The 461,373-nt window shown below is 40.0% G+C and carries 449 protein-coding genes, 14 tRNA genes, 3 rRNA genes, 19 pseudogenes, 1 riboswitch and 2 other annotated features (2 of these 488 running past the window's edge); of the genes and pseudogenes, 80 read left to right on the top strand and 405 right to left on the bottom strand.

Going from position 1 to position 461,373, the window contains the following annotated elements; genetic code table 11:
- A protein-coding gene (locus AC6I5B_RS06040) for a DedA family protein (RefSeq protein ID WP_004614478.1) crosses the window boundary here: on the top strand, nucleotides 1–157 show its final stretch. Its footprint begins 458 nt before the window's first position; only the last 157 of its 615 coding nucleotides appear in the window; its start codon lies beyond the left edge, outside the window; it ends in the stop codon at nucleotides 155–157.
- A 21-nt stretch (nucleotides 158–178) separates the two neighbouring features.
- Here AC6I5B_RS06040 and AC6I5B_RS06035 read toward each other — a convergent pair whose 3' ends face one another.
- The 6 genes from AC6I5B_RS06035 to AC6I5B_RS06010 form a co-directional block, all read right to left on the bottom strand.
- Complete coding sequence (locus tag AC6I5B_RS06035; RefSeq protein ID WP_022250753.1) at nucleotides 179–1,387, bottom strand: DNA polymerase Y family protein; 1,209 nt, start codon at nucleotides 1,385–1,387, stop codon at nucleotides 179–181.
- Between the two features lie 16 nt (nucleotides 1,388–1,403).
- Nucleotides 1,404–3,986 (bottom strand): ATP-dependent chaperone ClpB, encoded by a 2,583-nt coding sequence (gene clpB, locus AC6I5B_RS06030; protein ID WP_004614480.1) that lies wholly within the window; start codon nucleotides 3,984–3,986, stop codon nucleotides 1,404–1,406.
- 209 nt (nucleotides 3,987–4,195) lie between these two features.
- Complete coding sequence (locus tag AC6I5B_RS06025) at nucleotides 4,196–5,413, bottom strand: tyrosine-type recombinase/integrase (protein WP_117456825.1); 1,218 nt, start codon at nucleotides 5,411–5,413, stop codon at nucleotides 4,196–4,198.
- A 105-nt stretch (nucleotides 5,414–5,518) separates the two neighbouring features.
- Nucleotides 5,519–5,713 (bottom strand): hypothetical protein, encoded by a 195-nt coding sequence (locus tag AC6I5B_RS06020; RefSeq protein WP_005423220.1) that lies wholly within the window; start codon nucleotides 5,711–5,713, stop codon nucleotides 5,519–5,521.
- Between the two features lie 457 nt (nucleotides 5,714–6,170).
- Nucleotides 6,171–6,410 (bottom strand): helix-turn-helix domain-containing protein, encoded by a 240-nt coding sequence (locus AC6I5B_RS06015; protein ID WP_005423216.1) that lies wholly within the window; start codon nucleotides 6,408–6,410, stop codon nucleotides 6,171–6,173.
- Nucleotides 6,400–6,831: an RNA polymerase sigma factor gene (locus tag AC6I5B_RS06010; RefSeq protein WP_044925118.1), complete on the bottom strand. Its 432-nt coding sequence runs from the start codon at nucleotides 6,829–6,831 to the stop codon at nucleotides 6,400–6,402. The genes AC6I5B_RS06015 and AC6I5B_RS06010 overlap by 11 nt, the downstream gene beginning before the upstream one ends.
- Nucleotides 6,832–7,328: 497 nt before the next feature.
- Here AC6I5B_RS06010 and AC6I5B_RS06005 point away from each other — a divergent pair, with 497 nt between their 5' ends.
- A complete protein-coding gene (locus AC6I5B_RS06005) occupies nucleotides 7,329–7,688 on the top strand; it encodes a helix-turn-helix transcriptional regulator (protein ID WP_005342894.1) in 360 nt (119 codons plus the stop codon).
- 114 nt (nucleotides 7,689–7,802) lie between these two features.
- Here the strand turns inward: AC6I5B_RS06005 and AC6I5B_RS06000 are convergent, their stop codons facing one another.
- From AC6I5B_RS06000 to AC6I5B_RS05990, 3 genes are read right to left on the bottom strand one after another with little or no spacing between them, the layout of a single operon-like run.
- Nucleotides 7,803–7,988 (bottom strand): cysteine-rich KTR domain-containing protein, encoded by a 186-nt coding sequence (locus AC6I5B_RS06000; protein ID WP_082419275.1) that lies wholly within the window; start codon nucleotides 7,986–7,988, stop codon nucleotides 7,803–7,805.
- Nucleotides 7,989–8,017: 29 nt separating this feature from the next.
- Entirely contained in the window at nucleotides 8,018–8,248 is a 231-nt protein-coding gene (locus AC6I5B_RS05995; protein ID WP_055153262.1) for a hypothetical protein, read from the bottom strand.
- Between the two features lie 37 nt (nucleotides 8,249–8,285).
- A complete protein-coding gene (locus AC6I5B_RS05990) occupies nucleotides 8,286–9,665 on the bottom strand; it encodes an MATE family efflux transporter (RefSeq protein ID WP_055153260.1) in 1,380 nt (459 codons plus the stop codon).
- A gap of 125 nt (nucleotides 9,666–9,790) precedes the next feature.
- Here AC6I5B_RS05990 and AC6I5B_RS05985 point away from each other — a divergent pair, with 125 nt between their 5' ends.
- Nucleotides 9,791–10,321 carry a PadR family transcriptional regulator gene (locus AC6I5B_RS05985; RefSeq protein ID WP_055153258.1) on the top strand — a complete coding sequence of 177 codons (531 nt, stop codon included), beginning with the start codon at nucleotides 9,791–9,793 and terminating at the stop codon, nucleotides 10,319–10,321.
- A 63-nt stretch (nucleotides 10,322–10,384) separates the two neighbouring features.
- Here AC6I5B_RS05985 and AC6I5B_RS05980 read toward each other — a convergent pair whose 3' ends face one another.
- From AC6I5B_RS05980 to AC6I5B_RS05900, 17 genes and pseudogenes are all read right to left on the bottom strand, one after another.
- Nucleotides 10,385–11,287: a conjugal transfer protein gene (locus AC6I5B_RS05980; protein WP_195464679.1), complete on the bottom strand. Its 903-nt coding sequence runs from the start codon at nucleotides 11,285–11,287 to the stop codon at nucleotides 10,385–10,387.
- Between the two features lie 14 nt (nucleotides 11,288–11,301).
- Nucleotides 11,302–12,309, bottom strand: coding sequence for a bifunctional lytic transglycosylase/C40 family peptidase (locus AC6I5B_RS05975; RefSeq protein ID WP_195464677.1), 1,008 nt, complete (start codon nucleotides 12,307–12,309; stop codon nucleotides 11,302–11,304).
- Nucleotides 12,306–14,444, bottom strand: a complete 2,139-nt coding sequence (locus tag AC6I5B_RS05970) for a CD3337/EF1877 family mobilome membrane protein (protein WP_195464676.1) — start codon at nucleotides 14,442–14,444, stop codon at nucleotides 12,306–12,308. The genes AC6I5B_RS05975 and AC6I5B_RS05970 overlap by 4 nt, the downstream gene beginning before the upstream one ends.
- Nucleotides 14,441–15,388 (bottom strand): annotated as a pseudogene (locus tag AC6I5B_RS05965) (ATP-binding protein); the annotation flags it as partial. The gene AC6I5B_RS05970 and the pseudogene AC6I5B_RS05965, both read right to left, overlap by 4 nt.
- Nucleotides 15,389–15,500: 112 nt before the next feature.
- Complete coding sequence (gene ltrA / locus AC6I5B_RS05960) at nucleotides 15,501–17,327, bottom strand: group II intron reverse transcriptase/maturase (RefSeq protein ID WP_002298631.1); 1,827 nt, start codon at nucleotides 17,325–17,327, stop codon at nucleotides 15,501–15,503.
- Between the two features lie 744 nt (nucleotides 17,328–18,071).
- Nucleotides 18,072–19,574, bottom strand: a pseudogene (locus AC6I5B_RS05955) (ATP-binding protein); the annotation flags it as partial.
- Nucleotides 19,561–19,950 carry a conjugal transfer protein gene (locus AC6I5B_RS05950; RefSeq protein WP_195464672.1) on the bottom strand — a complete coding sequence of 130 codons (390 nt, stop codon included), beginning with the start codon at nucleotides 19,948–19,950 and terminating at the stop codon, nucleotides 19,561–19,563. The gene AC6I5B_RS05950 and the pseudogene AC6I5B_RS05955, both read right to left, overlap by 14 nt.
- A 113-nt stretch (nucleotides 19,951–20,063) precedes the next feature.
- Entirely contained in the window at nucleotides 20,064–20,567 is a 504-nt protein-coding gene (locus AC6I5B_RS05945; RefSeq protein ID WP_055153250.1) for an antirestriction protein ArdA, read from the bottom strand.
- A 57-nt stretch (nucleotides 20,568–20,624) separates the two neighbouring features.
- Complete coding sequence (locus AC6I5B_RS05940; protein ID WP_195464670.1) at nucleotides 20,625–21,116, bottom strand: antirestriction protein ArdA; 492 nt, start codon at nucleotides 21,114–21,116, stop codon at nucleotides 20,625–20,627.
- 5 nt (nucleotides 21,117–21,121) lie between these two features.
- A complete protein-coding gene (locus AC6I5B_RS05935; protein ID WP_004844214.1) occupies nucleotides 21,122–21,343 on the bottom strand; it encodes a hypothetical protein in 222 nt (73 codons plus the stop codon).
- Nucleotides 21,340–21,474 carry a DUF3789 domain-containing protein gene (locus AC6I5B_RS05930; RefSeq protein ID WP_005423185.1) on the bottom strand — a complete coding sequence of 45 codons (135 nt, stop codon included), beginning with the start codon at nucleotides 21,472–21,474 and terminating at the stop codon, nucleotides 21,340–21,342. The genes AC6I5B_RS05935 and AC6I5B_RS05930 overlap by 4 nt, the downstream gene beginning before the upstream one ends.
- A 3-nt stretch (nucleotides 21,475–21,477) precedes the next feature.
- Nucleotides 21,478–22,683, bottom strand: a complete 1,206-nt coding sequence (mobT, locus tag AC6I5B_RS05925; RefSeq protein ID WP_195464710.1) for a MobT family relaxase — start codon at nucleotides 22,681–22,683, stop codon at nucleotides 21,478–21,480.
- Between the two features lie 184 nt (nucleotides 22,684–22,867).
- A complete protein-coding gene (locus AC6I5B_RS05920) occupies nucleotides 22,868–24,265 on the bottom strand; it encodes an FtsK/SpoIIIE domain-containing protein (RefSeq protein ID WP_195464669.1) in 1,398 nt (465 codons plus the stop codon).
- Between the two features lie 63 nt (nucleotides 24,266–24,328).
- Entirely contained in the window at nucleotides 24,329–24,979 is a 651-nt protein-coding gene (locus AC6I5B_RS05915; protein WP_195464667.1) for a hypothetical protein, read from the bottom strand.
- Between the two features lie 78 nt (nucleotides 24,980–25,057).
- Nucleotides 25,058–25,438, bottom strand: coding sequence for a YdcP family protein (locus tag AC6I5B_RS05910; protein WP_195464664.1), 381 nt, complete (start codon nucleotides 25,436–25,438; stop codon nucleotides 25,058–25,060).
- Between the two features lie 15 nt (nucleotides 25,439–25,453).
- Nucleotides 25,454–25,777 carry a YdcP family protein gene (locus AC6I5B_RS05905; protein ID WP_055167000.1) on the bottom strand — a complete coding sequence of 108 codons (324 nt, stop codon included), beginning with the start codon at nucleotides 25,775–25,777 and terminating at the stop codon, nucleotides 25,454–25,456.
- Between the two features lie 178 nt (nucleotides 25,778–25,955).
- A complete protein-coding gene (locus tag AC6I5B_RS05900; protein WP_195464662.1) occupies nucleotides 25,956–29,009 on the bottom strand; it encodes a VaFE repeat-containing surface-anchored protein in 3,054 nt (1,017 codons plus the stop codon).
- Between the two features lie 531 nt (nucleotides 29,010–29,540).
- On the opposite strand from AC6I5B_RS05900, the gene AC6I5B_RS05895 reads away from it, so the two are divergent.
- Nucleotides 29,541–30,728 carry an IS701 family transposase gene (locus tag AC6I5B_RS05895; RefSeq protein ID WP_442872473.1) on the top strand — a complete coding sequence of 396 codons (1,188 nt, stop codon included), beginning with the start codon at nucleotides 29,541–29,543 and terminating at the stop codon, nucleotides 30,726–30,728.
- A gap of 43 nt (nucleotides 30,729–30,771) precedes the next feature.
- Here the strand turns inward: AC6I5B_RS05895 and AC6I5B_RS05890 are convergent, their stop codons facing one another.
- Nucleotides 30,772–31,161: a hypothetical protein gene (locus AC6I5B_RS05890; RefSeq protein ID WP_497773665.1), complete on the bottom strand. Its 390-nt coding sequence runs from the start codon at nucleotides 31,159–31,161 to the stop codon at nucleotides 30,772–30,774.
- 142 nt (nucleotides 31,162–31,303) lie between these two features.
- Here AC6I5B_RS05890 and pepI point away from each other — a divergent pair, with 142 nt between their 5' ends.
- Nucleotides 31,304–32,194 carry a proline iminopeptidase gene (pepI, locus tag AC6I5B_RS05885; RefSeq protein ID WP_022250752.1) on the top strand — a complete coding sequence of 297 codons (891 nt, stop codon included), beginning with the start codon at nucleotides 31,304–31,306 and terminating at the stop codon, nucleotides 32,192–32,194.
- Between the two features lie 181 nt (nucleotides 32,195–32,375).
- On the opposite strand, the gene AC6I5B_RS05880 is transcribed toward pepI, so the two are convergent.
- The 37 genes and pseudogenes from AC6I5B_RS05880 to AC6I5B_RS05700 form a co-directional block, all read right to left on the bottom strand.
- Nucleotides 32,376–33,008, bottom strand: a complete 633-nt coding sequence (locus AC6I5B_RS05880) for a DUF4230 domain-containing protein (RefSeq protein ID WP_243132373.1) — start codon at nucleotides 33,006–33,008, stop codon at nucleotides 32,376–32,378.
- A gap of 120 nt (nucleotides 33,009–33,128) precedes the next feature.
- On the bottom strand, nucleotides 33,129–34,094 hold the full coding sequence (locus tag AC6I5B_RS05875) for a DnaJ C-terminal domain-containing protein (RefSeq protein WP_117788375.1): 966 nt from the start codon (nucleotides 34,092–34,094) through the stop codon (nucleotides 33,129–33,131).
- An 80-nt stretch (nucleotides 34,095–34,174) separates the two neighbouring features.
- Nucleotides 34,175–34,627 carry an Hsp20/alpha crystallin family protein gene (locus tag AC6I5B_RS05870; RefSeq protein WP_004614486.1) on the bottom strand — a complete coding sequence of 151 codons (453 nt, stop codon included), beginning with the start codon at nucleotides 34,625–34,627 and terminating at the stop codon, nucleotides 34,175–34,177.
- A 257-nt stretch (nucleotides 34,628–34,884) separates the two neighbouring features.
- Nucleotides 34,885–36,105, bottom strand: coding sequence for a tyrosine-type recombinase/integrase (locus AC6I5B_RS05865; protein WP_497773664.1), 1,221 nt, complete (start codon nucleotides 36,103–36,105; stop codon nucleotides 34,885–34,887).
- A 104-nt stretch (nucleotides 36,106–36,209) separates the two neighbouring features.
- Nucleotides 36,210–36,404 carry a hypothetical protein gene (locus AC6I5B_RS05860; protein WP_004614488.1) on the bottom strand — a complete coding sequence of 65 codons (195 nt, stop codon included), beginning with the start codon at nucleotides 36,402–36,404 and terminating at the stop codon, nucleotides 36,210–36,212.
- A gap of 439 nt (nucleotides 36,405–36,843) precedes the next feature.
- Nucleotides 36,844–37,092: a helix-turn-helix domain-containing protein gene (locus AC6I5B_RS05855; protein ID WP_278460116.1), complete on the bottom strand. Its 249-nt coding sequence runs from the start codon at nucleotides 37,090–37,092 to the stop codon at nucleotides 36,844–36,846.
- Between the two features lie 6 nt (nucleotides 37,093–37,098).
- Entirely contained in the window at nucleotides 37,099–37,515 is a 417-nt protein-coding gene (locus AC6I5B_RS05850) for an RNA polymerase sigma factor (protein ID WP_320620458.1), read from the bottom strand.
- Between the two features lie 278 nt (nucleotides 37,516–37,793).
- Complete coding sequence (locus tag AC6I5B_RS05845) at nucleotides 37,794–38,018, bottom strand: hypothetical protein (protein ID WP_004614491.1); 225 nt, start codon at nucleotides 38,016–38,018, stop codon at nucleotides 37,794–37,796.
- 2 nt (nucleotides 38,019–38,020) lie between these two features.
- The gene (locus tag AC6I5B_RS05840) at nucleotides 38,021–38,506 is read right to left on the bottom strand and encodes a DUF6773 family protein (protein ID WP_117467885.1); all 486 of its coding nucleotides are present in this window, start codon (nucleotides 38,504–38,506) and stop codon (nucleotides 38,021–38,023) included.
- A gap of 4 nt (nucleotides 38,507–38,510) precedes the next feature.
- The gene (locus AC6I5B_RS05835; protein WP_044930013.1) at nucleotides 38,511–38,705 is read right to left on the bottom strand and encodes a helix-turn-helix transcriptional regulator; all 195 of its coding nucleotides are present in this window, start codon (nucleotides 38,703–38,705) and stop codon (nucleotides 38,511–38,513) included.
- Nucleotides 38,706–38,869: 164 nt separating this feature from the next.
- Nucleotides 38,870–39,511 (bottom strand): annotated as a pseudogene (locus AC6I5B_RS05830) (conjugal transfer protein); the annotation flags it as partial.
- Nucleotides 39,512–39,526: 15 nt separating this feature from the next.
- A pseudogene (locus tag AC6I5B_RS05825) lies at nucleotides 39,527–39,982 on the bottom strand (antirestriction protein ArdA); the annotation flags it as partial.
- A gap of 17 nt (nucleotides 39,983–39,999) precedes the next feature.
- Nucleotides 40,000–40,503 carry an antirestriction protein ArdA gene (locus AC6I5B_RS05820; RefSeq protein ID WP_071143764.1) on the bottom strand — a complete coding sequence of 168 codons (504 nt, stop codon included), beginning with the start codon at nucleotides 40,501–40,503 and terminating at the stop codon, nucleotides 40,000–40,002.
- Complete coding sequence (locus AC6I5B_RS05815; RefSeq protein WP_083382688.1) at nucleotides 40,422–40,718, bottom strand: conjugal transfer protein; 297 nt, start codon at nucleotides 40,716–40,718, stop codon at nucleotides 40,422–40,424. The genes AC6I5B_RS05820 and AC6I5B_RS05815 overlap by 82 nt, the downstream gene beginning before the upstream one ends.
- Nucleotides 40,719–40,858: 140 nt before the next feature.
- The gene (locus tag AC6I5B_RS05810) at nucleotides 40,859–41,437 is read right to left on the bottom strand and encodes a transposase (RefSeq protein ID WP_243132352.1); all 579 of its coding nucleotides are present in this window, start codon (nucleotides 41,435–41,437) and stop codon (nucleotides 40,859–40,861) included.
- Between the two features lie 36 nt (nucleotides 41,438–41,473).
- Nucleotides 41,474–41,695: a hypothetical protein gene (locus tag AC6I5B_RS05805; RefSeq protein WP_002323342.1), complete on the bottom strand. Its 222-nt coding sequence runs from the start codon at nucleotides 41,693–41,695 to the stop codon at nucleotides 41,474–41,476.
- Nucleotides 41,696–41,830 (bottom strand): DUF3789 domain-containing protein, encoded by a 135-nt coding sequence (locus AC6I5B_RS05800; protein ID WP_022621433.1) that lies wholly within the window; start codon nucleotides 41,828–41,830, stop codon nucleotides 41,696–41,698.
- 12 nt (nucleotides 41,831–41,842) lie between these two features.
- On the bottom strand, nucleotides 41,843–43,039 hold the full coding sequence (gene mobT, locus AC6I5B_RS05795) for a MobT family relaxase (RefSeq protein ID WP_497773663.1): 1,197 nt from the start codon (nucleotides 43,037–43,039) through the stop codon (nucleotides 41,843–41,845).
- A gap of 183 nt (nucleotides 43,040–43,222) precedes the next feature.
- Nucleotides 43,223–44,617 carry an FtsK/SpoIIIE domain-containing protein gene (locus tag AC6I5B_RS05790; protein ID WP_497773662.1) on the bottom strand — a complete coding sequence of 465 codons (1,395 nt, stop codon included), beginning with the start codon at nucleotides 44,615–44,617 and terminating at the stop codon, nucleotides 43,223–43,225.
- Nucleotides 44,618–44,721: 104 nt separating this feature from the next.
- Entirely contained in the window at nucleotides 44,722–45,306 is a 585-nt protein-coding gene (locus tag AC6I5B_RS05785) for a hypothetical protein (RefSeq protein ID WP_071143779.1), read from the bottom strand.
- A gap of 42 nt (nucleotides 45,307–45,348) precedes the next feature.
- On the bottom strand, nucleotides 45,349–45,861 hold the full coding sequence (locus AC6I5B_RS05780; protein WP_071143778.1) for a hypothetical protein: 513 nt from the start codon (nucleotides 45,859–45,861) through the stop codon (nucleotides 45,349–45,351).
- A gap of 25 nt (nucleotides 45,862–45,886) precedes the next feature.
- Nucleotides 45,887–46,630: a hypothetical protein gene (locus AC6I5B_RS05775; protein ID WP_071143777.1), complete on the bottom strand. Its 744-nt coding sequence runs from the start codon at nucleotides 46,628–46,630 to the stop codon at nucleotides 45,887–45,889.
- A gap of 134 nt (nucleotides 46,631–46,764) precedes the next feature.
- Complete coding sequence (ltrA, locus tag AC6I5B_RS05770; RefSeq protein WP_004615792.1) at nucleotides 46,765–48,060, bottom strand: group II intron reverse transcriptase/maturase; 1,296 nt, start codon at nucleotides 48,058–48,060, stop codon at nucleotides 46,765–46,767.
- 593 nt (nucleotides 48,061–48,653) lie between these two features.
- A complete protein-coding gene (gene ltrA, locus AC6I5B_RS05765) occupies nucleotides 48,654–49,949 on the bottom strand; it encodes a group II intron reverse transcriptase/maturase (protein ID WP_004615724.1) in 1,296 nt (431 codons plus the stop codon).
- Nucleotides 49,950–50,457: 508 nt separating this feature from the next.
- Nucleotides 50,458–50,928: a hypothetical protein gene (locus AC6I5B_RS05760; RefSeq protein ID WP_071143754.1), complete on the bottom strand. Its 471-nt coding sequence runs from the start codon at nucleotides 50,926–50,928 to the stop codon at nucleotides 50,458–50,460.
- A gap of 200 nt (nucleotides 50,929–51,128) precedes the next feature.
- On the bottom strand, nucleotides 51,129–51,626 hold the full coding sequence (locus AC6I5B_RS05755; RefSeq protein WP_177503055.1) for a hypothetical protein: 498 nt from the start codon (nucleotides 51,624–51,626) through the stop codon (nucleotides 51,129–51,131).
- A 237-nt stretch (nucleotides 51,627–51,863) separates the two neighbouring features.
- Nucleotides 51,864–52,391, bottom strand: a complete 528-nt coding sequence (locus tag AC6I5B_RS05750) for a hypothetical protein (RefSeq protein WP_235837121.1) — start codon at nucleotides 52,389–52,391, stop codon at nucleotides 51,864–51,866.
- Between the two features lie 134 nt (nucleotides 52,392–52,525).
- Nucleotides 52,526–54,061, bottom strand: a complete 1,536-nt coding sequence (locus AC6I5B_RS05745) for a plasmid recombination protein (protein ID WP_177503053.1) — start codon at nucleotides 54,059–54,061, stop codon at nucleotides 52,526–52,528.
- Nucleotides 54,062–54,242: 181 nt separating this feature from the next.
- The gene (locus AC6I5B_RS05740; protein ID WP_071143751.1) at nucleotides 54,243–54,626 is read right to left on the bottom strand and encodes a hypothetical protein; all 384 of its coding nucleotides are present in this window, start codon (nucleotides 54,624–54,626) and stop codon (nucleotides 54,243–54,245) included.
- Between the two features lie 61 nt (nucleotides 54,627–54,687).
- Nucleotides 54,688–55,257, bottom strand: a complete 570-nt coding sequence (locus AC6I5B_RS05735; RefSeq protein ID WP_071143750.1) for a DUF6560 family protein — start codon at nucleotides 55,255–55,257, stop codon at nucleotides 54,688–54,690.
- A gap of 366 nt (nucleotides 55,258–55,623) precedes the next feature.
- A complete protein-coding gene (locus tag AC6I5B_RS05730) occupies nucleotides 55,624–56,070 on the bottom strand; it encodes a hypothetical protein (RefSeq protein ID WP_003023134.1) in 447 nt (148 codons plus the stop codon).
- Between the two features lie 28 nt (nucleotides 56,071–56,098).
- Nucleotides 56,099–56,479 carry a hypothetical protein gene (locus tag AC6I5B_RS05725; RefSeq protein WP_003023131.1) on the bottom strand — a complete coding sequence of 127 codons (381 nt, stop codon included), beginning with the start codon at nucleotides 56,477–56,479 and terminating at the stop codon, nucleotides 56,099–56,101.
- Between the two features lie 289 nt (nucleotides 56,480–56,768).
- Nucleotides 56,769–57,518 (bottom strand): hypothetical protein, encoded by a 750-nt coding sequence (locus tag AC6I5B_RS05720; protein WP_019161659.1) that lies wholly within the window; start codon nucleotides 57,516–57,518, stop codon nucleotides 56,769–56,771.
- 283 nt (nucleotides 57,519–57,801) lie between these two features.
- Nucleotides 57,802–58,329 (bottom strand): DUF6560 family protein, encoded by a 528-nt coding sequence (locus AC6I5B_RS05715; RefSeq protein WP_497773765.1) that lies wholly within the window; start codon nucleotides 58,327–58,329, stop codon nucleotides 57,802–57,804.
- A 183-nt stretch (nucleotides 58,330–58,512) separates the two neighbouring features.
- Nucleotides 58,513–59,706: a site-specific integrase gene (locus tag AC6I5B_RS05710; protein ID WP_021425046.1), complete on the bottom strand. Its 1,194-nt coding sequence runs from the start codon at nucleotides 59,704–59,706 to the stop codon at nucleotides 58,513–58,515.
- A 78-nt stretch (nucleotides 59,707–59,784) separates the two neighbouring features.
- On the bottom strand, nucleotides 59,785–59,988 hold the full coding sequence (locus AC6I5B_RS05705; protein ID WP_002607397.1) for an excisionase: 204 nt from the start codon (nucleotides 59,986–59,988) through the stop codon (nucleotides 59,785–59,787).
- Nucleotides 59,989–59,994: 6 nt separating this feature from the next.
- Nucleotides 59,995–61,050, bottom strand: a pseudogene (locus AC6I5B_RS05700) (replication initiation factor domain-containing protein); the annotation flags it as partial.
- Nucleotides 61,051–61,546: 496 nt separating this feature from the next.
- Here AC6I5B_RS05700 and AC6I5B_RS05695 point away from each other — a divergent pair.
- The 3 genes from AC6I5B_RS05695 (at nucleotide 61,547) to AC6I5B_RS05685 (ending at nucleotide 63,714) form a co-directional block, all read left to right on the top strand.
- Entirely contained in the window at nucleotides 61,547–62,218 is a 672-nt protein-coding gene (locus AC6I5B_RS05695) for a helix-turn-helix domain-containing protein (protein WP_002322214.1), read from the top strand.
- 310 nt (nucleotides 62,219–62,528) lie between these two features.
- Nucleotides 62,529–63,008, top strand: coding sequence for an MGMT family protein (locus AC6I5B_RS05690; protein ID WP_002322212.1), 480 nt, complete (start codon nucleotides 62,529–62,531; stop codon nucleotides 63,006–63,008).
- Nucleotides 63,009–63,231: 223 nt separating this feature from the next.
- Nucleotides 63,232–63,714: a hypothetical protein gene (locus AC6I5B_RS05685; protein WP_044915059.1), complete on the top strand. Its 483-nt coding sequence runs from the start codon at nucleotides 63,232–63,234 to the stop codon at nucleotides 63,712–63,714.
- Nucleotides 63,715–64,327: 613 nt separating this feature from the next.
- On the opposite strand, the gene AC6I5B_RS05680 is transcribed toward AC6I5B_RS05685, so the two are convergent.
- The 8 genes from AC6I5B_RS05680 to tnpB (AC6I5B_RS05645) all read right to left on the bottom strand — a co-directional run bounded on the left by AC6I5B_RS05680 (nucleotide 64,328) and on the right by tnpB (AC6I5B_RS05645) (nucleotide 69,915).
- Nucleotides 64,328–64,804, bottom strand: a complete 477-nt coding sequence (locus AC6I5B_RS05680; protein ID WP_003023125.1) for a hypothetical protein — start codon at nucleotides 64,802–64,804, stop codon at nucleotides 64,328–64,330.
- 214 nt (nucleotides 64,805–65,018) lie between these two features.
- Nucleotides 65,019–65,327 carry a molecular chaperone gene (locus AC6I5B_RS05675; RefSeq protein ID WP_071143748.1) on the bottom strand — a complete coding sequence of 103 codons (309 nt, stop codon included), beginning with the start codon at nucleotides 65,325–65,327 and terminating at the stop codon, nucleotides 65,019–65,021.
- The gene (locus AC6I5B_RS05670) at nucleotides 65,305–65,553 is read right to left on the bottom strand and encodes a ferredoxin (RefSeq protein ID WP_071143747.1); all 249 of its coding nucleotides are present in this window, start codon (nucleotides 65,551–65,553) and stop codon (nucleotides 65,305–65,307) included. The genes AC6I5B_RS05675 and AC6I5B_RS05670 overlap by 23 nt, the downstream gene beginning before the upstream one ends.
- Before the next feature lie 109 nt (nucleotides 65,554–65,662).
- Nucleotides 65,663–66,046: a TnpV protein gene (locus AC6I5B_RS05665; protein WP_071143746.1), complete on the bottom strand. Its 384-nt coding sequence runs from the start codon at nucleotides 66,044–66,046 to the stop codon at nucleotides 65,663–65,665.
- Nucleotides 66,043–66,693 carry a DUF4368 domain-containing protein gene (locus AC6I5B_RS05660; RefSeq protein WP_083382931.1) on the bottom strand — a complete coding sequence of 217 codons (651 nt, stop codon included), beginning with the start codon at nucleotides 66,691–66,693 and terminating at the stop codon, nucleotides 66,043–66,045. The genes AC6I5B_RS05665 and AC6I5B_RS05660 overlap by 4 nt, the downstream gene beginning before the upstream one ends.
- Nucleotides 66,694–66,816: 123 nt before the next feature.
- Complete coding sequence (locus AC6I5B_RS05655; RefSeq protein WP_117787411.1) at nucleotides 66,817–67,806, bottom strand: DUF6560 family protein; 990 nt, start codon at nucleotides 67,804–67,806, stop codon at nucleotides 66,817–66,819.
- Between the two features lie 191 nt (nucleotides 67,807–67,997).
- Complete coding sequence (locus AC6I5B_RS05650) at nucleotides 67,998–69,614, bottom strand: IS66-like element ISRgn2 family transposase (protein WP_119636217.1); 1,617 nt, start codon at nucleotides 69,612–69,614, stop codon at nucleotides 67,998–68,000.
- A 151-nt stretch (nucleotides 69,615–69,765) separates the two neighbouring features.
- Entirely contained in the window at nucleotides 69,766–69,915 is a 150-nt protein-coding gene (gene tnpB / locus AC6I5B_RS05645; protein WP_073962808.1) for an IS66 family insertion sequence element accessory protein TnpB, read from the bottom strand.
- Nucleotides 69,916–70,064: 149 nt separating this feature from the next.
- Between tnpB (AC6I5B_RS05645) and AC6I5B_RS05640 the strand changes: the two genes are divergently transcribed.
- The 3 genes and pseudogenes from AC6I5B_RS05640 (at nucleotide 70,065) to AC6I5B_RS05630 (ending at nucleotide 73,298) form a co-directional block, all read left to right on the top strand.
- Nucleotides 70,065–71,288, top strand: coding sequence for a tyrosine-type recombinase/integrase (locus AC6I5B_RS05640; RefSeq protein WP_022250142.1), 1,224 nt, complete (start codon nucleotides 70,065–70,067; stop codon nucleotides 71,286–71,288).
- A pseudogene (locus AC6I5B_RS05635) lies at nucleotides 71,234–72,264 on the top strand (tyrosine-type recombinase/integrase). The gene AC6I5B_RS05640 and the pseudogene AC6I5B_RS05635 overlap by 55 nt, the downstream one beginning before the upstream one ends.
- Nucleotides 72,261–73,298: a tyrosine-type recombinase/integrase gene (locus AC6I5B_RS05630; RefSeq protein ID WP_118262634.1), complete on the top strand. Its 1,038-nt coding sequence runs from the start codon at nucleotides 72,261–72,263 to the stop codon at nucleotides 73,296–73,298. Before AC6I5B_RS05635 ends, AC6I5B_RS05630 begins: the two are co-directional and overlap by 4 nt.
- 79 nt (nucleotides 73,299–73,377) lie before the next feature.
- Here the strand turns inward: AC6I5B_RS05630 and tnpB (AC6I5B_RS05625) are convergent, their stop codons facing one another.
- The 17 genes and pseudogenes from tnpB (AC6I5B_RS05625) to AC6I5B_RS05545 form a co-directional block, all read right to left on the bottom strand.
- Nucleotides 73,378–73,590 carry an IS66 family insertion sequence element accessory protein TnpB gene (gene tnpB / locus AC6I5B_RS05625; protein ID WP_497773347.1) on the bottom strand — a complete coding sequence of 71 codons (213 nt, stop codon included), beginning with the start codon at nucleotides 73,588–73,590 and terminating at the stop codon, nucleotides 73,378–73,380.
- Nucleotides 73,584–73,997, bottom strand: a complete 414-nt coding sequence (tnpA, locus tag AC6I5B_RS05620) for an IS66 family insertion sequence element accessory protein TnpA (RefSeq protein WP_172590409.1) — start codon at nucleotides 73,995–73,997, stop codon at nucleotides 73,584–73,586. Before tnpA ends, tnpB (AC6I5B_RS05625) begins: the two co-directional genes overlap by 7 nt.
- 110 nt (nucleotides 73,998–74,107) lie before the next feature.
- On the bottom strand, nucleotides 74,108–75,769 hold the full coding sequence (locus AC6I5B_RS05615; protein ID WP_497773661.1) for an RHS repeat domain-containing protein: 1,662 nt from the start codon (nucleotides 75,767–75,769) through the stop codon (nucleotides 74,108–74,110).
- Entirely contained in the window at nucleotides 75,770–76,162 is a 393-nt protein-coding gene (locus tag AC6I5B_RS05610; protein ID WP_497773660.1) for a DUF6560 family protein, read from the bottom strand.
- A 215-nt stretch (nucleotides 76,163–76,377) separates the two neighbouring features.
- Nucleotides 76,378–76,752 carry a DUF6262 family protein gene (locus AC6I5B_RS05605; RefSeq protein WP_029730553.1) on the bottom strand — a complete coding sequence of 125 codons (375 nt, stop codon included), beginning with the start codon at nucleotides 76,750–76,752 and terminating at the stop codon, nucleotides 76,378–76,380.
- A gap of 39 nt (nucleotides 76,753–76,791) precedes the next feature.
- Nucleotides 76,792–77,217, bottom strand: coding sequence for a DUF6262 family protein (locus AC6I5B_RS05600; RefSeq protein ID WP_226969289.1), 426 nt, complete (start codon nucleotides 77,215–77,217; stop codon nucleotides 76,792–76,794).
- Nucleotides 77,207–78,700 carry a tyrosine-type recombinase/integrase gene (locus AC6I5B_RS05595; protein ID WP_117739178.1) on the bottom strand — a complete coding sequence of 498 codons (1,494 nt, stop codon included), beginning with the start codon at nucleotides 78,698–78,700 and terminating at the stop codon, nucleotides 77,207–77,209. The genes AC6I5B_RS05600 and AC6I5B_RS05595 overlap by 11 nt, the downstream gene beginning before the upstream one ends.
- A complete protein-coding gene (locus AC6I5B_RS05590) occupies nucleotides 78,697–80,673 on the bottom strand; it encodes a tyrosine-type recombinase/integrase (protein WP_117739179.1) in 1,977 nt (658 codons plus the stop codon). The genes AC6I5B_RS05595 and AC6I5B_RS05590 overlap by 4 nt, the downstream gene beginning before the upstream one ends.
- Before the next feature lie 18 nt (nucleotides 80,674–80,691).
- Complete coding sequence (locus tag AC6I5B_RS05585) at nucleotides 80,692–81,810, bottom strand: tyrosine-type recombinase/integrase (protein WP_117559407.1); 1,119 nt, start codon at nucleotides 81,808–81,810, stop codon at nucleotides 80,692–80,694.
- 161 nt (nucleotides 81,811–81,971) lie between these two features.
- Nucleotides 81,972–83,935 (bottom strand): annotated as a pseudogene (locus AC6I5B_RS05580) (ATP-dependent DNA helicase).
- 536 nt (nucleotides 83,936–84,471) lie between these two features.
- Nucleotides 84,472–84,906 (bottom strand): helix-turn-helix transcriptional regulator, encoded by a 435-nt coding sequence (locus AC6I5B_RS05575; RefSeq protein ID WP_118659970.1) that lies wholly within the window; start codon nucleotides 84,904–84,906, stop codon nucleotides 84,472–84,474.
- 502 nt (nucleotides 84,907–85,408) lie between these two features.
- Nucleotides 85,409–85,549: a hypothetical protein gene (locus AC6I5B_RS05570; protein WP_158580426.1), complete on the bottom strand. Its 141-nt coding sequence runs from the start codon at nucleotides 85,547–85,549 to the stop codon at nucleotides 85,409–85,411.
- 53 nt (nucleotides 85,550–85,602) lie between these two features.
- Nucleotides 85,603–86,295 carry a winged helix-turn-helix domain-containing protein gene (locus AC6I5B_RS05565; RefSeq protein WP_412363538.1) on the bottom strand — a complete coding sequence of 231 codons (693 nt, stop codon included), beginning with the start codon at nucleotides 86,293–86,295 and terminating at the stop codon, nucleotides 85,603–85,605.
- A gap of 147 nt (nucleotides 86,296–86,442) precedes the next feature.
- On the bottom strand, nucleotides 86,443–87,255 hold the full coding sequence (locus tag AC6I5B_RS05560; protein ID WP_118659966.1) for an HAD-IIA family hydrolase: 813 nt from the start codon (nucleotides 87,253–87,255) through the stop codon (nucleotides 86,443–86,445).
- 156 nt (nucleotides 87,256–87,411) lie between these two features.
- On the bottom strand, nucleotides 87,412–88,212 hold the full coding sequence (locus AC6I5B_RS05555) for an AraC family transcriptional regulator (protein WP_118659964.1): 801 nt from the start codon (nucleotides 88,210–88,212) through the stop codon (nucleotides 87,412–87,414).
- A 352-nt stretch (nucleotides 88,213–88,564) separates the two neighbouring features.
- Nucleotides 88,565–89,962 carry an MFS transporter gene (locus tag AC6I5B_RS05550; RefSeq protein WP_390424157.1) on the bottom strand — a complete coding sequence of 466 codons (1,398 nt, stop codon included), beginning with the start codon at nucleotides 89,960–89,962 and terminating at the stop codon, nucleotides 88,565–88,567.
- A gap of 167 nt (nucleotides 89,963–90,129) precedes the next feature.
- Nucleotides 90,130–93,168, bottom strand: coding sequence for a glycoside hydrolase family 2 TIM barrel-domain containing protein (locus tag AC6I5B_RS05545; protein ID WP_118659958.1), 3,039 nt, complete (start codon nucleotides 93,166–93,168; stop codon nucleotides 90,130–90,132).
- Nucleotides 93,169–93,370: 202 nt separating this feature from the next.
- On the opposite strand from AC6I5B_RS05545, the gene AC6I5B_RS05540 reads away from it, so the two are divergent.
- Nucleotides 93,371–94,234, top strand: coding sequence for a helix-turn-helix domain-containing protein (locus tag AC6I5B_RS05540; RefSeq protein WP_118659957.1), 864 nt, complete (start codon nucleotides 93,371–93,373; stop codon nucleotides 94,232–94,234).
- A gap of 72 nt (nucleotides 94,235–94,306) precedes the next feature.
- Here the strand turns inward: AC6I5B_RS05540 and AC6I5B_RS05535 are convergent, their stop codons facing one another.
- The 18 genes and pseudogenes from AC6I5B_RS05535 to AC6I5B_RS05450 form a co-directional block, all read right to left on the bottom strand.
- Nucleotides 94,307–95,203, bottom strand: a complete 897-nt coding sequence (locus tag AC6I5B_RS05535) for a helix-turn-helix domain-containing protein (RefSeq protein WP_118659955.1) — start codon at nucleotides 95,201–95,203, stop codon at nucleotides 94,307–94,309.
- 323 nt (nucleotides 95,204–95,526) lie between these two features.
- Nucleotides 95,527–95,577, bottom strand: a pseudogene (locus AC6I5B_RS05530) (hypothetical protein); the annotation flags it as partial.
- An 11-nt stretch (nucleotides 95,578–95,588) separates the two neighbouring features.
- Nucleotides 95,589–96,086: an Rrf2 family transcriptional regulator gene (locus AC6I5B_RS05525; protein WP_243112089.1), complete on the bottom strand. Its 498-nt coding sequence runs from the start codon at nucleotides 96,084–96,086 to the stop codon at nucleotides 95,589–95,591.
- 257 nt (nucleotides 96,087–96,343) lie between these two features.
- Nucleotides 96,344–98,809 (bottom strand): ABC transporter permease, encoded by a 2,466-nt coding sequence (locus tag AC6I5B_RS05520; RefSeq protein WP_118659953.1) that lies wholly within the window; start codon nucleotides 98,807–98,809, stop codon nucleotides 96,344–96,346.
- Entirely contained in the window at nucleotides 98,806–99,477 is a 672-nt protein-coding gene (locus tag AC6I5B_RS05515) for an ABC transporter ATP-binding protein (RefSeq protein WP_005341592.1), read from the bottom strand. The genes AC6I5B_RS05520 and AC6I5B_RS05515 overlap by 4 nt, the downstream gene beginning before the upstream one ends.
- A gap of 107 nt (nucleotides 99,478–99,584) precedes the next feature.
- Nucleotides 99,585–100,721: a sensor histidine kinase gene (locus tag AC6I5B_RS05510; protein ID WP_118659951.1), complete on the bottom strand. Its 1,137-nt coding sequence runs from the start codon at nucleotides 100,719–100,721 to the stop codon at nucleotides 99,585–99,587.
- Nucleotides 100,694–101,383 (bottom strand): response regulator transcription factor, encoded by a 690-nt coding sequence (locus AC6I5B_RS05505; RefSeq protein ID WP_028088187.1) that lies wholly within the window; start codon nucleotides 101,381–101,383, stop codon nucleotides 100,694–100,696. The genes AC6I5B_RS05510 and AC6I5B_RS05505 overlap by 28 nt, the downstream gene beginning before the upstream one ends.
- A 191-nt stretch (nucleotides 101,384–101,574) precedes the next feature.
- On the bottom strand, nucleotides 101,575–103,284 hold the full coding sequence (locus tag AC6I5B_RS05500) for an ABC transporter ATP-binding protein (protein WP_128125109.1): 1,710 nt from the start codon (nucleotides 103,282–103,284) through the stop codon (nucleotides 101,575–101,577).
- Complete coding sequence (locus AC6I5B_RS05495; RefSeq protein ID WP_412363526.1) at nucleotides 103,277–104,851, bottom strand: ABC transporter ATP-binding protein; 1,575 nt, start codon at nucleotides 104,849–104,851, stop codon at nucleotides 103,277–103,279. The genes AC6I5B_RS05500 and AC6I5B_RS05495 overlap by 8 nt, the downstream gene beginning before the upstream one ends.
- Before the next feature lie 162 nt (nucleotides 104,852–105,013).
- Complete coding sequence (locus AC6I5B_RS05490) at nucleotides 105,014–105,391, bottom strand: DUF6262 family protein (RefSeq protein WP_009244224.1); 378 nt, start codon at nucleotides 105,389–105,391, stop codon at nucleotides 105,014–105,016.
- Nucleotides 105,363–105,770 carry a DUF6262 family protein gene (locus tag AC6I5B_RS05485; RefSeq protein WP_009244225.1) on the bottom strand — a complete coding sequence of 136 codons (408 nt, stop codon included), beginning with the start codon at nucleotides 105,768–105,770 and terminating at the stop codon, nucleotides 105,363–105,365. Before AC6I5B_RS05485 ends, AC6I5B_RS05490 begins: the two co-directional genes overlap by 29 nt.
- Before the next feature lie 15 nt (nucleotides 105,771–105,785).
- Nucleotides 105,786–106,139 carry a DUF6262 family protein gene (locus tag AC6I5B_RS05480; protein WP_004613097.1) on the bottom strand — a complete coding sequence of 118 codons (354 nt, stop codon included), beginning with the start codon at nucleotides 106,137–106,139 and terminating at the stop codon, nucleotides 105,786–105,788.
- 21 nt (nucleotides 106,140–106,160) lie between these two features.
- Nucleotides 106,161–106,583: a DUF6262 family protein gene (locus AC6I5B_RS05475; RefSeq protein WP_244342447.1), complete on the bottom strand. Its 423-nt coding sequence runs from the start codon at nucleotides 106,581–106,583 to the stop codon at nucleotides 106,161–106,163.
- Nucleotides 106,573–108,069 (bottom strand): tyrosine-type recombinase/integrase, encoded by a 1,497-nt coding sequence (locus AC6I5B_RS05470; RefSeq protein WP_009244227.1) that lies wholly within the window; start codon nucleotides 108,067–108,069, stop codon nucleotides 106,573–106,575. The genes AC6I5B_RS05475 and AC6I5B_RS05470 overlap by 11 nt, the downstream gene beginning before the upstream one ends.
- Nucleotides 108,056–110,035 carry a tyrosine-type recombinase/integrase gene (locus tag AC6I5B_RS05465; RefSeq protein ID WP_244342449.1) on the bottom strand — a complete coding sequence of 660 codons (1,980 nt, stop codon included), beginning with the start codon at nucleotides 110,033–110,035 and terminating at the stop codon, nucleotides 108,056–108,058. The genes AC6I5B_RS05470 and AC6I5B_RS05465 overlap by 14 nt, the downstream gene beginning before the upstream one ends.
- 14 nt (nucleotides 110,036–110,049) lie before the next feature.
- Nucleotides 110,050–111,168 carry a tyrosine-type recombinase/integrase gene (locus tag AC6I5B_RS05460; protein WP_004613101.1) on the bottom strand — a complete coding sequence of 373 codons (1,119 nt, stop codon included), beginning with the start codon at nucleotides 111,166–111,168 and terminating at the stop codon, nucleotides 110,050–110,052.
- Nucleotides 111,169–111,335: 167 nt separating this feature from the next.
- A complete protein-coding gene (locus AC6I5B_RS05455; RefSeq protein WP_044924746.1) occupies nucleotides 111,336–113,309 on the bottom strand; it encodes an ATP-dependent DNA helicase in 1,974 nt (657 codons plus the stop codon).
- 593 nt (nucleotides 113,310–113,902) lie between these two features.
- Nucleotides 113,903–114,340, bottom strand: a complete 438-nt coding sequence (locus AC6I5B_RS05450) for a sigma factor-like helix-turn-helix DNA-binding protein (protein WP_497773659.1) — start codon at nucleotides 114,338–114,340, stop codon at nucleotides 113,903–113,905.
- Between the two features lie 407 nt (nucleotides 114,341–114,747).
- Between AC6I5B_RS05450 and AC6I5B_RS05445 the strand changes: the two genes are divergently transcribed.
- Nucleotides 114,748–115,074 (top strand): helix-turn-helix domain-containing protein, encoded by a 327-nt coding sequence (locus AC6I5B_RS05445; protein ID WP_004613106.1) that lies wholly within the window; start codon nucleotides 114,748–114,750, stop codon nucleotides 115,072–115,074.
- 103 nt (nucleotides 115,075–115,177) lie between these two features.
- On the opposite strand, the gene AC6I5B_RS05440 is transcribed toward AC6I5B_RS05445, so the two are convergent.
- On the bottom strand, nucleotides 115,178–115,513 hold the full coding sequence (locus AC6I5B_RS05440) for a hypothetical protein (RefSeq protein WP_004613107.1): 336 nt from the start codon (nucleotides 115,511–115,513) through the stop codon (nucleotides 115,178–115,180).
- A 213-nt stretch (nucleotides 115,514–115,726) separates the two neighbouring features.
- On the opposite strand from AC6I5B_RS05440, the gene AC6I5B_RS05435 reads away from it, so the two are divergent.
- The gene (locus AC6I5B_RS05435) at nucleotides 115,727–115,978 is read left to right on the top strand and encodes a helix-turn-helix domain-containing protein (RefSeq protein ID WP_004613108.1); all 252 of its coding nucleotides are present in this window, start codon (nucleotides 115,727–115,729) and stop codon (nucleotides 115,976–115,978) included.
- A gap of 31 nt (nucleotides 115,979–116,009) precedes the next feature.
- Here the strand turns inward: AC6I5B_RS05435 and AC6I5B_RS05430 are convergent, their stop codons facing one another.
- From AC6I5B_RS05430 to AC6I5B_RS05415, 4 genes are all read right to left on the bottom strand, one after another.
- Nucleotides 116,010–116,351: a winged helix-turn-helix domain-containing protein gene (locus AC6I5B_RS05430; protein ID WP_195484378.1), complete on the bottom strand. Its 342-nt coding sequence runs from the start codon at nucleotides 116,349–116,351 to the stop codon at nucleotides 116,010–116,012.
- Between the two features lie 121 nt (nucleotides 116,352–116,472).
- On the bottom strand, nucleotides 116,473–117,657 hold the full coding sequence (locus AC6I5B_RS05425; RefSeq protein ID WP_004613111.1) for a DUF6070 family protein: 1,185 nt from the start codon (nucleotides 117,655–117,657) through the stop codon (nucleotides 116,473–116,475).
- A 56-nt stretch (nucleotides 117,658–117,713) separates the two neighbouring features.
- A complete protein-coding gene (locus AC6I5B_RS05420) occupies nucleotides 117,714–118,910 on the bottom strand; it encodes a DUF6070 family protein (RefSeq protein ID WP_243242397.1) in 1,197 nt (398 codons plus the stop codon).
- A 29-nt stretch (nucleotides 118,911–118,939) separates the two neighbouring features.
- Nucleotides 118,940–121,021: a penicillin-binding transpeptidase domain-containing protein gene (locus AC6I5B_RS05415; protein WP_028087046.1), complete on the bottom strand. Its 2,082-nt coding sequence runs from the start codon at nucleotides 121,019–121,021 to the stop codon at nucleotides 118,940–118,942.
- Nucleotides 121,022–121,151: 130 nt separating this feature from the next.
- Between AC6I5B_RS05415 and AC6I5B_RS05410 the strand changes: the two genes are divergently transcribed.
- The 3 genes from AC6I5B_RS05410 to AC6I5B_RS05400 all read left to right on the top strand — a co-directional run bounded on the left by AC6I5B_RS05410 (nucleotide 121,152) and on the right by AC6I5B_RS05400 (nucleotide 124,417).
- The gene (locus AC6I5B_RS05410) at nucleotides 121,152–121,541 is read left to right on the top strand and encodes a BlaI/MecI/CopY family transcriptional regulator (protein ID WP_004613115.1); all 390 of its coding nucleotides are present in this window, start codon (nucleotides 121,152–121,154) and stop codon (nucleotides 121,539–121,541) included.
- Nucleotides 121,541–123,331 (top strand): BlaR1 family beta-lactam sensor/signal transducer, encoded by a 1,791-nt coding sequence (locus AC6I5B_RS05405; RefSeq protein WP_004613116.1) that lies wholly within the window; start codon nucleotides 121,541–121,543, stop codon nucleotides 123,329–123,331. The genes AC6I5B_RS05410 and AC6I5B_RS05405 overlap by 1 nt, the downstream gene beginning before the upstream one ends.
- A gap of 159 nt (nucleotides 123,332–123,490) precedes the next feature.
- The gene (locus tag AC6I5B_RS05400; RefSeq protein WP_004613118.1) at nucleotides 123,491–124,417 is read left to right on the top strand and encodes a penicillin-binding transpeptidase domain-containing protein; all 927 of its coding nucleotides are present in this window, start codon (nucleotides 123,491–123,493) and stop codon (nucleotides 124,415–124,417) included.
- A gap of 220 nt (nucleotides 124,418–124,637) precedes the next feature.
- Here AC6I5B_RS05400 and AC6I5B_RS05395 read toward each other — a convergent pair whose 3' ends face one another.
- The 42 genes from AC6I5B_RS05395 to AC6I5B_RS05190 all read right to left on the bottom strand — a co-directional run bounded on the left by AC6I5B_RS05395 (nucleotide 124,638) and on the right by AC6I5B_RS05190 (nucleotide 166,999).
- A complete protein-coding gene (locus tag AC6I5B_RS05395; protein ID WP_022250343.1) occupies nucleotides 124,638–125,402 on the bottom strand; it encodes an ATP-binding protein in 765 nt (254 codons plus the stop codon).
- The gene (locus tag AC6I5B_RS05390) at nucleotides 125,399–126,955 is read right to left on the bottom strand and encodes a Mu transposase domain-containing protein (RefSeq protein ID WP_118724013.1); all 1,557 of its coding nucleotides are present in this window, start codon (nucleotides 126,953–126,955) and stop codon (nucleotides 125,399–125,401) included. The genes AC6I5B_RS05395 and AC6I5B_RS05390 overlap by 4 nt, the downstream gene beginning before the upstream one ends.
- 290 nt (nucleotides 126,956–127,245) lie before the next feature.
- Nucleotides 127,246–128,088 (bottom strand): metallophosphoesterase, encoded by an 843-nt coding sequence (locus tag AC6I5B_RS05385; protein WP_004613120.1) that lies wholly within the window; start codon nucleotides 128,086–128,088, stop codon nucleotides 127,246–127,248.
- Nucleotides 128,089–128,414: 326 nt separating this feature from the next.
- Nucleotides 128,415–129,662: a WD40/YVTN/BNR-like repeat-containing protein gene (locus tag AC6I5B_RS05380; protein ID WP_004613122.1), complete on the bottom strand. Its 1,248-nt coding sequence runs from the start codon at nucleotides 129,660–129,662 to the stop codon at nucleotides 128,415–128,417.
- A 42-nt stretch (nucleotides 129,663–129,704) separates the two neighbouring features.
- A complete protein-coding gene (locus AC6I5B_RS05375; RefSeq protein WP_497773658.1) occupies nucleotides 129,705–129,899 on the bottom strand; it encodes a hypothetical protein in 195 nt (64 codons plus the stop codon).
- Between the two features lie 194 nt (nucleotides 129,900–130,093).
- Complete coding sequence (locus AC6I5B_RS05370) at nucleotides 130,094–130,627, bottom strand: hypothetical protein (RefSeq protein ID WP_004613123.1); 534 nt, start codon at nucleotides 130,625–130,627, stop codon at nucleotides 130,094–130,096.
- A gap of 1 nt (nucleotide 130,628) precedes the next feature.
- Nucleotides 130,629–131,159, bottom strand: a complete 531-nt coding sequence (locus tag AC6I5B_RS05365; RefSeq protein ID WP_004613124.1) for a hypothetical protein — start codon at nucleotides 131,157–131,159, stop codon at nucleotides 130,629–130,631.
- A gap of 30 nt (nucleotides 131,160–131,189) precedes the next feature.
- Nucleotides 131,190–133,943 (bottom strand): penicillin-binding transpeptidase domain-containing protein, encoded by a 2,754-nt coding sequence (locus AC6I5B_RS05360; protein ID WP_497773657.1) that lies wholly within the window; start codon nucleotides 133,941–133,943, stop codon nucleotides 131,190–131,192.
- Nucleotides 133,944–134,034: 91 nt separating this feature from the next.
- Nucleotides 134,035–135,012: a D-alanyl-D-alanine carboxypeptidase family protein gene (locus AC6I5B_RS05355; protein WP_270846043.1), complete on the bottom strand. Its 978-nt coding sequence runs from the start codon at nucleotides 135,010–135,012 to the stop codon at nucleotides 134,035–134,037.
- 398 nt (nucleotides 135,013–135,410) lie between these two features.
- Nucleotides 135,411–136,613 (bottom strand): DUF6070 family protein, encoded by a 1,203-nt coding sequence (locus tag AC6I5B_RS05350; RefSeq protein WP_009244242.1) that lies wholly within the window; start codon nucleotides 136,611–136,613, stop codon nucleotides 135,411–135,413.
- A gap of 404 nt (nucleotides 136,614–137,017) precedes the next feature.
- Nucleotides 137,018–137,992, bottom strand: a complete 975-nt coding sequence (locus AC6I5B_RS05345) for a lysozyme family protein (RefSeq protein ID WP_378957103.1) — start codon at nucleotides 137,990–137,992, stop codon at nucleotides 137,018–137,020.
- Nucleotides 137,955–138,701, bottom strand: a complete 747-nt coding sequence (locus tag AC6I5B_RS05340; protein ID WP_378957105.1) for a hypothetical protein — start codon at nucleotides 138,699–138,701, stop codon at nucleotides 137,955–137,957. Before AC6I5B_RS05340 ends, AC6I5B_RS05345 begins: the two co-directional genes overlap by 38 nt.
- A 47-nt stretch (nucleotides 138,702–138,748) precedes the next feature.
- Complete coding sequence (locus AC6I5B_RS05335; protein WP_004613131.1) at nucleotides 138,749–139,093, bottom strand: hypothetical protein; 345 nt, start codon at nucleotides 139,091–139,093, stop codon at nucleotides 138,749–138,751.
- Nucleotides 139,094–139,212: 119 nt separating this feature from the next.
- Nucleotides 139,213–141,561 carry a VirB4-like conjugal transfer ATPase, CD1110 family gene (locus AC6I5B_RS05330; RefSeq protein ID WP_009244244.1) on the bottom strand — a complete coding sequence of 783 codons (2,349 nt, stop codon included), beginning with the start codon at nucleotides 141,559–141,561 and terminating at the stop codon, nucleotides 139,213–139,215.
- On the bottom strand, nucleotides 141,548–141,973 hold the full coding sequence (locus AC6I5B_RS05325; RefSeq protein WP_004613133.1) for a PrgI family protein: 426 nt from the start codon (nucleotides 141,971–141,973) through the stop codon (nucleotides 141,548–141,550). The genes AC6I5B_RS05330 and AC6I5B_RS05325 overlap by 14 nt, the downstream gene beginning before the upstream one ends.
- 80 nt (nucleotides 141,974–142,053) lie before the next feature.
- Nucleotides 142,054–142,482 carry a DUF4313 domain-containing protein gene (locus AC6I5B_RS05320; protein WP_009244246.1) on the bottom strand — a complete coding sequence of 143 codons (429 nt, stop codon included), beginning with the start codon at nucleotides 142,480–142,482 and terminating at the stop codon, nucleotides 142,054–142,056.
- A gap of 16 nt (nucleotides 142,483–142,498) precedes the next feature.
- Entirely contained in the window at nucleotides 142,499–143,344 is an 846-nt protein-coding gene (locus AC6I5B_RS05315; RefSeq protein ID WP_028087971.1) for a VirB6/TrbL-like conjugal transfer protein, CD1112 family, read from the bottom strand.
- Between the two features lie 86 nt (nucleotides 143,345–143,430).
- Nucleotides 143,431–143,805 carry a hypothetical protein gene (locus AC6I5B_RS05310; protein ID WP_004613138.1) on the bottom strand — a complete coding sequence of 125 codons (375 nt, stop codon included), beginning with the start codon at nucleotides 143,803–143,805 and terminating at the stop codon, nucleotides 143,431–143,433.
- Nucleotides 143,806–145,032 carry a VirD4-like conjugal transfer protein, CD1115 family gene (locus AC6I5B_RS05305; RefSeq protein ID WP_497773656.1) on the bottom strand — a complete coding sequence of 409 codons (1,227 nt, stop codon included), beginning with the start codon at nucleotides 145,030–145,032 and terminating at the stop codon, nucleotides 143,806–143,808.
- 145 nt (nucleotides 145,033–145,177) lie between these two features.
- Nucleotides 145,178–147,025, bottom strand: coding sequence for a group II intron reverse transcriptase/maturase (ltrA, locus tag AC6I5B_RS05300; protein ID WP_062807359.1), 1,848 nt, complete (start codon nucleotides 147,023–147,025; stop codon nucleotides 145,178–145,180).
- A gap of 696 nt (nucleotides 147,026–147,721) precedes the next feature.
- Nucleotides 147,722–148,054 (bottom strand): type IV secretory system conjugative DNA transfer family protein, encoded by a 333-nt coding sequence (locus tag AC6I5B_RS05295; protein WP_497773655.1) that lies wholly within the window; start codon nucleotides 148,052–148,054, stop codon nucleotides 147,722–147,724.
- 254 nt (nucleotides 148,055–148,308) lie between these two features.
- On the bottom strand, nucleotides 148,309–148,587 hold the full coding sequence (locus AC6I5B_RS05290) for a DUF4314 domain-containing protein (protein ID WP_024852684.1): 279 nt from the start codon (nucleotides 148,585–148,587) through the stop codon (nucleotides 148,309–148,311).
- 16 nt (nucleotides 148,588–148,603) lie between these two features.
- The gene (locus tag AC6I5B_RS05285) at nucleotides 148,604–148,948 is read right to left on the bottom strand and encodes a hypothetical protein (RefSeq protein ID WP_007884627.1); all 345 of its coding nucleotides are present in this window, start codon (nucleotides 148,946–148,948) and stop codon (nucleotides 148,604–148,606) included.
- Nucleotides 148,949–148,997: 49 nt separating this feature from the next.
- Complete coding sequence (locus tag AC6I5B_RS05280; protein ID WP_044927355.1) at nucleotides 148,998–149,972, bottom strand: ArdC family protein; 975 nt, start codon at nucleotides 149,970–149,972, stop codon at nucleotides 148,998–149,000.
- A 5-nt stretch (nucleotides 149,973–149,977) separates the two neighbouring features.
- Nucleotides 149,978–150,784 (bottom strand): PcfB family protein, encoded by an 807-nt coding sequence (locus AC6I5B_RS05275; RefSeq protein WP_007884625.1) that lies wholly within the window; start codon nucleotides 150,782–150,784, stop codon nucleotides 149,978–149,980.
- Nucleotides 150,785–150,786: 2 nt separating this feature from the next.
- Entirely contained in the window at nucleotides 150,787–152,076 is a 1,290-nt protein-coding gene (locus tag AC6I5B_RS05270) for a relaxase/mobilization nuclease domain-containing protein (protein ID WP_497773654.1), read from the bottom strand.
- A 6-nt stretch (nucleotides 152,077–152,082) separates the two neighbouring features.
- The gene (locus AC6I5B_RS05265; protein ID WP_024852688.1) at nucleotides 152,083–152,391 is read right to left on the bottom strand and encodes a plasmid mobilization protein; all 309 of its coding nucleotides are present in this window, start codon (nucleotides 152,389–152,391) and stop codon (nucleotides 152,083–152,085) included.
- Complete coding sequence (locus AC6I5B_RS05260) at nucleotides 152,370–152,540, bottom strand: hypothetical protein (RefSeq protein ID WP_004614514.1); 171 nt, start codon at nucleotides 152,538–152,540, stop codon at nucleotides 152,370–152,372. The genes AC6I5B_RS05265 and AC6I5B_RS05260 overlap by 22 nt, the downstream gene beginning before the upstream one ends.
- 138 nt (nucleotides 152,541–152,678) lie before the next feature.
- The gene (locus AC6I5B_RS05255) at nucleotides 152,679–153,002 is read right to left on the bottom strand and encodes a DUF7768 domain-containing protein (protein ID WP_172590495.1); all 324 of its coding nucleotides are present in this window, start codon (nucleotides 153,000–153,002) and stop codon (nucleotides 152,679–152,681) included.
- An 82-nt stretch (nucleotides 153,003–153,084) separates the two neighbouring features.
- Complete coding sequence (locus tag AC6I5B_RS05250; protein ID WP_330412099.1) at nucleotides 153,085–153,888, bottom strand: DNA-methyltransferase; 804 nt, start codon at nucleotides 153,886–153,888, stop codon at nucleotides 153,085–153,087.
- Nucleotides 153,889–153,908: 20 nt separating this feature from the next.
- Nucleotides 153,909–154,655 carry a hypothetical protein gene (locus tag AC6I5B_RS05245; protein ID WP_004614518.1) on the bottom strand — a complete coding sequence of 249 codons (747 nt, stop codon included), beginning with the start codon at nucleotides 154,653–154,655 and terminating at the stop codon, nucleotides 153,909–153,911.
- A 6-nt stretch (nucleotides 154,656–154,661) separates the two neighbouring features.
- Complete coding sequence (locus tag AC6I5B_RS05240) at nucleotides 154,662–155,639, bottom strand: DUF3991 and TOPRIM domain-containing protein (protein ID WP_004614519.1); 978 nt, start codon at nucleotides 155,637–155,639, stop codon at nucleotides 154,662–154,664.
- The gene (gene metK, locus AC6I5B_RS05235; protein ID WP_497773764.1) at nucleotides 155,639–156,799 is read right to left on the bottom strand and encodes a methionine adenosyltransferase; all 1,161 of its coding nucleotides are present in this window, start codon (nucleotides 156,797–156,799) and stop codon (nucleotides 155,639–155,641) included. The genes AC6I5B_RS05240 and metK overlap by 1 nt, the downstream gene beginning before the upstream one ends.
- Nucleotides 156,800–156,887: 88 nt before the next feature.
- The gene (locus AC6I5B_RS05230) at nucleotides 156,888–161,258 is read right to left on the bottom strand and encodes a SpaA isopeptide-forming pilin-related protein (protein WP_044988085.1); all 4,371 of its coding nucleotides are present in this window, start codon (nucleotides 161,256–161,258) and stop codon (nucleotides 156,888–156,890) included.
- Between the two features lie 72 nt (nucleotides 161,259–161,330).
- Nucleotides 161,331–161,864 (bottom strand): gamma-glutamylcyclotransferase family protein, encoded by a 534-nt coding sequence (locus AC6I5B_RS05225; protein ID WP_330411528.1) that lies wholly within the window; start codon nucleotides 161,862–161,864, stop codon nucleotides 161,331–161,333.
- Complete coding sequence (locus AC6I5B_RS05220; protein WP_004614523.1) at nucleotides 161,819–162,781, bottom strand: amidoligase family protein; 963 nt, start codon at nucleotides 162,779–162,781, stop codon at nucleotides 161,819–161,821. Before AC6I5B_RS05220 ends, AC6I5B_RS05225 begins: the two co-directional genes overlap by 46 nt.
- 8 nt (nucleotides 162,782–162,789) lie before the next feature.
- Complete coding sequence (dcm, locus tag AC6I5B_RS05215; protein WP_226969498.1) at nucleotides 162,790–164,079, bottom strand: DNA (cytosine-5-)-methyltransferase; 1,290 nt, start codon at nucleotides 164,077–164,079, stop codon at nucleotides 162,790–162,792.
- Between the two features lie 71 nt (nucleotides 164,080–164,150).
- Nucleotides 164,151–164,687: a hypothetical protein gene (locus tag AC6I5B_RS05210; protein ID WP_004614525.1), complete on the bottom strand. Its 537-nt coding sequence runs from the start codon at nucleotides 164,685–164,687 to the stop codon at nucleotides 164,151–164,153.
- A 154-nt stretch (nucleotides 164,688–164,841) separates the two neighbouring features.
- Nucleotides 164,842–165,132 (bottom strand): hypothetical protein, encoded by a 291-nt coding sequence (locus tag AC6I5B_RS05205; protein ID WP_004614526.1) that lies wholly within the window; start codon nucleotides 165,130–165,132, stop codon nucleotides 164,842–164,844.
- Nucleotides 165,129–166,037 carry a ParM/StbA family protein gene (locus AC6I5B_RS05200; RefSeq protein ID WP_004614527.1) on the bottom strand — a complete coding sequence of 303 codons (909 nt, stop codon included), beginning with the start codon at nucleotides 166,035–166,037 and terminating at the stop codon, nucleotides 165,129–165,131. The genes AC6I5B_RS05205 and AC6I5B_RS05200 overlap by 4 nt, the downstream gene beginning before the upstream one ends.
- Before the next feature lie 190 nt (nucleotides 166,038–166,227).
- Nucleotides 166,228–166,566, bottom strand: a complete 339-nt coding sequence (locus tag AC6I5B_RS05195) for a DUF5720 family protein (protein WP_004614529.1) — start codon at nucleotides 166,564–166,566, stop codon at nucleotides 166,228–166,230.
- A 37-nt stretch (nucleotides 166,567–166,603) separates the two neighbouring features.
- Entirely contained in the window at nucleotides 166,604–166,999 is a 396-nt protein-coding gene (locus AC6I5B_RS05190; RefSeq protein WP_004614530.1) for a hypothetical protein, read from the bottom strand.
- 118 nt (nucleotides 167,000–167,117) lie between these two features.
- On the opposite strand from AC6I5B_RS05190, the gene AC6I5B_RS05185 reads away from it, so the two are divergent.
- Nucleotides 167,118–167,354 (top strand): helix-turn-helix domain-containing protein, encoded by a 237-nt coding sequence (locus AC6I5B_RS05185; RefSeq protein WP_004614531.1) that lies wholly within the window; start codon nucleotides 167,118–167,120, stop codon nucleotides 167,352–167,354.
- Between the two features lie 293 nt (nucleotides 167,355–167,647).
- Here the strand turns inward: AC6I5B_RS05185 and AC6I5B_RS05180 are convergent, their stop codons facing one another.
- The 13 genes from AC6I5B_RS05180 to AC6I5B_RS05120 form a co-directional block, all read right to left on the bottom strand.
- Nucleotides 167,648–167,929, bottom strand: a complete 282-nt coding sequence (locus tag AC6I5B_RS05180) for a hypothetical protein (RefSeq protein ID WP_004614532.1) — start codon at nucleotides 167,927–167,929, stop codon at nucleotides 167,648–167,650.
- 51 nt (nucleotides 167,930–167,980) lie between these two features.
- Complete coding sequence (locus AC6I5B_RS05175) at nucleotides 167,981–168,184, bottom strand: hypothetical protein (RefSeq protein ID WP_044988087.1); 204 nt, start codon at nucleotides 168,182–168,184, stop codon at nucleotides 167,981–167,983.
- A 14-nt stretch (nucleotides 168,185–168,198) separates the two neighbouring features.
- A complete protein-coding gene (locus AC6I5B_RS05170; RefSeq protein ID WP_004614534.1) occupies nucleotides 168,199–168,636 on the bottom strand; it encodes a hypothetical protein in 438 nt (145 codons plus the stop codon).
- Between the two features lie 94 nt (nucleotides 168,637–168,730).
- Nucleotides 168,731–169,282, bottom strand: coding sequence for a DUF6560 family protein (locus AC6I5B_RS05165; RefSeq protein WP_004614535.1), 552 nt, complete (start codon nucleotides 169,280–169,282; stop codon nucleotides 168,731–168,733).
- Nucleotides 169,283–169,310: 28 nt separating this feature from the next.
- Nucleotides 169,311–173,276: an RHS repeat-associated core domain-containing protein gene (locus AC6I5B_RS05160; protein WP_497773653.1), complete on the bottom strand. Its 3,966-nt coding sequence runs from the start codon at nucleotides 173,274–173,276 to the stop codon at nucleotides 169,311–169,313.
- Between the two features lie 41 nt (nucleotides 173,277–173,317).
- Entirely contained in the window at nucleotides 173,318–174,244 is a 927-nt protein-coding gene (locus AC6I5B_RS05155) for a DUF7916 family protein (RefSeq protein ID WP_497773652.1), read from the bottom strand.
- A 40-nt stretch (nucleotides 174,245–174,284) separates the two neighbouring features.
- The gene (locus tag AC6I5B_RS05150) at nucleotides 174,285–174,440 is read right to left on the bottom strand and encodes a hypothetical protein (protein ID WP_004614538.1); all 156 of its coding nucleotides are present in this window, start codon (nucleotides 174,438–174,440) and stop codon (nucleotides 174,285–174,287) included.
- 39 nt (nucleotides 174,441–174,479) lie between these two features.
- Nucleotides 174,480–174,836: a cation:proton antiporter gene (locus AC6I5B_RS05145; RefSeq protein ID WP_004614539.1), complete on the bottom strand. Its 357-nt coding sequence runs from the start codon at nucleotides 174,834–174,836 to the stop codon at nucleotides 174,480–174,482.
- 15 nt (nucleotides 174,837–174,851) lie between these two features.
- Complete coding sequence (locus AC6I5B_RS05140; protein WP_497773651.1) at nucleotides 174,852–175,499, bottom strand: cation:proton antiporter domain-containing protein; 648 nt, start codon at nucleotides 175,497–175,499, stop codon at nucleotides 174,852–174,854.
- Nucleotides 175,493–176,134: a TetR/AcrR family transcriptional regulator gene (locus tag AC6I5B_RS05135; RefSeq protein WP_071143742.1), complete on the bottom strand. Its 642-nt coding sequence runs from the start codon at nucleotides 176,132–176,134 to the stop codon at nucleotides 175,493–175,495. Before AC6I5B_RS05135 ends, AC6I5B_RS05140 begins: the two co-directional genes overlap by 7 nt.
- Nucleotides 176,135–176,219: 85 nt before the next feature.
- Complete coding sequence (locus AC6I5B_RS05130; protein WP_497773650.1) at nucleotides 176,220–177,659, bottom strand: sucrose-6-phosphate hydrolase; 1,440 nt, start codon at nucleotides 177,657–177,659, stop codon at nucleotides 176,220–176,222.
- A 33-nt stretch (nucleotides 177,660–177,692) separates the two neighbouring features.
- Entirely contained in the window at nucleotides 177,693–179,105 is a 1,413-nt protein-coding gene (locus tag AC6I5B_RS05125; RefSeq protein ID WP_071143741.1) for a PTS transporter subunit EIIC, read from the bottom strand.
- Between the two features lie 178 nt (nucleotides 179,106–179,283).
- Nucleotides 179,284–180,276, bottom strand: coding sequence for a LacI family DNA-binding transcriptional regulator (locus AC6I5B_RS05120; RefSeq protein WP_071143740.1), 993 nt, complete (start codon nucleotides 180,274–180,276; stop codon nucleotides 179,284–179,286).
- Nucleotides 180,277–180,391: 115 nt separating this feature from the next.
- Here AC6I5B_RS05120 and pepT point away from each other — a divergent pair, with 115 nt between their 5' ends.
- Nucleotides 180,392–181,609: a peptidase T gene (gene pepT / locus AC6I5B_RS05115; protein WP_004614546.1), complete on the top strand. Its 1,218-nt coding sequence runs from the start codon at nucleotides 180,392–180,394 to the stop codon at nucleotides 181,607–181,609.
- 43 nt (nucleotides 181,610–181,652) lie between these two features.
- Here the strand turns inward: pepT and AC6I5B_RS05110 are convergent, their stop codons facing one another.
- Nucleotides 181,653–182,510, bottom strand: a complete 858-nt coding sequence (locus tag AC6I5B_RS05110) for a YitT family protein (protein ID WP_022250713.1) — start codon at nucleotides 182,508–182,510, stop codon at nucleotides 181,653–181,655.
- A gap of 152 nt (nucleotides 182,511–182,662) precedes the next feature.
- A complete protein-coding gene (gene nudC, locus AC6I5B_RS05105) occupies nucleotides 182,663–183,499 on the bottom strand; it encodes an NAD(+) diphosphatase (RefSeq protein ID WP_044988195.1) in 837 nt (278 codons plus the stop codon).
- 149 nt (nucleotides 183,500–183,648) lie between these two features.
- Between nudC and AC6I5B_RS05100 the strand changes: the two genes are divergently transcribed.
- Nucleotides 183,649–184,596: a D-2-hydroxyacid dehydrogenase gene (locus AC6I5B_RS05100; RefSeq protein ID WP_022250711.1), complete on the top strand. Its 948-nt coding sequence runs from the start codon at nucleotides 183,649–183,651 to the stop codon at nucleotides 184,594–184,596.
- Nucleotides 184,597–184,609: 13 nt separating this feature from the next.
- Here AC6I5B_RS05100 and AC6I5B_RS05095 read toward each other — a convergent pair whose 3' ends face one another.
- From AC6I5B_RS05095 to AC6I5B_RS05055, 9 genes are all read right to left on the bottom strand, one after another.
- On the bottom strand, nucleotides 184,610–186,808 hold the full coding sequence (locus tag AC6I5B_RS05095; protein WP_118208721.1) for an ABC transporter permease: 2,199 nt from the start codon (nucleotides 186,806–186,808) through the stop codon (nucleotides 184,610–184,612).
- On the bottom strand, nucleotides 186,754–187,248 hold the full coding sequence (locus AC6I5B_RS05090) for a ubiquitin-conjugating enzyme family protein (protein ID WP_052536522.1): 495 nt from the start codon (nucleotides 187,246–187,248) through the stop codon (nucleotides 186,754–186,756). The genes AC6I5B_RS05095 and AC6I5B_RS05090 overlap by 55 nt, the downstream gene beginning before the upstream one ends.
- A complete protein-coding gene (locus AC6I5B_RS05085; RefSeq protein ID WP_270608942.1) occupies nucleotides 187,241–188,104 on the bottom strand; it encodes a CBASS cGAMP synthase in 864 nt (287 codons plus the stop codon). Before AC6I5B_RS05085 ends, AC6I5B_RS05090 begins: the two co-directional genes overlap by 8 nt.
- Nucleotides 188,105–188,150: 46 nt before the next feature.
- Nucleotides 188,151–188,576, bottom strand: a complete 426-nt coding sequence (locus AC6I5B_RS05080; protein WP_083382683.1) for a hypothetical protein — start codon at nucleotides 188,574–188,576, stop codon at nucleotides 188,151–188,153.
- Nucleotides 188,577–188,677: 101 nt separating this feature from the next.
- Nucleotides 188,678–190,714, bottom strand: coding sequence for an ATP-dependent DNA helicase (locus AC6I5B_RS05075; RefSeq protein WP_238095055.1), 2,037 nt, complete (start codon nucleotides 190,712–190,714; stop codon nucleotides 188,678–188,680).
- A gap of 396 nt (nucleotides 190,715–191,110) precedes the next feature.
- Nucleotides 191,111–191,542 carry a sigma-70 RNA polymerase sigma factor region 4 domain-containing protein gene (locus AC6I5B_RS05070; protein ID WP_004614559.1) on the bottom strand — a complete coding sequence of 144 codons (432 nt, stop codon included), beginning with the start codon at nucleotides 191,540–191,542 and terminating at the stop codon, nucleotides 191,111–191,113.
- Between the two features lie 389 nt (nucleotides 191,543–191,931).
- A complete protein-coding gene (locus AC6I5B_RS05065; RefSeq protein ID WP_009320151.1) occupies nucleotides 191,932–192,348 on the bottom strand; it encodes a winged helix-turn-helix domain-containing protein in 417 nt (138 codons plus the stop codon).
- Nucleotides 192,349–192,386: 38 nt separating this feature from the next.
- Nucleotides 192,387–192,593 (bottom strand): hypothetical protein, encoded by a 207-nt coding sequence (locus tag AC6I5B_RS05060; RefSeq protein WP_009320153.1) that lies wholly within the window; start codon nucleotides 192,591–192,593, stop codon nucleotides 192,387–192,389.
- Nucleotides 192,594–193,085: 492 nt separating this feature from the next.
- Entirely contained in the window at nucleotides 193,086–193,238 is a 153-nt protein-coding gene (locus AC6I5B_RS05055; RefSeq protein WP_369123812.1) for a hypothetical protein, read from the bottom strand.
- Between the two features lie 623 nt (nucleotides 193,239–193,861).
- Here AC6I5B_RS05055 and AC6I5B_RS05050 point away from each other — a divergent pair.
- Together AC6I5B_RS05050 and AC6I5B_RS05045 are read left to right on the top strand one after the other, a co-directional pair.
- Nucleotides 193,862–194,371 (top strand): helix-turn-helix domain-containing protein, encoded by a 510-nt coding sequence (locus AC6I5B_RS05050; RefSeq protein WP_004614566.1) that lies wholly within the window; start codon nucleotides 193,862–193,864, stop codon nucleotides 194,369–194,371.
- Complete coding sequence (locus tag AC6I5B_RS05045; RefSeq protein WP_117787421.1) at nucleotides 194,341–195,030, top strand: IS630 family transposase; 690 nt, start codon at nucleotides 194,341–194,343, stop codon at nucleotides 195,028–195,030. Before AC6I5B_RS05050 ends, AC6I5B_RS05045 begins: the two co-directional genes overlap by 31 nt.
- 189 nt (nucleotides 195,031–195,219) lie before the next feature.
- On the opposite strand, the gene bsh is transcribed toward AC6I5B_RS05045, so the two are convergent.
- Nucleotides 195,220–196,197, bottom strand: coding sequence for a choloylglycine hydrolase (gene bsh / locus AC6I5B_RS05040; RefSeq protein WP_004614568.1), 978 nt, complete (start codon nucleotides 196,195–196,197; stop codon nucleotides 195,220–195,222).
- A gap of 803 nt (nucleotides 196,198–197,000) precedes the next feature.
- Between bsh and AC6I5B_RS05035 the strand changes: the two genes are divergently transcribed.
- Nucleotides 197,001–198,164: an IS630 family transposase gene (locus tag AC6I5B_RS05035; RefSeq protein ID WP_497773649.1), complete on the top strand. Its 1,164-nt coding sequence runs from the start codon at nucleotides 197,001–197,003 to the stop codon at nucleotides 198,162–198,164.
- Nucleotides 198,165–198,269: 105 nt separating this feature from the next.
- On the opposite strand, the gene AC6I5B_RS05030 is transcribed toward AC6I5B_RS05035, so the two are convergent.
- From AC6I5B_RS05030 to AC6I5B_RS05015, 4 genes are all read right to left on the bottom strand, one after another.
- Nucleotides 198,270–198,818: a hypothetical protein gene (locus AC6I5B_RS05030; RefSeq protein WP_004614572.1), complete on the bottom strand. Its 549-nt coding sequence runs from the start codon at nucleotides 198,816–198,818 to the stop codon at nucleotides 198,270–198,272.
- Between the two features lie 396 nt (nucleotides 198,819–199,214).
- The gene (locus AC6I5B_RS05025) at nucleotides 199,215–200,156 is read right to left on the bottom strand and encodes a TlpA disulfide reductase family protein (RefSeq protein WP_004614573.1); all 942 of its coding nucleotides are present in this window, start codon (nucleotides 200,154–200,156) and stop codon (nucleotides 199,215–199,217) included.
- A gap of 42 nt (nucleotides 200,157–200,198) precedes the next feature.
- On the bottom strand, nucleotides 200,199–201,086 hold the full coding sequence (locus AC6I5B_RS05020; protein WP_004614574.1) for a 4Fe-4S binding protein: 888 nt from the start codon (nucleotides 201,084–201,086) through the stop codon (nucleotides 200,199–200,201).
- Nucleotides 201,079–201,219 carry a CD1871A family CXXC motif-containing protein gene (locus AC6I5B_RS05015; protein ID WP_004058840.1) on the bottom strand — a complete coding sequence of 47 codons (141 nt, stop codon included), beginning with the start codon at nucleotides 201,217–201,219 and terminating at the stop codon, nucleotides 201,079–201,081. The genes AC6I5B_RS05020 and AC6I5B_RS05015 overlap by 8 nt, the downstream gene beginning before the upstream one ends.
- Before the next feature lie 44 nt (nucleotides 201,220–201,263).
- On the opposite strand from AC6I5B_RS05015, the gene AC6I5B_RS05010 reads away from it, so the two are divergent.
- Nucleotides 201,264–202,004, top strand: a complete 741-nt coding sequence (locus tag AC6I5B_RS05010; protein ID WP_004614575.1) for a response regulator transcription factor — start codon at nucleotides 201,264–201,266, stop codon at nucleotides 202,002–202,004.
- Nucleotides 202,001–203,200, top strand: coding sequence for a sensor histidine kinase (locus AC6I5B_RS05005; RefSeq protein WP_004614576.1), 1,200 nt, complete (start codon nucleotides 202,001–202,003; stop codon nucleotides 203,198–203,200). The genes AC6I5B_RS05010 and AC6I5B_RS05005 overlap by 4 nt, the downstream gene beginning before the upstream one ends.
- 120 nt (nucleotides 203,201–203,320) lie before the next feature.
- Here the strand turns inward: AC6I5B_RS05005 and AC6I5B_RS05000 are convergent.
- Both AC6I5B_RS05000 and AC6I5B_RS04995 read right to left on the bottom strand, forming a co-directional pair.
- Nucleotides 203,321–204,132, bottom strand: a pseudogene (locus tag AC6I5B_RS05000) (transposase); the annotation flags it as partial.
- Nucleotides 204,133–204,572: 440 nt separating this feature from the next.
- Nucleotides 204,573–204,716, bottom strand: a pseudogene (locus AC6I5B_RS04995) (MmcQ/YjbR family DNA-binding protein); the annotation flags it as partial.
- 2 nt (nucleotides 204,717–204,718) lie between these two features.
- Between AC6I5B_RS04995 and AC6I5B_RS04990 the strand changes: the two are divergent.
- Together AC6I5B_RS04990 and AC6I5B_RS04985 are read left to right on the top strand one after the other, a co-directional pair.
- Nucleotides 204,719–204,844: pseudogene (locus AC6I5B_RS04990) on the top strand (helix-turn-helix domain-containing protein); the annotation flags it as partial.
- 213 nt (nucleotides 204,845–205,057) lie between these two features.
- Nucleotides 205,058–205,315: a helix-turn-helix domain-containing protein gene (locus tag AC6I5B_RS04985; RefSeq protein WP_004840644.1), complete on the top strand. Its 258-nt coding sequence runs from the start codon at nucleotides 205,058–205,060 to the stop codon at nucleotides 205,313–205,315.
- Between the two features lie 134 nt (nucleotides 205,316–205,449).
- Here AC6I5B_RS04985 and AC6I5B_RS04980 read toward each other — a convergent pair whose 3' ends face one another.
- From AC6I5B_RS04980 to AC6I5B_RS04965, 4 genes and pseudogenes are all read right to left on the bottom strand, one after another.
- Nucleotides 205,450–205,764, bottom strand: a complete 315-nt coding sequence (locus tag AC6I5B_RS04980; protein ID WP_004614604.1) for a hypothetical protein — start codon at nucleotides 205,762–205,764, stop codon at nucleotides 205,450–205,452.
- Between the two features lie 272 nt (nucleotides 205,765–206,036).
- Nucleotides 206,037–206,534, bottom strand: a pseudogene (locus tag AC6I5B_RS04975) (ABC transporter ATP-binding protein); the annotation flags it as partial.
- 82 nt (nucleotides 206,535–206,616) lie between these two features.
- Nucleotides 206,617–207,567, bottom strand: coding sequence for a sensor histidine kinase (locus AC6I5B_RS04970; protein ID WP_004614607.1), 951 nt, complete (start codon nucleotides 207,565–207,567; stop codon nucleotides 206,617–206,619).
- Entirely contained in the window at nucleotides 207,560–208,246 is a 687-nt protein-coding gene (locus AC6I5B_RS04965; RefSeq protein WP_022250569.1) for a response regulator transcription factor, read from the bottom strand. Before AC6I5B_RS04965 ends, AC6I5B_RS04970 begins: the two co-directional genes overlap by 8 nt.
- 253 nt (nucleotides 208,247–208,499) lie before the next feature.
- Between AC6I5B_RS04965 and AC6I5B_RS04960 the strand changes: the two genes are divergently transcribed.
- From AC6I5B_RS04960 to AC6I5B_RS04950, 3 genes are all read left to right on the top strand, one after another.
- Entirely contained in the window at nucleotides 208,500–208,754 is a 255-nt protein-coding gene (locus AC6I5B_RS04960) for a helix-turn-helix domain-containing protein (RefSeq protein WP_004614610.1), read from the top strand.
- Nucleotides 208,755–208,979: 225 nt separating this feature from the next.
- Nucleotides 208,980–209,186 (top strand): cold-shock protein, encoded by a 207-nt coding sequence (locus AC6I5B_RS04955; RefSeq protein ID WP_004614611.1) that lies wholly within the window; start codon nucleotides 208,980–208,982, stop codon nucleotides 209,184–209,186.
- A 170-nt stretch (nucleotides 209,187–209,356) separates the two neighbouring features.
- On the top strand, nucleotides 209,357–210,091 hold the full coding sequence (locus AC6I5B_RS04950; protein ID WP_004614612.1) for an SIR2 family NAD-dependent protein deacylase: 735 nt from the start codon (nucleotides 209,357–209,359) through the stop codon (nucleotides 210,089–210,091).
- A gap of 54 nt (nucleotides 210,092–210,145) precedes the next feature.
- Here the strand turns inward: AC6I5B_RS04950 and lspA are convergent, their stop codons facing one another.
- The 11 genes from lspA to AC6I5B_RS04895 all read right to left on the bottom strand — a co-directional run bounded on the left by lspA (nucleotide 210,146) and on the right by AC6I5B_RS04895 (nucleotide 221,948).
- The gene (lspA, locus tag AC6I5B_RS04945) at nucleotides 210,146–210,616 is read right to left on the bottom strand and encodes a signal peptidase II (RefSeq protein ID WP_004614613.1); all 471 of its coding nucleotides are present in this window, start codon (nucleotides 210,614–210,616) and stop codon (nucleotides 210,146–210,148) included.
- Nucleotides 210,617–211,093 carry a zinc ribbon domain-containing protein gene (locus tag AC6I5B_RS04940; RefSeq protein WP_004614614.1) on the bottom strand — a complete coding sequence of 159 codons (477 nt, stop codon included), beginning with the start codon at nucleotides 211,091–211,093 and terminating at the stop codon, nucleotides 210,617–210,619.
- 22 nt (nucleotides 211,094–211,115) lie between these two features.
- Entirely contained in the window at nucleotides 211,116–212,822 is a 1,707-nt protein-coding gene (locus AC6I5B_RS04935) for a S8 family peptidase (RefSeq protein ID WP_004614615.1), read from the bottom strand.
- 85 nt (nucleotides 212,823–212,907) lie between these two features.
- The gene (locus tag AC6I5B_RS04930; RefSeq protein WP_004614616.1) at nucleotides 212,908–214,182 is read right to left on the bottom strand and encodes a cation:proton antiporter; all 1,275 of its coding nucleotides are present in this window, start codon (nucleotides 214,180–214,182) and stop codon (nucleotides 212,908–212,910) included.
- Between the two features lie 172 nt (nucleotides 214,183–214,354).
- Nucleotides 214,355–215,791 (bottom strand): ATP-dependent Clp protease ATP-binding subunit ClpX, encoded by a 1,437-nt coding sequence (gene clpX, locus AC6I5B_RS04925; protein WP_004614618.1) that lies wholly within the window; start codon nucleotides 215,789–215,791, stop codon nucleotides 214,355–214,357.
- Nucleotides 215,792–215,882: 91 nt separating this feature from the next.
- Nucleotides 215,883–216,812 (bottom strand): thioredoxin-disulfide reductase, encoded by a 930-nt coding sequence (trxB, locus tag AC6I5B_RS04920; RefSeq protein ID WP_004614619.1) that lies wholly within the window; start codon nucleotides 216,810–216,812, stop codon nucleotides 215,883–215,885.
- Between the two features lie 10 nt (nucleotides 216,813–216,822).
- The gene (trxA, locus tag AC6I5B_RS04915; RefSeq protein WP_022250564.1) at nucleotides 216,823–217,152 is read right to left on the bottom strand and encodes a thioredoxin; all 330 of its coding nucleotides are present in this window, start codon (nucleotides 217,150–217,152) and stop codon (nucleotides 216,823–216,825) included.
- Between the two features lie 89 nt (nucleotides 217,153–217,241).
- Nucleotides 217,242–217,910 carry a Crp/Fnr family transcriptional regulator gene (locus AC6I5B_RS04910; RefSeq protein WP_004614621.1) on the bottom strand — a complete coding sequence of 223 codons (669 nt, stop codon included), beginning with the start codon at nucleotides 217,908–217,910 and terminating at the stop codon, nucleotides 217,242–217,244.
- A gap of 3 nt (nucleotides 217,911–217,913) precedes the next feature.
- A complete protein-coding gene (gene ligA, locus AC6I5B_RS04905; protein ID WP_497773648.1) occupies nucleotides 217,914–219,875 on the bottom strand; it encodes an NAD-dependent DNA ligase LigA in 1,962 nt (653 codons plus the stop codon).
- 10 nt (nucleotides 219,876–219,885) lie between these two features.
- Nucleotides 219,886–220,647 carry a 23S rRNA pseudouridine(2604) synthase RluF gene (gene rluF / locus AC6I5B_RS04900; RefSeq protein ID WP_144167361.1) on the bottom strand — a complete coding sequence of 254 codons (762 nt, stop codon included), beginning with the start codon at nucleotides 220,645–220,647 and terminating at the stop codon, nucleotides 219,886–219,888.
- Between the two features lie 8 nt (nucleotides 220,648–220,655).
- Nucleotides 220,656–221,948: a M18 family aminopeptidase gene (locus AC6I5B_RS04895; protein ID WP_071143730.1), complete on the bottom strand. Its 1,293-nt coding sequence runs from the start codon at nucleotides 221,946–221,948 to the stop codon at nucleotides 220,656–220,658.
- A gap of 111 nt (nucleotides 221,949–222,059) precedes the next feature.
- On the opposite strand from AC6I5B_RS04895, the gene AC6I5B_RS04890 reads away from it, so the two are divergent.
- Nucleotides 222,060–223,388 (top strand): MATE family efflux transporter, encoded by a 1,329-nt coding sequence (locus tag AC6I5B_RS04890; protein WP_117787439.1) that lies wholly within the window; start codon nucleotides 222,060–222,062, stop codon nucleotides 223,386–223,388.
- On the top strand, nucleotides 223,385–223,873 hold the full coding sequence (locus tag AC6I5B_RS04885; protein WP_022250562.1) for a DUF5721 family protein: 489 nt from the start codon (nucleotides 223,385–223,387) through the stop codon (nucleotides 223,871–223,873). The genes AC6I5B_RS04890 and AC6I5B_RS04885 overlap by 4 nt, the downstream gene beginning before the upstream one ends.
- Nucleotides 223,874–223,954: 81 nt before the next feature.
- Here AC6I5B_RS04885 and AC6I5B_RS04880 read toward each other — a convergent pair whose 3' ends face one another.
- The 8 genes and pseudogenes from AC6I5B_RS04880 to AC6I5B_RS04845 all read right to left on the bottom strand — a co-directional run bounded on the left by AC6I5B_RS04880 (nucleotide 223,955) and on the right by AC6I5B_RS04845 (nucleotide 232,413).
- The gene (locus tag AC6I5B_RS04880; RefSeq protein WP_004615127.1) at nucleotides 223,955–224,362 is read right to left on the bottom strand and encodes a DUF6483 family protein; all 408 of its coding nucleotides are present in this window, start codon (nucleotides 224,360–224,362) and stop codon (nucleotides 223,955–223,957) included.
- 63 nt (nucleotides 224,363–224,425) lie between these two features.
- Nucleotides 224,426–224,815 carry a hypothetical protein gene (locus AC6I5B_RS04875; RefSeq protein ID WP_497773647.1) on the bottom strand — a complete coding sequence of 130 codons (390 nt, stop codon included), beginning with the start codon at nucleotides 224,813–224,815 and terminating at the stop codon, nucleotides 224,426–224,428.
- A gap of 21 nt (nucleotides 224,816–224,836) precedes the next feature.
- Nucleotides 224,837–225,145, bottom strand: a pseudogene (locus AC6I5B_RS04870) (GNAT family N-acetyltransferase); the annotation flags it as partial.
- Between the two features lie 16 nt (nucleotides 225,146–225,161).
- On the bottom strand, nucleotides 225,162–225,611 hold the full coding sequence (locus AC6I5B_RS04865) for an LptM family lipoprotein (protein ID WP_270651162.1): 450 nt from the start codon (nucleotides 225,609–225,611) through the stop codon (nucleotides 225,162–225,164).
- A 45-nt stretch (nucleotides 225,612–225,656) separates the two neighbouring features.
- Nucleotides 225,657–226,151 (bottom strand): GNAT family N-acetyltransferase, encoded by a 495-nt coding sequence (locus AC6I5B_RS04860; RefSeq protein WP_004614630.1) that lies wholly within the window; start codon nucleotides 226,149–226,151, stop codon nucleotides 225,657–225,659.
- An 87-nt stretch (nucleotides 226,152–226,238) separates the two neighbouring features.
- Nucleotides 226,239–228,299, bottom strand: a complete 2,061-nt coding sequence (gene htpG, locus AC6I5B_RS04855) for a molecular chaperone HtpG (RefSeq protein ID WP_044988131.1) — start codon at nucleotides 228,297–228,299, stop codon at nucleotides 226,239–226,241.
- 157 nt (nucleotides 228,300–228,456) lie between these two features.
- A complete protein-coding gene (locus tag AC6I5B_RS04850) occupies nucleotides 228,457–231,702 on the bottom strand; it encodes an ABC transporter permease (RefSeq protein ID WP_497773646.1) in 3,246 nt (1,081 codons plus the stop codon).
- A 6-nt stretch (nucleotides 231,703–231,708) separates the two neighbouring features.
- The gene (locus tag AC6I5B_RS04845) at nucleotides 231,709–232,413 is read right to left on the bottom strand and encodes an ABC transporter ATP-binding protein (RefSeq protein WP_004614633.1); all 705 of its coding nucleotides are present in this window, start codon (nucleotides 232,411–232,413) and stop codon (nucleotides 231,709–231,711) included.
- A gap of 167 nt (nucleotides 232,414–232,580) precedes the next feature.
- Here AC6I5B_RS04845 and AC6I5B_RS04840 point away from each other — a divergent pair, with 167 nt between their 5' ends.
- A complete protein-coding gene (locus AC6I5B_RS04840; RefSeq protein ID WP_004614634.1) occupies nucleotides 232,581–233,081 on the top strand; it encodes a GNAT family N-acetyltransferase in 501 nt (166 codons plus the stop codon).
- A gap of 34 nt (nucleotides 233,082–233,115) precedes the next feature.
- Here the strand turns inward: AC6I5B_RS04840 and AC6I5B_RS04835 are convergent, their stop codons facing one another.
- The 5 genes from AC6I5B_RS04835 to AC6I5B_RS04815 form a co-directional block, all read right to left on the bottom strand.
- On the bottom strand, nucleotides 233,116–234,126 hold the full coding sequence (locus AC6I5B_RS04835; protein WP_044988133.1) for a hypothetical protein: 1,011 nt from the start codon (nucleotides 234,124–234,126) through the stop codon (nucleotides 233,116–233,118).
- A 12-nt stretch (nucleotides 234,127–234,138) separates the two neighbouring features.
- Complete coding sequence (locus tag AC6I5B_RS04830) at nucleotides 234,139–235,116, bottom strand: alpha/beta hydrolase (protein WP_004614636.1); 978 nt, start codon at nucleotides 235,114–235,116, stop codon at nucleotides 234,139–234,141.
- Between the two features lie 16 nt (nucleotides 235,117–235,132).
- Nucleotides 235,133–235,789, bottom strand: a complete 657-nt coding sequence (locus AC6I5B_RS04825) for a hypothetical protein (RefSeq protein WP_022250553.1) — start codon at nucleotides 235,787–235,789, stop codon at nucleotides 235,133–235,135.
- Between the two features lie 200 nt (nucleotides 235,790–235,989).
- Nucleotides 235,990–236,063 (bottom strand) — tRNA-Pro (locus AC6I5B_RS04820).
- A gap of 10 nt (nucleotides 236,064–236,073) precedes the next feature.
- Nucleotides 236,074–236,144 (bottom strand) — tRNA-Gln (locus AC6I5B_RS04815).
- 179 nt (nucleotides 236,145–236,323) lie between these two features.
- On the opposite strand from AC6I5B_RS04815, the gene AC6I5B_RS04810 reads away from it, so the two are divergent.
- The 3 genes from AC6I5B_RS04810 (at nucleotide 236,324) to AC6I5B_RS04800 (ending at nucleotide 238,610) form a co-directional block, all read left to right on the top strand.
- Complete coding sequence (locus tag AC6I5B_RS04810; protein WP_004614646.1) at nucleotides 236,324–236,965, top strand: YitT family protein; 642 nt, start codon at nucleotides 236,324–236,326, stop codon at nucleotides 236,963–236,965.
- A gap of 16 nt (nucleotides 236,966–236,981) precedes the next feature.
- Nucleotides 236,982–237,773, top strand: coding sequence for a MerR family transcriptional regulator (locus tag AC6I5B_RS04805; protein WP_004614647.1), 792 nt, complete (start codon nucleotides 236,982–236,984; stop codon nucleotides 237,771–237,773).
- Nucleotides 237,774–237,926: 153 nt separating this feature from the next.
- Nucleotides 237,927–238,610, top strand: a complete 684-nt coding sequence (locus AC6I5B_RS04800) for a phosphoribosylaminoimidazolesuccinocarboxamide synthase (RefSeq protein ID WP_004614648.1) — start codon at nucleotides 237,927–237,929, stop codon at nucleotides 238,608–238,610.
- A gap of 47 nt (nucleotides 238,611–238,657) precedes the next feature.
- Here the strand turns inward: AC6I5B_RS04800 and AC6I5B_RS04795 are convergent, their stop codons facing one another.
- From AC6I5B_RS04795 to AC6I5B_RS04775, 5 genes are all read right to left on the bottom strand, one after another.
- Entirely contained in the window at nucleotides 238,658–239,872 is a 1,215-nt protein-coding gene (locus AC6I5B_RS04795; RefSeq protein WP_004614649.1) for an LL-diaminopimelate aminotransferase, read from the bottom strand.
- Between the two features lie 16 nt (nucleotides 239,873–239,888).
- Nucleotides 239,889–240,722, bottom strand: coding sequence for a diaminopimelate epimerase (gene dapF, locus AC6I5B_RS04790; RefSeq protein WP_022250552.1), 834 nt, complete (start codon nucleotides 240,720–240,722; stop codon nucleotides 239,889–239,891).
- A 19-nt stretch (nucleotides 240,723–240,741) separates the two neighbouring features.
- Entirely contained in the window at nucleotides 240,742–241,290 is a 549-nt protein-coding gene (locus AC6I5B_RS04785; protein ID WP_004614651.1) for an ANTAR domain-containing response regulator, read from the bottom strand.
- Nucleotides 241,291–241,333: 43 nt separating this feature from the next.
- Complete coding sequence (glnA, locus tag AC6I5B_RS04780) at nucleotides 241,334–242,587, bottom strand: type I glutamate--ammonia ligase (RefSeq protein ID WP_022250551.1); 1,254 nt, start codon at nucleotides 242,585–242,587, stop codon at nucleotides 241,334–241,336.
- A 133-nt stretch (nucleotides 242,588–242,720) separates the two neighbouring features.
- The gene (locus tag AC6I5B_RS04775; RefSeq protein WP_117787449.1) at nucleotides 242,721–243,470 is read right to left on the bottom strand and encodes a polysaccharide deacetylase family protein; all 750 of its coding nucleotides are present in this window, start codon (nucleotides 243,468–243,470) and stop codon (nucleotides 242,721–242,723) included.
- A 192-nt stretch (nucleotides 243,471–243,662) separates the two neighbouring features.
- On the opposite strand from AC6I5B_RS04775, the gene rd reads away from it, so the two are divergent.
- From rd to AC6I5B_RS04760, 3 genes are all read left to right on the top strand, one after another.
- Nucleotides 243,663–243,821 carry a rubredoxin gene (gene rd / locus AC6I5B_RS04770; protein ID WP_004614654.1) on the top strand — a complete coding sequence of 53 codons (159 nt, stop codon included), beginning with the start codon at nucleotides 243,663–243,665 and terminating at the stop codon, nucleotides 243,819–243,821.
- A 166-nt stretch (nucleotides 243,822–243,987) separates the two neighbouring features.
- Nucleotides 243,988–244,527 (top strand): RNA polymerase sigma factor, encoded by a 540-nt coding sequence (locus AC6I5B_RS04765; protein WP_004614655.1) that lies wholly within the window; start codon nucleotides 243,988–243,990, stop codon nucleotides 244,525–244,527.
- The gene (locus AC6I5B_RS04760; RefSeq protein ID WP_497773645.1) at nucleotides 244,505–245,440 is read left to right on the top strand and encodes a hypothetical protein; all 936 of its coding nucleotides are present in this window, start codon (nucleotides 244,505–244,507) and stop codon (nucleotides 245,438–245,440) included. The genes AC6I5B_RS04765 and AC6I5B_RS04760 overlap by 23 nt, the downstream gene beginning before the upstream one ends.
- An 18-nt stretch (nucleotides 245,441–245,458) precedes the next feature.
- On the opposite strand, the gene AC6I5B_RS04755 is transcribed toward AC6I5B_RS04760, so the two are convergent.
- The 9 genes from AC6I5B_RS04755 to AC6I5B_RS04715 all read right to left on the bottom strand — a co-directional run bounded on the left by AC6I5B_RS04755 (nucleotide 245,459) and on the right by AC6I5B_RS04715 (nucleotide 253,674).
- The gene (locus AC6I5B_RS04755) at nucleotides 245,459–246,790 is read right to left on the bottom strand and encodes a sensor histidine kinase (RefSeq protein WP_022250549.1); all 1,332 of its coding nucleotides are present in this window, start codon (nucleotides 246,788–246,790) and stop codon (nucleotides 245,459–245,461) included.
- Nucleotides 246,780–247,460: a winged helix-turn-helix domain-containing protein gene (locus AC6I5B_RS04750; RefSeq protein WP_004614658.1), complete on the bottom strand. Its 681-nt coding sequence runs from the start codon at nucleotides 247,458–247,460 to the stop codon at nucleotides 246,780–246,782. The genes AC6I5B_RS04755 and AC6I5B_RS04750 overlap by 11 nt, the downstream gene beginning before the upstream one ends.
- Nucleotides 247,461–247,484: 24 nt before the next feature.
- Nucleotides 247,485–248,141: a phosphate signaling complex protein PhoU gene (gene phoU / locus AC6I5B_RS04745; protein WP_004614659.1), complete on the bottom strand. Its 657-nt coding sequence runs from the start codon at nucleotides 248,139–248,141 to the stop codon at nucleotides 247,485–247,487.
- Nucleotide 248,142: 1 nt separating this feature from the next.
- Nucleotides 248,143–248,892 (bottom strand): phosphate ABC transporter ATP-binding protein PstB, encoded by a 750-nt coding sequence (gene pstB / locus AC6I5B_RS04740; protein WP_004614660.1) that lies wholly within the window; start codon nucleotides 248,890–248,892, stop codon nucleotides 248,143–248,145.
- On the bottom strand, nucleotides 248,879–249,688 hold the full coding sequence (gene pstA, locus AC6I5B_RS04735; RefSeq protein ID WP_004614661.1) for a phosphate ABC transporter permease PstA: 810 nt from the start codon (nucleotides 249,686–249,688) through the stop codon (nucleotides 248,879–248,881). The genes pstB and pstA overlap by 14 nt, the downstream gene beginning before the upstream one ends.
- 55 nt (nucleotides 249,689–249,743) lie before the next feature.
- Nucleotides 249,744–250,634, bottom strand: a complete 891-nt coding sequence (gene pstC / locus AC6I5B_RS04730) for a phosphate ABC transporter permease subunit PstC (protein ID WP_004614662.1) — start codon at nucleotides 250,632–250,634, stop codon at nucleotides 249,744–249,746.
- 19 nt (nucleotides 250,635–250,653) lie between these two features.
- The gene (locus AC6I5B_RS04725; protein ID WP_270651159.1) at nucleotides 250,654–251,562 is read right to left on the bottom strand and encodes a substrate-binding domain-containing protein; all 909 of its coding nucleotides are present in this window, start codon (nucleotides 251,560–251,562) and stop codon (nucleotides 250,654–250,656) included.
- Nucleotides 251,563–251,733: 171 nt separating this feature from the next.
- Nucleotides 251,734–252,765 carry a YeiH family protein gene (locus AC6I5B_RS04720; RefSeq protein WP_497773644.1) on the bottom strand — a complete coding sequence of 344 codons (1,032 nt, stop codon included), beginning with the start codon at nucleotides 252,763–252,765 and terminating at the stop codon, nucleotides 251,734–251,736.
- Between the two features lie 12 nt (nucleotides 252,766–252,777).
- Nucleotides 252,778–253,674 (bottom strand): NAD(P)/FAD-dependent oxidoreductase, encoded by an 897-nt coding sequence (locus AC6I5B_RS04715; protein ID WP_004614665.1) that lies wholly within the window; start codon nucleotides 253,672–253,674, stop codon nucleotides 252,778–252,780.
- A 148-nt stretch (nucleotides 253,675–253,822) separates the two neighbouring features.
- Between AC6I5B_RS04715 and AC6I5B_RS04710 the strand changes: the two genes are divergently transcribed.
- Nucleotides 253,823–254,713, top strand: a complete 891-nt coding sequence (locus tag AC6I5B_RS04710) for a LysR family transcriptional regulator (RefSeq protein WP_022250545.1) — start codon at nucleotides 253,823–253,825, stop codon at nucleotides 254,711–254,713.
- A 35-nt stretch (nucleotides 254,714–254,748) separates the two neighbouring features.
- Here the strand turns inward: AC6I5B_RS04710 and AC6I5B_RS04705 are convergent, their stop codons facing one another.
- The gene (locus AC6I5B_RS04705) at nucleotides 254,749–255,450 is read right to left on the bottom strand and encodes a GTP pyrophosphokinase (RefSeq protein WP_004614667.1); all 702 of its coding nucleotides are present in this window, start codon (nucleotides 255,448–255,450) and stop codon (nucleotides 254,749–254,751) included.
- A 117-nt stretch (nucleotides 255,451–255,567) separates the two neighbouring features.
- A complete protein-coding gene (locus tag AC6I5B_RS04700; RefSeq protein WP_144167377.1) occupies nucleotides 255,568–256,632 on the bottom strand; it encodes a PTS sugar transporter subunit IIC in 1,065 nt (354 codons plus the stop codon).
- A gap of 154 nt (nucleotides 256,633–256,786) precedes the next feature.
- On the opposite strand from AC6I5B_RS04700, the gene AC6I5B_RS04695 reads away from it, so the two are divergent.
- Nucleotides 256,787–257,050, top strand: a complete 264-nt coding sequence (locus AC6I5B_RS04695; protein WP_022250543.1) for a hypothetical protein — start codon at nucleotides 256,787–256,789, stop codon at nucleotides 257,048–257,050.
- Nucleotides 257,051–257,108: 58 nt separating this feature from the next.
- Here AC6I5B_RS04695 and AC6I5B_RS04690 read toward each other — a convergent pair whose 3' ends face one another.
- From AC6I5B_RS04690 to AC6I5B_RS04675, 4 genes are all read right to left on the bottom strand, one after another.
- The gene (locus tag AC6I5B_RS04690) at nucleotides 257,109–258,509 is read right to left on the bottom strand and encodes an ABC transporter permease (RefSeq protein ID WP_044988141.1); all 1,401 of its coding nucleotides are present in this window, start codon (nucleotides 258,507–258,509) and stop codon (nucleotides 257,109–257,111) included.
- The gene (locus AC6I5B_RS04685) at nucleotides 258,478–259,965 is read right to left on the bottom strand and encodes a COG1361 S-layer family protein (RefSeq protein WP_071143676.1); all 1,488 of its coding nucleotides are present in this window, start codon (nucleotides 259,963–259,965) and stop codon (nucleotides 258,478–258,480) included. Before AC6I5B_RS04685 ends, AC6I5B_RS04690 begins: the two co-directional genes overlap by 32 nt.
- Nucleotides 259,952–260,674, bottom strand: a complete 723-nt coding sequence (locus AC6I5B_RS04680) for an ABC transporter ATP-binding protein (protein ID WP_004614673.1) — start codon at nucleotides 260,672–260,674, stop codon at nucleotides 259,952–259,954. Before AC6I5B_RS04680 ends, AC6I5B_RS04685 begins: the two co-directional genes overlap by 14 nt.
- Nucleotides 260,675–260,823: 149 nt before the next feature.
- Nucleotides 260,824–262,746 (bottom strand): C69 family dipeptidase, encoded by a 1,923-nt coding sequence (locus AC6I5B_RS04675; RefSeq protein ID WP_497773643.1) that lies wholly within the window; start codon nucleotides 262,744–262,746, stop codon nucleotides 260,824–260,826.
- 322 nt (nucleotides 262,747–263,068) lie between these two features.
- Here AC6I5B_RS04675 and AC6I5B_RS04670 point away from each other — a divergent pair, with 322 nt between their 5' ends.
- Both AC6I5B_RS04670 and AC6I5B_RS04665 read left to right on the top strand, forming a co-directional pair.
- Nucleotides 263,069–264,196 (top strand): PD-(D/E)XK nuclease family transposase, encoded by a 1,128-nt coding sequence (locus tag AC6I5B_RS04670; RefSeq protein WP_144167379.1) that lies wholly within the window; start codon nucleotides 263,069–263,071, stop codon nucleotides 264,194–264,196.
- 92 nt (nucleotides 264,197–264,288) lie between these two features.
- Nucleotides 264,289–265,416, top strand: coding sequence for an IS91 family transposase (locus tag AC6I5B_RS04665; RefSeq protein WP_071143674.1), 1,128 nt, complete (start codon nucleotides 264,289–264,291; stop codon nucleotides 265,414–265,416).
- A gap of 208 nt (nucleotides 265,417–265,624) precedes the next feature.
- On the opposite strand, the gene AC6I5B_RS04660 is transcribed toward AC6I5B_RS04665, so the two are convergent.
- From AC6I5B_RS04660 to AC6I5B_RS04570, 19 genes are all read right to left on the bottom strand, one after another.
- The gene (locus AC6I5B_RS04660) at nucleotides 265,625–267,265 is read right to left on the bottom strand and encodes a Na/Pi cotransporter family protein (protein WP_004614679.1); all 1,641 of its coding nucleotides are present in this window, start codon (nucleotides 267,263–267,265) and stop codon (nucleotides 265,625–265,627) included.
- Nucleotides 267,266–267,368: 103 nt separating this feature from the next.
- The gene (locus AC6I5B_RS04655; protein ID WP_004614680.1) at nucleotides 267,369–267,725 is read right to left on the bottom strand and encodes a SpoVA/SpoVAEb family sporulation membrane protein; all 357 of its coding nucleotides are present in this window, start codon (nucleotides 267,723–267,725) and stop codon (nucleotides 267,369–267,371) included.
- A gap of 13 nt (nucleotides 267,726–267,738) precedes the next feature.
- Nucleotides 267,739–268,743: a stage V sporulation protein AD gene (locus AC6I5B_RS04650; protein ID WP_044988214.1), complete on the bottom strand. Its 1,005-nt coding sequence runs from the start codon at nucleotides 268,741–268,743 to the stop codon at nucleotides 267,739–267,741.
- Entirely contained in the window at nucleotides 268,743–269,201 is a 459-nt protein-coding gene (locus AC6I5B_RS04645) for a SpoVA/SpoVAEb family sporulation membrane protein (RefSeq protein WP_004614682.1), read from the bottom strand. Before AC6I5B_RS04645 ends, AC6I5B_RS04650 begins: the two co-directional genes overlap by 1 nt.
- A gap of 13 nt (nucleotides 269,202–269,214) precedes the next feature.
- A complete protein-coding gene (locus tag AC6I5B_RS04640) occupies nucleotides 269,215–269,631 on the bottom strand; it encodes a stage V sporulation protein AB (RefSeq protein WP_004614683.1) in 417 nt (138 codons plus the stop codon).
- Nucleotides 269,591–270,256: a stage V sporulation protein AA gene (locus tag AC6I5B_RS04635; protein ID WP_004614684.1), complete on the bottom strand. Its 666-nt coding sequence runs from the start codon at nucleotides 270,254–270,256 to the stop codon at nucleotides 269,591–269,593. Before AC6I5B_RS04635 ends, AC6I5B_RS04640 begins: the two co-directional genes overlap by 41 nt.
- On the bottom strand, nucleotides 270,247–270,414 hold the full coding sequence (locus tag AC6I5B_RS04630; RefSeq protein WP_022250538.1) for a hypothetical protein: 168 nt from the start codon (nucleotides 270,412–270,414) through the stop codon (nucleotides 270,247–270,249). Before AC6I5B_RS04630 ends, AC6I5B_RS04635 begins: the two co-directional genes overlap by 10 nt.
- 100 nt (nucleotides 270,415–270,514) lie before the next feature.
- Nucleotides 270,515–271,228, bottom strand: coding sequence for an RNA polymerase sporulation sigma factor SigF (gene sigF / locus AC6I5B_RS04625; RefSeq protein ID WP_004614688.1), 714 nt, complete (start codon nucleotides 271,226–271,228; stop codon nucleotides 270,515–270,517).
- Complete coding sequence (gene spoIIAB, locus AC6I5B_RS04620) at nucleotides 271,207–271,662, bottom strand: anti-sigma F factor (protein WP_004614689.1); 456 nt, start codon at nucleotides 271,660–271,662, stop codon at nucleotides 271,207–271,209. The genes sigF and spoIIAB overlap by 22 nt, the downstream gene beginning before the upstream one ends.
- Nucleotides 271,659–271,973, bottom strand: a complete 315-nt coding sequence (locus AC6I5B_RS04615) for an STAS domain-containing protein (RefSeq protein WP_004614690.1) — start codon at nucleotides 271,971–271,973, stop codon at nucleotides 271,659–271,661. The genes spoIIAB and AC6I5B_RS04615 overlap by 4 nt, the downstream gene beginning before the upstream one ends.
- Before the next feature lie 98 nt (nucleotides 271,974–272,071).
- Nucleotides 272,072–273,412 carry a tetratricopeptide repeat protein gene (locus tag AC6I5B_RS04610; RefSeq protein ID WP_118208550.1) on the bottom strand — a complete coding sequence of 447 codons (1,341 nt, stop codon included), beginning with the start codon at nucleotides 273,410–273,412 and terminating at the stop codon, nucleotides 272,072–272,074.
- A gap of 19 nt (nucleotides 273,413–273,431) precedes the next feature.
- Nucleotides 273,432–273,566, bottom strand: coding sequence for a hypothetical protein (locus AC6I5B_RS04605; RefSeq protein ID WP_022250536.1), 135 nt, complete (start codon nucleotides 273,564–273,566; stop codon nucleotides 273,432–273,434).
- On the bottom strand, nucleotides 273,559–274,863 hold the full coding sequence (locus tag AC6I5B_RS04600) for a bifunctional folylpolyglutamate synthase/dihydrofolate synthase (RefSeq protein WP_004614693.1): 1,305 nt from the start codon (nucleotides 274,861–274,863) through the stop codon (nucleotides 273,559–273,561). The genes AC6I5B_RS04605 and AC6I5B_RS04600 overlap by 8 nt, the downstream gene beginning before the upstream one ends.
- Before the next feature lie 34 nt (nucleotides 274,864–274,897).
- The gene (locus tag AC6I5B_RS04595; RefSeq protein ID WP_004614694.1) at nucleotides 274,898–277,099 is read right to left on the bottom strand and encodes an LTA synthase family protein; all 2,202 of its coding nucleotides are present in this window, start codon (nucleotides 277,097–277,099) and stop codon (nucleotides 274,898–274,900) included.
- A 38-nt stretch (nucleotides 277,100–277,137) separates the two neighbouring features.
- Nucleotides 277,138–279,786, bottom strand: coding sequence for a valine--tRNA ligase (locus AC6I5B_RS04590; protein ID WP_044988151.1), 2,649 nt, complete (start codon nucleotides 279,784–279,786; stop codon nucleotides 277,138–277,140).
- A gap of 71 nt (nucleotides 279,787–279,857) precedes the next feature.
- Nucleotides 279,858–280,103: a binding site (T-box leader), on the bottom strand.
- A 79-nt stretch (nucleotides 280,104–280,182) separates the two neighbouring features.
- Entirely contained in the window at nucleotides 280,183–280,830 is a 648-nt protein-coding gene (locus AC6I5B_RS04585) for an HAD family hydrolase (RefSeq protein WP_004614696.1), read from the bottom strand.
- Nucleotides 280,831–280,847: 17 nt separating this feature from the next.
- Complete coding sequence (locus tag AC6I5B_RS04580) at nucleotides 280,848–281,711, bottom strand: YitT family protein (protein WP_004614697.1); 864 nt, start codon at nucleotides 281,709–281,711, stop codon at nucleotides 280,848–280,850.
- Between the two features lie 18 nt (nucleotides 281,712–281,729).
- Nucleotides 281,730–282,740: an asparaginase gene (locus AC6I5B_RS04575; protein ID WP_004614698.1), complete on the bottom strand. Its 1,011-nt coding sequence runs from the start codon at nucleotides 282,738–282,740 to the stop codon at nucleotides 281,730–281,732.
- Nucleotides 282,741–282,831: 91 nt separating this feature from the next.
- Nucleotides 282,832–283,443 carry a TetR/AcrR family transcriptional regulator gene (locus AC6I5B_RS04570; RefSeq protein WP_022250534.1) on the bottom strand — a complete coding sequence of 204 codons (612 nt, stop codon included), beginning with the start codon at nucleotides 283,441–283,443 and terminating at the stop codon, nucleotides 282,832–282,834.
- Between the two features lie 161 nt (nucleotides 283,444–283,604).
- Between AC6I5B_RS04570 and AC6I5B_RS04565 the strand changes: the two genes are divergently transcribed.
- Nucleotides 283,605–285,707: an efflux RND transporter permease subunit gene (locus AC6I5B_RS04565; RefSeq protein ID WP_004614700.1), complete on the top strand. Its 2,103-nt coding sequence runs from the start codon at nucleotides 283,605–283,607 to the stop codon at nucleotides 285,705–285,707.
- A complete protein-coding gene (locus AC6I5B_RS04560) occupies nucleotides 285,688–287,943 on the top strand; it encodes a hypothetical protein (RefSeq protein ID WP_497773642.1) in 2,256 nt (751 codons plus the stop codon). The genes AC6I5B_RS04565 and AC6I5B_RS04560 overlap by 20 nt, the downstream gene beginning before the upstream one ends.
- A 167-nt stretch (nucleotides 287,944–288,110) precedes the next feature.
- On the opposite strand, the gene AC6I5B_RS04555 is transcribed toward AC6I5B_RS04560, so the two are convergent.
- From AC6I5B_RS04555 to AC6I5B_RS04505, 11 genes and pseudogenes are all read right to left on the bottom strand, one after another.
- Nucleotides 288,111–288,647: an HD domain-containing protein gene (locus AC6I5B_RS04555; RefSeq protein ID WP_022250531.1), complete on the bottom strand. Its 537-nt coding sequence runs from the start codon at nucleotides 288,645–288,647 to the stop codon at nucleotides 288,111–288,113.
- Between the two features lie 226 nt (nucleotides 288,648–288,873).
- Entirely contained in the window at nucleotides 288,874–289,188 is a 315-nt protein-coding gene (locus tag AC6I5B_RS04550; RefSeq protein WP_004614703.1) for an ArsR/SmtB family transcription factor, read from the bottom strand.
- Between the two features lie 63 nt (nucleotides 289,189–289,251).
- Entirely contained in the window at nucleotides 289,252–289,671 is a 420-nt protein-coding gene (locus AC6I5B_RS04545) for a PPC domain-containing DNA-binding protein (RefSeq protein ID WP_497773641.1), read from the bottom strand.
- Between the two features lie 14 nt (nucleotides 289,672–289,685).
- Nucleotides 289,686–290,550 (bottom strand): annotated as a pseudogene (locus AC6I5B_RS04540) (Gfo/Idh/MocA family protein).
- Nucleotides 290,547–291,275 (bottom strand): FadR/GntR family transcriptional regulator, encoded by a 729-nt coding sequence (locus AC6I5B_RS04535; protein ID WP_117787466.1) that lies wholly within the window; start codon nucleotides 291,273–291,275, stop codon nucleotides 290,547–290,549. Before AC6I5B_RS04535 ends, AC6I5B_RS04540 begins: the two are co-directional and overlap by 4 nt.
- Before the next feature lie 68 nt (nucleotides 291,276–291,343).
- Nucleotides 291,344–292,276, bottom strand: coding sequence for an SIR2 family NAD-dependent protein deacylase (locus AC6I5B_RS04530; RefSeq protein ID WP_270651114.1), 933 nt, complete (start codon nucleotides 292,274–292,276; stop codon nucleotides 291,344–291,346).
- Nucleotides 292,221–293,000, bottom strand: a complete 780-nt coding sequence (locus tag AC6I5B_RS04525) for a protein-ADP-ribose hydrolase (RefSeq protein ID WP_117787468.1) — start codon at nucleotides 292,998–293,000, stop codon at nucleotides 292,221–292,223. The genes AC6I5B_RS04530 and AC6I5B_RS04525 overlap by 56 nt, the downstream gene beginning before the upstream one ends.
- Before the next feature lie 160 nt (nucleotides 293,001–293,160).
- Nucleotides 293,161–293,604, bottom strand: a complete 444-nt coding sequence (locus tag AC6I5B_RS04520; RefSeq protein WP_004614710.1) for an Rrf2 family transcriptional regulator — start codon at nucleotides 293,602–293,604, stop codon at nucleotides 293,161–293,163.
- Between the two features lie 63 nt (nucleotides 293,605–293,667).
- Nucleotides 293,668–293,928 (bottom strand): annotated as a pseudogene (locus AC6I5B_RS04515) (arsenate reductase/protein-tyrosine-phosphatase family protein); the annotation flags it as partial.
- A 14-nt stretch (nucleotides 293,929–293,942) separates the two neighbouring features.
- The gene (locus AC6I5B_RS04510) at nucleotides 293,943–294,956 is read right to left on the bottom strand and encodes a permease (RefSeq protein ID WP_071143668.1); all 1,014 of its coding nucleotides are present in this window, start codon (nucleotides 294,954–294,956) and stop codon (nucleotides 293,943–293,945) included.
- Between the two features lie 104 nt (nucleotides 294,957–295,060).
- Entirely contained in the window at nucleotides 295,061–295,333 is a 273-nt protein-coding gene (locus AC6I5B_RS04505; protein ID WP_004614713.1) for an ArsR/SmtB family transcription factor, read from the bottom strand.
- Between the two features lie 145 nt (nucleotides 295,334–295,478).
- On the opposite strand from AC6I5B_RS04505, the gene ymfI reads away from it, so the two are divergent.
- Nucleotides 295,479–296,213: an elongation factor P 5-aminopentanone reductase gene (gene ymfI / locus AC6I5B_RS04500; RefSeq protein WP_004614714.1), complete on the top strand. Its 735-nt coding sequence runs from the start codon at nucleotides 295,479–295,481 to the stop codon at nucleotides 296,211–296,213.
- Nucleotides 296,214–296,230: 17 nt separating this feature from the next.
- On the opposite strand, the gene AC6I5B_RS04495 is transcribed toward ymfI, so the two are convergent.
- Entirely contained in the window at nucleotides 296,231–297,001 is a 771-nt protein-coding gene (locus tag AC6I5B_RS04495) for a type III pantothenate kinase (protein WP_004614715.1), read from the bottom strand.
- Nucleotides 297,002–297,014: 13 nt separating this feature from the next.
- Entirely contained in the window at nucleotides 297,015–297,671 is a 657-nt protein-coding gene (locus tag AC6I5B_RS04490) for an ECF transporter S component (protein ID WP_022250525.1), read from the bottom strand.
- Nucleotides 297,672–297,961: 290 nt separating this feature from the next.
- On the opposite strand from AC6I5B_RS04490, the gene coaBC reads away from it, so the two are divergent.
- Entirely contained in the window at nucleotides 297,962–299,161 is a 1,200-nt protein-coding gene (gene coaBC, locus AC6I5B_RS04485) for a bifunctional phosphopantothenoylcysteine decarboxylase/phosphopantothenate--cysteine ligase CoaBC (protein ID WP_004614717.1), read from the top strand.
- 156 nt (nucleotides 299,162–299,317) lie between these two features.
- Here the strand turns inward: coaBC and AC6I5B_RS04480 are convergent, their stop codons facing one another.
- The 12 genes from AC6I5B_RS04480 to AC6I5B_RS04425 all read right to left on the bottom strand — a co-directional run bounded on the left by AC6I5B_RS04480 (nucleotide 299,318) and on the right by AC6I5B_RS04425 (nucleotide 310,813).
- Entirely contained in the window at nucleotides 299,318–300,838 is a 1,521-nt protein-coding gene (locus AC6I5B_RS04480; protein ID WP_022250516.1) for a hypothetical protein, read from the bottom strand.
- A 23-nt stretch (nucleotides 300,839–300,861) separates the two neighbouring features.
- On the bottom strand, nucleotides 300,862–301,350 hold the full coding sequence (locus tag AC6I5B_RS04475; RefSeq protein WP_022250515.1) for a hypothetical protein: 489 nt from the start codon (nucleotides 301,348–301,350) through the stop codon (nucleotides 300,862–300,864).
- Nucleotides 301,350–302,741 (bottom strand): dicarboxylate/amino acid:cation symporter, encoded by a 1,392-nt coding sequence (locus AC6I5B_RS04470; protein ID WP_071143666.1) that lies wholly within the window; start codon nucleotides 302,739–302,741, stop codon nucleotides 301,350–301,352. Before AC6I5B_RS04470 ends, AC6I5B_RS04475 begins: the two co-directional genes overlap by 1 nt.
- Before the next feature lie 165 nt (nucleotides 302,742–302,906).
- On the bottom strand, nucleotides 302,907–303,437 hold the full coding sequence (locus tag AC6I5B_RS04465; RefSeq protein ID WP_004614722.1) for an isochorismatase family protein: 531 nt from the start codon (nucleotides 303,435–303,437) through the stop codon (nucleotides 302,907–302,909).
- A gap of 14 nt (nucleotides 303,438–303,451) precedes the next feature.
- A complete protein-coding gene (locus AC6I5B_RS04460) occupies nucleotides 303,452–304,204 on the bottom strand; it encodes an exodeoxyribonuclease III (protein ID WP_004614723.1) in 753 nt (250 codons plus the stop codon).
- Nucleotides 304,201–304,950 carry a tRNA pseudouridine(38-40) synthase TruA gene (gene truA, locus AC6I5B_RS04455; RefSeq protein WP_004614724.1) on the bottom strand — a complete coding sequence of 250 codons (750 nt, stop codon included), beginning with the start codon at nucleotides 304,948–304,950 and terminating at the stop codon, nucleotides 304,201–304,203. The genes AC6I5B_RS04460 and truA overlap by 4 nt, the downstream gene beginning before the upstream one ends.
- A 63-nt stretch (nucleotides 304,951–305,013) precedes the next feature.
- Entirely contained in the window at nucleotides 305,014–305,466 is a 453-nt protein-coding gene (gene nrdR, locus AC6I5B_RS04450) for a transcriptional regulator NrdR (protein WP_022250510.1), read from the bottom strand.
- Between the two features lie 51 nt (nucleotides 305,467–305,517).
- Entirely contained in the window at nucleotides 305,518–305,778 is a 261-nt protein-coding gene (locus AC6I5B_RS04445) for a PRC-barrel domain-containing protein (protein ID WP_022250509.1), read from the bottom strand.
- A gap of 45 nt (nucleotides 305,779–305,823) precedes the next feature.
- Nucleotides 305,824–307,038: an ABC transporter permease gene (locus tag AC6I5B_RS04440; RefSeq protein WP_004614727.1), complete on the bottom strand. Its 1,215-nt coding sequence runs from the start codon at nucleotides 307,036–307,038 to the stop codon at nucleotides 305,824–305,826.
- Nucleotides 307,039–307,812, bottom strand: coding sequence for an ABC transporter ATP-binding protein (locus AC6I5B_RS04435; RefSeq protein WP_004614728.1), 774 nt, complete (start codon nucleotides 307,810–307,812; stop codon nucleotides 307,039–307,041). It abuts the gene before it with no gap.
- Between the two features lie 101 nt (nucleotides 307,813–307,913).
- Nucleotides 307,914–309,419, bottom strand: a complete 1,506-nt coding sequence (yjeM, locus tag AC6I5B_RS04430) for a glutamate/gamma-aminobutyrate family transporter YjeM (RefSeq protein WP_268874325.1) — start codon at nucleotides 309,417–309,419, stop codon at nucleotides 307,914–307,916.
- The gene (locus AC6I5B_RS04425; RefSeq protein ID WP_044988156.1) at nucleotides 309,416–310,813 is read right to left on the bottom strand and encodes an aminopeptidase; all 1,398 of its coding nucleotides are present in this window, start codon (nucleotides 310,811–310,813) and stop codon (nucleotides 309,416–309,418) included. Before AC6I5B_RS04425 ends, yjeM begins: the two co-directional genes overlap by 4 nt.
- A 222-nt stretch (nucleotides 310,814–311,035) precedes the next feature.
- Here AC6I5B_RS04425 and AC6I5B_RS04420 point away from each other — a divergent pair, with 222 nt between their 5' ends.
- On the top strand, nucleotides 311,036–311,722 hold the full coding sequence (locus AC6I5B_RS04420; RefSeq protein WP_004614731.1) for a helix-turn-helix domain-containing protein: 687 nt from the start codon (nucleotides 311,036–311,038) through the stop codon (nucleotides 311,720–311,722).
- On the opposite strand, the gene AC6I5B_RS04415 is transcribed toward AC6I5B_RS04420, so the two are convergent.
- The 8 genes from AC6I5B_RS04415 to AC6I5B_RS04380 all read right to left on the bottom strand — a co-directional run bounded on the left by AC6I5B_RS04415 (nucleotide 311,706) and on the right by AC6I5B_RS04380 (nucleotide 320,283).
- A complete protein-coding gene (locus AC6I5B_RS04415; RefSeq protein ID WP_004614732.1) occupies nucleotides 311,706–312,239 on the bottom strand; it encodes a ferritin-like domain-containing protein in 534 nt (177 codons plus the stop codon). The genes AC6I5B_RS04420 and AC6I5B_RS04415 overlap by 17 nt on opposite strands.
- Before the next feature lie 87 nt (nucleotides 312,240–312,326).
- A complete protein-coding gene (locus tag AC6I5B_RS04410; protein WP_004614733.1) occupies nucleotides 312,327–312,509 on the bottom strand; it encodes a ferredoxin in 183 nt (60 codons plus the stop codon).
- A 56-nt stretch (nucleotides 312,510–312,565) separates the two neighbouring features.
- Nucleotides 312,566–314,302 carry an ABC transporter ATP-binding protein gene (locus AC6I5B_RS04405; protein WP_497773640.1) on the bottom strand — a complete coding sequence of 579 codons (1,737 nt, stop codon included), beginning with the start codon at nucleotides 314,300–314,302 and terminating at the stop codon, nucleotides 312,566–312,568.
- Nucleotides 314,295–316,028: an ABC transporter ATP-binding protein gene (locus tag AC6I5B_RS04400; RefSeq protein ID WP_004614735.1), complete on the bottom strand. Its 1,734-nt coding sequence runs from the start codon at nucleotides 316,026–316,028 to the stop codon at nucleotides 314,295–314,297. Before AC6I5B_RS04400 ends, AC6I5B_RS04405 begins: the two co-directional genes overlap by 8 nt.
- Before the next feature lie 166 nt (nucleotides 316,029–316,194).
- Nucleotides 316,195–316,953, bottom strand: a complete 759-nt coding sequence (locus AC6I5B_RS04395; RefSeq protein ID WP_004614736.1) for an ABC transporter permease — start codon at nucleotides 316,951–316,953, stop codon at nucleotides 316,195–316,197.
- Between the two features lie 22 nt (nucleotides 316,954–316,975).
- Nucleotides 316,976–318,067 carry an ABC transporter substrate-binding protein gene (locus AC6I5B_RS04390; protein WP_004614737.1) on the bottom strand — a complete coding sequence of 364 codons (1,092 nt, stop codon included), beginning with the start codon at nucleotides 318,065–318,067 and terminating at the stop codon, nucleotides 316,976–316,978.
- A gap of 54 nt (nucleotides 318,068–318,121) precedes the next feature.
- On the bottom strand, nucleotides 318,122–318,907 hold the full coding sequence (locus tag AC6I5B_RS04385; RefSeq protein ID WP_117787480.1) for an ABC transporter ATP-binding protein: 786 nt from the start codon (nucleotides 318,905–318,907) through the stop codon (nucleotides 318,122–318,124).
- 203 nt (nucleotides 318,908–319,110) lie between these two features.
- On the bottom strand, nucleotides 319,111–320,283 hold the full coding sequence (locus AC6I5B_RS04380; protein WP_022250500.1) for a MalY/PatB family protein: 1,173 nt from the start codon (nucleotides 320,281–320,283) through the stop codon (nucleotides 319,111–319,113).
- A 163-nt stretch (nucleotides 320,284–320,446) separates the two neighbouring features.
- Here AC6I5B_RS04380 and AC6I5B_RS04375 point away from each other — a divergent pair, with 163 nt between their 5' ends.
- From AC6I5B_RS04375 to AC6I5B_RS04360, 4 genes are all read left to right on the top strand, one after another.
- Nucleotides 320,447–320,998 carry a prolyl-tRNA synthetase associated domain-containing protein gene (locus AC6I5B_RS04375; RefSeq protein WP_044988158.1) on the top strand — a complete coding sequence of 184 codons (552 nt, stop codon included), beginning with the start codon at nucleotides 320,447–320,449 and terminating at the stop codon, nucleotides 320,996–320,998.
- 22 nt (nucleotides 320,999–321,020) lie between these two features.
- Nucleotides 321,021–321,923 carry an ABC transporter ATP-binding protein gene (locus tag AC6I5B_RS04370; protein ID WP_004614741.1) on the top strand — a complete coding sequence of 301 codons (903 nt, stop codon included), beginning with the start codon at nucleotides 321,021–321,023 and terminating at the stop codon, nucleotides 321,921–321,923.
- Nucleotides 321,898–322,563 (top strand): hypothetical protein, encoded by a 666-nt coding sequence (locus AC6I5B_RS04365; RefSeq protein ID WP_497773639.1) that lies wholly within the window; start codon nucleotides 321,898–321,900, stop codon nucleotides 322,561–322,563. The genes AC6I5B_RS04370 and AC6I5B_RS04365 overlap by 26 nt, the downstream gene beginning before the upstream one ends.
- A 90-nt stretch (nucleotides 322,564–322,653) precedes the next feature.
- Nucleotides 322,654–323,919: a DUF6449 domain-containing protein gene (locus AC6I5B_RS04360; RefSeq protein ID WP_497773638.1), complete on the top strand. Its 1,266-nt coding sequence runs from the start codon at nucleotides 322,654–322,656 to the stop codon at nucleotides 323,917–323,919.
- Nucleotides 323,920–323,965: 46 nt separating this feature from the next.
- On the opposite strand, the pseudogene AC6I5B_RS04355 reads toward AC6I5B_RS04360, so the two are convergent.
- The 4 genes and pseudogenes from AC6I5B_RS04355 to AC6I5B_RS04340 all read right to left on the bottom strand — a co-directional run.
- Nucleotides 323,966–324,880, bottom strand: a pseudogene (locus tag AC6I5B_RS04355) (S8 family peptidase); the annotation flags it as partial.
- A gap of 44 nt (nucleotides 324,881–324,924) precedes the next feature.
- Nucleotides 324,925–326,517, bottom strand: a complete 1,593-nt coding sequence (locus AC6I5B_RS04350; protein WP_412361304.1) for a recombinase family protein — start codon at nucleotides 326,515–326,517, stop codon at nucleotides 324,925–324,927.
- On the bottom strand, nucleotides 326,514–328,103 hold the full coding sequence (locus tag AC6I5B_RS04345; protein ID WP_412361302.1) for a recombinase family protein: 1,590 nt from the start codon (nucleotides 328,101–328,103) through the stop codon (nucleotides 326,514–326,516). The genes AC6I5B_RS04350 and AC6I5B_RS04345 overlap by 4 nt, the downstream gene beginning before the upstream one ends.
- Nucleotides 328,104–328,179: 76 nt before the next feature.
- Nucleotides 328,180–328,347, bottom strand: a complete 168-nt coding sequence (locus tag AC6I5B_RS04340; RefSeq protein WP_257464053.1) for a hypothetical protein — start codon at nucleotides 328,345–328,347, stop codon at nucleotides 328,180–328,182.
- 343 nt (nucleotides 328,348–328,690) lie between these two features.
- Here AC6I5B_RS04340 and AC6I5B_RS04335 point away from each other — a divergent pair, with 343 nt between their 5' ends.
- From AC6I5B_RS04335 to mobQ, 7 genes are all read left to right on the top strand, one after another.
- Entirely contained in the window at nucleotides 328,691–330,943 is a 2,253-nt protein-coding gene (locus AC6I5B_RS04335) for a tetratricopeptide repeat protein (protein WP_412361676.1), read from the top strand.
- Nucleotides 330,944–331,147: 204 nt separating this feature from the next.
- A complete protein-coding gene (locus tag AC6I5B_RS04330) occupies nucleotides 331,148–332,065 on the top strand; it encodes a ParM/StbA family protein (protein WP_257464054.1) in 918 nt (305 codons plus the stop codon).
- Between the two features lie 3 nt (nucleotides 332,066–332,068).
- Nucleotides 332,069–332,455: an adenylate cyclase gene (locus AC6I5B_RS04325; RefSeq protein ID WP_257464055.1), complete on the top strand. Its 387-nt coding sequence runs from the start codon at nucleotides 332,069–332,071 to the stop codon at nucleotides 332,453–332,455.
- A 21-nt stretch (nucleotides 332,456–332,476) separates the two neighbouring features.
- Nucleotides 332,477–333,193 (top strand): replication initiator protein A, encoded by a 717-nt coding sequence (locus tag AC6I5B_RS04320; protein ID WP_257464056.1) that lies wholly within the window; start codon nucleotides 332,477–332,479, stop codon nucleotides 333,191–333,193.
- Entirely contained in the window at nucleotides 333,190–334,023 is an 834-nt protein-coding gene (locus AC6I5B_RS04315; RefSeq protein ID WP_412361299.1) for an ATP-binding protein, read from the top strand. The genes AC6I5B_RS04320 and AC6I5B_RS04315 overlap by 4 nt, the downstream gene beginning before the upstream one ends.
- Nucleotides 334,024–334,213: 190 nt before the next feature.
- A complete protein-coding gene (locus tag AC6I5B_RS04310; RefSeq protein ID WP_257464058.1) occupies nucleotides 334,214–334,435 on the top strand; it encodes a DUF3847 domain-containing protein in 222 nt (73 codons plus the stop codon).
- 141 nt (nucleotides 334,436–334,576) lie between these two features.
- Nucleotides 334,577–336,286 carry a MobQ family relaxase gene (mobQ, locus tag AC6I5B_RS04305; RefSeq protein WP_412361297.1) on the top strand — a complete coding sequence of 570 codons (1,710 nt, stop codon included), beginning with the start codon at nucleotides 334,577–334,579 and terminating at the stop codon, nucleotides 336,284–336,286.
- Nucleotides 336,287–336,436: 150 nt separating this feature from the next.
- Here mobQ and AC6I5B_RS04300 read toward each other — a convergent pair whose 3' ends face one another.
- From AC6I5B_RS04300 to AC6I5B_RS04205, 20 genes and pseudogenes are all read right to left on the bottom strand, one after another.
- Nucleotides 336,437–337,489 (bottom strand): CHAT domain-containing protein, encoded by a 1,053-nt coding sequence (locus AC6I5B_RS04300; RefSeq protein WP_412361296.1) that lies wholly within the window; start codon nucleotides 337,487–337,489, stop codon nucleotides 336,437–336,439.
- Between the two features lie 139 nt (nucleotides 337,490–337,628).
- Nucleotides 337,629–340,178, bottom strand: coding sequence for an ABC transporter permease (locus AC6I5B_RS04295; protein ID WP_459639995.1), 2,550 nt, complete (start codon nucleotides 340,176–340,178; stop codon nucleotides 337,629–337,631).
- Nucleotides 340,179–340,192: 14 nt separating this feature from the next.
- The gene (locus tag AC6I5B_RS04290) at nucleotides 340,193–340,873 is read right to left on the bottom strand and encodes an ABC transporter ATP-binding protein (RefSeq protein ID WP_257464062.1); all 681 of its coding nucleotides are present in this window, start codon (nucleotides 340,871–340,873) and stop codon (nucleotides 340,193–340,195) included.
- 119 nt (nucleotides 340,874–340,992) lie between these two features.
- Nucleotides 340,993–341,889 carry a sensor histidine kinase gene (locus tag AC6I5B_RS04285; RefSeq protein ID WP_497773637.1) on the bottom strand — a complete coding sequence of 299 codons (897 nt, stop codon included), beginning with the start codon at nucleotides 341,887–341,889 and terminating at the stop codon, nucleotides 340,993–340,995.
- Nucleotides 341,886–342,569: a response regulator transcription factor gene (locus AC6I5B_RS04280; RefSeq protein ID WP_257464070.1), complete on the bottom strand. Its 684-nt coding sequence runs from the start codon at nucleotides 342,567–342,569 to the stop codon at nucleotides 341,886–341,888. Before AC6I5B_RS04280 ends, AC6I5B_RS04285 begins: the two co-directional genes overlap by 4 nt.
- A 139-nt stretch (nucleotides 342,570–342,708) precedes the next feature.
- Nucleotides 342,709–343,374 (bottom strand): PBECR4 domain-containing protein, encoded by a 666-nt coding sequence (locus tag AC6I5B_RS04275; RefSeq protein ID WP_257465711.1) that lies wholly within the window; start codon nucleotides 343,372–343,374, stop codon nucleotides 342,709–342,711.
- 312 nt (nucleotides 343,375–343,686) lie between these two features.
- Nucleotides 343,687–343,986 (bottom strand): annotated as a pseudogene (locus tag AC6I5B_RS04270) (TnpV protein); the annotation flags it as partial.
- On the bottom strand, nucleotides 343,926–345,836 hold the full coding sequence (locus AC6I5B_RS04265; RefSeq protein ID WP_497773636.1) for a recombinase family protein: 1,911 nt from the start codon (nucleotides 345,834–345,836) through the stop codon (nucleotides 343,926–343,928). The gene AC6I5B_RS04265 and the pseudogene AC6I5B_RS04270, both read right to left, overlap by 61 nt.
- 54 nt (nucleotides 345,837–345,890) lie before the next feature.
- Nucleotides 345,891–346,082 carry a hypothetical protein gene (locus tag AC6I5B_RS04260; RefSeq protein ID WP_044557958.1) on the bottom strand — a complete coding sequence of 64 codons (192 nt, stop codon included), beginning with the start codon at nucleotides 346,080–346,082 and terminating at the stop codon, nucleotides 345,891–345,893.
- 70 nt (nucleotides 346,083–346,152) lie between these two features.
- Nucleotides 346,153–346,383, bottom strand: coding sequence for a YdbC family protein (locus AC6I5B_RS04255; protein WP_459639993.1), 231 nt, complete (start codon nucleotides 346,381–346,383; stop codon nucleotides 346,153–346,155).
- 76 nt (nucleotides 346,384–346,459) lie between these two features.
- A complete protein-coding gene (locus tag AC6I5B_RS04250; protein WP_497773635.1) occupies nucleotides 346,460–347,314 on the bottom strand; it encodes a ParB/RepB/Spo0J family partition protein in 855 nt (284 codons plus the stop codon).
- 7 nt (nucleotides 347,315–347,321) lie between these two features.
- Entirely contained in the window at nucleotides 347,322–348,287 is a 966-nt protein-coding gene (gene mobV, locus AC6I5B_RS04245) for a MobV family relaxase (RefSeq protein ID WP_459639991.1), read from the bottom strand.
- Nucleotides 348,288–348,722: 435 nt separating this feature from the next.
- Nucleotides 348,723–349,754: an AAA family ATPase gene (locus AC6I5B_RS04240; RefSeq protein ID WP_459639990.1), complete on the bottom strand. Its 1,032-nt coding sequence runs from the start codon at nucleotides 349,752–349,754 to the stop codon at nucleotides 348,723–348,725.
- 154 nt (nucleotides 349,755–349,908) lie between these two features.
- Nucleotides 349,909–350,382, bottom strand: a complete 474-nt coding sequence (locus AC6I5B_RS04235) for an RNA polymerase sigma factor (RefSeq protein ID WP_459639989.1) — start codon at nucleotides 350,380–350,382, stop codon at nucleotides 349,909–349,911.
- An 84-nt stretch (nucleotides 350,383–350,466) separates the two neighbouring features.
- Nucleotides 350,467–350,892 carry an RNA polymerase sigma factor gene (locus AC6I5B_RS04230; RefSeq protein WP_459639988.1) on the bottom strand — a complete coding sequence of 142 codons (426 nt, stop codon included), beginning with the start codon at nucleotides 350,890–350,892 and terminating at the stop codon, nucleotides 350,467–350,469.
- A gap of 94 nt (nucleotides 350,893–350,986) precedes the next feature.
- Complete coding sequence (locus AC6I5B_RS04225) at nucleotides 350,987–351,496, bottom strand: sigma-70 family RNA polymerase sigma factor (RefSeq protein WP_459639987.1); 510 nt, start codon at nucleotides 351,494–351,496, stop codon at nucleotides 350,987–350,989.
- A 488-nt stretch (nucleotides 351,497–351,984) separates the two neighbouring features.
- The gene (locus AC6I5B_RS04220; protein WP_223213393.1) at nucleotides 351,985–352,155 is read right to left on the bottom strand and encodes a cysteine-rich KTR domain-containing protein; all 171 of its coding nucleotides are present in this window, start codon (nucleotides 352,153–352,155) and stop codon (nucleotides 351,985–351,987) included.
- A 54-nt stretch (nucleotides 352,156–352,209) separates the two neighbouring features.
- Entirely contained in the window at nucleotides 352,210–354,129 is a 1,920-nt protein-coding gene (gene tet(O) / locus AC6I5B_RS04215) for a tetracycline resistance ribosomal protection protein Tet(O) (protein WP_459639986.1), read from the bottom strand.
- 366 nt (nucleotides 354,130–354,495) lie between these two features.
- Entirely contained in the window at nucleotides 354,496–354,870 is a 375-nt protein-coding gene (locus AC6I5B_RS04210) for a TnpV protein (RefSeq protein WP_055169973.1), read from the bottom strand.
- A complete protein-coding gene (locus AC6I5B_RS04205) occupies nucleotides 354,851–355,012 on the bottom strand; it encodes a hypothetical protein (protein WP_459639985.1) in 162 nt (53 codons plus the stop codon). Before AC6I5B_RS04205 ends, AC6I5B_RS04210 begins: the two co-directional genes overlap by 20 nt.
- Nucleotides 355,013–355,168: 156 nt before the next feature.
- Here AC6I5B_RS04205 and AC6I5B_RS04200 point away from each other — a divergent pair, with 156 nt between their 5' ends.
- On the top strand, nucleotides 355,169–355,339 hold the full coding sequence (locus AC6I5B_RS04200) for a hypothetical protein (RefSeq protein ID WP_004614765.1): 171 nt from the start codon (nucleotides 355,169–355,171) through the stop codon (nucleotides 355,337–355,339).
- Between the two features lie 80 nt (nucleotides 355,340–355,419).
- Complete coding sequence (locus tag AC6I5B_RS04195) at nucleotides 355,420–356,055, top strand: helix-turn-helix transcriptional regulator (RefSeq protein ID WP_459632996.1); 636 nt, start codon at nucleotides 355,420–355,422, stop codon at nucleotides 356,053–356,055.
- A gap of 204 nt (nucleotides 356,056–356,259) precedes the next feature.
- On the opposite strand, the gene AC6I5B_RS04190 is transcribed toward AC6I5B_RS04195, so the two are convergent.
- The 6 genes from AC6I5B_RS04190 to AC6I5B_RS04165 all read right to left on the bottom strand — a co-directional run bounded on the left by AC6I5B_RS04190 (nucleotide 356,260) and on the right by AC6I5B_RS04165 (nucleotide 361,241).
- Nucleotides 356,260–356,427, bottom strand: a complete 168-nt coding sequence (locus AC6I5B_RS04190) for a hypothetical protein (protein WP_154323040.1) — start codon at nucleotides 356,425–356,427, stop codon at nucleotides 356,260–356,262.
- A gap of 38 nt (nucleotides 356,428–356,465) precedes the next feature.
- Entirely contained in the window at nucleotides 356,466–356,702 is a 237-nt protein-coding gene (locus AC6I5B_RS04185; protein WP_278826345.1) for a hypothetical protein, read from the bottom strand.
- A 74-nt stretch (nucleotides 356,703–356,776) separates the two neighbouring features.
- On the bottom strand, nucleotides 356,777–357,391 hold the full coding sequence (locus AC6I5B_RS04180; RefSeq protein WP_459632995.1) for a rolling circle replication-associated protein: 615 nt from the start codon (nucleotides 357,389–357,391) through the stop codon (nucleotides 356,777–356,779).
- A 664-nt stretch (nucleotides 357,392–358,055) separates the two neighbouring features.
- Nucleotides 358,056–359,432, bottom strand: a complete 1,377-nt coding sequence (locus AC6I5B_RS04175) for a zinc-ribbon domain-containing protein (RefSeq protein ID WP_459632994.1) — start codon at nucleotides 359,430–359,432, stop codon at nucleotides 358,056–358,058.
- On the bottom strand, nucleotides 359,413–360,750 hold the full coding sequence (locus AC6I5B_RS04170; protein ID WP_459632993.1) for a PrsW family glutamic-type intramembrane protease: 1,338 nt from the start codon (nucleotides 360,748–360,750) through the stop codon (nucleotides 359,413–359,415). The genes AC6I5B_RS04175 and AC6I5B_RS04170 overlap by 20 nt, the downstream gene beginning before the upstream one ends.
- Nucleotides 360,751–360,776: 26 nt before the next feature.
- Nucleotides 360,777–361,241, bottom strand: a complete 465-nt coding sequence (locus AC6I5B_RS04165) for a zinc-ribbon domain-containing protein (protein ID WP_497773634.1) — start codon at nucleotides 361,239–361,241, stop codon at nucleotides 360,777–360,779.
- 131 nt (nucleotides 361,242–361,372) lie between these two features.
- On the opposite strand from AC6I5B_RS04165, the gene AC6I5B_RS04160 reads away from it, so the two are divergent.
- Nucleotides 361,373–361,600, top strand: coding sequence for a helix-turn-helix domain-containing protein (locus AC6I5B_RS04160; RefSeq protein ID WP_459632991.1), 228 nt, complete (start codon nucleotides 361,373–361,375; stop codon nucleotides 361,598–361,600).
- Between the two features lie 60 nt (nucleotides 361,601–361,660).
- Here the strand turns inward: AC6I5B_RS04160 and AC6I5B_RS04155 are convergent, their stop codons facing one another.
- Nucleotides 361,661–362,377, bottom strand: coding sequence for a serine/threonine-protein kinase (locus AC6I5B_RS04155; protein ID WP_459632990.1), 717 nt, complete (start codon nucleotides 362,375–362,377; stop codon nucleotides 361,661–361,663).
- Between the two features lie 59 nt (nucleotides 362,378–362,436).
- On the opposite strand from AC6I5B_RS04155, the gene AC6I5B_RS04150 reads away from it, so the two are divergent.
- Nucleotides 362,437–362,859 (top strand): hypothetical protein, encoded by a 423-nt coding sequence (locus tag AC6I5B_RS04150; RefSeq protein WP_459632989.1) that lies wholly within the window; start codon nucleotides 362,437–362,439, stop codon nucleotides 362,857–362,859.
- Here AC6I5B_RS04150 and AC6I5B_RS04145 read toward each other — a convergent pair whose 3' ends face one another.
- The 3 genes from AC6I5B_RS04145 to AC6I5B_RS04135 are packed head-to-tail and all read right to left on the bottom strand — an operon-like array spanning nucleotide 362,860 to nucleotide 364,114.
- On the bottom strand, nucleotides 362,860–363,534 hold the full coding sequence (locus AC6I5B_RS04145) for a zinc ribbon domain-containing protein (protein ID WP_459632988.1): 675 nt from the start codon (nucleotides 363,532–363,534) through the stop codon (nucleotides 362,860–362,862).
- Between the two features lie 18 nt (nucleotides 363,535–363,552).
- Nucleotides 363,553–363,864, bottom strand: a complete 312-nt coding sequence (locus AC6I5B_RS04140) for a type II toxin-antitoxin system RelE/ParE family toxin (protein WP_497773633.1) — start codon at nucleotides 363,862–363,864, stop codon at nucleotides 363,553–363,555.
- Nucleotides 363,848–364,114: a type II toxin-antitoxin system prevent-host-death family antitoxin gene (locus tag AC6I5B_RS04135; protein ID WP_154323050.1), complete on the bottom strand. Its 267-nt coding sequence runs from the start codon at nucleotides 364,112–364,114 to the stop codon at nucleotides 363,848–363,850. The genes AC6I5B_RS04140 and AC6I5B_RS04135 overlap by 17 nt, the downstream gene beginning before the upstream one ends.
- Before the next feature lie 163 nt (nucleotides 364,115–364,277).
- Between AC6I5B_RS04135 and AC6I5B_RS04130 the strand changes: the two genes are divergently transcribed.
- A complete protein-coding gene (locus AC6I5B_RS04130; RefSeq protein WP_497773632.1) occupies nucleotides 364,278–365,984 on the top strand; it encodes a recombinase family protein in 1,707 nt (568 codons plus the stop codon).
- On the opposite strand, the gene AC6I5B_RS04125 is transcribed toward AC6I5B_RS04130, so the two are convergent.
- Nucleotides 365,872–366,783, bottom strand: coding sequence for a S8 family serine peptidase (locus tag AC6I5B_RS04125; protein WP_497773631.1), 912 nt, complete (start codon nucleotides 366,781–366,783; stop codon nucleotides 365,872–365,874). The genes AC6I5B_RS04130 and AC6I5B_RS04125 overlap by 113 nt on opposite strands.
- Nucleotides 366,784–366,889: 106 nt before the next feature.
- On the opposite strand from AC6I5B_RS04125, the gene AC6I5B_RS04120 reads away from it, so the two are divergent.
- Nucleotides 366,890–368,032 carry a DUF4317 domain-containing protein gene (locus tag AC6I5B_RS04120; protein ID WP_022250497.1) on the top strand — a complete coding sequence of 381 codons (1,143 nt, stop codon included), beginning with the start codon at nucleotides 366,890–366,892 and terminating at the stop codon, nucleotides 368,030–368,032.
- A gap of 42 nt (nucleotides 368,033–368,074) precedes the next feature.
- On the opposite strand, the gene rbr is transcribed toward AC6I5B_RS04120, so the two are convergent.
- Together rbr and AC6I5B_RS04110 are read right to left on the bottom strand one after the other, a co-directional pair.
- Nucleotides 368,075–368,680, bottom strand: coding sequence for a rubrerythrin (gene rbr / locus AC6I5B_RS04115; protein WP_004614768.1), 606 nt, complete (start codon nucleotides 368,678–368,680; stop codon nucleotides 368,075–368,077).
- Nucleotides 368,681–368,737: 57 nt separating this feature from the next.
- Nucleotides 368,738–369,754, bottom strand: a complete 1,017-nt coding sequence (locus AC6I5B_RS04110) for a glycosyltransferase family 2 protein (protein ID WP_022250496.1) — start codon at nucleotides 369,752–369,754, stop codon at nucleotides 368,738–368,740.
- A 131-nt stretch (nucleotides 369,755–369,885) separates the two neighbouring features.
- Between AC6I5B_RS04110 and AC6I5B_RS04105 the strand changes: the two genes are divergently transcribed.
- Entirely contained in the window at nucleotides 369,886–371,106 is a 1,221-nt protein-coding gene (locus AC6I5B_RS04105) for a 6-phosphofructokinase (protein ID WP_022250495.1), read from the top strand.
- Nucleotides 371,107–371,295: 189 nt separating this feature from the next.
- Here AC6I5B_RS04105 and AC6I5B_RS04100 read toward each other — a convergent pair whose 3' ends face one another.
- The 34 genes and pseudogenes from AC6I5B_RS04100 to AC6I5B_RS03935 all read right to left on the bottom strand — a co-directional run bounded on the left by AC6I5B_RS04100 (nucleotide 371,296) and on the right by AC6I5B_RS03935 (nucleotide 398,416).
- The gene (locus tag AC6I5B_RS04100; protein ID WP_117787488.1) at nucleotides 371,296–373,200 is read right to left on the bottom strand and encodes a hypothetical protein; all 1,905 of its coding nucleotides are present in this window, start codon (nucleotides 373,198–373,200) and stop codon (nucleotides 371,296–371,298) included.
- On the bottom strand, nucleotides 373,185–374,588 hold the full coding sequence (locus tag AC6I5B_RS04095; protein ID WP_044988172.1) for a tetratricopeptide repeat protein: 1,404 nt from the start codon (nucleotides 374,586–374,588) through the stop codon (nucleotides 373,185–373,187). The genes AC6I5B_RS04100 and AC6I5B_RS04095 overlap by 16 nt, the downstream gene beginning before the upstream one ends.
- 184 nt (nucleotides 374,589–374,772) lie before the next feature.
- A complete protein-coding gene (locus AC6I5B_RS04090; RefSeq protein ID WP_004614773.1) occupies nucleotides 374,773–376,005 on the bottom strand; it encodes a 6-phosphofructokinase in 1,233 nt (410 codons plus the stop codon).
- Nucleotides 376,006–376,107: 102 nt separating this feature from the next.
- A complete protein-coding gene (locus AC6I5B_RS04085; protein ID WP_004614774.1) occupies nucleotides 376,108–376,677 on the bottom strand; it encodes a glycerol-3-phosphate responsive antiterminator in 570 nt (189 codons plus the stop codon).
- A gap of 17 nt (nucleotides 376,678–376,694) precedes the next feature.
- Nucleotides 376,695–377,396, bottom strand: a complete 702-nt coding sequence (locus AC6I5B_RS04080) for a transglycosylase domain-containing protein (RefSeq protein WP_004614775.1) — start codon at nucleotides 377,394–377,396, stop codon at nucleotides 376,695–376,697.
- Between the two features lie 179 nt (nucleotides 377,397–377,575).
- Nucleotides 377,576–377,649: transfer RNA gene (locus AC6I5B_RS04075), tRNA-Arg, on the bottom strand.
- A gap of 4 nt (nucleotides 377,650–377,653) precedes the next feature.
- Nucleotides 377,654–377,740: transfer RNA gene (locus tag AC6I5B_RS04070), tRNA-Leu, on the bottom strand.
- Between the two features lie 25 nt (nucleotides 377,741–377,765).
- Nucleotides 377,766–377,838, bottom strand: a tRNA-Val gene (locus AC6I5B_RS04065).
- Nucleotides 377,839–377,875: 37 nt separating this feature from the next.
- Nucleotides 377,876–377,949 (bottom strand) — tRNA-Asp (locus tag AC6I5B_RS04060).
- A 19-nt stretch (nucleotides 377,950–377,968) separates the two neighbouring features.
- A tRNA-Ile gene (locus AC6I5B_RS04055) sits at nucleotides 377,969–378,042 on the bottom strand.
- A 50-nt stretch (nucleotides 378,043–378,092) separates the two neighbouring features.
- Nucleotides 378,093–378,165: transfer RNA gene (locus AC6I5B_RS04050), tRNA-Thr, on the bottom strand.
- A gap of 13 nt (nucleotides 378,166–378,178) precedes the next feature.
- A tRNA-Glu gene (locus tag AC6I5B_RS04045) sits at nucleotides 378,179–378,250 on the bottom strand.
- 5 nt (nucleotides 378,251–378,255) lie between these two features.
- Nucleotides 378,256–378,328: transfer RNA gene (locus AC6I5B_RS04040), tRNA-Asn, on the bottom strand.
- A gap of 87 nt (nucleotides 378,329–378,415) precedes the next feature.
- Nucleotides 378,416–381,312, bottom strand: a 23S ribosomal RNA gene (locus AC6I5B_RS04035).
- Nucleotides 381,313–381,540: 228 nt separating this feature from the next.
- A tRNA-Ala gene (locus tag AC6I5B_RS04030) sits at nucleotides 381,541–381,613 on the bottom strand.
- A 76-nt stretch (nucleotides 381,614–381,689) separates the two neighbouring features.
- A tRNA-Ile gene (locus tag AC6I5B_RS04025) sits at nucleotides 381,690–381,763 on the bottom strand.
- Nucleotides 381,764–381,773: 10 nt separating this feature from the next.
- Nucleotides 381,774–381,891: ribosomal RNA gene (gene rrf, locus AC6I5B_RS04020) — 5S ribosomal RNA — on the bottom strand.
- Nucleotides 381,892–382,048: 157 nt separating this feature from the next.
- Nucleotides 382,049–383,579: ribosomal RNA gene (locus tag AC6I5B_RS04015) — 16S ribosomal RNA — on the bottom strand.
- The 16S, 23S and 5S rRNA genes sit together here with 12 tRNA genes alongside, the layout of an rRNA operon.
- Before the next feature lie 357 nt (nucleotides 383,580–383,936).
- Nucleotides 383,937–384,025 (bottom strand) — tRNA-Ser (locus AC6I5B_RS04010).
- Nucleotides 384,026–384,083: 58 nt separating this feature from the next.
- Nucleotides 384,084–384,169, bottom strand: a tRNA-Ser gene (locus AC6I5B_RS04005).
- Between the two features lie 94 nt (nucleotides 384,170–384,263).
- Nucleotides 384,264–384,968: a 2-C-methyl-D-erythritol 4-phosphate cytidylyltransferase gene (ispD, locus tag AC6I5B_RS04000; protein WP_004613725.1), complete on the bottom strand. Its 705-nt coding sequence runs from the start codon at nucleotides 384,966–384,968 to the stop codon at nucleotides 384,264–384,266.
- 1 nt (nucleotide 384,969) lies between these two features.
- Complete coding sequence (gene tsaD, locus AC6I5B_RS03995) at nucleotides 384,970–385,998, bottom strand: tRNA (adenosine(37)-N6)-threonylcarbamoyltransferase complex transferase subunit TsaD (RefSeq protein WP_022249983.1); 1,029 nt, start codon at nucleotides 385,996–385,998, stop codon at nucleotides 384,970–384,972.
- 30 nt (nucleotides 385,999–386,028) lie between these two features.
- Nucleotides 386,029–386,940: a ribonuclease Z gene (locus AC6I5B_RS03990; protein WP_004613723.1), complete on the bottom strand. Its 912-nt coding sequence runs from the start codon at nucleotides 386,938–386,940 to the stop codon at nucleotides 386,029–386,031.
- 15 nt (nucleotides 386,941–386,955) lie between these two features.
- Nucleotides 386,956–387,186, bottom strand: a complete 231-nt coding sequence (locus AC6I5B_RS03985) for a hypothetical protein (protein ID WP_004613722.1) — start codon at nucleotides 387,184–387,186, stop codon at nucleotides 386,956–386,958.
- 108 nt (nucleotides 387,187–387,294) lie between these two features.
- The gene (gene rimI, locus AC6I5B_RS03980; protein ID WP_004613721.1) at nucleotides 387,295–387,735 is read right to left on the bottom strand and encodes a ribosomal protein S18-alanine N-acetyltransferase; all 441 of its coding nucleotides are present in this window, start codon (nucleotides 387,733–387,735) and stop codon (nucleotides 387,295–387,297) included.
- Entirely contained in the window at nucleotides 387,719–388,429 is a 711-nt protein-coding gene (tsaB, locus tag AC6I5B_RS03975; RefSeq protein ID WP_004613720.1) for a tRNA (adenosine(37)-N6)-threonylcarbamoyltransferase complex dimerization subunit type 1 TsaB, read from the bottom strand. The genes rimI and tsaB overlap by 17 nt, the downstream gene beginning before the upstream one ends.
- Nucleotides 388,430–388,431: 2 nt before the next feature.
- A complete protein-coding gene (gene tsaE, locus AC6I5B_RS03970; RefSeq protein ID WP_004613719.1) occupies nucleotides 388,432–388,863 on the bottom strand; it encodes a tRNA (adenosine(37)-N6)-threonylcarbamoyltransferase complex ATPase subunit type 1 TsaE in 432 nt (143 codons plus the stop codon).
- 15 nt (nucleotides 388,864–388,878) lie between these two features.
- Entirely contained in the window at nucleotides 388,879–389,388 is a 510-nt protein-coding gene (locus AC6I5B_RS03965) for a YcxB family protein (RefSeq protein ID WP_004613718.1), read from the bottom strand.
- Between the two features lie 82 nt (nucleotides 389,389–389,470).
- On the bottom strand, nucleotides 389,471–390,106 hold the full coding sequence (locus AC6I5B_RS03960; protein WP_022249982.1) for an ECF transporter S component: 636 nt from the start codon (nucleotides 390,104–390,106) through the stop codon (nucleotides 389,471–389,473).
- A gap of 106 nt (nucleotides 390,107–390,212) precedes the next feature.
- A riboswitch (FMN riboswitch) is annotated at nucleotides 390,213–390,331 on the bottom strand.
- Between the two features lie 66 nt (nucleotides 390,332–390,397).
- Nucleotides 390,398–391,437 (bottom strand): annotated as a pseudogene (locus AC6I5B_RS03955) (CapA family protein).
- A gap of 514 nt (nucleotides 391,438–391,951) precedes the next feature.
- On the bottom strand, nucleotides 391,952–393,382 hold the full coding sequence (locus AC6I5B_RS03950; protein ID WP_004613714.1) for a 6-phospho-beta-glucosidase: 1,431 nt from the start codon (nucleotides 393,380–393,382) through the stop codon (nucleotides 391,952–391,954).
- A 10-nt stretch (nucleotides 393,383–393,392) separates the two neighbouring features.
- Complete coding sequence (locus AC6I5B_RS03945) at nucleotides 393,393–395,243, bottom strand: beta-glucoside-specific PTS transporter subunit IIABC (RefSeq protein WP_004613713.1); 1,851 nt, start codon at nucleotides 395,241–395,243, stop codon at nucleotides 393,393–393,395.
- A 303-nt stretch (nucleotides 395,244–395,546) separates the two neighbouring features.
- Nucleotides 395,547–396,260, bottom strand: coding sequence for a MurR/RpiR family transcriptional regulator (locus tag AC6I5B_RS03940; protein ID WP_004613711.1), 714 nt, complete (start codon nucleotides 396,258–396,260; stop codon nucleotides 395,547–395,549).
- A gap of 2 nt (nucleotides 396,261–396,262) precedes the next feature.
- On the bottom strand, nucleotides 396,263–398,416 hold the full coding sequence (locus tag AC6I5B_RS03935) for a Tex family protein (protein WP_044987678.1): 2,154 nt from the start codon (nucleotides 398,414–398,416) through the stop codon (nucleotides 396,263–396,265).
- Between the two features lie 156 nt (nucleotides 398,417–398,572).
- Nucleotides 398,573–398,779, top strand: a binding site (T-box leader).
- Nucleotides 398,780–398,907: 128 nt separating this feature from the next.
- Here AC6I5B_RS03935 and thrS point away from each other — a divergent pair.
- Nucleotides 398,908–400,872: a threonine--tRNA ligase gene (gene thrS / locus AC6I5B_RS03930; RefSeq protein ID WP_022249977.1), complete on the top strand. Its 1,965-nt coding sequence runs from the start codon at nucleotides 398,908–398,910 to the stop codon at nucleotides 400,870–400,872.
- A gap of 117 nt (nucleotides 400,873–400,989) precedes the next feature.
- Entirely contained in the window at nucleotides 400,990–401,595 is a 606-nt protein-coding gene (locus AC6I5B_RS03925) for a TetR/AcrR family transcriptional regulator (protein ID WP_004613708.1), read from the top strand.
- Between the two features lie 49 nt (nucleotides 401,596–401,644).
- Here the strand turns inward: AC6I5B_RS03925 and proC are convergent, their stop codons facing one another.
- The 3 genes from proC to AC6I5B_RS03910 form a co-directional block, all read right to left on the bottom strand.
- Complete coding sequence (gene proC / locus AC6I5B_RS03920) at nucleotides 401,645–402,439, bottom strand: pyrroline-5-carboxylate reductase (protein ID WP_004613707.1); 795 nt, start codon at nucleotides 402,437–402,439, stop codon at nucleotides 401,645–401,647.
- Nucleotides 402,440–402,457: 18 nt separating this feature from the next.
- A complete protein-coding gene (locus AC6I5B_RS03915; RefSeq protein WP_004613706.1) occupies nucleotides 402,458–404,824 on the bottom strand; it encodes a ribonucleoside triphosphate reductase in 2,367 nt (788 codons plus the stop codon).
- Between the two features lie 119 nt (nucleotides 404,825–404,943).
- Nucleotides 404,944–405,642: an anaerobic ribonucleoside-triphosphate reductase activating protein gene (locus AC6I5B_RS03910; protein ID WP_004613705.1), complete on the bottom strand. Its 699-nt coding sequence runs from the start codon at nucleotides 405,640–405,642 to the stop codon at nucleotides 404,944–404,946.
- A gap of 288 nt (nucleotides 405,643–405,930) precedes the next feature.
- On the opposite strand from AC6I5B_RS03910, the gene AC6I5B_RS03905 reads away from it, so the two are divergent.
- From AC6I5B_RS03905 to hydF, 4 genes are all read left to right on the top strand, one after another.
- Complete coding sequence (locus AC6I5B_RS03905) at nucleotides 405,931–406,182, top strand: TM1266 family iron-only hydrogenase system putative regulator (protein WP_004613704.1); 252 nt, start codon at nucleotides 405,931–405,933, stop codon at nucleotides 406,180–406,182.
- A 9-nt stretch (nucleotides 406,183–406,191) separates the two neighbouring features.
- Nucleotides 406,192–407,244 carry a [FeFe] hydrogenase H-cluster radical SAM maturase HydE gene (gene hydE / locus AC6I5B_RS03900; protein ID WP_004613703.1) on the top strand — a complete coding sequence of 351 codons (1,053 nt, stop codon included), beginning with the start codon at nucleotides 406,192–406,194 and terminating at the stop codon, nucleotides 407,242–407,244.
- Nucleotides 407,245–407,356: 112 nt separating this feature from the next.
- A complete protein-coding gene (gene hydG, locus AC6I5B_RS03895; RefSeq protein WP_004613702.1) occupies nucleotides 407,357–408,778 on the top strand; it encodes a [FeFe] hydrogenase H-cluster radical SAM maturase HydG in 1,422 nt (473 codons plus the stop codon).
- A 10-nt stretch (nucleotides 408,779–408,788) separates the two neighbouring features.
- Entirely contained in the window at nucleotides 408,789–409,979 is a 1,191-nt protein-coding gene (gene hydF / locus AC6I5B_RS03890; protein WP_004613701.1) for a [FeFe] hydrogenase H-cluster maturation GTPase HydF, read from the top strand.
- A 52-nt stretch (nucleotides 409,980–410,031) separates the two neighbouring features.
- On the opposite strand, the gene AC6I5B_RS03885 is transcribed toward hydF, so the two are convergent.
- The gene (locus tag AC6I5B_RS03885) at nucleotides 410,032–410,721 is read right to left on the bottom strand and encodes a P-II family nitrogen regulator (protein ID WP_004613700.1); all 690 of its coding nucleotides are present in this window, start codon (nucleotides 410,719–410,721) and stop codon (nucleotides 410,032–410,034) included.
- A gap of 14 nt (nucleotides 410,722–410,735) precedes the next feature.
- Nucleotides 410,736–412,274 (bottom strand): DUF1538 domain-containing protein, encoded by a 1,539-nt coding sequence (locus AC6I5B_RS03880; protein ID WP_004613699.1) that lies wholly within the window; start codon nucleotides 412,272–412,274, stop codon nucleotides 410,736–410,738.
- A gap of 196 nt (nucleotides 412,275–412,470) precedes the next feature.
- Between AC6I5B_RS03880 and sdaAB the strand changes: the two genes are divergently transcribed.
- On the top strand, nucleotides 412,471–413,139 hold the full coding sequence (gene sdaAB / locus AC6I5B_RS03875) for an L-serine ammonia-lyase, iron-sulfur-dependent subunit beta (RefSeq protein WP_004613698.1): 669 nt from the start codon (nucleotides 412,471–412,473) through the stop codon (nucleotides 413,137–413,139).
- An 11-nt stretch (nucleotides 413,140–413,150) separates the two neighbouring features.
- Nucleotides 413,151–414,023: an L-serine ammonia-lyase, iron-sulfur-dependent, subunit alpha gene (gene sdaAA / locus AC6I5B_RS03870; RefSeq protein WP_004613697.1), complete on the top strand. Its 873-nt coding sequence runs from the start codon at nucleotides 413,151–413,153 to the stop codon at nucleotides 414,021–414,023.
- Nucleotides 414,024–414,082: 59 nt separating this feature from the next.
- Here the strand turns inward: sdaAA and radA are convergent, their stop codons facing one another.
- The 23 genes from radA to AC6I5B_RS03755 form a co-directional block, all read right to left on the bottom strand.
- Nucleotides 414,083–415,438, bottom strand: coding sequence for a DNA repair protein RadA (gene radA / locus AC6I5B_RS03865; RefSeq protein ID WP_004613696.1), 1,356 nt, complete (start codon nucleotides 415,436–415,438; stop codon nucleotides 414,083–414,085).
- A 78-nt stretch (nucleotides 415,439–415,516) separates the two neighbouring features.
- A complete protein-coding gene (locus AC6I5B_RS03860) occupies nucleotides 415,517–415,930 on the bottom strand; it encodes a hypothetical protein (RefSeq protein ID WP_004613695.1) in 414 nt (137 codons plus the stop codon).
- A 65-nt stretch (nucleotides 415,931–415,995) separates the two neighbouring features.
- Nucleotides 415,996–418,440, bottom strand: a complete 2,445-nt coding sequence (locus tag AC6I5B_RS03855) for an ATP-dependent Clp protease ATP-binding subunit (protein ID WP_004613694.1) — start codon at nucleotides 418,438–418,440, stop codon at nucleotides 415,996–415,998.
- A 17-nt stretch (nucleotides 418,441–418,457) separates the two neighbouring features.
- A complete protein-coding gene (locus tag AC6I5B_RS03850; protein WP_004613693.1) occupies nucleotides 418,458–418,826 on the bottom strand; it encodes a GntR family transcriptional regulator in 369 nt (122 codons plus the stop codon).
- A gap of 151 nt (nucleotides 418,827–418,977) precedes the next feature.
- Nucleotides 418,978–420,249 (bottom strand): phosphoribosylamine--glycine ligase, encoded by a 1,272-nt coding sequence (purD, locus tag AC6I5B_RS03845; RefSeq protein ID WP_004613692.1) that lies wholly within the window; start codon nucleotides 420,247–420,249, stop codon nucleotides 418,978–418,980.
- Between the two features lie 9 nt (nucleotides 420,250–420,258).
- Entirely contained in the window at nucleotides 420,259–420,891 is a 633-nt protein-coding gene (purN, locus tag AC6I5B_RS03840; RefSeq protein WP_004613691.1) for a phosphoribosylglycinamide formyltransferase, read from the bottom strand.
- Nucleotides 420,885–421,910 (bottom strand): phosphoribosylformylglycinamidine cyclo-ligase, encoded by a 1,026-nt coding sequence (gene purM, locus AC6I5B_RS03835; RefSeq protein ID WP_004613690.1) that lies wholly within the window; start codon nucleotides 421,908–421,910, stop codon nucleotides 420,885–420,887. The genes purN and purM overlap by 7 nt, the downstream gene beginning before the upstream one ends.
- A gap of 22 nt (nucleotides 421,911–421,932) precedes the next feature.
- A complete protein-coding gene (gene purE / locus AC6I5B_RS03830; RefSeq protein WP_004613689.1) occupies nucleotides 421,933–422,445 on the bottom strand; it encodes a 5-(carboxyamino)imidazole ribonucleotide mutase in 513 nt (170 codons plus the stop codon).
- 155 nt (nucleotides 422,446–422,600) lie between these two features.
- The gene (locus AC6I5B_RS03825; protein WP_004613688.1) at nucleotides 422,601–424,667 is read right to left on the bottom strand and encodes an aminopeptidase; all 2,067 of its coding nucleotides are present in this window, start codon (nucleotides 424,665–424,667) and stop codon (nucleotides 422,601–422,603) included.
- Nucleotides 424,668–425,027 carry a DUF6142 family protein gene (locus AC6I5B_RS03820; RefSeq protein WP_004613687.1) on the bottom strand — a complete coding sequence of 120 codons (360 nt, stop codon included), beginning with the start codon at nucleotides 425,025–425,027 and terminating at the stop codon, nucleotides 424,668–424,670.
- Nucleotides 425,002–425,478, bottom strand: coding sequence for a VanZ family protein (locus tag AC6I5B_RS03815; protein WP_022249972.1), 477 nt, complete (start codon nucleotides 425,476–425,478; stop codon nucleotides 425,002–425,004). Before AC6I5B_RS03815 ends, AC6I5B_RS03820 begins: the two co-directional genes overlap by 26 nt.
- Before the next feature lie 17 nt (nucleotides 425,479–425,495).
- Nucleotides 425,496–425,648 (bottom strand): hypothetical protein, encoded by a 153-nt coding sequence (locus tag AC6I5B_RS03810; RefSeq protein ID WP_004613685.1) that lies wholly within the window; start codon nucleotides 425,646–425,648, stop codon nucleotides 425,496–425,498.
- Between the two features lie 14 nt (nucleotides 425,649–425,662).
- A complete protein-coding gene (gene pyrE, locus AC6I5B_RS03805; RefSeq protein WP_004613684.1) occupies nucleotides 425,663–426,343 on the bottom strand; it encodes an orotate phosphoribosyltransferase in 681 nt (226 codons plus the stop codon).
- A 25-nt stretch (nucleotides 426,344–426,368) separates the two neighbouring features.
- On the bottom strand, nucleotides 426,369–427,055 hold the full coding sequence (locus tag AC6I5B_RS03800) for an HAD family hydrolase (RefSeq protein ID WP_004613676.1): 687 nt from the start codon (nucleotides 427,053–427,055) through the stop codon (nucleotides 426,369–426,371).
- Nucleotides 427,055–427,648 carry a sugar O-acetyltransferase gene (locus AC6I5B_RS03795; protein ID WP_117787815.1) on the bottom strand — a complete coding sequence of 198 codons (594 nt, stop codon included), beginning with the start codon at nucleotides 427,646–427,648 and terminating at the stop codon, nucleotides 427,055–427,057. Before AC6I5B_RS03795 ends, AC6I5B_RS03800 begins: the two co-directional genes overlap by 1 nt.
- Nucleotides 427,649–427,712: 64 nt before the next feature.
- Nucleotides 427,713–428,426, bottom strand: a complete 714-nt coding sequence (locus AC6I5B_RS03790) for a MurR/RpiR family transcriptional regulator (RefSeq protein ID WP_497773630.1) — start codon at nucleotides 428,424–428,426, stop codon at nucleotides 427,713–427,715.
- Nucleotides 428,427–428,515: 89 nt separating this feature from the next.
- Nucleotides 428,516–428,878, bottom strand: coding sequence for a VOC family protein (locus tag AC6I5B_RS03785; protein WP_022249969.1), 363 nt, complete (start codon nucleotides 428,876–428,878; stop codon nucleotides 428,516–428,518).
- 94 nt (nucleotides 428,879–428,972) lie between these two features.
- On the bottom strand, nucleotides 428,973–429,371 hold the full coding sequence (locus AC6I5B_RS03780; RefSeq protein WP_118208426.1) for an XRE family transcriptional regulator: 399 nt from the start codon (nucleotides 429,369–429,371) through the stop codon (nucleotides 428,973–428,975).
- 34 nt (nucleotides 429,372–429,405) lie between these two features.
- A complete protein-coding gene (locus tag AC6I5B_RS03775; protein WP_497773763.1) occupies nucleotides 429,406–430,983 on the bottom strand; it encodes a DUF4368 domain-containing protein in 1,578 nt (525 codons plus the stop codon).
- Nucleotides 430,984–431,128: 145 nt separating this feature from the next.
- Nucleotides 431,129–431,323 carry a hypothetical protein gene (locus AC6I5B_RS03770; RefSeq protein WP_002334813.1) on the bottom strand — a complete coding sequence of 65 codons (195 nt, stop codon included), beginning with the start codon at nucleotides 431,321–431,323 and terminating at the stop codon, nucleotides 431,129–431,131.
- Between the two features lie 72 nt (nucleotides 431,324–431,395).
- Nucleotides 431,396–432,340, bottom strand: coding sequence for a MobV family relaxase (mobV, locus tag AC6I5B_RS03765; protein WP_004613659.1), 945 nt, complete (start codon nucleotides 432,338–432,340; stop codon nucleotides 431,396–431,398).
- Nucleotides 432,341–432,523: 183 nt separating this feature from the next.
- On the bottom strand, nucleotides 432,524–432,919 hold the full coding sequence (locus AC6I5B_RS03760) for a replication initiator protein A (protein ID WP_087153309.1): 396 nt from the start codon (nucleotides 432,917–432,919) through the stop codon (nucleotides 432,524–432,526).
- Between the two features lie 18 nt (nucleotides 432,920–432,937).
- Nucleotides 432,938–433,339 (bottom strand): cysteine-rich VLP domain-containing protein, encoded by a 402-nt coding sequence (locus AC6I5B_RS03755; RefSeq protein ID WP_117787821.1) that lies wholly within the window; start codon nucleotides 433,337–433,339, stop codon nucleotides 432,938–432,940.
- Nucleotides 433,340–433,667: 328 nt separating this feature from the next.
- On the opposite strand from AC6I5B_RS03755, the gene AC6I5B_RS03750 reads away from it, so the two are divergent.
- From AC6I5B_RS03750 to AC6I5B_RS03740, 3 genes are read left to right on the top strand one after another with little or no spacing between them, the layout of a single operon-like run.
- A complete protein-coding gene (locus AC6I5B_RS03750; RefSeq protein ID WP_497773629.1) occupies nucleotides 433,668–434,477 on the top strand; it encodes a helix-turn-helix domain-containing protein in 810 nt (269 codons plus the stop codon).
- Between the two features lie 41 nt (nucleotides 434,478–434,518).
- A complete protein-coding gene (locus tag AC6I5B_RS03745) occupies nucleotides 434,519–435,133 on the top strand; it encodes an NUDIX hydrolase N-terminal domain-containing protein (RefSeq protein ID WP_004613655.1) in 615 nt (204 codons plus the stop codon).
- Between the two features lie 26 nt (nucleotides 435,134–435,159).
- A complete protein-coding gene (locus tag AC6I5B_RS03740) occupies nucleotides 435,160–435,789 on the top strand; it encodes an HAD family hydrolase (protein ID WP_087153307.1) in 630 nt (209 codons plus the stop codon).
- A gap of 717 nt (nucleotides 435,790–436,506) precedes the next feature.
- Here the strand turns inward: AC6I5B_RS03740 and AC6I5B_RS03735 are convergent.
- Both AC6I5B_RS03735 and AC6I5B_RS03730 read right to left on the bottom strand, forming a co-directional pair.
- Nucleotides 436,507–436,626 (bottom strand): annotated as a pseudogene (locus tag AC6I5B_RS03735) (helix-turn-helix transcriptional regulator); the annotation flags it as partial.
- A gap of 131 nt (nucleotides 436,627–436,757) precedes the next feature.
- Complete coding sequence (locus AC6I5B_RS03730) at nucleotides 436,758–437,582, bottom strand: MerR family transcriptional regulator (RefSeq protein ID WP_004613652.1); 825 nt, start codon at nucleotides 437,580–437,582, stop codon at nucleotides 436,758–436,760.
- Nucleotides 437,583–437,665: 83 nt separating this feature from the next.
- Here AC6I5B_RS03730 and AC6I5B_RS03725 point away from each other — a divergent pair, with 83 nt between their 5' ends.
- Nucleotides 437,666–438,304: a GNAT family N-acetyltransferase gene (locus tag AC6I5B_RS03725; RefSeq protein WP_004613651.1), complete on the top strand. Its 639-nt coding sequence runs from the start codon at nucleotides 437,666–437,668 to the stop codon at nucleotides 438,302–438,304.
- A gap of 56 nt (nucleotides 438,305–438,360) precedes the next feature.
- Here AC6I5B_RS03725 and AC6I5B_RS03720 read toward each other — a convergent pair whose 3' ends face one another.
- Nucleotides 438,361–440,034, bottom strand: a complete 1,674-nt coding sequence (locus tag AC6I5B_RS03720) for a beta-N-acetylhexosaminidase (protein WP_497773628.1) — start codon at nucleotides 440,032–440,034, stop codon at nucleotides 438,361–438,363.
- A 188-nt stretch (nucleotides 440,035–440,222) separates the two neighbouring features.
- Between AC6I5B_RS03720 and AC6I5B_RS03715 the strand changes: the two genes are divergently transcribed.
- A complete protein-coding gene (locus tag AC6I5B_RS03715) occupies nucleotides 440,223–441,602 on the top strand; it encodes an aldehyde dehydrogenase (RefSeq protein WP_497773627.1) in 1,380 nt (459 codons plus the stop codon).
- 70 nt (nucleotides 441,603–441,672) lie between these two features.
- Here AC6I5B_RS03715 and ytvI read toward each other — a convergent pair whose 3' ends face one another.
- From ytvI to AC6I5B_RS03675, 8 genes are all read right to left on the bottom strand, one after another.
- Entirely contained in the window at nucleotides 441,673–442,791 is a 1,119-nt protein-coding gene (ytvI, locus tag AC6I5B_RS03710; protein ID WP_004613647.1) for a sporulation integral membrane protein YtvI, read from the bottom strand.
- Nucleotides 442,792–443,394 (bottom strand): ribosome biogenesis GTP-binding protein YihA/YsxC, encoded by a 603-nt coding sequence (yihA, locus tag AC6I5B_RS03705; protein WP_022249963.1) that lies wholly within the window; start codon nucleotides 443,392–443,394, stop codon nucleotides 442,792–442,794. It lies immediately after the preceding gene.
- On the bottom strand, nucleotides 443,384–445,720 hold the full coding sequence (lon, locus tag AC6I5B_RS03700; RefSeq protein ID WP_071143417.1) for an endopeptidase La: 2,337 nt from the start codon (nucleotides 445,718–445,720) through the stop codon (nucleotides 443,384–443,386). The genes yihA and lon overlap by 11 nt, the downstream gene beginning before the upstream one ends.
- Before the next feature lie 58 nt (nucleotides 445,721–445,778).
- A complete protein-coding gene (gene clpX / locus AC6I5B_RS03695) occupies nucleotides 445,779–447,032 on the bottom strand; it encodes an ATP-dependent Clp protease ATP-binding subunit ClpX (RefSeq protein ID WP_022249961.1) in 1,254 nt (417 codons plus the stop codon).
- Nucleotides 447,033–447,107: 75 nt separating this feature from the next.
- Complete coding sequence (gene clpP, locus AC6I5B_RS03690) at nucleotides 447,108–447,689, bottom strand: ATP-dependent Clp endopeptidase proteolytic subunit ClpP (protein ID WP_004613643.1); 582 nt, start codon at nucleotides 447,687–447,689, stop codon at nucleotides 447,108–447,110.
- A 29-nt stretch (nucleotides 447,690–447,718) separates the two neighbouring features.
- Nucleotides 447,719–449,005, bottom strand: coding sequence for a trigger factor (gene tig / locus AC6I5B_RS03685; protein WP_022249960.1), 1,287 nt, complete (start codon nucleotides 449,003–449,005; stop codon nucleotides 447,719–447,721).
- A 90-nt stretch (nucleotides 449,006–449,095) separates the two neighbouring features.
- Nucleotides 449,096–449,773: a hypothetical protein gene (locus tag AC6I5B_RS03680; protein WP_004613641.1), complete on the bottom strand. Its 678-nt coding sequence runs from the start codon at nucleotides 449,771–449,773 to the stop codon at nucleotides 449,096–449,098.
- Nucleotides 449,774–449,781: 8 nt separating this feature from the next.
- The gene (locus AC6I5B_RS03675; protein ID WP_004613640.1) at nucleotides 449,782–450,339 is read right to left on the bottom strand and encodes a DJ-1 family glyoxalase III; all 558 of its coding nucleotides are present in this window, start codon (nucleotides 450,337–450,339) and stop codon (nucleotides 449,782–449,784) included.
- Nucleotides 450,340–450,455: 116 nt separating this feature from the next.
- On the opposite strand from AC6I5B_RS03675, the gene AC6I5B_RS03670 reads away from it, so the two are divergent.
- The gene (locus tag AC6I5B_RS03670; protein ID WP_117787828.1) at nucleotides 450,456–450,905 is read left to right on the top strand and encodes a CYTH domain-containing protein; all 450 of its coding nucleotides are present in this window, start codon (nucleotides 450,456–450,458) and stop codon (nucleotides 450,903–450,905) included.
- 36 nt (nucleotides 450,906–450,941) lie between these two features.
- Here AC6I5B_RS03670 and AC6I5B_RS03665 read toward each other — a convergent pair whose 3' ends face one another.
- The 10 genes from AC6I5B_RS03665 to dapA form a co-directional block, all read right to left on the bottom strand.
- Nucleotides 450,942–452,150, bottom strand: coding sequence for an aspartate kinase (locus tag AC6I5B_RS03665; RefSeq protein ID WP_022249959.1), 1,209 nt, complete (start codon nucleotides 452,148–452,150; stop codon nucleotides 450,942–450,944).
- 9 nt (nucleotides 452,151–452,159) lie between these two features.
- A complete protein-coding gene (locus tag AC6I5B_RS03660) occupies nucleotides 452,160–453,362 on the bottom strand; it encodes a cofactor-independent phosphoglycerate mutase (protein ID WP_004613637.1) in 1,203 nt (400 codons plus the stop codon).
- A 28-nt stretch (nucleotides 453,363–453,390) separates the two neighbouring features.
- Nucleotides 453,391–454,605, bottom strand: a complete 1,215-nt coding sequence (locus AC6I5B_RS03655) for a homoserine dehydrogenase (RefSeq protein ID WP_004613636.1) — start codon at nucleotides 454,603–454,605, stop codon at nucleotides 453,391–453,393.
- 7 nt (nucleotides 454,606–454,612) lie between these two features.
- Nucleotides 454,613–455,056, bottom strand: a complete 444-nt coding sequence (locus tag AC6I5B_RS03650; protein ID WP_044987663.1) for an ACT domain-containing protein — start codon at nucleotides 455,054–455,056, stop codon at nucleotides 454,613–454,615.
- A protein-coding gene (gene prfB / locus AC6I5B_RS03645) for a peptide chain release factor 2 (RefSeq protein WP_408606878.1) occupies nucleotides 455,056–456,166 on the bottom strand; the annotation gives its coding sequence in 2 pieces (ribosomal slippage) (nucleotides 455,056–456,102 and nucleotides 456,104–456,166; 1,110 coding nt in all). Before prfB ends, AC6I5B_RS03650 begins: the two co-directional genes overlap by 1 nt.
- Nucleotides 456,167–456,184: 18 nt before the next feature.
- A complete protein-coding gene (secA, locus tag AC6I5B_RS03640) occupies nucleotides 456,185–458,749 on the bottom strand; it encodes a preprotein translocase subunit SecA (RefSeq protein ID WP_071143413.1) in 2,565 nt (854 codons plus the stop codon).
- Between the two features lie 81 nt (nucleotides 458,750–458,830).
- Nucleotides 458,831–459,619 carry a phosphoribosylformimino-5-aminoimidazole carboxamide ribotide isomerase gene (gene hisA, locus AC6I5B_RS03635; protein WP_071143412.1) on the bottom strand — a complete coding sequence of 263 codons (789 nt, stop codon included), beginning with the start codon at nucleotides 459,617–459,619 and terminating at the stop codon, nucleotides 458,831–458,833.
- A gap of 89 nt (nucleotides 459,620–459,708) precedes the next feature.
- Nucleotides 459,709–460,026, bottom strand: a complete 318-nt coding sequence (locus AC6I5B_RS03630) for a hypothetical protein (protein WP_004613630.1) — start codon at nucleotides 460,024–460,026, stop codon at nucleotides 459,709–459,711.
- A gap of 123 nt (nucleotides 460,027–460,149) precedes the next feature.
- Nucleotides 460,150–460,908, bottom strand: a complete 759-nt coding sequence (dapB, locus tag AC6I5B_RS03625) for a 4-hydroxy-tetrahydrodipicolinate reductase (RefSeq protein ID WP_022249954.1) — start codon at nucleotides 460,906–460,908, stop codon at nucleotides 460,150–460,152.
- Between the two features lie 120 nt (nucleotides 460,909–461,028).
- Nucleotides 461,029–461,373: the end of a 4-hydroxy-tetrahydrodipicolinate synthase gene (gene dapA, locus AC6I5B_RS03620; RefSeq protein ID WP_022249953.1), read on the bottom strand. It continues 540 nt past the right edge of the window; only the last 345 of its 885 coding nucleotides appear in the window; its start codon lies beyond the right edge, outside the window; the stop codon is at nucleotides 461,029–461,031.

Genomic DNA, 461,373 nt, shown 5'->3' with positions numbered 1-461,373 from the left:
CACTATTCTCGTCTCAGCCGGCGCTGCTGCCGGAGCCTCCTGGGAAAAAATTTTGGAAGTGATGGATACATATTCTACCGTTGTCGTTATCATCATAGGACTTTCTATGTTTTTTGGTTGCTTCTTTTATTATCGCAATCGAAAAAATGAATCGTAAAGCACGAAAGGAACTCTTCTCCTACTTGAGTAAAGTCCCTTTTTTCACTGCATCCTCTCCGTACTTTTTACGAATCACATCCAATGCTTTATCTAATTTTTGATGTTTCTTGTTTTTCACACTCTGTTCTTCCTGCTTTGTCTGAAAGTCAAAAATGCTCATTTGAACCGGAGCCGACTCATCCTGAAGTTTTGAAGTGCGTATACCAAGCAGACGAATCGGTTCCTGATTCCACAATTCCCGGAACAATTCGCATGCTGCTTTATAAATCACCTGATCTGCATTGCTCGCCGTCTCAAGCTGTTTCTGATGGGAAACCGTCTGAAACGTGTGGTATTTAATCTCCACGCTCACCATACCGGCTCTCTGTTTTTCCTTGCGAAGTCTTCCGCCAACACTTTCTGCCAACCACAAAAGAACTTTTTTCGCTTCTTCCTCTGTGACAGCATCTTTTGCCAATGTCGTCGAATTACCGATCCCCTTATTCTCCACGTGTCCTCTTCGAACTTTCTCATGGTCTATTCCATTTGCAAATTCCCACAATGTCCTGCCATGACTTTTCAGATGTAACTCCAGCAAATTCGGGTCTGCCTTTGCAAGTTCCCCGATTGTCCGTATCTCCAGCTTGTTAAGTACCTCTACACTGGATCGTCCCGCCATATAAAGTTCCGAAATAGGCAATGGCCACATCTTTACCGGGATTTCTTTCGGGAATAAGGTGTGTACCTTATTTGGCTTTTCAAAATCAGATGCCATCTTTGCTAAAAGATGATTTACAGATATTCCAATATTCACTGTGAATCCAAACTTCTCATACACAGCGTCTTTGATCTCAAATGCAGCCTCCACAGGAGACAGATACAGATAGGATATCCCCGTAAAATCCATGAAACACTCATCCACACTCACCTGCTCGATATCCGGTGTATACGTTTGAAGAAACTCCATCAGTCTCCTGCTGTACTCCTGATACATCTTATGATTTGGCGGCGCCATCACAAGATCCGGACATTTTCGGAAAGCCTGTGCAACCGGCTCCCCTGTCCGAATCCCATATTTTTTCGCCAAAGGAGATTTTGCAAGCACAACCCCGTGTCTGGATTCCTGATTACCTCCTATAATCGCCGGGATTTTGCGTAAATCCACTTCTGCTCCATTTTTCAATTGTTCTACTGCCGTCCAGCTAAGATACGCTGAATTTACATCAATGTGAAAAATAATCTGTTCCATGCTTTTTTCCTGCAATTTATTTTATTTTCGCTGTCAGTTTGTCCCCTTCTACATCAATCAGAATGACATCTTCACTGCCAATATCTCCCTGTAAAATCAGTTTTGCAGCTAATGTCTCTACATGCTTTTGAAGATATCGTTTCAGCGGTCTTGCACCGTACATTGGCTCATAGCCACCTTCCACCACAAAATTCTTCGCAGCATCTGTAAGCTCTATCGAAAGTTCTTTATCTTCCAGCCGTTTATTGACATCTTTCAATAATAAGTCAATGATTGCATAAACGTTCTGTTTCGTCAATGGTTTGAACATAATTGTCTCATCTAGACGATTCAAAAATTCAGGTCTGAAATGTGCCCGCAGATCATTCATGACCATCGTTTCACTTTCCTTGCTGATCTCACCGTTCTCATCGATGCCATCCAAAAGGTAAGCAGATCCGATATTTGATGTCATGATCAGAATCGTATTTTTAAAATCAACAGTCCGACCTTGTGAGTCAGTGATACGTCCGTCATCCAACACCTGCAGCAACACATTAAACACATCCGGATGTGCCTTTTCAATCTCATCAAACAAAACAACGGAATATGGTTTTCTTCGAACCGCCTCTGTAAGCTGTCCGCCTTCGTCATATCCGACATATCCCGGAGGTGCTCCTATCAGACGAGACACTGAGTATTTCTCCATATATTCGCTCATATCAATACGAACCATATTGCTCTCATCATCAAACAAACTCTCCGCAAGTGCTTTTGCAAGCTCTGTCTTACCTACCCCGGTAGGTCCCAGGAACAGGAATGATCCGATTGGTTTCGTAGGATCTTTGATACCTGCTTTCGAACGGATAATCGCCTCTGTTACTTTTGTAACCCCTTCATCCTGCCCAATGACACGTTTGTGGAGTTCTTCGTCAAGATGAAGCGTCTTGCTTCTCTCACTTTCATTTAATTTTGCAACCGGAATTCCTGTCCATCTGGAAATGATTCTCGCAATCTCTTCATCTGTCACACTTTCATGCACTAATGAAAGATCCCGCTCTTTCACTTTCTTTTCCTCTTCCTCCAACTGTTTTGTCAGCTGTGGAAGTTTGCCGTACTGCAATTCTGCCGCACGTTCCAAATTGTAGGAATGCTGTGCTTTTTGAATCTCCTGATTCACCTGCTCAATCTCTTCACGGATTTTCTGTAGTCTCTCTACAGAAGTCTTCTCATTGTCCCACTGCGCTTTCTTTCCGGCAAATTCATCACGCAGTTCTCCAAGCTCTTTTTGTAGGTTCACGAGTCTGTCCTGACTTAATCTGTCATTCTCTTTTTTCAGAGCCGCCTCTTCAATCTCAAGCTGCATAATACGTCTTTGCAGTCCATCCAACTCTGTAGGCATGGAGTCTAACTCTGTCTTGATCAATGCACACGCTTCATCTACAAGGTCAATCGCCTTGTCCGGAAGGAATCGGTCGGAAATATATCGATTGGAAAGTGTTGCGGCTGCCACAAGTGCACTGTCTGTAATTTTCACACCATGAAATACTTCATAACGCTCTTTTAAGCCACGCAGAATCGAAATCGCATCTTCCACCGATGGTTCATCTACCATAACCGGCTGGAAACGTCTCTCCAATGCAGCATCTTTTTCAATATACTGTCTATATTCATCCAGTGTTGTCGCGCCAATACAGTGAAGTTCTCCACGCGCCAGCATCGGCTTTAACATATTTCCGGCATCCATCGCGCCGTCCGTCTTACCTGCTCCGACAATCGTGTGAAGTTCATCGATAAACAGAATGATATTTCCATCACTGTTTTTCACTTCTTCGAGCACTGCTTTCAGACGCTCCTCAAATTCACCACGATATTTTGCACCGGCTACCAGCGCCCCCATATCAAGCGCAAACACTTTTTTATCTTTTAACGCCTCAGGCACATCCCCGCGCACAATACGTTGTGCCAGCCCTTCTACTGCCGCCGTCTTACCGACACCAGGTTCTCCGATCAGCACCGGATTGTTCTTTGTCTTTCTAGACAGGATTCGTATGACATTACGAATCTCCGCATCACGGCCGATGACTGGATCAAGTTTTTGTTCCCTTGCCCGTTCTACCAGATCACTGCCGTATTTATTAAGCGTATCATAGGTTGCCTCCGGATTGTCACTGGTGACTCTCTGATTCCCTCTTACGGTAGAAAGTACTTGAAGGAAACGCTCTCTTGTAATATTAAACTCCTTGAAAATCGCCTTTACTTCTCTGTTTGGCTGCTTAATTAATGCTAGAAAAATATGCTCTACAGAAATGTACTCATCTCCCATTTGTGTAGCTTCATCTTCCGCATGAATCAAAGCTTTGTTCAAATCCTGTCCGATATATACCTGACCGCCTTGCACTTTCGTTCTCTTTCTAAGCGCTTCCTCCACACGGTTGATAAACAACTCTTTTTGGATTTCCATCTTTTCTAATAATTTTAAAATCAGACTGTCATTCTGTGTGACCAAAGCATAGAGTAAATGCTCCTGTTCAATCTCCTGATTGCCATATTCATAAGCAACTTTTTCACAGCCCTGCACCGCCTGCATCGAATTTTGTGTAAATTTATTTATATTCATACATCACGCCTCCTTTTGCGAGTTTGTTTTTTCTTGTTCTATTGTAGGTATAACACATATTATTAGCACTGTCAAGTGTTGAGTGCTAATTATTTGAGATTTTTTTTGCAAACCTTGATTTTACGGGGTTTGCAACACTTTTTTTCCTTATAATCATCACTTTTTCTTGATTTGACACCATTTTGACACCAATTTTTTTATTTTTGGTGTCAACTAATTGCTACGCTTTCCAGCCTTGTGATTTCACTCTCAATTCTGGACATCTCACTTACATGGTTATATACGTCCATTGTTACATCTATGTGGGCGTGTCCCATAATATATTGAAGAACTTTTACGTCTATCCTCTTTTCTGCCATTCTGGTACAAGCCGTATGTCGCATAATGTGAGCGGATACCGTTGGTAACAATTCAGCATTTCTATGTTCAGTCTTTGCAATTTGAACTTCTTTTTTGTTATATGCGTCTACAATATTATATAAGATATTGTTTATTGCACTAGGCATGAGCGGTCTGCCGGACTTTGCCATGAAAATGAATCCTTTATAACCGTCTATCTCAACATCTTTTCCTTTTTGAAGCATAAAGTTTAATTTCTTTTGTTCTTCAAATGCTCTTTGTACATCTGATGTCATAGGGATAGTTCGGATTCCAGAATCCGTCTTTGGCGTGGAAATATGGAATTTATAGCCATCTCCTAAATCTTTATAAATCAACTGATGGTCAATACTTACCGCTTTTGTTCTGACATCTACATCTTCCCAAGTCAATCCAATCAGTTCTCCGCACCTTACACCAGTTCCTAACATGATTCTGAGCATTGGATAGTAGGTGTTGTATACTTGATTATTTTTCACAAATTCCAGCATTTTTTCCTGTTGTAAAACTGTTAAGGCAATACGTTCTTCTGCCTGTCTACCATAATCACTGATAGAAAACTTTGCCGGATTCTTGCGGATAATATCATCATCAACAGCCATTTCCAGTGCCGGATAAATCATATTGTTAATAAATTTTATTGTAGAATATGCGTATCCTGCTTTAGAAAGTTTTGAGTAAAACGATTTGATGTGTGATGGTAAAATCTGAACAACCTTGATGTTTCCAATTTCGTCTTTGACACGATTCTCCCATGTTTTCAGATAATTTGCTCTAGTAGATTCTTTCAGCTCCCTAGTGGACATATATCTTTCAAACAATTTATTAAGAGTAAGTTTTTTGATTGCTCCATCAGTTAAAATGTTATCTTCCAAGTCTTTTGCAATCTGCTTTTCCTTTTCCCTTAATTCCGGTAAATCCTTTGCATATACTGTCAGACGTTTTCCACTTCTTATATCTGTATAACGGTAACTATATCTACCATCTTTACGCCAGCTTTCGCCCTCTCTTAATTTTCTTCCTTTATGGTCTTTTCTGCTATTTGCCATGAGAAACATTCCTTTCTGTAATAGCCCCCTTTTTTGTTCTCATGACGTGGTTATGTCTATAAATATTATACCATATATCACAAGAAACATAAATGAAAAAGGGTGTTATTCTTCCAGATATGAGAGGTAATTTTTGACTTTTTCTACCGAATAAAGAACCCTACGTCCAATCACAATTTTTGCTCCTGCCTGTTCTCCAATCTTTCTTGCAGTAGCATGACCACAAGATAACATTGCAGACAATTTATCTATATTTACCGTTATCGGCTGTGAGGTTGGTCTTTCTTTTGTTTTGTTCATCTGTCAGCCCTCCTTTTACCGACCTGTATTATCGTCATTTTCTGCACACCAGTAAAAGTATCACTCTCCTTTATCATATGCTTTTTACAAGCAGTCAGACGGCTTCGGCAAGCTCCGCTGGTATCTCAACCATTCCCATTCCTGTGGGCTGAACCGTGTCATACGGGTGTATCATTATCCTGTGTTGCAGGTCATAGCAGAACGACTTTTCCAACGGTCGCTCCCAGATCATTGCATGAATCGCTATCTCCCGATTGGAAAAGTCACGGCGTACAACCTCTGATGGCTCACTGCAAGCACAAACGTATCTGACTGCTTTATTCAGTTGTCAAAGAACTGTTAGGCTCTTGTCAGCCTGTATCAATTCATTTTTGCAAATGGACTGATACAGAATGATAAGAAAAAGCGGAACAGGAAAGAGGGGAGTTTGTTAAATCATGCTCCGCTCAAATATTACTTAATGTTCGTCTATTTCAAATTCACATATCATTTTCAAAAGGGCTTCTCTGATACGTCCCTTTAATTCCATATCAACCACAATGTATACGTTACCGTACTCATCGTAAAACGGGCGTAAACAGCATTTTGATATGTAGGCTTCATAGAATAACAACAGCTTTTCTATGGCGTTTTCGTTACCGTCCACGGCTGATGATATGAGAAAAAATGATGGAAGTGTGTGTTGCTTATTCTTCATTTGTTTTCTTCTCCTTTAACTGCTTTCTGATTTCTTCAAGTGAATTTCTTCTGTGTCTGTATGATGTGCTTCGGTTGATATTCAGCTTTTCGCCTATCTCCGAATCACTCATATCCAAGAAGAAAAACATCAATACAATGTTTCGGCTCTGCTCCGGCAACTGTTTCAGTGCTTCTGCAAGTTCTTCATCAAGTACACGGATTTCTGTACCGCACACATCGAACGTTGTATATTCACTTTCGTAATCGTCCCATACAATCAATTTCTCAACAACAATCTCTGGAAGCTCACAAAAGGATACTTCCTTTGCCTGTCGTCTTGCTAATTCCTTGCGGTAGTTACGGACAATGCCTTTCACAACCTTTTTGAGCTTACAGTCAAACTGACACTGTATTGTCTTTTGGAAGTCTGATGGTTTCAAAATCACACCCCCTTTCGCTATGAAGTGAAAAGTATGTATCCCTCTTTCCGCACCATATCTGTACGGCAAGGTGTGATTTGTTGCAGGATTGAAAAAATTTTTTGTAAATATGAAAACAGCCTATTTGCACCAATAACAAATAGACTGTTTTTAAAACATCTGATATATGAGTTTTTAATTCATGTTCAAGGACTGATGATGTACTAAGAAAAAGACGGAATAAATTCGGTTGTCGGTATAGACTGCCTGTTTTACTTAGAATCACAAATTGCTCCTTGACCAGAGCAAGCCTGTGAAAATAGAAAAAGGACAGCTCTGGTTATACCAAAACCGTCCCTATATTTTTGGACATTATAAAAGAGATTACCCACAGAACGGTTTTTTTTATTTACCGAACGAGGTAATATTTTTATCGAATTTATAGTGCATATAATATGAGTTTTTAACACATTCTAATCACATAACATGAAGTATAAACTCATGCTAGGTGATTAAAAATGAGAAAAAAGAAAGATACGCACAGCTTTGATTTTCGTCCTTTAGGACTGGCAATCAGAGAAGCCAGAGAGAAAGCAGGGCTTTCCAGAAATGATTTAGGAGATAAAGTCTTTTACGGAGAACGTCATATCGCAGATATTGAAAATATCGGGAAACACCCTAGCTTTCAGTTATTCCATGATTTAGTTACCATGTTCAATATATCTGTTGACGAGTATTTCTATCCAGCGAAGAATGTTGAAAAAAATACAGCCCGCCGTCAGATAGATTCGTCACTTGATTTATTGAGTGATAACGAATTAAAAATCATTCAAGGTACGATTGACGGTATCTTGAACAGCAGAGAGAATAAGAAGTGATTTGCTTCTTATTTTCTCTGTTTTTCTATACAGATTCTTCAACGCTTATTTGCTGATCTGCTCCGCAGGCAACAAATAAGAGCCGATAATATATAAGTTACAATAACTTACAAATTATCGGCTCTGCGTCTTAGCGTCTGGCTCTCTGATAATTATATTTCCATGTTTTATATTGATTAGAGTTTCCTGTTTGCACTTCGGACAGAATAACGGAAAATTTATCAATTCTGTATCGTCCCGTATTTTGATTCGTGTCTTGTTGTTACAAATAGGACATAACACCCATGATTGATTACTCATAGAAGCACCACCTTTGCGACAATAGATTTTTAAAATTTAATCTTTGTCTTTTTTGTAATCGTATAAATATATTCCTCTGGTGTGGGACGCTTATTTCTAAACAACTTTCTGAAATTCGCTTGTACCTCTGGGTCGGTGCTGGTCATTGCTTCATCAATAGTAGCTTCTATATCAGTCCGAATATCAGCAAGCGATGCTCCATCTGCTTTAGCACCAGTTTTCAACATTTTTTTAATATGTCGTTTTTTTAATCCTACCATATTTTTAATCTCTGTTATATAAAAGCGTTCCTAACCTTTATGTATTTTGTTGTCCAGATAAAAATTTCTGTTTTGATAAAGCAAGTTCTTTGTGTAAATGCACCGCCATAAAAATAGTAATCACAGCAGAAAGTACATCAGCGATTGGCTGGGCGTACATAATGCCGTTGATTCCCCAAAATACTGGAAGAATCAGAATTACAGGTATGAAACAAATTCCTTGCCGACAAGCTCCTAAAAAGAAACCAGCTAACCCTTTCCCAAGAGCGAGTAATAATGAAGAATATACAGTATAGAAGCCAAACAACATAAATGAAAAACCATTTATCCGTAAAGATTGAGTTCCTACACGAATCATATCTAAATCCATTTTTGTGAATTGTGATATGATTCCTTTTGAAAATATTGCCAATATCAATCCATAAATAACACAAAATATGGTAGACCATAAAATTGATGTTTTAATTGCTTCTTGTAAACGGTAAAATTTCTTTGCACCATAACTATATCCGGCAATCGGCTGAAAACCTTTAATAAATCCAAATACCATCAAACTTCCCATAGAAACAATTCTTGTCACAGCCCCCATACCAGCAATTACAGAATCTCCATAGACCATAGATTTTGTATTTACAAAAGAAATAGAAAGGCTTGTTAATATCTGAAAAACAAGTGTTGGTATTCCGATTTTAAATATCTCTGACATAATATCTTTTGTAAATGAAAAATTCCTAATTCTAAAATGATAGGTACTTTTTTTTCTAAGAATAAATGTTAAATAAACTAATGTAGAAACAATCTGTGAAATAGCAGTTGCGATTGCCGCTCCTGCAACACCCATATTTAATATATAAATGAATACAGGGTCTAAACCAATATTCAATATTGCACCAGTCATTAAGGCACACATAGTTGTTTTTGCCGCTCCCTCACTGGTTACAATATTATTCATCGTTACATTAAACACATTGAAAATACAAGAAATAATATAAATGCTGGCATAGGTAATAGCGTAAGGCATGATACTGTCTGTTGCTCCTAAAAATTTAAGAATAGGACGAAGAAAAATTATGGATAAAATAATCATAATTGCACCTACAGTAATACTACTATACAATGCCGTACTTGCTACTTGATTTGCTTTTTCTTTGTCACCCTTTCCTAATAATCTAGACAGATAAGATGCTGAACCATTTCCAAACAGTAAGCCTAATCCCACTACTACTTGACCAAGTGGATAAACTACTGAGATTGCTCCCATCTGACTTGTACCCAAACTACCTACAAAATAGGCATCCACCAGATTGTAGATAGCATTTACCATCATACCCAACATGGTAGGGATTCCCATAGCCATAAGGGCTTTTGGTATCGGAGCATTTCCTAATAACTCCATTTTGTTGTTACGATTGTTCATTCAAAAATCTCCTTTCTCTTGACATGAATTATAAAATATAATAGTATAAATTACAGCATATTTAGCTGTAGGAATTATACTACTATAATTTATAGTAACTGTCAATATAAATGGAGGAAAAATTTATGGCAACGATTGATTTAATAGTATTAGGGATTCTCAAAAAAGAATCCATGAGTGCATACGATATTCAAAAAATGGTGGAATATCGAAACATCTCTAAATGGGTAAAAATTAGTACTCCCTCAATCTACAAAAAAGTGATTCAGTTAGAGGGAAAAGGCTATATCACTAGCACACAGGTTAAAGATGGAAAAATGCCAGAAAAAGCAGTTTACACATTGACTGATTCCGGAAATTCTCAATTTGAAAAACTTATGCTAGATATATCCTGCAAACCAATTCATATTTTTTTAGATTTTAATGCCGTAATTGTCAACCTTGACAGTTTATCCAAAGATAATCAAAAACTATGTCTTGATAATATCGAAAATAATATTAAAATGCTTAAATCATATATAGAGGAAAATAGGAATTTTAAAAAGAATATTCCTGAAATCCCCAAAACTGGATTAGCCGTTTTAGAACAACAGGCTATTCTTGTACAAGCAATCGAAACATGGATTATGTCAATGAGAGAGCATCTTAATTTGTAATATCCCTCCCCAAAATATAAAGGGCTTGCTATGCGTAGTTTATACGAAAGCAAGCCTTTTGTCTTATTTAATAATCTTCCAGTTATCGTCCTTATGTAACACAAGTTCATACTGTGAGATTTGCGTCATTTTCGACTTATTATCCAGATATTTCACAGACACGCTGACCTTGAGGTTATCACCGTCTTCGGTAAAGACAGGGTTTACCAGTTCTGAAAATACATAGTCGCCGGATACAGGAGCAAGCACACCGTCTTTGACATAGTAGGCAAGTTCCTTTTCCGTAGCTGTTGGATAGAGCTTAAAGAATGTTTCCAAGAAAGCGGTAGCGTCCTTGACTGTATCGGAACTGACACTGACATCGGCTTCCTGTGCTTTCGGTTCATACTTTGATTTCTGCACTGCCGGAGCAAGGGTTGGATTCTGGGTAATGACCATTGCACCGTCCTTATCCACATGAACGGTCACGGTGTAGTTTTCTGTGACTGCCTGTGTCTGTTCTCCCTCTTTTACCTGCTGATCTACTTCGTAGGCAACGGTAAAATCGTTCGTTCCAGACTGCTCTACATTCCAGACCAGCACATTTGTAACGGTCGCACTGGTTGGTATGTCCGTTCTGATGGTATCGGCGTTCAAGTCCTGCAATTCTTTGGTAAGGTATTTACTGATTTCTGTTGTCCTTGCTTCAATGGCTTCCTTGCTGGTATCCCATGAGTAGTAGGCTTTCGCAAAGTTCTTGACGAAATTCTCAATACCGTTGGTATCGTTCAATCTTAGCTGAATGATTTCTTTTTCATGTACCGTGTGGGTGTCAATGGCGGTAAAGTTCTTATACACACCAAAGCTGGTGCTTGCCAGAAGCACCGCCCACAACAGCAGGACAGATTTCTTATGTGTCCCGACTTTCATGGTACGCACTTTCTTATTCTTAGGTGCTTTCTCTGTTTTTTCTTTTTTCTTAAACATATTTCAAGTCCTTTCTATTGTTTGATTCTTCCGGCACAAATGATGTGCTGTTGCCAGTAGGCAGAGGTCAAATCGGTATAGCCGATTGGATTTCCGGCATGATACATCTGATTGTTTCCCACATAGATTCCCACATGGGTAACATAGTCACTGGTATTATAAGTGGAATGGAAAAAGACCAAATCGCCAGCCTGTGCCTGTGACAATGGGATATGCTGGGTTGCGTCATACTGTGCCTGTGCAGTTCGTGGCAGGCTGATTCCGGCTTTTCCGTAGCACCACTGGGTAAGACCAGAACAGTCAAAAGAGGTGTTCGGGTTACTGCCACCGTAGACATATTTCCAGCCTTGATACTTCAACGCTTCATTCATAACCGCCTGTACCGTTTCGTTGCTGAACTGCTTCACGGTCAGATATTGGTTGACCAGCTCTACATAGAACATATTTCCGTAGTTATAACGCCAGCCACCATTTTTACTGACCGCTATCGGGTTCGTATAGGTCACTTTTGTACCGCCGGATTTATTCTTTGCGAAATTCTCTGCAAGGTTGAAGCTGTGCTTTTTCCCGTTCTTCGCAACATAGTCTGCATAGCCACCACCATAGTTATAAGATTGAATGACCACGTTAATGTCATTCATACCTTTGGCTTTACAGGAAGAAAGCAGGGACGCAAAATATTTACACCCCTGCTTAATGGATTCTTCTGTACTTAATGAGTTTGGCGGTAGTCCAAGACTTTCGCTGGACTGCATGACATCGGTAGCCGTACCGCCACTTTCCACCTGTATGATGGCAAGCAGGACGTTCACATACTCCGAGATACCGTTTTCTCTGGCGTATTTTTCTACCATTGTCTGATGTTTGAGGACATCGGCTGACAGGTTCATGCCAGAATAGACAGGCGAATAACTGTTGGAACTGTCGTCATCTTCGCCGGAAATCAGTATCCCGAAAAAGAGGACGATGGAGAAAAGGACAGGAAATATCGCACCTATGATAAGGATACGTTTTAATCTCATTTCTTCCGTCCTTTCTCTGAATGTTTCGTAACAGTTTTACGGGCAGATTTTCCATTGACCTGTGTTTTCTGTACCGTAGATTTCTTATGATTACTGCTGGATTCCGCTACGTTTGGCTGATTCGCTCTGGCAACAGCTTTGACCTGCTGTTCCTGTCTGATATTGGTTCGGACAGTTTCTTTTCCAGCCTTGACTTCTGCATTTTTTATCACAGGAGAAGTAGCAGGACGTTTCATATCCGGCGTTTTGACCGTATCGGTCTGTGCAGGTTTTGGAACAGGTGTGGCAACAGGGCGTTCATGGCTTCTGGTAGCTCCGGCTGTCGCTGATCCATTCGCATGAACTGTCTGTTTTGCTTCCTGTGCTTTCTGCAATTCCTGTTTTTTCTGTGAGATATTTTCCCTGTGCAGATTGCGTTTCTGTGTACGCTGTTCCTGTCGGTTTTCCCGTTCTTCCACAACGCCACGCTTAAAGTCTGATACATTATCCTTTGCTTTCTGTTTTGCAGAGTGGACAGCATAACCAGCCTGTGTCGGCAAGTCTTTCACATTTTCTTTCAGAGAGGAAGCACTGTCACGGACTTTATTTTTCGTATCCATCACAGCACCTACCGCAGAACCGACACGGCTTCCCATGCTGGCAGAGGTATTTTCCCGTTTCTTTGGTGGTTGGTTCGTTGCTGGCTTTCCGGCTCTGGCAACACTTGCACCAGCCACCGCACCTGCAACACTTCCAGCACCGACAGCCCTTGCAATCCTGTGTTCCATACGTCTTGCCCTGTGTCGCATGAACACCATCGGTCTACGGAATATCCGGCGACCTATCTGCTGGCTATCATTCGCATTAAGGCTGAACATACTCATTAGTTCTCCGAGCTTCATATAGATTCCGGCAAAGCAGATTATCTGCAAAAACGCCACCATGAAGAACGGATAGTCCGTGGAAATGTTGTAGAACATACTGGAAATCGAAAATACTACGGTCACAATCAGAGTGATTCCGGCTCTTGTCATAATGGCATTGAACACACGGACAACTGCCTGTTTTGCCATATTTTCATAGGTTGGTATCATGGACAGTAAGAAGCTGATAGGCAGAAACATGGCATATATGATAAAAAGTATCTGGGAAAATAACATCATGCCGGTAAGCAGGAAGATAAAGATTGTGATACCGAGATTAAAAATGAGCAGGAAGAACACCATGCCAAGACGGTTGACGACCTGTGGAATGGTAAGGTTGTCATTGTCGTTATCCTCAATCTCTGTTTTCACAACATTTTCCCTTGTTTCCCCATCTTCATCGGACGGGCTGGAAGATACCAGAGCTTCCACACGGTCAGCACCGATTTCTTCGGTATCGCTGTTCCCGAACTGCAATAACAGCCACGGTTTTTCTACCTGTATCGCAAACAGGCTGTCACGAATAAGGTCTACGCTGTCTTTCCCTTTGCTTTGTGAATCGGGGAGCATGATTTTTGTCCCCAAATCCAGAGAAGCGGTGCTGATGTCTGAACTGAAATCATTGATTTTCTGGATATAATTGGGAGCGTAGGCAATAAAGGACGCAGACACGATAAATACCACCACAAAGTTGATAACGGCGTGAAGTGCCTTGCTTGTTTCCCGTTTGAGAAGCCCTGTATAGGCGGTATAAACACCTACAATCAAAATGATAATGAGCAGGAATCCCACATAGAATCCACTGCTGGAAAATCCGTTTTCGGTCACTCCGGCAAGTGTCTGGATACTTTTCCCGATACTGTCTGCCATGTCATTGATGAAGTCCAGCTTATACGCCTGTTGCACCACATATCCTGTGGCATTGCTAAGATACAGGCTGATTGTCCAGACAAAATTTGTGATACAGTAAAGCCCGTACTGCACCGATTTTCCAATGCCGTCCAGCCAGTTCCACGGTAGCCAAGACCAGCTATTGTCCACATAGAAATCAAGCTGATAGTTGGAAAGCGGATACTTTGAATACAGGTTGTCTGCATTGACCGTATCATCGACCAGTCCAGACGCATGAGCTACCGTCCCAAGCAGGGACAGCAGTACCAGCGTAACGGTCACGGCAAGCAGTACCAGTTTCAGTACATGGAATACCTTTTCTCTTGTGATAGATTTCATCATTCCAAATCCACCTCACTTTTTATCGGCGGTCTGGTATCAAAGGCATGGAGCAGTTCTACAAAGACAGGGTGTATCTGTACCACACCGACACGTCCGTATAAATCCTGCATTAAGCATTGTCCGTTCTCCAAATCCCTCAACCGTTTCTGGTTATTTTCGTCCTCACTGTCCAGCCCGAAAAACTCTAAGGTCTGCTTGATTTCATTGGTATCTGTGGAGCGGAACGCAAACTTTAAGCCGATGTTATTTTTCAGACTTTCTTTCGATACGTCCCCAGAGCTTTGTGTCACGAAATAGACTCCGGCGTTCATGGCTCTACCAGCACGCACCAGCTTATTTGAGAGTGTTTCGCCCTGTGCCACATTTAAGAACGCCCATGCTTCGTCCAAGTCCACGATTTTAAAAATGCTTCGGTCACTGTGAATGAAATCAAGGGCAAAGGTGCTGATAACAATTAAGATGGATACCGACAACAGTTCAATGGTCGTGTATTCCTCAAAGGTAGTATCCTTATCCGGCAGAACCAAATCTGCAACCTGTATGATGTTGAGCTGGTTATCCAGACTGATTGCATTTTCCACCGAACCGTCTGAGAACAAAAGCTGTGCAAAATCATAGTCCGTAAAACTTTCGATATGGTCTGCAATGTTACGGGATACGGCGGTATCCTCTTTTCGCAGTTCCTCAATGACCTGCAACAGCCCGTGATTCTGATTCTGGGATACCGTGCGGACAGCTTTTCTAAGGACAGGGAACTTTTCGCCGTCACGACTGCTGATACCTGTAAGGAATGTCAGAATGTCGATGGCAAGGCTTTCAGCGTCCTTGACATCTTTCATAATCACATACGGGTCTAACAGCCCTTGATTGCTGGAATCACTGGTAATGTTTACAATGTTGATTTCCTCCGCAATTTCCGGCAGTGTTTCTTTCCAGTTTCCACGCTATAGCGATAGGTAACTTTTTGATGTTATCTCCAAGTTTTCCCCCGCTTCACACCGTACATGAAACTTTCGCTTCATACGGCGTTCCATCATATCCAAATAGATTTATAAGTTATTTCCCAGTTATTGTCTGGTATCCGTAATTCGTCCGTATTCTGTTCAGTTTTTTCTTCTGCTGACTATTAAGAACATAACCTTTTAACAGTGATTTTGCTTCGTCTGCTGATTCTGTTAGGATTGCCTTTGCAATGGGAATTTCCACAAATGCCAGATTAGAATATCTGTCAAGGTTATCTCCTTTGTCTGATTTGTGAATACATATCAGAGTGGACGGAGTTCCTCGACGATTCATTACATAGCAGTTGCCTTGTTGTGCGATATATGCCGAAATACGATTGTCGTTAAACTCTACGCTATCGGCAGGGTTTTCATTTTCCAACAACGCTCGGATTTCTTCTTTTGTTACAACTACAACGTCCTCATGCACCTTGTTTCTCCCTTGCTTTGTAAAATTACAAATATCTTGCGAGAAATTCATAGGATTTTTGTGTTGTACTCCTTGAATCGGCAATAGCGGATTATCCGCAATCATCACTATTTTTGTTTTTGGTCTGATTCCTTTTGTCCTGCTCTGAAATTCTGAACTTGTACTTTCAAATGGAACTGATTTTGCAATGTTCCTTAAACGGATTCGTATGGTCGGTAAGAGAGCGTAACTTACTTCTGTCAGGTTGTTATATACGTTAGTTGCTATGCAGTAGTAATTCTGCATACCGATAACTGTCAGATTATATCTGCTGATATTGAAGCCAGTCGTATGTCTGGCTATATCTTTTACCTTTAACTTTAGATTTGTTTTCGCTTTCTTTAATGCTTTTTGGTTCATATCTGTTTTGGCAACATAACCGTGTTTCGTTCTTCCTTTTGGAATGACTTTGATTTTGAACCCCAGAAAATCTGATGAATTTTTCTTCAGATTTACTACCTTTGATTTCTCTGGACTGATTTCTAATTTCAGCCTTTTATTAAGAAAATCTACGGTACTGTGGTAAAATCTTTGTGCTTCTCCATAGGTTGAACACATGATTTTAAAATCATCAGCGTAACGTACAATAAAACCGCTTTTCAGTTTGGTATATTTCTTTGCGTATTGAAGCCACCCATTTTTACTGCGGTTCTTCGGCTGGAATGTTTCCCACTGACTGCTTACCCACCAGTCTAATTCATTAAGGACTATGAGGGAGAGCAGTGGACTTAACAGACCGCCTTGTGGCGTTCCTTTTTCTGGGACACCCTCGCCGTCAATTTCGGCTTTCAGCATTTTGCTGATAATGCAAATCAATCTTTTATCCCGAATACCAAGTGTCCAGATTTGTTTTAATAGTTTTCCATGATTGACATTATCGAAAAATCCTTTAATGTCTACGTCAACACAGTAATGATATTTTGATAAATTTATCAGTGTCGTTACTCTGCTGACTGCATGGTGGGCACTTCGATTCGCACGGAATCCATAGGAATGATTATGGAACTTTGGTTCGCATATCGGCTCTAGGACTTGCAGGATACATTGTTGTACCAGCCTGTCCCAGATACACGGAATCCCCAATGGACGCATTTTATCGCTCCCAGCTTTTGGAATGAAAACACGTCTGACTGATTTGGGGCGGTAGTTGCTAAGGCTTTCCCGAACGGTAGCAACAATCTCAGCATTGCTGAGTTGTTTTATATCGTCTATCGTCATTCCATCCGTTCCAGCCGTTTTACTGCCACTGTTTGATTTCAGATTACGGTAAGCTAAACAAATATTTTGTTCCGAACCAATAATTTCAAGTAACTTATAAAAGTTATTACCGTTCTTGCTCTGTGCGTATAACTCGTCATAAATATGTTGCATATCATAATACTCGTTATAGCGGAGCTTGTTTTTCTTTAGCATGGTCTGTACCCTCCTTGTTTGCAGGAGCAAGTACATCTCTTAGTCTTACTCGAACCCATACCATTTTTCTTAGTAATTCTATTCTTCATATGACTAGTGGCTATCCCTCCACCGCTTGTTATCACGGTTTCATAGGTACTGTGCCACCACTCTCACTGACATTAACACACCTTATATCATTGCTAATCTCACAATAACTTTCTGATGTGAACACTTCACAGACAGTAAAATCTCCATGTTGTCAGCTTTCAACGTTCCAAACACACTATCTGTACATATATCCTTAGGTTTCCTCTATAAGCCTGCTACCTTGATAACGCCTTTAACGTTATATGGATTTTCATAAATGCGGAGTCTTACTCACCCACAGTAGCGACACTGTTTGTGTCACTGGACATTTCTATCCAGCCCCGATATAGACCTGTACATTCAAGGATTCGTCAGTAGACCTCTCATCTACATTCTAACCATAGATATTTTATAGACTTCCGGCATATAGGACACAACGCCCACCTCTGGGAATCTTTCGTCAGCATTATCTGTTACGGTGTCTGTCTGCCGACTTCACCGAGCTTCTGACAGAGCCTTGTTTACTCAAGTTTCTGCCAGTCGGAGTATTAAAGTAGCCTTTCAGGGCGTTACCCCGTCATTCGACTATTCGTGTGTTTAGTTCTCCAACACACATTAAATATTGATTTAATGAAGTGCTGTGCCTACTCTTTTCAAGTAGGAACGTTTCGCACCACTTTTCGGGTCTAGGATAACTGCCTGTCCACCGAACAGAACGGAATAATACACCAGCAGGTTATTACAGAATGATTTTCCACCACCAAGCGAACCTACAAAAGCAGAAGCCAACGCATTTGTGACCGTACCTTTTACCCCTTGACTGGCAAGGGACGGTTGCAGGTAGACATTTCTTCCTGTATCCACGGAATAGCCGATATAGATTCCTGTATTTTCTCCCAACATCTGGGTAGCACCGAAACCAAGTCCGGCTAAAAAATCGGATTTCACATACTGGATATAATCATTGATATAACGCTTACTGGCTGGAAGAAACTCTCCATGCAGTCCCATCATATCTCCGGCAGGTCGTACCAGCTTCACATTCAAATCATCGTAAAAGTCCTTGACTTCATCACAACGGCGTTTCAGTTCGTCAAGATCGGGTGCAGACACCCGTATGACGTAACTTAATTTATACATACTTTCCTTGCTCTGGTCTAAATCTGTTTCCAGTTCATCGACACTGTCCAAGGCTTCCACCACATTTGAACTTGTTTCGTTTCCGGCTTGATAGGCGTGATTATCCAAGTCCTTTAATTCCTTTTTCTTGTTACGGACAGTGGTTAAGGCTTTCTTATTCCCGACAATCTCAACATTCATAGACGTATCCACAGGGAATGTGAACTGCTGTTGCTGGAAATAAAAGATTTCCGATGATGGGAAGTCCAGTTCTCCGACAATGGCATTGACCGTAAAGTAGGACACATAGCTTTCACTGTCCTCATGTTCCAGACGCAAATATCGCTGGCTTTCTTCCACCACGCAACGGGTAGGACGGATAAGGTCATAATACTTAATCAGTGTTTCTCTTTTTAATTTTCTTTTTGGAAGAGGATACACATAATCTTCGTAGGCTATCCCGTCCCTGCCGTAGAGGTGTTCCATCAGATACGCAAAGTCTTTGGCTTCCAGTCGGCGGATTTTGAACCTACGGGAGATTTTGTTTTCCAGTAATTTCTCCATCTTCACATAACGGTTGATTTCATCATTGCTCATAGAAACAAAGTCGTTCATCAGCGTATGCCTTACCTCATTCAAAAACTCACGGAATGTTAGAAATACCGATTTTTTGATGTTCTTCAGATTGACTTCGTCCTCTGTGACCATGAGCTTGAATCCCAGAAAGAAACGGTAATCTACTTGATTGTCGCCTATCATGGATACAAGGGCTTCGGTCTGGTCGTCTATCTTTTGGATTGCTACCTCACGGAGCTTTCCAGTGACCAGCTTCTTTGACTGTTCCTGTATGCTTCGGATTGAATTTTCGGTTGCAATCTGTAACGCATGAATCTTTCCCTCACGGGACTGTGCGATAAGCTGACGGAAGCTGTCATGCACAAGGTATTTCTGCTCTGGGGATAAGAACGAATAATTGTAAGGTATCAGCTCATAGTAGGCGAACACCTCATTGTCCTTATTCCAGACAAGGTTATTGTCGATATATTTAATCGGGAACATAGGTCACACTCCTTACTGCCGTGATAGTTTCCTCAAATTTCTGCTTATGCAGGTTCACGGCTTTTCCGGCATAAGTCACTTTGGGACGCAGGGCATACAGAACCATCGTCTTGATGTAATTGTATGGCTTTTTCCCGTCAAAGGTTTTCTGTGACATAAACCATGTAAGGGCAACGGGAATCCCGAAATATTTCAAAAACGCACCCTCAATCATGGAAAGTGGCGGTACATCTGCAAACAGAATGATGATAAATTCCGTCAGCACAAACCATGTAATCTGGGTAAAGGTCACAGGGAATGGCAGGTTTACATCATTGATGGCATACAGTACCTTTTCCACGTTCCAGATACTTGTATAACTTCGGATTTTCTTCACTTGTAAATGCTCCTTTCTTCATTTTCCTAACAACAGGGACAGCCGGATTTTCCAGACTGCCCCCAAGAGAAAAGCTGACAGTAGCACCAGTGGCGGTGCTGATCTGCCAGCCCTTAACGCAGTACCTCACAGATACCAGCGTTTGTTGCAATAAATGTCCCCTCTATATCGAGGTCACGCCCGTAGGCTTCATAGTCGATATAGTTCTGTAAAGAGGACGGGATTTCTCCGAGTACCTGTTCTTCATCAATCAGATAGTAGGCTAAATCGGTCATCGTTTCACAGCCGGAATACAGAATGATGTCGTCTTTATGCTCCACCAGTTCTTCCAGACTTCCATAATAGGATACGAAACTGTCCAAGTCGTCCAGCAGGTAATCCGGTAATTCTTCCAACTGCTCATAGATACGGTTCAGTTCTTCGATGGAAATGTATTCGCTAATCTCCATCGGGAAGTTGTCCGTATCATGGATTGCGTATTCTTCGTACTCTGCATTTAAGCCGATACGTTCTGCAATCACTTCTTCGTCCAACGGAAAAGAGAACCAGTCCCCGACCAGCTCTCCCTCATTGTACTTGCCAAGATTGGCTATATAGACTTGCATATCATCAATCATAAGCGGTTCACTTCCTTTCGGTTGTATTCATAAAATCTGCCATATGCAATACCACCATTAGAGCTTGAACATACCGTTGTTGCAGAGGGCATAGCGTCCTTTTTCTTCCAGCTCATGGGCGTAGGCTTCCAGATTAAAGTATTTCTTTCCCTTTTCGGAGAGGGCAGAAAATTCAATGTTATGCTCCAAGCGGTAACGGGCAACGTCCATGATGTTGTGGCACTCTGGATAAAACAGAAATTCTTCTGATTTCTGTAATAAATCCTCAACACCGCCACAATAGGGAATCAACTCTTTGTATGCCTGCTGAACTTCTGGCGATAAATCCGTGTAAGCAAAGTACAGCTTGTTTAACCGTCTGACAGATGTTGTCCTTACAATGTCGCCAGCAAAGGGGAGCTTCATATCAATGATTTGATAATCATTGCTGTCAGCTTCCACGCCGAGCAGGTCACGGAACAGCTCATAATCAATGGGTAAATCAAACCAGCGAGAGGTTTTATTCTCTGCTGATTTAGTCGTTTCAATCAATACGCTACATTCTTCCATAGGCTTTACGCTCCAATAATCTTATTGAATAACTGTAACAATACGTCTTTTACGCCGGACGCATTGAATACAAGACCAACGGCTACTAAGGCAACTACCAAGAATCCGATAAGTTTGGAAAACTCACGCTTGAATCCCAAGTAGATACCGATAACAACAATCGCCATCAGCACAAGGCTCTGTGCGTTGCTTAAAAACCAGTTATAAAGGTTCTGTCCAAAATTCATACTTTCTTTTCTCCTTTCAGTTCCATCATTTTTCGGTCAGACTGTCTGCCAGCCTGTAAAATACACATGGCAATCACGCCAACTGTTCCACCTAAAGAGAAGAACAGGAAGTCAAATAATAATCGTTGCATTTTTCAATTCTCCTTTTCTAAAATCACATCTTCGGTTGATGTGGTCTGTTGTTCGATTATCTTGTAGTGCTTTTCCGTCAGTTTCGTGGATTTACGGATTTCTTTCAGATAATCAATCCCTGTTTTCGCTGTGATTGTTTCCAGCATTTTGAGTGTCGGGTCAACCTGCCGTTGAATCCAGCGTAGGGTTCTGTCCAGTGTGTAGGGTTCGGGTTTGGTCGTGAGCTTTAACGGCTCTCTGTTTTCCCCGATGAACCACGCCCAGCGGACAGATAATTTCCAGTCGCTCCGTTTCTTGTCTGCTTCCTTATCCACAAAGCGTACATAGCGGTTGATAATAGAAAATGCCGTCCGTTCAGCGTCATAGTAGGTCAGCAGGTCACGGACAGCATAATAAGCACGTTCATTTTTCAACCGTATTTCAAATCTGTTTTTTATCGGTGCTTCCTCAATGGGAATCCCCAGTTTGATGTACTGTTCATAGCTTTTTTCATAGACACAGAAGTACACCTCACTTTTTAGCGAGCCGATATAAAGCGTATAACCCATACCAGCCTTGTCCTGTTCCTCATGCTTGACCAGTTCGCCGGAAGCATAGGACTTAAAGGAACGGAACACCGATACACATTCCTCATTCCGGCATTTTTCGGTCAGTTCTGGAATATCCAACATTCCTGTATGGTCATTGATGGCAAGGTCAAGGCGTTTCATCACACCGCCGTCCACCAGAGCGTCCATAAGGAAGTCATACCAGCTCCGTTCCTGTGCCAGCAGATAACTTTCAAACTGGCGACAGCCTTTTCCTTTCAGTTCCAGCAGAACACCTTTTTCTTCATCGGGAGAAGTGAATACGAAAATATCTCCGATGTAGTAGTGTTCCGTGTAGCTGTAATGCCCGAAGTCCTCATGTATCATGTACTGGATATTGAGCTGTAAGATGTCCTTAATGATGTGTCCAATATCCAGTGTCGGAAACCGTATCCTCACATAATCAAACAGCATGGTAAGCGGTGCTTCTGGGTTGAATTTTTCCAGAGCTTCCAGTAGTTTCACTTTCATTTCTTCTGTGACCGCCACCTTGCCGGATTCAATACGGCTTAAATGTTCACGGCTGATTCCAGCCATGACCGCAAGTTTCGTCTGGGATACACCGTACTGCAAACGCCTGTCTGCAAAATCCTGTATCCACTCTGTATCATTCAGTGCGATACCCCCTTTACAAAAAACTGTGACATTTTTAGTCCGATGTCACAGCAATAAAAAAAGCTACCAAACGCTTGATTTCAGCCAAGAATCGGTAACTTTTGTGTATGTTTCCTTGTGATTTGTGCCCCTCTGTTAGATACCGAGGGGCTTGATATATGCTGGCGTGGCTACCGCCACACCAGCAAGGCTAGTCCGTACCTGTGGCTTTCGCTTCGCACGCCACCTGTCCGTCCTGCCTTATGTGTGTAAGTTCCCCAATCGTACCCAAGAAATCATAGCCTTTGGGTACAAGGGGAGTGTAAAATTCTGATATGACGCTTGTTCCCACATCACAGTATCCACGTCCTTTGATTCGCTTCTGGAAAAACTGTTTTTTCACATCACTTCCAAAGAGCATACCGTAGCCGAGTTCACTCATGCGACCAAGCCCCACACGGAAGTTGAAGTTATCTCTGATACCGTCCCCGAAATACTTTGCGTCTGGACGCTGGCAAGCTACAATCAGAAAATAACCAGCCTGTCTGCCGAGCATGACGATTTTCTTTAGCTGGCTTAACAGGGCGGTGCTTTCTTTTGTTGTGAGCATTTCTAGGAAAGCCACGTATTCATCAAAGATAAGGAACTGTGGAGCAAGCCCCAGATAGGCATAGTTTTCCCCTGTGCGGTAGTTCGGGTGCAGTTTCATTTCTTCCGAGCGTGTGACCATGCCCTCATAAAAGGTATTGACGCAGTCAATCATATCGTCTTTCGTGTGGTAGACATTTCCCATGACCGTTCCCAAGTCTGCAAGGTCAGCGTTCTTCGGGTCAAGAATGTATAAATCCGCATTGGTTCTTAGCAGGGCTTCAATGATAGTCAGCAGAAAATAGGTCTTTCCACCACCTGTACCACCGCAGATAAGGGCATGGGGAAGTGAATCATATTCCCACACCAGATTTTTCATTAACCGCAGACCGCCATTTTCGGCTATCACTTCATCAACCGAAATACGGTTCGCTATCATATCATAGAGCAGGGTGTATTCGATATATCCGTCATGCAGTGTCTTGTCGGTCAGTTCACAGTACAGCCCCGATTCCAATTTATCCTCTAAGGACAGGAGCTGTTCTTGATATTTTCCCATTGTGATTTCACAGCGGATATGGAGCAATCCGTTGTCCATCTGATAGTAAATTTTGGGAAACCACACGATTTTTTCTCTTGATCTGCTTTGCAGGTCAGTGAAAAAACCGCTGTCTTTGGTGTTTTCGGCTTCATACCATTTATTTTCCAGCACCATACGAGCCAGTTTTTGTCTGTGTAGCAACCGCTTGATACGGTCATATCCGTAACGGTAGTAGAGAAAAGCGACCAATGCACAAACACCAGTCGCTATCAGAACCGTAATGGAATTGTAGGCAGTCCATGTGATTCCGGCATGGAGCAGGTTAAAATCTTTCCAGTCGGTAACAAGAAGCTGTCGCAGGTTTAGTAGCAGGAATACCGCAACGAACAGGAGCAACAGCCAGCCGATACAGAAATGATAAACCAGCGATTTATCACTGGCACGAATCCTGTTACCTTTAGATTTTTTCAATACTTTCATTAAAACTCCTTTCTTTGGGGATAAGAAAAGCAGTTAATCATGTAGACTAACTGCTTAATACTTTTATTTACTTAACGCACAAATTAAATCACGAATATTTGCGGATTTGTGATTATTATCCTCTGTCGTCCAAGCAACCGTTCTATTGAATTTTTTAAGTAATTTTATTAATTCATCAATATCTTTTACATCAGCATCCGTATATAAATACAACTTTCTCAATGTCTTATCTTGTGGTTTTCCTACCGACAAATGTTTATCTCCGATTAATACTGTTTTCTTTGCTTCATCGACTACATCAAGAGAGCTGATTATTTTTCTATTTTCCCGAAGAGTCTTAATTTTAGTTTCTTGTCTTATCTCTAATGGTATATTGGAATTAAGTTCTTCAAGAAAATGTTCAAAATCAAAAGGTTTTCCACTGTGAGTTAAACAGAGTTCTTCTGTCATCTCGTTCTGAATTTTTTCTGATATATATACATCAAATGTGCCTTTTTTATGGCTACCATACATTTTTAATTTTCTCAAAACTTTTGTGTTTCGCATATAAATAAAAAGTGTATCTTTAGCCTCTTTATCCTCATCAGACAAATACATCATAAACAAAAATCTACCTTTGCCAATTTGTATGTCAAAAGCAGTTGCCTTATCATCAGAATTCAAAGTAGCAAAATATATATTTTGCAATCTGTTAAAATTAAATTTAATTGGCATATTATTCACTCCCGTACTTTACTTAGAATATTATAACATTTTGCCAAAATACCTACAATGGAAATCTATACGCTACATTTATTTTTTAGGTTGTCCTTGTGAAATATTCTGAGAAATTCCAGCATGACCGTTTTTATTTTTTAAAACAATATCGTCTGCCTTTACATACCAGTCCACATCTGCACCACGGTAATTTGCATTGGCTACCGTATCTGCAACAGGGTTGATAAGTTCCACTTCGGCGTTGTAGTCATAGTCCTTTAACGGAACAGTCGCCGGAACGGATACCTGTATCATGCGTCCCTGTGTGTTGCATTTCAAATCGTAGGTGCGTTCCTTAATTTCTTCACTGACCGTTCCATCTTCATTCTGTACATGAACCTCACGGCGTAATGCGGAGAACTTCAACACTCCGAAAGTCTTTTCTTTATCAATGACGATTCCATTTGCTAATCTCATAATCTGAATACCCCCTTATTTACTTTCCACTGGTAACATATCGTCTGCAAGTAAGATGTAATTGACAAATCCACGTTCCCCGATTTTATAGCCATCGGTAGTGATTCGTGGGTTGATAAGTTTTACTTTCTGCTCTGGCGAGAAATGCTTTTCGCCAGCTTTGGCAGGAAGTGTCACAACTACATCATCGGCTCTCTGCACATCGGAATACAGGTTGTAGCTTCTGGTAATGACAGCCATACGCCCGTTGATTCTCTGTTGTTCCGTAGTATTTTCTCCGGCAAACTCCAGGTTTCCGAATGTCTTTTCCATGTTTGGTACGACAAATCTTAATTCCATAATAATTGACCTCTTTTCTTTCTATTTGTAAGTTCTTTCCTGCTGTACTTTGTGGGGAGCTACACTCCCCACGCCCCTAGTGGACTTCACGCTCCCGTAAACCAAGTGCTTCACGGGAGCGTGAAGTTGCAAAAAGGGTGGCGACCTTGAACGTTCCACCAACCGCTACGTTACTGCCTTATAATTTCTTTCTGCGGCGTTTGAAGTAAAGCATACCGCCAAGCCCTACGCAGGAAAGACCGAGCATGGCAAGATAAGCATAGATATTGGTATTGTCGCCTGTTTTTGGACTGTCACTTGTCTTAGTAACCGTAGACGGTGTATCCGGCGTGTCGGTATCCTTTGGTATGTCTGGGACTTCCGGCACTTCCTTGATTGTCACGGTCTGTCCATCGTCCGTGATGTCTTTATGTTCCGTCACTTTCTTTGGTTCGTCTGAATTGGTCATATCGTATAATTCCTCAAATGTGACAAGGCTCTTGCCACCAAGAGAAGAACCATCAAAGGTAAAGGCAATCTCAACCGTCATTTTTTCACTGTCGGCTGTAAACTCATAATCATTGGATACTTTCTTTCCATCAATCAAAAGTTCGGCATTTTCTTCTTTTAACATCTGCCAGCCGGAAAGTTTGTATTTTGTTCCAACTTCCAGACCATCTAATGTGACTTTATCCACAATCGTTACATCTTTTCCGGCTTCGATTTCTTTCTTGCCGTCCTTATCCGTAGCGGTCGTATGGATTTTGATGATACGTTCTGTGATAAGAACGGTCTGTCCATCATCGTTGATGTCCTTATGTTCGGCAACCTTGACAGGCTCTTTCGGATTGCTCATATCGTACAATTCCTCAAAGGTAACAAGGTTCTGACCGCCAAGAGCTGAACCGTCAAAGCTGTAAGTAATTTCAACTACCATTTTTTCGCTGTCAGCAGTGAAAGTGTAATCACTGTCTACACATTTCCCGTCAATCAGAAGTTCGGCATTTTCTTCCTTTAACATCTGCCAGCCGGATAATTTATATTTTGTTCCAACTTCCAAGCCATCAAGTGTGACTTTGTCCACGATCTTGATGTCTTTTCCGGCAACAATCATTTTTTCGCCAGTTTTCTTGTCGGTAGCTGTGGTATGGATTGTGATTTCTTTTTCATATTCATCGGTCAGTGTCCCTAAATTTACGGTCACTTTATTTCTGGATACGACCACCTCAAAAGCTGGAATCAGCTTAAATCCGGCGTTGGAATCACACTTTAATTCCTCAATCACATAGGTATCATAAAGTAATGCACCTTTGCTGTCGTCTGGCTCAGATGTTCCAAACCATACACCGTCCTCACTGGATTTTCCAGCATTGGTATTGACCTTGTGGGAAGCCCAGCTTGAAGCAGTGGAGAACTGACCGTTTTTGTCAGTGACTACAATATGGGATTCTCCCGTTGTCTTGCTTGTAATTCTGAATGGAACACCTGCAAGGCGTTTGTGTGTACCTGCACCGATTTTTACACCCTCAATATCGCCACGCTTAATCTGGTTGTAGACAGAGTGGGATTTGTCAGTCAAGTCTACGATTTTTCCATCTTCTGTGATAGAAAAGTCGATTGCCTTTGCACCATCTGTCAAGTAGCCCTCTGGTGCTTTGCTTTCTTCTAATCTGTAATTTCCGTAAGGGAGCAAGTCAGCAGAAGTAGAAGCAATTCCGTCAATGCCTGTCTGAATCTTCTTTACCGTTTCATTCTTGCTGTATAATTTTCCCTCAACCAGTACAGGACTGTCATTTAAGGAAATGATGTTGAACTCTGTGTACTGTAAGGTTGCACTTCCTTGTGCTTTGGTATCCTTTGTTTCAAGGTCACGTTTCTGGATTTTCACACCGCCACGGATAACCTTGTCAGATACGGTATACTGGTTGCTTCCAGAAAGTACAGCAAGTTCGCCATCTTCGGAAATCTGTGTAAGGTATGTTCCCTTAATCTGTTCGGAACTTCCGTCAGCCTGCATATATGCACCATCTAATAAGTAGCCGTTTGGTGCTTTTGTTTCTGTGACAGTGAGTGTACCAAGTGGCAGTACATTTTTACCGTCCTGTGTATAGAAGCTGTCGCCGGATACTTTGTAGCTGTCGGCAAGTCTGGATACATAATGGATAGTTCCGTCACTGTCTTTTTCTACAACGGTTTTCGTTGTCCATGTACGGGTAGCCTTTGCAGGAAGATTATCCGCATTGTAGTACCCGTCATAATAGCTCCATGCGAACTCTGCACCCTCTAAAGAAGCATTTCCCTGTGGAGTGGATTTTCCTGTTTCCATGTCGATTTTGAATAAATCAATCAAAGTTTCTGTGACCTTTGGAGTGTCAGTAACAGTCAATGTCGCTGTTTTTCCAACTTCCACATTTAAGGCATGGACAATAGAATCCAGCTTGTAACCCTTTGGAGCAGAAAGCTCTTTGATATACACTGTTCCAGCTTTTACCTCAACTTCTTTGGTATCGCCGTTTCCATCGGCAGTAAGTGTGGCAAGCTGGCTGTTACAGCCTTTATCAGAATAGACACCAAATGTTGCACCCTCAAAGGAATAGTTGGCATTGCCATCTGTGACCGTGGGATTGGAAGAAGTCTTTTTGACCTTTGCATTTCCCACATTTAACTTCGCCCAGAACTGTCCGATGTCCTGTCCTTCGCCAGTATAAATGTAACCGCCACATTCATAGCGTCCCTTATTTGCTTTCACAAATGCTTTCGCACCAGCGTAAACTTCATTCTGTACTGCCTGTGAGATTTCATTATAGGAAGCTCTGACGTTATCGCACTGCCAGCCGAGCTGTTCACTCAACCTCTGCCAGACAACACACTGTTCCAGCAAGTATCCCTGTTTGTAATTCAAGTTCGTATGAGAAGCGGTATATTGCTTGACGTACTCTAAGGAAAGAGCAACGTCCGCAATCTGATCACTACTCATACGTGTACTTGCGTCAGACCTTGTTTTATATCCATTCTTGAAATTGGTATTGATGTCCACGCAGTAGGCAGTTTCGCCCTCAACTTTCATGTGTCCCTCATGGAATGTAGATTTGATAGAACCATCATTCATAACGTGTTCAATGTAGCCGACACGTTCTGCTGATTCTGTCCAGTATTGATTGCCGGAAGCATGAACCGCCGTCACTGGTAATGCCGTGAGAATGGTTGCAAAAGCAAGCGTTCCTGTCAGCAATCGCTTTACTAGCTTATTCATATTTTCTCTTTCTCCTTTCGATTTTGGGTATGAAAAAAGCCGTCCATTTCTGAACGACTGGAAATAGAAAAGGAACGCCAAAAGTGTACGTTCCATAGTCTATAAAATATTTAATTTTTCTCTCTGGTGTGCTATCTGACGCCAATTTTGACCCCAAATTTCTGAAAAATGACGATTTTTGATGAACAGCTACAAATTTTCAAAATCCGTGAAACCCTTGTAACTAGGGCGTTACGGGACTATATGAAACTAGACAAAACCAACGTCACAATAACAAGGGGTGAGTGCTAATTTTTTTCAAATAACAGTATGCTTTGGCTTTTATAGATAAATTGTTTCTTTTTACAAATAAGCAAAAGACAACTGCTATTGGAAAACTCTTCCCAATCAACAGCTGCCCTCTACTATTCTATATTCTATATCTATAAATGAGCAAGTTCGTGATTTTGCATAAAAGAAAGGCACCTTGAATTCGATAGTGTTGTATAATGAAAGTGACAAAACAAACATTTGCAACATTTACGAAAGAAGGTGCCTCTTGCAAATACTATACATCATTCCTCGTTCATATACAACCAGTTTAAGAAATTAAACTTATGCAAATTTTATTCAAATCGAGTGGTGAACCACCTCATGAGCATCCTGATTAGCATATTTATTTCAGGATATCATGGAAAAACCACGGATTTTGCTAAAAACAGTTCCTGCCACAGAACTACGATTGCCCATTTCCTCAATTCCGGAAAATGGGATGATTCTTTACTTTCAGATACGTTAAAATGCTCTGTCATTGAGATTATTTATTCAGAAGCAGCACGCACCGGAAAGCCTGTTCTCTGTATTGTGGACGATACGATCGCTTCAAAGACAAAGCCTTCGTCACAGGCTTTACATCCGATTGAAGATGCGTATTTTCACCAATCCCATTTAAAGGGAAAACAGGATTACGGGCATCAGGCAATTGCTGTTATGCTTTCCTGCAATGGCATTGTTCTGAACTATGCTTTTGTAATGTACAATAAGTCAATTTCCAAGATTGACATTGTACAAAGCATTGCAAAGGAGCTGCCTGTTCCACCGGTAATGTCCTATTTTCTTTGTGACTGCTGGTATGTTTCTGAAAAGATAATCAATACCTTTGCACAGAGAGGGTTCCATACCATCGGTGCTTTGAAAACAAACCGTTTGCTGTATCCATCGGGAATGAAAAAGAAACTTCGTGAACTGGCCGCCGAATTGTCTGTTACACATCGTGAATTTGACCTTGTGACAGTCAAAAAACGAAACTATTATGTGTACCGGTACGAGGGAAACCTCAACGGCATAGAAAATGCGGTAGTTCTTTTGAGTTATCCGGAAAAAGCATTTGGTAATCCCAAAGCATTGCGTGCTTTCATCAGTACAAACGTAGCCCTATCTACACAGGAGATTCTTTCCTGGTATGTGTGTCGATGGCCGATTGAAGTATTTTTCCGCCAATGTAAGGAGAAACTGGCACTGGACGGCTATCAGATACGCTCTGCACAGGGAATCAAAAGGTACTGGCTGCTTATGTCACTGGCACATTTCATGTGTGCAGTAGGTACTGGTAGATTCTGCTCGTTTGAAACTGGATATCACGAAATCTGTGATACCATTCAGCTGGAAAAGTATCGTTATCTTTTTCAATGCGCAAAGGAAAGTAATGATTTTGATTCATTTATGAAATTCGCAGTGTAGTTTTGTGCAATTTTTCAAATTTGCTCATTTATAGTTCTATATTTTATTTTTCTTTCATTTCTTCAAGCAAAATGTGCAATTTTGTAATCTGCTCCTGCAAACTTTCATTCGTTTCCTGCAAACTTTCATTCATTTCCTTCAATTCCTCAATCTCTCTTTGTTGTTCTTCCACCATATATTTTATATCACTGGCATCTGCTTCTCTTAACGCTTTTCGGTACATATCTATCAGCTCCTTTGGTTGATATCGAAACACAATGAGATCCTGGTATAACTCTCGAAACTCCGGATATTTCCCGACAACTTTCAAAATATCTTCCGGTTTATCAGAACTTAAAAAGTATAGCCAAGCCTCTAATTTACTAATTTCATTATGCGTGGTTTTCTGAAAAATATCAAGTGGAATCAAAAAATATTCCTGCAATAAATCCATTTCAAGTCCCGTATCAAAAATCTGCTTTGCATGATGCCGATACTCTGTGTGACCTCAAAAAGAACTGAAATACAATTGCCATCCTCCCACAAAATATATTATAATGGACTTTCTTAATAAACAAAACAGAAAGGGGAACATCATGGCAAAAATTACAGAAGGCTATATGCCATACCTTGGCTATCAGACATATTATAGAATAGTCGGTGAAAGAAAAAACAATGGAAAAGCACCTTTGATCTGTCTCCACGGCGGACCGGGTTCTACTCACAATTATTATGAGGTATTAGATAACGTCGCTGACGACGATGACCGTATGATCGTTATGTATGACCAAATCGGCTGTGGGAACTCATACCTCGACGGACATCCAGAACTTTGGAATCAAAAAGTTTGGTTAGACGAACTTGATGCTTTAAGAAAACATCTTGGATTAGATGAGTGTCATATTATCGGACAATCCTGGGGTGGCATGATGCAGATTGCTTATGCAATTGATTACAAACCACAGGGCATTAAAAGTTTCATCATTTCCAGCGGTCACCCAAGCAGCTCTCTTTGGGAGCGAGAAGGTCTTCGCCGCATCAAGATGATGCCACAGGATATGCAGGACGCGATCAACCATGCACTCGAAACGGGTGATTTCACAGGAGAAGCTTATGATGCGGCCGTTGCTGAATATATGGACAGATACTGCAACTATTGGCTAGGTGAGGATGCTCCTGAGTGTTGTAAAAGACCTAAAAAATCCGGTTCTGAGTCTTATGTTGAAGGATGGGGACCAAACGAGTTTGCACCTACAGGCACTCTCAAGGACTTCGAGTACATTGACAGACTTGGTGAGATCAAGATCCCTTCGCTGATCTGCAGCGGTATCTCAGATCTTTGCTCTCCTCTTGTTGCCAAAACAATGGCAGACGGAATTCCAAACTCCAAATGGATTCTTTGGGAACGTGCGAGACATACCTGCTTCGTAGACAGACATGATGACTACTGTGTAGAACTCATCAAATGGATGAACAAATACGACTAAGCAGATTTCGAAATCAGGAACTATAAAAACACCTCGCCACCAATACTAGTCCCGCGAGGTGTTTTATACATGCCTTAATCTTATGCTGTCAGATATAATATAAAGTAAAACAGCACAATCGCAGCCGCAACAAGCCCTAACGCATATAATAACTTTTTCTTCATCCTACCGCTCCTCCTTTTTATTTATCCTGAAAGACAATCTCATATTTATCCAAATCATAGACATTTCCAAAAAATCCTGTCAAAATTGTCTCTGCATTACTTCTCGCATTCTCAAACAATCCATTTGCAATGGCATCGTCCTGCGCTGTCTTTTTCAGATTCTCCAATGCTTCGTTGCTTTCATCTAAGGTAATCGGGCTGAAAATACTCTCTTCTTCATGGTACACTTTAAAGGAATCCAAGTCAATCTCGTTGCTCAAGACTTTCACCTCCGGGAGTGTCACTTCAATCTTGTCACCTTTTTCACTCCACTTGATATCTTTAAAATCATACCCTGCCTTGATCACAAAATCGTAGCTATAAATATATTTACTCTGAGTAAATGGTATTTTGATTCCGAACAGCTTTCTCCAGTCATCGGTCACATTTACTTCTGTGCAATATGCGGATTGTGTCGCCAATTCCCCAATATTTTCAAATCCTATTTTCGTAGTCTTGCTCTCCGATGTGATTACACTGCGCAGTCCAATTGCCCCAAGTGCGATTACCAAAACCACTGCAAGAACGATAACTACATTTTTTGTAAGATGCTTTCCTATAAATTTCAGCATCCTTCTCTTTTTTGTACTTTTCTCTTTTTGATTCTCCATACGCATTTCCTTTCTACTGTCTACAAATTTGCGTACAGTCATTATAGCATACCAATTAAAAATAAACATACAAAAACGGTAATTTCTAAAAAAATAAAAATTACCGTTTCTATGCATTCCCTATGCTGCATGCCCATTACTGCTTTGGCTGGCTAATTTTTCAAATTCTCTTAATTTTTGTTTTGCCTCTGCGCTTAAATTCTTTGGCACCTGAATCTGTACTGTTACATACTGATCACCGTACTGAGATGGATTTTTCATGGATACAACGCCTTTTCCCCGCAGACGGATCTTACTTCCTGACTGCGTTCCTTCTCGAATCTTGCAAATAACCTCTCCATGTATTGTTTTTACACGGGCTTCTCCTCCAAATACTGCTGTCGTGTACGGTATCTGAACCGTCGTGTAGATATCCCTTCCTTTTCTTTCATATCCCGGCTTTTCTCCTACCGTGACACGAAGTAATAAGTCTCCACTCCCTCCACCGTTGATTCCCGGATTGCCTTTTCCTCTCAAGCGGATTGTCTTTCCTGTCTCAATTCCTGCCGGAATGTGAACCTGAAGTGATTGTACATTTCCATCCTGACCTCTTAAATGAATGACTTTATCCCCTCCGAAAACAGCTTCGTCAAAACTTACAGCGACATCTGCTTCCACATCAGACCCTCTGCCGGAAAATTCTCGACCGCCAAATCCACGCTTTCCAAATCCTCCACTATTCTTTCCATGAAACATATCACCAAAAATATCTCCGAAAATATCGTCCATGTCACCACCTTCGAAATGATATTCCCGATAACCTCCATTTCCGGTATTTCCGGCATTTCTGTAATATGCGCCTTCCTGCGGACCACTTCCATCAAACGCCGCATGACCAAACTGATCATATAGTTTTCGTTTTTTGGGATCACTCAAAACCGTATATGCTTCTGTAATCTCTTTAAATCTCTGCTCTGCCTGAGCATTTCCTGCATTCGTATCCGGATGATATTTTTTTGCCAGCTTTCGATATGCCTTCTTAATAGCCCCTTCTTCTGCCTCTCGGTTGACTCCAAGAACCTCATAATAATCACGTTTTGTTTCCACAATCATCACCTCCCATATTAAGAATACCCCGGGAATTACTCCCCAGGGTTTCAATCAGTTACTTTGCTTGCACACCTATTTTATTCGCCTTCAATTGATACAAATTTTCTTTGCTCTACTTCCGGCTTTGCTTCTTTCTTTGGAACAAACAGTTTCAAAATGCCATGTTTGAATTCCGCTTTGATGTCTTCCTGTGTAATCTCGTCTCCCACATAGAAACTTCTCTGGCAAGATCCGCTGTAGCGTTCACGACGAATATATTTTCCGGATTCTTTTTCCTTCTCATCCTGATTCAACTGTTTTGCTGCGCTGATAGTCAAATATCCATCTTTTAACTCAGCCTGAATCTCATCTTTATGAAATCCCGGAAGATCAATCTCAAGCTCATATCCGTCTTTATGTTCTTTGATGTCTGTCTTCATAATGTTTTTCGCATTGTGTCCATATAATTTTCTCTCTGCCCGATCATCAAAGAATGGGAATTCAAAGAAATCATCAAATAAATTATCATTAAAAATACTAGGTCTTAACATAAGTCATGTCTCCTTTCAAAAGCATATTGTTTATTGGTTTGGAGCATTGGATTTCGGAACTTCTTTTTGTTCCTCTTCCTTTGTTCTATCTACGTTATAACACTTATAATTAGCACTGTCAAGAGGTGAGTGCTAATATTTTTGTTATTTTTTTGCAAACCCTTTAAAATCAATGGTTTGCAGTATCTTATTTCTTTTGAAATTGTGATTTTTTCTGTTTTGACACCAATTTGACACCAATTTTTCTTTTTGTGGTGTCAAGCATTTAACACCATACTATCTAGTCTTGCAATCTCATTTTCAATCCTTGTCAGCTCTCCAATATGATTGTACACTTCCATTGTTACATCTATATGAGCGTGTCCCATAATATATTGAAGAACTTTTACGTCCATACGGCACTCTGCCATTCTGGTACAAGCTGTGTGACGCATTACATGAGCTGAAAACTTTGGTAACAGTTCTGCTTTCCTATGCTCTTTTTTTGCTCTCTCTACTTCGGTTTTGTTATATGCGTCTACAATGTTATATAAAACACTATTTACGCCATTCGGCATAAGCGGTCTGCCCGATTTCGCTGTAAAGACAAACCCCGAATACCCGTCCACCTCAATGCTCTTATCCTTTGCAAGCATGAAATTGATTTTCCTTTGTTCCTCAAAGGCTTTTGCAACTTCTTGTGTCGTAGGTATAATACGAATACCCGACTCCGTTTTTGGTGTTGAGATATGGAACTTGCAACCGTCGCCTAAATTCTTATAAATGAGCTGGTGGTCTACATTAACCGTTTTTGCCTTGATGTTTATATCTTTCCATGTAAGACCAATAAGCTCCCCACACCTTAACCCCGTACCAATCATTATGGTAAACATAGGATAATATGTGTTATAGACATTGCTCTGTTTTACAAACTCCATAAACTTTTCTTGTTGAGAAACTGTTAAGGCTTCTTTTTCCTCTGCTGGTTTTCCATAATCGCTAATGGAACTTTTTGCAGGGTTCTTTCGGATAATATCATCATCAACAGCCATTTCTAATGCAGGATAAAGCAGGTTGTGAATATACTTGATTGTAGAATAAGCATATCCAGCTTTGGAAAGTTTCGCATAATACGCTTTAATATGTGAGGGTAAAAGTTGAACAACTTTAATATTTCCAATCTCGTCTTTAACTCTGTTTTCCCAAGCACGAACATAACTAACTCTTGTAGTATCAGCCAGCTCACGAGTTGCCATATAATGCTCAAACAACGTGTTAAGCGTCATTTTTTTGATTGCTCCGTCTGTCAATATATTATCTTCCATATCTTTTGCAATCTGCTTCTCTTTTTCTCGAAGCTCTGGTAAATCTTGTGCATAGACTGTCAATCTCTTGCCTGTTCTTACATCTGTATAACGATAGCTGTATCTTCCATCATTACGCCAATTTTCGCCCTCTCTTAATTTTCTTCCTTTTGGGTCTTTTCTACTAATTGCCATGAGAACCATTCCTTTCTGAAAAAGCCTCTTTTCTTGTTCTCACAGCGTGCTTTGTCCTTTCTTATTATACTACACACGCCAGAGAACATAAATAGAAAATTGCTCTATTCTTCCAAATATAACAAGTATTTCTTGACTTTTTCTATGGAATAAAGAACCCTGCGACCTATCACAATTTTTGCTCCTGCCTGCTCGCCAATCTTTCTTGCAGTAGCACGACCACAAGATAACATAGCAGACAGTCCCTCTATATCAACAGCAATCGGCTGTTCCGTTGCTCTTATCTTCGTTTTATTCATATTCCAACACCTTACCTCGCTGGAACATCACATCATTTAACACATCAGTATTTAACATAATGTAACACCCCCTTTACTGCGTGTCTATTTTATAAGTTACATAAGCAGGCAGACGGCTTTGGAAAGCTCCGTTAGTATCTCAACTATTCCCATTCTTGTGGGCAGAACCGCACCATGCGGACGTATCATTATTCTGTGAAGATAGGTCATGGCAAAACGACTTTTCCAACAGTCGCTCTCGGATCACTGCGTGGGTCGCTCGCTTTCTTTTGGAAAGGTCGTGGCGTACAGTTCCCATGGCTCGCTATCTCACAAACGTATCTGTCTGCTTTATTCAGTTGTCAAAGAACTGTGGCGAAAGCGTGTTGCTTTCATGTAAAAGCAGGGCAGAGCAGGAAAGAGGGGGATTGAACAAATCATGCTCTGCGGTTACTGCTTGTTATTCTTCTTCGATTTCTAAGGCAATATCAAACCCTAAAACCATTTTAATAAGTGCTTCTCTGATAAGTCCCTTTAACTCCATATCCACAACAATATAGACATTGCCGTATTCATCATAGAGTGGACGCAGACAGCACTTTGATATGTATGGGTCATAAAATGTCAGTATTTTTTCAATCGCTTTTTCGTCCCCGTCCATTGCCTGCGAAAGCAAGTAGTAGGACGGCTTCTTCATTGTGTGTTTCATTTGCTATCATTTCTCCTTTAGTATTTTTTTCATAAGCTCTAGTGAATTGTGTCGGTTTTGAAAAACACCACTTCTTGAAATATTTTGTCTTTTTGCAATCTCGGTATCGCTCATTTCCAAGAAATAATACATCAGCAAATTTTCTCGATTACGCTCAGACAAATGTTTCAAGGCTTCTGCCAATTCATCATCACAAATACGAATATCATTACCGCATACATTGAAAATCGTATAGTCCGTATCATAGTCGTCCCAGACAGCCAGATTTTCTACAACGATTTCTGGAAGTTCACAAAAAAGTGTTTCTTCCTTTTGTCGTCGCTTTAATTTCTTCTGATAGTCCTTAACAACATGTCGGACAACTTTCTTCAAACAACTTTCAAAACGGCATTGAACTGTTTTCTGGAAGTCAGACGGTTTCATCAATCTCACCCCCTTTCCGTTACGACGTGAAAAGTGGTTATCCCTCTTTCCGCACCATATAGGGAACGGCAGGTGTGATTTGCTAAGTTGAAACCAAAAAATTTTAAAAATTTTTTTAGGCATGAAAAAAGCCCGCACAAAACATATAGTTTTATACGAGCTATTAAAGCTGTAAGATATTCAGTTCTTAATAAAATGCTGTTAGGTAGTATATGATTGTATAGAATTTCGCTTAAAATGTTCCATAATACAAGCCCCCTCACAGCACTTGTTTTGTATTACACCTTTGTTTTTTTGGTAATCGTATAAATATATTCTTCTGGCGTAGGGCGTTTATTTCCAAAATACTTTTTGAAATTCGCCTGTACTTCTGGGTCGGTGCTGTTCATAGCTTCTTCAATCGTAGCTTCTATATCTGCCCGAACATCAGCTAATGATACACCGCCAGCTTTTGCACCAGCTTTTAATGCCTTTTTAATATCACGTTTTCTAAGCCCTAACATACTTATTCCTCATCATTATTAAACTGTTTTTCAAGTCGTTTTTGCCCTATTTTTTCAATAGAATATACAGCTCCCAAAATTAAAGTAACAAAAATGAGAGAAGAAATAAAAGTAACACCTATTACAGCAAGAAAATGTACGTCCAATATTCCAGTATATTTTTCCCCATACATAGTATAATTTCTAATTCCGTTAAAAACGGTAATCAGAACTGCTAATAGTAGAGCAAAAATTACCTTAAATTTTTTCCCAAAATATAAGTTATCCATTGAACTGTATCCGACCATTGCACCTCTGATTGAAAGATACACGATTGAAACAATCATAACAATCATTTCTGTTAAATATTCTCGTACTCCCATATCTAGCATATATGCTTTTATAAAAATAGATAGTGCTAAAATAGCAATAATTAAAATAAATGCTTCACTCTGAATTTTGTTATTTAATTGAACGATACGTTCATCTTTAATTTTATTTGTTTTCATGCTTTTATTCCTCCCAAAATAAATCGTCTAAAGTCTTATTAAGTGCTTTACAGATTGCTAAACAAAGTTTAAGTGTCGGGTTATAATTTCCAGCTTCAATCAATCCGATTGTTTGACGTGTTACACCTACTGTTTTTGCTAAATCTTCTTGACTCATATCACACTCAAGTCTAGCAATTTTTATTCTTTTATTCTTCACAATTTCACTTAATGCTCCTTTCTTTCTTCTTATACATGGATTATATATTATAAATTCCATAATGTCAAGTATATATTGCATTATGGAATTTATAGATTTCATTACACCTAACAAAATTGAAATAATAAGTAGTATGTGGGAGTATAACAACATTTATGAACTTTTTATCCTACAATCTTCCAGTTGCTATCCTTATGTAGTACAAGCTCATACTGTGATACCTGCGTAGCCTTTGTCTGATTATCAAGGAATTTCACGGCAACCTTGACTTTCACATTGTCCCCGTCCTTTGTAAAGATAGGGTTTATCAGTTCAGAATAAAGATAATCCCTGCCGATAGGTTCAATCACATTCCCAGATACATAGTAAGCAAGCTCTTTTTCTGTTGCTGTTGGATAGATCTTAAAGAATGTTTCCAGAAATGCAGTAGCGTCATTGACAGTATCAGCGTCTACACTTGCATTTGCTTCTGGTGCCTTAGGCTCATAGTCTGATTTTTCGATTGCCGGTGCAAGGGTAGGGCTCTGAATGATTACCATATCCCCGTCAGCGTCTACATGGACTTTTACAGTATAGGTCGCTTTCACATTGCTTGTCTGTTCTCCCTCTTTTATCTGCTGATCTACTTCGTAGGTAGCAGAAAAAGTGTCCGTTCCCAACTGTTCGATACTCCATACAATCACATCTGTAACTGTGGAGCTGGTCGATATATCCGTTCTGATTGTATCAACATTCAAGTCCTGCAATTCCTTTGTCAGATAACCGCTGATTGCCTGCGTCCTTGCTTCAATCGCTTCTTTGCTGTTGATATTGTCAATATTACCCATATCCAAATCTCGCCCGTAGGCTTCATAGTCAATGTAGTTCTGTAAGCTGGGTGGAATGTCGCCAAGTGCCTGCAATTCGTCTATGTAGTAGTAGGCAACGTCTGTCATGGTTTCACAGTCGGGATAATAATAAATATCGTCCTTGTGTTCCACGACTTCTTCCAGCGTCCCGTAGTGGCTGATAAATTCGTCCAGACACTCTACGATATAGTCGGGAAGTTCCTCTATCATTTCATACATCTCATTGAGTTCTTCAATGGAAACATACTCGCCAATCGCAATCGGGAAGTTGTCGGTATCATGGATTGCGTATTCCTCATACTGTTCATTCAAGCCGATTTTTTCTTTCACATCTTCTTCGTCAATGGGGAACGTGAACCAAGCACCGACTAAATAACCCTCATTGTATTTACCAAGATTAGCAATATAAACCGCCATATCATCAATCATAAGCACCACCTCATTTCCTACTCTGGCAGTTCAAAGATACCGTGTTCTGTTACTAAAAATTTCCCGTGTTCCTGCAAGTGAGAAGCGTAGGCTTCAAAGTCAAAATAGTATTCTTGACAGTCCTCGGACAGATGTTTGAACGTCGGGTCGTTCATCAGCTTTTGCCTTGCAACATCTATCATGCTTTTGCAGTCTGGATAAACGGTAATCACGTTCCTGCAAATATAAAGTGCTTCTAAATTCTCAAACACCGTAAGTAGTGATACATATTCTTCCTGCATATCACTTGAAAGCTGGCGGTACATAAAATCTAATTCGTTAAGCTGATACACGCTTGTATGTTCGTGAACTTCATCAGCATAAGGCAACACCTTTTCGATAATGCGGTAATCCCCACTTTCTGCACCGACACCTAACTTTTCTTCAAACTCGGCAACCTCTATCGGCAGGTCGAACCAGTATGATGTTGTTTCTTCGCCAGCTGTTCCTCTCGTTTCCACCAGCACCCTTGTTTCCTGCATTGTTCCTCACGTCCTTTCTGTTGTTTCATCACATCTTTTAAGGTCTGGTACGACATACCAAACACATACTTTGAAAAATCTTCTAACTGTCTTTCTTCATAGTCGGCAGGGTTCAGCTGTTTCATTTCCTGCCACACCTTACGCTTGTAAGAGGGCAGGTCAGAAATGTATTCACAACCGATTTTTTCCTGCATATCCTTAAAAATATTGTTCATTTCATCACTCCAATCTAAAATTTTAGTAAGAAAAAAGCAGTCAATCCTAAGACTAACTGCTTTGTGTGTATGGATATAAAATTGTAAAACTAGAATTTGTCGCTAACAACGAAAGAAATATCTTTTATTATACTGTAATCTCACTTTTTATCAAATCTGCAATACATTACAAAGTTTTTTACAGAAAAATGCTTGGGATTAAGATATTTAACTCCAGCATCTATCAGTTCAAATTTTTCATAATCAAACGCAAGTTTTTCATTATTCAAAAAATCGTCATCTATCCAGAAAGCAGGTAAAATATGCTCACAATAATCAGTGTATCTTCTGCATTCAATACATTCTTTATCTAAAGAATCTACGCCGACATAATGAATATCATAATCTACAGTATCGTTTATAAATTTTTCAAGGAAACTGTTCAAAACAAAGGCTACTCTATCATCACAATAAACATAACCAATTAAATTCTTATCTGTTATTTCCACACATTCATTATATCTGTCTATTGTTGAGTCATAGTATATAGCATACCAATATGCTTCTGGATTTCCCGCCTGTGAAAGAAAATAATTTCCAATAATGGCTTCCAAATGTCCACATAATGAAATCCATTGAGGGTTTGTACTACTACCTATTGAAAAAATACCACTAATATCCGTCATTTCATCACGCTCTCTATTGTATATCTTCAAGTTTGTCGCTTTCTTCATATCCATATTATACCATTCGTATATTAACACTACAATAAAATTTTATGCACCAATAATCTTATTGAACAGCTCTAACAGTACATCTTTCACACCGCCAGCGTTGAATACCAAACCGACAGCAATCAAGGCAACTACCAAGAAGCCGATAAGTTTGGAAAACTCACGCTTGAAACCTAAGTAGATACCGATAACCACGATCGCCATAAGCACTAAGCTCTGTGCATTTGATAAAAACCATTGATACAAATTTTGTCCGAAATTCATTTAATTGTCCTCACTTTCTTTTAATTGTTTCATTTCACAGTCAGCTTCTTTGCCGACATTCAAAATACACATCAAGACTACGCCGATACCCATTCCCATAGATACCAGCAGGAAGTCTTTTACTAATTCCCACATTTTTTATCACTCCTAACTTTCCACCAAATCTTTTGCAGAGGTTGTCTGCTGTTTGATTATCATTTCATGCTTTTCTGTGAGCTTTGCCTGCTGTTCGATTGTTTCCATGTAGTCTGTACCGTTTCCCTTATCAATCTTTTTCAGCATTTTCAAGGTCGGTGCTACCTGCCTTTGTACCCAACGCAATGTACGGTCTAAGGTATAAGGCTCTGGCTTTGTCGTCAGCTTCAAGCTCTGTCTGTTATCGCCGATAAACCAAGCCCAGCGGTCATTGAGTTTCCAGTCATTTTTTCGCTTGTCTGGTTCTTCATCAACAAACCGCACATACTGGTTGATGATAGAAAAGGCGGTCTGCTCTGCGTCATAATAGGTCAGCAAATCTCGTACTGCATAATAAGCACGTTCATTCCGAAGCCGTATCTCAAAACGGTTGATAATGTCGGCTTCTTCCAGAGGTGTCCCTAACTTGACGTACTGCTCATAGTCCTTTTCATAGATACAGAAATACACATCTGATTTCAGCGAACCAAGATAAAGGGTACGTCCCATATATTCTCTGTCGTCCTCTCTGTGCTTGATAAGTTCGCCAGACTGGTAAAACTTATAACTTCTGGACTTTCCGATATATTCCCGTTTCCTGCATTTTTCCGCAAGCTCTGGAATATCCAAAATGCCCGTATGGTCGTTGATAGCAAGGTCGATACGCTTCATCACGCCACCGTCTACGAGTGCGTCCATGAGAAAGTCATACCAGCTTCTTTGCTGTGCCAGCAGGTAACTTTCAAACTGTCTGCAACCACGCCCCTTTAACTCTAAAAGGACACCTTTTTCTTCGTCAGCCGACGTATAGATAAAGATGTCCCCTAAAGAGTAATGCTCCGTATAACTGTAATGTCCGTAATCTTCATGGAGCATATAATTGATATTCAGTTTTAATATATCTTTGATGATGTGCTGAATATCCAGCGTGGGAAAACGAATTTTTACATAATCAAACAGCATGGTAAGCGGTGCTTCTGGATTGAACCTTGCCAGTTCCTTATGCAGAGTTTCCAGAAGTTCCTTTGACGGCTTCATTTTTCCACTTTCTATCTTGTTGAGATATTCCCTTGTGATACCAGAAGCCACCGCCAGCCTGCCTTGTGAGATACCGTAAGCAATCCGTTTCTCCCGTAATTCTTTTATCCATTGTTCTTCATTCAGAACCATACCCCCAATCTGTAAAGTGTGAAGTTTTTTCAAGCAACTTCACAACTGATTTTTGCAAGGAAACCATGCCAGAAGCCTTATGTTTCCTATGTTTTTTGTCTATTGTCTATTTGCAAACGTACCCCTCTGTTAGATACCGAGGGGTTTCACCTGCTGGCGTGGCTAACGCCACACCAGCAACGGCTAGTCCGTGCCGTCGCCTTTCGCTTCGCACGTCGCCGTCCCGTCCTGCCTTGCTTGTGCAAGAGAGCCGATAGTCTGCAAAAAATCATGTCCTTTCGGCACTAACGGCGTGTAAAATTCACTGATGACGCTTGTTCCCACATCACAATAGCCACGCCCCTTGATACGCTTCTGGAAAAACTGCTTTTTCACATCTGAACCAAACAGCATACCGTAACCTAATTCGCTGATACGTCCAAGTCCCACACGGAAATTGAAGTTATCTCTGATACCATCTGAAAAATACTTTGCGTCTGGACGCTGGCAGGCAACAATAAGGAAATAACCTGCTTGTCGCCCTAACATAACGATTTTCTTTAACTGGCTAAGTAAGCTCACGCTTTCTTTTGTCCCCAGCATTTCAAAAAACGCCACATATTCATCAAAGATAAGAAAGCAGGGTGGCAGTCCCAGATAGGCGTAGTTTTCGCCCGTCTTATAGTTCGGGTGTTGCTTCATTTCCTCACTTCGCTGTACCATTCCCTCATAAAAAGCATTGACGCAATCAATCATTTCTTCTTTGGTGTGAAAAACGTTCGGCATGACTGTTCCTAAGTCCGCAAGGTCGGCGTTCTTTGGGTCTAAAATGTAAAGGACAGCGTTGGTATGCAGTAGAGCTTCAATGAGCGTCAGCAGAAAATAAGTTTTACCGCCACCCGTCCCACCAGCAATCAGAGCATGAGGAAGTGCGTCATATTCCCAGACAAGATTTTTCATCAGCCTAAGACAACCGTTCTCTGCCCGTACTTCATCAATGGTAATGCGGTTTGCTATCATATCATAAAGCAGGGTATATTCGATATAGCCGTCATGCAGGGTCTTGTCGGTCAGTTCGCAATACAAGCCACTTTCCAGTTTATCCTCTAACTGTAAAAGCTGGTCTTGATATTTTCCTAATGTGATTTCACAGCGGATATGAAGCAGTCCTTTTTCCATTTGATAGTAAATCTTCGGAAACCAGACGATTTTTTCCCTTGATCTGCTTTGCAGGTCAGTAAAAAAACCGCTGTCTTGTACGGTATCGGCTTCATACCACTTATTTTCCAGTATCATTCTTGCCAGCTTTTGACGGTGCAGGAGCTTCTTGAAACTGTCGTAACAGAAGCGGTAATACAGAAAAGCGACCAATGCACAAACACCAGTCGCTATCAGTATGGTTATGAAGTTGTAAGGGGAAAGCGTCAAGCCGTTTTCTAACAATCTGAAATGCTCCCAATCGGTACGCATGAGCTGTTTGATATTCAATAGCAGAAGAACCGCCACGAACACAAACAGAAGCGTCCCTATGGAAAAGTGGTAAACAAGGTGTTTATCGCTGGCTCTGATACGGTGTCCTTTGTTCAAAATCTTACGCATAAATCGTTCACTCCTTTCTGAGTATGAAAAAAGCAGTCAATCCTAAGACTAACTGCTTTATATGTGATATAAGGTTATCAGACAATTTACCAACAAAGTATATACTATCGACTCAATAACATAGGCAAAAATTTTAATAATAAATCAATTCCATACGTAAATATGAATAACCCTAATATTATCGAAACTATTGTTCCTATTTTAATTTTTTTAGCCAGAATAAATACTGCTGGGTGCTTTGGGTCAATATATATGCTATATACATTTCCTCGTGTCATACTCCTATTTAATCGTTTATGAGATATATTTTGTGCTGTTTGCTCACGATAATAAGTTCCGTTATATGTATATTCAAATATTGGAGATTGTGTAGAAATGCCATTGCCACCATAATATGTATTGTAGCCACAATACACGCCGTCCACTTTTTCTCTACAACGCAATAACGAATATAAATCATTTACCCCAACCAAAATAAATACCAAACCAAATATAATTGCTCCCAATGGATAAACCAAAATCTCACCATATGGCAAAGTTAAAGATAAGATAGAAACGATTCCACAGCCAATGAAACAAATAAACATAATCAAACAGATAAGTGGCATGACTTTATAGCGTTTCTTTTTCATAATTACAAAACATACTATACCAAATACTATTGTTAAAAAATAAATAAGAATTGTCATTCCTAATCGCTCCTTTGATTTTACCAAACCACTTAGTCAATATTATTTTTCTAACTGTTCTTGCACAAATTTAATGCTATTTTGAATATATTCTTTGTCTTTTTCTGTTGCAACTTCTTCTAATTGTTTAAACAAAGCAATACATTCATTTCGTTTACCTAATACATTAAATGCAGTTGCAATATTGAGATACCATGTCATTTCATCTTTCATATCTTTAGGTTTCGTATCTATTGCAAGAAGTTTTTCTAAAAAGAGTTCTCCATTTTTATTTTCGTGATATTCTCTTACAATATCATTGTTCATTTTTCTAAACTGACGTCCTCTCCGCATTAAAACAAAGAATACAGTAAAGAAATAAACAATAGTAATAACAGCAATACCACCAACAATAATGCCTAAAAAGCCAATTGTTGATTTTACATAGGGAATTACTATGTTCACATAAATCAATAGTAGTACCGCCCAAAATAGAAAGGCTAATCGGATAAGCCATTTATCTCTTTTTTCATATATTGCTCTTTTATTTTTTAGATTTTCGGGTTCGTAAATCATTTTATTTCACTCCTTTATTGCCACATCAATCAGAATTTGTTTCATTGTTCTGATTTTGTTTCTTCCATTCCTTATAATCTTTTTGCGTTTTTTGTTGTCTTTTAACATCTGCCATTTTTTCTAAAATTACTTCTACGTCTGGTTGACTGTGCTGTTCTGGTAGAGAATAGAAAATAAGGTTATCATCGCTTGTATATACTGAAATATTAAAAACCAAATCACTTTCTACAATTTCTTGCATGATATAGGAAAGTTCTTCTGCATATTCTTTATCAGTTTTTCCCTCATTAAGATATATACTTGTTTCTATTTCATATTCCCTTTTTTTCAGATATTCTTCTACACTTTCCTTACCATTCCATTCTGTCGTGGTTGTATGCCCTTGAACTTCAATTTGATAACCTCTTATAAAAGGCTTATCTTGAAATAAAGGAGTTGCAAGTTCTTTTATTTCATCAGAATAGTAATAAACATGGTAACTATCCTCAAAAAGTCCAGTATTTCGTGTATATATAGTAGCAGTTTGAGAAGAATTTTCTTTACTGGAAACTTCTGCCATAATCCAGTTTAATCCTATTTTTTCTTCTTTGTACTTCTTCACTTCTGTAATAATAAATTCTTCATTGTATTTGTCCTTTAATTTGGATAAGATATATTTTTGTGCTTCTTCACTAGAGTTAAAATCATGCGAATAACTGCTACAACCATTTAATAGTCCTAGACAAAGCACGCTTGCTATAACACCTAATAAAAATTTTTTATATCGCATAATCGCCACCTCTATGTGATTTGATGATTTAATACAGTTCTACAGTCGAGTAGACTAAAGCCTTGCAACTTTAGCCCCTCACAGATCCGTACGTGCGGCTTTCCCGCATACGGCTCCTCATAATAACATTCACTTTAATATAAGCAATAGTACGTCTTTGGTTTCGCAAGCGGATAACACTTTAGCATTTCCCAAAAACCACCCCATGTATAGGCTCTTCTGCAACCTCGACGATTTACCGCTTTAAACAGGAATTGTTGTACTCTGTGTAAGAATGCACATAATCTTCTATAATTCCATGTTACTCCATAATAGCGATAGTGACCTACAAGCTTTACATTCAGCTCTTTTATGATTTCTCTGACCGGACGGTTCCGATTATCATATATCCATAGTTTATATTCTTTCAGCTTACGTTCAAACTTCTTTCGAGATGTCTGCAACTTTAATGCAAATGTTCCCTTTCTTGTTTTCCCGCAATAGAAAGTAAAACCTAGAAAATCGAATGCTTCTGGCTTACCTATTCCTCTGGATAGTCTGTTGGTTTCTGCAAATCTCCCAAATTCAATCAACCTGCTTTTACTGCTTTCCAGCTCAAGATTGAATTGTTCCATCCTCTCTTTCAGGGCTGAATAATACCACTCTGCTTCTGATTTATACTGGAATCCAGCTACAAAATCATCTGCAAAATTCACCAGAAAACAGTCTCCTTTTAACGTCTTTTTCACCACAAATTTAAACCACAGCGTTAACACGTTATGCATGTATATATTTGCTAGCATCGGACTCATGACTGAACCCTGTGCTGAACCTTCCTCTGTTGATTCAAATTTTCCATCTTCCATTATTCCAGCTTTTAAATATTTCTTTATCAGCCAGAGCAGATTTGGGTCTTGAATATGCCATTCCAGAAATCTCATCATCCAGTCATGGTTAATGTGATCGAAAAATCCTTTAATATCAGCGTCCACTATGTAGCTGATTTTCCCATAACTGATTCTCTGATATACTTCTTTTACCGCTTCGTGACAACCTCTGTTTGGTCTAAATCCATACATACAGTTCAGAAATCTTGGCTCGTAAATTGCTTCTAGTACTTTCTTTACTGCCATTTGGACAATCTTATCCTCGTAAGAGGCTATTCCCAGCGGTCGCATTTTTCCATTTCCCTTTGGAATATATACCCTCAATGATGGGAGTGGTTTAAAAGATTTGTTCTTTAACCTCTGTACTAAGTCTTCGATATTTCTATCGAGGTTCTTTCCGTATTCTTCCTTTGTCACCTTATCAACACCAACTGCCTTTTTGCCATCTAATTCTTTATGGCATTGTTTCAGCAATTCTGCATTTATCAAGTGATATATGGATGTGAATACAGGTTTCTTTGTTTCTGCCGATATTTCAGCTATTCTTTCTAATTTCGTTCCCATTATTTCCTCCGTCCCTGAGTACGGATAATGTGTCCTCAGAAAGACCGTTACTATGCAGTCCCCTTCCCTCCATCGGCATTACCCGATTTCATCAGTACTATGAGACTGTCCGACTACCTGTTATCCATTTGAAGCTCTCCATTTTCAGTTGATACTTCATACTCTTATACGAGAGACAACAGGTTCTCCCCAGTTGATGTGTACCCACAATGTCAAGCATGATTGGCCCTTTGACCCCGCAGCGCCACACAATTCTCGCCATAATGACTTGTGTGCTGTTGCCTTCCGCACCAGTTAAGACGTCGGCCTACTGAAGTTAACTTTTCGAGGCTCAATAGCATTGCAACCCTGCTTTCTTGCTGTCTACGCTTGTCAGTTGCTGTTACCAACAACATCCCAAGACTCGCTATTATCTGGCTGGCTAGACCTTGGATAAATCGGATTCCCACCGACTTGGTTACACACCCTTAGCTGGGCGCACAACTGGAATTTACTGCACTACAGTCGAGTAGACTAAGACCTCTCAATCTTAGCCCCTCACAGATCCGTACGTGCGGCTTTCCCGCATACGGCTCCTCATAGTAACATTCACTTTAATATAAGCAATAGTATGTTTTAGGCTTTGCTAATGGATAATACTTGAGCATTTCCACAAATCCATTCCATGTGTATGCCCGTCTACAACCTCTCCGATTCATGGCTTTAAACAGAAACTGCTGAACCCTATGTAAAAATGTTGTTATCTTTCGGAAATTCCATGTAACACCATAGTACCGATAGTGTCCGATTAGCTTCACATTCAATTCCTTGATTATCTCTCGCATCGGTCGATTTCGATTATCATAAATCCAATTCTTATAGGCTCTGACCTTTTGCTCAAACTTCTTTCTTGAAGTCTGTACTTTTGGTGCGAAACCTCCTTTTCGGTTTTTGCTACAGTAGAAAGTAAATCCCAGAAAGTCAAATGTTTCCGGTTTATGTTCTCCTCTTGCCCTGCGATTCTGCTCTGCAAATCTTCCAAATTCAATCAGTCTGCTTTTACTACTCTCAAGTTCCAGACCAAACTTTTCCATTCGTTCTTTTAACTCTTTATAGTATCTTTCAGCTTCTGACTTATATTGAAATCCTGCAACGAAATCATCCGCAAAGTTGACAAGAAAACACTCTCCCTGCATTTCCTTCTTCACTACAAGTTTGAACCACAGCGTCAGCACATGATGCATGTATATATTCGCAAGCATCGGACTCATTACGGAGCCTTGTGCCGAACCTTCCTCTGTTGGTTCAAATTTACCTTGTTCCATTATTCCCGCTTTAAGATATTTACGTATCAGCCACAGTAAGTTCTTATCCTGTATGTTCCATTCGAGAAACTTCATCATCCACTCATGGTCGATATGGTCAAAGAACCCTTTGATGTCAGCATCTACGATATAACTGATTTTCCCATAACTTATCCGTTGATATACCTCTTTTATCGCTTCGTGACAACCTCTGTTCGGTCTGAATCCATACATACAGTTTAGGAATCTTGGCTCATAAATAGTACCCAATATTTTCTTCACTGCCATTTGTACAATCTTATCCTCATAAGAAGCTATCCCTAATGGTCTTTTCTTTCCATTTGCTTTGGGAATGTATACCCTCAGCGATGGAAGTGGCTTAAAGGATTTGTTTTTCAGCCTTTGTACTAAATCCTTGATATTTCTGTCAAGGTTCTTCCCATACTCATCTTTGGTTACCTTGTCGATTCCGACTGCTTTGCTCCCATCTAATTCCTTATGACATTGCTTTAGCATATCTTCATTTATCAAATGGTACACTGATGTAAATATAGGATGTTTTGATTTTGCCGATATCTCAGCTATTCTTACTAATTTCGTTTCCATTATTTCCTCCGTCCCTGAGTACGGATAATGTGTCCTCAGTAAGACCTTTACTATGCAATCCCCTTCCCTCCATCGGCATTACCCGATTTCTACAGTACTATGAGATTGTCCGACTACCTGCCATTCATTTGAAGTCCTCCGTTTTCAGTTGTGACTTCATACTCTTTTTCGAGAAACGGCAGGTTCTCCCCGGTTGATGTGTATTCACAATGTAAAAACATGATTGGTTCTCTGACTCCGCAGTGCCACATAATACTCGCCATATCGTATTACATGGTATTGTCTTCCGCACCAGTTAAGACGTCGACCGACTGAAGTTAACATTTCGAAGCTCAATCACTATTCAACCCTGCTTTCTTGCTGTCTACGCTTGTCAGATGCGTTACCGACATCATCCCAAGACTCGCTATTATCTGGTTGGCTAAACCTTGGATAAACCGGATTCCCACCGGCTTGACTACACACCCTTAGCTGGGCGCACAACTGGAATTTTTCTTTTTAGAATGAATTATTTATTTTCTACAATAGCACCATATTTCGTATGCGGAAGATATTGTACCTTTAAATAAGTATTTTTATCAACATACCTTGAAAATACTGTGATTTCGATTTCATCATCTTTAACTTTATCATATAGAAAAATACTTCTTCTTTCAGAAGATATATCTGCACCACCATGAGATTGTTCAGTTACATATCCTTCTGCATAACTATACTGTTTGTTTATGATGTAAGGCATATCTAAAACAAAATCTTTCAAATATAAGATTAAAAGAATAGCTACTATAACAAGAATGGTATTAGCCAATCGAAGAAATATTATATCATTTTTTCCAGTATATTCTTTTTTTATCGCTTTTTTATCAAAAAATATCGAATAGATAAGTTTTCTTTTTTTAATTAGATAGATAATGCAAGCAATTAAAGCTATAACAAATAATGAAACTCTTATAAACAATCTAAATATAGCAAAATCCATAATATCATTCCCTTAAACTTCCGATTTGTTGCTTACATTATACTCTATCAACCTAAATAATGGAAGATTTTTTCTTGTCTCCTAAAGCAAAAGCACCTGTCATTTTCAAAACGAAAATAGCAAGTGCCTTAAAGTTCCATATTCAATTTTAGGTGCAAAAAATCAGGAGACCTTTTTGGATCTCCTGCTTAGTAAAACTCTTATTTTTTTATAATTTCTATATTTTCACATCGTTCCTGAAGCATTTTTAATAGTTCTTCAGAATAGCGCACAGAAAATAATATCCTCTTGTCCGAAGATAAAACATTGATATAATTACCCAATTTTTCATAAAACGCTTCCGAGAATGACCTATTAGGACGAACATAAGGTTCTCCTATTGCTTCTTTATAAAAAATTTTTTTCCTATATCCAGAAGCTTCATGACGCAGCACATAAGTATCTTCAAATTTTACCCAATATGATTTTTCTATTGTATGTCCCAAAAAAGGTATCCCTAAAAATATAACTATCCAAAGAACACCAAGCAACACTCCTGTAAATAATGGATTATCAGTGCTTAAACTCATGACAATGAAAACAACGAAAAAAAATAACATTTGGATAGAATAGGTAATCATAAATACCTTATCTATAAATAATCCCTTTTCCCAAAACTCTTTTATAGATTGCTTTTCCCAAAATAAATAATGCTTCATATTTATTCCTCATCTCAGTTTCCATAATTATAATTCCCAGAAATATACTGTGTTCATTATACTTCATCAACCTAAAGAATGGAAGATATTTTCTTGCTCCCTAAAGCAAAAGCACCTGTCATTTTCAAAACGAAAACAGTAAGTGTCTTAGAGTTCCATATTCAATTTTGTGTGCAAAAGAAGCAGGAGACCTTTTCAGATTTCCTGCTTCTTCTAAATGATAATTATTTCGTCTAATTACTGAAAATCGGGAATTTCCTCACAAAATTCCTCGTTATAATAAGGCACGCCATCTTTGATACCCATAGTGATTTTTGAATCTAAATCCAAATAGTATCCCTCATACTGATAATCTGCCACTTCTTCTGATTCCTCTATCAATTTCTTCAGAGTTTCAGCAGCTTGCAAACTCTCAGCATTGTTCAGACCACCAATCGCCGGTCCGCTGCTTCCCTCATACACTTCCAAGTAAATTTTTTCAGAAGATTCAGGCTCAACAAACAGAATATAAGAGTAAGCATCTTCAGAATTCTGCGTTTCATAATTAGGTTCTCCAAATAATGCACGCAGTCTGCCATAGGCGATTACAGGTTCTAAATCTAAGTTTGTAAGATTGCTGCTGTTTTCCGGTATACTTGTCAGGCTTGTGTCTTTCTTGAAATCAGATATTGTCATAGCATTTTCTCCTTCCGATACATTGTTCCCTAATGCACAACCGCTTAAGCATAGTGAAACAAGTAACACCAATGTTAATAATTTTTTCATGATAGCTGTTACCTCTTTAAGATTCTCAAATAGTGTATCTCCATTATACTTCATCAACCTAAAGAATGGAAGATATTTTCTTGCTCCCTAAAGCAAAAGCACCTGTCATTTTCAAAGTGAAAACAGCAAGTGCCTTAGAGTTCCATATCCTGTTTTTTGCTTTTCGCCGGAATTGTCCGGCTGACTTCACGCTCTGCAATTTCTTTCTTTTTGCGGCTCAACTGATCTATAATGGAACTTTTGGCTTTCTTCTTGATTTGTTCCGTTCCGGCTTTTTTGACCTCCGGTTTCATCAGCGTAGTTTGGATTTTCTGAATGGTTGATTTCATAGCGTTTGTGATTCTGGCAATCACGCCATCCAATCGTTTCACTGCATACTCAACTTCTTTCTTTGAAGCCTTACGCTCAGGGGAGAGAACCCATGCCTTAGACTGCTCCACCAACTTAATATCCTCCTTGTGCGTTTCCAGTTTCACAGTATCAGCAACGACCTCAACCGCCTTGTCACAGGCAATATCGGCGACCTCGTCCACCAGAGCTTCCACATCCTCAATCTTCATTGTGAGTTCTTCCAACTTTTGCTCCTGTACTGCCAGTTGCTCCTTTTGCTTGAAAAGAATATAGTCCTGTTTTTCCAGATAAGCACGCCCACCATATTCCGGTTCTTCTTCCAGTTGCAAGCCATGCTTTTTCGCCACATCGAACAGCAGCACTCGGCAAGCTGAATCGAAAGTCATCTTGCGGTTATTTTTTCTTCCGACAGGCTTTTCCGGTTCCGGCAGTTCAAACCCCAGTGCTTCCAAAGCCTTTTCCTGTTGTGGGGCAATCTCCCCATATTGATTTTCACAATCGAACACATGACGCTCGTGAATATGAGGGGTGCTTTCATCCAAGTGCAGCGCCCAATTCAGGATATGGACATGAGAGCCGAAACGCTCATTTACGATTTCCATAAATTCTGTGACGATCTCAATGAGCAATTCCGGTGGAACATGATTATCAAGCGTTCCAATCTGATAGACCGTTTCCTCTGGACAGGTCTTTTTGCTTTTGAGCAAATCTCCGGTTTCCTTATTTCTTTCAGGGTGTCGGTTCTTCACATTTCTTTCGTTCTGCCTGGTCACAAAATCACGATACCGCTGACGATAAAAAAGCTGTTCCACATCTTCAAAAGTGGCAGACAGCTCATTTTCCTTTTCGGGATTTTTGAAATTGCGGAAGCCATTGTAACAGTCCCAATAGAGATTTTGTTTGGCTCGTTCTTCGTCAATGTGTTCGCTGTTGGCAATGTCAAAACTGCGGTCATTGTGCTTCGGATTATAAACGCCATTCTTTCCGGCTCGTCCATTGTGCCTTGTTAATTTCACATGAGTTCCTCCTTTTCTTTTTGATTTCCCCGACAGGGGAGAAGGGCAGCGAAGCTGATTCCATGCGGCTTTCTGCGTCAAGTAATACCCAGTACTAAGTGGCGAAACGCCACTTAACTGGGCAAGGCTGCCGCCCTTGACCTGCACAGGGATATTGCATTCCCTGTACCCATGCACAAAGGGTTGCACCCTCCGTACTCCCGCCCGAACAAACTGACTTCGCCCCGTCCCAAGCTCTGTCAGTTCCTTCGGTTTTACAAAACAGTCCACCGGACTATTTTGCAAAAAGAAAAACCGACGCATGATCGCTTTACGCTCAATACATCGGTTTCTTCATCTGACCTTGACGGTCATATTAAGTTGTGGCAGATTGCAGATAGTCTACAAATGGATAAACAAAAACGACCAACTATGTAGCTGATCGTCCTTGCGTGGTTGCCTTAAAAAGTAGTTGATAAACACCCTACTGTTGAAAAGTTTGTTGTCATTTACATCTATTATTTTTGAATAGAAAAATTCCTTTATAGATGATAAAAGGAATTGAACCGATTACTCCAGCAAGTGTATAAATCGGGAAAGTAACAAATCCAATTATAATTTTAGGTGCGATAGGAGTTAGCCATTTCTTAACTAAACCGCTATAAAAAATCAAACCTGTTGGCATTCCAGCAAAAAGCAATCCAAAAGAAAGAATACTTCTTGTAAATCCTAATGGTTCAGGAACAGACATATTTTGACTTGTCCAAAACGCAATGTACTCAGGGTCACTAAGCTGATTCATTTGATTAAGTGCTACAAAATAACCAAGTACACAACCAATAATTAAAAATAAACATATAAGCAATATTTGTTTCAACTCTTTTTTCATATTTCATCTTCCTTTACGGTCATATTCAGTTGTCTAACATCGTACTGTTATAAAATCTATGTCATTTACGATTTTTCTTATGCTGATTTGCCCAGTAAGATTTTACAGGGATTCTTCTTCTTTTTATGTCCTCCATAAATTCTTCTTTGTCAATATTACTATCAATGGTAAATAATTTTTCTCCATTTACATATACACGCATAGAACCTTTCTTTCTCTCGCAATAGGTAATATCTTCAAAGTGAAAAGTTCTCTTTCTGCCAAAAGTTGAACGCCATGTGATTTCATCTCCGTTCACTTCCAGTTTCCACATAATCATATTCAATGAGCCGATTAAAGAAACAATAAAGAAAATGCTAAAAACGAGTGGTGGAAACAAATCATCTTGTTGAATAGCACTGGCTACCGTAGCTCCCCCAAAAAGAAACACCGCCAATACAAAAAACATAGTAAGTACTTTTTCGGTTTTTATTATATAATGCGTCCTTATTATTCCCTTTTTCTGTTCTTCCTCTCGTTCTTTAGATCTCTTTTGCTGAAGATTTACAATATATGACAAAAGAAGAAGTACAACTAAATAGGGACCTATTTGTGTAATTATATTCAAACACATTCGTAAAAAACCATTCATTTTTTGCCCTCCATAGTTCCAGCTATATAAAAATGATTGTTTGAAATCGAGTATTAAAAACCTCAATTTTTCATATCTCATTATACTTCATCAACTTAAAGAATGGAAGAAAAAATTTTGTGTACAGAGTTCCTGTTCAAGCCTTGTAACGCACATTTCTGCAAAATCCATAGTCCCCGATACTTTCCTCACGGGTGATATACAGTCGGAATTCTGTCAGCTCATGAAATAAGAAAAACCGACGCATGATCGCTTTACGCTCAATACATCGGTTTCTTTATCTGACCTTGACGGTCATATTCAGTTGTGGCAGATTACAGGTAATCTACAAATTTCCCAAAACAAAATAGGATATTTATTTTTATTCTATTCAACTACATACCCATATTCTGTGTGTGGTAAATACCTTACAGTTATCTTATCTCCTAAATCGCTACCTGTTCCCCAATATTTTAATGAATGTTCTTCTCCAGTTTTCTCATCTCTAATATGTATTCTTCTTTCACTATTAGAGTTTTCTCCTGACATTGCACCTTGTGTAACTTCTCCGGTAACTTCAACTAAATTGTTAGATAGTAAATAAGGTATATCCAAGCAACAAGGAACAGTTATAAATATACCGAGAATCAATAACCCAACAACTGCCATCACATTGATTATTTTTTCCCATTTTTGATATTTTATTTTTTCTTCTTCATTGACAGCCTTTCGTTTTATAAACTTCCCATTTTTCTTTCTATGCAAAACATACATAATTAAGACTATAAATGATACTATAATCACTCCAAAAGTTCTAAACATCAATAATGCCATAAATTTGTACTCCTTTCAAAGCGACACGCTATTTATTAACAGCTTTATCAGCTAATCTTTTATCTCCCCATGGCGTTTTCAGCATAGGCTCATTATCAATAATTCCTGCTCTTAAAATTTCAAGGGGTTTTTCTAATTGTAAGATGTTTTTATTATCTATAATAATAGCAGTTTGAAATTCCTCAAAACTTTCAAAAACTCTGTCTTGAAATATAAAAGATATATTTTCTTTACATTCCTCTGCGTTAGCAGGTAAAACACAGGAACCCATCACATATTTTTTCTCATTATAGGAAAACTCAATAAGAGTAAAAGCCATATCATTATCATAATCAGACTTGATAATTTCCATTAGATCTTTTGCTTCAATAATGAGCGTTGGCTTTTCATTTTTCTTAAAACCAAACATGAATAACACCTCCAAGAATTAACTTTATCTTATTTTTCATTATACTTCATCAACTTAACGAATGGAAGAAAAAATTTGTGTGCAGAGTTCCTGTTCAAGCCTTGTAACGCGCATTTATGCAAAATCCATAGTCCCCGATACTTTCCTCACGGGTGATATACAGTCGGAATTCTGTCAGCTCATGAAATAAGAAAAACCGACGCATGATCGCTTTACGCTCAATACATCGGTTTCTTCATCTGACCTTGACGGTCATATTCAGTTGTGGCAGATTAGCCAATTTGAAAAATTACTCTGGCACATCTACTGAGTAGCTCAGACAATCGCCTCTTTTATTGCTTTTCAAATCGTTATAATACCACATATACATCGTTCTACCATATTCTTCATATTCTATAATCCCATCTGGCTTTTGACCTTCTACTTCTAATGAGTAAATTTCTTTATCATGTGCATAGCCAAAAACGAATCTGGTATCCGGATAATTTGGATTTAAGTCTTGTTGAATATCACTTATTGTTAAAGATAAATGGATAAATTTTTTGAAGTCTCCCCCATAAGTGGTATCTGGTGTAGTGGTAGCTGGTGTAGCATTTACAAACGCATATTGTGTACTTTCATTTTCTATCTTTTTTTTGCAGCGTACAATCACAAAACCTTGAACGGGATCGTTATCACTTCCTGCCCGATAGAAAACCGTATCATACTGTTTGCCATTCCATATATGCAATATTTCATCAACATGATTAAGAAAATCTTCTGGAGCTGATAAATTTTCATGTTCTGCTTTTAAGGGGGAATTCAAAATAGCTTCTTCGATAGAGTTATAATATGTAAGTTTAGAATCGTCTTTGCCATTATCTGTCAACTTAAACTCAATATACTCATTTCCTTTGTTTTCTTCTTCCGGAACATAAGTATAACGACCATTTTCAATATGGTCATCATAATCAACAAACAGTCCAATACATATCAGCGCTGCAAAAATTAAAAAAACTATTCCTATAATGATTAGCAATATTTTCAAAAATTTTTTCATACAAAAGTCCACCTTCTTGCTTCATTTCAGTAAATTATATCATACCGACATGAACAATTCAATTCACACTCTATCAAGTAGTTTTTTACTTACCCGTAACGCGCATTTATGCAAAATCCATAGTCACCGATACTTTCCTCACGGGTGATATACAGTCGGAATTCTGTCAGCTCATGTAAGAAAAACCGACGCATGATCGCTTTACGCTCAATACATCGGTTTCTTCATCTGACCTTGACGGTCATATTCAGTTGTTTAACATCGTACTGTTATAAAATCTATGTCATTTACGATTTTTCTTATGCTGATTTGCCCAGTAAGATTTTACAGGGATTCTTCTTCTCTCTATATCCTCCATAAATTCACTATCATCAACACCGCTGTCAATAGTGAATAATTTTTTGCCATTGACATATACACGAATAGAATTTCCCTTCATCTCGCAATATGTAATATCTTCAAAGCGAAAAGTTCTCTTTCTTCCAAAAGTTGAACGCCATGTGATTTCATCTCCGTTCACTTCCAGTTTCCACATAATCATGTTCAATGAGCCGATTAAAGAAACAATAAAGAAAATACTAAAACCAATTGGTGGCAATAAATCATCTTGTTGAATAGCACTGGCTACCGTAGCTCCCCCAAAAAGAAACACCGCCAATACAAAAAACATAGTAAGTACTTTTTCGGTTTTTATTATATAATGCGTCCTAATTATTCCCTTTTTCTGTTCTTCCTCTCGTTCTTTAGCTCTCTTTTGTTGAAGATTTACAAGATATTTCAAAAGAAGAAGTACAACTAAATAGGGACCTATTTGTGTAATTCAAATAAAATTATATATGTCTTTTTGACTATCTTTTTATATCTTCTTAAATGTCCGCAAAGCCTTATTTTATCGGCTCTACGGGCATTTTGCTTTTGTGGTAAACCTCACATATCTAGGTCTATCTTCCTATATTTTCTCTATCAAACGTGGTTAAAATCGTGGTAAATACTTTTATGCGATTAGACGCTGAACCTCTGATTTTGCGGTATCTATGGACGCATGAGCATACCAGTTCATTGTGATACTGATGTTTGAATGCCCCATGATATACTGTAAATCTTTTGGGTTCATGTTCTTGCTTGCCAGCCTTGTGCAGAATGTATGGCGTAGCGTATGCGGTGTGATATGTGGCAAGGGATTGTCCTTGTGGTGCTTGTTGTATTTCTTTATCATACGGACAAATAAGGCGTTGTAATCAATCGCAACTTTGGGCTTGCCTTTATGATTGACAAATAGGAAATTGCTCCGTCCGTCTATCACAAATGGTTCTGCCTTTGGGTGTTTCTTCATAACCCGTTGAAATGCCTGTATTGTTTCTCTGCTTAATGGCACTTGCCTTATTCCGCTCTTTGTTTTAGGCGTTTCAATATAATAGCCCTGTTCCTTGCTCTTTAGTAACTGGTGGTCGATAATCACAACTTCATTCTTAAAATCAATATCGGCTACTGTCAGTCCGCACAGTTCCGAGATACGAAGTCCTGTCTTTAACAGTATCAGCACATCATCATAATACTTGTGATACACATTGTCCGTCTTGATGAATGAGAGTAAGGCTTGTTCCTGTTCCTCTGTCAATGCGACTTTCTCTTTGGTATCATTTTCTAGGACTTCACTTAACTTGAAATCAAAAGGGTTTTTCCTTACACAATCGTCTTGTATGGCGATATAGAATGACGCTTTTAACGAGCGTTTATGGTTGTTAATGGTGTTATAGGAAAAGCCTTTGTCTTTCATGCGTAACGCCCATTCCTTAGCGTCAGAGGGTTTTATCGTATCAATGCTCCTAGCACCTAACTTATCCTCTTTCAATAACCGCATGAGTTGTTCCCGTTGTTTCATTGTGCTTTTCTTCACATTTGCCCTTTGTGCGTTCTGTTTGGCATAGAGTTGACAAAGTGTCATTTTCTTGCCTGTGCTGTCGATACCGTCCTCAATATCCCGTCTTATCTGCTGTTCCAGTTCACGAAGTGAGAGTTTTTCCCGTTTTCCCTTTGGTGTCGGGTCTGTGGGTGTCAATCTCCAAGCATACACATATTTTGTGTTTCCAAATGCGTCCACATATTTATATAAGTATTTTCCGTCTGTTCGTTGGCTCTCTCCAGTATGCAGGATACGTCCTTTGTTATCCCGTCTTTTTTCTTTCATGGTGTCTGCTCCTTTCCTTGTTGGAAAGAACCTTGATATGACTTGTGTTCATCATAACACATACAAGGCTCATTTGCATTAGATTGCGTCCAATTTATCAATAACCTGTTCAAACTGTCGGCGTTTAATCTGTATGCGGTTGCCATTCATAATGAGCCAGCCAGCGTCCTTGTTTTCCTCTGCCAATCGTCTTAACTTGTTTTCTCCGATACGGAAATACTTTGACGCTTCTTCAATGGTAAGGGTGTATTTTTCCCATACGGGAATATCGTTGTTATTCATCAGATACCCCCCTTTCCCATGTTTCGTGTCATACTGGATATAGGGGATAAGGTCGGTGCGGTTTATCCTCTGTAAATGGGCGGTTAATTTACTGGAAAGGGAATTGCTGTATCTTGCCTTATCAAGCATAGTTCCCACTTTTTCCAGTCCACCTAATGCGTCATGTTCTTCCAAGAAGTAAAAACTTTTGACAGCGGAAATCACGCCACCCTCTGTGAGCCATTGCTGTGTTTCCTCAAGGGAATTTTGCTGTTTTGGTACTTGCAGTTTCAAGACTTCCACAGCCCCTAAAAAGCGTTCCCAAAATCGACACGTTTTCCACCTGCTTTTATTACTTTCGTTTCTGTTTGGCACGACAAAGCGTAGGTTGTTTGCCAGTAGCCCGAAAGCCAGTTCCCCAAGTTCCAGCGGTCTGTCCTTGAATGTCATGGCAAAAGCATGAGCCTTATCATCACGCAGTTGCATTTCTGTCCGTTTCCAACTGCCGACTTCCTCAAGCGTCTTATTATGTTTTGAACAGACTTCTTTATCCTTATCATAAAAGCGGTAGGATAATCCAGATTTTCCAGCACCGATATAAACAGTCTTTGCGGTGTCGAAATCGTCAAACTTGCTTTCATCAAAGTGGTAGCCCTCACTATTGGAGATAAATTCCTCTTTTTCGCATTTCTTCTTTATCTGCTCTATGGTAAAGAATGGCTTTTCGTTTTTGTCATCAATGGCAATATCAAGTCTTGTGAAGTGGAAGTTATCCCGTCCGTATCTTCGCTCACAACGTCGGAACATATCCCCAAAGGTATAATTCCTACTGTCGAGAATACAGAAAATATCATCACAACCTCTGCCAGTCATAACAAGATAACAGCCTAACCCTTGTGGGTTGTCCTCTGTTTTTCTTGCGTCCCCCGATACATAAATATCTCCAATCTGCCAGCGTGCTTGATAGGTTTTGTATTTAATGCTTGCCGGATAGACATTGAAAATGTCAGTCGGTAAACCTAAAATGTGCATGATTACATCTTCAGCGGTTGCCGTATCAAATACAATACTGATGTAATCAATCTTAACGGATAAATTTTTGTGTGCAGTTATAGTGCATTACTCCTTTCGTACTTCCCGTTTTTTTGCGGGGTAAAAATCGTGTTTTTTCCTTTATTTATCACAGTTTCTAGGTACTATGACATGTATGCGCAGGGCGGTGTTACATATACGCCCTTTACGAACGCCTAAAGGCGTTCCCTTTCTTCCTGTGTCTGCCCCGTTCTTAACGCTCACGAGCCTTGTAAGGCTCGTGGCTAAACGGAACAGCCCCAGTCAGAAACCTTATTTTCGGTCTGATAGTCCATGCTTATTCATGCTATCAAAGTGAAAATATATATTTTATATGCTTACTCAAGCGTGTGATTGACCCTAGCGTGCTTAATCACTCTGTCTAATACGATAATAACTCCATTAGAATTACTTGTCAAGAAGTTTTTGTTGACTTTTAGATATAGATTAAGTATGATATGCTTATAAATACCAAGAAAAGCAACGAAAGGAGCGGTTATACTAAGTTATGGAGCATTATGAAAAGAAAATCAGTTTCTTAGGAGAAAACATACAGACCATAAGAAAACACAGAGGAATGAAACAACAGGAACTTGCGGACAAAATCGGTATCAATATGCAGAGCCTTTCCAAGATTGAACGTGGCGTGAATTATCCTACCTTTGATACGTTAGAGAAGATAATGGACGTGCTGGGTGTAACGCCCAATGAATTATTGTCGGGAGAATGGAAGTATATTGACCACACCGAGCCCTATATCATGGATATTATCAAACGGGAACAAGACTTCAATGTTTCCTTAGATTACCTGTCTGAAAATGAATTTTTCGATGATGAAAAAGAATGCACATTTTACAAGGCATATAAACTCATACAGTATATCCATAACTACATTACCAATGAGGTTACGGAGTTGGAAGAACTTATGGAAATCAAGCAGTTGATACAGCGTCAAAAACTGGAACGCATGATAAAAGTGCATAAGGAAATGCGAGGGTTAGACCGATACAGAGAACAGCCCAAAGAGTATAAATACCATGACCCTTATGATGATTGGATATTTCGTCAGCTTGCGGATATAGACAACAGAAACAACATTCCCGACACTTCTCCACAAGTAGACTTCAATGAAGCAGACTATGAAGATTATCTAAAGGCGAAATGGAACAGAGGTCTTTAATTTCCTCTTGCATGGAAGATACAGCAAACAAAAAGCCCAGTAAAGAGTGCAAAGCACCACCAATGGTGGCAAGGCTCTTGACAGGGCTTTTTCTTTTCTGTTGTGGGGTAATCAAGAGGAAGAAAGAAAAAGTGTGCATTTTTGTTCCATAAATGCTAAGGGTATGCTGATTTTTATTGTGGCGGATATATGGAACTGTTATAATATGGATATGAAGAAAGCGACAAATTTGAAAGTGTTAATAATTTTCAAACAGCCTCATTGCATGGAAATAAGAAACAGACTATCCTTAAAGTAGGAGGTGGCACAAATGGCAAATGAAGATAAAAAAGATTTTAATGCTATGTTGCATGATAGTAAGGATATGCCAAAATTTCAAATTATCATAGACCAGAAAAGTATTGAGAAATATGGTGGAAACAAAATGTATTTTGCTCCCCCGATTGACTATGACAAAGTAATGAAAAAAGTTCCGTATGGTAAAGTGATTACGGTTGGAAAAATACGAGAACACTTTGCAAAATTGAGTGGTGCAGATTTTACAGAGCCGATTACAGCGGGTATATTTGTTTCTATTGTAGCGTGGGCGAGTTATCAGCGTTCCGAAGATGAAACACCCTATTGGAGAACATTAAAAGCAAACGGAGAATTAAATGCTAAATATCCAAATGGTATTGAAGCACAGAAAGAAAAATTAGAAGCAGAGGGACATACCATTATTCAAAAGGGGCGTAAAAATATACGATACTATGTAAAGGACTATGAAAATTCTCTTTTTGATTTGAAATAGGCAAATTCTATTTCACAATTTCATATCTCTATACACAAAGCAGTTAGTCTTAGGATTGACTGCTTTTTTCATACCTAAATTTCAGATTGGAGTGATGAAATGGTGTTTGTTAGAGCTGTTCAATAAGATTATCGGTGCATAAAATTTTATTGTGGTGCAGATATGAAAATGATATAATGTGGATATGAAGAAACGGACAAATTAGAATTTGGAGTGAAACAGAATGATTATAATAATCGAAACCGTAATTTTATGTATCGCGTTTTTTCTAATATGTTTTTGGGGAACAGGTACAGATAACAAAAATTTAAAAAGCTATTCATCTTATCCAGATGAAGTGCAAAATCGAATAAAGAGTATTGCAGAATATCAAGGAAAATTTAAGGAAAGCAATAAAGTGGTTACATTTATATCCAATTTTCTGTTATTTCTGTTCGTACTATTTATATTAGGGTTGTTTATCAAAGAAAATGGCTTCACACATAATTTTCTTTGTTTAAGTATTATAGGACAGGGATTGAATATCTTTGACTTATTTATTGTAGACCTTTTATGGTGGCGGAATACAAAGCGTGTTCGTTTAAGAAAAATGCCAGAAAAGGAATTGTATCAAAATCCGAAAAAGCATATAGAAGCGTTTATCAGAGCCTTTATTATGTATCTGCTAATTGCTCTGATAGACGGATATATATTGACACTTTTATAGGAATAGATATAAGTAAATCCCAGTTTGACAATTTCATATCCATACACACAAAGCAGTTAGTCTTAGGATTGACTGCTTTTTAAAAAGACACCATTTAGGTGTAATGATGTCTTTTGGGTGTTATTTTATAGGTCATATCAAGGCTCATTCAATCGTGGTAAATTCGTGGTAAAATGAGTTTTTTCTATACTTCAAAATACTTGAAAGTATAGTGTTTATGCGGATAATCGAAAATTAGATATAAAATTTATATTAAAACACATTCGTAAAAAATCATTCATTTTGCCCTCCATAGTTCCAGATATATAAAAATGATTGTTTGAAATCGAGCATTAAAAACCTCAATTTTTCATATTTTATTATACTTCATCAACTTAAAGAATGGAAGAAAAAATTTTGTGTGCAGAGTTCCTGTTCAAGCCTTGTAACGCACATTTCTGCAAAATCCATAGTCCCCGATACTTTCCTCACGGGTGATATACAGTCGGAATTCTGTCAGCTCATGAAATAAGAAAAACCGACGCATGATCGCTTTACGCTCAATACATCAGTTTCTTCATCTGACCTTAACGGTCATATTCAGTTGTGGCAGATTACAGGTAATCTACAAAAATTATTTTTTCCATATAACTTCACCACAATGCGGACACTTTTTGGGAATGATTAAATTGCTATTTTCATATTGAATTAAAGATATTTTCTTATTCTTGCGGTCACAAATATCTTTAACTTCTTTATTTACAAGACTACCTCCTTCTTCTCCTAAATATCCCAAAGTAGTCTTATACCATGGAAATTTTCCTTTACATACAGGGCATTTCCATAAAAACAGGAAAATGTATTCAAAAAAGAAAGACACCAACCACATCAAAAAGGTTAAGAAAAATATGACTAAGCAAACAAGTCTAATATAATTAGGCAACACTCCTTTTATAGGCAACATTTCTTTTAGGAAAACCGCAATCCCCCCTATAGCAAGTGATGGCACACAAATATATGGCAAAATACGAAATATTTTTTTATTCACTATACTTATCTTGTTTAATGAAGAAATATTTTTATATACAAATTCTACCTTACTTTTTTCCATATATACTGCCTCCCGAAAAGCTCACTTCTAAAATTATCTTTTGTCTATTATACTTCATCAGCCTAAAGAATAGAAGAAAAAATTTTGTGTACAGAGTTCCTGTTCAAACCTTGTAACGCACATTTCCGTAAAATTTATAGTCTCCGATACTTTCCTCACAGGCGATAGGCAACGGTCAAAACATCAGGTTTGCACCTGACATTTTAACCGCATATCAGCCCTGATTATCACAGTATCCCTGCTGGCTGTTCAGCCCATGCTTTTTCGCATATTCACTGGCTTTCTGTCTGCGTTCCTCGCTGTAAGGCGGCAGGAAGCGGATAGACAGACGGGACTTTGCCAGCACATAAGAAACACCGCCTTGAACATTGGATTTTTCCAGTCGGCAAAGGTCAGGGTACTTCTTAGCAAAAGCAGCCAACCTCTTTTTCAATCCGGCGTTGTGGGTGTAGATATTTGCCTTGTCCTCGCCCTCATTAAAGAGAACGATTGTTTCTTTCTCAATCTTCGTCAGTCTCGTCATAGCAGCCCTCCCTACGGTTTTTCAACACCCTCAGCCTGCGGTAAAAGCAACGATACCACCTTTCAACACCCTCAGCACTCAGCTTGACGGAAAGCATATAAAACAGCTTCTTCGCCGCCGGATCGGGTGCAAGGGCAGCCACCATACGCAAACGCTCGACAGTTGCTTTCAGGTTCGGACAGCCAAAGGCATAAAGGGCTTCCATTTCATTCCGGTTCATCTTCATTGTGTTTTCCTCCTTAAAGTTTGATAAATGAAAAGCGACAGACACTTCATAAGGAAATACCTGTCGCTTCGTTGACGATATAAAATTGTTGGTTTTGGACTTGATAAAATCAGCAGTAAATCATTTCCTGTCTGATGATTTCTTCGGCTCGGTTACGGATAGAGTTCATGGACTGTACCCACAACATCTGATTGTCTGCTTTCATGGTTTCGGTCACACCCTCGGCTTGTTTCATCTGCTCAATGATAAGGCTGCACCTTTCCGCTGCCTGTTCGTTCAGGTCAGCAAGGTAAGTATGCAGTTCGCCGGATAAACAGAGGGCAGATAACCTTGCAGGGCGGTACTGCTCCAAATATGTCCTGTGCAGTCTGCCCCACATACCGATAGGGCGGTGTTCCTCCGGCAGCTTCAAGTCCGGCACATAGTAATCGCCCACAAGAACATAGTCCAGACCATTGCTTTCATCATGGATTCGTGGTTTCAATTCTGTCATGCTATTTTTTCTCCTTTCACTTTTTGCCGATTTGATTTGCTTGTGGCGTTCTGTTCAAAACACACATTGCTATCAGAGCTTTTTTCTTCTGGTATACGCTCATGCTCCGCAAATTCTTTTGATTTCTCACGAATCTTTTTCATATACTTACGATTGGATTCTCGTTTTCTGCGAAGTCGTTCCGCCTCTTTTTCAGCAGCAATCCTTTCTTCCTCTGTTGGTTCATGCTGCTCCACAGGTACTTGAAATTGCCCGACATAGTTAAGATATATCTCCACCTCTGTGGTGCGGTCTGCACCTTTTCCTTGTGGCTCGTGAACCAGAATTTTGTCGATAAATTCATTTATCATGGCAGGAGTAAGTTCTGTAATGTTCTCATACTTTTTGACCAGCTTTAGAAAACGCTCCACATTATTTTGACCGCCTATAATCCGTTGCATATCAGCGGTGTCAGTCTCAATAATCTTGTTCAGCTCGTTCTGCTCATTTTCATAATCAGTAAGCATACTCTGAAAAAGTCTGTCCGGCAATCTTCCAATCACATTATCTTCATAGATTTTCCTGATAAGCATATCCAGTTCGTGAACTCGCTTCTGATTTCTTTCAATGCGGTTTTTTACAGTTTCAGAAATAGCAATATCTTTCATCGCCGATTCTTCTTGCAGAGAATAGACAAACTCCTGCTCATTCAAAGAAACATAATGGCTTTCCTTTTTTATCCGAATAAGTACTGCTTCTTCTTTATCCTAATCTTCCACATTATTTATCAATCACATTACAGATATTTTTTCATCCTTTAATCTCATTAGCAAAACTTCTACATTTTCATTATATCTGTCTATTTTTATTGGTTTTTCTCCTTTTACATAAATAATTATGTACTCCTTTTCTATTATACTTTTGTGTTGCTCAACCTTTGTAATCTCTTTAAATTCAACTGTCCGCATTTTCTTTAGAAAATCTTTCTTATAAAGTTTGTCTTGTACTTCCAGTTGATCATACCAATAGACACCGCTGTAATAAAGCAACAGTAAATCTATCACTCCCAGCAACAGATACATCCAAATTTTCCCATCTCGAGTCAAAAATAATACAGTTGTAAAAAAAGTATAAATGCAGAAACCTATGATAGGCAATATTTTCCGGATAATCATTGGCTCTACGATGCAGTGCTCTTTCGTAGATGGAATCAATTCTTCTTCATCTATCCCCCTTTTTTTCAAAATAATTAGTAAATCATAAACATCTCCTTCTGCATCCATTTCATACTGGAATATCTTTTTCTCCCCCTGATAAAAGCGATATTGATTTCTTCTCTTTCCTACGCATCTTGTAATATCTTCAATTCTATATTTCCTTGTAATTCCTAATGCAGAACGGTAGATAATCTCTTGTGTGTCATATTCTATCTTCCATATGTATCCATATAATGTCAGAACAATTCCTAATACTGTAAATCCTATAGATACCAACAAACAAATCAACATAAAATAACAATTTTCTATCTGTTGTACAAATTCCCATTTGAAGATCTGACTTAAAATAAAAGCAATAGTTGTACAACCAAAAAATATTCCGCATGGTAATCCTACTTTCAAGATGCTGGGTGCTGTAATTATATATTTTTTTGTCTGCTTTCTGGATTTCTGCTTTTTTGTTACCTCAACGTCTTTCTGTTCCTTATATTTTTTCATAGCGTATTCAGCTATTCTTATGGATAAAAGAATGCTGATTACTGGTACAAGTTCTTTAATATTCATAGCTGGTCTCCTATCCCATTACTCCACAAATTTCTAACGTTTCTTCACCATCTTTATCGACCTTAATATTGTTGCTTAATATCAACATTATCCAATCATCACTGTTTTCTATTGTAAGCGCAAAATATTGCTACGCTGCCCATGAATCACGCTTGCACCAAAATGATAGATGCAAGCGTTTTGCTCTATGTTTAGTTTTGACAGTTTGCTTTCGCAGTCTCGCTCCATGGGGCAAGCTGTTCCAGCTGTTCATCTGACATTTTATCGTCTGGCCGCTGTGATAAGAGGTATGTCAGATATTTGTAGGTATTCAGGTCATTCGCTTTTGCCATCTCAACCATTGTATACACAATAGCACTAGAGGCCGCTCCCTTCGGACTGGCACTGAACAGCCAGTTCCTCCGACCAACAGTGAATGGTCTGATTGCATTCTCGCTAAGATTGTTGGATAAACTGCAATGACCATCTTCCAGATAGGTCATCAGGGTGTCTTTCCGATTTTGGGCATAGTTCACCGCTTTCGCCAAACGGGTTCCCTTGTTTGGACGCTGTTGATCCAGCCAAATCCAGAATGCCTCCAGTATCGGCTTCTCCTTTTCAAGACGGAACTGTTTTCTCTGCTCCGCAGTATGATTTTTTGCTTTTGAGTACCGCTCACAATCAAACAGCTTGGAGCAAAATTGTACTCCCTGCACCGCCGGAAGGCTGTAATCATACTCTTTCCCTTTCGGTATGGCATCTGTGAAATAACGTCTCACATGTGCCCAGCAAGAGCAGCGTTTGATATCCGGCAGATTGTTATAACCCTGGTATCCGTCGGTCTCCAGATATCCACGGAACCCCTGCAGGAAAGATGCTGCATGGAACTTTGCCCTTGTCTCTGTGTAATGATAGAGCAGGATCGGCGGAAGCCCATCTTCTCCACTGCGGAAGAGCCACATCCAGGAATCTGTTTCAGGATTGCGCTCCGGCTCATTCAGTACCTGAACCCGAGTTTCATCTGCCATCAGATATTTACGCATCCGTAACTGACGGTGAAAATAATCATAAACATGGCAGAGGTAATTCTCGGTACAGTAAATGATCCAGTTAGCAAGCGTAGCCCGGCTCAATGGGACACCCAGCTGCTTCCATTCCGATTCCTGCCGGTTTAATGGCAGACCATTCTGGTACTTCTGGTGCATTGCCCATCCTACAACGGATTCCGATGCATAACTTTCCGGGATCAATGGTTCCTGAACAGGCGCTTTGACAAATGTCTGATCATCCGGGTGTTCCTCTGATATGGCACACTCCGGGCATTTATAGGTTTCACGATAGATATTTACTACTTTCCCTTTGGCAGGGGTAAACCGGAATTCATGGCGGACGAATTCTTTCCCAATACATTCCATCTGCGTTCCGCAGGTTGGACAGTTCCGCTCCTCCTCCGGAAGAGAAATGATCTCGTCGCAGGAAGGAACATTTTTAAAGAGATCCGCATGTGTCCGTCGTGCTTTTCGCTTATGTTCCGGAACAGTGATGTCATCAGGAAGTTCCTGTTTCCATGTCGGATCTGCTTCCTGCTCGGCTTCATCAAAAAGATTCAGCTGACCATCGATATCTTTCCGTTTTTCACTGGAAGTACCAAAGAGCTTCTTCGTGAGATATTCAATCTGCTGACGAAGATTTTCTTTTTCCAGACGGTCTGCTTCCAATGTTTTTTGTAAAGACTGGATCAGTTCTGTCTGTGCGGAAATCGTTTTATTCAGTTGGTTGATCATGTCCTTGTACGCAAGGATTTTTGAATCTTTTGAATTACCAGCCATATGTCTTCTGCTCCTTTTTTACTGCTCTTATTATACCATAAAAAGCAATGAAAAGGAAGCAGAAAACCCAGTATTTACAAGGGATTGCAGACATGATACAGGGTGTGGAAAGCTCTCCATTTTTGTTGGCTGGCATAGAGGTTTTACACAATCATTCCGTAGGTTTGAATGCTTTTGGTTGTTCGATTTCAAGACCGGACATGAGCCAGTCGAATTGCTGCCAGGTCAGTTGCTTTACTTCCAACTGATTTCTGGGCCAGCGGAATCTGCCCTGGACTTCCATACGTTTATACAGAAGCAATTATTCGAGTTCTTAGATAAGTGCTGTTATTAGAAGAGAATTATTATTCGAGATAATCTCTTGGAAAGTCCAGAAATTAAGACTTTCAGAGAAATCTTCTCGAATAATGATGTATCATTGGACTTACTAATATAAGACGGAGGTGTCCAATGAATAATACCCAAATACCTATTGATGAATTGTATGATCAACTAACTTTAATACTTCAAGAAGAAAAGTATGCAAAAAGCACGATACAACTGTATCAGGAACATGTAAAACGAATCAAAAAATTCATGTTAGCTAATAACATAACTGATTATTCTTCATCAGTTGCAGATCAATACTACAAAAAAGAAGTTGAATCAAGAGATTACAACTATACGACGAAACGTTTTTTCAGGACAGTCATTCGAAGATTAAATAATATCTGTTCTGGTACAGGTTTCGTATATTCCGTTCCACGAAAAGATTTGTCTGTTCCAGAGCAATATCACGCTATTAAGGCGGATTATCTTGAACATTGTCGCAAGATAGGAAATCGTCCAATTACTCTAAAGACTAAAGAACGCTTGTTATATTTATTCCTTACTTATCTGGATGAAAACAATTGTAAAAGTCTTGAATACATAAATAGTTCTGAAATCATTCAGTTTTCAGTGAATCTTAAGAATAAAGAATTCTATCCTGAACTAAGAGATTTTTTAAGATATCTTTTTGCACAAGGATACATTGAAAAAGATTTTTCAACATTAGTTCCTAAATTCAATCGTGGTATACGTATTCCTGAAACTTATGATATCTCTGAAATCATCGAGATCGAAAATGCTGTAGACCGAACTTCTTCTATCGGAAAACGAGATTATGCGATATTGCTTCTCGCTTCGCGATTAGGAATGCGTGCGGGAGATATTGCCTCGCTTAAATTAGATTCTCTTGATTTCAAAAATCAGCGTATCTGCTTTATCCAAAATAAAACGGGAAGTGTTTCAGAACTTTACATGGTGCCAGAAATCAAAACAGCACTGATGGATTATCTGTCAACAGATCGTCCTGCATCCACAAGCGACTATGTATTTTTAAAATCATGTGCCCCTTATTCAGAAATATCGTATTCTGTTGTCTCATTTGCTGTAAAAAAACATATGATTCGCTCTGGTATTAACATTGCAGGTAAAAAACATGGACCTCATAGTCTGAGAGCTTCTCTTGCGTCATCGATGGTAAACGATGGCATATCTTATGAAACCGTAAGAAAAGTACTGGGACATGATAGTCCCAATGCAATCAGGCACTATGCACGTCTTGATATTCAGATGCTTAGGAATTGTGCTCTTGCATGCCCGGCACCTTCAGGAACACTTCACCAATTCCTGAAAGGAGGTCGTATATGAGAACCGTGATTTTTAAAAGTTGTTTTAAAGACGACATGCAGTCATTCATGGAGTATCGTGTTGCGACTTTCGCATGGAATACCTATCGTTTGGATAATTATCGCCTGTCTTCTTTTGACAGATATCTTACAAAAATATCTTATAATGATGAAATTGTACCACAAACAATAATAAATCAGTGGCTTAATGATGTAGGTGTTCCAGAGGCATCTATTAATGGATACATAAAGACTATACGAAACTTTATGAAATATAGAGCCGATATGGGAAAAGTTGTTTATCTTCCGCCCTTCCAGAAAACGAAAGATTTGTATATTCCCTATATATTTAGTGATGAGGAATTGTCGAATATATTTGCTATTGCTGATGCATATCCAATGACAAACAAATTTAGCAGCATTCCGCATATACATATGGAAATGGCGGTTCTCATACGCCTTTTGTATTGTTGTGGACTCAGATTAGGCGAAGCTCTAAATTTGAAGATGGAGCATCTGGATCTAGAAAACGGAGTCATCCGTATTATACATTCAAAAAAAAGAAACAACGATTAGTTCCAATGCATGAAACATTAACAAACATGCTGAAGGATTATTGTAAGGTGATAAAAATCTATGGTATAGATAATCCATTTTTATTCCCAAGACAAAGCGAACATTTATCCCCAATAACTGCTGAACGCCAATTTAAAAAGATTCTTAGGAAAGCTGGTATTATCAAAGGGAATGAAGATCCTCATAAACGTGCTCCATGCCTGCACTGTTTAAGACATTGTTTTATGTTCCATGCTTTTAAACAGCTGGAAACTGCAGGATATCATATCGATATGGCTTCTCCATATTTTTCTGTATATTGTGGTCATGAATCCCTTGTGGAAAGTGAAAAATATATGAAATTCAGCAGTGAACTCTTCGAAGAAGATATGCTCTTGTTTGCTGATTTCACAGAATCTCTGTTTCCGGAGGTTGATTTATGAGAAAGCAGAAGACTCCTTCGATTTTTATGAAATATCTTGAATACTATGTAAATACATATATGCCGGAAGCACGTGGGTTAAGTAAGAACACAATCAACTCTTATAAAACAACATTTACACTTTTAATAAAATATATGTATTCAGTCAAAAACACGAAAGCAGATGAGATTACTTTTGACTGTTTAGATGTAAATACGCTTTCCGATTTTATGTCATGGCTTGAAAATGAACGTAAATGTTCAGTTACAACCAGAAATCAAAGACTTGCCGCACTGTATTCTTTTTCCGAGTATGCACAAAACTATGACTTTGATGCAGCATCAACTTTTAGAAGTGCTGTATTGAGGATTCCATCAAAAAAAGCACCTAAAAAGCGGCGTGTTGGTTTTACCACCGATGAAGTAAAGATCCTTCTGGCACTGCCTGACCAAAAAAGTGAGACTGGTTTAAGAGACATGGTTTTATTAAGCTTTATGTATGCAACAGGCACACGTGCACAGGAAGTGTGTGATCTTACTGTAAAATCTGTCAATTTCAGATCAACTGGTACTACTATTGATATAGTAGGAAAAGGTTCAAAAGCACGTCGCATACGTATTCCTGACCCTTGTGCATCTATGCTTAGAAAATATATTAGACATCGCAGAATAGAAACAGAACCTGACAGACATATATTTTCGAGTCAGACGCATGAGCATATGACAATATCATGCGTGGAAGAAATATACAAAAAATATATAAAACTCGCTAAAGAAAAAACGCCCAATCTTTTCAAAGAAGAACACTATTCACCTCATAGTATGAGACACACGACCGGACAACATATGTTAGAAGCGGGAGTTCCGATTATGGTAATAAAAGCTTTCCTTGGACATGCATCAGTTCAAACGACACAGATTTATACAGAAAGTCCACAGGCAACAGTTGATAAACATATCCGTGAATGGAACGAAATGAATTTTCCGCGTTCGATTTATATTGATGAAGAAGACTTGGAAGAAAGAAATGTTCCTGATTTTTTGAAGAGTCACTAATAGGATATCATTATTCGAGAAGATTTCTTAGAAAGTCTTAATTTCTGGGCTTTCCAAGAGATTATCTCGAATAATAATTCTATTCTAATAACAACACAAATCCGTCAGATTCCCAAAGCAAAGCTTTGATCCTGTCACAACGTTTTCCACAGAAAAGATACAGGGCGCTTCGCCTTGGATCCATATGGAGTTGATTCTCTACAATAGCACACAGCCCGTCAATGGATTTCCGCATATCCGTTCTGCCTGTTACGATATAGATTTCATCGGCGGCTGTGATATCCCCTAACATTCCAACTCCTTCACAATGCGAAGCGTTTGAGCCAGAAGCTGAGGATCTGTTCCATTTGGTATTGTTAGATGCAAACTTCCTACAGACAGCTTCATTGGCTCTGCTACGGAAAGGTTATTTTTTTCCGTAGCTACCGGAATCACATTTAATGGCTGTTCATATGGGAGCGGGTCAGTATCATGAAAATCCACTCTGACAACTTCCTGGCTTTCCGGTGCACGATAGCTGCGTCCGGTTGACGCTGGCAAATCCACACAACCTTTCTGACGCAGCCTTTTTACCCAGTTGTAAAAAGTTCCCGGTTTAATGTCATGTTCCACACACCATTGATGATCTGTCAACCCACTTTGACGGCATTCCATGATGAGACGGTATTGTTCTTCGGTAGGTATTCTTTTGCTTCTCATGAGCACACCTCCATAAATCGGATAGAGTAAAATGCTCGCATCTATCATTTCTAGCAAGAGAAGATGAAGTGAAATGCTTGCATTTTCTATTGATTATTATGGAATGATTTTTAGGGCAACACAATCCGTCGAATTATTTTGCGCTTACTTTCTATTGGCAAAAAATCTTTTAACATATCTTTAATATATCCTTTTATATTTGCATGCCCTTTAATTACATATATGTCAGTTTCATATTCCAGCTGATTAGCAAGTGGTTCTTTACTATTTCCAACTATTGATGATTGAGCGTATTTTTTTAATAATTCTTTGTGTTTTAAGGCATACGAACTATCAACTCTTCGTCTGAGTCCGCTTGGAGTCTTCCCACTTGCTTTTATTTCATCTAATACTTTTTTTCTCGCATCTCTTGTCTTTGCATTTGCAGATATTTCCTGAGCAGTCGGTGTTTTTCCTGCCTTAGCATTTCGTATACTGGTAAATTTATATGCAATCCCACCAACAACACCACTAACCATCGCATCTTCTGCCACCTGTCCTATATCTATTTCCCCACTTTCCCCATACTGCTTCAACACACTGTTAATTCCTCCTCCAACTCCAGCCGATAATCCTACAGCTACTGATCCTACACCCGGAATCGCACTTACTCCTGCAACAATTCCGCCTTCAATAGCACTTCCAAAAAAAGAACCAACATTAAATTTTTTCTGTTTTCCTCTCGCAATATTTATCCCTTGCGATATTAAATTTATTCCTGCTCCTACACCTGCTCCAATAGCTGCTGTAGCTAAAATCGCTGTTATCAGAAATTTTCCATTCAGATCAATGTATGCTAACGGGTTTTCAGCACAGTATTGATACTTGTTAATAGAGTAAGGGTGTCCCGTAACTCCGCCTACGAAATCTTCACTAACAAATCTTCCGACTTCCGCCTGATACTCTCTTGCCTGCGCATAATAGGTTCCTGCTACATTGTCTCTCTGGTAGCCTGTATAGCCAAACACTTGCAAGACTCCCTGGTTCCCATACAGATCCTCTCCAAAAGCTCCGTATCCATAGGTTTCTCTGGTAAATCCGCTTTCATCTTCAATACGTAGTGGGCTTCCCAGTTCGTCCTGAAGGTAATAGTTCCTTTCCCCATTCTCTTCATACGCTGCCACATTCCCGTCCCAGAAGTATCTCTGGCTCCGGTTTTCCTCTGTCCGCTCCAGAAGGTTATAATACTGCCTGGTCAGGTCCAGGGTATAGGTGATCTGCCGGCTGTTTCCGATTTCCATGCCGATCCTGCTTTGTGGGTCCAATTTCTCCAGCTTCTCTTTTGGAAGGACACCTTCCTGCTTTCCTATCCGGTGTCCCAGTCCGTTGTACTGGTATCTTGCCTGTTTTCCTGCCGCATCCACTGCTTCTTCCAGACGGTTGATGGCACCATAGACATACTGTTTTTTCCATGCCCCATTTTCTTGGATGCCGGTTAGGTTTCCTCTCTTATCGTAGCCGTACTCTTTCCAGACTTCTCTATGCTTTTCGCTCACCATCTGGTTGAGGATATTGTACTGGTACGAAGTCCTTTCGCCATTTTCTTCTTTCCATGTACGGTTTCCAAAGGCATCATATCCATACGCTGTCTGTATCTGTCCGTCCTTTTGGATTTCTGACAGTCTGCCCAATGCATCATACCCATAGCTGATGATCCGGCCTCCCTCTTTTAGTTCGAAAAGTCGTATCTGCTCATCATAGCCATAGTGCACGGTTTTTCCATCTGTATACAATTACATTCCTTCAGGATATATGATATTTTTCCCTTCTTTTTCCATTCGTTTCATAAAGTTAGAAAAATGCTCACACATTCCATCTACAAAAAAGGCTTTTTTCTTTCCCCCTTCCACATATATTTTCATTCCTCCTCTAGTCACTTTCCCATAACTAATATCAGAAAATTTCCAATGACGTTTAAAAATAAATGCTTTCACCACAGTAATATCATCACCATCTACAATGATATCCCATACCCCTTTTATAGGAGCTACCATGAGTAAAAAACCCGGAATTATTACAACTAATATAAAAATCACCATAATTGGTAATGGGATGTCCTGATTTTCTACTTGAGCAAAAACCAAGGCACCAATGACGACCATAAATTTAGCCCCTGTCTTTTTCATGCCTCAAAAGCCTTATAAACACTGGATTTAACCATATAGACCAAAACGTATCATTCGTCTATTTTCTTTGTTTTTTGCACTTTTTGTATGTTGTGTGCATTTTGTAGCCAGTATTTTTATTTATTCATATCTATACAAAACAAGACAGAATGTACTTGCTTTTTACTGTACATTCTGCCTTGAATCATTCAAATTCAAATATTTAATTTTTCCTTTTATACTTTAGATATTTTTCTTACCCTTGCCAATTCTTCTCGCAACTCTGCATTTTCTTTTTCCAATTTTTTTATTTTTAGTTTCAATTCCTGTATAGTCGTTTTTGCATTAACTAAAGTTCTTTCCATAGCCATATCAATAATAATCTGTTTCGGATTATACGTTACGCTCTGTTGATGCATAGCTTCATTTACCACCCTGCGCATTTCTTCATTTCGATAAAAAAATCCTTTAGAAAAGCCTGTTTTTTGAATCAATGCAGCAACTGTTATTTTTTCTTTTGATTCCAACATTTCTTGAATTTCCCGTTTTGCGGTTTCTACCTTCTGTTTGCTACGTTCCAAACTACATTCGACCATTTTATCGTATTTCATAGATTATCGTCCTCTCAAAAAACTTGTACCACACCATTCTCACAATTTTTTTAGAACAGAAATTTCTTTCCTACTGACCCGTTTATTCAATTTCTCTAGTTCTTGCTGCAACAGTTCATTTTTTCTTTTCAATTCCTGATTTTGTTCTGCTAATTTCTCGTTCTCTGCTTTGGCTTTTAACAATTCAATTTTCAACTCAATTACTGAATTTTCAAGTTTTCTGTCCATTGCAACCGGATGTCTATTCTTAAAAATTGCTTCCTGTCTATGTATTGCGTCATCCATTTCTCTTCTGATAAGCTCATTTTTATAAAAAAATCCTCTAGAAAGCCCAGTTCTTTTTACCAGCTCTGCTACGGTAATTCTTTCCATATTTTTAAGCATATCAGATATTGTATTTTTTGCAATATTCATCTTCCTCTGACTCTCAGCCTGCGTAATCGCTACCATCTTATCATATTTCATAATCATCCCATCCTTCTATGATATCTAATAGGATCATGTCCATTTTTTCTCTTGCAGCTCTCGTTTCATCTGCCATCAGTTTATTGCCAATTTTTCGATAATGATGTACCGAATATATGGAGGTATGCCCCAGTAGCTTAGCTATCATCCAGTCATCCACATGCATTTCTGTCAATTTCTTTCCATAACAATGTCGGAAAATATGGGTTCCAAACTTCAGAAACTCTCCATTATCATCCCGGATATCTTCCTGGCGGATCATTGTCATAATCTGATTTTGAATCATGCTATATTGATAAGGCCTAGTTGGATCATCTTTTTTTGCAAAAATGTAAGTTGTTTCTCCATACCGTTCCTTTGTATAATCAATTGCTTTCATAATCAGTTGTGCCACTTCTTCACTGATGGCTTTTTCATAGGTGACTGACTTCACCTGATCAATCCTTATAAAATATCGATTATTCCGCATGCTTAGGCAGTCTGTCTTTAAGGTCAGCGTATCTGAAATCCTCGTTCCCAGTAATTGATGGATAATCAGTGCCCTACATATCTGCTCATCCATTTTGAAAATGTGTTCGTTTAATCTTTTGATTTCCGCATCTGAGTAAAATTTGAATACATGCCTTGGTGTACTTGGGAAATCATTACTCAGAAATAATTCGCTCATGTACTGTCGTTCATATAAATTCCCAACATCTTCTATTACCCTTCGTAGTGCATATAGGTCAGATCTATAATTTTTCCGGTCATGTGCTTCCGTCTGAAGATATATCAGATACTCTTCTATATGCATCCGTTCCAGATCCTGCAGCGATTGAATGTCCAAATATTTTCTTTTAAGAAATTTTGAGAACCGCTTTACTGCAGCTATTTCACTATGAATCGTTCCTAAAGGGGAATATTTTAAATGCATAAAAATTACTTTTTTTACTTCTTCCCGAATATCTGGCTGTACAATTTTAGTAAAGTTAATCGTTTCCGTATTCTTGATTGGATTTCTATAAATAGGAAAATCGAAGTTTTTAAGAGTCCAGATATCTTTTTCCTGCTCATCCCTGCCATCCTCTTCTTCCAGAAACTTCAAGATTTTTTTCATATGCCTTACAATGCTAGGACTTTCAATTCCTATTTTGTCATATGCAGGCCGATATTTTTTGCTTGATAAAGCATATCCTCGTTCCAGCATCCATCCTTTTAACATACGGATGATTTTTTCTTCTTCTCTGGCATCAAGGCTTTGTATTTTCCGATCAATCAGAAATTCCCGAATATTATTATAATAGGTCACTTCACTTGCCATGCTGGACGGTGCGAGCATTTTTCCTCTTTCCCATATAAATTCTTCCAACTTTTCGGCAAGTTCTTCTGATGGCAATCCTTCCAGATTAAAATACCGTTCCGGGCTGATACGCATTCTCTGAATCTGCTCTTCGGATGCTACCTTGTAGCAGTCCAGCTCATATATGTAAATTCTTTTTTTCATTTTCTTTCACCACGCTTCTTAGCTTTAATGGTAGAAGCCAAGTCATTTTCCGGTTTCTTAAAGTAAGTATCACTTGCTTTTTCAATTCTCTTTGGCATGAAGTCTACATACTGTTTTGTCATCTCTTCGGAAAAATGTCCTAAATAATCTCGGATTGTCTGTATAGAAACATCCTCATCATAAAATTGGGTGGCCAGCGTATGCCTATAGTCATGGGTTTTGAAGATATAACTGCCATCTGCAATTCCATTCTTATCACAGTATTGCTGAAACTCTTGTCGGAATGTTGTTCCCCGGTACGCTCCACCATCCTTCCCTTTAAAGATATAATCTTTCGGACGAATGTGTTCACGCTCAATATACTTACGCATGATTCTATACATCACAAGCGGTATTGGTATCATTTTATCTGCCTTCATCTTGATCTGATAGACTTTCAACCATGCATCTTCTCCATCCCAGTAATATGCATCCCCTTTTAACGTACACACTTCGCTGATTCTCAATCCAGTACACCACAAGTGTAAAAATATCAATCTTGGAACTAGCGGAAATGCATACAGCTTATGCAGGATTTCCATATAAACTTTTTCTTCCACCGTTCTGTCATGATGCTCTGGATATGTCTTTTTCAGGTAATACTCCGGTTTAAAGGGTATCTCCTTCATATATCCTCGGACATTTAAAAACTGATAAAATTTTATATAATGCACAATTCTTTTATTGAATGTATCATCTTTGGTATCCTTTTCTTCCAGTTTCCTAAAATAGTCATCCAATTGATTTTCATCTACCTGACAAATGGATTCTTCTTCCTTAAAATATTCCAGAAGTCTTTTTACCTCATATAGTTGTCCTCGGATATTTGCTATCGTCAGTCCACCAATTCCAACATGATATTTGGCATATTCCTGTAACAATTCTCGATTCTTTTTGTTAGTCACTTCTATAAAACTCAATCGCTGTACTGGATTGCTTGGGTTAAGCCGATCTTCTGACAGGTGAAAGCGTTCCATATACCACACATTGGCATGCCAATGAATTTCTGGTGCTGTTAAAAATAAGATTTTCCGACTATTGTCAATAATCTGCATAGAGTTTTTCACATTGACCACTTTCTGTTCCACGATTTTCTCAAATCGTTGGATCTGTTCTAATTCCAATCCTTCCAGATCATCAATCTCTTCCTCCACACAAAAATCATATAACCAGTGTAATGGCAATAAATAGCGAACTCTTCTCTCTTTGGGATCGTCTCGATACAAATTATCTAGAATATAATTCAATAGTAGAAAAACCTGCTTTTTTAATTTTTCAGATGCTCTTCTAAAAAAATCCCACACCAGTTCCTGTTTATCTCGGACATATTCAAAATCCTTAACCAACTCCAAATCTGGTAAGTATGGCAGGAATACAACCTGTGCTTGATATTTCCTCCGGTGTTCGATTCTTCCCGGCAGACTTTCTATTTCTTTTTGGATACTATACTGCTTGATATGATCGAAAACCTTTAAATATCTCATCACACTCGCTTCATCCCACATTTTTTTCAGTTCTGCTTCATAACGGCTTCGTACCGTATAATCAATCTCTTTGATATGATGTATTCCCTGCCGGATTAGAAACCGTTTGATGTTTCCCTTCAATGCCTCATCTGACACTTGGCTTTCTCGGATTTCTAAGAGTAGCTCTCCATATTCTGTTTCTATCCAATACTTCTGTATCTTCCGTAATGCGGATGACTGCTCTTTCACCTGCTTTTTCGTATAATTCCCACTATCCAACAAAGTTTGTTTGTATTCCCGCAAATCTTGTTCTTCTGCTAAAATCACATCATAGATTTCTCTTTGGATAAGGAATTTCTCTGCTTCTTCCCATAATTCTCTCTGCAATATTCCGCCTGACATAAACTGCCTGTGAAGATGCTGTATCTCTTCCTTGCGTTCTGCTTGCAGCAATCGAATTGCAGACACTTGATCGCCTCCTCTTTTTTATAACAAATTCTGAACACCATACATTGCTTGATGCCTGTTATAAAAAGCATCACTGACTTCTATTAGTTCATCCTCTGTTATATTCAGATATTTCATAGTCGTTTCGATATTCCGATGCCCGAGTGCTTGACTAATCATTTCTAATTTCCATCCATCTTTTCGTCTTGCATTTGCAAAATAATGCCGGAGCATATGTGGAGATGCTTTAATTCCCGTCTTTCTCTCCAATCTGCGTAACATGGCATATACTCCACTTCCCTTAAAAGGCTTTCCAACGTAATCACCTGAGACATTAATAAATAAATATTCCTGTCCTATAATCAGTTCCTTATAGTCTTCAATATAAAACATTAAAATATCAAATGTTGCGTCGCTGATTTTGGCTCTTCGAAGTTCTGCGTTTTTAGCTCTTGCCCCATTCTCATTATCATCTCGAAAGTTGACATATATTATATGTTTCTCATAGTCTATATCCTCTGCGTATCGTACACCTAAGAGTTCCCCTATTCTAAAGCCTGTTTCTGCTAATAATAAAAGCAGAACCTGATCGCGGCTGTTTGCACATTCTTGCAACAACACTACAATCTTGTCCTGCTCAATGGTTTTTCCTTGATGTCCTTTTTCTTTTAAATATCCTCGAAAACTCTTCCTATTCAATACTTTTCTGATACCGATGGAATTTCGCACAATCATTTGCGTATCTGATAATACCTTCAAGCTTTCCGAATGCTTGTTTTCCTGCTCCATAAAGGTATAAAATCTAAATACTTCTTTTAAATATGCATTGCATGTCTCATTATTAGGAAGTTTTAAATAATCTTCCCTGCTATGCATACCAGCTTTTAACCAAATCAGGAAATCTGTAAAATGTTCATGCTGTTCAATATATTTCATTTGATAAATATCATCCAAACAAAGTTGCTTTTCATCCAGAAAATTCAAATAATAAGATAATGCAAAGGCACTTCTTTGTATGGTATTCGGTGATATCTTTGACCTTTTCTTATGCATTAGATATTTAGAAGGTAAATATACAATATCTCCGCTTTCGTTTTCTCGAATAAAATAAAATTTTTCTTGTTTATCCATCTGCATTTCTACGATATATTTTGCCATATTAGTACCTTCCTTCTAAATCTCTAACGCTATACACAGTATACCCACTTCATGTTCAAATAGCTATTCAGCAATACCACCAATTCCACCGAAAACACCCCAGAAATACCACCAAACATTTCGTCGTAAACTCGCTGTTATTGTAGCAAAACCACGGGCATTTACAGGTAATATTCCACACCCTTCCGGTTTCTGATAAAACGCTGAACATCCTTGATGTCTTCTGCCATCTTACACTTCGGAAGTGCACACATCACTTCCTCATGATATCTTCCGTCTTCTCCTGCACGCTCATCTAAGATGGTCACAACACAGGTGTCTGTCTCTGTGCGGAGCGCACGTCCGAACCCCTGCCTTAGTTTTTTCTGCATATCTGGAACGACCACTGCCTGAATGTAATCTTTCAGACAATCATATTCTTTCTTCTGAGCCTCACTGATGGGATCTGGAACAGCGAACGGCAACTTTACAATAATTAACGAAGATACCATATCTCCGGGAAAGTCTACTCCTTCCCAGCAGGATCCAGCTGCGAAAAGAACCGCATTGTCTGTTTAAATCTCGTGATTTCTTCCGGGGAATGTCTCCACACCTCGATCATCGGGAAAGGGATCTCATCCCGCAACATCTGATATACATTTCCCATCAAGTGATAGGATGTGAACAGCACCAGTGTATGTCCGTAAGTCGAACAGATTAACGAATGGATATGGTCCGCTATCATCTCTGCTTCTTCCTGACTTCCCCTTCTGCACTTTTTCAGATCTTTTGGCAGATATAACAGACAGTTCCTCTGATATTCAAATGGAGAGTCTGCCACATATTCACGTACCCTCTGCACTTTCTGTAATCCTATCATCTTCCGGATATGGGCAAATCCCTGTCCGGTTTTTAATGTTCCGCTTGTCAGGATTGCTCCCATTCCTCTGCTCCACAACATCTGGTCAAGATACTGTGGAATCCGTCTGCTGGAGGCACACAATATGATCCGATGTTCCCGATCCTGTTTCAAATGTAGCACATACTTCTTATCCTGATGGAAAAAGCATTCCAGCACACTTCTGGTTTCTTCCAGCTTGTTTCTGATCCACTTCGGAATCTTCTTTTCTAATTTTTCTATGATCTTATTCATGGTCTGTATCCCTTCATATAAATACATGTCACACTCTTCTGTCATGTAAAATTCTTCTTTTACCCCGTATCTGGTTCTGTGGTTTTCTCCTATCACATCCAGCACCATCCGGATCGTCCCGGACAGTTTTCTTATCTCCAGTCCCTGATATTCTTTCCCAAGATAAAAACAGATCTCCCGGATATCATCATAACACAGGCTCTTCCCGAACATCTGCTTTGCCGCATCCGGCAGTTTGTGTGCTTCGTCTACGATCAATGCCCGGTAGTCTTTTAGTAACGGGCGGTAATCCTGCAGTCTGTGGTAGCCATCTGCCAGCAGATAATTATGATTGCAGATCTGAATGAACATTTCATCATCTCTGGAATGTTCCAGATACTGCTGATACCTGCAGGAACCTTTTTTCGGGCATTCCCTTGAACAGAACTTTGGTACGCTTACCATCCTTCTGTCAAATCCACTTAATCCGGACACTTCATCCATATCGTAGTGTTCTTTCAGAGACAGCAGTGCTTCTTTCTGCAATGCATTTTTATTTTTCTCTTTGATTGCAACGATTCGTTGCTCTAATCTCTCATCACAGACAAAATGCTCTTTCCCTTTGCGGATGACTGCTTTGATCGGCGCCTGAATTGTCCCGTTCTCCTGAAGAATCCGAGAGAGAAAAGGGATATATTCCGTAAGAATTGCTTTCTGGAGTGCAATGCTGGAAGTAGATATCACAACCGGACGCTGTTCGTATGGGGAATATCCGTCTGCAAGAAGAGAATACTTTCTCATCAGAACACAGGCCACCAGATAGGCATACGTTTTCCCGATACCGACACCTGCGTCACACAGTGCTATATTTCTTCCCAGCAGGTTATCCAGCATTTCATGGCATAACAGAATCTGTTCTTCCCTTACTGCCATCCCATGTTCCGGGAACAGCACCCGGAAGATCGTATCAATTTCCCGATGTGCTCTTTTCAAATACTCTTTTCTGTAATACATAGTTTGTTACCTGATATGTCTGCTGATACCACATCAATACGGCTGTAAAGGAATACTCCCTACAGCCGCATGTATCTGATATCAACGACACATTCTTCCTTGATTTCTTATACTTTTGATTTTTGGCATTGTATTTGTCCTCGACTCCCCCCTTTGCCTTACGGGAACATTACAGGCGGATGCTTGGCATCGCACCGCTCATGGATTTTCTAAAGGTCTTGCTGATTACAACCCAAAGTCCATCCCCTGCTCACTGGCAGTTCCTATGTATCATTATCCCCTCGTAAGTGATCCTCGCAAAAGACCGCCACGGTCTTTGTTTCAGTTAAAGATGATTCGCTCGAAACAAAAACGCCACAAAAGAACTCCATCTCTCACTTTCTGGTCTGATTTCTTCCATGCCCTTTTCATCTGTCCTCGCGTCTTCCTGCCACGCTTCTACTTACGGGAACGTACCTGTAATGCTGGTATGAGATTGTCAAAGTACACTGGCAAAATTTACCTGCCTATTAAATAGCCGACGAAAAGCGCCATAATTATTCAATTTTTGATAAATTTTTTAATTTTTTTCTCAAACGGTTTCTTTTGGTATAAATCGTCTGTTCTGCCATTCCCATAATCTTAGCAACTTCTCTTCCCGAATATCCCCACGTACTGAGTAAGAGGATTTCCAATGTCTGATGCTCCGTTTCCTTCAATAGTTCATAGATTCGCTTATCACCTATGTGATCCAGAAGCTCCTTTACATCCCTTGCAAACAGCTCGCTGTCCTTTTCTTTTATGGAATCCATATCCTGCATCGTTTCACCCAGATGTTCCCGGTATCTGCGCTCTTCCAGAAAATCTTCCCGGTCCATCTGACGCAGCTTTTGGATCTTCTCTTCTTCCATTCCCAGTTCACGCAGTTTCTTTTCTTCCTGTTCTTTCCAATAATTCCACTTTCGTTCTTCACTTGTCTTGTTATAAGTCATTTATCTTTCCTCCGATCTGATTTTTCGTATAGAAATCAAATCGGAGCATGGCGGTGACCGAATATGTGGTGTCCCACAATTCTCGAAAAATGTCGAATAAAAAAGTGCTGCAACCAGTTCGATCACAACACTTTGCTTTTTATTCCCATTTTGTTGTCTTAAGCACTTTCTTTGATGCAAATATAATTCTTCTCCTTGTTATACCTCTTCTTAAAACACCACAAAGAAAAGTATATAAAAAAAGGCTGTCAAAACCGTGTTATATACCAGTCACTTAACAGTCATTTTTCGCATTATCCGACATCTTTCGACATTTCTTCTGAGTCCGTTAATATCCAAATACTTTCTCACCTTCTTTCGTCCCTTCGGAATTATCTCACATTCTCTAAATCATCTTCAGAGCCTTCATACAGAGAACCTGCCACTGGCGGCTTTTCTTGCATACTTTGATATAAAAACTGCCAGGATTTTACCCCCGGCAGTCCACTTCTTCGATATTCAGTTATTCTGTTGGAAACATTGCTGTCTCCAGCTTGCTTCTTTCGGTTTCAGACAGCTCATACGTCCCAGAATGATTCTTTTCCACTTTTACAGTTACCATCACCAAATCTCCATAGCTTTTCTTGTCAATGCTCTTCTGCACACTTTCTGCTAAAACAGATCCGATAATCTACCTTTAGCATATTCCATTTAATATTAGCCTATATCCAAATAGTAACCTACCTTCCGTATACTCTGAATCATCTTTACAGCTTCCGGATCGGACTTTTCCAGCTTTTTTCTCAGTCTGCGTACAAAGCACCAAATCATATTGGCAGAATCTGCTCTATAAGGTCCCCTCCACAATCGTTCAAAAATAATTTCATGTTTCACTACTTGTTTTGGTGCATCTGCAAGTAAGTAAAGGAAGGCAATCTCCCGTCCATTCAAATCTTTCAGCTGATGATCTTCCCAAAAAGCAGCGTGGTAACGCCAATCGATTAAAAGCTTCCCTCTTCGGATAATATCTTTTCGTTCCTTTTCTTTTCCAATATTCCATGTAATATCAGAACGCCTGAGTAAAGAATACAAATAAATATTAATCAGACTGACAGATGGATGCGGAAATACAAGATCCGCACCCCATTCAATATATTTCTTTATTGTATGGATTCCCGGCACTACTACAATAATTGGAGCTCTGCTGTACTGTCTGACTTCCCATATCAACTTTCCTAACAATCCATTATCTTTTCTCAGAAGCATTAATACTGCGTCATAAACAGCTATTGCATGAAATTTTTCAAATACCTCAAAATCAACCATCGTACATACCCATTTGTGTTTCAACCCTTCATAAAGATGTTTCCACTTTTCCACCTCATCCGCAGCAATTAATACTTTTTCCATTTGCAGTCCTTCTCTTATGTTTCTTCACTTTTAAATCAGAAAAAGACAGTGAAATCAATCCACCGCCTTTTTCCCGCTTTCATCTAATTGATTATTTTAGTTTGACTTCTCTCACATATAGTCTAATACAATTCTAATAATTCAATATTACTCTGCTTTTGCCTTTGCCATCGCAGCAATATCCCCCACACCGTTCAAAACCATAGTTGGACGATACGCATAAGTTTTAAGTGTATCCTTCGTTGAACATCCTGAGAGAACCAGTACTGTAGACATACCACTTTCCATACCTGAAATCACATCTGTATCCATGCGATCCCCAACCATTACTGCTTCTGCTGAGTGACATCCAAGCATATTTAATCCCGTTCGCATCATTAGTGGATTCGGTTTTCCGCAGAAATATGCCTGTGTACCTGTTGCCATTTCTATAGGTGCAACCAATGCACGACAAGCAGGAGCAATGCCGTTCTCAATCGGTCCGGAAACATCTGAGTTTGCTCCGATCAGCTTTGCACCTTTCAGAACTAAATTCGTTGCTTTTGTTAATGTATCCAACGAATATGATCGTCCTTCTCCCACAACAACATAATCCGGATTTACATCATTCATTGTGATACCTACATCATAAAGTGCATTTAACAGACCGGCTTCTCCTATCACAAATGCCGAACAGCCTGCCGCCTGTTCTTTTAAAAATGCAGCTGTTGCCAATGCACTGGTATAAAAATGTTCTTCTGGCACATCAAGTCCCATCCTTGCTAGTTTCTGATTTAATTCCCGTGGTGTATATCCACTATTATTTGTCAAAAATAAATATTCTTTCTTTTCATCATGCAACCACTGGATGAATTCTGGAACACCTGGCAATATCTGATTGCCATGATAAATCACACCATCCATATCACAGATAAATCCTTTTTTCTCATTAAAATCAATTACTGATTTTCCCATATTCATATATGTCCTGCCTTTCTTTCTCTTTAGAGTATGCCTTGTTCTTTCACTTCAGAAAACTCTGTTTTCTACGACCATTTTAACATTGTATCATCCATGCACAAAATCAAATGCATAACGGCGTGAAATCAAAGTAAATTTTTCTATCTGCAGAACATTTTATGACAGCATATCCTTCACACATGTACTCCGATAGTCACTCGGCGATATTTTGTATCTTTCCTTAAATACCCGATTAAACGTTCTCTGGCTTTCAAATCCACTATCCAGACAAATATTTGTAATAGAATCGCTCGTATTTTCCAAGCGATGACATGCATAGTTCAACCTTGCATCGTTAAGATATTGATTAAAGTTTCTATGGAATGTTTTGGAAAAGAGTCTGGATAAAACATATTTGCTCACGCCCAGGTCTTTTGCCATCTCTTCCAGCGAAAACTTCTTCTTGAAATTTGCTGATATATAGGAAACTGTCTGGTAAATAAGATCGTTGCTCCCCACATTACTCTTTTCTACCAAATTTAATTTTCCTATGCAGCGTGCCAACACAATTTGAAGATATGCCTGTGCAATAGTAATATCCGACTGCTCTGTCTCTAAAATCGCATTGATAACCCTATATACCTCTGGTTCAACCTTTTCCGCTTTGATGACTGGATATTCAGGAGCCATGGATTGCATGATATCTGCAAATTTACCAATCGTAAATGGCGATGCGATCAGATAAGTCGCTTTATTTACACCAGGTGTCAGTACCTGGTAGTGATGAATAACATCTGGAAATACAAAGCCTATATCTCTTTTTTCCATATGGTATAGTTCCTGTCCGACACCAAGTTCTAATGCTCCATTTGTTACACAAACGATCTCCAGTGCATTATGAAGATGTGGTTCAATATGTTTTGATTTCCTATTTATTGCTATGATCTCCTCTTTTGTGTCAACATATTTTAACTGCATGAAATACTCCCCTTTGCAACATTTGTCTATATCTTCTTTCGATTTGGCAAGCAATCCTTTTACACCTATCTTATAATAAACTTGTAAATAAGGAAAGGAGGAATTACAAATGAGCAATCTTAAAAAATATCTGAATGACCTTTTAGTATTCTACGCTGAATATTTTGAACATCCATACCATGTATAAATACTAAAAGGACTATTTTGTGAAAACAGAACATTTTTTCTAAGACCATTTCACAAAAATGAAGTGGTCCTTTTTTATTTTCAAAAGACAGTTCTATCACTTTATATAAAGAAAAAAGCACTGTCTCATCGAACACCAACCAGACAACGCTTTTTCCTGTTGATTCTAATTCATGTCTGATGCATCTGTTACTTCATCTGCAGTAATTCCTTTTTCTGCTTTCAGTTTTTTATTTGCATCTTCTACATTCATTCTTGAAAGTACAAACATAATCAATACATCAAAGATTAACGGAAGCCACAGATACATAAACTGCATCATATCAAGTGCGGACTGTGGCTGAGTTGCATTTGTTCCAACATATCCGCTGAACTCAAGCATCCATCCAACAACAGCTGTTCCAATACCTCCACCGATCTTTACACCAAGAGATGTACAAGAATACATCGTACCGTCAATTCTCTTTCCCTGTGTAAGATAAGTGTATTCCGAGCAGGATGCAATAACTGCATTCATATCTCCCTGCCATGGTCCCTGTCCTAAGGCTGCAAGAGCTGTAAATGCCATCATCAGCGGAACACTGCCCATATATCCGGCAACAACAACAAGTGCTCTACCGATGACTGCTAAGACGTAACCTCTTAAGTTCAGTTTGTACATACCTTTCCACTTACCAACTAATGTCGGTGTGAAAATCAGGGCAATAATCAGTGGAATATTTACTGCCCATGCAAATTGTCCAAACAAATTCTTATTTTTCAGTACCCATGTCATGTAATAAATGCCAGCTCCAATCATGGCACCATATAACTGTTGTAAAATATATGTTCCACAAATCATCATGTAATATTTGTTTTTAACAAGAAGCTTGAATGCCTGTACCATTCCATACTTTTCATTATCATTCTTTACTTCTCCTTCATTAAGTTCTTCCTCCGGAAGTTCCTTAACAGAAAGTGCTGAAATCGTATTTACGACCAGACCAATGATTGCATAGATAATAGCAACCGTTCTCCATGCCGCAGCATCTCCACCACATTTATCTACAAATCCAACTGTAATCGCCTGAATCAGAAGACTTGTTGAAAATGCAAAAATAAAACGGTAAGATCCCATCTGTACACGCTCTTTGCTGTTCTTTGTAATCAGTGACGTGAGTGCTGAATAAGCAATATTGTTTGCTGTATAAAACACACCATTTAACAGTGTATAAGAAATAAAGAACCATGCATATTTAGCCGTTGTTCCCAAGCTGACCGGTACTGCAAAGCAGCCGACCAGCGTAATGGCACAACCAATATATCCGTATAGCATCCAGGGTTTCGCTTTTCCCATTTTACTGTGTGTTTTGTCAATCATTGATCCAAAAAATATATCCGTAAAACCATCAAATAGTTTTGATGCGGCAATCAGGGTACCCACGACACCTGCAGCAAGTCCTACTGAGTCCGTCAGATAGACCATCATAAAAGATGTCAGGAACGCATAGACTACATTACCTGCAATATCACCTGATCCGTATCCAATTTTGTTATACCATTTCAAATACTTTTTTTCTTCCATCGAATTTCTTTGCTCCTCATCTTCATCGCACTTAGAATCTCAATATGGCTAACCGTATGATATCTAATTCTGTTTTTTTCTCTGATTTTGTCTGATTGCTCTGTATATCCGGACTTTACATTACAATCAGACTCTCTTTCCTTGTTTACTGGTTACATGAAACTTTATTATCCCTTTACATACGGTATCAGTGTAAACTGGAACTGGAATAATACATCATCAAATCGGTACTGCTCCAATACAACTGGACCACAACTATTAGAACCAATGCCATTTAATGCGTAGTCAACACAGAATACTACACTATCTGATTCTATTAATTCATAATTGTGCGTTTTCTTCTCAAGTTCTTCCTGTGTATAATAAGAAGCATTGAATGAAAATGCCTTTTCTGCGGATGCCACAATTCCATATCGGCTGTTGTTAAGCTCTACATATTCACAATCATAATGGCTTCCATTTTCCTGTGGACGGATATAGTCCTCATGTAAATCCCCTACATTTGCCCGGTACAGACCGTGACTCGCTGCCTGATGCTTGTCACGATAGCTCTCCTGCGGTCCCATTCCAAAGAATCTGACATCTGCAAGTTTCTTATCCAGGAACATCCTCACCCCAAATCTCGGAAGATCCGGGAATTCATCGTCTTTTGTTACTGCAACATCTGCATCAATCTTTCCAGTAGCTTCTATTTTCCATGTAATCGTCACATCAAGAATCTTCTGTACTGTCTCTGCCACAACGGATGCATGGCTTGTAATTTTCACACCATGTTTTCCCTGCACAACCTCTGTCGTATAGGCTCTTGTGTAAGCCTTATCATAGTGAGCTTTCTTCCATTCAGACTTGATGTACATATCATTATCTGTTGGAGCTCTCCAAATATTTAATTCCATCGGATGGTTCAAGTATTCCCGCCCTGCGAATTTCATCTCTGTAAAGAGTGCAGTACGTTTGTCTACGGTATAAGCAAATTCACGCCCCTTGATATGAATCTGTGTATCATTTTCATTTACCTGTAATTCAGAGTCCACTACTGTTTTTGGTATCCATTTCTCTGCAAGTTTACATTTTGCATCCTCTTTACTTACCTCAATTTCATCAAATCCAAGAATATGGTCTTCATCCAACAGTGGCAATTCTTTTTTCAGATGGTAAATAAGTTTCAAATAACATTTCCCATTCTCTGGAACATTGATCTTCAGGTTTGTTTTTCCTTCCCCGTGTGGTGCCACAGAAAACTCCGGAAGTATGCCTTTGCTGATCACAAGACCATCCTGTGTCAGTTCATAACTAATCTTCACATAATCTTTCAAGTCATCAAAATCCATGTAGTTATGAAGCACCAGTTCTCCGCTTTCTTTATCATAGGAAATAACCCTTGCCGGGCGATAAACATTCTTGTATTCCAAAAGTCCTGTATGTACCGTTCTGTCCGGATATACTAATCCATCCATACAGAAATTGCCATCATGGATTTCTTCGCCATGGTCTCCTCCGTAAGCATAGATTGTCTTTCCATTCTCAGCAGTGCCATGAGCAATCGCATGGTCACACCACTCCCAGACAAATCCACCACACATTTTATCGTTATCCTGAATCATCTGGAAATAATCTTCAAAATCTCCAGGTCCGTTTCCCATGCTGTGACAGTACTCTACCAAAAGGAAAGGTTTGCTTCCATCTTTATCCAGATATTCCTGAATTTCGGAAAGCGCTGGGTACATCCGGCTGTACACATCCAGATTGCTGTAATCATATGTTTCATCATAATTACGGTATCTTGCACTCTCATATTGTGTGATGCGGTCTGGATCAAATTTCTTTGTCCAAGCAAGTGCTTTTTCAAAGTTGCAGCCATAAGCACTTTCATTTCCCATAGACCACATGACGATACAAAAACGGTTTTTGTCACGTTCCACCATGAGTTTTACACGATCAACGATTGCCTCTTCCCATACCGGATCATCTGCAATCTTCTCATTCCATCGTTTGAACCGATTGTAATCGGTGTCTTCTTTTCTGTAGATCATAAATGGACCATGAGCTTCAATATCTGCTTCATCTATTACCATGAATCCATACTTGTCACACATTTCATAGAAAAATGGTGCGTTCGGATAGTGGCTGGAACGGATCGCATTAAAATTATGCTGCTTCATTAACGTAAGATCAGTTGTAATCTGTTCCGGACTGATTGTAAATCCAGTAGCCGGATCGGAATCATGTCGATTGACACCACGGAATTTAATCTTCTGTCCATTTAAATAAATAACCTGGTCTTTGATCTCTATTTTTCTGAGTGCGATATGATCTACAATTACTTCATTTTCTGTTTCAAGGATCAGTTTGTACAGGTATGGATTTTCTGTATTCCAAAGCTCTGGACTTGCAATCTCTAACACCGCTGTTCCTTCTTCGGCAATACTTCCTACTGCGACAACTGCTCCATTTTTATCTTCAATCGAAATTTTTACATTTGCTGAGGAGTAGAATTTCACATCAAGTTCTACCTTTGCAAGCATATCCTCAATCTTTGTTTTTATATGATAATCGCTGATTGCCTGCTCTGGACGTTTCAAAATGTACACATCCCGGAAAATACCACTCATACGGAATTTGTCCTGATCTTCCAAATAAGAACCATCACACCACTTCATTACCAACACTGCCACCGTATTTGTTCCATCCTGAAGTACATCTGTAACATCAAACTCACTGGTCATATGGGAAACCTGGCTGTATCCTACATAAGAACCATTGATCCATACATAAAAGCAACTGTCTACTCCTTCAAAGTTCAAAAAAGCTTTTGATGCTTTCTCATCTCTACTGTACTCAAAATTATGTACATAGGCTCCACATGGAATATCCTGTGGCACATATGGTGGATCAAACGGAAACGGATACCGGATGTTTGTATACTGATGTGTGTCATAGCCTGCCATCTGCCATACACTTGGAACCTGAATCTCATCAAAGTTTTCTGTATCATAATTCTTCTCAAAGAAAGAATCCTGAATGTCATAGATGCTGTTAAAATACTGGAATTTCCAAGTTCCATTCAATAACTGCATACGGTCTGACTCTTCCCTGTGCTCCACCAGATTGTCCATTCTTTTGGATGCCGGAATATAATAGGCTCTGGCTGGCATTGTGTTTTCATGCAGTACGCTTAAATTCTCATAATAACGTGGTACAATCATAAATAACTCTCCTTCAATACATATACATTTTTTTATACTTTGTTCCCCTGCAGCAAATCTCACTTTTTACTTTTATGTTTACGTTTCTTTGTTTTGCTATATATACCTTATCCTAATCTGCAAAATATGTCTATGGATTGGATTAGACAAAATATGCACTAAATGATACAATAATAAAAAATAGGAAAAGAGGTGCTGCTCTATGTATATGAATACCGGTTATTTAAACCACTCCCATATGGATTTCAAAGACAAAAGTCGCCCACTGGTTGTAGGAAGCTGCGGCACTTACCGCCTTTCCAACCATCCAAAGTTACCAACCTATCGTCCAAAGGGACGCCTAGATTATCAGATTATCTATATCACTGCCGGTTGTGGGCATTTTCATTTTGACAATGTAGATAACGAAACGATTGTTCCCGCCGGTAATATCGTACTGTACAGACCGAAGGAACTTCAGAAATATGAATACTATGGGGAAGATAAGACAGAAGTATACTGGATTCATTTTACAGGCAGCAATGTAAAAAATATCTTGCGTCAGTATGGATTTCCGGATAAAGAACGTGTATTTCAGGTTGGTACATCTATGGAATATGAACAAATTTTCAAACGTATTATCATTGAACTCCAACGCTGTCAGGATGATTTTGAGGAAATGCTTGTCCTTTTACTACGCCATCTTCTGATTATTTTCCACCGGGAACTGAGCAGGGAACATATATTGAAAAATGAATATCTTGACCATGAGATGGAGAACGCTGTTACTTTTTTCAGTGAAAACTACAATCAGAATATCAATATCGACGATTATGCTGCCTCACGAGGAATGAGTGTCAGCTGGTTTATCCGTAATTTTAAAAAATATACTGGTTCCACACCAATGCAATTCATCGTTGGAATCCGGATCAACAATGCCCAGATGTTACTGGAAACAACAACTTATTCCATCAATGAGATTTCTAAGATTGTCGGATATGATAACCAGCTTTATTTCAGCCGGCTTTTCCACAAGCTGAAAGGATATTCACCGAGAGAATACCGAAAGCTGAGAAACAAACTCTGAAATCCACAAAGAGGATACCACCGAATTATCAAAACAATGATTTGTGATATCCTCTTCTCACTTTTGCTATTCTTATTTTACAAACTCAGCCGAATAATAATACATATACTCATTATCTGTATCTATGTATTCTCCTGTAATGTCCTGTATCGGCAACGAACTCACTCCTTGTTCGCCATAGATCAGTGCTGCCAATCCTTGCTCTGTTCCGTACTCTATCGTGCTTTTGTTCTCTATAGAGGTCGCAGATCTTCCATAATATTCTCTGTTTGCAACACCTTCCAAGATTGGCGTTTCTGTCATATATTTTGAATATTCATCTGCTGCAATAAGCTTTGCAGTAAAATTATCAAAATCCGGAGTGATGACAATCAATCCATTTTTTGCAGATTTCACGTCCTCATAGGAAAGTTCCAAAACTCGTTTATGTGAAACTCGTTTTCCAGAATGATATTCTGACAAGTAAACGTATAATGCTTGAAATGTATCTTTTGAATTGTATCGAAACATCATGGTTCCATCAATTCCGGACAACAATTCAGCCGTTTTCATTTCTACACTATCTGGATCTACTGCTTCTATATAATTTTGTGGTTGCCGCAATTTATTACATGCCATGATTCCAAGAGTAATAGCAAATGCTCCCACAGCAATAAGAAGTACAGCAATAATCTTCTTTAAATAACGCTGTTTATGACTACTATCTTTTGATATCTGTATCAGTGTATCTTCCGATTTTTTTTCTACATTAGTTACCTCAATATCTTCACCTGCCAAAAATTCATTTAGACTAATGCCTAATATTTCACATAATTCTAAATACACAGACACATCTGGTAAACAAATCCCACGTTCCCATTTGGAAACTGACTTATCACTCTTACCCAGTTTCTCAGCAAGCTGTTTTTGAGTCATACCAAGTTTTTTTCTTTTTTCTGCAATATAGCTTCCGATTTTCACAAGGTCCATAAATACTTCCCCCTTTCAGAATTATAGTATCTATTTTGTCCCAAAAAGTACACCCCTTAATGGTAGAATCGTATTATATAGGCAGAATCTCATCCAATTTCATAAAAAAATGATAAGATACTATTTCTCTGTTTTCCCATTACCCAGGTTGCATCCTATTACGCTTCCGTATCCGTTTCTACTTTCTGCACCCACTCTTTTTGCATAGCAGCAGCCAGAAAGCATTGAAGCAGTTTCATAGAAAACGCTCCACATTCACCATTTATAATCATCCTTACCGCTTCTCCATGTCTCAATTTGCGTTTATATGGTCGTTCACTGACCAACGCATCATAATCATCTACCAGACCGACCACCTGAGCACAGATTGGAATCTGATCTCCCTTTAATCCATCCGGATATCCAGATCTGTCAAATCTCTCATATCTTCTTCCATGCAGCCGTCTACCAAGTGTTCCGTAAGCTTTTCACTTGCCAAGAATTCCTGTAACTTCTGGCGATCCTGTTCATGTACATATTGTTCTGTATACTTTTTTACAAACTCACCGTAGCTAGCTGAAGCACTTACTTTATCATAGACTTCATGTACATGGGAATAAATACACTCATATGTTTGATCCTTCAAATTCAGTTTTATAACTACATAAAAACGTCCAAAATATTCATCTTTACCCGGCTGAATAATATCTGATATTTTCACATTTTCCAGACTGTTATTATAAGTGTTCTGCAGATCCAGTAACACTTTATGTACTTTACAGCAATCCGAGTAATTTCTGGAACAGTATCCGTCCTTCTCCAGGCATCTGCTGATTGCCATTGTTGACTCTGTACAGTTAATAACATCCATAAGAGAAATTTCTCCCGGTCGTTTTTCCAGCATATAGCCGCCGCATTTTTACAGTGTTCGGGTCGTCGTAGACTTGCCGATAGGCAAAAAGAAAGCGGCGGCTCTGAAAATCAAAGCCGCCGTAATTTAGAAATGACGCGTGAAGATATGATATGCTCCCTTCTAAGTAGACAAGAGAAATAATAAAATCTTGTTTATTTAGAAGGGAGCTTTCTTTATCCTTTTAATCATATTGGGCAATTCTGTTTTTTTATAGCGTTTCCCTTTGTATATATGATGTTTTTAATATATTACTCTGCATATCGTATCCGATCAATCAAACTCAATTTTCGGAAATTTGCAGATACTCCATATGTGAGCAGTACCTGTAAAAAGGCAACCACACAAATCAAAAGCACTGCTGGGACCACTGGAAAATGATACTCACTGATCTGAAACATGTGTTTGGTTTTTGCATAAAGAAATGCACCATATCCTACAAGACTTCCAATGCCCACAGAAACTGCCAATGTTCCCAAAGTATAGATGATTCCTTCCAGTTGCAGCATACGGATCAACTGTTTTTCAGACATTCCTATCGCCTGTATCATTCCAAGCTCCCGCCTTCTTGTGTAAATACTGTTCATCATAGTGTTCACAAGATTCATGATTCCAATTCCACCCAGAATAATCAGAAATGCATAACACAAAACGCTCGTCAACCGCATATTCTTTTCCCACTCCTGAAGTTGCTCTTCATAACTTCCTGTCACCAGGTATTCACTGTTGTCGGCAAGTGCCTGAAGTTCCTGATATGCACTGTTCTTTTTCTGATCATTCACTGTGATTTCCAGTATGTAGTTCAGATTATTGGGATTCATTTTTTCCAACACTGATTGGGGCAGATAAAATGAACTTCCGCCAAGGCTTGCATAGTAATCTCCGATGGCTCCTATCTCAAAAGTCTTTTCTACCTGGTCATCTCCCATATTCAAAACCATCTTCAAGGAATCTCCCACTTTCAGTTCCGGGAACCAGTATAGCATATTAGCAGACATGAGGATTTTATCTCCTTTTTCCAATTCTTCATATGTCACATGTCCTTGTATCTCTCCTTTTTCCAGCGTTTCTGCATAAGATGCATCCAGTCCAATAATATTCGCGTCCCAAATTTCACCATCCATAGATAGTTTCGGAATTTTGCCATTCATAAATGTTTTTACCTTTACCTCTTCCACACCGTCTACATCACGAACCTGATCAATAAACGCTTTCGTCAAGGGGTTATTCTGCTGAACCTGTCTCCAGTCTCTGTCCGGATTCATTTTGTCCCCACCCCATGTTTCCAATTTAATTTTATAATCAGATTCAATATCCTTTCTTGCAATTTCTTTCGGTGCCGCGCAAGATAAAATAGTTGCCACAACCATGAACAGAATACCAGTTGCTCCTAATGTAACAATCGTAATCCCAGTCCTCTTTTTATTTCTTACCATATTTGCTTTTGTCAAACGAAAAATCGTGAGATTCTGATAGCCTTTCCGTACTTTTTTCCCACGTTTTTCTAACCCCTGATAACGCATAGCCTCAATGGGCGAAACTTTGGCAGCAATTCGCATCGGTTTTGCCAAAGAAACTGCGGAAGTAAAGAGCACCGCCATAATGGTAATCGCATAAATCCACCAGTGCAACAAAGATACCTCACCATTTTTTACAAGTTCTGCTGCTACCTGCATTAGAGGGTCTTCGCCTGCCATAAAAGTAATCATCTGTTTCATAATCCATCTGGACAGGAAACTACTGATAAGCAATCCTACAGGGAGGGCAAGCGCCGTAACCAGCATTCCTTCACGGAATACCATCTGCCGAATCTGTCTTTTGGTGGAGCCTATGGCTTTTAATTTTCCATATTCCTGTACTTTTGGTATCATAGACACATAATAAATACTATAAATAGTCAGGATTCCTGCTAAAACAACCATAACGATTACCACGATCATTCCTTTTACAAATGACGGATCTGTATAATTTGCAGCCAAATACGCTCTGTTTTCTACCACATTTCCCTCAGGTACACCAAAATCCTCTCCGATTTCTTTTCCCCTCTCTTCGATTTCATCTGTTGTCATATGCTCTGCATCTGCCAGACGGAACATCACACGATATTCTCTGTCTGCTTCCGGTATCATCTGTTTCGCATATTCCATGGAATTCATCACAAAATACATTTTCTTTTCTTTATTCAAATCAGAAGATTCCATAAAGCCACAGATGCGGAAAGTGTCTTCTTTCGCATATCCCATACCGTCTTTTTCGTAAATTTGGTATGGAATCGTGATTTCATCACCCAATTTCCCCTGAATTCCCAGTTCCTCTAAAACTCCCTTGGAAACAACAATATCTTTTTCATTTTTTGGGAAAGTTCCTTCTTCTAACTCCGCTTTGTTCAACCGAATCCCATTATTATCCATAGCGGTCATAATGATTGTGGCATCATCATCTATAATCTGTCCCAAATCCATTCTCAGACCGATTTCTTCTATATCATTATGCACCTGAAGTGCTTTGGTGTTTTTCTCGGAAACTTGGCGGAACATAATATGGTAAGATGGATAATAAGCATCCACCGATGCAAGCTGTACGCGGATCATTCCATATCCCACCGTTAAAACAACAAATATCAGAAACGTAGTCAGTGCAATGGCGCATCCACATAAAAAGTTTCTTCCTTTGTTCTGTTTTACATTGGCAAGCGCTGTTTTTGTTACTGTTTTCATGCTCTCACCACCTTACCGTCTTCAATGACAATCATACGGTCAGCCATCTGCGCAATGGTCTCATCATGCGTGATCATAACCAGTGTCTGCCCATATTCTGAAACACAGGATTTCAACATAGAAATCACTTCTAACTCCGTCTTGGAATCCAAATTTCCTGTTGGTTCATCTGCTAAAATAATCGCCGGGCGAGATGCCAACGCTCTTGCAATAGCAACTCGCTGCTGTTGCCCACCAGAAAGAGTATTCGGTAAGGATTTCAATTTATCCTCCATTCCGATTCTACAGATAATATCCATAACATACTCTGTATCCACTTTCTTTCCATCCAATCCAATGGGTAGCACAATATTTTCCCAAACATTTAAGGATGGTACTAAATTATAACTTTGGAAAATAAACCCAATCTTTCTTCTGCGGAACACTGCAAGTTTTTCATCTTTCAGTTGAAAAATATCTCTTCCTTCTATCAAAACCTTTCCGGAATCAGGACGGTCCAATCCTCCCAGCATATGAAGAAGAGTACTTTTTCCCGATCCAGAACGTCCTACAATTGCTGTAAATTCACCTGGTTCGATTATTAAATCTGTATGGTCAATAGCTTTCACCAAATTATCGCCTTTTCCATAATATTTCACAAGATCTCTTGTTTCTAATATTGCTTTCATAAACTTTGAAGCCTCCTTTTTCTTTGCTAATGTCATTCTATCAATCCAGTCTTACAGCAGGCTTACAAAAAGCATAACAATTATGTAAGAAATCTTTTTTCAGAAATCTATTTCTTTGGTAATGTCACCACAAAATTATTACCGCCTTCAGATGCTACTTTTACACAAATCGTGCCTTTCTGCTCCTCCAAAATTTTTCTGGCAAGATAAAGTCCAACCCCAGAGCCCTCCTGTTTTTTTACATACTCTTGGTTTCCTCTGTAAAAACGCTGAAATACCCGATGCGCCTCTTCTGCCGGAATACCTGTTCCCTGGTCGATAAATTCCAGCATCATGCAGGTAGCAAGCTCTGTTACCCGAATTCGGATTTCTGTATGCTCCGGCGAATACTTTACTGCGTTGTCTAAAATATTTACGAACACTTCTCCTGTCCATTTCGAGTCGTGTACAATTTGCACATCCTGAAATTCATCCAGAGAAATATCTATGGATTTTTCATACGCTTTCATATACACACTGTTTACAGCCTGTACCAATGTATTTTTCAGACTGCCCATCTCTGGCTGAATCTGAATCATCCCAGATTCCAATCTGGACACATGAATCAGTGAATCCAAAAGATTTTCCAGTCTTTGAATTTCATCCCATTCCTTTTTATAAAATTCTTCCCGTTCCTCCCAGGTTAAATCGGCAGACCCCGCCAGTTCACAACTCATCTTCAATGAAGCAATCGGTGTTTTCAATTGGTGGGAAATATCTGTAATTAAAGATTTTGTATTGTTTTCTTCTCTGGAAAGTTTTTCTCTTACTTTTTCAAAATGATTCTGCAGTTCTATATATTTTTCCCGAAGTTCTTCCTGGTTATTTTCATCTTGCTGCCGGTCTCTTTTATTTCGCAAAAACAAAACCCATGAAACTCCAAGTCCTGCCACAAAAACCATCGCCATTCCTATTCCATATGCAGCAAAAGTTTTCACGCTTCTCCCATCAAAAGGAGTATACCCGTAACGCTCCTCCAGCTCTTTCCCCGCTTCCTCTTCCTGACGATTTCTTTGCTTTCCTCTGTCAAATAACTCTATATACTCCGTCTCCTGTTCCGGATGGGACAGCACTAACGCCCCTAATTTCCCCTGCTCTTCCTTGTATAAACTATTTCCTGCCAGAAACAGCAACAATATCTCTGTCACAAACAGAAAAAGCAGCCCTGCTGCCAGAGCTACTCCTGTACGCTTTCTTCGGTCCATATATATCCCATCCCCCTTACATTTTGTATATAATCATTCCCGATTTTTCCTTTCAATCGGCTGATATTTACAGGAACTGTATTATCGTCTACAAACTGCCCGTCAACATCCCAGACATACTCTAAAATCTGTTCTTTTGATAAAATCTGCCTTGCGTTTTCCATAAAGTAAATCATTATCTGAAGTTCCTTTTTACTTAATGTCAAAGGAGTCACTCCATCAGCATTTCGTTTTAACGCTCTCATTTCTCCATAATTTACTTCGATATTTCCTGATAAGATTCTGTTGTGTCCGCAGACTCCTTCCATTCTTCTCATAAATGCCTGAACTTTTGAAACCAGTACCATCAGGCTGAATGGCTTTGTAATATAATCATCCGCCCCTGCATCATAGCCGTTTACCATATCAATTTCCGAATCCATTGCCGTGAGAAACAGTACAAAGACTTTGCTCTTATTTCGAATCTTCCTGCAAAACTCCAGTCCGTTTCCGTCCGGCAGAGTAATATCACTGATTACCAGATCTATTCTATTTTCATCAAATAATTTTTCTGCCTCTGAAATCTGAAAAGCGGAAAAAACCTGATACCCTTCTTTCTGCAGTTTTAGCGCGATTCCACGGTTCAGATTCTCATCATCTTCCAATAACAAAATTGTCCTCATTTCATCTACCTTCCTAATCTCCTAACATGATAAACAATCACATTTTACCACACTCCTCCAAAACTGCATAGTATCCACCTGCTCTCCAGAAAAGAAAAAGGACCGCTGCACCTGCCCCAGCCAGCGTTTTTTTCTTTCCCCATAGTCGGGGCAGGTTCATGCGCTATGCAATTATTCTTCTTTAGCTTCTATCAAGCCGATATTTTTTGCTCTGCGTTCCACATAGCAGCATATTTTCCGCCTTTCGCAAGCAATTCCTCGTGGGTTCCAGATTCAGCAATCCTGCCATCACCCATTACAAGAATTTGATCAGCGTTTTTGACAATGGAAAGGGTATGAGCAATCATTACCACTGTCTTTTTCTCTTTTAATAGATTAGCGATGGCCTGCTTTACGGCAAGCTCATTTTCAATGTCAAGAGATGCTGTTGCTTCATCCAAGAGCAGGATGGGGCTATTTTTCAGGATAGCACGGGCGATTGAAATTCGCTGACGCTCACCGCCAGAAAGAAGGTTTCCGTTTTCGCCAGTCGGCGTATCGTAGCCCTTTTCCATCTTGCGGATGAAACCGTCACAGTTGGCCTCCCGGCAGGCGGCTTCGATTTCCTCATCCGTGGCCTCGGGGCGGGCGTGCCGGATATTCTCACGAATGGTATCATCAAAGAGAAATACATCCTGATCTACCATAGAGATTTGTTCCAGTACACGCTCGGCAGCTACATGGTTTATAGGTTTACCACCAATGGAAATTGTTCCGCCTGTTGCCTCGTAATATTTTGCAATCAAATTCAGAATGGTAGATTTGCCGGAACCGGAGTCCCCGACAATGGCTGTGAGCTTCTGGTCTGGCACTGTAAAGGTGGCGTGTTTCAGCACCGGCTCTCCAGGAACATAGGAAAAGTCCACACTGTCGAAGTTGATTTCATGGGTGGCTGTTTGAAGCGGCTCCATACTGCCTGTTTCCTCTGGTTCGTTCATCACACCCAGGATTTTGTTTTTGGAAATCATCAGGTTCTTATAACTTGTCAGGTCTACAAAAATAGAGTTTGCCAGCTTTGCACAGAACAAAGGCAGCATACAGATCAGAAGATAAGATACTGTATCCAGTGTCCCGGTAGCCCAGGGTGCATAAGCTGTCCAGATAACAAGCGGGCAGGACAGCCAGCTTAAAATGCCAAATCCAGCGCCGATAGGAAGGACTTTCGCTTCATATACAAAGCTGATCCGACAGAACTCCCGCATAGCGTTGATAACGGTTTTATTCTTCAAACCACCTACGCCATAGGCCCGGAAAGTTTGAATACCAGACACATACTCCACAATGCTGCTGACATTCTCTGCACAAATATCATTCTTTTCTTTACCATACTTCCGAACCATACGGAAGGAAAGCCACAGTCCAGGGATCAAAAGCAAGTCGGCAATCAGCAGGATAATTCCGGCAGGCACATAAATGGTCATCACAAAAATAATCAGCATGAGCGAAAGTGCAAAACTCTTTGCCATATCACCGATCTTATGGGTCAGGATTTTTTCATAGTTGTTTACATCGCTTGTGATGGTATTGATATAATCGCCGGTCTGTCCCTGGGTAAACCGGGAAAGCGGGATACGCTTCAAATGGTCGCCCATAAAGAGGCGGGTATTCTTGCTGACCTCTGCACCGCCAATCTGCGCTTTGGTATAGCCATAGCTGTAAATCAGGATACGAAGAAGAAAAACCACCGCGATCACACAGGTCAGAACCAGGACACGGTTCATGTCAAATTGTCCCGACCACAAAAACTGCATGACAGAGTAAAGCAGCATAAACAGGCTGCCGGAGAGAAGCCCTTCCAGAACAGTCCCGCCAACACCAATATAAAAATTACGGTTCTTTTTCAATACATCATGCTCACTCATGCTGCTCGCCTCCCTCCAACTGATAAGTAATATTCCGGGCTGTTTCGTAGTCCTCCCACGCCTTCCGATAGTAAGCATTGTTCTTTCGGACTTCCTCATGGGTTCCGACACAGGTAATTGTGTGATTTTCAACCACTGCTACACGCTCGCACATCTTCAACGCGCTCAAACGATGGGCTACCACAATGACAGTCTTTCCCTTACAGAGATTTTGAATGGCTTTGTCAATCTCCATCTGATTTTCCGGGTCAGAGGCGCTTGTGGCCTCGTCTAAGATCAAAATGGGGGCATTCTTCAGGATAGCGCGGGCAATGGCAATCCGCTGTTTTTCACCGCCGGAGAAACGAGAGCCGAAGCTGCCCACCTTCGTGTCATATCCATCCGGCAAAGACATGATGAAATCATCAATCTGCGCCTCTTTTGCGGCGGTCCGTACTTTTTCCAGAGTGGCGTTACTGCCCATGCGGATATTTTCTAAAACGCTGTCACGGGTCAGGAAGGTCTTTTGGAACACAATGGCGACATTTTTTAGGATAGTATCATAATTGAGTTCCTTTACATTTTTCCCGCCAATCAGCACTTCGCCCTCCTGCACATCATAGAACCGGGAGATCAGCTCAATCACGGTACTTTTACCGGCACCAGACTGTCCCACAAGGGCCATGCGTTCACCATCTTTAATTTTGAGATTAACGCCTTGCAGTACATCGGTCTTGCCATCATAGGAAAACCGAACATTCCGAAGTTCAATATCGTGATTTTGGGGAAAGTCCGCTCCACCCTCATAAATTGGAATATCCAGTATCTCTTTGGTCTTAGTAACAGCGTTCAGCACATTGGCAAAATTAGTCCCCAGTTCCTGTAGGGGGCGTATTTCCGTCAGATACATGGAACCTACATAGACGAACAGCAAAAATGCGCTGGCAGCCAGTGAGCCTTTCAGGAAAAACATTCCGCCGATTGGAACCATCATCAACATCCCACATTCGATGATAACAACAAAGGCCGCATAAGGTGGCCCCATGCGCCGGGAAGTTTCATTCCACATGGCGTTTTCTTCCTGGATAGCGTCTGAAAACTTTTGAAACGATTTGCTCCCCATGTTATAGGCTTTAATCAATTTCATGCCGCTGATGTACTCAATCATAACCGAGTTCAGTGTGGTAATGGAGTGATTGGCCCGTTCCATCAGGTCATCCGTATTGCGGAACATCATTCCCATTACAACAACAGCAAGGATCAGCGGAACCAGGGAAATCAATGCCAGAGGAATATTGACGGTCATCAGATAAATAAAGATGACTACCGGCCCCACCAGATAGCACACAAGGTCAGGAAGGTTATGGGCCAGAAACAGCTCCAACTTTTCAATATCTTCATTCAGAACCGTTTTTATGTCCCCGGTGCGCCGTTCATTCAAGGCCCCTAAAGGCGCTCTAGCCATGTGTTCTGCAACCATGCAGCGCACTTTGAAAAGAGCGCCATAGGCCCCTTTGTGGGCTGCTACGCCGGAACAGCCAAACAGGGCAAACCGCAAAGTTACCGCCACTGCAATCATTACGACCATAAATCTAGCCCCATCTCTGGAAACCGCATGGATACTGGGCGTAACCACAGCCTCCTGCATGCACCTTGGTCATTTTATCTATTAAATAAAGAAATACGGCAACCTTAATTTCCCAATCAAGCCACCGTATTGTCCATAATTTTCTATTTTATTTTTATATGTTTATTTCTTTTCTAGCTGCAATTTTAATCTTTCAATCTCTTTTAAAAGTTCTTCATTTTGTAATGTTAATTTTATATTTTCCTTCTTAAGCTTGGTAACTGCAATCTTCAATGTATTTAACTTTTCTTCCATAACTTTATCAACAATAATCTGCTTCGGATTATAACACGCACCTTGTTCCCTATATGCCTTATCTAGTGCTGTCCTAACTTCTATATTTCTGTAAAAAAGTGTTTTAGAAAATCCTGTTTTTCTTATCAGTGCAGCCATTGTCACTTTTTCTTTTCTATCCAGCATATTTTGAATTTCTTGCTTTGCAATCTCAGCTTTAACCTTACTTTTTTCTTGACTAATAGCGACTATTTTGTCGTATTTCATTTTCTCTTTTCTCCTTTCCTAAAATCCCACACACCTCTCTCAACCTTTGATTCTCCTCAAGCAACTTCCTCTTCTCTAACTCCAGCTGTAAAATTTGTTTTTGTTGTTTTATCATCTTTTCTTCTATCTCTTGTTGAGTACACATCGAAGTAAGGTTATTTTTATAACACTGATTCTGCTTTCGAATTGCTTCATACAAAATTTCACGAACAAGTTTATTTTTGTAAAAGAATGAATTTGAAAATCCAGTATATCTTTGTAATGCTGCTACCGTAACTCTTTCACCATTTTCTATCATTCTTTCAATCTCTTTTTCCACGATACGGGCATTTTGCTTACCAATTTTCTGATTCATTTCAACTACTTTATCGTATTTCATGCCGTCCATCCTCACTTATATTTCTTTCTGAAGATTCCGGTTGATTACTTGTAGTTCTTGATTTTCAACTCTCAGTTTCACCATTTCCAAATTAAGTTTTCGCAATTTTTGTTGCAAATCTTCGATTTCCATCACGCTGTCAAAGTTTATTTTTAACATACGCTGTTGCCTGTATCTAGCATCATCAAGTGACTTTCTAATGTCTTTATTCACATAAAAATTTGCTCTTGATAATTTTGTTCTCTTGGCAAGCTCGGCAACGGTAATCCATTCCCCTTCTCTCAGCATTTCCTCTATTGCCCTAAGTGCCACTTCCGTATTCTGTCTTGATCTTTCTTTACTTATCTCTACAATCTTATCGTACTTCATATCAGATACCTTTTCCTTTAATTATAATTTTTTCAGCATGGAAAGCTCTTTCTTTTTAATCCTGCTTTTTAGTTTCTCCACTTGAACCTTAAGTTCCTCTATCTGACCTCGCAATTCCTCGTTTTCCTGAGACAAACTTCGGTTTCTGACCTTATATTCCATGATTTCCATCTGCAGTGCCTCGGTGTTGTCATTCTTTGAATCTTTACTCTCACTCCAAATTCTTCGACATGATACATTGGGCGATTGCACGGCTGCATCCAACCTGCTTCTCACTTCTGGATTTTTATAAAAGAACCCTCTTGATAAGCCAGTTTTTTTCACCAGCAGAGTTACCGATGGATATTCCCCCTTTTCTATCAACTGTTCTATAGCCATCGTGGCCAGCTTAATTTTCTGCTCACTTTCGATCCGATTCACGGCTATCATCTTTTCATAATTCATATCCATCCCATCCTTTTATTATGTCCATTAATATAAGGTCCATTTTTTCTCTGGTTTTTCTCGTTTCATCAGCCATAACTTTATTCCCGATTCTCCGGTAGTGGTGGACACTCTGTAATGTTTTATGTCCAAGTAGTCTTGCTATCATCCAATCCTCGATATGAAGCTCGGTCAATTTTTTCCCATAACAGTGTCTAAAAATATGTGTCCCGAATTTCAGCAGTTCCCCATTATCATCCCGTATATCTTTCTGCCGGATCATCCTCATAACTTGTGCCTGGATCATTCCATATTGATATGGTTTCGTGGGATCATCTTTTTTTACAAAAACATATTCTGTTTCCCCGTAACGCTCTTTGGTATATTCCATGGCTTTTAAAATCAAGCGCCCCACCTCATTACTAACTGCCTTTTCATAAGTAATGGATTTCACTTGATCAATCCGGACAAAATATCTCCCTTCTTTCTCTCTAAGACAATCCATTCTTAAAGTAAGCGTATCGGAAATGCGTGTTCCCAAAAGCTGGTGAACGATCAATGCCCTGGCTATCTGCTCGTCCATATTAAAAATGTGGGAATTCAATCGCTTAATTGTAGCATCTGAATAAAATTTAAACTGATATCGTGGTGTACTTGGAAAATCATTATTTAAGAAAAGTTGCAGAAGATGCCTTCTCTCATATATATTCCCCACATCTTCAATCACACGTTTTAAGCCATACAGATCGGAACGATAGTTCTTTCTTTCGGTTGTCTCCGTCTGTAAGTATATCAAATAGTCTTCAATATCTTCTCGACTCAATTCCTGTAATGATTCCAGCTCTGGCTTTCTTACATTTAAAAAGCGGCTAAATCTCTTTACTGCAGTCATCTCTGAATGTATTGTGCCAAGTGCGGAATATTTTAAATGTAAGAATATGGTTCTTTTTACCTCTTCTCTGATATCCGGCTGTAAAATATCGGTGAAGTTAAGGGTCTTCACATTTTTTATGGGATTTCTTCTGATTGGAAATTCAAATTTCTCCAACTCCCATATATCTTTTTCCTGTTCTTCCCGTTCATCTTTCACTTCAGCAAATTTTAGAATCTGACGCAGTTTTCTTTCCAATGCTGGTGTTTCTCTGGCTGTTATATCGTAAGCAGCCCGGTATTTCATGCTGGACAAGGCCAATCCCTTTTCTAACATCCACCCCTTTAAAATTCTGACCGTCTTTTCTGGATCAGCATTCTGCAATACTGTTATATTCTTCTCTATCAAAAACTTCCGTATATTGTTATAGGTGGTTAGTTCAGTAGCAAGGCTCGATAATGCTAAAGTCTTCCCCCGTTCCCATATAAAGGCTTCTAAGATTTCTTTCACTTCCTTAGATGGTAGCCCTTCCAGATCAAAATAACGGATCTTACATATTCTCATAGAATTTCTTTGTTCTTCTGAGGCATGCTTATAGCTTTCCATTTCGTAAATATGTATCCTATCCTTTTTCATGTCTATATCTCCGCTTCTTTGGTGTGATTGTCAAAGCAATATTATTTTCTGGTTTATCAAAGTAATTGTCATTTGCTTTTTCAATCTTCTTAGGCATATAGTCCACATACTGTTTAGTCATTTCTTCTGCTACATGTCCAAGGTAATCACGAATTGTTTGTATCGGTACACCATCATCATAAAATTGGGTTGCCAGCGTATGTCTGTAATCATGTGTTTTAAATACATACTCACAATCTGCTATTTTGTGTTTTTTACATTGCGTTCGAAAACGTTTTACAAATGAACCTATTCTATATGCTCCTCCCTGTTCAGCTTGAAAAACATAATCGTTTGCATGAATATGATTTTTCTTTATGTATTGTTGCATAACCTCATACAGCATAAATGGAACAGGAATCATTTTATCTGCCTTCATTTTGATCTGATACACTTTGATCCAGGCATCCTCTCCATCCCAGTAGTATGCATCTCCTTTTAGCGTACATACTTCGCTGATCCTTAACCCTGTTGCCCATAGATGCAGGAAGATCAACCGCAATTCTTCTGGAAATAAATTCAGTTTGTGAAGTATTTCCATATAAATATCTTCATCAACGCTCCTGTCATGATGTATAGGATATACTTTCTGCTCATAGTACTCCGGGTGAAACGGAATTGCCTTAATATGTTTTTTTATCTTTAGGTACTCATAGAATTTTGTGATATCCAGTATCTGCCGGTTCACAGTTTCTGCTTGAATTTCTTGTTGCTGGATTTCCTTAAAATATGCACCTATCTGTTTTTCAGTTACATCAAGAGCACATACGTCAGGCCCTAAATACTTTAGAAATTTTTTCACATAGTTTTGCTGGCTTCGAATATTTCCAATGGTCAGACCTGTGATTCCTATCTGATATCTTGCATATTCCTGTAGCAGCTTTCTATTGTTTAAATTTTCTACTTGGTAAAAAGATAACCTATTCACCGGATTACATGGATTCACTCTTTCTGGCGCAAGGTGGAATCTTTCCATGTACCATACATTTGCATGCCAGTGGATCTGCTTTCCACTCATAAAGAGAATTTTTCGACTGTTATCCACAATCTGCATGGAGTTTTTATAGTTAACCACCTTCTGCTTTACTATCTCTTCTAATTTTTCAATCTCTTCCTGTTCTATGGTTTCTATATCTACTATCCCTTGGTTGATGCAATATTGATACATCCACTGCATAGGAAGCAGGAATCGTACTCTCCGATCCTTTGGATCCTTTACATTCTCAAGAATATGTATGAGTAGTTGAAAAATCTGCTGTTTCATCTTTTCTGAAGCCTTGACACTAAAGTCCCATACCAATTCTGTCTTATCACGTACCTTATCAAATTCCATAGCCAGTTTCTGATCTGGCAGATATGGCAGGAAAAGGATCTGCTGTTCGTATTTCAAATAAAATTTTTTTATGTTTGCAAATTGTTTCATTTCCTGTCTGATATGATATTGCTTGATTCGATCCAATGTCTTTAAATACCGAAGTACCTGTTCTGGCTTCTTTTCCTTCATAAGATACTGTTCATATTTTTCTCGGATAGAATAATCGATTTCTCGGATATGGTGTATCCCTTCCCGAATAAGAAAATTTTTGATATTACCCGTCAATGGCATTTCGATGCCTTCGCACTGCCGAATTTCTTCCAGTAGATCACCATATTCTTGTTCGATCCAGTATGCTTTTTTGTTTCTGAGAAATGATGTCATACTATTTGCTGCCCTGATCGTACAGTCCCTGTCCTCAAGCAGAAACCTTTTATAATTTCGAACATCATTTTCTTCTACTAATATCACATTATAAATTCCTAACTGCATCAGATATTCTTCTGCATATCTCCATGACTTGTCTTGTACTGGTTCTCCCTCTATAAGCTGTTCATGCAAATAGGCCAATTCCGTTTGATGCTCAGTATCTAGTAATCTGATTGCAGGCACATAACCGCCTCCTCCTATAACAGATGATCAACTCCATACAGGGATTGGTGCTGGCTGTAAAATGCATCACTTGCTTCCATCAGTTCTTCCTCTGTTATATTCAAATATTTCATAGTTGTTTCAATGTGTCGATGACCAAGTGCCTGACTGATAAGTTCTAGTTTCCACCCTGCCTTTCTCCTGGTATTTGCGAAATAATGTCGCAGCATATGTGGTGTCACTTTAATTCCGGTCTTTTTTTCAAGACGCTCCATCAAACTCCGTACACCGCTGTCCTGCATTGGTTTCCCTGCATATTTTCCAGACACATTGACCAGAAGATACTCTTGTTGAAAGATCAGGTCCTTATATTCTTCCAGATAAAACTTTAAGATTTCGAATGTCGCATCACTGACTTTTGCCTTTCGGAATTCTGCATTCTTGGCACGTGCATCATTTTCATTATCTTCTCTAAAATTTACATAGATCAGATGGTTTTCATAATCAATATCTGTTGCATAGCGATTGCCCAAAATTTCTCCGATTCGGAAACCTGTTTCTGCTAATAATAAAAGCAGGACTTGATCGCGGCAATTTGCACATGCCTTTAGTAAAATAACGATCTTGTCCTGCTCTATAGTTCTTCCTATATGTCCTGTTTCCTTTAAGTATCCGTGAAAACTTCTCCGATTCAATATCTTTCGAATTCCTACAGAATTTCTTACAATGTATTGTGCATCAGATAATACTTTTAAACTTTGCTCGCAACCTTCCTGCTGTTCAGCAAAATTGTACAATCGAAACACTTCCTTGAGATATGCATTGCAAGTTTCATTGTATGGCTTTTTCGTGTACTCATCTTTGCTATGCATCCCAGCCTTTAACCATATAAGAAAATCTGTAAAATGTTCCTGTTGCTTTTCGTATTTCATATTCCATACATCTTCCATCGTTAGTTGATTCTCAGACAGATAGTTTAAGTAATATGAAATCACAAGAGCGCTTCTCTTGATGGTGTTTGGCGAACCTTTCGCCCTCATTTTATGCATTAGATATTGGGAAGGAAGAAGAACGATTTCTTGGCTGACTTCTTCCCGTATAAAATAGTATTTCTTAGATTTTTCTGTCTGCATATCCACTATGAAATGTTCCATTTCTTCACTTCCTTTCCTCTAACGCTATACACAGTATACCCACTCTATGCTATGAAAGCTATTCACAAATACCAACAATTCCGAAAGGTTTCTCCTAAAATACTCACTACATTTTTCTCTATTTTCTTTGGAAAACTTAGCACTACCAACAATTTCTCTACAATCTGTTACATATAGTATTCGATTCGTTTTCGGTTCCGAATAAAATTTTCTACATCTGCCATTCTGTCTGTAATCCGACATACTGGAAGTGCATCAATTACCTCTTTGTGGTATTTCCCTCCTCTTCCTGCTCTGGAATCTAATATAGACACTACACAAGTATCTGTTTCCGTCCGGATTGCCCGTCCAAATCCCTGGCGCAGTTTGATCTGCATATCCGGCACTATGATTTTCTGAATATATTCCTTTAAAGTCTGATATCGTTCTCTTTCTGCTTCCCTCACAGGATCGGGTACCGCAAATGGCAAACGGACAATAATCAAAGAAGATACTACATCTCCTGGAAAGTCCACGCCTTCCCAGCAGGAACCAGCTGCAAAAAGCACACAATTTTTCTGTGCCTTAAATTCACGGATCACTGACTGGGAATCTTTCCATACCTTCAACAACGGAAATGGGAGATTCCCTCTCAATTCTCTGTATACATTCCCCATCATAGAATAAGAGGTAAACAGTACAAGAGTATGTCCAAATGTGGAACATACCAGCTTTCGGATCTGCTCAGACAAGAAACGGATTTCTCCATGATAGCTATCATACACTTTTCTCTTCCGTCTTGGCATGTATAGTAAACAATTTTCATCATAATCGAACGGTGAATCAGCCTGATATTCACGTACTCTTCCGACATCTTCGAGTCCGTTCAGTTGCTCTGACCTTTGAAAACTCTCCCCTGCTTTTAAGGTGCCAGATGTAAGAATGGCTGGAAAGCCACGCTCCCAAATATCTGCCTTTATCAAACTTTCTGTTTTTCGATGAACAGTGCAAAACACTGGCAGTCCCTTTGATGTATACTCTAAAAACAATATATTGTTCCGGTCCACATTTAAAAACTGTAACAGGACTTCCCTGCTCTCTTCCAGCCGGTTCTTTGTCCATCTGGATAAATTCCCGATCAACAGATCTTCCGCCCGCTGCAACCAGCGGATGCTGTTTCTTAATGCCTGTCTGGACTCCCTGTTGAGAACAAAGCGAAAACGTGCCTGTTCTTCTAACACTCCCTGTGGTCTTGGCAGACTTTCAAAGAGCTGTGAAAATGCTTCCCGAAGTTTTGCCGCAATATGGGTATAATGTTCCCCTTCTAAAAGACTGCAGATTTCCATAAAATCTTCCGGTCCGAAAGACTTTCCATACATCTGCCTTGCTGCTTCTGGAAATTTATGTGCTTCATCAATGATCAGTGCCTGATAATTTCTTAATAAAGGACGGAAATCATTGGCTCTGTGAAGTGTATCTGCCAGTAGATAATTATGATTACAGATCTGGATAAATACTTTTTCATCTGTAGCTTCTTTTAAATATTTTTGATAACGACAGTACGTTCTCATCTCACAAGTTTCCGGGCAGTATTTGGGGACGCATACCATCCTGCGGTCAAACCCACTCAGATGCTGTACGGAGTCCATGTCATATTGTTCTCTTAATGCATATAAAGCTTCTCTCTGCAGTGGATTTTTTGCTTTTCTTCGTACTGCATCCAACCGAAGCTCCAACCGATTGTCACATACAAAATGTTCTTTCCCTTTTCGGATGACTGCTTGGATAGGGGCAGATATGATTCCTTTCTTCAATAAAACCTGTGATAAAAAAGGTATATATTCTCTTTGGATGGCTTCCTGCAATGCAATGCTTGAGGTTGAGATCACAATAGGCTGACTCTGACCGCACATAGAAAAATATCCAGATAACAATTGACTGTATTTTCGAAAAAGAATGCACGCTACCAGGTATGCATAAGTCTTTCCTACCCCTACTGCTGCATCGCATAATGCAATCTTGTTTCCACACAGGCTGGAAAGCATTTGATGGCAAAGTGTGATCTGTTCTTCCCGAACTTTCATTCCTGCTTGTGGAAGTATTTCTCTGAATATCTCTTCCACCTCTTCGTGTGCCATTCTCCGATATTCGTTCCGATGCATCTTTCCACCCTCTTATCTTTATATTTGTGTTAATATCACATCAATACAGCCAGAGATTTGGTTACTCTGGCTGCATGTATCTGATATCAACAGCACACTTCGATTGATTTTCTTTTGTTGTTGGATATCGTATTTGTCCTCTCACTTCCCCGATATCAAATGGGCACATTATAGCTGGATGTCTGGCAAAACATCCACACAGATATTCCAAACGTCTTACTGATTACAACGTAAGGTTTATCTATCCCTGCATTCGGATCTTTTGGTGTATCATTATCATCCACCCGGACTCATGGCGTCACATTCCTGCCTGGATGCTTACAGAATAAAAGGGGCGCTCTTATATAAAACGATGATCACTGATGCCGTCCGTTGTAGTGAATAACTGAACCATCCTTTTATATCGTCATGGCGTTTCTTTCTGCTACGCTCCGCCGGATGGGAAAGTTTCTATAATGCGGATATCCAATTATCAAGGAACAGAGGAGGGGAAGGCACTAAGTACCTTCCCGAAAATGTATAGGAAAAATTCCTACTTAGGAGAGAACTTACCTCTCCTACTTACTAGCCAACTTCCACAACAAAATATGACGCTAAAAAAAACATTTTTTTAATTTTTTTCTCAAGCGTTTCATTCGTGCAGAAACTGTATTCGCTTTCATTCCAAGCAATTTCCCTATTTCCTCTGTACCATAACCAAACGTTTTTAAAAGAATAATATACAATGTTACTTGATCCAACTTCTGCAGTTCTTTTCTTAGTTTATTGTCATCTAAAGACTTTATGAAGTCTTGCACGTTAACAGGCTGTTGAATTTCCCACTTTCCGGAAGCATCTTCAGTTCTCTCTATAAAATCTGTATCAGGCATTTGATGATTTTTGTAGTTACGTTCTTGTTTAAAACAATTCCAGTCATAATCACGAAGTTCTGCAATAACCTCTTCTGAGACGCCTAGTTCACGTAATTTTTTCTCTTCTTGTTCCTTCCATACTTTCCATTTATATTCTTCTTTTGCTTTGTTATATGCCATATCATTTTTCCTCCGATTTGAATTTTCGAAAATCAAATCGGAAGTGGTGGGCTTCTATTTCTTGGATTACTCCAATAGAAAAAGATGCACTGCAGATTTTCTATCCACAGTAACGTCTTTCTTTTTTGACAATTATATTTATAAGTATATGAAATATGGTATGAGACACCATATTTAAAACCGCATTTTTTTCTATCTGCTGTTACGCTTTTTTTAACGTTTTCTTATGACTGAATCTTCTCCTATTGCCTAATATTGCACATCAATCCCTTATTATAAATTATGTGCCTCTATCCCATTTTCTTTTTTAATATTGCTTAATACACCACATCAAATATTGTTCACTACTATTTTCACTTTTCCAATGTTGCATAATACACTAGATTTCATGGAGGTGAATAGTACACATGGCGCAGATTGATAGTCGTTTAGGTGATATGATTCGTAGCTACCGTGAAAAACTTGGTTTAACGCAAGAAGAAATGGCTGAAAGACTTCAAGTTAATCTTACACATTATGGAAATATTGAGCGTGCCGCATGCAATCCAAGCTTTTCTCTTTTTCTTCGGATTGCCAAAGAATTAAATCTTTCCGTAGATGCTTATCTATATTCTACAAGAGATGATACTGCCGCTGAGATTACACGTTTACTCTCAAAATGTTCCAAGCGCGAATGTCAGATTATCTTAGAAAATATCCTTACCCTTCTTAAGAATCGGGATGAATGCACGTAAATTGATGTTACAGAGTGATTCTGTTTTTATTCCAAATTTTATCTAGCTTTTTTCTAGTTTTAACATTAGCAAAGCGGTCCATGCACATGCATGAACCGCTTGATCATTTCCATTGCTTGATTTTTTCCAACATGTTGGAGGGAACTTTCAATATTCCGCTTCCAGATAGTAAAAGCAGCATATCCACCATTCCCTGCAGATAAGCTTGTTGGTTTTCTTCTTCTGCACATTGTTCTGTCAAGCCAACATATTTCTCAATGACACATTTTTGTTCATCTGTCATTTCACAAACTGTCTGCTCATAAATCGGCTGATATGAAAATTTTTCTTTCATAGCCTTTTGATACTCTGGTAATTGTAACTGTGAAAGTCTTCCGGTATCCTCACATCGAAGTTCCTTTAAAAACTGTGCAGTTTTTTCCCATACTCGCTCATCCATGCTTCCCTCTTCCTTTCATCGTACCAAATCTTTTTTTCTTTTGTTCTATTATTCCTCTATTTCCACTCCGAAACACATAATAATTGCTTTATATTATTCTTCTTTGTATGTTGTATAAAATAATTTTTAAAACTTCATCTTTAGAAGTATATTACCATTCCATTTCGCTAGAATCAATAATGTAACTTCATCTTTAGAAACATTGAGGATATTATGAAAATATATTGGAATGGTGAACGCAAAAACGTAATAGGATCTCGCGTTAAAGAATTAAGGAAAAAACAGGATATTTCCCAAAAGATTTTGGCAGCACGTCTTTCTCTTTCTGGGATTGATTTTACGGAATTGACAATTTTAAGAATTGAAAAAGGGACACGGTTTGTTCCAGATTATGAATTAAGTGTAATTGCTGATTATTTCCATGTAACTTCTGATTATCTGTTAGGCAGAACAAATAAAGAATAGGACAGGTACTCCGTATGTAGCGGGACCTGTCCTATTTCTTCGCAAATTTATACCCTATCCCTCGCACGGTTTGGATAAAAGCGGGATTTCGGGGATCTAGTTCTATTTTCTTTCGTATATGACCTATATGTGCGGTAACATTTCCTTCATCACAGAAATATTCTTTTCCCCATACAGTTTCATATATCTGTCGATGAGTAAATACCTGCCCAGGATAACTCGCAAGGAAAAATAGGATATCAAATTCTTTTACTGTTAGATTAATTTTTCTGTTTTTGTGAAATGCTATTCTATTATTGTAATCCAAGTACAAATCTGCATGATTTAATATATTTTTTTCTTGTAGAGCAATTTTTTTTGCAATATAATTCATATTACAAAGCAAAATTTCTTTATAATTCCCCTCTTCTTCTTTTATTCGAATAAGAATTTCAACTTCTATAATGCTTCACCTGCCCTTTTAAATTTCAAGCAAACGCTCATAAATAAACTTTCTATTTTATTTCATCATTTTCTTTATAAATCTTATTCCACTCTCCATAGGTCAAACGGTTTCGGTACCATTTAGAAGTGTCATCTAAGTTCGACTTAATAACTTGATTGGATATATAGTGAAAACGGTTATTATCTAACGGCTGAATGACTAATTCACTTGTCATTGCATTATCCTGCATTGTTCTTTCCCACACCGCATTAATTATAAGTTTAATTTTCCCATCATCCATCTTTTCATATGATACTACTTCTGGATACGGTTCATACGTTGATCCATAGTCATATAATCCTCTTGGTCTGTACAAATACGTTTTTGTTTCTGCATTATAAATGGCATTAGACTCTAATACTTCACTTTCAACTGTTAAAAATGTTTGAATAACTTCCTCAAAATCTTGTTTTGGAATATAATATTCTACTCCTTCTTGACTATAATTATATGGAACATATTTTTCATATTTTAAAAGATACATAATCTCATATAGATCATAAAAATCAAGTTGTGAATAATCACTTTGATTCCAATTCGTTATAAATAACTTATTTCCAGCATAACCTACTGGCATAACATACTTTCTATTCAACTCCCGACATGCTTCATCCAATGGTTCCACACGAAATCCAATTTTCCCATGATATCCATCATATCCCTGTCGATCATATTCTTCTATGAAAAAATACCCATTTTTTGTATACTTCCATGATTGTACTTGAAATTCATTAATGTACTCAGCTTCTGGAGCGTCCTGATCCCAAGTCATATTACTACATATGGCATAAATTTCCCCATTTTGAGAGTTTAAATCATATCTCACAAATCCTCCTGATTCCATAATAGAAAAAATTGTTATACTATCATTAACCTCGTTTTGCACATTCTTGCAAAATTTTTTCACTAGTTCTCCATTTACCATATCTATTTGATTATTTATGTCAACCGCAATATAGTTTTTTCTGCCTAAATATTCAATAATGTCTTGTTGTAATTTCAATGAATTTCTATTGCTTTGATTCCATCTTTCTTTGTATATATGAAAATAATCATCTGCCAAATCTTCGGATTCTACCAGAATTTCTTCAGTTCTTTGAACTAATTGTACTTGATTTGAATTTTTTTGTATTTTATTACATCCTCCTAGTAGAAAACTAATGACACCAATAATGATCATTAATCTAACTTTCATACTCTTCCTCTCCAATTACAATATCAGTTATAAAAAAATCTATTTTCTTAATTTACTTAAAAATCTCTTCGCGGTTTATATTCTGGAATTTTATATGCTCCCTCACGTTCAATACAGTTTCCCAAATATATCCACTTGTCACCTTCTTCTCGGATTGTCACTTCATGTCTGAATGAACAATCTGTTCCTTCTTCCTGAAAAACAGCTTCTACTGTCAAAGTTAATGATCCATCCTCATTTTCTATACAATTCACTACTTCTGGGAAAGGTTGGAATTGTTGAATTCGATTCCATGGACCAATTGCTTCCCATGGATATACCCCCTTCACGTCATCGTATTGAGCATATATTTCCAAGGTTTCTATTGAAATATCAAAATAAGTTGTGACCACTTCTTCAAATTCTACTTTAGGAATGCCTGATGCATATTTTTTTTCATCAATTTTCTCCCCATACTTCATTGTGTATAAAAACTCAAACAAATCATTAAACTCTATATTTTCCAAACTGTTTTGATTCCAATCTACGAGGAACAGATTATTGCAAAAGTAACTAACCGGTGTAATACATTTATTTCCTAATTCTCTGCACTGTTCATCAAGTGGCAAAATTCTATAAAAAACATGCATATCCATTTCTTGATTTCTTGATAATGCCTTCTCCCATATAATCCACCCTTTATCAGTATAGTTCCAATCATATACCTGAATTTTTTCTATCTGCACAATATATGGACTCATATTATCATCAAATGCAGCTGTTGCTGATGTTACATATAAATCTTTGTTTTTAAATTGAAGTTTATTATATATCCAAACACCACTTGTATTAATTACAAAAAATTCAGTTTCAGTATTTTCTCCTGTTTTTGCCAAAGAAAGAGCATCATCAACTTGTTTATAATTCAACATATTATAATCATGACTGCCACAGGTAATGGCAACATTCTCTTCTGCAATACTTTCGATCATTGTATGAACTGTCTCTTCTTCAAGAACAATATTTGACGCATTACCTTTATCTGCCTGACTGTATATCCTTTTGCATTTTCCAACCATTTTCCTTAAGCGATCACTAATGTCTTTTTCTTCTTTTCTCCCCATTTCAATATTTTTTAATTCATAATCATCATTTTCATCCATCACCACATTCTCTTCTTCTGTATTATTAATTATAAGATCATTTTGAGACCCATTTTTTTCACATCCGGATAATACTAAAGAAACCAAAATAATAGCCAACATTTTCTTCATTAACATTTTCACCTTTTTTCATCTCATTCCTATCGTAAATATTGATCCAATACTCTTTTATCTTTTTGAACTACATAACCACTGCCACCAATATTTTTTACATCTTCAACCATACTAATTAGCAATATTGGATTCTCAATATTAGGATCAGTTGTAAAAACTGCCATCCACCCCAATTCTGTTCCTGTTGCATCTTCTTTTGAAAGCTTTATTTCTGCCGTTCCTGTTTTTCCAGCCAAAGTGTACTCCTCTCTATGTAAACCATATCCCGTTGCTGTTGGTTCACTAATAACTTTCTTCATTGTCTCTAAAACAGTATGAATACTTTCTTTTTGAATAACTTCCGGCATCCATATATTGGGATTATAATTTGGGTTATATAGTAACGTCGGTTCAATTATATTTCCATCATTACTAAATGCGGAATAAATAGAAGCTAGATGCAATGGATTTATTAAGATTTGACCTTGTCCATATCCACTATCTGCCAATTGAATTTCTGACTTTATTCCTTCTGTATTTGAATACTGTGATATTGACATTTTAATATCAAATGGTATTTCTTTGTTAAACCCCAATTTTTCTAAAAAGCTAGTTAAATTATTTTCCCCCAGTTTAAGTGCTACTTTTGCAAAATATATATTATCAGAATATATCATTGCATTTTCCAGTGTTGCAGGTTCAGTCTCATGTAATGTGGTCACATAATAATCCCCCCATGACGAGTCTTTTTGCCAGCTTAAACCTTCGTTTCCATAATCTTCTACAGGATCAAGAATACCTGTGTCTAACCCTATCACTGCAGTAACAGGTTTAAATGTTGATCCGGGACACCATACCTGTCTGAATCGATTGTACAAAGGTTGCCTTTCATCTTCATTTAAGCTTTTCCATAATTTATCTGACATTCCCATTACAAAATCATTTGAGTTAAAAGAAGGAGTACTGACCAGTGCCAAAACTTCTCCTGTATATTGGTTCATAGCAACAGAACAACTCTTATCATCCTTAAACTGTTCATACAAGACTTTTTGCAATTCTGCATCAATTGTTAATTGAATATCCTCTCCGTTTTGAACCGGTTTATCTACAATAATATCTTTTCTGTTTCCAAATTCATCTTCGATATATATCATGCAACCATTTTGACCTTTTAATTTATCTTCATATAAACTTTCTATACCACTTCTCCCTATAACACTATTGGAATCATAACCTTTCCCTTTATTCTCTTCCAAATCTTCCGCTGTAACTTTTTGAATATATCCAACCAAATGTGACGCTGCTTCTTTTAAAGGATAGTCTCTAACTTCGATATCGTTAATCATAACACCTGGAATTGATAGTAATTCCTCTTGATTTTCCTTTAATTTTACAAGATTTTCATCCGGATTAATTTTCATTAATTCCAATTCACTAACTTTAGGAATTGTTTTTATAGGAACAAATGAATCATCTTTTACCCACTCTGCAGACAATTTGTTCTTTATCACATCAATATCCACTTCAAGCAACTCCGCAAGTTTAATTATTGTGTTTTCTTTATCCTGAATTTTACCCGGCACTAGCCCAACTGATGATGCAACCCCTTTTCCAGCTAACACTTTTCCATTCCGATCTAAAATTTGTCCTCGCTCTGCTTCTACAGTATCTATTCGTACTTTATCTGTAGACTCTAATTGCGGAAAAATAATACTATCTTTCCAAACAAGTTTATATTCAAATTTTTCTTTTATAAAGTTTACTTCATTTTGAAATTTCACTTCACCTGCAAGAGTATTAAATGATGTAAGATATGAAATCTCTTTACCATTGGATTTCTCATTTAAAATTTTAATGCTTAAATCCTTCGTTTCTAATCCTTCATATATGTTTTTATTTCTCTTTACAAATTCTTCCATAGAAATATTCGATGAATGTTCTTTAGAAATCATTTTATACATTTTTTCATATTCATGTTTATTGATATAATTCATATATTCGGTTAGCAATTGTTCAGTAGTGTTCTTATGTGTCTGTTTCGTAATAAAAAAAATCAAGCTCAATACTAAAATTAAAGAAAATATTATTAATATCAATCTACCTGTCCATTCAAATTTTTTTCTTTTCATAATTGTCTCCTGTTTCCATATCTTACGTTTGTAATATATTCTATTATCACTTTTTTGTCAATAGCCTTCTTGACGTTTCTATTTCAATGCTCTATAATTATTACGAAAGTAAGATTAAAGGAGAATAAACATGGATAAATTACCACAAATATCTGAAGCAGAATATGAAATCATGAAAATAATATGGGATGAGTCACCAATAAGCACAAATTCTATTTGTGAAAAAGTTCCATCTATACACAATTGGAGTAATAAAACAGTTCATACGTTATTATCTCGTTTAGTGTCAAAACATGTTATTTCTTATGAACAAAAAGGGCGTATGTATTACTATTTTCCCATTATCTCTAAAAATAAATATTTATCACAAGAGAACCATAATTTTTTATCTCGCTTTTATGATGGTGAAATGGCTCCGCTATTATCTTCCTTACTATCCAATGCCCAATTATCTGACAGCGATTTAAAGAATATGTATCATCTTATAGACTCTAAATTGAATGGTGGTGATGAAACCTAATGTTCTCGATTCACTTTTTATTATGTAATCTCACTATCAGTATCTTATTGGGGATAATTCTATTACTCAAAAAACTATTAAAAAATTATATTACAACTAATAGTCGGTATTATTTGTGGTACATTTTTGTATGTGCGCTTATTATTCCTTTCATACCATTCAAAAATATCGGACCACATCAATTATTAATAAAGTTACAACACTTTTTCCAACAAGATACGGGTAAAATTGTAAATACTTCTACAAAACAACTTGATGATATAAATTTATCTGTTCAATTAGGTACTTCTGATTTTGCGTCAGCTCAAGATAATTTTAATTTGTATGATCTTGATAAATACTTATTTGCAATATGGATAATCGGGTGTTTGTTTACATTAGTATATTTTATATATAATATTGTTAAAATTCATTTAATCCAAAAAAAAGCTTTTTTGATAACTTCTGAAAACGAACCAGAACTATACCAACAATACATTTCGTGTCATGAAAAATTAAAAATAAGACGACATGTCGCTTTATACGCTTCATGTAATATTTCAAGCCCTGTTTCTTACGGTCTTCTATATCCCAAGGTAATTATTCCTCAAGATATGGATATATTACTGTCTGAACAGGATGTATATTATATCTTTTTACATGAATTACAGCATTATAAACACAAGGATGCTGCATTAAATTATATAAGTTGCATTTTACAGATCATATATTGGTTTAACCCATTCATTTGGTACGGATTTCATATATTACAAAAAGATCGGGAAATTGCATGCGACAACTCAGTAATTAACATCATAGGGAAAAACAACTGTATAGATTATGGCTATACATTAATAAGATATGCTGAAAAAATGCAACACAATGCTTTTCTCTCTCCACTCTCTCGTTTAGGTGGAGAAAAAAAGGTCATTATAGATAGAATAAAAGAAATAGCAAATTATCAAAAAATTTCTAAAAAGCATAAGAGAAACAGCATTGTAATCTTAGTGTTCGCTTGTGTTCTAGTATACTGCATTAGTCCCTTATTAACTGTCTATGCATCACGAGACTCATCTAATAATTTGACTTCCCAAAATATAGATGACATAGACCTATCTTCTTATTTCAGTAAAACAAGTGGTAGCTTTGTAATATATGATATGACAAATGATAGATACAAAATTTATAATAAAGATTTAAGCACCAAACGAGTTTCTCCGGATTCCACTTATAAAATTTATAGTGGTTTATTTGCATTAGAGGAAGGTGTAATCAATTATAATTCTTCTAATCAGCACTGGGACGGAACAAACTATTATTTTGATTCATGGAACAAAGACCAAACCCTTACTACAGCTTTACGTAATTCTGTTAATTGGTATTTTCAAAATCTTGATACACAAATAGGATACCAAACACTTTATTCTTATTATAACAAAATTTCATATGGGAATTGCGATTTATCAGCTGGTATTGAAGATTATTGGTCCGAATCTTCCTTAAAGATTTCACCGGTAGAACAGGTAATCCTATTATCTGAACTTCTGGAAAATAAATGGGAGTTTGAGGAAAAAAATATTCAAGCAATAAAAGATGCCTTATTTATTTCTGATACATCCATTGGAAAATTATATGGAAAGACAGGTACTGGGTCATTGAATGGACAAAATACAAACGGTTGGTTTATTGGCTTTATTGAACACGGTGAAAATACTTATTGTTTTGCTACCAACCTTCAGAATTCCGAGAATGCCACCGGCAGTGCTGCTTCAGAAATAACTATAGAAATATTAAATTCTTTATTCTCTTAAAAATGAAAATACTTTATTCCCAAAAGCTAAGGAGGTTGATGCCTATTAACACTAGTGTTTATCAAGATAATCAAAGCTTAAAAGTATCGGCTTATATAGTTAATGTAGGTTTATGAAACATTTATAGAATAACTAATTTCTAGGATAGGCAGAAATAATATGAAAAAAAACAAGTCTTTTTATCTATTAATTATTGGAATTTTGGTTGGTATATTTGCATTTTCAGGTTGCACGAATCATAATAATTCAGACGCTAAGAATATACAACAGGATACAAAAGATCCTACTCCAGAGAAATTTTCTGTAGTAGAATCACAAGAACCCACACTAACTGAAGTAGATTGGTCTAATTATTTTGAAGGCTTAACCGGGACCGCAATAGTATACGATCCAACAGAAAAAAACTATATGATATATAATAAAGAACTGGCTCTAACGCAGAGATCTCCATGTTCTACATTTAAAATTATCTCTTCGTTAATCGGTTTAGAAAACGGAATTATTGATCCTGATAATTCTGTGCGTCCTTGGAGCGGTGAAATATTTTGGAATGAGGACTGGAATAGAGATATCAATTTTTCTGATGCATTTCGTACCTCATGTGTTTGGTATTTTCGTCAGGTCACTGATGACATTGGCAAGGTGAAAATGCAGAATGAACTTAATAAACTGAAATATGGAAATTGTGATATTTCTGATTGGGAGGGAAAGTTAAATACTAATAACAACAATAGAGCCTTAACAGGTTTCTGGATAGAATCGTCTTTGAAAATTTCTCCAAAAGAACAGGTTGAAGTGATGGAACGAATCTTCGGAACTGACTCCACCTACTCAGAAAGAACACAAAATATTTTAAAACAAGTAATGTTGATATCAGAAGAGAATAATACGGAAATATCTATTTATGGAAAAACAGGAATGGGAAAAGCAGAGGGTATTGTTGTAGATGCATGGTTCACAGGATTTGCAGAAACACTAGAAGGAAATAAATATTTTTGTGTATATCTCGGACAATCAGATGCAGGCAACACATCAAGCACTGCCGCAAAGGAAATCGCCATTCAAATTCTTAATGACAATAAATGACAATAAGATACCCTATCAAAAATCGCCTCAGACTCTCACAGGCTGGGCGATTTTTTTATAGTAATCTTTTGCCAAATCATTTTGTTCTTTTACTATGTACTCTAAACCTGATCTTAAATTAGTGACATACATAGTCTGTGCACATTTCGGATAAACGGAGCCCCTTTCCCGCGTCAGCGGTGTAAGAGGCTCGCACCAGCGGTGCGTTATCCGTTTGTTGTTACTTGTTAATAGGTTCCATATCTCTCATGTTCTTACCATTCATCTCCAAACGATAGGCTCCACTAAGCATGCGTGCAAGGCACGCCTCTGCATAAGTATGATCCTGAAACATGTCATACCAGGCAGGTACAGGGAACTGAGAGATTACAAGGATGGATTTATGAGGATCTCTGCTGTCGAATACCTCAAATAAGTTTCGGCACTTATTAACATCCATGTTCATCAATCCAAAATCGTCAACGACAAGAAGATCATAGCCAGCGAACAGATTCAGTTCTTCTTGATAAGTGTCGAGTTTTTCTGCTTTGGACAACTCATTTATCAACTGGCTAGCCTTCATGTACCGGACTGTCTTGAACTGCCGCAAGGCACAAATACAAAGTGCATTGGCAAGGTAGCTTTTACCGGAACTGGTTTTTCCTGTTATGACAAGATTTTTTCCCTGTTCAATCCATTCACATTTGGAAAGTTCCTCTATGATGCGCACATCCAGCTGTCGTTCCGGATTATAAAGCGTTTCATCCAGATCAGCAGCGGGATATTTCAAGGTTGCCTTTTTGATAAAACGATTCAGTTTCTTGGAATAGCGCAGATTCCATTCAGCATCTACGATACGCTGTATTTTTTCTCTGAATGGAAGAAGTTCTGCATTGGGATCTGCAAACACTTCCTCCAATGCTTCTGCCATACCGGAGAACCGCATACTTTTAAGCTTACTGCAGATTTCGTAGTCCTCTGTGGAAAGTTGGTTTTTATTTATCATCGATACTCCTCCTTCCCTCGTAAGTTACTATGCTCTGGAAGTGAGGATGTAGTCGGTACCGAATGATTGTCCTGCATATTTTTCAGGAGCTTTTTGAAATAAGAATACCTACAGGCATTACTTTCCACGCATGTTTTTGCGATATCTTCCAGCAAAAGTCTGGATTGATTCTTACACATATGAAGAATGCCGTTACAACTATTATAGGCTTGTTCTTCGTGCTGAGGTGTAAGAAGCACGGAATCAATAAGTTTACCCATATATGGACCGATACTCGAGGCCCATCGTCTGTAATAAGCGCCATCTTTAGAATTCACTTCTTTGTAGTATTGATGCTCTAGAGCCATGTGCTCCGGCTTGGTGATGTATTTGGGAAAGTCTTTGTAGGACCTTCTATGGGTACAAATCAGCTTGTTATTCCGGTCGCAGATTCGTACCTCTGCCATTGTAGCCTTAAGAATTGCAGGCTGATTATAATACGTGTACAATACTGAATAATAGTGGTCATCATACAACAGATGGTAATTATTCGGTACACGGGCAAAGTATTTATAATCACACAGCGAGAAGGATTCACCGGCAAGTGGCTTCATCTGTGGTTTGTCATATCGAAGGAAACTTTCCATTTTGGAAAGGGACTGGGAGGTCCTTTTCTCGTTGTTGATGTCCGCTATTTTTTGCCGTACATCACGATTGATATCTTCGATACTGTAGTAAACTTTTTCTTTCAGGTCTTCCAACAGATGTGTCTCCAGAAACTGAACGTACTTCTCCACCGTTGGTTTTCCCTTCGGCTTGCGAGGCGGTGGTGGAAGGATTACTACATCGTAGAAATTCTCTAAGTCCTGATAGACACTATTGATTACCAGTTCATCCTTGGTATGCTTGGTGATTGCAGTTTTTAAGTTGTCTGGTACGAGATATTTAGGCACTGCACCATAGGACTCCAATGCATGAACAGTACCGGCAATGAAGTTGGGCAGTTTTTCATCCTCAAAGGCTTCCGCATAAATAAGGTTGCTTACTCCAACAGTTGTAACAAAAAAATGTACCTTTTTTATTTCACCAGTTGATGAATCCACAAGAATTTCCGGTTGATCACCGACCCAGTCGATGTAAACCTTTTCTCCTGGAATCCGTTCCACGACCATGCTGACAGCTTCCGAGCCGTAATGCTTTTCAACGAAGCGTTTAAAATACAGGCAATACTGTGTATATTGATAACCGGAAGGACAGTCCTTCTTGTATTTTAGCCACAGATAAAAGAGATTTGCTTTGCTTCCTGGCATAATTAGCCGCTCATAGACGGCTTGGTAATCAGGCATAACGGAATCATCTTTTCTGCGGAGGTTTTCGGGTGGAAAGAATAGATGTTCCACTTCCTCTGCCGACATTTGTTTCAGCGTATCAAGATCTTTGCCGGATTCTTTGAAGCGGTTCATGATCAGAGTAATTGTGCTGCAGCCAACTTTGTATCGGCTACGGCAATCATCATAGGATATGCCACGTTGACGCATATCGATGATTCCAAGAATTGTAGTACAGTTTTGCATAATTGTATGCTCCTTTCTCATTTGTTTTTACCACGAGAAAACTATACCACAATAAGTCTCACACCGATATTCCGAGCAGGTACACCGGTGGAACAATGTGCTCACACCGTTTCAAACGAAATATTCACACCGGTCGGGCGAAATTTGCAGTCTGTATTTTACATATTACTTCTACATACAAGCACATTATTATTTGGTCTAATTTACCTTTATATAACATCAAATAAGAGAGTGTATCTCTTTTAACACACTATTAACTATTAACAACGTAGCCTTATCAATTCCAATTATTATAAATAAATATGAAATATAGATATTTCTGGAACAACCCCCAACCGACCAGAAACATGTGTAGTTCCGATTCCTGTATTTACGTATATTTTTGTCTTTGAATTTAATTCATACATTCCGCTGACATAATTTTTAGCGAGGTTTGTAGAAGAGATAGCTTTTTGATTAATAGCAGGAATAAACGGGATATTAACTTGCCCGCCATGACTATGTCCGCTCAACACTAAATCATAAGGGTATTCTTGAAAAGAGTCTGCTGTATCTGGCTCATGTATTAACAGAATATTGTAATTCGAATCATATATCTTTGTAGAATCCGGCATATATACATTTCCCAGCATACTATCATCTAACCCTGTAAATAATATTTTTTTATCTGAATCAGTAGTCACATACCAATTTTCATTTTTCAGCACAGTAAATCCTGATTGCTGCATAATATTTTCATACTGTCTGGCAGCTCCACCACCGCAATCGCGATTCCCCCATATTGCTATTTTATCATATGTTGCATTGATTTTTTGTAGTTCTTTTATGATATGTTCATCATCATGATACTTGGCATAATTGTCATACAAGTCCCCTGTAAACACAACAACATCTGGATTTTGCTTATTGATATAGTTTACAACCTTATCCAGGTTCTTATAATTAAAATCCGCTTTTATATGCGTGTCTGAGAATTGAACAACTTTAATAAAATCAGAAGTTTTTTCGTTTAAATATAATTGATTTGATGCAATACGATACGGTTCGATTTTAAAAGCATAAAACACACAACTTCCAATCAAAATAAGAAGTGTGAAGACTGTTCCAAAAAAAATTTTCAAAAATCTTATCATAAAGATCTATCCTTCCCATAAATTATCTTGCTCAAAATAAAAGCTGCTTGTGACATTTATGTTACAAAAAATGTGGCATAAAGAAATATATAATCTTTAAACCACAATGTTTTTTAACTTACAATCTTCCAGTTACTTGCCTTACAAATTGTCAATTTATGCTGGACATCTGTGTGGTTTTGGCCTGATTAGTAACAAACTTTACAATTGCATTAACTATTACAGCCAACCATTGCATCTTAAATCTAAAGCTATAGCAAAGAATACTAATGTCTAAAATTACATCCAGGTAACCAACCCCAGATTCTGACATTCCATATGTATACTCACTCTACACTAATTCCAGCATATGCCCATGTCTCTCCGTTATCCTTTGACTCAAAGCGAATTCCCTGGATTTCCCCAGCTCCTGTTAAAAGCTTTATAGTCAGGATATCCTCTTTCTTTTTCGGCATCTCACAGTATTTATAATTTTCTATGGTAAAGTTAAGTTCTTTTGCCAAAGGCGGTAGCTCTGTCACAGTCTCCAAAGGTAGCTGAAGTTCCGTAAAGGTTGTACCTCCATCCCTGGTGACATAAAGGCTGGAATGGGACTGGGAAGCTCCTGTCAGCCCTGCAAACCCGAAATTTTTATCAAAGAATTCCAACCCCTCTGTTACCCCAAGATTTCCGCCAAAGGGATTCTGGTTTGCCATTTCCCATGTGTCACCGCCATCCGCAGTTTTTTCCAACTGGTAAAATCTGCTTCCCGCCGCCGCATCAGCCACCACCAGACGCCATCCTATCTTATCATCTAAAAAGAAATACATACTGCCGTCTGTCTGATCTACTGTCCAGCTTTCCACATCTTTTACCTCATCCATCTGTTCTTTATCTAACACTTCCTGGCTGATATATTCTGGTTCCATCATATAGCGAACAGGAGTGATATCTTTCACAGCTGGCATGTGAAGAGAAACCTCAAATCCCACAATTTCTCCGCCATTGAAAAGTTGTGTAAAATTTTCACTTCCTTGATCAACACCATCTCCGTCTGCATCACCGGGAAGATAACGCAGCCCGTCCATCACTCCGAAAGACCGGCGCCCATAATATACAAGTTCATAGGTCTCATTTTCCAAAATTGAAGACCACATTTTCACCTGATTTTCGCTGTCTGCTTTCTCCAATATCCGGAGCATTGGCTCAAAACGCATATCGGCATTATAATCGGCATTGGCTTCTCCGTTCACCCAAACAATAATCTTCTCATTTATCTTTCTGTCATAAGTAATCAGATATGTCTTTTCTGTTCCTTTTTTATTTTTTCCGTAAAGAAAGGTATCTAAGGTCTGAACTTTCCCAGTCTCATTAAAGGACATCTTAAATCCATTTACCACATAAAGATTTTTCGGCATCTCAAGCTTTTCCTCTAAATCCGTCAGAATTCCTTCGATACCATCTTCAAAGAAGTTATCGTGGACAAAATCTACTTCCCTTTTCTTCCATAATTCATCAAGCTTCCATGACAAATGCCCGTTGTACGGAATTGCTGAATAAATGATACGCCCGCCAAAATAGATTGTACCAAGCAACGCAAGAAAAATCTCTATTCGTAAAAGAACTTTATTCTCGAGCTAAGATGTTTGCTGCATCTTTTTCCTTGCAATCATCCATAGTACAGAACTAAGCAAAATTTCAGACAGACTAATCAGCAAAATCAGCAAATGCCTTCTCAGCCCACCATACTGACATACATACCATGCCTGATATAAAAACAGCAGGTAAAAACAAAGACTGGTTTTCCCACATAATTTATAAATATTCTTCATACACCCCTCGATTCTTTCATTTTTGTCTCTTCTAACATGATGTGTCAGTCATATTTTGGCAACTTTATCATATTCCAAAGATAACATGTAACTGTAATCATTTGAGATATGTCCATCCATAAATCCAATAAATGGATTTATGAATTGGAAAAGGGATTCTTATTTGATCCCTAACATTTATTTCAATCTAATAATTACTCTAAATTGATATTAATGTGATTTTTATTTTTTATAAATGTAATAAATTGCTCCTCTGTACCAAAACTAAATTCATCGCCATTAATTACAAGCCCTTTATTACCATATCCTAACCAACAAAGATTCTTTTTGATATTACAACAGGTTATATTCTTCCATTCAATAATGGTTCTATCGTACTTTCTTATAATTTCCAGCTTATCGTCATAAAAGTTATAAGTTACTTTCTCTTTATACCTTTTATAAGAATAATTTGAATCTAATTTTAAAAATATTTTCTTAGTATAACTTATTGTCCAATAATATAAAAATATAAAAGTTATTGCAATAAGCGGAATACTATAGATCCATTTGTCTGATCCAATCAAAGTACAAACTACAATTCCAATAAATACTTCAATGATTATAAAGTGACGACTCAGATCAGCCAATTCCCTTTTTCCATTTTTATTTTCATATTTTAAATTTTGATAATAATATTCTATCACCGCCTCATCATACAATGTATGATTTTGTAAAATGACATCCATTTTAATTTCTTCCTTTCCATACCCTACTCCAATCTTCTCCAGCTAATGTGTTTAATTTAATAAATCTTTTAAAGTCTTCTATATCTCCGATAACAAAATTTTCTTTTCTTATAAAAATAAGTTGATTAATAACGCGAATCCAGCAATACTCTTTTATGGTGCCAATTTCCATAATTTCGATAAAAGACACTATTATTTTCTTACCGCTTTCCGGAACTAAAACATTAATCTCATCTTTTTTTATTGTCATAATTCTTTTTCCAGTTCCATACTGTTTTAAAGCAGTTTCCATTTGTATATAAGTCGCTAGTCTCAGATATATATTATTTATCAATATCACAGCACAAACAAATAATATCATCATAGTCATAATCATTTCTCTTCCAATTTTACTACATAGACAAAATGAAAATATAATCACTGCTCCACAAAAGAATAATAATATCCTTCTGTACTTTCTATTTTGGGTTTGATAATATAAACAAAAGAGTTCTTTGTTCCACTCATAATGTATTTGAAATAATATATCCATTATGTTTTTCTCCTCAACTTATGCACTAACTTATTCTATACCGAAATAATACTCAAAAATATTTTTTCCGCATTCTACTGCGTTCCCTGCCTCATACCCATTTACAATTCGAACTGCTACTGCTATTTCTGGATCATCAGCAGGTGCATATCCTATAAATAGACTATGATCCGGTCTATTCTTAACTTCTTGAGCTGTACCTGATTTTCCTGCAACCGATATTGGAAATCCGTCAAATATCCCCGTGCTTTGAGTATATAATTCCATACCTGCATGGACTCCTTCCCAGCTTCTTTTATTGATTTCAATCTGGCTTTCCACTTTCGGGCTTGTTTCTACCCCGTCAATTTTGTCAATTAGTGACAATTGGAAACTAGTACCTTCGTTTGCAAGTGTTGTTACATACCTTCCCAATTGGACTGTAGAAAAGTTATTTGTTCCTTGTCCGATAGCTGATGGAATAGCATAATTATCAGTTATCTTAGGTTTACTTTCGGTTAACTCAATTCCACTTTTTTCATCTAAATCAAACATTTTCGCGTACTCTTGTATATAATTTAGTGCCTGTTTATCCGAAAATTCATCATTGTCTATCATTCCTAAACGATATGACACTTCACATAAATAATCATTACATGAATTCTTCAATGCGCTATCTACACCATTAACATCCCCATGCCCTGCATGGTTCCAGCATTTTAAAGGTGGATCTACTTTATCAAACACTCCATCGCATTCAACCATGGTTGACTCATCTATTACACCTTCTTCTAATCCCGCAATAATTGTAACAGGTTTAAATGTTGAGCCTGGTGCTGATAACTGTTGTGTTGCACGATTAAATAAGGGTAATGATGCATTATTATATATTTTATAATAATATTTGTTATCCATTTGGTTTGCTAAACGATTATTATCATATCCCGGATAAGATACACATGCTAGCACTTTTCCTGTTGCGGTATCTGTAACAACTGCTGATCCCGAACATGGATCTAACGCTAAATCCGCTGGCGTAATTTCAAGTTTCTGTATTTTTTTAATTAACAAATCAAAAGTGGTAATTAGCCCTCGATTCCAGTTTTCGTAATCCTCATCTTCAGGATTTAAAAATTGCTGTTCATATAATAGCCTAACGATATCATCTGGCAATATCTCATCGTTGAGTACCAAGTATTTATTTATTAACTCATCAAACTGACTATTTTCCTGTAATTCATTTACTATAAAAGAGACCAATGATTCATAGATTTCATCTTTGTTCAAGTATTCTTCTTCTGACGCAATTATATCTGAATTTATGTTTCCAACACCAATTTGGTCATACAAATAGTCTTTCATTGATAATTCGCCTTTTTCCCATTTTTCAACTAATTCTTCATTATTGTTCTTGTTATTTATAATGTTCAAATTATCAATGATAAAACTCTGGTATTCTTGATTTTCAATTCCCAATTCATTATATTTCGTTGACAATTCTCTTAAATCTTTTTCAATACCTTGAACCACTTCACTTTTCTTTTTCAGAAAAATTTGAAAAAACTTTCTCTCTAATTCCGAAGCATCCTCTTCTCTTAATTGTTCTAAATCAATAACGCCATTGTTTAAAAGTGCAATATACACATCATATATTGGAATTTTTATTTCAGTAGTATCATCTACCCCTTTTTTATCAAAAGTTTTTGTGTTAATCAGATGTTGCACTAATATATCGGCTATCTTCCTTTCTAATGCTTCATATGTTTTTTTCTGTAATTCAACATCTATGCTTAAATATACGTCTTTTCCTGCTCTCGGTTGCTGTATTACTCCAAGATCTTGTGTAGTTCTCCCTGTATTATCTACATATACTTCCTTTTTCCCATCTCTTCCTTGAAGAACTTGATCTAAATATTGCTCCATTCCAGATTTACCCACTATGGAATTAATGGTTAATTTACTATCATCCCTTTCTTTTAACTCCTCGGATGATATAGTGCCTGTGTATCCTAATATAGAGGAACACGCTTCTCCTCCTTCATACACTCGTATTGTATCCTGTTTAATATCAACTCCTGAAATATCATATTGATTTTCCATAATGGCAGCAACAGTTTCATCTGATACATCTTTTGCCACTGTTACTGAAAGATATTTTTGATATGCCTGTAAAGATAATGCGTAGCGTATATTTAAAATATCAAGTAGATCACTTTTTTCAAACTGTTGCGGTAATCCATAATCTTTTTTTTCTTTATCTGTATACTTCTTCTCTCCTTGCGCAAAAACACAGAACTTATCTGATAAATAAGAGACTATTTCATCTGCTGTAGAATTTCGTTCCTTAGCTTCCATATCGTCGATGTTCGCTTTTCCATATACATCTGCTTTAAATCTTTGAAGCCAAAAATCATCTACAGAAAATTGGAAATTACCGTTTGGATCTATTATAATTTTTAGACTAGTTTCTATGCTATCTCCTTTACTTTTTATAATACGAATCATCTGATAAATTTTTGAATTCAAATTCAACTGTCGCTCTCGATCTGAATTATAAGTTTCTTGATCTTCGAATGTAACCGAATTAGCTAACTTATTTGTAGCAAGTGGTTTGCCATTACGATCATAAATATTTCCTCTTGCTCCAGATAGTACAATTTCTCTTTTCGATTGTAAAATAAAATTATTTTCGTATTCTTGTCCTTTCACAATCTGTAATTGAAACAACCGTACTATTAAAATCGAGAACATTATAAAAAAAACAATTAATAGGACTAAACTTCTTGGTATTTTTAATTTCTTCATAATTTATTTTCTGAATTTCCAAAGAATAATCTCTGAAGTACTCCTTTTTAATATTTCCTCCCTGCATTTGTATGATTATAAATTTAAAAAATCATTGCGATCGTAGTTGATTATATAAATAAAAAGCATCATTTACATGAAATGGTTCTGTATTATGATTTCCTTCTGCATTTACTGTTATAGCAATATATTTTCGACCATTAACAATCGCTTCTGAGGCTAAACAAAGCCCTGCCTCATCTGTATAACCTGTTTTTCCTCCCACAATTTCACCCTCATCCAACTCCCATTGATCTCGTAGTTTAAACATACTACTATAAAAAGTAAAACCACTTAAATGCTGGTCTGTCGGCGCAACAAAATAACTTTTTGACTGAAATATATCATTAAAAGTTTGATTTTTTAATGCATACTGTAAAAGAATTCCTATATCTTTCACTGTAGTATAGTGAGATTCATTATGTAATCCTGTTGCATTCATAAAATGTGTATTATTCATTCCTAAATCTTTAGCTTTCTCATTCATTAGTTCTACAAATGCTTGTTCTGAACCAGCAACATACTCCGCTAAAGCAATTGAACACTCTCCCCCTGAAGGCAAAATGTTTCCATACAATATGTCAATTATTTTTGCATTTTCACCAGGTAGAAAGCCCGCCATTGACGCATTTTGGGCATATAGTTCATCAAATATTTCTGGCTCTAATGTAATAGTTGCTTCCAAATTGTTTATATTTTCAATTGCTAGAATACATGTCATTATTTTCGTTAATGATGCTGGAAATATTTTTTCATCCTGTTGAAATTGAAATATAACTTTACTGTCATCGAGACTGATTACAATTCCAGCACTACTATGTAGCTGATCTAAATCCAGTTTCCGCTGTTGTGTCTGAATAACTAATGGTTTTACTGTTTCTTCAGATTTTTCTTCTATTTTCTCCCTCTCTTGCGGATTGAAAATTTTTAATAAGACTAACAAACTGATAAGTATTATAAAAAGCAAACTTTCTATTATCCAAACTATCTTTCTATTTTTCTTTTTTACTTTTTTTCTTCTCTTACTCATATATACCTTAATCTTCTTTCTATAACCTGATAACTAAATATTCTTTTACAAAAACCACGCGTGTAAGACTTATAGCTAATAAATCTTTTTTATTTTTACAGGTGTCATATTTAGAAGTATATATATAACACCACTAATCTTACACGCGTAAGACATTTATAATATTACATCCGTAAGATTGGAATGTCAATATATTTTTTTCTATTTCATATTCTACGTGATCATGTTATTTGACCTTTTGCAAATTACCTGCATTGATTTTAATTCATCAAATATACCTTAACTTTAAACGAAACATGTCTATAATATTTGAGGGCAGAATCGCAAAAATACGAATCTGCCCTCAAATATTATAGTGCAATGCTTAGATATATAATTTAACTTGTTGAAATTCTTTTTCAATACTCTTCGTATACTGGAATATCTAATTCAATTTTCTGTACTTTATTAGACAAATATTGACAAGTTCCATCGCCATACGGTTTAATGACAATTTCATTTTTAAAAGCACAATCAGTATTCCTATCTGGCCATATAGCATCAACATATAGCGTGAGTGTTCCATCACTATTATCCAAATAATCTACTACTTCACCAAAAGGGGATGTTCCTCGATAAAAAAAGGTTCCACTATCATAGGTATTACTTTCCATATCATATCCACAATGCTTTCGCAATTCTTCTATTGTAACAGGTAAACAAGCTATCATAACATTTTCATATATTTCTGCTGAAATTCTCCCTGAATCTTTCTTTAATTGTTCACCTGTATGTACCTGATATAAATCCTCAAACAATCTAGGTAATAATATCGTTTCTACATTACTTTCGTCCCAATTTTGAGTAAGAAAATTATAGTTCAAATAGTTAAATACAGAAACATATTGATCAGTTAATATTCGCAATGTGTCCGATAACGGTTTTACACGATAATATTCTTTTAGTGCTGCATGTGCAACAATATACTCATATGAATAGATTAGATATCCTTTTGATGTGTATTTTATTTCAGCAATATTGTTCGCTGTTCCGTTTGATATTTCAGCTTGTTCTCCTTTTTCCCAAGTAAGAGTCATTGTAAAAGTTTGCAACACTTTATTTCGATATATAAAAGTTTCAGAACAAAAAGAACCATCATTATTTACCTCATATATTGTAACATCTGTTTCTCTATCCTCTAAATAATCCAGATAAAATTCTTCCACTTTTTCATAATTTTCCATATTCATATTTTCAGCCACACATACCAAACCATTTTCGCCAAAACGCTTTTTTATCTTTTTTACTTCCTCTCTTGAAATACTCTGATATCCTGTTGTTTGATCAATAATTGGATGATAAATATCCTTACATTGAGTTACTATTTTTAATAATTGATTTCGAAGTTCTTGCTTCTCTTTTTCTGTTAAAATACATTTCGTTTCTTCTCTAATAAATGGATTTTGGATATTCTGTTCTTCTTTTTCTTCTAACTGTTGATATACTTTCCAATTGTCTTCATTACCTTTTTTTTCTTGTATCTTTTCTTTGCAACTGGTCAAAGCATATAATATAATCAATATTGTGAGAAGTATAATCATTATCTTCCACTTTTTCTGCATTTTTTCTTTCTCCTTAATATTACATTTGTAAGACAAAATATAATATTATATGTATATAACTATAAAGTCAAGATTATTAGTATAAATTCAAAATTTAGATATTCTGAATACAAAAATTTAAAGTTCTATATATTTTAAGTAAAAATCTATAGTCAATTTATACGCCTTTTAATTTCCCTGTCTACAATTTTTTAATCACTAAATTTTTCCTTATGACACAAATAATTGCGTAAAGGAAAAGATATCAGTCAAAACAATCTCCATTTAAAGATTTTTAAAAAAAATTTATAAAAACACTACTTTAACAACAGACTTGTGAAATATTATACTCCACAAGTCTGCCTGTTTCCTTTTATTATGTTTATTAAGTGCCTGTATAAAATAGCACTTCTTATTCTCTTTATTTAAATAATCCCATATCCAAGAATAGTTGCACTTCCAACAGAATATGAATGTTTCCAAACCCCTCGGACATTATTACCACCAATGTTAGTACCTGTATTTCCTTCTACTGTATAAATGATTCCACCTTCATATTTTTCCACGATTCCCACATGATCCGATATGCCATCTCCATTCCAATCAAAAAATACCAAGGAACCTGCACTCGGAATGCCGCCTGTTTCCTGCCACTTTCCATGACTTTTAAACCAATCAATTCCATTTTCGCACAAAGAAAACTTCGGCATTGCACCAGATTCTATCAACCCAGCTTGTTCCCCACACCAACTGACAAAGCAGGCACACCATTCCACATAAGAATCAAATCCATACCATCTCCAGTATTTTTCCCCATTACTACTCCCAACTTCCTGTTTTGCCACTTGCACAATCTGTCCGTTTCCAAATATTCCGCCAAGGATACCACCTCCAGAATAGTATCTCTGAACATGAGGAACATATTGAGGATCTCCATATCTTGGCCAACCAAGTTCCGCTGCCTTTTCTTGGCTAAACTGCAATGCATTTTCCAGACTATAACCGCCATGATGTTCTAAAGCCCATCCAATATAACCATTTCCGTAATTATATCCTTGCCAACTGAGTTGTAGCCTGCTGATATCTAATGGACTTTCACATCTTGCCTGTCTTACACAATCTGCATAATATTGTACCCCTACCTGTATGGAATACTCTGGATCTTGAATCGCCCCTGGACTATTTGGATAGCGGGTATTGTACGGACATTCACTTGCCTGCATAGGATCTGTTCCACGTCCTCCGGATTCCTGCATCATGATTGCTTGGATTGAAGGTACATATTCCGAAATTCCATACTGTGAAGCATACCTCTGAATGGTAGATGTATAAGCCAGTACCTCCTGACTTAGTGGCTCCGCACTAGTACTCCCGGAGCTTCCTGCAATTCCACCAATCACCCCCCAGAACAATTACCAACAGCACAACAATCCAGCCGCCTGCCACCAGAAAGGTTCCTAATGATTTTACTGCGGTAACTCCCGTTTTAACCGCTGTTTTTATTCCAGATACTGTCCGTTTAGCTGCCTTTGCAGATTGTGTTGCAGCCTTTTTCCCTTGGACAGCTAATTTTTTTCCAGAACGGTAAGCATGTTCTGCCTGTTTCTTTAATTTTGACGCTTCCTTTGAAGTTTTCGCTGTATGTGCTTGTTTGATACGATTTGCAGAATCTCTCAAAGGGGTCGCATTTTTTACCTCTGCAATGTTCTCTCTCGCTACTCCTGCTGTTCTTTTGTTTACCGCTTCTTTTGTTTTAATTCGTATATCAGTTTGACGTTCTATTTGTGAATTTCCTTGAGTTCCACTGTTTCTACTCTGTTCAGCAGTACGATCCGCATTTTTACTCCTTCGTTCTTTGATGACTCTCCAGGTCTTCTCTGCCTTTTTTTTTGCCGCTTTTTTACTGCCTTGAGAAACGATGGTTTCCCCTTTACTGGCCGACCACTTGATTCCTTCTTCCAGCCGGTCAGAAGCATACTGTTCCGGAGACTGTTTGGGAGAAAAATGGGAACCGTCATGCGTAGATAGCAGGGAACGTTCTGCAGATTTTAAAGTAATATCCTTGATCAATTCTTTGGGAAGCTGTTTGGCATGTTCCCGGACTTTCAACGTCCGGTCTACCTCTTTTGTTTTAATATCTGCCTTATTCTCCTCCTTTATCGTTCCACCTGTTTTTTCCTATCTAACAGTTTCTGCATATCTTTTTGTGCTTTCTGTACCAGTGGGTGCTTCTCATAAGCCTCCACAAGTGCAATTAAATCCCGCTCCACCCCATTTCCTTGATATAAAGGATAGTGGATATCACTGTACTCAGGCACATCTGGATCATGTAAAATAAATCCAATCCCAACCCCCATACCGGATCTTTTCTGTTCCATTTTCTGGTATATCCGAAAGGCTTCTTTTAATGTGGCGCACTCTGTCACTTCTCCCATTGTTTCAAATTCCATGCATTCAGCTGTATAAAAAGATATTTTCTTTTCCTGTACATCTTTTATCACATTTACACACCCTTTCTCTATGAATCAAAAACCGTTACACAGTCCCCCATGTAACGGCTTTCATATTTTTTGATTCAATTATGACGTACTGTAAAACACATTTGATGAACGAACCTATGCTATACAGCTTTCAAACTTTCTCCTGGTTTTGTTGTCATCAGTTGGTACAACTTTGTATTCCTTGGGAATGTATTTTCAAATGGAACCAGATTTCCAGAACAGCGTATCAAACCACTTCCAGCTTTCACATTTGTGATATATCCTAACTGGTTGTCGGAAATGTTCAAAAGTCTTGCCAATTCTTCCCGGTCCGTACTTGCCTGGTTCAGCATAACTAAAAACTCACTGTTTGCGAGCATAAGTCTTGCCGTATCGGAACGTAGAACCTCATCTACATTCTGGCTCATGGCATTCACGAACCCATTATACTTTCGGATACGCTTCCATAACTTATAAAAAAATTCCGCACTGTATGGATAGCGGAATAACAGATAAAACTCATCACAAAAGATCCAGGTCCGTTTTCCTTTTTTCCAGTTCTGGATCACACGGTTGAAAATGGCATCCAGTGTTACCAGCATGCCAAGAGGCATGAGCTGGGAACCCAGTTCCCGGATATCATAATCCATGATACGGTTCTTCGTATCCACATTTGTTTTATGCGCAAACGTGTTCAGACTTCCACTGGTAAATAATTCTGCTGATAAGGCAAGAGCTCTTGCTTCTGGCTCTTCCTGCAGCATCAGCTGTCGGTATAAGTCCTTTAAAGTCGGCACTTCCTTGGTATAACCGCTGCGGATATAATCACGATAAGTATCAGCTGTACAGCGGTCAATGATGGATTTATCCTTTGCGCCCAGATTGCCTGCCCCTATCAGCTGTTCAAAAACAGACAACAGAAATTCTGATTTTTCAATTAGTGGATTGGTATCATCCCCATAGCTGCTGTCCATATCCATAGCATTCAGATGCATTCCAGAAGTTGCTGATACTTTTACAACTTCTCCCCCTAATGCTACTGTCAGGTTTCCAAATTCGGATTCCGGATCTAGAATTAGGATGTCATCCTCCGTGGCAAGTGCTAATGCAACAATCTCTTCTTTGGCAGAAAAACTTTTTCCGGATCCACTGACTCCTAAGCGAAAACTGTTGCCATTCAGCAGTTTCTTCCGGTCCACAACGATCATATTTTTGCTGACCGCATTCTGCCCGTAATAAATCCCGCCTTCCTGCATAATCTCCTGGGTATGGAAAGGGATCAGCACAGCTGTGGACTCTGTGGTCAGGGTACGCAGAGCGTTGATCTTTCGTGGTCCAAAAGGCAGCGCCGTATGCAGACCGTCCATTTGCTGCCACCGCAGAGTGGACAGCTGACACAGATTTTTCCTCGCAATGGATTTCAAGGTTTCCGTATCTGAGTTCAACTCCTTATAACTGTCTGCCATATGCACAATGGTCAACACCCCGAACATCATTCTCTGGTCTCTGGTGGTCAGATCATTTAACATCTCCTTTGTTTCGGTTCTCTGCAACTCCATCTCATACGGAATGGTTGCAGAAAAGTTATTGTTTTCGTTCTGCCTTCTCTGCCAGTTGGTCACGTTCGTTTCTACACCAAGCAGTTTGTTTTGTATCTCACGGACTGCTTCATCCGTAGGGACTGGCAGGATATCAATTGACAGCATTAAGTTTCTGCTCAGATCACAGAGTTCCGATACCATGCTGTCCCGGACGTAAGTTGCATAATCCTGCATATATAAAACACGCCCATATCGCCCATCAATCTTAAAATGATCCTGCAAGAACTCCATAGAATCTGGTGCAAACCAGTCTTTAAAATCATGTCCTCTTTTTACAGCTTCCTTAAAATCAAACTCTGCTGTCGCAGAAACGTCTTCTTTAAAGAAATCACGGAAAATCTTCAGACGCTCTCCAGCATCCAGTTCTTCCCCAATGGAAGATAACTTCGCCAGATGTGTGGTGATATCCGTTCCAACACGTGCGAAATAGGTCCTTGCCTCATCAATGTTCTTCTTATGGACACTGATCGTCAGATAACGTTCCCGAAGAATACTGTTATTGGTATCACTGATCTTGGATAACAACATTTCGTTGTATTCTTTTCGGTATTCATCCAATCCGTCCTCTTTCATAGGGATCAGAATGGATTGTTCAAATTCTGCCTTATTGATGCGGCGGTTATTAATGGTAAGTTTGGCGGATGCGCCGGAGTCCAATGCATTTAAAAGCTCGGAATAATCCAGAAACATTTCTGTCTTATCCTCTTTGCTTGCAATGGAATAATTGATATCCGTAAAACGGAACGATTTTGAAAACAGCCTGCCGGACTGAAAGATGCCATCCGGCCAGATCCGCTGTATCGGGATTGCCTGCTGTACAGACTTCGGAATCATAAATTTCTCTTTTTCTAGTTTTAATGTACGATGCAGCGTTTTAATCAACCGCATCCCCCCTTCCTTTCTTTTTTCTATTTTTGCTTCTCTTTCGTTCTACCAGCTCCGTGCCATTTCTGCAGGAACGTGTTCCGATTTCTATTGTCTCTTCCAGACATTTCAGATAGAGATTCTCCGATTGAAACACCAGCTTTTTGGGGCATAAGATCTCTGATTTTAACCACACCCATACGAACTTTTCCAGTGTCATCTGGTGATAGCGGAAAAAACCACATCCCGCAAAAGGGGCTGCAGCAAAAACACTCAGCCATCCGGCAATCTCCGTTCCACAGGTATCTTTTGTCCCTAGATAAACACCTACTGCAGCAGCAATCGCCAATACAGAAAAGAAACACTGCCGCATGCTCAGTCCAAAGAAAAAGGACTCCTGAAATTCCTGGATCTCTTTGTTCATTTTTACTTCCATTTTGTCAATACAAATAACAGAAAATAAGCCAGGGGACGGCCTTTTCTGTCATAACTCCTTTCCTTTTGTATTCCCACATTTTACCGTTCCATTTGATTTCGTTTTTTCTTTTTCGGCACTTGGCTCTGTTCTTCAAGTTCTGGATGATCCTTATAAAAACGTTTCATTCCTTCTGGATCTAATTCCTCCAGCCGCTTAAGATCAAATGCCACTTTTGCATAGGTACAGAATCCAGAATGTCCTCGCTCTGGAAGAATTTTACCCAACTTATGTTCTTGAATAAATTTCAATTTTTCCTTACTCCCAAAGTCCTGGATAAAGGCCTCATGAACATCCGATCTCTCAAACGGTAAATTTACCGTCAGATCACTAAAAGATTCCCATACACCATCTTCCTTTGCCAGCATTCCAATATACAGACCTTTTCCTGTATAGTAAGTGCCTATCTCCAGTTTGATTTCTTCATGTCCCATTTCCCAATCATATCCTAAAATTGGTTGTTCTTTCATACTCCTGCCTCCTTACTTATAACCCCATGATTTCTTTTACAATCCGGTCCGCTGCCTTAATTGCCCCTACCAATACTAATAGGTTAAAGATCAGCTCTGCCACATAATTCCATACAATATTCACCGCAGATAAACTGCTGTCTGCGATTGCCGGCGGACTGGCAGCAAATACAGAAAAAATAATGCAGGCAAGTGCAATGATTGCTCCTTCCATACAAACCCCTGCATAGGAACGGACAAAGTTCTTCCCTATGTTCTGTGTAGGCTCTCCCGCAAAAGTCGCAATGGGAATGGGTGCTATGGCTGTGTACATATACAGCTTGAACATCCTTCCATACACGGTCAAGATCATAATAAATGACAAGACTGTAATAAACAGGCTGCCAAGCAGTGTAACAATCCAAAGAGGAATAGAATCTAATAATCCTACACTTTCAATCTTCTCCACCATTTCAGCCGGAAGTTCGATTACATCTGAATCCCCACCAAATCCTGAATTTTGCATGATTGTAGATACCATTCCCTGTATGACAGAAAAAAGTGCCATCATCAATTCCAGCCCATACCCTACTGCCCCTTTTGCCAGTGCAAATCGAATAAACAATTTCACCGCATGCTCTGGCTTTTTTACGTCCAGATAGCTGCTACAGGTTTTCACTACACTGATCGCAAAAAAAAGTACTAAAAGTCCATACCCGATTCCTTTTAGAGCATCATGAATGGTCAGCATCACACTCCAGATATCTCCGCCTTTAAAGGTTTCCGGGCTTTGCGTTAAAAGCTGCCAGATTTCTGACAGCTTAGAATTCCATGTTTCTAACGCATTGTTTAGATTTTGAACGATCCAGTTATCACTTTCCAAGTAGCATTTCACCTCCCTGTTGTTTCCATTTACAGACAGGGAGAACAGCACAGTGTCTGCTCTCCCGCTGTACTGCTGATATCAGATTACACCATGATCAAATCCAAAATCTCTTTTGCAAAGGTAATGATGACGCCGCCTGCTAAAGTCAAAAATCCATTTGCCCTCTGGCTTGGATCATGCGATTTTAAAGACAAGCCGATCTGCACCACACCAAATCCTAACAAGATCAAGCCAATCGCCCGGATCAAGGAAAAAATAAAATCAGACAAGTTATTCACCACTGCTAATGGATCTCCTGCAGCCAGAACAGGGGTTGTACACCACATCATGGCGAATACGATTACTGCATAGCTGACAAAAAATCGTTTTTGTACACCACTCATTCGCAAAGGCTTCGTCTTCGGATTCTTTTTCTTAAACAATTTCTGCATCATATGCACGATACACATTCCTCCCATCTAAAAAGGCTGCTCTTTGCCGAGGATGTCCTCTTCACAGAGCAGCTCATAATCATCTAAGCGTTCAATATCAATATTCAAATCATCATGTGACCTCGGAGCTTTCGCATAGTCATACGGAGGCGCACCGCCATCCTCTGTCCATTTCACATTTGGATGTTTCTTTAAATTATATTTGTCATCCAGCATGGGACGTTCCCCTCGGACAAACAGGATTGCTTTCCGGTTATCCAGTAAGCGGATCTCATCCGGTGTAAAGAGTTCCCGCCCTGTCTGCTGATAGTTCGTAGAATAACTTCCGTTTCGTCCTTTTGTCTGTCCATAAGTATTCGTATCTAAAGTTTCTTTTCCCAACAGTTCCGAAATATATTTATGTCCCTCTTTTTCGTTGCCTCCCAGATATAAAAATTCATCGCAATTACCTACCAAGCTTTCCCATGAGTCCTTAAACAGGGCTTTCATTTGCGCCATATTCTGGATGATGATACTGCAGGAAATTGCGCGTGACCGCATGGTAGCAAGGATCTTATCAAAATCATCCGGCAAGGCTACATTCGGCCACTCATCCATGATACAGTGGACGGGTACCGGCAATCTCCCTCCATATTTTCGGTCTGCTACATAATACAGTGTCTGGAACAGATTGCTATAAATCATACCTACCAGATAGTTCAAAGAAGTATCGGCATCGGGGATACAGCAGAACAACGCCACTTTCTTTTCTCCGATACTTGCCAGATCCAGCTCATCCGTACAGGTTAAGTTTGCAATCTCTTTCAGATTAAATGCAGCCAACCGGACACCAACAGAAATCAAGATAGACTTTGCTGTTTTTCCCGCTGCCTGCTTGTAAATCTGATACTGTTTCACCGCAATGCTGTCCGGCTTTCTCATTTCTAACCTTTCAAACAAAATGTCCAGAGGTGACTGATATTCCTCATCTTCTTCCTTAACCTGGGCACTACCTAACATCTCCATGATCATAGGGAAATTCTGCTCTTCCGGCGGTGCTTCATGTAACAGGTACAGCATCAGAGCCTGCAACAGCGCTGTTTCGCTCTTCTCCCAAAATGGATCCGATGCCTGTGAACCTTTTGGTGTTGTATTGCGGATCAGGTTGTTGATAAGTTTTAACACATCTTTGTCATCATGGACATAACAAAATGGATTATAACAAAAGGATGTATCCGGGTTGATCAGATCAAACACCCGTACCTCATATCCCATCCGTTCCAGCAGTCCTCCAGTCTTCCGGAGTAGCTATAGCGATAGGTAAGGCTTTGAAGTAATCTCCACCTTTTCCCCCGCTCTACACCGTACATGATGCTTTCGCATCATACGGCGTGCCATCATACTCAAGTAAATTTATAAGTTATCTTTTCTTAATTGGTAGTAATCCATAATTTTCACGCAATCGGTTGAATCTCCGTCTTTGCTTGTCGTCCATATTGAATCTCTTCATTATTCTGATAGTTTCTGAAATATCCTCTGTCATAACAGCTCGCCATATTTCCTCTGAAATAAATGCGATATTAGTATGCTTGTCTGTACCACCTTCACCTACTGGAATTTTCCTTATACATTTCATTTGATGTACATTCAGCCTATTTCCCATGACATAGCAGTTCCCCTGTTGCACGAGGTATGCAGAAATACTATTATCATTAAATTCAATGCTTTCATTAGGATTCCTATACTTCATCACATTTCGTAATTCCTGTGTTTCTACACATTGGACAGATTTATGAATCTTTTCTCTTCCTTTTGCTGTATAGCTGGTAATATCTTGTGAGAAATTTATAGGATGTTTGTGATGAACTCCTGTAAGTGGCAGTAGTGGCATTTTGCCTACTGTTATAATTTTGGTTTCTTTCTTGATTCCTACAGTTTTCTGTTGAAATTCATAGGGCGTTTCCGCAAACGGAATTGTACTTCCAATACATGATAATCTGGTTCTAAAGGTTGGTAAGAGAGCGTAATTAACATCCGTTAGATTGTTATATATGTTGGTAGCAATACAGTAATAATTCTGTATCCCTATCACTGCCATGTTATAGGCATTGATTCTACCAACAGTTGTGTGTTTCCTTATATTAATCACTTTTGCCTTTAATTCAGCAGTAATCTTTTTGATGGCTTTATCGCTCATATCAGTTTTAGCAATGTATCCATATCTGGTCTTGCCTTTTGGCAGGACTTTAATTTTGAATCCCAGAAAATCAGAAGAGTTCTTTCGGAGATTAACAACTTTGGACTTCTCCGGACTAATGTCGAGTTTTAATCTTGACTTTAAAAAGTCTATTGTCGCATGATAATATCTTTGTGCATCAGTATAACTTCTGCACATAATTTTAAAATCATCAGCGTAACGCACCACATACCCATCTTTTAGATTTGTATATTTTCGTGCATAACTCAACCAGCCCTTACTTCCTTTCATGTTGCCTTTCTTCACTCCATTTGGTGTAAAAGTCTCCCACTGGCTACTTACCCACCAATCAAGTTCATTCAGCACAATGAGCGAAAGTAGCGGACTAATCAGCCCACCTTGCGGTGTACCCTTGTCCGGTATTCCTTCTCCTTCAATTTCTGATTTTAATATTTTGCTAATGATACATAGCAATCGTTTATCTCGTATACCTAATGTCCATATCTGTTTTAGCAGCTTTCCGTGGTTTACATTATCAAAGAAGCCCTTGATGTCCACATCCACACAATAATAATGTTTATACATATTTACCATGCTGACAACTCTGCTGACCGCATGGTGGGCATCTCTATTTTGCCGGAATCCATATGAGTGATTATGAAACTTAGGTTCACAAATCGGCTCTAACACCTGTAGGATACACTGTTGTATCAATCTATCCCAGATACATGGAATCCCTAACGGACGCTTTTTATCGCTTCCGGGCTTAGGAATAAAGACCCTCCTGACTGATTGCGGATGATAATCTGCTAATTGTTTTCTGACAGTTTCAATTACTTCCCTGTCCGATAGACCTTTGATATCCTCGATTGTTTTACCATCTGTACCAGCGGTTTTACTTCCGCTATTGGTTTTTAGGTTTCGGTATGCCAGGCAAATATTCTGCTCTGAACCGATAATTTCTAATAACTTATAAAAGTTGTTACCATTTTTGCTCTGCTGATACAACTCATCGAATGCTTTCTGCATATCGTAATATTCGTTGTACCGGAGCTTAGCTTTCTTTTGTATGGTCTGTAACCTCCTATCTGGGAGTTATTACATCTCTTAGTCTTACTCGAACCCATACCATTTGTAACTTATTTACTCTAATATATGACTAGTGGCTATCCCTCCACCGCTTGTTATCACGGTTTCATCGGTACTATGCCACCGCTTTCACTGACATTATCTCCCTTATATCATCGCTAATCTCACGATGACTTTCCCGTTCGATACGTTTCATAGACAGTAAAATCTCCACGCTGTCAGCTTACGACGTTCCGAATGCGTTATCTGTTCCTATATACCCGTAGGTTCCCATCTCTGAGCCTGCTACCACATCAATGCCTGTAACATTGCACGGATTTTCATAAAGGCAGAAGTCTTACTCACCCGCAGTAGCAACACTAGTTGTGTTACTAAGCATTTATACTTAGTCCCGATATAGACCCGTACATTCGAGGGTTCGTCAGTGGATTATGTAACATCCACCATTCTAACCATAGGTATTTTATAGACTCCCGGCATATAGGATACACCATCCACCTCTGGACAGCTTTCGTCAACTACTATTGTTACGGTATCTCTCTGCCGACTTCACCGGGCTTCTGACATTTCAATGTTTACTCATTTCCATGCCAGCCGGAGTATTAGAGTAGCCTTTCAGGGCGTTACCCCTTCATTCGACTATTCACGCATTCAGTTCTCCAACTCGAACTAATTTCATTACAATAAACAATGATTCAGTTGAGATGTGCCAGTCCTTTTCAGACTGGAACGTCTCGCACCTCCTTTCGGATCCGTTACTACAATGGAACAGCCACCGCCTTTTTTCGACTCAGCCTGAGAGCATTGAAGAATATTAGGAACTGCATAGGTACGACTTTTTCCGGCTCCTGAGCCACCCGCCACCAAGACATTTAAGTTTCTCTGGTGCTTATAGACTTCCTGGCTCATGCGAAAGTTTTGTGTCAAAAGAAGATTATGGGTATACTCCTTGTCTGCATATCTCTTACAAATCTGATGGACGTCTCCCCAACGGGCGGAACCGTGTTCCACACCTCTTCTATAATTTCTTTTTTGGGATTCATAAATACCAATGCCTAAGAAATAGGCTGCTGTGAATATCAGAATACATTTGAACGTATACGGTGTATACGTGATAAAAAACGGCTGTTCGAGTTTTTCGCTCAGCGTTTCTAAGATTTGAATAAAATTCTTATCCGGTGTAATGGCACAAGCGGTAATCGCTGCCGCCCACCAGACAAATGGCAGAAAGACAAGATACAGAACCCAGTCCTGCTTTTTTGTACTTATCTCTGCAAGTCAGATTCTCTTTTCTTGCGTGGCTTTTCTTCTGGATGTCCCTGTCCTTCTTTCTTATGAAAGGAATCCACTCCCGGTATCAGTGAGAGACTTCTGCCGTTGTCCCACTTAACACCAAGCTGGCCTGCATCATCCACATACTGCACAGTTCCTTCCAGTCCCTGCGGCATACCCGCTTCTCCATCCATCGAATTCAGACAGATTCTTGTTCCTGCCGGATACTGTTCTCTAAGTCTTGCCACTTTTTCTCTTGAATAAATGACCAATCAACCACTCCTTTCTCTACCAGAACATGTGTCTGCTAGTATTCGGTTTTGCAACCTGAATAATAACTTTATCTATTCCATCACTGTATCTTCCGGCTGCAAGATATTTACTTCTGAGTCTGTTCAGTGCCTTACGGATCTGCCTTTGTTCCCCGGCTGTAATCTGCAGTCGTTTCTGAGCGAGGTCGTATTCACTTACTTTTTTCAGAAGAGCTTTCGTTTCTTCCAAACATTCATCCTGCTCACTCTGCGCCTGTAGCTCATCATTCAGTGCCACCACGAACATATTTTTCATAATGTTATCCATCTTCAAATAGTATTTTGTCATCTGGCTGACCTCCTTTTTTGTTACACCAACCATATCACAAGACCTCCGTAATAGCTACTCCAACCGTCCAACTTTTTCACTTTTATCGTTCCGGCTGGTTCTTTGCTTTTTTCTCTTTTCCAGATGCTTTTTCATCCTTGGTTTCCGGTGTTTTTACAGGGTCTCCGATTGCGAACTCATCGGTTACATACTCCTGTTCCTTTGCACCAAAATTCCGTTCGATATGGTTTCGGATACTATAGGAAGCCTGACGGACATCATTTAAAAAGTCTCTCAGTTCCTGTGGATCTTTCTTTCCACATTCATTTCTCTGTGCAATATACTCCAGATTGAATCCGGTAACATCCACACCATAACGTTTCGCAATCACATAGGCTGCACAATAAGCCTGTGCACTGACTTTCTGTCGGCTGTAGGTTCCGGTATGCTGGTCCAGTGCTGCACACGCCAGTTCTCTGTTCAGTGCATGGAATGTCGTTACTTCACTCATTCCGTTGCGGATATAAATGGTACGGTATCTCGGATTGTACTGGGCCTGCACTTTGTCTGGCAGATCATCCTCAATCTGCACACGTACCGACTGGTCTTTTAAGACAGTTCCTATCAGTTCTGTCAGACTTCGCTGAGGGCGTTCTTCCAATGGCTTTCCAGACATCTGACTGATGTCAAATCCTTTTCCAATCGTATACCCTCTCCGCATTTCTCCGTCTTTTTCGTATTCAGTGGAAATCATATAAGTAATGCCATGTTCCCCGACTTTGACCGAACGGTGTTCTTCTCTCCAGCGTTCATAAGACCTTACCACCTTAAAATCTGGATGCTGTCCGTAAATCAAAAGCAGATTCGGTGTTCTCTGGGTATTACACTCTGCCATAAAGTCCAGAAAGCCTTTCAGTTTTTCTCCATCCTGAAAAACTCCCTGTGCCTGTGAATCTACTTCAGCCCATACCTCTTCTCTTTCCTGCTGTTTTTTGGCTGCATATTCTTCTTTCGTCAATTTCTGTTCAGGAACCTGCTGTTCTTCCGTTCCCCCTGAAATCATATCTGTTAAATCCATATACATTACCTGCCTTTCGTTTTCATATTCTTACGTTTCTTCCGGCTCTCTCTGGCATTTTTCCGTCTGTCCGGCCTCTTACGTTTCTCTTCCTGTTCCTTGCGGATATCTCCGAGTTCTTTCCGCACAGATGGTTTTTCATTCTTTTCTTTCCAGCTAATTTCCCGATCGGAAGAAGTATTTCTGTTGCGCGAGAAAGGTTCGGATGGATTCTTTTCTTCCCCCTCCTGCGCCTGTGTAAAATTTCCTTCCGGGAAAGCCTCATCCCCGATCTGGAACATTTCTTCCGCATCGTCCAGTTCAAATTCTATCTTGCCTTCCGGCAGGACAACGGTCTCTGTCCGTACATTCTCCCCGGTTTCTTTTTCCATCTGGTTTTCTGCCTTTTCCGGTGCAGTCTCTTTTTCCACTGCTTCCGTAACCATAGAGCCTGATTCTGCTTTTACAAAATCCAGATTCATCCGGTCTAATACCCGATTCATCTTCGCTGCATCATCTGCAAATACCATGACCTCTGTCTGGTCCGGATTCACCTTATCTTTGATGACTACATATAAGATACCTCTCGCCTTGGCTTCTTTTGCAAATTCTTTTAAACGGTCACCCGGAACGGTAAAAAATTTCATCGGGCGCTGTTCCTTTAACATTCTGGTAAGTCTTGTTTTCCCTCTTGTCTTTTTCTGGTCCTTCAAGGCGGCAGCAATAAAGACTGCCACATGCTTTGCTACATTCCCGGTGATCTTCAGCGAATACTCCATCCCTTCCAGACTGTACCGTACCACCTGATCTGCCGGTTCTGCTCCGTAATTCATACTTATCTCACCTCCTGACTTTTCTGCATTCTTTCTTTATCTTCCACACGTTTTTCATTCTGGCTCTGTTCTTCCGCTTCCTGAAGTCTCGCTTCGATTTCCAAGGAATGTTTCTCAATCTGAACGGTCATACGAACTTCCTTACGGAGATTTTTTAATTCCTCATTGATTTCGGACAGCCGTACTTTTCCACTGTCTTCACTGTCATTCCGATAGAGCTTTCTGCGTTCCTTCATCAGTTCTGAAATCTGCTTTTGTAACGGCTCACGGTATGTGGCAAGCTGTTCTCTGGTCGTAATGTCATGCTTCATTAAAAACTCAATCTGTTCAATCCTCTGATCCAGTTTCCGGATATCCTCTCTGATGGCATACGGACTTCTTCTCGGTCTTTTTGGCAGTACTCCCATCTGATATAGATAGGAATAATATAATGCCTGTATCCCGGTCAGTTTCCTCTTTGGAGGAATCTGCACCGTCTTTTGATAGATGCGTTTTACTTTTGGCTGTAAGATCTGTCCACGGATCTCCTCTTCGGAATAGTTTTTTCCAAGAGACCGTAGCCGGATGTACCGTTCCATCCCCGGAGCCTTTAAAGCGACATATTTCCGGTTCAGTTTCCATGTGTATCCACGCTTTTCCATTTCTTTTAAGAATTGTGACCAGGAGTAGCTTTCCTGTACAGACTCCCTGATATCCAGACGGATCGCACTTCTCCATGTCGGTTTCCCTTCCTGTTCCGCTTTCCACTGTACATAAGGGATTGATTTTTTCTGGTCGGATTCAATGATAGACAGACCATATTTTCTGCACAGCTCATCGGAGATCTTCCGGATCTCCGTATAATAACTCTTTGCATTGCTGTGGTACTTACGCCCGTCTGCCATGCTCACAGAGTTCCAGACAATGTGGTTATGATAATGTCTGGTATTCAGATGCGTTGTGATAACGACTTCATACTGTCCCTTTAAGAGCCGGTCTGCCAGTTCCTGTCCGATGAGATGTGCCAGTTCCGGTGTCACCTCACCTTCTGCAAAACTCTGTACCAGATGGTATCCTTCCACACCGCCCATCTTATGGAATCTCTTTTTTGTTTCCACCATATCTGCATACGCATTTTCATTGGTACATCCGATGGTATCTTCGAAGACCGCCTGTTCCGTCTTTGTCCGGTTCATGGCATAATCAATGGCAGCCTCCAAAGAGTCTGCTTTCTGTGTGGTTTTTTCTTTGTCTTTCACATATTCGATGGAACGGTCCAGGCGGTGGACGGGGATAACACTTGTATAAGCCATCTGTCATTACCACTCTTCCTTTACCAGATGCCATGTCTCTTTGGTAAGCCGGAGCATTTCCTGCACACTTTGCTCACTTGCCATTCCCGAAGCATTCGCAACATGGGCAAGCTGGTTCGCATTATTGCACAGACCCGCTATCTTCCTAAGCAGTTCCGGGTGATGCTCACAGGGTTTTGCGTGTACCTGTGCTCCTAAGATCAGCGAACGCATAAACTCTTCCCGGCTCAGTCCGCTTTTTTCCACCTGTTCCTCCAATTCCCTGAGTTCCCTTGCATTTAACCGCACCGGGATCACATGGTTTCGTTTTCGCATTGCATCACCGTCCCTTCTCTTTTCTCTTTCATCATATCGCCAAGCTCCTGATCCGACCGTTTCGCAGTCACCATACAGCAAGTCACCACGACTCCGAAACAACCTCCACACATCAATGCGATCATAATCATGACTCCGTCTCTTAACATAGCTTATCCTTCCTTTCCATGTTCATTTTGTATTCGGGGGATTGGGGTTCTCCCCAAAGTGCGTTTGGATATCCAAACGCTATGCTTGCAAAACGAGTACCGCCAGTCTCTGTATCACCCGGCAGACCCGCCTCTGATTTATTTCGATTCTTTGATCTGTACCAGTCCATCAAGTGTCGTACAAATGATATGGAGTCTGTCTGCCATACTGATTTCCGTGTTCATCGTCCCTGTCACTTCTTTTCCGCATACAACGACCATCCGGCATCTCCGCAAAAGGATATGGGACATCCTTCCATACCCCTGCATATCTTCCGCATCCCCTTCTTCGAGGAACGGTGAAAATCCAAATCTCGGACAGATCGGTACATAACCCAGTTCATAGATTTTTCTGCAATATTTCTGCACTTTTACCCGGCTTTCTTCTGCTGAACAGCACACATAAGCCAGAGCCTGTTCCATACGCTCCATCCCCTTTCTGCATCCAGTTGGATGCCACTGCTTTTCTCTATTAAAAAACAAGATGTCCTATTGGACATCCCGGCTACTTTTCATCCTCGTTTTCTTCTGCTTCTAACGCAAACTTCACTCTGTCACTTCCCAATTTATAGTAGGCATCCGTCACTTCAATCCCTACGGCACGATACCCTGTCGTAACCGCTGCAAGGACAGTTGTTCCAGCCCCGGCAAACGGGTCCAGGATCAGACCTCCCGGCTCGCAGATCTGGATCACATCTTTCATAAGCTGCAATGGTTTCTCTGTCACATGGATGCGGTTCTGCGGATTTCCATATCGAAAAACACCCGGCAGACAGGAGACCGGGCGGTTGATCGGCATCGGTCCGTTACTGCCCCACACGATATATTCAGCCTGCTGGCGGAAGCGCCCTTTCTGCGGACGGGAGTTTCCCTTATCCCACACTGCGGTTCCTCTCCAGATCCAGCCTGCCCACTGCAGGGCATCCGTAATGGATGGATACTGTCTCCAGTCAATAAACAGACAGATAGGTGCCCCTTTCTTGCAGGCTTTCCGGACATCATACAACCACTCAGCCATCCAGTGTGTCCAGGATCTCTGATCTTTATTGTCCCCATCAAAATCCGGAAGTGCATTTGCAGCACTCATACTGCTGTATTTCTGGTTTGTAGTACGATTTCTTTCATTCTGCTTTGTTCCACCGGACGCATACGGTGGATCGGTAATGACTGCATCAAAGATTCCAGGCTGGAATGCTTTGACCAGTTTTAATGTATCTCCATGTAATATTCTCCAGTTTTCCCCTTCGGCATATTCCTCTGGGTATGTTCCCTCTTTCATAAGTTCTTCCAAACTCAGGCCATTTGTCATAGGCATCATCCTTTCTTTTCTCAGCGTTCCGGCTGATTTTTCTTCTTTGTCTTTTTATTTTCTTTTGGTGGTGGACTCAACTCGGTTTCCACATATTCACTGATAATCAAAAGTGCTTTGTAATAGTTCCCACTTTCCAATACCCTTTTACACATTTCTTTTGCTTCTGCTGTCTGTTTATTCTTTTTCAAAAGAGTTGAGGCATCGCCCATAATGGAAAAAATATTCCCATTATGTCCAAGGAGCTGTAACTTGGGACGTTGTTTCTCAGGCTTTGTCGGAATCTGCTCTGTTTTCTTCTCATACATTTTCGGCTGTTCTATATCAGGATGCCAAAAATGCACATTCAGCGTTCCTCCATCCACCTTGATATCCCTCTGCTCAAATCCTTCACCCCAACCGTCACTGTACTGTCCTGTAATGTATTCAGTGAATTCCTGTAGTTCTTCCTGACTTAAAAGTTCATTTAATTCCAGTTTGGTACATCCGTACAGGATTCCGTCTTTGTTTTCTATCGTAACAACTGCACTTTGTATCTTTCCCTGAATGGACTCACTTCCATCAAAATACTGCATGAGATCATCTTCCCCATAGCGTTTCAGTTCTTCTCGGATGACTTCTTCATAATCGGCAAGTTCTGTTCCATCCAACGGCATTCCATATTCATCACTCTCCGACCAATCTTCTTCCCATTCGGATTCTTCTGAATAAAGATTTCCAGTCAGCTCTGTCAACAGATGTATGTGTATCGTTCCTTTTTCTTCCATTCTCTATCACCTTCTTTCTAATGGTCTATCCCTGCATTTATTTGCCTGCTTTTTTTCTTTCGCAAGGTCTGCATAATCTGCCCCTTCTTTTTCCGGCAGATTGCAAATAATCTGATACGTTCCCTCGTAATGCTTTTTCATCTGTTCTTTCGCCCATCTCCCTGCAAAGTCATTATCGGTACAGATTTCAATTTCTTTGATTTCCGGATGATTCTTCAGAAATTCTTCCAGTGCGTCCGGCGGCTTTTTAAAACGTTCACTCTGTATCTGTGCGTTTTCTTTCGGAGCAGCGATTCCCCCAAGGGAAAGACGATATTTATCCCTATTTCCCTCTTCCAGTGTCATGTGTGCCAATGCATCAATACACGCTTCATATACGGCAACTCGCTTTGTTTCTCTTTCAGGTGGAATGCAAAAGCTGTACTTTTTTTCACTCCCGGTCTGCTCCATCTTGAATCCCTTCCCGTTTTTTTCATAAATTCCTCGCAGGAATGCATATCTTGCTTTTCTGGATTCATCTTTCCCAACAAAAACAGCGTTATGGTACGGGACACTTTCATAAAGGATTTCATGGGAAATACAATATGTGATCACTTCATCGCTGATTCCTCTGTGGTTTAAATAAGCCCTGATTCGTCTGCAATTACAATACCTCTCCGGCAACTTAAATGGCAGTTTTTCCCTTTCCACAGCCTGTGTCGGAATAAAAGACGGACTCTCTTCGCACAACAGTTTTACGGCATCTGTAAATTTCATTCCATCTACTTCAATCAGGAACCGCAGTGCGGACACGCCACCGATATCTCTGGATTTCCAATGCCATTTGCTGGACAGTTCATTGATTTTAAAACTGTCATGATCCGTCAACTGCCATTCATTTCTGGTCCTTGTCTTTTGCAGTCGCTGTGCTTGATGCGTTCGCAAATACTCATACGCAGTCATATTTTTTGCTGCCTGAATCTCTTCTTCCGTTACCCAAGGCATTACAGAATTGCATCCTGAAGAGCCAGTACCTTATCCGTCCGCTCCCAAGGAAACTCCTTTCTTCCAAAATGGCCAAAAACTGCCGTCTGACGGAAAATCGGACGATTCAGTCGAAGGGATTCCATGATCTGAACGGGTGTCACTCCAAACACCAGTGGGATTGCTGCCGCCAGACAATCATCCGCACACACTTTTCCTGTACCAAAGGTGTCTACCTCAATCATAACCGGCTCTGCTACTCCGATTGCATAAGCCAAAGACACCTGACACTTGCTTGCAAACTCAGCAGCTACTATATTTTTGGCGATATACCTTGCCATATAAGCTGCCGAACGGTCTACTTTCGAACAGTCTTTTCCCGAAAATGCACCGCCGCCATGCGGAACCATACTGCCATAAGTATCCACCATCAGCTTTCTTCCGGTCAGTCCGGTATCTGCATCAAATCCTCCGCACACAAATTTTCCTGACGGATTGATCAGAATCTTCGTATACTCATCCGGCGGCAGTAATCTGAGTGCTGAGCGAAGCACTTTCTCTCTGATCTCGGCATCTAACTTCTTCAGGTTCTTTTCTGCACCATGCTGGCAGGAAACAACAACACTTTCCAGTCTCACTGGTTTTCCATCTTCATATTCTACGGTTACCTGTGCTTTTCCATCCGAAAAGATATCTTTGATATATCCGCTTCTTCTGCAAGCCGAAAGTTCACGTGTGATCCGGTGTGCCAGAACAGTCGGCATTGGCATAAGCTGCGGAGTATCATCACACGCATATCCGACCATAACACCCTGATCTCCAGCTCCCCTGCTTCTATCTCTTAATTTTGCGCCGATATTATCCCGAAATTCTTTCGACACACTCACTGCTTTCGCAATATCTGGACTCTGCTGGTGTACAAACGTATCCATTTCTATCCCATCTGTACAATATCCACACTCTTCTAAAACTTTTCGGATCACTTCAAACACTGGTGGTTCATATCCGCTGGTGATTTCTCCTGCTACAAACACATTTCCTCTTGTAGCAAGGACTTCACACGCCACTCTCGAAGATGGATCGTAACGCAGACATTCATCTAAGATTGCATCTGCTATCTGATCGCATACTTTGTCTGGGTGTCCTTCTGTTACTGATTCTGCTGTATAAAAACGTCTCATCATTCTTCTCCTTATATACAGACAGGACAGAAGCTGCTTTATGCACATCTCCTGCCCTGTCAGATTGGTTTATCCTGTAATTTTTATTTTATTTTTCTTCTGTTTCTTCTTTGTTGTCTGTCATTTTTGACTTCTTTCTGCGGTATACAGTCACTCCTGTAACTGTTCCGGCAGATGCCAGTGCAAGCAGGACAAATGCCCATACTTTCTGGTTATCCCCTGTTTTTGGTGCATTGGTCTTTTCGGTTGTTTTCTCCGGTGTTCTGGCATCTTTCATTTCTACTTTCTGCACTTCCATCGTATCTTTCAATGTAAATGTAACATCTTCGGCAATCTCATACCCATCCGGTGCTGTGATCTCACGCAAGGTAAGTTCCTCATTGACCGGAAGCTTCGCAACAGAATGCGGCTTTCCGTCCGTGATCCACTCTTCCAGAACAGTTCCGTCTTTTCGGATGATCTGAAGTTTTGCCCCTTCCAGTTCTTTCCCTGTGGTAATGTCTGTTTTGGAAATTTCCACTTTGGAATATTCGTCTTTCATTTCAACCTTTGTCACACTTCCATCTTCTTTGACTTCAAAGGTCACATCGCTGGCAGACACATAGCCGTCTTCATAAGGAGCCAGTTCTTCATGCAAAGTATAAGTTCCTTCCGGCAGACCATAAATCACATGATCTTCTTTGGTACTGGTCCATTCTTCCACGACATTTCCGTCTTTGTCGATCACCTGAAGTTTTGCTCCCTCCATCTCTTTTCCGGTAGTCGCATCTGTCTTGGTGATCCGTGTCTCGGTCGGCTGGTTCTCAACTTCTTTACTCAGTACAATCTTTTCAAGATTCTGGTTTTCGTAGGATGCATCTACTTTCCATACTTCCTCGTTCGGAAGATATCCGTCTTTTCTGACTTCCTCTTTGACATAATATTTTCCATGTGGAAGGTCACTGTCAAAAGTCAGATTCCCATTCTTATCAGTTGCTTTCTTTTCCAGCAGAGTATCCTTCTCTACAAGAACTTCTCCCTGATTGGAAACAATATCTTCCCCGGCATACAGTCCGAAGATGACTCCTTCCAGTTTTTCTCCTGTAACAGAATCCTTCTTTTCTACCGATACGGACACCTTCTGTCTCTCGTTTTTGTAAGTAACTCCTTCATAAACAACTGCCTGTGTATCATCCTCGGCTGTCAGGGTAAATTCTTTCTGTTCGGTATTCAGAACAAAATTCTCTCCTGCCACAACTTCTTTCAGATAATAAGTTCCCAGTGGCAGGTTGTTGAGTACTGCCATTCCCTTTTCGTCTGTAGTCAGTTTGGCTACCAAATCATCTTTTTCGTAGCGGACAAGCGGATTCCCTTCTTCGTCCTTTGCTCCGTCCGGTGAATAGATGGTATCTTTGGCATATACTTCGAACTGGGCACCTTCTACTCCGGTTTCTTCATATTTAAAGCCTTTATAAATACCTGTTTCTTCTTTACCAGATACAGCATTTCTTACTTTAGAGACCAGTGCTTTTACTTTTGCCAGAACAGAATCTCCTGTTACTTCGGTAAGCTGTTCTCCCTTTTTCGTCAGGAGCAGGCTTCCTACCTGTTCATCGTTTTTCTGTTCTACCTCTACAATCGCTGCTCCTGTATCTGGATCAATCTGATGTGCAGTGTTTGAGGATACTGTAATTACAATACCGCTCTGTGGATTTTCTTTATATGTTCCTTTTGTAGTCTGCTCTAATGGTGAAATAATCGTTGTTCCATCATACAGGGACTCTTCGCTTCCCTGTCTTACAAATCCTTCCGGTGCTTTCACTTCTTCGATTCGATAGGTAGAGCACTTCAGTTCCTGCGGTGTGATCAGATATCCTTCCTCGTTTGTTTCGAATACACTGATCTTTTCTTTCTTCGGATACTGAACAACCTGTTCCACATATTTCTTATTTGTCACATCGTAAATCTTATAAGAAGCACCAGCCTTTAAAACCGTATTTCCAGTCTGTGCATCCTTCTTTACAATTTTCAACAAGAATTCAAACGGACGGTCATCAAATACTCTCCACTGCATTGGTTCTCTGCTGTCATTTTCCACATTTACAACAAATGGATCAATGGTTTTCAGATTCTCCGGGGTAGTGCTTTCCACTACAACATAACTTCCATACGGCAGTTCCGGGCTGACTGCATATCCTTTGGTATCAGTGATCAGTTCCGGTACTGGTACGGCGGTTCCGTTCTCATAAGTAACTGCAACCTGCTCTTTGCTGAAGTCATAATTCTTGAAATCACTTGCTGTATAGCTTTCTCCATTGGACGGTTTCAGTTTCCCATTTTTCACCTGTGTCAGGTCGCTGATCAGATATACCTTAAATCCTGCTCCTGCAACCAGGTCTGTTTCTGTCTGCTCTCCATCTTCACTGACTTTGATCAACTGGAATGCCTGTTTCTTTACCTGCTCTTTTACCGTAAGGTCTCTTGTCACTTCTGCAACATCCTGACCTTCATAAGTTACGGATACTTCATATTTTGTAGTATCCAGTGTATATCCTTCCGGTGGAGTGATTTCTTTTACATACATTTCTCCAAGGTATAATTCTGAAAACTCCAGTGTTCCATCATCTCCGATGACTCCCTGCGCGATCAGGCTGTCCTGTTTATACAGAACTCCTGTTGTTCCATCCGGATGCACGATGTCCTCTTTGGCATACAGACCATACACCGCACCACGAAGAACACTGTCCCCCTGTGCCTTAAATGCAAGTGTTTCTTTATCGATCTTTGCGATTTTTACCCTTCCGGTGACTCTCTCATCGGTTGCTGTTACAGTCAATGTCTTTCCGGCTGCAACATCTACTTTATATACTTCTGTATTCAGTTTGTACCCTGTCGGAGCAGTAACCTCTTTTACATACACAGTTTTCAGTGCGGAATCAAAATAATCACTGACTGCTTTTCCGTCTGTTCCGGTTGCAGTCATCGTCATCAGCAGATTTTCGCACTTCTTATCGGTGTAAATACCGTATACTGCTCCAGATAGTGGGTTCTGTGTATTGATATCTTTCTTCGTCAACTCAATACGTGTCATGTTCAGCCACTGTACGCTGAAGCTTACCGGAGCTGCTGTTTCGCTTTCGAATACACCGATATCCTGTTTGGAATCTCCGGTCGTCAGCACCAGCGTTCTCCATGTCTTTCCGACAGAACCGTATAAGTTGCCGGAAGCATAACTGCCTGTCAGCAACAGATCTGCCGACAGATAAAAGGTATCGCCGCCATAAATCTGGATCTTTCCATTTGTCACACTTGTTCCTTTGGTCAGGTTATGTGCGGTGACATGTTCCGGTACACTCAGTGTCACATAATTTCTGTGATCTCCAGACAGTGTGATATTCGGTGTTTTCTGGAGATTTCCATCCCGTACTGCATTCAGTTTCGTACTGGAAAGGCTCAGTTCCCCTTTTGGCGGTTCTTCCTGTCCGAACAGATAATTGATATATGCGATCACCCCTGCATTTACAAGGTCATTGTAATTACAGCCTGTAAATCCGGCTTCTCCTGCGTAAGCGTAGCTGGCTGCAATATGCGTATACACATACTTTTCATCCTCCGATTTCCCGGACAGATAACTTCCTGTCAGATCTCCTGCCCCACCATAGCCATAGTAAAGGACTTTCTGCAGATTCTTGTTACTGTCCAATACCTGTGCCACATAACTTCCACTCGGTGGGGATGCTTTCTGGGACTGGAGACAGTATGCAATCTTTCCGTTTACGGTAAACAGACACGTAAGATAATTTCCAATATAGCTTGGATAATAAATGGTTCGCCCCTTTGTCAATGTAACTGTGGAACCGCTGCTTGTAGCTCTTTCAGCCGCAGACAATACCATCACATTTCCCTCTTCGATGTCCTCTTTCAGTTCTTTGACTGCCTGTGCAGATGCATCTTCCCCGGATGCCTCGATCTCTACATCGGTATAGTTCTGCACAGGCAAGTCCGAATCATCTTCAGATTTTGTATCTGATTTTTGCTTTTCTCCACCATTGTCCTGTGCATGTGCCTGACCTTCCGTATCCGTCAGGATCACCTTTCGGCTGATGATGTAGCTGTCACTCTGATCCTTTGGTACAACCATGTAAGAGGCAATGTAAGTTCCGGCTTTGTCCGGATGGTATTCCCCACCCTTTTCATCTTGGATGCTGACAAGCGTAACATCCTCTTTTTCTGCATCATAATGGATTCCTTCCATACTGGTTTCCACTGCAAATGTTTCATCCGAAATCTCTTTCGTGATATCGTCTGCCGTAACTGCCTTCTCTTTCTGACTCGTAGCCGCCTGTTCGGATGCCTGTACCTCCTGCCCCACATCCGTCTGCTCGGCAGCAAACGCATTGGCACTGCTTAAGGTACTGACGCCCATCAGGACAGCCAGTCCAAAGGCTGCGATTCTGGTTTTTAAATTCTTCACCTTCATGTGTGTTCCCTTCCTATAATAAATATATTGTTCAGTAAAATACCGCAGAAGGCTCTCCCTCTGCGGTAACATTTATCTTGTATATTGCTTTTCTGCTTTTTTCATTTCCTGTCTGGTGCGTTTTACTGCATCCATCACTGCCTTTGTCGGCAAATCGTTTTCCAGACATCCTTCCAGAATTCCATCCAGATAAAATTTCGATGGTCTTGCCGGAACATCCTTATGAGGGGAGTTCATCGTGTATACGAATACTTCCCTTAAAGCTCCAGCCTGATCCTTTACCTGAATGGTTTCTTTCCCATAAAAATTCGGAAATCCTTCATAAAAATCCAGATTCTTTTCACAAGCTTCTGTGATCTTCCATAAGACTCCATCCACATAGCTTCCTTTTTCCGGAAGCACAGTTGCAACGCCATTTCCCGGAGCTCTGCCACGAAATGCCAGCCGGTAATCTTCCAGCCGGACATTGCCAACCACTTCCGCATCCGGACAGCGGAATCTCATCTGCCCCAGGTTCATGTTACTGCCATATGCAAAATAATATCTTTCTTCTATTTTCCTCACCTCGATCTGACGTCTTCCGTCCTTTGTTTTTTCTTCAGGCACTCATATGTGCTTTTGTCATATCTCCATGCCAGATCACCTTCCAGATTTGCCAGCAGATGTTTCCGTACATTCTTATATTCTTCTCCGATTAATCCGAGCCGCAACAAAAACGTTCGGAATGTAAACGCCGGGTTTTCTGAGATCGGTGTCTTTTTCATCTGGGTGGATCTCTGATTGATCGCCTGGGCGGAAATCGCAAGTGCCAGTGTAATGTTCGCCCTCACTTTTCCTGCATGAAGGGTACTTTCAAAACAGCGCCACTCCAATGTTCCTTTGGAAAATACAGCATGGAGGTTTAACGCATAATACCGGGTACTGTCATAATGATTATGACTTCCATCCCTGCCTCCATACCAGACATTTCTTACCCGGTCCATCGTAATGGATTTGTTTGGCATTTTTCGGATTTTTTCCAATACCTCCGGACGCACCTTCTGACAATAGCTGTACTCTCTTCTTTCCTGCACTTTCAGTGCTTTGAACAGGATATCTTCCTTTGCGTACATAATGGTCAGCGCATTTTTCAGACTCTGCGGTGTATGGTTCGCCGCATCTACATGAACATGCTGACCACAGGACTCATTGACAAAACCTCCATGCCTCCGCAGACAGCGTACAACTTCCTGTAACTTTCCCATTTCATCATAGGATAATTTCGGTGATACCATCTCTGTTGAATATTCTCTATCTGCTGACACGATTCGACCACCTGATTTTCTTTGTGTATCAATGCTTCCGTCAGACATGAACTTCCACTTTTTTCCTTCCCGATCTCTCGCTGACCATATTCCGTAATACGCACCTTCATAAACGGCTTCTGTCCCGAACAGTTCTGCTACAACTTCTGCAGCCCGTTGTCTGGTGATCCCAGTCATCTCGATTTCCGTACCAAAGTACTGATCCTGAATTCCAATCATCACCGACACTATCCTTTCTCAGACAGTTCCAGTTCTTTTCGCTCCGCATCTGCCTTTCGCAATAGTGCTCCGATTGCTTCGATCACCGTAACAGTTACCCCGTTCCCAGCCTGTTTATATAGCTGTGCATCCGATGTGCAGTCTATGATCTTATCGATCTGCCAGTCATAATATCCCTGCAGACGCAGACACTCTCTTGGAACCAGCCTGCGTATTCTTCCGTGATACAAGATGCCATGACGATCTGTTGCAGTAATTGTGAACATGGGTTCTTCCGGTTCCTTCATGCGTCTACCGTTCTGCCGGACCTTCTCTTTTGCTGGGGTTAAGACTGCTCTTGCTCCATCCTCTGCTAATACACCGGAACATTCTCCTTTATATTTGTGAACACCGCATTGTCTGGTATTCAGACTTCTGCATTCTTCCGTTACTATCGGCGGCGGTGAAAGATCGACAAAGTGCAACGTTCCCTGTTGGACACCTGTTGTCAGGGTATGTGCGATCTGGTGTCCGACTCTCCCTCTCCTGCTGTTGAGATTCGCATAGCCCAGATCGATGCTGTCCCCTTCTCTTGCAAGTTTGTAGCCGAGCTTTGTATTCTCTTTGATCGGGACACCTACATCATATAATCCTGTCTTGCCGCCCATTCCACCTGCCTGTGAGGTCAGGGTACAGCTTAGTCCTTTGGGACTGTAGACTCTTTTTCCCTGACTTCCTGCCCGGATCTGAACAAGAGCTGCTCCATTTGTTTCTGGTTCAGGTAATATTTTTCCGGCACATCTGAAATCAAGATATCCGACAATATACACCCGTTTCCTTGCTTGGGGGACTCCGAAATCCTTGCTGTTAAGCACTTTCCATTCGACATGGTACCCCAGTTGCGAAAGCGTACTGAGGATGGTGCAAAATGTCCGCCCCTTGTCATGCGAAAGCAGACCGGGAACATTTTCAAGGATAAAATAATTGGGTCTTTTAGCTTTAAGAAGCCGGGCAATCTCGAAAAAGAGGGTTCCTCTTGCATCTGCAAATCCTTCCCGCTTTCCGGCGATAGAGAATGCCTGGCAAGGAAATCCTGCACAGAGCAGATCAAAATCCGGCATTCGTTCTGGTTCAATTGTTCGTGCATCACTACAATACCACTCCCCTTCTGTGTCAAACAGCAATCGGTAGTTCTTATCCGCATAAGTATCCACCTCGCAGTGTCCGACACAGGTAAATCCCCCTGCACGTCTTAAGCCTTCACGGAATCCCCCGATTCCGCTAAAGAGATCAAAAAATTGAATGGTTGCGGTTATCAACCTCCTTTGCTGATAAAAACAGGCGGCATGATTTTTCTCATACCGCCTGTTGGTTTCTCTGTATCTGTTTGTTACCATTCTGTTGGTTCTTCTGCTTGGGTTTCTTCGTCTGGTTTGCTTTCCTCGCCCAGTTCGTTTTCTTCTTCTGGTTCAGTTTCTTCTTCCGGTTCGCATTCTTCTTCCGGTTGGTTTCCTTCGCCCGGCTCGCTCTCTTCTTCCAAGTCATTTTCCTCTTCCGGTTGAGTCTCTTCTATTTCAGATTCTCCGGTTGCAGGTTCCGCTTCTTCGGTGCTGTCTTTGTTCTGCCATTCGGCTTCTGCCTTTTCCAGTGCCTCTTCGATGATCTGAATCAAGAAGTCTTTCTGTTTCATGCCTTTTTTTGCGATGACTGTTTTTAATCTCTGGAATAATTCCTCTGATACCTGTACTGCGATTGTTCTTGCTGTTCCCATGCTCATCTCTCCTTTTCCTGCAAGTCTTTCAAAATGTTCTTCGATGACCTGCTGTATAAATTTCTGTGTGCTGCTTTCTGTCAGTTCAATCTCTTCTCTTACTTTTTCGTGTAAGTCCTTCGGGATCTTTCCGCATATGTTCTTCATCTCTGTCATAGCGTTTCTCCTTTCCGTTTCGCTACACACAACATACTCCAAAGATGCATGGAAAGCTATTCACAATACCTACCAAAGATATCGATGCTGTTTTGCTCCTGCCCCTAGCAGATCCAACAATGTATGTATCGCACAATCATAGGCCTCACCCCCTTTACATATTTTCCATCTGAGACAGGAAATCCATCATCTGGTCCGGGATATCCCCAGCCGGTGGATCTGTTCCAATTTGTTCCGCACCGCCACAAATGTTTAATTCCCGAACACTTTCTTTAATCGTCTTTTGGATGACCTCTTCCATCCACTTCCGGTCCTCTTTTTCCAGAATCGCCTGAACAAGGTACTGGTTTTTCTGTCCTTCCGGAACACTCTGGAATTTCTCCCATGCTTTCTTATGTTCCGGATTTTTCAGGTTTGGACGGAACGAATATACCGGACGTGTCATTTCGCCCACATCTGCTCTACAATCCGTTCATACCCGGCAGCGTTCGCATGGACGTCCTCTATAAAAACAGGGCGGCAAATCGCGTCCTGTGCGGTCACGTGGCGTTTTAAAATCGCAGAACCTCCACCCATAAATACGCTCGGCACCGCCCTGAGATCAAACCCGGATTCCGTGACCGCAGACAGGATTCTTTCGATGTATTTCCGTCCGTTTTCCTGTATGACAACTCTTGCATCTTCTGCCATGCTGCAGGTTTCCCCACGAAGCACACGTTCGATCTGTGTTTCCGTTACAGACAGTCCGGTATTTCTCCGCACCTGTTCTGCCGTCTCATCAATACACCGGATCACACCCAGCTCCAGACTCCTGCAGGTTGCCGCATTCGGAACACTATTATCCAGTCTCATCAGATCAACCGTCCAGCCACCAACATCCACCAGAAGAACAGATGGTTCATTCTTCAGGTACTCTGGATGCAGAGCCAGGGCAGAGTACCCCTGTGGGAACAGTTTCACATCTTTGATCTGTATCTCATACCATTCACTTTCATATAAAAAGCGCACTGGCTGTTCTTTCCGCAACAGATACTCCCGAAATCCCTGTTTCTCCCTTCCAAAGCTGGACAAAGGCAGTCCAACAGCCAGAATGACTTCCGTCTTTCGTTCCGCTTTCCGGTTCTTGATTTCTTCTGCAATCGCAGCCAACGTCAGCAGATAATAATTATCATTGGACGTTTTATTTTTTACCAGCGTCTGTCTCCCTGTACCGCAGACATAATACTTTCCCCGATACTGCAGAACATTCTGCATCGTATACGGCTCATAATCATACTCGATAATGCCACTGGGAAAAGACACATGTTTTGTCTTGATCGCATAATACCCATGATCAATTCCTACTATCATCACAATCACATCCTTCTTTCATTTTTTCGTCTGGCATAAAGCCAAGAACTCTTTTTCTGCTGCAACGGATCGTTGCAAAAGTGCCTGTTTTGAACACTTTTCTAAGTTTTCACGCCCCAAAACCTGCGGAAACTCTGGGGTTCTCATACCGCTGCTGCTTGAGGAACACTCCCTGTTCTTTCCCAGCCGGTTAAAAAATATCCCTCTCCCGGCGGCTGTCCAGCCTGTCCGGGAGAGGGATATATCGCAATGTTCCTTTTTGAACAATGGCCTGTCTTTTTATTTTTATGAGATGTTCTTCCTGCTTTTGTAACATGGCAGAATACTCATCTTCCGTCAAAAATTTCCGGATATAAGCTCCTTTTTTCCCCAGCGTGTTATCTGTTTTTAACATCTCTATTTCTACCATGTAATGGGTATCCGGATGATATCTGGTTTCACATAAAATGCTTTCGCCTTTGATATAATCCGATTTCACCGCCTCCCTTGCCGCCGCTAAAAGTTCATGGATACTTACCTCCACCTGCATCACCTCCTTCAAAAATAGCGAAAGAAAAGCAGACCCCTTAATCGAAGTCTGCCTCTGTTGGATATGGTAATCCTCTTTTTTTATATTTTGAATCAATCATTTTTCGGAGCTTCTCTCTTTTCTCTTTCGTTGGCGCATGCTTTTGAAATTCAACCAGCCATCTTTCTAATCTTCCATCATCATCGATCCACGTATCGTTTTCATATTCCCATTCATCTAACAACTTGATCAGCGCATCCAATGGTTCTTCCACATCATCGCCAAACTCTTTCCATAGATTTATTCCATAACTTTCCAAGCCAAAGAATTCTGTTAAAAATGAAAATCTCTCCATATCCCCCAATGTCATCTTTTTTCTGCCCATCAATAACTCCTGATCCCTGCTGCCACAGTAACTCAAGAAAATCTTTTTTTCTTTCTCACTTTCGGTCATAGATTGTCCCCTTTCAGAAATAATTCTTTATTACGAAACATTATAAATTTTTAACTCATTAGAATCAATATATATGTTTCCAAATAACGAAACTTTTATTTTTTAAGGAGAACGTATTATGCAGAAAATCAGACCAGATATGGATATCGGTAAAAATATTCAATCTCTTAGATACAAAAATAATCTAACGCAAGACCAGGTCATTGCAAAATTGAATCTCATGGGTATTGTCATATCCAAAAGCACTTATGCCAAACTGGAAACAAACCGCATGAACATCAAAGTGTCTGAGTTAGTCGCTCTGGCAAAGATCTTTCATACAGATATCAATGCATTCTTTGATGGTCTGCTGTAACTCGACATTCACCTACTCCCTGTGTATATAATAATCTCTTAAAAAAGAACTAGTCTATATCGTTCTTATCGAATATAAACCAGTTCTTTTTTCTTATCAAATATACCTTTATAGGCTTGTATACTTTATCCATTTATTCCTTTAAAAAGCTGGTATGAAAGACTCCTCATTCTCTCATACCAGCTATCTATTTCTTATCTAACTGAATACACATTCTTTGTGTATCCTGTACTTATATATGGCAAAAATCAGACAACAGACACGCTATACACTCTTATGCTACATAATCCAGTTTACTGTCGCTCAATCTTAAACCTACAATATGAATACAAATTCCATAAATTAACCCTGAAAGAAAAATCTTTTCTATAAGTAAATTGGGTCTTAAATGGAATCTGATGGCAATGACACCAGTCTTGTATTTGTTTCATCCTCATGGACTCCCCGTCATCAATCTTCTTTATCAAGCATTGTCTCTTAAAATCATCCATCCCTGTCTTAAAAAATAAATAAAACAGTACATTATAATATCTAATCAACACAATCTCTTCTGCTGTTTTTTCCTTTGACCTCATACACATTTTCCACCTTTCACTGTATATTGAGTTTGATTTATACACATATTCTTACGTTATACACTTTATACTCCCCCCATAATAGGGGGTTAATATTCCTATTATCATTACTATAGTTCCCAATCCTGCAAAATCTAGTGGAGCTCGTACGACAAATTTTTTCAATGCTCCTGTTTTTTTCCTACTTTTTTTTGCTAATAAGTCCATTATTCCCGTTACAATAAATGCTACAATAAGAATTCTTAAAAAAAGCATACTCTTTCCTCCTACTATTCTAGGCATAATACAGCTTCTAGTTCCTCGTTTGTAATAGTTTTTAGCATTTTATCTAAAATTTGGTTGGTATAATTTTTTATTTCATTTGTTTCCGTTACCCATTCCTCCCCTTGATTATAAATATCATTTAATATACGTTTAAGTTCCTCTTTTATATTTATTCCTGGCATATAACTTGATTGTAAATCTGTAACTTTATCAATTACTTCCATTCCAGATACTCCTATAAATCCATTCATATATGTACTAAATCTTGGTTTAACAATCTTGTTATTTTTCCAAGCATTTCTAGCACGTGTAATTTGACTTCTATAGTACCTATCAGATTTAAAAATTTTATTTCCCCACTTAGTACCTTTTATTTTCCCAAAATTTCCCTCTATTTCTTTGATACCGTCTGTCGTTTTTTCATTTAACCATTTTTTTGCCAATTGACGCTGTAATAAGTACCTGACACCTCATCTCTTTGGTAGCCCGTATAACCAAACGGCTGTATCTTCCCCTGGTTCTGGTACAAAAATGGTATTATTTTCTATTCTTTTTTAATTGATTGACATAATAAGATTTTACTGGTATTCTTCTCCTTTTTATATCTTCCATAAATTCTGTTTTGTCTATATTGCTATCAATCGTAAATAACTTTTCTCCATTTACATACACTCGAATAGAACCTTTTTTTCTTTCACAATATGTAATGTCATCAAAATAAAATGTCATCTTTTTACCAAATGTGGAACGCCATATGATTTTATCTCCATTCACTTCAAGTTTCCACATTATCATATTCAATGATCCGATTAAAAAAACAACAAATGCAATACCAAACACAAAAAGAGGGAAGAAATCTTCCTGTTGAATAACACTTGCCACCACCAAACCACCTGTAAAGAAGATTCCTATAATAAATATAATAGTTAATATTTTTTCTGTTTTTACTACATAACAAGTTCTAATAATACCCTTTTTCTGTTCCTCTTCCCTTTCTTTAGCCTTTTTTTGTTGAGCTCGTCCAATATATCCTAAAACAGCGAACACAGCCAAATATGGCATCATTTGTATAAATATTTCAAAAAACATATATGTTCCTCCATTTTCATTTTACTTCCTATGCTTCACATCGTTCAACATTATTTATTCCTTGTGTGGTTCCTAATTGTAATATCATTACTTTTTCCTGCAATTTTTTCCCAAAATTTTCCCCTATTTCTTTGATACCGTCTGTCTTTTTTTCCTTTAACCATTTTTCTGCTAATGAATCCTGTAGTTCTTCAAGTTCAGATACCTTTTTTATTGCACGTTGATAACTTTTTCCATGTTGCCGTTTTTTGTCATATCCCGCCTTATGTAATTTCGCCTTATATACATCGTCATTTGTTTTTCTCAATTGTTCTTGAACCGTAGGTCCTTTCCCTTTAATTTTATATTTTCCAACACCATAAGTTACGGCATCAATACCTCCAGCTATCACTACTGAGTTCCAATCAACCTCATTCAATTTTTTATCGTCTGCATAAATTTGAGATGCAACACTAGTAGCTGCTCCTGTAGCACCCGTAGCAAGTATGCCACCAACTATTCCAATTCCACTTCCTGCAATTCCACCTTTTACAGCACCACTTACTGCATCTACCGCCACTTCTTTCAAGTTTACCTTTCTATCCAAAACCACTTGTGTTACTATTGATGAAATTCCAGATACTAAAAAACCAATCCCTGCTCCTGCAATTATTGTTGGAAATTCCCCATCATAATCCACATATTTAAAAGGATTATCCCAACAATATCCATATCTATTAAGTGTTTCTGGATACTCAATAAAGCCGACAATCAAATCCTGCCCTGCAAACCTTCCGTTCTCTGCGAGATATTCTCTCGCCTGGGCATAGTAGGTTCCTGCTATCTCATCTCTTTGGTATCCCGTATAGCCAAACGGCTGTATTTTCCCCTGGTTCTGATACAGGTCTTCCCCAAAGGCTCCGTATCCATAGTTCTCTTTGATTGTTCCAACGCTGTCCTCAAGCCTCAGCGGGCTTCCCAATTCGTCCTGAAGGTAATAGTTCCTTTCCCCATTCTCCTCATACGCTGCCACGTTCCCATCCCAAAAGTATCTCTGGCTTTGGCTTTCTTCTGTCCGCTCCAGAAGGTTATAGTACTGTCTGGTCAGATCCAGGGTATAAGTAATCTGACGGCTGTTTCCAATCTCCATGCCGACTCTTCTCTGCGGGTCCAGCTTCTCCAGTTTTTCTTTTGGAAGGACACCCTCCTGCTTTCCTACCCGGTGTCCCAGCCCGTTATACTGGTATCTTGCCTGTTTGCCTGCCGCATCCACCGCTTCTTCCAGACGGTTCATTGCTCCATAGACATACCGCTTCTTCCATGCCCCATTTTCAAGAATAGCGGTTAAGTTTCCTCTCTTATCATAACCGTACTCTTTGCGGATTTCCCCCTGTCTTTCGCTTACCAGCTGGTTCAGGGCATTATACTGATAAGAGGTTTGTTCCCCGCGTTCTTCTTTCCATGTACGGTTTCCAAAGGCATCATAACCATACTGTGTCTGGATTTCTCCGTCCTTTTGGATTTCTGACAGCCTGCCCAGGGCATCATACCCATAACGGTACTGTCCGCTCTCACGCTCCAGCCCTCTTCTTTCCTTGGTGATTCCGGTCTTATTTCCCAAAAGGTCATACAGATAGGTGTAGCGGTCAAGGATGCCCTCCTGGTCTTGATGCAACAGTTCTGTCAGCTGGTCTTTTTTGTCGTAAGCATAGGTGGTCTTTGTTCCATTCGGGAACTGTTTTTCACACAGTCTTCCCACCGGATCATACCCATAGGTAATGACGCTGTCTCCTTCTTTTAATTCCGAAAGCCGGAGCTGCTCATCATAGCCATAGAAGACCGTTTTTCCATCCGGATAGGTAATGCTTCTTCTCTCTCCTGCTTTTCCATAGGTATAGGATACTTCCCTTCCATCCGGGTACTGCACCTTTTGTGCCCTTCCCAGTGCATCCGGGGTGATCCTTGTGCTTCCCAGCCAGTCCTGTATCTCAATCAGCTGCCGGAGCGGATTATAGGACAGTTTCACTTCCTTTCCGTCTGCATACTGGATACCGGATAAGTCTCCCTGTTTTGTATAAGCATACTTGGTCAGATACCCTTCCTTATCCAGTTTTCCAAGAAGCTGCCCCTTTTTATCATAGGTATAGGTTTCCTTCTGTCCCAGTGCATCGACAGTTTCTGTGACCTGTCCCCGCAGGTCTCTGGTATAACGGGTGATCTGACACAACCGTTTCCTTCCATTCTGTCTCTCTGCTTCCAAAAGTTTTGCATCCATACCGGATACTTCTGTATCCTCCTTCAGGATTCCCTCTGCACCATACTGGCGGATCTCAATGAGCCGGTCACAGACATCGTACCGATATTCCGTTTCATTTCCAAGGGCATCCGTCACCTTCGCAAGCTGCCCGCTTAAGGTATAAGCATACTGTTTGAAATAATCAATATCAATCATAAGCAGAGACAATGGCTTACCTGCCAGTTTCTTTTTATTTTTTTTCATATACCCTGTCAAATACTCACGGTTATACAATCTGCTCATGTGATCGGTGTAGCTCTTTTTTCGCCATTTTATCAGCAAAAATACAATATCAGCTAATATAATAATTCCTATGACACTTATAACTGTAATGATGATTTTTCTGATTTGATGCTGTTCCGTCAAAGAATAATATTGATGAATTTTTTCCGAATATTCTATATAATCAGTACTTAACTGCTGATTTTTAAGTTCAATCACTTTCACATATTGTTCACGGGTTGCGATATATGCATCCGTATTATTTTCCTGCATATAAATATCTGCCATATCAGAATAAGCATTTTTTTCGAGTCCAAGCCCCGCATCTGCTGAACATCTGACAATCTGCTGATACAACTCTAATGCTTCATCAAATCTTCCCTGTTCCTTATACCATCTTGCATAGGAATAATCTAAATACACATCCTTATTCAAAGAATATTCCACATCATCTGTGTTCAGCAACTCCTTTGCAGTTTCCAGTTCATACTCTGCCTGTTCAAGATTGCCCTCATCTATATACAGCTGTGCTCTTAGATTTCCCCGCAGAATTTGGATATCATCTTTCTGTGCTTCTGGTAATTTAGGTATCAATTCATCTAGCTCCTCCAGCACAGAAAGCACTTTTTTATGCTGTCCCAGCTCAAGATATGCGGTTCCTTCATTGACCAAAGCAAGACTGGCATCTGCCACCAGGTGATCATCCTCTCTTTTTCGGAAAATCTCCAAAGATTGCTCATAATATTCGATTGCTGCTTGATACTGTTCCAATCCATAAGCATTATCTCCAAGCACTGCAAAAAATTTTGACATGTATTTGGAATGATTCGGAATCAGAGGAGAGGATTCCAAGAACTCAAGGCCACGCCAACAATATTGTAAAGCAGCGGAATAATCCCCTGCTATCGAATATAATTGCCCAATGTTTCCATACAGCCTAACCTTACTTTCAGCTTTCAGTCCCTTCACATTTATCACATACTCTTCTAAAAGTCTGGCACCTTGCTTGTTATCCTCCTGGTTTTCCAAAAATATGGATGCGATTCTCCAGCATAGATCAACGTTATTTCTATACTCTTTTGATTGTGCCATATAATGTAACGCTTTTCGACTGTTTTCTGCGAAATCTTCTATTTCTCCTTCATCATATTGAAGCGATTCATTCAGTAGAACGTATGTATAGATTTTGATAAAATCATCGTCTTGTTCTTGAATTTTTTCCGCCGCTGAAGTAAACTCTTTCACCGCCGTCCGATAATCCTCCTTTGCATAAGCAGTTACACCTGCCAGAAAATCATGCTGACTGTTTTTTTCTGAAGACTGGAGATATGTTTTTATCTCGCTATATTGCTTTGTTTCTATCTCCTCTCCTTCTACGATAGCCTTTGCATAAGACAAAGGGGATTCCGCTTCACTTTCACGTGGTTTACTGATAAGCAGAACAATTGCCAACAACATTACTATTCCTACTATCAAAAATCTAATTTTCTTTATCATTCGTATCTCCTGACAATTTTTTCATTCATTTTTATCTCCCTCTATCTTCGGATGGAAACGGCCATACGGTGATAGGTATGGCGGATTCCACGGATAACCTTTCCGTATTCCAAAATATTTTCAGGCAAAGCCATTCCGCCATATCCCGCATCTCCAAGATGATGCAGATCTGTTCCTGTCATTTTACACATTAACGCAATTTCTTTTATCGTATCTGGGTCCGCTCCCTCCTGAGAGGTTCCGATTGCTGTCAGTGTCATCTTTCCAAGACTGTGCGCGCACACTACTAAACTCCTCACATATTCCATCGTAATCCCCGGCACTGTTCCAGGCGCCGGAAGCAAGATAATATCAGCTCCTGCCTCTGCGAAAGCACGTACATCTGCTTCCGTTAAAATATGTTCTCCACACTCAGATAAAATTCCGGACGCATGCATTTTTCCGGCAATCAGCACCACCTGTTCTCCCAAATGCTCTCTGTAAAGCTTCAAGGTATCCGTAATCGCCGCATTTGTGACCCCAATTCCCGGATTTCCGGTTAGCACAATGAAATCCACGCCCATTTCCACTGCTGTTTTTGCATTTTCAAGTGTCGCTACACGTCCGCCGGAAAGTTTCCACATCTCATTTGTCTCAACACTGCTTTCTTTTCCTTGTTCCAATGGCTCCAAATTAATTCCGACAGGTCTTCCCGTCAATTGTTTTATTTTTCGAATAACTTCTCTATCCTCTGTCTTAGGCAATCCCTGAATCACTGGATGATTGACATCAAACATATTCAAAAGAATCATATCTGCTCCCATCGACGCCACAAATTCTGCGTTTGTCACATCCCCCAGCATCGGTTGTAATATCCCGATTGTCTCACACACAAGAACTCTTCCCTCACTTGCGGAAATTGCCTCAAGAAGTTCTTTCTTCTTCATATTCTCAAAATCTGATGCCGTACAATCTAAAAATCGTTTCATAATCTTCACCATTCCTCTCGTTTTAATTCATAGTCTATAATTATTGCATTTCACCAGCCCACTCAAATCCTTTTTTAGCTGCAATTACAGCGATGATTTCATTGATTACCGCCGCTGCCGCAATTGTTCCCTGAATAATTTTCGCACAGTCCGGTGCCAGTCCTGCTAATACAGACACTGCAATTCCAGTAAACACAAGCGATACTCCTGAATGCGGCAAAAGGGTAAGTCCAAGCTATTTTTTGACACTTTCAGGTGATTTTGTAACACTCGCTCCAAAATATGCCCCAAAATATTTACCTGCAGCACGGACAATGATATAAATCGCAGTAAACATACCTGCACCTAAAATCAAATGATAGTCCAAAGGAGCTCCAAGATTCAAAATCACAATAATCATCGCAATTCCTAAAATCGGGTTGAATCCCTGCATAATCTGCTCCAGTCTCTCCTCTGTAACCATATTGGAAAATGCCGCTGAAAAAGCCATTCCCATCAACATAAAGTTCAAAACCGGGCTTGGCATCACGAAATGGTTAAACACAAATCCAACAGCCGATGTCACTAAAATCATCCCGATTAAGGTAGCCATCGTTGCAAATGCATTCTATTCTCTTTTCAATAGCATTCCTGCAAAAAATCCTGTCACCGCTCCTATTATTAACGGAAGGATCACAACCAAGGCAATCATATACGTCGGAAGTTCACCTGACGACAAATTCCCCGCAACGATTGCAATTGTCGTAAAGAACACAATACATCCTACAATATCATCCAGCGCAGCCATCGGAATCAGTGTTCCGGTAACCGGTCCTTTTGTGTTAAACTCTCTGACGATCGATAATGCCGGCGCCGGCGCAGTCGCCAACGCGATTCCTCCAAAAATAAACGCCAGATAGACCAGAATATCCGATAAATAGCATACCACGCCGAATACCAACGAGACAACAAAAAATGTTCCCAGTGACTGCGTAAGTGTTGTGATGACAATCGATTTTCCGGAACGTTTGATTTTGTTCCAGACAAGTTCCGTTCCTATCATAAGACCGACTGCACATTCCAATACATGTACGACAATCTGATACCAGCCTGCATCCAAAGTTTCCTGATTCATCACTGCAAACGCATGCGGTCCGAAAACCATCCCCGTAATCAGCCATCCCAAAATGGACGGCAATTTTAATTTGGAAACCAGCTTTCCGATGCCCAACGCAAGAATTACCATAATCAATAAACGTAATATTTGTACTAACATTTTGTATCCACTCCTCCTGTCTCTTTTGCGATTCCATATAACATAATGTTCAGCATTTGTTCTAATTTTGATTCATGATTTTCTATAACCGATTTTATTTCATTGTCTTTATCCGATTTCTCGCGGAAATATCTGTTAAACATTTCTTGAAACATAATAAAATATTCTAGCGCAAAATCTTCTGAAATTCCTTCTCTCAGTTCCAGACGCCCGAGCAGATTTCGATACCGTTTTGCAAGATACATGTCATATCCCTTTTTCAACTGCCGGATATCCCCTTGGAGATGCTTCGGAGGCTGCAGGATACTGTCAAAGAATATATTGCAGCAATACGGATTCTCTGCGAAAAATACTTGTCTGGAATGTAATATTTCCTGCAATTCACTTTGTACGTCCGTAAAATCGTCCTCTGTCCTTTGTAAATATTCCGTCATCTGTGCATAACACTGCCCGACACATTGCAAATACAGCTGATCTTTATTCTTAAAGTTGTGATAAATCAAACCTTTTGAAATCTGATTTTCAATGCACATCGTATTGAGCGATGCCGCATCATAGCTTTTTGTTCCAAATTCTTCCATTGCAGCCGCCATAATTTTTTCTTTTGTTCGTTTTGTTTTTTCACTTTGTTTCAAAATAATCCCTCCAATAAAATAAACCATATAGTCTATTATGCAAATAATAGACTATATGGTCAATATATTGTCAACTATTTTGTCACTACTCCATCACAAAACTTCCAAGATCGTATACCTCTATCTCGCCATCTGTTTCAGACTGTAAAAATCTTACTTTCTGGTTCAATTTCTCACTGTATACTCTTGTCGTCATCACTTCCTCACCATCATTAATAAAAATCTCAATGGCAGAAGTATCTGAATACACAGTCATATTCTTAAGACTGTCCAGCTTCACTGTGCGCTGTTTTCTTCCATACCCGCTTTTTCCAAGTTCCAGCTTCAGAATGTGATCCTTGTAAGTCAAAGTCACATCGTCCCTGAGACCGAGTATCATCGCAGCATTCTCATCGTCTCTCTTTACAGACAACTCAAAACAGCAGTCTGTCGTCGTCCACTCACCAAAAGATGTAATACTTGTGACCATTTTATTTTTTCTCAGACTTTTTAATTCTTCTAATGGCTTCTGTATTAGCTTTCCATCTTGATATGTTAAAACTCTCGGCATTGTCAGTGCATGGATCCAATCATATTCCACTGTTGCATCATTGTCATAATCCGCATCAGGAATTCCCATCCAGCCAATCAGAATTCTTCTGCCGTTTTCATCAAGAAACGTCTGTGTGGCATAGATGTCAAACCCTTTATCCAATTCATGAAATTCCCCAAGTTTATATTTCTTATTTTCAAAATCCATCTCAATCGGGAAATATCCGCATTGATACACATTCTGATAATCATGTCCGCTCTTTGGAACCCCCTGCGGGCATGCAATCAAAATTTCCTGTCCATCTACTTCAAATAAATCCGGACATTCCCACATATAGCCGAATTTTTCTTCTGGCGCAATCCGGTCAAAATACTTCCATGTCATCAAATCTTCTGATTCAAACAGAAGCACACAGCCTTTTGACTCACAATCCCTTGCTCCCTGAACCATATAATATCTGCCGTTCTTCGCAAATATTTTCGGGTCTCTCACATGCTTTGACATATCTGCCGGATAGTCTGAATTCGTCATCACAAGTTGTTTTTCACCTGCATGCACGCCATCCTCACTTACCAGATGAATCGTATTCTGCTCTCTTCCTTCTAATATATAATCGTAGTCCTTGTCTTGCAATTTTACATTTCCGGTGTAAAAATAATGGATTTTGTCTCCGTCCACAAATGCCGACCCACTGTATACACCGTCTCTGTCCCAGTCACAATCCGGAAACAGGAACGGCTCGCACTCCTGAAAATGAATCCAGTCTGTTGTCGTATAATGTCCCCATAGTTTCGTTCCCCAGCCTGCCAAAAACGGGGTGTATTGGAAGTAAATATGATTGATGCCCTGAAACTCACACAAGCCATTTGGATCGTTCATCCAACCGGTCGGCGGCATCAGGTGAAAATGTAAGCGGTTCTCATCTTTCTTCACCGTCTCTCTCATATATTGATAATCCGGTATTTGCTTTACATAATCTTCTCTGTTCATCATAATATATAACCTTCTATTCCTTCTACTTTTATCTTATTTGTGACTCTTTTTCCATGCTATTTTTCCAAAACAGATTGTGCAGATCGCTCCGATCGCCAATGCGATCAAATGTGCGATAATATAGTTCAGATATCCGTGATTTGCCGGGTTTGCAATCGCAATTCCCGGAACAGCAGTTGTCCCGAATCCAAATGCCGTCAATTTTGAGAAATACACATACGCACCTGCCGCAGCACCGCCGATACATCCTCCAATCAAAGGATAACGATATCTTAAGTTTACCCCAAAGATTGCCGGCTCACTGATTCCAAATAACGTAGAAAGGAAACTTGGAATACACAATTCTCTGGCTTTTAAATTTTTCCAGTTTACTGCCAGATATCCAAGCACAGCTCCACCTTGTCCCATCAGGGCAACTGACATCAGTGGATTGATAAAGTTCGTTCCCGTACTTGCAATGAGCTGCGCTTCCACGGCGCCGATAATATGATGCAGTCCCGTAATAACTACCAGCTGCTGAATTCCTGCAAACAGTGCATAACCGAATACTCCAAGGTTGTTCGTTCCCCATACCATTGCATCTGTAATTCCATTAGAAAGAATTCTTCCCACCGGTCCGATAACTGTAAATAACAGAACGGTAGAAATAAACACCGTCAGCAATGGCGCAACTAAAAGTTTGATCACATCCGGTATCTTTTTGTTGAAAAAGACATCAAGCTTTGCAACCACATATCCCATCATAAGCGCGATAATAATTCCGCCCTGGAATCCCACCAATTCAATCTTGAATCCAAACAAACTGATGATTTCCGGCTGCGCCAATCCCTGTGCTGCCTGATATGCATTTGCCAAAGATCCATCTAACATAATCGCTCCTACAACCATACCAAGCACCGGATTTCCGCCGAATCGCTTGGTCGCTGAATAGCAGACTGCCATCGGTAAAATAGAGAAAATTCCGTTGGATGCGAGACTCACCAGTTTATTGATCGCATATAGTGTATCGTATTTTTGAACAACTTCCAGACCTCCAAGCACACCTGTCAGTCCCATAAGAAGCGCTGCCGCCAACAGCGCCGGCATAATTCCGATAAATACATCCGACAATGCCTTTACCACTGCCTGAACCGGGTTTTGTTTCTTTGCACTTTCTTCTTTTAATTCCCCAAGAGACATATTTTCTGTATGCGTATATTTTGCAAACACTTCATAGACATCGTTTACCGTTCCTGCACCGAAAATAAGCTGCAGCTGGTTTCCTGCCACAAATGCCCCTTTTACTTTATTGATATTTTCTAATTTTTCCATATCCGCTTTATCATTGTCCTTCAAGACAATTCTAAGTCTTGTTGCACAGTGTGCAGAGCCTTGGATGTTATCCATTCCTCCTACACCATTCACAATTTCTTCCGAAATTTTCAGATACTCTTCTGATTTGTTCATTTTATTACCTCCTATGTTTTGGAACCGGTTTCTTTTATACATATTATATTTTCTACATTAACAAATGTCAATAAACATATATGATAAAAAATATTTTTGGAATCGGTTCCAAAAATACACTCTTTTTTTTGTATAAAATACACAAAAAGAGTTCGAACCCGAACTCTTTTCACACAACCTATCTTGCCTGTTTTACACTTTTTCTTTCTACCAAATGATACGGTATAATCTGTACTCTGCTCACCGGTTTCCCCTGTATCATCTGAATGATCGTCTCCGCACTGACTTCTCCCCAGTTCTCCCAGTCAAATGCAACGGTAGTCAGCGGCGGCGTCAGAAGCTCACTTGTCTCATAATTGCCAAATCCCATAACCGACACTTCTTTTCCGATCGCAATATTTCTCTTTGCCAGCGCTTTGTACACTCCCTCTGCGATTCTGTCTGTCGCACAGATAACTGCATCGGGAAGTGCTCTTTCCTGTAATAATCTTTCCATATTTTTCACTGCATCCTCATAGAAAAACGTCGTCTCCACCAACTCGATCTGTGGAACCTGGCATGACTGCAGTCCATCTGTCACACCTTGTTTTCTCTGTTTTCCAACAGCAGGGTCTTCTTCTCCCACCCAGAATACAACTACATCCTGAACTCCTTTGCTTCCCAGATATTTTCCCGCATCCAGACCTGCATGATAATCATCGTATACAACTGAACTCCCATATGGAAACCGTTGCCCCAAAAACAGGATTGGAATCTCCGACTGTTCTACAATCTCCCGATGCCGGTTCGTGATACCGGTTGACAATACCATCATCCCATCTACATTCATTCTTTTGAGTCTTTCCATACACCGTACTTCTTCTTCTAAATCATTTCCTGTATGCATGATCATCGGCGTATAACCTGATTTTTTCAAATATGCCACAATCACTTCTACAAGACGCGGTGTTGTAACCGAGTTAAATCCCGGCACAACCAGTCCGATAATCTGACTGTTCTTTGCACTCAGTCTTGCAAATACATTCGGCTCATAGTGATTCTCCTCAATTACTTTCTTTATTTTCTGACCGGTCTCATACCGTACGCTTCCACCATTCAGGTAACGAGAGACCGTACTTTTTGCCACCCCAGACAGCTGCGCAATATCATTGATTGTCATTTTATTTCCCATCTCTATCCGATCCTTTTACATTTCTATTCTCCCCCTATTATACACACTTTTCCCTTGTTATTCTATATAAAATTGTCTATAATAATGACATCACTAGAAAAGGAGATGTATCACAATGAGAGCTTACGAGCGACTTTTAAAATACGTCGTAGTACGTACACCAAGTGATGAGAACAGCGAGACCGTTCCTTCATCACAATGCCAGTTCGATTTGGCAAATATTTTAGTAGAAGAGTTAAAGGCACTTGGCATCGACAATGCGTATGTCGATGAAAAATGTTTTGTCTATGGAAAATTAGCTGCTACACCGGGTTACGAGAACGCTGTCAAACTCGGATTTATCGCACATATGGATACGGTATCTGATTTCTGCGATCACGATACCACACCTGTTATCACAGAGAATTACAACGGAGAGGACCTTGTACTCGGAGCAAGCGGTCGCGTATTAAGCGTGAAAGACTTCCCTCACCTTCCTTCTTTAAAAGGGCGCACTCTGATCACAACAGACGGAACAACCGTCTTAGGAGCAGACGACAAAGCCGGTATCGCTGAGATTATGACTATGTTAGAGCGAATCATTACAGAAAATATTCCACACGGACAGATCTGTGTTGCATTCACACCGGATGAGGAGATTGGTACTGGCGCACAAAGCTTCAATGTAGAAAATTTTGATGCAGACTTTGGATTTACTTTAGACGGAGACACAGAAGGTGAGATTCAATATGAGAACTTTAATGCCTGCAAAGCAGATTTTGAAATTACAGGCTTTAACGTACATCCAGGTTCCAGCAAGAATGCCATGATCAACGCAAGCCTTGTTGCTATGGAGATCAATTCTTTGCTTCCTGGCACAGAGACTCCTCGTGACACAGAAGATTATGAAGGATTCTATCATCTGATGAGTATGACAGGAGAGGTTGCCTCTGCATCACTGCACTATATTGTGCGCGACCATGACGCTTCTCTGTTCGAGGCAAGAAAGAATACTTTGAGACATATTGAAAAGATCATGAACGAAAAATGGGGGGAAGGAACTGTGCGTCTGACACTCACAGAGCAATACCGCAATATGGCAGAAGTGGTCGCAACCTGCATGCACCTGATTGAAAATGCCCAACTTGCCGCAAAAGCTGCCGGAATCACACCACTTGTAATTCCAATTCGCGGCGGTACAGATGGATGCCAGCTAAGTTTCCGAGGACTTCCTTGTCCGAATCTTGGAACAGGCGGTCACGGATATCACGGACCATATGAACACATCACAGTTGAAGGAATGGATCTCGCAACAGATATGGTTTTAGAATTAGTAAAATTATATGCAAAATAAAAACAACGACGGGGAAGCGTGACGCTTCCCCGTTTCTATATTATCAATGCGGTTTGAATCCTTCCCCGCGCACTTCATTTGATTCCATCGTCACTAAGAATGCCGCTCTGTCCACTTCTTTTACCGCTTTTTGTACCATGTGCATCTGCTTGCTGCTGCATGCACACATCACAACTTGCTTTTCTTCTTTTGAGTAGCTTCCTACTCCTTTTAGCAGTGTAGAGCCTCTCTGTGTCAGTTCATCAATTTTATCCGCAACTTCCTGACCATGTTCTGTCACAATCAATGTCAGTTTTCCCGCATCCATACCATACATGACCTTATCGACTACTACCGACAAAATATAAGTCGAGATCAAACCATAGATAATCTTATCCACATTTCCACCGATCAGCACACCACTTGTAAGTACAATGGCAAAATCCAATACAATAATAATCTTTCCAAGTGACAGATGTGGTCTCAAAACTCGAATCGCCATAATGACGAAATCTGCACCACCTGTGGAAGAATCTCTTAGATAAATAAGTGCATATCCAAGTCCTGAAAAAATGCCCATGCAAATGCAGGAAAGCATCAAGTCTCCCTCATATACCGGAAACATCGGAGCGACAACGTCCATAAAAATCGTAGAAATCACCATCGTCTTTAAGGATTTCAGCAAAAAAGTCTTTCCCAACAGCTTATAACAGATGATAATGATAGGAATATTTAAGACTGCCGTCATAACACCAATCGGAATCCCAAAGAAATGATAAAATATAATCGCAATACCGGAAATACCTGCTACCGGAAATCCGGACGCGACCGCAAAATTATAAACCCCCACTGCAATAAAAAAACTTCCTACTATATCTGCCACTATATCCAATCCAACTTCTTTTACTTTACCCGGTCTCATATAACTCATACCGCCCCTTTCTATATCATATGTCATCTTTTAGCATTTTTTCCCAAACAAAAAGCACCTACGAATCATACAGATATAATTCGCAAATGCTCTTCTAAATATTACTATACTCTTCTATAAAAAAACTGTCAATACTATTACGCCTAAATTATGGAATTTTTAAAAGCCAAAATCATCTCATTTGTCAGACTGATATTTCTTTCTGTCACAGGAATCTCCTCCCGCTCGAACCATTCCGCCAATGCCAGCTCCTCTTGGTCCAATGTAATTTCCGAGTCTCCGTCCAAATTCGCAAAAAATCCCATCAAAAGCGTATCCGTAAAGGACCATGGCTGACTTTTGTAAAACCTGATATTTTTTACTTTCAGCCCGACTTCCTCCATCACCTCACGTTTTACCGTCTCTTCAATCGTCTCTCCAATCTCGGTAAACCCTGCAAGCAATGCATATTTTTTATAATCACGGTCCGCATATTTTGACATCAAAATCCGGTTCCCATCTGTGACTCCGACGATGACCGCCGGCGAAATCTTCGGATATTCCATCTGATGACAATTCTCACAGTATAACATCCGCTCTTTTTGATCTTTCTTCAACGGTTTTCCGCATTTGCCACAGTATTTTCTGCTTTTATACCAATTATAAAGCTGGAATCCCGTAATTCCTGCAAATGCCAGATGCCGTGGTTTTGCATGTCTGAACTGCTCCTTATGTATCATCTGAAAATTACCTGCTGCATCATAAGTGAGATGTTCTGTCAAATAAAATCTCATCTGGTCAATTGAAAACAGATACGTATACTGCTCATAAATATCTGGATTTAATTTTTCCAACTCACCAAATGTTGGAAATGCTATCTCTTTCCCTTCATATTTCACAAGCACTTCCATATCGTGACAGTAAAGCACAAAACTGTCTTTATCCGGTGCTTTTGGATCATATGCATTATTATAAACATATGGTTCTATATCTTGTATCATCTTTTCCTCAGCTCCTTTTTGTGTTCTAAAAGTCCATAACAATTGTATCACACTTCCTCCCAATCGCAAACGGAAAAATCATTTTGCATTTTCCCGATGTTTTTTCTATAATAAATAAAAACGACCAAAACAGAAGGAGGAATATTTCCATGAAAATTGTTTTTTTAGATGCGAAGACGATCGGAGACGATATCGACTTATCCGGATATGAGGAACTGGGCGAAGTGGTCAAGTATGACTTTTCTTCCTCAGAAGAAGTCCCTGCGCGCGTGATCGATGCAGACGTACTCGTCCTGAACAAAGTTCAGGTGAATGAGCATACCATCGGCACTGCCCGCAATTTAAAGCTCGTCTGTGTCACTGCAACCGGAACCAATAATCTCGACAAGGATTACCTTGCCAGACGCAATATTGCATGGCGCAATGTTGCCGGATATTCAACAGAATCCGTCGCCCAGCATACATTCGCCATGTTGTTCTATCTTTTAGAAAAGCTCAGATACTACGATGATTATGTAAAAGGGGAACGCTACGTTAACGACACCATTTTTACCCATTTTGCAGAGCGTTTCTGCCAGATTAATGGAAAGACCTGGGGAATTATCGGACTTGGCAATATTGGACGAAGGGTCGCAGATATTGCAAAGGCATTCGGTGCAGATGTAATCTATTATTCTACCTCCGGAAGCAACACACAGGACGGATATACACTGACAGATTTTGACACACTCCTTGCCACCTCCGATATCATTTCCGTGCATGCTCCACTCACTCCAAACACAGAGCGTTTAATTGATGCGAAAGCTCTTTCTAAAATGAAGCCTTCTGCCATCTTTCTGAATCTTGGCCGTGGTCCGATTGTCGTGGAAGAAGACCTTGCTGATGCTCTGGAATCCGGTCAGATTGCGGCCGCCGGTCTGGACGTGCTCTGTACCGAACCAATGTGTGCAACAAATCCGCTCCTTCGGATCAAAGACAGTAAAAAGCTACTGATCACACCGCATATTGCCTGGGCGAGCGTGGAGGCGCGCACCAGTCTCATGAACATTATATTAGGACAGATTCAAGACTGGAAGAAAGAGACAGAGGCGATGTAGCATCGCCTCTGTTTTAATCACTGTTCCGAATCCTTTCTACCAATGCCTCTTTTTTGAAGAAATAGAATACAACTCTCGACACAATAATCGGAATCACTACAAGCAGGACCGTATACACAAGAAAATACCACAGTGGGAAATGATAGTGCATATATTCCGCTTCAAAATGTCTCATAATCTCAATCATACCGATTCCGCCAAGTGTTCCTCCCACCAAGGTGAGCAGGACATTTCCGCCAGCCAGCAAAATTCCTTCACTCTGTACCATCTGATATAATTGTTTTTCCGACATTCCGATGGACTGCAGCATCGCAAATTCCTGTTTTCTTGTGACCATATTGGTGATCAGTGTATTCAAAAGATTTAAAAGACTGAATAAAATAATAAATGCAGACAACCCAAGCATCGTTCCATGCAGCATGTGGAATTGTTCTTCCACTTTGTCTCTTTCCTCCTCAATTGTCTCCATTGCAAGTAGAGGATTCTCCTCCACAAGTTCCCGGATAGCTTCCCCCACCGCTTTTTCTTTCTCTTTTTCCGTAGATACACTCAACAAATCTGTGAGATTTATGTTTCCCATAATCTCTTTCACACTTTGTTCCGGCAGAATCAGCCACTGCCACTTCGGAGATGGCTCCTCATAATCACTTGGCAGAATCCCTGCAACGGTAAATTCCTCCGTGACATTTTCTGTCCCATTAAAGAACGTAATTTCTATTTTATCCCCGACTGCAAACTCCCATCCGAATAATTCCTGCACTAGATCATTCTTGTTTATGATCAGTTCTTTCTTTTGTGCCATCTCGGCATAGTCCAAACTGGTTCCCATTGCCCGATTCATATCTTTTAATATCTTTTCAGAAAAGGTGTTTACCGAATCATCCACATTTTCTCCGTTTGCCTCCCATTTTACCTCTGCCCGCTCAAAACGATGTACTTTTTTCACCCCTTCAATTTGTTCTATCTGTTTGATAAACTCCAAGCTCAATGGATTTTTCATCTGTATTCCGGTTCTTCCATGTGCCATCGTCTCTACCGCATTAGAGGAAAAACCAATCTGATACTCTCCATAAGAAAATTCTCCGCTTCTTGCGTACTCATCCAGACTGGTTCCCTCTATAAACGTGGCTCCCAACATAAACAAAATACCGCCCACTCCGAGTGAAATCATCGTCAACATTGATTTTTTTCGGTTCCTCTCAGAATTGAGTTTTGCAAGCCGTATGGGGCTTAGCTTTCTGTAAAGTTTTTTTGTCTCCTTTTTTCCCTGTTTTTCGGTCTCCCCGGAATATTTTGCCGCCTCTATTGGAGAGATCGCAGACGCAAGCTTTGCAGGTTTCCGAATAGAAATCAGCACTGTGATCAGATCAGCAATCGTGACACCTATGGCGGTCACAATGGTGTTCTTCCAATCCCATCCATCCCTTTGTGCCAAGTACGCCGCTGCTGCCCCTAATAAAAGACCAATTGGAATTCCACGCATACTGAGCAAAATTCCTTCTCTTCGAATCATTTTCCGAATCTGCTTTCTTGTCATGCCAATCGTAGAAAGCTGACCGAATTGACGAATTCTTCCGATTACCGACAGATAAAATACACTGTAGATTACAAGAACGCTGACAAATAAAATTCCGATACCGATCACTATAACCATCACAGTCTGCTGCAAAGCATTGGAATCTCCGGAAAGTGTGTTTAAAAATGCATTGTTCTCATTCACCTGTTTTCGCTCAATTCCATACTTACTTGCGAGGTCACGAATCTCATTTAAAAATCCGGTCTGATCGTATTGTTTTGCATTGTGAATCCGTACAAGTGCTGTATATGGTACTTGCGAGAGCTGCGAACCATTCTCTGCGTACTGCTCAGATAAAACAACGGAATATACTTTTGACTTTCCTTGCTCTTTCAAAAATCCTGTGACAGTGAATGTCTCCGTCGTTCCATCTAAAAAAGTAAAAGAAAGCTTCGTTCCAAGCTTTTCAAGCTTTCCAATCCTTTTTAAGTATGATTTAGGAACCGCAATCTCATCTTCTTTCTGCGGCATCTTTCCTTCGGAAAGTTTCAGCATCTCCAGCTCTTTGCGGCTTTCTTCCATATACTGAAAGCTTAAAATATAGTCTTCCACTTCAATACTTGGTCCCGTCTTCATTTTTGCTACACAAGATACCTGCTCATCCTTTGCAAGATTTCTAAGCTGCCATCTAACCATTCACAACTCCACAATAAATGTGTATCTGTATTTCCAGATCCCAGATAATCAATTTTTCCAGTTGCCTTAGCATCCCAAAAAGAAATCGCCTCTATTTGATAATCAATTATATTTTCTTGTTTTTCGCTACTTACCAATAAATCTTTTGCACGTCTGACACTCTCCAGGGCTTCTTCTCGATATCGTTCCGGATTTGGCAATACTTCGTTTGTATCATATAAGCACAATTTATTGTCTGTATATAAATGTGGTATACAAAGTTCTTTTTGATCCTCGATATAAATTTCTGGAAATTCATAAGGATAATATTGTGGAAATTTCATGCGTAATTCATACTGGTTTCCTTCAGTTTGAATGAAAATCTTTATTTGTTTTTCTTTCTCCATATATTCGCAGGAAATTCCACTTTCCACTAAATATTCATATACATCTTTATGCAAAATGTTTATCCTCGTTCCCTAATTTTATTGGTCCTGCCGTACTCTCTGCTATATCTTTATCGGCATCTTCTCCAGTTGGAAATCTTTCACCAAAAACTTTTTGAAGAATATCTGTCGCTTCCTTCTCGTTACTCTTTTCATTTATTGCAGCATCTAATTTCTTTTTTAAATTATTAAGTCCTTTTAAGATTTCATTTTTTGAAGTCTCACTAACATCTGCAAACAAATCCTCATCAGTAGGAGTAACTGGTTTATAACAATGGAAACTATCCTCTAAAGAATCAATAATATTCGTAACAGTGTCCAATAAAGATAAATCATCCCGTTTTTCAGTCACACTAAAATTATTGCATACTAAAATTGTTATTGCCATTCCTTTAATATCAATGTTCTTATAATCTTTCCATGCTTTCAAGTATTTTACCATGCGACGGATTTCCTGCCCATTTTCATTAACATATCCCTGAAACCAAGCTGTAAATGCTTTAGGATCGCTTTCAATCCACCCTTTAGATTTATGAGCTAAATATGCTATACTATCTCCAGCACTATTCTCACCCATGATATAAATTGGTAAATCAATATGATACTTATCTTCATATACAACTCTAATACAGGTATTTTTATCGATTGGTGAATTTGAAGTATGTTTTTCTACAGCCTCTTTTACCCATGTATGTACAGTCTGAGCAGCTGGCCAATCATCCTGATCTGTTGAATATCCTCTCAGATAAACTCCATTATCTAGGTCAAACTCATCGCCATCTAAGGGCATAATAGCTGTTTTCATGGCATAAGATCCCTGTGTACAATGTTGAGGTTTTTTTCTCCCCTTTTCTTCAAACTTGTTGCCAATTTTATTTCTTAACTATAAATGAGCAAATTTGAAAAATTGCACAAAACTACACTGCGAATTTCATAAATGAATCAAAATCATTACTTTCCTTTGCGCATTGAAAAAGATAACGATACTTTTCCAGCTGAATGGTATCACAGATTTCGTGATATCCAGTTTCAAACGAGCAGAATCTACCAGTACCTACTGCACACATGAAATGTGCCAGTGACATAAGCAGCCAGTACCTTTTGATTCCCTGTGCAGAGCGTATCTGATAGCCGTCCAGTGCCAGTTTCTCCTTACATTGGCGGAAAAATACTTCAATCGGCCATCGACACACATACCAGGAAAGAATCTCCTGTGTAGATAGGGCTACGTTTGTACTGATGAAAGCACGCAATGCTTTGGGATTACCAAATGCTTTTTCCGGATAACTCAAAAGAACTACCGCATTTTCTATGCCGTTGAGGTTTCCCTCGTACCGGTACACAAATCTCTCCAAAACCGCCCCAAAAACTGTACTAAACTTTTCCCCTAAAAGCGTCTGGAAAATAAGCACAAGCAACAAGGCTGGAAAGAGAATTTTGCCTATTACAAATAATACTCTACACCTTTCCGGCTGCGGATGAAATCCTGTACCTCTTTCAACTCTTCTGCTATCCGGCAGGACGGAAGCGCACACATCACATCTTCGTGATACTTGCCGCCTTTTACCGCCCGAATATCTAAAATAGACACCACACAAGTATCAGTTTCTGTACGAATGGCTCTCCCAAATCCCTGGCGCAGTTTCTTCTGCATATCCGGCACAATGATGGACTGAATATAGGTTTCCAGGGAATCATAGGTTTCCTTCTCTGCTTCACTGATGGGATCCGGCACTGCAAAGGGCAGTTTCACAATGATAAGGGAATACACCATATCTCCCGGAAAGTCTACTCCTTCCCAACAAGAGCCTGCTGCAAACAGTACCCCATTCTCCATGGTCTTAAAGCGCAGGATTTCTTCCTGGGAGTGTCTCCATACTTCCACCATGGGAAATGGCAGGCTATCTCTTAAAATCTGATACACACTTCCCATCAGTGTATAAGAAGTAAACAGTACCAGCGTATGCCCATAAGTGGAACAGATCAGAGAATGGATATGGTTTGCCACCATCACCGCCTCTTCCCGGCTTCCTCTCCTGCAATGATCCAACGTCTTTGGCAGGTATAGCAGACAATTCTTTTCGTAGGAAAAAGGGGACTCTGCCACATATTCCTGCACTCCTGCCCTTCCCTCCAGCCCGGTGATCTGCCTGGTGCGTAAAAAGCCTGTTCCTGCCTTTAGTGTCCCACTGGTCAAGATGGCGGACATTCCTTCTTCCCAGTTCCATAACATCTTCCGGAGCAGTCCTGGGATTTCCCGGCTAGCTGCACACAAAACGGGAAGCTGCTCTGTATCCAAATGCAGATAACGAACATATTTCTCATCGCTGCTACAAAAACACTCCAGCACATCCTTTGCTTCTTCCAGCCGGTTCCATATCCACTTTGGAACACTTCGCTCCAGCTTTTCTAAAAGAAATTCCAGCATCTCTACGCCTTCCCACAGAGAAACCACACTATTTGTTGTATTACGGAACGTTTCCCGGATTCCTTTTCCAATTCGGTGTTCTGCACCAACAACATGCAATGCGTCATGCATGACTGTCCGCAGGATTTTTGCCTCTTCTTTCTGATGCTCCCGTTCCAGATAATATGCTATTTCCCGGATATCATCCATACACAGGTTTTTTCCAAACATCTGCCTTGCCGCTTCCGGTAACTTATGAGCTTCATCTACAATCAACGTCCGATAATCAGACAATAAAGGCTTGTATCCTTCTGCTCTGTGATATGCATCTGCCAGTAAATAATTATGATTACAGATTTGAATGAACACATCCTGTTTCCTGGATTCTTCCAGATATCTCTGATAGCGGCACATCTGCCTGCCCGGACATTCTCTTGGACAGAATTTCGGCACACAGACCAGCCTTCTGTCAAACCCGCTCAGATTCTTTACGCTATCCATATCGTAATGCTTTCGCAAGGACAGTAATGCTGCTTTTTGAACAGCATTCTTCTGTTTATGGCGGATTGCTTCGATTCGTTGTTCCAGCCTATTGTCACAGACAAAGTGTTCTTTCCCTTTTCGCACCACTGCCCGAAGCGGGGACTGAATGATTCCTTGCTCCAGCAGCACCCTGGACAAAAAGGGAATATATTCTGTTAAAATGGCTTTCTGCAATGCAATGCTGGAGGTGGACACCACCACCGGGCGCTGTTCCAATGGATTTCCTCGCCCTGTCAGCATGGAATACTTCCGCAATAATACACAGGCTACCAGATAGGCATAGGTCTTCCCAATTCCTACCCCTGCATCACACAAGGCAATCTGTTCTCCCAGCAGAGTATCCAGCATTTCATGGCATAGACGGATCTGCTCTTCCCTGACTGCCAGTCCCTGTTCCGGAAATAGCACCCGGAAGATCTTCTCCACTTCCTGATGCGCTCTTTTTTGATTTCTTATCGTTTCTTCTTTTCTTTGGTACCGTATTTGTCCTCGACTCCCCGGCTGCCACACCACATCTATGGTAGGGAACATTACAGGCGGATGCTTCGCTTGGCACCGCTCGCAGATTTTCTGAAAGTCTTGCTGATTACAACTTAGAGTCCATCCTCTTCCTTATGGGAAGAAATTCGTATCATTATCCCCCTCCGATGCTCCTGGCGAAAGACCTGCGAAAGTCCATTCACAGCTATAAGGAGTCGCTCAGAATGAGAACAGGCACTGACAGTTTTCTCACGAAATGATCCGCCATAGTCTTTGGACAGACCTTTCCATAACAATCCAGCAGTGCTTGTCCCCATCCGTCCTGGCGCTTATGCTGTCACGCTTCTATCTTTGGGAACGTACCTGTAATGCTGGTATGTGGTTATCAAGGAACGAGGGGCAATTACCCCTTTCATATATAGAGCCGATGAGATACCCCATTTTTCTTCACTTCTTCAAAACTTTTTTAATTTTTTTCTTTAATCGCTCAATCCGTGTATAAATGGTCTTTTCCGGCAGTCCCATCTGGCCTGCAATTTCATGAACTGAAAATCCCCACATCTTCAGAAGTAAAATCTGCAGTGTTTTCTTATCCGACTCCAAAAGAACCTGTAACAGTTGCTCATTTTCCACACTGTCAAGTAACTGTTGAATATTAAGCACCACTGAAGATGGTTCTTCCAATTCCCTGGTGTATAATTCTTCTTGATTAGAAGAAAAATGTTCCCAGAATCTCCGCTCCGCATTAAAGTCCTGCCAGTCTAATTCACGAAGTCTTTGGATTACCTCTTCACTGACACCGGATTTTCGCAAAATCCGTTCCTCCTGCTCCTTCCACTGTTTCCATTTAGATTCTTCTTTTGCTTTATGAAATGTCACCTTTCTTTTCCTCCGATCTGAATTTTTTTGAAATCAAATCGGAGTGGCGGTGACCTTGCCTTCTCACAGGCAAAAGACTGTATGAACCGGAGTTTTCTCCACAAAAAGAAAGATGCCGCAATCCTGTTTTGAATTGCGACACCACCAAACGCTGCATATGAAGTTAGGTTTTTCTCTTTTGTAGCTCTTTCCGGCACATACACTGCTCCTTTATGTCATGGAACGAAGCCCATTTTTTACATAAAGAAGTAGTATACAAAACGAATCTGTCATCAGACTGTCAGTTGTCTGTCAAATAACTGTCAGTTTTCCTGTCATTTCTTTTCTATTACAGTTACAACCAAATCTCGCCATATAAAAAGCAGGCTCCATTTTCAGAAACCCGCCTTCTATGATTCCTTATATACTTTTAAACAATATCCAACCTCTTTTACACTGCTGATTATATGCTCTGCATTTACATCTACTTTTTTCAATTTCTGTTTCAGTCGATGTACCATGCAGTAAATAATATTTGTAATATCCCCATGTGGGTACTCCTGCCATACCAGTTGATAGATCTGACTGTATGTATATACTCTTCCCGGCGTAGTTGCTAACAGATACAGAAAATCAAACTCCCTTTTTACAACAGGGATTCTTTTATGCTCCCATTCTACTGTTCTTTGAAGTGGAAGGATTTTCAGTTTTCCCACCATAACAGGGATTTCTTCTTTTCTTTCCGATTTCCATTCTGTATAGCGGCGAATCAATGCATACGACTGCAGACTGACTTCTTCCGCTGTATACGGTTGTGTCAATACCACATCTGCCCCCCCCCAAGTAAATGATTTTATTTCGCATTTCAGAATGATCCGGTAATAAAACAATCATAGGTGTTATCACCAGCTTTCGGATTGCTTCTACAAGTTGGCATACTATTTCCAGTTCTCGTTTTACTGCAATTAAAATCAAATGATAAGAGAAAACTGTCAGGTTGGAAAGGGCATCCTGGATACTTTTCATTTGATAAAACTCTGCTCGTTGTTCCAACAAAATCAAACTTTCCCATGTCATTTCTCCTTCATCAGCAATTACTATAATTCTGTTTTTCTTCACACCCCCATCTCTCTGTTTCTCATATTACAATTCCTCCACATGACTTTCTGTATAATGATAAAAATAGTTTTCATTTTTTAATAACGCCAGAAAAAATATTTGCTGCACTTCACATGAATTATTGCTTCATCCGGTATAAAATGAGTTTCATCAAAGACCTATCCTCATTTACTTACAAGTCCCGCAATTGATGTTCCATAAGCCAATAAACATTTCCATATCGAAAAAGTCTTTGATATATATACGAATAGTTAAATCTTTCCTTGTCTGCATTTGAATTTAACACCTATATATGTATTCTTCATATTCTCCCAGAACTATTTTTAAAGCGGTATTGTAATATCTACATTTTACATCATAAACCGATTTCCCCACGGACACAAAAAATCTTTTTCCTGCTCCAGAATTGAGTGACCTATAGTTTTTTTGCTTTATCATCCCATTTTTACAGTGCCTTTATCACAATTTCAGAAGAATGCACACCCATTTTTCGGATACAGCATAATTTTTCAACAGAATTATATTTTTGTTCTAAATTCTGGATAAAACAAAACTTTTGTCTTTTAAGACAATTATAAGTACTTGTTGGAAGCATCAAATACTCTATTGGTGCCCAATTCCCGTTTCCGATTAAAAACTTCAAATTATTCCAAAAAGATTTGTACAATTCGTAACACCGTGGATTTTTTTAAGTTTTTATATATCCCCTTGTAAAACTACTTTTTTCATTTTTTCCAAGTTATAAGCTGCTTAGAATATAATGGGCATTCTACCAAACTTAACGTTTTAACGTATGTACTGCAAAAAAGGTCTATATATTCTTCCAAGGTTATAATCGAATTTTCGTAGTATAAACTCATTGAACTCATTTCCACTTACTACACATTCGTTCCTAAATTTTAATTCTTCCACATGATTTTCTGCATAATGATAAAAAATAGTTTCCGTCTCTTTACAAGACCTAAAGAAATATTTATTGCCTTTTAAAAAGAAGTAATTAAAATCCTTTTTAACCATTAATCTGATAAATTTATACTTGTATCCGCAATAGATGCCATTTCTAAATCATGCGTTATGATAATACAAATTTTATCTGCAAAAATCAAATGAATCGACTCTTTCAGTAACCCACTAGTGTACTGTATTGTTGACATTTAACTAAATATTTATAGCTATTATAGCCGCTTCATGTTAAAATAAAAGAAAACAGCGGTGATTTATATGGCAAGACCAAGAAAATATGTCATTAAACTTACAGATGATGAATTGAAGACATTAAAATCTATAATTCGCAAAAGTAATACATCTAAAACTATTCGAAGCAGATGCCAGATTATTATTGATTTGGATGAGGCTCATGGGAAAGTATTAACCCATGAGCAATCCGCAAGATCAAATGGTGTTTGCCTGACAACTGTAACGAATACAGTGACCAAATATTTTTCCGGTGGCATTGAAGCGGTTACCGAGTTCAAAAGAAATATCAATTCCGACAATGCAAGGCGTATCCTTGATGGACGTGCAGAAGCACGTATTATTGAACTTGCCTGCGGTCCTGTTCCAGAAGGTCATTCCAGATGGACTTTGCGTCTGCTGGAAAAAGAAGCCAAAGTAGTGCTTGATACACCGGTTAGCAAAGATGCTATCCGTAGAGCCTTAAAAAAAACAAACTTCGACCTCACAAAAATGAATACTGGTGCATTCCCTCAAGAGAGGACGCAGAATTTATAGCTTGTATGGAGGATGTTCTCGATGTATACGAACTTCCATATAACCCACAACGCCCCGTTGTTTGTATGGACGAAAAACCATATCAGTTACTTGGCGAGGCAAGATCCCCACTTCCTATGCGCCCCGGCAATGACCAGAAAGTAGATTCTGAGTATGTCAGAAATGGTACATGCAGCATTTTTGCATTCGTAGAACCGCTTGGTGGAGCTCATCATGTAAGTGTTCGGGAACATCGGACTGCAATTGACTGGGCAGAAGAAATCAAATATCTTGCCGATGTCATGTATCCAGATGTAGAAAAAATAATTCTTGTAATGGATAATCTTAATACACATAAACCAGCATCATTGTACAAACGTTACCCTTGTAGTGCTATAATACCTGCTGATGAAGCCAGAAGAATCATGAAACGGTTGGAGATTCACTACACACCAAAACATGGCAGCTGGCTTGATATTGCAGAAATCGAACTTAACGTCATGACCAGACAATGTTTGAACAGAAGGATTGATAATATTTCAAATCTTCGTAAGGAATTATCAGCATGGGAAGTTGAACGAAATACCGTAGCCGCAAAGGTAAACTGGCAATTTCGAACGGAGGATGCAAGAATTAAATTGAATTCCTTGTATCCGACATTTACTACTGCATCTGAATAAGATGCAGTAGTAATGTTAAATATCAACGATACAGCACACTAGATTACTAGGACAGATTTAAATTTGGCACTAAAGTTTCTTCTTTGTCTGGACATAATTATGAATCCTCTCTTTCATACTGATTTTAGTATATCAGATTCATTAAAAAATTTCCGAAAAAGTGTCTTAATTTATGAGACCATTATAATACTATTTATTTTGATAATTGATTCGTTCTCCTTGAATTACCGGATAACAAATCAATTTGTTATTATCCAGATTTTCCACATGCATATCTACTGCACTGATCTGATGATTTTCATAAGTATTATAATAATAGATACCTTTTGCCACATTACAACAAGACGTATACAAAGTGATTTCACATTTTCCATCAGCCACCTCACAACATCCACGTTGCTGATCCACAGATCCAAGAATATGGAAGAACTGACTAACACTTTCTGCCTCTGATTCACCTGAAATTGCATTTACTTTTGTAAAAGCTACACGCACAAAACGAGAGGAAGATGAAAGATCTCCCGGAAGACCTAATCCACCCATACCTCTACTATATGCATCAAGAGCCAAATTTTCGCAAAAAGTGTTTTCTGGTTGCTTTGGGGATAAATACATATAATTGTTTAATTGAAACATCTGTTGTGGAAATGGCGGATTATTCGTAAGCACTCCTACCGGATTATCATAAATATGCAGACCATCTGACATAGATTCTACAGTAATTGATTCATTTTCATCAGAGATAATCCAATGCAATTGTGCTAATGGCAGTTGTTCACTGAAAGGAGTATTAACAATATTAATTCGATCAAGAAGCTCACGAACTTCTACTAAAGAAGCACACTGACTTAAAATCCACGAAATAAATTCAAACTGTGCAATATTTTCCACATTAGACTGAACCTCAGAATAAGCAGCATTTCCGACAAAATTCAATCCTGCCATTGCTACTCCTTTTTCATTCATCGCATCATAGTACAAAGGATAATCCTCTGCTACATGGGCCATTCCAATAATTGCATAATGATGTTCCATATCACCAACATGACGAAAGTGAAACGAATAATTACGTGGTGTAATTACTATCTGATCACCATAAGAGAATTCATAATCGAGTGTTCTTCCAAAATAAAAATCTTTTGTTTTATAAGTTGCTGCTGTACACATAAACGTTTATCCTCCTAAATAATTCGAAATATGTCAATAAGATTTTTGCTGAACAATAGTATAGCACACTTCTTTTGTTTTGTTTCAAATTCACACATAATCATCCATCATGAAATTTCATCAATCTTAATCATGATCTTAGTTATATAATCCTCTTCGTCAGAGATTACAAAATCATTTAATCCTGCTCAAGAGAAATAAAACTTCCCATTCCCATCCGGATCTGTTCAATTCCCCATGTATCTTTTCAGTGATAAATGGCTTTTGATATATCATCTTCTGAAAAATTATATGGATAAAGTAATAGTTTTTCTGCTTTGCATACTTCAACCCTGATTTCCTGATCTTATAAAGTTTCACAAAGAACAATTTTCTCTTTCTTTTCTTGCATTACGGTTTTAATATTTTTTAACTTTTGAATTTGCCGATCAATTTCTTTTTCTTTGGCATCATCGATTGCTAAAAACTTGCAGGTGATGGAGCTTTTCGATATGTTTCTATTTCAGTGATGTTCATATTTAATTCCTTTAACACACAAATATACTCTATAGTGGTTTAGTTGTCAAGACAAAAATCTAAGATTCTTATAATGAACTGATATGGTTTATAGTTACTAAGGAACCAGGGAGAATGGTATCACATTTGCCTGACCCATATATGCATTAAGCTACATAAGGCAGAATCATTAGTTGTAAGTGTGGATATAGCGTCCGATGTCCGCTCTAGTATAACATAAATTAAGTTGTTGATAGTTTCGATATCTGGTATAATGGACTTAATGAATACAATTACGGAGGTCAATTATGCCAGCATTATCTTATAGTATAACAATATCAGATGAGGAATCTGCCTATCTGAAATCACTGATTAAAACCAGAACTATCCAAGCACAGGTTGTTGACCGTGCACGCATCCTGCTATGGAAGTCTGAAGCCAAAACAGACAAAGCCATTGCAGATGGCCTGGGCATTAGTGTAAATACTGTCCGGCGTTGTATTGACCGTTATCTCAACGGTGGAATTAATTTGGCCATATTTGATAACGACCGTTCCGGTCGCCCGGTTGAGATTACCGACGATGCAAAATCATGGATTATCAGTATAGCCTGCCAAAAGCCCTGCGATCTTGGTTATGCCGCGGAATTATGGACACTGGCGGCACTGCACAAACACATACAGGCACATGCGGAAGAAGCTGGCTATCCACGCTTAAAGACAGTTACCAAACCATGGCTTCAAAAATATCTCAAAAAGATGGATATAAAACCATTCAAAATCAAGTATTATCTTGAGCGGAAAGACCCTGATTTTGAGAATAAGATGCATGACGTTCTCCTAGTTTACAAACAGGTTGAGATGCAGTTTGGCGATGATGGAACGATCACCATACCAGAAAATGGGCATTTGACACATACTATTTCCTATGATGAAAAACCCGGCATTCAGGCTGTTGCCAACAAATATCCCGATCATAATCCGACAGAGGAAAAGGGGTATATCCGCCGGGATTATGAGTATGTGCGGCTTGGAACGCTGTCTTTGCTTGCAGGAATTGATCTTCTGACGGGGAATGCAATTCCGTTGGTCAGCCAGACACACAAAAGTTCTGATTTTATCGAGTTTCTAAAGATTATCGATGCAAAATACCCAAAAAGTGACACAATACGGTTGATACTGGACAATCATTCAGCGCATACATCAAAGGAAACACGCCGGTATCTTGCAGGGTTACCGGAAGACAGATTTGTGTTTGTATTTACACCGACACACACCTCATGGCTGAACATGATCGAAAGCTTCTTCAGCAAGATGACAAAACAGATGTTAAAGGGCATTCGTGTTAATTCAAAGGATGAATTGGCAGAGCGAATATACCGCTACTTCGATGAAATCAATGCTGAGCCAATCGTCTATCATTGGACATATAAAATGGATGAAATTGATCCTGATGAAGCAGCAACTATTTAAACTATCAACAACTTAATTTATGTTAAATATCAACGATACAGCACACTAGCTATACTCGAACTGCTTCCTTTATTTTCAGAATTTTCGAACCGTTAAACAAAGACTTTATACCCTCTTATAGATAATCGGAACGTCATATCCAAATGTTCTTTTTCCATTCACTTCCATACTTTCGAATACTTCCAAACACGTATCCGAAAACTTTTCCCATAGTTTAAATATCATAACGGGTGAGAACTGACTAGTACTGCCTCCCTCCCAGACACCGTTTCTCTCATAATATAGTGCAGGAGTAAATTTTTTGGATTTTTTTAATTCAATATATTCCACCTCTTTCATAAATTCATATGAAAACGTGTTCTTATCTTCCCCATTTGGAATTTCATAGGATGAAAGTAAAATTCTATCTTCTTTCTCTGTAATCAAGAAAAGATGCGGTGACGCATGACGCTTTCCTTCATTTTCATAATAACTTTCTTCTACAATAAACATGCCCTTAAAATCAGCAGGAAGATTTTTAATTTTATCATTGCAAACCGTATTTACGTGCTGTGCATAAGGGTATGTCTTTCCTGCCTTTTTCATTGCATCAAATTGCTCCTTATTATCAAATCGTCCTGTTATCAGTTTTACAAATTCTTCTATTTTCGTCATAGCTTACCTCCAAAATATATCACAATCTCTTGGAATCTTCGGCCCGGCAAAATCGAGGCCTGCTAATTCAATTTCTAGTTACACCCACAATTCAATGGTGGTTTATTATCAGCTCTCCTAAGGTTACTGTTACTGCTCGTCCTAAAAGACGGATATCACAAGCACATAGGATCCTTTTTTTATTGCCCCCACACACCTCTGCTTATTCCATTCTCCCCAACATAGCTAGGGGATTAGGCTTTTCATTAACGAAAGACTATCGATATTATATCCTACAAAAATAACAATATTTTGATAATCTAATCCATTTTTCTTAAAACTGGGGGATACATCCCTACCCACAGATTTCTCCAAAATTTATACGTAAAAATTGACAATCCTTAATTATAAGATAAATTATTTCTGGTCAAGTACGGACTGGATCTGTTTCATCAGCTGATCGTAGTTTGACTGATCATCGATTCCGCCCATGAATGGCTCGCCAATGATATTTCCGTCTTTATCTACGAGAACGGTTGTAGGGAATGCCATGATGTTTCCAGCATATTTTCCAACTGTTGAATTAGAATCGAAAGTCAGGTTCTTGTAGGAAGCGCCCTGAGCTTTCAGAATTTCTTTTGCTTCTTTGATTCCCGCTTCATTGTTGTCTAAAGTATCCGTGTTGATACCAACAACTTCGCCACCCATTTCTTTGAGTTTCTCATTTAATTCATTCAGCTTAGAGAGCTCTCCGACACATGGCTTGCATCCACTGAACCAGAAGTTTACAACTGTAACTTTGTTTTTAGCGAAAAGACTGTCATCTACATCGTTTCCATCCAGATCTTTTCCTTTGAAAGCTTTGAATACAGCTGTGGATTCGTCTGATTTGGAGGAAGAACTGTCAGAGGAATCGGATGCAGCAATCTCTTTCTCAAGCTTGGCAATTTCTTCTTCAATTCCGCGGATTGTCTCGATGTCTTTGCACAGAGTTTCATATTCTTCTTCAGAGAAAGAGTCTTTGTTAGATTCCACTGTGCTTGCGAGGGAATCAGCATAGTTTTCGCTCATGGCATCACCGGCAGCGTTCTTGTTCATAAGACCAAAGGCTTTGTCCCATGCATCTTTGTGATCAGCAAAAAGCTGGTTTTCCTGCTGGTAAAGGTCGTTCAGTTTTTCGTTCAGCTCGTCTGCGCTGCCAGTTTCTGTTGTGGAAGAAGATTCCTGTTTTGTGTTTGTATTGTTTGTTGAGGAAGAGCTTCCGCAGCCTGTAAACGCAAAAAGTACAGAAATGGCAAGGGATGCAGCAATTACCTTTTTTAATTTCATTGAGTTTGTTCTAAGTGTTTTGTTTTTCATGAGTTTAAATCTCCTTTTCAATTTTATTTTGTTCGTTTTAGTTTATTTATTGTCAGCCTTTTTTTTGTTTGAAAATCCGTAATGATAGCAGATTGCATCAGTCGGACAGGCTTTCATACATTCTCCGCATCGGATACACTCCGGATGGTTTGGTGTGTCTACTACATTGACATCCATCTTACAGACACGACTACATTTCTGGCAGCCAACACATTTCTCATGATCAACCTGAATCTTAAGAAAAGATACCTTGTTAAACAGTGAATAAATAGCACCCAGCGGGCAGATCCATTTACAAAATGGACGGTAAAACAAGATGCTCAGGATGATGAAAAGCGCAAGGATTGTGAACTTAAATGTAAATAAATGTCCGAGTGCGGCACGGATTCCTGAGTTGGCAAGTGCCAGCGGAATTGCGCCTTCAAGTACGCCCTGTGGGCAAATGTATTTGCAGAAGAAAGGATCTCCCATACCAAGTGAATTGGTTACAAATGCCGGAAGTAGTATAACAAAGACGACCAGAATCACATATTTCAGATACCGCAGAGGCTTCAGTTTTGCGGTGGAAAATTTCTTGCCCGGAATCTTATGCAGCAGATCCTGGAACCATCCAAACGGACAGAGGAATCCACAGATAAACCGTCCTAACAGAACACCTAACAGGATGAAAAATCCGGTGATGTAGTAGGTAAATTTGAATTTTGAAGAACCGACCACGGCTTGAAAAGCTCCAATCGGACAGGCACCTGTGGCGGCAGGACAAGAGTAACAGTTTAGTCCCGGGACGCACATCGTTTTTACATTTCCCTGATAAATTTTCCCTTTAAACAGATTCGGGATGTGAATGTTGGTCAGTAGTGTAGCAGCTGCCTGAATCCATCCGCGGAAGCGGACCAGAGGGTTTTTGTTTGATTTCATTTTCTTATCCAATTCCGACACACTCCATACATAATTTTATTGCTTTGCTGAGTACTACAGCGGCTTCGCCGCGGAAAATTCCGCCAAAGAAAAGAACCAGACCGGCTGTAAGTAAAAGAATCTGTGATGCTTTTTCAGATTTCATAAAATACTCCTTTCAATGTTCAAAGTCAGTTTATTGACTTTTCGATGTTGGCATTATACAATAGGAGGTGTAAAATTTCTGTTAAGAAGATGGAGAAAAATAAAGTGAGATTATTAGTCGTTGAAGATGAGAAGAAATTATGTGACATGATCGCGAAAAGTCTGCACCAGAGCGGCTATGAGGTGGATGTATGCAATGACGGAGAAGAAGCATTGGATATGATTTATGCTGAAATGTATGATCTGATCGTGCTTGATCTTAATCTTCCTGGGGTGGATGGGATGGAGATTCTTCGGGAACTTCGTAAAGAAGATGAAGAGACAAAGGTATTGATCTTGTCTGCGAGAAGTCAGATTGCAGATAAAATTGAAGGGTTGGATGCAGGTGCGAATGATTATATGGAAAAACCATTTCATTTGCAGGAACTCGAGGCACGCGTGAGAAGTCTGACGAGACGAAAATTCATACAGAAAAATGTCTGCCTGGAATGCAACGGCATTCGGTTTGATATAAGAGAACGAGTGGCGTATGCAGAAGAGAATCCGGTTGCGTTGACGAGAAAAGAAAATGGGATTCTAGAGTATCTTCTTCTGAATCAGGGCCGGCCGGTCAGCCAGGAAGAGTTGATTGAGCATGTTTGGGATTCTTCTGTGAATAGTTTTAGCGGCTCTATTCGTGTGCATATGTCTTCTCTGAGGAGAAAACTCAAGGCGGGACTTGGCTATGATCCGATTGTAAATAGGATTGGCGAGGGTTATAAGATAGGAGGAGATAGCAAAGCATGAGAAAATTATCACTCCAGTGGAGACTGACAATCCTTACTACAGTGTTGATCACAGTATTGTGCGGATGCCTTACATTTTTCTTATATAAGAATGGAGTCTATTATATCGATACACTTCAGGAAACAGTTACAGATCAGGGAAAAACACCGGAAGCACTATACATTGAGATTCCGGATAATGAGTGGGACAATTTTGCATCACAATTTGCTACGGAGGTGTATAATTCGAAATCCGATTATAGAAACAGAAGTCTACTGATCACAGGTGTTGTAGCGTTACTTGGTGGAGCGGTGACATATTTTATTAGTGGCCGTGCATTAAAACCGCTCAGAGAGTTTTCTGAGACAGTTGAAAAAGTACAGGCACAGAACCTGACGGATTATACGATCGAAGAGAATAAGATTGCAGAGCTGGACATACTTCGTACGTCTTATAATAAGATGCTTTTGCGACTGTCGGAATCGTTCGAGACACAGCGCCAGTTTACCGGGAATGCAGCACATGAGCTGCGGACTCCTTTGGCATTAATTCAAGCACAACTGGACCTCTATCATGCGTCAGAAAATCCGGAGAATGGGGAAGCGGCGCAAGAGACGATCCAGATGGTGACAGAGCAGAACGAGCGTCTCAGCAAGTTGGTCAGAACACTTCTGGATATGAGTGAGTTACAGACAGTAGCGCGCAATGACAAGATCGAACTTTGTGGACTAATCGAGGAAGTGCTGGCAGATCTGGAACCGTTGGCACAGGAAAAAGGTGTTACACTGATACAGAAATCGCAGAGTACAGTAGATGAAAAAGAAGAGAATGCAGGCGAGGGTCTGATGCTGACAGGAAGTGATATACTGATCTATCGGATGCTTTATAACCTTGTTGAAAATGCGATTAAATACAACCATACAGATGGAAAAGTTACGGTATCGGCAGAACGAAAGAGGAAAGAAGTTGTTCTGACGATTGCAGATACAGGAAATGGAATCGATGAGACATTCCGAGAGCGGATCTTTGAACCATTCTTCCGGGTGGATAAGTCAAGAAGCCGAAAAATTGGCGGTGTAGGTCTTGGACTTGCAATGGTACGCGAGATCGTGCAGGTGCATGACGGGGAGATTGAGGTTCATGGAAATGAGCAGGGCGGAACGACATTTGAAGTGAAAATGAGTATAGAAAGACTAACTATTAAAAGTCAAGTCTAAAATGAAAGTTTTTTGAATGAATTGCAGAAATGCATTTCAGATATATTTGAACCTTGAAAACTGTATGACAACAAGAGCATCTTTATAGGTGCTCTAAAAGGAGATATTTACAGAAAAAAATTAAGCAGTTGGCAGATATGCTTTTCCTGATTTCTCCATTGCAAAAATCAATCGCACAAGCTTCTTAGCGGCATGGGATATGGGAACATTATAATGCTTGCCTTCCGATCGTTTCTTTTCAAGATATGCACCAAAAGATTTATCCCAGTGACAGACATATTTTGTGGCATTGTAAAGGGCATACCGGAAGTATCTGGAACCTCGTTTCTCCATATGGGAATAACAGTTGTCTAACTGTCCGGATTGATAAGTGGAGGGAGACATTCCTGCATATGCGAATATCTTATCTGCGGAATAAAACGAGAGAAATCCCCAATCTCAGCGATGATCATTGCGCCCATCCGGTAACTGATACCGGGAATGGTAAAGATTGGCGATTGGATTTCTTCATCCATGATTCGTTTGATGGCTGCTTCAATCTCGTCAATCTCAATCGCTAATTCCCGAATAAGTTTTATGGTGTGCTTTAGTTTCAAAGACTTGGCAGGCATATGAGAACCGATAGAACTTCTTGCAGCGTCACGAAACATGACAGCAGTATCTTTTCCATATCTGCCTTTCGAACTATCAAAGAGTAGGTTGGAAAGCCTTGTGAGATGTGCATTTGCAACAGCATCTGCACTTGGAAATCCACAAAGCAAAGCATAGACGGATGCCATATGAAGCGTAGGAACAAGTCTTTCCAGCTCCGGGAAAAGAATACAGACAAGTCTTGAAACAGAACTTTTCAATTTTGCCCGTTCTTTGACCTTATCAAAACGATAACGGGTTAGTGACTTTAATTCCTCATTGTGGTAAGATGTATCTGAGTAGAGCCGATTATCCCATAAGTATTCAATCAAATCTGCCCTTGTACAGATGACTCCGTCATGCTCAAAAAGATAATACATGATCCGCAATTCATTTTTTGTAAGCTCTGCCTGTTTTCCACCTGCCTCTATAGTTCCTGTCTCCAACCACAGAGATATTCCCTCATGAGTAAGGTATCTACTCTGTTTCTTTTCCAATCTGTTCTATCGTAAAGGAAGCAAAAATATTCTCAAAATGCTTTATTTCTATATTTATATCCAGCAACAAGTCAACAAGAGTTTTTATCGCAAGAAACTCCTATACTTTTACATTTAACTTTTTTGATCTTTGTGAGAAAATATTTTCAAATTCAGTGGCCATATTCTCTTGTATTCTTGAATATATATATTTATTGCTTTCATATTTTCTCATCCCCTGCACACCATTCAAATTTATTTACAAATCAATCTTTCTTCTGATCTATCAAATCATAACTCAGATCCAAAAAATCCAATATCTTTGCTTCGCTCACCCTTCCATCCAACAACATTGTAATCCAGTACTTTTTATTCATATGATATCCCGAAAGAAAACCATAAGTCTGTGTGTTCTATGTCCAAAAGCACTTATGCCAAGCTGGAAACCAACCGTATGAACATCAAGGTATCGGAACTTGTTGCCCTTGCTAAAATCTTCCACACCGATATCAACGTATTCTTTTCCGAGCTTCTCTAAACCGGAAAAGTAGCCACTTCTTAAATTTCTCTTGTTATATCGCTCTTTCTTATTCTCTCCGTTTTTCTCCAACCAACCCAATCATTCTATCTTGGTATATTTTTTGTCTCACTTTTACAACCGATCGTATTCCTAATCCCGTGTAAAATCAACAGAAAAAGTGCAAAAAGTGAGACGAACCTGTCAACACTATTTGCAGAAGGGATTAGAGATATGCCAAAACCGAAAACATCCACCGGGGAGAAAAATCTGATCAGCCAAAGGCTCATTGAACTCCGCCGCCAGCATAATATGTCACAGCGCCTCTTAGCCTACCAGCTTCAGCTGAATGGGTATGATATGGATAAAAATGTGATTACTAGAATTGAGACCAATAAGCGTTATGTCACAGATGTAGAATTAAAAGCGCTTACTGAGATCTTTCATGTTTCCTATGAGTATCTCATCGAGGGAAAAGAAGAAAAGTCATAGCTTCCATTGTATGAGGCTGTGGCTTTTCTTTAATTTGCTTTTTAACTTTTGAAATTATTCCATGGTTCTTTCACTTTCTTAACGTTCTAAAGTAATCCTTGAGGTTTCTCCCTTCCTGTCTAATTCGGTTGCCTTTATTCAGACCAATGCTTCTTCATCTCATACACCAAATCCAATACTTCTTTGATTCGTTCCCGCTCTGTTTCTCCATGCGTATATTGCATTTCGCTAGCATATCTGCAAAGCCCCTGGAGTGTAATCTCCTCAAAAAGTTCCGGATAACCTGCTACAGGTTCTTCCAGTCCCCAATACTCTCCTATTTCGTTTGCAATCTTTTCCAGCTTTAATCGTTCATCCTCATCATGGATTTTCCGTTGTCCTGCATAAATCAATAGTCCATACTGTGTTGCCTGCATAAGCTTCTGTTCTGTTGTAAGTTCTTTACTCATTTTACATTTCTCCTTTCCTTTTCGACTACAACACTACCCTATCCTCCAACAAAAAGCTATTCACACATACCAACAAAATATTACTTGTAAACCTGTCTATTATTGACAATAAAAAACCTGCTACAAGGATGTCTTTCCTCATACCAGATATCAATACTTTCTTCCTACTGCATACACATTTTTTCTCATTACTTGTGTATCATGTACCTATATTGTCATGTAATCCTACTGTATATACGCTATGTACAGTAAGCACATGGGGTTCAGTTTACGTCGGCAAGAATAATCGCAGGTTTAGTCGCAAGGGCTCTTGCAATCGCAACTCTTTGCTGCTGTCCACCCGACAGATTATTCGGCATGCTGGTCAACTTTTTCTCCAGCCCCAACAATGTAATAATGTTGTCAATATATCCTTTATCCGGTCTGTTCCCGTCAAGTTCAATTGGCAGAATGATATTTTCATACACATTCAAGATCGGCACCAAATTATAATTCTGAAATACAAATCCAATCCTTCTTCTTCTGAAAATCGTAAGCTCATCCGGTTTCATCTTAGAAATATCCTTTCCGCCCACAATCACTCTTCCGTATGTTGGTGTATCCAGTCCTCCGAGCATATGTAAAAGTGTAGATTTTCCGCTTCCAGAAGTTCCGACAATCGCAGTGAATTTCCCCTCTTCTATCTCTAAACAGATGCCATCCAATGCCTTGATCTGATTCTCTCCTTCCCCATAATATTTTTTTAAATCTATCGTCTGTAAAACAGCCATCATCATCTCTCCTTTTCTTGATTCTGTCTTTATCTTAGCATCTGATTATTTCAATAATATCTCAAACGCCCGATGAATCATTTCAATTTTGAGACAATTCTTCCTGCTCATTTGGCAGATAGATGAAAAATGTACTCCCTGCATCTTCCTTTGACACTACTTTCATATAGCCGCCCTGCTTTGTTATAATCTCTCTTGCCAAATACAAACCGATTCCGACACCTTTTTCATTGTGTACCTTTTCCTCTCTGAAAAACCGCTGAAACACATCATTCATATGTTCCGGGGCAATTCCGATTCCGGTGTCACTCACTGAAAGACGTACAAACATTCCAAGTACCTCTGCCTCAACCCGAATCTTTCCATATTCCGGTGTATACTTGACTGCATTGTCCATTACATTGAATAATGCCTCCGCTGTCCACTTCCGATCATAGCATATCCGTAAGTTTTTCGGACAGTCAATCTGAAGGTCCAGTTTCTTCTTTTCCATCGGAATCGACAGATTCTCCACAACCTCCACAACCATATCAAAGAGACTGTTCTCCTCTTTTTTCAGCTTGATCATGCTGTTCTCCAAACGAGACATTTTCATCAGTGAGCGCACAAGAAAATCCAGCTTTTCCACTTGCTTTTGCATTATTTTCAGAAACCGGTACTGTTGTTTTGCTGGAAGGTCATGATTCAAAATCGTGTCATTGTACATCGTGATATTGGCAATCGGCGTCTTCAACTGATGGGAGATATCTGATACCATTTTTTGTATCTCCTCTTTCTGCTTCACATTCTTTTCCTCTGCAGACTTTGTCACCTCGGATAACTGCTCAAGCTTCAACTGGATTTTCGAAAATAAGGTATCCTTATTCAGTTCTTCTGTTTTGAGTTCTCTCCCATCGATAATCGCATCAATGGCATCTTCCACTTTTTCCGCCATTCTGACAAACCGCTGCCGGAAATAAAACCATAGACCGGCAGATATGATAACAACTACAACAATTGCTGTCACAATAGTCACCCATTCACTTCTACTCATGGCTTTCTCCTATCCATTTATATCCAACCCCGTAAATGGTCTTAATATATGCATATTCTTCATCTGCAATTTTGGCACGAAGCCTGCTGATATTGATCGTCAATGTATGTTCATCCACAAAATTACCATCCTGATCCCACAGCTTTTCTAACAAAATCTGCCTTGTCAACACCTGTCCCGGATTCAGGCAGAAACGGTGCAGCAATTTAAACTCTGTGGGCGTCAATGTCAGAAGCTTTCCGTGCTTTTTTACCGTGTGGCTCTCAAAATCAACTGCCAGATTTCCACACTGCAACACTTTCTCCACCGTGTCATCGCCCTCACACCTTCTCAAGATTGCTTTAATCCGCTGTATGACAATTTTGATATTAAATGGTTTTGTAATGTAATCATCCGCCCCGTTTTCAAAGCCCTCAATCATATCTTCATCCATATCCCGCGCTGTCAGAAACACAATTGGCACTTTACTTTCTTTTCGAATTTCTCTGCTGACTGCAAATCCGTCTCCGTCCGGAAGATTGCCATCAAGCAAAATCAAGTCAAATGATTTTTCTTTCCATAATTTTTTTGCCGTCTTTGCTCCAAATGCCGGAGCCGCCTCAAAACCTTCCATCTGAAGATTATAGCAAAGTCCCGCATTCAGCATTTCGTCATCTTCTATCACTAATATTCGTTTCATATACAAGCCTCCGTCTCTGAATTCCATTGCTTTATGGACAACATTATACTCTATTTACTTCACTTTACTCAACGCCAACATAAACAATTTTCTATCGCATCTGCAGCATTTAGTTTCTTCTTTCTTTCATTCCCCTTATTTTTGTATCATTTTTACAACCGATCGTATTTCTAATCCCATGTAAAATTCAATAGAAAAAAGTGCAAAAAATGAGATATTTTTACGCACACTATTTGTAGGAGGGATTAGAAATATGCCAAAACCAAAAGCATCTACCGGGGAGAAAAATCTGATCAGCCAAAGGCTCATCGAACTGCGCCGCCAGCACAATATGTCACAGCGGCTCTTAGCCTACCAACTTCAACTGAATGGATATGATATGGATAAAAATGTGATTACCAGAATTGAGACCAATAAACGTCACGTCACAGATGTGGAATTAAAAGCATTCACTGAGATTTTCCATGTTTCCTATGAATATCTCATCGACGGAAAAGAAAAGTCATAGTACTCCAATGTGGGAGGCTATGACTTTTTTCAGAAGGACTTTTTTCAGAATTTTCAATATTTTCTTGACATTTCAAAAATTGCATGGTATGATAAACGAGTAATTTAGATGTTTTATTTGATCACATATTTTTGTAAGCAATTAACTCGTTTGATTTCTTACCAAAATATGTGTTTTTTTATTTCTATTTAATTTACAAATATTATAATTTAGGAGGTACCTCACATGAATACAGGTACAGTAAAATGGTTTGACTCACAAAAAGGATTTGGATTTATCACCAATGAACAAAGCGGAAAGGATATCTTTGTACACTTCTCCGGAATTGCTCTCAATGGATTTAAGACTTTGGAAGAGGGACAGCAAGTCTCCTTTGACACTACTCAAGGACCAAGAGGGGAACAGGCAGTTAATGTAAACTATATAATGTAATCAGAAAAGCTTTGGAGCCTCTCCAAAGCTTTTCTAGTTTACTCACAATTATCCATTTTACTTTTAGAAAATAGTTAAAAATACATACACATTAGTTGTGAATTTGATTGACTTTTCTGACAAAACATAGGACAATATAATCATACTATTTAAGTAAGGGTGGGATTATTATGGAGAAAAAATTGCAAACATTAAAAAACATATTAGATTCCAGCAGATATACAGTTGCCCTGTGTGGTTCTGGAATCTTAAAAGAATGTGGATATCCGGGCATACTCTCTCTTGACGTCGCCTACGATATCGAGAACAGATACGGCGACTCACCGGAATATATCTATTCCAGCGCTTATTTCAGCACCAGACCGGAAAAGTTTTTTAAGTTTTACAAGTCTGAGATATTAGACAAAGATCTTGAACCAAGCGAAACGTTCTACGCACTTGCCGAACTTGAAAAACAGGAAAAATTGCAGACCATTATTTCTAAAAATAGTTTTTCTCTTTCTGAAAGAGCCGGTTGTAAACATGTATATAATATTTATGGGACCATTCACAAAAACATATGCACACATTGTGGGAAAGAATATCCTGTCGAATTTGTAAAAACATCTCCGTCTGTTCCACTCTGCGAAGAATGCGGGCATATCATCCGTCCAAACGTAAAACTATTCGGAGAAATGCTTGACCATGAGATCATCGCTAAAATTGCTGACGAAATTGCGAAAGCTGATGTGCTGCTGCTTCTTGGAACCTCATTGGAATCCTATACATATAAAAACTATATCAAATACTTCCGTGGGAACTCCATTGTAGTGGTTCACCAGAATCCTCATTATTCAGACGTAAGAACGAATCTTGTTTTCCTAGATACTCCGAAAAATGTTCTTCCAAAGATTTTAGAGCGCTAAACCCACACAAAGACCCGCGATTTCCCGCGGGTCTCATCTTTTTTCTTATCTTTCTTATCGCTTTTTTGAAAAAATCTCAGATATCACAACTAAAATACTGCCAAGAAAGATAAACATATCTCCCAAGTTAAACGTGATCTTTTCGAATTTTTTCCACTCCGTGCAAAATCCGAAATAGTCCACTACATATTTTCGCACAAATCTATCGTAAGTATTGCTCACTCCTCCTGCAATGGCAAGTGCAATTCCCTTTTTGCGCATCCATCCGCCTTTCTTCCGAAACAGAAAAACATAATACAACACGAGCAACGCAGTCACAATCCCCGATAGCATTCGCACTCTTTTTGGATGTTCTTCTCCCTTATTCAGCGCCATCCCTTTGTTATGCACTTTTCGAACTGAGATTGTGTCACCGAGAATCTTCTTTTCTTCCCCCTCTTTGTAATGAGTCTCAATGTATGACTTCAAATATAAATCAATCCCACATAAGGTTCCTATCAAAAGCGTCAAAATTACAGCAAGCATCTATACTTCCTCTTCTGAAACCGTCTCTGTCTCCTCTACTGTCTGCATGGCTGAGTCATCTACCCCCTCATCTGCTGTCGTCTCTTCTGCTTCTTCTGTGTCAAAGTGTATCTCTTCTTCTACTTTTGTTCCACATTTTGGACAGTATGCCATATCAGATTCCAATTCGCCTTTGCAGTTCTTGCAAAGTTCCATTCCCTTCAATTGCGCAAGTTCTTTTAAATAGGACTGAACTGCGTCTTCATGTTGTGCAACAGCCTCGCACAGCTCCACAAATACTGTATCAATCACTTCCCCTTTCTGGAAACGGTCATAAACCAGCTTTCCAAGATGCTGCAGATCTCTTTCTTTATTTCGTTCTTCCACTCTGATCTGGCTTTTTATTTTCTGTGTCTCAACAACTTCTTCTGTCTTTTTCGTCACTGCTCCTGCTGTTTCTGTAATTCGTTTTCCTAAATCTTCAAAAAAGTCTCCCATGTTTCATTTCTCCCTTCATGTGTCAAATACGCCTGATTGCATCAAATGCATCATATAGATTCAAAGCTCCGTATCCCCACTCTCGGTTGGGATATGTCTCGCCGGGCTTGCAATCTGTTCCCAGAACTAAAAGATTGCGAATCTGTATGGAATCAATCCTGCTCTCCCCGAGCTGGTACACAATCCACTCCAGCATAAGTGCAACTGCTCCTGCCGTAATCCCGACAGCAACACTGGAACCTGTACGCTCTGTAAATTGATTCCGCATTGCTGCTCCCGTTACATTTACTCCGGGAGCCACAAAATCAGGTTTGATTTTTTCACTTCTAGTATATCCTCTTCCCGATCGAATAGCAATACTATTATCATCTCCATTATAATATCCAACTGTCATCCCGGAAACCGTACTTCCAGGCTCCGTGATCGTATAATCCGGATTTGACTGCAGAAAATAAACTTCTCCTTCCAAAAGTTCTGTGATCGGAAGCCACATATGGAACACGCCATCTGCCAACTCCACAGGCTCTATAAAAATCGTCCATATTCCGGGGGCCGGATCTTTTACTCTAAAAAATATCAATTCCGAATTTGATTTTTCCACAAGTAATTTGTAATTGATAAAAATAGTCGTTCCCTCAAACACAAAACGATATACCTCCATCACTCCCCGACGGATTGGCACCCGTGGAATTCTTTCTCCCGAAGGCGATATAATGGAGACTGCCACAATATTGGGGATGTCCGTCCACAGTTCCATCGTAAATCCTTTCATTCCGCCGTCCACACGGACTTCTGCCTTTTTGATATCGTTTACATTCTCGGCTTTTCCATAAAAATGGTGCCGTTGATTCGCTTCGTTTCCTCCCCCGATCACAACTGCCCGATTTGCTATATTGGCATACATCTCTAAAAGTCCTGTGATTGGAAGTGTCGCATTATGTCCTCCCATATTCGAGCCAAGTGCAATACAGATGACTAGCGGCATATCATATCGATTCGCCAGTTCATTCAGATACCTCATTCCAAGCATGATATCATTTTCCTGATAACACTCTTTTTCTTCTGTGATCAGGTAAAACTCTTTCAGATATTTTTTTGCCGGTTTTAACTTTACAATCGCAAGCTTCGACTCCGGCGCTGCTCCCAAAAACTGATTTTCCACATCAGCTCCGCCTGCTGCAACACTTGCAAGAAAAGTCCCATGCCCGCTTTCATCCTGAGTTGGAACAAGCGCTTTTGGATTATCACTACTAAGAGCCGCATCAATCATCTCCTTCGTGTATTCTGTTCCATACAAAAAGTTTTGCGGCGGCTGTCCATCCTGAATACTCTGATCCCAGATTCCCAAAATTCTGGTACTTCCGTCAATATTTCGAAAAACAGGATTTTCATAATCAATTCCGGTATCTATAAATCCGACCAGCACTCCATTTCCTTTCAGTCCCAATGTGGGATAATTCTGTATCTGTAAGATTCCAGACTGGCTTAACGCCTCTGTATCAATCAGGGTAAAGCACTTCGGCACCGAATTGTACGTATATTTTTCAAAATTAATGGGATCTGCCATCGTTCCATCTACATAGATTGTTTTATATAAGTATTCCATACTCTGTTCGCAAAGTTCTTCTGAAGAAATAGAGTCAAATATATTTCCTCTGAGCTGGTTCACAATAAAATCCCGATAATTTTCGGATATGATTCGATTTCTGCAAATCTCTTCCTGCGGCATAATCGCTCCATCATTTTTTATCTAATATATGAAACACTTTGTGATTCATGCAAAAAGCCGACATATTTCTATGCCGGCTTCCAACCTATTTTCGTTCTTCTCCACGGGATTTCATCACCTGTTCCAACTCTTTTGCCAGACTTTCTGACTCCGTAATCGTCTCACTTACCGGAATCGGAGGTGCCTTTTTAAATACAATTTTCAGCAACACCGGTGTGATAATGGTCGTAAAAATTACAACGATGACAACCGGTCCAAGGAAATTGCCCCCGAGAAGTCCAAGCGCCGTTCCCTTACTTGCAACGATCAGCGCCACTTCACCACGGGAAATCATACCAACTCCGATTCTTTTTGCCTGATAATTCTGGTAACCACATACCTTTGCTCCAATTCCACAGCCGATTACTTTTGTAACGATTGCCACAATGACAAGCACCACTGAGAACCAGATAATCGCCGGTGTCATCTCTGGCAGCACTACTTTCAATCCAATACTTGCAAAGAATACCGGCGACAACAACATATAAGAAATCGTATCAAACTTAATTCGCACAAACATCGATTTGTTTGTATTCGAGATAATCAATCCTGCAATAAATGCACCTGTAATATCAGCTACTCCAAATACAACTTCCGCAATATATGCCATCAGCAAACAGAACACAAACGCAATAATCGCATGTCTTTGCAATCCCTTCTCGGAAGATTCTGTCCATCGTTTGTATACTTTGTAAAAAATCACTCCGATAATTCCCGAAAATACGAAGAAACCTAAAATCTTTAACAGCACTACCGTAACATTTACAGAAGAATCTGCCATGCTTGTCACGATTGTCAGCGCAATGATTCCAAGAATATCATCTATGATGGCAGCTCCTAAAATTGCATTTCCCGAACGTGTCTTTAACTTTCCAAGCTCTTTTAATGTCTCAACCGTAATACTTACCGATGTTGCCGTTAAAATGATACCGATAAAAATATTCTGTAAAAAGATTGAGCAGGATGCATCTGATGCGATCAAGTCAGGTCTATTGAAGAACCAAGCTGCCGCGAATCCCCCAATAAGCGGAACAACCACACCAAATAATGCAATTATAAAAGAAGCTTTCCCACTTTCTTTTAACTCCTTGATATCTGTCTCCATACCGGCGCAGAACATCAATACAATAACACCTATCTCTGCTACCTCATGAATAAAGTTGGTCTCTGTGATCCATCCCAATGCCGCCGGTCCTAACAGCAATCCTGCCAATAGTGCTCCCACGACCTGTGGCATCTGTACTTTACGTGTAGCAAGTCCTAGCACTTTCGTCGAAAGCAAAATAATTGCCAGATCTAACAAATAACTGTAACCTTCCATAAACTCCACACTCCTTTTCTCTTTCTGTCTTTCTTTTTTGCCAAATCTAAACTACACTTTACACCTGTTTTGAACATTTTACAACCACTTTTTTCACTTTTTTTGTGCACTTTTTTCTTTTTCAGGCAACCGTAAATCAGGGGCAGAAAATTTATTTTTCCACCCCTGAATCTTAGCCGGTAATCAGCTCCTGTCCTCTCATCGCAATAAGTGGACCGCCCGTTCCTTCTATATATTCTTTTGTGATAGTAACCTGACCAATATTGTCATCTTTCGGAATCTCATACATAATATCGAGCATAAATTCCTCAATGATTGAGCGAAGCGCTCTCGCTCCGGTATCTTTCTTCATCGCCTTTCTTGCAATCGCATGCAATGCTTCCTCATCAAAGTTCAATTTTACTTCATCAAGTTCCAAAAGCTTCTGATACTGTTTTAAAATTGCATTCTTTGGCTCTTTTAAAATCTTGACAAGCATGTCTTCATCCAATCCCTGAAGGGTAAAGATAATCGGAAGTCGCCCGATAAATTCCGGAATCATTCCGAAATTGCGAATATCCTCCACTGTTACTTTCGACAAAATATCTTTATCATTGTTGTATTTATCCTTCAAATCTGCAATAAATCCCATCGATGCCTGTTTATTCAATCTCTCTTTGATGATCTGTTCCAAATCCGGGAACGCTCCCCCACAGATAAACAGAATATTTTTCGTGTTGACCGTCGTGAGCGGCACCATTGCGTTCTTGCTGTTCGCGCCTACCGGCACCTCCACGTCACTTCCTTCCAACAATTTTAACATTCCCTGCTGTACGGATTCTCCGCTGACATCTCTCTGGTTCGTATTTTTCTTCTTTGCAATCTTGTCAATCTCATCAATAAAGATAATTCCACGCTCTGCTTTTTCCACATCATTGTCCGCTGCCGCTAACAATTTGGAAACCACGCTTTCAATATCATCACCAATATATCCTGCCTCTGTCAATGATGTCGCATCTGTGATCGCAAGCGGTACATCTAAAAGTCTCGCGAGTGTCTTTACAAGATATGTCTTACCGCTTCCGGTTGGTCCGATCATCAACATATTGGATTTTTCAATCTCAATCTCATCCATCGTATTTGTCGCAACTCGCTTGTAGTGGTTATAAACAGCCACTGAGATTGCCTTTTTTGCATATTCCTGTCCAATCACATAATCGTCTAACTGTGCTTTAATCTTATGCGGTGCCGGAATGTCACGGATATTAAACACAGGTTCCGCCTTCTTTTCTTCCGGCTTTTTCTTCTTCACCTGCTGCCTTTTTGGTATCATATTCTCCATGTCCGACAAATTTAAAAACTGTACGCCCGGCATATTCATCAGCTGACTTAAATCAAACTTATTATTGTTCATCATATCAAAACTTTTCTGCATACAGTCTGAACAAACGCAAATATCATTCGGGAGATCGATCATCTTTCCTGCAACACTCTCCGGTCTGTGGCACATAAAACAGAATTTCTCATACTCTTCATTCTCTTTTTTCTCTTCCTTCACTACTTCCGGAACTTCTTTTTTCTCGCTGTCTATATCTATATCCATCTCATTTATATTATCTTTTTCTGCCATAGTTATCCCTTCTTTCCTACATATGATTTTATTATATATGAGATATTCTTATCACACAAGTGAACTTTTTATAAACTAAAAACGGTGAGAGCTATTCTCCCACCGCAATGTATTCCTCAATATACTTCGATGCCACCGCACCGTCCGCCACCGCCGTCACAATCTGCCGGAGCGGTTTCTTTCTCAAATCTCCAACCGCATACACTCCCGGAATATTGGTCCGTGTCGTCTCGTCTGCGAGCACATACCCTCCTTCATCGAGGTCAATCTGTCCTTTGACAAGCTCTGTGTTTGGCACATTTCCAATTGCAACAAACACTCCGTCACAATCAATTTCAGACACTTCGCAATTTTCCTTATTTTTCACTTTCACTCCGGTGACAAGATCATCTGCAAGCACTTCCACCACTTCTGAATTCCAGATAAATTCCAGATTTTCTGCCTCGTTCAGGGAATCCATATATGTCTTGGATGCTCTCAACTCATCTCTTCTGTGCACCAGATATACTTTTTTACAGATTTTAGATAAAAACAAAGCATCTGCAACCGCAGTATTTCCACCACCTACGATCACAACTGTCTTTCCTCTGTAAAACATTCCATCACAGGTTGCGCAGTAAGATACGCCGCGACCTCTCAGTTCTCTTTCATTTGGAAGTCCAAGCTCTCTCGGATAAGCTCCCATTGCAAGAATAACCGTCTTCGCCTCGTATGTTCCATCTGATGTAACGATAACTTTCGGCTGTTTTTCTAAATCCACACTCTGCACTTCCGCGATCTTTGTCTCCACGCCGAACCGCTCTGCGCCCTGCTTCATCTGCATTCCAAGTTCAAATCCATTGATTCCTTCTGTAAAGCCCGGATAATTTTCTACGATCTCTGTCGTCCCCATCTGTCCGCCCGGAGCGAATTTTTCTACTACAAGCGTGGTTAAGTTTGCCCTTGATGTGTAAAGCGCAGCCCCGTATCCTCCGGGACCGCCTCCGATGACAATCACATCATAAAAATTTTTATTTTCCATCTCACATCTCCTACAGTTGTACACCGTGTCCGAGCAGCCAGCTCTCAAGCTCTGCTTTTGACATCGCTCCTACATTGGTTCCTTTCACTTCTTTTGCATCCACAAGCTTCAATGTCGGAATGCTCATCACACGATACTCCTGAGCCAGTTCCGGATCATCATCGATGTTGATTTTTACGACCTTTACTTTTCCTTCATGTGCTGCTGCCACCTCATCTACAATTGGCGCAAACATCTTGCAAGGCATGCACCAGTCTGCGAAAAAGTCAATTAATACCGGGACATTTGATTCCAAAACCTCTTGTGTATAGTTGCTGTTTGTTACTTTCATTACTGACATATCTATTTCCTCCTACAATATAATTTTCTGTTTCTTGATGACTCTATCATACAAGATATGACATTCTCTTTCTGTGACATTGTCACACTTTATCTTCTACTGTCTTTCGCAAGTTCATACAGACGATCTTCATCTATGATTTCAATGCTCCCGCGCGACAGGCTGACAAGCTGTTCTTTCTGAAAATACTTCAGCATTCTGGTAATCACCTCTCTTGCCGTTCCCAGATGGTGAGCGATCTCTTCATGTGTCATTTTCAGCATGCTCTCTCCTGTAATCTCCATCTCTTCCACAAGCAGTGCGGCAAGTCTCACATCCACACTTTTATTTAAAATCTGTTCCATCACCCACATCACATCTGAAAATCTCGACGCCATGAGGTCGTTTGTAAAATTTGCAACCGGAAGAGAGGTATGTATCAAATTCTGATAAACAGAGGTCGGTATTGTCAGAACCTTAGAATCTTCTCTCGCCTCTATAATCACCTCGAACTGAATATTATTCATAATACAGGATGCCGCAAAAAGACAGGCATCTCTTTGAAACATTCTGTATAATGTGATCTCTTTCCCGTCTTCCGACAGCGTATATGCGCGAAGTTGTCCTTCTTCCACAATGATCAACCCTGTACAGTCCTCCGAACCATTGTGTATAATGGTTCCTTTTTTCACATTCTGTACCAGTATCCTGTTTTTCAGTTCCTCTTGTTCTTCTTTTGTAAGTTTCGCCCAAAATGGAACGAGTTCTTCTATCTGCATTCTTTATTCACCTTCCAGCATTTTTAAAAATGTCTCTTCTGAGATAATCGGAACCCCCAGCTCTCTCGCTTTTTTATTTTTTGAAGAAGTTGACTCTATATCATTATTAATCAGATAGTTTGTCTTAGAAGTGACAGAGCCCGTCACCTTTCCTCCTTTACTTTCAATTACAGCCTTTACTTCATTTCGATTTGCAAAATGTTCCACACTTCCTGTAATTACAAAGTTCATATTTTCAAAAATCTGAGCCTCTTTGCTCTCTTCTTCCTTTGGTATCTCCAATTCTGTTAAAAGTCTTCGGAATTCTTCCACATGCTGCTCTTTTGCAAAATAGGAAACAAACGCTTTCGCAATCACAGGACCGATTCCCGATATTTCACTCAATTCTTCCTCTGTAACACGAAGCATTTTCTCTATATCAAAGTTCAGTTCTTTACAGATTACCTTTGCGTTGGCAAGTCCGATATTCGCTATTCCAAGACTGTAAATGAGTTTTGGCAGTGTTGTCACACGTGCTTTTTCAATACTTTTTTGTAGATTTACATAAGATTTTTCACCAAATCCTTCCATGGATTTAATTTCATCTTCATACTGCTCCAAATGAAAAATATCTGAATAATGATTGATAAATCCCTTTGCGATAAATTTCTCTAATGTCGCCTCTGAAAGTCCATCAATATTAAGCGCATCTCTGCTCACAAACAGCGCAAATGATTTCAGATGCTTTGCCCCGCACTCTTCGTTCGTACAGTAGAGCGCCTTTGCATCACTGACTTTTCGGATCTCTGTCTTACCATGACAGACCGGACATTCCTCAGGAATATCTTTCACACCGCTTCGCGTCAGGTTTTCTGCAATCTGCGGAATGATCATGTTTGCTTTATAGACTGCGATCGTATCGCCAATGCCAAGCTCTAATTCTTCCATAATGCTGATATTGTGAACACTCGCACGGCTCACCGTCGTCCCTTCCAGTTCCACCGGTTCAAAAATTGCAACCGGATTAATAAGCCCTGTTCTTGACGGACTCCACTCAATCTCTAAAAGAGTTGTCTCCCTGATTTCATCTGCCCATTTGAACGCAAAGGAATCTCTCGGGAACTTGGAGGTTGTACCAAGCGACTGCCCATATGCAATGTCATCATATACAAGCACCAGACCATCTGACGGAAAATCATTGTCTGCAATCTTCTCCGAAAAAAATTTCACACGCTCTTCAATCGTGCCAGCTGTGACCTCATATCCTTCCACCACTTCAAATCCTTGTTCTTTTAACCATTCCATCTGATAAATTCTGGAATTCTTAAAGTCTACGTCATCTGCTTTTACAAGTGAAAATGCGAAGAACTTCACATTTCTTTTTGCAGTAATCTCATTATTCAGCTGGCGTACTGAACCGCTGCACAGATTTCTTGGATTTTTATACTTTGCATCTACATCTTCAATCTCTTCATTGATTTTTTCAAAATCACGATAGCCGATGATGGCCTCTCCACGCAGAATCAATTCTCCCTGATAAGAGATATGAAGCGGCAGGTTCTTAAATACCTTCGCATTGTTAGTGATAACCTCTCCGACCTCTCCATTTCCCCTTGTTACTGCTTTTTGTAAAGTTCCATTCTGATATGTCAGCACTATGGTCAACCCATCTAATTTCCAGGAAATCCTTGCTTTCTGGCTTCCCAGAAATTCTTTTAATTTCGACACTTCCTTCGTTTTATCTAAAGAAAGCATCGGTTTTTCATGCCGTTCTTTCGGAAGCTCACTTAGCACCTCATATCCTACATTGACTGTAGGACTTGATGCCAATGTAATTCCCAGTTCTTTTTCCAACGCAAGTAACTCATCGTAAAGTTTGTCATATTCATAGTTGCTCATAATCTCCGCAGTTCCCTGATAATATGCCTTTCCTGCCTCATTCAGCAATTGTACCAGTTCCTGCATACGCTGTTTTTTTTGTTCCATGCTTTCTACCTCATTGTTCTTGTTTCTTTGGGATCACCGTCTCATTGGAAGAATCCTTAATCAATTCATATAATTTTTGAATTTCTGCTTCCGTCACCTTCCGGTATTCCCCCGGCTTTAACTCTCCAAGTGTGATGTTCATTACCCTGATACGTTCCAGTCTTGTCACTTTATAGCCAAGATATTCACACATCCGGCGAATCTGCCTGTTGAGTCCCTGTGTCAAAATAATCCGGAATTTATATTTTCCGAGCATCTCCACCTTACATTTTCTCGTGACCGTATCAAGAATCGGCACACCTTCTGCCATCTTCTCAATAAATTCTTTTGTCACCGGCTTATTGACTGTAACTTTATATTCCTTTTCATGCTGATTTCCTGCGCGCATCATCTTATTGATAATGTCTCCATTATTTGTCATCAAAAGCAGCCCTTCTGAATCTTTATCAAGCCTTCCGATATATGTGATCCTTGTCGGATAATTCAAAAACCGAATAATATTGTTTTTTTCTTTTTTTTCTTCTGTGCAGACGATTCCAACCGGCTTGTTGACCGCAAGCAGCACCATCTCATTTTTCTGCCGCACTTCTTTCTTGCCTACACACACTCTCTGGGAAGGACTGACACGCATTCCCATCTCTGCACGCTTTCCATCCACGGTCACTTTCCCGTTTTCAATCAGACGGTCTGCCTCTCTTCTGGAACAGACGCCTGCCTCACTCAAAAACTTATTCAATCTTACTGTTGTCTCTGTAGTTTGATTTTCTCTCATCTTTTCTCCTATAAACTAAAATATGCCTTGATAAATCTGGTCAGACTCTCCTGATCTTTTGCTCCCATCAGTTCTCTGCTGGAATGCATTGCAAGCAACGGCACACCCAAATCTACCGTTCTCACCGGAAGCATCGCCGATGCGATTGAACCGAGTGTTCCGCCCCCCGTCACATCCGAACGATTTACAAATTTTTGATACGGAATCTGTTCTTTTTCACAAATCTGCTGCACGATTCCGACCGCTTCACTGTCTGTTGCATAGCTTTGTGAGCATGCTTCTTTAATGCAGAACCCTTGATTCAACATATTCTTATTTGTCGGGTCATATTTTCCCCCATAGCTTGGATGAAATCCATGACTGACATCCACAGACATTAAAAGCCCCTCCGCAAGTGCATTCTTGTACATCTGTTCAGACCCTCCAAGTGAAAGATAAATTTTCTCCAGCAAATACGGAAGCATCATAGATCCGGCTCCCTGCTTTGTCCTGCTGCCGACCTCCTCATGATCAAATATCGCGATCACATTCAGCCCTTCTTTTCGTTCACCTTCTAAAATTCCATCGACAAGCGCCTGAACAGACGTGAGATTATCCAGTCTCGGCGCCGAGAGGAATTCTTCGTGCAATCCTATCTTCTCTGCCCTGTCTGCATTATACAGATTCAATTCATAATCCAAAATCTCATCCACCTGCACTTGAAGCTTTTCCGCAAGCGCACTCAAAAAGCAGTTTTTATCCACCTCTTCTTCCAAGATTCCCACAATCGGAAGCATCTGTGTCTGCTTATTCAATTCTACGCCCTTATTCATCTCTCGTTCCAGATGAATCGCAATATTCGGAATCGTAAATAATGTTTTCTCGAGATCAACGAGACTAACTTTTGGACGAAATACATCATCAGATTTTAAGACGACACGTCCTGCGGCAGACAGTCCACGATCCAGCCAACTTGACAAATTCACCCCGCCATAACTCTCCACATTAAGTTGTACATATTTTTCTGTAGTCACCTCCGGATTTGGTTTGATACGAAATCCCGGAAAATCCCCATGTGCTGCCGCAATTCGGAAACTCTCTTTTTCTTGAAAACGACTCCCGATCGTAAATGCAAAAATACTGGAGCCATGATGAATCACCATATATTTCCCGCCTTTTTGCAAATTCCAGTTGTTTTTCCAACACAGTTCCTCATATCCCTGCTTTGCTAACTGATCTTTCACTGCTTCCACTGTATGAAACTGTGAGGTTGCCTTCCTGATAAGCGAAAGTAAGTTATCTATATAGTTTGTCTGTTGCATGCTTTTTACTCCTTTTATTGCTGTTTAACTTTCATGATACTGTTTTGGTTTCCAAAAGTCAACGTATCTGCTATAATACCATTATTGGATTTTATTTAAAGGAGATTTTTTATGCTGACAAACACACTTACAACCGAGCCAGTACGAAAATTATTCTTTCGTTACCTCATTCCTTCTATCTGCGGAACGATGGTAACGTCTATTTATGTACTTGCTGACACAATTATTATCGGGAAAGGAATTGGCATTGATGCTATGGCTGCATTAAATATCATCCTCCCGCTGTTTAATATTTTCTTTGGCACCGGACTTTTATTTGGTGTCGGCGGTTCTGTCTTAATGTCAATCGCCCGCGGAAAAGGCGATACTCAGACCGGAAACTGTTATTTTTCTGTCGCAGTACTTTTGAATGCCATCACCTGTATTTTATACATGATTCTATTTTTAAATTTCATGGAACCGATCGCACGTTTTCTTGGCGCAACAGATGTAACAATGCCTTATGTACTCAATTACGCGCCGTACGTGATCTTGGGACTTGGCTTTTTTGCATTCTCCACTTTTCTACAAACCTTTGTAAGAAATGATGGTGCACCAAAGCTTTCCATGATTGCCGTTGTATCCGGCGGTGTCCTGAATGTTGTTTTAGATATTGTTTTTGTATTTCCTTGTAAAATGGGCATGGCAGGAGCAGCAATTGCAAGTGTGCTTGGATCCGTACTTACAACTGTTATTTTGCTGTTCCATTTTCGCTCTAAGTCAAACGGACTGCATTTTAGCTTAAAGAAATTTTCACCTGTATTCATCACAAGTATCTACAAAAATGGATTTACAAGCTTTCTTGTGGAAGTCTCGTCCGGAATTGTTATGTTTGTTTTCAACTTACAGATTTTAAAATATATTGGCGATATCGGTGTGAGCATGTATGGTGTCATTACAAATACCGCTATTGTAGTCATCTGCCTGTGTAACGGAATCAACCAGGCTTCTCAGCCGATCATCTCAACCAATCATGGTGCAGGGCTTATTGATCGTATTGAGACTGTAAAAAAACTGGGACTGAAAACTGCATTTATCATCTGCTCCGTTCCGGCTATTTTAGGATTGATCGTACCAAATTTGTTTACTTATATTTTTATGAATCCAAATGAACAAATACTTGCGCTTTCATCCACTGCAATTCGTATTTATTTTGTTGGATTCTTTGTAATCGGATTGAATATGTTTATCATTGGCTATTTTCAATCTACAGTAAAACCACAGCTTTCATTGTTCCTCTGTCTTTCCAGAGGGTGTGTACTTGCAATTATCTTTGTATTTGTGCTGCCTCCGCTTATCGGAGTCATTGGAATCTGGGTATCTGTACCGCTTGCTGAATTCATTACACTGATTGCCGGAATATATTTCTTGAAAAAGAATGAAAAGGAGAGGTTCTCATGATTGCATTAAAATTACCGGAAGTAAAAGAATGTATGTCCAAGCTGTTATTATCGGACACCTTCGACTCATTTTTATTCATAGAAGGAGAAATTGTCACCTATAATACATTTTCCATTAATGGATTTCTCAAAAAAGATTTTTTTGAGAAAGACCTGGCTCCTTCCCGAGATTATTCTTTGTGGAAAGATATTAGAGAGTACGCATTTTCTTTGATCAAGGGTAAAAAAACTCCCCTCAGTTTTCGCTTTGTATTCGGACTGTCAGAGGCGAATATTGAAAGATTACTGAAACAGCAGGAACTGAATTTCCAGCCACAAGATGTGCAGGGATTGTATCTCAATCTGAAATATGATGGTCAGAATCTTACCTGCGTCACCGGAACTTCCATGAGACTCTTCACTTTGGATAAGTCTTTGGAAGAAGCATGGGATCAGATGGTTCAAAGATTCTTTTTGAAAAAAGAGATTAGCGCAGAAGTCTTATAAGATGAAAAAGTAATAGAGGTCACGGTATCTCTATTACTTTTTATTTTCATTCATTCGTGGTAAAATGAGTGTTTTCGCACCTTATCGTTCTTCCTCATCAACACGTCCTATTAAACGAATTAAGTCCTTATATCCGGATTTTTCAAGTAACTGCTTAAACCCAAAAAGCACTTCTTCTTTCGTGTAATCATTTCTTCTCAAAAAATCATCGTCTTTTTGACTTAGATGTTGATAAAAAAATGCCGCCGCCATGACTTCTTCTTTATTTGTATAATCGAGATCTTCCAGCAAAAGATTCTCAGCTTCGTTTATATCTCCCTGGTCAATCATATCGAAAAAATATTTCAGCGTATTCCCTGAGACTTCATATTTATTTTCGTCTTCTAATTCGACAGAAACATATTTCTTCCCAAATACCAAAGAAAACAATACTTGTACCATTTCTTTTATCATTCGCATAATATAATCTTTCTCGTCTACAACTCCCATAGTCCATCCCTCCACGTTTTCAATATTCTAAAATCACTTTTTTCTATCTTCCTAGACAAATCACTATTTCATTCTTTGCGTACTCAGTTGCAACTGTTCAACCTTGAGCGTCCTTGCATTATCGTCCTCGTCTTTAGAATTCTCTATTTCTGAATTTCGAATACTCAAAATGATTTCATCCTGAACCTGTAAATCCTCAAATGATATACTTACAACTTGTCCTGTATCATAATCACAGTAAATCATAGGAATGGATGAACAATCAATAAGACAGTTTTTACCTAAAATGCCTTCTTCTGCACCGTCTTTTACAGTTATCGTGCTGTTTCCCTCATCAATTTCTGTAATTACTGCATTCACGCCTAAATGAACTGGGTTATTTTTTGATGAACTGCACGCTGTCATAGAAATCATAAAAAGAAATATGCACAGCACCATTCCAATTTTTTTCATACACTACCACCTTCCCCAGACTCAAGTTTTGGTATTCCCCATCTCCGTCGCCTCTAATGAAATGGCTGAAATGCCTTTGCCTTTAATATCTTTAATCAACATATCTAATGTTTTATAAGCAATGCCATTCCTTCTGTATTCAGGCTTTGTATACATATTCATTATATATGCCTTAGTTCCGCTTGGGTTGTTATAGGTCGGCATTACTTGAAAAAAGCTAACACCACCCGCACCAACAACACAGTTTTCGTCAAAAACCAAATATGCAATATGCGAGCCATTACAAAGAGCTTTTTGATAATAATCATAGGATTGTCTTTCCACTTCGCTCCTACGATAACCTATTCTATTTCACAGCCACAAGTTTTGCTTCCTCTTCCTCGAAATAGTCAGCCGTATTACTGCTTAGTCCACTTGCTTTCCACGCCTGTCCAAACGTAATATCCTCTAGGTTACTTAGGAAAACAAATGTACGATCTTTAGCTGCTCCATTCATTCTTCCTGTTATCTCCAGTCTATATTTATATGTATGCGTGTCTGTCCTCCATGTACCATCACTCATTTCATAATATTTAACTTTCGTTACCAGCTTATTCTGTTCAGAATACTCTTCAACGAATTCCGGATCAGTCACATCATAAGTACTAATTACGGTTGCTTCGTCTTCTCTGACTTTCTGTTCTTCCAAAAAATCAGTTTCCACATGCTTCTTAACCTCTGACGGTTCTTTCTGCGAACATCCAAACAGACTAAGTAACATGAATGTTACCAAGGTGATTCTAAATAGTTTCCTCATAGATTTACACCTCCTGTTTCCCAACGTATTGCTTTCTTTATACTCTCATTTTACTCTATTTTCTCCATCTTGCCTATCTAAAAATGATTTTTCCATCACATAGTTTTTCAGCTTCACACCTTCCAGCTCCACCTGCTGCTCTTTTTCCAACACATATCCTCGTCCTTCAAAAAACGGTTTTGCCGTAATGGAAGCATGTACGCTGATCTTTTGAAGCCCAAATTTCTTGGCATGCTGTTCCAACTCATCGCAGATTGCCGTTGCCACACCTTGATTTTGAAAATCTTTATGCACAAACAGATGGTCCAAATATCCTGTTCTGTCTATGTTTCCATATCCTATAATCTTCTCTCCCTCTACGGCAACGACTGTATAAAGTTTTTCAAAAAATGTTTTATTTTTTCTAAGATTCTCACATCGGTTTGACCACACTTCCACCTGTTCCTGCGAATAATCTTTTCGATTCACAGTTTGAATTGTCTCATAAAAGAGCTGCACAATTTCTTCCAAATCTTCTGCCTGATACTTTCTAATCTCCATCACAATCCTCCAATTCTTCTAAATTTATTCCATAGCCACAAAATGCGCAAACCCACCTGTGGATTTGCGCATCTTTTATTTCTCTTATTATTTTGCCAATAACATCATAATCTCGTTGCTTCTGTTGATAAACGCTGTCATTTCTTCCGGATTCAACGGTTTGTTACTCAACATTGCAAGGTCAAATAACTGTTTACAGAACATTGGTACATGTTCTCCATCTTTATTTTTGAGTACATACTGTACCAATGGATGATTTGCATTCAATACAAGTGTCACATCTGTTCCGAACATAGATGGATCCATTCCGTACATATTGTACATCTTCATCATTTCCTGCATACGGCGTGACTGCTCTGACAATGTTACCATAGATGCCACATTTTCATTTTTCAGCTTCTCTACTTTAACTTCCAGCTTGTCATTTTCCAATGCTTTGCGGAATACATCAGTCAATGTCTCTGTATCTGCCTTGAATGCTTCTTCTTCCTCTTTTGCAACTTCTTCTTTGAATGTGTCTGTCAAATCTGCATCGATACGCTGGAATTGTACATTCTCATTGCGCTGCTCAAGCTGTGTCACAAACGGAGAATCAATATTATGTGTCAGCAGCACTGCATCCAAACCTTCCTGTTTGAACATATTAATGTACTGGCTCTGCTGTTGTTCGTCTGTCACATAGTAAATTGTTACTTTCTTCTCTTCTGTATTTTCGCCCTCTGATGCCTCTGTCTTTTCTTCTTCAGCCTTCGTCTCTTCTGCACCGCCATTTTTTGCAATGCAGTCTTTGAGTGTCAAATATTCATGGTCAATATTTTTGAATAAAATGTAATCACTCATCTTGTCACAGAATTTTTCATCTTTCAAGCAGCCGAATTTGATAAATGGGCTGATATCATCCCAGTATTTTTCATAAGATTCTCTGTCGGTCTTACACATTCCTGTAAGCTTATCTGCCACTTTCTTTGAAATGTAATCTGAGATTTTATTTACAAATCCGTCGTTCTGCAATGCACTACGTGATACATTCAGCGGAAGATCCGGACAGTCAATCACACCTTTTAACAGCATCAGGAATTCCGGAATGACTTCTTTGATATTATCTGCGATAAATACCTGATTATTGTATAATTTAATCTTTCCTTCCACGGAATCATACTCTGTGTTGATTTTCGGGAAATACAAAATACCTTTCAAATTGAATGGATAATCCATATTCAGATGGATCCAGAACAATGGCTCTTTGTAATCCATAAACACTTTGCGGTAAAATTCGATATAATCCTCTTTTGTACAGTCATTTGGATGTTTTGTCCAAAGTGGAGTTGTATCACTCAGAGAAACCGGACGTTTGTTGATTTTCACTTTATCTACTGCCGGTGAAACTTCCACCATCTCTTTCTCGCCGTTCTCATTTTCTTTTTCTTCCATCTTTGCTTCTTCATGAATACGTTCCACGATGACATCATCATCTTTCAATTCCTCTTCCAAAATTGTCTCGTATTCTTGTTCTGCATTTTCTTTTGACAGGAAAATCTCTACCGGCATGAAAGAACAGTATTTTTCAATCACTTCTCTCACACGATATTCATTCGAAAACTGCACACTTTCTTCATTCAGGAACAACGTGATCTCTGTTCCAACTGTGTTTTTGCTGCCTTCTTCCATATCATATTCTGTGCCGCCGTCACATGTCCAGTGTACCGGAGCCGCACCTTCTTTGTAAGACAATGTATCAATGTGAACTTCCTCTGCTACCATAAATGCCGAATAAAATCCAAGACCAAAGTGTCCGATCATATCGTCTTCTGTTGTCTTGTCTTTATATTTTTCAAGAAATTCTGTTGCACCGGAAAATGCAATCTGTGTAATATATTCTTCTACTTCATCCGCAGTCATACCAATACCGGTATCAATAAATTTCAATGTTTTTTCTTCCGGATTTACCACTACCTTGATGCTTGCTTTATAGTCATCCGGCAGTTGATATTCTCCCATCATATCTAACTTTTTCAATTTTGTGATCGCATCACAACCATTTGAAATCAACTCACGCACAAAAATGTCGTGATCTGAATACATCCATTTTTTTATAATTGGAAAAATATTTTCACTGTTAATTGAAAGGTTACCGTGTTTTGCACCCATTTCTAACAACTCCTTTTTATCTTTAATTATCAATTCTCGGCGTTTTGCCTCATCTATTTGATATATTAATACTCTGATTTTTAAATGTCAATAGAAAATTAGCACTCTTTTAAAGTGAGTGCTAATAATCTTATGAACTTTATTAAATTCTCATAAACTATTCTACACTTTTCAGTGATTCAACCATATCTATACGCTTTAATTTGAAATACATTACCCAATTCACAAACAATGAAAATCCAACCGTGAATAAAAAGCTGTACAAAAAGCTTGGAAAATCAATATTTCTTCCAAACATAATTCCTTCCACTTCCACGGTAACAATCACAAATTGATGCAAAATCTTTCCGATTCCCATTCCAACCAGCGATCCAATAATTGTCAGCAAAATATTTTCCCGAAATACATACGATGCAACCTCTTTATCATAGAACCCAAGCACTTTTAAGGTTGCAAGTTCTCGTTTTCGTTCTGTAATATTAATGTTATTCAAATTGTAAAGCACAACAAACGCCAGCATTCCCGCCGAGATAATAAGTACCACAATAACCAGATTCAGACTGCCGAGCATATCTGCAATCCGCTCTTCCATATTATTTGTATATGTCACGTTCAAAACTGCATCCTGCTCAATCAGTTTTTCCCCGATTCCCATCAAACCTTCTTCATCATATTTCTTCATCTTGAACATAATACTATTTTCTTCCGGCTCTTTTCCATAAAGTTCTTCATATAATCCGGTTGTCATATACATATAGTTTCCAATATAGTTTTCACATACCGACACAACTTTCACCTTTACGTCACCGGTATCTTCTTGTATGGTAATCATATCTCCTGATTTCACATCTAATTCGGTGGCTACCTTCTCTGTTAATATCACACCTTCATTTGTCAATTCATATTCTTCTTTTGTAACACGATTTCGAAATGTCATAAATGGCTCCAAACCATGCTCCTTTACCGGAACACTCAGGTAGATTTCCTCTTCTCCTGCCGCGCTCTTCACTGTCTTATTTTTCATCATGACTTCCGAATACGTATCAATCTGATGTTCGCCTTCAAGCGTTTCCCTTAAACTCATCTTTTCCTGTTCTGATAAGTCCGAAGACAAATATGCCATCCCGTCATACTCCTGCAATTCTCCATATTGGAGCGTTGCGATATTGGTAATGGAATCTTTGAGTCCGAATCCCACTAACATCAATCCCATACAACCGCCAATTCCAATGATCGTCATAAAAAACCGTTTTTTATATCGGAAAAGGTTACGAATAGAGGATTTCCAAATGAAACTTAAATGTTTCCAAATAAACGTAATACGCTCTAAAAAAATTCTTTTGCCTTGTTTTGGTGATGGTGGGCGCATTAATACCGCCGGCAATGCCATCAGTTCTTTATAGCAGGCTGCCAGTGTTGCCACGAATGTACATAATACTGCGGCTGCTGTAGCCATGACCGCATATGACACATGATACGGCACAATGATATGCGGAAGATGCTGATACATAATCTTATAGGCATACACAATAATAAACGGGAATAGTTTCTCTCCAATCAGCACCCCGAAAACACTTCCTCCAAACGTTGCCAAAAGCGCATAATTCAAATATTTTTTCGCAATATCAATCTTGCTGTATCCGAGTGCCTGAAGTGTTCCGATCTCCACTCTCTGCTCTTCAACCATTCGTGTCATTGTCGTGAGGCTGATCAGTGCCGCCACAAGGAAAAACAACGCCGGAAACACCTTCCCGATTGCCCGCATGCGATCCGCATTTTCTCCATATTCTGAATATTCCGGCAAAGTGCTTCTGTCATATACATACCATGTCGGAGTTTCTATCTTTGCAATCTCCTTCTCGGCATCTTTGATCTTTTGTTCCCCTTCCTCAATCTTTGCCTGCGCCTCCGTCTTTGCAGTCTCATACTCTTCCCTACTTTTAATCAGCGTCTGTTCTTGTTCCTGCAAAGTATTTTCTCCACTCTCAAGTGTCTCTTCTTTTTCATGCAGCTCTTCCCACGCTGTATCAATCTGAACCTGCCCGTTCTGGATTGTCTGCAGTGCACAAGAGAGCGATTCTTCTCCGGCGCTCAGCTGCTCTTTTGCCTGTTCAATCGCAATTTTCCCTTCTGACAACTGATTTTTCATCGCAGTAAGCTTTTCTATGTTCGCCTTAAGTTCTGCCTCCCCTGCATTCAACTGTTTCAATAACTCTGCTGCGATTGCCTGATCTTTTGGGTCTTCGCTGTCTTTGATGGTATTGTACTGCTGCCATCCCGCGTCTAACTTGGCTCTGGCATCTGCAATCTGCTTCTCGGCAGCCTCAATCTGTGGCGCTGCCGCCTCAGCCTGCTGCTGATATTCTTTTTCTTTTTTCTCTAATTCTTCTTTTTGGCTATCCAGTGTTTCTTTTCCGGTGCGATACTCTTCTAGTCCGGCATCCAGTTCTTTCTGCTTTTGATATAAGGTCTGTTTCGCATTTTCAATCTGCTCTTTTCCAGATGCAATTTCTGCTTTCGCATTCTGGATCTGTATTTCTCCATCTTTCAGCTTTTGTTCTGCATCCGAAAGTTCCTGCTGCGCGCTCGCTTTTCCGTCTTCCAACTCCTGTCTCGCCTTGTCAATCTCTTTGTTCGCCTCAGCTGCCAGAGACTGTTTCCGCGCCTCACATCTAGCATCTGTAATTTTCTCAATCTCATCAATCACATGATCCACTTTCTTTTGATACCCCTCTGTAAACGCAGTTTCCTCTTTTGCCCCTGCTGCTTTTACATAAATTTCTGTATAGGTATCCGGAGAAAAATTTTCATCTGTCACAGCGAGGAACCCACTGACCGTTCCTGTTCCAATCAGACTGCTTCCCCTTCCAAACGAGATGTAGGACGGGCTGCTTCCTGTTCCCACGATTTTAAACTCTTTGACCTCCAATATCCCGGAATTTTCTCCCGTCAGCGTAATCGTATCACCAATCCGATAAGAAGTACCTTCTAAAAAATCTATATCTACAAGACACTCTCCTTCTTTTTCAGGCATTCTTCCTTCACTTACCGTCAACTCATTCATGGACTCCGGAATAGACATCACATGAAGAACCTTTTGATTATCATCTATATTAAGCAGCATGTCCTGACTAAAACCGCCCTCTGCTTTAGCTACATCTGAAAGTCCTTCAATCGCATGCAGATCATCTTTTGTCAGTCCCATCGTGCTGATCACCTTGATATCCATCAGATTTTTTTCATCAAAATAGGCATCTCCGGAAATTCTCATATCCGGTTCCGATGCTCGAATTCCGGAAAAAAATGATACGCCCAATGCTACTATAAAAAATATCGACAAAAAACGTCCCAGGCTTTTTCGTATCTCCATATAAAAATCTTTTCTCAACGCTCGTTTTTTCATACTTATCTACCACTCAATCGTCTCAACCGAAATCGGATTCTCATTCAATGTCACTTTAGAAACCTTTCCGTTCTTTATTTTAATCACACGGTCTGCCATCGGTGCAATCGCCGAATTGTGCGTAATCAAAATGACCGTCATCCCCTTCTTACGACACGTATCCTGCAACAGTTTTAATATTGCTTTTCCTGTATTGTAATCCAGCGCTCCCGTTGGCTCATCGCAAAGTAACAATTTCGGATTTTTTGCCAGCGCCCTTGCGATAGAAACTCTCTGCTGCTCTCCGCCGGAAAGCTGCGCCGGAAAATTCGCCGCTCGTTCTCCCAGTCCGACATCCTCAAGCACCGCCATCGCATCCAGAGGATCTTTACAAATCTGAAGTGCCAGTTCTACATTTTCCAGCGCAGTCAGATTCGGAACCAGATTGTAAAACTGAAACACAAATCCGATGTCATCTCTTCTGTATGCCGTCAATTGCTTTGTATTATAGGTTGTGATATCATTTCCATCTACAATCACCTCTCCGCTCGTCGCCGTATCCATTCCTCCTAAAATGTTCAAAACAGTAGTCTTTCCCGCTCCACTTGCTCCGACAACAACTGCAAATTCTCCCTTTCCAACAGAAAAATCAATTCCATCCGCAGCCGCAATCTCCACTTCTCCCATCTTATATATCTTTTTTACTTCTCTCAGTCTCACATAATCTTCCATTCAAATGCCTCCCAACAAACTATAAGTTATTGTTCAGTAACAACTTTAACTATTTTCATTATAGCATAAATTGTTACCATTGACATACGACTCTTTCTTCCTTTACAATAAAACTTAATCACGTGTTACTGTGAACAGCAACACTCAAGCAAAGGAGGATTACTATCTTGGATGGTTTAAGAATTATTCCCGTCACAAATGAAGAGCTTATTTTTTCTGTTTCCGCACTTGCAGATGAAATCTGGCATGAACACTTCTCATCGATTCTTTCAACAGAACAGATTGATTATATGCTCGAAAAATTTCTTTCACCGGAGGCTTTGGCAGACCAGATCAATCATGATTATGAATATTTTTTATTTTCATACGAGTACACATTTGCTGGATTTGCCGGCATTCACGAAGAAAATGGCAGCCTGTTTTTAAGCAAGCTCTATGTACATAAAGATTTTCGCGGCAAAAAAATCGCATCTTATATGTTCCGGAAATTTATCGAGATCTGCAAGATGAGAAATCTGAATAAGATTTGGCTTACCTGCAATCGTTTTAACGAGAGCACACTTGCAGTCTACGAACATCTCGGATTTCAAAAAGTGAGAACCGAAGTAACCGATATCGGACAAGGTTATGTGATGGACGACTATATCTTAGAATATAAAGTAGAATAGTATCAGGGCAGAGTGTAATCACTCTGCCCTGATACTATTCTACATACTGATCTGCATAATATGCCCCATAATCTTCCGATTCAATTTTCTCACTCGGTGTGAGAATGATAATTCCTTCTTCCACCGTCACGGTCGTTCCTTCCGGCAGCACCACATTGTGGTAAATTTCCTCCGGTTCTCCAAGCAGAACACTTCCTGTGCTTATTTCATACTCTTCAATATCCTCTTCGCGAATGGTACCCGGCACAATGTATTTCATATATCCCATTCCATACTCCTCTTCATCAGGACGCCGAAACGTGACATCATAAACTCCCGCCGGAAAATCTTTCCCCGCAACCGCATCCTCTTTGATCTCAACGCTTTCTGTCAAAGGATTTTCCATTCCTGATTTCATTCCTTGCACCTGTGCATTCTCAGAGATGAATTTTACTTCCAACTGTGAATCTATATCTACTTTCGCCCCTGCAAACAAACGGAAATCTTCTATCTCTCTTTCGACACCTTCCTCTTGTGCATCTGCCAAAAATTCAGAATAGTACACATGGTTTTCACTGTCTTCCAAATCAACGCTTCCACTTCCCGATAACAATTCTACCCGGTACTGCCCCTCCGGAATATGCAGCCCGACAATATATTCTCCTCCCGTGTAGGTCTCCTCAAAGTGCTCTCCTGTCTCAGGCAGTGTCTTCTCCAAATACTTATATGGATCATATTCCTCCACAGATTCTTCTTTCCAACTGCTCATTTGTATCTTTTGAGCAATCTGGGCAAATCCAGTGATTACAAATATCAGAATCCCTATGACAACGAAAATCTTAACCGTATGTTTGCCCTTCTGAAATTGTTTTGCCGGCACCTTCTTCACAGTATGGGCTTTCGAAACTTTCTCCGCCTCATGATGTACATGCGTCAAAGGCTCATGAGTGCATTTGCTTTCATTCACTCTGTAAGATGTATCACTTTTTGAATTGTCCAGACCACACTCCACGCATTTATTGTTTACCAGTTTTCCGCCGCATAAGCTACATCTTCGTCTTCTCATCAGGCTCCTCCTTTATCGGACATTCCTCTTAACGTTTACCAAAATTGCTTTCACCCAACGGTCGGCAAGCTCCGGCCAAATAGACACTTCCTCATTCGGTTCATCTTTCGGTCGAACCTTTGTGACTTCTTCATAAACTTTTTCTTCTGCCTCTTTCGGCAATGTAATCGTTCCATTTTCGATACTTTTTACTAAAAGCTGCATCTGCTCTTTTGTATATGCGCCTCCGCATTCTCTGCTCGCCCACTGTTCATTGGCAAGTGACAAGCCATGCTTTCCATGTGAAAATATGTGGAACGCATACAAAACGCCCTGATCTTTACAGGCTCTTGCAAACAAGTGGCTGTTCTCCACCGGCACGGTCTGATCATCTACCGTGTGCCACACAAAGCAAGGCGGCATTTTCTCTGTCACATGTTTTTCCAGCGACATATATTCCATCTCTTTTTCAGAAGGCTCTTTTCCGTATAACGCTTCAAACGAACCTCTATGCGCATATACTCCGGAAGTAATAACCGGATAGGATAAAATTACCGCGTCCGGTCTGCACGAGAAATGTTTATACACTCTGTGCTCATCCTGAATATCTTCATAGTGTACACACACGCTTGCGCAAAGATGACCACCTGCCGAAAATCCACACAAAATAACTTTTTCCGGATCTATCTGATATCGTTCCGCTCCCTGCCTGATCTTGCGGATGGCACGCGCCAAATCTTTCATCGGCTGCTCCTTTAACGGTTCTGTCATCGTCAAATCAGTCGTATACGTCAGCACAAACGTGTTATATCCCTTATCATAAAACGTTCTTGCCACAATCTCACCTTCCCGCTGCGAGACAAATCGATACCCACCGCCCGGAACGATGATCATGCAAGGTCTGATTTTTTCATCTTCATGAATATAACTCACCAGATTCGGTACAAATCCACATGCAAGCGGATACGAATATTCTCCGTTTTCCCATAGTCTGATCACTTCTCCAAACATCTTTTCCCCTCTCTTTTTACAATGCTTTTACAGCCTCTAAAACAGCATCTCGCTCCGCTGTATTCTCAGGTCCATACGCAATACCGATCAGCACCGCATATCCATCTACCATACGGACATACGACTCACTGCATCGCTTTGTGTCATCCGATGTAAAATCAAGTTTCAGACATTCGTATGTCTCACCTGCAATTTTTTTTGAAAATATCTCTCCGTCATTTGTAAATTTTACTTTCGTCTCATATTGCTGCATAACCGTCTTTTTACTGGACTCCACATATTGTTCTGCCGACATATCGTCACCTTCCATGTTCCATGTAATCACACTGACAGATGTTCCTTTTTCCGATATCGCTGCCATCTCCATGCGTCTTCCACTTGTACTTTTCATTACATTAGCAAAAGAAACACTTGATTTCAATTGCTCATCAATCTGATCCTGAGAAGACATCTCAAATCCTTCCGGCGCGTCAAAAGAAATACCCAGCATCTCACTTTCGTAATGAGTACCCGTAATCTTTCCTGGTTTGTAAGAATCTTTTTCCATAATCATCTCCACGATTACCAATCCCATAATCGCAAAAACAACCAACAACAATAAAGGCAACGCCGTACGGACATACCCCGGCTTTGTTTTTACACTTTGAAAGTTTCTTTTTTCTACTTTTTTCATGCGCGTTCTCTCTTTCTTTTCTATATTCTCTTTTCTTATAGTAAATATAGTAACTTTTTTTCCGAATTTAAGCAATAGTATTCTACTAAAATAAGCACTAAAGATTTCCTGCGCAACAAAAAATAAGCTTTCAGATAAAATAACATAATCTCTGCCATCTCATCTCAAAGCTTATCGCCAAACAATATTCCAATAAAAAATCGGAGTGACGTGATTCGAACACGCGACCTCTACGTCCCGAACGTAGCGCTCTACCAAGCTGAGCCACACTCCGTTTTTTGTAACTACGGAAAAGGGATTCGAACCCCTACTAACAGAGTCAGAGTCTGCTGTGCTACCATTACACCATTCCGCAATGTTCTGTGTTCTCTTGCGAACAAATATTATTATACATATATTTCAAAAAATTGCAAGCACTTTTTTAAATTTTTTTTATTTTTTTGTTTTTTCTTACAATTCGCACTAGAAATCCCTTGACCTTGGCACTATACTAAGGTTTACTATTTGATTATCAAATCTAGGAGGTATTTCATAATGAAAACGATTTGGGAACGGTTCACAGACGGATTTACTCTTAAAAAGATCACATGGATCGTACTTGGCGCTGCCATTTGTTCTTTTGGAATTTACAATATTCATCAACAGACAGGAATTACCGAAGGCGGCGTGCTTGGCATGATGCTGCTTATCAATCACTGGTTTGGCATCTCTCCTTCTGTTATCACTCCGATACTGGATATTTCCTGCTATCTGCTTGCCTTCAAATATTTGGGCGGTAGATTTATCAAGATTTCCATTATCTCTACGCTCAGCGTCTCTTTGTTTTTTGAAATTTGGGAATTATTCCCTCCGGTCATTCCGGATCTGACACCTTATCCACTTGCCTGCGCTTTGCTTGGAGGTATTTTTGTCGGAATCGGAGTTGGTCTGATCGTTCGGCAAGGCGGTTCAAGTGGTGGTGATGACGCGCTGGCACTCACAATTTCAAAAGTGACGCGTTGGCGCCTTTCCAGATCCTATCTGTTTACGGATTTTCTGGTACTTGGATTGTCTTTGTCTTACATTCCTTTTGAACGAATCATTTTTTCTGTAATAACTGTTATGGTATCGTCACTATTGATTGATTTTGTCCAAAATTTCAATTTAGACGAAACTTCTGTACCTGCCAGCGAATAAATAGGAGATATGCATTATGAAAAAATATTTTAAAATTGGGGAAATCGCAAAACTTTATCACATTGGAACAGATTCTTTGCGTTATTATGAAAAACTTGGGATTTTGACTCCCAAGCGCAGCGAAAATGACTACCGGCTATATAGCCTTCATGATATTTGGCGTCTGAATGTCATTCGTGACCTGCGAAATCTGGATTTTTCAATGGAACAGATTAAAGACTATCTGAATAACCGCAGCATCACCTCTACCGAATCTCTGTTTGAACAGGAATTGTCTGCAATTGATAACAAACTGGAAGAATTATATGCGCTGAGAGAAAATGTTCAAAATCGTCTTCAGACTTTAAAAGACGTCAGGCGCCATCCTCTTGGCATCATAGAGCAGACTTATCACCATACGAGACATTGCCATATGATACAGTCCGGTTACCAGACAGATGAGGAGATGGACGTTCTGATCAAGCAGCTGTTAAATAAAGATGAACACAATCTTTATATCATCGGAAATAATCGTATTGGCTCTCTTCTTGCTTTAAACGATGTGCGCAAACAACATTTTCAGGATTATCAGGCTGTATTTATCATTGATGAGCACGGAAACGACACACTTCCCGCCGGTAATTATCTTTCACTTTGCTATCAGGGAAGCTGCAACCAAAACGCCACATATATACCAAAAATGCTTGACTATGCATCCAAAAACGGATTGACACCTGTCGATCCTGTTCTTGAAATTCTTTGGGTTGACATCCATCAGTCAGAAGATGCAAATGAACATATCATAGAATTACAGATACGATGTATCTAATTTTTAATCTGTTTTTTTTATTTTTTTATACAAAATCACTTTTTTTGAAATCTTTACCAAAAATAAATTGTACAAATTCCAATTTTGTGATAAAAAATAAAGGTAAGGTTTTTATTCTAGCCCTTAATTCAAACACAGAAAGGATATTTTAAGATGAAAAAGATTTATGAAGGAAAAACAAAAGACGTATTTAGCCTTGACAACGGAAATGTATTATTAAAATTTAAAGATGACTGTACTGGAAAAGACGGAGTATTTGATCCAGGCGAAAACGCTGTTGGTTTAACAATCGAAGGAATCGGAAAAGCAAACTTAGAGACTTCTGTTCATTATTTTGAATTATTAAAAGAAGCCGGAATCAAAACACACTATGTAAGTGCGAATGTAGAAGAAGCTACTATGGAAGTACTTCCAGCAACTGTATTCGGACACGGACTTGAAGTAATCTGCCGCCTTGTTGCAACAGGAAGCTTTATCCGCAGATACGGAGAGTACATGGAAGACGGAACTGTATTAGACGGTGGATATGTAGAATGTACTTTCAAAAATGACGCTCTTGGCGATCCACTTGTTACAAGTGAAGGTCTTGCAGCTCTGGGAATCATGACACCTGAGATGTTCGAAAGCATGAAAGAACAGACATTAAAGATCACAAAGATCGTTGCTGATGATTTAAAATCAATCGGTCTTGATTTATGGGATATCAAATTCGAATTTGGTTACAACAACGACGAAGTAATCTTAATTGATGAGATCGCTTCTGGTAACATGCGTGTATACAAAGACGGAAAAATTGTAGAGCCAGTTGAATTGACAAAATTAATTTTAAATAGATAATTATTTTTTAAGGAACGTGAGAATTTTTCCCACGTTCCTTTGTTTTATTACAATTTTTGAATCCGCTCGATCGCTGCAACTGTATTTTCATATGTTCCAAACGCTGTCAGTCGGAAATACCCTTCTCCGCTCGGACCAAATCCGGATCCAGGTGTTCCAACAATTCCTGCATTCTCTAACAGATAATCAAAAAACTCCCACGAAGTCATCTGATCAGGTGTTTTCAGCCAGATATATGGCGCATTGACTCCACCTGATACAGTGTATCCCGCTTCCTTCAGGCCATTCGAAATCGTCTTTGCATTTTTCATATAGTACGCTACCTGCTCTTTCAGCTGCACCTTTCCAGCCTCTGAATACACGGCCTCTCCTGCTCGCTGAACAATATACGGCGCCCCATTGTATTTTGTACCATGACGTCTCGCCCACAGTGAATGCAGTGTCACATCTCCACATTTCAACTCTTTTGGAATGACTGTAAATCCAAGACGGACACCTGTGAATCCGGCATTTTTTGAAAAACTGCGAAGTTCGATTGCGCAAGTTCTCGCCCCATCACATTCATAGATACTGTGCGGCACATCTTCTTCTGAAATGTATGCTTCATACGCCGCATCATATATGATGACAGCTCCGACTTTATTCGCATAATCAACCCACACCTGCAGTTGTTCTTTTGTAATCGTCGAACCTGTAGGGTTATTCGGGAAACAAAGATAGATGATATCCGGTGTCTCCTTTGGCAATTCCGGTGCAAATCCATTTTCAGCAGTACATGGCATATAGATCACATCGCTCCACATCTCTGTCTTTGCATCATACACTCCGGTGCGCCCTGCCATGACATTCGTATCCACATACACAGGGTAAACCGGATCACATACTGCAATTTTATTGTCTTTACTGAAAATCTCCTGAATATTTCCGGAATCGCATTTTGCACCATCTGAAATAAAAATCTCGTCCGCTGAGATGTCGCAGCCTCTTTGGACATAGTCATTTTTTGCGATTGCACTTCTTAAAAATTCATATCCCAAATCCGGCGCATAGCCATGAAATGTCTCCGACACTCCCATCTCGTCTACCGCCGTATGAAGTGCATCAATAATCGCAGGAGCAAGCGGTTGTGTTACATCGCCGATTCCAAGCCGGATGATAGACTGTTCCGGATTTGCCTGTGTGTAGGCAGCCACTTTCTTTGCAATTGTCGAAAACAGATAGCTTCCCGGCAGTTTCAAATAGTTGTCATTTATTTTAAACATATTCTTTTTCCTCCGTTTATAGGTTTATTTCTCCGTCAAATGAAACTTCCGCCGGACCGGTCATATATATCTTGTCCGCCTCTTTATCCCATTCGATTTGTAAATCCCCTCCAAGTAATTTTACTGTCACTTTATCTTCTGTAAATCCATTTAGAATACATGCGACTGCGACTGCACACGCTCCCGTTCCGCAGGCCATCGTCTCTCCCGATCCACGTTCCCACACACGCATCTCAACTGTATTTCGATCAAGCACTTTCACAAATTCTGTATTCACACGATTCGGAAAACGCTCATGATTCTCAAATGCCGGACCGATTGTCTCAATATCAAGTCCTTTCACATCTTCTACATAGACGACCGCATGAGGATTTCCCATTGAGACTCCGGTCATACGATACTCAGTTCCATTCACGTTGATAGGCTCATCAATCACACGGTTCCCATCCGCCACAATCGGAATATTTTCCGGCACAAGCTCCGGACTTCCCATATCTACTTTTACAAGTTTCACTTTTCCATCTTCCACCGTCAAATCTAAATATTTGATTCCGGCAAGTGTCTCAACAGAGATGTGCTCTTTCTCTGTCAGACCGTAATCATACACATACTTTCCAACACAGCGGATTCCGTTCCCGCACATCTCACTTCTCGAACCATCCGCGTTGTACATCTCCATCTCAAAATCAGCCACATCAGACGGATTAATCATGATCAATCCGTCTGAACCGATTCCAAAATTCCGGTTGCTTACCTTTTTCGCCATCTCTGGCGGATTTTCAATAGTCTCTTTAAAACAATTCACATATACGTAATCGTTTCCCAAACCTTGCATTTTCGTAAATTTCATTTCATTTCTCCTAACTCTCTTATCCTGACATAACACTTAGTACCATCTGTGCCGTCTCTACCATATTTGTTCCACTGTCCATACTACATTTTTGCAAATAATGATGAGCCTCGTCCTCAGTCATGTTGTTACGGTTCATCAGTAATACTTTCGCTTCTCTCAGTAACGCCTGTTCTTTCTCGCTGCGGGCTTTCGGCTTCGCATTCCTCTTCTTTCTCCGCCTTTCTATCGCCTGCAGCATCATGTTCAGCGTGCTGAGCAAATCATGCACCTTCAGCGGCATCGTAAGTCCTACCACGCCGTTTACAATCCCATCTCCCCATTTATCCGGAGATGCGATCACGAGCATCTCAAATGTATCCGGCAGATATTCCCGCAATTCCGTATACATCATATCCAGCATCTTATAACCGCAAATCACAATTCCTTCATCCAACGTCTCCGCACTTTGTATTGCCTGGGCTCCTGTCGTCCCGATTCCTGTAACTGCCAGACCATTTCGCACTAAGATATTACGAATATTCGTTGCTGTATCCTTTTTGGGAAACACAACAATAATTTTACTCATACTTACCTCCTTCGGCTCAACGGGTTATTCATTACAGAAAGACTCAAATCTTGTGCAAATATTTTTCCAGTTCCCAGCCTGTCACATACTCTCGGAACTGCTGGTATTCATTTTTCTTTGCCATAACATATTTGGCTGATAAATCTTCTCCCAAAACATTCTGAACAAATGTATCCTCTTCAAAAGCTCTGACTGCTTCCAGGAGACTTCCCGGAAGTAACTCATTATATTTTTCCATGTGTTCCGGCGGAAGGATCTTCTTTTCAATTCCTTCTAATCCAGCCGCAAGGCACACTGCAAATGCGAGATATGGATTGGCAGATGGATCTGGACTTCGAAACTCAACTCTCGTTTTCTCCCCGCGCTCTGCCGGAATCCGAAATACCGGTTTTCTTCTTGTCACGAGTCTTTTATAAGAATTTACAATCGGATTGGTGATCAGTGTAATCGCCTGAATATGCGCCATAATTCCTCCGATGAAATAACTTGCTTCCTGACTCAGTCCATTCTCACCATTCTCATCGGCGAACAGATTCACTCCGTCTTTTGTCAAGGACATATTCAGATGCATACCCGAACCATTTTCTCCTGATTTTGGTTTCGGCATAAATGTTGCATGCAGTCCGTGCCGTTTTGCAATCGTTTTTACCACAAGTTTAAATGTCATCATCTTATCGGCGGCAGCCAATGTCTCATCATATCGGAAATCAATCTCATGTTGTGCCGCAGCCGCTTCATGATGAGAAGTCTCGATCTCAAACCCCATATCCTCCAATGTCAGGACCATGTCACGTCTTGCATTCTCCCCGAAATCCAAAGGTCCCAAATCAAAATATCCTGCATTTTCATGGGATACGGTTGTCGGGAGTCCATGATCATCTGTATGGAACAAAAAGAACTCACACTTCGGGCTTACTTGTAGTTGATATCCCATAGCTTTTGCTTTCTCAACCGTCTTTTTTAGAATATGCCGCGGATCATTCTCAAAAGGGGTTCCGTCCTGACGATACACATCACAAATGAGTCTCGCAACCTTTCCCTGCTGTGGTCTCCACGGAAAAATCTCAAATGTATTCAAATCCGGATACAGATACATATCCGAGTCCTCATCCTTTGCAAATCCCTCGATGGAAGAACCGTCAAACACACATCGGTTATCCAGCGCTTTTTCCAGCTGGTTTGTCGTGATTGCTATATTTTTCATCATTCCATATATATCTGTAAATTGAAGCCGGATAAAGCCCACATCCTCTTCTTCTACAAGTCTGTATATGTCTCTTTTTGTATAGTTTCTCACTGATATCCCTCCAAATCCTGAAATAAAAATGGACGTTCTCACTCCACGGAAAACGCCCTTGTTTCTTATAATTATATCGACCTGCTTTACGTTTGTCAATTACTTCTAAAATGATTTTATCAGTCTTAATTTCTCATTTATTTTTTATCTGTCTTCCGGTCACATCCAAATGATAATTTTCTTTATAAATTAGTTCTGACACCGGAACCAATTCATATCCTTGTTCTCGAAGCCCCAAAATCACAGATTCCAAAGCATCTTTTGTATATTTTGCTCCACTATGCATCAAAATAATCGCCCCACTTTTTAATTCTTTATTTTTTAAAATAGTTTTTACAATGCTTTCCTTCCCATAATCCTTCCAATCCTGAGAATCAATCGACCACTGTATCACTTCGTATCCACAAGCTTTTGCTGTCCTGATCACTTGATCATCATAATCTCCATAAGGAACTCGAAACAATTTCATCTCTATCCCCGTCAAAGCTTTTACTTTTTCGTGTACAGATACAATCTCTTCTTTGCAAGCTTCCTTTGAGAGCTGGCTCATCGCTTTGTGATTCTCACTATGATTTCCGATATCGTGCCTTGCAAGCTGAATCTGTTTTACATCTTCCGGATATTTCCCTACCCAGTTTCCTGTAAGAAAAAACGTTGCCTTCACATCATATTTATCCAGCACATCCAAAATCTGCTTCATATATTCATTTCCCCATGTTGCATCAAAGGAAAGCGCCACCTGCTTTGCTTCTGTCTCCACAGAATAAATCGGCAATTCTCTGCCGTTGACTGTGTTGCTTACAGATATTTCTCTCACCGCACCCATACACGTTCCTAAAATAAACAAGCAAACCAATACAGACATCAGAATTTTTCTCTTCATCCAAACACCCACTCTCTCTTTTTATTAATATATGCACAAACTTTTCAGACATAACATCTATGCAAATTGCACAAAATAGGAAAGATTACTATTTTTATCTAGACATTTATCAAAAATTCTGCTAGAATAAATTTTGTCAAAAAGATTATGATAGTAACTGATCTATCATGTTATTTATAAGGAGGTATTACTATGAAGAAATATATTTGCGAACCATGTGGCTATGAATACGATCCAGAAGTTGGTGATCCAGATAACGGAATCGCTCCTGGAACAGCTTTTGAAGATATCCCGGAAGATTGGGTATGTCCAATCTGCGGAATGGGTAAAGAAGTATTTGTAGAAGCATAATTACTTTTGACTTTATTTTCAAAAATCCGAAGAGAATCCTCTAACACGTGAATTCTCCTCGGATTTTTTGTATATTCCAACAAATTTATTAAAAATATTTCTTTTTTAATGAAACTTTTTCCTTTGATTTTGTGTATAGGTAAGTGAAAGGGGGGATTTCAATAAGATGAAAAAACTGGTATTGGATGAAAAAACATTGGAAAACCTTATGAAACAATATACCGGATATGTTTATACGATTGTAAAAGGGATTTCCTGTGACTGTTTAGAAAAGGAAGATATGGAAGAAATTGTTTCTGACGTATTTTTTTCCTTATGGAAATCACAGCAGTCATTTGAAAATCACAATACTTTGAAACCATATTTAGCACAGATTGCCAGAAATCAAACACGAAACCGCTTACGAGAAAAACATAAACAGATTGTTCTTGAAGAAGAGAGTGTATTGGATTTTATCTGTGTGGATGAATATTTCGGTGAAAAAGAACAAATCGAAAAAATTCGGGAACTGCTAAATGAGCTTAATGCCGTTGAACAACATCTGATGTTGGCATATTATTTTTACGGATTTAAACTGAATGAAATCGCCAATACAATGCAGTTACCCATATCTACTGTGAAATCCAAATTATACCGAGGGCGCGATAAACTAATCACAAAATTCAAAGAAGGAGGAGTGACTCATGAAAAAAGTAAATCTGTATGAATTATTTGGACATTTGGATTCAAAAGATGTATTGCTTACAGACATAAAGTCTGATTCTGTCAACTGTGACGAAGAGAAAATTCGAAATATGACACTCAAAAAAGTTCACCAGAATATGAAGCAGCAAAAGCAGGTTCGATTTTTACGGACTATGAAACGACTGGCGGCTGGTTTCGTCTTGGCAGCAATATTGGGTGGCGGTGCATATGCGGTGGCATCTGAGGAACTTGGATGGTCTATAAAAAAAATGTTTGGTCTAAACGAAAAAGAAGTCCTTACTTCAGACCAAAAAATTTCGACAGATGATTATTCTCTCTCCCTTGTAGACATGGCATATGATGGTAATATCGGACGTATACTGATAAAACTGGAAGCACTGACAAAAGAAGCAGAAAAAGAACTGAAGCAGCTGCCAGGTCCGGTTGCCTCAAAAGCGGCAAGCATGTGTTATTATACTGATCTGTCAAATGAAAAAGAAGCTTATTACTGGCTGGACATAAACGGGGAACAGGAGAATATCCGTATCAACATTCCAAAATCCACACAATATCTCACCGTTTCACTAAAAAAGACGATAGAACCAAAATCTATAGCTTTAGGAAAATCTGAAATGTATACAAAATTAGAATACTCTCCACTTGGAATCACAATATGGGCAGAAGGAGATACAGATACCAATTTTCCTGAAGATCCCGGGGCCGTCCAGATTACTTTCCGCTATAAGAATGGTAAAGAAGACGTTTTGACAGGAAAATCATCAACAGAAAAGAAAGTTGGAATAAATCATTCCAGTCGTGAGGCAGTTCAAGATGATTCCTTTGAAGGATTCCGTTGGATTTATGGCTTCTCGAACCGCTGCGATTGGACGCAGATAGATGCAATTGGAATCGATGGAGTTTGGTATCCACTATAGATCTCAGACTTCCTCCTGCTAGTCTGAAGATTTATCCTGTTCAAACAAAATCTCCATTCTTGTTCCTTCTCCAACTTTACTGTTCACTGTAATCTCTGCATTGTGCAAAATCGCACCGTGCTTCACAATCGAAAGTCCGAGACCGGTTCCTCCGGTCTCTTTTGAATGACTTTTATCCACACGGTAAAAGCGCTCGAAAATACGTTCTTTCTGGTCTTCCGGTATTCCAATCCCGGTATCCTGAACAATCACTTTCGGTCCTTTGAGTGTATTGCCCACCCAGATTTTCACTTCACCGCCTGACACATTATACTTGATCGCATTTTCACAGACGTTGTAGATCATCTCATCCAAAATTCTTTTTACACCATGATAAATCACAGTTTCTCCAATCACTTCCAGATGCACTTTCTTCTTCTCTGCCTGCGGTGCCAGTCTGCTGCAAATTTCCCGCGCCAATCCGAATAAATCCACATCCTCCTGCTCAATTTCAACATTTCCCTCATCCAACTTAGACAACTTAATAATATCTTCAATCAAGGTAATCAGACGACTTGCCTCATTATAAATCCGCTCAGAAAATCCAATCATATCATCCGGTTTCACAAGTCCGCTCTTCATAATCTCAGCATATCCGGAAATAGAAGTAAGCGGTGTCTTCAATTCATGAGAAACATTTGCGGAAAATTCCTTTCGCATGTTTGCCACAGCCTCTTTTTCTTTGTTCTGTTTGTCAATGCTTAACAACAAGGGTTTCAATTCTTCATATACATTGTTCTCAAGCGGTTCTTCCAAATTCAGATTATTAATCGGGCGTATCAATCTCGACGTCTGCCATTTTGCAAGAAAATAGGCAAAGCAAAACATTCCAACCGCAATCACCGCCATATAAGGCAGCATATCCATAATTGCCGGCTGCACATTATCTACTGTTTTTGCAACTCTCAGGATATTTCCATCATTCAAGGTTAGTGCATAGTAATATGTCTGCTCTCCTAAGGTATTCGACTTTCTCAAATCTTCCCCCCAACCGTTCGCAAATGCATCCTTGACTTCTTTTCGCTCTTTGTGATTTTCAAATGTAAAATCATCTTCTTTTGAATCATATAAAACAGTACCATTCTCATCAATCACTGTCAGCCTCGTCTTCACCTGTGCCGCATCCATATCTTCCAGATACTTTGTCCCGGATATATTGATTGCCGTCTGAATATATACGGCCTCCTGCTTTAGCTCTGCTTTCATATTATTCAGAGACTGAAAATATGTAGCCGCAATCAAAAGCGAAAAGGTTGTAAGAAGTGTAATGCAAAGTACCAAAAGCATACTTTTTTGTATTTTAACTCTCATTGATCTCTCCTAACCTGTAGCCTACTCCCCGCACAGTCTGAATCATATCACCGGCGCTTCCTAGTTTCTGTCTGAGTGTCCGCACATGAACATCCACTGTACGTGTCTCTCCGTCAAAATCATATCCCCATACTTCCTCTAATAAACGATCTCTTGTCAACACAATATTGTGGTTCTGCACAAGGCGACCGAGCAATTCAAATTCTTTCAACGTAAGAGTCACCTGTTTTCCATCGACAAACACTACATGCTTTTTCAAATCCATGGAAAGATTGCCGACCGAATACTGTCCCTCTTCCTTCTCTTTTTTGGTTCTTCGAAGTACTGCCTTGATCCGCGATACCAACTCCATCATTCCAAACGGTTTTGTCACATAGTCATCCGCTCCGCCATCAAGCCCTACTACTTTGTCGTACTCTGCCCCTTTTGCTGTCACCATAATGACCGGTATTTCCTTTGTCTTTGCCGAATTCTTAAGTTTCTTTAACAATGATAGTCCATCTTCACCCGGAAGCATGATATCAAGCAAAATAAGCTCTGGCGTCTCAAACGCCAAAGCTTCCATAAAGGATTTTCCATCTTCAAACCCACGGGCTTCCATCCCCGTCGTGTTCAATGTGTATACTACCAGTTCCCGAATATTTCCATCGTCTTCTACACAATATATCATCCCTTGATTCTCCTTTATCTTTTCCTATACAGTTGTCATTCCTTTGTGTACACCTGTGATAGAAAATTCTACCCATTCCGCAATATTTGTCGCATGGTCTCCGATACGCTCCAAATATTTTGTGATCATAATCAGATCGATTGCCTTTTCTCCCTGATTTCCATGATCCTCAGCAATTAATTTTACCAGCTTTTGCTTTGTCTGGTCAAACAATTTATCTACCTCATCATCTGCAAGCATTACTTTTCTCGCAAGTTCCAAATCTTTATTCACATATGCAAGGACACTGTCATTCACCATCTTACTTGTAGCTTCCGCCATCTTTCCGATAACAGGAATCTCCCTTGCCTCAGACATGCCTGCTCCGATAATAATATCTGCAATATCAGAAGTCTGGTCCCCGATACGCTCCATATCCGTGATCATCTTTAAGGCTGCGGAAATCTGACGCAGATCACGGGCTACAGGCTGCTGCTGCAGCAAAAGCTTCAAACACAATCTTTCAATGTCTTTTTCCATCTGATCAATTTCTTCGTCTTCTTTCATTACAAGTTTCGCAAGCTCTAAGTCTCCTTTTTGAATTGCTTTTGCCACATTTGCAATCGCTTTTTCGCAGAGACTTCCCATATTAATTAACTGGGCACTTAAATTTTCTAACTGCATGTCAAACTTATTTCTCATACTATCCGAACCTCCCTGTAATATAATCTTCTGTCCGTTTATCCGACGGAATTGAGAACAACTTCTCTGTCTCATTATATTCAATCACTTCTCCCAAAAGGAAAAAGGCAGTATTATCAGACACACGAACAGCCTGCTGCATATTATGTGTAACCATAACAATAGTATAATCTTTTTTCAATTCCATCGCAAGGTCTTCTATCTTCGAGGTAGAAATCGGGTCAAGAGCCGACGTAGGCTCGTCCATCAAAAGCACTTCCGGTTGTACCGCCAGCGCACGCGCAATACACAATCTCTGCTGCTGTCCACCAGACATACCAAGAGCGCTCTTTTTCAATCTATCCTTTGTCTCCTCCCAGATTGCCGCATCTCGCAATGATTTTTCTACAATATCATCCAGTTTTGCTTTGGAGCGAATTCCATGTGTTCTCGGCCCAAATGCAATGTTGTCATAAATACTCATCGGAAACGGATTTGGTTTCTGAAATACCATTCCAACACGTTTTCTCAAAAGATTTACGTCCATACTTTTATAAATATTTTGATTGTCCAGTAAGATTTCCCCTTCAATCTTACATCCTTCCACAAGGTCGTTCATGCGGTTCAACGATTTTAAGAGTGTTGATTTTCCACATCCGCTCGGCCCGATAAACGCCGTAATTTTATTTGCCTCTATATCTAAATTCACATTTTTCAGTGCTTTAAAATCACTGTAATAAAGATCCAGATTTTTGATACTAATTTTCGCCATTTCCGTTTCCTTTCGTTATCTTTTTCGCTATAAATCCTGACAGCCAGTTAATTCCGATCACAAGTACAAGCAGTACTACTGCTGTTGCATACGCCTGATCCATATGAAGCCCTTCTCTTGACATACTGTACATATGAACCGCCAGCGTTCTTCCTGATCCCATCACTCCATCCGGGATATCTGCAACTGTTCCGGCTGTATAAATCAATGCTGCCGTCTCACCGACAATTCTTCCAACCGCAAGAATAACACCTGCTAAAATTCCAGGCACTGCCGATGGAAGCACAATTCGAAACACTGTTCGAAGTTTACCCGCTCCAAGTCCAAAACTTCCTTCCCGATAACTGTCGGGAACTGCTTTTAATGCCTCTTCTGTAGTACGCATGATGAGCGGAAGAATCATGATCGACAATGTAAACGCTCCCGCCAGCAAAGAGTACCCCCATTTTAATGTTGTAACAAAAAACAACATTCCAAAAAGTCCATATACAATCGATGGAATTCCAGACAATGTCTCCGTCGTAATACGGATAACATTGATAAATTTATTTCCTCGTTTGGCATATTCCACAAGAAAAATTGCAGAGAAAATTCCAAACGGAACTGCAATGATCAAAGACAACGCCGTCATAATAATCGTATTGATCAAAGCAGGGAACAGCGATCCATTTTCACTTGTGTATTTCAACGCAAACAATTCCGGCTTAATATGCGGGATTCCGTTGATCAAAATATATGCAATTAAAAATAATAACACTGCAAATGTTATGATTGCAGAGAGCATCACGAGGAGCATCAAAATAAATGATCCCGGTGTTCTTTTATAAGAACGCAGTTTTTCTCCTATACTTCTAGTCACGGTGTCCCCTCCTATTTAACAATGATACAGAAAGATTAATAATCAGGATAAATACAAACAGTACAACTGCTGTCGCAATCAATGCCTCTCTGTGCAGTCCGGTTGCGTACCCCATCTCAATGACAATGTTCGCAGTCATTGTACGCACACCCTTCATAATACTTACCGGCATTCTCGCCTGATTTCCTGCAACCATGATGACAGCCATTGTCTCTCCGATCGCACGCCCGATTCCAAGTACGATTCCGGCTACCACGCCTGATTTTGCCGCCGGAAGAACGACCGCAAAAATACTTCTTTCATGCGTTGCTCCAAGTGCAAGCGCTCCTTCATAATACTGATTCGGAACACTTCTGATTGCAGATTCTGTCACACCGATGATGGTTGGCAAAATCATCATTCCAAGCAAGATAGATGCTGTCAGCATACTGTTTCCATCTCCTGCTGTTTTTACGATTCCCGCACGCTTCAATGTCATACCAAGTTCTCGAATCATCGGAACCATCACAACCAGTCCGAAAAATCCATATACTACAGATGGAATTCCCGCTAAAAGCTCTGTCGCACCTTTTAATACCGGATAAATTTTCTTCGGGCAATATTTTGCCATGAATATCGATGTCAAAATTCCAATCGGCACTCCAAAAAGAATTGCTCCAGCAGTCACATAAATGCTTCCCACAATCATCGGGAAGATTCCATAGATATCATTGGAAGGTCTCCAACGCTCACCACTTAAAAATTGTAAAAATCCGATTTCTTTCATCGCAGGAATCCCATTTGCAAATAAAAATACACAAATGAGAGCTACCGCCAGCACCGAAGCACAGGCGGCAATGAAGAACACTCCCTGCATGAATTTTTCGTTCCATGCTTTTTTCATCGTCTTTCGTTTCCTCTACTTATTTTATAATTTCATCCCATGAAAGTGCATCACCAACATAGATTGATTTTACCTGATCACTTGTAATGTCATCCAATGTGTTTGCTTTGTTGACAATCACTGCGATACCATCTGTTGCGATTACAGTTGCTTTCAAGCCTTTTGCAAGCTCTTCCTCTTTCACTTCTCTGGATGCCATTCCGATGTCGCAGATACCGTCTGCTACAGATGTCATACCTGTTGTAGAATCACTTTCCTGAATTTCAATCTCTGCTGATGGATTTACTTTTAAATATGCTTCTTTTAATTTTTCCATAACCGGCGTGATAGAAGATGAACCTGCGATGGATACTTTACCTGCCGATTTGCTTCCTGCATATGCCTGAACGTTATCCAAAGCAATATATCCGCTTTCTGACACAACTGCCTGACCTTCCGTGCTCAAGATAAAATTGATAAAGTCCTGAGCCACCTCGCTTACATCACCTTTTGTTGCGATATTAAACGGTCTTGCCACTTTGTATTCGCCAGATTTGATGTTTTCTTCTGTCGGCTCTGCCCCATCTACTTTCAATGCTTTTACAGTGTCATTTAAAGAACCAAGTGAAACATATCCGATTGCATACTCATTGTCCGCCACTGTTGATAACATAACGGATGTACTATTTGTAATGTTAGCCTCCTCTGTTGTGTTATCTACTTTTTCTCCTGAAGCGTCTTTTTCTTCAATTCCGAACAACTCGATAAAAGCACCTCTTGTTCCCGAACCATCTTCTCTTGAAACAACTGAGATATCATTTGCCGCATCAAATTCTGTCTCTGCTTTTCCATCTGTTTTATCTGAATTACCTGAGTTTCCACATCCAACTGCCATTGAGGCTACCATTGCTACTGTTGCTGTTAACACTAAAAACTTTTTCATTTTCATTTTTACATTTCTCCTTTTTCAGTAAAAGATTTTTTATTCCTTAACTTCTTCACAGGTCATATCATATCGAACCTCTGTTAAATCTAAAACGCAAGTAATGTTAAATCTATGTAAAATAATTTTACAAAAACAGGTTGGAAAATCAAACGATTTTCCAACCTATCAAACATTTTACCATATATGCATTACATGCTGCATTCCAAGACTTACGATTGTAATTCCAAGCCAACATGACATTCCAAGAAGAATCGGGCGTCCTCCGCTTTTTATTAACTTTACAATGTCTGTGTTGAATCCAATTGCCGCCATCGCCATAATAATAAAGAATTTAGACAAATCTTTAAGCGGCACAAATACTTCTGCCGGTACTCCCACTGCTGTAGCGATTGTCGTAATCACACTCGCTCCGATAAAGAATAAAATAAAGTACGGAAATACCTGTTTCAGGGACACTTTATCTCCTTCTTTCTCCTCTGCTTTTCTCGCCCTTATAAATGCAAGTACAAGTGTAATCGGAATAATTGCTAAAGTTCTCGTCAGCTTTACAGTCACTGCCTTATCAAGTGTCTGGCTTCCCAAATTATAAAGGCTGTCCCATGTAGATGCTGCTGCTGTAACAGAAGATGTATCATTTACCGCCGTTCCCGCAAATACACCGAACGCTTCTCCGGATGTGGTAGAAAAACCAAGTGCACCTCCAAGTGCTGGGAAAATTAATGCCGCCAAGATATTAAAGAGAAAGATAACGGAAATCGCCTGCGCCACTTCTTCTTCATCTGCATCAATGACAGGTGCCGTGGCTGCAATCGCAGAACCTCCACAGATGGAAGAGCCAACTCCAACCAATGTTGAAATCTTCGCTGGTATGCGAAGTACACGGTGAAGTACATATGCAATCACCAATGATACCGTAATCGTACAGATAATAATCGGCAAAGACTGTTTTCCGGTCTCCATCACAACTTTTAGATTCATTCCAAATCCTAACAGCACAACTGCATACTGCAAAATCTTTTTCGATGTATACTTAACTCCTGGTGCAAAGGATTCTTTCTTTTTTACAAACGGAGCAAAAGTCATCCCTCCAAGAATCGCAAATACAGGACCTCCTATAATCGGAAATTGTTTTCCAAGCAGACTTGCTGGTACTGCCAATAACAGGCACAATAAAAGTCCTTTCCAGTTTTGTCTAATTAAATTCATACTAACCTCCCTCTACATTGATGCCCGAATTGCTGCTATCGTTCCATCTGAAACTGCTGTTGCCACCTGACGCACCTGTTTTTCACAAATATCTCCTGCTGCATATACCCCATCTATCTTTGTTTCCTGATTCTCATTGACTGGAATAAATCCGTTATGCAACTGTAGTTCAGTATACAATTCTGTATTTGGTATCGTTCCTGCATAGACAAATATTCCGCATCCCGGATCAGAAATTGTCTCAATGCTCCCAGTTTTCTCATCTGAAATTTCCAGAGATTCTACTTGCTCTACCCCGTATACTGCATGCAGCCTCGATCCAAGACGCAACTCAATATTTGAAGTATTTGAAACTTTTTCCTTGAATTCCGCAATACATCCTAATGTCTCTTCAAAATGAATAATTGTGACCTGTTCTGCATACTTTGCCAGATACAATGCTTCTTTTACAGCTCCATCTGCCCCTCCAACTACATAAATATGCTTTCCTTCATAGCTTTTCCCATCTTTTGCCGCATTGAGGCCCACCCCTTTTCCTGATAATTCTAATTCTCCTCGGATTCCAAGTTTTCTAGGTGTCATTCCATTAGCTATAATTACTTTTTTTGTCCTATAAACTGCATCTCCCGTATAAATTTTTTTAATGTTATTGCTCAATTCTACTTGCTTTACCGTCTCATATATAATTTCCACCCCTGCATTTTCTGCCTGCTGTTTCATACGTTCTGCTAATGTTACTCCTGTCTCACCTTCTATAACTCCTGCATAATGTGTAACCGTTGATACTTTACCAATCAATCCACCCACTACATTTTTTTCAATCAATAATGTCTTTTTGCCTCTGCTCACCGCATAGATTCCAGCACTAATTCCTGCTGGTCCCGCTCCGATAATAATAATGTCATACATAGCTACTCCTCCTTATTCCCTGTCTTTCTCTATGTTTTACAACTACACTATATACAATTATCACCATTTTGTAAAATTATATATATTGATATAACCATAAATATTTGTTATGATTATAAAAACTATTACCACATTAAAAGGAGAAGCCATGCTTGATTTTCGAATGGAAACATTTTTAAAGGTCTGTGAATACATGAATTTTACGCATGCCGCTCATGATTTGAATCTGACTCAGCCTGCTGTTTCACAACACATCAAATATCTGGAAAAAGAATATGATGCACCATTGTTCGCGCGTGATAAGAAAAAACTAACACTGACTCCTGCGGGTGAAATTCTTCGCTCTGCTTTGGAGACGATGCGAAATGATGAGAACACTATGAAGATACGCATGAAAGAAAGTCTCTGTGAAAAAAAGATCCTGACTTTTGGTGTCACAATGACAATTGGCGAATATGCCATAGTACCTTCCCTTTCTGCATTCATTAAAAAGCACCCCGACACCGATATTCACGTTCGTTACGCCAATACGCAGACGCTGCTCTCTTTTTTATACGAGGGAAGCATTGATTTCGCCATTGTGGAAGGGTATTTTAAATCCGATAATTACGAGACCCGTATTTTTAAGACAGAAGAATATATTGCTGTGGCTTCCAAAAACCATGTGTTTCAAAAACCTGTTCACTGTCTGAAAGACTTAACCTCTGAATGTCTTTTGATTCGGGAGCACGGCTCCGGCACAAGAGCAATCCTGACGAAAACACTTGCGCTCAAAAATATGTCGATTCAGAATTTCCCTCATATTGTGGAAATTGAAAATATCCACGCTATCGTGAGCCTGCTTTGTCAGGACTGCGGCATCTCATTCCTGTACAAATCAGCTGTTGAACAGGAAATAAACGATGGTCGCCTGAGACAAATTCCACTCTCTGACTTTATGGTCATGCATGATTTTACATTTCTTTGGAATAAAGACAGTGTGTTTTCACAGGAATATGAAGTAATCTTTAATGAATTACAATCTTCTATCCTTCCATAATATCAAAAAAGGACTGCTTTTTGCAGCCCTTTCTTCTATAATCCAAATTGAATCTGATTCTCCTCAAGCTCTTCCTGTCTTTCCTCTTCTCGCCCGTTCTTCTGCTGCCTGAGGCATTCTAAAATAGCTTCGTTCAAAGACAGCATCTTTTCATCCAACGCAGATACCATCTCCGCACATTCTCTTAAGTCTCTGCTGATGTAAGCCGGTGCTTTTCCCTCAAACTTATAGTAAATCTTATGCTCTAAACTAGCCCAAAAATCCATTGCAATCGTACGTATCTGAATCTCAACTTTCGTATTCACAACACTATCTGACAGAAAAATCGGAACTGCCACAAGCATATGATAACTTTTATATCCGCTTTCCTTTGGATTTTTAATATAGTCCTTAATAGAAAGCACTTTCAAATCACTTTGATTCCCGATCATCTCCGCAAGTCTGTAAATATCAGAAGTAAACGAACAGATCAATCTCACTCCTGCAATATCATTCACATATTTTACCATGTTCTCAATCGTTGCCTCATATCCGTATCTTTTCAGCTTTTTGACGATACTCTCCGCCGTTTTGATTCTTGTCTTTATATGCTCGATTGGATTATACTGATGCACATGCTGAAATTCATCATTCAAAATCTCTAATTTGGTGCCCACTTCTTTCAATGCCGAATTATACAAAAACATAACTGTTTTCCAACTGTCGACATCTTCATAACTTTTAATTGCATCTAACATCAAGTTCTTCTCCCCTATCTTACTCGAAGAGTAATTATTACTACAATAGTATACCATAATCCAAAGAGACTGTCATAAACTTCATGCTTTTTTTAGAAAGTTTCTCCTCATCGGCCCTTATAATTCTAATTTCATATCGCCATACTGAATCCATTTTTTCTTTCTCATAAATTCTGAAATGAGCAGTGTCACAATCGCCGGAAGGGCAATCTGTATCACGATAATTTTTATAAGTACGATCATCGGCGGCTCCACTGCCGTCATCGTCTGCCATGTCATAATCTGTCCGACAAGTCCTGCTGTTCCCATTCCAGAGCCGGTCGCATTGCTTGTCATGTGCAGAATCATCGTTCCGACAGGTCCTAAGATAGCACTTGATAAAATTGCAGGAACCCAGATAATTGGCTTTCTCACAATATTTGGCACCTGAAGCATCGATGTTCCGATTCCTTGTGCTAATAGTCCCCCGATTTTATTTTCTCGATAGCTTGCAACTGCAAATCCAACCATATTACAGCAGCATCCAATTGTTGCAGCTCCTGCCGCAAGACCGGAAAGATTCAAAATAACCCCAAGTGCCGCGGAACTAATCGGAAGTGTCAGAATCATTCCCATCAAAACCGAGACAATAATTCCCATCAAAAACGGCTGCTGCTCTGTTCCCCAATTAATCAATGCTCCAAGCGCTGTCATAAATTCAGAAATCGGAGGTCCAACTAAAAGACCTACTGCCGATCCGGCTGTAATCGTTACAATCGGAGTAACCAAAATATCCACCTTTGTTTTTCCTGAGACAAGATGTCCGAATTCAATCCCTACGTAAGCCGCAAGAAATGCTCCCAACGGTTCTCCCGGTCCTGCAAATACCATGGCACCATCTACAAGAACACTTCCCGCGAGCAGTTTTGCCGCAAATGCGCCCACCATTCCGGCAGTCGCTGCTGACAGCACAACAAGCGGACTTTCCTTAAATCGATAGGCAACACCTACACCAATTCCTGCCCCCGTAAATGTGGCTGCCATCTTTCCAAGTACAAAAATCATATCCCCGACATTCCCGCCAATCAAACTTCCAATCTGCTGAATAATTGTGCCGACGATCAATGTTGCAAAAAGTCCCTGCGCCATTCCTGTTAATCCATCAATAAAAATACGATCTAATAATTTCTTTAATTTTTCCATTCTACGCTCCCATTACATTTTATTTTACATGTGTCTTGTCACTAGCAGAGTCTACCATATCTGCCTATAAAAAGTCAAGCATGTCTATATTGAAAATCAATTGCAAAGTATTGTATAATGATGCATACGAACAAATATAGAAAGGATGACAACCATGTTTCGTTTATGGGGAAAAATATTTAAAGATAATCGAATGTTAAAAGATACTGTCATTTGTGATGATACAGACGATACAAGAACACATAAAATTTTCCACGCGCTGGATGAGGTTTGTTACCAGTTTGATTTAAGCAAACCGATTTGGCTGGATTCTACGATTGCCGAATTCAAAAAACATGACAAAGCACGCTTTTATCAGGACAATTTCGTAGACTCTATTGATTTTGACTATCTGGAAATTCATATCATTGAAGAGTAACAAATGAGGGATGTGAGCTTCTCAAAAGCCACATCCCCAATTATCATTTTTCAAATTGCTATTCATTTCGAATTGCTGCAAGCGGACTTAATTTCATTGCTCGTCGTGCCGGGAAGTATCCTGCCGCCATTCCCACAAGAATCGCAAATGCAAGTGAAATCAGCACAAGCCAAGGTGGAATATAAGAAATTACATCTGTCATGCCCATCTCGGCTCCCATGCTTCCAACCACTTTATTGACCACGAATGACATCATAAGACTTAAGATATTTCCGATCACGCCCCCGATCAGTCCGATAAATCCGGCTTCCAGCAGAAACATCTGCCGAATATTTTTCAGACTGCAGCCTAACACTTTAATGACACCGATTTCTTTCGTTCTCTCATAAATCGACATCATCATCGTGTTTGCAATACCAATCGCTGCAACAAGAAGCGATACCGCACCGATTCCTCCCAGAACCGCCTGTATCATTGCAAACTGTTTCTGCATACTTTCCAGATACTCTGCATTGCTGTATGTCTGAAATCCCAGTGTCCTGATTTCATTTGAAACAGATTCTACATTGTCAAGATTATCCACTTTCACCTGCGCTGAGCTATACGTAAAATAACTGTAAGGTTTTCCGCTGCTTGTGGACGGTTGACCAGGAATCACTCTTCCCCGAAATTCTTTTTTCAAAATGGTCTTCAGTGTCTCGATGTCGCAAAAGGTTGAATACGAATATGCATTGTATTCATCAACAGTTCCTTCCACGACACCGGACGCTTTTACAACATATTTTTTTGCTGTCTTTGGTGTCTTTGTTGCTGTCTCTCCTCCATTTTCCACGTTACCAAAACCACTTCCCGACTGGCTCTGGTAATAGGCATCTGTATCCAGGATCAAAAACAGAGAATCCTTTGCGAAATCAATATCCGGAAGTTCTCCGGTATCCCAATAACCACTGCCTCCTGATTTATTGCTGAAATTCGTGATTACCATGTTCCCCATCACCAGATCTAATGAGCTTCCATTTTCAGCCGGCAATTTTCCGCCCTCTTTCAATGGAATATTCATTTTTTCCAGTGCCTCATGGGACATTCCCTGCACCGTCAAAAATCCTTCATAATTGCCTTTTAACGCAATTGCCGATACCTCTAAAACAGGACTTACAAATTCTACATTTTCTAATTTTTTCAATTTTTCAATCACATCATCTGTGATATATTCTTTCGATTCCTCTCCGGAATCTACCATCATGCCACCCTGCCTGTCTTTTCCTGTCACCTGAATGGTCGTCAAACCACCAGATTTTTCTATTTCTTTATAGGTAGACTGCTGAAGACCAAGTCCGAGAGAAATCATAACAACAATGGAAGCTGTCCCAATCACAACCCCTAGAACGGTTAAAAAGGTTCGAAGCTTTCTGCGTTTCAGATTTCCACTACTCATTCTCAGTAAGTCTATTAAGCTCATCCTCTAAAATTTCCTCCTCTTCTGCTCTTCTTTTTTTCTCTTTTTTCTTCTTCACAATTACAACGACAACAATCACTCCGATGATAATTACTCCGACAATCACCGGAATAATCGGGAACGCTTTTTCTTGCTCAACCATTTCACTTTCATTCATCATGTCATCTGTCATCGGTGCTGTCACTAAAAGTGTCAGTTCTTTTTCAGTTGTAAATACTGCTCCCGACTCATCTTCATAAGTAACAATCATCTTAACTTTACCATCACCTGTTGTCTCTGACTCTCCGGTTATCATACCATCAATTGAAGCTGTCGCTCCGGATTCTACATTTCCGACAAAAATCTCTTTAGATTTGATTCCTTCACCCTCAAATTTTGCTTTTACGTTATACAATTTAATTCTTCCCATGTTATACAGACTGCACATGACATTAACTTCGCTTCCAACTTCCACAGTCTCTCCACTCAGCTCAAATTCACTGAATTCAAATCTCGCATCCTGTTTAACCGGAACTGAGATACTTGATGTACTTTCAAATTGTGTTCCACTTCCGTCTTCATACTTCATAGACATCTCGACACTATATGGTTTCTGTACCAGATCTGATTTTGCATTCATATCAATCGAAATGTCTTTTGTCCCATTTGCTCCGATTCCATCCAGATATACAGTGCTAGAGCCGGACGCCGGAAGGAACGCCGGAGATGCAGTGTTTGCATCCTGTCCTTCTGTCGGTGCGTTAAAGTCAAACAGCATATTTTTTACCGCTGTTGTCTTGGATGTATTTTTCAAATGTACAATCAGTTTAAAATTGCTTCCCGCCTTTACTTCTGCCGGATCTGTTGAAAATCCTGTGACAATTACTCTCGGAACAGATGTCGATGTCGTTGCTGATCCGCCACCTGCACTATCTCCTCCAGTATACATCATCGGTTCACTGTTGTAGACACCTGTATCCCCCGAAGGTTGCTGCGGTTGTGGATCTTTCTGTGTGTTTTCTTCTGGATTTTCCTGTGGCCTCTCTTCCGGCTTAGCTGTCATTTTTACAAATACACTCTGCTCAAATGCATTTTCCAATCCATCGTAACTAACATCGAATTTCACATTATAATATTTTGATGCCACATCTTCCCTTGCTTTCACATCATATGTGAGCTCATAAGATTTTCCCGCTTCGATCTTATCCACTTTCTGCTCATAGGATACATTTTCAATTTCAAACGGCCACTTCTCAATATTTGCCTTCACCTGCGGAGTTACTACTACATTTTCAATTGCTGTATCTGTACCGTTTGTAATCGTAAGCTTTAACTCTTTCTCCTGTCCATACTGATAAGCCGGTGTCGCAGTTCCACTCGCCTTTACGGTCACTTTTCCCGCTGCGTGCAGTGGCATCACCATCCCTGCCACCAGAATCATACTCATGGCAACCATCATTATTTTCTTAATCTTTCTCATCTTCTTTCTCCTCTCCCTTTGTACGGTTGTCTTCTATCTTTACAATCTCTCCATCAATAATATGGAAAATCCGATCGGCATACGAAGCCAGATGATTGTCATGTGTAACCATAACAAGCGTCTTTTTCTGCTCCCTTACCACCTTCTGCATCAATTCCATCACCTCTTTGGATGTATGCGAATCCAGATTTCCTGTCGGCTCATCCGCAAATATAATCTTCGGATCAACAACCAGCGCTCTTGCAACCCCTACTCGCTGCTGCTGCCCTCCCGACATCTGATTCGGCAAATGCTTTTTATGCTTTTTTAAATTGACCAGATCCAGCATCTTATCTGCTTTTTTTAGTCGGCTTTCTTTTTTCTCTCCGCGAAAGCTCAAGGGCAATGCCACATTTTCCACCGCATTCATCGTCCCAATCAGATGAAAAGACTGAAAAATAAATCCAACATGATCACGTCTAAAGCTGACAAGCTGATCTTCCTTCAACTTCTCCATGTGCTCGCCGTTAATGATCACTTCTCCTTTTGTCGGTTTTTCCAGTCCGGCAAGCATATTTAACAACGTTGATTTCCCTGATCCCGAAGTCCCTACAATCGCACAGAACTCTCCTTCGTTGATTGAAAAATTCACTCCATTCAAAGCATGCACAACACTGTCCCCGACACGATAGAGCTTAAACAAATTCTTCACTTCTATAATTTTCCCCACAGATACTCTCCTTCCTGTTTTTTTCTTAATTTTACTATACCAAAGGATTTTCTGAATATTATATAGGAAATCTTAAGTTTTCCTTAACCTATAAAATAAGTGCTTTTAAGCAAGAAAAAAGAGCCTCTAAAAGCTCTTTTCTCTTGACTTTATTTTTCTTCTCTTCGTTTCCAAACGTTCACACTTACCAACGCACTTCCTGCCGCAGCAGTCAACAGCCACATCAATGGAGTAGCATCTCCTGTTTTTGGTGAAGGACCTGTTGGAGTCGTTTTCTCTTCCGATACCGATTCTTTCTCTGGTTGTGGTACCGCTGCCTGTATTTTTTCCAAGCCTTGTAATGCACTGTCAAGCTGTTTTGTCGCTGCATCAATCTCATCTTGAACTGCAAATTCATCTGCTAATACCGTCTTTGCGTTTTCCAGTTCTTGTTCTAATGTCGCATAACTGGCTTCTGTATACATATCTTTCTGAACAGCTTCCGCTTTGGCAATCAACGCCTCCAACGCTTCTGTTGAAACTTCATCCATCACACGTGCAACTGTGTAATTTGGCATTATATTCTCTGTCAATACAGATGGTACAAACATTTCTGTTGATCCACTTTCTTTGAACGCTTTTAATTCTGTCAAAATACTTTTTGCACTGTTAAATGCATCCTGTGCAATTACTTTTCCAATCTCTGTTGCTTTTTCCTGTGCAAGTTCCGGTGATTTTTCATATAACTTCTGCATATCCACATCAACTTGTTTTTGCTGTTCAATCAATTCTGCCTGATACGCATCCCAGTATTTTCGAATATTTGTCCCATACAATTCTCGATTGTCATCTGCCAGATCATTCAAGTCATTGAACACCCAAAACATAGAATCTTCTACAGATGTCAGCTCATCATTGTGGTATCCATCCCATGTCTCTGTCAGCATTGCTCCATAATACGGAAGATATAAAGAAAACTCTGCTCTTGACATCGCAAGCCATTCTACTCCTGACATTCCCTGATACATCCCGTCACGCATCTCCAAAATATGGCATTCTGCCTGATTCTTATTGCCGATTGCATAGATTGACTCATTTACATTGGAATCCATCTTTGTTCCTTCTCCTCTGTATGCCAGAAACTTCATGATATCCTGTGTAGAAAATTTTTTATCTGGCGTAAACAACAAATCATACGGACCATAAACTCCATCCTCTGAAGGCTCAATACTTAAACCCTCTCCTTTTTCATGGTTCAAGTAATATGTCCCTTGCCACAAACGTGTCAGCTGACCTTTTCCCGGGTTTTCTGCACCATATGTCTGTGTGACATGAATCATTCCATCTTCCGTCTTTAAAAATCCATTTTCTTCCGCTAATGATACCAATCCTTCAGATGCAATCACATTTTCTGTATCTGTCACATCAACCGTTCCAAGAAGCATCATATTCGGAATTGCCGCAACCTGATCTTCCGGCAGCTTAATGGCTGCATATTGATGACCGGAAACAATTTCCATGTACCACGCTTCATTTGGATCACTGATCATAATCGTGTTACATTCCCCCGAACCGCATTTTTCCACAATCTCTCCTAACAATTCCACTCCGTCTCTTGCTGTTTTGGCCTGCCCAAGTAGAATCGATCCCATCGATAATTCACAGATACCGGTATCTACCAATGGATCTGCCGCTTTTGCCTTATCATTATAATAGGTAGATACAGTGGCTGTCATAGCAACCTCATTTTCATTGATTCCTACCTCTGCATAAGGCTCTTCTCCTTCTCCAAACAGTGGTGAATCTTTTGCAAGTGTATATTGATATGTGTGTTCTGGATATGGCATTGAAAATCCATATTCATCTTCAAAAATTGCTCCTGGTTCATGGTCTTCTGCCGGATGCACCGTAAATATTTTTGTATGTCCCGCTCCGATATCCTCTGATCTTCCAATATAGGATGAGCCATTCTCTGAAACTTCTTTCCCTACATATACTCCCATACAGGCAAATGCCTGCATAGAACTTCCCATGGCCATTGTGCCTGCCAAAACCAGTGCTGCTATTTGTTTCTTCTTTATCATTTTCCCCATTCCCTTCATTTCCTTTTTTGTATAACTATACATTTTATTCTTATATTATACATCCTATTTTTTATTTTTCAAGCACTTTTTTGTATTTTATACACTTTGAATGTTTTTTTATTCACATCATATTCTGTTTTATGCACTTTTTATGTGCTCAAACTTCTTTACTTTTCCTAAAAAGTATGTTATTTTGAAGAAACAACTTTTCTCGCTGCATTTCATCTTTTTCGCAGCAAAATCTCTTAAGCCTAAAGGCTTCTTTATTTCCAGCTTCCACTCAGAAGCATTGATCCAACAACACACATGAGATAATCAAGGAGGTTTATCTATGACAAACAGATTAAAACAATATTTTCCCATGCTCCGTACACGTACAGAAATTATGGAAATCATTATCAAAGATGAAACATTAAAAACTTTATTTGACAGTTGGGAAACCGAATTTCAAGAAGAATTTCTGAATATCTGTACAGGTATATCCGGAGTCAAAGTATTATACGATTTTATGATTAAAGAAATACTGAATCCAGAGGCAGTGCCGGAACGAATTGGAGAACTACTGTCTTTACTGCTAAACCAGAAAGTAAAAGTACTAACCGTACTGCCAAATGATACTACCCGCATCGCTGATGAAACATCTCTTATTATCACCGATATCGTTGTAGAACTAGAAGACGGCAGTATCGCAAACATTGAAATACAAAAAATCGGGTATCAGTTCCCCGGTGAACGATGTGCCTGCTATTCCTCAGACTTGCTTCTACTTCAATATAAAAGAATAAAAGGAATGAAGAAAAGAAAATTTACATATAAAAGTATCAAAAACGTCTACACCATTGTCTTCTTTGAAAAAAGTCCAAAAACATTTCATAAATTTCCTCAAAATTATCTTCATTTTTTTGAACAAAAATCTAATACTGGATTGCAGATGGAATTGTTACAAAAATATATTTTTATTCCTCTTGACATCTTTAAAGAAAATCAGCAAAATAAAGATATCAAAAGCAAATTAGATGCATGGCTTGTATTTTTAAGTATGGATAATCCCGAAATGATTGTAAAACTTATCGAAACATATCCTGAATTCAAGCCAATGTACGAACAAATCTACGATATCTGTAGAAATATTGAGGAGGTCATGGAGATGTTTTCTAAAGAATTACGAGAATTAGACAGAAATACTGTCTTATATATGATTGATGAAATGCAAGATGAGCTAGACCAAAAGAAAATACAATTGCAAGATACAGAATCCAAATTAAATGATGCACACACTCAACTAAACAGTACGCAGGATAAACTGCACTCCACACAGGATGCACTGCACTCCGCACAGGATGAACTACAATCCACACAGGATGAACTACAATCCACACAGGATGAACTACAATCCACACAGGATGAACTGCAAAAAGCTCTTTTAAAAATTGCAGAATTAGAGCACCAACATACTTAAAAAAAGTGTGCTGAGCACACTCTCAGCTCCCCTGCCCCTCATTCTTGAGGGGGAGGGTTTTCCTTTGTTTCTATTTGTTGTAAAATATTTACATGAGTAATATTTTACAAACGATCTTTCTTGATCATTATGAACACTTAATTTACGAACTTCATCCAAGGACTTCCGTCATTGAAAATGTCAACAAAATGATTCATTGTGGTGACCCTTCTTTTGGTGGCGCTTTTTTTGCTTGTCCAGACTGTGGGGAATTGAAGTTTGTTCCTTTTCGATGTAAATCTAGATTCTGCCCTACTTGCGGTAACAAATATAATCTGCAACGCTCTTTTCATATGTCCTGTAAGCTCATTCGCTGTGTCCATCGTCACTGTGTGTTTACTATTCCTAAAGAACTTCGCACTTTCTTTCTCAATGACCGTTCTCTCCTCAATTGTCTCTTTCATTCCGTTCGAGATGTTGTTCTTCGCACGTTTTATAAGCAAAACAAATCTGAAAACTTTACTCCTGGTTTCATTTGTGTTCTTCATACCTTCGGCAGGGACTTAAAATGGAATCCTCACATTCATGCTCTTATTTCTGAAGGTGGCGCTGGAAACTCTATCGTTTGGCGCCCTATGAAGCATTTCGATTATACCTTCCTGAGAAACGCATTCCGCAAAGTTCTTCTTGAACGGCTTACTAATTCCATTGGTAAGTCTTTCATTCCTGTTAAAAATAAAATTTATAAAGACCATGCCGATGGCTTTTATGTCAGAGCCAAACCGAATCTCTGCACTCCTGATGTTACAATCAAATATATCAGCAGATATCTCGGAAGACCTGTCATAGCAACTTCTCGCATTGATCACTATGATGGTGAGTCTGTTACTTTCCATTACACAAGACATGAAGATAACAAAACTGTTTCCGAATGTATTCCTGCTTTAGACTTTATAAAAAGACTCATTGTTCATATCCCGGAAAAACATTTTAAAATGCTTCGTTATTACGGCATCTATGCCAAACATCACAAGCAAGAACAGAAACTTTATAAATGTATCTCTTCCGAGAAAAAACGTTTTATCTTACGACATATGAACTGGCAAAATCTTATTTTTTTAACCTTTGGATACGACCCTCTCAAGTGTCCAAAGTGTGGTTCTTCTATGTTGGTGTTGGAAGTTTATCACAAAAAAACTGTACTATTTGAACAATATCGAAAGGCTATGGGATATGGATGAATCCATAAATCTCATTCTTTCTAAAATCGTCAGATAGTGCAGTCACACCAAAAACAAAAAACTTCATAATCAACGTTGTGGCGAATACAACCTTTCGCTCTTTTGTTATGCTATTTTTTATTTCTTATACATTATACACTATTTCTGACAAAATGAGAAGTTTACTATAAGGTAAAAAAGCAGGTAGCCCCTACCTGCTTTTCTACTCTTATCCCATCTGTTCCAATACTTCTTCTGCAATATTTCTTGCATGATCTGAAATACGCTCCAGGCAAATAATCGTATCTAAGAATACAACTCCCGCCTCTGTATTGCACAGATTGTTTGTCAAACGTTTGATATGTTTTGAGCGAAGCTTAATCTCCAGATCATCTGCCTTCGTCTCTTTCTCAATTACCTTTAACGCCTTATCTCGACTTCCTTCCACAAATGCTTCCAATGCATAGCGGTAGCTGTCCGCACAAACTTCTATCATCTCTTTGATTTCTTCTTTTCCTGTCTCAGAGAACGACAATTTCTTTTCTTTTAACGTCTCTGCAAATTCTGAGATATTTTCACAGTAATCACTGACACGTTCAATATCAGAAACAATTTGGAGTAAGTGTGCCACTTGCTGATGTTCCTTTTCCCCAACTTGAAGTCCGGTAATCTTGATTGCATAATCTGTGATTCCCGCAGTCAGTTTATCCACTTTGGATTCATCTTCTTTCAATGTATGAATATCTTCTTCACTCAGTGTAAAAAGAACACGTTTTGCCGCATCTAAAGTATCATTCACGATTTCTCCCATGCGTGCCACTTCACCGACTGTAGCTTGAAGTGCAAGAGAAGGTGTCTGTAACATTCTATCATCAAGTGAAACAACACTGTCATCTCTTTCATCATCTTTCACACCACTGATTTTCTTAGCAAGTTTGATAATCAGATTAGATACCGGGAACAGCATTACGGTTGTTGCAATATTAAAAATCGTGTGTACTGTACTGATCTCTGTCTGTGTAATCTGACCGTGTCCCCAAACCGGATTGACCACTTTGAAAAACACAATTGCCACCACACTAAAAATAATCGTTCCGATGATATTAAACAATAAATGCATAAGTGCTGCTGTCTTAGCATTCTTTTTCGCACCCATACTTGACAGCATTGCAGTTACACATGTACCAATGTTCTGTCCCATAATAATATAAATTGCCGCATTAAACGGAACTAAGCCCGCTGCTGCAAGACTCTGCAAAATACCAACAGATGCTGATGAACTCTGGATAATCGCTGTAACAAGTGCTCCCGCTATAATTCCCAATAAAGGATTCTTTCCTAATGTCACGAAAAGATTTACAAATCCTTCTGACTCTTTTAACGGATCAACTGCTCCTGACATTGTAGAAATACCGACAAACAAAAGACCAAATCCTACGATAATACTCGCAATATCCTTTGTGGATCTTCTTTTTCCGGTCAACATAATCACAACACCAATCATAATCGCAATCGGCGCCAGTGTTGTCGGGCTCAAAAATTTTGCCCATTCCACGCTGGAAACAAGCCATCCTGTTACCGTTGTCCCGATATTCGCACCCATGATAACACCCATTGCCTGTGTCAGGTTCATAATTCCTGCATTCACAAAACCTACCACCATGACAGTCGTCGCCGACGAACTTTGAATCACAGCAGTAATAAATGCTCCCAATAGTACTCCTAATAACTTATTTTTTGTCAATGCTTCAAGAAGCGATTTCATCTTATTCCCAGCCGCATTCTCCAAGCCTTGAGCCATAATCTGCATTCCATAGATAAACATCCCAAGCCCACCAAGGAAAGGGATAATAATGCTAGTGTAATTCATAGGTTTCCTCCTTCAAATCCTCTCAATAAACTCACTATTTTTACCATAACATTATCTACGGAAGAAAACAACAAAATTTTACATTTTTTTGACATTCTTTTAACTATTTCTTCATTTTCGGGTCGAAAATGAGCGAAGCGAGGTAACCAAAAATAAGTGCCGCAGAAATTCCAACTGCACTTGCCGTAAATCCTCCCATAAATATACCGATAAATCCTTCTTTCCCGATTGCCTCTTTCACACCTTTAAATAACAAATTGCCAAATCCAAGCAACGGAACACTCGCACCTGCCCCTGCAAATTTTAAAAACGGCTCATAAATATTTAAGAATCCCAATACAGCACCGCCGCACACAAGCAGCACCATCACTCGTCCAGGCATCATTTTTGTCCGATCCAGGAGAATCTGAATCAAGGCACAGATAAGCCCTCCTATCCAAAATGCATTTACATACTCCATATCCTTCTCCTTTTTAACAATGTTCTAACACAATCCCATGCGCGATTCCAGGAACGCTCTCTCCCTCATTAAAACTAACTGTAGACATCAAGGCCCCGGTTGGTACAAATAACACTCTCTTCCATTCCCCGCTTGCAAGCTTTGGAAGAATATACGCAGAAAGCGTAACCGCCGCACAGCCGCACCCACTTCCTCCTGCATGTGTGTCCTGTGTCTTCTGATCAAAAATCATCATCCCACAGTCTGCATGATTGTATTTGATATCTTTCCCCTGCTTTCTTATCAGATCAAAAAGAATGCTTTGTCCCACATATCCAAGGTCTCCTGTAATAATGCGGTCATAGTCACTCTCCTGTCTTCCAAAATCCTGAAGGTTCTGTATAATCGTATCACAGGCTGCAGGCGCCATACATGCACCCATATTCTGAGAATCCTTCAATCCAAAGTCTACAATCTTACCAACTGTCACACCAGCTACCCTCACATGACTTTTCTGCCTTCCAATTAGAAATGCCCCACTCCCTGTCACTGTCCAGTGTGCTGACAACGGTCTTTGACTTGCATACCCAAGCGGAAAACGAAATTCTTTTTCTGCACTTCCAAAATGACTTGATGTCACAGCCAGCATATACTCGCCATATCCCGCTGCCACGCTCATCGCTCCCAATGCGATTGCCTCTCCTGATGTAGAACAGGCTCCATAAAGTCCGAACATCGGAATCTGAAGCGCCTCCACTCCCATGGATGTAGCAATTCCCTGACGCAGTAAATCTCCTCCAAAGAGATATCTGACTTTCTCCAACGCAATATCTGCTTTTCCAACCGCCAAAAGACAGGCCTCTTTCTGCATCGTACTCTCTGCTGCCTCCCAGGTATCTTCTCCAAACAGATTTTCCATCTCCACCATATCAAACAATTTCCCTAAAGGGCCTTCCCCTTCTTTCTTTCCCACAACAGAACCACTGCTGATAATATATGGTGCTTCCTGAAATGCTATACTTTGGCTTCCTTTCGTCATCATAGTACAATCCCCACTTTCATTAAGAAATAGTAAATCAATCCAAGTACCCAGGAAGTCAGTATCCCATATAAGATAACAGGACCTGCTATCGTAAAAATCTTACATCCGATTCCAAATACCTGTCCTTCTTTCTTATATTCAATCGCCGGTGCTGCCACAGAATTGGCAAATCCCGTGATTGGGACAAGCGCTCCTGCACCACCCCACTTTGCAATACTTGGATAGATATTAAAGCCGGTCAGCAATACACTGATGAGCACCAATACTAACGATGTCCATGAACCTGCTATTTCTTCTTTCATTCCTGTATTTTTACAATAATTCAGAATCACCTGCCCAAGCAGACAGATAGTCCCTCCCGTCACAAACGCCTTCGCCATATTGACATAAACATTGTGTACCGGTGTTTTTTCTTTCACATAGGCTGCATACGCCTGTTTACTCATTTTTTTCATTTTTTGTCCTTTCCTACCATCCTTTCAGGAAAAACAGCAATGCTCCGATTCCCTTCCCGATGGCCATGCTTAAAATGATATACGGCACTCCTCTCAACAATTTAACGCGCCGGATAAAAATAGGAAAAATATTTAAAATTTCTGCCAGTGCCATGGACCAGCACCCTACAAAAATGCCGGCACAAAATCCAACCGGACCAATCAGAAACTGTACACCTGGAATACAAATTTGGTAAACATACATAATATTTCCTAATATTCCTCCAAGCGCAATCATTTCTTCGTATAAAATAACATTTGCACCTGTGTGCGTCCTGTCTGCAAAATCAGACACCACTCCCAGACCAATGATAAACGAAAATAGTCCTCCTGCCACCGCAATTCCAGAGCTAAGTCCGATGACTGCGAGAATGACTTGTCTTGCCCACATCCATCTCCTGCTCCTTTCTGGAATAATTTTCAATCAACGTTGTCTGGATATCATTCTCGTACAATCGCATTTCCACCTCCATCGGAGTCGGATCGACCGTAAATTTCTTCCCTCCGAAATGATTGAAAAATGCTAAAATTCCGACAATCAGCCCCACACAATACGTCAATTCCAACACGCTGAACCCTTCTTTTGGCTTTCCCATAAAAAACTCATAAATCTGCGCAAACAGTCGTGAAACATCCACATCGTTATTGAACGCCATAATGGAAAATCCGGCGCCGATAAATGTGACCGCCACAACCCCAACAATCTTTAAGAAATGCCCAATTGGATTTGTCACCTTCTGTTCCTCATACGTAACGATAATATCGGGTACTCCCAAATTTTGAATATCCAGATTTGGATATTCTCTGTGAATACACTCTATAATCTTCAGGATAGATACTACATATCGGTGCTTTCCGGTATCTGGAATTTTTAACAGCAGAATCGTTTTGATTCTAGCAGCAATCTTTTCATTCGTACATTCCAAGGATAAAATGTCCCCGAGTCTCACTTCTCTTTTTTTTACTTCTACATTCTGTTCACTCTTGATATAAACGGTATCCTTCGTCACTGCCATAATTTTTTTATCCCCATCTCAACATTTGAAATCAAAGTTCCTGTATTTGCCGTTCCATTTCCTTTTATTTCATAATAATAATAGAACAGTCCGATTCCAATCGCCGCAAGAACAATACATGTCAAACAGATGCGAATTCTCTTTCTTGCCTTTTCCATTATTTTCACCTTCCCTTCATATGCACTTTATTATGTCATTTTTTCTCAAAACTATGCAAAAAACCGAGTTCGCACTTTTTCTATTACGAACTCGGTCGATTTAAACCTTCTGCCTCAAATTTTTCAAAATCTTTTTTTCCAGTCTCGACACCTGAACCTGAGAAATTCCAAGTGTCTTTCCCACCTGCGACTGTGTCTGATTTGCAAAATAGCGCAAATAGATCAACTGGCGCTCTTCTTTTTCAAGCCCCTCCAAAAGCTGCGCAAGCAGCATCTGATTAAGCACCTTTTCTTCCTGTGCCCCTGTCTCCTCTAATTTATCCATCAGTTGAATTTCATTTCCATCTTTCTGGTAAATCGGTTTATGGAGTGATTCCACTTCACCACTCGACTCCATCGCCATGACAAGCTCTTCTTTTTCTACTTCCATAGTTTCTGCCAGTTCTTCCAAAGTTGGATCTCTTCCAAGCTTTTCCTGTAGCTTTTCTTTTGCAAAATATGCTTTGTATGAAAGTTCTTTCAAAGATCTGCTCACCTTGATCATTCCGTCATCCCGCAAAAAGCGCTTAATCTCTCCGGATATCATCGGCACCGCATAGGTTGAAAACTTGACATCATACGTCATATCAAATTTATCAATTGCTTTCAGAAGACCAATACTTCCAATTTGGAACAAGTCCTCCGGCTCTGCACCTCTTCCATAAAATCGTTTTACAATACACCAGATCAGACCGATATTTTCCTCCACTAATTGTTCTCTCGCTTTTTCATCCCCATCGTGTGATTGTCTGATCAAAGCGATTGTGTGGTCCATAATTTCCTTCCTTTTCCGATTGTTTTTTGCATTTTTACCGTAGTTCCTTCTCCTTGCACCGATTCCACACAAATATGATCCATAAAAGCTTCCATAAACGAAAATCCCATTCCCGACCGATCCATTTCAGGCTTTGTTGTAAATAGCGGCTCCATCGCTTTTTTTACATCCTCAATTCCTTTTCCGTGATCCTCCACTTCTATATAAATGGTCTCCTCTTTGATATTGCATCGTATAAAAATCTTATGTATCTCATTTTCGTATCCGTGAATCACTGCATTTGTAACCGCCTCAGAAATTGCGGTCTTCACATCAGCCACTTCTTCCACCGTCGGATTTAACTGAGTCATAAATGCTGCAACTGCAACTCTTGCAAATCCCTCATTCGCAGACAGACTGTCAAAAATCAGCTCCATTTCATTTGTATTTCTCATATCGTCTCCTCCTCATACATCTGAATTATTTTTGTCACGCCGGACATCGTTAAAATCTTTTTCATTCTTTCATTTGCATGGACTGCCCATACTTCTCCCCCCAGCAGATACACTAGTTTGTATCTTCCCATAATCACTCCTATTCCTGAACTGTCCATGAAATTTGTCTCCTGAAAATCAAAAATGACACACTTAATGTGATTTTCTTCGATCAGTTTATCCGATCCCTTTCGAATCTCTTCTGCATTATGATGATCCAACTCACCCGGCAGAAAAATTGTAAGACAATTTTCTTCCACCTGATACTTCATATTTCTTTCCCTCCTGTTTTAAAAGTCACATCTGTCCTTTTTTTACACAAAAAGGATATGTAACCAAATTTGTTACATATCCTTTCTCTTTTGTATCTCTATTGCTGGCTATTGTTATCACCATCATCATTCGTTCCGTTCAATGCTTCTGTCGCCTTTTGTGCAACGTTGCTGTCCGGGAATAATTCAATCACACGGTTATATTTCTCTGTCGCTTTTTCCGTATCTCCATTTCCCGCATAGGAATCTGCAAGCAGCAAGAGCGCCTTTCCGTCTTCATAGGATTCATTCATCTTCATAACTTTTTCCAGCGATTCAATCGCTGTTCCATAATTTTCCACTCGATAACTCTGTCTTGCGGAACGGTAAAGTTTATCACATTGTTTCGGGAATATTTCACTTGTCATCTCATCATACTGTGCTTTTCCGACTTCTCCTAACGAATCCGTGGAAAGTGCAAGCAGCTCATCGATCAAATTTGTCGTACTGTAATTATTCTGATTATAATGATCGATCACATCGATCAATGCCTCGTAACTGCTCTGTGTATTGGCCGCTTTCTGTTTTTCGGCTTCCAGTTCTTTTTCTTTTGCCTGATAATCTTCCACCTGTTTTTGTAGTGCACTGATCTCACTTTCTTTAGCTGCAATCTGATCACTGTATGCAACCACATCTTTATTCGTCTTCGTCGATTTGCTGTGATTGATTGCGGGAACAATCAGAAACCATACAATCGCCGCTCCCATCAAAATTCCAATCACAATATTCATAATCGTAATTGTAGCTGCATTATCTTTTAAAGATGCCGACACCGGCTGTATAATCGTTTCATTTCCTAGATTGTATGTGACTGTCTGATCTTTTTCCTCTTTCGCCTTCGCCGTTTTCTTATTGTGCAGCTTTGTAAGCTCATGCATATACCGGATTGTAATCTCGTTTGTAGCATCTAATTTATGTGCTCTTCTCAGAACTTGTCTTGCTTTTGCGTACTGTTCTGTCTTCAGATACAAAAGCGCAAGAAGCTGGTACGCTTTTAAAAATGTCGGATGCGATGCAACTACCTTTTTCAGTTGAATCACCGCAAGATCCTCTCCATCCTGCTGACAATATGTAAGACACTGGTTATACTTCTTGATCGCCTGGTTCATTACTTCTAACTCACTCGGTGTCTCCTGAACCTTTTTGATATAATAGTCCGCGATATTCTCATGAGATTTAATATTCTTGCTGATAATCCATTCTACAAGTGCTTCGGCAACTTCTCCCTGCCCAAAATACACAAGTCCCAAAAGATTTCGTGCTGCAATATTATCTCTGTTAAATTGCAAACTTTTCTTCAAAGATGTAACCGCTCCGGATAAATCTCTTATATTTGCCCTGCGAAGTCCATCATTATACCACTGATTTGATTGATATAGAAACTTTTTTGTATACTCCACTGAATTTCACCCTTATCCTCTACTTATTCTGTTTCATCATTTCACGTAAAATATCTGTCATATCTGTCATATCTTCCTGATAGACTGCCTCCTCGATATCTTCCACTTCCAGACTTGGTTTGAATTTTTTTAGTTCTTCTTCAAAATTAAGCATGCTTTTTTCCTCCCACTATTAATTCTTTGAGCATCCCGACCAGATACAATGACCCAAGGCAATACACCCTGTCATTCTCCCCTTTTTCTTTCAGCGCCATGCAAAACGCCTTTTCGAGATTCTCCTCTTCTATAATCTTTTTATCTGTATATTTCCGAAAAACACCGGCAAGCTCCTCTGTGCTCACCCCGCGTTCATTCTCAATCTGAGTCAAAATATACTCTTTGGCATCTATTGTTTCACAAAGCATTCGTATCATCGTTTCATATTCTTTTTCTTTTACCGCTGAGAACAAAATAATTTTTTCAAAATTATTTTCCTGTTGTGCGTTCACACTCTCCACAAATACTTCGACTGCACCAGGGTTATGCGCTCCATCTAAGATGACCCCAGGCAGGATCTCCTCCATCCTCCCCTCCCAGTGAGTCTTGTAAAGAGCCTCTTTCCACCGGTTCAAATGCTTTTCTTCTTTTACAAGATACCGCATTGCTTCCAATGCGAGCATTGCATTTTCCACCTGATAAAGTGCTTTTGTACCAAGTTTCCAAATACTATTCTCATAATACGCATTTGTAATTGAAAATGCAATATCTTTACTCGTGATTTCCTGAATTTCGTACGCATTTTTCGAGATTTCTCTACAAGGCGCTCCGACCTTTTCTGCAAACTCTCGAATCACTTTTGCACTCTTTTCTTCTTTTCCTATATAAATTATCGGAACATCGCGCTTTAAAATCCCGGCCTTCTCTGCCGCGATCTCCTCGATCGTCTCTCCCAATATTTCTGTATGGTCCAAACTGATCGATGTGATGATCGTCAAAAACGGAACATCAATTGCATTTGTCGCATCCAGCCTTCCGCCGAGTCCTGTTTCCAGTATAATGTACTCCACCCCACTGTCTGCAAATGCAGTCATCGCCATCGCGAATAAAAACTCGAAAAAAGTCGGATGTGGTTTTCCATCGGCTTTCATTTTCTGCACAGCTGCAAACACAATATCAAATGTACTTAAAAACATCTCATCGCTGATTTCTTCTCCATCGATACGAATCCGCTCATTCATCTTCACAAGATGCGGAGATGTAAAAAATCCGACAGTCTTTTTTTCAGTCAAAAGAAGCGACTGCATATATGCACATACCGATCCTTTTCCATTTGTCCCAGCAACATGAATGATCTTTTTCCCTTTCTCCGGGTTACCAAGAATCCTCAAAAAATCTTTTGTGTGTTCCAAACTGTTTTTCTTTGTAAATTTCGGTATCTCTAAAATATACGCAATCGCTTCTCTATAATCCACTTATCTCACCATCATTTTCTTGTGTATTTTCTATCTATTGTTCTGTATTCTCTGTTGTTGTACCCTCCGTCTGATCAACGGTCGTATCCGGTGCCTCCACCAGTTTTCCACCTTGATAAATATACTGTTTCGATGTCCTGAAAATTCGATTGCTCGAGCCGACCTGACTGACTTCAATCGTATCGCCCTCTTTTATCTCAGTATCCAAAATATCGATTCTCGTATTATTTAAAAATGTCGTCTTTTGTTTTTCACCATTGACATAAACTTTACTTGACTTCGTAAAGTTCTCTCCGTACAGGCTGTAACTTCCATCCATCTGTGCAATCAGTTCGCTCAACGTCACATCAAGCACACCCATCTGCATATGTCCTTCTTTTATCGGATTGTTTTCTTTTCCGCCATATACGTACTGCTCTCCATATAAAATATCATACTGCAGCAATTCCAGGTCTGACAAATAGTGTTTTGTCTGACGTCTTGTCTGATGATAGTTAAAAATCGTTCCCGCATGAATATCCAATCTGTCAAATACATCTGCCATAATCTGATAAGACGGAATATTGCGGTCTTCTTTTTGCAGTCCGGTATTGTCCCAGATTACATAGTTGGTATTGTACAGATAACGGCTCTTCAGATCTTTTGCTTCCAATCCCATTGTAGGAAGGTGATCCCCGTACAGTACAAGCACTGTCGGCTCTCCTCTTTCTTTTAATTTCTGTAAAAGTTCCCCAATAAACTGGTCAGTCTCATACAGCTGATTCACATAGTATTCCCACGCATTTGTACGACCTTCATCCTCAATTCCACTGACTGTGATTCTCGGGTTCTCCAGCACTTTTTCTTCCGGATAATCACCGTGTCCCTGCACTGTGATGCCAAACACAAAATCCTGCTGCTCTGTGGAATCCATCGCATTTAAAATATGCTGTGTCAAAATATCATCTTTTGCCCATCCATTTTCTGTCACCTGTAAAATATTCATGAACTCTTTACTTGTGTACGTGTCAAATCCAATATTGTTAAACACATCTGCACGGCTATAAAAATTTCCACCATTGTTGTGTAATGCGTGTGTGCCGTATCCAAAATTTTCAAGCGCGGTTGCCGCACTCTCTGCCGTCTGATATTTCAAGACCGTTTTATATGGATATTCTCCAGGTCCGAAATAACGAAGGTTCATTCCGGTCAGCACTTCAAACTCTGTATTGGCGGTTCCCGCACCGACAGAAGGCACTTTGAAATACCCTGTGGAATAATTTTGCATCAACTTTCTGAAATTCGGAATTGGGTCTTCTGATGTTGTGAAAAACTCCACTTCACTTGGGTCAAAGAAAGATTCCAGCTGAATAAAAATAATATTCGGCATCTCTTTTCTGCCTGTTGTTGCCTCTGTAATCTTCCCGTCATTACTGATCTGTTCAATTGTCTCTTTACTGTAATTATTCGGCTGAGAAATTCCTGTATTAAACACACTTGCACTAAAGCAATACGGAAATCCATAATCCTCATACGCAAATGCGATATTCCCAAAATAATTTGAGACTACACGCTTATTGATTGCCAGATTTGTGATCAATCCGGTAATTCCAAAGCAGAACACAATTCCGATCAGCGCAATAATACGATGCATCTTTCCCTGGTATTGTCCGCCTCTTCTCCACATGGATATGAGCCACACAACAACTGCAATGATTCCTACAGCCAGCATCATGCCCTCAAATCCGGAAAAATATTTATCAAACAATGTCACCGCATCGCCTGCAACCTTTAAATCCTGTGCATTGAATGGTGTTACCCTCACCATCAGCATATAGCCATTTGTAATACCAAGTATCATCCAGAAAGCGGTAATCAATATACGCACAAAAACACGTCTTCTCACCAAATATACGAGTAAAAATGTAATAAATATCAAGTACGTATTAAACAAAAATGTCCAAGGCGAACCGACCATATAATCCCATGCGGCAAAAAATGAGTGTCTTGAAATTGATTCAATCACAAGGTTGATCAGACACGCGTACAACACATGCAGCAAAAGTGAAAATCGGTTCATGATTTTGTAGACAGGCTGCATTTTTTTTGCAAAAGCACTGTTTCTTCTCTTTTCCAAAATTGCTTCTCTTCGAAGTTTCTTTTTATGCCAATATTCTTTGATATCTTCCTTTTTTAAATGTCTTAGTTTTTGAAATTTCCCCTTTATATCTGGTTTCCTGATGTGGATTCGTTTCATACTCTAACCTCACCTATATTTCCTGACTTTCGCAGGACTTATTTTTGAAGTCCTGCAAGTCTTTCTTTTACCTGTTCCATCATTTGTGTATATTTTTCTAATTTTGCCTTTTCTTCATTAATCTTAGCTTCCGGCGCTTTGCTGATGAATTTTTCATTGCCAAGCATTCCGTTTACACGAGCAAGTTCTTTCTCTAATTTTGCTTCTTCCTTTTTCAGACGTTCAATTTCCTGTTCAAAATCTACCAGTTCTGCCAACGGAAGATATACAACTGCATCTGTCACAACAACGGAAACTGCATCTTCAGCAACGCCTTCCTTGTCTGACTGAATCACAATCTCACTTGCATTCATTAAAGGAGCAGAAGAGATTTTGATTTCTTCCAAACCATTTCTCAATGTCTCATTCTCGCATACAATAAATGCTTTTGCTTTACGGCTAGGTGCAACATTCATCTCTGCGCGCACGTTACGCACACCACGAATTACTTCTTTCATGTGTTCTACCACATTCTCTTCTGCCGCAAAATTCCACTCTTCTTTATATTGTGGCCATGTTGACATCATCAAAGACTCTTCTTCCGGCACTAATGCACTGTAGATTTCCTCAGACACAAACGGCATAAACGGATGTAACAATTTCAAGCCGTTTGCCAATACTGTTTTCAAGGTCCATAATGTCGCATTTGCAGCTTTTGCATCTTCATCTGCATGATACATACGATATTTTGCAAGCTCAATATACCAGTCACAGAACTCATCCCAGATAAAGTCATATACTTTCTGAAGTGCGATTCCAAGCTCAAACTTATCCATATTCTCTGTCACGTCTTTTGCAAGTGTATTCACTTTTGAAAGAATCCACTTATCTGTCGGTGTCAACTCACCCAGATCCGGTGTTGTAATTGTCTTATCTTCCATGTTCATCAAGATAAAACGAGATGCATTCCATACTTTGTTCGCAAAGTTTCTGTTTGCCTCAACTCGCTCATCATAGAAACGCATATCATTTCCCGGCGCATTTCCTGTCACAAGCGTCATACGAAGCGCATCTGCACCGTATTGTTCGATCACTTCCAACGGATCAATTCCGTTTCCAAGTGATTTACTCATCTTACGTCCCTGTGAATCACGCACAAGTCCGTGAATGAATACTGTGTGGAACGGTGATTTTCCTGTGTGTGCAAACGCTGAGAATACCATACGGATTACCCAGAAGAAAATGATATCATATCCTGTCACAAGCACATCTGTCGGATAGAAGTAATCCAATTCCTCTGTGCTGTCCGGCCAGCCAAGTGTTGAGAACGGCCAGAGCGCTGAACTGAACCATGTATCAAGTGTATCTTCATCCTGTGTAAAATGTGTACATCCACAGTGCGGACATACTTCCGGCATCTCTCTTGCCACTACAAATTCCCCGCACTCGTCACAATAGTAAGCAGGAATTCTGTGTCCCCACCAAATCTGTCTTGAAATACACCAGTCACGGATATTTTCCAGCCAGTGCAGATAAATCTTGTCAAAACGTTCAGGAACAAATTTTAATTCTCCAGTCTTTAACGCATTGATCGCCGGTTTTGCAAGTTCTTCCATCTTCACAAACCATTGTTGTTTAATCAACGGTTCCACTGTTGTGTGACATCTGTCATGTGTTCCTACATTGTGTGTGTGGTCTTCGATTTTCACAAGGTATCCCTGCTCTTCCAAATCTGCCACGATTGCTTTTCTTGCCTCATAGCGATCCATGCCCGCATATTTTCCACCATGTTCATTGATTGTCGCATCATCGTTCATGATATTGATCTCCGGCAAGTTGTGACGTTTTCCAACTTCAAAGTCATTCGGGTCATGCGCTGGTGTAATCTTCACCGCACCTGTTCCAAATTCTTTGTCTACATAGTAGTCTGCCACAATCGGAATCTCTTTATTTACCAATGGAAGTAATACGTTCTTTCCAACAATATCTTTATATCTGTCATCATCCGGGTGAACTGCGATTGCAGTATCTCCAAGCATTGTCTCCGGACGTGTTGTCGCAATCTCAAGGAAACGGTCTGTTCCTACGATTGGGTATTTGATATGCCAGAAATGTCCTGCCTGTTCCTCATGCTCTACTTCCGCATCAGAAAGGGAAGTTTTACATACCGGACACCAGTTGATAATTCTGGAACCTTTGTAAATATATCCTTCTTCATACAACTTGATGAACACTTCTTCTACTGCTTTGGAGCATCCCTCATCCATTGTGAAACGCTCTCTGTCCCAATCACAAGATGTTCCCAGTTTCTTAAGCTGCTGTGTGATTGTTCCGCCGTACTCTTCTTTCCATTCCCAGGTTCTCTTTAAAAATCCTTCACGTCCCAGCTCTTTTTTGTCAATTCCTTCTTCTTTTAACTGGTTTGTAACCTTTACTTCTGTTGAGATTGCCGCATGGTCTGTTCCCGGAATCCAAAGTGCATTGTACCCCTGCATTCTCTTATAACGAATTAAAATATCCTGTAATGTATTGTCAAGTGCGTGTCCCATATGCAGCTTACCCGTAATATTCGGTGGCGGCATAACAATTGTAAATGGTTTCTTGCTTCTATCTACTTCTGCGTGAAAATATTTATTCTCACACCATCTTTCATAAAGTTTCGTCTCAATCTCCTTTGGATTATATGTTTTCTCTAAATTTTTACTCATTACTTCCTCCTTGTAAATCCCTCTCATGATTCGTATTATTCGTAATAAAAAGCCCTTTACATCATGAAAATGTAAAGGGCGAATAATCGCGGTACCACCTTTGTTATATACGAAATCTTTCATATATATCTCGTCGGTTCTTTAACGTGAACCACCCCGTGACTTCCTACTTTGACCTTATTATATAATTATACACAGTTCAGAAATCCGGTTCGAAAGCTACCTTCTACATTTCTATCTTGAAACCACCTTTCAGCCTAAGAGCGGTTCTCTCTTTCAAGCGACTTATGTGTACTCCTCTTTCTCATTACCTTTTGCTTTAGAAACTACTGAATATATTATCCTCGAAACAACCATTTGTCAAGCTGTTCCAAAATTCTTCATACATTTTTAAGATTACAGTTCTTCCCTCAACTCACTCACCGTCTCCACAATGCAATCTGCACCATACCGTTCAAATTCTTCTCTGCTTCCATATCCGTAAAGTACACCGATGCAGGAAAGTCCATGCTCTTTCGCTCCGATAATATCATGCTCCCGATCTCCGATCATGACAGCCTGTGAATATTCTTTTATATTCATCTTCTCTAATGCATATGCGATCACATCGCCTTTTTTCACTCTTCGTCCATCCAGCTCACTTCCTGCCACATAAGAAAAGTAAGAATCCAAATGAAAATGCTCCAATATTTTCTGTGCATAGACTCCCGGCTTTGAGGTCGCAAGAACAATCTCTTTTCCACTTGTTTTCAGTTCCTTTAACAGATTTTCCACCCCGTCATACACTTTGTTTTGAAACATTCCACACGGTTCAAAATATTCCCTGTATTTTTCCACCGCAAGGTGTGCATCATCCTCACTCAGTCCATAATATTGCATAAAAGAATCCTTGAGCGGTGGTCCAATGAACTTGCATAATGTGTCCAAATCTTCCACATCGATCCCAAAATGTTTCAATGCATATGCAACCGACTTCGTGATTCCTTCTTTCGGATCTGTCAATGTTCCGTCCAAATCAAACAAAATATATTTGTAATCTCTCATCTTGTCCTCCTGTTACGCTAAATGCCCCGCATCTTCTGTTTCACATTCCACTGTCCAATCACTTCATTTACTGTTGAGACAGTGACAAATGCATTCTCATCAACCGAATGTAGATAATTCAATACTTCCGCATATTCATTTCTTGTAAGAATCGTCACCAACTCTATCTTTTCTTCATTATTATATCCACCAATTGCCGGATACAATGTCACACCACGGTGTAATTCGTGGACAATAAAATTTTGTAATTCTTTATACTGTTCTGTAAGAATACAGATTCGTTTTCTTCTGTTAAATCCATCAATAAAATGGTCCAGAACAATTCCATTTGCATAAGTTCCCAAAATACTCAGCACCAATGTCTTCGTATCATACACGAAAATAGAACTGATCGCCGTACACATTCCCGCAAGCGTCATCGCTTTTCCAATCTCAATATGCAGATATTTGTTCAAAAGTTTCGCCACGATGTCCAATCCTCCGGAAGATGCATTCGCATTGAACAAAAGAGCAAGTCCAACGCTCACGACAAGAATATAACAGATCGTGTCAAGCACCACATCATTTGTCAGCGACTTGTTGTTCGGAAAAATCAACTCAAACACATACAAAAATATCGGCATTAAAAGCGATGTGTATACGGTCTTTGCTCCGAATTCCTTTCCGATAAACAGAAAGCCTACTACAAGAAGAACCGCATTTAAAATAAATGTCATAACCGAAATTTTAAGTGGTATAAACGTCGCCAGTACCATCACAAGTCCCGACAAGCTTCCCACAACTACATTACTTGGCAGCAGGAAAAAATAAACTGCCATCGAGACAATCAATGTTCCCAACGTAATAATTACATATTCCTTTATCTTCTTTGTCCGTTCCATAAATTTTTCGAATCCCCTCTATTTTTTTGTAAAAAGAATGTCATGGTTCACCATCGTATAAAATCTGTTCTTAAACTCTTTATACTTCATCTTCGGAAGCCCCATCAGCCACATCAATTTAGTAATCGTCGCCTCCAAAGTCATATCATATGCTTCAAGCAAATTAAAGTCCTGTTTTACTTTTTTCCCAACTTCGTAGACTGTCATATTACTTCCCTCATTTGCCACCTGTGTTGTCATAACCACGATCTTCCCTCGTTCAATCCAACTGCTCATCTCTTTGTAGAACGTCTCCACAATTGTCTCAGGAAGACCTCCTACGCCAAAGCTCTCAATTACAATCGCATCATAATTTTCAAAAATGTACGTCAAAATATCTGCTTTCATTCCCGGAATCAATTTCAATACATAAATGCTTTCCTTCATATCATAATAAAACATTACGTCTTTCTCATGCGGAATAGAAGGAATATAGCGGATCACGCGCTGATCCTGAATCACAGCAGGATACGGAAAATTAATGCTTGAAAACGCATTGTAACTTTTCGCCCGCTCCTTTTTTGCTCTTGTTCCCACAATTACTTTTCCGTCAAATACAATTGTCACATCCTGTGAATCTTCATCTGCCGCATAAATAAAACTGTCAAGCAGGTTCGTCTTTGCATCTGTCACATCCATATTAATCGGCTTTTGCGCCCCGGTAATGACAATCGGTTTTGAAGAATTTTGAATCATATAGGATAATGCCGCCGCTGTATATGCCAGTGTGTCTGTTCCATGGCAAATAACAAATCCGTCATACTGCGCATAATTCTTTTCGATCGTCTCTGCAAGAAGTCTCCAATGCATTGGAGTAACATTTGTACTGTCAATATTACACACCTGCAATGTATCCACATCACAGACACTTTCAACCTGCGGAATATAGGATAAAATATCCTCCGACGACAGTCCCGGTGCAAGCCCGTGTTCCGTTTGTTTTGAAGCGATTGTTCCACCTGTACCAATCATAAGAATCTTTTTTTTCATTTTCACATCAACCTCACCGTCTCATTTTAACATGTCTTTCCACGGAATACAACCACAGGATATTCTTTCTTTAAATTAAATTTTCTTCCTACTATTGTCTCTGTATTGTGGACATATGACTTTTTATGATTGCCCGGATGCTGGCATTTAAATATGGTTTTAATTCCTCATAGCTTACGGGATCATTGTCCAATATCGTGCTGTACGAGGCAGAACTTGCCAATTCAATAATGAGAAACAACATCGTATCCGGCGCTTCAATATGCACATCCGGACATTCCGCCAACAACTCCTCCAACAGGTTTTTTACTCCTGTCGCTTCTTCCTTTTGTTCAATAGCTGCCCTGAAAACTCCCCAACTCAGATTCTTCGAGACAAACCGTAGAACTGCCTTATTCTTTTTCATCTGCTCTAATACATAATCCACAATAAAAATAATTTTATCTTCAAATTTCGGAACATTCACTTTTTTCAGTTCTGTATTTGCTGCCTTAAAAAGTTTCTCTGCAGTCCTTGCAATCAGTCTGTCTCGAATTTCAAACTTGTCCTTAAAATAAAGATAAAACGTACCTTTGGCAACTCCTGCATCCTGAACAATATCATGTATCGACGTCTTGGAAATTCCTTTTGACATAAACAAATTATACGCGCTTCTAAAAAGCGCATCTTCTTTCTGCTGTTTGTTTTCATCTACTTTTCCCATGTATTTTTCCTCGCTTTGTCCATTTTCTTTCCCTATTATAATTTCCAAATGACCAAAAGTCAACTTTTCACTTCCAAATTATTGACTTGTAGTCATTTTTAGGTTATACTCTTAGATAGTTAAAAATGACTGTTAGTCATATTTGAAAAGGAGGAATTTTTATGGTGAAAGTAGGAAAAAAGATTGCAAAGCACCGAATTGCCATTCTAATTATCGGTTTTTTGCTTTTAATCCCTTCTGCTTTCGGATACTTCAACACCAGAGTCAACTACGATATCCTGTATTATCTTCCGGATAATATTGATACCATGAAAGGTCAGGAGATTCTGATGGATGATTTTGGGAAAGGCGCCTTCGCAATGGAAGTAGTCGAAGGTATGACAACCAAAGAAGTGACCGATGTAAAAAAGAAAATTGAAGCTGTAGACGGTGTTGCCGATGTCATCTGGTACGATTCGATCTCTGACCTGTCCGTTCCGATTGATTCTCTTCCAGACAAAATCAAAGACATTTTTCAAAAAGATTATTCCACACTGATGGCTATCTTCTTCGACGACACAACTTCTGCTGATAACACAATGGATGCCATCACAGAGATTCGAAGCATCACAAATAAGCAATGTTATCTTAGCAGTATGTCAGCAGTCGTAACGGATATCAAGGCACTCTCCGAAAAAGAGACTTCTATGTACGTGCTGATCGCCGTGGTACTTACATCCATTGTTCTTGCCCTCTGTACAAATTGCTGGATTCTTCCGGTATTCTTTATGCTCAGTATCGGAATGGCGATCGTATATAATATGGGAACCAATTATTTTCTTGGAGAAATTTCCTATATTACAAAAGCGCTAAGTGCTGTCCTTCAACTCGGAGTTACAATGGACTACTCGATTTTTCTGTGGCACAGTTATCAGGAAAATCAGGAACGTTTTCCAAACGACAAAGACCGTGCGATGGCACATGCCATCTCCAACACTTTTTCTTCCGTTTTGGGAAGCTCTGTCACTACTGTAGCAGGATTTATCGCACTTTGCTTCATGAGCTTCACGCTTGGAATGGATCTTGGCATCGTCATGGCAAAAGGTGTTGTCTTCGGTGTCCTCAGCTGTGTGACTATTCTTCCTTCTTTTATTTTGGTTTTTGATAAATGGATTGAAAAAACTTCACACCGCTCCCTCATTCCTAAGATGGAAAAACTGACACACTTTGTCACGGATCATTACAAAGTATTTGCCGTTGTCTTCCTGTTAGTATTAGGTCCTGCAGTCTGGGGATACACGAAAGCCGATGTGTATTATAACTTAGATGCTACCCTTCCAAAATACCTGGACAGCATAAAGGCAAACGAAAAGCTGAGCAATACCTTTGACATGAATGCGACACATATGGTTTTGGCAGACGCTGATCTGTCTTCCAAAGAGGCAAAGGAAATGCTTCAGGAGATGTCTGATGTAAAAGGTGTCAAATTTGCGCTTGGACTTGATAGTCTTCTCGGTTCTTCCATCCCGCGCGATATGATTCCGGGCGAATTGACAGAGACATTAAAACAAGGAGACTGGCAATTGATTTTAGTACAGTCTGAATATAAAGCTGCAACTGACGAAGTAAACAAGCAATGTACCGAATTAAATAAAATCATAAAAAGCCATGACAAATCCGCAATGTTAATCGGCGAAGCACCGTGTACAAAAGATCTGATTACAATCACCGACAAAGACTTTAAAGTAGTCAGTGCCATTTCGATCATTGCAATTTTCATTATCATTGCATTTGTATTCAAATCCGGCTCACTGCCACTGATTCTTGTATCTGTCATTGAATTTGCAATCTTTATCAACTTGGGAATTCCATACTATACTGGAGTGAAGATGCCGTTTATTGCATCTATCGTAATCGGTACGATTCAGCTCGGTGCAACTGTCGATTACGCAATCTTGATGACAACACGGTATAAAAAAGAGCGCTGCAAAGGAAAACCAAAAAAAGAGGCTGTTTATATCGCGCTTTCAACTTCCATCAGCTCCGTTATCGTATCTGCACTTGGATTTTTTGCCGCGACATTTGGAGTCGGACTATATTCTGACATTGATATGATTTCCGCTCTCTGCAGCCTGATGGCACGTGGTGCAATTATCAGTATGTTCACCGTAATCTTTATTCTTCCGTCCGCACTGATGATTTTCGATAAACCAATCTGTGCAACGACAAAAGGAATGCGTTCAATCAATCAGGAGGTAACTAATTATGAAAAACAGAGATTATAAAAAACTTGTAACAATTGCAACAGCTGTCGCTTTAATTGTTGGATCTTTGGGTGCCGTATCGTCTCCGACACTTGCAAAAGATACCAAAACTACCGCTCAGACAACGACAGCACAAAAGAAAACCACAAAAGAAAAAGAGGTCTCTTCTGATTCAAAACCATATAAATCTGAGACAGTATATGCAAAGACAGACGAAGACGGAAACGTCACATCTGTCATTGTGTCTGACCAGCTAAAAAATATTAACAGTACCGGAAAATTCAGTGATACCTCCACTTTAAGTGATATCGAAAATGTAAAGGGCAACGAAAAATTTTCTAAGCAAAAAAATAAGTTAATTTGGAACACAGCAAAAAAAGATATCTGCTATCAGGGTACAACCACCCAATCACTTCCTGTCGGAGTCAAGGTAACTTATACTTTGGACGGCAAAAAAATCAGCGCCAACGATCTAAAGGGGGAAAGCGGTCATCTTGTTGCGCGCTACCAATATGAAAATACAACGATTTCCAAAGAAGATTACGTTCCGTTCTTAATGGTGACTGGACTGATTTTCGACACAGATAAGATGACAAACCTGCAGGTGACAAATGGTAAAATTTTCTCCGACGGCGACAGGGACATTATAATCGGAATGGGACTTCCTTCTTTAAAAGAAAAATTGGACGTCAAAAATCTGGATCTGGACATTCCTGACTATTTCGAGCTGGAAGCTGATGTCACAGATTATGAACTCTCTGAAGGAATGACGATTGCTACAAACGATATTTTCAATCAATTGGATACAGAAGGATTTGACAGTTTGTCTGAACTAGAAGATTCTATGCAGACACTTCAGGATTCTTCCAACAAATTGGTAAGTGGTTCAGGAGAATTACGAAATGGACTGGACACCCTGCTGTCTTCTTCCGGTACATTGACAGACGGGATTGATCAATTGATCGCCGGCGGCAATACGCTAAAAGACGGTACTTCTTCCCTTGCATCCGGAAGTAAATCTCTGGCAGATGGAAGCGCTGCCCTCACAGATGGAACCTCACAATTAAAAGACGGCACAAACACACTCAATGCCGGTGCTTCCAAGGTAAGTCTGGGGCTTACTTCCGCCTCTAAGCAGGTTTTTTCCGTACTTCTTCCTGGCGCAGTTCAGTTAGATGAAGGCGTTGCGAAAATGCAGGAGCAGCTAGCTCCTGGAATCTCTTCGCTTGCAGGCGCTCTGCAGCAATTAGACGCCGGACTTAACAATCCGCTTACCGCAGAACAGCCTGGACTAAAAGCCAGTATTTCTGCGGTAAATGATGTGATGAATACAGGCACTTCACAGACTGGTAACCAAAGCCTGAAAGATATTGCAAAAAATACTGCTACTGCTGCACAGACACTTGCCCAGATGTTTCCACCTTCTTCAACAAATGATGAAGCAAACAGCGCAATCGCTTCCTTATCTGCATTATTAGAGCGTGACGATCTCCCAGAAGATGTAAAAGCATCTATTCAGGAAAGCATCAATACGTTGCAAGAACAAGCCAGCACACAGGAACGTGCAAAATCAGATATTCAGGAATTGTTAAAGAACGTAGTTATTGGAACACAGACAACCAGCGCTGTTGTAGATCAAGTTGCGCAGAATACGATTGCAATCAACGCTGGAACCGATAAACTTTCCTCCGGCGCCAGTGAACTTAACAACGCCGTAACCGGTCAAAATGGTCTCATCGACCAAGTGAATGCTGGTGTCTCCACTTTAAAAAACGGAACCTCGCAACTTTGCGAAGGAATCGGCGGACAGAACGGTCTTGCCAACGGCTTGAATCAACTCGCAAGTGGCTCCTCTCAAGTAAGCAGTGGGGCTGCCACTTTGAACAAAAAAATGACTGAGGCATATAACGGTGCCAAAAGCGTTTCAGATGGTGCAGCACAATTAAACTCCGGTGCCGCACAATTGGATTCCGGTGCTGGAACACTTGTAAATGGTCTCCAGACGTTAAACAGCGGTTCCGCCGCACTGATCGAAGGCGTGAAAAAACTAGATGACGGCGCCATCGCACTGAATGATGGTATGATTCAATTCAATGAAGAGGGAATCCAAAAATTGGTCGAAGTATTTGACGGTGACATTGATGGACTGCTCAATAAAGTCAATACAATATTAGACAGCTCCAAATCTTATAAGAACTTCTCCGGTATCTCTGACGGTATGGACGGAGATGTAAAATTCATCTTTGTGACAGAATAACTCTCTGTTGAATACACTAAACAATCGTGTTATACTCAACCACCCACAAGGGATTAACCTATAAAGAATGAACATAGAAATACCACCGCTCAACTCCAAGTGGTGGTTTTCTATGTTTTAAATCACCAGTGACAAATCAGGTAAATGATATCATTTCATTACATGTGTTACCCAAAATTCTTTTCCACCAACTCGCAATATTCCAAGTACACTGGATTTTCTTTCATCGCTTCCCTCAGTGAATCTCTGACACCTTTGTAATACCAGCCGATGATTTCCTTATCTTTCATGCGAAATCTCTGCCACAATTCTTCTCCACATTCCGGATAATCACGGTCAATGTCGCGCATATTCGACAGCTTATCTGCAAGACTGATCATCTGCACTTCCCTGCACGCTGTCTTCAAATGTTCAATCGTCGCCCCTTTGCGCTCCATCCATGTCTTAGACTTATCTTCACTTTCCTTCGCCACAAACTCTGCTACTCTTTTTGTAAACTCCCGACAGATCACTTCTTCCGTAATTTCTTCGCAGTCTTCAATTGTATCATGCAAAATTGCCGCACTGATGATCTCCTCGTCCTCTGTCATAGACGCTACAATTCTGCCCACCTCTAATGGATGTACAATATACGGTCTGTCCGTACCTTTTCGAACCTGTCCCTCATGTGCCTGTGTCGCAAACATAATCGCTTTTTCTATCACTTCGATACCGTCCTTTCTATCTTTTTCTGCCATTGGAAATTAAATACTTTCTTGTCTTTACTTCAAGAATGCCTGTGTCGCAAGCTATATATAATACAAATTTTAACACTCATCTTCTAAAGCCACAACCTCTTCTCAGTAATTTGTGATTTTATTAAATTTATATATCGCTAAATATAGATATTTTATCATTAGCAATAGGCAGGAATATTCCTGCCTAAGAGATTTAAAGTTCACTACGGATAAATTCTGCAAGTTCTTGAATGTTTTTTTCGTTCCTCCTGTAATACGTCCATTTACCGAACCTTCTAGATTCCAAAAGCCCTGCACGTTGTAACATATCTAAATAGTGCGATATAGTTGATTGTGAGATATTTGTCTTCTCACAAATAGAACCAACACATACACTGTTTGAAAAATCATCTCCATCCGGAATATGTAGTCCTTGTGGCGGAAAATATTTTTCAGGTTCTTTCAACCATTTCAAAATGCTTAATCTCGTTTCATTGCTTAATGCTTTAAATATATCTAATTTGCTCATGTTTGCATTATATATCTATTTTTACAGATATGTCAATATTAAGCTCTGTAAAAATAAAACAACTTAAAATCGAAACAGATTAAGGCCGATCTGTTCATCATAATATCTGTCTACCGCTCCATCAATGACTGTAATCACCATCTCACAAGTTGCACTTACAACAGCCTGATTCAAGTGCCCGCCAAAGACTTCGCCCTTGTCGTTACCTGCGCTCATATGCAGATGACAGTAAAACTCATCATTCATTGTATTGACTGTTCCTGTCAGGGACACAATTTCAAAACTTCCGCAAAATTCATTTGCCAAATATTCTTTTTCATCTGTTTTAAACACACCGACTGTAAACTTATTCATCGCCCCCAACGCCTGTACGCTTGCCAGTTTTATCTCTTCTTTTAGGGTAATTTCTTTTACCTGTGCAAGAATTTCTTCTCCTCTGTCCAGTCGCGCAACGATGGTATCTTTAAATCTTCTATACTCCATAACAATCCCTCCAATTATAAACTTTCTCGTTCTTCCGGATAAGACAGTCCCCACGCCTTTCTGATTTCAGTCATAACGTTCATCACATCCACCGTATAATCAAAATGCATCTCATCTGCAGCACCTGACACTGCCTCTTCCATATCATTCACCTCATACCAGAGTGCATCCTTCGTACTTCCACACTCTATGACTTCCTGCGAGGCATCTTCTGTATAAGTGATTACAGCTTTTTCTGCCCGTGGATAGTCATAAATCTCAACATAGCCATTCTCAAATGCAAGCATTCCCCTCTTCGGCTGTTTTGCATGCAGAGTAAGCGCTATCGTAGCCATCTCTCCTGCCGGATTCATAAGCAGGATTCCCGCCTGCTAAATTCGGATTAAAGAAACGGTTCTGCATATCGTATTCCTTATAACTTCCAAAATTCATCTGAGCCATGCAAAGTTTCCCCAACTTTCCGCTTCGAATCACTTCCTGCAATTTTTTATACAAAGGCATATGATAAATCGTCATTGCCTCCGCCAAAACGACACCATTTTCTTCTGCAAGCTGTTTTGCTTCTTCCAGTTCCTTTGCATTCAGCGTAATAGATTTTTCACAAAGCACATGTTTTCCATGCTTCAATGCCTCTCTCAAATATTGTATATGTGTATTGTGCGGTGTGGAAATATAGACAATATCCACATCATCATCCTCAAAAAGATCCTGTATGTTCTTATAAACTTTTTCAACTTCATACTTTTTGGCAAACGCAACTGCATTCTCATATGTTCTATTTGCAACACCGTAGAGTGTTCGTCCGTCTTTTTGCATTGCCTGTGCCAATTCATTGGCAATCACACCACATCCTAAAGTAGCCCAACGATAAGTTTTCATTTCCCGGTCCTCCTAATCGAATCTAAGTCAAGAGCAGCACGAATTTGAATAATATGCTCCTGCATTTTTCTATATGCCATATCCATATTCTGATTTTCAATAGCTGTTACAATCTCTCTGTGCATCTTTTGAGATTCTGCAAAATGCTGCCTGTCAACTGTATACTGTTCCGCAAAAAAATCTTTTTCAATGGTCACATGGCGTATTGCCTCAATAATCTGTAACATAAAATTGTTATGTGCAGATGCCGCTATCCCTAGATGGATTGCGCCATCATATTCCATCATGACCTCAGCTGATATTTCCCCCTTATGATAAAGAACTAACGCTTTTTCATGATTCACTAATGCTTCCTGCAAACATTTCAAATCCTCTGATGTTCTATTTTGAGCAGCCAGCCTTGCTGCATCTGCCTCAAACAGAATTCTGGCCTCAAAGACTTCATCTACTATAGAACGATCAAATATCCCATATTTTTTTATTACACTTGAAAAAATTTGAGCATTCTTTTCACTGACATATGTCCCATTTCCTTGATGCGCCTCTAAAATTCCAAGTGTTGACAATGTGCAGATTGCTTCTCTGAGCGGAACTCTGCTGATTCCTAACAAATCAGCAAGCTGTCTCTCATTCAATATTTTATCACCGGACTTTAAATTTCCACTTCTTATCTCCTGTAAAAAATATTGAATGGCAGTCTCTCTGGCACTTTGTTTTTCCTCCATATCCCGCCTCCTGTTCCAAATGGTATAACCAATTATATTCCTTCTTGTTTTCATTGTCAAATACTACTTTACACATTGTCTTTGATTATTTTTCCAAGCACCTCTCCAATATCTTGATCAATACAGATGGATCTTTCTGAAATCTCCTTCGGTGCATAGGCTTGTCCCCAATTTATACAGGCATAGACCGCCTTTGGATTCTCCGCCGTCATCCGCCAGAAAGGATACTTGATGATCGCCGGAGTATTTTCTCCAACCCCTAATTCCAGAAAAAGAATAAAAAGATTTTCGTGTCTCTTTAAAAACTCATAGTATCGATTCGATGCCGCATACCATCCCTCATCTTGTATAAATGTTCCATCAGCACGCAGATTCATACTCATCGGTTTCCCACATTTTGGGCAGTGCGGGACCAACTCTGATGGAATCTTCCTTTCAGGTTGTCTGCTTTCCGGAACAACTAACCGCCCATTACCATCGACACGATACCCTTGCGCCTCAACCATTTTTCTAATGACCGCTTCGTTATTGTAAGTGTTCTGATGACACGGTTCACTGCACTGGAACAGACCATAGTCCCCTTGCGTGTAAAATAACCGATGTTTATCAAATCCGGCTTTTTGAAAGCAATGATCTACATTTGTGGTCAATACAAAATAGTCTTTTTCTTTAACCCGTGAATACAAATTATTATAAACCGGATTCGGTGCATCCATATATCGATTGATGTAAATATATCTGCTCCAATATGCCCAATGTTCTTCCAATGTCTCATATGGATAAAAGCCACCGGAATACATATCTATAAAATGATATCTATTTGCAAAATCTCCAAAGTACTCTTTAAAACGTTCTCCCGCATAATGAAATCCGGCAGAAGTTGATAAACCGGCCCCCGCTCCAATAATAATCGCGTCTGCCTGTTGGATTTGTTTTTCCAGTTTCTCAATCTCTTTCCAACAATCGGTTGTAGATTTCCCAATCTTTTTCTTTAAAAACATTAAATACCACCTCCATCTGTGAACCTGTTTCTCGGAAATATTTTTTGACTGTATCCACAGCAATCTGACCTGCAATCTCATTCGGAAAGTGAAACTCTCCTGTGGAAATACAACAGAATGCAATGGATTTCAATTCATATGCATCCGCCAACTCCAGACAAGAACGATAGCAGGCTGCAAGCAGCGTACGGTCTTTTTCTGTCAATTGCCCACGGACAATCGGACCAACAGTATGCAGAACATATTTCGCCGGAAGATTGTAGCCCTTTGTGATTTTTGCTTTTCCCGTCGGCTCCGGTTTCCCTTGCCTTTCCATTATTTTTTGACATTCCAACCGCAACTGAATCCCCGCATTAGAATGTATTGCGTTATCAATACAACCATGACAAGGAATAAAACATCCTAGCAGCGCACTGTTTCCGGCATTTACAATTGCATCAACTTTTAATTTTGTGATATCACCTTTCCAAAGATACATATTATCCTTACGTGATGTCAAAAAATTCAGTTCGGTAATCTCCTGCTGTGTCAATTCATTTTTCAAATACTCATCCTGTATACGAAGAAATTCTCTGCTGATCGGAACAGCCGGACGAACGTTCATCAATGACCGCAACAGCCGTTTTTTCTCTTCTATTTCAGTTGGAATAGAAATCTCCTCATATTCCGGTTGTTCCTTTATGAGACAGGTAATCAAATATTCCAAACGTTCTGTTTGTGTCATGTCATCCTTCCTCCTTTTATTGTAATACCTATCATTACAACTTTAATATGAACCATTTTTATCGTAATGTCAATAGTTACAACATTTTTATGATGACAAAAAATGCTCGATATTAGAAAAAAGACTTCACCCAGAAAATTTCTAAGTAAAGTCTCTCTATCTATTCTCTTTCTTTCGCAATATAATATTGTGTATCTTTCATCACATCTTCTAATGTAATTTTACCAAGCTCATTCTCCAAGGCATCTTGTATCTGTATAAGTTTTCCGTCCAAAACATTGTGAATATTTCTTCCAACCGGACACTTCTGATTCGGATTTTCATGAAAATGAAAAAGTTCTCCATGCTCTACACATTCTACCGCCTGATAGATATCAAAAAATGTAATCTCATCAAGTGGTTTTGCAATCGAAGCACCTCCACTTCCTCTCTGCACTTTCACAAGTCCTGCTGCCTTTAATTGAGACAATATCTTTCGAATAATCACCGGATTGACATTGATACTGGCAGCCAAAAACTCACTGGTAAGTTTAAATTCCTCTTTAAATGTATCGATACAGGCAAATATATGAACTGCAATTGTAAAACGGCTTGAAATCTGCATGGTAGTTCCTCCCTTTCGTGCTTTTCTCTACCACAGATTATAATGCCATCTCATTGTAGTGTCAACATTACATCCCATAGTGATGACAATGTCTACCGGTGGTATTTCAGACAACAGTTTTGAATATTGTGTTTCTTCCATATCAATCTGATACTGCTCTTTCATCAAACGGACAGCATCTTGATTGATCTGTGGTTTCGTCTCCGTACCTGCTGAATAGCTTTCAAAAATCTCAGAAACCAAGCTTTTCCCAAGCACTTCCGCAATCTGACTTCTGCAAGAATTATGGACACATACAAATGCCACTTTCTCTTTCATTTTCATCTCCTCCTGCTCATCTACATTAAAAATACATGAAATGCATTAAACACATATCCAACTATTATAATTCCGGTCGCACAAATTGTAATAAATACACCTAGCAACTTTGGTTTTACGGCCTTTTTCAACATAATCATGGACGGCAGACTCAGTGTTGTAACCGCCATCATAAAAGAAAGAATCGTTCCAAGTTGCGCCCCTTTTACAAGCAGTGCTTCCGCAATCGGAATTGTCCCGAAAATATCCGCATACATCGGAATTCCAACCAAGGTTGCAAGGACTACGCCAAACGGATTGTTGCTTCCCAAAATGGATTCAATCCACGTCTGAGGAATCCAATTGTGAATAATCGCTCCAATTCCCACACCCACTAAAATATACGGAAATACTTTACGAAATGTCCATTGCACTTGTTCTTTTGCATTCATAACCCGTTCTCGCTTTGTGATAGTCGGGGAGTCACTCTCCACATGACTGGCGTTTCTGATAAATTCTTCCACATACGTTTCCATATGCATTTTTTCTATAAGCGTACCTCCTATTACCGCAATCGCAAGTCCTAAGATAACATAGACAAATGCAATTTCCGCGCCAAAGATGCTCATCAACAATACCAAACTTCCCAAATCGACCATCGGTGAAGATATCAAAAACGAAAATGTTACTCCAAGCGGCAATCCTGCACTTGTAAATCCCATAAAAATTGGAATACTTGAACACGAGCAAAACGGAGTCACGGTTCCAAGCAACGCCGAAATTATATTTGCCCATATTCCATGAAATCTTCCTAATATCTTTTTACTTCTCTCCGGTGGAAAATAGCTTTGAATATAGGATATGATAAAAATAAGCAAGCATAATAAAATCGTAATCTTAATCACATCATATAGGAAAAACTGAATGCTTCCTCCTACTCTTCCTTGAATATCTACCCCCAACACTGACAAACCTTTTCCGATAATTTCATTCATCCATTTCATTCCAAGTATCTGTTCCTGCAAAAATTGAAACATTAATTTTAACTTCTCCATTCAACACCTCCATATTGTTTTTTCATATCAAATATTTTTGATGTGTTAGGCTTTTATAAAAGCCATCTAATGATGACTTTTTATTTCCGATTCCTCTTCATCTGCTAGGATGTAAGTTCCGTCAATCTCTTGATTGCATATTCTCTCCCACTTTTACTGATGGTGTAGTGCGTCCATTTACCTTCCTGTCTGCTTGTTACTATTCCCGACTCACACAAAATCTTCATGTGATAAGATAACGCAGACTGAGCGATATTCAATTCTTCCATCAGGACACACGCACACTTTTCACCGCCTTTGAGCAATTCCAGTATCGAAAGTCTCTTTTCATCACAGAGTGCTTTAAATATGATCGTATCGTTTTTATACCCATTCATTCTACGGACACCTCACATCAAATATTTTTGATGTATTCATTGTAATCTAATTCATGACGAATGTCAACTAAAACCACCTTGTGATTGCCTCCCCTCCCCAATTACGCTATAATGATGTCATCAACGAAGGAAATGAGGAATTTTTATGCACAAAAAAACGGTATTAGTCACTGGTGCTTCCCGTGGGATCGGACGTGCCATTGCAATGACATTTGCACAAAATAATTACCACGTATTCTTAAATTGTCGTCACTCCATCTCAGAACTGGAATCCGTAAAATCTGCAATCGAAGCAATTCCTTACGGCTCCTGCGATATTTTTATCGGCGATGTAGGAAATCCACATTCTGTCAAAGAGCTGTACGAGATGATTTACACAAAATACGACTGTCTGGATGTACTTGTCAACAATGCGGGAATTGCTCACATTGGTCTGCTAAGCGATATGAGCGATGAAGAATGGTGCAATCTTCTGGACACGAATCTTTCCTCTGTATTTTACTGCTCCCGTGAAGCAATTCCAAAAATGGTGTCAAAAAAATCCGGTAAGATTATCAACATATCCTCGATGTGGGGAACAGTCGGCGCCTCCTGCGAAGCTGCCTATTCCGCAACAAAATCCGGTATCCACGGGCTTACGCGGGCGCTTGCCAAAGAGCTTGCTCCAAGTAATATTCAGGTAAATGCTATCGCATGTGGGGCGATTGAGACGAGCATGAATGCCCAACTGAGCGCAGAAGAAAAATCTGCCTTTGAAGAAGAAATTCCTGCGGGGCGTTTCGGCACACCGCAGGAAGTCGCTGATTTGGTATGGAATCTTGTCAACAGTCCTTCCTATCTAACCGGTCAAATCATCGGTCTGGATGGCGGTTATATTTAAAACCGCCATCTAAAGCACTATTTCTGATTCTTTTCATATATGAGTTTTAGACCTTTCAACAATAAATTTTCATCTAAAAACATATTCCGACCGCAATGGGGAACGATATACTTCGCAGCCTCCCCGGTCGCAACAATAGCTGCCGCTTTTTCTTTCAATTCTCTCTCAATGCTGGCAATGGAGCCATCTATACAGGCAGCAGTCCCATAAATGATTCCACTTTTCATACATTCCACCGTATTACTTCCAATAACCTTTTTCGGCCGTTCCAAACTGATTTTCGGAAGCTGCGCCGTTCCTTGCGTCAGAGATTCCGAAGAAATCCGGACTCCCGGAATAATCATTCCTCCGATATAATGTTTTTTTGCATCAATCACAGAAAGGGTCGTCGCTGTTCCCATGTTGACTACAATGAGCGGAAGTGGGTACTCTGCTATCCCTGCTACTGCATTTGCCACCAGGTCACTCCCCACCTGTCCCGGCTGATCCATCATAATATTCAATCCGGTCTTCACTCCCGGTCCGATAATCAACACCTCATTTTCGGAAATCCTCTTTGCCGCCTCTTTTACAACATTTGTCACCGGGGGCACCACAGATGCGATAATCGTTCCCTCTATCTGATTCATATTCAAGCCATGTAATTCAAATATATTTTTAAAACTAATTGCATACTCCAGCCCTGTTCTTGTCAGGCTCGTGGAAATGCTCTCCACAAAGACTATATTTTCACCTTCAAAACATCCGACCACGGTGTTCGTATTCTCGATATTAATTGCCAGAATCATATTTTTCCTCCTGCTATCCTGTCACGAGACGCGATTTCAACAGCGTTCTTCCGACAACTGCCACAATCACTGCCGCAACAATCGCCTCAGGTATTCCATTCATCGCAATGATGGATAAAATAAAGCCATACACCGCATTTGCCGCAACTCCATTTGCCGCTGCATAGGCATCTCTAAAAAACACAAAAATCAAATTCATTACTAACAATGTGTTGACAAAAGATCCCGCAAGCCCTGCAATTCCTAAAGCTACCAGCATGCCTGATCCTTTGGACTTCATTTCCTTATACAATACTTTAAATACAAAATACGGAATAATCCCAACTAAAATACGTGGGACAAAACAGATAATAATACTTCCGATCCCCCCCTGCATCTCACCGAGTGAATAAAACGGTGTAAACACAAACGATGTCACTGTCGGATTCATCGTATTATTAATAAAACTCGTCAGTCCAAAAATGCCTCCTAAAACAGCGCCTTTCTTTGGACCAAGTAAAATAGAACCGATAATAACCGGTACATGGATAATCGTCGCCCTTGTAAATCCAAGCGGGATATATCCTAAGAATGGGGTAAATGCCATGATAATAATCAGTGCCGCGAACAGTGCAACCTGTACCATGCCAAGTGTCTGTGACCTTCCGTCACTCTTTGCTTTGTTATTCATTTTTTCCTCCTTGTTATCATTCTCTTACGAGATACAATACATATCGCTCCAGTTCACACATACACATACGTCTGAGAACGCTCATGCTCGCATGGAAACGTCTGATGTCGTGTGTTGATGAAAGGAATTGAATTCCGTGAACTGCAACGGAGTTACTTTCTCAGTATACCATCCTCCTTCACACGAAAACAACCATGTTTTCAAAAATAAACACAAAATTTGCGTACACTTTTTCTAAATATGTGCTAGAATAATTTACAAACCATTCAGAAAGCAGAGGATTTCAAATTATGTTAAAGGGAAAAACTGTTATTTTAGGTGTTACGGGAAGTATTGCCGCCTACAAAATCGCCAATCTTGCCAGCATGCTTGTAAAGCTTCATTGTAATGTCCATGTTATCATGACAAAGAACGCAACAAATTTTATCCATCCGATTACATTCGAAACATTGACAAACAATCGTTGTCTTGTTGATACATTTGATCGAAATTTTCAATATAATGTAGAGCATGTGGCGCTCTCCAAACAGGCAGATGTCGTTTTAATCGCTCCTGCAACTGCCAATGTTATCGCCAAACTGGCAAATGGACTTGCTGATGACATGCTTACAACTACAACACTCGCATGTACCTGTAAAAAAATCATTTCGCCGGCAATGAACACACAGATGTATCAGAACCAGATTACACAGGACAATCTGCTGAAATTAAAAGATTACGGATTTGAGGTGATTGATCCGGCAACCGGAATGCTTGCCTGCCGTGACGTAGGAGAAGGAAAACTCCCTGATCCAGAGACTTTACTAGACTATATCTTAAAAGAAATCGCATATGAAAAAGATATGAAAGGATTAAATGTCCTTGTCACCGCCGGACCAACCACAGAAGCGATCGACCCTGTTCGCTATATTACCAATCATTCTACCGGAAAAATGGGGTATGCCATTGCAAACTGCGCAATGCTCCGCGGTGCCAATGTAACTTTAGTCACTGGACCTACTTCACTTCCGAAACCACCATTTGTCAATACGATTTCTATTAAAAGTGCTGAAGAAATGTTTGATGCCGTAACTTCTTGTTCCGATACTCAGGACATTATCATCAAAGCTGCCGCTGTGGCAGATTATCGTCCTGCCTCTGTCAGTGATGAAAAGATGAAAAAGTCAGACGACTCTCTCTGTATTCCATTAGAGCGCACGAAAGATATTTTGAAGCACTTAGGAGAACACAAAAAAAATCACCAATTTTTATGTGGCTTTTCTATGGAAACAGAAAATATGTTAGAGAATTCCCGTGCGAAACTGGAAAAGAAACATCTCGATATGATTATTGCAAACAATTTAAAAGTGTCCGGTGCCGGATTCGGAACCGATACGAATGTCATTACGATGATTACAAAAGAAGAAGAACTCGCATTAGACATTATGACAAAAGCCGAAGCGGCAAAACAAATTTTAGATAAGATTCTTGAAAAGCTAACATTGATATGATCCTTTTGATTTCAAAGACCTGATGGCTTTTGGAATGTTCATTTTGGCATTACTAACATTCGTTTTTACGTTTATCAGATAATGTTTTAGAGCATAGAAAACCACTCCAAAACTTTGGCGAGCGATGGAGTGGTATTTCTATAACCATATATCTACCTATTTTTCTAATTCTATACCTACATTCTGTGCATAGCTTTCGAACACAGTCTCAATCTGCGAATTGCATGCTTCCATGTTCTTTTCTTTTCCGATATAATATCTCTTTTCAGAATCTGTCGTATACGGCAATTCCACAGAAGCCGTAATCGGTGCAGCAAAACCATCTTCATCTTTTGCATCTTTATTATAAGCAAAGAAATATGGTTCCTGAATCAATGCATAGCCATCTTCTGTTGTTTTTGCTGCTGTCAGATTTGTAAGATGTCTGTCAATCAATCCTGTATACATTTTCGCAATTGGAGAGTTTTCTTCACAAATAGAAGTTGTCTGTGTGTATCCCCACTTATCAACAGTTATTCCTCCGTCAATCTGAGGATCATACATGTACACACGAACATTGTTTTTCACTGCATACTGATTGATTTGTCCAATAATGGCACGTGTTTTTTCATTTCCAGAACCACCTATGAGCACAAGCGAATTTCCCTTTTCATCAAGCAACCATTCCAGTTGACGGTATGTAATCGGGTAAATATTTATCTGCTCGTCAGAGCCAAAAACTTCTGTTCCGTAACTGTTAAATGTATCTCGAATATATGTTTCTTTTGTATACTTTGAAAATTGAATGTTATTTGTTTTAATAAATTCAAACATTTGTTTTAGACGTGCTGTATACTCATCCGTCACATACTTTCTTACCTGATTTCCTTCTTTATCAAGAACCGGATTTCCTTCGTCGTCCGTTTCCTTCACATAAAGACCTTTGGAGTCACGGTCAACCATCTCCTCAAAAGCATACATGATTGGACATTTTCCGCTTGTATTTCCTTTCCCGCTGTAGTCTGTCTGATTATCTTTGTTATAAAGAAAGATAATAGGCTGTTGCAATCTTCCGACTGTCACCTCTTTCCCTTCTGCATTGGTATAAGAAAGTGCAGTATCGTGATCTGACGGATATGCAATCCAGTCATCCAAGTTTGTAAGATATCTTGACACAAACTCTCCATACATATAATTGTATTTTGTTCCAAGAGTTGTCTTTTCGTTCGACATACGGACAAACATAGAACCGTCATCACCATTATCTACATTAAAATCATAAGAATAAATAGTATCAATTCCGTATTCCTTTGCATATGCATTTACATAAGGACTCATTGCACGGCTGTTATGACACCATGAACCGCTCAACTGAATCAGGTAATTTCCTTCCTGTCCCAAAAGCTGAATGAGCTGGTCATAGCTGATGTCCTGAAATACAATATCTTTATCCTCAAACGTATCAATTCCATCCTGTCGTTCTGCATCTGCTTTGGAGTGTGCATTAAAGTCACCGTAAGCATATTCTTTTTCAAACTCATAGTCCGGGGAAGAAAGTTGTGCATTCGAGACTTTGAGTTCTTCTTTTTCTAAAGTTTTAACATTATTTTTGATGCTGCTGTTTTTTCCTGAGCAACCCGTAATCATTCCTGCCGCCATCACTGTAACAAGAACAGCAGAGATTAGTTTTCTTTTCATGATCAATCTCCTCCTATCTTTTCCTAACACATTGGAATAGATACTTCTTCCGAAGAACCACCGGAACTTCCTGTTGAAGTATATTCAGATTCCAACTCTATCAGGTCTGCATAATTTTCGATAAGAGTATATTGATCAGCTGTCAGATAGCTGTCAATCACTTCTCTTGCTTCTGTTACATATTTTTTCACATCATCAAAGGAATAGCCTTCTACAGTCTTTCTTGCATCTGCAACACTTGCCGCTTTAATTGCCAGACGTGCATATTCTATTTTTGCCGCATTAAATACATTCATATTTTTAATCTTCTTTTTGAGATCAAAATTCGGATCTAATGCATTATAATATTTTACTGCACGATCGATTTTTGCTTTTGATTCCTCTGTATAAGTTACTTCTCCGATATTTTGAATGGCATCATTTGTTCTTACCACTGAGGCTTTTACAGAAAATACAGAAAGTCCCAGACATACAAAAGCCGCCACAATCAGTGCAATTGTTGATTTTTTCATTATGCCCGTCCTCCCTTTTTCTCTAATTTTTCATCCTCTGTCTGAAAAATTTCGTCATCCAAAAGTTCTGTTTTTCTTGCAACAACAGCAGCTGTCACATTTGCTCCTACGACATTCGTCAATGTTCGTGCCATATCTGTAATGTTATTGATCGGAGTCAGAAGTACCACTGCTGCAATCGGAAGATTTACTGCACTGAACAGTGATACTGCTGTCACAACTCCGATTCCCGGCATTCCGGCGCTTCCCATCGAAAGTACAAGGCACATAAAGCACATGATGAGGTATTGACTGATATTCCAACTCTGCCCCGTTGCATTTAGATAGAACATAGCTAACAAAATCGGCCAAATACACGTACAGCCCGCCATTCCAATTGTTGTTCCAAGTGGCGCTGTAAAGTTCGCTACCTCCTCATCTACACCAACCTTATGTATCAGACGGTCAATTGTAATCGGAAGCGAGCCGACACTACTCTGTGTCGTAAATGCTGTCGCCTGTGCATCAAATGTCTTTTTAAAGAATTTGAGCGGACTTATTTTTCCTGCAAATTTCAGAATGAACGCATTTACAACATAAGCCTGTACGAAGCATACCACATAGACAACCGCAACAAGCAGAATCAATTGTACCAAAGCGTCTTTATCACTCAACAGCTGGCTTGCAGACACTGCTGTCAAACATAGCACTGCATATGGAGTCAAATCAATGACGTAGGAAAGAATTCGGAAAATGATCTTCTTCACCGCCTCAATGATACTCTTAAACGGTTTCACTTTATCTTCACCTTCGTCTGATGCTACACTTACATATGCAACCGCAATTGCAACTGCAATAATGATAATAGCCACAACATTGTCTGCTGCCAGATCCCCAAACACATTTGTCGGGAACAAGTTCAAAATGATCTTATCAAAAGATGTCCCCATTTCCTTATATGCGTCAAGTGTTGTACTGGAGACTCCTGCAATGTCGGCAAACACTGCTTGCGCTCCCTTTCCAACCTGTGTTGCCATGCCAAAGACAATTGTAACTACAATCGCAATTGCCGATGAAACCAAAAGCCAGAATACAGACTTTGTTCCAATTCGTTTCATTTTTTCTTTATCGTTTAACTGAATCAATCCTGAAATGACAGAAACAAGAATCACCGGTGCGACAAGTGCCGTAATCAAATTCACATAAATATCGCCGATCAATGCAAGCCATGTCATATAAGAATTGTTCTCGGACGCAAATACGATTCCAAGCACCGCTCCCATTACCATACTGATCAAAATGACAAATGTCCAATTAATTTTATATGCCAGTTTGTTCAACACTTTAAATAAAAGCAAGGCAATGATAAGTACAAGCAAGGCAATCCAATTTACGCTTAAAAGTGCATCCATTTTTAAAACCTCCTCTTTCTTTTCTCAACATTCCTATTATAGTATTGTAAAAAGTCAGAAACAAATTGGTTTTTTTGATATATATATTTGATTTTTCTATAATTTAAAAAATCCTCGCTTTATAAACCTAAAATGATTTATAAAACAAGGATTCTATCGTCCACTCTATTTAATCAATCTCTGTATCTTTTTACTCTTTTCCGTCCCCGCTTCTTTTAGCAGTTCAAAAAGCACTGACTCGTATGTCGTAATAATTGCGCCTTCCTCTTTCATCCGCTGCAATGCAATCTTTTTGTCATTTTCTTTTCTGCTGGAAACACAATTCTCCACAATGACCGGAATAAATCCTGCTGCTTTCAGATCAATCACCGTCTGAAGTACACAAATATGTGTCTCAATCCCGCAGATGATAATATATTTTTTGTCTCTTATCTTTTCTTTTACACCTTCATATGCACTAAACGAAATCTTTTCCACATACTCTTCTGTTCCCGCAGCCGTTGTAATCTCATTAACAGTCTCTCCAAGTCCTTTTGTGTACTGCTGTGTAAGAAACATCGGAACCCCAAGCACATTTAACCCTCGGAGCAAAATGCCAGATTGGCAGATCAAATTTTCCTTTTCGTGCATGACAGGCACTAATTTTTCCTGATAGTCAATGACAAGTGCCGCTGTATGTTCCGCCTCTATTCTCATCTTATATCTCCTCCTTATTTTAGATCCAGTTCAATCGGGCAGTGGTCCGATCCCATCACATCAGTTAAAATTTTTGCGTCTGCAAGCCTGTCTTTCAAACTCTCTGACACACAGAAATAGTCGATTCTCCAGCCGGCGTTCTTTGCTCTTGCACTGAATCGATATGACCACCAAGAGTAAATTCCTTCCATCTCCGGATAAAAATAGCGGAATGTGTCGATAAAACCGGCTTTTAAAACTTCACCGAATTTTGCACGTTCCTCGTCTGTAAAACCGGCATTTTTCCGATTGGTTTTTGGATTTTTCAAATCTATCTCCGCATACGCCACATTCAGATCCCCCGCAAAGATAACCGGTTTCTTCTGTTCCAATCCTTTTAGATATGCAAGAAAATCCGTCTCCCACTGTATGCGGTATGAAAGTCTTGCAAGTTCACTCTGTGAATTTGGCGTGTACACGGTCACAAAATAAAACTCCTCAAATTCCAGTGTAATAACACGCCCCTCTTTGTCATGCTCCTCTATCCCGATGCCATATTGTACCGACAATGGTTCCTTTTTTGTAAACACAGCCGTCCCGGAATATCCTTTTTTCTCTGCATAATTCCAATATTGATGGTATCCTTCCAATTCCAAATCTAGCTGTCCTGCCTGCATCTTACTCTCCTGAATACAGAAAATATCTGCATCCGCCTCCTGGAAAAATTCTAAAAATCCTTTCTGCACACACGCACGAATTCCATTTACGTTCCACGATATCAGTTTCATCTTTCTTCTCCTTCCTGATAATATACTTTTTCTAAAAACAGTCCTCTCGCCGGCGCTAAAAAGCCGGTCAGTTCTCGTTCTTTCTGTTCAAGAGCCATCTTTATATCTTCAATACTCTTTTCTGCGCATCCTACTTCCAAAAGTGTTCCTGTCAGAATTCTCACCATATGATACAAAAAGCCGGTTCCATAAAATTCAAACTCCAGCCTTGTCCATTTTTTTACAATCTTAATCTCATAGATTGTCCTCACTTTTGATTTCTCATCTTTATTATCCGTAAATGCTGAAAAATCATGTGTTCCTTTCAGATACTCTGCCGCTTTCTTCATATCATCCAGATGTAGTTCCTTCGTAAAATGATATGTATATCTTCTTGTAAAAACACACGGCTTCTTTCGTGTATCGATACAATACTTATACTTTTTCGCCTTTGCACTGTAGCGGCTGTGAAAACTTCCAGGAACAAGCTCCATTTCTTTCACACAGATATCCTCCGGCAAAAGACAGTTCAGTTCTCCCACAAAACTCTCATCTAAAAGCCCCGACACTTTCATGTTTGCCACCTGGCCATTTGCATGAACACCCGCATCCGTTCTTCCGGAGCCATCGATTTCGACCGGATAACCAACGATCTGCTCCACCGTACGTTCTAAAATTGTCTGAATCGTCAGATTGGTCAAATTTTGTCTCTGCCATCCTTTGTATCTTGAACCATCATATACAATTATCATTTTATAATTTCTCATCTATACTGCTCCCTTTACTCAAAATAGAGAGTTCCGTTTCCAGAACTCTCGTATCAAGTGTGTTTATTTATCCAGAATTTTCTTCAATTCTGCCACAAATGTATTCACGTCCTTGAACTCTCTATACACCGACGCAAACCGCACATAGGCAACCGGATCTAAATTCTTAAGCTTTTCCATCACAATCTCTCCAATCAGATTGCTGGAAATCTCTTTTTCTTCCCGCTTAAAAATCTCCGTCTCAATAGCTTCGATCGTCCTTTGAATCGCCTCTGCAGACACCGGTCTTTTATAGCACGCCCGCAAAATGCCGGCCTCAATTTTTGCCCGATCATACTGCTCTCTATTATTATCTTTTTTTATGATAATCAAAGGAATCGTCTCAACCTTCTCATATGTAGTAAATCTTTTCCCGCACTCATCACAGGCTCTTCTTCTTCGAATCGAATTCCCGTCTTCTGCCGGTCTGGAATCAATTACTTTCGTATCTGGATTACTGCAATATGGACACTTCATATTCTGTTCCTCCTCAGGATTTTCTCATATCGTCATTTTAGCAGATAATGGTTAGTCTTTGCAAGTTTTCAGACATTTTTCTTCACATATTTCTACCATGATAATATCCGGACCTACTTTTTTGATACATTCAAATGGAATCACATATTCCGAATCGCATCCAAACAGCCCATGCATCTTCGCCTGCCCCGGTACAACGATCGCCTCAACACATCCTTTGCATAGATCAAATACCAGATCCACCACACACCCAAGCCGCCTGCAGTCACAAAGATTAATCACTTCTTTCTGTCTCAATTCACACAACCGCATCTTTTTTCCCTGACTCATTTATTATTCAGTATATGCCGCTTTCCTCTATGCTGCCATCACTTTTTCACTTTCAAATGCTTTTACAATAATACCCACAAGCAGGAAACCGATTGCAAATGTCATCGCCACCGTCACCCCATACTGTGCCATTGTCACCTCATGACTTAAGATTCCTTTTAAAACCAAAGAAATATTATAAACCGGAATATAGTACATCTTTCCATCTGTGTTTCCTGTAGTGAACATCGTCATCAAACCTACAACAAGCACTACCATATAGAGCGGCATTACATAGGTAGTCGCCTCTTTGATTGTCTTTGCAAACACCGAAGTAAGTGCAATCATCGTAGAATATAAAAACGCAACTCCAATAAGCAGGACTGCAAGCATTGCAATCTGGTTTGCATTCAAACTGATATTCAAATTCTCACCTGATGTTCCAAGCATCGACTTGGACATCAATGGCATAAATGCCACCATCGCTCCCACGTAAATTACTGAAGAAATTCCAGACAACGCCATCAGTGCAAACACTTTTCCGAGCACGATCGAACTTCTCTTGATCGGCGCCACAAGAAGGCTTGCCATTGTTCCTCGTTCTTTTTCACCCGCAATCATATCCGTTCCGATTCCCATTGCCCCTGCAAATAAAAGAATTGTGATAAAATACGGGAGCATCATTCCAAGCGCCTTTCCACTCGCCTTTTGCTCGTCCTGAATGACCATCTTATCGTTGTCAGAATTCACTGTAAACACTGCAATCTGCTCTAAATCTCCCACACGCTCTGTCAGCAGCGTCTGACGGTACGCCTCAAGTACTTCCAAAGAGATCTCTTTATATGCCGCATTAGAATATTCTTCCGACGGATTGTAATAGGTCTTGATCTGTGGAGCCGGATCTCCCTCCTTGTAATCTTGAATCATCTCATCCATATTCTTTGGAAACTCAATCAAAAGATCGGCTTCTCCATCCCGAATCTTCGTCTCCACATCTGCCCTCTCACTTTCGGAAATCGCATGTATCTTATAATCCGCATGGATACTCTCTAAAAATTTTTCAAAACTTTCCTGTTCATTTTGAACATAGACAATCGGCTTGTGTTTTGTGATGTCATCCTCCATCCCTGTAATCATCTGACTCATCAGATACATAATTCCAATCATGATAATAACCGGCAGAAAAAATACCGAAAAGACCATTTTTTTATCCTTGAAAACACGTACCATCTCTTTATTGAAGATTTCTTTGATGCTCTTCATCTACGCCTCCCCCTTTCTGCTTCTGTACAACTCGAAAAATGCATCCTCCAAATCTTTCGTCCCTGTACTATCCAGTATTTCCTGCAATGTACCTTCACTTACCTTCTGACCATCAATGATCACTCCAATCCGGTCACAAAGCTTTTCTGCCTCCGACATAATGTGCGTGGAGACAATAACAAGCTTTCCCTCTTCACGCAATTTTTTCAGGTAATCTGTCACACCTCTTGCAGTCACGATATCAAGACCATTTGTCGGTTCATCAAAAATCACGATTTCCGGATCATGTACAAGACTTACCGCAATTGCCGCCTTTTGTTTCATTCCGGTCGACAGTTCTTTGATCTGTTTATGCGCAAAATCCTTAATACCAAAATACTCAAATAATTGTTCTTTTCGTTCTTTTAAAACCTCTTTTGACACACCGTGAAGCCTTCCAAAAAATTCAAACATATAGTCGGGTGTAAACTGTGGATCAAGCTTAATGTCACTTGTCAGGAAACCGATGCTTTTACGCACCTGCTCCGCCTCTGTCACCACATCATGCCCTGCAACCTTAACCTCACCTTCTGTTGGCTTAATAATCGTTGCAATGCAGCGAAGTGTCGTCGTCTTCCCTGCACCGTTCGGACCCAATAGACCATATATTTCCCCTTTGTGCGCATTTAGGCTCAAATGATCTACCGCTACCTTTCGATTGCTCTTTGTTTTGGATTCTTTCATCTGCTTTTTGTTCAGTTTATACACTTTTGTCAGATTTTTTATCTCTATCATATTCCCCCACCTTTCTTAATTTCCTTAGTATGCAATAAAAAAATCACCACTTTCCTTCTAATTTATCTAAAAAGTGGTGATTTGTAAACCTGATATTTCTTTTATTTCATTTTTTTCTCATATCTGCTGTGCAATACTAATGCTACTACAGTGAACAGCACCGGTCCTACGATACTCCAAACAGTTGTCGCAACATCTCCCGCCATCGCCGGCTGGATGATTGTAAAGAAGTTTGCAAACCCAACAGTCACTGTTACCAGTACTGTAAAGACGATTGCTACCGTATCATTTTTGAAGATCACAAACGGTTTATGAATATTTTTATTTTTCTTAAATCTGATAAACGCTGCTGAAATAAACATATATGGAAGTGTCATCGCAACGTTTGTCATTGATACAAGAATGTTGAAAAATTGTGTCATCGTATCTCCACCCATAGCGATTAACAGAATAAATACCACAACTACAACCGCCTGAATCTTCAACGCAAATTTCGGCATTCCATCTTCCATTTTACAGAATCTTTCCGGCAGTAATCCTTTCGGACTTCCTTCAATCAGCTGTTTCAAAGGAGAATAGCTTAACGTAAATACTGCGCCTGACAAAGACAGCAGCATTGAAATCCCCATAATTCTTGCAGCCCAGTTGCCCATCTGTACACAGACTCCCTGACTTGCTCCAAATACAGCTCCAATCTGGTATCCAAGATTGTTCATAATCACATAAGATGCATTTCCCTTATGCACAGTTGCTGCGGAAAGTGTATCGCTCCAGTTTGTAAAGATTCCCACACAAAAAATTCCGATTGAATATCCCACTGCAACAATAATAGCTGCTATTGTAAGACCTTTTCCAAAGTTCTTTTCCGGATTTTCAGTCTCATCTACAAGACCTCCGACAGCCTCTGTTCCACCATATGCAAACAACGCATATACAAGGAACGCCAGCATGGCAATACTTCCCGCATACTCTGGATTCGGAGAATCCACAAATGATGCCACCGATGTAATCGGCTGTGCCAGTTCACCTTTATTTCCAATCAATACCAAAAGTGCACCTCCAATCAGCATCACATTTAAAAACATACATGCAATTCCGCCGATTGATGCTACTTTCTGGATATTTTTCAATCCTTTGCTTCCAAAAAATGTAACTGCAATGATAAAGACTACACCGAGAATCCCAAGTGTCTGTGTTGATTTCAATCCAAACAATGTCCAATCTGCTGTCGTATCTTTCCCAAAAATCGCATTGGAAAGCGGCACCATGATACCTGATGCAATATTAACGAGCCAGATTACATAAGATGTATACCACATGAATGTTGCCACGAACGCATATTTTTTTCCGACACAGATTTGCATCCATGAAAAAATACCACCCTTTTCATCTTTAAAAGCCGAGCCATACTCTGCAACCATAAACGCAAATGGGACAAAGAAAACTACTGCTGATAACAGGAAAAACGGAATCGCTCCATATCCCATCAGATAAAATGATCTAGGCATATTGTTAAACCCATACACCGATGTAAAGATCATTAGAATCAATGCTCCCATTGTTAGTTTTTTGTTTTTTCTGCCATTCTTTCTCCTCCTGTACTCTATGCGTTCGCCAAAAACGCACGATATCCCTTTACGGCTTCGTAGATATCTGCTTTGCTACTCACCTCATAAGGTGCATGCATACAAAGAAGCGCAATTCCGCTGTCAATCACTTCCATTCCGTAATTTGCCATGATATAAGCAATTGTACCGCCGCCTCCGGCATCCACCTTTCCAAGCTCATCGAACTGATATGCCACATTTGCATCGTCAAAGATTTTTCTTAAAACTGCAATATATTCTGCATTCGCATCATTAGAACCGCTTTTTCCTCTGACACCAGTAAACTTATTCATAGAAATTCCTCTGCCAAAGAATCCGGAATTTCGTTTTTCATAATGCTCTGCATACAGAGGATCATACGCTGCGCTTACATCTGAGGAAAGCATTCTGGAACGCGCAAGCGCTCGTCTTACTTTCAATTCAGATTCCCCTTCTGTCAGCGCAATTAACTCAGCAACTGTATTTTCAAAGAAATGTGACTGCATTCCTGTCGCACCTACACTGCCGATTTCTTCCTTGTCCACAAGAAGACACACTCCTGTCTTTTTCAGATTTTCTGCCTCCAGCATCGCAAAAAGGGATGTAAATGCACAGATTCTGTCATCCTGTCCATACCCTAAAATCATACTGCGGTCAAAACCAAGGTCTCTTGCTTTGCCGGCTGGCACAATTTCAAGTTCTGCTGACTGAAAATCATCCTCTTCAATCCCATACTCCTGTTTTAAAATAGAAAGAATATTCGCTTTCACCAGCTCTTTTTCCTCTTCTTTCAAATCTTTACAGTCTCTCAAAGGCATATTTCCGATCAAAAGGTCCATATTTTCACCTTCAATAACCTTTGCCGCAGTCTTTTCCATTTTTTCGCCCGCAAGATGGATCAAAATATCCGTAATCGTAAATACCGGATCTCCTTCTTTTTCCCCAACGCAGATCGGAACGGTCTTTCCGCTTTTCAGTACAGCTACACCATGTAGAGCAAGCGGCTGTGCAACCCACTGGTATTTTTTGATTCCACCGTAATAGTGTGTGTCCAGATAGGCAAATCCATCCGCTTCATACAGCGGATTCTGTTTTACATCCAAACGTGGTGAGTCAATATGTGCTCCAAGAATATTCATTCCATTGGAAATCGGCTCTTCCCCGATTTGAAATAATGCGACCATCTTATGCATCCAGACCGCATACACTTTATCACCTGTTTTCAGCTGTTTATCCTCGGCAATATAGGCATTCAAATCTTTGTATCCGGCCTCCTTGGCCATCTCAACCGCCAATGCCACACATTCACGCTCTGTCTTTCCTGCATCCAGACATGTTTTATATCGCTCACAAACCGCATTAACTTCCTTAAGCTCCTTCTGATCATACGACTTCCATACACTCTGTTTTCCCATTGTGAACCCTCCAGTCATTTTTACAATTTTTTATTTTTTTTATTTTATTTACACACTGTTTATAACGCAAACATTCTATATTTTCTTGACAGGAAAATTTTTGCGTAGTATTATACTATGAATAAAATTTTCGCACAAAATGTGGAAAATAAAATTTTTATTTTTTTTAAAAATTGATTTTTTATCAAAAAATTGATTTATAAGAAAAGAAGGAGTATACACATGACAATCAATGAACGTGTCGGAAATAACATCCGCAAATACAGAATCGCACACCATTATACGTTAAAAGACTTATCCGCACTTGTACACAAGAGTTATTCTACTCTTTCAAAATATGAAAAAGGAATTCTTCCTGTCAGTGTTGAGACGCTGGAAGAATTCGGGGAGGTTTTTCATATTCCCACTTCGCATCTCTTGTCTGCGCCGTCCGAGGGGAAACCGGACGTCTCTCGCAAAAGTCTCCTCAAAAAATACTACATGTACAATTATGATGGCAGAAGAAAACGAATTATGAAAAGTATTATTGAAGAATACGCCACAGATCAGCCGGATACCTATTCGATTCAGCTTTTCTATGACGTAGATGATCTGGAACACTTTGGAAAATGCGAGGTAATCTATTCCGGTGAAAGCACAACCTTTGGGCCATGGCAAAATTATAGTTTAAAAAATACTGCAAATACACTGGAGGAAATTTGGATGTGCACCGTAAATACCTTTTCTCAAACGGATCTGAAAAGTGGTATCTTGTCCGGTATCTCACAACTTACCATGCGCCCCTGCAGCCGAAAGATCCTGATCACGTCTCAGATACAAAAAGAAAATCATTTCATAGATGACCTGCTGCTCTCCAAAGAGGATATCCAGCAGATTAAAAAATACAACTTATTTACACTCGGGGAATAGCCGTTTTTACGTATTTTTCATACAATTGCTCTATGATTTCAATATGCAGCCGTTCATCTAAAATAATTCGCTCCAGATTTGCGACAACATACTCGTCCTGAATCCATTCTGCCTGTCTTTTATAGGTTGCAATCGCAAGCTTTTCCCCTTCATATGCATGTTTCAGCATCATATCTATCCGCCTTGGGTATCGGTTGCACCCAGGGCTCCAATATGTAAATCTTCTCCGCTCAACACTCCAAAGCCTTGGGTCTGCCCCAAGTTTCTGCGCCAGCTGCCCATAAATATTCATGTGGTGCATTTCCACCATACTGATCTTGTGAAATGTCTTTCCGATTTCTTCATACTTGCCATTTGCGATCAAACTGTTGTAAAAATACAGACTGACTGCAGACATCTCTGAGTTGCAGGCTCCGATATTGCTTAACATCGCCATTGCATACCTCGGATTTTTTTCACATACTTTCACAGGAGGATATTCTGCAGAATCTCTTACCTGAATCTCTTCTTCACACATAAAAAAGTCTCCTTTATTTCTCTATACTTTACACTTTATGGTAAAGTCAGAAAAAGGAGACCTCTTTTTTTCTTTTCTCTATAAATTCTATTCTTCGATGTCAATCACTGAGACAGGACAGCCATCTCTTGCTTCTTTTGCTTCCTTTTCGTTCTCTTCAGTCACGTCTGCATGTACCTGTGCAATCTCATCACCCATGCAAAACACTTCCGGGCAGATACTTACACACATCCCGCATGCAATGCATCCATCTTCTACAACTGCTTTCATCTTGTAATTCCTCCTGGTTCTTTTTTTACAGTATGTCCGCTTTTTTGTGTTTTATACTATGCAAACTGACTTTGATATAATTTTGCATAGAAACCGTTTCTTGCAAGTAACTCCTCGTGGTTGCCCTGTTCTACAATATTGCCATCCTTCATCACTAAAATGATATCTGCCTCTTTTATTGTTGACAGACGATGTGCCACAATAAAACTCGTTCTCCCCTCCATCATTTTCTGAAATGCTTCCTGAATCTTAATCTCAGTTCTCGTATCAATTGACGATGTCGCCTCATCCAGTATCAAGATCGGTGGAAGTTTCAGCATCACTCTGGCAATACACAGAAACTGTTTCTGTCCCTGTGACAGATTCCCTCCATCTTCCGAGATAACTGTATCGTACCCATCGGACATGCGCTTGATAAATCCATGTGCATGCGCTGCCTTTGCAGCCTCAATAATCTCTGCTCTCGTAGCTTCGGGTTTTCCATATGCAATATTTTCAGCGATTGTTCCTGATTTCAGCCAGGTGTCCTGCAATACCATTCCAAAATTTGCACGCAGGCTGTCTTTTGTAATCTCTTTCACATCATGTCCACTCACATAGATTTTCCCCGCATCGATATCATAGAACCGCATCAACAAATTGATCAAGGTTGTTTTTCCACATCCTGTCGGACCTACAATCGCAACCTTTTGTCCCTGTTTTACATGTAGATTCAGATCTTTCAACAACGGTGTATCCTTTCGGTAAGAAAACGAAATATGCTGCAATTCCATACTTCCATCTGTCTGCTGCAAAATCAGTGCGCCTTCTTTGTCTTTCGTTTCTACCTCTTCATCTATAAAATCAAACACTCTTTTCGCACACGCAAATGCATTCTGGATCTCTGTGAGCACACTCGATATCTCATTGAATGGTTTTGTATATTGATTGGCATAGGTGAGAAAACAAGACAACTGTCCAACCGTGATCACGCCCTGCATCGCCAAAACGGCTCCAAAAATTCCCACACCCGAATATACAAGCCCATTCACAAACCTTGTGCTTGGATTCGTGATGGAAGAAAAGAAAATGGCGCGGATACTGCATGTTTTTAGTTCCTCGTTAATTGTATCAAACCGTTCTAATGAACGTTTTCCATACCCAAATGCCTGCACAACTTTTTGATTTCCCACCATCTCATCCACGAGAGATGTCATCTGTGCCCGCGTTTCAGACTGTATTTTAAACATGTTATACGTCTTTTTTGCAACAAAACTTGCGACAAACAATGACAATGGTGTGATGAAAATAACAATGAGCGAAATCTTGACATTGATAGAAAGCATAAATGCCAATGTCCCGGCAATTGTCACAACACCTGTAAACAGCTGTGAAAATCCCATCAAAAGTCCATCTGAAAATTGCTCTACATCTGTGATGATTCTGCTGATCGTCTCTCCGTATGGGTGACTGTCTACATATTTCAAAGGAAGTTTTTGCAGATGTTCAAATGCATTCATACGCACATCCTTTACCACCCGGTACGTAATCTGATTATTGCACAGATTCATCAGCCATTGTGCCACGCTTGTCACTCCAATGATAACTGCAAGTTTCACAAGTATTTGCAGAATTTTCCCAAAATCGACCTGCCCCTTTCCTACAATAAAATCTACCGCATCCCCAATTAAAATCGGTGCATACAGAGTAAAGCCCACTGTGATCACAGCAAAAACCAACGATAATATCAGATAATGCAGATACGGCAGCAAAAGCTTTCCGACTCTCTTAATCGTTCCATGATGTTTACGCATGATGTCCCACCTCCTCTTTTGAGAATTGCGAACTGCAAATTTCCTGATAAACTTCACAGGTCCGAAGCAATTCCTGATGTGTTCCGATTCCTGCCATTTTGCCGTCATCCAATACAATGATTTTATCCGCCTGCATGATCGATGAGGCTCTCTGTGACACGATAAATACCGTCATCTGATCTGTATTTTCTGCAATCGCTTTACGCAGCCTCGCATCTGTCGCAAAATCAAGTGCAGATGCGCTGTCATCCAAAATCAATATCTCTGGATTTTTCACAAGTGCTCTTGCAATGGTAAGCCTCTGTTTTTGTCCTCCTGACAGATTCTTTCCGTTCTGGCTGATTTTCGCATCCAGTCCTTCTTTCTTTTTCTCTACCACCTCCATAGCCTGCGCCGTTTCCAATGCTCTGTAAATCATCTCGTCTGTTGCATTTTCATTTCCCATTTTCATATTGTCGCGAATGGTTCCACGAAACAATACTGCTTTTTGCGGAACAACACCTATTTTCTTTCGAAGCGTCTCAATCTTATAGTTTTTCACATTTTCTCCATTTACCAATATCTGTCCTTTCGTGACATCATAAAATCGAGGGATCAGATTGACCAACGTCGATTTCCCGGATCCGGTTCCTCCGATCACACCGACTGTCTCTCCCCTTTTTACAACGAAACTGATATTTGATATCGCTTCTTCTGCACCGGAATAAGACATACTGACCTCATCAAAGATCACCATATTCTCTTTATTTGATTCCTCTCTATCATATTCTCCATCGACAATATCTGACGTCAGTTCAAAGACTTCATTAATACGAGATGCTGATGCAAGCGCTTTTGTGAAAGATACGATCAAATTAGCCAATGCAATAAGCGCTAGAAGAATCTGAGACATATAATTGACAAGCGCAATCACTTCTCCCTGTGAAATATTTCCAACATACACCTGCTTTCCACCAAACCAGACAATTGCAATTGTTGCCACATTTACAATAATGTAAGTCGCTGGATTTAAAAGTGCCGAAAGTTTTCCTACCAGCATCTGAACATCGAGCAAACTGCTGTTTTCCTCTGCAAATGTTTCGATTTCCCGTTTCTGTGTACAGAACGCCCTTACAACACGTATCCCGGAAAGGTTCTCTCGCGTAGATAAAAGTATTCCATCCAGCCCGCGCTGCACTTTTTTATATAACGGAATCGTGATCATCATAATTCCATAGATCACAATTGCAAGAAGCGGTACTGCCACCACAAAAATCAGGGCAGCTTTCACACTGATTGTAAAAGCCATGATCATTGCTCCCACCACAATAAACGGAGATCGTAAAAACAGACGCAATACCAGATTCACACCGGACTGTACCTGATTGATATCGCTGGTCATCCTCGTCACAAGCGTCGCGCTTCCCGCCTGATCAATCTCTGCATAGGATAACGAATTGATATGCGCAAACAGATCATGGCGTAATTCTGTTCCAAACCCGACTGCTGCCTTTGCCGCAAAGTACTGTGCCGTCAAAGAGCAGGCAAGTCCAAGTACTCCAAAAAGAACAAGCACTGCTCCCATTTTCCAGATATAAGGCATATCCTGATTTTTAATCCCAATATCAATAATATTCGCCATAACAAGCGGCACAATCAATTCAAAGCACGCTTCCAGCAGTTTAAACAATGGTCCGATAATACTTTCTTTTTTATAATGTTTCAAATAACGAAGTAATTTTCTCATGCTTTTTATCGTTCCCTTTCTTTTTTACTTTTGATACCGCTCATTATAAAGCTTTCCTTTTTTCTCTGCAAGGTTCCTGCATCATTTTTCGGCAATCTCAAAACTAAAAAAGCAACTCATAAATGCTAAAACTGCTTTTATGGTTGCTTTTATACTCTTTCTAAAATCACATGGTCCATTTAAGAAGGTGTTTCTTCAACAATTCAAATGCCTGCATAACTATCACAAGTATAATTACCATGAATACAAATCCTACCCATGTATTAGCAAAAATACCAAGTTCCGCATATTTCTTTACGAAATATCCCATTCCTTCTCCAGCTCCATACATTTCCGCATAAACCAGCATCACAAAAGAACTTCGAAGAGAATTTACAAATCCTGCCAATATGGAAGGACTCGCTGCCGGAAGAATCACCTTTGTAATCCGCTTCATTCCTTTTAATTCCAAAGTTGCCGCTTTGTCAAGATAACGCTTGTCAATCGTCATAATTCCGGTAATTGTTGCAAACAGCGTTGCCCATACAATATTATATACTATCAAAAATACGGAAGCAGAAAATAATGTTGGTGCAAGTAATAGTACAAACGGAGACAAAAGAATAGAAGGCACTACGCTGAACGCATAGATAACCGGATGTAAAATTTCCCGAACTCTCTGGTTCAACCCCATAATCGTCCCTAAAAAAAGTGCAATGAGCAAAGAAAGCAAAATAGATGGAATCAGCAATTTAAATGAAGCAACTGCATTTCCAAACATCATATCTTTGCTGTCGATAAATGCTGCTTTAATCTTATCTGTTGACGGGAACAAATATGGATTTACCAATCCATTGCTTGTCAAAAAAATATATAATGCCACTAACCCAATGAATATACAACATGTAATCCAGTATTTTTTTAGAAATGCTTTTACTGTATTCATGATCTATCTCCTGTAAAATTGCTTATTTGTCATGCTCCTGGAAAAACGCAGCCATCTCTTCGTAAAATTCAGGCGCCTCTTCCCCATACTTTTCTGTAGCCTCTTTTAACGCTTCTTCATATAATTCAGTGTTAATGTGGTCTTCAATCTTCACATTATTATCTTCTCCAAGATAACCAGTCTTGTCCAAAATATCCCACGCTCTTACTACCCCATCTTTTAATGGATCCACACTTACAAAATAATGTTCATCATCTAACATATAAGCGCCCACATATTCTTCTGTCGCTTCAATAGCCGCCGCATGTAGTTTCACCGCTTCTTCTTTATTGGCTTCATACCATGACTGTGCACGGAGTAACGCACGGATAATTGCTTTTACTGTATTTGGATTATCATTAATCCAGTCTGTCTGTGCAACCATACGACAGCAAGAATAATTTTCCATAATTTCACTCTGATAACTTACAATATCAATTTCTCCATTTGCTGCCATATCCTGAACTGCTAAATTCTGTCCCGTTCCCATCAATGCATAGGTAACATCCCCGCGGACAACTGCAGCAAGTGCATCATTATAGTCTGAGTATATTTCCCAATCTACAACTTCCAAAGGATTCTCATATCCAAGATCCATAACTGCACCTGTAAACGCAAAATAGCTTGGGTTTACAGCTACTTTTTTCCCTATGAACGATTCTATTCCCTTCCATTCCGTTCCTTTTTTGGCTACAACCGGCATACATCCCTCAATCATATGTCCGCCAAATACTGAGATATCTACACCGGAAGCAATCTGCTGTAGTGGATTAGACGTACCCGCATTTGATACAACATCTACCTTTCCTGTTGCCAAAAGTGTCATAGCATCTGCATTTGCATTGGCTTCTACCGGATCAATCTGAATCCCTTCATCCTCAAAATATCCCTTTTCTTCTGCAATTGTCACAAGAACATTTCCACTTGTCCCATAGTTCCATTTTACGACTTCCTGCTCTAAAACTCCTTCCTTACCTTCTTTTGTGTCTTTGGGATTGGACTTTTCACCAGAGCATGCCCCGAGACTGCATACCATAGCAAATACTAACATCCCTGCTAAGATTTTCTTTTTCATTTTCCATTTCCTCCATAAAATATTTATATCAAATGGATTCTTCCATTGATATTCCTAAGAAATATGCGTCACAACATCTTTATTAATCTGACGAATCAGTTCATTACGAAGCTTCATTGTTTCCAAATTGTCAAATTGTGTTTCTCTAGTCGGGCGTTGTTCATCTGACAGTTTGCATTCATAAATAATATTGCTTGGTGATTGTCCCAGTACTACAATCCGATTTGCCAGCAATAGAGCCTCGTCTACATCATGTGTGACAAAAAATACAGTCTTTTGAGAAGCCTGTCCAGACCACAAATCAAAGAGCATATCCTGAAGTCTGGCACGGGTGACCGCATCAAGTGCTCCAAATGGCTCATCCATTAGAAGGATTGGCGGATCAACGCTGAGTGCCTGTGCAATCGCACATCTTTGTTTCATACCACCAGACAACTCTTTCGGAAATTTGTTATAGACCGATGCACTAAGTCCTACTGCTTCCAGCATCTCTACTGCTGTCTGTTTTAACTCCTTTTTATCTTTTTTCGGAAAACGCTGCCTCAATGCAAGCAGAATATTTTCTCCCGCTTTCATCCAAGGAAATAGTCCATAGTCCTGAAATACAACTCCTTTGTCAAGACTTGCACCTTCAGCCGAAACACCTTGCATAAGGATTTCTCCTGTTGTCGGTTGTTCCAAGCCTGCCAGCAGTCGCAAAAGTGTACTTTTCCCACAACCTGACTGTCCTAGAATACATACAAATTCTCCCGCCTCTATCTCCATATTAATATCTTTTAAAATAAGTCTTTCGTCTCCACCATACGAAAAAGAAAGATTTTTGACTGTTATATCACCCATTTCATTGATCCTTCCTCTACATATACACAAAAATTTTTGTTTCTCTTGGTTTTTTTTGTGATTTTTGTCATGTAGATACAATTTATCATATTTGATTCTCTTATTCCAATTGTTATTTTCAATAAGTAAATGATTTATTGCTTTTGTCTATAAACGAAAAAAAGGCAAATGTCAAATGCATTTACCTTTTTTCACGCTATTTTCTATTTTTCATCTTTAATAAGAGCCTTAATAAGTTGATCTGCAGCCATCTCTATATTCTCCCATTTAGTTGCAAGATTCACACGTATAAAAGTACTGTACTCTTTTCCACCAAACCATTCTCCGTAGTCTACCGCCAAATGACATTGATTCTGAAGCACTTCTTCTATCCTTTTCGGACTTATATATGCTCCTAAATCAATCCACATCAGATATGTCCCTTCCAAATTCGGAATCCATACTTTTGGAAGCTTTTCTTCCAACATCGCTTTCATGCGTTTAAAATTATCTTCAATAATCGTCAACGCTTCCTCAAGCCACTCTCTTCCACCTTCATATGCGCTCTGAACTGCAATATAACCAAATGCATTGCCACTGCTGATACGAATTTTTTCCAAATACCCATCGTACATATCCCTAATTTTCTCATTTGGAATTATGACAATGGAATTTTGACATCCTGCCAGATTAAATGTCTTAGTTGCCGCCGTAAGCGTGACTAGAATATCATCGTAGTCCCCGGTTGTCGCCGCCGTGATTTGCCTGTATTCACTCATAACGATATCCTGATGAATTTCATCTGCAAGTACATAGACATGGTGCCTTTTACAGATATCCAACACTTTTTTAATCTCTTTTGCCGTCCAGACTCTTCCGACCGGATTATGAGGTGAGCAGAATATGAACAGCTTTACATCATTCTTTTGTATTTTCTGTTCAAAGTCTGCATAGTCTATCTCGTATCCCTCCTTTGTTCTGATAAGAGGACTCTCCACCAGCATACGCTCGTTGTTTATAATTGCATCTCGAAATGGGTAGTACACCGGACTCATAATAATGACACCGTCTTTTTCTTTCGTCAATATCTGTATCAGCCAGTTAAATGCCGGCACCACGCCGGGTGCAAATCGAATCCACTGATCTTCAACCTTGTAATCATGGTATTTTTCTTCCCAGTTCTCAAATGCCTCAAAGTATGCCTTTGGCGGCTGGTAATATCCATACACGCCAAAATCCACATAGTTTTTCAAAGCCTCTTTTACACATACCGGCGCTTCAAAATCCATATCCGCAACCCAAAGCGGGAGCAGTTCTTCCATTCCGAATTTCTCCTTGCACCCATCCCATTTCACACAATCTGTTTGTTTTCTTTCTTTATAAATTACCTGCTTCATAACACTTCATTTCTCTTTTCTTTCTTCCTGTTTTTCTTCCGTCAATTACAAAATTTAATATAATACCATGTACATAAACTTGTCAATTCTAGCTTGTTATTTGTTTCACTTTCCATTATACTTAGCCATAGAAAGAACTCTATACAAGAAAGGAATTATTTTTATGAGTGAAATACATATCAGCGAAAAACATTTTACTTCTGCCCCGACAGACGGAAATCGTCTGCCAAAAGAGATGGCAGTATATGAGCTATTAGATAAACTGAAAATCCCATATGAAGGAGTAGACCACGATGTTGCCGGCACAATGGAAGAATGTGCTGCTGTTGACGAAGCCCTCGGGGTTACAATGTGCAAGAATCTATTCCTGCGCAATCAGCAAAAAACAACCTTTTTCCTGTTATTGATACCGGGAGACAAAAAATTCATGACGAAAGATCTTTCGAAGCAGCTTGGCATCTCAAGACTTTCTTTTGCCGAGCCGGAATATATGGAAAAATTTCTGAATATCACTCCTGGATCAGTAAGTGTTCTCGGACTGATGAACGACAAAGACTGGTACGTAGATCTTTTGATCGACAAGGACTTAATGGATGATGAATATATCGGATGCCACCCATGTATCAATACTTCCAGTCTCAAGATCAAAATGGATGATATTATCAAAAAATTTCTAAAATATACCGGACACCGTCCAAGATACGTAAAATTGTAACAGCTTTCTAGGAGGAAACACAATGATTCAGGTTGACAATCTAAGTAAGTCATATGGTAAGAAAATGGCACTTGATCATATAACCGCTTCCATTCACGATGAACACATTTTCGGTCTGCTTGGGACAAATGGCGCGGGCAAAAGTACCTTTTTAAAAATATTAAGCGGTATTCTAAAGCCTGATTCCGGAACTGTCATCATCGATGACCATCCTGTATTTGAAAACGAACTTACAAAAGCAGATATTTGTTTTTTATCCGATAATCCATATTTTTTCCCAAATGCGACTCCTCATACTATGGCGCATTACTACAGCCTTGCTTACTCGCAATTTGATACGATCCGCTTTGAAGAGCTTGCCAGACAATTCCATATAGATATTCAGGAAAAAATCAGCGATTTTTCAAAAGGAATGAAAAAACAAGTCTCTATTTTGCTCGGCATCTGTGCAAACACAAAATATCTTTTCTGTGACGAGACGTTCGACGGTTTAGACCCTGTTGTTCGCCAGTCTGTAAAAGGTATTTTTGCAGCTGAACTTTTAAATAGAAATTTCACGCCGGTCATCTCCTCACACAATCTGAGAGAATTGGAAGATATCTGTGATCATATCGGACTTTTACACAAAGGCGGAATACTTTTATCTCAAGATTTAGAAGACTTGAAATTCCATGTCCACCGCCTGCAGTGTGTGATTGAAGATCCTGTCGCAGAAGAAGAACTTCTCAGACAGTTAGAAATTCTGCACCGCGAAAAACGTGGTTCACTGACTACCATCGTTGCACGCGGAACTCGTGAGGAAATTTTAGAAAGGGTCAATACAAAATCGCCTCTTTTTGCTGAGGTATTACCCCTTTCATTAGAAGAAATCTTTATTAGCGAAACGGAGGCTGCCGGATATGACATCAAAAATTTCATGTATTAAATTTATAAAAGAAGATTTGCGCCAAAGGACTTGGCTGATTGCAATTCTTTCCACCGTAACATTTTTATTTCAGCCTCTGATGCTTATTATCGGGATCAATGAAAAGAAAAATTGGATAAACACTGTTTCTCCGGGCTTTACCATGAAAGATTTTAAATTTTGGTTATTTAATTTCATGGGATTTAATAATAACGCTGTTGTCTTTTGTGTGATTTTATTTGCAATCCTTTGTGGGGTGTCTGGTTTCTATTATCTGCATTCCAAAGAAAAACTAAATCTTATACACAGTTTGCCAATCCGACGTGAGAGACTATTTTTTATCCAATTTGTAAGTGGATTTCTTATTTTTCTGATTCCATTTACGCTAAATCTGTTAGTCAGCATGCTAAGTATTTCCTTTCAGGGATACATGTCCTTAGAATTATTAAAAGTAAGTTTTGCTGCATTTGGAATACATGTTTTGTTTTTCTTATTCTTATATACACTTACCGTTTTTTCCATGATTATGACAGGGAAATTATTGATTGGACTCATTGTCACACTTAGCCTTTTTTCATACGGAACTCTTATTATTGCACTTTTCCGATTATTGGCGATACGCTTTTTCTCTACATATTTTTTGAAAGTTGACGCTTATTAGTTTAGTTGGTTCAAATCACTTTATATAACAACTGATGGAAGCGACGGGCTTTCTTCTCCTTTGTTAGCTTATATTTCCACGTTAAACCAAATGTCTAACCAGACAGTTCCGTACAAGTTAATTCTTTTTTCAGTGATTGGAACAGTCGTATTTTTACTGCTTGGGATTTTTTTGTATCGATTGCGCCCTACAGAAACTGCCGGGAAACCTATCGCGTTTCCAAAAGCAGAATCTGTACTGAAAATATTATTGAGCATTCCGCTTGGAATCTGCGCTGCATTTTATCTTGATAGTTTAGCGAATCAAGCTTCCAACAATATTGTAATTTTTATACTTGCTATATTATGCACATTTATTTTTGCAATTGTAATTGAATTTATTTATACAATGGACTTAAAACATTTATTTGCCAAAAAGGGGGCTTTATTGCTTTCTGTCAGTCTTGCATTCGGAATTACTGCAATCTACAAATTTGATTTGTTCAAATATGATAACTACATTCCGAAAAAAAATGAGATCGAGAGCATCGCAATTTACATGGAAGATTTTAATACTCGTTTTAACTATCCAATTCCTACCAATGTCCAGTCAATCAAAGACTTTTTAGATTCTTCTGCACTAAAAGACTTTGATCCAGTTTATCAGCTCGCTCAAAAAGGGGCAGCCACATTTGATATGACGGACGAAACTGCTCAATATGTAAATTTGAAATACAACTTAAAAAATGGGCGAAGTGTTTACAGAATGTATCTGATTAACAAAACTGATGCGCAAAACTGTGCCAAATACCTTCTAAACAATCAACAATATAAAGAAGCATTGTTTCAGACTAATTTGTATTCTTCTTTAGACTTTCAATATGCGGAGGTAACTGATATTTACCAATCCACGAGTAAACTGAATATTTCAGCTGCTCAAATGAAGACGTTGTTGGATATTTATCAAAAAGATCTGGTCAATGCCAGCTATTTTGATTTGACCAATCAATTTCCAAGCGGAACTATTAATTTTGCTCCGAAGAATTCGTCTGATACATACATGCGACCACTTTTTTGCAGTTTTACAAACACATATGACTATTTAAAAGAACTTGGCTATGACCTTCCAACAAAAATAGCGTTAGATAATGTGCAACGCATTGAAGCAACGAATCAAGACAATCAAAAAAATATTGTTTTCAATACTCCGGAATACATTGCAAAGATTCTTCCAAAACTCACATGGGTTCCCTACTATTTCTATAAAAAACCGATTGAATTTATTGTAACATTTAAAAGCAACATTTATAGTTCTTCCAATCTATTTTATCTGAACTCCGAACAAATTCCAGATTGTCTCAAAGATCTTCTTAATTAAGAGAAAAGTCTCTTACGCATCAGCCCTGATGTAAGAGAGACTTTTCTTATATCGGAATACTGTCTCTTACGCACAGTGCTCCATATCCCACCTGCGGATTCGGATACTCTGTGAATCCAGGCAGCGGTCTCGCTCCCCTTTGCATATATGCCTTTACCTTTTCTCCATATAAATACGGATCATTTTCCTTAATGATTCCCCACTCCATCATAAGCGCCGCTCCTCCGGTTACAAACGGTGTGGCAAATGATGTCCCACTGAAGCTTGCATATGTGCCACTAGTCGTCGGTGCTGTAACATTCACACCTGGCGCAACAATATCCGGTTTTGATAATCTCCCTGCCCCCCTTTGTCCGCGTCCTGAGAAATCCGCATAGGAAAAAGTAAGTGCATCGTATGCCCCCACACCAATTGTACGCGAAGCTGTAGATGGTATCGTGAGTGTTCCGGTCTCCGTCGGGAATAAAAATGCTGTTCCCGGATTCAATACATTTTCACTCGGGAGCCACATCGCATAATTTCCTGATATAATCTTTCTCGGTGTCAACACAATCTCCCAAATGCCACTGTTGATATATACCTCTTTCGGTAGAAAATCAACATAAATTTCCTGTGCAGTACTGTATGGACTTGGTTCTCCATAATAGAGCAAAAGTTCTGTATTTCCCACAGAAAACCGCTGTGTTCCAAGCACTTCCTGAATCGGTCCTATTCTTTCCCCAGACGGTGATACAAAAGAAATATCCATGATGTCATAGTAAGCTTTCCAAATTTGAAGATTTAGCGCGGGTTCCTGTTCCTGCACTGCAAGCTGGATAACCGTTTCTTCATTTTCCCTGACAATTCCAGCTTTGTGCCCTGCACTTCTTCCTTCATTTCCCGTTCCAATACAAATCACACTCTTCCATATATTCGCAATATCCTCTATAAATCGTTCTAGTAAGCTCGTTCCGTCATGTGTTCATTATAACTAGGGGAAAGTTACTGTAAAAAAATTTGCAGTCTTTACACTGCCTGTTTTTCTACAGGATAAGGCGACTGATACTTAAATACAATATCAATGCTCTTATCTCCATTCACAACAATTTTTTCAATCAATTCTGTCACAATTTCTCTTGTCACTTCGGATAATGTTCCATACTTGATAAATTTCTCTATCCAGTTTTCATAAGATTCTTCTGCCTCTCCAAAGCTGTCTTTCTCTTGTTCTGCCAACTGAATCTTCGCCCTGATCTCTTTATCCTGCTTTTCATATTCTGCCTTATAGGAGAGATATTCTTCTTTATCCAGAACACCATCTACATAATTTTCGTAAGTTTTCTTTTTATAGTTCTGGACAGCCGCAAGTTCTTTTTGTAACCGTTCAATCTGTTGGTCTGCTTCTGCACATCGTCTCTGCACCTCCTTCTTCCTATCTGCTACTTTTAATATTTCATCCTTATCACTTTCTTTCAATGCCAGTTCCGCTTGTCTTTGGATTTCATTTTTTACAATAGAATCCAATACTTCTTTTTTAATGAAATGAGAATAACAAACTGTGTTTCCTTTTTTGTGATAGGTACCGCACTCATAACCATCCCGACAAGTAACCCTCTGGAAATTATATCCGCAATCTCCACAAACAATAATTCCTGCATATGGATTTACCTTTCTCACTTCGCTATTAAAGCCCGGTGTCCGTGTTCTTTTCTTCATAAGTTCCTGTACCTGCTCAAAAGTATCTTTGCTGATAATTGCTTCGTGCATTCCTTCCACAATATACTGCTGTTCCTCTGGAATATAATGATATTTTTCTACTTTGTAGGAAACCTTTTCAGATTTATGCTGCACCATAGCTCCTGTATAAACCCTGTTTCGCAAAATCACATTGATTGTAGGATATGCCCATCCCTTTGCACCAGCTTTTTCTAATGCATTGGCATATTTCAATCCCTGCACCTTTCTCTTATACTCTGACGGTGTCAGAATTCCTTCCTGATTCAGCTTCCTTGCAATACTATCTCTGGAATACCCCTCCAGACTCATATAAAAGATTCTCCGTACCACTTTGGCTGCTTCTTCATCTATAAGAAAATGATGCTTATCTGCCGGATCTTTTACATATCCATATGGGGCAAACCCAGACATAAACTGTCCCCGTTTCTTCTGGGCGGTCAATGCACCTCTGATTTTCTTGGATATATCACGACTATACATATCATTAAACAACGTCTTAAACTGTGCCAGTTCTTCATTGCTGTGATAAACCGAATCCACACCATCTAAAATTGCAATGTAACGTACGCCTAAAGAAGGAAAAACACGTTCTATATAATTACTGGTTTCAATATGTTCACGTCCAAGCCGGGAAATATCTTTCGTAATAACTCCCTTGATTTTTCCTTTGTAAATATCCTCCATCATCCGCTGAAATTCCGGTCTATTTGCAAAATAAAGCCCAGAATAACCATCATCAATATAAATATCTGCGATTTCCAGATCATCTGATTTACTCACATACTCCCGAATCAGTTTCATCTGATTTTCAATACTCTCACTGACTTTATTCTCTCCATCATCCTTCGACAGACGACAATATACACCCATCTGATACATCATATCACCCTATCTTTCTCAAGTATTCTATCTGCTGAATTTTCCATTGAAGCAAACTTAAAATATATATCCAGTTTCTGATCGGGATAAACATAAATTTTATCAATCAACTCTACAAGCACTTCTCTAGTAAGCTGCTTTACCGTTATTTTCCTGCGATTAAAATGCCCTAACCACATCTTTGTCTCATTTACAGCTGATTGTTGACTTTGCGCCTCATGGTTTAGTTTGTATAATTCTTTTTGATATTTCTGATTCTCTGTTTCATACATCTGTTTTAATTCCAGATATTCATCTTTGGAAAGCACTTCATCCATAAACTGCTCATATGCTCGTTTTCTATATTCCAGATTCCTTTCTATTTTTGCCTGCAATTTTACAATTTTACCATCCAGTTCCGGCTGTTTCTGTCTGATCTGAGTTTCCAGATTCTTCATATCCATCTTCATCTGTTTCAATTGCTGGTTGATTGCAAATACAACCAGTTCATCCAGCTTTTCAAATGTAATATGATTCAGCTCACAGTAATTCTGCCCCTGCTTCTGGTGAAAACCACACATATATCCGTCATAGTCTTTATGAGATGCCAGATAACGTTTTCGCATGGCTGTTTTACATTTCCCACAAAAGAGCAGTCCCACATATTTATGTGGTTCATTGTTTTTATCAAAATAGGAAACTCTACGCCCCTTTCTTATTTGCTGAACCTTATCAAACTCTTCTTTAGAAATGATTGCCTCATGTGCATCCGGCACCAGCTCCATTTCTTCCAGGGGAATTGCCTTTTTGTATTTCAGCTTATAAGACGGTCTTTCATGTTTCCGAATCACAACCGCCCCAGTATAGACCGGATTCTTTAAAATTCCACTTACAGTAGACGATGTCCACAGACCTTTTCCCGAATCCCATACATAATTGGTTTTTAAAACTTCCTTTTTATATTTTGCGGGACAAGGGATTTCATCTTCATTCAAAGTCCTGCAAATAACCGTACAGCCAAATCCATTTTGATACATTCTGTAAATTCTTCGAACAACCTCGGCTGCATAAGGATCAACTTCCAGATAATTATGAATTGTTTTACTTTTCACATATCCAAAGGGGGGCTGTTTCGGAGTATATTCGCCCATACTTCTTTTGGTCTGAATCGTTGTCTTAATCTTTCTGGATGTATCTCTCAAATACATATCATTCAGCAAAGTTTTTATTTCTAACATTTCATCATAAGTTCCAATAACAGAATCATAATTGTCCAGAATTGAAACAACCCGAATCTGTTTCTCCAGGAAATATTTGCCCAGATAATAGTTAGTATCAATATGTTCTCTTCCAAGTCGTGATACATCCTTAAAAATCACCATATTGATAACACCAAGCTCAATATCTGCCAGCATCCTCCGAAATTCAGCTCTTTCAAAATTACTTCCGGAAGCCCCGTCGTCTACATAAACTTTTTTCTCTGCAATATCCTTCTTCTCTGCAATATAATCTCTTGCCATCTGAATCTGAGAGTGAATACTATTGCTGTATTCACCCTCTTTGTTTTGCTCTTCAATGGAAATTCGGCAATAAATTCCTGCCTGATACATTTTATCCCTCTTTTCATTGGTCTTGTATGGTCATTGTCTTTAATTGTCTTTATCTTACAACAAGAACTATAAAAAATCAACCTGCAATTTTTCGTTCCGTTAGATTCTGAATACACTGAGTCAATGTCTTTTCTCCATTAAAATGCACTCGAATCTGATATCCTGCATGTTCATAGCTTACATCCTCTTTCTGAATTTCTTTTTTTGTATCCAGAACTTCTGCAGAATCAAATAACGTATTCATGCTATATGCCTCCTTCAGCATACAGTTCTCTCTACATCCTATGCCGGCAGGATTGTACAAAAGTTCTGTATGAATTGAATTCGGCTTTCGAAAGCCTGATTACATTCTAAAATTATTCTGCACCAATCACATTGAATTGAAATTGACCGCAGATTGAGTTTTTAAGATTCATTTTCTTCCTATACAGTATCAATTCCTATTGTCCAGAACATTTGTTCGTGTTATAATAAAAAGACTTTAAGAATATAAAACACGAAAACCAAAGGAGGGATTTCTGTTGGAACGATGTGATTTTTCTTCTATTAGCACATGCCTAAAAAATCAAATCAGTGAAAGCAATCAGATGAACCAACCTGATTTTTTATACGAATTATTTGAAGATTTTATGAATGATCCGATAAATGAAGATTTTTCTATGGATAATGGTCTGATTTGCCGCTGGATAACCGGACAAGCAAAAATCAGTCCCAAAATAACCTCATATTATGCAAAACCCAGCAATCAGAAAAAACTGGCAACAACCATTCAGCGGAACTTACTTCCCTTAATGGCAGACTGCAACATGGTTATACAGGACATTTACACGTTATTCATACAGGACGATACTATTTCGGATACAAAAAAGCAGGAACTTGTATCTCTATATAAACCTTCTGATTCAAGGCTGTTGTTTTTAGCAAAAGTACTTTCTTTTGGTATGGAACGGCAATTTATTAAACGTGATACAAGAAATCAAAAACTGATTGCAGGAGGTGTTCTATCTCCGATTGTTCTGGATTACATTATGGACAGCGAAGTCCCGAAACCATGCCGTCATTTTCTAGGAAGAGAAGAAGAACTGGATGAACTCCATACTTTGTTTGAAGAGAACCGACATATATTTCTTTATGGAATTGCCGGAATTGGAAAAAGCGAGCTTGCTAAAGCCTATGCAAAGCAATACAGAAAACAGTACACCAATATTCTCTATATGGAATACACCGGTAATCTATATCAAGATATTGTAGACATGGATTTTATTGATGATCTACCAGAAATCAGTGAGCAGGAACGTTTTCAAAGACATAACCGTTTCTTACGCTCTTTGAAATCTGATACACTGCTGATCATAGACAATTTTAATGTCACATCCACACAGGACAGTTGCCTGTCAGTCGTATTAAAATACCGTTGTCGGGTTTTATTTACAACCAGAAGCCAACTGTCTGAATACTGTAGTTTTCAATTAAAAGAACTGAAAGATATACCCACTCTTTTTCAACTGACATCTGTATTTTATTCAGAAGCAGAGGAAAACCGGGTAATCGTAGAAAAAATCATAGAAACTGTACACTACCATACTTTTGCTGTCGAACTGGCAGCCAAACTTCTGGAAAATGGAATTTTAACTCCAGAGCAATTATTGATAAAACTTCAAGAGGAAAAGGCTTCTCTTCATAATGAAGATAAGATTAAAGTAATGAAAGATGGTCAGAGCAAAAAAGCCACCTATTACAACCATATCCATACCCTGTTTTCGTTATACTCCTTATCACGGAAACAACAGGATATTATGTGCAATATGTGTTTTATGCCTTCATCTGGTATTTCTGCCCGTATATTTTCCAAATGGCTGGAGCTGCCTACTTTAAATGACGTGAATGATCTGATTGAGACAGGTTTTGTACAGTCAAGTCTCCGGCATACTATTTCTCTGCATCCAATGATTCAGGAAATCGCTTTTTCTGAAACCAGCCCTTCCGTTACAAACTGTCACACCTTATTGAGTTCTCTTCAAAAAATATGTTTGATGCACGGTGTTGAGATCAGTTATTACAAAAAATTGTTTCAAACAATAGAAAACATCATGCAGCTAATTGAAAAAGATGATATTCTCCAATACCTGTTATTTTTAGAAAACGTCTTTCCGTATATGGAAAAATATCACTATCAAAAAGGCATGACAGAGATCATTCAAGAATTAAAGTTCCTTGTAAAAACAAATAATCACGGAACTGCTTCTGACCGGGCGCTATTACTGGATTATCAGGCAACTCTGGAAACCAAACCACAGAAAGCCATCCAGTTAGAAAAAGAAGCGCTTACTCAAATAAAAGAAACCTCAAAAGATAATGCCCACCTTGTTTCTAACCTTCATGCAAATCTGGGAGGACTTTATCGGATGCAAGGTCAAATAGAACTGGCAAGAGAACACATGGAAACGGGCATCTCACTATTAGAACAATATGGACTTCTTTATACTAATGACAGCATTCCTCAGATTAGCAATTACGCTGCCTTATTAACAGAAATGCAGGAACCAGAACGTGCCATGTCCTCTCTCCAGAAACTTGCACGGATTATCAAAGAATACAATTCAGACCACTGTCTGGATTATGCTCAGGTACAGGAATCCCTGGGAAATATATGCCTGATCACAGCAAATACCTCACAGGCAAAAATACATTTTAAAAAAGCCTTGAAAATTTATGCGGAAATCTGGGCAGACGAACCGGAATTGATTGAAGAAAAATATCGAGAAATTCACGAACTGTATCCGCAGGTCGGGATTGCTCTGGCAAGAAGCCTCTTACACACAAATAATAAACAAGTATAATTTAAACACATCTTTCCCAAAAGAGTGAAGCTCATTTTACATAAATGTCTTCACTCTTATTTTTATCCTCTCTTTTCTTCAATTTCAACTCAATTTCAACTCAATGCCTTTTCTCTTCATTTTTCGTATGCTTATATCACAGCAAGCAGTACCACACTGGTACAGCCTACTGAAAAAATCAATACGAAAATGGAGGTATTTTTTATGAGAGAAATCAAAAACACCAAAATCATTGCTGTAGATCATGGATACGGCAATATCAAGACTGCCAACACAGTCACACCAACAGGTATCAAAGCCTATGAAACAGAACCTATCTTCACCGGAAACATTTTAGAATATAACGATATATTCTACCGGATTGGAGAAGGTCACAAAGAATTTATCCCAGACAAAGCTATGGATGAAGAGTATTATCTCCTAACCCTCATGGCTGTTGCAAGAGAATTGAATATCTACTCCGTTCGTGAAGCAGATGTTCATCTGACGGCTGGACTTCCTCTGACATGGATACGGAATCAGCGTGAAAAATTCCGCTCCTACCTGCTTCAGAATCCCGAAGTTCACTATCGCTTCAACAATAAAGAGTATCACATTCACTTTGTTGGATGCAGTCTTTATCCACAGGGGTATCCGGCTATTATAAATCAACTGGGTAATTTCAAAGGGACAAATCTTCTTGCGGATATCGGTAATGGCACTATGAACATTCTGTATATCAACAATAAGAAAGCACAGGAAAACCGATGCTGGACAGAAAAACTCGGTGTAAACCAATGCATGATTGCTGCAAAAAATGCCATCTTGGATAAATTCGGAGTCAAAATCGAGGAAGCTACTGTAGAACAGATTCTTCGATTCGGTACAGCAGATATTGCAGCTCCATATCTGGATTGTATCACATCGGTAGCCAAGCAATATGTGGCAGATATATTCTCCACGCTTCGTAAATATGAATACAATCCCGATTTAATGCGTTTGTATGTAGTCGGCGGTGGGGGATGTCTCGTCCGTAACTTTGGAATCTATGATAATTCTCGTGTCACAATCCTTGATGATATCTGTGCCACAGCCAAAGGATATGAAAATCTGGCTTATATGAGCCTGAAAAGGGGGAAATAAGCCATGTCAAATCAAATCAGAAATACGAACCTACGCTTCAATCTGGAAAAAGACCTGCAACGCAAAGCATGGGAATATTTACAATCTATGAACCGGCAGGAATTCAAATCCTACAGTCATGTAATTTCCCTCGCTTTGGTGGATTACTTTGACCGATATTATCGTATCGCCGAAGACCCTTATTTGGAAACAAGGGAACGAGAAGAACGATTTATCAATCAAATTGTAGAGGGCGTTCAACAAAATCTGAAACAATCACTTCCACTTTTTCTCTCCGGTCTGACCGTAGGTATGGTACAAATTGGAACTCCAAAACAAGCTTCCTTGACAGATTCAAAAAACTGTAATTCCGATACAGAAGATGTGGACTGGGATTTTCTCGGTGAATAACCGAATTTAGGAGGTGGACACATGACAGAATTTCTGACAGCCGATACAAGCCTGCCGCCCTATATGGTATTTCCCCGTTTTCTTCTGGATACGGAGCTAAATGAAACAACTAAGCTACTTTATGTAATTCTTTTGGATCGTGCAAGGCTCTCTCTTAAAAATGAAGGTTGGACAGACACATCCGGTCATGTGTTCATCTATTTTACCATTGAAGCAATGGCAAAAGTTATGCACAAGAGTCAGATGACCATCAAAACATCTTTAACATCATTGGAGAAAAGTGAGTTGATTCTACGGAAACGGCAGGGTGTTGGACAGCCTAATCGAATTTATGTGAAATTTCCGTTAGGAACTTTCCACCATACAGACAAAATACTTTCTTTGACACAGACAGAAAACTGTCCTTCTAACAGACAGAATTCTATCACTGAGACAGACAAAAAACTGTCCACTAATAAAAAAGAAAGAGAAAAAAATAATTTATCGAAAAATGAGAGAGCAAAGAACCTCTCGCCATATGGAAAATTTCAAAATGTATTTCTTTCCGATCAGGAACTGGAAGAAATCAAACATTCCGTTAGTGACTGGAAGGAATATATTGAACGTTTATCCGGCTACATGGCTTCCACCGGAAAACAATACCGGAATCATGCAGCTACTATCATCAACTGGGCAAGGCAGGACAATCCCCTTTCCCAACAAAGAATTTATGAAAGCGAGGAATATGAAACATTATGACAAAATTTATAGAAGAACCAAACATCTTGAAACCAAACAGACAACTTCAATCTGATGAATATTTTAATGAAAAAGATCAGCTGATTTACTGTTCCAAATGCCATACTCCCAGACAGAGCAGGCACATGTTACAAGGTAAAATCTTCCTTCCCTCTATTCTTTGTAAATGCCAAAGAGAAATTTATGAGCAGGAAGAAGCGCAAAGAACACTCCGAGAAAAACAGTTTGAAATCGAACATCTGAAAGCCATCGGTCTACAGGATAAAGCATTATATGACTATACCTTTGATAAGGATAACGGAATGAACACAGAAATGAAACTGGCACACAATTATGTAGACAACTGGGAAAAAATGAAATCCAACTCCTCAGGTCTTCTTCTTTGGGGAGATGTTGGTACCGGAAAATCTTTCTTTGCCGGATGCATCGCCAATGCTCTTCTTGAAAAAGGAGTGCCAGTTCTTATGACGAATTTTTCCCGGATTCTGAACACACTTACCGGGATGCACTTTGAAGACAGAAATCAGTTCATTGACAGCTTAAATCGATATAGTCTGCTGATTATTGATGATCTTGGGATTGAACGTAATTCAGAATTTGCACTGGAACAGGTATTCAACGTAATCGACAGCCGTTATCGAAGTAAAAAACCACTCATTGTAACAACGAATCTTACCTTGCAAGAACTGAACACTCCTTCCGATTTACCACACAAAAGAATTTATGACCGTATTTTAGAAAGATGTGTTCCTGTTCGTATCAATAACCGTAACATTCGTCAGGAAAATGCTTCTGCAAATCTACAGGAAGCTAAAAAAATCCTGTTGTGATACCTGTTCGTGCCAAAAGCAGACAAAACACCGTTGCACAACTATCACAATCAACCGACAGTAGTGCTATTCTCTCGAACTATTTTTCAAGTGAAATGTACTACTGTCAATCCATCAAAACATTAGTACCAGATAGAAAAAAATCAAAACTAAAAACGCCCGGATACGGGCATAAAAGGAGGTGCCAGATATGGCAGATAACAAAACAATGACAACTGAAGAAAAAGCACTTTTACAGGCAAGACACCGTCAGGAAGAAGCCGAAGCAAGAAATCGAAAAAAAGAGCGTAATGCCAGAACACGCAGATTGATTCAAGAAGGAGCAATTCTGGAAAACGTTGCTCCCCATATCAAAGAAATGGATTTAGATACTCTAAAACAGGAACTGATAATCCGACTAAGAGGATTGTAAACCAAGAATTTATACTCCCGAAGGGCGCACTTACTCACCACCCGATAAATCGGGCGGTGGTATCCTTCCCGTTGGTCAGGCTCGTGCGCTCTGCCGAGGGCTATCCGCTGTTGCAAGCAACATCGAAAGGAGGTGCCAGATATGGCAATTTATCATATGCAAGCTAAAGTCGTCAGTCGTGGTTCCGGGCGGTCTGCTGTCGCAGCCTCTGCTTATATGAGCTGCAGTCGGATGTATAATGATTATGATGGCATCCAGCATGACTATACCCGAAAACATGGACTGATTTATCAGGAAGTAATGCTTCCACCGATGGCTCCGGCTGAATGGAAAGACCGAGAACAGCTTTGGAATGCTGTAGAAGCTGCTGAAAAAACAAAGGACAGCAGACTGGCAAGAGAATTTGTTGTAGCACTTCCTGTCGAATTAAACAAGGACAGTCATATTTCTCTTCTTCAGAACTTTATTCAAGAAAACTTTGTAGATATGGGCATGTGTGCCGATTTCGCCATTCATGATACCGACGGACACAATCCACACGCTCATATTCTACTTACTGTCCGTCCATTAAATGAAAACGGAACATGGCAATATAAAACTGAAAAAGAATATCTTTGTGTAAAAAACGGAGAAGAAAAAGGATTTACTGCTTCTGAATATAAAGAAGCACAGAAAGACGGATGGGAAAAGCAGTACCGCTATAAAGCAGGAAAGAAAAAAATCTATCTTACTCCATCCGCCGCTCAGGAGCAAGGCTATGAACGTATTGATAAACATCCAAAAAGTACCCGGTATGGCAGACAAAATCCCATTTCTGAACAATGGAATAGCGATGAACAACTCTGTGTCTGGAGAGCAAATTGGGCGGATTTTACAAACAAGATGCTTGCTCAAAATCAAATCAAAGCCTCTATTGATCACCGCAGCTTTTCCGCACAGGGAATCACAGAGCAGCCTACTATTCATGAAGATTATATTGCTCAGGATATGGAAAAGAAAGGCATGGTTGCAGAACGTTGCGAAATCAATCGTCAGATTCGTGCAGACAATAAATTACTCAGAGAATTAAAAGCCCAAGTTGCTAAACTGGCTCAAGCCATTGAAAAATCTATTCCTGCAATCGCCGAGACATTGGAAGCAATCCGAAACCATATGATTTTTACACAATATCATTTGCTTCATAATGAAATGCAAAAAGAGGTAATTCACGACTGGATGTACAATCTCAAACCGATTTTAAGCAAATACAACACCGTAAAGAAAAAACTGAAAGACAAAGCTGCTGAGAAAAAAACATTGAATTTACAGAAAGATAAAACCAGTTTCTTAAATCCAATCCAGCATATAAAATTAAATCAGCAGATTACAACTGTAACAGAAGAAATCGAGGAACTGAAATCCGCTAAAGAGCAACTATTATTTCAGGCAGAGTGTTCCACCGATAAAGATATGGTTAAACTCTCTGACAGATACAATCAGATGATGAAAAATCTGGAAACTCTGGATTCTCAGGATGCCACCCTCAAAGAACAGCTTGAAAAAGATGCCTCAGCTTTCCGAGAAGAACGATTTTGTCCTAAATCAGACCAATATACAGAATTACTGGATGCCAGGATCCAGATTCGACCTGATTTTCGGGATAAATTGATTAAACAACTCAAAGGTGCCTTTGGTAAATATTATGACTATCACCGCCGTGATTTTGCATCCAACAAAGTAGATTATCTGAACGCAGAAGACCCAAACCTCTTTTCCCGCCGCTCATGGGAACTTGAGTATCAGAAAAAGCAGGAAATGCGAAGAAAACAACCTGTTCGCTCCAAGAAAAAATCACGTGATATGGAATTGTAGTTATCTTTAAAAGGCGTATGGGAGCCAATCAAACCCATACGCCCTTTATATTTCCATTTTCAATTCTATAAACAACAATTTACTTAGTTCTCTATTAATGACTAAACTTTGATCAAAACACCATATTCATTAAGCATAATTGTAGATAATCTATTGTGGTTGTACTAAAATAATATTTTCTGCTTGTAAATCCTCTCGAACAAATAACTCAGGTGTTGTTTCTTCTGGAATTCCCTCCAGCATTAAAGCTGCCTTTGCTTGATTAAAAGCTGATTTCAAATTTTTCCCAAAACCTATTGAGGAATAAAACTGCGAAGCAAATACAAGTGCAGCTTCATCACCTATAGATGTGTTCATTCCAATTGCGGCATCAACATGTTCTACAATATGTTTTGCTTGAATTGCAGAGAAACACGCATTGAAGAAAATCAATCGCACCTTATCTGAAAGCGTCATGATTATCTGTGCCATTGCCTCTTTAGTAACTAATTTACTCTGTCCATTCACGTTTTCAAAAGCTAAATCCCCATTAGAAGCACCATGCCCACTAAAATGAATAATATCAGGGTTCACTTCGTTAATTGCCTGTAAAAGATCCGATGTTCGCACTGCCCATCTTGTTTCGAATCTGATAGTGTCTCTATAATCTGATTTTCTAATCATTTCTTGTATTGCCCGAGATTCCGCATCTAATCTTAATGATTGGGTATCTATAGGATTTGATGCCAAGAATAGGACAGTTATAATTTCTGGGATTTTTTGTAAATTCTCAATCTGGCTCTGCATTTCACTTTGTCTCTGCTCATGAACTTGAACCGTCCTATTTAATTCTGAAATCTGACGTTGAGTTTTTTTCTGCATTTCTGCTTCCTCTTTCATTCGTTGCTCATGCGCCTTCTCTTCTTCTCGTTCAACCTTCTTCTGTTCATCCGATAATTCTTTTTCCAATTTTGAACTCTTTTTTTCTATATATGCAATTTTCTTTTCTGCTGCTGTTATCTCTTTTTCTGCTCTGTTTATATCATTCATTTTTGACTTAATTGTAGTTACATTCTTCGTTCTTGTTATTGCAGCATTTGCATTATCAATCTTAATTCTTGCTTTTGCAATTTTATCCTTTTCCTTAGCTTTATCAGAAACTAACTTAACAATCTCTTCTCTCTTCCTTATGATATTTTTTCTATATGTATCTATAAGAGCCATATATACCTCCATATATTGAAGTCTCACCAACTCGTAAAACCTAATTTTTTCTCTCTAATGTAATTATACATCACTTTTCCACATAGTAAAGAAAAAGCAAGTCATTTTTCAGACTTGCTTTCCACTACGCTACATATTTCTATTCTTTCCGAATCCTTTCAACAACGCTTTCCCGACTCATCTTTTCAAACTGATATTTTGGTATCACATATGCAATCCCAACCAAAATCGGAATCATAAGAATACATGGCACGATTGTAAGGTGCATTCGGAAGAAAAATGCCGTACCGAGTGTATTTGCTAAAATCTTCTCTGCTCCAAACACAACTAATAATACTGCAATTACAAATGCGCCTCCTAAATATAAGAATCCCTCAGACACCAGCATTTTCGATACCTGTTTTTTCGTCATCCCAACAACTTCCAAAAGCGCCAGTTCCTTTTTTCTGCTGATTACAGAAGTTGCTGTTGTATTAAAGAAATTCATAATACCGATAAAAGCTAAAATAACGACAAGGAAACCACCGATCATATAATATTTGCTGACAAACCGCTGAAAGCTCGCTTCCATATCCAATACAGAAAACACATTGATCATATCATTTTCTTTCAAAATATTTTCATCAATATACGCTTTTACCTGCTTATCCGCTCCTTTCTTTGCATCAATAGCAGCATACATGGCCGATTCATTTCCTGTCTGGGTGATATACTCCTTTTCCGGAACTAATACCGTAATATAGATAAGATCTGCATACGGATAATCCAATGCATATGGCATCAGCGCTTCTCCCATGACTTCATATTCTTTCTGGTTTCCATTCTTATATTCCATCTGAAAAACATCCCCGGTCTGATAATAAGAAACCGGATGTTCTGCATATTTGTCACCATAATCTACAAGTACATAATCTCCGCTTTTAAAGGTATCCCAAGAACATTTTTCCCCTCTCCATTCTAACTTGTCAAACACCGACTCGCTGATTCCGAGAAAATGAACACTTACTGTATTGGAAGCCTTTGCCTCTTCCCAAACCTGTTCTTCATACTCGGTCCAGTTTTCTTCATATTTATCTGCGAATGTTTCCCATGTTTTCAGAAGTTCCGGTTCCATCCTATGTGTCTCTTCTGAATAATACACATATCCTGTTTGATCACTGTCAGGACATTCATTCAGAATCTCTTTGATTTCAGGTGTAATACCGTTAAAATTCGTATTTAACAAACTATTTGTCATCTGATCCAGTTGAAAATCGGATGCTAAAAATACTTTCCTGTAAGACTCAAAATCATATCCCTGCACCAGCATCACGATACAGTTGACCACTACCATAGAAAGAGCGATAGAAAGCATAACAATCAATCCCTTTTTCCAATTTCGGAACACGTTTTGAACTGCCATCCCCCACCAGGTTACAGAAGTATTCTTTTTTATTTTCCGTTGTGACTGTCCCCCTTCTGCCAAGCGCAGAGCTTCCACCGGAGATACCTTTTCCACCATTTTACAAGCCTGCAGACTGGAGAGATACACCGTCAAAAGTGTCAAAAGTGCTGCGACAAGAAAAATCAAAGGATTGGCTGACACCACTGTCTGGGCAGTCTTTCCTGCCTGTGCGCTGATTTCAGCATCTGCGGTCAGTGACGGAGCCATACAAAGTCCTGCAAGATAACCGCAAAGTAATCCAATTGGAATCCCCACTGCTGACAATCGCCATGCTTGCATACGCACAATTTTCTTCAACTGCTTTCCTGTTGTCCCCACATTCTTCAACAGTCCATAAGCCCGAATATCCGTTTTCACAGAAATGCTAAAAATATTATAGATAATCAGATATCCAGCCAGTATCACAAACAGGATCATTATGATAAGAGAAGTAAAGGAAAAAGAGTCTTCTTCCAACAGATTATATGCTGGATTGACTTCCATTCCTGTTCCAGCTTTCGTAAAGCCTGCTGCTTTAGATATATTTTCCGTTTTCTTTTCCAGATTCCAAAGGTTCTTGTACCAGACAGAATACTCTTTGCCTCCATTATAGATGCCATTTTCTAATTCTTCCTGTGTAACAGGATAACGATTCTCCTCTGCATAGGCTTCGGATACCCAGACCATCTGTCCTAAAACAGCTTTATCCCCTTGCCAAAAACCACATATCTGAAATGTATCAGTCTTATATTGTTTCAACATTGGATTTACTTCCCAGGTCAGCGTTACTTCTTCCCCTATCTTTGGTGTAACACCTAGCGTTTCCAATATCATGCTACTGAGTGCTACTTCATTTTCTTTTTCTGGCAGTCTTCCTGTGGTTGGCAGACAATTAAAACTTTCTGCCATATTTTCATCTGCATATCTGACCTCTACGGAAAATCCAAACCGCTCATCCATTCCGGCTCCCAAAAAAATACCGGAACCGTATCGTTCCACCTCTTCGCTCTGTTCGATTGTCTGTTGCAATCGCTCTGCATCTTCTTCTGACAGATTCTGTGCACTGGCATGGGCGGAATCCATAAATTGTTTGATTTCCGTTGCTCTTTTGGAAAGAATCATGGATACACTCCCCACAAAGAGACTTGTAAATAAAAGGGAAGTCAGCATGATGGCAATGACAGCAATCACATTTCTGGCACGATTCATTTTCATAAAACGCTTCGTCAATAATCGTAACGTCTCTTTATTCTCTACTTTTACCATATGACCGCCCCCTGCTATACCAATCCACTATCTGAAACAATTTTTCCGTCTTCAATCTGCAAAATCCGGTCTGCCATCTGGGCAATCTCCTCATTATGGGTAATCATTACAATGGTCTGATGAAAACGCTTACTGGTTACTTTTAGAAGTCCTAATACATCCTGGCTTGTTCTGGAGTCCAAATTTCCGGTCGGTTCATCTGCCAGCAAAATAGCAGGTTTTGCCGCTAAAGCCCTTGCAATTGCCACTCTCTGCTGCTGTCCCCCGGATAAAGCACTTGGCAGATTTTCCAATTTTGTCCGAATACCAAGTGTATCAATGATTTCATCTACATATTTCTTTTCAATCTTTTTGCCATCCAGTTTCACGGGAAGAATAATATTCTCCCATACATTCAGCATCGGAACTAAATTATACTGTTGAAATACAAAACCAATATTTCTGCGCCTGAAAATGGTAAGCTCTTCATCTGTCATATGGCTTAAGTCCTGTCCATCCACAATTACCTGCCCGGATGTTGGATTATCCAATCCACCAATGATATGGAGCATCGTAGACTTTCCACTCCCAGAAGTCCCAACAATCGCTACAAACTCCCCTTTTTCCACTTCCAAATTTACACCATCAAGGGCTCGAACTTCCGTTTCTCCCTGTCCATATATTTTTTGTAAATCTACTGCTTTTAATATATTCATGTCTTCCTCCCTGTCTTATATTGTAAAAAAGCCTGTATTGATCTTTACAATACAGACTTTATCATAACAATGTCTCCATCCGGTTTCTGAAATATCACAGTTTTGATACTATTCGCACCTTATACGGGAAGAAACACAGAAAATGTGGAACCTTTCCCAATCTCTGATTTCACTTTCACATATCCTTTTTGCGCCTGAATAATCTCTCTTGCAAGAAATAAACCAACTCCTACCCCTGGTTGATCCGCTACTGACAGGCTTCGGTAAAACCTTCCAAATATCTTTGGTATTTCTTCCTTTTTGATTCCAATACCATCGTCGATTACATCAACCTTCACAAAGGAAGAATACTTCTCCACTTTCATCTGGACTGTTCCTCCGCCCAGCGTGTATTTAATCGCATTGTCTACGATATTTCCAAGTGCCTCTGCCGTCCATTTCAAATCACAGATAACATACAAATCTGTATCGCACACACTCAAGGTAATATTCTTCTCCCTTGCTTTTGCAGCAAACTGCTGCCGAATATCCTCCAGCAACTGCCTGATACCAACCTTTTCTGGGTGTACTGCGATAATCCCACTCTCCATCCGAGATAATTTGGCCAGTGATTGTATCAGAAAATCTAGTTTCTCCGTCTGTTCCAAAATGGTATCTATCTCTTCCTGATTTTCATGATTCGATTCAGAGAGTATTTCCCCATAAATTTTCAAATTTGAAATAGGAGTCAATGTCTGATGTGCAATGTCGGAAATAAGTTTCTGTATCACTTCTTTCTGCTCCTGCTGGTTCTTTCTTGCCAGAAAATTACTGTCTAAATACTGTTTCATGCTGTTTTCAAGGGTAGAATACTTTTCTTCAGATATTTCTGTCCGTTCCAATTCTCCATCTATCGCACAATCCAGCATTTGCTGCAGCCGGTTCAAAAGCCTTTTTTCTTTCTGATAAAAAATACAGTACCAAAATACTCCGCTCAGGAGAAATATTCCTGCAACCCATATAATTTTTTCTGTCATTCTTTCACCGCCCATGTATAACCAATTCCGTAAACCGTCTTGATATATTTAGGCTTCTGTACATCATCTTCCAATTTATCTCTGAGACGTTTGATTGCAACAGTCAGGGCATGGGCATCCACAAACTCTGTATCCCCCTGCCATACCTCGTCGATCAAGTATTCTCGTTTCAATACTTTACCTTTATTTTCACACAACACTCGCAATAACTTTTGTTCAGTCTTACTAAGTTCAATCGGTTCTCTGTTTTTAAAAAATTCCATTTTATCGAAATAGAACTCAAGTCCATCGAACTCCATAGAATCCTTTGCTGTTGCCTCTTTATTTCTAAGCTGCACAGATACCCTTGCACGCAGAACCATCAAACTAAATGGTTTCGTAATATAATCATTTGCCCCAGCTTCCAATCCTGTTACGATATCTACTTCCATGTTATTTACAGTAAGCAGAATAATCGGTACTTGACTGTTTTTCCTGATTTCTCTTACAAAATCAATTCCATTTCCATCTGGCAAGTTTACATCTAATAAAACCAATGTTATATCTTCCCTGTTTAGGATATCTCTCGCTTCCTGCAAAGTTCTGCACTGATAAAAGAAATAGGAATCATTCTTCAAGGCAAGGCGTATTCCATCATTTAATTTTTTGTCATCTTCAACAATCAGTAACTTTTCGCTCATCATTCGCTCTACTTTCTTTTAAAATCAATGATAATTATATCATTTCCAGTTTTGTAAAGTAAATAGTTGCATTGAAATGTAACAAACAAATAAAACCATGATACTGTTTTGAAAAGCAGTAGCATGGTTTTATATTTCATTATAGATTTTCTCTATCTATCATATTTTCTATTGTTTCTGAGAAACAACACTCTTTCAAATCAATACATTTATCCAGTTTCATAAGATTTGTATATTTCTCGTCTGTATAATGTTTTGATATGACAGCAAACACTTTATATGTAGGCTGTGCTGTTACATCTCTAATATCCTTTTTCAGCAATGTATTCGGCACATTTAATTTCGTATTTTTATCTTTGACAAAACCAATACAACCACAGATATTTCCGGCAGCTTTTTCAGTAAACAATTTCGGTCCTCGGTCTGTAAATTCTCCTATCATTGTTACATTTTTCTTAATAAGCATCATCCGTTCCAATATATCTAACTTCTGTCCCGTAGAGCCATCTTTTGCAAAAGAAAAATCATTTTCCGTTAATCGCTTATCCAGACATTTCTGGTAAAAATGAATTGCAGAAGATGTATCTTTTTTATTCAATCGAACTCCTGTCAGATGTAAAAAATTGTATCTATGGAAGGCGACCTCATATCCTTGTACAGATGACAAAATCTTATTCCTTTCCTGTAATTGCTTGTTCACTTCTTTTGGTAAGCCATATAGGAACAAAACTTTCTGATCCTCAAGTTGTTCTTTATATAATTGTGCCGCTTTTGTCATAATCTGAATTGCACGTCTTTTGTCCATAACTTAATCCTTATCCTATAAAATTTAGAGAAGGGAATGTTCATGCCGCAGCACTAAACATTCCCTTCTCATGGTTGATTTTTCCGTTGTCTGCCAACCTCCAGCACCTTCGTCTGGAAAATATCAGGTTTTTCCGTTGCCTGCCAACCTCCGACACCTTCGTTCGGAAAACGTATCAGATTTTAGGTGTCAACCCACCGCTGATGCACAGCTTTTCTAATTACATTCTACACGAACTATGTGGAAAATGCAATTACAATTTTATCTTATGAGACCCTGCTATATTTTATACCTTATTCAGACCACATTTCACTATTGATAAATTATCTCTTTATCTACAATCTCCCTCGCACACGCTTGTATATTATTCATTCTTCCTACCCATTCCAAGACATTTTCCACCTTTAGCTGTTCTGTAATGCCTTGTGCCTGTTTCATCTGTTCTACAAGTCTTTCAAAGCGTTCCTGTGCCTGTTCTTCTATATCAGCCAAATAACCATTCAGCCTGCCGCTTGTAAGCATATTCAGATATAGCAATCTGCGGTATTCCTTCAAATACCGCAAATGTCTTTGTCCCCATACACCGACAACCCTTTGTTCTTCTTCAGTCGGTCATTTTTTGCGGACAGTTCAATACATGCCTGTCTGTTTCGCTCCCTGCTCCTGCGTTTCGTTTCCGTTCCTTGAACCTTTCTTATCCTTTTCCTGCACTCTGGGCAATACTTTGATATTGCAGAGCGGGGAACATATTCAATGCCGCACACCGTACAATTCTTAGGCTTTAACGCTGTCCACCGCTTTGTGGGTGTGATATGTAATTCACCGACAAAGCCGATGAATTTATAATAAATCTTAATTTCCTGTCTTACTGTCCCGTCCGCAAGTTTCTCACGCTCCGAAACAAGTATCTTGTCTATGAGTGCATTTATGATGGTTGCGTCCAGTTCCTTAATACCTTGATAGTTGCGGATTAGGGAGAGGAAGTCACGGACACCCTGCGATTTCTCATAGCTGTCGTTGAGCGTTTCCGTTACCTCTTTCAGCCTTGCTTCAATTTCAAGCTGCTCTTTCTGGTATTTCCCCGACATCATCTCAAAATTCCGCTCCGTAATACGCTCCATCACCTTATCTTCATAGAGTGAGGAAAACAGCCTGTCCAGTTCTGCAAGGCGTTTGTTTAGCTTTCTCTGCTCCTTTTCCAGTGCCCTTGCCCTGCTCTGGTCTGTTTCCGTGAGCCGCTTTTCAATCGCCCTTACCGCCTTTTCATCATTGACCGCCATATCCGCAAATCGGTTGATGTCGGCAAGGACAGCGTTGAATAAATCCCTCGCTTCAATGCTGTGTGCGGTACACATAACATTGCCATATCTGCCATAATTATTGCAGGTATATTGTACGCAGTCGATGATGTCGGGGCGTTTCCTCCTGTTGGCACTCGCCGCCCGCATTGCATAGCCGCAGTCCGCACATTTGATAACGCCCGAAAAGATATTCTCAAATCCCCCTGCGTTCTGCTCCCGCCTGCGGCTCGTCATAAGCTGCTGTACGGTATCAAATTCTTCCTGCGTGACTATCCCCTCATGGGTATCGGGTATCACTTCCCATTCTTCGGGCAGCTTAGAGGGGCGTTTCTTGCTTTTCATGTTGGCGGCAATCCGCTTGTAGCCTGCAAGGTTTCCCGCATATATCGGGCTTCTTAAAATTCCCCTTATGCTGTTCTCGCTCCAAATATAACGGTTCTCCTCGTTATCTTCAAAGTGCCGCTCATAGCCTATCGCCCCCTGTGTGACCGCATAAGCGGCAGGGCGTAGGATATGCTGTTTGTTGATGTGCTTACGGATTTTGGCGATTCCGTTGCCCGCTAACGCAAGGTCGAATATCTCCCTTACCACATGGGCAACCTTGTCATCTATCAACAGATGGTTGTGGTCGGCAGGGTCTTTGACATAGCCATAAGGGGCTGTTGTTCCCATGAATTTCCCCTGCTGAAACCTCGCACGGTACGCCGATTTTATCTTGACCGACACATCGGCAGAATACATTTCGTTTAGGATGTTGCGGAAAGGCGTGATGTCCATCGCCGATTTATTGAGCGTGTCCACGCCGTCATTGACCGCTATATACCTCACGTTATGCTCTGGGAAAAACACTTCCAGATACAGTCCGCAGTCAAGGTAATTCCTCCCCAGACGTGATAAATCTTTTGTAATCACGCAGTTTATCAGTCCGTTTTCAATGTCTTTTATCATGTTCTGGAAACTAGGTCTTTGAAAATTCGTACCAGAATAACCATCGTCCACATACGTTTTTGCTATGTGCCATCCCTGCTTTTTCACATAATCCGCGAGGATGGATTTCTGTGTCGCAATGCTCGCACTCTCGTTATCCGTACCATCGTCTTTAGATAAGCGACAATAAATGCCGACTAAATAGATTTTCTTTTCTTCTTTGATTCCTGCCATACTGTAAAACCTCCGTATCTGTCCTATCTGTTTTCATGTCCCATTGCGTACATTCTAAGCGGACAGCCCCTCATTGTCGAAGGTGTCGCCCTCGGCAATCTTCTTCCGAATATCCTCGGAGATAATCGGGATAAACGCTTCTGTGACTGTCTGTGTGCCGACATATTCACGGCTGATTATCATCTGCACTGGTGCTTTCGGCACGATACGCTTTCTCTTTTTATCTGTTTTCTTATCCTCGCCCATACTTAAATCTTCCTTTCCAGACAGGGCAGGAGAACGTCTGGAAACGCCCCACCCTGTCAATCAGATACCATCAATCCCCGCTGTTCAATTCTTTCTGTAATGCTTCAAGGAGTGCCGCCGTTTCATCAGCGTTCAACGTGATACCTTTCCCGCACTTCTCACGGTTCGGGGAAAAGCTGCGGATGTCATATTTCGGCTCTCTCCCGTTCCATGAGATAAGATTGATTTCCTTTGTGTATCCGCTATCACTCGCAGACAATACGGCGATTTCCTTTACAATCTCATACTGGATTTCTCTCATTCCTTACCTCATTTTCCTTAAAATTCTGTATTTCTCCTGTTCCAAATTCCTGTATTTACCTCCCGAAAAGAGAAGATTAGCGGCTGTCACGGTTACGTTTCCTCTGCAAATCACGTTCCAGAAGTCGGATGATGGTTTCCTCCATCTGCTTCGGCGTTGTGTTCTTCGGAAAGTATTTTTTCAGTTTGCTTGTATTGATTTTTAAGGTTTCTTTCTGGTTGCCCTTTTCCTCCGTCATAATCGAAAATATCGTATCCATGTCAAGCCGCCCACTCTGGCTTAGACTTTTCATCCGCTGTGCCTGTGAGAGTGAGGGCGTTGCTTCTTCACTCTCCATTGTGGCAGACAAATTCTCCTGCTCGTCTTTCTTCAAAAAGGACAGTTCCACCGCAGGCGTGAGGGCGATTCTCCCCTCATCCACCATCTGCAAAATCGGCGGTATCAGTTCCGTCAGGCGGATAAAACGCTGCACGGTCATCCTGCCCACGCCGAAGCCCTGTGCCACCATGTCGTCCGTCCGCAACTTCGTCACAACTTGTGACGAGGTTAAGTCTGTGCGGAAACCCTGCCGCTTCATGGCTTCGGATTTCATCTTGTAGGCAAACGCCCGCTCCGATGGCAGGATATTTTCACGCTGTAAATTACTGTCTACAAGGGTGATGATGGCTCGGTCACGGTCTAAGGGCAGAACAAAAGCGGGGATTGTGTTTATTCCTGCAAGTTCAGACGCACGGACACGCCGCTGTCCCGCAATCAATTCATAACCATTTCCGTCCTCTTTCGGGCGTGTGATTATCGGCGTAACAATGCCAAATTCCTTAATGCTTTCTGCTAACTCTGACAGCGTTTCATCCTCTGCCACATGAAACGGATTGTCGGGAAACGGGTACAAGTCTTTGGTCTTTAACACCTTAAAATCCTGTTTTTTCATTCACTTTTTACCTTTCTCTTGATTTGTTTCTGCCTGTTCTCTGTAATTCTTCCAACACTTCGGGCGGTATTTTTGAGAGTAGCCGCCCCATCTGCTCGTTGGTTCTCTGCAATTCAAATATCTTCTGATTCGCTTTCTGCACCTTTAATTCCTGCTCGTACTTTTCATCACGCATACGCCCCGCATAGTCTGATTCCTGCCCGATTCTCTCTTTCAAACTGTCGATATACGCCTGCTGTTTCCCGATTTCTTTAGAGAATTTCTCCACGTCTGGGAGCCATGCCGCTATCAGTTCCAGAGCCTTGTCACGCTTCTTCCCTGCGTTAAAGGCGTTGATGTCGGACAGGGCAGACACGATTTCCCCATACTGTTTATCAAGCCTGCCGCCCAATTTATAGAGCCATGTGGGGACATGTTTCCGCTTCGTTTCCATTGAGGACTGCCCCCGTTCAAGCTGATTCCACCGTGAGGACATCCGCTCATGGTAGGCGGTCTGCCACTCGGATAATGATTTCTGGTTGCCTAAAATAGACTTTGCTGACAGCTTGTTGTCTGGCGTAATCGGCACAAAGCAGAGGTGCATATGCGGCGTTCTCTCGTCCATGTGTACGACTGCGGAGAGGATATTTTTCTCCCCGACACGCTCCGAAATGAAGTCCAGAGCCATTGTAAAATACGCTTTCTGTTCCTCTGGCGGCAGGCTGTTCATAAATTCTGGCGAAGCCGTGATAAGTGTTTCCACCATCATCACGCTGTCTTTCCTCGTCCTGCACCCTGCTTCGGCTACCATGCGGTTAATCTCTTTCTTGTAGGTGTAGCGTGGCGGTTTTACAAGGTGGTAGTTATTTTTAGAGCGTTCCATATCTATATCTGGGTTGCTTTTATAGGCTTCTTTCTTCCGCTCGTTGTGGCGTTCACAAGCCGCAACGCCGCTCGCCTTGCGTTTCTGGAAACGCAGGATTGCGTATGGCATAATCCATCATCTTCCTTTCTTCGGCGGGTAACTGCCCTTTGGGTGACAGCGGTGACGGCAGTGACAGCAGTTTTGGGATACCCCCTTATTGCCGTCACCGTCACCCCGATATTCTTTTATCCGAAGCCGCAAAGCGCAGGATAGCAGGGCGTAAGACCTGCCATAAGGGAGTCCAGAGGGAACGTCTGGCACACGACTTTGCAGGGCAAAGTGTAGTGTGTTACACCCTGTAAACGCAGTCAGAAAAATCGGAAGGATTTTTCTGACCGCAGGGGTGGATTCCACACGCCGAAAAGGGTGGGTGAATCCCACGCCTGCACTTTGCGTTTACGGGGTGTTCTCCCGTAGGGATGACAGCGGCAGGGTATCCTAAAATCACTGTCACCACTGTCACCGCTGTCACCCGCAGGGCAGAGCCGCCAACTTTACACGGCTTTAAGCGTCAATGACAGTAACAGGGGGTATCCCAATATCGCTGTCACCACCGTCACCGCTGTCACCCTCCCACCTTGCAAGGGCAATCTGCCTGCCGTCTTTCCTGCGGCTGTACTGGTAGCAGATACGGTTCTCACTTAAAAATGTGGTGCGGTATTCATTCAGCCATTTCGTAATCACCGTGGGTACGGTTTCCGTTTCCCCCATAGCGGCTAACAGTTCCGTTGCCGTGCCTGCCCATTCTTCCTTATCCCTCATAAAATCCACTAACCGAAAAAGAATATCTGGTATCGTTTCTTTTGCAAGCTGCTCCTGTGTTTTCCTCTCCACCAGTTCCCAACTGCAATCACGGAAACGGAGCGTGTATTCCTGATAGGGCGTGTCCCTGCCCGTCACATACAGCTTGGCGGTGTCAGACGCACGTTTCTCCTTTTCCAGAACAAAAGTAGCGTCCGCACTCCCCGTTAAGCCTGTCGTCCCAGACACCTTGTTGAACACGTCGCTGTCATTCTGCTTTCGGATGTGGTGTACGACAATGACCGCCAGAGAGTGCCTGTCGGCAAAGTCTTTGATGAGGGAGATGTCCCCATAGTCGCTTGCATAGGCATTGTCTTTTGAAGCTGTACGGACTTTCTGCAAAGTGTCAATGACAATGAGCCTGCTGTCTGGATGGTCTTTCAGATAATCCTCCAACTGCACGATAAGACCGTCTGACAGCTTGCAGCTTGCCACGGCAAAGTGGAGCCGCCCGCTCGCTTCGTCCGTCAAGCGGAACAGCCTGCTTTGTATGCGGCAGAACGTGTCCTCAAGGCAGAGGTAAAGCACATCGCCCTCCATTGTCGGCATATCCCATAAAGGGATTCCCTGCGACACGCATAAGCATAGCTTCAGCATGAGCCAGCTTTTGCCTATCTTCTGTGAGCCGCAGAACAACGATAAGCCTGTCGGGATAAGGCTGTCCACCACAAAGGACGGTTTCTCAAGCGGTTCATAAAGGAGCGTTTCGGCGTTGACTGTCTGTAACTTCTGCATGGCTTTCCTCCTTTCGGGCGGTGTCTTTGTTTTCGTTGCACATAGGCGTTGACCTCCTTACAAATAGATTTACTCCCACGAAAAAAAGTGAGAGTATGTAATGCCGCCAATCCCACACAAATAAAAAACAGATTTCTTTTTTGGGCGGTATCAGTCACGGTTGGAGATATTTCTTCATTTCCGCCTTTACTTTCTCCTTTGCAATCGCAACAGATTTCTGTATTGCTGAAGCAGTGCAATGCTCCATCGCAGCGATTTGATAAAAATTGAAATCATGCTCATAGTAGAGCAGGAAACGCCGCCTTTGTATCTCTGGCAGGCTCTCAATCGCCTTACAGAGCGTTTCATTCCGTTCTTCCTCAATCATGCGTTCATCAAGGCTCTTAGGCACACGCAACGCCCGTCTGTAAAGGGTTTCGTCCCATACCTCGTTAAACTCCCTGTGCCGCTCGTCCCATTGGAGAAGATTCCTGTTCCTGCGTTCCATCTGCCGAAACTCCATAAAGAACTGTTCCGACACTTCCAACTCGTGGGATTTGCCCTGCCCGTCCTTAAAGCTGATAAAATACCTTGTGCCGCTTTCCGTGGATTCCTCCCGAAGCGTGTATGCCTTAACCCTGTATGCCATCCCTCTGTCCTCCTGCCAAAAAATAAGCGGGGAGATTCCACTCCCCACCCAGTAGCCCGCAGGATAATGGGATGTATTAGACGTTTATAAAATTTTCCGCAGCTTCTTCCGCAGATGGTCTAACCTCGCATAGATGGCACCAGTCGTCAAATGCAAGAGCGGGGCAATCTCCTTTGTGGAATACCCCTGCATTTTCAGCAGGACGATTTTCAAGGTACGCCCGTCCACCTTGACTAATACTTGATAGAGATTTTCGCTCTCAATCTCGTCCAGTAACTCCGCAACCGTACCCACTTCCGCCTGCCGCTCCCTGTCTGCCATGTCCTCAAGGTATTCCGCAACGTCATTCGTCCATCGGTAAAACCGCCTGTTGGAATTGAAGTCTGCCCTGTCCGCTATTCGTATCTGCTCAATGGTCGCTTCATCAACGCCGCACTCACGCAGCAGCTTTTCCTCCGCTTCTTTCCAGATACGCCATTTCCTGTCCTCCCGTCCGTGGTTGTATGCCATTCTTACTTCCTCCAATCAGAATTGATTGAGAGGGCAGAGAAAAACCCCCTCATCTTCCCAAAGGAAAAAACAAGGGGGCTGAACGCCTTAAATTTTAATTTTCTATTATCTTTCTTAGTTTTATTAGGATTCTGGCTTTCCGTTTGTTCACAACGCTCTGGGTTATGCCTAACCTTGCCCCGACTTCACGCTCGGAAAGTCCGTCAAAGAAGATGGCATGAATCAATGCCTGTTCACTATCCGACAGCAAAGGCAGGGCGGCTTTCAGCCTGTCCACCATGACCGCATTGACAACGATTTCCGCAACGTCCATCGCTTCATCAGCGATAAAGTCCAGAGGATTTCCCTCGCTGTCTGTAAACCCGTCCAGAGATATCAGGCTGTTCTTTGTATCTAATCTTTGCAGATAACGCCACCGTTCCTTATCTCGGTAGAAGTCTGTGTATTGCTCCCTCACAACTTCAAGCAGACATCCTTGAATGGGGATAAACAGCTTGTCCATATAGGTCTGGTCGGCTTGCCTGCGGCGGCAGAAGTCCGTGTAAGATAATTCCACATAGCCACCGCTTTCTCTGATATATACTTTTTTTGGTGCATACTTCACCGTAAGTACCTCCCATCTGAATTTTTGAAATCTAAAATCCAGATGGAGAGGCGGCGAACGACACCTAATATAAGAAACAGCCCTGCGGCACTTTCCAACAAAAATCGACAAAAGAAAAACCGCAAAGGCTCTGTGACCTTTACGGTTATAAGAAATACAAATTCTGTTGTATGGAGATTGTACTTCTACTTTCAAGGTGAGAAGTACCGCTGCACTGGCAGAAATTTTTTTAACTGGTTTCCTGCCATTCTCTGATATGCTATGTATTGATAAATTTTACTTCGTATGAGCAGATGAATAACCGCCCGAAAAAAGAACATAAAAAAATCCCTCCAAATTTAAAAACAAATTCAGAGGGTAATTTAGGGTATAACAAAATAACCCACCCGAATATCGTTTTTTTTATTTGGTGAGTTTGTTCTTTCAAATACGAAACAAAAAGAGCCGATGATTCGTGAATTGTTCCACAATTTCATCGGCTCTGCGTCTTAAGCGTCTGGCTCTTTGATGACAGTTATCTTCAAGTTGTCAACTTTAATCAAGCTTTCTTGTCTGCATTTTGGACAATAAAGGGGATAATTCTCCAAAACAGTGTCCTTCCTAATTTTATTACGGGTTTTGCTCCCACAAACAGGACACAATATCCATTCGCATTTCATCATAATTAGTCTCTAATCCTTTCAAATCTCATTTTATATGACTTTTGCAAGCTGTTAAGCTAACTTGTGGAACATATGCCGAACCTTATCTATACGGCTATTCGGGCGGCGGGGTTGGCAAATAAATTTACCAATAGCTGGCTGGTATCCTTTTAACTCTGTCAAGCAGACTCCCTGCCCATTTGTGAAATAAGTTAAATCGTTCCTGTATTCTTGAATACATCTGGCAGGGATTTCTCCTTTCAGAATGACCTCGTCATTCTTTATCTGAGTACTTACAATATCTGCACAATACCTTGGAGCATCATGATACGCCCGTGAGAGATATTCCTGCGGTGCATAAATTTCAAAGTGGAGATATGGCTCTAATAGTTCTGTCCCTGCTTTTTTTAAAGCCTGCTCCAATACGATAGGGGAAAGCAGCCGAAAGTCTGCGGGGGTACTTACAGGACTATAATACAATCCATATTCAAAACAGATTTTACAGTCTGTCACTTTCCATCCATACAGCCCCTGCTCGCAGCCATAAAGAACCCCCTCCATAACCGCATTTTGGAACGATTGGTTTAAATATCCAAGTGAAACTCTGCTTTCATACTGCACTCCGCTTCCAATAGGGAGCGGCTCTATGGACAACCCGACAGAAGCCCAGAAAGGATTTGGCGGGACTTCTATGTGGATGGTATATTCTGCTTTTCTAAGCGGTCTTTCCATATATATAACAGTAGGCTCTTTTATTTCTGCCTCCACATGATATTTTTCCTCAAGAATGGCACAAATGACTTCCATCTGCACATTCCCCAAAAAAGAAAGTATAATCTCATGCGTTGTAGTATCCACATAATATTTTAAAAGAGGGTCGCCATCTGAAATTTCTGTAAGTGCCCCAAGCAATATTTCCCGCTGTTCAGATTTCTTTACTGCAATCGTTGTTTGGAGCATAGGGAGAGGATTTTCAATAAATTTTCTCTGCGGCAACAGCATTTCGTTCCCCAAAATACTGTTTAGCTGCAAAACATCATTTGGTAAAATTACAATATCACCAGAGCAGGCTGTATCGGATGAATATAATTCACCGTTTGTCGGAACACACATCTCTGTGATTTTTATTTTCTCTTTTTCAGATATTCTAATAACATCCCTCAAATGCAATGTTCCGCTATATATACGCACATAAACAAAACGCCGCCTTTTCTCTGAATATTCAATCTTAAAAACCTGCCCGCATAATTCAGATTGACCTTCAGGCGTTGATGAATAAAATTTACTGGCAATCACTTCTATAAGCTGCCGAATCCCCAGATTGTTTTTAGCGCTTCCGTGATAAACGGGAAATAACGTTCCGTTTTGGAATCTCCTGTTTTCTTCCTGTTCCAGTTCTGACATTTTAAACGGTTTCCCTGACATATATTTCTCTAATAGTTCATCGTTTCCCATAATTACCGCATCCCACTGTTCCATATTGTCATTGTCCGTTACATTTATATGGGGATGCTGCCCAACCTTTTGCTTCACTATAATTTCCGAAGAAAGCTTTGCTTTCATTTCCCGATATACCATTGGCAAATCAATCCCCTCCTGGTCAATTTTATTGATGAAAAAGATTGTCGGAATCTTCATTGTCTGTAGTGCATGAAACAGTATACGGGTCTGTGCCTGTATGCCATCCTTTGCAGAAACTAATAATACTGCTCCGTCTAAAACGGATAAAGAACGGTATACTTCCGCCAAAAAATCCATATGGCCTGGCGTATCTATAATGTTGACTTTTACATCCTCCCACTGAAAAGATGTCACTGCTGTCTGGATAGTGATTCCCCTTTGACGCTCCAAATTCATTGTATCTGTCCTTGTTGTGCCTTCATCTACGCTCCCTAGTTCTGCAATTGCACCACTGGTATATAATAAACTTTCCGTTAATGTTGTCTTTCCTGCGTCAACGTGAGCCAGAATGCCTAAGTTAATTATTTTCATGTGATTTTCCTCCTATCAACACCCAAAAAAGGGCATAAAAATACCCAGTGATAAATACTCCTATCACTGGGTAAATAACTCCAATAGCCCCAAAACACTTATATGTTTTCGGGCATATAAAATTACATGATAAAAGTATTCTTAAACTGGGTACAAAAAACTAAGCCCCATATTAAAAGTGAAACGGGACTGCTACTTTTTGTTCCCACTATCAAATTGACAGTTTATTTAAGAATACCTTGCCGCATATTTATTAACTCCTTGTATAATACTGAATCTAATTATATTCCTTAACCCTTTATTTGTCAAGCTGACAAACTAAAGCAGAAAAAGCGGCAGGATTTCCCCCTGCCACTAATCATCTGTTTATGCAAAAATAATTTCCTTTTCCACAATCTCCCTCGCACAAGCCCTTATGTTATTGAGGTATCCTGTCCATTCTAAGGCGTTTTCTGCCTTTAGCTGTTCCGTTATGCCCTGTGCCTGTTTCATACCCTCTATGAGCCTTTCAAAGCGTTCCTGTGCCTGTCTGTTGATGTCGGCAAGGTAGGCGTTTAGCCTGCCGCTTGTAAGAAGATTGGTGTATGTAACTTTACAGTGATGCTTCAGATAATCCAAATGCCGCTGTCCCCAGATGCCTATCGGCTGTTCTTCTTCGGCGGGTACAGTTAAGCACGGTATTAAATAATCGCCTTGCCTTTCGTATTTGCCGCCCATTTCCTCAAAAATTGTCTTTGCCATTGTCTGTTACCTCCACATTCTTTTTTATTTTGAATGTCCGCAAAATCCGCCCTACATCCTTCGGTAAGGTAAGAGCAGGGATAAGATAATCCCCATGTCTGATATAAGTACCGCCCATCTCTTCAAAAATTGTTTTCTTCATTGTCTGTTCTACCTTTCTTATCGTTCTCTATTCATAGATTTTCTTTACGACCGTTCCAATTTTACAGTAACAATAATTATTCAATTTTCAGTTCACATTGCCCCTCTCGAAGAAGTATGATAGAATAATTCTATTAAATTGAATCGGAGGTGCCACATGGCTATCAGTTCCAACAATATTCAGGTCTATACTACTTTGTCCAAAGAACTGGTTGCTGAGATTGATAAGGATGCGAAAGCGAACTATCGTACACGTTCCCAGCAGATTAACATGATCCTGACCGAGTATTATAAGACCCAAATGACAACCAAACATGAATCCGAGTAAAGCACTGAATCGCCTGAAAACACAGGAAATATCAGTGTTTTCTTATGTTTTCCCTTAATTATAAGGTTCATGAGAACCATATGTATTTCCAAAGCAACCCCATTGCAACGGCTCTTAAGGATTTGGAAAACCGGAATGAGCGAGCCTTATACGCAAACTGGAAACCTCTGCAAATCATCAATAACAGGATGGCTCTTTTATTCCGGCACAATGCCAGTGAATCTGAACACACTCTTTTATATGTCCATCATTTTATTTTCCATCCTTTACACCGTCTTACAGAATCAGAACAATATCATTTACTCTATTCTTCCATTGAAGATGTTCCTACCATTGCTGAAAAATTACGCTATGCAAGACACATGAAAGGTTTACGACAAAAAGATATTGCAGAATATTTAAACATACACTTGTCCTTGTATAACAACTATGAAAATCCTGATTATGAACAATTCCCTGTTAGAGATTTAGAAAAACTTGCTGATTTTTATCACTTGAAAATGTCCGAACTATTAGATACATATCATCTCTTTTTATATCAGCATCAAATTTCCTCTCTGAAATCTTTTCGCAAAGATAATTCACTGACTCAGCGACAACTTGCAGACATTTTAGGCGTATCGAGAACCGCTTTGCAATGTTGGGAAAACGGCTATCGAAATCTCCCAAAAGATATTTATAAAAAACTTCTTGAATCCGGCATGAAAATCGTTTGATTTCCTATTTATTTAATTATTTTTAACACAACGGACAAATGTTTCTTATCGTCCTCTCCTGCCCTTTTTCTTTTTAAGCGAAGCCGGGTTAGGGGAACAATTTCTTTTATCTTATTTGTCAAATAAAGACTTCTGAAAGATGAATCCGCTTCTCTTGCAACAAAAGACTGGCAGTATGTGATACCGCCAGCCTTCTACTCGTCTCTAAGTCAGCATTTCATCAATGCTTTTTATAATCATCTTCTTTTGTTCCTGTGAACACTGAAGTCTTTCTATATAGGAATATATGTATTCACTATGAGTTTCTGCCACTGCTTTTCTCAAAGCACTGATTCCCTGCCTATCTTCCGGATAATGCACGACAATCTCCATATAAACCTACCTCTTCCAACTATTTATCATATTGTATTCTATTTTTCTTCCAATATGTCTGATACCTGATTACTTAACATGTCCTTTTGAACTTCCTTGTACGTTCTTTTAAGTTCATCTGTCATAGAGTTAAACTGATTCCATCTGTCGCACTCCATGAATCCCATAACTTCTAAAGCTGTTCTTAACCAAATCAAATTTTTCATATTGTAAGAAATATCCTCTAGCAATTCCTCATTTGAAATAATATCGTTCTGTAATTCTTCTATTTTCATATCTGAAAATCTCCTTTCTCCGATAAAGTCCACTAATTTAAGTACGTTTCTTCGTTTTTACTCTTTACTGCTTACTATTTTCTTCTTTTGTTATACTGTTTATGATAAATTACATTCAGTTCTGTTCCATCTCCTGAATCATAAATACCATAAGCATTCTCGAAACATGGTTCTAATCCTTTCACACGTTCTAATGCCTGTTTATAAGTTTCTTTGTAAAGAGGTGGGGTTTTAATGCCCTTAGAGCGAGAGTATAAGCGATAATTATTTGCATAGTATGGAATTCTTTCTACTTTCTTAGATCCTGATTTTTCTTTGTTTCTATCCGAAAATAATCCCATAAAATATGCTGCAATATTATCATTATCTAAAATACGGTTTACGCAAACATATCCTTTTCTCCACATATAACTTAGTCTGCCCTTTGGTATGAATAACCTTTTTCCTCTTCTGTCTTTAATCAAAACATGCACATGCCAAACCCCTTTTTCAGTAGGTTCATAAATTACTATATATTCACATGTAGGATAAGCATATTTCAGTCTTTTCCAAAAGGCTTTAAAATCAGCAGACACATTCTCACGACTTTGCATATCCTCTCCATAAGTTAATGTGACATGTAATTCTGATTCATTTCCAGTAAAATTGTAATTGATAAGCCTTCTTAAAGTTGTATAAGCCTTATTCATATTCTTCCTCTGATTTTTCACTGAGTGACGAAATTCACATACCTCACCAGTTCTCAGATTCACATAATGGTCTTTATCCAATCTTTTAATTGCACACTTCCGTCGAATCGGTTTTTCCATCACGGTCATTTCAACAATATGATTTGTAACACATGTCGTTGAAACAGAATCATCCAGAGGAATCCTGCCGTTCACCTCCTCCCTTGAAATATAAATATTTTTGCTATGGTTTGTTCGTTGAGTCATAGCAAGACCTCCTTTTAATGTATTTCCGAGTTTTGCTTATAGCCCGGATAATACGAACTCGTTATGAGCAGAGTTCCGCATCCTCAACTTAGAATTGTTCACAATTTGTTTACATTTAAAGTGTCTACCTTTATCTTTTTATGAATGTACTCGTTTTTAGTCTTTCAAAACGTCCTCAAAATCACCTTTTTTCCTGTTGTTTTCTTAATAATCAAGTCTTACTTCTATAAAAGAAAAGAGAGACTCCATTTCTGAAATCTCTCTCGCTTCATCTTTATAAAATTGTCGAACTCGTATTTGTCCTTTTAAGAACAAATCACCGTTTTAGTCAAGCGGGCTACCAAAAAACTCCTAAAAAGTCTGTAAATGTCACTAAACGCCCTTCACGATACTTATTTAACTTCTCAACCTTTAGCAATCAATAATATGAAATTTCATTGTAAACTAAATTCACACCGTCCGGACTGCTTACTGTACAATCCAAATATCTTGCTCCTCCTGTTCCCGTCACGCTTGGACCTTCAAAAGTAATCGTATATAATTGATTTGTTGCCGATGGTCCATTCTCTAACACATCATCGTTTGATATTCTCTTTTCTAAAATCATATATGTACCATTCACATCGCCAAAATAATCTGAAAGAGAAATTGAATTTTTAATTGCACTTTCTACCAGTCCTTGATATTCATTCACATGCGATCCAAAATCTCCCCATGTTCCCTCGTAAAATATCAAATTATCAAACATTTCAAGAATTTCATTTTGTTGTGTTTCCGAACTTTCATTGATGCCCGTTTCCGTATCGTTTATTTCTGGATTATTTACTTCTGCATTTTCTTCACTACTTATTTCCAAATCCTCTTCACTGTTTTCAATCGGATTCTCTTTACTTGGTAAATCAGGATTATTTACCCATGCTTCTTCGTAATGTTCTTTCGTACAAGCACTCATCTTAAACAAAGCAGCTTCTTCCGAATCATTATAATACATTAATTCAAATACCGTTCCATCTTTGTACATATGACCATATCCGCCTGCTTCTTTCATTTTAAGATACAACTCTTGAAATTCATCTGTATCTTCACCGAATGAATCGCAAATTAATTTCCCGAACCTATCTCCTACGTTTCGATAATTCATCGGAAACTGAGCTGCAATTCCCACAATCTGTTTCGTGTCTTTTAATGCTAAAATCTGAACTCCAATATTGTCTGGAATAAAAGAATACTGATTGGTATAAGTATATCTCAAGTAATTTTCTCCATTTGGAAACTCATCCGCATCTTCACTTTCTAATAAAGTCGTTCCAAGTATCATTTGAGGCGTCATAGTTTGAACCATCAATTCTTCCACCTCTGAATCGTAGACAGCCGCTTCTTGTAGTGAGTCTAAAGTTCCCTCATACACTTCCATACGAAAAATCTCCTCATCACCACTACACCATGATTCATTCGCCATTTCATTAAATCTATCACAGTACTCTTGTACTGTCATCTTATATGCTTTTCCATCTTCTGTTAAAGCCGACTCTCCCCTTTTTGCACTTGTCTCTTTTCCTGCTTCTTTATACCCCTTTTTGAAATCGGAAAAGAATCCTGTCACACTGCCAATAATACAAAGAGTCAACAAAAGAACGCCCATTCCTATTAAAAATATCTTTTTCTTACTTTTATTTTCCTTTGATCGTTCTTTCACTTCAACATTTTCACAATGGCATTTCGTTCCGCACTCCGGACAAAACATTGCATTATCTTCTAATTCTGTTCCGCACTGTTCACAGTATTTTCTCATCATTCTGCCCTCCCCTAATATCATTTTCATCTGTATTGTATTCCATATTTCGGAAGGAGTCTCTTATATTTTTTCTCGCCTTATCTGCAATTAACGAAACCTGTCTCAGTCCTGAACTAAGTAAAATTAAAACAACTGTAATCGCAATAACACACAATAATATCTGTATCAAATATATAGAACTTCCGAACGTAATTGGCATATCCCAAATGGCATGCATAACAATTACAAGTATTAAAAATTTCAAAAACTGGGGCTTATAATAATCATTATTATCAAACTCATTCTCTCCTTTCGCCAAAACAAGTCCTACTGCCGCTATCGCTGTCCACACTGTATGTGCTCCTATCGAGAGAACTGCACGCAGGAACAGTATATCAATCATATAGGAAATATCCTGAGAAGACAGCAGACCATTAAAAGCGTACCCCGCAGTCTCAAATACTGCAAATCCTGCCCCGACACAGGCTCCCAACAATAATCCATTCAAGATATATTTTGTGTTTTGCTTTTTGATATAATGTCCAACAACTATGATTTTTCCTATCTCTTCCACTATTCCAACCAGAATTGCACCAATATAATCTAATTCGCCAACACCTACTACCTCATACAACAATAGTGTTGAAATCAATGATAAAACACCACCCACAAAAAATGTAGATACAACATCAAAAATACTGATGTTTCTTGGCACATTCGTTTCCCAAAAGAAAACAACAAGCGAAAACGGTACTGCCAACGCACCAACAAACATAGCTCCCGGAATACCATTCATATTTCCAAATTCCATTATTACGATAAGAAGACCTATAAATACAATTGAAAAGAGCAGAAAAACTCTTGAAAACAACCAAGGTTTCGGCCAGTCAGCAACCATTTCACTTTCTTTCGGAGTTGTTTTTTTCGTTCCACAAATGAAAAGTTCTTCTCGTTCCGCCAGGGAGTGTTTCTTTAATACTCCACTAACTAATTCCTTTAAACGAATTTCAACATTTCCCTCCTGACCTGTCATCTCATTAATTGTATTAACGAATCCTCCTACACCTTTTTTTACTTTCCTCAGCACATCCTCTTTTTGCATTTCCATCTGGTCTTGATTGCTATTATTAAGTATCAAACTATTTCCGCATATAGAGCAAAATTTCGCATTCATGCTTATTCTGTTCCCACAATACGAGCAAAATTTACTCTCCTCTTGACATGCAGACTCTTCCTCCTGCTCTTCTGCTTTTAAATCTTCATACTGACTACCACACTTGCTGCAAAATTTTGCATTATCATTTAATTCATTGCCGCACTTTAAACATATTTTCCCCATACTTACTTCTCCTTAGTTACTTCTATCTATTGTTGTATCTGTGTTCCGCAATTCCCACAAAATTTTGCATTCGTCAAAATTTCATTCCCACAATTACTACAAAATTTTACTGACGCATTATCATTTAATTCTACCGTTTGCTTTTGTTTTACTTCTAAAGCATATTGCATAATCAATTTTTTCCATATATCTTTTTCTTTACCTTTTACGACAAATTTATATATTTCCCCACTATTACATTCAATTTTTATCATGTTTGGAGTCGGTGTTAAAATGTGAAAACCATTTTGTGCATATTTAATCTCACTCAATGGAATATAATATTCTTTTTGACCTATATTCAAAGCATGTGCTATAAAAATCAGCCTTTGGTTTGTCAAAGTCAGATGTCCTCCCTTGTTATATCCCAATACACTTGCTGGACCTTTTTGATACTGCATATTTGCAGCACCCTTGAAAATTTCTCTTTCTTCTTTCATTAAATTATCCATAAAACATTTCTCCTTCGTATACTTATCATTTTTATTATATTTTAGGTCAATCGCACCCTAATAGTCAATAGGTCATCGTGACATAATTTAATTATATTTCAACACTCCACAAAAAGGAGGTGCAATACCTATTGTCACGCTTAAAAGACTTACGCAAAGAACGTGGCTACACGCAAATCAAGATGCAGCATTTAACTGGTATAGACCAAAGCGATTACTCCAAGATAGAAAATGGCAAACGTTACTATACCTTTGAACAATGCCGGAAGATAGCCCTCGCCCTTGACACAAGCATGGACTATCTTTCCGGACTGACGGATGAAAAGAAACCTTACCCCCGTTCCCATTCATCCAACTAGCAGAAAAACTGCCTATCATCATTATAATGACAGGCAGTTCTTTTGTACTATGCACGCAGCTTAGTAACGAAGTTTATTTAGTTTTTCTTTCACTTCCATTACATCCCTATAACGTTTACTTGGATTTACCATGATACATTTTTCTATGATATTTCCGATTTTTCCGGTTGCCATCTCATTCACAGGGTGTTTTCCGGTCAGCATGACGTTCATCATAATTCCCAATCCATAGATATCCGTTCTCTCATCGGATTGAGCCTCTCCGTATTGCTCCGGTGCAGCATAACCGATTGTCCCCACCGTTCTCGTATCTTTTTCCGAATACATTTTATAGATTTTAGCGGCATCAAAATCAATAATTTTCACTTCTCGATTTTTCATAACCATTACATTTTCCGGTTTGATATCTCTATGAATAATCTGATTCAAGTGCAATGCATATAATCCGTCACACACCTGACTTATGATTTCCCTCACATAACCTTCTGATAGTGTTTCCTGTTCCAATCGTTCTGCAATCGTAATCCCCGGTATAAATTCTTCCAAAATAATCGTTTCTTCTTCATTACGACATACTTCATAAATTAAGGGAAGGTGTTCTTGTTTCACCCCAAGCAGTCTTTCATACGCAGGATAAATCCCTTTTAATTTCTTGACTACCACATAGTTTCCCACCTGATTATGTTTATATAAAAGCACTTCACCGCAGTCTTTTTTCTTTAATACTTTTACAAAAGTATAATACTCTTTCAAGTTCTCAACTAACCACTGATACATAACTTTCTCCCATTGCCAACCTGATTTCCCCATGGTATACTCTCTACGAGGTGATAAAGATGATTAAAAAACCAACTGATGAACTGATGGACGCACTAAATCAATGTTCGTCTGTCAAAGAATACATAAGCAACGAACAGGATTATTTGATCGATTCTGCTCTTTCCAACTATTTGAACCAGCTGTTAGAAGAGAAATCTCTGAAAAAATCAACGGTCATTAAAAATTCGGAACTCAATGAAATTTATGGATATCAAATTTTTTCAGGAAAGCGTATTCCTTCACGTGACAAACTGATTTCCATTTCCTTTGGACTGGAACTTTCACTTGAGGAAACACAAACTCTTTTAAAATATGCAGGATTTGCTCCTTTATACCCAAAACAAAAACGTGACAGTCTGCTTATATGGGGAAAAAATCATCAGTTTTCCATTTATCAGATAAATGAATTACTTTATACGGAAAATGAAGACACCCTATAATTATTGCACATAATAATATTCCAACTGTTCCACCATACCATCGTCAGAAAAATTGATATTCAATCCTAGACCAAACTCTCTGTCAAAACGATAGCAGAGTTCTTTTTCATACTCCTGATCCGGTGTTCCCAATATTGTTTTCACTGCATCAGCATCAGATATCCCAGCAATCCCATAGATACCATATTCTTTTTTATTTTCTCCTACTGTATAATCAATCAAAATATCTTGTATAACCTCTTCTTGATTTACTGCAACAGTTATCATCCCGAATGTATAGATATCCATTCCATTTTCACGATACATTTCATCCGTTTCTTCGCCTAATGTTGCTTTAATGTCAACAACCCCACTTCCAAGCACATCCCTTAAATCATTTTCCACTTCGGAATCATAGATAATATTCTCACCTGTCCTAAAATTTTCGTTAATGACATTTGGAATATCCAACTCCTCTGTGTAATTGCTGTTCATGTTGTCTTGTATTCTACGCCTTACAAATGGCATACAAATGAACACACCAATCACCAATACACTCCCAATTAACAATAATGGAATATGCTTCCTATGCCTGTCTTTTATTTGTATTTCCTGTTTCTCATATTGAAACATACACCTCGGGCAATAATGTGCTTCATCCGGCAATTCCATACTACAATTTGGACATTCTTTCATCTTACTACCTCTTTGCCATCACGAAAACAACTTTGTATATTCTGTCTGTGTATCTGCAATATGGTACACATAAATTGTTTTTTCTATCTGCCGATATATAGAAACATACCTTTCAGATATGACCATTCGATACCCTTGCTTATTCAACCATTTATCCGGTGTCAGAGAACCGGAGTCTGGAAAGTTCTCTAATCGCTCAATACTGTCCAAAACCTGCTCTGTAACTTTCATAGCGGATTCCACACCAAATTGAAGTAGATAATAATCTTCAATCTTTTTCAAATCTTCCCATGCCGTAGGAAGAATCTCTACTTTATATTGTTCCTGCACGTTCTCTCAATTCCTTTCTTGCTTCGGAGATACTTCTTGTCTTTGCTCCGCTTAACCGTTCCTCTTCTGCCTGCATAATTTTTGCACGAAGTTCTAATGCCTGCTCTCTTTTCTCAAAGGCATCGATACTCATAAATACTCCGTCACCCTCCCCATTTTTTGTTATATAAATCGGTTCACTTGTTTTTCTCGCAAGATTAGAAATAGAAGCATAATCGTTCCGAAGTGTTGCTGAAGCCTTAATAATCATTTTCTTCATCCTTTCCCATTGCCTTATTAATATATCTTTTTATTGATATAATTATATCTTGTTTTTTATATATTATCAATGTCTTTCATAAAATTCTTTTTGCAATTCCCAACTTCTGCATTTATAATTAGTTTGAAAAATAAAATAATTATGGGGTGCAGATATGACAGGGAAAGATACAAGAAAATATGCAATTTATTCAAGAAAATCTAAGTTTACTGGAAAAGGTGAAAGTATCGATAATCAGATTACCAGATGCAAAGAATACTTGAAATTTCATTATGATATAGATGATGAAGATTCTATTATTATTTTTGAAGATGAAGGATACTCCGGCAAAAATACCAATCGTCCTCAGTTTCAAATTATGTTAGATGCCTGCAAACGCAAAGAAATAAAAGTCATTATCTGCTATCAGTTAGACCGTATTTCCCGAAGTGTTAAAGATTTCTCCATATTATCTGACCAACTTGCTGAATGGGGCATCAGTTTCGTGTCAGTCAAAGAATCTTTCGATACCTCGACACCTATGGGAAAAGCCATGATGATGATTACTTCCGTATTTGCACAAATGGAACGAGAGAATCTTGCCGAACGACTAAAAGACAACTTCCAGACTCTGGCAAGGAGCGGACATTGGCTCGGCGGTACAACTCCTACCGGATATAAAAGCACTGTCACTACCGGAAGTATTGCTTCAAACGGCAAAACCAGGAAAGCATATATGCTTGAACCCATTCCCGAAGAATCTCGAACGATTCAGAAAATTTTCTCTGCCTATCTGGAAACAAATTCTCTCACTATGGTAGAAAAATTATTACAGGAAGAACATATCTACACCCGCAATAATATACCTTTTAAATGTTTTGCTATTAAAAATATTTTAAAAAATCCTGTCTATGCCAGTGCCGATAAAACTGTATGGGAGTATTTTCACGAATTAAATGCTAATCTCTGCTTTGAGAAATCAGAATGTAGCAGTAAATACGGAATTATGGCATTTAATAAGAGTAATCAGACTAGTGGTATCCCTCACGACATGAAAGAATACGAGGCATGGATTATCGCAATCGGAAAACATACTCCTCTTGTCTCTGGAAAAGACTGGGTAAAAGTACAGAATATGCTTACGCTAAATGCTTCTAAAACATTCCGCAAACCAAGAAGCAATCAGGCTCTTTTGTCTGGTCTGATTTTCTGTGGGCATTGCGGAAATAAAATGCGTCCAAAAATGGGACATTCTACCAAACCGGATGGCTCACGCTCTTTTAATTATCTATGTGAAACGAAAGAAAAAAGCAGACAGAAGAATTGTGCTATGAAAAATGCTCCCGGTAATCTTCTTGATGAGATGGTCTGTAATGAAATCAAAAAATTAGCAGAAGATGATTCTGTCTTTATGAGACAATGGAAAGAAACAAAAAAGGCTTTACTCGCCAAAGGGGATACGCATAAGGCAGAATTAAAATCTTTAAAGAACAGTCTTTCAGAAAAAGAAAAGCAAATCAATAATCTGCTTATATCTCTTGCTGAAAGTGCTGATTCTCCTGCTCATACTTATATACAAAAACGAATTAATTCGATTCACTCAGAAAAAATACAACTTGAGAAAGACATCAAAGAATTATCAGAAGTCTCAGAAAATCAGTCTGTCATGCTGGACGCGGAATTAGAATTTGTTCCGAAAATGCTTGCTTCTTTCAGCCATTCTTTTGATTCTATGAGTGTAGAAGAAAAGCGTTCTGCTCTGAGACTATTTATAGATAAAGTAGTATGGAATGGAAAAACTGTAGATTTATATTTAATGGGCACTTCTGATACTTCCTTGTCCAAAGTATCAGAGCCGTTACAGAGGGGTAGCCAAAGCTGATATTAATTGCCACCGGCTGTTTATAAAAAAGTGCTTTTCGTACTACGTAATCTATCGCCTGCATTAGTTCTGTTGTGCGAGGGAATCCTTCTTCCCTCGGATTTCCAAGTTTCACCACAAGAAGTTCACTCTGTGTCGCAACTCCCCGATAAATTCTCCCTCTGCTTCCTCTTCCATTTCCAGCTGCAATTCCTGCTACTGATGTCCCATGACCTGATACATCCACGCTCGGCACAATTTGCATACGCATCGGCACTGTCGGCTGCTTTATTGCTTCATCAATCTGTTCTCTCGTAAATTCTGTCCCTATCAAATATCCTTCCGGTGGATTTCCCATGATTGTCTGATCCCAAAGATTACGTATTCTTGTCGTTCCGTCGTCATTGCGAAAATCCGGATTTGTATAATCGATTCCTGAGTCGATAATTGCAACAAGAACCCCTGAACCAAACAATGAAAATGGAGGGTTCTGCACTGGTGGCACACAGGATACTCTTCTCCCGTTTGCTGCCTGAAAAAATAATCGTTTCGGCTTTTCGACATATTCAATCTGTGGAAAATCAGCCAAACGTTCTACCAAGCTCTCTGGTACTGTTAAAATTGCAAATTCATTGCTCAATTCAACCACCTGAATTCCTATTTCCCGCAGTTCATTCAATGTCCCCGAATATTTCACTATCAGTTCCCATTCCTTGTCATCTCTGCTATATCCAACATCTAATTCCAGCGATTTTTCCCGTTCTCGTCTTGTAGCATTCAATGCCAGATTTAACAGATTCTCTATTTTTTGGTCTGCCATATTTTCACCTCCCATACTAACATATTCATTCCGATAATTTATTTGTAAATTTTTTTTCCATATGCTAATATTACATCAGTATTATGATAAAAGAGGAGTATCCATTATGAATAAAAAAGAAGTATTAGAACTTAGAAAGCAGTTCAAACCCGAAGACTGCTCTATCACCCGAATCTGCGGCTGCTATGTAGATGGGGAAAAAGAAATTAAATCACAGACGAAAGATGCCTTTTTGTCCCTTCCGGAAGAAGAAATTTTCAAGTATCTCAATATCTTTAAACAGACACTCTCCGGAACAATCGGAAAAAATCTGCTGAACATGGAATTTCCACTGGAACAAGAACTCTCCGGTGGAACACAGGAATTTCTTTTGCAGCTTCGCGACAGTAAACTGCAAGATGATATGCTCATCGAAGAATTTTATCAAAAGATTATTGAAAATTACAATTATGGAGAGAATTACTACATTATTCTCATCCACGTTGCCTATGACATTCCAGGAAAATCTACTGATGGAACTGAGATGTTCGATGCTTCAGATGAAGTTTTTGAATATGTGCTTTGCAGTATCTGTCCGGTTCACCTTTCCAAAGAAGGACTTTGCTACAATCCTGAGACGAACCATGTCGAAAACCGGATTCGTGACTGGATTGTCGAACCACCGGTAAAAGGATTCTTATTCCCTGTATTCAATGACAGAAGCACTGATATTCATGGGGTATTGTACTACTCAAAAAAGCCAGAAGATTTACAACCTGAATTTATCGAAAACGCCCTCGGGTGTACCTTCCCAATGTCAGCAGGCAGTCAAAAAGATACCTTCCATGCCGTTGTGATGAATACACTTGGCGAAGAGTGCGATTATACGGTTGTTAAAAATATTCATGATAACTTAAATGAGATGATCGAAGAGACCAAAGATGCTCCGGAAGTGCCTGTACTTACGAAACCCGAAGTAAAACGCCTCCTTGCAAAAAGCGGTGTTGCAGATGAAAAAATTGAAATATTTGATAATAATTTTGACACCATAGCAGGCGAAAAAGCATCTTTTCTGGCAACGAATATTGCTGAGACCAGAAAATTCAGTATTGAAACACCTGATGTTTCCATCAAAGTCAATCCAGACCGCACCGATCTTGTGGAGACAAAAATGATCGATGGAAAACAATGCCTCGTCATTGAAATCAACGATCAGGTAGAAGTCAACGGTGTTCCTGTCCGCACTTTGCCAATTGGCACAGTAGAATAAGTATTCTCCCGATAAGCCTTAACGCTTATCGGGATACTGTCATTATTCACATTCCATCAGATATGGTGCAAGGCTTACAGGAATAAAGTAACCTCTTTCATGTCTGCATACGGGACATACTCCCGGTACTTTCAATCCACTATGAATATGCCCACAATTTAAGCACATCCATTTTTCACCTTCTTGACACTCAAAATATGCTCCTGTCTTTAACAGTTCCGCCAGTTTTCCGAATCTGTCTCCATGAATCTTCTCTATTTTCGCAATCTGATAAAAAGCGGATGCAACTTCCATAAATCCTTCTTCTTTTGCCACGTCACCAAAAGACTGATACACATCATCCGCCTCTTCATATTCATTGTGCTGTGCCGCATAAAGTAGTTCTTCAGTCGAATCCTGCTTATCAACCGGATATCCACCACAGATTTCAATCGTTTCTCCTGCCATCTCTTTTAACAATTCATAAAATCGCTCTGCATGAGCCCGCTCCTGTTCTGCCGTAAATAAAAATATTTGACTCACCGCATACAAGCCCTCTTTTCTTGCTTCCTCTGCCGCAAAAGTATAACGATTTCTTGCCTGACTTTCTCCTGCAAATGCCTTCATCAAGTTTTCTTTTGTTTTACTGTTCTTTAACTGAGACGCCATCCTTTCCACTTCCTTTCCTTGAAAAGTATATCCAAAATTGCTTCACTTATCCGAGAATCAATTAAAACCTATAATCTGATTTGCAACTGTATATGCCATAGAGGATATCTTTCTTCCTGATTTTCCCGGCAAGTTAATAGTCTCTCCCAAAATGCCATGTCTTATCTTCCAATATACTCGATGGTCTTTCTTTTTCAGATATTCCCACAGTTCTTTCTTTTTATCAAGATTTTCCTGGCTCTTAGATCGAATACATATAATAGAGGAAACCGTCATCATAATCGCCAAATAATTTGTCATATAATTCCGAAGCTTTTTATTTGGAATTTTTCTTAGAGAATACATATCAATCATTGTTTTGGTAACAAATATCTGCTGGTCAATGCGCTTGATCATGTTTTTCTCATTTACCGACTGATCCTCCCGCCCAATGAAATAACGATAAAAATTCACATCCAGATAATAGAATGTTTTCACATGCGGCAACGGATAATAAACATAAATATTATCTACATAAAAAGTGTGTTTTGGCAGCTCCAGCTTACACATCTTCAAAAGCTCCGTCCGATAAATGACTGAATGCATCAAAATATATTGAGCGAGACGGAAATGTCCCATCTCTTTCCATGTGATAATTCGATCTTGCGGCATCACATTCCGGTAATGAATCACCTTCTTATGTTTTGCTCCTACTTTTTCATACACATAATTGGAGACAAGCATATCAATTAACGTCTGCTTTTCAACCAGTTCGTGTAATACACTTAAAATCTTTTCCAATGCCCCTTCATCTACCCAGTCATCGCTGTCCACTACTTTAAAATAAAGTCCGGTAGCATGCTTCAATCCTGTATTTACCGCATCTCCATGTCCTCCGTTTTCTTTATCGATTGCTTTTACAATCGTCGGATACTTTCTTTCATACTGTTTTGCAATCTCTGATGTCCCGTCCATCGATCCATCATTTACAATAATAATCTCTACATCTTCGCCGCCTTTTAAAATCGACTCTATTGCATGTTCCATATAGCTTTCTGAATTATAGCAGGGAATCGCAAATGATATATACTTCATGATTCAATCCTCCCAATCTTTTACGTTCTTAATAGTATAATTCATTTTGGGCAATTTTCCAACACATATATTGTAAATTCCACGAATTTCCGTTATAGTAAATATAGATTACATAAATGGAGGAATTACAAATGAAAAATATGATCGTCGGTCAGTCTGGAGGACCTACTGCAGTGATAAATGGAAGTCTGTATGGTGTTGTATCCGAAGGCTTCAAACATCCGGAATCGATAGAACATGTATATGGTATGATAAATGGAATCGAAGGTTTTCTAAGCAATCAGATTATGGACATGCACCCATTACTGAAAAACGGAGATTTAGAACTCATCCGAACTACCCCTGGTTCTTACCTTGGGTCTTGCCGCTACAAGCTGCCGGAAGATTTAAATAATCCAGTATATCCTGAACTATTTCAAAAATTTGAAGACTACAATATCGGTTATTTCTTTTATATTGGCGGAAATGACTCTATGGATACTGTCAGTAAGCTTTCTCGCTACGCAGCCAAGATTCAAAGTCCGATTCGTGTAATCGGTGTTCCTAAAACAATTGACAATGATTTGGTTGAGACTGATCACACACCTGGATTTGGCAGCGCCGCAAAATTTGTCGCGACTACAGTACGAGAAATCGCTATTGATGCCTCTGTATACGATAATAAAAAATCTGTAACAATTGTAGAAATCATGGGACGTCATGCCGGATGGCTGACTGCTGCAAGTGCTCTTGCAAGAAAATTTGAGGGAGATAATCCGGTGCTTATCTATCTTCCAGAAGTTGCATTTAATCAGGAAGATTTTCTCGAAAAAGTGAAAAAAGCTTTAGAGACAACCCCTAACCTTGTTGTATGTGTTTCCGAGGGAATCAATGATGGAAATGGTACTTTTATCTGTGAATTTGCAAGCGACGTGGGTGTTGATACCTTTGGCCATAAGATGCTTACAGGTTCCGGAAAATACCTGGAGAATCTCATAAAAGAAAAACTTGGTGTAAAAGTGCGTTCCGTAGAGCTGAATGTGAGTCAGCGCTGCTCTTCTTCCTGCCTTTCTAAGACAGATTTAGATGAAGCGGATCACTCCGGTGCTTTTGCCGTAAATGCAGCATTGAATGGGGAGACAGGAAAGATGATCTCTTTTGTGAGGACGAACACTTCCCCTTATGAACTTTCTTTTTCTACTGCGGATGTCAATATTATCTGTAATCAGGAAAAAGCTGTTCCTCTCTCTTGGATCACCAAAGATGGTTCCGATGTAACCGATGAGTTTATTCGTTATGCAGCCCCATTAATTCAAGGCTCTGTAGATGTTCCAACCGAAAATGGACTTCCGCTCTTTGCATTCCGTAAATAGTAGAAAGATGTTTCGTTCATAATTTGTTCATTTATCTTTCAAAATTACTTTACTTATTTAACATTATTTCTTCACTTTTCTAGAATATACTAACAGTATCAAAAGAAAAGAACTTAACAATTATCTAAAGTATTAACATACTATTTGAATAAACTTTTTCATAATACGTGCCGGGAATTGCGAAAGCAGTTACCCGGCATCCTCCCTGTTTTGGGAGGTTTTTTTATATCTGATTCCAATCACCGCAATTCCTGTTATAACAAGAATCCACATCAGTGCCTCATAACTGTTTTGTCTCTTCTCTGTTTTTCTCTCCTTTAATATTTCCTTTTTAGGTTGTATCAAATTTTGAAAAAATGACTTTTCTCCTTCTATCTCAAATGCGACTTTTTTTTCTGACTGATTCCCTGCCAGATCTCTGGCAAATACCAAGACTTCATAACTTCCACTTTTCTCAAATATATGCGAAAACTTTCTCTCATTCTCTCCTATTTGTTGTTTCTTTTCATTAATAAAGACCGCATCTAAAAAATCATGTTCCTCTCCCAGGACAATATCCAGTTTCTTCTCCTCTTTTGAGCAATCGATTTGAATTTCCGGAGGTGTATGATCTATGAAAAATCTTACTTCCATGCTCGATGTATTTCCCGCCAAATCTTCCGCAATCAATTCCAGTGAATGCTTTCCTTCCTGTGTATATTTCTTGTTTTGCTCACAAATTCTTCCATCCATGTTAATACGATAAGTATATGTGGTAAAATCCTCCACAATTTCAGAAATGTCATATTTCCATTCAAAAAATGGCACATATTTTCCCTCTAATTCTTCTATTTTATGTATCAGCGGATTCTCTTTATCCATAATAATCTGCATCTCTTTTTCACTTCTGTTCCCCGCCTGATCAACAGCTTCCAAATAAACTTTATACTTTCCACTCTCCGTCAGATTCTCTTTCGCAAAATATTGTGCTCCGTCCTTTTCCCAACTTTCTATTCTTTTTTCTATCCTATTCCCATTGGCATCATTCCAGATAATCGTACCACCCACAGATACTATTCTTTGATTATCAATCGCTTTACATGTAAGGGTTTTATCATTGGCTGCTATACAATAATCTTCTGCTCCCTCTAAAATCAGCTGCGGATTCTCATTATCAAATAAAATCTTTTCCCGTTTCTTTGTGTAATTCCCCGCCCAATCGCTTACCTCTACCACAATTTCAGACAATTTATCAACAGAGATTGTTACATTCTCTGTCTCTTTTTCTCCACGCTCATACTCTCTATTTTGCACAACCTTATTATTTACCGAACAAATTACCTGTTTGATGCCTGATGCAACTCCATGTTCACTTATGTCAATCTGAATCAGACATGGTTTGCTATACCATTTTCCTAACCCTTCTGACGCTCTGATTAAAATTTCCGGTATTTCATCTTCACAAATAATTTTTGAGGACTTGGTTACTTCTCCCTTGTTTCCAGCTCCGTCTATCGCATATGCTGAAAGATTCCCTTCAAATCCAACCGGAATCACAACACTTACGCAATTTCCTTCTAAAAACTGATACTCTTCCTCATTTATTTGATAATAAATTCCCTGAATCCCTGAAGTATCATCCGAAGCAGTCATTTCCACTGTTATCTCCTCATTTGAAATAATCTGTTCTTCACCATTATGTTTCGAATATTGAAAAGAAATCGGGTCTGCCGGTGCCTCCTTATCTATCTTGATTTCCCGCTTCTGCTCGGTGCCCTCCACCATTTTTCCCTCTTTGTTTTCCATCCATACAATCAGATGATAGTTTCCCTTCTCAAATAAATTCTCCTCCAGCACAATTTTTTCTTTCGCCTTCTCCAATTCCCCAGTCAACTCTTTCCCATCCGGGAAATTCAGCTGAAACTTTGTAATGCATTCCTGATCTAAATGTTCAATTTCTACTTTGACTGATTTTGTGTAATATCCTTTTTCCCCATTTGGCTCTTCACAATAAATCTGATATATCTGCACCTTTTCTTCAGCCCGCGAGCCAAGCACATTTAATAAAAATATCATACCTAAAACAATTAAAATTTTCCCTATTTTTCTACCCATATAACCTCTCCTTCAATCGTTATTCCACATTCTTCCTGCAGTTTTCGAAACGTTTCCTCCTCAGCTAATTCCGGACATTCCTCCAATATTTTTCTTATACTTTCCTCACACATCTCTTTTGTTGTCACGTTATCCTTACACTGTATCTGTATCAATTGAATACGAAGCTCTTTTGATTTGGGATTTGCCGCTATCCCCTCTTCACACAGCCGCAACGCCTCTTGTTCATCAATATTTTGTGCAATTCTTACCATAGAACGGTAGAGTTCTTCTGTTTGATTCCATTGACTTACCTTCCTATACTGTTCTAACGCCAACTCTTCCTTTCCTGTTTTTTCATATGCTTCCGCCAATACGGTTCGAACTTCATTTTCTATCCTCTGATCCACATCATTTTCTTTCCATTTTTCATGTGTCGATAATATCTTTTCCCCCAATCTGATTCTCGCTTCCAGTGAGGCCGTACCTTCTATCTTTGCCCACACACGAAAAATCATTCTATTTTCTACCAACTCGCCTTTCTGACTTTCTTCTATCTCTGATAATATCGACTCCATCTCCTCCTCACTTTTTCGACTCTCTCCAAGCATATATGCCGACAGTTCCTTATAGTTTTCTGCAGCCTCTATCTCATCTTCTGCACATTCAAACATTTGCATACTCTTCCTATAGTCCTCCATCTCTAAAAAATAAGTTCTGCCAATCTCCAAGAAATCTACCTTTTTCTGGTCAATAATCGCTTCTGGTCTCTTTTCCTCCATTTCATCACTTAGAAACATACTCACACCGCCACCCAAAAGCACAATTGTTCCAACTATAATCCATTTTATTTTTTTGTTTTTATTTGTTTTTTTATATTTTAATTGTGGAAAATCAAAAAGAATTTCAGAAATTTTTTGATATTGTTGTTTTACGTTGTCTGACAGACATTTTGAAATGATTTTTTTCAACTTACTCTCTTCATACTTTGTAAGCTTTGGCTCTATGATTGCTTTTGCCAAAATAAACTGCATCGTTTTTCCAATTGAATACATTGCCTCATAGGAATTTCCCTTTTTTAAAAATCCATCCCGAATTTCTCCTCTTCCCATTTGATTCACGATATGCTGATTTCCTTTTGCATTGAGATCCAACAACATCAACTCCCCATTTTTCTTAATAATCATGCAAAACGGAGTGATATAGCGATACGGCTTTGCATCTCTGACATCTTGTAAATATCCAAGCTGTTTGATCATCTGACATAAGTAGGAGAATAGCTGCTCTTTTGCTATCATTCCATGCTCCTCCAGATATTCAGGTAACATTGTTCCTAAAACACAGTCCGTAATAATATGGCAAGAAGCATTCTGCTGAATCAAACGGATCACCTCGTATTCTCTTTCCAAATGCACTCCTCCTCTTCTATTCAATTTTTATTCATGGAACTCGGAGCCTCGACTAAACTCCTTTGAAATCTATAGAACTTTTAGAATATGCATCTATACTAGCCCACTTTCTGTCAAAAAGCAAGCATTTTTTGAAAATAAAAGCAGAACAGAAATACCCCACCTTCTGTTCTGCCCTTCTTACTTAAAATGGTCTATACAAATGCCTTGGAATACCATCTACCATAACAGGAGATACATCCCCTTGAATCAACGGTTTTACATAAGTAATAAACTCTTCTGTAACATATGTTCCCTCTTGATTTACCCAATTTCTTGGAACTAATTTCTCTCCATTCGCTATTTTATGTACATCTTTTACTTCCGTTCCACTTTGATATGGATCATCTGAAAATCGCTCAATGACAACCATTTTCCCTGAATCGCCTTCATCGGCTGCTTTTACAGCTGCTCCACCTACCTGATATGCTTCCAAAATATCCACACGGGATGCAAGGTGAGATGCTGCTCTTTGCAATGTACTCAACTCAATCGCACGTGTCTTACAACCCACCTCGCCCGCAACAAAGTTTGCCAAATAGCTTGCTGTTCCTGTCAGTTGTTTATGCCCAAATGCATCTACAAAATCAACACCTGTTCCAAGCTCACATACATAACGCCCATCCTCAAGCTTGATTCCCTCAGAAACCGCTACTACAACAGACATCTTCTTTTCCATCAGTTTTTTTATTTTTGTACTAAATTTTTCAAGATCAAATGCTAACTCTGGAAGATAGATTAAATCAGGTCCCGGACAATCCTCTCCCTTTGCAAGTGCCGCTGCCCCTGTAAGCCATCCCGCATTTCTTCCCATAATCTCAACTATGGTAACAACACCTTTTTCATATTCTAAGCAAAATCCGTCTCTTATGATTTCTTTTACTGAAGTTCCAATATATTTTGCCGCACTCCCATATCCAGGTGTATGATCCGTCAAAGCAAGATCATTATCAATTGTCTTTGGACATCCGACAAATCTCGTTGGCTGCCCAGTTACAATTGCGTAATCCGACAATTTTTTAATAGTGTCCATTGAATCATTTCCTCCAATATAGATAAACGCTTCAATTTCCAATTTGTTGAGTATTTCAAAAATTTTCTCATAAACATCTCTGTTTTCATGAATTTCTGGAAGCTTATAACGACACGACCCCAGATATGCAGCCGGCGTCCGTTTGAGCAGCTCCACATCCAGCTCATTTGTGATATGCTCTGATAAATCAATGTACCGCTCCTTTAAAAGTCCCTGAATCCCATGAAGCATTCCATATACTTTTTTTGCACCACGATCTTTTGCAGTTCGATACACTCCCGCTAAACTTGAATTGATTGCTGCGGTAGGTCCACCCGATTGTCCTACAATTACATTTCCCTTCATATTCCTTTACCTCCATATTGAGATTACCATGTTATCTTTATTTTAGGATGTTTTGAACTATTTGTAAAGAAATATAATTACATTTTTGTGTATTTTAAACAATTACATCAACCAAACATCTTGGTTTGTAGTAGAAACAGATATTGCTCCTGCAGATAATGCCGCCATAACATCTTCCTTGTCCATCACCAAACCGCCGGCGATAACCGGAATATTCCCCATCTTACATATTTTCTTTATGATTTTAGGCATGACCCCCGGCAAAATCTCTATAAAATCAGCTTTTACCAGATGGCATTGTTTGCTTATATTTTCAAATGCCATAGAATCAATGATAAAAAAGCGTAATATGGTATATAACCCCAATTCCTTTGCCCTCTTAACCAACAATGGCTTTGTAGAAATAATTCCATTTGCCTCTGTATGCTTTTTTATAAAATCCACTGCAATCTCTTTCGAGCCAAGTCCACTGATCAAATCAATATGAACCATCGCTATTTTCCCTTTTTCCCTCACTTTTCTCACAATCTCATCAATATTGCATACATCTCCAAAGAGAATAAAAACAACTCTGATCTCCTCAATCCTACAGCATTTTTCTAATCCTTCAAAATCTTTCACTGCCGCAATAACAGGGCTTTCCTCCATCGCATCATAAAATTGCTGATTCATAAATCCATCCTCCAAGTCTACTCTAATATTTTTTCTGCTTCTTCTGATGTCAGATATTTATATTTTATCATCTTTTCTAATACTTGTCTCTGCCTTTGTGCTGCGAGATCCGGATTAGCCGTCAGCGCATACACTGACGGCGCATTCGGGATTCCGGCAAGCAAGGTGCTCTCATATTCTGTCATCTTTCCCGGCTCTTTCCCAAAATATCCCATACTTGCATCTTTTACACAATAATAATTATTCCCAAAATAAATAGAATTCACATATAATTCCAGTATGTCCTTTTTACTATATTCTTTTTCCAATTCAACTGCCATGAAAACTTCCGCAACTTTTCTTTCTACTTTCTTTTCCTGGGTAAAATAAAGATTTTTAGCAAGCTGCTGTGTAATCGTACTTCCACCCTCCACAAATGACATTGCTCTAATATCATTATACGCGGCTCTCAAAGTAGCTAATACATCCACTCCCCAATGCTCATAAAATCGATGATCCTCCACTGAAATAATAGCCTCAAGATATATCTCGGGTAATTCTTCTATTTTTGTATAATTCTCTTTCGCTCTTATTTCATTCACCTTATCCTCGATACTCATTTCCTCTACCGCATTTTTGTACATGTTGTAGCCTTTGTAAATAAAAATGCCACTTACACATACAATCATTAGAAAAGCTACAACAAGCAGTCCTTTTATAATTTTTCCTATTACTTTCATCTTTCGTCCTCCTCGTATGTTACTACTATAACATACAAATGAAAATATAGTTTTGCGATATTCTTAAATTCTTCTTATTATGTATTGTCTGCTATATTTCAGAAATTTTTCCAAATACAAAAATAGTGCAAACCCTCTAAATTAAAGGATTTGCACTTTCTCAAGGCTTAACGCCGAAGCGTGGGTGAGAAGATTCGAACTCCCGACCTTTTGGTCCGTAGCCAAACGCTCTATCCAGCTGAGCTACACCCACACAATGCCGCAAACCGGAATCGAACCGGTACGGGAGTATAAGTCCCGCAGGATTTTAAGTCCTGTGCGTCTGCCTGTTCCGCCACTGCGGCATTCTACCTAATGGAAATTAGGCAATGGGACCAACAGGGCTCGAACCTGTGACCCCCTGCTTGTAAGGCAGGTGCTCTCCCAGCTGAGCTATGATCCCATGGGATATTAAATTGTATGTATCGCTTCGATACAAGCGACCCGGAAGGGACTCGAACCCTCGACCTCCGCCGTGACAGGGCGGCGCTCTAACCAACTGAGCCACCGGGCCAAAATATATTTTTTTAAAGTGGACCTTCAGGGACTCGAACCCAGGACCGATCGGTTATGAGCCGATTGCTCTAACCAACTGAGCTAAAGGTCCAAATCTTTTTTGTCTTATAACCTAAAGACCGCTTATTTTGCATAAGCAAAAGCCGATGATCGGACTCGAACCGATAACCTGCTGATTACAAATCAGCTGCTCTGCCAATTGAGCCACATCGGCATGTGGTAATAAGTGACTCCTACGGGAATCGAACCCGTGTTACCGCCGTGAAAGGGCGATGTCTTAACCGCTTGACCAAGGAGCCAAAAACTCCCCCTGTTGGACTCGAACCAACGACAACTCGGTTAACAGCCGAGTGCTCTACCGACTGAGCTAAGGAGGATTATTTTCAGGTACTTTCATGTGCCTTCAAAATCACATACAATCCACTCGATAAGTCTCTCTTCATCCTTCTTGTTCCTATCACCTTTTGGTTATGCCCTCGACCGATTAGTAACAGTCAGCTGCATACATTACTGCACTTCCACCTCTGTCCTATCTACCTTGTCGTCTTCAAGGGGTCTTACTAACTTGACGTTATGGGATATCTCATCTTGAGGGGGGCTTCACGCTTAGATGCCTTCAGCGTTTATCCCTTCCCGGCTTGGCTACTCTGCCATGCTCTTGGTAGAACAACAGATTCACCAGCGGCCAGTCCAACCCGGTCCTCTCGTACTAAGGTCAGCTCCTCTCAAATATCCTACGCCCACGCCGGATAGGGACCGAACTGTCTCACGACGTTCTGAACCCAGCTCGCGTACCGCTTTAATGGGCGAACAGCCCAACCCTTGGGACCTACTCCAGCCCCAGGATGCGATGAGCCGACATCGAGGTGCCAAACCACTCCGTCGATGTGAACTCTTGGGAGTGATAAGCCTGTTATCCCCAGGGTAGCTTTTATCCGTTGAGCGATGGCAATCCCACTTTATACCACCGGATCACTAAGTCCTACTTTCGTACCTGCTCCACCCGTCGGTGTCGCAGTCAAGCTCCCTTCTGCCTTTGCACTCTTCGAATGGTTTCCAACCATTCTGAGGGAACCTTTGAGCGCCTCCGATACCCTTTCGGAGGCGACCGCCCCAGTCAAACTCCCCACCTGACATTGTCCCCCAGCCGGTTCACGGCTGCTGGTTAGAAATCCAATACTGCAAGGGTGGTATCCCAACAGCGACTCTGCGGCAACTGGCGTCACCGCTTCCTAGTCTCCCACCTATCCTGTACATGCAATATCGAATCCCAGTATCAAGCTGGAGTAAAGCTCCATGGGGTCTTTCCGTCCTGGCGCAGGTAACCAGCATCTTCACTGGTATTTCAATTTCACCGGGTGCATTGTCGAGACAGTGCCCAAATCATTACGCCTTTCGTGCGGGTCGGAACTTACCCGACAAGGAATTTCGCTACCTTAGGACCGTTATAGTTACGGCCGCCGTTTACTGGGGCTTAAGTTCAAAGCTTCGCATTACTGCTAACCTCTCCCCTTAACCTTCCAGCACCGGGCAGGCGTCAGCCCATATACTTCACCTTTCGGTTTTGCATAGACCTGTGTTTTTGCTAAACAGTTGCTTGGGCCAATTCTCTGCGGCCAGCTCTCACTGGCACTCCTTCTCCCGAAGTTACGGAGTCATTTTGCCGAGTTCCTTAACAATGCTTCTCCCGTCGGCCTTAGGATTCTCTCCTCATCCACCTGTGTCGGTTTACGGTACGGGTACGATATGAACAATAGCGGCTTTTCTTGACGCATGGCTCACGGACTTCCTTACTTATATTTCAGTACGCATCACATCTTCAGATTGACTGGCGGATTTGCCAACCAGTCTCCTACCTTGCTTGCACCGGTCTTTCCATTCCCGGCTTCCGCTTTCCACACGTGTCCCCACAGTTCTGTCATATCATAGTACAGGAATTTCAACCTGTTATCCATCGACTACGTCTTTCGACCTCGCCTTAGGCCCCGACTTACCCAGAGCAGATCAGCTTTACTCTGGAAACCTTAGATATTCGGCCGGAAGGATTCTCACCTTCCTCTCGCTACTCATTCCGGCATTCTCTCTTCTTAAAAATCCACTGCTCCTTCCGGTACAGCTTCTTCTCTTTAAGAATGCTCCTCTACCAATCATCTTGCGATGATTCCACGGCTTCGGTAGTGTGTTTCAGCCCCGGACATTTTCGGCGCAGGACCTCTCGACCAGTGAGCTATTACGCACTCTTTTAATGTATGGCTGCTTCTAAGCCAACATCCTGGTTGTCTTCGAAATCCCACATCCTTTTCCACTTAACACACATTTTGGGACCTTAGCCGGTGGTCTGGGCTCTTTCCCTTTCGACTATCCAACTTATCTCGTATAGTCTGACTCCCATACATCATCTACGCGGCATTCGGAGTTTGATATTCTTCGGTAAGCTTTGACGCCCCCTAGGAAATTCAGTGCTCTACCTCCGCAAGACTCGTATGAGGCTAGCCCTAAAGCTATTTCGAGGAGAACCAGCTATCTCCGGGTTCGATTGGAATTTCTCCCCTACCCACACCTCATCGCCACCCTTTTCAACGGATGTGCGTTCGGTCCTCCATTGCCTTTTACGGCAACTTCAACCTGGACATGGGTAGATCACCCGGTTTCGGGTCTGCTCCGACTGACTATATTCGCCCTATTCAGACTTGGTTTCCCTTCGGCTCCGGACCTTCAGTCCTTAACCTCGCCAGCCAGCGCAACTCGCCGGACCGTTCTACAAAAAGTACGCGGTTGAGCATGTAAAGCTCTTCCACAGCTTGTAAACATATGGTTTCAGGTTCTCTTTCACTCCCCTCCCGGGGTCCTTTTCACCTTTCCTTCACAGTACTATGCGCTATCGGTCACTAAGGAGTATTTAGCCTTACGGGGTGGTCCCCGCTCATTCCCACAAGGTTTCTCGTGTCTCGTGGTACTCTGGATACTGCCATGCTCACTCGTCTTTCATGTACGGGGCTTTCACCCTCTCTGGCAGGCTTTCCCAAAACCTTTCCATTAGACTCGCTCGTCAATTTTGCAGTCCGAACCCCGACCTGCACGCAGGTCGGTTTGGGCTCTTCCGCTTTCGCTCGCCGCTACTCACAGAATCGATGTTTCTTTCTCTTCCTCCGGCTACTTAGATGTTTCAGTTCACCGGGTTCCCTTCTTAACGTTATGGATTCGCGTTAAGATGACGGAGGGTTGCTCCGCCGGGTTTCCCCATTCAGATATCTCCGGATCGTAGGATATTTGCTCCTCCCCGAAGCTTTTCGCAGCTTATCACGTCTTTCATCGGCTCTTAGTGCCAAGGCATCCACCATACGCTCTTTCTAGCATAACCAACTGCTTCCATCCACGGGAATGGATGTCTGCTACACACACCTAGCGTGATGTGCGTTGGTAATAGGTCATTTTTTTAATTCGTTGTGTTCGAATGAGTTAATTATTAGTTTTAACAATTACCTCGGATGTCTTGATATTTTTCTTATCATTTCGTTTCTTGTATGCGATTTTCAAGGTACATTTGATAATCGTCCACAACAATTCTTCTGTGTTTCCAATTATCGAATGGAGATAACGAGATTCGAACTCGTGACCTCCTGCTTGCAAGGCAGGCGCTCTCCCAACTGAGCTATACCCCCAAATGGTATGTTTCAATATTTACTTTATCGATGGGCTTAAGTGGACCTTACTTCCTCAGCCTCATACTTAAAGACCTGGGCTTAAGTGGACTCGAACCACCGACCTCACGCTTATCAGGCGTGCGCTCTAACCGGCTGAGCTATAAGCCCTTCTTTGTAGATTCGGCAGCCACCTACTCTCCCACACCGTCTCCAGTGCAGTACCATCGGCCTCCCAGGTCTTAACCATCGTGTTCGGGATGGGTACGGGTGTTTCCCCTGGGCGTATCGCCACCGAAAAGTTGGTTCTTAGCGAGGTTTCTCACGAGCTTAGAACAAAACTTTGTTCTTCGTTCTTGGCGAGGTCCTTTCGAGCCTTAGTTCGAAGAACTTCCTCTTTTCAGAACACTCATAACTAAACAACAGATTTCTTTCAATCCCTTACTTCTTCCCTAGAAAGGAGGTGATCCAGCCGCACCTTCCGATACGGCTACCTTGTTACGACTTCACCCCAGTTATCGGTCCCACCTTCGGCAGCTCCCTCCTTACGGTTGGGTCACTGACTTCGGGCGTTACTGACTCCCATGGTGTGACGGGCGGTGTGTACAAGACCCGGGAACGTATTCACCGCGACATGCTGATTCGCGATTACTAGCGATTCCAGCTTCATGTAGTCGAGTTGCAGACTACAATCCGAACTGAGACGTTATTTTTGAGATTTGCTTCCCCTCACAGGTTCGCTTCCCTTTGTTTACGCCATTGTAGCACGTGTGTAGCCCTGGTCATAAGGGGCATGATGATTTGACGTCATCCCCACCTTCCTCCAGGTTATCCCTGGCAGTCTCTCCAGAGTGCCCACCTTAAATGCTGGCTACTGAAGATAGGGGTTGCGCTCGTTGCGGGACTTAACCCAACATCTCACGACACGAGCTGACGACAACCATGCACCACCTGTCACCGGTGTCCCGAAGGAAAGGCAACATTACTTGCCGGTCACCGGGATGTCAAGACCAGGTAAGGTTCTTCGCGTTGCTTCGAATTAAACCACATGCTCCACCGCTTGTGCGGGTCCCCGTCAATTCCTTTGAGTTTCATTCTTGCGAACGTACTCCCCAGGTGGACTACTTATTGCGTTTGCTGCGGCACCGAAGAGCTTTGCTCCCCGACACCTAGTAGTCATCGTTTACGGCGTGGACTACCAGGGTATCTAATCCTGTTTGCTCCCCACGCTTTCGAGCCTCAACGTCAGTGATCGTCCAGTAAGCCGCCTTCGCCACTGGTGTTCCTCCTAATATCTACGCATTTCACCGCTACACTAGGAATTCCGCTTACCTCTCCGACACTCTAGTTACATAGTTTCCAATGCAGTCCCGGGGTTGAGCCCCGGGCTTTCACATCAGACTTACACAACCGTCTACGCTCCCTTTACACCCAGTAAATCCGGATAACGCTTGCACCATACGTATTACCGCGGCTGCTGGCACGTATTTAGCCGGTGCTTCTTAGTCAGGTACCGTCATTTTCTTCCCTGCTGATAGAGCTTTACATACCGAAATACTTCTTCGCTCACGCGGCGTCGCTGCATCAGGGTTTCCCCCATTGTGCAATATTCCCCACTGCTGCCTCCCGTAGGAGTTTGGGCCGTGTCTCAGTCCCAATGTGGCCGTTCACCCTCTCAGGCCGGCTACTGATCGTCGCCTTGGTAGGCCGTTACCCCACCAACTAGCTAATCAGACGCGGGTCCATCTCATACCACCGGAGTTTTTCACACTGTGCCACGCAGCACTGTGCGCTTATGCGGTATTAGCAGTCATTTCTAACTGTTATCCCCCTGTATGAGGCAGGTTACCCACGCGTTACTCACCCGTCCGCCACTCAGTCACAAAAACTTCAATCCGAAGAAATCCATTTAAGCGCTTCGTTCGACTTGCATGTGTTAAGCACGCCGCCAGCGTTCATCCTGAGCCAGGATCAAACTCTCGTTAAAAGTGTTTGTTCCGGTTTAGATAACTGCTAGCTATCTTTCCCTTTACTGTTTTAGGTTGACATTTTCATGTCTGTTCTGAATTTTTCTCTTTTAAGAATCTTTCAGGGTTATCTTGTCATCTGTTGTTTAATTATCAATGTTCTTTGTTTTTGTTGTCTTGCGACAGCTATATTAGATTACCACATCTCTTTTCGCTTGTCAACAACTTTTTTCACTTTTTTGAACTTTTATTTTTTCTGTTTTTATCGCTCAATCAAGTGCTCAGATATAATACCATGTTTTCTTTTTGTTTGTCAACACCTTTTTTCGACTTTTTTCAAGTTTTTATATCAGCATTTCACATTTCCAGAAAACAAACGGAGAAGGAGGGATTTGAACCCTCGCACCGCTATTAACGATCTACTCCCTTTCCAGGGGAGCCCCTTCAGCCACTTGGGTACTTCTCCCAGCCAACTTCGGCATAAGAAAACCACCGAATCATTTTGGTTGGTGGTTTTTCTCAAACGCAGAGGGTGGGATTCGAACCCACGCGCCCTCTCGGACAAACGGTTTTCAAGACCGCCTCGTTATGACCACTTCGATACCTCTGCATATATTTTATTGTTTTTGTTTGTCGTACTCGCTAACGACAAGATGTATTCTAGCATAGTAAGCGAGTACTGTCAACACTTTTTTAAAACTTTTTTATTTTTTTTGTATTTTCGCAAAAACTCCAGCAATATCAAGGTCTTCCGGTGTTGTAATTTTAATATTTTCATAAGAGCCGCGCACTAATTTCACTTTTTTACCAAGTATTTTTTCTACTACCATGGCATCATCTGTCACTGAATATTCTTCTTTCTCAACCAATATTTTATACGCATTTTTTATCAAGTTGTTCTCAAATGCCTGAGGAGTCTGTACAAGCCATACTCTGCTTCTGTCTGGTGTCTCTTCCGCAAATTCTGATGTATCTACAATTTTAATCGTATCTTTTACTGGCATACCTGCTACACATGCTTTATGTTGCACAACTTCTTCATATACACGCCTGATCATCTCCTGATCAATAAATGGTCTGGCTCCATCATGTATAAATACGTACCCATCTTTGTATACTTCTTTCAGCCCGTTCCATACGGAGTGATAACGCTCTTCTCCTCCGGTTACAATTTTCTTCACCTTTTGAATCTGATATTTCTCAACAATTTCCTTTTTGCAGTATGTTTCTTGCCCTTTTCCTACCACCAAAATAATCTCATCTATAATCTCTGATTCTTGAAAAACTTCCAAAGAATAGCATAGCACCGGTTTGCCGATAATTTCTAAATATTGTTTTTGTGTTTTTGTTCCCATACGACGTCCCTGCCCTGCCGCCAGAACTATTGCCGTACATTTTTTCTTTTGCATACTAACGCTCTCCTAATTTTAAATTTGGAACTGCATTCAAATCCCAGCCATGTCTTGTTCCATTTAAATATTCATAATACGCAGCCACACCTATCATCGCCGCATTATCCGTGCAAAATATCGGAGAAGGATAGTAAAATTCTACATTTCGCTCTTCGCATGCTTTTTTCATGGCCGCTCGTAGTGTACTGTTAGAGGCAACTCCCCCCGCAATTGCAAACTTAGAGGTACCATATTCTTTCACTGCCCGCATTGCATTTTCCACCAATACATCTGTCACTGCTTTTTGGAAAGATGCCGCAATATCCGCCCGATTATAGTCCTCACCTTTCATCTTGCATCCATTGATATAGTTCAGTACCGCTGACTTGACTCCGCTGAAACTAAAATCGTATGGCGCATCATTGATGTGAGCCTTTGGAAATACAATTGCGTCTGGATTCCCTTCTTTGGACAACTTATCAATCTTGGGTCCCCCAGGATAACCAAGTCCAATGGCACGTGCCACTTTATCAAACGCCTCTCCTGCCGCATCATCTCTCGTACGTCCAATAATTTCATATTTTCCATAGTCTTTTACACATACAAGGTGTGTATGCCCGCCCGACACAACAAGACAGACAAACGGTGGCTCTAACTCTTTATTTTCAATGAAGTTTGCTGAAATATGTCCTTCTATATGGTGCACACCCACAAGTGGAAGATTTTTTGCGTAGGCAATCGCCTTCGCTTCTGCCACACCGACAAGAAGCGCCCCCACAAGCCCTGGTCCATAGGTCACTCCAATCGCATCTATATCATCCAAAGTCACCTTTGCTTCTGATAATGCTTCCTCGATCACCTGGTTAATTTTTTCAATATGCTTACGCGATGCAATTTCCGGGACAACTCCCCCGTATAATTTGTGCAGTTCAATTTGTGAAGAGATTACATTCGAAAGGACTTCTCTTCCATTTTTTACAACAGATGCCGCCGTCTCATCACATGAACTTTCAATTGCTAATATCATAACATCTTTTTGTTCTACCATATTTTCATCCTCTTTACCTATCTTTGCCAACTATTCTTCCTCAAACGCCAATTCCACAGACATTCTATCCTTTCCTGCTTTTGCATTTGGGAAGATTGCTCTCACATCTTCCATGTATTCTTCCGGTTTCGTCAAAGACGGGCTGTAATGTGTCAGCCACATCTCCTCCACCTCCGCTTCTTTTGCAAGTGTTGCCGCCTCATAAAAAGTCATATGTTTATATTCTATAGCTTTTGCCGCTTTTTCTTTTTCTCCATACATTCCTTCACAGATAAACAGATCCGATCCTTTCGCATTCTCTCGAATAGAATTTGTCGGTCTTGTATCGGTACAATAAGTCAATTTCAAGCCTTTTCTAGGTGCTCCAAGCACCATCTCAGGCGTATATGTTTTTCCATCTGACTCGATTGTCTCTCCTTTTTGCAAATGTTTCCAATATTGTTTTGGAATCTCCTGCGAAAGCGCTCTCTCCAAATCAAATTTTCCAGCTCTGTCAATCTCTATCGTATACCCATAACACACCACATTATGATTCACCCGAAATGCTTTTAGCCGGTAGCCATTCAATTCGAATGTCTGCTCCGGCTGTGTAATCTCTATAAATTTAATCTCAAAAGGAAGCTCTGGCGCGATGACACGCAGCGCTGTCACAACCCGTTCCAATCCTTTCGGCCCGATAAGGGTCAACGGCTCTTTCCGGTCTGCATTTCCCATTGTAAGCAAAAGCCCCGGAAGCCCGCTGATATGATCGCCGTGATAATGTGTAAAACAAATCACATCGATTGGTTTAAAACTCCATCCCTTTTCTTTTATGGCAATCTGAGTGCCCTCCCCACAGTCAATCAAAAGACTGCTTCCATTAAATCTTGTCATCAATGACGTAAGCCACCGATATGGAAGCGGCATCATCCCACCGCTTCCCAATAAACAAACATCTAACATCTGATTCTCCTATCTCTACTCTATTTCTATCGGAATTCGAAAATTCGAAATCAGTTCGTCATAGCACGCCTCACACAAATCAAACGCATGCACTTCATTGTCCTTTTCCGAAAAATACCCCCACCGTTTCTGCACAGAAAGCGTATCTTCTTTTGCCATTCCGTTTTCTACAGCAATTTCTTTCCCACATTTATTACAAATAATTTTTGTTACTTCTTTTGTCTCCTGAATGTTATACTGACGCATACAAATTCCTCCTGTGAACGAATCTCATTTCATCTGTCTGCTACGTCTTTATTATAGCGATTGCAAATCGTAATTCCTAGTGGGAACTGCTGCCTGAACTGTCAATCTCTATCCAATTTGTCTACTCATCAAAATGGCATCTTCTTCTGGTTTTTCATAGAAGTTTTTTCGGACACCATCTTTGGTGAATCCATAGTGTTCATAAAATTTCCGCGCCGGCATATTACTTTCCCGCACATCTAACATCAAACGCCCAATTTTTTTCTCTCGACAGGTCTCACAAGTGTAGTCCAGCAATTGCCACCCTACCCCTCTGCGCTGTTCTTTTGGGTGCACTGCAATTCGCGCAATTTCCCCTTCATCCATCACAAAATAGATAATACAGTACCCTATGATGTCTCCATCTTCTTCTGCGACTGTGATAAAGGACTGTCTTTGTTCATACGTCTCTAAAAGACTTTGCCTGCTCCATGCATCTGAAAAATTCAATGTTTCCAGTAATGCAACCGCCTCTGCATCCTGCTTTTTCATATTACGAAAGCTTTGCATTTTTTTCTGCCCGCTCCCTTTCTGCCTGAGACAGGCGCAGATAATCCGGCTGGTGCTCCATTGCGGTCTCCGTCTTTCCTTCTTTTAAGTATTGCATTGCGAGCGCTCCTACTGCTGCCGCACTTTGACGGTTTTTATGTGCCGGTGCAAAATGATATTCCGTTTGAAGTCCTTCTTTTAATTGTGTTTGATAAACCGGAACACCATCCCCCAGAAATGTCACTTTTTCTCCATATGCATTTAATTTTCCTATTAATTCTTCCAGCGAAATTGCCATCTGTTCTTCTACAATTTCAAACTGTTCCCCTTCAAAACGATATAATCCTGTATATACCTGATTTCGCCTTGCGTCCATAATCGGACAGAGCAGTCCGGAATTTCCATATAAATTGTACGCCAATCCGTCCACTGTCGGAATATGGATCAATGGTTTGTTCAATGCCAGACCAAGTCCTTTTGCAGTTGCGGAACCAATACGAAGTCCGGTAAATGATCCAGGTCCTCCTGCCACCGCAATCGCATCCAATGTGTTCAGGTCAAACTCTGTCATTTTGACAATCTCATCCAACATCGGAAGTAACGTCTGTGAATGTGTCTTTTTATAATTCACTGTATACTCCGCCAAAATCTGTTCTTCTTCCACGATTGCGACAGTTGCAACCAAACCAGAACTATCCAATGCCAATATCCGCATATCTACGCCGTCCTCTCTTCTATTGTAATTTTTCTATAATCGAATCCCTGTTCCAAATCTTTTTCAATCTGAATCTCGATCCGTTCTTTCGGTAGAATCTCTTCAATTAAATTTGCCCACTCAATCAATGAGACGCCTTCTCCATAAATATAGTCTTCATAACCGATCTCATCCATCTCTGTGATATCACCAATTCGATACACATCGAAATGATAAAACGGCATTCTGCCATCATCATATACCTGCACAATGGTAAATGTCGGACTGCTGATTGGTTCTTTTATCCCAAGTCCATGAGCCATCCCCTGCGTAAATACAGTTTTTCCCACTCCAAGGTCTCCTACCATTGTATAAACTTGGCCCTTTTTTGCTTCTTTTCCGATCTTGAGTCCAAGTTCATAAGTCTCTTGTGCACTTCTTGTCTCTATTATCATTTCAAAATCCTCTCTTTATCCTGCAATATGTCTGATTTTTACATTCTTAGGCGGCATATGTGTAGAAATCATCTTCACCGCCGCCTCATACTGCTCTTCCATAGACTCTCTCGGGAAAATCAGCGCCCGCATCCTTGTCACATATAAAATCACCGCACGGTTCGTGCTGACCGCCTTGGAAAAATCCTCCCATTTGTTGGTCACTTCCAGTTCCCCTTGTCTTACCGTTACGCCTTCTTCTGACAATTCATATTCTAATGGCTTTTGAAACATCTTCGTTCTTTGTACCTGTGTCTTTGCCTTTCCTTTCAGGGAAACCGGCGTCACCACCAAGAACAGTGCCGCTAATATAAATGCCGGCATCGCCGCCATAGAATCTCCCGACAGCATATAATTGATTCCCATCCCAAGGGCAAGCACTCCAATCATTGCTCCCAGCAAACCACTCATATGTGTATACGTATGATACAGCAGAAAATCATACATGATCTTATCCGTCATCTTCACTTCAAATTTTACAGACATGTGTTTCCTCCATCTAAATTGATATTTCACACGAATAATGCTGTGCTATAAAATTATAGCACAGCATTTTCATGGTTACAACTTACTTGTTCATTTTAAAAATCGGACTGATTTTCTTATAAATTAGGAACACAATGAAAGATACAAGTACCCCTTTCAGCAAATTAAACGGAGCTACTGCAAAAATCACAAACGTAGAAAGACTTGTAATTGAGTGGTTCACAGCTGTTCCCATCGCGACCAACGCATCGATTGGCATCTCGAATGCTTTTGCGTATACCGGAAGCAGCACATATGCATTCAGAATACACCCGATCACCGTCATAAATACGGTTCCTACTGCCATTCCCGCAAGTGCACTCTTTCTCGTATGATATTTTTTATAAATCATCCCTGCCGGCACACACATTGCACATCCTATTAAGAAGTTCGCTATATCACCAACTCCCCCTGTTGTAGTACCGCTGATCACCACATTGAGAATTACTTTAATCAGTTCCACGATCGCTCCTGCCAATGGTCCCATTACAAAACAGCCAATCAGCACCGGAATTTCACTGAAATCGATTTTGTAAAACGGAGGCGCAAATGGAAGCGGTACTTCAAACTGCATCAAAATAATCGCAATTGCAGACAGCATACCGATCTGCACGACACCGCGCACTCCAATTCTTTCCTTTGATTTTTCTCTTGTTTCTGTCATTGTTGTTGTACTCATTTTTTTCTCTCCTTTTCTTTACAAAAGGAATTCTTCTTTCGCGCATGCAAAAATGCCCTGAATCAAAAAATTCAGGGCATCTATTATCGTTGTGATATATTGCACACACCTTCTTCTCACATCCAGACTTTACTGTCGGTACTGGAATTCCACCAGTTCAGCCATTTTCATGGGTCGCGGACTGTAACCGCCGGTAGGGAATTACACCCTGCCCCGAAGAATCCTTATTTACTTCTCGTATATTATATGCCAATATAAGCCGTTATTCAAGTATTTTTTACGGAAGCATTATCATTTTTCCCGAATCACTCCTGTTTGATCTATCTCTACATTCGGAGACAAATTTTCTAAAAATCCAAATAATTCCATCTGTTCTTCTTCTGCATCAAGATACTGCGTTGTATATCCTGTCTGAAGCGCCGGTACAAAAGACATTTCCCGCAATCCGTCTATGTCTATCTGAAGCTTTAATAATCCGGTATATTTTGTCTCACCATTAAACCAAAAATCTCCAAGACTATATACAATCGGTTTTCCATCTACATATTCCATTCCTTGCAGGACATGTGGATGACCGCCCACAACAATATCTGCTCCGGAATTCAGGAATTCTCTCCCCATCTGCTGCTGCACGTCATTAAAATCATTTGTATCTTCTGTCCCCCAATGAATATATGCAATCAGATAATCACATTGTTTTGCTGCATCTGAAATCACCTGATTGTACGCTGTCGTATCATATGCAAGCAGAATTCCGGAACTGTCTTCTCCCGCCTGTGGTGTATAGCGAATTTTTTCCGCATTCGACGCTCCGACAAACCCGATCTTAATTCCATTCCAATAAAATATACCGGCTTTTTTGCTTCTTCCAGGTTTGATCCTCCGCCAACATATGGAATATCTGCCTGTTTTAAAAGCTTCATCGTATCCTGAAATGCATCTTCACCATAATCGTATACATGATTGTTAGAAAGCGCAACAAGATCAGTCCCCATCTCTTTCAACAATTCCATACGTTTTGGATGTGCCCGAAATGTATAATATTTCCCTGCAAGCGACGCACCACGGTCACTGATCGCATATTCATGGTTCACATAAAAAATATCACTTGCATTTGTAATCTCCAACAATTTTGGGGAAATACATTGTGCCAAATCATTGACTTCATCATAATGATCCAGCACAAATCCATCTTCTGCAAAACACAGATCTCCGGCAATCGTCACTTCTGCCTGTTCTTCTTTTTTCCCATCCCGCTCATAAATTCCATATTGTTTTGCGGTCTCCGCATCATTCAAATAACCTTTATAACGATCATAGGCAACATGCATGCTCTCCCCTGCAGCATGATAAACGGATTCTTTTGTTAATTTTCCGTCCGATGCAAGTTCCAGCACTTCCTTTTTTGCTTTTTCCGGATAAGTTTCAAAAAACCAGTCCGAAAAGGACTGCATTTCTTCTACTGCCGCCGGCACTGCCTCTTCTCTTTCTGCCAAATAGGATTGATAAAGTTCTTCCACTTCCTGTTTGCCATTTTCTAGCTGTTCTTGTTTTAATGTTTCCTGTTTTTTAGCATCTTCAAGTCTCAGTAACTTTTCATTTTGTCTCTTCTGAAAAAATATGATTGCAAAAACAGCCAGCAAAATGAAAGGCACTAAAACTGCTGCAAAAAACAGCTTTCGGATCTTTTGTTTCCTTTTTTCTGCCCTTCGTTTTCGGATACCTCTTGTTTTATGCCTCTCCATCTTCATCCCTCTTTTGTACTGTTTTTCTGCTTATATTTTATCAGAGCCCTATAGAGACAGCAAGAAAAAAGATGGGTAAATTCCCCATCTTTTTTCTTGCTTACAGTATTTCTCCATTGCTTTGGATTACCTGTTTATACCATTCAAAGGATTTCTTCTTTCTTCTCTCTAATGTACCGTTTCCTTCATTGTCTTTGTCAACATAGATGAATCCATATCGTTTTTTCATCTCTCCTGTCGTGAAAGAAACACAGTCAATGCAGCCCCAAGGGGTGTATCCCATCAATTCCACACCATCAAGTGACACTGCTTTTCCCATCTCCTCAATGTGCGCTTTCAGATATGCAATTCGATAATCATCCTGAATCGTGCCATCCTCTTCTATTTTATCAATTGCTCCAAATCCATTTTCCACGATAAACAATGGTTTCTGATAGCGTTCGTATAGTAAATTCAGTGCATATCGAAGCCCGATTGGATCAATCTGCCATCCCCAGTCCGACATTTTTACATATGGATTCGGAACACTTCCAGGGAAACCGTCAACTCCATTGCCTTCCGCAACATGATCTGCCTTCACCGCATTTGTCATATAATAGCTCAAACCAATATAATCCACAGTACCCTGACGTAAAATTTCCAAATCTCCCTCTTCCATCTTGATTCGGAATCCTTTTCTCTCCCATTCTTTCAAAGCGTAAGACGGATATGCCCCGCGCACATGCACGTCTCCAAACAGGTATCGGTCATGCATTGCTTCCACAGAGTACATCATGTCTTTTGGATTGCAGGAATACGGATAAATTGGAACGCATGCAAGCATACATCCAATTTGAAAATTTGGATTGATCTCATGTCCTTTTTTCACTACCAACGCACTTGCCACCAGTTCATGATGCACCACCTGATACATGCACTCTTCCGGATTTTCCTCCTGCTCGAAAATCACACCGGAACAAGTATACCCAAACAGCGGATACTTATAATTTTTCTGGTTGTTAATCTCATTGAATGTCATCCAGTATTTTACCTTGTCCCGGTAACGTTTCATTACAGTCTCTGCATATTTGACAAAGAAATCAATTACTTTCCGGTTTTTCCAACCACCGTATGCTTTTACAAGATGATACGGCATCTCAAAATGAGACAGTGTCACGACCGGTTCAATATTATATTTGAGCAATTCATCGAACAAGTCATCGTAAAATCGAAGTCCTTCTTCATTGGCACACTCATCGTCCCCATTTGGGAAAATACGTGTCCATGCAATCGAAGTACGGAAACATTTGAATCCCATCTCTGCAAATAATTTGATATCTTCTTTATAATGTCCGTAAAAATCAACCGCTTCATGGTTCGGATAGTAATGCCCTTCCAACACTCCGTCTGTAATTTTACGATCCACTCCATGCGCTCCCGCTGTCAGCACATCTGCGATGCTGACTCCTTTTCCGCCTTTATTCCAGCCACCTTCTACCTGATGGGCAGCAACTGCGCCGCCCCAAAGAAAATCTTCTGATAATTTTTGCATTTGTCTCCTCCTAACATGTCACTTCCATCACAGACTCCAACGCTTTTACTGTTTTCTCGTCCTCTATCTTCATGTCTTTGACCTGATCCATATTCACAACAATAAAAATTACTGTAGTATCAAAACCTTCTTTTTCCAACAATTCTTTGTCAAATTCCACTAATAAATCACCTTTTTTCACTGATGCATCTGTCTTTGTGTGGACTTTGAACCCTTTTCCATCTAATTTTACAGTGTCAATCCCTATATGAATCAATGTTTCCAGACCATTTTCACCTGTTAACCCAACTGCATGATTTGTGTCAAATAAAGCGGATATTGTTCCATCAAACGGTGCATAAACTTTTCCATCATTTGGAATGATTCCAACACCCTTTCCCATCATTTCCGATGCAAATGCCTCATCGTTAACTTTTGAGACAGGAATTACTTTTCCACTCACCGGGCTTGCCACTTCCACTGTTCCTTCTGTCAGCTTTGTCTCTGGCTCATTCTCGTTTAACTCTGTAATCTCTTCTTTAAATCCAACAAGATATGTCAGCAGTGCCCCCAGTACAAATGACACTAAGATAGAAATCACCAATCCGATAAATTGTGTCATATGTCCTGCTTTAAAATATGCCGGCAGTGTTGCGATTCCCGGCATGTTATAGCTCCAGGATACCGCCTGAAATGCTCCGCCGATTCCTCCGCCGATCGCACCTGCGATACATCCACAGATCATCGGTTTTTTCAGTCTTAAATTGACACCGTAAATCGCAGGTTCTGTGATACCAAAAAGTCCTGTGATCGCCGCTGAGAGGGAAACTCCTTTCATCTCTTTGTCTTTCGTTTTTAAGAATACTCCAAGTGCTGCGCCAGCCTGTGAAAATACTGCCGATGCCTGAAGTCCTGTGAAAGTATCATATCCTAGATTTGCATAATTTCCTACCGTAACCGGAGTGATTCCCCAATGCACACCAAAGATTACAAGCACTTCCCAAAGTCCTCCGACTACCACACCGGCAACAATCGGGCTCAAGCCATAAAGTGTATTGTAGATATCTCCGATTGCTCCGCCGATTGTATTTCCAACCGGACCGAACACCAACAGAGTAAGAGGAACCATAATCGCAATGGTAAACATTGGTGTAAACAAATTTCGCACCACAATCGGAAGTACTTTATCAAAAAATTTCTGAACATAAGATGCAATCCAGATTGCCAGAATAATCGGAATCACCGAAGATGTATAGCTGAGAAGCTGTACCGGTATACCCAAAAACTTAACTGGATCCCCTGCATTTACCATTGCAATATAATCCGGTGACACAAGTGCACATGCAATTACAACCGCAATAAATACATTCACATTAAATTTTTTCGAAGCCGTCACTGCAATCAATACAGGTAAAAACGTAAATGCCGTCCATGAAACAAAATTCAAAATCTGATACGTTCCACCTGTTGTGTCAATCCAATTCAGAGCTACTAATACACCAAGAATCCCCTGCAAGATACCACATGCCGCCAATGTATATAAAAATGGGGCAAAAATGCTGGAAATGACATCGATGATCCGGCTCACAACTCCTGCTTTCTTTCCTGTATCCTGAATCTCTCCGGATTCTACGTGCACCAATTTCATCACAAAAGCATATGCATCCGACACATGATTGCCAATGACAATCTGATATTGACCTCCTGCCTGTACAGTCGTAATGACACCCGGAATTTTTGCTACTTTTGCTCCGTCTACAACCGATTCGTCTTTTAAAATAAAACGAAGTCTTGTTGCACAGTGTGTGACGTTTACAATATTCTCGTCACCGCCAAGTTCTTTTACAATTTCTTTTGCCGTAATGGAATAATCAATTGCCATAGCCTTCTCTCTCCTTTTTTATTTTCTGCATTTAGTATAACAGACAGCCAAAAGGCTGTCTGCTCTTTCCCCTTGTTTGGGTACATGTATGCTGTTTTGAAATTTGTTACAAATCCGGCACATCTTGTGCCATCTTGATATACTAGTGTTCTGTCTCATTCACTTTCAGCATAATGACACAGAATGAATTTTCAGTCTGCAAGGCGGCGGAGTGAGGCGATGCGGTGGCATCGTCGATTGACGACAACGCAGTAGAGTGGAATTCAGGCAAGTCATTATGCGAAATATGAATGATACAGCACACTAGAGTCTTCTCGCAATCGTTTCCATCAGAAACAGTACCGGAACCTGTGATGTCACATTGTACCGCCCTTCCACAAATCTCTCTGTCACAAAATAAGACAGATTCATGTCCGAAATTTTAGACAATGTGGAAGAATCCTTGTTTGTGATACTTAAAATCTTACACTGATGACGTTTGAAACTTTCTGTCATCTCGATTGTCTGTCTGGTCTCACCCGACTCTGATAGCGCAATCACAACCGTGTCAATATACGTGTCTCTGGAAATTGGATAGTACGGATCATCAATATACTGACTGAATTTTCCCACATTTGAAAAATACCTGGCGCCATATCTGGCAAGTGTTCCTGATGAACCAACTCCGATGAGAATTACCTGCTGCGCTCCTCTGACCATATCAACCGCTCTGGAAATCTGCTCCTCAAATGCACTCGTATGAACACCCTGAAAATAATGCAGCAGCTCACTCAAATCATTCTGTGGCTGAATTTCCTTTCTGCTCTCCAAGTACAATTTAAATTTCACCCGAAATTCCGCATATCCATCACATCCTGCTTTCTTGCAGAATCGCATAATCGATGAAGTGCTGACGTGAACCGCGTCTGCTAATTCCCGAATTGTCATGTACTGTACCTGACTACTGTTTTTCATAATGTAATTGTAAATGACCAGCTCTAAGTCATTAAAAAGCTGAATGGTTTCATACGAGAACATTTTTATATTCCTTTCATCGTCAACTGAATTCGTTTTTTCTTCACATCCACACTCATCACTTTTACATCTACAATATCTCCGACACTTACCACTTCCAATGGATGCTTGATAAATTTTTTGTCTGTAATCTGCGAGATGTGTACAAGACCATCCTGATGCACTCCGATGTCCACAAATACTCCAAAGTCGATGACATTTCGGACGGTTCCTTTTAAAATCATGCCTTCTGTCAGATCTTTCATCTCCAGGACATCAGTTCTTAAAATCGGTTTTGGCATCTCATCACGCGGGTCACGTCCCGGTTTTTCCAATTCTTTTACAATGTCGCGCAGCGTAATTTCTCCGATGCCGAGTTCTTCTGCAAGTTTTTTATAATCTTTAATTGATTTGGAAAGTCCCTGCAAATTTCCTCCTGTGATATCTTTTGTTGTAAACCCTTGTTTTTCTAGCAGTTTTTCTGCCGCCTCGTAACTTTCCGGATGCACACTTGTCGCGTCAAGCGGATTTTTTCCACCCTGAATTCTCATAAATCCGGCACACTGCTCAAACGCTTTCGGCCCCAATTTTGCCACCTTTAAAAGCTGCTTTCTGCTCGTAAAGCTTCCATTTTCTTCTCTGTATGTGACAATATTTTTTGCGATCGCATTGGAAATGCCGGAAATATAAGCTAAAAGCGGTGCAGATGCAGTATTTAGATCCACTCCGACTTTATTTACACAGTCTTCCACAACACCGGACAGCGCTTCGCTTAATTTTTTCTGATTCATATCATGCTGATACTGTCCGACACCGATAGATTTCGGATCAATCTTCACAAGTTCTGCAAGCGGATCCTGGAGACGTCTCGCAATTGACGCCGCACTTCTTTGTCCTACATCAAAGTTCGGGAATTCTTCTGTTGCAAGTTTGCTTGCGGAATATACGGAAGCCCCCGCCTCGTTTGTGATAATATATTGCACTTTCTCCGGAATCTCTTTGAATAATTCTACAATAATCTGCTCTGATTCTCTGGAGGCCGTTCCATTTCCAACTGAAAATAACGTAATTCCGTATTTTCGAATCAGTTTCTTCAGTGTCTCTTTTGCTGCCTGAATCTTCTGAGGAGTAGTCGGTGCAGTCGGGTAAATAACAGTCGTATCCAGCACTTTTCCGGTTGCATCTACTACTGCAAGCTTACATCCGGTACGAAATGCAGGATCCCACCCAAGCACAACCTGTCCAACAATCGGCGGCTGCATCAAAAGTTGTTCCAAGTTCTTTCCAAAAACCTCAATCGCGCCGTCCTCTGCTTTTTCTGTTAGATCACTTCGGATCTCACGCTCAATCGCCGGCGCTATCAAGCGCTTATAGCTGTCTTCAATTACTTCCTGTAAAATCGGTGTTGTATACACATTATCTGAAGAAATGACTTTCTTTTCCAGATATTGCAAAATTCGTTCTTCCGGAGCCTCCACCTTCACAGTCAATATCTTTTCCTTTTCTCCACGATTCAATGCAAGAATACGGTGTCCGGCAAGTTTTGTAATCGGCTCTTCGAATTCATAGTACATCTCGTACACGGATTCTGTCTGTGCATCCTTCGCTATTGAAGTAATTTTTCCTTGTTTCGCAGTCAGATCTCGGATATAGATGCGGTAATCCGCCTCATCGGAAATATATTCTGCAATGATATCTTTCGCTCCATTGATTGCTTCCTCCGCCGTCTTTACCTCTTTTTCTTCCGAAATATAAGATTTTGCTGCTTCTTCTATCGGGACTTTTGTCTTTTGCAGCGTGATCAGCGCTGCCAGAGGTTCAAGCCCTTTTTCTTTTGCGATTGTCGCCCTCGTTCTTCGTTTTGGTCTATATGGGCGGTATAAATCTTCCACAACCACCAGTGTCTCTGCTGCAAGAATCTGCAACTTCAATTCTTCTGTCAGTTTCCCCTGCTCTTCAATTGTCGCAAGCACCTGCTCTTTTTTCTCTTCCAAATTTCGAAGATACATCAGTCTTTCGTATAATTTTCGAAGCTGCTCATCATTTAACGAACCAGTTGCCTCTTTACGGTATCTGGAAATAAACGGAATCGTATTTCCCTCATCGATTAACTTTACAGCCGCTTCCACCTGCCATTCTTTCACGCCAAGCTCTTCTGTTATTTTTTGATTTATATCCATTTCTAAAATCCTCTCTGTTCTACGCATGATACATTATTGTTCACACTCTCTATGCTGCTTTTGCGATCGACTGATATGTGAACTGTAACTATTATATCCAAAAATCCAGTCATTGACAAATCATTTTCCAATGTTATAATAGGGGATATAGAAACAGAAAACACGTTGATGAGACGAGTAAGATGTGAAAGGATACAGAGAGAGAGGTCGCAGGCTGGAAGCCTCTTATTGCGGAAACATCTGAAAACTACCTCGGAGTGGCTGCAAAACAGTCCGGTGATTCCGTTATAATCAGTTGAGTGGTTCTGGTATTTGCCAGTACAATTTGGGTGGAACCGCGAGTAAAGAGAACTCGTCCCTTGTAATGAAATTCATTACAAGGGATTTTTTTCGTTTCATTTTACGTTTAGGGACAGGGCATTTGTCAATTAGGGACGTAGTAAAATTCAATTTTCCTACGTCCCCAAATTAAAAAAGGAGAGATGATTATTATGAAAATTACATTAAAAGATGGTTCCGTAAAGGAATATGCAGAGAGCAAATCAGTATATGAAATTGCACTTGATATCAGCGAGGGGCTTGCGAGAGCAGCTTGCGCCGGAGAGGTAAATGGAGAAGTTGTAGATTTAAGAACAGTTGTATCAGAAGACTGTGAACTGAACATTTTGACTGCAAACGACGAGAAAGGGCTTGCCGCACTTCGTCACACGGCATCTCATGTTCTTGCAGAGGCAGTAAAGAGATTATATCCGGAGGCAAAACTTGCAATCGGACCTTCCATCGATACTGGATACTATTATGATTTTGAACATGCACCATTTTCAAACGAAGATTTAGAGACAATTGAAAAAGAGATGAAAAAGATCATCAAAGAAGGTGCTAAAATTGAACGTTTCGAACTTCCTCGTGCTGAAGCGATCGCACTTATGGAAGAAAAAGGGGAACCTTATAAAGTGGAATTGATCAACGATCTTCCTGAAGATTCTGTGATTTCATTCTACAGACAAGGTGAATTTGTTGATCTTTGCGCCGGACCTCACTTGATGAGCACAAAAGGTGTCAAAGCATTCAAACTGATTTCTTCTTCCGGTGCTTACTGGAGAGGAAATGAAAACAATAAAATGCTGACTCGTATTTACGGAACTGCGTATTCGAAAAAAGATGAATTAAAAGCACATATGGAACATTTGGAAGACATCAAAAAGCGCGACCACAACAAACTTGGCCGTGAGATGGAACTGTTCACAACTGTTGATGTCATCGGACAGGGACTTCCTCTTTTGATGCCAAAAGGTGCTGCTATGGTCCAGACAATGCAAAGATGGATTGAAGATGAAGAAGAACGCCGCGGTTATATGAGAACAAAGACACCGCTTATGGCAAAAAAAGATTTATATGTCATTTCCGATCACTGGGGACATTATAAAGAAGGAATGTTCGTTCTTGGAGATGAAGAAAAAGAAGGCGAAGAAGTATTCGCACTTCGTCCGATGACATGCCCTTTCCAGTATTATGTATATAAACAAAGCCAGAAGAGCTACCGAGATCTGCCATGCCGTTACGGTGAGACTTCTACTTTATTCAGAAATGAAGATTCCGGAGAAATGCACGGATTGACTCGTGTAAGACAGTTTACAATTTCTGAAGGACATCTTGTGATCCGCCCTGATCAGGTAGAAGATGAATTCAAAGGCTGTGTCGATCTTGCAAAATACTGTCTGACAACACTCGGTGTGGAAGAAGATGTAACATATCGTCTCTCTCTTGCAGATCCTGACAATATGGATAAATATCTTGGAACAAGAGAAATGTGGGATGAAGTAGAAGATGTTATGCGTAAAATGTTAGACCATCTTGAAATCAACTACACAGAAGAGACAGGTGAGGCTGCATTCTACGGACCAAAACTTGACATTCAGGCAAAAAATGTTTACGGCAAAGAAGATACTATGATTACAATTCAGTTGGATATGTTCCTTGCAGAACGTTTTGACATGACATTTGTAGACAAAGACGGCGAAAAGAAACGTCCATACATCATCCATCGTACTGCAATGGGATGCTACGAGAGAACACTTGCATGGCTGATTGAAAAATATGCCGGCTTATTCCCGACATGGCTTTGTCCAGAACAGGTTCGTGTACTTCCTATTTCAGAGAAATATCACGATTATGCAAACAAAGTTGCTAACGAATTACGTGGCAACGGCGTAAAATGCACAGTTGACGAACGTGCTGAAAAAATTGGTTACAAAATTCGTGAGACACGTCTCGATCGCGTTCCTTACATGCTTGTTGTCGGAGCAAAAGAGGAAGAAGAAGGCGTTGTATCTGTACGAAGCAGATATTTAGGCGATGAAGGCCAAAAACCTTTGGATACATTTATCAATGATATTTGTAAAGAAATCCGCACAAAAGAGATTCGTAAAATCGAAGTGCAGGAAGATCAGAAATAAATTAATTTTTATCAACAAGGAGCCGAGCAGAAACAGAGTATGCTCGGTTTTCTTGTTTTTTATAAGAAGTTATGGTATACTTCATACAAATCTGTCATTGAATGAAGGAGGGAAAACATGAAAGAACCTGTAGAATTGTCAAAACAACAGAGAAAATCAAAAGAGACAAAAGAGCGTATCTTCCAGGCTGCAAAACGTATTTTACAAAAAAGCGGCTACGAAGAACTTTCCATAAAAAATATTTGCGAGGAAGCGGGCGTTTCCAACGGAAGCTTTTATCATCACTTTAAAACAAAAGATGATCTGCTTTCCTATTATATTGAAGACCAGCCAAGCATCGATCCGGATCGTTTAGAACTGCCTAAAAATAAAGAGGATGCAAAAGAAACGATCATTCATGTCTACTTAAATTATGTGAAATATTGTAAGGAACTTGGCGTGGAATTTATGGCGGGATATTACACTCCGCACAATCAGGCGTTAAACCCTACGATTCGTACCGAGCGTCCATACCCAATCGTCACTGTTCAGCATTATTTAGAACGAGCTTTAGAAGCCAATGCGATTCAATTGAATTTGAAAATCGAGGAAATCACCACAGATATCCGTATGATTGTCATCGGAAATGTATTTGAATGGGCGATGAGAAATGGAGATGCTGATTTTGAAGGAAATATGAGACGTTCCCTGTCTCACTATTTGGATAGTATTTTTGTCGTATAAAAGAGCCTGCCCTAACAACTCAAACGCGTTAGGGCAGGCTTTTATTTTTTTACATATTTCTGGATTTTTCCGCGCACACTTCCATCGCTTCCATCAAAGCACTCCTGAATCCTGCTGCCTCCAGCACTTTCACTGCCTCAATCGTTGTCCCCGCAGGAGAGCATACCATATCTTTCAATTCTCCCGGATGTTTCCCTGTCTCAAGAACCATCTTCGCGCTTCCCATCACTGCTTTCGCCGCAAATTTATATGCCTGCTTTCTTGGCATTCCTTCTGCGACTGCTGCGTCTGCCATCGCCTCAATCATCATAAACACATATGCCGGAGAACTTCCGCTTACCGTTACGACTGCATCAATCAATCTCTCCGGAATAATTTCTACTTCTCCAAATCCGCGTAAAATATCGCATACATGCTCCATCTCGCTCTCTGTCACATATGTATTTTTGCAGACACCTGTCATTCCTTCCTGAACCATTGCCGGTGTGTTTGGCATTGTTCTCACGAGTTTCACCGGTTTACCGAATTTTTCTTCCAGCCACGCAAGCGTTTTTCCAGGTGCGATCGTCACTACAATCTGATTATCTTTCATAACATCTTTAATCTCACAGATAACCTCTTCATAAAACTGTGGTTTCACAGAAAGTACAATCACATCTGCTTTTTCTGCTGCTTCTTTGTTATCCTCTGTCATATAAATTCCAAACTCTTTGTTCACACGTACTCTGCTTGCCTCTGATTTTGCCGTCCCGATAATCTCCTCTGCCTTGCAGATTCCATTTCCAATAATCCCGGCTATCATGGCATTTGCCATATTGCCACATCCTATAAACCCTAATTTCATCTTGTCTCCTCCTATGTTCTACATCTCTTCTGTATACTTTTTAATTTCTGACGTATTCGTCAATTTTTTTATTCCATCTTTTCCAAGCACAATCAACGTCGGAGCTTGACGGACTCCATATTTTTCTACAAGATCCATCGATTCTTCTGCATCGATTTTTTCATATTCCACATGTGCCTGATCCAGCATAAATCCTGCTACCTTGCAATTCGGACAAGTCTTCGTTGTAAACAGCAACGTTTTTGTCTCTTCCACCGATACATTTTCTTCTGCAATAATCTCCTTTGCCGCCTCTGTTCTCACTTTCAGATGTGATTTCGTAATATCGTATACTTTTCTTTCTTTGAATTCCTGAAGCTTTCCGTCATTCCAGTTCTGCACCGGACGGTAATATCCCGTGATACGGCTGTACACTTCTGTCGTCTTTCCGCAAATCGGACAAGTATATTGTTCCCCTGTCAGATAACCGTGTTCCCTACAGATAGAATAGGTCGGTGATATGGTATAATACGGCAGTTTGTAATTTTCGGAAATCTTGCGCACAAGCGCCGCCGCTGATCTCCAGTTTGGAAGTTTCTCTCCTAAAAATGCATGAAAAACAGTTCCTGAAGTATACAATGTCTGCATCTCATCCTGTATATCAAGCGCCTCAAAAATATCTTCTGTGTATCCAACCGGGAGGTGGGAACTATTCGTATAATAAGGCGTTCCACAGTCTTCCGCCGCTGTGATGATATCCGGGAATTGATCTCTGTCATGTTTTGCAAGACGATACGTTGTGGATTCTGCCGGTGTCGCCTCCAAATTGTAGAGATCCCCGTATTCTTCCTGATAATCCGAAAGTCGTTCTCTCATGTGATTCAACACATTTTTGGCAAACTCCTGTGTTTTTTCATGTGTCATATCTGCCCGCAGCCACTTTGCATTCAGGCCTGCTTCATTCATTCCGATCAGACCGATCGTTGAAAAATGATTGTCAAACGTACCAAGATATTTTTTCGTATATGGATACAATCCTTCATTCAAAAGCTTTGTAATAATGGTACGTTTTATACTTAAAGAACGTGCCGCAATATCCATCAGATGATCCAGTCTTCTGTAAAATTCCGCTTCATCATTCGACAAATAGGCGATTCTTGGGAGATTGATCGTCACAACTCCGACTGACCCTGTACTCTCCCCGCTTCCGAAATACCCCCCTGATTTTTTCCGAAGTTCCCGAAGATCCAGACGCAAACGGCAGCACATACTTCTGACATCACTTGGCTCCATGTCACTGTTTACATAATTGGAAAAATAAGGTGTTCCGTATTTTGATGTCATTTCAAACAGTAATTGATTGTTCTCCGTGTCTGACCAGTCAAAATCTTTCGTGATAGAATAGGTAGGTATTGGATACTGGAATCCTCTTCCGTCAGCATCTCCCTCAATCATAATCTCAATAAATGCCTTATTCACCATATCCATTTCTTTTTTACAGTCTTTATATTTAAAATCCATCTCTTTTCCACCAACAATCGCCGGAAGCTCTGCCAGATCATTTGGCACCGTCCAGTCCAGCGTGATGTTTGTAAACGGAGACTGTGTTCCCCATCTGCTCGGTGTATTTACACCATATATAAATGACTCAATACATTTTTTCACCTGCTTATAATTCAGCTGATCCGCTTTGACAAACGGTGCCAGATAGGTATCAAACGAAGAAAATGCCTGCGCTCCTGCCCACTCATTCTGCATGATTCCAAGGAAATTTACCATCTGATTGCAAAGCGTGGAAAGATGTTTCGCCGGAGCCGATGTGATCTTTCCTCCCACGCCTCCGAGACCTTCCTGAATCAGCTGTTTTAAAGACCAGCCTGCACAATACCCTGTCAGCATCGACAGATCATGGATGTGAATGTCTGCATTTCTATGTGCATTTCCTATTTCTTCGTCATAAATCTCTGAGAGCCAGTAATTTGCTGTAATGGCTCCTGAGTTGCTTAAGATCAATCCACCCACAGAATAGGTCACTGTCGAGTTCTCTTTTACACGCCAATCATTGATATTTACATAGTTATCCACAATTTCTTTGTAATCAAGCACAGTTGATTTCATATTCCGAATTTTTTCACGTTGTTTGCGGTACAAAATATACCCTTTTGCTACATCTCCGTAACCCGATTGAATCAGCACAGACTCCACACTGTCCTGTATATCTTCTACTCGAATGAGATTCTCCTGAATCTTCGGCTCAAAATCTGCCGTCACTTTTAAGGCAAGCATGTCGATAATATCCGGATGGATCGCTTTTTCCTGTGCTTCAAATGCTTTCGTGATCGCAGCTACAATTTTTTTCAAATGAAAATCAGTTATTTTCCCGTCTCTTTTTGTCACCTGATACATCTATCTCAACCTCCATCATTTACAAATCATGAACCCATTGTAGCACTGTGTGAAACGTGCGTCAATAGCACCAGAAAACCATATATTGTGTATTTTTAGTTTTACATTCCTATATATTGTTATATACCACGCAGTTCTACGTTTGAAACATAGGGTCTTATAACCTCCGCAAACGCCTGCATTTCTGCCTTTTCGCATCCGTTTATCTCATCACCGATCAACTCTCCTGAGTCCACAAAAGACTGCAAAAAATATTTTTCAGCCCCCCGTATCCACCGTCCAATTTCTTCAAACGATTCCCTCGTATGATATTCTTGAATTACCGTTGTTCGAAACTCATATGCAACCGGGTGTCCCAATAAAAATGCCACGCTTTCCTGTATCCGTTCCATCAGTTCCCTGCTTTCTTCGATTCCGGCTGTCTTACAGTATTGTCTTTTACTATTCTTAATGTCCATCGCAACGTAGTCTGCCAGTCCATTTTGAACAAGACTTTTCAACTTCTTTGGAAAACTCCCATTCGTATCCAGTTTTACCAAAAATCCAAGTTCTTTGACTTGTTCAAGAAATCGCTCAATATCATTTTGGAGCAATGGTTCTCCTCCGCTTACACAGACACCGTCCAAAATTCCCTGCCGCTTTTTCAAAAATGTAAAAATCTCTTCTTCCGGATACTTTTCTGTCTGTCCTGTCCCAAGAACGAGCGGCGCATTATGGCAGAACGGACATCTAAAATTGCAACCCGAAGTAAAGATTGTGCACGCCACCTTTCCCGGATAGTCTAAAAGTGTCAGCTTTTGCAGTCCTTGTATATTCATAGTATCACTCTTTTCTTTTTTCTAGCATTCCTAACTACCATAGCACTATCAGATGATATTTTCAATGTTTGGAATGTTTCTTAAAAACCAAATCGAGCATTGTACCTTTCTTGCGTATATGCTATACTTTTCATAACATACGTACTAATTACAAAGGGCAGATTTTTCTTTCTGATACCTGAGTAAAAAGGCGGACCGAATAAAAGACCGATCAGACTTATCAAGATAAGTCTGCCCTTTTTGAACCTTCGCCATAGGCGTAGGTTCTTTTTTAGGAGGGAGTTGTTTATGGAAACAAGAATTGCACTCATTGGCATCATTGTCACAAGTCATGAATCCATTCAGGAATTGAATACATTGTTAAGCGAATACGGCTCTTACATTGTCGGGCGCATGGGCATCCCTTATCGAGAGAAAAATGTCTCAATCATCAGCATTGCCATCGATGCACCAAATGATGTAATCAGTTCACTGTCCGGGAAAATCGGAATGCTTCCGGGGCTCAGCACAAAGACCGTTTATTCCAAACTACCGTTTTAATAAGGAAGGATGATTCAAAAGCTTATGAAAGAATTGATTCAAAAATTAAAAGAAACTCAAAACTTGTCAAAAGAAGAATGGATTTCACTGATTGAAAACCGCTCTGTAGAGCTTTCGGACTACCTTTTCGCGCAGGCGAGAGAGGTTCGACATCAATATTATGGAAAAGAGATTTATGTACGCGGATTGATTGAATTTACAAATTACTGTAAAAATGATTGCTTTTACTGCGGTATCCGAAAAAGCAATGCGAATACTACCCGGTATCGACTTACAAAAGAAGATATTTTGACCTGCTGCAAAAGCGGATATACACTTGGCTTTCGCACATTTGTCTTACAGGGTGGCGAAGACGGCTATTTTACCGACTCTCGTCTTTGTGATATCGTCTCTTCGATCAAGAGTTCTTATCCTGACTGCGCCATCACACTTTCCGTTGGTGAAAAATCTTACGAGAGCTATCAGGCATTATTTGAAGCTGGTGCAGACCGTTATCTTTTGCGCCATGAGACATTTGACTCCGTGCATTACCAAAAACTGCATCCGTCTTCTCTGACTGCCGAAAATCGTCAGCAATGCCTTTGGCATTTAAAAGAAATCGGATATCAGGTCGGTACAGGATTTATGGTCGGTTCCCCTTATCAAACTTCAGAAAATCTTGCCGACGATCTGTTATTTATTAAAAGCTTAAATCCCCAAATGATCGGAATCGGCCCCTTTATCTCACACCATGATACTCCGTTTAAAGACCAGACATCCGGAAGCTTAGAATTAACACTTTTTATGCTTGGTCTTTTGAGATTAATGCTGCCGAAAGTATTACTTCCAGCCACGACGGCACTTGGAACTATCAGCCCTAACGGACGGGAACTCGGTATTCTGGCAGGTGCCAATGTCATTATGCCGAACTTATCCCCAATCAACATCCGGAAAAATTATCTTTTATACGATAATAAAATCTCTACAGGAGACGAAGCGGCAGAATCTTTAAATAGTTTAAAAAGAAGCATGGCAGATATCGGATATCAAATCGTGGTATCCCGCGGGGATTCCCTAAACTAGCACTACGTAAACCTGCCCTCACCTGCTCAATTAGGGACAGGGCTATTGTCAATTGGGGACGTAGTAAAAGTCACTTTTACTACGTCCCCAAACTAAGAAAGGAGACAAACCTATGTATAACCCAGCATCAAAAAAAGCGGAAGAATTTATCAACCATGAAGAAATTTTAGCGACATTAAACTACGCAGAAGAAAACAAGCACAACGAAGTGCTGATCACAGAATTAATCGAAAAAGCCAAACTTCGCAAAGGGCTCTCACACCGTGAGGCATCTGTCTTACTGGCGTGTGACATCGAAGAAAAAAATCAAGAAATCTATGCTTTAGCCGAACAGATCAAGAAAGATTTCTACGGTAATCGAATTGTCATGTTTGCCCCACTATATCTTTCCAATTACTGTATCAATGGCTGTACCTATTGCCCATACCACATGAAAAATAAGCACATAGCAAGAAAAAAACTGACGCAAGAAGAAATCCGAAAGGAAGTCATCGCACTTCAGGATATGGGACACAAGCGTCTTGCCCTCGAAGCCGGTGAGGATCCTGTAAACAACCCAATCGAGTACATTTTAGAATGCATCAACACCATTTACAGTATCAAGCATAAAAATGGCGCTATCCGCCGTGTCAATGTCAATATCGCTGCAACAACTGTCGAAAACTACCGCAAGCTTAAAGAAGCCGGAATCGGAACTTACATTCTCTTCCAAGAGACGTACCACAAAGAAAGTTACCTTGAGCTTCACCCGACCGGACCTAAACATGATTATGATTATCACACCGAGGCGATGGACCGTGCAATGGAAGGCGGCATCGATGATGTGGGAATCGGCGTCCTTTTCGGTCTTGATAAATACCGCTATGAGTTTGCCGGACTTTTGATGCATGCAGAACACCTCGAGGCAGTCTGGGGAGTCGGCCCGCACACGATCAGTGTTCCTCGTCTGAGACACGCAGATGATATTGACGCAGACGCATTTGACAACGGAATTGACGACGATATATTTGCAAAACTGGTTGCCTGTATTCGTATCGCCGTACCTTACACCGGCATGATTATTTCTACCAGAGAAAGTCAGAAATGTCGTGAACGCGTTCTCCATCTTGGCGTCTCCCAGATCAGCGGTGGTTCCAAGACAAGTGTCGGCGGCTATGCTGAACCGGAACCGGAAGAAGACAAATCCGAACAGTTCGACGTAAGCGACACAAGAACCTTGGATGAGATCGTCAAGTGGCTGATGGAACTTGGCTATTTCCCAAGCTTTTGTACCGCCTGTTATCGGGAAGGACGCACCGGAGACCGTTTTATGTCTCTTTGTAAAAGCGGACAGATTCAAAACTGCTGCCAGCCGAACGCACTGATGACCTTAAAAGAATACCTGATGGATTATGCTTCCCCTGAGACAAAAAAAATCGGAGAAAAATTAATTTCAGAGGAAATCAACCACATTCCAAATGAAAAAGTAAGAAAAATTGTCATTGATAACCTGAAGGCAATCGAAGAAGATAACCGCCGTGATTTCCGGTTCTAGGAGGAAAATTATGAGTCTCAATAACACACCATCTTCCGAACGTATTCATATCGGAATCTTCGGGAAGCGAAATGCCGGAAAATCCAGCGTCATAAACGCCATCACCGGTCAGGATCTCGCCATCGTATCTGATATCAAGGGCACGACGACCGATCCTGTCCTAAAATCCATGGAACTGCTGCCTCTCGGTCCAGTTGTCCTGATTGACACACCGGGACTTGACGATGAAGGCAAGCTCGGTACACTTCGCATCAAAAAAGCATATCAAATGCTAAACAAAACCGATATTGCTGTCCTTGTCGTGGATGGCAGCATCGGCATGACAGAAGAAGACGACCGGATTCTTACTCGAATCAAAGAAAAAAACATACCATATGTCATTGTCTTCAACAAAATGGACTTAATAACAGATGCTTCTGTGAATACCAGACAAGAAAGTCATTCCCTACAAGTCAGTGCCAAAAACGGCTATCATATACAGGCATTAAAAGAATTGATTGCAAGTCAACTTCCAAAAGAACTGACTAAGAAAAAAATTGTAGGAGATTTGATTGCACCACTTGATTTTGTTGTGCTTGTCGTTCCCATTGACAGTGCTGCTCCAAAAGGCAGACTCATCTTGCCACAGCAGCAGACAATCCGTGATATTTTAGATGCAGGTGCAGTCTCCATTGTTGTAAAAGATACGGAATTAAAAGATACATTGGACAAACTTGCTGTCAAACCAAAACTTGTCATCACCGACAGTCAGGCATTTGGAAAAGTCTCCAAAGAGGTTCCTCGTGATATTCCGTTAACTTCTTTTTCCATCTTATTTGCCAGATATAAGGGAAATCTAGACACATTGATTACCGGAGCCCGGACACTTGACACCTTAGAAGACGGAGATACTGTACTCATCAGCGAAGGCTGCACACATCATCGTCAATGTGACGATATCGGTTCCGTGAAACTTCCGCAGTGGATTTTAGCGCATACCAAAAAAGAACTCCACTTTTCATTTACAAGTGGAACCGAATTTCCAAATGATCTTTCTGATTATCAACTCATTGTTCACTGCGGTGGATGTATGCTGAACGAACGTGAAGTGAAATATCGAATGAAATGTGCGCTTGATCAAAATGTTCCTATAACAAATTACGGCATCGCAATCGCACATATGAAAGGCATCTTAACCCGTAGCCTGGAACCATTTTTATAGACAGTACATCGTGAATCGGAGAATCCTTTATGTCCGGATTCTCCGTAATTCTTTAATCTAAAAACTCTTCTTCCGGCATTCTGACACCCACTGTACTTGTTACCGGAAGTGAAAACACAATCGCCTTTTCTTTACTTTCAAGCCCTGCCTGCTCCATAATCGCTTTCATAATCTCATTTTTCTGCGATGTCTTCGCCACGATCAAAATAATCTCTTTTTCCTCTGCAAGAGATACTCCTAGAAATTTTTCTGCTTTTTCCATTCCGGTTCCTTTTGCATGAATAACCGTTCCTCCACCTGCATTCGCACTCCGTGCTGCATCCATAACATTATCAATACTTCCCTGATTTGCAATTGCAACAAGCAATTCGTACTTTGTATCTTTCAATACTGTTTCCTCCTCTTTTTCAAACTCTTGCCCACCAATCAAATACTGCAGCACTTTTTTTCCACCGATACTGCTCACTGGCACGATAAATGCAATTCCGGTTCCCGGCACATCAATCTGCATCTTAATAATCAATTCCCGCCGAAGTTGTTTCCACATACTCTCCGTTACGATTGAAAAATACACCGCTTTTTCGCTTGCCTCCAATCCGAAATAATCCAAAACGGTACTGTCTGCAGTTCCTCTTCCCAATGCTCCAAAAACAGGAGCCATCTCATTTTTTTCAAATAAGTCTTGGAATTGATTGCGTAATTGCCGGTTTGTAATTGTAACCATCATATATACTTTGCTCATAAAATTCTCGTCTCCTACAATTCAATAATATCTGTATCTCCAAATGCTTCCAACGGTAATACCAAAACAGGTTCTTTGGTTTCTTCTGCCACATGTTTTGAACGTAGTTTGTAGATTGCTCCAAGCACCTGAATCGTAATCAACGGGGTCATCGCTACCATAGCAACTACACCGAATGCATCCGTTACAATATTACCGCCTACTGCCTGGCACGCTCCCATTGCAAACGGCAATAAAAAGGTTGCTGTCATTGGACCGGATGCCACTCCGCCCGAGTCAAATGCAATTGCAGTAAAAATCTTTGGCACAAAAAAGGATAAAACAATCGCAATCGCATATCCCGGAATGATGAACCAAAAGATAGAAATTCCTGTCAGAACCCGAACCATCGCAAGTCCAAGTGATACAGATACACCAATTGACAGGCTGAGCCCCATCGCATTTCTGGAAATGGCACCGGACGTAATTTCTTCTACTTGTTCCGTCAATACATATACCGCCGGTTCTGCCTTAACAATAAAATATCCCATAATCATGCCAATCTGGATAATAATCCAACGATAAGGAAGCGCCGCAATTAGTTGTCCCAGATAATTTCCAGCCGGCATAAATCCGATATTTACTCCTGTGAGAAATAGCACCAGTCCTATATAAGTGTATACAATTCCAACAAGAATTTTCACTAACGTTCGTTTTTTCAACTTCAGTGAAATACACTGAAAAACTGCAAAAAACAAAACAATCGGCAACAATGAAATCAGTATCTCTTTCATATATGTTGGGATCCCATCTGCAAATAGTTTCCACAATTCCACAGAATCACTCGCATCCGGAATAACAGTTCTAGTATAAGTACTTCCCTGCGGATTATAGATAAGCCCTAAAATCAGGACTGCCAAAATCGGTCCAATTGAGCAAAGAGCAACTAGACCAAAGCTGTCATTTTCCGCATGTTTATCACTACGCACCGCCGAAAAACCAATTCCAAAAGCCATAATAAACGGCACTGTCATCGGACCGGTGGTCACCCCTCCCGAGTCAAATGCAACTGCTAAAAAGTCCGCCGGCACAAAAAATGCAAGCAGGAATACAATTGGGTACAACACAACAAGCATATGCGGCAATGCAATTCCAAACAGCATTCGAAGCACCGCTGCCACAAGGAATATCCCTACTCCGACCGCGACTGCTATGATTAATGTATAATTGGGAATAGATGGCACCTGCTCTGCCAGCACCTGTAAATCCGGTTCTGAAATTGTAATGATAAACCCTAGTACAAAGCAGAGAACCACAACCGCTCCAAGCTTTTTTGTCTGCGTCATCTTTGTCCCAAGCCGTTCTCCCATCGGTGTCATCGCCATTTCTGCTCCCAATGTAAAAAACATCATTCCAACAATAAGCATCAATGCTCCAATAATAAAAGCCATCAGAATGCTAGTCGGTACCGGTGCGATTGTAAAACACAAAAATAATACAATCCCAATAATTGGTAAGACTGCTCCCAATGACTCCTTTAGTTTTTCCAGTAATTTTGTACGATATAATTTCAAATGTTTCCGCGCCTTTCTGCCTTCTTTGGCTGAATCTAAGTTTACAAGTTTCTTATCCGTTTTTTTCTCTTCTATTCTATCATGAAATTCATTCTCAAAAAAGAAAATTTTCTATAAACTTTTCTCGTGCTAAACCCTGTAACTTCTTTTCATTTCCTGCTATACTAAATGAAGATACAACAGGAGGACAACGATTATGAATTTTTTAAGTATTTTTGATGTGATCGGACCGAATATGATCGGACCTTCCAGCTCACACACAGCCGGAGCAGTATCCATCGCATTAATGGCACGCAAGATGTTCCCGGAAGATATAAAAAAAGTGACATTCACACTATACGGCTCTTTTGCGAAAACCTATCACGGACATGGCACAGATCGGGCGCTTCTTGGTGGGATCCTTGGATTCTCTACAGATGACGAGCGAATCCGGGATGCCTTTCAGATTGCCAAAGATAGAAATATCACCTATGAATATATCATCGATGAGAAAACTGCTACCGAACATCCAAATACAGCAGATATCGATCTTATTGGCGTGACCGGACATACACTCTCTATCCGCGGTGAATCTATCGGCGGTGGAAAGATGAAGATTGTCCGCATCAACAACATCGATGTAGAGTTTACCGGAGAGTACAGTACCTTGATCGTGCAGCAAAAGGACACTCCGGGAGTGGTTGCTCACATCACACAGGCACTCAGTGAACAGGAAGTAAACATTGCATTCATGAGATTATTCCGCGAAGACAAAGGTGCCAACGCATATACCGTCGTGGAATCTGACGAACCGATTCCAGAGGCTGTATTAGATAAAATCAAAACGAATCCGCATGTATCTGATCTTATGCTGATTCAAATGTAGGAGGGATTAGTATGGATTTTTTTACCGGACAAGAATTGATAGGAGCATGCAAAGAAAAAGCACTTCCTATTTCTGAGATAATGAAACTTCGCGAGATGACGGCAGGATCTCTTTCATCTGAAGAAATTGATTCGAAGTTAGAGACAGTGCTCTCTATTATGAAAAATGCCGCAACCAGACCTCTCTTACATCCTGGAAAATCTATCGGCGGATTGATTGGCGGTGAAGCAAAAAAAGTAAACGATCATGGGAAAACCACTTCCTGTGTCTGTGGCAGTATGCTTTCGAAGGCAATCTCCTATAGCATGGCTGTTTTAGAAGTCAACGCATCGATGGGACTGATTGTCGCTGCCCCGACTGCAGGTTCGTCCGGCGTCGTTCCGGGTGTACTGCTTGCAATGCAGGATGAACACGGATTATCCGATGAGAAACTCTACCAAGGGCTTTTAAACGCAAGCGCCATCGGATATCTCCTCATGCGAAATGCCTCTGTCTCCGGTGCGGAAGCCGGATGTCAGGCGGAGGTTGGCGCCGCAAGTGCCATGTCGGCAAGCGCCATTGTCGAGATGATGGGCGGAACTCCCCATATGTGTCTGACCGCTGCAAGCCTTGCGCTTTCCAATCTGCTTGGGCTTGTCTGTGACCCAATCGCAGGGCTTGTAGAATCCCCGTGCCAAAGCAGAAATGCGATTGGAGTAGCCAATGCGATTACATCCGCCGAACTTGCTTTGAGTGGAATTTCACATCCGATACCATTTGACGAGATGGCGGAAGCTATGTTCCGTGTCGGAAAAAGTCTTCCATTTGAACTGCGGGAAACTGCGATGGGCGGCTGTGCCGGGACACCGACCGGCTGTAAACTAGGCTGTGAGATCTGTAAATAGCATTACCAAAAAGGTGTGATTATTGAAAGCCAGCGCTTCAACAATCACACCTTTTTAGTTCATAATACTTGCAGTGCCTCATTGATCGTCTTGACACCGATAATCTTAATCCCTTTAATATTCTTTACAACCTCTCTTGACACTTCAGGCATAATACAGGTTGTAAATCCAAGTTTTTTTGCTTCGGCGACTCTTTGCTCCGGCATGTTGACTGCACGCACCTCACCGCTTAGACCAACCTCCCCAAACACAATCGTCTTCTCATCAATCGGCTGATTTTTATAACTTGATACAATCGCCATCACAATCCCAAGATCCACCGCCGGCTCATTCATCTTAATTCCCCCTGCGATATTGACATATGCGTCGTAATTAGACAGATGTATTCCTACTCGTTTTTCCAAAACTGCCATCAGCAAATTCACTCGATTATAATCCGTACCTGCCGCAGTGCGCCTTGGCATCCCAAAATTACTGCTGCATACAAGCGCCTGAATCTCAATTAAAATCGGTCTTGTCCCCTCCATGGAACACGCCACAACAGACCCGGATGCATTCTCCGGTTTTCCGTTCAGCATAAATTCTGATGGATTTTCCACTTCCACAAGTCCATTCTGTCTCATCTCAAACACACCGATTTCATTGGTGGATCCAAAACGATTCTTCACACCTCGCAAAATTCGGTAGGATGCATGCCTGTCTCCCTCAAAATAGAGAACGGTATCCACCATATGTTCCAACACTCTAGGTCCTGCAACCGTTCCCTCTTTTGTCACATGTCCTACAATAAAAATGGATATTCCAAGCCCCTTTGCCAACTGCATAAATACATTGGTCGATTCCCGAACCTGTGACACACTGCCCGGTGCAGATGCCACCTCCTCACTGTACATCGTCTGGATCGAGTCAATGATGACAACTTCCGGCTTTCTTTTTTGGATCACATTTTTCACAATCTCTAAATTTGTCTCACATAGGAGCAGTAAATCTTCCGTGAATTCTCCCATCCGGTTTGCCCTGAGTTTGATCTGTTTGAGCGACTCCTCCCCGGATATATAAAGCACTTGGTGCTTATCTTCACACAGTCTCTGACACACCTGCAAAAGAAGGGTAGATTTCCCAATCCCAGGATCTCCTCCCACCAGCAAAAGAGACCCTGGAACAATTCCTCCGCCAAGTACTCTATCGAGTTCCTCTATCTTTGTTTTAATTCGTTCCTCCTGATCAGTCTCCACATGTTTTAGAGCCACCACTTCCGCATCTTTTATCAGCTTCGCAGAAGCAGACTTTGAAAAAGAAACCGGCTCTTCCACAAACGTATTCCATTCTTTGCACATTGGGCACTGCCCAAGCCATTTGTTCTCTTCATGTCCGCAGTTTTGACAGAAAAAAACACTCTTCTTTCCTTTTGCCATATGACTTCCTTTCTTAATAACAAAATTTATATATTATAAAATAGGCTGCGCCTCGGCGCAACCTATTTCACCCAACTATTATCTTCTTACAATTTTTACTTCCACACTGCTGTTCTCATTCAGCTCAGCACTGATACTTAGTTTTCCGCTTAAATTTGTAGTCATCTTATCAACACTCACATCATCCATGTAGACTTCGTATTTACTGTCCGCCTCCAGTTCAACTGTAAACTGTGCATCCTCTGCTCCGGATACCTCAAATGAAAGCACATCTTCTGTCATCTTAAAATGTTCTACAGCAGTTCCTGGTACTGATTCATATACAAACATTCCATTTTTTTCTAATTTTGTAATCTCTTTGAACGTCTTTACTTTATATAAATCTCCCTGGAATTCAAATCCGTCTAATTTTGTCTTTGAAGCAAGTGTGTAATCCCCAAAACTGAGTGTCCCATCTGCCTCTGCTCTCAATAAGTCCTTTACTGCTGCCATCTTATTTTTCCTCCTAAATGGTATAAAATTTCTACTTCTATTATATAATAAATCAGACTATTTTGCTAGTTTTTTGTGTCTTTTGTGAAAAATTTTAGTTCTTTTTTAGATACTCCCACTTCCACATCCATTCCTTCGCAAATCTCTCCGTCTAATATTGCCTCGGCAAGCTTATCTTCCAGTTCCGTCTGCATTGCACGCCGCAACGGTCTTGCACCATATTTCTGGTCATTGCCCTTTTCCACAATATATTTTTTTGCAGAATCTCGAATCGTCAATGTGATATTCATCTGGTTCTTCACACGTCTGATCAATTCTTTGCACATCAACCCAACAATCTTTTTCATGTGATCGATTGTCAATGAATGGAATACAATAATCTCATCAATTCGGTTCAAAAATTCCGGACGGAACAGTAATTTCACCTCGTCCATCACATTCGCCTTCATCTTTTTATAATCGCCGGCGGCATCTTCTTTTGTTACAAATCCCAATTTCTTCGGATCGACAATTGCTTTTGCCCCTGCATTGGAAGTCATAATAATGACTGTATTTCTAAAATCTACTTTTCTTCCCTGCGAATCTGTGATATGCCCGTCATCCAGCACCTGCAATAAAATGTTAAATACATCCGGATGTGCCTTTTCAATCTCATCAAACAGTACCACTGAGTACGGATTTCGGCGAACTTTCTCACTCAATTGTCCGCCATCGTCGTGACCTACATACCCCGGTGGTGAGCCAATCATCTTCGATACACTGTGTTTTTCCATATATTCTGACATATCTACGCGAATCATCGCATTTTCATCGCCGAACAAAGCTTCTGCCAGTGCCTTGGAAAGTTCTGTCTTTCCGACTCCTGTCGGACCTAAAAACAAGAACGAACCTATCGGGCGCTTTGGATCTTTTAGTCCGACACGTCCACGTTTCACCGCTCTTGCAACCGCACTCACCGCTTCCTCCTGTCCGATTACTCTTTTATGCAGCGTCTGCTCCAGCTTTTTCAATCTTGCGCTTTCTGTCTCCGCCAGCTTCTGCACTGGAATTTTCGTCCAGGAAGATACAACAGATTCGATATCCGCCTCAGTGACAACCAGGTTCCGCTTTGCATTGTTCGAATGAAAACGTCTTTTCACACTCTCTAATTTTTTTCCCACACTCTCCTGCTCTTTGTGCAGCAATGATGCTTCTGCAAAATCTCCATTTTTAATCTTTTCTTCTTTTTCCAGTGAGATTTCCTGCAATGTCTGTTCCAGTCTTGTCAGGCTGTCCGGTACTTTAAATCCTGCAAGACTTACCTTCGAACACGCCTCGTCAAGCACATCAATCGCCTTATCCGGAAGATGACGGTCATTGATATAACGGCTTGACAAAGTCACCGCCGCTTTTAACGCGCCTTCCTCAATTGTCACATGATGATGACTCTCGTATTTTCCCTTGATTCCCTCTAAAATACGTTCACACTGCTCATTCGTCGGTTCTTCCACTGTGATCGGCTGAAAGCGTCTCTCCAAAGCAGCATCTTTCTCAATGTATTTCCGATATTCCACAATTGTCGTCGCCCCGATCAGCTGCAGTTCTCCTCTTGCAAGAGATGGCTTCAGAATATTTGATGCATCAATCGCACCTTCGGCGCCTCCTGCGCCAATCATCGTGTGCACCTCATCTAAAAATAAAATAATATTTCCGGCAGATCTCACTTCCCGGATCAATCGTTTCATCCGTTCCTCAAACTCTCCACGGTATTTGGATCCCGCTATCATTCCTGATAAATCCAGCGTCACAATCCGTTTATCTTTCATGCCATCCGGCACAATCCCCGTTGCAATCTGGTTCGCCAGCCCTTCGATAATTGCTGTCTTTCCAACACCAGGTTCTCCCACTAGACACGGATTATTTTTTGTCCGTCTGCTTAAAATCTGCATCAGTCTTTCTATCTCAGACTCTCTTCCAATCACCGGATCTAATTTTCCTTCTTCTGCCTGCGCCGTCAAATCTGTACTGTACTGTGCAAGTACACTGTTACGACCATTTTTGTCCTCTCTGGTGTCCTCCATATATTCTCTCGGATTCACTCCGATGACTTCCAATATTCCCTCCTGCACTTTGCCAAGATTCACATTCAATGTCACCAATGTTCTTGTTGCCACGCAGTCTACATCTTTTAACATGGCAAGCAGCATATGTTCTGTTCCTATCTTCTCAGAAGATAATCGCACTGCTTCCAAAAGCGCATTATCCAAAAGATATACCAGTCTCGGGCTGAACTCCAATGTTCTCTTCGTCTGCATCTCAGTTCCCGGAGAAATCAGTTCCTCGATCACTTTTGTAATCTTTTCTTCTTCCACTTTGTTAGCCGCAAGAATCTGGCCTGCAACACCTGTAAATTCTCTTCTCAAAGCAAGCAGCAGATGCTCTGTCCCCACATATGGATGGTTCCATTTTTTTGCAAGCGCCCTTGCTGTCTCTAATACTTTCGCAGCCTGTTTTGTAAAATCTTTCTGCATCTATCTCCTCCTGCTACCTATTTATAATCTTCATAAATCTCATCTACCAGCTCGTAGATGTCTTCCTTTGTAATATTATGACAATGCGCCTTGGCAAGTGCCACGCGCAGATATCTTCTCATATCTTCCATCGCCCGTATCTTATCAATGTCAAGCGCAATTACGGCTCCTCTTCTTCGGTCAAGCTGCAGGAAACCTTCCTCTCGCAGCACACTGTACGCCTTATTCACTGTATGCATATTAATCCCGATATTTTCCGCCAATTGTCTCACGGAAGGAAGTGTATCTCCTTCCTGTATCTGAGACGTAGCAATCCCCATAATAATCTGATTGCGCAATTGAATATAAATTGCCTCATCACTGTTAAAATCAATTTCTATAAGCATCTTTTTCACCTTTTTTCTTCTGATTGTTATATAGATATTATAGCATTCGCCTACTTCTGTCAACTTTCTATTTTATTTTGACTCTCAGACAATATCATCTCCGGAAAAAGCAAGGACGAAGTTTTATAAAAACTTCGTCCCCATCAAAGAGTTACGCTTCATCTATCGCTTTTCCGATATCATTTCTCTTATATTTGTTTGCAAACTGCACCCACTCTGTCGCTTTGTAAGCGTTTTCGCGTGCTTCTTTCAAATCTTTTCCTTTTGCAGTCACCCCGAGAACACGTCCGCCGTTTGTCACGATCTTATCGCCTTCAAACTTTGTTCCCGCATGGAAGCAATAATATCCGTCGTGTTTTTCAAATTCTTCCAGCCCACTGATTGGAAGTCCTTTGTCATACTTCACCGGATATCCTTCTGATGCAAGCACAACACACACAGCCGCATTGTCTTCAAACTGAAGATCAATCTGATCTAATGTTCCGTCAATACATGCCTCCACAACTTCGATGATATCATTTTTCATACGAGGAAGTACAACCTGTGCCTCCGGATCTCCGAATCTTGCATTGTATTCCAATACTTTCGGTCCATCCTCTGTCAGCATCAATCCAAAGAAAATAATTCCCTTAAATTCTCTTCCTTCTGCTTTCATAGCATCTACTGTTGCCTGATAAATATATTTATTACAGAACTCTTCTACTTCTTTTGTGTAGAACGGGCTTGGAGAAAATGTTCCCATTCCTCCTGTGTTCAAACCTTTGTCTCCATCCATTGCACGTTTGTGATCCTGCGCGGATGTCATCGTCTTGATTGTGTTTCCATCCACAAAAGAAAGTACCGACACTTCACGGCCAGTCATAAATTCTTCGATGACCATCGTGTTTCCTGCTGTTCCAAACTGCTTATCCAGCATAATGGATTGTACTCCATCTTTTGCTTCTTCCAATGTGTTGCAGATCAGTACACCTTTTCCAAGTGCAAGTCCGTCCGCCTTTAACACGATTGGGAACTTCGCTGTCTCAAGATACGCAAGCGCTTTCTTTGCGTCATCAAAGTTTTCATATCCCGCTGTGGGGATATTATATTTTTTCATCAAATCTTTTGAAAATGCTTTGGAGCCTTCCAAAATAGCCGCATTTTTACGAGGACCGAACACTCTTAATCCTTCGCTTTCAAACACATCTACAATTCCACCTACAAGCGGATCATCCATTCCGACAATTGTAAGGTCTACTTCATGTTCTTTTGCAAAAGCTGCCAGTTTTTCAAACTCCATCGCACCGATTGCAACACATTCTGCATACTGTGCAATCCCTGCATTCCCAGGTGCACAATAAATTTTCTCTACTTTATCACTTTTTGCCACACTCCATGCAATCGCATGTTCTCTTCCGCCGCTTCCAACAATTAATACTTTCATTGCGACCTCCTATGCTTCTTCCTCTATCATTACCTTGCCATCTACAACCTTCACTTTTCCATTTGCGATCAGGTCAATTGCCTGTGGGAGAATTTTCCACTCTGCCTGCTCCATCACTCTTCTTTGCAAAATTTCAGGAGTATCTCCCTGTTTTACTTCCACAGCCTTCTGAAGAATGATCGCACCGGTATCGGTTCCTTCATCCACAAAGTGCACAGTAGCTCCAACGACTTTTACGCCCTTTTCAAGTGCCGCCTCATGCACTTTCAAACCATAATACCCAGTTCCGCAAAATGCCGGAATCAGGGATGGATGGATATTGATAATACGGTTTCTGTAAGCTTCGATCATCATTTCCGGAATGACAACCAAAAATCCTGCAAGTACCAGTAAATCTGCCTGAAACTGATCCACGGTATCTAACAATGCCTGATTAAACTCTGCTCTCGACGCAAACGCTTTCGGAGAGACACAGACATTCGGAATTCCCTTTTCTTCTGCTCTCTGTAAAGCATATGCATTCTTATTGTTGCTGATCACGCCCACAATCTCTGTGTTCGTGATCGCACCGCTGTCTACCGCATCCAAAATCGCCTGCAGATTCGTTCCGCCTCCGGAAACCAGCACAACTACTTTTAGCATAAAGTAACTCCTTTATCTCCGGCTTCAATATGACCAACTACATATCCGTCCTCGCCGGCTGCTTTGATTGCCTCTAATGTCTTATCTACATTTTCTTTATCAACTGCAAGAATCATTCCAAGTCCCATGTTGAATGTGTTGTACATCATAGTCTCTTCAATATCGCCATCCACTGCTAACATTTTAAAGATTGGCGGAATCGGATAGCTGTCTTTTTTTACAACCGCGTGCATCCCATCACAGAGCATACGTGGAATGTTTTCATAGAAACCACCACCTGTGATATGACTGCAGGCTTTGATCTTCACACCAGATTCTTTGATTGTGCGAAGTGCTTTCACATAAATTTTTGTTGGAGCAAGCAATGCCTCGCCCAGCGAGCATCCAAGTGAATCACATTCTCTCTTCAATGCCTCTTCTTTCATGTCGAACACTTTTCTTACCAGAGAAAATCCATTGCTGTGAACACCTGAAGATGCCATACCGATCAGCACATCTCCGTCTTTTAATTCTTTTCCTGTGATCAGATCTTTTTCATCTACCACACCAACTGCAAATCCTGCAAGATCGTATTCATCTACTGGATAGAAACCTGGCATTTCTGCAGTCTCTCCACCGATCAACGCTGCGCCTGACTGTTTACATCCTTCTGCGACACCGCTTACGATTGTAGCGATTTTCTCCGGTTCATTTTTTCCGCAGGCAATATAGTCTAAGAAAAATAATGGTTCTCCTCCTGCACAGGCAATATCATTCACACACATTGCCACACAGTCGATACCAATTGTATCATGTTTATCTAAAATAAAAGCAAGTTTTAACTTTGTTCCGACACCATCAGTTCCGGATACAAGAGTTGGTTTTTCCATATCTTTGAATTTCTCCATAGAAAAAGCTCCTGAAAATCCTCCGATATTTGTCAGCACTTCCGGTCTCATTGTCTGCTGAATATGTTTTTTCATCAATTCTACTGATTTGTAACCAGCTTCAATATCTACGCCTGCGTTCTTATAATCCATCTTACTTCCTCCAATATGTGTTCTACATTTGTTTCAAATATTCTTTGTGTCCAAGCTCGTCTAATTTTGCTGCTTTTGCCTGTACCGTTTCTTTCATTTCTTTTGTGTAGGCTTTCAATCTCTCCAACAGCTCAGGATCAGATGTTGCAAGAATCTTTGCTGCTAAAATCGCTGCGTTGGCACCTCCATCGATTGCCACAGTTGCTACCGGAATTCCAGGCGGCATCTGAACAATTGAATACAGTGCATCTACCCCTTCCAAATTCTTGCCTGACATTGGGATTCCAATTACCGGCATCGGGAAAATCGCCGCACACATTCCCGGAAGATGCGCCGCCATCCCTGCTCCCGCAATGATGACTTTAAAATCTTTCTCTTCTGCTGATTTCGCATAGTCATAAAAAACATCCGGCTCACGGTGTGCTGAGATAATTGTCATCTCATATTCCACTCCAAATTTTTCTAACATGTCAGCTGCTTTGCTCATTACTTTCATGTCAGAATCGCTACCCATTACAATTCCTACCTTTGGCATAATTGTTCTCCTTCCTTCGTCTCATTTATAAGTAATCAAAATAAATATTCCACTATTTATAAGTTATTTTACTAATACATTTCAAGGATGTCAACATCTCCACTTGTTAAGAATAATTATAAATGCTTATCACAAATATGGTTCTATCATCTTTTCTACACGCCAGCTTCCTTCAGTGGCTCGTTCAGAATCTCTGTTCCAGACAGCACAAAATGGCCGTCTTTCAGTAACATAATGCGCTCTCCTTTTTCGGTCACAACCGCAATCTCTTCTAACTCTTCATACGGAATTGTGATATCAGTATGACATTGGAAATACGCTTTTGACACATCTTCTTTCCGAAGTATTGAAACCGAATTATCTTTCGCAACAATTTCCTTTCCATCCGGATTATACAATTTATTCTCCTCGCTCCAGCTATAGCATGTATCTCCCACAGCAAAATGCGGTCCCATCTTTTCTGCGATCAGAATCGGCATCTTGTCCTCAATCTGATATTTCTTTGCCACAACATACGCAGTTGTATTCGTTCCGATGGCAAATTCTCCAAGAGGCAGCGTATCATGGTTATGAAGAATATTGCTTTTGATATACTTTTTCGATTGCTCCTCGTCCTCGAAATTGCTGCATGTATACTCTGTAATCTTTCCATTTTCAAATGTAATCTTCAGATCACGGTACTGCAATTCATTGAGATATACTTTACTTACATTCAGCACTCCGTTTGTCCCCTCCAGTACCGGCGAAGTAAATACTTCTCCGACCGGAATATTGACATCCGCCACGCAGTTTTCGAAAATAGTCTCTTTCGCCGGGTCTGACAAACGATAAAGCTGTACTTTTAAGTCAGTCTCATTTTTATCTTTCCCAAGAATATGCACATACTCACCTTTATCCAGCGCATCAATCAAAGCCTGTTGTACGTTTTTATAGACGTTCGCATCTAACGTGTTGATGCGAATGACTTCATCAAAAATCTCTTTATACTGTGCTCCAATCTCCGGTACCGGATAAGCGACAATCGTAAAACTGCGCTCATCCCCTTTGATATACTGATTCGTAAGCTGTCCGGATTTGCTGTCAAACAGCACCGATAATTTTTCCTGCTTTTCTGTGAGCACAACTGACTCCGGCTTTTGCACCGGCGCAAACGGTTCTTCACCGAATATCTCCATAACAGCCGGTCCCGCATGTTCTCCTGCAAGCTCTCTGTACTTCTCGTAGGCATTTTTCATGACATCGAGCTTTCTCTCCATGAACTTCTTATCCAAAAACAGCCCCTGATCCTGTCTGTGATCATACTCATACTGCTTATTTGCAATTGCTCCGTAATATCCTACTTTATAGTGCTGTCGCTTTGTCAATACACTGACTGCTGCCCGATAGATTGTCGGTCTTAGTCCCATCTTTTCAAAATTTTCAATTGCTTTTTTGATTACCCGCTCAAATCCAAGTGTATAACGAATATTTACAACCGATTTTTTCGACAGATCAATCCCCGCATTAACGAATCCAATTCGATATCCTTCCGTGTATACATCCGCCATCTGATCAATTGTCTTCTGTGGAAGTGTATTCAAATGTTCCGCTGTCTTCCACTCATTCTCAGACACATATTCGCCATACTGATACAGATAACGCAAATCGTTTAAATTACTTTTTGTCACGATATCTGCGGCAAACGAACATTCCGGATTCAACTGTTCTTCGATTCTGTCAGCGACAAATACATCACAGTAATCACTCGCATACCAGTAAACAATCTCTTTGAGTTCCTTGTAATCCGGTGTCAATGTCCCCTCAAAACAATTATATATCTCTATAAATAATTCGTTGCAGATTGCAAGATATTCCACCTGCTGCTCATACACATAAGCGATCTCCCCGCGAAGCTCTGTGTATAAAAAACTCAAAAGCTGTCCGATTTCTTCTCCAAACAAAGAAACCGCATATGCCGGATTCGCATAACTTGTATCGTACTGGTCTCCCACAACATCTGCATAGATACTTTCATTCTCTCTTTTTAATTCGTCGAGCGTACACTGTTCAAATGGCTTGTCCTGCATACGTTCCCGAATCTCATTGATCTTCAAAATAAATTCGGATACTTTCCGAAAATAGTCTCTATATAAAACTTCTGTCGTCTCTTCTTCTGTGATTCTGCGGATTCTTTCTATTGAAAGCATATACCGCTCTATAATCTGTTCATTGATTTCTTTCATTTAAAATAGCCCCCTGCAAAAAATAGCAATAAATGCAATGATAAAGAATATGTTGCAACCAATTCCTATCTTACATGTAAGATAGTTTTTCTCTCGTTCTTTCAGCCCTCTCACTGCAAGCACGCACCCAGTCACTGTAAGAATAAGAGTGACAAGTGCCAGTCCTCCGATGTAAGGCGCCGCAGTCCCTGCACTAATGTATGCAATCACAATCATTGCAGCCAATGCCACCAATACAATTCCCGCGATCACACAGGACTGTATCCCTTTTTTAGAGTGTTTCAGCTTTGCCTGTCCATATTTGCGATTGGCTCTTTTTTTTCTTTCTTTTGCCTTATTTTTTCCCTTTTCTTTTCGCATTGTATCTTCTCCTTATCGTATTGCATATCATGAATGTGATATAGCCTAATATTCCCCCCAACGTGTTTAACACCAGATCATCCACATCGAAACATCCCACTTTCGTAAGCAGTTGAAATGTCTCGACCAGAAGACTCAAAGCCAGACTGTTCACTGCAGTTGCCCAAAAACTTCTGTATTTGCTCGCCATCGGCATAAAAAATCCAAATGGCAGGAAAATGACAATATTTCCAAATAAATTTGTAAATGTTGCAAACGCTCCAAGCTGTCCTCTGTAATTCCAAAACCGCTTGATCTCCTTGAACAAAACCAAATTATAATGGTACTCCTGCATTTCACCAGTGCGTCCATACCAGTCAGAAAAGATCAAAAAATAGAACACAAATAAAATGTATAATACAAATAAAATTTTCCCTAATATACGTAATCGTCTTTTCTTTCTTGCGTCCAAAACAATTCCCTTTCCGGTTAAAATGTCAATTCCTGCTTATTCCGCAGTAGACGGGCGCCTCCGATAATCGTTAAAATTCCTGCTGTCACACCTACAACAGCCATGATAATCCCTAGTGCGATATTTCCGGCACCTACTGTTTTCATTGATCGATATGCTTTTTCTACCATGCAATCTCGCCTCCTTATTTCGCTCCGTACTGTTCATAATATGCGTCAATTGCCGCTTTTAATGTATCGTCAATAATAACTTCTCCATTGATTTCTTTGTTATACAGATATTTAACTACTTCTGCCATTGTCACAATCGCATTTGTCTCAAATCCATACAGATCTTTTACTTCCTCCAATGCACATTTTACGCCGCCTTTTCCTACTTCCATGCGGTCTAAAGACACCATCAATCCAACAATTTTCACATCAGCGGCACCTTTTACTTTCGGCACAGTCTCTTCCATAGATTTTCCAGATGTTGTCACATCCTCGATCATCACAACTCTGTCACCGTCTTTTAAACTGCTGCCAAGAAAACTTCCTTTATCAGCGCCGTGATCTTTCTCTTCTTTTCTGTCTGAGCAATAGCGAATTTCTTTTCCGTATAACTCACTGTATGCAATTGCAGTCACAACACTAAGCGGAATTCCTTTGTAAGCAGGTCCGAACAGCACGTCAAAATCATCTCCATATTTATCATGGATTGCTTTTGCATAGTACTCTCCGAGTCTTTTCAGCTGAGAACCTGTTACATATCCACCCGCATTCATAAAAAACGGAGACTTTCTTCCACTCTTTAAAGTAAACTCTCCGAACTTCAACACTTTGCTCTCTACCATAAAATCTATAAATTCTTTCTTATAACTTTCCATCTTTTCAACCTCCAAAAAATACCTTTTAAATCCTCTCAATCTTACCACAAATTGGGGGCGATTTCAATTGAGGAACTTTTTCTAATTGAAAATACTCATATAACTCCTGAACATAACGAAAAACGTAATCAGGATTCTCTTTTTCTAAGCTAATTGTACTTGCATGTCTCTTCCATGCCGCAGAAATACACATCACTCCTAGTTCTCTGCAAACCTTTATATCTTCAACAGTGTCACCTATGTAACAAAATTCATCTTTAGATATAGAATATTTGCACAGAAGATATTCCATATTTTCCTTTTTATTCGCAGCTCTTTCTGAACCGCATAGTATTTCATCAAATATGTTTGATATTCCTAATTTTCTCAACGTAATTGCACAACATTTTTCACCCTTCCCTGTAATCAACGCTACTACAATTTTTTGCTTTTTCAAAAACATTAATAGTCTTAACATATCCGGAAACATTTCTGTAACTTTATCATGCAGCTGCTCGTATTGGTCGTAAAAGTCCTTTATTGCAGATTCCCAATCTTGGGTAACAACAGATTTGACCATACCTATTTCATTAAGACCGAATGTTTTCATAATTTCCTTTTCGCCAAGTTCATGGTCTACATACGGCGATATACTGTTTTGAAACGCTTGTATACACATTGGAATTGTGTCTGCTATTGTTCCATCCATATCAAAAGCAACGATCTTAAACATTATATACTTTCTCCGTTAATCTTACGAATTACCCTGCACGGATTACCTACTGCCAGCGAATTTTCCGGTATATCCTTTGTAACAACACTTCCAGCACCTATAACAGAGCCATCGCCTATCGTTACCCCCGGAAGAACAATAACGCCACCACCTAGCCAGCAACCATTCCCAATTTTTATAGGTAATGCATAGGTACACCGGATTAATTGTTCTGTTTCTAAGTTTGCAACATATCTTTCTGCCAACTCGACAGGATGTGTTGCTGTATAAAGCTGCACATTTGATGCAATCAGCACATTATCACCAATGGTAATTTTATTGCAGTCTACAAAAGTACAGTTCATATTGACAGATACATTATTTCCCACATGAATATTCCGCCCATAATCGCAGAGAAACGGTAATGCAACTGATACCTTTGTACCGATTTCTCCAAATAGCTCCTTTAAAATATTTTCTTTTTCTTCTTTCTGTTCATATTCAAGTGCATTATATTTTTTCAATAATTTTGTTGCACGACTTTTAAAATCCAGAAAAATTTTGTCATGACAATTATAGCACTCCCCTGCCATACATTTTTCTAATTCAGTCAATCGTATCACCTCCTGACTTCAGAATAGAAAAAAAGCTGTTACAAAGCAAGTAACAGCCTGTTTCTTATATTCTCTTTGCCAAAGCTTCAACGATGAAAATAACCGGAATCTGTGTAGTTCCGTTATATCTCCCATTGATACGTTTGGTGCTCAAATGATACGAAAAATTCCAATCAGACATTTTTGCCAACGTTGATGCAGACGAATTCGTAATACTTAATATCGTGCATTGCTTTTGCTTGAACTGGTGAATAGCTTCAATCAACCGATCTATTTCGCCACTTTCAGAAAGAGCAATTACAACTGTATTTTTCCATTGAAATGTTGTAATCGGATAAAGCGTATCTTCTAATCCTACTGCAAAATGTCCCATATTTGCAAAATATCTTGCTCCATATTTTGCGAGTGTGCCGGATGATCCCATACCCACAAAAATTGTCAAATCTGCATTTCGAATAGCATCGACTGCAAACAACAATTTCTTTTCAAACGCACTCGAATTTGCTCTGGCAAAAAAATCAGAAAGTTCCTGCAATTCTTCCATTGGAGGATATGTATTTTGTAAGACAATTTCCTTTTTCAAGGCTTCTTTAAAATCAGAGTATCCCTCAAAATTATTTTTATTACAAAAACGTAATATCGTTGAAGTAGAGATATGTATTGCTTTTGCCAGTTCCCGAATAGTCATATATTGAACCTTATCAATATTGGAAACAATATACTTATAAATACAAATATCTGTTTCGTTGTATTTTTGTATCTCCTCATATGAAAACATAATACGATTCCCTCTCTTCCTTTATATATTTAAGCCTTCTGTGTGAGTCTAATTGTAGCATATTCCCCAGACTGACGGTACAGAACGCGCTACATCGGCGTTCCAACCTCAATCAAATTGCCATCCAAATCATAAAAACGAATTACTTTCTGTCCCCAACTGTGCACCATGAGACGATTAACATATTGAATCGAAGGATATAATGTTTCCAGTTTTTCAATAAACGCTTCCATATTTTGTTCCTCAAAATACAACTCACAAGAATTGTTTTTCGGGATAATATCTTTTCCAAGAAATTTTTTCCATATTTTTTCATCCTGTAACACAAGACCTTCCGTCAGAATCATATTTCCGTTATTGTCAAGTACCATATCAAGCCCAAACAAATCATGATAAAAGCGTTTTGATTTTTCAATATCTTTTACAACAATCAAAATATTCTTTAATTTCATTGCCCCGTTCTCCTTTATCTCCATATTTTTATAAAAAGTATGTCTTAATACATGCGTTTTGTTATACTTCTTGACTTCTCCTTTAAACGGAGTTTTACGCCTTCTTCCGTGTCAGGAAAATTCCAGCAACTGCTCCACCAAAGACTATCGGCGCTAACCTGAAAAACAACCATTCAAATGCATGAAAACCAACTCCCAAAACAGCTGTTTCCGGGTCATTATAATTCCAATTTAGATAGGGGCTGTTTAATTCAATTAAGACCGCTGAAATTATTACGATAACTGCACACAATATAATAAGTAATCCTTGAATAATTTTTCGTCTTGCAATCTTCTTTTGTGCGAGTTGTAAATTTATAATCTCCAATTTTTCTGAAATTACTTCTAAATCACTGATCTTAGTTTCAACAATAGTTTCTCCAAGCAAAATACTAACAGGGGTTTCTAGAACCTCTGATATGGAAATGAGCATATCGGAATCAGGAACCGACATTCCGGTATCACATAGTTAAAGATATTGGTATCATTCAATCAATTTTGCCGATAAAGCGGTAGAAGATTTCTACCTCCTGTTCCCGGCTTCCGTCCTCACCTTTGACCGCTTCATGGACAACGATTTTTTCAATCAGCGTATTCAAAAGTTCGGCGGTCAGTTCCGTTGGATTGACGCACTCTTTCATCAAGGCAATCCATTTTTCTGCGTCTGCGGCGTTCTGGCTTTCAGTGGCGATAGCGGATTGAAGCTGTTCAATCTTTTCGTCCAGTTCAGCCTGTTCGCTTTGGTACTTCCCGGACAGCATAGAGAAGTTGTATTCCGTGATACGCCCCGCCGCCCAGTCCTCATACATCCGGGCAAACAGGGTATCGACTTCGGCTTTCCGCTTCTCTGCCTTTTTCAGTTCTGCGGTCTGCTTCTTTCTTGCGGCGGCCTGTCCCTTATCAGTGGCATTTAACAGCCGCTTCAAAAGCCGTTCTTCATCATGCTGTACCAGCCCCGACCAGTATTGCAGACGGGAGAGGACATAGGCGTAAAGCACATCATAGCGGATATAGTGCATGGAGCATTGGCGTGTGCCCTGTCCGTACTTGCTACAATGATAATGGCCGTAAGGCTTGCTGTTCTGCCTGTTTTCCCCATAGGACAACGACCACCCGCAATCCGCACATTTTACCAATCCGGAAAAAATCTGCGTTGTACCATCCTTGCACTTCCTACGGCGGTTTGCTATCTGCTCCTGTACCTGCCGGAAAACCTGTTCGCTGATAATCGGCTCCTGCGTGTTCTCCACCCGCACCCATTCACTTTGGGGCTTGCGTACCCCCCGTTTGTTCTTAAAGGAAATGTTCGTTTCCCGGTAGTGGATGGTATGGCCGATATAGGTTTCATCTTTCATAATGCTCTTGACCTGGGCTATCGTCCATGCGTAGCTTTTTTCCTCCGGCGCACCCGCATAGATGTTTGCGAAAGTCCCGTCACGCTGAAAGTTGATAAATCCCGGAGTGGGAACCTTTTCCGCAATCAGTATGCTTGTGATACTGGCCGCCCCTCTGCCATGAAAGGCAAGGTCAAAAATCTTCTCCACTATCCAGCGGGTTTCCTCGTCGATTATCAGCTTGTTTTTGATTTCCGGGTGTTTCCTGTACCCGATGGGAGCATAGGCGCCGATACGCTGTCCTGTGGCAAACTTTGCTTTGAAAGCGGCCTTTACCTTGCGGCTCGTATCTTTCGCAAACCATTCATTGAACAGGTTTTTGAACGGGACAAAATCGGAAAGCCCTTTTTCTGTGTCCTCATTCTCCGCAACGGCGATATAGCGCACCCGTTTTTCCGGGAACAGAAATTCCAGATAGTAGTCCATCATCACATGTTCCCGCCCGAAACGGGAAAGGTCTTTCGTGACAATGCAGTTTACTTTTCCGGCTTCCACATCGTCCATCATGCGCTGAAAATCCGGGCGTTCAAAGTTCGTCCCCGACCAGCCATCGTCCACATACTCACCGACTACATGAAGCCCCTGTTCCTTTGCGTACTGTTGCAGGATTGTCCGCTGTGTTTCAATGCTTACGCTGTCACCATAGTTTTCATCGTCCCGGCTCAATCTCATATAAAGCGCCGTGTTGTAAATCGTAGTATTGTAAGGTTGTTTCACCGTTAAAAATCCTCCTTCTAAAGAAACAACCCACGCTTACAATACTTTTGCTCTATGGCAATTATATCATAAGCGTGGGCGCGTTATCAATGATGGGCTATCAGGTTGAAGCGGCTTTTTCTGCGGTATGCCGCACCACATCTACAATCAGATCACCGAGGGGCTTCCCGCCTGCGGCGAAGTGTTCGGAGATTTTTATACGGTTGTTCCCACATACAAAATACTGCGTGCCGTTCTCTGCTTGTATGACCTGCCCTGTCCGGGGTGTAAAAATATCGCTTTCGCTTTTTGCCATCCAGTGTCCTCCATATTCAGTTTTCAAGGTACAATGCCGCACAGGGGCGGCGAAAATTTCTGCTTATATCTATCACCTTTCCTTTACCGTGTGCCGTTGCTGCCGTTTCAGTTCCGCCAGTATATCCGGCGGGATACGGTCAACCAGCCGCTGTAAATTGTCCAGTTCGCTTTTCAGCTTTGCCCGTTCCATCGTATCTTTCATCTTGCCTTTTTCGCTGGCCTTTGCCCTTGCTTCCAACTGCTCATTCTCCGCCAACAGGTCATTGATTGTGACCTTGTACTTTTTCAACTGCCCGGAGAAGTTCTCCATCTGCGGGAACCACTTTTTCAGCATGGAGAGGGCTTCCTCTTTTTTCTTTCCGGCGTTCAGTGGGTTAATGCCGTCAAGGGCGGCTTCAATGGCTCTGGCCTGTTTGGAGAGGGAAACCGCCTGTTTGAAAAGTCGGGTGGGAATATGCTTCCGGCCTGTCTTGCTGGCACTCTCCCCACGCTCCAAGTCAGGATATTTCTCCACCATATAGGCGTGAAAATCGTCCTGCCACTTCGTCAGGTTTGCCCGGTTGCCGATAATCTCCTTTGCACACAGGCGGTTGTCCTTTGTCAGCGGAACAAAGGTCAAATGCAGGTGGGGCGTTTTCTCGTCCATGTGTACCACCGCCGACACGATATTTTCCCGTCCTACCCGGTGGGTGAGGAACTCCGCCGCCCGCTGAAAGAACGCCTGTATCTCCTTTGGAGATTTCCCCTTGAAAAACTCCGGACTGGCGGTTATCAGCGTATCGACAAACCGTGTGCTGTCTTTCCTCGTCCGGCATCCTGCCTGCTCGATACGGCTCTGAATGAAGTGGTAATAGCGTCCCTCCGGCTTGACGATATGGAAATTGTATTTGCTCCGGCTTGTGTCAATGTCGGGGTTGCTGGCGTATTGTTCTTTCTGTCTTTCGTGATGGGCTTCCAGCGGCCTTGCCGGGTTGCCCTTGTGTTTCTCAAACCGTAAAATTGCGTGTTGTGCCATTCTGCTCCTTTCCCCATTCCTTTCCTATCCGGGGGTTTCCACAGGGAAAATCCCGCCAGAATTATCTCTGATACGATAGGAATGGAATGGATATAAATAAATCATTTTAATCTTTGTATTTCTATATACCGTCCGGTTTTCGTACTTCAAGGGGGCGGTTTCCGTACTTCATGGGTACGGTTTTCAGTCCTCCGGCGTACCAGAACGGGATTTCTTGAAGTCGGTGTTTGGAACCGCTTCATAGGATTTTGGAAAAATGCGGTTGGGTTTTCCACAGCCCTGCTTCTGGATTTCCACCAGTCCGGCGTATTGCAGTTCCCGCAGGGTGTTCACCGCTTTCTGCCGCCCACAGTGGAGCAGGTCAACCACCTCACAGATAGGGTAATACAGGAAAATCCGTCCGCAGTCATCCGCCCACCCATTCTTGCGGGATAACTCTGTCCGGCGCAGGATAAAGGCGTACAGAACCTTTGCCTCGTTAGACAGGGGCTTGAATGTGGGGGCTTCAAAGAGAAAATTCGGGAGCCGGGTGAAGCTGAACGCCTTTTCCAGCTGATGGATATAGATGGTATTTGTCATAGTGCGTTTTGTGGACGGTTAGAAGCCCGTTTTCCGTTCACTTTCTGTTTTCTGCCGCCTGTGAACTCTGGCGGCACAGCCGGGGCAGTATTTTGCCCGGTTGGATTTGGGGACGAACACACCGCCGCAGACCTCGCAGCGTTTCAAGTCCTTATCCCGAAAAATCTCCGCTTCCAGCGTCCCGTCCAGCGGCAAGACCGCCCAGCGGAACCACTTACAGCAGACCGAGAAAGAAACCGTCTGCGGGCAGGTGCAGGTGTCCCCATCGTCAAGGACAATGCAGTTGCCGTCCTCACAGCAACAGCACTCCCGGCGTATCAGGCTGGCCGCCTGTTTCCTCTGCGCCGGTGTCATGCGGTAAAGGGAACCGTCCGGCCTGCGTTCCAGCGGCGGCAAGTCTTTATAGGGGTTATCTCTCATGCGTTCCCTCCATTTTGCTTTCCGTTGCCGTTCTCCCCGAAAAGGTTTCCTGCCCCATTCCTGCGGCGTGTTCCAGCGTTGGCACGCTCCCCGTAGCTTCGGGACATTTTGTCCCGAAGTCCGGCTCCTTGCGGTGCTTCCCCAGCCGGGGTATCCCTTTTCGGACGGTCATTCTGTTTTCAAGGTGCTGTCCATCGATGAACTACCCTAAGTCTACACGAAAAAAATGCAATCCCCGGAATTTTGCGAGAATTGCATTTTGATGAAGTTTACACTTTGGAAATTGCATTTTTGCAATCATTCTGTATAATGGAAGTATGCGGAAGAGGTGCGTGTTTATGGCTTTACCCGGAACACCGGACAGCGGATTTCCGATTTATGCAATGGGAACCACATCACACAAAAGGAACTTGCGGAGAAGATAGGCGTTTCCGCTTCCCAGTTGAGCCGCATTGTCAGCGGCGAAACAAGAACGGTAAGCAGTGATATTCTCATAGGTGTGGCAAAGGAATTTAAGGTATCGACAGACTACATACTGGGCTTGTCTACCGTGAGCGTCCGTAAAAGCTACGATATTTCTGAATTAGGCTTGTCCGAGGGAGCCGTGAGGGGGCTTGTGACGGGTGCTGTTGATGTGCAAATCCTCAACCGCCTGTTGGAACACAGGAATTTTCCCAAGCTGATAGATTTGATACGGATTTATTTTCAGGACACGGCGGCAAAGGGGATAACAGCAAGAAACCAGCTTATCGAGATAGCAACGGCTTCCCTGTCCGACCTGATGAAAGAACACCCGGAACACCGGGCGGAAGCAAAGCAGGATTTACAGCTTTTGAACGCCCAAAAGATGGGGGAACATGAAGCAGAGATTGAAAAAATCAAAAATGTGTTCCTGGCTATCCTGCGGGATATTAAGAAAGATATTGACAACGGGGAACAGCCAGGGGAAGCTGTGACCGCCGCTATGTTCCAAGCCATGCGGGACGCACTGGCGGAGCAGAAACAAAAGCCGCTTTCCATTGACGATGTAACGGCGATGATAGCCGGACAGATCGGACAGCTTGCACCGATGGATGAAGAAACTGCCGACTTGTTCCAAAAGTTGTTAAAGAAAGTGATGAACCAAAAAAATGACTGATATTTTATCAGAGAAAATCGCAGTAGCAAGGGAGGATAACCATGAAAGAACAATGGCTGGAATGGGCAATAGAATTACAGAGTCTTGCACAAGCAGGATTGACCTATGGAAAAGACATTTTTGATAGAGAACGCTATGAAAGGATACGGGAAATTTCTGCTGAGATAATGGCATATAAGACAGATATACCCGTTCAAAAAGCGAAAGACCTTTTCTGTAATGAAACAGGATACCAGACGCCAAAACTTGATACCAGAGCCGCTATTTTTCAAAATGGAAAAATTCTTCTTGTTAAAGAGAATAGCGGAAAATGGTCACTTCCCGGAGGTTGGGTTGATGTAAATGTGTCTGTCAAAGAAAATACTATTAAGGAGGTCAAAGAAGAAGCGGGCTTAGATGTAACTGCTGATAAAGTGATTGCAATTCAAGACCGCTCTAAACATAACTTGCCAGTATATGCTTATGGCGTATGTAAAATATTTGTACTTTGCACCATTATCGGAGGTGCCTTCAAAGAAAATATAGAAACTACGGGCTTTGCATATTTTTCAGAAAATGAACTGCCGGAACTGGCCACGGAAAAGAATAATGAAGAGCAAGTAAAAATGTGTTTTGAAGCATATCGAACCAAAAACTGGTCAACTCTTTTTGATTAGACCGAGGGAAAAGGAGGAACAGTCCTATGGGTTATAAGCAGATTGTTTTTGATGTAGACGGAACTCTGATTGATACAGAATATGCCGTCATTCATTCTTTGCAAGATACTATAAGAGCAATAAACGGAAAGATAATCTCCGATAAAGAATTAACATTTGCTTTAGGAATTACCGGCGAAAATGCTTTGCGGCGTTTAGGAGTGAGTGATATAGCGTCAGCACTATCCATGTGGGACAAAAACATGGAAAAATACAGGGACACGATTACTGTATTTCACGGGATAAAAGAATTGCTTGAGACTATTTCGGAATTAAAATTAGGCATAGGCATTGTTACCTCTAAAACCCATGAAGAATTTAGAAGCGATTTTCAGAAATTTGATATATCATCTTACTTTGAAACCGTAGTCTGTGCTGATGATACGCTACAACACAAACCAGAATCAGACCCGCTTTTGAAATATATGGAATGGACAAAATGTCAAGCAAATGAGTTACTGTACATTGGCGATAGTATCTACGACATGCAGTGCGCTAAACATGCAAATGTAAACTTTGGATTAGCAAAATGGGGTGCTGGAAATAGAGTGAATGCCCAAAAAGCATTCTGTACTCCTTTTGATTTAGCCAAAAGTCTTGCTTTAACAAAAAGCTAATACTTGATACAAGCAAGTAGCAAAGCCAGCCGAGCCAGTCAACGGTCAAGATGAACGGCGCATTTCATGCGCCGCCGTTGACAGTCACGCCCGTCTTTGCTAAAGGGTAATCAAGGCGGGAAAGCCCTAAAATGGCTTCCCGCCCATTTCAATTTTTAGAAAAGGAACGCTCCAAAATCAGAAAGAGAGCGGCCAAGCACTTTGAGGGATTGGCCGCCTTGTCCACCCATTCAGCGGGGCGGCGGGCGGCGGTCAAGACCGGGTGCAAACCCGTTCATTTCAGTCTTGACGGTTGCCCGCTGTCCTGCTATTTTTCCGGGAGTGTGGCCACAACTTCGGGACACTTTATCCACAAGTCAGAGCGTAGGACGAAGAACGGGGGCGTTCATATACGCCCTGTCTGCTGTCGAAAACAGACCTGCGCTTGCGGCTCCACGCCACACAAGCACAGCCCTGTTTTCCTGCCGCTTCAAATGCCCTTGCCCTCCCCGGCGGCAACGGCATTTTCACGGCAACGCCGACAGAGCGTATAACACACTACACTTTGCTTCGCAAAGTCGTGTGCCAAATGGGGGCGTTGCCCCCTTTGGAAACCCCCACAAAAAAGGCGGTACGCTACCCCTCCACGGGGCGCATACCGCCTTTTCTTGTTATCCAGCCCTCCGGCTGTATCGGTTGAGCAAAAGTCAGCGTGGGATTGGTGTGGTATCTTTATCTAAGTGATACCCCGGTTTCCCATTTCGATACTGTTTGCCGTACCACATTCAATTTAATAGCAAGTTCTTGTTGTGAAAGCCCTTTTGATTTTCTGATTGCTTTGATGTTTTCATTTAACATTATAAATGTCCTCCTTTTTTATTTTCTAAAAATATTGTATGAGGAATTCCCCGTTGCTGCAAGCAACGCATATTAACATTTAAGTTACCGGCAAGTAACAATTGCAAATTTATTATTTTCTTTATAAGCAATTATACACGAAAAATCAAGTTTTCCTCAATCTTAATCATAATCTTTGTAATATAATCGTCTGGATTAGAAATCACAAAATCATTAAGTCCGACTTCATAAGCATATCCTGTGAGTTTTAAGTCGTGTTTCTTAGAATAATCAAGTATTTTTTGATACATTTCCGGCAATTTATCCCATGTACCTTTTTGATAACCACATAAATACCTTCCCTTGGGCTTTATAAAACTATTTGAAACAGATTTATTGTTTAATGCAATCGTATAAATTCCGTCATATTTGGTAAAATTCATGTTATATACATTATCAAGTGATATAAAGCTACCTATTCCCATACGAATTTGTTCAATTCCCCATGTGGATTTTAACGGGCTAAAAATCTGATATATATCATCCTCGGAAAAGTCATAAGGAAACGTTAAAATCCTTTCTGATTTACATTCTTCAACTCTAATTTCTTGTTCTTGTAAACTTTCACAAAAAACAATCTGCTCTTTCTTTGCTTGTAATATCCTTTTAATATTCTTCAGCTTTCGAATTTCCTTGTCGAGTTCTTGCTCCTTTGTGTCTGCAATTTTTAAAAAGTTGTCAGGTGTAGGCTGTTTTCGATACATTTCAATTTCTTTAATACTCATATTCAGTTCCTTTAGCATACGGATATACTCAAAATCTATGCTCTGTGAAATATCATAATATCGATACCCGTTTTCTTCTTTTGTAAGAGGACAAAAAAGACCTATATCATCATAGTAATGAAGTGTTCGTTTATTTACTTCATGCAATTTTGCAAATTGTGCTGTTGTTAACCTTTTCATTTCTTTCTTCATTTTATTTTATCTCCCCATTGACATTACAGTAACTGTATACTTTATCATACAAAATATAAAACATAAAAACAAGGAGAATATCAATGCAAATAGAATTAAGAGAATATCAAAAACAAGACTTTAAGACCGTAGAAACTATTATCAGAGAAACTTGGCATTATGATGAATTTAGCAGTCAGAAAACAGCGGTTAAATTAGCAAGAGCATTTTTAAGCAGTTGTCTGACAAATTATACGTTTTCAAGAGTAGCCGTACTTGACGGGAAAGTTGCAGGCATTATTTTGATAAACGATATCCAAAACCACAAATGTTCATTTTCAAATAGATTATTACAAGTAAAGTCTATATTGTCATTGTATCGTTCCAAAGAGGGCCGGAACGTATCAAAAATTTTTGAAAAAGTAAATGAGATAGATAAGCAATTATTGAGTGAAAGCAACAAATCCTATCCAGCAGAGCTTGCATTATTTGCCGTAAGTTCTTCGTTCCGTGGAAAAGGAATCGGAAAAATGCTTTTTCAATCATCTCTTGAGCATATGGAGAAAACCGGGTTAAAAGAATTTTATTTATTTACAGATACAACCTGTAACTATGGATTTTATGAGCACCAGGGAATGATACGCCGTTTGGAAAAGGAACACACATTTCATATCAAAGGACAGCAAAAAATAATAAATTTCTTTATTTATGATTCTTCAACACAGAAAAAAATGTCCGAATAGCCTCGTCAAACAAGGCTATTCGAACATTTCAACTATGAGCAGATAGACTTTTTTCTCTATGCTCTTCTTTTTTTCATTGTCACAACACAACCGCCTGCGATCACGCACAATGTCATCCAAGTAAATGGTGATGCTACATCTCCTGTCTGTGGTGCAGTTGGTTTCGAAATGTTTTCTGTAACTGTTTTCTTTTCTAACTGTGCAATCGCATCTTCAATCGCCTTTGCGTAAGCATCTACCTGAGCCTGCTTTGTGATATCTAAATCACGTACAACCGCGTTCACTGCTTTTGTCACAGCGTCAAAATTCTTATAATCTTTTGCATTCAATTTTTCAGCTTTCTGAATTGCTTCGTCTACTTTTGTATAGTCTGCTTTTCTAAGCTCTAATTTAGCAACTGCGTTTTCGATTGCCGCTGCATAACCATCTACAGTTGCCTGTTCTGTCTCTTTCAAGTTTCTTACAACTGCTGCTGTTGCATCATTGACTGCCTTCACTGTCTCTTCTGTGTAGATAGACAAATCAGCCGGTACTTTTGCAAGCGCTGCATCTACTTTTGAGTAATCTGCAGGTCTCACTAAAATATCTCTGTGTTTCTCAGAAAAAGCATCCATTAATGTTAATACACGATCCATATCATGCTCTTTTGACGGATTATCACACCAAATAGCCTGCATACTTCCAATCGTGTCCACTGTGCTGCCACCTGCTAATTCATTATATGGTTTTGCCTCGATATTTTTCAGTGTATTTTCATAAGCATAAATTCCATCCTCAGAAGTGATGTTTCCTAACACCCAGTACCATGCATCATTTGTATTTAGAATCTTGTGTCCTTTTTCTGCGAAATAGCTTGGTTTTGCTACATCAAATCCCCACCATCCTGCTGTCCAGTAAGAGATAATGATATCTTTGTCAAATGTTCCAAATTTGTCATCGCTGTTGTAGTAAATACCATCGTTGAAGCACATTGGAAGCATATTTGCCTCTTTGATCAGCGCAGCCATATCATTCGTGTAATCGATAAATTTATCATAGATATTTAACTTTTGTAATTCGCCCCATCCCGGAACTCCAAATACATCATTTGCATATTCATCTGCCCCAAAATTGAAGATTTCACAAACTCCTGATGCACTAAAGTAATCGATATATTTCTTTACCAAAACTTGTGTAAATTCAATTGCTTCTGGATTTTCAATGTTTACTGTACGTTCTGATTCTCTTCCATCTTTCGTGTAACGTACATTCTCTAATCCTAACTGTTCCATCGCAACTAAAATGGAGTCCATATGTCCAGGGCTGTTAATTCCCGGAATAATGTCCAAACCTCTTTCTTTTGCATAAGCCACAATGCGATCCATCTCATCTTCTGTCAATACATCGCCATTTGGATCTGCATAATAAGAATTGTTTCCTGCTGTGATTGCTTTTTTTACATCTTCACTTGCATAACTTTTTCCATTCACCTGCATGCTCATATCATCGAGCACAAAACGTAAACCATCATTTCCTAACAGAATCTGCACAGATGTATATCCGTTTTTGTACGCTTTGTCAATGATTTGTTTCAATTGATCTTCTGAGAAATACTTTCTTCCTGCATCAATTGATAACACACTTTTTTTCGTAGTTACTGTTTCTTTCGCATCTACATTTCCAACATTTACAATGAAGAATGCCATCAGCGCCACTAAAAATGTGATACAAAGTTTTTTCCATAATTTCATACTTTTTCTCCTCTATGTGTTTTTTTAGTGCGCTTCATTATAACAAATCGACTATAATTTTAAAAGCTTTTTTTATTCATTTGTACATTTTAATACTTTTTTTGTACAATTCAATATTTTTTCTGACATTCCTTCCTTGCCTTCTTCTATATTTAGAGGTATCATAAAACAAGCAGGAGGAACCTTAAATGACACAAAATGAAATCAAACAAATTCTTGACCGACAACGTGCATTTTTTCATACAGGAGCAACACTCGATGTCTCTTATAGATTAGATTCACTTCGCCGTCTGCGAGACTGCATCACTCGCCATGAGGCAGATATCAACAAAGCTCTCAAAAAAGATCTTGGGAAAAGCGCCTTTGAAACCTACATGTGTGAAACCGGACTTGTACTGAGTGAGATCAGCTACATGCTGAAACACACACGCTCTTTTGCAAAAGAAAAACGCGTCCATACGCCACTCGCCCAGTTTCATTCGAGAAGCTATCGAAAACCTTCACCTTATGGTGTATGTCTGATCATGAGTCCCTGGAATTACCCATTCCTCTTGACGATTGATCCTCTGATTGACGCAATTGCCGCAGGGAACACAGCCGTTATTAAGCCAAGTGCCTACTCTTCTTACACAAGCGCACTTATACAGAAGATGATACATGAATGTTTTGCACCGGAGTATGTCTCGGTCGTGACCGGCGGTCGCACAGAAAATACGTGTCTTCTAAATGAACGTTTTGACTACATCTTCTTTACAGGAAGCCAGTCTGTCGGAAAGGAAGTGATGCGGCAGGCAGCCACTCATCTGACACCGGTCACATTGGAACTCGGCGGGAAAAGTCCCTGTATTGTAGAAAAGACTGCCAATCTGAAACTGGCAGCCAAACGTATCATATTTGGGAAATTTTTAAATTGCGGTCAGACATGCGTCGCACCGGATTACATTTATTGCGACAAGGAGATCAAAGACTCGCTCATTCAAGAATTAAAGAAACAGATTGTCAGACAATTTGGAAGCACACCGCTTGCCAATGCAGATTACGGGAAAATCATCAACGCAAAGCATTTTTCACGTATTTTGACCCTCATAGACACAGAAAAAACAGTGTGGGGCGGAAAATTCGATTCTGATACGTTACAGATTGAGCCGACATTACTTGACCGTGTCACATTCAAAGATGCTGTCATGCAAGAAGAGATTTTCGGACCAGTTCTCCCAATTGTGGCTTACGATTCTCTTGACCATGCAATCGCAAAGATTAATTCCATGCCGCATCCGCTTGCACTTTATCTATTTACATCTGACCAAAAGATTGCCAAAAAAGTCACTGCGCGGTGCAGTTTTGGCGGCGGATGCATCAATGATGTTGTCATTCACCTTGCCACAAGTGAAATGGGATTCGGCGGATTCGGAGAAAGTGGCATGGGCGCTTATCACGGAAAGAACGGTTTTGACACGTTCTCCCACTATAAAAGCATTGTAGATAAGAGGACTTGGCTCGATCTTCCGATGCGCTATCAACCCTATAAGAAAACCAATGAAACTTTGCTTCGTTTCTTCTTAAAATAAGAGAGAAAAAGGCTGCACTTGGAATCAATGATTCTCTAAGTCAGCCTTTTTTCTTATCTACAATATTTTTTTACTCTCTTAAACTCATAACTCCTTTAATCAATATCTTCACATCATCTAATATATAATCAAATGCCCCTGCTTTATACATATTAATCGCAATCATCCCAACCGGGACTGCAAAAATCATGCCAAGCAGACTTCCCACTTTATATCCTACAAAAAGTAACACAAGCGCTACCAAAGGCTGCATCCCAAGTCCATCTCCTACAAGCTTCGGCTGGATCAGCTGCCTTACAAGCTGAGTTACTCCATACAGTACAAGCAACATGATTGTCATCTTATAATCACCGCTTAACACTTTGTACACTGCCCAAGGCCAAATTGCCGTTCCTGTTCCAAACACTGGAAGGAAATCAAGAAATGCAATCAAAATCGCCAAAAGTGCTGAATAATTGACTTGCATAATCTCAAATCCAATAAACAGAATCACGCCCACTACGATCATAATCTTAAACTGTGCTTTAAAATAGCCTCCCACTGCATATTTTAAATTGTCGATAACCAAAGTCATCCTCTGCTGAATCGGCTTTGGAGTGATCTTTTTGAACCACACAATCACCTCGTCACGCTCTGCAATAAAAAAGTATGCTGCCACGATAGTCACAATGGTTGATACTAAAATTGACGGAATGCTCTTTGCCAGATTTCCCGCCGCTTCCACCGTCGGCTCACTGATCTTTCCTATCAAGTTTCCCATCGTATTGTCTAAATTCGCAACCACTGCATTCCACCCAGTCTGTATTCCTTCTGGCAACAGGCGAAAAACACCTTGAAAACTCTCCCCGATATCTTTCATTCCTTTTTCCAATTCACTGTACATCTGTGGGAAATTTGTAATGAGACTTCCCACCTCATCTGCAAGCTTACTGATTCCAAAGTACAGTGCACTGACTACTCCTGCCAAAACTGCAATGATAATAATTGCCGACCCTAGCTTTTTTACAATCTTTAACCGCTTTTCCAGCCAACACACAAGCGGGTTCGCAATAAATGCAATAAACCACCCGATGACAAATGGCATAAAAAACCACAACAATTTTATTCCTATGACGATAAATAAAATGGTTCCTATCAGGCTGAAAGCCAGACTTACGATTACTTTCCAATATGGACGCGTATCTTCCATTTATCCCACCTCGGTTTCATTCAGAAAATTCTTTTCCACCAATTCCCAAATTTCTTCTCTTCCCTGTTTTGACACAGACGAGAATGGTATGATCTGTGTTCCTGGAACAAGGTCAAGTCCCTGCTTGATCATCTTTACATGTTTTGCGACTTGACTTCTTTTTAGTTTGTCCAGTTTTGTCGCAATGATGATCGGATTGTACCCCTGCGACACAATCCACTCATACATCATCTTATCATTTGCAGATGGATCATGTCGGATATCGATCAGCAAAAATACTGCTTTCAACTGTTTCGAGCTGTGCAAATAGCGTTCAATCAGTTTTCCCCACTGTATTTTTTCTTTCTCAGAAACTTTTGCATATCCATATCCAGGCAAATCTACTAAATACATTATATCATTAATATTATAGAAATTGATAGTCTGAGTTTTTCCCGGCGTCGCTGATGTACGCGCAAAAGACTTTCGATTCATCAACGCATTGATCAATGAAGATTTCCCTACATTTGATTTTCCGGCAAATGCAATCTCTACTTTGTCTGTCTCCGGAAGCTTACTCGTAATTCCACATACAATTTCCAAATCAATACTCTTAATTTTCATTTTCGTTTTCCTCATATATTAATGCAGTTTTCAAAACTTCATCCATATAGCTTACCGGAATAATTTCCAGTCCTCTTGTAATCTCGGATGAAATCTCTTCCACATCGCGCATATTTTTTTCTGGTACCAATACAGTCTTTACTCCTGCACTTTTTGCTGCCAAAAGCTTTTCTTTTAATCCTCCGATTGGAAGCACTCTTCCACGCAGTGTAATCTCTCCGGTCATCGCCACATCCGCTCTGACCTTCGTGTTTGTGATTGCGGAAATCATAGCCGTCGCCATTGTGATACCTGCAGACGGACCGTCTTTTGGAACAGCACCTTCAGGAATATGAATATGGATATCGTGCTTTTTAAAGAAATCTTCCGGAATCTTATATTTTTCTCCCACAGAACGGATATAGCTGATCCCTGTCCGTGCAGACTCTTTCATCACATCTCCAAGTTGTCCGGTCAATAGAATCTCGCCCTCTCCCGGCATAATATTGACCTCTGTCTGAAGCGTATCTCCACCGACACTTGTCCATGCAAGACCTCTTACAATCCCTATCTCGTCTGTCTCATTTATCATCTGATAAGAATATTTCTCTTTTCCCAGATATTTCTCCAAATTTCGTTCTGTTACACGAATACTACTTTTTCCTGTCTCCAAAATCTCTCGTGCTGATTTTCTGCAGATATCTCCAATTTTACGCTCCAGCTGTCTGACTCCTGCTTCTTTTGTATAGTTTCTCGCAATTTTCCAAATAGCACCTTTGCTGATTTTTAACTGCTCCGGTGTCAATCCATGTTTTTGGAGCTGCTTTGGAAGCAGATGCTGCGTTGCAATATGCATCTTCTCATTTTCCGTGTAACTGCTGATCTCAATGACTTCCATACGGTCTAATAATGGTCTTGGAATTGTCTGAAGAGAATTTGCTGTCGTCACAAACAATACCTCAGACAGATCAATCGGTACTTCCAGATAATGATCTCTAAATTTTACATTCTGCTCACTGTCCAGCACTTCCAACAGCGCAGAAAAAGTATCTCCCTTATAATCATTGCTCACTTTGTCGATCTCGTCAAGTAAAATCAACGGATTTTTTACACCAGACATCTTAAGTGCATTTGCAATTCTTCCCGGCATTGCTCCCACATATGTTTTCCGGTGTCCTCTAATCTCTGCTTCATCCCTCACACCGCCAAGTGAAATCCGTGTATACGGTTTTTTTAATGCTTCGGAAAGCGAACGTGCAATTGAGGTCTTTCCTGTTCCCGGCGGACCAACAAGACAAAGAATCGGACTTTCTCCTTTCTTTGTCAGAGAACGGACAGCGAGAAATTCCAAAATCCTTTCTTTCACGGCTTCCAGTCCATAGTGTTCGTCCTCCAATACCTGTTTTGCATATGCAATATCGGTATTATCTTTTCCCATCTTGTCCCACGGCATCTCCAACATCGTCTCAATGTAAGTGCGGATAACCCCATTTTCTGCCGAACTGTTCATCGCACTTTTAAAACGATGAATTTCTTTCATCAGCTTCTCCTTAATTTCCTTGGAGGCCTTTAATTTTTTTGTAGCAGTCTCAAACTCCTCCGCATCCGAAAGCATATTGTCCTCTCCAAGCTCTTCCCGAATCACTTTCAACTGCTCTCTCAATATAAATTCTTTCTGATGTCTGTCAATACGTTCTTTGACTTTTCCCTGAATCTCTTCTTTGAGATGCATCACTTCCATCTCATTGGCAATCTTAAATGCCAACACTTCGTAGCGTCTGTTCAAATCTGTCTCTTCCAAAATATCCTGCAAATTCAAATAATCAAGCGGGACATTCGCAGCAATCTGATTCACTAATCCTAAAAATGTCTTTTCATCCGCAACCTGTGTAATGACATCTTTCGGAATTTTCCCATTTTTCATCGCATATTCTAAAAATAATTCCTGAATATTCTTCGCTCTTGGATTATCTACGACTTCCTCCTCAGCCTGCGGCTCTTCAATGACTTCCACCTGAGCATTCAAATACCCTTCTTCCTTCTCCAAAGAAATAAGTCTTGCCCGCTCTTCCCCAGTCACTAACACTCTAAGCATATTCTTCGACAATTTAATGACCTGCTTGATTGTCGCGATCGTCCCAATCTCAAATACATCCTTTAAGTCTGGATCTTCTATATTCAGCTCTCTTTGCGCAACAAGAAATACCTGTTGTTCTTCGCCTTGCATAACCTGCTGGATTGCCTGGATGGAATAGGCACGGCTCACATCAAAATGTACCACCATCTCCGGCATGATTGTCATTCCCCTTAAGGCAACCATAGGTATATTCCGTATCTGTTTTTCCATATTTCCTCCTTATTCAGGGACGGGGGTAATGTCACATTACCCCCGTCCCCAATTTACATTATGCACTTTCTGACGTGAGAGCCTCAGAATTGTAAACCGGCTCTCCTGTCCCTTCTACGGCTTCTTTTGTAATTCGGCAAGTTTTTATGCGATCATTTGACGGTACATGATACATTGTGTCCATCATGACATTCTCCATAATCGCACGTAATCCTCTCGCTCCTGTCTTTCTCGCCAATGACGTGTCTGCAATCTTTTCCAATGCTTCTTTATCAAACTCCAATTCGACGCCATCAAGTTCCAGTAATTTCTGATATTGTTTCACAATAGCACTCTTTGGCTCTGTTAAAATACGAATCAACGCATCTCTGTCAAGCATCTCTAATGTGACGTTGACCGGAACACGTCCAACCAGTTCTGGAATCAGACCAAATTTCACCAAATCCTGCGGCAGTACCTGACTTAAAAGTCTGTCCACATTATCTTCATGGTGATTTCCCACTTCTGCATTAAATCCCATTGATTTTCGATCCATACGCGTCTCAATAATCTTATCCAGACCTTCAAACGCTCCACCACAGATAAACAAAATATTTGTCGTATCAATCTGTATCAATTCCTGATGCGGATGCTTTCTTCCACCTTGTGGCGGTACCGATGCCACTGTTCCTTCTATAATTTTAAGAAGTGCCTGCTGAACTCCTTCTCCTGATACATCTCTTGTAATAGACGGATTCTCTGACTTTCTTGTAATTTTGTCAATCTCATCAAGATATATGATACCGTGCTCTGCACGTTCAATATCTCCGTCTGCCGCCTGAATAATCTTCAGAAGAATATTCTCCACATCTTCTCCTACATATCCTGCCTCTGTGAGTGCTGTTGCATCTGCGATCGCGAATGGCACATTTAAAATCTTAGCCAGTGTCTGAGCAAGCAACGTCTTTCCACAGCCTGTCGGTCCAAGCATCAAAATATTACTTTTCTGTAACTCAACTCCAAGATCCTTTTCCGCCATAATTCGTTTATAGTGATTGTACACTGCCACTGACAACACTTTTTTTGCCTCGTCCTGTCCGATTACATACTCATCTAAAAAGGCTTTGATCTCCTCTGGTTTTAAAAGATTGATATCCTGAAAATCAGATGGATTCTCATATGCAAGTTCTTCTTCAATAATTTCGGCACATACGTCCACACACTCATCACAAATGTAGGCTCCATTAGGTCCTGCAATCATTTTGCGTACCTGCGCCTGCGTCTTATTGCAAAATGAACATCTTACAATTTCTTCTCCTATCTTTCCTGCCATACTCTCACCTCGTCTCTCCACTTTCATACGATGGAAAGGGGGTGCCCAAATTAAGCATCCCCTTTTCCAGTTACATTAATGGCTGGCAATCACTTCGTCTACCAGTCCGTATTCTTTTGCTTCTTGTGCTGACATAAAGTTATCACGTTCTGTGTCTGCCTGAATCTTCTCAAGACTCTGTCCTGTATTTTCTGCCAAAATCGTGTTCAACTTCTGTCTTGTCTTTAAAATATGTTCTGCTGCAATCTGAATCTCTGTCGCTTGTCCCTGTGCTCCGCCTAATGGCTGGTGAATCATAATCTCTGCATTCGGAAGGGCATATCTTTTCCCTTTCTTTCCGCCTGACAATAAGAATGATCCCATACTTGCAGCCATACCAATACAAATTGTGGATACGTCACATTTGATATACTGCATTGTATCATAAATAGCCAAACCTGCTGATACGGAACCGCCTGGGCTGTTGATATAAAGATGAATATCTTTCTCCGGATCTTCACCTTCTAAAAATAGCAGCTGGGCAATAATTACACTTGCTGATGCATCAGTTACCTCTTCCCCCAAAAAGATAATTCTTTCCTTCAGTAATCTTGAATAAATGTCATATGAACGCTCGCCGCGGCTTGTCTGCTCAATGACATAAGGTATTACGCTCATGTATATGCCTCCTTAAAAATATAATGTTTTTATTCTTCTACAGCATTATCTACTAAGAATGTCACAGCATCTTGAACAGCTAAATCCATCTTCATCTGTTCTTTTTCATTTTCTCCCATGAATTCTTTTAATTTTTCTACTTCCATCTTGTAAGCTTCTGCCATCTTCGCTAATTCTTCATCGATTCTTTCATCTGTAATCTCGATATTTTCAGCTTTTGCAATTGCTTCAAGCACAAGTCTTGTCTCAATACGTTTTACAGCCTGTGGTCTTAATTCTTCCATCATGCTCTCAGCTGTCATTCCTGTGAACTGGAAGTACCGTTCCATAGAAAGTCCCTGCTGCTGAATTCTCTGTGCGAAATCCTGAGCCATCTGATTTACCTGTGTATCGATCATTGCCTCTGGAATCTCCATTGTTGCGTTTGCAACAGCTTTTTCTACTGCCTGGTCTTCTTTCTTTCTATTACCGTCTGCAATCTTCTGTTCTTTGATTTTTGCTTTGATATCTGCTTTGTAAGCATCTAATGTATCAAATTCAGATACTTCTGCTGCAAATTCATCATCTAATTCAGGAAGTTCTTTTGCTTTGATCTCATGTACTGTACATTTGAACACTGCAGCTTTTCCTGCTAAATCTTCTGAATGATATTCTTCTGGGAATGTCACATTCACTTCTACTTCTTTTTCTGCTTCAGCGCCGATTAATTGTTCTTCAAATCCCGGAATGAAAGATCCTGAACCGATTGTCAATGGATAGTTCTCACCTTTTCCACCTTCAAATGCAACACCGTCAACAAATCCTTCGAAGTCTAATACTACTTCATCTCCGTCCTGTACTGCACGGTCTTCCACTACAACTGTTCTTGCATTCTTCTTCTGTTCTTCTTCTAATTTCGCGTCGATCTCTTTTGCTGTTACTCTGTTAGAAACTTTATCTACAGAAAGTCCTTTGTATTCTCCTAAAGTTACTTCTGGTTTTACAGCAACTTCTGCTGTGAAGATAAATGGTTTTCCTTTTTCTAACTGTACTACTTCTACTTTTGGCTGTGAAACGATATCTAATTCACATTCGTCATATGCTTTTCCGTATGCTGTTGGAATTAACGCATTCGCTGCATCTTCATAAAAGATTCCTACACCGTACATTTTTTCGATCATCTGACGTGGTACTTTCCCTTTACGGAATCCAGGCACGCTGATTTTATTTCTCTGTTTTAAGTACGCACCCTGAATTGCTTTTTCTAATTCTTCAGCGGAAACTTCGATTGTAAGTTTCGCCATATTTTTTTCCATGTTTTCTACTTGTAAACTCATTACTATTTCCTCCTTATATATGTGAGAAGTCCCCAGACTTATCTACACTAACGCTCATTCCAAGATTATATCACAATACTTTCTAAATTACTAGCCTTGAATTTCATCTAAACGCAGTATTTTCGTAATAAATGAGGAAATCTCATCCTCCTTCATTGAAAACACATTTTTGTCATTGCTTTTGACTTTAAACACAATTGTCTCTGTCTCACCGTACTGCATATTTTGATATGCAGTTTCTAAAAGTTCATAAGAACGGTTCAGAAATTCGCTTTGCATCTGGGCATTAATCTCTTCTTTTGTCCCCTGATATTCCCCGTTCTCCGCCTTTTGTTTCAGATTTTCCGACTCTGTCTGAATTGATGTGATAAACTGTAAAAATACATCCGACGGCTGAAATTCCACACTGACATCATATTCCTTGCGGCTGATCTTCTCCGCTTCATTTACCTGATATTTCATAGCGCCGAAAATCTCTTTGCACAGATCTACAAACTTCTTCTCAAGTTCCGAATCTATCTCCACACCATTTGTGATGTAATCCGAAACAAAACTTTCAATGCCTTCATCATACTGTTTCAGCAATTCCTTCTTTGACGTATCCTCCAGAATCTCTTCCGCCTCGGTGACATCTCCCAAAAACCTCTGGTTCAGAATCGCGCGGACATATCCCTGTGCATCAAAATCTCTGAGCAGTCCTATGCATACAATTCCTACCAGTACAATGATCACTGCAATCGCAGCTACTGTCCCTTTTTTTGATTTCATAGTTCCTCCTATTTACATTGATAGATGACAGAGTCTTTGATCTCCTCCGCCTTTTCCTTGTTCAAAAGAAGCCCGATCAGCGCAAGTGAAAAATCAATCGCTGTCCCCAGACCTCTGCTTGTAATGATAAAATCAGACACAACAACAGAATCTTTCACTACCTCTGCTCCGAAAAGCTCCGCCTCTTTGCTCGGATAAGAAGTCGCCTTTCTTTCTTTTAAAAAGCCCATCTTTCCGAAAATACTCGGCGCCGCACAGATTGCCGCAATATATTTTTTCTCTTCATAGTATTTTTCCAATACATTTTTCACGCCTTCGTGTTCTTCCAAATGAATCGTTCCAGGCATTCCGCCCGGCAGCACAACCATGTCCTGCTCCTCATAATCCATTTCTTCAAATAATTTATCTGCCTGAACACAAATATCATGTGAACCGCGAATCTGCAATTTACCTGTAATCGATACTGTTGTCACAAAAATTCCTGCTCTTCTTAGCAGATCCACAACAGTCAGTCCTTCAATCTCTTCAAACCCATCTGCCAAAAATACACAAACCTTTTTTTCCATAGTTTCCCTCCTTTTCCAAATTTCACTTGCATTTTAACAAACTTATGAAAAAAAAGCAAATCCGTTTACATTTCCCTTGACCTGTATTACTATAAAAGCATCTGGAGGTATCTATTATGGAAATTGAACGCAAATATTTAATCAGCTCCCTGCCGGAGCATCTCGAAAAATATCCCCATCGTCAGCTCGAACAGGGATATTTATCCACATCTCCTGTCGTGCGTGTGCGAAAAGACGATGACAAGTATGAGTTAACCTACAAATCTAAAGGACTTATGGTTCGTGAAGAACACAATCTTCCACTCACAAAGGAATCCTATGAACATCTGCGCACTAAAATCGACGGCAGACTGATCACCAAAAAGCGCTACTGCATCCCCTATGGCATATACACCATTGAATTAGACATTTTTGAGGGCGATCTTGCACCGCTTGTTCTCGCCGAGGTAGAATTTCCTACCGAGCAGGAAGCGAATGCATTCACCCCACCGGACTGGTTCATCGAAGATGTCACTTTCTCACCTCTTTACCACAACAGTTTTTTAAGTCAACTTCAGCACAAATAAAGGACGGAAATTCTTCCGCCCTTTGCTTTACATATTTTATTCTGCAAGATCAAATTTCTCGTGAATCGCACGCACCGCTTTGTCAATCTCTGACTCCTCTACCAACACTGTGATTCGAATCTCAGATGTGGAAATCATATTAATATTGATTCCGTAATTAAACAATGCCTCAAACAATTTGGATGCAACTCCCGGATTTGTCATCATTCCAGCACCCACGATTGAAACTTTTGCCACACCTTCATTGTGTGTAATATTCTTAATCGTCAAAGGTTCTTTGTTCTCTTCCAGTATAGTAAGTGCATCTTTCAGGTCATCCTGCGAAACTGTAAATGAAATATCCTTTGTTCCGTCACGTCCTACGGACTGAAGGATAATATCTACATTAATATTATTTTTCGCAAGTTTGTTGAATATTTTAAACGCAATACCCGGTCTGTCTTCCACTCCAATCACTGAAATTCTGGCTGTATTCTTATCCGCAGCCACACCGGTAATTAACATTTTCTCCATTTTTACTACCTCCTTGACAATCGTTCCTTCTGATTCATTCAAACTTGAACGCACAACCATCGGAACACTGTATTTTTTCGCCATCTCCACGGAACGATTGTGCAGAACTTTTGCACCTGCCGTTGCAAGTTCCAGCATCTCATCATATGTGATCTCTGGGAGTTTTCTTGCATTCGGAACAATTCTAGGATCTGCCGTATAGACACCATCTACATCTGTATAAATCTCGCACAAATCTGCGTGCAATACTGCCGCAAGTGCTACCGCTGTCGTATCAGAACCACCTCGTCCAAGTGTGGCGTAATCATCGTATTTCGTAATTCCCTGAAAGCCTGTCACAATTACGATCTTTCTGGAATCCAGTTCATGATTGATACGGTCTGTGTCAATTCTCTTAAATCTGGCATTTCCGTATCTGGAGGTACAGTTCATCCCCACCTGAAATGCATTCAATGACACTGCCGGCACATCCATCGCATGCATAGCCATTGCCATGAGCGAAACTGACACTTGCTCTCCTGTTGTCAAAAGCATATCCAGTTCTCTCTTGTTTGCATTTGGATTGATATCATTTGCAAGTGCAAGCAAATCATCTGTCGTATCTCCCATTGCCGAAAGAACAACTACAACACTGTGTCCTTTTTTATAATCTTCAATGCAGCGTCTTGCAACATTGTAAATTCTCTCTTTATTTGCGACGGATGTTCCGCCGAATTTCTTTACAATTAACATGGTTACCTCCTATATCTCTAACAGGCAGTCAATCAGACGATAGCCTTCTTTCCAGACAATTCCGCTTTCTTTTGCGGTCTTTTCGCTATATTCTTCCTGACTTCCCAATTCTTTTCTGCTGTCATAAAGCAGATATGGAACCGGATCTTTTGTATGTGTCCGAACTCGGATCGGTGTTGGATGATCCGGAAGAACCAATATTCGATAATCTTCGCCCACTTTTTCTAAGGCTTCTACAATAAGCCGTGTCACCCGCTTATCAAGATACTCGATTGATTCTATTTTCTCATTCAACAATCCTTGATGTCCCATCTCATCCGGTGCCTCCACATGCACATAAGCAAAATCATATCCATGATTCAAAAGTGCATCCGCAGCTGCATTTGCCTTTCCTTCATAGTTCGTATGAAGTCCTCCATTGGCTCCTTCCACCAAAATCTTATCCATCTCAGACCCAACTGCAAGCCCTTTCAGCAGGTCCACCGCCGAGATCATAACACCTTTCTTTCCTGTCTTTTCTTCAAAAGACATCAGATTCGGCCTTGTGCCTGCTCCCCAGAACCATGCAGAATTCGCCGGATTGAGCCCCTGCTCTTTTCTTTTCTGATTCAGAGGATGTGCAGACAATATCTCATAACTTTTCTTCATCATATCACAGAACACTTCATTTTCCGGCAGATACTCTCCGATTTTCTTCGTCAAAATGTCATGCGGCGGGGTCAGCTCTATCACTTTTCCTTCCTTCCACACAAGCAAGTGGCGGTAACTCGTTCCCACATAGAACTCATATCCTTCTCTTTTCAGCCCTTCCTTCAGTGCTTCCATCAAAACTGCCGCGTCCTCAGTACTGATCTCGCTGGAGCTGTGATCCACCATTCTCTTTTCTTCATAACAGCTTTCTTCTTCCGAAAGCGTTACCAGATTACACCGAAATGACACATCTGTCTTTTTCATATCCACTCCGATGCTGAGCGCCTCGAGCGGCGAGCGGCCTGTATAATAAATCTTTGGATCATATCCAAGTACTGACAGATTTGCTGTATCACTTCCCGGACTCATTCCTTCCGGAACCATATAGGCAAGTCCTACCTCACCTTTTTTTGCAAGTCTGTCCATCGTCGGTTTATCTGCTGCTTCAAGCGGTGTCTTCCCCGACAATTTTTCAATCGGTTCATCCGCCATCCCATCTCCTAAGACTATGATATATTTCATTCCACTGCGCCTCCTTACCCTTTTGACTTTATTCTTTCACCCGGAGCATTTTTCGAATCTGAGGATATTTTTCTGCACCTCTTTCAAAATCGCCCTCTTTCATAACTGATGTCACGAAACCAAATTCACCTTCCACACCTTCAGGCTTTATAACTGTAATCTCGCCAAAAGTCTGTTCCAATTCTTCTTTTAACGTCTCTGTCCCCTTTATGCGTACAAAGAAACGATTTTCTCGCTCACTTTTGTCTTCTAAAACCATTTTTTCCTCTGACCAGACTGTCATCATACTCTGTCTCGGATATTTTGCCGCTTCAATAACATCAGCCACAACTGCGCTTGCCGTAGGGAGTTTTCCTGCTCCGCTTCCATAGAACATTGCATCTCCAAGCATATTCCCTTTTATAAAAATCGCATTAAATACATCTTCTACATTGTAGAGCGGATGCTTTTTCCCTAAAAGACAAGGTGCCACGACTGCTCCTAATCTTTCGCCGTTCTTTCTGCAGGTTGCAAGCAGCTTGATCTTCATTCCCATCGCCTTTGCATACTGCATATCCTGCAAAGTAATATCGGTGATTCCCTCCGTATAAATGTCCTCAAACTCCACTTGTTTCCCACAAATCAAAGAAGATAAAATTGCAATCTTTCTGCATGCATCGTGACCATCCACATCTGCGCTCGGGTCACGCTCTGCATATCCCATCATCTGAGCTTCTTTCAACACTGCATCATAATCTGCATCTTCGTGATACATCTTACTAAGCATATAGTTGGTCGTACCGTTCAAAATTCCGGTAATCTCCTCAATATCATCCGCCGAAAGTGACGTATTCAAAGGACGGATAATCGGAATACCGCCGCCAACACTCGCCTCAAATAAGAAATTCAAATTCTTTTCTTTTGCAATAGCAAGCAGCTCTGCACCATGCTTTGCCACAAGCGCTTTGTTGGAGGTCGCCACATTTTTCCCCGCCAAAAGACTTCTCTTTACAAAGGTATATGCCGGTTCAACTCCGCCCATCACTTCTACCACGACTTTGATCTCTTCATCATTTACAATCTCTTCAAAATCATGTACAATCAATTTTTCTATAGGACTTCCCGGAAATTCTTTCAAATCCAAAATATATTTAATTTCTAAAGAATCCCCTGTTTTTTGATTGATTAAATCCCGGTTTGTCTGAATTACTTCCACAACTCCGGATCCAACTGTTCCATATCCTAATACTGCTATTTTTGTCATATCGTACTTACTCCCTGCCTACAATTTTCAAATAGTGAACACCTTGATTTTCCTCTATCTCCGCAACCATATCGGATATATTTCCGGTTGTAGATAAAATCTCTACACTCAAAGTCAAAGTCGCCACTCCGTTCAGTGGAATACTCTGATGTATAGTCAGTATATTCGCACCGTATTCTGCGACATCTCTCAAAATTTCAGCAAGAAGCCCCGGTGTGTCATCCATCTGCACCACCAAGGTAATCGTCTGCCCTTTTTCATTTTCATGAAACGGGAAAATATCGTCTTTGTATTTATAAAAAGAACTCCTGCTAATTCCAATCTGATCTGTTGCTTCCTGTATCGTCAATCCTCTCTCAGACGCCAGCAGTCTCTTTGCTTCCACCACTTTGATAAGGACTTCCGGCAACGCTTTTTTCTTGACTACAAAGTATTTTGTCTTATCCATGATTACTCCTCCATGCTCTGTGCTTTTAAGTATGCGTTCATAAACAGATCAATGTTTCCGTCCAGCACACTCGACACATTTCCGCTTTCTACATTCGTCCGATGATCTTTCACCAATGTATATGGCTGCATGACATAAGAGCGGATCTGATTGCCAAATCCAATTTCTTTTATCTCTCCACGAATGTCTGACACCTTTTCTGCCTGTTCCTGTTCTTTCAGCAGATACAGCTTTGCCTTCAGCATCTGCATTGCCTTCTCTTTATTATTATGCTGCGAGCGCTCATTCTGGCACTGCACTACAATTCCAGTAGGAATATGTGTAATACGGATTGCCGAAGATGTCTTGTTGACATGCTGACCTCCCGCACCACTTGCCCTGTATGTATCAATTTTCAGATCATCGTCATTGAGTTCAATGTCAATATCGTCCTCAATATCCGGAACAACATCACAAGATGCAAACGATGTCTGTCGTTTTCCAGCCGCATTAAACGGCGAAATGCGCACAAGACGGTGTACCCCTTTTTCCGACTTGAGATACCCGTAGGCATTCTCTCCATTCACCTGAAAAGTAACTGCCTTTAAGCCGGCTACATCTCCGTCCAAAAAGTCCAGCACTTCCACGGAAAATCCTTTTCGCTCCGCCCATCTTGTATACATACGGTATAACATATTCGCCCAGTCACAGGACTCTGTTCCGCCTGCTCCTGCATGCAGTGTCACAATTGCATTGTCTTTATCATATTCCCCGGAAAGCAAGGTCTGAATACGAATCTCCTCATATCCTTGTTGAAATGCAGTCAGTTCACTTTCAATCTCCGGCACAAGACTTTCATCATTCTCATCATATGCCATCTCAATCAAAACACCGATATCCTCATAACTTGTTGTAAGCTGTGATACTTTCTCCAAAAAATCTTTCAGACTCTTCAGTTCTTTCATGACCACCTGAGAATTTTCCGTATTCTCCCAAAATCCCGGTTCTTCTATCTTTCGTTCTAACTCTTCTACCTGTTTTTCTTTTCCAGACAGGTCAAAGTGAATCCCTCATTTCCTTCAATGGTTCTTCATATGAGTTTAATATACTTTTAAACTGATCTAATTCGACCACGTTCTCACCTCTTATTCTTTATTTTCTTCCACAGCACTGTTTGTATTTTTTACCGCTTCCACATGGGCAAGGATCATTTGGATAAACTTTCTTTTCCTGACGTTTCTTCGGTTCATGCGCTGCCGTATCATCTTTGTTTGTGCCGGTTACTTTTGCAACCTGTTCTCTTTCCACCTTCTGTTCAAGCTGAACATGGAACAACATACGAACTGTATCTGCTGCAATTGCAGATGTCATCGCTCCAAACATATCATATCCAACCATCTTGTACTCTACAAGCGGATCTCTCTGTCCATATGCCTGAAGACCGATTCCCTGACGAAGCTGATCCATATCATCAATGTGATCCATCCATTTTGCGTCGATTACCTTCAAAAGGACAACACGTTCAATCTCACGCAGCTGTTCTGGTTCTGGGAACTCAGCCTCTTTTGCCTCATATCCTTTCACTGCATGTTCTTTTAACATCTGTTTCAATTCTTTCTGAGACATCTCTTTTACTTCTTCAAACGCTACTGGTTTTAAAAGCAATGATGCATACAGATCACGGTTCAATGCATCTAAATCCCACTCATCAGATTCTGTGTCCGGAGATGCACACGCATCCACTGTGTTCTCCACATACTCTGTAATCATATGATAGATTGAATCTCTCATGCTCTCCCCATCAAGCACTCGACGTCTTTCCTCGTAGATGATCTCTCTTTGTTCATTCATAACCTGATCGTATTCCAACAGGTTTTTACGGATTCCAAAGTTATTTCCTTCCAGCTTCTTCTGTGCTTTTTCAATTGCGCTGGACAACATCTTATGTTCAATCTGTTCTCCATCTTCCACACCTAATGTATTAAATACGCTCATCAGTTTTTCAGATCCGAACAGTCTCAGCAGATCATCTTCCAGAGAAATGTAAAATCTGGATTCTCCCGGGTCTCCCTGTCTACCGGAACGACCACGGAGCTGATTGTCAATACGTCTTGACTCATGACGCTCTGTACCAATAATCTTCAATCCTCCGATTGCCTTTGCCTCATCGTCCAGCTTGATATCGGTACCACGACCTGCCATGTTCGTCGCGATTGTAACCGCGCCATGCACACCTGCCTGTGCTACAATCTCAGCTTCCATCTCATGGAATTTTGCATTAAGGACATTGTGCTGAATTCCTCTTTTCTTCAGCATATTGCTCAGAAGTTCTGATGTCTCAATTGTAATAGTACCTACAAGTACAGGCTGTCCTGTCTCATGTGCTCTTACGATTTCCTCGATTACCGCTTTGAATTTTTCATCTTTTGTCTTATATACAGCATCATCCAAATCTTTACGAAGAACCGGAAGATTCGTTGGAATCTCCACTACGTCCATTCCGTAAATATCACGGAATTCTTTTTCTTCTGTAAGAGCAGTACCTGTCATACCACTCTTCTTTTCATATTTGTTAAACAGATTCTGGAATGTGATTGTCGCAAGTGTCTTGCTCTCTCGTTTTACTTTTACATGCTCTTTCGCTTCAATTGCCTGATGAAGTCCGTCAGAATAACGGCGTCCCGGCATAATACGTCCGGTAAATTCATCTACGATCATAACCTGATCATCCGCCACAACATAATCCTGATCTCTGAACATCAAATTATGTGCACGAAGCGCCAAAATAATATTGTGCTGGATCTCTAAATGTTCCGGATCCGCAAGATTCTCGATGTGGAAGAATTTTTCTACCTTCTTCACACCTTCTTCTGTCAGGTTGATATTCTTCTCTTTCTCATTGACGATAAAATCACCTGTCTCTTCGATGTCCTCGCCCATGATCGCATTCATCTTAGAAAACTCGCCGCTTGCCTCACCACGTTCAAGCTGTCTTGCAAGAATATCGCAAGCCTCGTATAACTTCGTAGACTTTCCACTCTGACCGGAAATAATAAGTGGTGTTCTCGCCTCATCGATCAATACAGAGTCGACCTCATCGATTACCGCATAGGAAAGTCCTCTCTGTACTAACTGCTCTTTGTAGATTACCATATTATCTCTCAGGTAATCGAATCCAAGTTCATTGTTTGTCACATATGTGATGTCACAGTTATATGCCTCACGACGTTCGTCGTTGTCCATCTCATTTAAAACAACGCCTACTGTAAGTCCTAAAAATCTGTGAACTTGTCCCATCCATTCCGCATCACGCTTTGCAAGATAATCATTGACTGTTACGATATGTACTCCTTTTCCCGCCAACGCATTCAGATACGCCGGAAGTGTCGATACCAAAGTCTTTCCTTCACCTGTTCTCATCTCCGCAATACGTCCCTGATGCAGTACAATACCACCGATCAGCTGCACACGGTAATGTTTCATATGAAGTGATCTCGATGCCGCTTCTCTTACTGTCGCAAATGCTTCCGGAAGGATATCATCCAATGTCTCCCCGTTTGCCAGTCTTTCTTTAAACTCTTTTGTTTTATCTCTCAACTCTTCATCCGTCAATTTCTGCATATCCTCGTCCATCGCCTCAATGCGGTCAACAATCGGATAGATTCTCTTTAACTCATGATCACTGTGTGTCCCAAAAATTTTTTCTAATAAGCTCATACTTTACTCCTTATTTACGAATTTACTCTAATCTCCATTTTATCACTATATACATTGCAGTTCAACAAATTTATAAACTGTTCACAAACTCTTTCGCAAATGGTCACATTTTTTTACGTTCTCGTATGGAATCTGCCCACCAAACAAATCTAGTGCACTTCCAATTGTAAAATTTAACTTCTCTTTTCCCGCACACCGAAATGCTTCCAAATCTTCCAGACTTCCTATTCCGCCTGCATAAGTAATCGGTATACCATCCCACTTTGCAAGCAGTTCCACAAGCGGCAGTTCTACTCCTGATGATTTTCCCTCCACATCTACCCCATGTATCAGAAATTCATCACAGTAATCTGAAAGCTGGTCCAATAATGATATCGTCACCTTCACATTGGTGAATGTCTGCCATCGGTTTGTCACAATATAGTAAAAATCCTCTTTTTTTCTGCAGCTTAAATCAAGCACGATTCGCTCTTTTCCGACTGTCTCCTTGAGTTTTTGCAAATTCTCCCACTTTACTTCTCCATCTCGAAAAACATATGATGTGACAATGACGTGACTTGCTCCTGCATCCAGATATTCCTTCGCATTCTCTGCGGTAACTCCTCCACCGATCTGCATTCCTTGCGGATATGCACGCAGTGCCTCCAACGCCTGCTTTTTTGTGGCATCAAAATATTCTGATGTACTTGGATTCAGCAATATAATATGTCCTCCTCGAATACCATCTTTTCGATAGAGATTTGCATAAAACCGCGCATCATATTCCGAAGTAAAATTTGTGATTGCCTGATCACCTTCATCTTTCAGTGACCCTCCGACAATCTGCCTGACAGCTCCATTATGTATGTCAATACAAGGTCTGAATTGCATATTTCTTCCCTCACTTTTGCAATTTTCGTTTAGTATAGCATTTTTTGCCAAAAAAAGGAACGCTTTTTCACGTTCCCTTCCATAAATAATTATTTTGTTGCGTCATTTACGTTTTTGTCAGTCGTCTTATCCGGTGTCTGGTCTGTCGCATCATCCGTCATATCCCTGACACCATCTCTTACATTGTCAACACCTTTTTCTACATCGTCGACACCATCTTTCACGGCATTGCCCAGATCATCGATCACACCATCTCCATTGTTGTCTTTTGTCGGATCGGTTGTCGTATTTTTGTCGGTTGTTGTATTGTTTGCCGCATCATCTTTTGTATTGCTTCCACAGCCTGTTGTTGAGCAAAGTACTCCAACGCACAGCATACACAAGATTACTTTTTTCAATTTTTTCATTTTTTTACTCCCTTTCTTTCATGTAGTACCATTAAGAATTACTTCTTATCATGTAATATCTGCATTTTTCTCAAATATATACTTCACTTTTCATTGGGAGTTTTTTCCTTTTTTTGACTATTTTTAAAATTGGATCACGTCGCTCATATCGTAAAGACCGGCTCCTTTTCCTTTCAGGAACTTTCCTGCCTCCACTGCACCTTTTGCGAACACCGCTTTCGAATATGCAGTATGTTTGAATTCAATGACTTCATCTTCTCCTGCGAAAATCACCTCATGCTCTCCTACAATTGTGCCGCCTCTCACTGCTGAAATTCCAATCTCCTTTTTCTCACGTTTTTCACGCACCTGGCTTCTGTCATAAGTATAACGGTATTCATTGTCCAGTGCTTCATTGATCGAATCCGCCATTGCAAGTGCAGTTCCGCTCGGCGCATCCACTTTCTGATTATGATGTTTTTCGACAATCTCAATGTCAAACCCCGCTGGTGCAAGCACTTTTGCCGCATCCTGAAGCAGTTTTAATAACATATTGACTCCCAATGACATATTCGCAGATTTTAAAACCGCAACTTTCTTGCTTGTCTCTTCTACTTTCTTTAGCTGCTCCTCTGATAACCCTGTAGTGCACAGTACAACCGGAACCTGTTTTTCCACACAGTAGTCAAGCAGCCCGTCCACTGCTGCCGCGTTCGAAAAATCAATGATTGCATCTGCCTTGATATCACACTTTTCAATACTTTCAAATACGGGATAATCATTCGCAATTCCAGTATAGGCATCTATTCCTGCTGCCATCTCGACATTCGGGTCTTCTTTTACTATCTTACTGATAACTTGTCCCATTTTTCCATTGCAGCCATGCATAATCAATTTTGTCATATTCGTTTCCTCCCTGTTCACAGTTATTTATATTATAAAATAACACAAAAAAAGAGAGTTTGCAAAAACAAACTCTCCTACCTCTACATTCTTTTGCATAAAATCACTGTTCACAGCGATCTATAAAATCCCAAAATCTTTCATCGCTTTCTTTAACGTTTCCGTATGTGCCTCTGTAAGCTCCGTCAACGGCATACGAAGTCCTCCAACTTCCATTCCCATCAGGTTCATCGCTTTTTTCACAGGAATTGGATTCACTTCACAGAATAACTGCTCAATCAAAGGCAATGCATTTAACTGTAATTCCATACTTCCTTTTACATCACCTTCAAAGAATTTTGCACAGATATCGTGCGTCTCTTTTGGGGCGATATTAGACAATACAGAAATCACACCTTTTCCGCCAAGGGACATAATCGGCACAATCTGATCATCATTTCCTGAATACAAGTCGACCTTTCCATC

The organism is Faecalimonas nexilis (assembly GCF_059731825.1).
This window is presented reverse-complemented; position numbering and strand designations above follow the sequence as displayed.

What these genes read in the sequence shown, in the direction of transcription:
- AC6I5B_RS04695 (WP_022250543.1), top strand. Translation starts at nt 256,787, where the DNA reads ATGTTTCGTTTATGGGGAAAAATATTTAAAGATAATCGAATGTTAAAA.
- AC6I5B_RS04895 (WP_071143730.1), bottom strand. Translation starts at nt 221,948, where the DNA reads ATGCAACAGACAAACTATATAGATAACTTACTTTCGCTTATCAGGAAG.
- AC6I5B_RS05600 (WP_226969289.1), bottom strand. Translation starts at nt 77,217, where the DNA reads ATGAAATATGATAAGATGGTAGCGATTACGCAGGCTGAGAGTCAGAGG.
- AC6I5B_RS05185 (WP_004614531.1), top strand. Translation starts at nt 167,118, where the DNA reads ATGCAGAAAATCAGACCAGATATGGATATCGGTAAAAATATTCAATCT.
- AC6I5B_RS04300 (WP_412361296.1), bottom strand. Translation starts at nt 337,489, where the DNA reads ATGGCTCTTATAGATACATATAGAAAAAATATCATAAGGAAGAGAGAA.
- AC6I5B_RS04590 (WP_044988151.1), bottom strand. Translation starts at nt 279,786, where the DNA reads ATGAGTAAAAATTTAGAGAAAACATATAATCCAAAGGAGATTGAGACG.
- purE (WP_004613689.1), bottom strand. Translation starts at nt 422,445, where the DNA reads ATGCCAAAGGTAGGAATTGTAATGGGTAGCGATTCTGACATGAAAGTA.
- AC6I5B_RS04380 (WP_022250500.1), bottom strand. Translation starts at nt 320,283, where the DNA reads ATGAAGCAGGTAATTTATAAAGAAAGAAAACAAACAGATTGTGTGAAA.
- AC6I5B_RS04240 (WP_459639990.1), bottom strand. Translation starts at nt 349,754, where the DNA reads ATGCAGAAGTTACAGACAGTCAACGCCGAAACGCTCCTTTATGAACCG.
- AC6I5B_RS05330 (WP_009244244.1), bottom strand. Translation starts at nt 141,561, where the DNA reads ATGCGGTTGATTAAAACGCTGCATCGTACATTAAAACTAGAAAAAGAG.
- AC6I5B_RS04585 (WP_004614696.1), bottom strand. Translation starts at nt 280,830, where the DNA reads ATGAGAGATTACAAATATATTTTGTTTGATTTGGACGGAACATTGACA.
- mobV (WP_004613659.1), bottom strand. Translation starts at nt 432,340, where the DNA reads ATGGCACAACACGCAATTTTACGGTTTGAGAAACACAAGGGCAACCCG.
- AC6I5B_RS05850 (WP_320620458.1), bottom strand. Translation starts at nt 37,515, where the DNA reads ATGAAACCGTCTGACTTCCAGAAAACAGTTCAATGCCGTTTTGAAAGT.
- AC6I5B_RS05705 (WP_002607397.1), bottom strand. Translation starts at nt 59,988, where the DNA reads ATGAATAACAACGATATTCCCGTATGGGAAAAATACACCCTTACCATT.
- AC6I5B_RS04685 (WP_071143676.1), bottom strand. Translation starts at nt 259,965, where the DNA reads ATGAGAAAGATTAAGAAAATAATGATGGTTGCCATGAGTATGATTCTG.
- AC6I5B_RS05535 (WP_118659955.1), bottom strand. Translation starts at nt 95,203, where the DNA reads ATGGACCTTGTGAAAATCGGAAGCTATATTGCAGAAAAAAGAAAAAAA.
- mobQ (WP_412361297.1), top strand. Translation starts at nt 334,577, where the DNA reads ATGGCAATTTATCATATGCAAGCTAAAGTCGTCAGTCGTGGTTCCGGG.
- trxB (WP_004614619.1), bottom strand. Translation starts at nt 216,812, where the DNA reads ATGGAAAATAAAAATTTTTATGATGTGATTGTCATCGGAGGCGGTCCC.
- AC6I5B_RS05555 (WP_118659964.1), bottom strand. Translation starts at nt 88,212, where the DNA reads ATGCAGTTAAAATATGTTGACACAAAAGAGGAGATCATAGCAATAAAT.
- AC6I5B_RS05945 (WP_055153250.1), bottom strand. Translation starts at nt 20,567, where the DNA reads ATGATTGATGATATGCAAGTCTATATAGCCAATCTTGGCAAGTACAAT.
- AC6I5B_RS04265 (WP_497773636.1), bottom strand. Translation starts at nt 345,836, where the DNA reads ATGGCAGGAATCAAAGAAGAAAAGAAAATCTATTTAGTCGGCATTTAT.
- pstC (WP_004614662.1), bottom strand. Translation starts at nt 250,634, where the DNA reads ATGAAAAAAGCATGGAACGAAAAATTCATGCAGGGAGTGTTCTTCATT.
- AC6I5B_RS04755 (WP_022250549.1), bottom strand. Translation starts at nt 246,790, where the DNA reads ATGAGAGTTAAAATACAAAAAAGTATGCTTTTGGTACTTTGCATTACA.
- AC6I5B_RS04190 (WP_154323040.1), bottom strand. Translation starts at nt 356,427, where the DNA reads ATGGAGATTGTCGTGCATTATCCGGAAGATAGGCAGGGAATCAGTGCT.
- AC6I5B_RS04630 (WP_022250538.1), bottom strand. Translation starts at nt 270,414, where the DNA reads ATGGAAAAGGCAAGAAAGAGAATTCGCATCTGTTTGACATGTATTGTT.
- AC6I5B_RS05030 (WP_004614572.1), bottom strand. Translation starts at nt 198,818, where the DNA reads ATGACGAAAATAGAAGAATTTGTAAAACTGATAACAGGACGATTTGAT.
- AC6I5B_RS05720 (WP_019161659.1), bottom strand. Translation starts at nt 57,518, where the DNA reads ATGAAAAAATTTTTGAAAATATTGCTAATCATTATAGGAATAGTTTTT.
- mobV (WP_459639991.1), bottom strand. Translation starts at nt 348,287, where the DNA reads ATGCCATACGCAATCCTGCGTTTCCAGAAACGCAAGGCGAGCGGCGTT.
- AC6I5B_RS05420 (WP_243242397.1), bottom strand. Translation starts at nt 118,910, where the DNA reads ATGAAGAAAATGTTGGCTATTATTTTGGTTTCTTTAGTATTATCCGGA.
- AC6I5B_RS04290 (WP_257464062.1), bottom strand. Translation starts at nt 340,873, where the DNA reads ATGAATATATTAAAAGCAGTAGATTTACAAAAAATATATGGACAGGGA.
- AC6I5B_RS04635 (WP_004614684.1), bottom strand. Translation starts at nt 270,256, where the DNA reads ATGGCAGTGACGAAGGATACCGTTTATATCAAGAGTGAACAGAATGTA.
- rimI (WP_004613721.1), bottom strand. Translation starts at nt 387,735, where the DNA reads ATGCAAAGCTTTCGTAATATGAAAAAGCAGGATGCAGAGGCGGTTGCA.
- AC6I5B_RS03770 (WP_002334813.1), bottom strand. Translation starts at nt 431,323, where the DNA reads ATGGCAAAAAGCGAAAGCGATATTTTTACACCCCGGACAGGGCAGGTC.
- AC6I5B_RS06000 (WP_082419275.1), bottom strand. Translation starts at nt 7,988, where the DNA reads ATGAGTAATCAATCATGGGTGTTATGTCCTATTTGTAACAACAAGACA.
- AC6I5B_RS04150 (WP_459632989.1), top strand. Translation starts at nt 362,437, where the DNA reads ATGATTAAAAAACCAACTGATGAACTGATGGACGCACTAAATCAATGT.
- AC6I5B_RS03825 (WP_004613688.1), bottom strand. Translation starts at nt 424,667, where the DNA reads ATGAAAGAAATCAATGAACAGATTATAGAGCGGTATATGCTTTCAATA.
- hydF (WP_004613701.1), top strand. Translation starts at nt 408,789, where the DNA reads ATGAGTCTCAATAACACACCATCTTCCGAACGTATTCATATCGGAATC.
- AC6I5B_RS03960 (WP_022249982.1), bottom strand. Translation starts at nt 390,106, where the DNA reads ATGAGTACAACAACAATGACAGAAACAAGAGAAAAATCAAAGGAAAGA.
- AC6I5B_RS04725 (WP_270651159.1), bottom strand. Translation starts at nt 251,562, where the DNA reads ATGAAAATGAAAAAGTTTTTAGTGTTAACAGCAACAGTAGCAATGGTA.
- pepT (WP_004614546.1), top strand. Translation starts at nt 180,392, where the DNA reads ATGAGAGCTTACGAGCGACTTTTAAAATACGTCGTAGTACGTACACCA.
- AC6I5B_RS04185 (WP_278826345.1), bottom strand. Translation starts at nt 356,702, where the DNA reads ATGAAAATAGAAGAATTACAGAACGATATTATTTCAAATGAGGAATTG.
- AC6I5B_RS04230 (WP_459639988.1), bottom strand. Translation starts at nt 350,892, where the DNA reads ATGGCATACAACCACGGACGGGAGGACAGGAAATGGCGTATCTGGAAA.
- sigF (WP_004614688.1), bottom strand. Translation starts at nt 271,228, where the DNA reads ATGGACCACACAATCGCTTTGATCAGACAATCACACGATGGGGATGAA.
- AC6I5B_RS05760 (WP_071143754.1), bottom strand. Translation starts at nt 50,928, where the DNA reads ATGGATTTTGCTATATTTAGATTGTTTATAAGAGTTTCATTATTTGTT.
- AC6I5B_RS05870 (WP_004614486.1), bottom strand. Translation starts at nt 34,627, where the DNA reads ATGTTAAGACCTAGTATTTTTAATGATAATTTATTTGATGATTTCTTT.
- AC6I5B_RS04320 (WP_257464056.1), top strand. Translation starts at nt 332,477, where the DNA reads ATGACAGAATTTCTGACAGCCGATACAAGCCTGCCGCCCTATATGGTA.
- AC6I5B_RS04210 (WP_055169973.1), bottom strand. Translation starts at nt 354,870, where the DNA reads ATGGCAAAGACAATTTTTGAGGAAATGGGCGGCAAATACGAAAGGCAA.
- AC6I5B_RS05890 (WP_497773665.1), bottom strand. Translation starts at nt 31,161, where the DNA reads ATGGATTTATTGCAGGAATATTTTTTGATTCCACTTGATATTTTTCAG.
- AC6I5B_RS05515 (WP_005341592.1), bottom strand. Translation starts at nt 99,477, where the DNA reads ATGAAAGCAATATTAGAAACAAGAGATCTTGTGAAATATTATGGAAAA.
- AC6I5B_RS04595 (WP_004614694.1), bottom strand. Translation starts at nt 277,099, where the DNA reads ATGAAACGAATCCACATCAGGAAACCAGATATAAAGGGGAAATTTCAA.
- AC6I5B_RS03885 (WP_004613700.1), bottom strand. Translation starts at nt 410,721, where the DNA reads ATGAGCAAAGTATATATGATGGTTACAATTACAAACCGGCAATTACGC.
- AC6I5B_RS05820 (WP_071143764.1), bottom strand. Translation starts at nt 40,503, where the DNA reads ATGCAGGAAACAAGGGTGCTGGTGGAAACGAGAGGAACAGCTGGCGAA.
- AC6I5B_RS03945 (WP_004613713.1), bottom strand. Translation starts at nt 395,243, where the DNA reads ATGGCAATTGATTATTCCATTACGGCAAAAGAAATTGTAAAAGAACTT.
- AC6I5B_RS05395 (WP_022250343.1), bottom strand. Translation starts at nt 125,402, where the DNA reads ATGATAAATAAAAACCAACTTTCCACAGAGGACTACGAAATCTGCAGT.
- AC6I5B_RS04370 (WP_004614741.1), top strand. Translation starts at nt 321,021, where the DNA reads ATGATTCAGGTTGACAATCTAAGTAAGTCATATGGTAAGAAAATGGCA.
- AC6I5B_RS04750 (WP_004614658.1), bottom strand. Translation starts at nt 247,460, where the DNA reads ATGATATATTGTGTAGAAGACGATGGAAATATTCGGGAACTGGTAGTA.
- pstB (WP_004614660.1), bottom strand. Translation starts at nt 248,892, where the DNA reads ATGGCGAAAATTAGTATCAAAAATCTGGATCTTTATTACAGTGATTTT.
- AC6I5B_RS04865 (WP_270651162.1), bottom strand. Translation starts at nt 225,611, where the DNA reads ATGAGGAAACTATTTAGAATCACCTTGGTAACATTCATGTTACTTAGT.
- AC6I5B_RS04650 (WP_044988214.1), bottom strand. Translation starts at nt 268,743, where the DNA reads ATGACGAAAGGAAGCCAAAGTATAGCATTTCAGGAAGCACCATATATT.
- AC6I5B_RS04310 (WP_257464058.1), top strand. Translation starts at nt 334,214, where the DNA reads ATGGCAGATAACAAAACAATGACAACTGAAGAAAAAGCACTTTTACAG.
- AC6I5B_RS03910 (WP_004613705.1), bottom strand. Translation starts at nt 405,642, where the DNA reads ATGAATATACAAGGACTGCAAAAGCTGACACTTTTAGACTATCCGGGA.
- AC6I5B_RS05550 (WP_390424157.1), bottom strand. Translation starts at nt 89,962, where the DNA reads ATGGAAGAAAAAAAGTATTTGAAATGGTATAACAAAATTGGATACGGA.
- AC6I5B_RS05015 (WP_004058840.1), bottom strand. Translation starts at nt 201,219, where the DNA reads ATGAAATCTGAAAAAGCATCACAGATTCTTTTACTTACAGCCGGTCTG.
- AC6I5B_RS04295 (WP_459639995.1), bottom strand. Translation starts at nt 340,178, where the DNA reads ATGGTAAAAGTAGAGAATAAAGAGACGTTACGATTATTGACGAAGCGT.
- AC6I5B_RS05735 (WP_071143750.1), bottom strand. Translation starts at nt 55,257, where the DNA reads ATGAATGGTTTTTTACGAATGTGTTTGAATATAATTACACAAATAGGT.
- purM (WP_004613690.1), bottom strand. Translation starts at nt 421,910, where the DNA reads ATGGATTATAAGAACGCAGGCGTAGATATTGAAGCTGGTTACAAATCA.
- AC6I5B_RS06025 (WP_117456825.1), bottom strand. Translation starts at nt 5,413, where the DNA reads ATGGCAAATAGCAGAAAAGACCATAAAGGAAGAAAATTAAGAGAGGGC.
- AC6I5B_RS04665 (WP_071143674.1), top strand. Translation starts at nt 264,289, where the DNA reads ATGAGTAATATTTTACAAACGATCTTTCTTGATCATTATGAACACTTA.
- tsaE (WP_004613719.1), bottom strand. Translation starts at nt 388,863, where the DNA reads ATGATAATAGAGACAAGAAGTGCACAAGAGACTTATGAACTTGGACTC.
- AC6I5B_RS05730 (WP_003023134.1), bottom strand. Translation starts at nt 56,070, where the DNA reads ATGGCATTATTGATGTTTAGAACTTTTGGAGTGATTATAGTATCATTT.
- AC6I5B_RS04935 (WP_004614615.1), bottom strand. Translation starts at nt 212,822, where the DNA reads ATGCCGCAGGAAGAGATTTGCAGAAATCGAATCATATCCGAAAATTAT.
- AC6I5B_RS03950 (WP_004613714.1), bottom strand. Translation starts at nt 393,382, where the DNA reads ATGCAAAAATTATCAGAAGATTTTCTTTGGGGCGGCGCAGTTGCTGCC.
- clpX (WP_004614618.1), bottom strand. Translation starts at nt 215,791, where the DNA reads ATGGCAGAAAAAGATAATATAAATGAGATGGATATAGATATAGACAGC.
- AC6I5B_RS03935 (WP_044987678.1), bottom strand. Translation starts at nt 398,416, where the DNA reads ATGGATATAAATCAAAAAATAACAGAAGAGCTTGGCGTGAAAGAATGG.
- rluF (WP_144167361.1), bottom strand. Translation starts at nt 220,647, where the DNA reads ATGAGAGAAAATCAAACTACAGAGACAACAGTAAGATTGAATAAGTTT.
- AC6I5B_RS04235 (WP_459639989.1), bottom strand. Translation starts at nt 350,382, where the DNA reads ATGGCATACAGGGTTAAGGCATACACGCTTCGGGAGGAATCCACGGAA.
- AC6I5B_RS04180 (WP_459632995.1), bottom strand. Translation starts at nt 357,391, where the DNA reads ATGAATAAGGCTTATACAACTTTAAGAAGGCTTATCAATTACAATTTT.
- AC6I5B_RS05010 (WP_004614575.1), top strand. Translation starts at nt 201,264, where the DNA reads ATGTTGGCATTATACAATAGGAGGTGTAAAATTTCTGTTAAGAAGATG.
- AC6I5B_RS04465 (WP_004614722.1), bottom strand. Translation starts at nt 303,437, where the DNA reads ATGAGAATAGAGGCGGAACATACAGCGGCACTTGTCATTGACTATCAG.
- AC6I5B_RS03715 (WP_497773627.1), top strand. Translation starts at nt 440,223, where the DNA reads ATGACACAAAATGAAATCAAACAAATTCTTGACCGACAACGTGCATTT.
- AC6I5B_RS05665 (WP_071143746.1), bottom strand. Translation starts at nt 66,046, where the DNA reads ATGACAGAATTGAAACCACGAATCCATGATGAAAGCAATGGTCTGGAC.
- AC6I5B_RS05970 (WP_195464676.1), bottom strand. Translation starts at nt 14,444, where the DNA reads ATGATGAAATCTATCACAAGAGAAAAGGTATTCCATGTACTGAAACTG.
- AC6I5B_RS05190 (WP_004614530.1), bottom strand. Translation starts at nt 166,999, where the DNA reads ATGACCGAAAGTGAGAAAGAAAAAAAGATTTTCTTGAGTTACTGTGGC.
- AC6I5B_RS06035 (WP_022250753.1), bottom strand. Translation starts at nt 1,387, where the DNA reads ATGGAACAGATTATTTTTCACATTGATGTAAATTCAGCGTATCTTAGC.
- AC6I5B_RS05270 (WP_497773654.1), bottom strand. Translation starts at nt 152,076, where the DNA reads ATGGCTTATACAAGTGTTATCCCCGTCCACCGCCTGGACCGTTCCATC.
- AC6I5B_RS04785 (WP_004614651.1), bottom strand. Translation starts at nt 241,290, where the DNA reads ATGAGTAAAATTATTGTTGTGTTTCCCAAAAAGGATACAGCAACGAAT.
- thrS (WP_022249977.1), top strand. Translation starts at nt 398,908, where the DNA reads ATGAAAATTACATTAAAAGATGGTTCCGTAAAGGAATATGCAGAGAGC.
- AC6I5B_RS06015 (WP_005423216.1), bottom strand. Translation starts at nt 6,410, where the DNA reads ATGAAGAATAAGCAACACACACTTCCATCATTTTTTCTCATATCATCA.
- AC6I5B_RS04460 (WP_004614723.1), bottom strand. Translation starts at nt 304,204, where the DNA reads ATGAAACTGATATCGTGGAACGTAAATGGAATTCGTGCGTGTGTGCAG.
- AC6I5B_RS04440 (WP_004614727.1), bottom strand. Translation starts at nt 307,038, where the DNA reads ATGAAGAGCATCAAAGAAATCTTCAATAAAGAGATGGTACGTGTTTTC.
- AC6I5B_RS05910 (WP_195464664.1), bottom strand. Translation starts at nt 25,438, where the DNA reads ATGAGATTAGCAAATGGAATCGTCATTGATAAAGAAAAGACTTTCGGA.
- hydE (WP_004613703.1), top strand. Translation starts at nt 406,192, where the DNA reads ATGATTCAAAAGCTTATGAAAGAATTGATTCAAAAATTAAAAGAAACT.
- AC6I5B_RS05930 (WP_005423185.1), bottom strand. Translation starts at nt 21,474, where the DNA reads ATGCAACGATTATTATTTGACTTCCTGTTCTTCTCTTTAGGTGGAACA.
- hisA (WP_071143412.1), bottom strand. Translation starts at nt 459,619, where the DNA reads ATGCAATTCAGACCTTGTATTGACATACATAATGGAGCTGTCAGGCAG.
- AC6I5B_RS04425 (WP_044988156.1), bottom strand. Translation starts at nt 310,813, where the DNA reads ATGGGAAAACAGAGTGTATGGAAGTCGTATGATCAGAAGGAGCTTAAG.
- AC6I5B_RS04275 (WP_257465711.1), bottom strand. Translation starts at nt 343,374, where the DNA reads ATGGACAAAAGACGTGCAATTCAGATTATGACAAAAGCGGCACAATTA.
- AC6I5B_RS04545 (WP_497773641.1), bottom strand. Translation starts at nt 289,671, where the DNA reads ATGGAGTATAGAAGATTTAAAGATACCATCGTTGCGCGACTGGACAGA.
- AC6I5B_RS05425 (WP_004613111.1), bottom strand. Translation starts at nt 117,657, where the DNA reads ATGAAAGTTAGATTAATGATCATTATTGGTGTCATTAGTTTTCTACTA.
- AC6I5B_RS04345 (WP_412361302.1), bottom strand. Translation starts at nt 328,103, where the DNA reads ATGTATCAGGCAGGAATTTATTGCCGAATTTCCATTGAAGAGCAAAAC.
- ltrA (WP_002298631.1), bottom strand. Translation starts at nt 17,327, where the DNA reads ATGCTAAAGAAAAACAAGCTCCGCTATAACGAGTATTATGATATGCAA.
- htpG (WP_044988131.1), bottom strand. Translation starts at nt 228,299, where the DNA reads ATGGGTGCAAAACACGGTAACCTTTCAATTAACAGTGAAAATATTTTT.
- AC6I5B_RS05275 (WP_007884625.1), bottom strand. Translation starts at nt 150,784, where the DNA reads ATGAATTACGGAGCAGAACCGGCAGATCAGGTGGTACGGTACAGTCTG.
- AC6I5B_RS05940 (WP_195464670.1), bottom strand. Translation starts at nt 21,116, where the DNA reads ATGGAAGAATGTAGCGTATTGATTGAAACGACTAAATCAGCAGAGAAT.
- clpB (WP_004614480.1), bottom strand. Translation starts at nt 3,986, where the DNA reads ATGAATATAAATAAATTTACACAAAATTCGATGCAGGCGGTGCAGGGC.
- AC6I5B_RS04390 (WP_004614737.1), bottom strand. Translation starts at nt 318,067, where the DNA reads ATGAAAAAGAAAATCTTAGCAGGGATGTTAGTATTTGCTATGGTATGC.
- AC6I5B_RS05110 (WP_022250713.1), bottom strand. Translation starts at nt 182,510, where the DNA reads ATGAGACCGGGTAAAGTAAAAGAAGTTGGATTGGATATAGTGGCAGAT.
- AC6I5B_RS04145 (WP_459632988.1), bottom strand. Translation starts at nt 363,534, where the DNA reads ATGAAAGAATGTCCAAATTGTAGTATGGAATTGCCGGATGAAGCACAT.
- pyrE (WP_004613684.1), bottom strand. Translation starts at nt 426,343, where the DNA reads ATGGAAAGTTATAAGAAAGAATTTATAGATTTTATGGTAGAGAGCAAA.
- pstA (WP_004614661.1), bottom strand. Translation starts at nt 249,688, where the DNA reads ATGCTCCTCGTGATGCTCTCTGCAATCATAACATTTGCAGTGTTATTA.
- AC6I5B_RS05230 (WP_044988085.1), bottom strand. Translation starts at nt 161,258, where the DNA reads ATGAAGGTGAAGAATTTAAAAACCAGAATCGCAGCCTTTGGACTGGCT.
- pepI (WP_022250752.1), top strand. Translation starts at nt 31,304, where the DNA reads ATGGCAAAAATTACAGAAGGCTATATGCCATACCTTGGCTATCAGACA.
- AC6I5B_RS04165 (WP_497773634.1), bottom strand. Translation starts at nt 361,241, where the DNA reads ATGGATAATTTAATGAAAGAAGAAAGAGAAATTTTCAAGGGTGCTGCA.
- bsh (WP_004614568.1), bottom strand. Translation starts at nt 196,197, where the DNA reads ATGTGTACAGCAGCAACTTATAAAACAAAAGATTTTTATTTTGGAAGA.
- AC6I5B_RS05935 (WP_004844214.1), bottom strand. Translation starts at nt 21,343, where the DNA reads ATGAATTTTGGACAGAACCTTTATAACTGGTTTTTAAGCAACGCACAG.
- AC6I5B_RS03855 (WP_004613694.1), bottom strand. Translation starts at nt 418,440, where the DNA reads ATGCAGAAAGATTTTACAAAACAGGCTGCGAAAGTATTAGAGACAGCA.
- AC6I5B_RS05050 (WP_004614566.1), top strand. Translation starts at nt 193,862, where the DNA reads ATGGCAAGACCAAGAAAATATGTCATTAAACTTACAGATGATGAATTG.
- AC6I5B_RS04615 (WP_004614690.1), bottom strand. Translation starts at nt 271,973, where the DNA reads ATGAAGTATCAGGTGGAAGAAAATTGTCTTACAATTTTTCTGCCGGGT.
- AC6I5B_RS05440 (WP_004613107.1), bottom strand. Translation starts at nt 115,513, where the DNA reads ATGGATGAGCGAGTATGGGAAAAAACTGCACAGTTTTTAAAGGAACTT.
- AC6I5B_RS04715 (WP_004614665.1), bottom strand. Translation starts at nt 253,674, where the DNA reads ATGTATGACATTATTATTATCGGAGCGGGACCAGCAGGAATTAGTGCT.
- AC6I5B_RS03730 (WP_004613652.1), bottom strand. Translation starts at nt 437,582, where the DNA reads ATGAAGAAAGAAATGAAAAGGTTAACAACAGCACAATTTGCAAAATTG.
- AC6I5B_RS05690 (WP_002322212.1), top strand. Translation starts at nt 62,529, where the DNA reads ATGGCAAATGAAGATAAAAAAGATTTTAATGCTATGTTGCATGATAGT.
- AC6I5B_RS05675 (WP_071143748.1), bottom strand. Translation starts at nt 65,327, where the DNA reads ATGACGAGACTGACGAAGATTGAGAAAGAAACAATCGTTCTCTTTAAT.
- AC6I5B_RS04325 (WP_257464055.1), top strand. Translation starts at nt 332,069, where the DNA reads ATGTCAAATCAAATCAGAAATACGAACCTACGCTTCAATCTGGAAAAA.
- AC6I5B_RS04530 (WP_270651114.1), bottom strand. Translation starts at nt 292,276, where the DNA reads ATGTTTTTAAAGAAAAAGATTGGGAAATCTACAACCGATTGTTGGAAA.
- nudC (WP_044988195.1), bottom strand. Translation starts at nt 183,499, where the DNA reads ATGATACAAGATATAGAACCATATGTTTATAATAATGCATATGATCCA.
- AC6I5B_RS05375 (WP_497773658.1), bottom strand. Translation starts at nt 129,899, where the DNA reads ATGAAGAATATTTATAAATTATGTGGGAAAACCAGTCTTTGTTTTTAC.
- purD (WP_004613692.1), bottom strand. Translation starts at nt 420,249, where the DNA reads ATGAAAGTATTAATTGTTGGAAGCGGCGGAAGAGAACATGCGATTGCA.
- AC6I5B_RS05475 (WP_244342447.1), bottom strand. Translation starts at nt 106,583, where the DNA reads ATGAATTATGAAAAGATGATAGCCGTGAATCGGATCGAAAGTGAGCAG.
- AC6I5B_RS03630 (WP_004613630.1), bottom strand. Translation starts at nt 460,026, where the DNA reads ATGAAAAAATTGAAAAAAGTAATCTTGTGTATGCTGTGCGTTGGAGTA.
- AC6I5B_RS05495 (WP_412363526.1), bottom strand. Translation starts at nt 104,851, where the DNA reads ATGGTCGTAATGATTGCAGTGGCGGTAACTTTGCGGTTTGCCCTGTTT.
- AC6I5B_RS03810 (WP_004613685.1), bottom strand. Translation starts at nt 425,648, where the DNA reads ATGGTAGAAAAAGCATATCGATCAATGAAAACAGTAGGTGCCGGAAAT.
- AC6I5B_RS04850 (WP_497773646.1), bottom strand. Translation starts at nt 231,702, where the DNA reads ATGAAAAAACGAGCGTTGAGAAAAGATTTTTATATGGAGATACGAAAA.
- AC6I5B_RS04800 (WP_004614648.1), top strand. Translation starts at nt 237,927, where the DNA reads ATGAAAAAGATTTATGAAGGAAAAACAAAAGACGTATTTAGCCTTGAC.
- AC6I5B_RS05915 (WP_195464667.1), bottom strand. Translation starts at nt 24,979, where the DNA reads ATGCCAATTAAATTTAATTTTAACAGATTGCAAAATATATATTTTGCT.
- AC6I5B_RS04340 (WP_257464053.1), bottom strand. Translation starts at nt 328,347, where the DNA reads ATGAATACGTTATTTGATTCTGCAGAAGTTCTGGATACAAAAAAAGAA.
- tnpB (WP_497773347.1), bottom strand. Translation starts at nt 73,590, where the DNA reads ATGTTAGGGGATATCACAGCCGCCGATGAAATCTATATCGTAACAGGC.
- AC6I5B_RS05195 (WP_004614529.1), bottom strand. Translation starts at nt 166,566, where the DNA reads ATGCAGGTGGAGGTAAGTATCCATGAACTTTTAGCGGCGGCAAGGGAG.
- AC6I5B_RS05280 (WP_044927355.1), bottom strand. Translation starts at nt 149,972, where the DNA reads ATGGATTTAACAGATATGATTTCAGGGGGAACGGAAGAACAGCAGGTT.
- AC6I5B_RS05995 (WP_055153262.1), bottom strand. Translation starts at nt 8,248, where the DNA reads ATGGTAGGATTAAAAAAACGACATATTAAAAAAATGTTGAAAACTGGT.
- AC6I5B_RS05740 (WP_071143751.1), bottom strand. Translation starts at nt 54,626, where the DNA reads ATGAAAAAAGAGTTGAAACAAATATTGCTTATATGTTTATTTTTAATT.
- AC6I5B_RS03985 (WP_004613722.1), bottom strand. Translation starts at nt 387,186, where the DNA reads ATGCGTCAGTATAACATTCAGGAGACAAAAGAAGTAACAAAAATTATT.
- AC6I5B_RS05325 (WP_004613133.1), bottom strand. Translation starts at nt 141,973, where the DNA reads ATGGAAGTAAAAATGAACAAAGAGATCCAGGAATTTCAGGAGTCCTTT.
- AC6I5B_RS05975 (WP_195464677.1), bottom strand. Translation starts at nt 12,309, where the DNA reads ATGAGATTAAAACGTATCCTTATCATAGGTGCGATATTTCCTGTCCTT.
- AC6I5B_RS04495 (WP_004614715.1), bottom strand. Translation starts at nt 297,001, where the DNA reads ATGATTCTGGCAATTAATATCGAGAATACGAACACCGTGGTCGGATGT.
- AC6I5B_RS04260 (WP_044557958.1), bottom strand. Translation starts at nt 346,082, where the DNA reads ATGGGCGAGGATAAGAAAACAGATAAAAAGAGAAAGCGTATCGTGCCG.
- AC6I5B_RS04410 (WP_004614733.1), bottom strand. Translation starts at nt 312,509, where the DNA reads ATGAAAGCAGTTGTAGAAGATGGATGCATTGCATGCGGGATGTGTGTA.
- AC6I5B_RS05575 (WP_118659970.1), bottom strand. Translation starts at nt 84,906, where the DNA reads ATGACTTATAACAAGACAAGTGAAGAACGAAAGTGGAATTATTGGAAA.
- AC6I5B_RS05845 (WP_004614491.1), bottom strand. Translation starts at nt 38,018, where the DNA reads ATGTTAGGGCTTAGAAAACGTGATATTAAAAAGGCATTAAAAGCTGGT.
- AC6I5B_RS05595 (WP_117739178.1), bottom strand. Translation starts at nt 78,700, where the DNA reads ATGAAAAAAAGAATTTACATATATGAGCTGGACTGCTACAAGGTAGCA.
- AC6I5B_RS03670 (WP_117787828.1), top strand. Translation starts at nt 450,456, where the DNA reads ATGGAAATTGAACGCAAATATTTAATCAGCTCCCTGCCGGAGCATCTC.
- AC6I5B_RS05785 (WP_071143779.1), bottom strand. Translation starts at nt 45,306, where the DNA reads ATGACAATTCTTATTTATTTTTTAACAATAGTATTTGGTATAGTATGT.
- AC6I5B_RS05905 (WP_055167000.1), bottom strand. Translation starts at nt 25,777, where the DNA reads ATGGAATTAAGATTTGTCGTACCAAACATGGAAAAGACATTCGGAAAC.
- AC6I5B_RS05650 (WP_119636217.1), bottom strand. Translation starts at nt 69,614, where the DNA reads ATGGCTGGTAATTCAAAAGATTCAAAAATCCTTGCGTACAAGGACATG.
- AC6I5B_RS04910 (WP_004614621.1), bottom strand. Translation starts at nt 217,910, where the DNA reads ATGCAGATAGAAGAACTCGTTCCATTTTGGGCGAAACTTACAAAAGAA.
- AC6I5B_RS05460 (WP_004613101.1), bottom strand. Translation starts at nt 111,168, where the DNA reads ATGGAACATTTCATAGTGGATATGCAGACAGAAAAATCTAAGAAATAC.
- AC6I5B_RS04125 (WP_497773631.1), bottom strand. Translation starts at nt 366,783, where the DNA reads ATGGCAGACCAAAAAATAGAGAATCTGTTAAATCTGGCATTGAATGCT.
- AC6I5B_RS04130 (WP_497773632.1), top strand. Translation starts at nt 364,278, where the DNA reads ATGACAGGGAAAGATACAAGAAAATATGCAATTTATTCAAGAAAATCT.
- AC6I5B_RS03925 (WP_004613708.1), top strand. Translation starts at nt 400,990, where the DNA reads ATGAAAGAACCTGTAGAATTGTCAAAACAACAGAGAAAATCAAAAGAG.
- AC6I5B_RS05370 (WP_004613123.1), bottom strand. Translation starts at nt 130,627, where the DNA reads ATGGATGTCATTTTACAAAATCATACATTGTATGATGAGGCGGTGATA.
- AC6I5B_RS05520 (WP_118659953.1), bottom strand. Translation starts at nt 98,809, where the DNA reads ATGAAAACAGTAACAAAAACAGCGCTTGCCAATGTAAAACAGAACAAA.
- AC6I5B_RS04520 (WP_004614710.1), bottom strand. Translation starts at nt 293,604, where the DNA reads ATGCAGATTTCAAGCCGTTTTACAATTGCAGTTCATATATTTGCCTGT.
- AC6I5B_RS03775 (WP_497773763.1), bottom strand. Translation starts at nt 430,983, where the DNA reads ATGAGATTGAGCCGGGACGATGAAAACTATGGTGACAGCGTAAGCATT.
- AC6I5B_RS05610 (WP_497773660.1), bottom strand. Translation starts at nt 76,162, where the DNA reads ATGAAAAAGACAGGGGCTAAATTTATGGTCGTCATTGGTGCCTTGGTT.
- AC6I5B_RS04835 (WP_044988133.1), bottom strand. Translation starts at nt 234,126, where the DNA reads ATGAGAAGACGAAGATGTAGCTTATGCGGCGGAAAACTGGTAAACAAT.
- AC6I5B_RS05545 (WP_118659958.1), bottom strand. Translation starts at nt 93,168, where the DNA reads ATGATTGTACCACGTTATTATGAGAATTTAAGCGTACTGCATGAAAAC.
- lon (WP_071143417.1), bottom strand. Translation starts at nt 445,720, where the DNA reads ATGGAAAAACAGATACGGAATATACCTATGGTTGCCTTAAGGGGAATG.
- AC6I5B_RS04605 (WP_022250536.1), bottom strand. Translation starts at nt 273,566, where the DNA reads ATGCTTAATTTTGAAGAAGAACTAAAAAAATTCAAACCAAGTCTGGAA.
- AC6I5B_RS04660 (WP_004614679.1), bottom strand. Translation starts at nt 267,265, where the DNA reads ATGAATTACACTAGCATTATTATCCCTTTCCTTGGTGGGCTTGGGATG.
- AC6I5B_RS05680 (WP_003023125.1), bottom strand. Translation starts at nt 64,804, where the DNA reads ATGGAAAAAAGTAAGGTAGAATTTGTATATAAAAATATTTCTTCATTA.
- AC6I5B_RS03915 (WP_004613706.1), bottom strand. Translation starts at nt 404,824, where the DNA reads ATGTATCAGGTGACAAAAAGAGACGGGAAAATAACTGATTTTCATTTG.
- AC6I5B_RS05565 (WP_412363538.1), bottom strand. Translation starts at nt 86,295, where the DNA reads ATGGAAAAAGTATTAATTGCTGCGGATGAGGTGGAAAAGTGGAAACAT.
- AC6I5B_RS05780 (WP_071143778.1), bottom strand. Translation starts at nt 45,861, where the DNA reads ATGATTTACGAACCCGAAAATCTAAAAAATAAAAGAGCAATATATGAA.
- AC6I5B_RS05400 (WP_004613118.1), top strand. Translation starts at nt 123,491, where the DNA reads ATGAAAAAAAACAAGTCTTTTTATCTATTAATTATTGGAATTTTGGTT.
- AC6I5B_RS05360 (WP_497773657.1), bottom strand. Translation starts at nt 133,943, where the DNA reads ATGAAGAAATTAAAAATACCAAGAAGTTTAGTCCTATTAATTGTTTTT.
- sdaAB (WP_004613698.1), top strand. Translation starts at nt 412,471, where the DNA reads ATGAATTTTTTAAGTATTTTTGATGTGATCGGACCGAATATGATCGGA.
- AC6I5B_RS05220 (WP_004614523.1), bottom strand. Translation starts at nt 162,781, where the DNA reads ATGATTGGAATTCAGGATCAGTACTTTGGTACGGAAATCGAGATGACT.
- AC6I5B_RS05155 (WP_497773652.1), bottom strand. Translation starts at nt 174,244, where the DNA reads ATGAAACGATTTTTAGATTGTACGGCATCAGATTTTGAGAATATGAAG.
- AC6I5B_RS05485 (WP_009244225.1), bottom strand. Translation starts at nt 105,770, where the DNA reads ATGAAATACGATAAAGTAGTTGAAATGAATCAGAAAATTGGTAAGCAA.
- AC6I5B_RS04170 (WP_459632993.1), bottom strand. Translation starts at nt 360,750, where the DNA reads ATGGGGAAAATATGTTTAAAGTGCGGCAATGAATTAAATGATAATGCA.
- AC6I5B_RS04775 (WP_117787449.1), bottom strand. Translation starts at nt 243,470, where the DNA reads ATGAAGAGAAAAATTCTGATGTCTGTATTGGTTTGCTTGTTTATTTTA.
- AC6I5B_RS05775 (WP_071143777.1), bottom strand. Translation starts at nt 46,630, where the DNA reads ATGCGATATAAAAAATTTTTATTAGGTGTTATAGCAAGCGTGCTTTGT.
- AC6I5B_RS04940 (WP_004614614.1), bottom strand. Translation starts at nt 211,093, where the DNA reads ATGGGAGACTTTTTTGAAGATTTAGGAAAACGAATTACAGAAACAGCA.
- AC6I5B_RS04090 (WP_004614773.1), bottom strand. Translation starts at nt 376,005, where the DNA reads ATGAAGGGAAATGTAATTGTAGGACAATCGGGTGGACCTACCGCAGCA.
- AC6I5B_RS05210 (WP_004614525.1), bottom strand. Translation starts at nt 164,687, where the DNA reads ATGACAGAGATGAAGAACATATGCGGAAAGATCCCGAAGGACTTACAC.
- AC6I5B_RS05385 (WP_004613120.1), bottom strand. Translation starts at nt 128,088, where the DNA reads ATGATAAGATTTTTGAAAATTTTTTTTGGAACAGTCTTCACACTTCTT.
- AC6I5B_RS04885 (WP_022250562.1), top strand. Translation starts at nt 223,385, where the DNA reads ATGATTGCATTAAAATTACCGGAAGTAAAAGAATGTATGTCCAAGCTG.
- ymfI (WP_004614714.1), top strand. Translation starts at nt 295,479, where the DNA reads ATGCACAAAAAAACGGTATTAGTCACTGGTGCTTCCCGTGGGATCGGA.
- nrdR (WP_022250510.1), bottom strand. Translation starts at nt 305,466, where the DNA reads ATGAAGTGTCCATATTGCAGTAATCCAGATACGAAAGTAATTGATTCC.
- AC6I5B_RS03665 (WP_022249959.1), bottom strand. Translation starts at nt 452,150, where the DNA reads ATGTTAATTGTAAAGAAATTCGGCGGAACATCCGTCGCAAATAAAGAG.
- purN (WP_004613691.1), bottom strand. Translation starts at nt 420,891, where the DNA reads ATGCTAAAAGTAGTTGTGCTGGTTTCCGGAGGCGGAACGAATCTGCAG.
- AC6I5B_RS05130 (WP_497773650.1), bottom strand. Translation starts at nt 177,659, where the DNA reads ATGATGAACAGAGAAGATTATGTAAAGCAAATACCGGATTATCAATAT.
- AC6I5B_RS04970 (WP_004614607.1), bottom strand. Translation starts at nt 207,567, where the DNA reads ATGAGTAGAAGTGAATGGGTGACTATTGTGACAGCAATTGTTGTAGTT.
- AC6I5B_RS05445 (WP_004613106.1), top strand. Translation starts at nt 114,748, where the DNA reads ATGGCGCAGATTGATAGTCGTTTAGGTGATATGATTCGTAGCTACCGT.
- AC6I5B_RS04550 (WP_004614703.1), bottom strand. Translation starts at nt 289,188, where the DNA reads ATGAGCAAATTAGATATATTTAAAGCATTAAGCAATGAAACGAGATTA.
- AC6I5B_RS04845 (WP_004614633.1), bottom strand. Translation starts at nt 232,413, where the DNA reads ATGGAAGATTATGTGAGACTGAGAGAAGTAAAAAAGATATATAAGATG.
- AC6I5B_RS04710 (WP_022250545.1), top strand. Translation starts at nt 253,823, where the DNA reads ATGCTTGATTTTCGAATGGAAACATTTTTAAAGGTCTGTGAATACATG.
- AC6I5B_RS05305 (WP_497773656.1), bottom strand. Translation starts at nt 145,032, where the DNA reads ATGGGATATGAGGTACGGGTGTTTGATCTGATCAACCCGGATACATCC.
- AC6I5B_RS05985 (WP_055153258.1), top strand. Translation starts at nt 9,791, where the DNA reads ATGGCAACGATTGATTTAATAGTATTAGGGATTCTCAAAAAAGAATCC.
- AC6I5B_RS04420 (WP_004614731.1), top strand. Translation starts at nt 311,036, where the DNA reads ATGACAATCAATGAACGTGTCGGAAATAACATCCGCAAATACAGAATC.
- AC6I5B_RS05410 (WP_004613115.1), top strand. Translation starts at nt 121,152, where the DNA reads ATGGATAAATTACCACAAATATCTGAAGCAGAATATGAAATCATGAAA.
- AC6I5B_RS03740 (WP_087153307.1), top strand. Translation starts at nt 435,160, where the DNA reads ATGGGTTATAAGCAGATTGTTTTTGATGTAGACGGAACTCTGATTGAT.
- AC6I5B_RS05350 (WP_009244242.1), bottom strand. Translation starts at nt 136,613, where the DNA reads ATGCAGAAAAAGTGGAAGATAATGATTATACTTCTCACAATATTGATT.
- AC6I5B_RS05605 (WP_029730553.1), bottom strand. Translation starts at nt 76,752, where the DNA reads ATGAAATACGATAAAATGGTCGAATGTAGTTTGGAACGTAGCAAACAG.
- clpX (WP_022249961.1), bottom strand. Translation starts at nt 447,032, where the DNA reads ATGGCAGGAAAGATAGGAGAAGAAATTGTAAGATGTTCATTTTGCAAT.
- AC6I5B_RS05160 (WP_497773653.1), bottom strand. Translation starts at nt 173,276, where the DNA reads ATGATAAAGAAAATTAGATTTTTGATAGTAGGAATAGTAATGTTGTTG.
- AC6I5B_RS04720 (WP_497773644.1), bottom strand. Translation starts at nt 252,765, where the DNA reads ATGAATTTAATTAGACAAAACTGGAAAGGACTTTTATTGTGCCTGTTA.
- AC6I5B_RS05355 (WP_270846043.1), bottom strand. Translation starts at nt 135,012, where the DNA reads ATGAGTAAGAGAAGAAAAAAAGTAAAAAAGAAAAATAGAAAGATAGTT.
- AC6I5B_RS04100 (WP_117787488.1), bottom strand. Translation starts at nt 373,200, where the DNA reads ATGGGTAGAAAAATAGGGAAAATTTTAATTGTTTTAGGTATGATATTT.
- AC6I5B_RS04445 (WP_022250509.1), bottom strand. Translation starts at nt 305,778, where the DNA reads ATGCGGTTGTGTGAATTGAGACAGAAAGAAGTGATTAATCTTTGTGAC.
- AC6I5B_RS04525 (WP_117787468.1), bottom strand. Translation starts at nt 293,000, where the DNA reads ATGACACAAACAGAACGTTTGGAATATTTGATTACCTGTCTCATAAAG.
- AC6I5B_RS04575 (WP_004614698.1), bottom strand. Translation starts at nt 282,740, where the DNA reads ATGAAAAAAAAGATTCTTATGATTGGTACAGGTGGAACAATCGCTTCA.
- AC6I5B_RS05100 (WP_022250711.1), top strand. Translation starts at nt 183,649, where the DNA reads ATGAAAATTGTTTTTTTAGATGCGAAGACGATCGGAGACGATATCGAC.
- AC6I5B_RS05165 (WP_004614535.1), bottom strand. Translation starts at nt 169,282, where the DNA reads ATGTTTTTTGAAATATTTATACAAATGATGCCATATTTGGCTGTGTTC.
- AC6I5B_RS04080 (WP_004614775.1), bottom strand. Translation starts at nt 377,396, where the DNA reads ATGAAAGTAATAGGAAAAATTATAAAAGGACTGCTTGTTGTAGCTTTT.
- AC6I5B_RS05365 (WP_004613124.1), bottom strand. Translation starts at nt 131,159, where the DNA reads ATGGATATATTATTTCAAATACATTATGAGTGGAACAAAGAACTCTTT.
- AC6I5B_RS03940 (WP_004613711.1), bottom strand. Translation starts at nt 396,260, where the DNA reads ATGTTCTCGTATGAAACCATTCAGCTTTTTAATGACTTAGAGCTGGTC.
- AC6I5B_RS05415 (WP_028087046.1), bottom strand. Translation starts at nt 121,021, where the DNA reads ATGAAAAGAAAAAAATTTGAATGGACAGGTAGATTGATATTAATAATA.
- AC6I5B_RS04250 (WP_497773635.1), bottom strand. Translation starts at nt 347,314, where the DNA reads ATGAAAAAACAGGATTTTAAGGTGTTAAAGACCAAAGACTTGTACCCG.
- AC6I5B_RS04395 (WP_004614736.1), bottom strand. Translation starts at nt 316,953, where the DNA reads ATGAATACAGTAAAAGCATTTCTAAAAAAATACTGGATTACATGTTGT.
- AC6I5B_RS04360 (WP_497773638.1), top strand. Translation starts at nt 322,654, where the DNA reads ATGTCTAACCAGACAGTTCCGTACAAGTTAATTCTTTTTTCAGTGATT.
- AC6I5B_RS04580 (WP_004614697.1), bottom strand. Translation starts at nt 281,711, where the DNA reads ATGGAACGGACAAAGAAGATAAAGGAATATGTAATTATTACGTTGGGA.
- AC6I5B_RS05855 (WP_278460116.1), bottom strand. Translation starts at nt 37,092, where the DNA reads ATGAAACACACAATGAAGAAGCCGTCCTACTACTTGCTTTCGCAGGCA.
- AC6I5B_RS03655 (WP_004613636.1), bottom strand. Translation starts at nt 454,605, where the DNA reads ATGACAAAAATAGCAGTATTAGGATATGGAACAGTTGGATCCGGAGTT.
- AC6I5B_RS04795 (WP_004614649.1), bottom strand. Translation starts at nt 239,872, where the DNA reads ATGTTTAAAATAAATGACAACTATTTGAAACTGCCGGGAAGCTATCTG.
- AC6I5B_RS05250 (WP_330412099.1), bottom strand. Translation starts at nt 153,888, where the DNA reads ATGACAAATGGCCTGAGTTTGGAAGAACTTATGAAAGAGGGAACATAC.
- AC6I5B_RS04960 (WP_004614610.1), top strand. Translation starts at nt 208,500, where the DNA reads ATGCCAAAACCAAAAGCATCTACCGGGGAGAAAAATCTGATCAGCCAA.
- AC6I5B_RS05245 (WP_004614518.1), bottom strand. Translation starts at nt 154,655, where the DNA reads ATGGAAGAAAAAGGAACGATACACATACATCTGTTGACAGAGCTGACT.
- AC6I5B_RS04705 (WP_004614667.1), bottom strand. Translation starts at nt 255,450, where the DNA reads ATGTTAGATGCAATTAAAAGTTATGAAGATGTCGACAGTTGGAAAACA.
- AC6I5B_RS03965 (WP_004613718.1), bottom strand. Translation starts at nt 389,388, where the DNA reads ATGTCTGTAAAATTTGAAGTGAAGATGACGGATAAGATCATGTATGAT.
- AC6I5B_RS04700 (WP_144167377.1), bottom strand. Translation starts at nt 256,632, where the DNA reads ATGGAAAAATTAAAGAAATTATTAGATCGTATTTTTATTGATGGATTA.
- AC6I5B_RS04315 (WP_412361299.1), top strand. Translation starts at nt 333,190, where the DNA reads ATGACAAAATTTATAGAAGAACCAAACATCTTGAAACCAAACAGACAA.
- AC6I5B_RS04105 (WP_022250495.1), top strand. Translation starts at nt 369,886, where the DNA reads ATGAAAAATATGATCGTCGGTCAGTCTGGAGGACCTACTGCAGTGATA.
- AC6I5B_RS04980 (WP_004614604.1), bottom strand. Translation starts at nt 205,764, where the DNA reads ATGAGTAAAGAACTTACAACAGAACAGAAGCTTATGCAGGCAACACAG.
- ltrA (WP_004615792.1), bottom strand. Translation starts at nt 48,060, where the DNA reads ATGGGAACGAAATTAGAAAGAATAGCTGAAATATCGGCAGAAACAAAG.
- AC6I5B_RS06020 (WP_005423220.1), bottom strand. Translation starts at nt 5,713, where the DNA reads ATGAACAAAACAAAAGAAAGACCAACCTCACAGCCGATAACGGTAAAT.
- AC6I5B_RS04675 (WP_497773643.1), bottom strand. Translation starts at nt 262,746, where the DNA reads ATGGGGAAAATGATAAAGAAGAAACAAATAGCAGCACTGGTTTTGGCA.
- AC6I5B_RS03675 (WP_004613640.1), bottom strand. Translation starts at nt 450,339, where the DNA reads ATGGAAAAAAAGGTTTGTGTATTTTTGGCAGATGGGTTTGAAGAGATT.
- AC6I5B_RS05630 (WP_118262634.1), top strand. Translation starts at nt 72,261, where the DNA reads ATGAGAAAGCAGAAGACTCCTTCGATTTTTATGAAATATCTTGAATAC.
- AC6I5B_RS04435 (WP_004614728.1), bottom strand. Translation starts at nt 307,812, where the DNA reads ATGATAGAGATAAAAAATCTGACAAAAGTGTATAAACTGAACAAAAAG.
- AC6I5B_RS03755 (WP_117787821.1), bottom strand. Translation starts at nt 433,339, where the DNA reads ATGAGAGATAACCCCTATAAAGACTTGCCGCCGCTGGAACGCAGGCCG.
- AC6I5B_RS05455 (WP_044924746.1), bottom strand. Translation starts at nt 113,309, where the DNA reads ATGCATCGGAACGAATATCGGAGAATGGCACACGAAGAGGTGGAAGAG.
- AC6I5B_RS04470 (WP_071143666.1), bottom strand. Translation starts at nt 302,741, where the DNA reads ATGGATGCACTTTTAAGCGTAAATTGGATTGCCTTGCTTGTACTTATC.
- AC6I5B_RS05265 (WP_024852688.1), bottom strand. Translation starts at nt 152,391, where the DNA reads ATGCGAAAACGAAACCATGTGATCCCGGTGCGGTTAAATGCAAGGGAA.
- AC6I5B_RS05320 (WP_009244246.1), bottom strand. Translation starts at nt 142,482, where the DNA reads ATGAAAGAACAACCAATTTTAGGATATGATTGGGAAATGGGACATGAA.
- AC6I5B_RS04085 (WP_004614774.1), bottom strand. Translation starts at nt 376,677, where the DNA reads ATGAATCAGCAATTTTATGATGCGATGGAGGAAAGCCCTGTTATTGCG.
- AC6I5B_RS03725 (WP_004613651.1), top strand. Translation starts at nt 437,666, where the DNA reads ATGCAAATAGAATTAAGAGAATATCAAAAACAAGACTTTAAGACCGTA.
- AC6I5B_RS05240 (WP_004614519.1), bottom strand. Translation starts at nt 155,639, where the DNA reads ATGCCTTGGGTAACGGAAGAAGAGATTCAGGCAGCAAAAAATATGACT.
- AC6I5B_RS05005 (WP_004614576.1), top strand. Translation starts at nt 202,001, where the DNA reads ATGAGAAAATTATCACTCCAGTGGAGACTGACAATCCTTACTACAGTG.
- AC6I5B_RS04510 (WP_071143668.1), bottom strand. Translation starts at nt 294,956, where the DNA reads ATGGAGAAGTTAAAATTAATGTTTCAATTTTTGCAGGAACAGATACTT.
- AC6I5B_RS05430 (WP_195484378.1), bottom strand. Translation starts at nt 116,351, where the DNA reads ATGAATTATATTGCAAAAAAAATTGCTCTACAAGAAAAAAATATATTA.
- AC6I5B_RS04155 (WP_459632990.1), bottom strand. Translation starts at nt 362,377, where the DNA reads ATGTATCAGTGGTTAGTTGAGAACTTGAAAGAGTATTATACTTTTGTA.
- AC6I5B_RS04135 (WP_154323050.1), bottom strand. Translation starts at nt 364,114, where the DNA reads ATGATTATTAAGGCTTCAGCAACACTTCGGAACGATTATGCTTCTATT.
- AC6I5B_RS04810 (WP_004614646.1), top strand. Translation starts at nt 236,324, where the DNA reads ATGAAAACGATTTGGGAACGGTTCACAGACGGATTTACTCTTAAAAAG.
- AC6I5B_RS05685 (WP_044915059.1), top strand. Translation starts at nt 63,232, where the DNA reads ATGATTATAATAATCGAAACCGTAATTTTATGTATCGCGTTTTTTCTA.
- AC6I5B_RS04415 (WP_004614732.1), bottom strand. Translation starts at nt 312,239, where the DNA reads ATGTGTGAAGAAGAGATTCAGGTAAGAGATTCTGCAGAATATCCTCCT.
- AC6I5B_RS05920 (WP_195464669.1), bottom strand. Translation starts at nt 24,265, where the DNA reads ATGAAAGTATTGAAAAAATCTAAAGGTAACAGGATTCGTGCCAGTGAT.
- AC6I5B_RS05075 (WP_238095055.1), bottom strand. Translation starts at nt 190,714, where the DNA reads ATGTTCCCTACCATAGATGTGGTGTGGCAGCCGGGGAGTCGAGGACAA.
- AC6I5B_RS05880 (WP_243132373.1), bottom strand. Translation starts at nt 33,008, where the DNA reads ATGGAGAATCAAAAAGAGAAAAGTACAAAAAAGAGAAGGATGCTGAAA.
- AC6I5B_RS05660 (WP_083382931.1), bottom strand. Translation starts at nt 66,693, where the DNA reads ATGAAAGATATTGCTATTTCTGAAACTGTAAAAAACCGCATTGAAAGA.
- AC6I5B_RS05990 (WP_055153260.1), bottom strand. Translation starts at nt 9,665, where the DNA reads ATGAACAATCGTAACAACAAAATGGAGTTATTAGGAAATGCTCCGATA.
- AC6I5B_RS04535 (WP_117787466.1), bottom strand. Translation starts at nt 291,275, where the DNA reads ATGGAGGAAAAACAAAGTGCCAGAGAGACTGCCATTCAATATTTTTTA.
- AC6I5B_RS03860 (WP_004613695.1), bottom strand. Translation starts at nt 415,930, where the DNA reads ATGGCAGCAGTAAAGGACTTATTGAGAGCAGAGGCAGATGGGACACTC.
- AC6I5B_RS05670 (WP_071143747.1), bottom strand. Translation starts at nt 65,553, where the DNA reads ATGAAGATGAACCGGAATGAAATGGAAGCCCTTTATGCCTTTGGCTGT.
- AC6I5B_RS05450 (WP_497773659.1), bottom strand. Translation starts at nt 114,340, where the DNA reads ATGGCATATAACAAAGCAAAAGAAGAATATAAATGGAAAGTATGGAAG.
- AC6I5B_RS05815 (WP_083382688.1), bottom strand. Translation starts at nt 40,718, where the DNA reads ATGAACAATATTTTTAAGGATATGCAGGAAAAAATCGGTTGTGAATAC.
- AC6I5B_RS05900 (WP_195464662.1), bottom strand. Translation starts at nt 29,009, where the DNA reads ATGAATAAGCTAGTAAAGCGATTGCTGACAGGAACGCTTGCTTTTGCA.
- AC6I5B_RS05060 (WP_009320153.1), bottom strand. Translation starts at nt 192,593, where the DNA reads ATGGGAAAGTTTGATTTTGTTGGAACAACGAGCAGAGTTTTATCAAAT.
- AC6I5B_RS05035 (WP_497773649.1), top strand. Translation starts at nt 197,001, where the DNA reads ATGCCAGCATTATCTTATAGTATAACAATATCAGATGAGGAATCTGCC.
- AC6I5B_RS04830 (WP_004614636.1), bottom strand. Translation starts at nt 235,116, where the DNA reads ATGTTTGGAGAAGTGATCAGACTATGGGAAAACGGAGAATATTCGTAT.
- AC6I5B_RS05745 (WP_177503053.1), bottom strand. Translation starts at nt 54,061, where the DNA reads ATGCGTCGGTTTTTCTTTTTGCAAAATAGTCCGGTGGACTGTTTTGTA.
- AC6I5B_RS04880 (WP_004615127.1), bottom strand. Translation starts at nt 224,362, where the DNA reads ATGGGAGTTGTAGACGAGAAAGATTATATTATGCGAATGATAAAAGAA.
- AC6I5B_RS05285 (WP_007884627.1), bottom strand. Translation starts at nt 148,948, where the DNA reads ATGGTTGGTGTAACAAAAAAGGAGGTCAGCCAGATGACAAAATACTAT.
- AC6I5B_RS05750 (WP_235837121.1), bottom strand. Translation starts at nt 52,391, where the DNA reads ATGAAAAAATTATTAACATTGGTGTTACTTGTTTCACTATGCTTAAGC.
- AC6I5B_RS05800 (WP_022621433.1), bottom strand. Translation starts at nt 41,830, where the DNA reads ATGTGGGAATTAGTAAAAGACTTCCTGCTGGTATCTATGGGAATGGGT.
- AC6I5B_RS05205 (WP_004614526.1), bottom strand. Translation starts at nt 165,132, where the DNA reads ATGACACGTCCGGTATATTCGTTCCGTCCAAACCTGAAAAATCCGGAA.
- AC6I5B_RS03780 (WP_118208426.1), bottom strand. Translation starts at nt 429,371, where the DNA reads ATGTCGGTTCCTGATTCCGATATGCTCATTTCCATATCAGAGGTTCTA.
- AC6I5B_RS03760 (WP_087153309.1), bottom strand. Translation starts at nt 432,919, where the DNA reads ATGACAAATACCATCTATATCCATCAGCTGGAAAAGGCGTTCAGCTTC.
- AC6I5B_RS03660 (WP_004613637.1), bottom strand. Translation starts at nt 453,362, where the DNA reads ATGAAATATATCATAGTCTTAGGAGATGGGATGGCGGATGAACCGATT.
- AC6I5B_RS04110 (WP_022250496.1), bottom strand. Translation starts at nt 369,754, where the DNA reads ATGAAGTATATATCATTTGCGATTCCCTGCTATAATTCAGAAAGCTAT.
- phoU (WP_004614659.1), bottom strand. Translation starts at nt 248,141, where the DNA reads ATGAGAAATAAGTTTGACATGCAGTTAGAAAATTTAAGTGCCCAGTTA.
- AC6I5B_RS05805 (WP_002323342.1), bottom strand. Translation starts at nt 41,695, where the DNA reads ATGAATTTCGGACAAAATTTGTATCAATGGTTTTTATCAAATGCACAG.
- AC6I5B_RS05790 (WP_497773662.1), bottom strand. Translation starts at nt 44,617, where the DNA reads ATGCGTAAGATTTTGAACAAAGGACACCGTATCAGAGCCAGCGATAAA.
- tsaD (WP_022249983.1), bottom strand. Translation starts at nt 385,998, where the DNA reads ATGGTAGAACAAAAAGATGTTATGATATTAGCAATTGAAAGTTCATGT.
- AC6I5B_RS04965 (WP_022250569.1), bottom strand. Translation starts at nt 208,246, where the DNA reads ATGAAACGAATATTAGTGATAGAAGATGACGAAATGCTGAATGCGGGA.
- tsaB (WP_004613720.1), bottom strand. Translation starts at nt 388,429, where the DNA reads ATGCGGATATTGGCATTGGATAGTTCTGGTTTGGTTGCAACTGTCGCA.
- ltrA (WP_004615724.1), bottom strand. Translation starts at nt 49,949, where the DNA reads ATGGAAACGAAATTAGTAAGAATAGCTGAGATATCGGCAAAATCAAAA.
- AC6I5B_RS05560 (WP_118659966.1), bottom strand. Translation starts at nt 87,255, where the DNA reads ATGAATATGGGAAAATCAGTAATTGATTTTAATGAGAAAAAAGGATTT.
- AC6I5B_RS04765 (WP_004614655.1), top strand. Translation starts at nt 243,988, where the DNA reads ATGAAAAAACTGGTATTGGATGAAAAAACATTGGAAAACCTTATGAAA.
- AC6I5B_RS05175 (WP_044988087.1), bottom strand. Translation starts at nt 168,184, where the DNA reads ATGCTTTTTTTAAGAATTCTTATTGTAGCATTTATTGTAACGGGAATA.
- yihA (WP_022249963.1), bottom strand. Translation starts at nt 443,394, where the DNA reads ATGAAAATTAAGAGTATTGATTTGGAAATTGTATGTGGAATTACGAGT.
- AC6I5B_RS04490 (WP_022250525.1), bottom strand. Translation starts at nt 297,671, where the DNA reads ATGAATAACAAAGCAAAGAGTGACGGAAGGTCACAGACACTTGGCATG.
- AC6I5B_RS05585 (WP_117559407.1), bottom strand. Translation starts at nt 81,810, where the DNA reads ATGGCAAAATATATCGTAGAAATGCAGATGGATAAACAAGAAAAATTT.
- mobT (WP_497773663.1), bottom strand. Translation starts at nt 43,039, where the DNA reads ATGGTTCTGAATGAAGAACAATGGATAAAAGAATTACGGGAGAAACGG.
- AC6I5B_RS04220 (WP_223213393.1), bottom strand. Translation starts at nt 352,155, where the DNA reads ATGAAATGCGAATGGATATTGTGTCCTGTTTGTGGGAGCAAAACCCGT.
- AC6I5B_RS04825 (WP_022250553.1), bottom strand. Translation starts at nt 235,789, where the DNA reads ATGAAAAAAGTAGAAAAAAGAAACTTTCAAAGTGTAAAAACAAAGCCG.
- AC6I5B_RS04875 (WP_497773647.1), bottom strand. Translation starts at nt 224,815, where the DNA reads ATGAAAAAAATTGGAATGGTGCTGTGCATATTTCTTTTTATGATTTCT.
- AC6I5B_RS04645 (WP_004614682.1), bottom strand. Translation starts at nt 269,201, where the DNA reads ATGAAAAAAATGAGTAAACAGGCGTATGCAGCCTATGTGAAAGAAAAA.
- AC6I5B_RS05510 (WP_118659951.1), bottom strand. Translation starts at nt 100,721, where the DNA reads ATGGACCGAAGAAAGCGTACAGGAGTAGCTCTGGCAGCAGGGCTGCTT.
- metK (WP_497773764.1), bottom strand. Translation starts at nt 156,799, where the DNA reads ATGAGACGTTTTTATACAGCAGAATCAGTAACAGAAGGACACCCAGAC.
- AC6I5B_RS04560 (WP_497773642.1), top strand. Translation starts at nt 285,688, where the DNA reads ATGAAAAACAGAGATTATAAAAAACTTGTAACAATTGCAACAGCTGTC.
- proC (WP_004613707.1), bottom strand. Translation starts at nt 402,439, where the DNA reads ATGAAATTAGGGTTTATAGGATGTGGCAATATGGCAAATGCCATGATA.
- rd (WP_004614654.1), top strand. Translation starts at nt 243,663, where the DNA reads ATGAAGAAATATATTTGCGAACCATGTGGCTATGAATACGATCCAGAA.
- AC6I5B_RS05435 (WP_004613108.1), top strand. Translation starts at nt 115,727, where the DNA reads ATGAAAATATATTGGAATGGTGAACGCAAAAACGTAATAGGATCTCGC.
- AC6I5B_RS05860 (WP_004614488.1), bottom strand. Translation starts at nt 36,404, where the DNA reads ATGAATAAAACGAAGATAAGAGCAACGGAACAGCCGATTGCTGTTGAT.
- AC6I5B_RS05505 (WP_028088187.1), bottom strand. Translation starts at nt 101,383, where the DNA reads ATGAGGACAATTTTGTTATTGGAAGATGATGAGAATCTGAACCGTGGA.
- AC6I5B_RS03990 (WP_004613723.1), bottom strand. Translation starts at nt 386,940, where the DNA reads ATGTTAGATGTTTGTTTATTGGGAAGCGGTGGGATGATGCCGCTTCCA.
- AC6I5B_RS05120 (WP_071143740.1), bottom strand. Translation starts at nt 180,276, where the DNA reads ATGGGAAATAAAATGACAATCAATGATATTGCGCAGCTGTCTGGGGTG.
- dapF (WP_022250552.1), bottom strand. Translation starts at nt 240,722, where the DNA reads ATGAAATTTACGAAAATGCAAGGTTTGGGAAACGATTACGTATATGTG.
- AC6I5B_RS04400 (WP_004614735.1), bottom strand. Translation starts at nt 316,028, where the DNA reads ATGAGAAAATTACTTCGTTATTTGAAACATTATAAAAAAGAAAGTATT.
- ispD (WP_004613725.1), bottom strand. Translation starts at nt 384,968, where the DNA reads ATGCAAAAGAAAAAATGTACGGCAATAGTTCTGGCGGCAGGGCAGGGA.
- AC6I5B_RS05025 (WP_004614573.1), bottom strand. Translation starts at nt 200,156, where the DNA reads ATGAAAAACAAAACACTTAGAACAAACTCAATGAAATTAAAAAAGGTA.
- AC6I5B_RS04670 (WP_144167379.1), top strand. Translation starts at nt 263,069, where the DNA reads ATGACAAACAGATTAAAACAATATTTTCCCATGCTCCGTACACGTACA.
- AC6I5B_RS04175 (WP_459632994.1), bottom strand. Translation starts at nt 359,432, where the DNA reads ATGATGAGAAAATACTGTGAACAGTGCGGAACAGAATTAGAAGATAAT.
- AC6I5B_RS04860 (WP_004614630.1), bottom strand. Translation starts at nt 226,151, where the DNA reads ATGGAGATTAGAAAGTATCAGGCAGAAGATTTGGAAGAAATTGTGCAG.
- AC6I5B_RS04570 (WP_022250534.1), bottom strand. Translation starts at nt 283,443, where the DNA reads ATGGGAAAAGTAGATGAAAACAAACAGCAGAAAGAAGATGCGCTTTTT.
- AC6I5B_RS04760 (WP_497773645.1), top strand. Translation starts at nt 244,505, where the DNA reads ATGAAAAAAGTAAATCTGTATGAATTATTTGGACATTTGGATTCAAAA.
- AC6I5B_RS05390 (WP_118724013.1), bottom strand. Translation starts at nt 126,955, where the DNA reads ATGCAAAACTGTACTACAATTCTTGGAATCATCGATATGCGTCAACGT.
- trxA (WP_022250564.1), bottom strand. Translation starts at nt 217,152, where the DNA reads ATGTCAGTAATGAAAGTAACAAACAGCAACTATACACAAGAGGTTTTG.
- AC6I5B_RS04405 (WP_497773640.1), bottom strand. Translation starts at nt 314,302, where the DNA reads ATGCGTAAACATCATGGAACGATTAAGAGAGTCGGAAAGCTTTTGCTG.
- AC6I5B_RS05525 (WP_243112089.1), bottom strand. Translation starts at nt 96,086, where the DNA reads ATGCTGGAAAAACGACCGGGAGAAATTTCTCTTATGGATGTTATTAAC.
- AC6I5B_RS04505 (WP_004614713.1), bottom strand. Translation starts at nt 295,333, where the DNA reads ATGAATGGGTATAAAAACGATACGATCATATTTAAAGCACTCTGTGAT.
- AC6I5B_RS04475 (WP_022250515.1), bottom strand. Translation starts at nt 301,350, where the DNA reads ATGAAAAAATCAACAATTGCACTGATTGTGGCGGCTTTTGTATGTCTG.
- sdaAA (WP_004613697.1), top strand. Translation starts at nt 413,151, where the DNA reads ATGGATTTTTTTACCGGACAAGAATTGATAGGAGCATGCAAAGAAAAA.
- AC6I5B_RS05980 (WP_195464679.1), bottom strand. Translation starts at nt 11,287, where the DNA reads ATGTTTAAGAAAAAAGAAAAAACAGAGAAAGCACCTAAGAATAAGAAA.
- AC6I5B_RS03905 (WP_004613704.1), top strand. Translation starts at nt 405,931, where the DNA reads ATGGAAACAAGAATTGCACTCATTGGCATCATTGTCACAAGTCATGAA.
- AC6I5B_RS04205 (WP_459639985.1), bottom strand. Translation starts at nt 355,012, where the DNA reads ATGAAGAAAACAATTTTTGAAGAGATGGGCGGTACTTATATCAGACAT.
- rbr (WP_004614768.1), bottom strand. Translation starts at nt 368,680, where the DNA reads ATGGCGTCTCAGTTAAAGAACAGTAAAACAAAAGAAAACTTGATGAAG.
- AC6I5B_RS04255 (WP_459639993.1), bottom strand. Translation starts at nt 346,383, where the DNA reads ATGAGAGAAATCCAGTATGAGATTGTAAAGGAAATCGCCGTATTGTCT.
- lspA (WP_004614613.1), bottom strand. Translation starts at nt 210,616, where the DNA reads ATGCTTGCTGTAATTTTGACGCTTTTGATAGGAACCTTATGTGGGATT.
- AC6I5B_RS04375 (WP_044988158.1), top strand. Translation starts at nt 320,447, where the DNA reads ATGAGTGAAATACATATCAGCGAAAAACATTTTACTTCTGCCCCGACA.
- AC6I5B_RS03790 (WP_497773630.1), bottom strand. Translation starts at nt 428,426, where the DNA reads ATGTTTTCATATGAGGAGATACAAAAATACAACGAAACAGATATTTGT.
- AC6I5B_RS05260 (WP_004614514.1), bottom strand. Translation starts at nt 152,540, where the DNA reads ATGTTAAGAGACGGAGTCATGATTATGATCGCATTGATGTGTGGAGGT.
- AC6I5B_RS05695 (WP_002322214.1), top strand. Translation starts at nt 61,547, where the DNA reads ATGGAGCATTATGAAAAGAAAATCAGTTTCTTAGGAGAAAACATACAG.
- AC6I5B_RS05640 (WP_022250142.1), top strand. Translation starts at nt 70,065, where the DNA reads ATGAATAATACCCAAATACCTATTGATGAATTGTATGATCAACTAACT.
- AC6I5B_RS05755 (WP_177503055.1), bottom strand. Translation starts at nt 51,626, where the DNA reads ATGAAGCATTATTTATTTTGGGAAAAGCAATCTATAAAAGAGTTTTGG.
- ligA (WP_497773648.1), bottom strand. Translation starts at nt 219,875, where the DNA reads ATGGAACAAAAAAAACAGCGTATGCAGGAACTGGTACAATTGCTGAAT.
- truA (WP_004614724.1), bottom strand. Translation starts at nt 304,950, where the DNA reads ATGAGAAATTATAAAATGATAATTGTATATGATGGTTCAAGATACAAA.
- AC6I5B_RS04280 (WP_257464070.1), bottom strand. Translation starts at nt 342,569, where the DNA reads ATGAGCGAAAAGTTACTGATTGTTGAAGATGACAAAAAATTAAATGAT.
- AC6I5B_RS03800 (WP_004613676.1), bottom strand. Translation starts at nt 427,055, where the DNA reads ATGTTTAAGATCGTTGCTTTTGATATGGATGGAACAATAGCAGACACA.
- hydG (WP_004613702.1), top strand. Translation starts at nt 407,357, where the DNA reads ATGTATAACCCAGCATCAAAAAAAGCGGAAGAATTTATCAACCATGAA.
- ytvI (WP_004613647.1), bottom strand. Translation starts at nt 442,791, where the DNA reads ATGGAAGATACGCGTCCATATTGGAAAGTAATCGTAAGTCTGGCTTTC.
- AC6I5B_RS04690 (WP_044988141.1), bottom strand. Translation starts at nt 258,509, where the DNA reads ATGAGCTTAATAGACTTACTGAGAATGAGTAGTGGAAATCTGAAACGC.
- AC6I5B_RS05725 (WP_003023131.1), bottom strand. Translation starts at nt 56,479, where the DNA reads ATGTTTGGTTTTAAGAAAAATGAAAAGCCAACGCTCATTATTGAAGCA.
- AC6I5B_RS04385 (WP_117787480.1), bottom strand. Translation starts at nt 318,907, where the DNA reads ATGGGTGATATAACAGTCAAAAATCTTTCTTTTTCGTATGGTGGAGAC.
- AC6I5B_RS05655 (WP_117787411.1), bottom strand. Translation starts at nt 67,806, where the DNA reads ATGAATATTAAAGAACTTGTACCAGTAATCAGCATTCTTTTATCCATA.
- clpP (WP_004613643.1), bottom strand. Translation starts at nt 447,689, where the DNA reads ATGAGCGTAATACCTTATGTCATTGAGCAGACAAGCCGCGGCGAGCGT.
- AC6I5B_RS04890 (WP_117787439.1), top strand. Translation starts at nt 222,060, where the DNA reads ATGCTGACAAACACACTTACAACCGAGCCAGTACGAAAATTATTCTTT.
- AC6I5B_RS03745 (WP_004613655.1), top strand. Translation starts at nt 434,519, where the DNA reads ATGAAAGAACAATGGCTGGAATGGGCAATAGAATTACAGAGTCTTGCA.
- AC6I5B_RS04120 (WP_022250497.1), top strand. Translation starts at nt 366,890, where the DNA reads ATGAATAAAAAAGAAGTATTAGAACTTAGAAAGCAGTTCAAACCCGAA.
- AC6I5B_RS04640 (WP_004614683.1), bottom strand. Translation starts at nt 269,631, where the DNA reads ATGTGGGCAAGACAAGTCATTCTCGCAGTCATCGGACTTAGCTCTGGA.
- spoIIAB (WP_004614689.1), bottom strand. Translation starts at nt 271,662, where the DNA reads ATGAGAAATACAAATGAAATGGAGCTGATTTTTGACAGTCTGTCTGCG.
- AC6I5B_RS04365 (WP_497773639.1), top strand. Translation starts at nt 321,898, where the DNA reads ATGACATCAAAAATTTCATGTATTAAATTTATAAAAGAAGATTTGCGC.
- AC6I5B_RS04350 (WP_412361304.1), bottom strand. Translation starts at nt 326,517, where the DNA reads ATGATGTATCAGATGGGTGTATATTGTCGTCTGTCGAAGGATGATGGA.
- dapB (WP_022249954.1), bottom strand. Translation starts at nt 460,908, where the DNA reads ATGACAAAATTGATTATGCATGGCTGCAATGGAAAAATGGGACAAGTT.
- coaBC (WP_004614717.1), top strand. Translation starts at nt 297,962, where the DNA reads ATGTTAAAGGGAAAAACTGTTATTTTAGGTGTTACGGGAAGTATTGCC.
- secA (WP_071143413.1), bottom strand. Translation starts at nt 458,749, where the DNA reads ATGAGCTTATTAGAAAAAATTTTTGGGACACACAGTGATCATGAGTTA.
- AC6I5B_RS04985 (WP_004840644.1), top strand. Translation starts at nt 205,058, where the DNA reads ATGCCAAAACCGAAAACATCCACCGGGGAGAAAAATCTGATCAGCCAA.
- AC6I5B_RS05710 (WP_021425046.1), bottom strand. Translation starts at nt 59,706, where the DNA reads ATGAAAGAAAAAAGACGGGATAACAAAGGACGTATCCTGCATACTGGA.
- AC6I5B_RS05840 (WP_117467885.1), bottom strand. Translation starts at nt 38,506, where the DNA reads ATGAAAACAAATAAAATTAAAGATGAACGTATCGTTCAATTAAATAAC.
- AC6I5B_RS05865 (WP_497773664.1), bottom strand. Translation starts at nt 36,105, where the DNA reads ATGGCAATTAGTAGAAAAGACCCAAAAGGAAGAAAATTAAGAGAGGGC.
- AC6I5B_RS05540 (WP_118659957.1), top strand. Translation starts at nt 93,371, where the DNA reads ATGTATATGAATACCGGTTATTTAAACCACTCCCATATGGATTTCAAA.
- AC6I5B_RS04955 (WP_004614611.1), top strand. Translation starts at nt 208,980, where the DNA reads ATGAATACAGGTACAGTAAAATGGTTTGACTCACAAAAAGGATTTGGA.
- AC6I5B_RS05140 (WP_497773651.1), bottom strand. Translation starts at nt 175,499, where the DNA reads ATGTTAGTACAAATATTACGTTTATTGATTATGGTAATTCTTGCGTTG.
- AC6I5B_RS05310 (WP_004613138.1), bottom strand. Translation starts at nt 143,805, where the DNA reads ATGGGAGGAATGTGTATCGTGCATATGATGCAGAAATTGTTTAAGAAA.
- AC6I5B_RS05145 (WP_004614539.1), bottom strand. Translation starts at nt 174,836, where the DNA reads ATGGCTACCTTAATCGGGATGATTTTAGTGACATCGGCTGTTGGATTT.
- AC6I5B_RS03820 (WP_004613687.1), bottom strand. Translation starts at nt 425,027, where the DNA reads ATGCGAAAAGAAAAGGGAAAAAATAAGGCAAAAGAAAGAAAAAAAAGA.
- radA (WP_004613696.1), bottom strand. Translation starts at nt 415,438, where the DNA reads ATGGCAAAAGGAAAGAAGAGTGTTTTTTTCTGTCAAAACTGCGGACAT.
- AC6I5B_RS05095 (WP_118208721.1), bottom strand. Translation starts at nt 186,808, where the DNA reads ATGGTTAGATGGCAGCTTAGAAATCTTGCAAAGGATGAGCAGGTATCT.
- AC6I5B_RS05180 (WP_004614532.1), bottom strand. Translation starts at nt 167,929, where the DNA reads ATGAGGTCAAAGGAAAAAACAGCAGAAGAGATTGTGTTGATTAGATAT.
- AC6I5B_RS04565 (WP_004614700.1), top strand. Translation starts at nt 283,605, where the DNA reads ATGGTGAAAGTAGGAAAAAAGATTGCAAAGCACCGAATTGCCATTCTA.
- AC6I5B_RS04285 (WP_497773637.1), bottom strand. Translation starts at nt 341,889, where the DNA reads ATGACAGAAAAAATTATATGGGTTGCAGGAATATTTCTCCTGAGCGGA.
- AC6I5B_RS04950 (WP_004614612.1), top strand. Translation starts at nt 209,357, where the DNA reads ATGGAGAAAAAATTGCAAACATTAAAAAACATATTAGATTCCAGCAGA.
- AC6I5B_RS04930 (WP_004614616.1), bottom strand. Translation starts at nt 214,182, where the DNA reads ATGGAAGGTTACAGTTATTTGTTAGATCTGGCAATTATTTTGCTTTCG.
- AC6I5B_RS05810 (WP_243132352.1), bottom strand. Translation starts at nt 41,437, where the DNA reads ATGGATATGAAGAAAGCGACAAACTTGAAGATATACAATAGAGAGCGT.
- AC6I5B_RS03850 (WP_004613693.1), bottom strand. Translation starts at nt 418,826, where the DNA reads ATGCTTATAGAAATTGATTTTAACAGTGATGAGGCAATTTATATTCAA.
- AC6I5B_RS06005 (WP_005342894.1), top strand. Translation starts at nt 7,329, where the DNA reads ATGAGAAAAAAGAAAGATACGCACAGCTTTGATTTTCGTCCTTTAGGA.
- AC6I5B_RS04200 (WP_004614765.1), top strand. Translation starts at nt 355,169, where the DNA reads ATGGCTATCAGTTCCAACAATATTCAGGTCTATACTACTTTGTCCAAA.
- AC6I5B_RS04655 (WP_004614680.1), bottom strand. Translation starts at nt 267,725, where the DNA reads ATGGAGTATGTAAATGCATTTTGGATAGGAGGGCTTATCTGTGCCTTG.
- AC6I5B_RS05125 (WP_071143741.1), bottom strand. Translation starts at nt 179,105, where the DNA reads ATGAACAAATCAGAAGAGTATCTGAAAATTTCGGAAGAAATTGTGAAT.
- AC6I5B_RS03720 (WP_497773628.1), bottom strand. Translation starts at nt 440,034, where the DNA reads ATGAAATTATGGAAAAAACTTTGTATCACATTTTTAGTGGCGCTGATG.
- AC6I5B_RS03785 (WP_022249969.1), bottom strand. Translation starts at nt 428,878, where the DNA reads ATGAAATTAAAGAATATTTTGATTGTTGTAAAAGATATTGAAAAATCA.
- AC6I5B_RS05480 (WP_004613097.1), bottom strand. Translation starts at nt 106,139, where the DNA reads ATGAAGTACGATAAGATTGTAGAGATAAGTAAAGAAAGATCAAGACAG.
- AC6I5B_RS04330 (WP_257464054.1), top strand. Translation starts at nt 331,148, where the DNA reads ATGAGAGAAATCAAAAACACCAAAATCATTGCTGTAGATCATGGATAC.
- AC6I5B_RS04195 (WP_459632996.1), top strand. Translation starts at nt 355,420, where the DNA reads ATGTATTTCCAAAGCAACCCCATTGCAACGGCTCTTAAGGATTTGGAA.
- AC6I5B_RS04335 (WP_412361676.1), top strand. Translation starts at nt 328,691, where the DNA reads ATGAACCAACCTGATTTTTTATACGAATTATTTGAAGATTTTATGAAT.
- AC6I5B_RS03680 (WP_004613641.1), bottom strand. Translation starts at nt 449,773, where the DNA reads ATGAAATCAAAAAAAGGGACAGTAGCTGCGATTGCAGTGATCATTGTA.
- AC6I5B_RS05470 (WP_009244227.1), bottom strand. Translation starts at nt 108,069, where the DNA reads ATGAAAAAGGATAGGATACATATTTACGAAATGGAAAGCTATAAGCAT.
- AC6I5B_RS05500 (WP_128125109.1), bottom strand. Translation starts at nt 103,284, where the DNA reads ATGAGTGAGCATGATGTATTGAAAAAGAACCGTAATTTTTATATTGGT.
- AC6I5B_RS04805 (WP_004614647.1), top strand. Translation starts at nt 236,982, where the DNA reads ATGAAAAAATATTTTAAAATTGGGGAAATCGCAAAACTTTATCACATT.
- AC6I5B_RS05255 (WP_172590495.1), bottom strand. Translation starts at nt 153,002, where the DNA reads ATGGAACAGGCTCTGGCTTATGTGTGCTGTTCAGCAGAAGAAAGCCGG.
- AC6I5B_RS05200 (WP_004614527.1), bottom strand. Translation starts at nt 166,037, where the DNA reads ATGATAGTAGGAATTGATCATGGGTATTATGCGATCAAGACAAAACAT.
- tig (WP_022249960.1), bottom strand. Translation starts at nt 449,005, where the DNA reads ATGAGTTTACAAGTAGAAAACATGGAAAAAAATATGGCGAAACTTACA.
- AC6I5B_RS04480 (WP_022250516.1), bottom strand. Translation starts at nt 300,838, where the DNA reads ATGAAAAGAAAACTAATCTCTGCTGTTCTTGTTACAGTGATGGCGGCA.
- tnpA (WP_172590409.1), bottom strand. Translation starts at nt 73,997, where the DNA reads ATGAGAAGCAAAAGAATACCTACCGAAGAACAATACCGTCTCATCATG.
- AC6I5B_RS05405 (WP_004613116.1), top strand. Translation starts at nt 121,541, where the DNA reads ATGTTCTCGATTCACTTTTTATTATGTAATCTCACTATCAGTATCTTA.
- AC6I5B_RS05490 (WP_009244224.1), bottom strand. Translation starts at nt 105,391, where the DNA reads ATGAAATACGACAAAATAGTCGCTATTAGTCAAGAAAAAAGTAAGGTT.